At 72.2% G+C, this 452,700-nt stretch carries 407 protein-coding genes and 4 pseudogenes (2 of these 411 running past the window's edge); 229 read left to right on the top strand and 182 right to left on the bottom strand.

The window, feature by feature from the left end:
- The 20 genes from rplC to rplO form a co-directional block, all read left to right on the top strand.
- On the top strand, nt 1-541 hold the 3' portion of the coding sequence (gene rplC / locus DEJ46_RS15705) for a 50S ribosomal protein L3 (protein ID WP_024755405.1). The gene continues 104 nt to the left of window position 1, outside the view; 541 of the gene's 645 nt are visible here — the last part of the coding sequence; its start codon lies beyond the left edge, outside the window; it ends in the stop codon at nt 539-541.
- Nucleotides 542-548: 7 nt separating this feature from the next.
- Nucleotides 549-1,199, top strand: a complete 651-nt coding sequence (rplD, locus tag DEJ46_RS15700) for a 50S ribosomal protein L4 (RefSeq protein ID WP_150267020.1) — start codon at nt 549-551, stop codon at nt 1,197-1,199.
- Nucleotides 1,199-1,522, top strand: coding sequence for a 50S ribosomal protein L23 (gene rplW, locus DEJ46_RS15695; RefSeq protein WP_141295699.1), 324 nt, complete (start codon nt 1,199-1,201; stop codon nt 1,520-1,522). The genes rplD and rplW overlap by 1 nt, the downstream gene beginning before the upstream one ends.
- A gap of 40 nt (nt 1,523-1,562) precedes the next feature.
- Nucleotides 1,563-2,399, top strand: a complete 837-nt coding sequence (rplB, locus tag DEJ46_RS15690) for a 50S ribosomal protein L2 (RefSeq protein ID WP_030318653.1) — start codon at nt 1,563-1,565, stop codon at nt 2,397-2,399.
- 12 nt (nt 2,400-2,411) lie between these two features.
- Nucleotides 2,412-2,693 carry a 30S ribosomal protein S19 gene (gene rpsS / locus DEJ46_RS15685; RefSeq protein WP_015035577.1) on the top strand — a complete coding sequence of 94 codons (282 nt, stop codon included), beginning with the start codon at nt 2,412-2,414 and terminating at the stop codon, nt 2,691-2,693.
- Between the two features lie 42 nt (nt 2,694-2,735).
- Nucleotides 2,736-3,083 carry a 50S ribosomal protein L22 gene (gene rplV, locus DEJ46_RS15680; protein WP_024755410.1) on the top strand — a complete coding sequence of 116 codons (348 nt, stop codon included), beginning with the start codon at nt 2,736-2,738 and terminating at the stop codon, nt 3,081-3,083.
- Nucleotides 3,083-3,922 (top strand): 30S ribosomal protein S3, encoded by an 840-nt coding sequence (rpsC, locus tag DEJ46_RS15675; RefSeq protein ID WP_015035579.1) that lies wholly within the window; start codon nt 3,083-3,085, stop codon nt 3,920-3,922. Before rplV ends, rpsC begins: the two co-directional genes overlap by 1 nt.
- Nucleotides 3,923-3,927: 5 nt before the next feature.
- Nucleotides 3,928-4,347 carry a 50S ribosomal protein L16 gene (gene rplP / locus DEJ46_RS15670; RefSeq protein WP_015035580.1) on the top strand — a complete coding sequence of 140 codons (420 nt, stop codon included), beginning with the start codon at nt 3,928-3,930 and terminating at the stop codon, nt 4,345-4,347.
- Nucleotides 4,347-4,571 (top strand): 50S ribosomal protein L29, encoded by a 225-nt coding sequence (gene rpmC / locus DEJ46_RS15665; protein WP_017239580.1) that lies wholly within the window; start codon nt 4,347-4,349, stop codon nt 4,569-4,571. The genes rplP and rpmC overlap by 1 nt, the downstream gene beginning before the upstream one ends.
- Complete coding sequence (gene rpsQ / locus DEJ46_RS15660) at nt 4,571-4,852, top strand: 30S ribosomal protein S17 (RefSeq protein WP_024755411.1); 282 nt, start codon at nt 4,571-4,573, stop codon at nt 4,850-4,852. The genes rpmC and rpsQ overlap by 1 nt, the downstream gene beginning before the upstream one ends.
- A 97-nt stretch (nt 4,853-4,949) precedes the next feature.
- Complete coding sequence (rplN, locus tag DEJ46_RS15655) at nt 4,950-5,318, top strand: 50S ribosomal protein L14 (RefSeq protein WP_003956455.1); 369 nt, start codon at nt 4,950-4,952, stop codon at nt 5,316-5,318.
- A gap of 2 nt (nt 5,319-5,320) precedes the next feature.
- A complete protein-coding gene (rplX, locus tag DEJ46_RS15650) occupies nt 5,321-5,632 on the top strand; it encodes a 50S ribosomal protein L24 (protein ID WP_015035583.1) in 312 nt (103 codons plus the stop codon).
- On the top strand, nt 5,629-6,186 hold the full coding sequence (gene rplE / locus DEJ46_RS15645; protein ID WP_099054322.1) for a 50S ribosomal protein L5: 558 nt from the start codon (nt 5,629-5,631) through the stop codon (nt 6,184-6,186). Before rplX ends, rplE begins: the two co-directional genes overlap by 4 nt.
- Nucleotides 6,187-6,191: 5 nt before the next feature.
- The gene (locus tag DEJ46_RS15640) at nt 6,192-6,377 is read left to right on the top strand and encodes a type Z 30S ribosomal protein S14 (RefSeq protein ID WP_003948630.1); all 186 of its coding nucleotides are present in this window, start codon (nt 6,192-6,194) and stop codon (nt 6,375-6,377) included.
- A gap of 208 nt (nt 6,378-6,585) precedes the next feature.
- The gene (rpsH, locus tag DEJ46_RS15630) at nt 6,586-6,984 is read left to right on the top strand and encodes a 30S ribosomal protein S8 (RefSeq protein WP_015035585.1); all 399 of its coding nucleotides are present in this window, start codon (nt 6,586-6,588) and stop codon (nt 6,982-6,984) included.
- Nucleotides 6,985-7,005: 21 nt separating this feature from the next.
- The gene (gene rplF, locus DEJ46_RS15625) at nt 7,006-7,545 is read left to right on the top strand and encodes a 50S ribosomal protein L6 (protein WP_055641839.1); all 540 of its coding nucleotides are present in this window, start codon (nt 7,006-7,008) and stop codon (nt 7,543-7,545) included.
- Nucleotides 7,546-7,548: 3 nt separating this feature from the next.
- Nucleotides 7,549-7,932, top strand: a complete 384-nt coding sequence (rplR, locus tag DEJ46_RS15620) for a 50S ribosomal protein L18 (protein WP_056651228.1) — start codon at nt 7,549-7,551, stop codon at nt 7,930-7,932.
- Nucleotides 7,933-7,977: 45 nt separating this feature from the next.
- Nucleotides 7,978-8,580 (top strand): 30S ribosomal protein S5, encoded by a 603-nt coding sequence (gene rpsE, locus DEJ46_RS15615; RefSeq protein WP_015035588.1) that lies wholly within the window; start codon nt 7,978-7,980, stop codon nt 8,578-8,580.
- Nucleotides 8,580-8,762 (top strand): 50S ribosomal protein L30, encoded by a 183-nt coding sequence (rpmD, locus tag DEJ46_RS15610; protein WP_024755415.1) that lies wholly within the window; start codon nt 8,580-8,582, stop codon nt 8,760-8,762. Before rpsE ends, rpmD begins: the two co-directional genes overlap by 1 nt.
- A 1-nt stretch (nt 8,763) precedes the next feature.
- A complete protein-coding gene (rplO, locus tag DEJ46_RS15605; RefSeq protein WP_024755416.1) occupies nt 8,764-9,219 on the top strand; it encodes a 50S ribosomal protein L15 in 456 nt (151 codons plus the stop codon).
- An 80-nt stretch (nt 9,220-9,299) separates the two neighbouring features.
- On the opposite strand, the gene DEJ46_RS15600 is transcribed toward rplO, so the two are convergent.
- The 3 genes from DEJ46_RS15600 to DEJ46_RS15590 all read right to left on the bottom strand — a co-directional run bounded on the left by DEJ46_RS15600 (nt 9,300) and on the right by DEJ46_RS15590 (nt 11,194).
- Entirely contained in the window at nt 9,300-9,935 is a 636-nt protein-coding gene (locus tag DEJ46_RS15600) for a LuxR C-terminal-related transcriptional regulator (RefSeq protein ID WP_150267018.1), read from the bottom strand.
- A gap of 130 nt (nt 9,936-10,065) precedes the next feature.
- Entirely contained in the window at nt 10,066-10,731 is a 666-nt protein-coding gene (locus DEJ46_RS15595; RefSeq protein WP_150267016.1) for a hypothetical protein, read from the bottom strand.
- Between the two features lies 1 nt (nt 10,732).
- Entirely contained in the window at nt 10,733-11,194 is a 462-nt protein-coding gene (locus tag DEJ46_RS15590) for a hypothetical protein (protein WP_150267015.1), read from the bottom strand.
- Nucleotides 11,195-11,547: 353 nt separating this feature from the next.
- On the opposite strand from DEJ46_RS15590, the gene secY reads away from it, so the two are divergent.
- The 10 genes from secY to truA all read left to right on the top strand — a co-directional run bounded on the left by secY (nt 11,548) and on the right by truA (nt 18,994).
- Nucleotides 11,548-12,867 (top strand): preprotein translocase subunit SecY, encoded by a 1,320-nt coding sequence (secY, locus tag DEJ46_RS15585; protein ID WP_150267013.1) that lies wholly within the window; start codon nt 11,548-11,550, stop codon nt 12,865-12,867.
- Nucleotides 12,867-13,514, top strand: a complete 648-nt coding sequence (locus DEJ46_RS15580) for an adenylate kinase (RefSeq protein ID WP_150267012.1) — start codon at nt 12,867-12,869, stop codon at nt 13,512-13,514. Before secY ends, DEJ46_RS15580 begins: the two co-directional genes overlap by 1 nt.
- Nucleotides 13,515-13,609: 95 nt before the next feature.
- Nucleotides 13,610-14,461 carry a type I methionyl aminopeptidase gene (map, locus tag DEJ46_RS15575; RefSeq protein ID WP_150267009.1) on the top strand — a complete coding sequence of 284 codons (852 nt, stop codon included), beginning with the start codon at nt 13,610-13,612 and terminating at the stop codon, nt 14,459-14,461.
- A 324-nt stretch (nt 14,462-14,785) separates the two neighbouring features.
- Nucleotides 14,786-15,007, top strand: coding sequence for a translation initiation factor IF-1 (gene infA, locus DEJ46_RS15570; protein ID WP_003956442.1), 222 nt, complete (start codon nt 14,786-14,788; stop codon nt 15,005-15,007).
- 63 nt (nt 15,008-15,070) lie between these two features.
- Nucleotides 15,071-15,184 carry a 50S ribosomal protein L36 gene (gene rpmJ / locus DEJ46_RS15565; protein WP_003956441.1) on the top strand — a complete coding sequence of 38 codons (114 nt, stop codon included), beginning with the start codon at nt 15,071-15,073 and terminating at the stop codon, nt 15,182-15,184.
- 205 nt (nt 15,185-15,389) lie between these two features.
- Nucleotides 15,390-15,770, top strand: a complete 381-nt coding sequence (gene rpsM / locus DEJ46_RS15560) for a 30S ribosomal protein S13 (protein WP_015035595.1) — start codon at nt 15,390-15,392, stop codon at nt 15,768-15,770.
- A gap of 66 nt (nt 15,771-15,836) precedes the next feature.
- Nucleotides 15,837-16,241 carry a 30S ribosomal protein S11 gene (rpsK, locus tag DEJ46_RS15555; protein ID WP_003956432.1) on the top strand — a complete coding sequence of 135 codons (405 nt, stop codon included), beginning with the start codon at nt 15,837-15,839 and terminating at the stop codon, nt 16,239-16,241.
- Nucleotides 16,242-16,371: 130 nt separating this feature from the next.
- Nucleotides 16,372-17,394 (top strand): DNA-directed RNA polymerase subunit alpha, encoded by a 1,023-nt coding sequence (locus DEJ46_RS15550; protein ID WP_003966937.1) that lies wholly within the window; start codon nt 16,372-16,374, stop codon nt 17,392-17,394.
- A gap of 191 nt (nt 17,395-17,585) precedes the next feature.
- Nucleotides 17,586-18,050: a 50S ribosomal protein L17 gene (rplQ, locus tag DEJ46_RS15545; protein ID WP_024755424.1), complete on the top strand. Its 465-nt coding sequence runs from the start codon at nt 17,586-17,588 to the stop codon at nt 18,048-18,050.
- Between the two features lie 86 nt (nt 18,051-18,136).
- Entirely contained in the window at nt 18,137-18,994 is an 858-nt protein-coding gene (truA, locus tag DEJ46_RS15540) for a tRNA pseudouridine(38-40) synthase TruA (RefSeq protein ID WP_150267008.1), read from the top strand.
- Here truA and DEJ46_RS15535 read toward each other — a convergent pair.
- Nucleotides 18,965-19,972: a hypothetical protein gene (locus tag DEJ46_RS15535; RefSeq protein WP_150267006.1), complete on the bottom strand. Its 1,008-nt coding sequence runs from the start codon at nt 19,970-19,972 to the stop codon at nt 18,965-18,967. The two genes, truA and DEJ46_RS15535, sit on opposite strands and share 30 nt — an antisense overlap.
- A 56-nt stretch (nt 19,973-20,028) precedes the next feature.
- On the opposite strand from DEJ46_RS15535, the gene DEJ46_RS15530 reads away from it, so the two are divergent.
- The 4 genes from DEJ46_RS15530 to glmM all read left to right on the top strand — a co-directional run bounded on the left by DEJ46_RS15530 (nt 20,029) and on the right by glmM (nt 24,389).
- Nucleotides 20,029-21,651, top strand: a complete 1,623-nt coding sequence (locus tag DEJ46_RS15530) for an ABC-F family ATP-binding cassette domain-containing protein (protein WP_190622670.1) — start codon at nt 20,029-20,031, stop codon at nt 21,649-21,651.
- Between the two features lie 246 nt (nt 21,652-21,897).
- Nucleotides 21,898-22,341, top strand: a complete 444-nt coding sequence (gene rplM / locus DEJ46_RS15525) for a 50S ribosomal protein L13 (protein ID WP_055641831.1) — start codon at nt 21,898-21,900, stop codon at nt 22,339-22,341.
- A 44-nt stretch (nt 22,342-22,385) separates the two neighbouring features.
- The gene (gene rpsI, locus DEJ46_RS15520; protein ID WP_015035601.1) at nt 22,386-22,898 is read left to right on the top strand and encodes a 30S ribosomal protein S9; all 513 of its coding nucleotides are present in this window, start codon (nt 22,386-22,388) and stop codon (nt 22,896-22,898) included.
- A 132-nt stretch (nt 22,899-23,030) separates the two neighbouring features.
- Nucleotides 23,031-24,389, top strand: coding sequence for a phosphoglucosamine mutase (gene glmM, locus DEJ46_RS15515; protein WP_150267002.1), 1,359 nt, complete (start codon nt 23,031-23,033; stop codon nt 24,387-24,389).
- A gap of 104 nt (nt 24,390-24,493) precedes the next feature.
- Here glmM and DEJ46_RS15510 read toward each other — a convergent pair whose 3' ends face one another.
- Nucleotides 24,494-25,444, bottom strand: coding sequence for a DUF389 domain-containing protein (locus DEJ46_RS15510; protein WP_150267000.1), 951 nt, complete (start codon nt 25,442-25,444; stop codon nt 24,494-24,496).
- Between the two features lie 17 nt (nt 25,445-25,461).
- Nucleotides 25,462-26,511 (bottom strand): type I pantothenate kinase, encoded by a 1,050-nt coding sequence (gene coaA, locus DEJ46_RS15505; RefSeq protein ID WP_150266998.1) that lies wholly within the window; start codon nt 26,509-26,511, stop codon nt 25,462-25,464.
- Nucleotides 26,512-26,654: 143 nt separating this feature from the next.
- On the opposite strand from coaA, the gene DEJ46_RS15500 reads away from it, so the two are divergent.
- From DEJ46_RS15500 to DEJ46_RS15490, 3 genes are all read left to right on the top strand, one after another.
- The gene (locus DEJ46_RS15500; protein WP_150266996.1) at nt 26,655-27,416 is read left to right on the top strand and encodes a hypothetical protein; all 762 of its coding nucleotides are present in this window, start codon (nt 26,655-26,657) and stop codon (nt 27,414-27,416) included.
- A 143-nt stretch (nt 27,417-27,559) separates the two neighbouring features.
- Nucleotides 27,560-29,407: a glutamine--fructose-6-phosphate transaminase (isomerizing) gene (gene glmS / locus DEJ46_RS15495; RefSeq protein WP_150266994.1), complete on the top strand. Its 1,848-nt coding sequence runs from the start codon at nt 27,560-27,562 to the stop codon at nt 29,405-29,407.
- A gap of 7 nt (nt 29,408-29,414) precedes the next feature.
- Nucleotides 29,415-29,783 (top strand): holo-ACP synthase, encoded by a 369-nt coding sequence (locus tag DEJ46_RS15490; RefSeq protein ID WP_150266992.1) that lies wholly within the window; start codon nt 29,415-29,417, stop codon nt 29,781-29,783.
- Nucleotides 29,784-29,926: 143 nt separating this feature from the next.
- On the opposite strand, the gene DEJ46_RS39140 is transcribed toward DEJ46_RS15490, so the two are convergent.
- Nucleotides 29,927-31,411, bottom strand: coding sequence for a hypothetical protein (locus tag DEJ46_RS39140; protein ID WP_190622668.1), 1,485 nt, complete (start codon nt 31,409-31,411; stop codon nt 29,927-29,929).
- Entirely contained in the window at nt 31,408-31,965 is a 558-nt protein-coding gene (locus DEJ46_RS15480; RefSeq protein ID WP_150266990.1) for a hypothetical protein, read from the bottom strand. Before DEJ46_RS15480 ends, DEJ46_RS39140 begins: the two co-directional genes overlap by 4 nt.
- A 119-nt stretch (nt 31,966-32,084) precedes the next feature.
- Here DEJ46_RS15480 and DEJ46_RS15475 point away from each other — a divergent pair, with 119 nt between their 5' ends.
- The 6 genes from DEJ46_RS15475 to DEJ46_RS15450 all read left to right on the top strand — a co-directional run bounded on the left by DEJ46_RS15475 (nt 32,085) and on the right by DEJ46_RS15450 (nt 37,903).
- Nucleotides 32,085-33,554 carry an NAD(P)H-hydrate dehydratase gene (locus DEJ46_RS15475; RefSeq protein ID WP_150266989.1) on the top strand — a complete coding sequence of 490 codons (1,470 nt, stop codon included), beginning with the start codon at nt 32,085-32,087 and terminating at the stop codon, nt 33,552-33,554.
- A gap of 235 nt (nt 33,555-33,789) precedes the next feature.
- Nucleotides 33,790-34,650, top strand: coding sequence for a L,D-transpeptidase (locus DEJ46_RS15470; RefSeq protein ID WP_150274464.1), 861 nt, complete (start codon nt 33,790-33,792; stop codon nt 34,648-34,650).
- 20 nt (nt 34,651-34,670) lie between these two features.
- The gene (gene alr, locus DEJ46_RS15465) at nt 34,671-35,819 is read left to right on the top strand and encodes an alanine racemase (protein ID WP_150266987.1); all 1,149 of its coding nucleotides are present in this window, start codon (nt 34,671-34,673) and stop codon (nt 35,817-35,819) included.
- A 10-nt stretch (nt 35,820-35,829) separates the two neighbouring features.
- Nucleotides 35,830-37,032 (top strand): alpha/beta fold hydrolase, encoded by a 1,203-nt coding sequence (locus DEJ46_RS15460; protein WP_150266985.1) that lies wholly within the window; start codon nt 35,830-35,832, stop codon nt 37,030-37,032.
- A gap of 10 nt (nt 37,033-37,042) precedes the next feature.
- Nucleotides 37,043-37,543 carry a tRNA (adenosine(37)-N6)-threonylcarbamoyltransferase complex ATPase subunit type 1 TsaE gene (tsaE, locus tag DEJ46_RS15455; RefSeq protein WP_190622666.1) on the top strand — a complete coding sequence of 167 codons (501 nt, stop codon included), beginning with the start codon at nt 37,043-37,045 and terminating at the stop codon, nt 37,541-37,543.
- 168 nt (nt 37,544-37,711) lie between these two features.
- On the top strand, nt 37,712-37,903 hold the full coding sequence (locus tag DEJ46_RS15450; RefSeq protein WP_150266981.1) for a hypothetical protein: 192 nt from the start codon (nt 37,712-37,714) through the stop codon (nt 37,901-37,903).
- A gap of 8 nt (nt 37,904-37,911) precedes the next feature.
- On the opposite strand, the gene DEJ46_RS15445 is transcribed toward DEJ46_RS15450, so the two are convergent.
- Nucleotides 37,912-38,454 (bottom strand): hypothetical protein, encoded by a 543-nt coding sequence (locus DEJ46_RS15445; protein WP_150274462.1) that lies wholly within the window; start codon nt 38,452-38,454, stop codon nt 37,912-37,914.
- Nucleotides 38,455-38,615: 161 nt separating this feature from the next.
- On the opposite strand from DEJ46_RS15445, the gene tsaB reads away from it, so the two are divergent.
- The 7 genes from tsaB (at nt 38,616) to DEJ46_RS15410 (ending at nt 43,811) form a co-directional block, all read left to right on the top strand.
- Nucleotides 38,616-39,272, top strand: a complete 657-nt coding sequence (tsaB, locus tag DEJ46_RS15440) for a tRNA (adenosine(37)-N6)-threonylcarbamoyltransferase complex dimerization subunit type 1 TsaB (protein ID WP_150266979.1) — start codon at nt 38,616-38,618, stop codon at nt 39,270-39,272.
- 23 nt (nt 39,273-39,295) lie between these two features.
- Complete coding sequence (rimI, locus tag DEJ46_RS15435) at nt 39,296-39,778, top strand: ribosomal protein S18-alanine N-acetyltransferase (RefSeq protein WP_150274460.1); 483 nt, start codon at nt 39,296-39,298, stop codon at nt 39,776-39,778.
- Nucleotides 39,768-40,871 carry a tRNA (adenosine(37)-N6)-threonylcarbamoyltransferase complex transferase subunit TsaD gene (gene tsaD, locus DEJ46_RS15430; protein ID WP_150266977.1) on the top strand — a complete coding sequence of 368 codons (1,104 nt, stop codon included), beginning with the start codon at nt 39,768-39,770 and terminating at the stop codon, nt 40,869-40,871. The genes rimI and tsaD overlap by 11 nt, the downstream gene beginning before the upstream one ends.
- 11 nt (nt 40,872-40,882) lie before the next feature.
- Complete coding sequence (locus tag DEJ46_RS15425; protein ID WP_190623217.1) at nt 40,883-41,122, top strand: hypothetical protein; 240 nt, start codon at nt 40,883-40,885, stop codon at nt 41,120-41,122.
- A gap of 69 nt (nt 41,123-41,191) precedes the next feature.
- Nucleotides 41,192-42,040 carry a polysaccharide deacetylase family protein gene (locus DEJ46_RS15420; RefSeq protein WP_150266973.1) on the top strand — a complete coding sequence of 283 codons (849 nt, stop codon included), beginning with the start codon at nt 41,192-41,194 and terminating at the stop codon, nt 42,038-42,040.
- A 117-nt stretch (nt 42,041-42,157) separates the two neighbouring features.
- Nucleotides 42,158-42,523 carry a YciI family protein gene (locus DEJ46_RS15415; RefSeq protein WP_150266971.1) on the top strand — a complete coding sequence of 122 codons (366 nt, stop codon included), beginning with the start codon at nt 42,158-42,160 and terminating at the stop codon, nt 42,521-42,523.
- Nucleotides 42,524-42,596: 73 nt separating this feature from the next.
- On the top strand, nt 42,597-43,811 hold the full coding sequence (locus tag DEJ46_RS15410; protein WP_190623214.1) for an RNA polymerase sigma factor: 1,215 nt from the start codon (nt 42,597-42,599) through the stop codon (nt 43,809-43,811).
- Here the strand turns inward: DEJ46_RS15410 and DEJ46_RS15405 are convergent.
- The 3 genes from DEJ46_RS15405 to DEJ46_RS15395 all read right to left on the bottom strand — a co-directional run bounded on the left by DEJ46_RS15405 (nt 43,805) and on the right by DEJ46_RS15395 (nt 47,240).
- Complete coding sequence (locus DEJ46_RS15405; RefSeq protein ID WP_150266967.1) at nt 43,805-45,301, bottom strand: hypothetical protein; 1,497 nt, start codon at nt 45,299-45,301, stop codon at nt 43,805-43,807. The genes DEJ46_RS15410 and DEJ46_RS15405 overlap by 7 nt on opposite strands.
- Nucleotides 45,294-45,944: a hypothetical protein gene (locus tag DEJ46_RS15400; protein ID WP_150266966.1), complete on the bottom strand. Its 651-nt coding sequence runs from the start codon at nt 45,942-45,944 to the stop codon at nt 45,294-45,296. Before DEJ46_RS15400 ends, DEJ46_RS15405 begins: the two co-directional genes overlap by 8 nt.
- A gap of 105 nt (nt 45,945-46,049) precedes the next feature.
- Entirely contained in the window at nt 46,050-47,240 is a 1,191-nt protein-coding gene (locus tag DEJ46_RS15395) for a THUMP-like domain-containing protein (protein ID WP_223834641.1), read from the bottom strand.
- Nucleotides 47,241-47,370: 130 nt separating this feature from the next.
- Here DEJ46_RS15395 and DEJ46_RS15390 point away from each other — a divergent pair, with 130 nt between their 5' ends.
- The gene (locus tag DEJ46_RS15390; RefSeq protein WP_150266962.1) at nt 47,371-48,309 is read left to right on the top strand and encodes a polysaccharide deacetylase family protein; all 939 of its coding nucleotides are present in this window, start codon (nt 47,371-47,373) and stop codon (nt 48,307-48,309) included.
- Nucleotides 48,310-48,386: 77 nt separating this feature from the next.
- On the top strand, nt 48,387-48,569 hold the full coding sequence (locus DEJ46_RS15385) for a hypothetical protein (RefSeq protein WP_150266960.1): 183 nt from the start codon (nt 48,387-48,389) through the stop codon (nt 48,567-48,569).
- Nucleotides 48,570-48,595: 26 nt separating this feature from the next.
- On the opposite strand, the gene DEJ46_RS15380 is transcribed toward DEJ46_RS15385, so the two are convergent.
- Entirely contained in the window at nt 48,596-49,024 is a 429-nt protein-coding gene (locus DEJ46_RS15380; protein WP_150266958.1) for a DUF6234 family protein, read from the bottom strand.
- A gap of 346 nt (nt 49,025-49,370) precedes the next feature.
- Here DEJ46_RS15380 and groES point away from each other — a divergent pair, with 346 nt between their 5' ends.
- A complete protein-coding gene (gene groES / locus DEJ46_RS15375) occupies nt 49,371-49,679 on the top strand; it encodes a co-chaperone GroES (protein ID WP_024756677.1) in 309 nt (102 codons plus the stop codon).
- Between the two features lie 111 nt (nt 49,680-49,790).
- Nucleotides 49,791-51,419, top strand: a complete 1,629-nt coding sequence (gene groL / locus DEJ46_RS15370) for a chaperonin GroEL (protein ID WP_150266956.1) — start codon at nt 49,791-49,793, stop codon at nt 51,417-51,419.
- Between the two features lie 96 nt (nt 51,420-51,515).
- Here groL and DEJ46_RS15365 read toward each other — a convergent pair whose 3' ends face one another.
- Nucleotides 51,516-52,214: an ester cyclase gene (locus tag DEJ46_RS15365; RefSeq protein WP_150266954.1), complete on the bottom strand. Its 699-nt coding sequence runs from the start codon at nt 52,212-52,214 to the stop codon at nt 51,516-51,518.
- Nucleotides 52,215-52,260: 46 nt separating this feature from the next.
- Here DEJ46_RS15365 and DEJ46_RS15360 point away from each other — a divergent pair, with 46 nt between their 5' ends.
- Nucleotides 52,261-55,776: a hypothetical protein gene (locus tag DEJ46_RS15360; protein ID WP_150266952.1), complete on the top strand. Its 3,516-nt coding sequence runs from the start codon at nt 52,261-52,263 to the stop codon at nt 55,774-55,776.
- Here DEJ46_RS15360 and DEJ46_RS15355 read toward each other — a convergent pair.
- From DEJ46_RS15355 to DEJ46_RS15335, 5 genes are all read right to left on the bottom strand, one after another.
- The gene (locus tag DEJ46_RS15355; protein ID WP_150266951.1) at nt 55,753-56,772 is read right to left on the bottom strand and encodes a hydroxyacid dehydrogenase; all 1,020 of its coding nucleotides are present in this window, start codon (nt 56,770-56,772) and stop codon (nt 55,753-55,755) included. The genes DEJ46_RS15360 and DEJ46_RS15355 overlap by 24 nt on opposite strands.
- Before the next feature lie 17 nt (nt 56,773-56,789).
- On the bottom strand, nt 56,790-57,644 hold the full coding sequence (locus DEJ46_RS15350; RefSeq protein WP_150266949.1) for a carbohydrate ABC transporter permease: 855 nt from the start codon (nt 57,642-57,644) through the stop codon (nt 56,790-56,792).
- Nucleotides 57,641-58,528 (bottom strand): carbohydrate ABC transporter permease, encoded by an 888-nt coding sequence (locus tag DEJ46_RS15345; RefSeq protein ID WP_150266947.1) that lies wholly within the window; start codon nt 58,526-58,528, stop codon nt 57,641-57,643. Before DEJ46_RS15345 ends, DEJ46_RS15350 begins: the two co-directional genes overlap by 4 nt.
- A gap of 4 nt (nt 58,529-58,532) precedes the next feature.
- A complete protein-coding gene (locus DEJ46_RS15340) occupies nt 58,533-59,849 on the bottom strand; it encodes an ABC transporter substrate-binding protein (RefSeq protein WP_150266945.1) in 1,317 nt (438 codons plus the stop codon).
- Nucleotides 59,850-59,946: 97 nt separating this feature from the next.
- The gene (locus DEJ46_RS15335; protein WP_150266943.1) at nt 59,947-61,071 is read right to left on the bottom strand and encodes a substrate-binding domain-containing protein; all 1,125 of its coding nucleotides are present in this window, start codon (nt 61,069-61,071) and stop codon (nt 59,947-59,949) included.
- Nucleotides 61,072-61,249: 178 nt separating this feature from the next.
- Between DEJ46_RS15335 and DEJ46_RS15330 the strand changes: the two genes are divergently transcribed.
- Nucleotides 61,250-63,064, top strand: a complete 1,815-nt coding sequence (locus DEJ46_RS15330; protein ID WP_150266941.1) for a DUF2264 domain-containing protein — start codon at nt 61,250-61,252, stop codon at nt 63,062-63,064.
- Nucleotides 63,065-63,077: 13 nt separating this feature from the next.
- Here DEJ46_RS15330 and DEJ46_RS15325 read toward each other — a convergent pair whose 3' ends face one another.
- Together DEJ46_RS15325 and DEJ46_RS15320 are read right to left on the bottom strand one after the other, a co-directional pair.
- Nucleotides 63,078-63,851: an SDR family NAD(P)-dependent oxidoreductase gene (locus DEJ46_RS15325; RefSeq protein ID WP_150266939.1), complete on the bottom strand. Its 774-nt coding sequence runs from the start codon at nt 63,849-63,851 to the stop codon at nt 63,078-63,080.
- Between the two features lie 9 nt (nt 63,852-63,860).
- A complete protein-coding gene (locus DEJ46_RS15320; RefSeq protein WP_150266937.1) occupies nt 63,861-64,541 on the bottom strand; it encodes an MOSC domain-containing protein in 681 nt (226 codons plus the stop codon).
- 134 nt (nt 64,542-64,675) lie between these two features.
- Here DEJ46_RS15320 and DEJ46_RS15315 point away from each other — a divergent pair, with 134 nt between their 5' ends.
- On the top strand, nt 64,676-65,569 hold the full coding sequence (locus tag DEJ46_RS15315; RefSeq protein ID WP_150266935.1) for a LysR family transcriptional regulator: 894 nt from the start codon (nt 64,676-64,678) through the stop codon (nt 65,567-65,569).
- Between the two features lie 51 nt (nt 65,570-65,620).
- Here the strand turns inward: DEJ46_RS15315 and DEJ46_RS15310 are convergent, their stop codons facing one another.
- Nucleotides 65,621-66,004, bottom strand: coding sequence for a WhiB family transcriptional regulator (locus tag DEJ46_RS15310; protein WP_150266934.1), 384 nt, complete (start codon nt 66,002-66,004; stop codon nt 65,621-65,623).
- Nucleotides 66,005-66,438: 434 nt separating this feature from the next.
- On the opposite strand from DEJ46_RS15310, the gene DEJ46_RS15305 reads away from it, so the two are divergent.
- From DEJ46_RS15305 to DEJ46_RS15290, 4 genes are all read left to right on the top strand, one after another.
- Complete coding sequence (locus DEJ46_RS15305; protein ID WP_003948568.1) at nt 66,439-67,050, top strand: response regulator transcription factor; 612 nt, start codon at nt 66,439-66,441, stop codon at nt 67,048-67,050.
- 243 nt (nt 67,051-67,293) lie between these two features.
- Nucleotides 67,294-67,896 carry a sigma-70 family RNA polymerase sigma factor gene (locus DEJ46_RS15300; protein ID WP_317852179.1) on the top strand — a complete coding sequence of 201 codons (603 nt, stop codon included), beginning with the start codon at nt 67,294-67,296 and terminating at the stop codon, nt 67,894-67,896.
- 140 nt (nt 67,897-68,036) lie between these two features.
- Nucleotides 68,037-69,539 carry an IMP dehydrogenase gene (gene guaB, locus DEJ46_RS15295; protein ID WP_150266932.1) on the top strand — a complete coding sequence of 501 codons (1,503 nt, stop codon included), beginning with the start codon at nt 68,037-68,039 and terminating at the stop codon, nt 69,537-69,539.
- A gap of 106 nt (nt 69,540-69,645) precedes the next feature.
- Nucleotides 69,646-70,770 (top strand): GuaB3 family IMP dehydrogenase-related protein, encoded by a 1,125-nt coding sequence (locus tag DEJ46_RS15290; protein ID WP_150266931.1) that lies wholly within the window; start codon nt 69,646-69,648, stop codon nt 70,768-70,770.
- 64 nt (nt 70,771-70,834) lie between these two features.
- On the opposite strand, the gene DEJ46_RS15285 is transcribed toward DEJ46_RS15290, so the two are convergent.
- Both DEJ46_RS15285 and DEJ46_RS15280 read right to left on the bottom strand, forming a co-directional pair.
- A complete protein-coding gene (locus DEJ46_RS15285) occupies nt 70,835-71,329 on the bottom strand; it encodes a hypothetical protein (RefSeq protein ID WP_150266929.1) in 495 nt (164 codons plus the stop codon).
- A 111-nt stretch (nt 71,330-71,440) separates the two neighbouring features.
- Nucleotides 71,441-72,682 carry a nucleotide sugar dehydrogenase gene (locus tag DEJ46_RS15280; protein ID WP_150266927.1) on the bottom strand — a complete coding sequence of 414 codons (1,242 nt, stop codon included), beginning with the start codon at nt 72,680-72,682 and terminating at the stop codon, nt 71,441-71,443.
- 233 nt (nt 72,683-72,915) lie between these two features.
- Between DEJ46_RS15280 and DEJ46_RS15275 the strand changes: the two genes are divergently transcribed.
- The 6 genes from DEJ46_RS15275 (at nt 72,916) to DEJ46_RS15250 (ending at nt 86,262) form a co-directional block, all read left to right on the top strand.
- Complete coding sequence (locus DEJ46_RS15275) at nt 72,916-74,622, top strand: glycerol-3-phosphate dehydrogenase/oxidase (protein WP_150266925.1); 1,707 nt, start codon at nt 72,916-72,918, stop codon at nt 74,620-74,622.
- 205 nt (nt 74,623-74,827) lie between these two features.
- Entirely contained in the window at nt 74,828-77,308 is a 2,481-nt protein-coding gene (locus DEJ46_RS15270; protein ID WP_150266923.1) for a serine/threonine-protein kinase, read from the top strand.
- 148 nt (nt 77,309-77,456) lie between these two features.
- Nucleotides 77,457-80,675, top strand: coding sequence for a protein kinase (locus tag DEJ46_RS15265; protein WP_150266921.1), 3,219 nt, complete (start codon nt 77,457-77,459; stop codon nt 80,673-80,675).
- A 135-nt stretch (nt 80,676-80,810) separates the two neighbouring features.
- A complete protein-coding gene (locus tag DEJ46_RS15260) occupies nt 80,811-82,568 on the top strand; it encodes a serine/threonine-protein kinase (RefSeq protein ID WP_150266919.1) in 1,758 nt (585 codons plus the stop codon).
- 151 nt (nt 82,569-82,719) lie between these two features.
- Nucleotides 82,720-84,384, top strand: coding sequence for a succinic semialdehyde dehydrogenase (locus DEJ46_RS15255; protein WP_223834639.1), 1,665 nt, complete (start codon nt 82,720-82,722; stop codon nt 84,382-84,384).
- A 42-nt stretch (nt 84,385-84,426) separates the two neighbouring features.
- A complete protein-coding gene (locus DEJ46_RS15250; protein ID WP_150266917.1) occupies nt 84,427-86,262 on the top strand; it encodes a GMC family oxidoreductase N-terminal domain-containing protein in 1,836 nt (611 codons plus the stop codon).
- A gap of 527 nt (nt 86,263-86,789) precedes the next feature.
- On the opposite strand, the gene DEJ46_RS15245 is transcribed toward DEJ46_RS15250, so the two are convergent.
- Nucleotides 86,790-87,080, bottom strand: coding sequence for a chorismate mutase (locus DEJ46_RS15245; RefSeq protein ID WP_150266915.1), 291 nt, complete (start codon nt 87,078-87,080; stop codon nt 86,790-86,792).
- Between the two features lie 328 nt (nt 87,081-87,408).
- Here DEJ46_RS15245 and guaA point away from each other — a divergent pair, with 328 nt between their 5' ends.
- The 4 genes from guaA (at nt 87,409) to DEJ46_RS15225 (ending at nt 91,964) form a co-directional block, all read left to right on the top strand.
- The gene (guaA, locus tag DEJ46_RS15240) at nt 87,409-89,001 is read left to right on the top strand and encodes a glutamine-hydrolyzing GMP synthase (protein ID WP_150266913.1); all 1,593 of its coding nucleotides are present in this window, start codon (nt 87,409-87,411) and stop codon (nt 88,999-89,001) included.
- Nucleotides 89,002-89,112: 111 nt separating this feature from the next.
- The gene (locus DEJ46_RS15235) at nt 89,113-89,901 is read left to right on the top strand and encodes a class II aldolase/adducin family protein (RefSeq protein WP_150266911.1); all 789 of its coding nucleotides are present in this window, start codon (nt 89,113-89,115) and stop codon (nt 89,899-89,901) included.
- Nucleotides 89,902-90,098: 197 nt separating this feature from the next.
- On the top strand, nt 90,099-91,331 hold the full coding sequence (locus DEJ46_RS15230) for a hypothetical protein (RefSeq protein WP_411757754.1): 1,233 nt from the start codon (nt 90,099-90,101) through the stop codon (nt 91,329-91,331).
- 90 nt (nt 91,332-91,421) lie between these two features.
- Nucleotides 91,422-91,964, top strand: a complete 543-nt coding sequence (locus DEJ46_RS15225; RefSeq protein WP_150266907.1) for a DoxX family protein — start codon at nt 91,422-91,424, stop codon at nt 91,962-91,964.
- Between the two features lie 156 nt (nt 91,965-92,120).
- Here DEJ46_RS15225 and DEJ46_RS15215 read toward each other — a convergent pair whose 3' ends face one another.
- A complete protein-coding gene (locus tag DEJ46_RS15215; protein ID WP_150266903.1) occupies nt 92,121-93,461 on the bottom strand; it encodes a PspC domain-containing protein in 1,341 nt (446 codons plus the stop codon).
- A gap of 156 nt (nt 93,462-93,617) precedes the next feature.
- Between DEJ46_RS15215 and DEJ46_RS15210 the strand changes: the two genes are divergently transcribed.
- The gene (locus tag DEJ46_RS15210; protein ID WP_150266901.1) at nt 93,618-94,883 is read left to right on the top strand and encodes an ATP-binding protein; all 1,266 of its coding nucleotides are present in this window, start codon (nt 93,618-93,620) and stop codon (nt 94,881-94,883) included.
- Nucleotides 94,880-95,602, top strand: a complete 723-nt coding sequence (locus DEJ46_RS15205) for a LuxR C-terminal-related transcriptional regulator (protein WP_150266899.1) — start codon at nt 94,880-94,882, stop codon at nt 95,600-95,602. Before DEJ46_RS15210 ends, DEJ46_RS15205 begins: the two co-directional genes overlap by 4 nt.
- Nucleotides 95,603-95,623: 21 nt before the next feature.
- On the opposite strand, the gene DEJ46_RS15200 is transcribed toward DEJ46_RS15205, so the two are convergent.
- On the bottom strand, nt 95,624-96,763 hold the full coding sequence (locus tag DEJ46_RS15200) for a C40 family peptidase (protein ID WP_150266897.1): 1,140 nt from the start codon (nt 96,761-96,763) through the stop codon (nt 95,624-95,626).
- Nucleotides 96,764-97,110: 347 nt separating this feature from the next.
- On the opposite strand from DEJ46_RS15200, the gene DEJ46_RS15195 reads away from it, so the two are divergent.
- Together DEJ46_RS15195 and pcrA are read left to right on the top strand one after the other, a co-directional pair.
- Nucleotides 97,111-97,464 carry a hypothetical protein gene (locus DEJ46_RS15195; protein ID WP_055641776.1) on the top strand — a complete coding sequence of 118 codons (354 nt, stop codon included), beginning with the start codon at nt 97,111-97,113 and terminating at the stop codon, nt 97,462-97,464.
- Nucleotides 97,465-97,609: 145 nt separating this feature from the next.
- Nucleotides 97,610-100,057 (top strand): DNA helicase PcrA, encoded by a 2,448-nt coding sequence (gene pcrA / locus DEJ46_RS15190; protein WP_150266895.1) that lies wholly within the window; start codon nt 97,610-97,612, stop codon nt 100,055-100,057.
- 68 nt (nt 100,058-100,125) lie between these two features.
- Here pcrA and DEJ46_RS15185 read toward each other — a convergent pair whose 3' ends face one another.
- Both DEJ46_RS15185 and DEJ46_RS15180 read right to left on the bottom strand, forming a co-directional pair.
- Nucleotides 100,126-101,730, bottom strand: a complete 1,605-nt coding sequence (locus DEJ46_RS15185; RefSeq protein WP_190622664.1) for a M23 family metallopeptidase — start codon at nt 101,728-101,730, stop codon at nt 100,126-100,128.
- Nucleotides 101,731-101,959: 229 nt separating this feature from the next.
- Nucleotides 101,960-102,799 (bottom strand): esterase/lipase family protein, encoded by an 840-nt coding sequence (locus DEJ46_RS15180; RefSeq protein ID WP_150266891.1) that lies wholly within the window; start codon nt 102,797-102,799, stop codon nt 101,960-101,962.
- 301 nt (nt 102,800-103,100) lie between these two features.
- Between DEJ46_RS15180 and DEJ46_RS15175 the strand changes: the two genes are divergently transcribed.
- Nucleotides 103,101-103,508: a cobalamin B12-binding domain-containing protein gene (locus tag DEJ46_RS15175; RefSeq protein ID WP_055641772.1), complete on the top strand. Its 408-nt coding sequence runs from the start codon at nt 103,101-103,103 to the stop codon at nt 103,506-103,508.
- Nucleotides 103,509-103,593: 85 nt separating this feature from the next.
- Here the strand turns inward: DEJ46_RS15175 and DEJ46_RS15170 are convergent, their stop codons facing one another.
- Together DEJ46_RS15170 and DEJ46_RS15165 are read right to left on the bottom strand one after the other, a co-directional pair.
- Nucleotides 103,594-105,330: a DUF5691 domain-containing protein gene (locus DEJ46_RS15170; protein WP_190622662.1), complete on the bottom strand. Its 1,737-nt coding sequence runs from the start codon at nt 105,328-105,330 to the stop codon at nt 103,594-103,596.
- Nucleotides 105,331-105,367: 37 nt separating this feature from the next.
- The gene (locus DEJ46_RS15165) at nt 105,368-106,717 is read right to left on the bottom strand and encodes an SWIM zinc finger family protein (RefSeq protein ID WP_190622661.1); all 1,350 of its coding nucleotides are present in this window, start codon (nt 106,715-106,717) and stop codon (nt 105,368-105,370) included.
- A 130-nt stretch (nt 106,718-106,847) separates the two neighbouring features.
- Between DEJ46_RS15165 and DEJ46_RS15160 the strand changes: the two genes are divergently transcribed.
- The 6 genes from DEJ46_RS15160 (at nt 106,848) to sucD (ending at nt 114,600) form a co-directional block, all read left to right on the top strand.
- Nucleotides 106,848-107,261, top strand: coding sequence for a hypothetical protein (locus tag DEJ46_RS15160; protein WP_150266889.1), 414 nt, complete (start codon nt 106,848-106,850; stop codon nt 107,259-107,261).
- A gap of 165 nt (nt 107,262-107,426) precedes the next feature.
- A complete protein-coding gene (locus tag DEJ46_RS15155; protein WP_150266887.1) occupies nt 107,427-108,515 on the top strand; it encodes an ATP-binding protein in 1,089 nt (362 codons plus the stop codon).
- Nucleotides 108,512-110,911, top strand: coding sequence for a DUF5682 family protein (locus DEJ46_RS15150; RefSeq protein ID WP_150266885.1), 2,400 nt, complete (start codon nt 108,512-108,514; stop codon nt 110,909-110,911). The genes DEJ46_RS15155 and DEJ46_RS15150 overlap by 4 nt, the downstream gene beginning before the upstream one ends.
- Complete coding sequence (locus tag DEJ46_RS15145; RefSeq protein ID WP_150266883.1) at nt 110,908-112,119, top strand: VWA domain-containing protein; 1,212 nt, start codon at nt 110,908-110,910, stop codon at nt 112,117-112,119. The genes DEJ46_RS15150 and DEJ46_RS15145 overlap by 4 nt, the downstream gene beginning before the upstream one ends.
- Before the next feature lie 398 nt (nt 112,120-112,517).
- Nucleotides 112,518-113,696: an ADP-forming succinate--CoA ligase subunit beta gene (gene sucC, locus DEJ46_RS15140; protein ID WP_150266881.1), complete on the top strand. Its 1,179-nt coding sequence runs from the start codon at nt 112,518-112,520 to the stop codon at nt 113,694-113,696.
- A gap of 19 nt (nt 113,697-113,715) precedes the next feature.
- Nucleotides 113,716-114,600 (top strand): succinate--CoA ligase subunit alpha, encoded by an 885-nt coding sequence (gene sucD / locus DEJ46_RS15135; RefSeq protein WP_055641765.1) that lies wholly within the window; start codon nt 113,716-113,718, stop codon nt 114,598-114,600.
- A gap of 92 nt (nt 114,601-114,692) precedes the next feature.
- On the opposite strand, the gene DEJ46_RS15130 is transcribed toward sucD, so the two are convergent.
- Complete coding sequence (locus DEJ46_RS15130) at nt 114,693-116,114, bottom strand: helix-turn-helix domain-containing protein (protein WP_150266879.1); 1,422 nt, start codon at nt 116,112-116,114, stop codon at nt 114,693-114,695.
- A 119-nt stretch (nt 116,115-116,233) separates the two neighbouring features.
- Between DEJ46_RS15130 and DEJ46_RS15125 the strand changes: the two genes are divergently transcribed.
- Nucleotides 116,234-117,769 carry a DUF6350 family protein gene (locus DEJ46_RS15125; protein ID WP_150266877.1) on the top strand — a complete coding sequence of 512 codons (1,536 nt, stop codon included), beginning with the start codon at nt 116,234-116,236 and terminating at the stop codon, nt 117,767-117,769.
- A gap of 1 nt (nt 117,770) precedes the next feature.
- Here the strand turns inward: DEJ46_RS15125 and DEJ46_RS15120 are convergent, their stop codons facing one another.
- Nucleotides 117,771-118,523: a hypothetical protein gene (locus DEJ46_RS15120; protein ID WP_150266875.1), complete on the bottom strand. Its 753-nt coding sequence runs from the start codon at nt 118,521-118,523 to the stop codon at nt 117,771-117,773.
- Nucleotides 118,524-118,803: 280 nt separating this feature from the next.
- On the opposite strand from DEJ46_RS15120, the gene purN reads away from it, so the two are divergent.
- Together purN and purH are read left to right on the top strand one after the other, a co-directional pair.
- The gene (gene purN, locus DEJ46_RS15115) at nt 118,804-119,418 is read left to right on the top strand and encodes a phosphoribosylglycinamide formyltransferase (RefSeq protein WP_150266873.1); all 615 of its coding nucleotides are present in this window, start codon (nt 118,804-118,806) and stop codon (nt 119,416-119,418) included.
- Nucleotides 119,415-120,980 (top strand): bifunctional phosphoribosylaminoimidazolecarboxamide formyltransferase/IMP cyclohydrolase, encoded by a 1,566-nt coding sequence (gene purH / locus DEJ46_RS15110; RefSeq protein ID WP_150266871.1) that lies wholly within the window; start codon nt 119,415-119,417, stop codon nt 120,978-120,980. Before purN ends, purH begins: the two co-directional genes overlap by 4 nt.
- 115 nt (nt 120,981-121,095) lie before the next feature.
- On the opposite strand, the gene DEJ46_RS15105 is transcribed toward purH, so the two are convergent.
- The 5 genes from DEJ46_RS15105 to DEJ46_RS15085 form a co-directional block, all read right to left on the bottom strand.
- Entirely contained in the window at nt 121,096-121,554 is a 459-nt protein-coding gene (locus DEJ46_RS15105; RefSeq protein ID WP_150266869.1) for a hypothetical protein, read from the bottom strand.
- Nucleotides 121,555-121,598: 44 nt separating this feature from the next.
- Entirely contained in the window at nt 121,599-122,498 is a 900-nt protein-coding gene (locus DEJ46_RS15100; RefSeq protein WP_150266868.1) for a hypothetical protein, read from the bottom strand.
- Nucleotides 122,499-122,602: 104 nt separating this feature from the next.
- Entirely contained in the window at nt 122,603-123,514 is a 912-nt protein-coding gene (locus DEJ46_RS15095) for a peptidoglycan DD-metalloendopeptidase family protein (protein WP_150266866.1), read from the bottom strand.
- 21 nt (nt 123,515-123,535) lie between these two features.
- Nucleotides 123,536-124,936, bottom strand: coding sequence for a protein kinase domain-containing protein (locus DEJ46_RS15090; RefSeq protein WP_223834637.1), 1,401 nt, complete (start codon nt 124,934-124,936; stop codon nt 123,536-123,538).
- On the bottom strand, nt 124,933-125,742 hold the full coding sequence (locus DEJ46_RS15085; protein ID WP_150266864.1) for an FHA domain-containing protein: 810 nt from the start codon (nt 125,740-125,742) through the stop codon (nt 124,933-124,935). The genes DEJ46_RS15090 and DEJ46_RS15085 overlap by 4 nt, the downstream gene beginning before the upstream one ends.
- Before the next feature lie 197 nt (nt 125,743-125,939).
- On the opposite strand from DEJ46_RS15085, the gene DEJ46_RS15080 reads away from it, so the two are divergent.
- A complete protein-coding gene (locus DEJ46_RS15080; RefSeq protein ID WP_411757753.1) occupies nt 125,940-127,373 on the top strand; it encodes a DUF2079 domain-containing protein in 1,434 nt (477 codons plus the stop codon).
- Nucleotides 127,374-127,491: 118 nt separating this feature from the next.
- Here the strand turns inward: DEJ46_RS15080 and DEJ46_RS15075 are convergent, their stop codons facing one another.
- Entirely contained in the window at nt 127,492-128,082 is a 591-nt protein-coding gene (locus tag DEJ46_RS15075; protein WP_150266861.1) for a hypothetical protein, read from the bottom strand.
- 249 nt (nt 128,083-128,331) lie between these two features.
- Here DEJ46_RS15075 and DEJ46_RS15070 point away from each other — a divergent pair, with 249 nt between their 5' ends.
- The 7 genes from DEJ46_RS15070 to DEJ46_RS15040 all read left to right on the top strand — a co-directional run bounded on the left by DEJ46_RS15070 (nt 128,332) and on the right by DEJ46_RS15040 (nt 135,520).
- Nucleotides 128,332-129,192 carry a bifunctional methylenetetrahydrofolate dehydrogenase/methenyltetrahydrofolate cyclohydrolase gene (locus DEJ46_RS15070; protein ID WP_150266859.1) on the top strand — a complete coding sequence of 287 codons (861 nt, stop codon included), beginning with the start codon at nt 128,332-128,334 and terminating at the stop codon, nt 129,190-129,192.
- Entirely contained in the window at nt 129,093-129,701 is a 609-nt protein-coding gene (locus DEJ46_RS40900; protein WP_411757824.1) for a DUF3017 domain-containing protein, read from the top strand. Before DEJ46_RS15070 ends, DEJ46_RS40900 begins: the two co-directional genes overlap by 100 nt.
- 246 nt (nt 129,702-129,947) lie before the next feature.
- Nucleotides 129,948-130,916: an XRE family transcriptional regulator gene (locus DEJ46_RS15060; protein WP_150266857.1), complete on the top strand. Its 969-nt coding sequence runs from the start codon at nt 129,948-129,950 to the stop codon at nt 130,914-130,916.
- 226 nt (nt 130,917-131,142) lie between these two features.
- Nucleotides 131,143-132,132, top strand: a complete 990-nt coding sequence (locus DEJ46_RS15055; protein ID WP_150266855.1) for a malate dehydrogenase — start codon at nt 131,143-131,145, stop codon at nt 132,130-132,132.
- Nucleotides 132,133-132,323: 191 nt separating this feature from the next.
- Nucleotides 132,324-134,105 (top strand): hypothetical protein, encoded by a 1,782-nt coding sequence (locus tag DEJ46_RS15050; protein WP_223834629.1) that lies wholly within the window; start codon nt 132,324-132,326, stop codon nt 134,103-134,105.
- A complete protein-coding gene (locus DEJ46_RS15045; protein ID WP_150266851.1) occupies nt 134,098-134,478 on the top strand; it encodes a hypothetical protein in 381 nt (126 codons plus the stop codon). Before DEJ46_RS15050 ends, DEJ46_RS15045 begins: the two co-directional genes overlap by 8 nt.
- 1 nt (nt 134,479) lies before the next feature.
- On the top strand, nt 134,480-135,520 hold the full coding sequence (locus DEJ46_RS15040) for a hypothetical protein (protein WP_190622659.1): 1,041 nt from the start codon (nt 134,480-134,482) through the stop codon (nt 135,518-135,520).
- Nucleotides 135,521-135,571: 51 nt separating this feature from the next.
- Here DEJ46_RS15040 and DEJ46_RS15035 read toward each other — a convergent pair whose 3' ends face one another.
- Complete coding sequence (locus DEJ46_RS15035; protein WP_150266847.1) at nt 135,572-136,078, bottom strand: carboxymuconolactone decarboxylase family protein; 507 nt, start codon at nt 136,076-136,078, stop codon at nt 135,572-135,574.
- A gap of 47 nt (nt 136,079-136,125) precedes the next feature.
- Here DEJ46_RS15035 and DEJ46_RS15030 point away from each other — a divergent pair, with 47 nt between their 5' ends.
- Entirely contained in the window at nt 136,126-137,538 is a 1,413-nt protein-coding gene (locus DEJ46_RS15030; protein WP_150266845.1) for a PLP-dependent aminotransferase family protein, read from the top strand.
- Between the two features lie 94 nt (nt 137,539-137,632).
- Here the strand turns inward: DEJ46_RS15030 and DEJ46_RS15025 are convergent, their stop codons facing one another.
- Nucleotides 137,633-138,523, bottom strand: a complete 891-nt coding sequence (locus tag DEJ46_RS15025; RefSeq protein WP_223834628.1) for a hypothetical protein — start codon at nt 138,521-138,523, stop codon at nt 137,633-137,635.
- 114 nt (nt 138,524-138,637) lie between these two features.
- Here DEJ46_RS15025 and DEJ46_RS15020 point away from each other — a divergent pair, with 114 nt between their 5' ends.
- Together DEJ46_RS15020 and DEJ46_RS15015 are read left to right on the top strand one after the other, a co-directional pair.
- Nucleotides 138,638-138,940, top strand: coding sequence for a hypothetical protein (locus DEJ46_RS15020; RefSeq protein ID WP_190622657.1), 303 nt, complete (start codon nt 138,638-138,640; stop codon nt 138,938-138,940).
- Between the two features lie 14 nt (nt 138,941-138,954).
- On the top strand, nt 138,955-140,139 hold the full coding sequence (locus DEJ46_RS15015) for a glutathionylspermidine synthase family protein (RefSeq protein WP_150266844.1): 1,185 nt from the start codon (nt 138,955-138,957) through the stop codon (nt 140,137-140,139).
- 51 nt (nt 140,140-140,190) lie between these two features.
- On the opposite strand, the gene DEJ46_RS15010 is transcribed toward DEJ46_RS15015, so the two are convergent.
- From DEJ46_RS15010 to DEJ46_RS14995, 4 genes are all read right to left on the bottom strand, one after another.
- Nucleotides 140,191-140,886, bottom strand: a complete 696-nt coding sequence (locus tag DEJ46_RS15010; RefSeq protein ID WP_150266842.1) for a polysaccharide deacetylase family protein — start codon at nt 140,884-140,886, stop codon at nt 140,191-140,193.
- 371 nt (nt 140,887-141,257) lie between these two features.
- On the bottom strand, nt 141,258-142,463 hold the full coding sequence (rocD, locus tag DEJ46_RS15005; protein WP_150266840.1) for an ornithine--oxo-acid transaminase: 1,206 nt from the start codon (nt 142,461-142,463) through the stop codon (nt 141,258-141,260).
- 150 nt (nt 142,464-142,613) lie between these two features.
- On the bottom strand, nt 142,614-143,420 hold the full coding sequence (locus tag DEJ46_RS15000) for a hypothetical protein (protein WP_150266837.1): 807 nt from the start codon (nt 143,418-143,420) through the stop codon (nt 142,614-142,616).
- Nucleotides 143,413-144,009, bottom strand: coding sequence for an RNA polymerase sigma factor (locus DEJ46_RS14995; protein ID WP_150266835.1), 597 nt, complete (start codon nt 144,007-144,009; stop codon nt 143,413-143,415). Before DEJ46_RS14995 ends, DEJ46_RS15000 begins: the two co-directional genes overlap by 8 nt.
- Before the next feature lie 56 nt (nt 144,010-144,065).
- Between DEJ46_RS14995 and trpS the strand changes: the two genes are divergently transcribed.
- On the top strand, nt 144,066-145,079 hold the full coding sequence (gene trpS, locus DEJ46_RS14990) for a tryptophan--tRNA ligase (RefSeq protein WP_150266833.1): 1,014 nt from the start codon (nt 144,066-144,068) through the stop codon (nt 145,077-145,079).
- 138 nt (nt 145,080-145,217) lie between these two features.
- On the top strand, nt 145,218-145,814 hold the full coding sequence (locus DEJ46_RS14985; RefSeq protein ID WP_150266831.1) for a 2'-5' RNA ligase family protein: 597 nt from the start codon (nt 145,218-145,220) through the stop codon (nt 145,812-145,814).
- A gap of 37 nt (nt 145,815-145,851) precedes the next feature.
- Here DEJ46_RS14985 and DEJ46_RS40895 read toward each other — a convergent pair.
- Together DEJ46_RS40895 and DEJ46_RS14980 are read right to left on the bottom strand one after the other, a co-directional pair.
- A pseudogene (locus DEJ46_RS40895) lies at nt 145,852-145,998 on the bottom strand (decaprenylphospho-beta-D-erythro-pentofuranosid-2-ulose 2-reductase); the annotation flags it as partial.
- A gap of 30 nt (nt 145,999-146,028) precedes the next feature.
- Nucleotides 146,029-146,565, bottom strand: a pseudogene (locus DEJ46_RS14980) (SDR family NAD(P)-dependent oxidoreductase); the annotation flags it as partial.
- A 292-nt stretch (nt 146,566-146,857) separates the two neighbouring features.
- Between DEJ46_RS14980 and DEJ46_RS14975 the strand changes: the two are divergent.
- Complete coding sequence (locus DEJ46_RS14975; RefSeq protein WP_150266828.1) at nt 146,858-147,775, top strand: YihY/virulence factor BrkB family protein; 918 nt, start codon at nt 146,858-146,860, stop codon at nt 147,773-147,775.
- Here DEJ46_RS14975 and DEJ46_RS14970 read toward each other — a convergent pair.
- Nucleotides 147,693-148,982, bottom strand: coding sequence for a D-alanyl-D-alanine carboxypeptidase family protein (locus DEJ46_RS14970; RefSeq protein WP_223834627.1), 1,290 nt, complete (start codon nt 148,980-148,982; stop codon nt 147,693-147,695). The genes DEJ46_RS14975 and DEJ46_RS14970 overlap by 83 nt on opposite strands.
- 109 nt (nt 148,983-149,091) lie before the next feature.
- Between DEJ46_RS14970 and DEJ46_RS14965 the strand changes: the two genes are divergently transcribed.
- The 3 genes from DEJ46_RS14965 (at nt 149,092) to DEJ46_RS14955 (ending at nt 152,388) form a co-directional block, all read left to right on the top strand.
- Nucleotides 149,092-149,346: an SCO4848 family membrane protein gene (locus tag DEJ46_RS14965; protein ID WP_150266823.1), complete on the top strand. Its 255-nt coding sequence runs from the start codon at nt 149,092-149,094 to the stop codon at nt 149,344-149,346.
- A 36-nt stretch (nt 149,347-149,382) separates the two neighbouring features.
- Entirely contained in the window at nt 149,383-150,642 is a 1,260-nt protein-coding gene (locus tag DEJ46_RS14960; RefSeq protein ID WP_150266822.1) for a metallophosphoesterase, read from the top strand.
- Nucleotides 150,643-150,834: 192 nt separating this feature from the next.
- On the top strand, nt 150,835-152,388 hold the full coding sequence (locus DEJ46_RS14955) for an ABC transporter substrate-binding protein (RefSeq protein WP_150266820.1): 1,554 nt from the start codon (nt 150,835-150,837) through the stop codon (nt 152,386-152,388).
- Nucleotides 152,389-152,462: 74 nt separating this feature from the next.
- On the opposite strand, the gene DEJ46_RS14950 is transcribed toward DEJ46_RS14955, so the two are convergent.
- The 3 genes from DEJ46_RS14950 to DEJ46_RS14940 are packed head-to-tail and all read right to left on the bottom strand — an operon-like array spanning nt 152,463 to nt 154,119.
- The gene (locus DEJ46_RS14950; protein WP_150266819.1) at nt 152,463-153,215 is read right to left on the bottom strand and encodes a TetR/AcrR family transcriptional regulator; all 753 of its coding nucleotides are present in this window, start codon (nt 153,213-153,215) and stop codon (nt 152,463-152,465) included.
- Nucleotides 153,216-153,225: 10 nt separating this feature from the next.
- Complete coding sequence (locus DEJ46_RS14945; protein ID WP_150266817.1) at nt 153,226-153,675, bottom strand: thiol-disulfide oxidoreductase DCC family protein; 450 nt, start codon at nt 153,673-153,675, stop codon at nt 153,226-153,228.
- 9 nt (nt 153,676-153,684) lie between these two features.
- The gene (locus DEJ46_RS14940; protein ID WP_150266815.1) at nt 153,685-154,119 is read right to left on the bottom strand and encodes a hypothetical protein; all 435 of its coding nucleotides are present in this window, start codon (nt 154,117-154,119) and stop codon (nt 153,685-153,687) included.
- Between the two features lie 126 nt (nt 154,120-154,245).
- Here DEJ46_RS14940 and DEJ46_RS14935 point away from each other — a divergent pair, with 126 nt between their 5' ends.
- A complete protein-coding gene (locus DEJ46_RS14935) occupies nt 154,246-155,016 on the top strand; it encodes an alpha/beta fold hydrolase (protein ID WP_150266814.1) in 771 nt (256 codons plus the stop codon).
- Nucleotides 155,017-155,071: 55 nt separating this feature from the next.
- Here the strand turns inward: DEJ46_RS14935 and DEJ46_RS14930 are convergent, their stop codons facing one another.
- Nucleotides 155,072-156,151 carry a hypothetical protein gene (locus tag DEJ46_RS14930; protein ID WP_150266813.1) on the bottom strand — a complete coding sequence of 360 codons (1,080 nt, stop codon included), beginning with the start codon at nt 156,149-156,151 and terminating at the stop codon, nt 155,072-155,074.
- Between the two features lie 40 nt (nt 156,152-156,191).
- Nucleotides 156,192-157,424, bottom strand: coding sequence for an MFS transporter (locus DEJ46_RS14925; protein WP_150266812.1), 1,233 nt, complete (start codon nt 157,422-157,424; stop codon nt 156,192-156,194).
- Nucleotides 157,425-157,510: 86 nt separating this feature from the next.
- On the opposite strand from DEJ46_RS14925, the gene DEJ46_RS14920 reads away from it, so the two are divergent.
- The gene (locus tag DEJ46_RS14920; RefSeq protein WP_150266811.1) at nt 157,511-158,071 is read left to right on the top strand and encodes a MarR family winged helix-turn-helix transcriptional regulator; all 561 of its coding nucleotides are present in this window, start codon (nt 157,511-157,513) and stop codon (nt 158,069-158,071) included.
- A 40-nt stretch (nt 158,072-158,111) separates the two neighbouring features.
- On the opposite strand, the gene DEJ46_RS14915 is transcribed toward DEJ46_RS14920, so the two are convergent.
- The 6 genes from DEJ46_RS14915 to DEJ46_RS14890 all read right to left on the bottom strand — a co-directional run bounded on the left by DEJ46_RS14915 (nt 158,112) and on the right by DEJ46_RS14890 (nt 162,904).
- On the bottom strand, nt 158,112-158,636 hold the full coding sequence (locus DEJ46_RS14915) for a hypothetical protein (protein WP_150266809.1): 525 nt from the start codon (nt 158,634-158,636) through the stop codon (nt 158,112-158,114).
- Between the two features lie 102 nt (nt 158,637-158,738).
- On the bottom strand, nt 158,739-159,497 hold the full coding sequence (locus DEJ46_RS14910) for a succinate dehydrogenase iron-sulfur subunit (RefSeq protein ID WP_150266807.1): 759 nt from the start codon (nt 159,495-159,497) through the stop codon (nt 158,739-158,741).
- Complete coding sequence (gene sdhA, locus DEJ46_RS14905; protein ID WP_150266805.1) at nt 159,497-161,251, bottom strand: succinate dehydrogenase flavoprotein subunit; 1,755 nt, start codon at nt 161,249-161,251, stop codon at nt 159,497-159,499. The genes DEJ46_RS14910 and sdhA overlap by 1 nt, the downstream gene beginning before the upstream one ends.
- Nucleotides 161,252-161,276: 25 nt before the next feature.
- Entirely contained in the window at nt 161,277-161,753 is a 477-nt protein-coding gene (locus tag DEJ46_RS14900; protein ID WP_055641724.1) for a succinate dehydrogenase hydrophobic membrane anchor subunit, read from the bottom strand.
- Between the two features lie 8 nt (nt 161,754-161,761).
- Nucleotides 161,762-162,142 carry a succinate dehydrogenase, cytochrome b556 subunit gene (sdhC, locus tag DEJ46_RS14895; RefSeq protein WP_073809812.1) on the bottom strand — a complete coding sequence of 127 codons (381 nt, stop codon included), beginning with the start codon at nt 162,140-162,142 and terminating at the stop codon, nt 161,762-161,764.
- Between the two features lie 192 nt (nt 162,143-162,334).
- Complete coding sequence (locus tag DEJ46_RS14890; RefSeq protein ID WP_411757823.1) at nt 162,335-162,904, bottom strand: 2-oxo-4-hydroxy-4-carboxy-5-ureidoimidazoline decarboxylase; 570 nt, start codon at nt 162,902-162,904, stop codon at nt 162,335-162,337.
- 218 nt (nt 162,905-163,122) lie between these two features.
- On the opposite strand from DEJ46_RS14890, the gene DEJ46_RS14885 reads away from it, so the two are divergent.
- The 3 genes from DEJ46_RS14885 (at nt 163,123) to DEJ46_RS14875 (ending at nt 166,175) form a co-directional block, all read left to right on the top strand.
- On the top strand, nt 163,123-164,766 hold the full coding sequence (locus DEJ46_RS14885; RefSeq protein ID WP_223834626.1) for a beta-N-acetylhexosaminidase: 1,644 nt from the start codon (nt 163,123-163,125) through the stop codon (nt 164,764-164,766).
- A 123-nt stretch (nt 164,767-164,889) separates the two neighbouring features.
- Nucleotides 164,890-165,537: a DUF4328 domain-containing protein gene (locus tag DEJ46_RS14880; RefSeq protein ID WP_150266804.1), complete on the top strand. Its 648-nt coding sequence runs from the start codon at nt 164,890-164,892 to the stop codon at nt 165,535-165,537.
- 68 nt (nt 165,538-165,605) lie between these two features.
- The gene (locus DEJ46_RS14875) at nt 165,606-166,175 is read left to right on the top strand and encodes a hypothetical protein (RefSeq protein ID WP_150266802.1); all 570 of its coding nucleotides are present in this window, start codon (nt 165,606-165,608) and stop codon (nt 166,173-166,175) included.
- On the opposite strand, the gene DEJ46_RS14870 is transcribed toward DEJ46_RS14875, so the two are convergent.
- On the bottom strand, nt 166,172-166,912 hold the full coding sequence (locus DEJ46_RS14870; RefSeq protein WP_150266800.1) for a Clp protease N-terminal domain-containing protein: 741 nt from the start codon (nt 166,910-166,912) through the stop codon (nt 166,172-166,174). The genes DEJ46_RS14875 and DEJ46_RS14870 overlap by 4 nt on opposite strands.
- A gap of 408 nt (nt 166,913-167,320) precedes the next feature.
- On the opposite strand from DEJ46_RS14870, the gene DEJ46_RS14865 reads away from it, so the two are divergent.
- The gene (locus DEJ46_RS14865; protein WP_150274440.1) at nt 167,321-168,013 is read left to right on the top strand and encodes an RNA polymerase sigma factor; all 693 of its coding nucleotides are present in this window, start codon (nt 167,321-167,323) and stop codon (nt 168,011-168,013) included.
- Nucleotides 168,013-169,140, top strand: coding sequence for a hypothetical protein (locus tag DEJ46_RS14860; RefSeq protein ID WP_150266798.1), 1,128 nt, complete (start codon nt 168,013-168,015; stop codon nt 169,138-169,140). The genes DEJ46_RS14865 and DEJ46_RS14860 overlap by 1 nt, the downstream gene beginning before the upstream one ends.
- 127 nt (nt 169,141-169,267) lie before the next feature.
- Here DEJ46_RS14860 and DEJ46_RS14855 read toward each other — a convergent pair whose 3' ends face one another.
- Complete coding sequence (locus DEJ46_RS14855) at nt 169,268-170,155, bottom strand: L,D-transpeptidase family protein (RefSeq protein ID WP_150266796.1); 888 nt, start codon at nt 170,153-170,155, stop codon at nt 169,268-169,270.
- A 135-nt stretch (nt 170,156-170,290) separates the two neighbouring features.
- On the opposite strand from DEJ46_RS14855, the gene DEJ46_RS14850 reads away from it, so the two are divergent.
- The 3 genes from DEJ46_RS14850 to DEJ46_RS14840 all read left to right on the top strand — a co-directional run bounded on the left by DEJ46_RS14850 (nt 170,291) and on the right by DEJ46_RS14840 (nt 173,476).
- Complete coding sequence (locus DEJ46_RS14850) at nt 170,291-171,871, top strand: methylmalonyl-CoA mutase (RefSeq protein WP_150266794.1); 1,581 nt, start codon at nt 170,291-170,293, stop codon at nt 171,869-171,871.
- Nucleotides 171,872-171,936: 65 nt separating this feature from the next.
- Nucleotides 171,937-172,593 carry a leucine efflux protein LeuE gene (gene leuE / locus DEJ46_RS14845; protein WP_150266793.1) on the top strand — a complete coding sequence of 219 codons (657 nt, stop codon included), beginning with the start codon at nt 171,937-171,939 and terminating at the stop codon, nt 172,591-172,593.
- A gap of 61 nt (nt 172,594-172,654) precedes the next feature.
- A complete protein-coding gene (locus tag DEJ46_RS14840; protein WP_150266791.1) occupies nt 172,655-173,476 on the top strand; it encodes a MerR family transcriptional regulator in 822 nt (273 codons plus the stop codon).
- Nucleotides 173,477-173,560: 84 nt separating this feature from the next.
- Here the strand turns inward: DEJ46_RS14840 and DEJ46_RS14835 are convergent, their stop codons facing one another.
- Both DEJ46_RS14835 and DEJ46_RS14830 read right to left on the bottom strand, forming a co-directional pair.
- A complete protein-coding gene (locus DEJ46_RS14835; RefSeq protein WP_150266789.1) occupies nt 173,561-174,907 on the bottom strand; it encodes a polysialyltransferase family glycosyltransferase in 1,347 nt (448 codons plus the stop codon).
- Nucleotides 174,904-175,944: a glycosyltransferase family 2 protein gene (locus DEJ46_RS14830; protein WP_150266787.1), complete on the bottom strand. Its 1,041-nt coding sequence runs from the start codon at nt 175,942-175,944 to the stop codon at nt 174,904-174,906. The genes DEJ46_RS14835 and DEJ46_RS14830 overlap by 4 nt, the downstream gene beginning before the upstream one ends.
- Nucleotides 175,945-176,174: 230 nt before the next feature.
- Between DEJ46_RS14830 and DEJ46_RS14825 the strand changes: the two genes are divergently transcribed.
- The 5 genes from DEJ46_RS14825 (at nt 176,175) to DEJ46_RS14805 (ending at nt 182,054) form a co-directional block, all read left to right on the top strand.
- Complete coding sequence (locus tag DEJ46_RS14825) at nt 176,175-177,464, top strand: DUF6716 putative glycosyltransferase (protein WP_150266785.1); 1,290 nt, start codon at nt 176,175-176,177, stop codon at nt 177,462-177,464.
- Nucleotides 177,464-178,681 carry an acylneuraminate cytidylyltransferase gene (locus DEJ46_RS14820; protein WP_150266783.1) on the top strand — a complete coding sequence of 406 codons (1,218 nt, stop codon included), beginning with the start codon at nt 177,464-177,466 and terminating at the stop codon, nt 178,679-178,681. The genes DEJ46_RS14825 and DEJ46_RS14820 overlap by 1 nt, the downstream gene beginning before the upstream one ends.
- Nucleotides 178,682-178,692: 11 nt before the next feature.
- Nucleotides 178,693-179,586, top strand: coding sequence for an N-acetylneuraminate synthase family protein (locus tag DEJ46_RS14815; RefSeq protein WP_150266782.1), 894 nt, complete (start codon nt 178,693-178,695; stop codon nt 179,584-179,586).
- Nucleotides 179,583-180,695 carry a hypothetical protein gene (locus DEJ46_RS14810; protein WP_150266780.1) on the top strand — a complete coding sequence of 371 codons (1,113 nt, stop codon included), beginning with the start codon at nt 179,583-179,585 and terminating at the stop codon, nt 180,693-180,695. The genes DEJ46_RS14815 and DEJ46_RS14810 overlap by 4 nt, the downstream gene beginning before the upstream one ends.
- Nucleotides 180,696-180,839: 144 nt before the next feature.
- Complete coding sequence (locus DEJ46_RS14805) at nt 180,840-182,054, top strand: amidohydrolase (protein ID WP_150266778.1); 1,215 nt, start codon at nt 180,840-180,842, stop codon at nt 182,052-182,054.
- A gap of 54 nt (nt 182,055-182,108) precedes the next feature.
- Here DEJ46_RS14805 and DEJ46_RS14800 read toward each other — a convergent pair whose 3' ends face one another.
- From DEJ46_RS14800 to DEJ46_RS14790, 3 genes are all read right to left on the bottom strand, one after another.
- Nucleotides 182,109-182,441: a hypothetical protein gene (locus DEJ46_RS14800; protein ID WP_150266776.1), complete on the bottom strand. Its 333-nt coding sequence runs from the start codon at nt 182,439-182,441 to the stop codon at nt 182,109-182,111.
- Nucleotides 182,438-182,776, bottom strand: a complete 339-nt coding sequence (locus tag DEJ46_RS14795; RefSeq protein ID WP_150266774.1) for a hypothetical protein — start codon at nt 182,774-182,776, stop codon at nt 182,438-182,440. The genes DEJ46_RS14800 and DEJ46_RS14795 overlap by 4 nt, the downstream gene beginning before the upstream one ends.
- 68 nt (nt 182,777-182,844) lie before the next feature.
- Nucleotides 182,845-183,165 (bottom strand): hypothetical protein, encoded by a 321-nt coding sequence (locus tag DEJ46_RS14790; RefSeq protein WP_150266772.1) that lies wholly within the window; start codon nt 183,163-183,165, stop codon nt 182,845-182,847.
- 315 nt (nt 183,166-183,480) lie between these two features.
- Here DEJ46_RS14790 and DEJ46_RS14785 point away from each other — a divergent pair, with 315 nt between their 5' ends.
- The 6 genes from DEJ46_RS14785 to DEJ46_RS14760 all read left to right on the top strand — a co-directional run bounded on the left by DEJ46_RS14785 (nt 183,481) and on the right by DEJ46_RS14760 (nt 190,464).
- Complete coding sequence (locus DEJ46_RS14785; protein ID WP_150266770.1) at nt 183,481-184,521, top strand: BMP family protein; 1,041 nt, start codon at nt 183,481-183,483, stop codon at nt 184,519-184,521.
- 196 nt (nt 184,522-184,717) lie between these two features.
- Nucleotides 184,718-186,310, top strand: a complete 1,593-nt coding sequence (locus tag DEJ46_RS14780) for an ABC transporter ATP-binding protein (protein WP_150274438.1) — start codon at nt 184,718-184,720, stop codon at nt 186,308-186,310.
- Nucleotides 186,307-187,419: an ABC transporter permease gene (locus tag DEJ46_RS14775; RefSeq protein WP_150266768.1), complete on the top strand. Its 1,113-nt coding sequence runs from the start codon at nt 186,307-186,309 to the stop codon at nt 187,417-187,419. Before DEJ46_RS14780 ends, DEJ46_RS14775 begins: the two co-directional genes overlap by 4 nt.
- The gene (locus DEJ46_RS14770) at nt 187,416-188,705 is read left to right on the top strand and encodes an ABC transporter permease (protein WP_150266766.1); all 1,290 of its coding nucleotides are present in this window, start codon (nt 187,416-187,418) and stop codon (nt 188,703-188,705) included. Before DEJ46_RS14775 ends, DEJ46_RS14770 begins: the two co-directional genes overlap by 4 nt.
- Nucleotides 188,702-189,106, top strand: a complete 405-nt coding sequence (locus DEJ46_RS14765; RefSeq protein ID WP_150266764.1) for a cytidine deaminase — start codon at nt 188,702-188,704, stop codon at nt 189,104-189,106. The genes DEJ46_RS14770 and DEJ46_RS14765 overlap by 4 nt, the downstream gene beginning before the upstream one ends.
- 80 nt (nt 189,107-189,186) lie before the next feature.
- Nucleotides 189,187-190,464, top strand: coding sequence for a thymidine phosphorylase (locus DEJ46_RS14760; RefSeq protein ID WP_150266762.1), 1,278 nt, complete (start codon nt 189,187-189,189; stop codon nt 190,462-190,464).
- Between the two features lie 28 nt (nt 190,465-190,492).
- Here DEJ46_RS14760 and DEJ46_RS14755 read toward each other — a convergent pair whose 3' ends face one another.
- Nucleotides 190,493-191,155: an HAD family hydrolase gene (locus DEJ46_RS14755; RefSeq protein WP_150266760.1), complete on the bottom strand. Its 663-nt coding sequence runs from the start codon at nt 191,153-191,155 to the stop codon at nt 190,493-190,495.
- A gap of 72 nt (nt 191,156-191,227) precedes the next feature.
- On the opposite strand from DEJ46_RS14755, the gene DEJ46_RS14750 reads away from it, so the two are divergent.
- Nucleotides 191,228-191,503 (top strand): STAS domain-containing protein, encoded by a 276-nt coding sequence (locus DEJ46_RS14750; RefSeq protein WP_150266758.1) that lies wholly within the window; start codon nt 191,228-191,230, stop codon nt 191,501-191,503.
- A 32-nt stretch (nt 191,504-191,535) separates the two neighbouring features.
- Here DEJ46_RS14750 and DEJ46_RS14745 read toward each other — a convergent pair whose 3' ends face one another.
- The 3 genes from DEJ46_RS14745 to DEJ46_RS14735 all read right to left on the bottom strand — a co-directional run bounded on the left by DEJ46_RS14745 (nt 191,536) and on the right by DEJ46_RS14735 (nt 194,616).
- Nucleotides 191,536-192,507: a sigma-70 family RNA polymerase sigma factor gene (locus tag DEJ46_RS14745; RefSeq protein ID WP_150266756.1), complete on the bottom strand. Its 972-nt coding sequence runs from the start codon at nt 192,505-192,507 to the stop codon at nt 191,536-191,538.
- A gap of 83 nt (nt 192,508-192,590) precedes the next feature.
- Complete coding sequence (locus DEJ46_RS14740; RefSeq protein ID WP_150266755.1) at nt 192,591-193,298, bottom strand: L,D-transpeptidase; 708 nt, start codon at nt 193,296-193,298, stop codon at nt 192,591-192,593.
- A 52-nt stretch (nt 193,299-193,350) separates the two neighbouring features.
- The gene (locus DEJ46_RS14735; RefSeq protein ID WP_150266753.1) at nt 193,351-194,616 is read right to left on the bottom strand and encodes an MFS transporter; all 1,266 of its coding nucleotides are present in this window, start codon (nt 194,614-194,616) and stop codon (nt 193,351-193,353) included.
- A gap of 62 nt (nt 194,617-194,678) precedes the next feature.
- Here DEJ46_RS14735 and DEJ46_RS14730 point away from each other — a divergent pair, with 62 nt between their 5' ends.
- Both DEJ46_RS14730 and DEJ46_RS14725 read left to right on the top strand, forming a co-directional pair.
- A complete protein-coding gene (locus DEJ46_RS14730; RefSeq protein WP_150266751.1) occupies nt 194,679-195,635 on the top strand; it encodes a LysR family transcriptional regulator in 957 nt (318 codons plus the stop codon).
- Between the two features lie 59 nt (nt 195,636-195,694).
- Complete coding sequence (locus DEJ46_RS14725; RefSeq protein WP_150266749.1) at nt 195,695-196,465, top strand: transposase; 771 nt, start codon at nt 195,695-195,697, stop codon at nt 196,463-196,465.
- 102 nt (nt 196,466-196,567) lie between these two features.
- Here the strand turns inward: DEJ46_RS14725 and DEJ46_RS14720 are convergent, their stop codons facing one another.
- The 5 genes from DEJ46_RS14720 to DEJ46_RS14700 all read right to left on the bottom strand — a co-directional run bounded on the left by DEJ46_RS14720 (nt 196,568) and on the right by DEJ46_RS14700 (nt 200,888).
- Nucleotides 196,568-197,359: an alpha/beta hydrolase gene (locus DEJ46_RS14720; RefSeq protein WP_150266747.1), complete on the bottom strand. Its 792-nt coding sequence runs from the start codon at nt 197,357-197,359 to the stop codon at nt 196,568-196,570.
- A gap of 88 nt (nt 197,360-197,447) precedes the next feature.
- Nucleotides 197,448-198,215 carry a GNAT family N-acetyltransferase gene (locus DEJ46_RS14715; protein ID WP_150266745.1) on the bottom strand — a complete coding sequence of 256 codons (768 nt, stop codon included), beginning with the start codon at nt 198,213-198,215 and terminating at the stop codon, nt 197,448-197,450.
- Nucleotides 198,216-198,244: 29 nt separating this feature from the next.
- The gene (locus tag DEJ46_RS14710; protein ID WP_190622654.1) at nt 198,245-199,420 is read right to left on the bottom strand and encodes an HTTM domain-containing protein; all 1,176 of its coding nucleotides are present in this window, start codon (nt 199,418-199,420) and stop codon (nt 198,245-198,247) included.
- 1 nt (nt 199,421) lies between these two features.
- Complete coding sequence (locus tag DEJ46_RS14705; protein WP_150266743.1) at nt 199,422-200,165, bottom strand: DUF5819 family protein; 744 nt, start codon at nt 200,163-200,165, stop codon at nt 199,422-199,424.
- Between the two features lie 57 nt (nt 200,166-200,222).
- Entirely contained in the window at nt 200,223-200,888 is a 666-nt protein-coding gene (locus DEJ46_RS14700; protein WP_150266742.1) for a hypothetical protein, read from the bottom strand.
- A 275-nt stretch (nt 200,889-201,163) separates the two neighbouring features.
- On the opposite strand from DEJ46_RS14700, the gene DEJ46_RS14695 reads away from it, so the two are divergent.
- Nucleotides 201,164-202,318, top strand: a complete 1,155-nt coding sequence (locus DEJ46_RS14695) for an adenosine deaminase (protein WP_150266740.1) — start codon at nt 201,164-201,166, stop codon at nt 202,316-202,318.
- 172 nt (nt 202,319-202,490) lie between these two features.
- Nucleotides 202,491-202,856 carry a hypothetical protein gene (locus DEJ46_RS14690; protein WP_150266738.1) on the top strand — a complete coding sequence of 122 codons (366 nt, stop codon included), beginning with the start codon at nt 202,491-202,493 and terminating at the stop codon, nt 202,854-202,856.
- Between the two features lie 73 nt (nt 202,857-202,929).
- Here the strand turns inward: DEJ46_RS14690 and DEJ46_RS14685 are convergent, their stop codons facing one another.
- The 5 genes from DEJ46_RS14685 to afsQ1 form a co-directional block, all read right to left on the bottom strand.
- On the bottom strand, nt 202,930-203,133 hold the full coding sequence (locus DEJ46_RS14685) for a PspC domain-containing protein (protein WP_150266736.1): 204 nt from the start codon (nt 203,131-203,133) through the stop codon (nt 202,930-202,932).
- 92 nt (nt 203,134-203,225) lie between these two features.
- Nucleotides 203,226-203,774: a VanZ family protein gene (locus DEJ46_RS14680; RefSeq protein WP_150266734.1), complete on the bottom strand. Its 549-nt coding sequence runs from the start codon at nt 203,772-203,774 to the stop codon at nt 203,226-203,228.
- A gap of 141 nt (nt 203,775-203,915) precedes the next feature.
- A complete protein-coding gene (locus DEJ46_RS14675) occupies nt 203,916-204,581 on the bottom strand; it encodes a hypothetical protein (protein WP_150266732.1) in 666 nt (221 codons plus the stop codon).
- Nucleotides 204,578-206,110: a sensor histidine kinase gene (locus tag DEJ46_RS14670; RefSeq protein WP_150266731.1), complete on the bottom strand. Its 1,533-nt coding sequence runs from the start codon at nt 206,108-206,110 to the stop codon at nt 204,578-204,580. The genes DEJ46_RS14675 and DEJ46_RS14670 overlap by 4 nt, the downstream gene beginning before the upstream one ends.
- Nucleotides 206,107-206,784, bottom strand: coding sequence for a two-component system response regulator AfsQ1 (gene afsQ1, locus DEJ46_RS14665; protein ID WP_017239746.1), 678 nt, complete (start codon nt 206,782-206,784; stop codon nt 206,107-206,109). Before afsQ1 ends, DEJ46_RS14670 begins: the two co-directional genes overlap by 4 nt.
- A gap of 169 nt (nt 206,785-206,953) precedes the next feature.
- On the opposite strand from afsQ1, the gene DEJ46_RS14660 reads away from it, so the two are divergent.
- Nucleotides 206,954-207,673: a SigE family RNA polymerase sigma factor gene (locus DEJ46_RS14660; RefSeq protein ID WP_024755347.1), complete on the top strand. Its 720-nt coding sequence runs from the start codon at nt 206,954-206,956 to the stop codon at nt 207,671-207,673.
- Nucleotides 207,674-207,811: 138 nt separating this feature from the next.
- Here the strand turns inward: DEJ46_RS14660 and DEJ46_RS14655 are convergent, their stop codons facing one another.
- Nucleotides 207,812-208,507, bottom strand: coding sequence for a uridine kinase (locus DEJ46_RS14655; RefSeq protein ID WP_150266729.1), 696 nt, complete (start codon nt 208,505-208,507; stop codon nt 207,812-207,814).
- 52 nt (nt 208,508-208,559) lie between these two features.
- Between DEJ46_RS14655 and DEJ46_RS14650 the strand changes: the two genes are divergently transcribed.
- The gene (locus tag DEJ46_RS14650) at nt 208,560-208,958 is read left to right on the top strand and encodes a hypothetical protein (RefSeq protein ID WP_150266727.1); all 399 of its coding nucleotides are present in this window, start codon (nt 208,560-208,562) and stop codon (nt 208,956-208,958) included.
- 11 nt (nt 208,959-208,969) lie between these two features.
- Here DEJ46_RS14650 and DEJ46_RS40505 read toward each other — a convergent pair whose 3' ends face one another.
- From DEJ46_RS40505 to deoC, 4 genes are all read right to left on the bottom strand, one after another.
- Nucleotides 208,970-210,400 carry a TerD family protein gene (locus tag DEJ46_RS40505; RefSeq protein ID WP_263411752.1) on the bottom strand — a complete coding sequence of 477 codons (1,431 nt, stop codon included), beginning with the start codon at nt 210,398-210,400 and terminating at the stop codon, nt 208,970-208,972.
- Between the two features lie 82 nt (nt 210,401-210,482).
- Nucleotides 210,483-211,379 carry an aldehyde dehydrogenase family protein gene (locus DEJ46_RS14640; RefSeq protein WP_150266725.1) on the bottom strand — a complete coding sequence of 299 codons (897 nt, stop codon included), beginning with the start codon at nt 211,377-211,379 and terminating at the stop codon, nt 210,483-210,485.
- Complete coding sequence (locus DEJ46_RS14635) at nt 211,372-212,808, bottom strand: aldehyde dehydrogenase family protein (protein ID WP_150266723.1); 1,437 nt, start codon at nt 212,806-212,808, stop codon at nt 211,372-211,374. The genes DEJ46_RS14640 and DEJ46_RS14635 overlap by 8 nt, the downstream gene beginning before the upstream one ends.
- Before the next feature lie 5 nt (nt 212,809-212,813).
- The gene (gene deoC, locus DEJ46_RS14630) at nt 212,814-213,773 is read right to left on the bottom strand and encodes a deoxyribose-phosphate aldolase (RefSeq protein ID WP_150266722.1); all 960 of its coding nucleotides are present in this window, start codon (nt 213,771-213,773) and stop codon (nt 212,814-212,816) included.
- 252 nt (nt 213,774-214,025) lie between these two features.
- Here deoC and DEJ46_RS14620 point away from each other — a divergent pair, with 252 nt between their 5' ends.
- The 3 genes from DEJ46_RS14620 to DEJ46_RS14610 all read left to right on the top strand — a co-directional run bounded on the left by DEJ46_RS14620 (nt 214,026) and on the right by DEJ46_RS14610 (nt 217,317).
- The gene (locus DEJ46_RS14620) at nt 214,026-215,792 is read left to right on the top strand and encodes a hypothetical protein (RefSeq protein ID WP_190622652.1); all 1,767 of its coding nucleotides are present in this window, start codon (nt 214,026-214,028) and stop codon (nt 215,790-215,792) included.
- A gap of 147 nt (nt 215,793-215,939) precedes the next feature.
- Nucleotides 215,940-216,572: a class F sortase gene (locus tag DEJ46_RS14615; protein WP_150266716.1), complete on the top strand. Its 633-nt coding sequence runs from the start codon at nt 215,940-215,942 to the stop codon at nt 216,570-216,572.
- A gap of 34 nt (nt 216,573-216,606) precedes the next feature.
- Entirely contained in the window at nt 216,607-217,317 is a 711-nt protein-coding gene (locus tag DEJ46_RS14610) for a PH domain-containing protein (protein ID WP_150266714.1), read from the top strand.
- A 72-nt stretch (nt 217,318-217,389) separates the two neighbouring features.
- On the opposite strand, the gene DEJ46_RS14605 is transcribed toward DEJ46_RS14610, so the two are convergent.
- The 3 genes from DEJ46_RS14605 to DEJ46_RS14595 all read right to left on the bottom strand — a co-directional run bounded on the left by DEJ46_RS14605 (nt 217,390) and on the right by DEJ46_RS14595 (nt 220,694).
- Nucleotides 217,390-219,042 (bottom strand): phospho-sugar mutase, encoded by a 1,653-nt coding sequence (locus DEJ46_RS14605; protein ID WP_150266713.1) that lies wholly within the window; start codon nt 219,040-219,042, stop codon nt 217,390-217,392.
- A 209-nt stretch (nt 219,043-219,251) separates the two neighbouring features.
- On the bottom strand, nt 219,252-220,055 hold the full coding sequence (locus tag DEJ46_RS14600; protein WP_150266711.1) for a purine-nucleoside phosphorylase: 804 nt from the start codon (nt 220,053-220,055) through the stop codon (nt 219,252-219,254).
- Nucleotides 220,056-220,256: 201 nt separating this feature from the next.
- Entirely contained in the window at nt 220,257-220,694 is a 438-nt protein-coding gene (locus DEJ46_RS14595) for a gamma-glutamylcyclotransferase (RefSeq protein WP_141300266.1), read from the bottom strand.
- A gap of 293 nt (nt 220,695-220,987) precedes the next feature.
- Here DEJ46_RS14595 and DEJ46_RS14590 point away from each other — a divergent pair, with 293 nt between their 5' ends.
- Both DEJ46_RS14590 and DEJ46_RS14585 read left to right on the top strand, forming a co-directional pair.
- Complete coding sequence (locus DEJ46_RS14590) at nt 220,988-222,427, top strand: NAD(P)H-quinone dehydrogenase (RefSeq protein WP_055641670.1); 1,440 nt, start codon at nt 220,988-220,990, stop codon at nt 222,425-222,427.
- Between the two features lie 249 nt (nt 222,428-222,676).
- Complete coding sequence (locus DEJ46_RS14585) at nt 222,677-223,606, top strand: DeoR/GlpR family DNA-binding transcription regulator (protein ID WP_150274435.1); 930 nt, start codon at nt 222,677-222,679, stop codon at nt 223,604-223,606.
- A gap of 9 nt (nt 223,607-223,615) precedes the next feature.
- On the opposite strand, the gene DEJ46_RS14580 is transcribed toward DEJ46_RS14585, so the two are convergent.
- The gene (locus DEJ46_RS14580) at nt 223,616-224,254 is read right to left on the bottom strand and encodes a TetR/AcrR family transcriptional regulator (RefSeq protein ID WP_150266709.1); all 639 of its coding nucleotides are present in this window, start codon (nt 224,252-224,254) and stop codon (nt 223,616-223,618) included.
- A gap of 86 nt (nt 224,255-224,340) precedes the next feature.
- On the bottom strand, nt 224,341-226,095 hold the full coding sequence (locus tag DEJ46_RS14575; protein WP_150266707.1) for an acetyl/propionyl/methylcrotonyl-CoA carboxylase subunit alpha: 1,755 nt from the start codon (nt 226,093-226,095) through the stop codon (nt 224,341-224,343).
- Between the two features lie 376 nt (nt 226,096-226,471).
- Between DEJ46_RS14575 and DEJ46_RS14570 the strand changes: the two genes are divergently transcribed.
- Complete coding sequence (locus tag DEJ46_RS14570; protein WP_190622651.1) at nt 226,472-226,909, top strand: hypothetical protein; 438 nt, start codon at nt 226,472-226,474, stop codon at nt 226,907-226,909.
- An 11-nt stretch (nt 226,910-226,920) separates the two neighbouring features.
- Here DEJ46_RS14570 and DEJ46_RS14565 read toward each other — a convergent pair whose 3' ends face one another.
- The 3 genes from DEJ46_RS14565 to DEJ46_RS14555 all read right to left on the bottom strand — a co-directional run bounded on the left by DEJ46_RS14565 (nt 226,921) and on the right by DEJ46_RS14555 (nt 228,419).
- Nucleotides 226,921-227,526, bottom strand: coding sequence for a Maf family protein (locus DEJ46_RS14565; protein WP_150266704.1), 606 nt, complete (start codon nt 227,524-227,526; stop codon nt 226,921-226,923).
- A gap of 25 nt (nt 227,527-227,551) precedes the next feature.
- Nucleotides 227,552-227,680, bottom strand: coding sequence for a morphogenic membrane protein MmpB (mmpB, locus tag DEJ46_RS40500; protein ID WP_263411751.1), 129 nt, complete (start codon nt 227,678-227,680; stop codon nt 227,552-227,554).
- Nucleotides 227,681-227,750: 70 nt separating this feature from the next.
- Complete coding sequence (locus tag DEJ46_RS14555) at nt 227,751-228,419, bottom strand: TetR/AcrR family transcriptional regulator (protein WP_190622649.1); 669 nt, start codon at nt 228,417-228,419, stop codon at nt 227,751-227,753.
- 71 nt (nt 228,420-228,490) lie between these two features.
- Here DEJ46_RS14555 and DEJ46_RS14550 point away from each other — a divergent pair, with 71 nt between their 5' ends.
- The gene (locus DEJ46_RS14550; protein ID WP_150266699.1) at nt 228,491-229,885 is read left to right on the top strand and encodes an MFS transporter; all 1,395 of its coding nucleotides are present in this window, start codon (nt 228,491-228,493) and stop codon (nt 229,883-229,885) included.
- A 93-nt stretch (nt 229,886-229,978) separates the two neighbouring features.
- Here the strand turns inward: DEJ46_RS14550 and DEJ46_RS14545 are convergent, their stop codons facing one another.
- Together DEJ46_RS14545 and DEJ46_RS14540 are read right to left on the bottom strand one after the other, a co-directional pair.
- A complete protein-coding gene (locus DEJ46_RS14545; RefSeq protein WP_150266697.1) occupies nt 229,979-230,191 on the bottom strand; it encodes an acyl-CoA carboxylase subunit epsilon in 213 nt (70 codons plus the stop codon).
- Between the two features lie 27 nt (nt 230,192-230,218).
- Nucleotides 230,219-231,811, bottom strand: coding sequence for an acyl-CoA carboxylase subunit beta (locus tag DEJ46_RS14540; protein WP_150266695.1), 1,593 nt, complete (start codon nt 231,809-231,811; stop codon nt 230,219-230,221).
- 134 nt (nt 231,812-231,945) lie between these two features.
- Between DEJ46_RS14540 and DEJ46_RS14535 the strand changes: the two genes are divergently transcribed.
- The 4 genes from DEJ46_RS14535 to DEJ46_RS14520 all read left to right on the top strand — a co-directional run bounded on the left by DEJ46_RS14535 (nt 231,946) and on the right by DEJ46_RS14520 (nt 236,296).
- Nucleotides 231,946-232,797 carry a biotin--[acetyl-CoA-carboxylase] ligase gene (locus DEJ46_RS14535; protein ID WP_150266693.1) on the top strand — a complete coding sequence of 284 codons (852 nt, stop codon included), beginning with the start codon at nt 231,946-231,948 and terminating at the stop codon, nt 232,795-232,797.
- Nucleotides 232,798-232,969: 172 nt separating this feature from the next.
- Nucleotides 232,970-234,136: an adenylate/guanylate cyclase domain-containing protein gene (locus DEJ46_RS14530; protein WP_150266691.1), complete on the top strand. Its 1,167-nt coding sequence runs from the start codon at nt 232,970-232,972 to the stop codon at nt 234,134-234,136.
- 134 nt (nt 234,137-234,270) lie between these two features.
- Nucleotides 234,271-235,059: an enoyl-CoA hydratase/isomerase family protein gene (locus tag DEJ46_RS14525; RefSeq protein ID WP_055641659.1), complete on the top strand. Its 789-nt coding sequence runs from the start codon at nt 234,271-234,273 to the stop codon at nt 235,057-235,059.
- 100 nt (nt 235,060-235,159) lie between these two features.
- Nucleotides 235,160-236,296 carry a GGDEF domain-containing protein gene (locus tag DEJ46_RS14520; RefSeq protein WP_150266689.1) on the top strand — a complete coding sequence of 379 codons (1,137 nt, stop codon included), beginning with the start codon at nt 235,160-235,162 and terminating at the stop codon, nt 236,294-236,296.
- Here DEJ46_RS14520 and DEJ46_RS39135 read toward each other — a convergent pair.
- Nucleotides 236,284-237,252, bottom strand: coding sequence for a hypothetical protein (locus DEJ46_RS39135; RefSeq protein WP_223834624.1), 969 nt, complete (start codon nt 237,250-237,252; stop codon nt 236,284-236,286). The two genes, DEJ46_RS14520 and DEJ46_RS39135, sit on opposite strands and share 13 nt — an antisense overlap.
- Before the next feature lie 285 nt (nt 237,253-237,537).
- On the opposite strand from DEJ46_RS39135, the gene DEJ46_RS14505 reads away from it, so the two are divergent.
- On the top strand, nt 237,538-238,110 hold the full coding sequence (locus tag DEJ46_RS14505; RefSeq protein WP_150266685.1) for a dihydrofolate reductase family protein: 573 nt from the start codon (nt 237,538-237,540) through the stop codon (nt 238,108-238,110).
- A 34-nt stretch (nt 238,111-238,144) separates the two neighbouring features.
- Here DEJ46_RS14505 and DEJ46_RS14500 read toward each other — a convergent pair whose 3' ends face one another.
- From DEJ46_RS14500 to DEJ46_RS14485, 3 genes are all read right to left on the bottom strand, one after another.
- Entirely contained in the window at nt 238,145-238,831 is a 687-nt protein-coding gene (locus DEJ46_RS14500) for a hypothetical protein (protein WP_190622645.1), read from the bottom strand.
- A 391-nt stretch (nt 238,832-239,222) separates the two neighbouring features.
- The gene (locus DEJ46_RS14490; protein ID WP_150266681.1) at nt 239,223-240,401 is read right to left on the bottom strand and encodes an FG-GAP-like repeat-containing protein; all 1,179 of its coding nucleotides are present in this window, start codon (nt 240,399-240,401) and stop codon (nt 239,223-239,225) included.
- A gap of 110 nt (nt 240,402-240,511) precedes the next feature.
- Nucleotides 240,512-241,573 carry an SGNH/GDSL hydrolase family protein gene (locus DEJ46_RS14485; RefSeq protein WP_223834623.1) on the bottom strand — a complete coding sequence of 354 codons (1,062 nt, stop codon included), beginning with the start codon at nt 241,571-241,573 and terminating at the stop codon, nt 240,512-240,514.
- A gap of 577 nt (nt 241,574-242,150) precedes the next feature.
- On the opposite strand from DEJ46_RS14485, the gene DEJ46_RS14480 reads away from it, so the two are divergent.
- Nucleotides 242,151-243,365, top strand: a complete 1,215-nt coding sequence (locus DEJ46_RS14480) for an esterase/lipase family protein (RefSeq protein WP_150266679.1) — start codon at nt 242,151-242,153, stop codon at nt 243,363-243,365.
- A gap of 65 nt (nt 243,366-243,430) precedes the next feature.
- Nucleotides 243,431-243,952, top strand: a complete 522-nt coding sequence (locus DEJ46_RS14475; protein WP_150266677.1) for a hypothetical protein — start codon at nt 243,431-243,433, stop codon at nt 243,950-243,952.
- Between the two features lie 189 nt (nt 243,953-244,141).
- On the opposite strand, the gene DEJ46_RS14470 is transcribed toward DEJ46_RS14475, so the two are convergent.
- Entirely contained in the window at nt 244,142-244,384 is a 243-nt protein-coding gene (locus DEJ46_RS14470) for a hypothetical protein (RefSeq protein WP_150266676.1), read from the bottom strand.
- A 109-nt stretch (nt 244,385-244,493) separates the two neighbouring features.
- Between DEJ46_RS14470 and DEJ46_RS14465 the strand changes: the two genes are divergently transcribed.
- Both DEJ46_RS14465 and DEJ46_RS14460 read left to right on the top strand, forming a co-directional pair.
- Nucleotides 244,494-245,315, top strand: a complete 822-nt coding sequence (locus DEJ46_RS14465) for a helix-turn-helix transcriptional regulator (RefSeq protein ID WP_150266674.1) — start codon at nt 244,494-244,496, stop codon at nt 245,313-245,315.
- A complete protein-coding gene (locus DEJ46_RS14460; RefSeq protein WP_150266672.1) occupies nt 245,308-245,499 on the top strand; it encodes a DUF397 domain-containing protein in 192 nt (63 codons plus the stop codon). The genes DEJ46_RS14465 and DEJ46_RS14460 overlap by 8 nt, the downstream gene beginning before the upstream one ends.
- Nucleotides 245,500-245,502: 3 nt before the next feature.
- Here the strand turns inward: DEJ46_RS14460 and DEJ46_RS14455 are convergent, their stop codons facing one another.
- On the bottom strand, nt 245,503-246,522 hold the full coding sequence (locus DEJ46_RS14455) for a hypothetical protein (RefSeq protein ID WP_150266670.1): 1,020 nt from the start codon (nt 246,520-246,522) through the stop codon (nt 245,503-245,505).
- A gap of 75 nt (nt 246,523-246,597) precedes the next feature.
- Here DEJ46_RS14455 and DEJ46_RS14450 point away from each other — a divergent pair, with 75 nt between their 5' ends.
- The 3 genes from DEJ46_RS14450 (at nt 246,598) to hutH (ending at nt 250,823) form a co-directional block, all read left to right on the top strand.
- Entirely contained in the window at nt 246,598-246,996 is a 399-nt protein-coding gene (locus DEJ46_RS14450) for a hypothetical protein (protein WP_024756774.1), read from the top strand.
- Complete coding sequence (locus DEJ46_RS14445) at nt 246,993-249,137, top strand: tetratricopeptide repeat protein (RefSeq protein ID WP_150266668.1); 2,145 nt, start codon at nt 246,993-246,995, stop codon at nt 249,135-249,137. The genes DEJ46_RS14450 and DEJ46_RS14445 overlap by 4 nt, the downstream gene beginning before the upstream one ends.
- 138 nt (nt 249,138-249,275) lie before the next feature.
- Nucleotides 249,276-250,823: a histidine ammonia-lyase gene (hutH, locus tag DEJ46_RS14440; RefSeq protein WP_150266667.1), complete on the top strand. Its 1,548-nt coding sequence runs from the start codon at nt 249,276-249,278 to the stop codon at nt 250,821-250,823.
- Nucleotides 250,824-250,893: 70 nt separating this feature from the next.
- On the opposite strand, the gene DEJ46_RS14435 is transcribed toward hutH, so the two are convergent.
- Nucleotides 250,894-251,169 (bottom strand): hypothetical protein, encoded by a 276-nt coding sequence (locus tag DEJ46_RS14435; protein WP_150266665.1) that lies wholly within the window; start codon nt 251,167-251,169, stop codon nt 250,894-250,896.
- Nucleotides 251,170-251,280: 111 nt separating this feature from the next.
- Here DEJ46_RS14435 and DEJ46_RS14430 point away from each other — a divergent pair, with 111 nt between their 5' ends.
- Both DEJ46_RS14430 and DEJ46_RS14425 read left to right on the top strand, forming a co-directional pair.
- Nucleotides 251,281-251,640 (top strand): hypothetical protein, encoded by a 360-nt coding sequence (locus DEJ46_RS14430; RefSeq protein ID WP_150266663.1) that lies wholly within the window; start codon nt 251,281-251,283, stop codon nt 251,638-251,640.
- A gap of 191 nt (nt 251,641-251,831) precedes the next feature.
- Nucleotides 251,832-253,100 carry an Ig-like domain-containing protein gene (locus DEJ46_RS14425; RefSeq protein ID WP_150266661.1) on the top strand — a complete coding sequence of 423 codons (1,269 nt, stop codon included), beginning with the start codon at nt 251,832-251,834 and terminating at the stop codon, nt 253,098-253,100.
- A gap of 88 nt (nt 253,101-253,188) precedes the next feature.
- On the opposite strand, the gene DEJ46_RS14420 is transcribed toward DEJ46_RS14425, so the two are convergent.
- The gene (locus DEJ46_RS14420; RefSeq protein ID WP_150266659.1) at nt 253,189-254,055 is read right to left on the bottom strand and encodes a helix-turn-helix domain-containing protein; all 867 of its coding nucleotides are present in this window, start codon (nt 254,053-254,055) and stop codon (nt 253,189-253,191) included.
- Between the two features lie 128 nt (nt 254,056-254,183).
- Between DEJ46_RS14420 and DEJ46_RS14415 the strand changes: the two genes are divergently transcribed.
- Nucleotides 254,184-255,239: an NAD(P)-dependent alcohol dehydrogenase gene (locus tag DEJ46_RS14415; protein ID WP_150266658.1), complete on the top strand. Its 1,056-nt coding sequence runs from the start codon at nt 254,184-254,186 to the stop codon at nt 255,237-255,239.
- A 164-nt stretch (nt 255,240-255,403) separates the two neighbouring features.
- On the opposite strand, the gene DEJ46_RS14410 is transcribed toward DEJ46_RS14415, so the two are convergent.
- The gene (locus DEJ46_RS14410) at nt 255,404-257,782 is read right to left on the bottom strand and encodes a beta-N-acetylglucosaminidase domain-containing protein (RefSeq protein WP_190622643.1); all 2,379 of its coding nucleotides are present in this window, start codon (nt 257,780-257,782) and stop codon (nt 255,404-255,406) included.
- Nucleotides 257,783-258,116: 334 nt separating this feature from the next.
- Between DEJ46_RS14410 and metK the strand changes: the two genes are divergently transcribed.
- Together metK and DEJ46_RS14400 are read left to right on the top strand one after the other, a co-directional pair.
- On the top strand, nt 258,117-259,340 hold the full coding sequence (gene metK, locus DEJ46_RS14405) for a methionine adenosyltransferase (RefSeq protein ID WP_150266655.1): 1,224 nt from the start codon (nt 258,117-258,119) through the stop codon (nt 259,338-259,340).
- A gap of 1 nt (nt 259,341) precedes the next feature.
- Nucleotides 259,342-260,325, top strand: coding sequence for a carbohydrate kinase family protein (locus tag DEJ46_RS14400; RefSeq protein WP_150266653.1), 984 nt, complete (start codon nt 259,342-259,344; stop codon nt 260,323-260,325).
- Between the two features lie 254 nt (nt 260,326-260,579).
- Here DEJ46_RS14400 and DEJ46_RS14395 read toward each other — a convergent pair whose 3' ends face one another.
- Both DEJ46_RS14395 and DEJ46_RS14390 read right to left on the bottom strand, forming a co-directional pair.
- Entirely contained in the window at nt 260,580-263,366 is a 2,787-nt protein-coding gene (locus DEJ46_RS14395) for an ATP-binding protein (protein ID WP_150266651.1), read from the bottom strand.
- A 228-nt stretch (nt 263,367-263,594) separates the two neighbouring features.
- Complete coding sequence (locus DEJ46_RS14390) at nt 263,595-264,821, bottom strand: cytochrome P450 family protein (protein ID WP_150266649.1); 1,227 nt, start codon at nt 264,819-264,821, stop codon at nt 263,595-263,597.
- A 361-nt stretch (nt 264,822-265,182) separates the two neighbouring features.
- Between DEJ46_RS14390 and DEJ46_RS14385 the strand changes: the two genes are divergently transcribed.
- The 5 genes from DEJ46_RS14385 to DEJ46_RS14365 all read left to right on the top strand — a co-directional run bounded on the left by DEJ46_RS14385 (nt 265,183) and on the right by DEJ46_RS14365 (nt 271,218).
- On the top strand, nt 265,183-266,433 hold the full coding sequence (locus DEJ46_RS14385; protein ID WP_150266647.1) for a dTDP-4-dehydro-6-deoxyglucose aminotransferase: 1,251 nt from the start codon (nt 265,183-265,185) through the stop codon (nt 266,431-266,433).
- The gene (gene desII / locus DEJ46_RS14380; protein ID WP_150266645.1) at nt 266,433-267,890 is read left to right on the top strand and encodes a dTDP-4-amino-4,6-dideoxy-D-glucose ammonia-lyase; all 1,458 of its coding nucleotides are present in this window, start codon (nt 266,433-266,435) and stop codon (nt 267,888-267,890) included. Before DEJ46_RS14385 ends, desII begins: the two co-directional genes overlap by 1 nt.
- Nucleotides 267,891-268,091: 201 nt before the next feature.
- Nucleotides 268,092-268,970: a glucose-1-phosphate thymidylyltransferase RfbA gene (gene rfbA / locus DEJ46_RS14375; RefSeq protein WP_150266643.1), complete on the top strand. Its 879-nt coding sequence runs from the start codon at nt 268,092-268,094 to the stop codon at nt 268,968-268,970.
- Nucleotides 268,971-269,068: 98 nt separating this feature from the next.
- Nucleotides 269,069-270,082, top strand: a complete 1,014-nt coding sequence (gene rfbB, locus DEJ46_RS14370) for a dTDP-glucose 4,6-dehydratase (RefSeq protein ID WP_150266641.1) — start codon at nt 269,069-269,071, stop codon at nt 270,080-270,082.
- Entirely contained in the window at nt 270,079-271,218 is a 1,140-nt protein-coding gene (locus tag DEJ46_RS14365) for a DegT/DnrJ/EryC1/StrS family aminotransferase (RefSeq protein ID WP_150266640.1), read from the top strand. Before rfbB ends, DEJ46_RS14365 begins: the two co-directional genes overlap by 4 nt.
- 89 nt (nt 271,219-271,307) lie before the next feature.
- Here the strand turns inward: DEJ46_RS14365 and DEJ46_RS14360 are convergent, their stop codons facing one another.
- From DEJ46_RS14360 to DEJ46_RS40765, 9 genes are all read right to left on the bottom strand, one after another.
- Entirely contained in the window at nt 271,308-273,785 is a 2,478-nt protein-coding gene (locus tag DEJ46_RS14360; RefSeq protein WP_223834622.1) for a beta-glucosidase family protein, read from the bottom strand.
- A 71-nt stretch (nt 273,786-273,856) separates the two neighbouring features.
- A complete protein-coding gene (locus tag DEJ46_RS14355; RefSeq protein ID WP_150266638.1) occupies nt 273,857-274,570 on the bottom strand; it encodes a class I SAM-dependent DNA methyltransferase in 714 nt (237 codons plus the stop codon).
- Nucleotides 274,571-274,636: 66 nt separating this feature from the next.
- The gene (locus DEJ46_RS14350) at nt 274,637-275,917 is read right to left on the bottom strand and encodes an activator-dependent family glycosyltransferase (protein ID WP_150266636.1); all 1,281 of its coding nucleotides are present in this window, start codon (nt 275,915-275,917) and stop codon (nt 274,637-274,639) included.
- A gap of 56 nt (nt 275,918-275,973) precedes the next feature.
- Nucleotides 275,974-277,257: a P450-derived glycosyltransferase activator gene (locus DEJ46_RS14345; protein WP_150266634.1), complete on the bottom strand. Its 1,284-nt coding sequence runs from the start codon at nt 277,255-277,257 to the stop codon at nt 275,974-275,976.
- On the bottom strand, nt 277,239-278,084 hold the full coding sequence (locus DEJ46_RS14340; RefSeq protein ID WP_223834621.1) for a thioesterase II family protein: 846 nt from the start codon (nt 278,082-278,084) through the stop codon (nt 277,239-277,241). Before DEJ46_RS14340 ends, DEJ46_RS14345 begins: the two co-directional genes overlap by 19 nt.
- A complete protein-coding gene (locus tag DEJ46_RS14335) occupies nt 278,081-282,211 on the bottom strand; it encodes a type I polyketide synthase (RefSeq protein WP_150266632.1) in 4,131 nt (1,376 codons plus the stop codon). Before DEJ46_RS14335 ends, DEJ46_RS14340 begins: the two co-directional genes overlap by 4 nt.
- A 108-nt stretch (nt 282,212-282,319) precedes the next feature.
- Nucleotides 282,320-287,026: a type I polyketide synthase gene (locus DEJ46_RS40770; RefSeq protein ID WP_150266630.1), complete on the bottom strand. Its 4,707-nt coding sequence runs from the start codon at nt 287,024-287,026 to the stop codon at nt 282,320-282,322.
- Between the two features lie 135 nt (nt 287,027-287,161).
- Nucleotides 287,162-298,357, bottom strand: a complete 11,196-nt coding sequence (locus DEJ46_RS14325; RefSeq protein ID WP_317852178.1) for an SDR family NAD(P)-dependent oxidoreductase — start codon at nt 298,355-298,357, stop codon at nt 287,162-287,164.
- A 104-nt stretch (nt 298,358-298,461) separates the two neighbouring features.
- Nucleotides 298,462-312,087 (bottom strand): SDR family NAD(P)-dependent oxidoreductase, encoded by a 13,626-nt coding sequence (locus DEJ46_RS40765; protein ID WP_411757752.1) that lies wholly within the window; start codon nt 312,085-312,087, stop codon nt 298,462-298,464.
- 807 nt (nt 312,088-312,894) lie between these two features.
- Here DEJ46_RS40765 and erm (DEJ46_RS14275) point away from each other — a divergent pair.
- Nucleotides 312,895-313,902, top strand: coding sequence for a 23S ribosomal RNA methyltransferase Erm (gene erm / locus DEJ46_RS14275; protein WP_150266628.1), 1,008 nt, complete (start codon nt 312,895-312,897; stop codon nt 313,900-313,902).
- A 293-nt stretch (nt 313,903-314,195) separates the two neighbouring features.
- Here erm (DEJ46_RS14275) and erm (DEJ46_RS14270) read toward each other — a convergent pair.
- The 3 genes and pseudogenes from erm (DEJ46_RS14270) to DEJ46_RS14260 form a co-directional block, all read right to left on the bottom strand.
- Nucleotides 314,196-314,954, bottom strand: a pseudogene (erm, locus tag DEJ46_RS14270) (23S ribosomal RNA methyltransferase Erm); the annotation flags it as partial.
- Nucleotides 314,955-315,273: 319 nt separating this feature from the next.
- A complete protein-coding gene (gene msrA / locus DEJ46_RS14265) occupies nt 315,274-315,942 on the bottom strand; it encodes a peptide-methionine (S)-S-oxide reductase MsrA (protein ID WP_150266626.1) in 669 nt (222 codons plus the stop codon).
- Nucleotides 315,943-316,071: 129 nt separating this feature from the next.
- Nucleotides 316,072-317,181 carry a hypothetical protein gene (locus tag DEJ46_RS14260; RefSeq protein ID WP_150266624.1) on the bottom strand — a complete coding sequence of 370 codons (1,110 nt, stop codon included), beginning with the start codon at nt 317,179-317,181 and terminating at the stop codon, nt 316,072-316,074.
- Between the two features lie 72 nt (nt 317,182-317,253).
- Here DEJ46_RS14260 and DEJ46_RS14255 point away from each other — a divergent pair, with 72 nt between their 5' ends.
- A complete protein-coding gene (locus DEJ46_RS14255) occupies nt 317,254-318,408 on the top strand; it encodes a cystathionine gamma-synthase (protein WP_150266622.1) in 1,155 nt (384 codons plus the stop codon).
- A gap of 152 nt (nt 318,409-318,560) precedes the next feature.
- Here DEJ46_RS14255 and DEJ46_RS14250 read toward each other — a convergent pair whose 3' ends face one another.
- From DEJ46_RS14250 to DEJ46_RS14235, 4 genes are all read right to left on the bottom strand, one after another.
- The gene (locus DEJ46_RS14250; RefSeq protein ID WP_150266621.1) at nt 318,561-318,752 is read right to left on the bottom strand and encodes a DUF1059 domain-containing protein; all 192 of its coding nucleotides are present in this window, start codon (nt 318,750-318,752) and stop codon (nt 318,561-318,563) included.
- A 72-nt stretch (nt 318,753-318,824) separates the two neighbouring features.
- A complete protein-coding gene (locus DEJ46_RS14245; protein ID WP_150266619.1) occupies nt 318,825-319,076 on the bottom strand; it encodes a hypothetical protein in 252 nt (83 codons plus the stop codon).
- Nucleotides 319,073-319,567 (bottom strand): sigma factor-like helix-turn-helix DNA-binding protein, encoded by a 495-nt coding sequence (locus DEJ46_RS14240; protein WP_150266617.1) that lies wholly within the window; start codon nt 319,565-319,567, stop codon nt 319,073-319,075. Before DEJ46_RS14240 ends, DEJ46_RS14245 begins: the two co-directional genes overlap by 4 nt.
- Nucleotides 319,568-319,598: 31 nt before the next feature.
- Nucleotides 319,599-320,126, bottom strand: a complete 528-nt coding sequence (locus DEJ46_RS14235; RefSeq protein WP_190622642.1) for a MarR family winged helix-turn-helix transcriptional regulator — start codon at nt 320,124-320,126, stop codon at nt 319,599-319,601.
- 149 nt (nt 320,127-320,275) lie between these two features.
- On the opposite strand from DEJ46_RS14235, the gene ilvA reads away from it, so the two are divergent.
- From ilvA to DEJ46_RS14220, 3 genes are all read left to right on the top strand, one after another.
- Entirely contained in the window at nt 320,276-321,505 is a 1,230-nt protein-coding gene (ilvA, locus tag DEJ46_RS14230) for a threonine ammonia-lyase (RefSeq protein ID WP_150266613.1), read from the top strand.
- Nucleotides 321,506-321,619: 114 nt separating this feature from the next.
- Nucleotides 321,620-322,666, top strand: coding sequence for an ATP-binding cassette domain-containing protein (locus DEJ46_RS14225; RefSeq protein WP_150266611.1), 1,047 nt, complete (start codon nt 321,620-321,622; stop codon nt 322,664-322,666).
- A 5-nt stretch (nt 322,667-322,671) separates the two neighbouring features.
- Entirely contained in the window at nt 322,672-323,469 is a 798-nt protein-coding gene (locus DEJ46_RS14220; RefSeq protein ID WP_150274424.1) for an ABC transporter permease, read from the top strand.
- A 12-nt stretch (nt 323,470-323,481) separates the two neighbouring features.
- On the opposite strand, the gene DEJ46_RS14215 is transcribed toward DEJ46_RS14220, so the two are convergent.
- From DEJ46_RS14215 to DEJ46_RS14200, 4 genes are all read right to left on the bottom strand, one after another.
- Nucleotides 323,482-325,800, bottom strand: coding sequence for a protein kinase domain-containing protein (locus tag DEJ46_RS14215; protein ID WP_150266609.1), 2,319 nt, complete (start codon nt 325,798-325,800; stop codon nt 323,482-323,484).
- A 21-nt stretch (nt 325,801-325,821) separates the two neighbouring features.
- Nucleotides 325,822-328,242, bottom strand: a complete 2,421-nt coding sequence (locus tag DEJ46_RS14210; protein ID WP_150266607.1) for a protein kinase domain-containing protein — start codon at nt 328,240-328,242, stop codon at nt 325,822-325,824.
- Between the two features lie 109 nt (nt 328,243-328,351).
- Nucleotides 328,352-328,849 (bottom strand): transcription elongation factor GreA, encoded by a 498-nt coding sequence (gene greA / locus DEJ46_RS14205; RefSeq protein ID WP_150266605.1) that lies wholly within the window; start codon nt 328,847-328,849, stop codon nt 328,352-328,354.
- Nucleotides 328,850-329,038: 189 nt separating this feature from the next.
- Nucleotides 329,039-329,440, bottom strand: a complete 402-nt coding sequence (locus DEJ46_RS14200) for a DUF4307 domain-containing protein (RefSeq protein ID WP_150266603.1) — start codon at nt 329,438-329,440, stop codon at nt 329,039-329,041.
- 97 nt (nt 329,441-329,537) lie between these two features.
- Here DEJ46_RS14200 and mca point away from each other — a divergent pair, with 97 nt between their 5' ends.
- From mca to DEJ46_RS14175, 5 genes are all read left to right on the top strand, one after another.
- A complete protein-coding gene (gene mca, locus DEJ46_RS14195) occupies nt 329,538-330,419 on the top strand; it encodes a mycothiol conjugate amidase Mca (protein ID WP_150266601.1) in 882 nt (293 codons plus the stop codon).
- Nucleotides 330,412-330,657: a hypothetical protein gene (locus DEJ46_RS14190; protein ID WP_411757751.1), complete on the top strand. Its 246-nt coding sequence runs from the start codon at nt 330,412-330,414 to the stop codon at nt 330,655-330,657. Before mca ends, DEJ46_RS14190 begins: the two co-directional genes overlap by 8 nt.
- A 229-nt stretch (nt 330,658-330,886) precedes the next feature.
- Complete coding sequence (locus DEJ46_RS14185) at nt 330,887-331,183, top strand: hypothetical protein (protein WP_150266597.1); 297 nt, start codon at nt 330,887-330,889, stop codon at nt 331,181-331,183.
- Nucleotides 331,184-331,254: 71 nt separating this feature from the next.
- Complete coding sequence (locus DEJ46_RS14180) at nt 331,255-331,515, top strand: hypothetical protein (RefSeq protein ID WP_150266595.1); 261 nt, start codon at nt 331,255-331,257, stop codon at nt 331,513-331,515.
- Between the two features lie 57 nt (nt 331,516-331,572).
- On the top strand, nt 331,573-333,594 hold the full coding sequence (locus tag DEJ46_RS14175; RefSeq protein ID WP_150266593.1) for a thioredoxin domain-containing protein: 2,022 nt from the start codon (nt 331,573-331,575) through the stop codon (nt 333,592-333,594).
- Nucleotides 333,595-333,671: 77 nt separating this feature from the next.
- Here the strand turns inward: DEJ46_RS14175 and DEJ46_RS14170 are convergent, their stop codons facing one another.
- From DEJ46_RS14170 to DEJ46_RS14160, 3 genes are all read right to left on the bottom strand, one after another.
- Complete coding sequence (locus DEJ46_RS14170) at nt 333,672-334,079, bottom strand: rodlin (RefSeq protein WP_024757810.1); 408 nt, start codon at nt 334,077-334,079, stop codon at nt 333,672-333,674.
- 98 nt (nt 334,080-334,177) lie between these two features.
- Entirely contained in the window at nt 334,178-335,218 is a 1,041-nt protein-coding gene (locus DEJ46_RS14165; protein ID WP_150266591.1) for an LCP family protein, read from the bottom strand.
- Nucleotides 335,219-335,614: 396 nt separating this feature from the next.
- Nucleotides 335,615-336,025, bottom strand: coding sequence for a rodlin (locus DEJ46_RS14160; RefSeq protein WP_150266589.1), 411 nt, complete (start codon nt 336,023-336,025; stop codon nt 335,615-335,617).
- A 218-nt stretch (nt 336,026-336,243) separates the two neighbouring features.
- Between DEJ46_RS14160 and DEJ46_RS14155 the strand changes: the two genes are divergently transcribed.
- Nucleotides 336,244-336,654, top strand: a complete 411-nt coding sequence (locus tag DEJ46_RS14155) for a rodlin (protein ID WP_150266587.1) — start codon at nt 336,244-336,246, stop codon at nt 336,652-336,654.
- Between the two features lie 171 nt (nt 336,655-336,825).
- The gene (locus DEJ46_RS14150) at nt 336,826-337,059 is read left to right on the top strand and encodes a chaplin (RefSeq protein WP_150266586.1); all 234 of its coding nucleotides are present in this window, start codon (nt 336,826-336,828) and stop codon (nt 337,057-337,059) included.
- Nucleotides 337,060-337,135: 76 nt separating this feature from the next.
- On the opposite strand, the gene DEJ46_RS14145 is transcribed toward DEJ46_RS14150, so the two are convergent.
- A complete protein-coding gene (locus DEJ46_RS14145; RefSeq protein ID WP_150274422.1) occupies nt 337,136-338,392 on the bottom strand; it encodes a SidA/IucD/PvdA family monooxygenase in 1,257 nt (418 codons plus the stop codon).
- A gap of 35 nt (nt 338,393-338,427) precedes the next feature.
- Nucleotides 338,428-339,630, bottom strand: a complete 1,203-nt coding sequence (locus tag DEJ46_RS14140) for an ATP-grasp domain-containing protein (RefSeq protein ID WP_411757750.1) — start codon at nt 339,628-339,630, stop codon at nt 338,428-338,430.
- 277 nt (nt 339,631-339,907) lie between these two features.
- Between DEJ46_RS14140 and DEJ46_RS39860 the strand changes: the two are divergent.
- Nucleotides 339,908-341,047: pseudogene (locus tag DEJ46_RS39860) on the top strand (glycoside hydrolase family 26 protein); the annotation flags it as partial.
- 549 nt (nt 341,048-341,596) lie between these two features.
- On the opposite strand, the gene DEJ46_RS14130 reads toward DEJ46_RS39860, so the two are convergent.
- From DEJ46_RS14130 to DEJ46_RS14090, 9 genes are all read right to left on the bottom strand, one after another.
- A complete protein-coding gene (locus tag DEJ46_RS14130; RefSeq protein ID WP_150266580.1) occupies nt 341,597-342,736 on the bottom strand; it encodes a GNAT family N-acetyltransferase in 1,140 nt (379 codons plus the stop codon).
- Nucleotides 342,733-343,452, bottom strand: coding sequence for a lipopolysaccharide biosynthesis protein (locus DEJ46_RS40495; protein ID WP_263411749.1), 720 nt, complete (start codon nt 343,450-343,452; stop codon nt 342,733-342,735). The genes DEJ46_RS14130 and DEJ46_RS40495 overlap by 4 nt, the downstream gene beginning before the upstream one ends.
- Before the next feature lie 13 nt (nt 343,453-343,465).
- Nucleotides 343,466-344,599, bottom strand: coding sequence for a glycosyltransferase (locus tag DEJ46_RS14120; protein WP_150266578.1), 1,134 nt, complete (start codon nt 344,597-344,599; stop codon nt 343,466-343,468).
- Nucleotides 344,596-345,405, bottom strand: coding sequence for a polysaccharide deacetylase family protein (locus tag DEJ46_RS14115; protein ID WP_150266576.1), 810 nt, complete (start codon nt 345,403-345,405; stop codon nt 344,596-344,598). The genes DEJ46_RS14120 and DEJ46_RS14115 overlap by 4 nt, the downstream gene beginning before the upstream one ends.
- Nucleotides 345,302-347,092 carry a lipid II flippase MurJ gene (locus tag DEJ46_RS14110; protein ID WP_411757822.1) on the bottom strand — a complete coding sequence of 597 codons (1,791 nt, stop codon included), beginning with the start codon at nt 347,090-347,092 and terminating at the stop codon, nt 345,302-345,304. Before DEJ46_RS14110 ends, DEJ46_RS14115 begins: the two co-directional genes overlap by 104 nt.
- A 151-nt stretch (nt 347,093-347,243) precedes the next feature.
- Nucleotides 347,244-348,596, bottom strand: a complete 1,353-nt coding sequence (locus DEJ46_RS14105; RefSeq protein WP_150266574.1) for an O-antigen ligase family protein — start codon at nt 348,594-348,596, stop codon at nt 347,244-347,246.
- 2 nt (nt 348,597-348,598) lie between these two features.
- Entirely contained in the window at nt 348,599-350,044 is a 1,446-nt protein-coding gene (locus DEJ46_RS14100; protein ID WP_150266572.1) for a sugar transferase, read from the bottom strand.
- Nucleotides 350,041-351,213, bottom strand: a complete 1,173-nt coding sequence (locus DEJ46_RS14095; RefSeq protein ID WP_223834620.1) for a glycosyltransferase — start codon at nt 351,211-351,213, stop codon at nt 350,041-350,043. Before DEJ46_RS14095 ends, DEJ46_RS14100 begins: the two co-directional genes overlap by 4 nt.
- Entirely contained in the window at nt 351,179-352,213 is a 1,035-nt protein-coding gene (locus tag DEJ46_RS14090; protein WP_411757749.1) for a DUF3344 domain-containing protein, read from the bottom strand. The genes DEJ46_RS14095 and DEJ46_RS14090 overlap by 35 nt, the downstream gene beginning before the upstream one ends.
- 406 nt (nt 352,214-352,619) lie before the next feature.
- On the opposite strand from DEJ46_RS14090, the gene DEJ46_RS14085 reads away from it, so the two are divergent.
- The 3 genes from DEJ46_RS14085 (at nt 352,620) to DEJ46_RS14075 (ending at nt 354,506) form a co-directional block, all read left to right on the top strand.
- A complete protein-coding gene (locus DEJ46_RS14085) occupies nt 352,620-352,859 on the top strand; it encodes a chaplin (protein ID WP_055646045.1) in 240 nt (79 codons plus the stop codon).
- Between the two features lie 278 nt (nt 352,860-353,137).
- Nucleotides 353,138-354,001, top strand: a complete 864-nt coding sequence (locus DEJ46_RS39130; protein WP_190622640.1) for a hypothetical protein — start codon at nt 353,138-353,140, stop codon at nt 353,999-354,001.
- Nucleotides 354,002-354,227: 226 nt separating this feature from the next.
- The gene (locus DEJ46_RS14075) at nt 354,228-354,506 is read left to right on the top strand and encodes a hypothetical protein (RefSeq protein WP_150266567.1); all 279 of its coding nucleotides are present in this window, start codon (nt 354,228-354,230) and stop codon (nt 354,504-354,506) included.
- Nucleotides 354,507-354,910: 404 nt separating this feature from the next.
- Here DEJ46_RS14075 and DEJ46_RS39125 read toward each other — a convergent pair whose 3' ends face one another.
- Entirely contained in the window at nt 354,911-355,237 is a 327-nt protein-coding gene (locus DEJ46_RS39125) for a hypothetical protein (RefSeq protein ID WP_190622638.1), read from the bottom strand.
- 478 nt (nt 355,238-355,715) lie between these two features.
- On the opposite strand from DEJ46_RS39125, the gene DEJ46_RS14060 reads away from it, so the two are divergent.
- Together DEJ46_RS14060 and DEJ46_RS14055 are read left to right on the top strand one after the other, a co-directional pair.
- Nucleotides 355,716-356,192 carry a hypothetical protein gene (locus DEJ46_RS14060; RefSeq protein WP_223834619.1) on the top strand — a complete coding sequence of 159 codons (477 nt, stop codon included), beginning with the start codon at nt 355,716-355,718 and terminating at the stop codon, nt 356,190-356,192.
- A 288-nt stretch (nt 356,193-356,480) separates the two neighbouring features.
- Complete coding sequence (locus DEJ46_RS14055; RefSeq protein WP_150266565.1) at nt 356,481-356,756, top strand: chaplin; 276 nt, start codon at nt 356,481-356,483, stop codon at nt 356,754-356,756.
- Between the two features lie 64 nt (nt 356,757-356,820).
- On the opposite strand, the gene DEJ46_RS14050 is transcribed toward DEJ46_RS14055, so the two are convergent.
- Nucleotides 356,821-357,687 (bottom strand): tyrosinase family protein, encoded by an 867-nt coding sequence (locus tag DEJ46_RS14050; protein WP_150266563.1) that lies wholly within the window; start codon nt 357,685-357,687, stop codon nt 356,821-356,823.
- Entirely contained in the window at nt 357,671-358,084 is a 414-nt protein-coding gene (locus tag DEJ46_RS14045; protein WP_150266561.1) for a tyrosinase family oxidase copper chaperone, read from the bottom strand. Before DEJ46_RS14045 ends, DEJ46_RS14050 begins: the two co-directional genes overlap by 17 nt.
- Nucleotides 358,085-358,233: 149 nt before the next feature.
- Between DEJ46_RS14045 and DEJ46_RS14040 the strand changes: the two genes are divergently transcribed.
- From DEJ46_RS14040 to DEJ46_RS14030, 3 genes are read left to right on the top strand one after another with little or no spacing between them, the layout of a single operon-like run.
- Complete coding sequence (locus DEJ46_RS14040) at nt 358,234-358,737, top strand: DUF5949 family protein (protein ID WP_223834618.1); 504 nt, start codon at nt 358,234-358,236, stop codon at nt 358,735-358,737.
- Between the two features lie 26 nt (nt 358,738-358,763).
- The gene (locus DEJ46_RS14035) at nt 358,764-359,414 is read left to right on the top strand and encodes a vitamin K epoxide reductase family protein (protein WP_150266559.1); all 651 of its coding nucleotides are present in this window, start codon (nt 358,764-358,766) and stop codon (nt 359,412-359,414) included.
- A 1-nt stretch (nt 359,415) separates the two neighbouring features.
- Nucleotides 359,416-360,432 carry a glycoside hydrolase family 26 protein gene (locus DEJ46_RS14030; RefSeq protein ID WP_150266557.1) on the top strand — a complete coding sequence of 339 codons (1,017 nt, stop codon included), beginning with the start codon at nt 359,416-359,418 and terminating at the stop codon, nt 360,430-360,432.
- Between the two features lie 13 nt (nt 360,433-360,445).
- Here DEJ46_RS14030 and trhA read toward each other — a convergent pair whose 3' ends face one another.
- On the bottom strand, nt 360,446-361,150 hold the full coding sequence (gene trhA, locus DEJ46_RS14025) for a PAQR family membrane homeostasis protein TrhA (protein WP_150266555.1): 705 nt from the start codon (nt 361,148-361,150) through the stop codon (nt 360,446-360,448).
- 197 nt (nt 361,151-361,347) lie between these two features.
- On the opposite strand from trhA, the gene DEJ46_RS14020 reads away from it, so the two are divergent.
- Nucleotides 361,348-363,171: a phosphoenolpyruvate carboxykinase (GTP) gene (locus DEJ46_RS14020; protein WP_141301797.1), complete on the top strand. Its 1,824-nt coding sequence runs from the start codon at nt 361,348-361,350 to the stop codon at nt 363,169-363,171.
- A 123-nt stretch (nt 363,172-363,294) separates the two neighbouring features.
- Here the strand turns inward: DEJ46_RS14020 and DEJ46_RS14015 are convergent, their stop codons facing one another.
- The 7 genes from DEJ46_RS14015 to DEJ46_RS13985 all read right to left on the bottom strand — a co-directional run bounded on the left by DEJ46_RS14015 (nt 363,295) and on the right by DEJ46_RS13985 (nt 370,671).
- Nucleotides 363,295-364,227: a poly-gamma-glutamate hydrolase family protein gene (locus DEJ46_RS14015; RefSeq protein WP_150266553.1), complete on the bottom strand. Its 933-nt coding sequence runs from the start codon at nt 364,225-364,227 to the stop codon at nt 363,295-363,297.
- A 49-nt stretch (nt 364,228-364,276) separates the two neighbouring features.
- Nucleotides 364,277-364,882 carry a hypothetical protein gene (locus DEJ46_RS14010; RefSeq protein ID WP_190622633.1) on the bottom strand — a complete coding sequence of 202 codons (606 nt, stop codon included), beginning with the start codon at nt 364,880-364,882 and terminating at the stop codon, nt 364,277-364,279.
- Nucleotides 364,869-366,476, bottom strand: coding sequence for a substrate-binding and vWA domain-containing protein (locus DEJ46_RS14005; RefSeq protein WP_150266551.1), 1,608 nt, complete (start codon nt 366,474-366,476; stop codon nt 364,869-364,871). Before DEJ46_RS14005 ends, DEJ46_RS14010 begins: the two co-directional genes overlap by 14 nt.
- Nucleotides 366,473-367,702, bottom strand: coding sequence for a toxic anion resistance protein (locus DEJ46_RS14000; RefSeq protein WP_190622631.1), 1,230 nt, complete (start codon nt 367,700-367,702; stop codon nt 366,473-366,475). The genes DEJ46_RS14005 and DEJ46_RS14000 overlap by 4 nt, the downstream gene beginning before the upstream one ends.
- The gene (locus DEJ46_RS13995) at nt 367,699-368,829 is read right to left on the bottom strand and encodes a hypothetical protein (protein ID WP_190622629.1); all 1,131 of its coding nucleotides are present in this window, start codon (nt 368,827-368,829) and stop codon (nt 367,699-367,701) included. The genes DEJ46_RS14000 and DEJ46_RS13995 overlap by 4 nt, the downstream gene beginning before the upstream one ends.
- 139 nt (nt 368,830-368,968) lie before the next feature.
- Nucleotides 368,969-369,367, bottom strand: coding sequence for a hypothetical protein (locus DEJ46_RS13990; protein WP_150266549.1), 399 nt, complete (start codon nt 369,365-369,367; stop codon nt 368,969-368,971).
- A gap of 92 nt (nt 369,368-369,459) precedes the next feature.
- Nucleotides 369,460-370,671 (bottom strand): pyridoxal phosphate-dependent aminotransferase, encoded by a 1,212-nt coding sequence (locus tag DEJ46_RS13985; RefSeq protein WP_150266547.1) that lies wholly within the window; start codon nt 370,669-370,671, stop codon nt 369,460-369,462.
- A 113-nt stretch (nt 370,672-370,784) separates the two neighbouring features.
- Here DEJ46_RS13985 and DEJ46_RS13980 point away from each other — a divergent pair, with 113 nt between their 5' ends.
- From DEJ46_RS13980 to DEJ46_RS13970, 3 genes are read left to right on the top strand one after another with little or no spacing between them, the layout of a single operon-like run.
- On the top strand, nt 370,785-371,282 hold the full coding sequence (locus tag DEJ46_RS13980) for a hypothetical protein (RefSeq protein ID WP_150266545.1): 498 nt from the start codon (nt 370,785-370,787) through the stop codon (nt 371,280-371,282).
- A 56-nt stretch (nt 371,283-371,338) separates the two neighbouring features.
- Nucleotides 371,339-372,778 carry a polyprenol phosphomannose-dependent alpha 1,6 mannosyltransferase MptB gene (mptB, locus tag DEJ46_RS13975; protein WP_150266542.1) on the top strand — a complete coding sequence of 480 codons (1,440 nt, stop codon included), beginning with the start codon at nt 371,339-371,341 and terminating at the stop codon, nt 372,776-372,778.
- Nucleotides 372,779-372,789: 11 nt separating this feature from the next.
- Nucleotides 372,790-373,233, top strand: coding sequence for a glutaredoxin domain-containing protein (locus DEJ46_RS13970; RefSeq protein WP_150266540.1), 444 nt, complete (start codon nt 372,790-372,792; stop codon nt 373,231-373,233).
- Between the two features lie 59 nt (nt 373,234-373,292).
- Here the strand turns inward: DEJ46_RS13970 and DEJ46_RS13965 are convergent, their stop codons facing one another.
- Nucleotides 373,293-374,906 (bottom strand): N-acyl-D-amino-acid deacylase family protein, encoded by a 1,614-nt coding sequence (locus DEJ46_RS13965; RefSeq protein ID WP_150266538.1) that lies wholly within the window; start codon nt 374,904-374,906, stop codon nt 373,293-373,295.
- Between the two features lie 18 nt (nt 374,907-374,924).
- Nucleotides 374,925-376,190, bottom strand: coding sequence for an alanine racemase (locus tag DEJ46_RS13960; protein WP_150266537.1), 1,266 nt, complete (start codon nt 376,188-376,190; stop codon nt 374,925-374,927).
- Nucleotides 376,191-376,313: 123 nt separating this feature from the next.
- Here DEJ46_RS13960 and DEJ46_RS13955 point away from each other — a divergent pair, with 123 nt between their 5' ends.
- From DEJ46_RS13955 to DEJ46_RS13945, 3 genes are read left to right on the top strand one after another with little or no spacing between them, the layout of a single operon-like run.
- Nucleotides 376,314-377,471: a sugar kinase gene (locus DEJ46_RS13955; protein ID WP_150266535.1), complete on the top strand. Its 1,158-nt coding sequence runs from the start codon at nt 376,314-376,316 to the stop codon at nt 377,469-377,471.
- Nucleotides 377,468-378,232: an IclR family transcriptional regulator gene (locus DEJ46_RS13950; RefSeq protein ID WP_150266533.1), complete on the top strand. Its 765-nt coding sequence runs from the start codon at nt 377,468-377,470 to the stop codon at nt 378,230-378,232. The genes DEJ46_RS13955 and DEJ46_RS13950 overlap by 4 nt, the downstream gene beginning before the upstream one ends.
- Entirely contained in the window at nt 378,229-378,642 is a 414-nt protein-coding gene (locus DEJ46_RS13945; RefSeq protein ID WP_150266531.1) for a RidA family protein, read from the top strand. The genes DEJ46_RS13950 and DEJ46_RS13945 overlap by 4 nt, the downstream gene beginning before the upstream one ends.
- A gap of 95 nt (nt 378,643-378,737) precedes the next feature.
- Here the strand turns inward: DEJ46_RS13945 and DEJ46_RS13940 are convergent, their stop codons facing one another.
- Together DEJ46_RS13940 and DEJ46_RS13935 are read right to left on the bottom strand one after the other, a co-directional pair.
- Nucleotides 378,738-379,619, bottom strand: a complete 882-nt coding sequence (locus tag DEJ46_RS13940) for a hypothetical protein (RefSeq protein ID WP_223834617.1) — start codon at nt 379,617-379,619, stop codon at nt 378,738-378,740.
- Between the two features lie 170 nt (nt 379,620-379,789).
- On the bottom strand, nt 379,790-381,148 hold the full coding sequence (locus DEJ46_RS13935) for a M14 family metallopeptidase (RefSeq protein WP_150266529.1): 1,359 nt from the start codon (nt 381,146-381,148) through the stop codon (nt 379,790-379,792).
- 171 nt (nt 381,149-381,319) lie between these two features.
- Between DEJ46_RS13935 and DEJ46_RS13930 the strand changes: the two genes are divergently transcribed.
- Nucleotides 381,320-382,582: a serine/threonine-protein kinase gene (locus DEJ46_RS13930; RefSeq protein ID WP_411757821.1), complete on the top strand. Its 1,263-nt coding sequence runs from the start codon at nt 381,320-381,322 to the stop codon at nt 382,580-382,582.
- A 58-nt stretch (nt 382,583-382,640) separates the two neighbouring features.
- Here the strand turns inward: DEJ46_RS13930 and DEJ46_RS13925 are convergent, their stop codons facing one another.
- Nucleotides 382,641-384,362 carry a chitinase gene (locus DEJ46_RS13925; RefSeq protein WP_190622627.1) on the bottom strand — a complete coding sequence of 574 codons (1,722 nt, stop codon included), beginning with the start codon at nt 384,360-384,362 and terminating at the stop codon, nt 382,641-382,643.
- Between the two features lie 387 nt (nt 384,363-384,749).
- Here DEJ46_RS13925 and DEJ46_RS13920 point away from each other — a divergent pair, with 387 nt between their 5' ends.
- The 8 genes from DEJ46_RS13920 (at nt 384,750) to DEJ46_RS13885 (ending at nt 391,906) form a co-directional block, all read left to right on the top strand.
- Nucleotides 384,750-385,841: a hypothetical protein gene (locus tag DEJ46_RS13920; RefSeq protein ID WP_223834616.1), complete on the top strand. Its 1,092-nt coding sequence runs from the start codon at nt 384,750-384,752 to the stop codon at nt 385,839-385,841.
- 97 nt (nt 385,842-385,938) lie between these two features.
- Nucleotides 385,939-386,646: a Flp pilus assembly protein CpaB gene (gene cpaB, locus DEJ46_RS13915; RefSeq protein ID WP_150266523.1), complete on the top strand. Its 708-nt coding sequence runs from the start codon at nt 385,939-385,941 to the stop codon at nt 386,644-386,646.
- Between the two features lie 7 nt (nt 386,647-386,653).
- Nucleotides 386,654-387,913, top strand: a complete 1,260-nt coding sequence (locus DEJ46_RS13910; RefSeq protein ID WP_150266521.1) for a CpaE family protein — start codon at nt 386,654-386,656, stop codon at nt 387,911-387,913.
- A gap of 3 nt (nt 387,914-387,916) precedes the next feature.
- Nucleotides 387,917-388,294, top strand: a complete 378-nt coding sequence (locus DEJ46_RS13905) for a TadE/TadG family type IV pilus assembly protein (RefSeq protein WP_150266519.1) — start codon at nt 387,917-387,919, stop codon at nt 388,292-388,294.
- A complete protein-coding gene (locus DEJ46_RS13900; protein ID WP_150266517.1) occupies nt 388,291-388,686 on the top strand; it encodes a TadE/TadG family type IV pilus assembly protein in 396 nt (131 codons plus the stop codon). The genes DEJ46_RS13905 and DEJ46_RS13900 overlap by 4 nt, the downstream gene beginning before the upstream one ends.
- Nucleotides 388,687-388,705: 19 nt before the next feature.
- On the top strand, nt 388,706-390,049 hold the full coding sequence (locus tag DEJ46_RS13895; protein ID WP_150266516.1) for a CpaF family protein: 1,344 nt from the start codon (nt 388,706-388,708) through the stop codon (nt 390,047-390,049).
- Between the two features lie 10 nt (nt 390,050-390,059).
- Nucleotides 390,060-391,004, top strand: coding sequence for a type II secretion system F family protein (locus DEJ46_RS13890; protein WP_150266514.1), 945 nt, complete (start codon nt 390,060-390,062; stop codon nt 391,002-391,004).
- A 14-nt stretch (nt 391,005-391,018) separates the two neighbouring features.
- Nucleotides 391,019-391,906, top strand: a complete 888-nt coding sequence (locus DEJ46_RS13885; protein ID WP_150266512.1) for a DUF5936 domain-containing protein — start codon at nt 391,019-391,021, stop codon at nt 391,904-391,906.
- Here the strand turns inward: DEJ46_RS13885 and DEJ46_RS13880 are convergent.
- Complete coding sequence (locus tag DEJ46_RS13880; protein WP_223834615.1) at nt 391,893-392,105, bottom strand: hypothetical protein; 213 nt, start codon at nt 392,103-392,105, stop codon at nt 391,893-391,895. The genes DEJ46_RS13885 and DEJ46_RS13880 overlap by 14 nt on opposite strands.
- On the bottom strand, nt 392,105-392,437 hold the full coding sequence (locus DEJ46_RS13875; protein WP_150266510.1) for a hypothetical protein: 333 nt from the start codon (nt 392,435-392,437) through the stop codon (nt 392,105-392,107). Before DEJ46_RS13875 ends, DEJ46_RS13880 begins: the two co-directional genes overlap by 1 nt.
- 160 nt (nt 392,438-392,597) lie before the next feature.
- On the opposite strand from DEJ46_RS13875, the gene DEJ46_RS13870 reads away from it, so the two are divergent.
- From DEJ46_RS13870 to DEJ46_RS13850, 6 genes are all read left to right on the top strand, one after another.
- Nucleotides 392,598-392,855, top strand: coding sequence for a GntR family transcriptional regulator (locus DEJ46_RS13870; RefSeq protein ID WP_150266508.1), 258 nt, complete (start codon nt 392,598-392,600; stop codon nt 392,853-392,855).
- Between the two features lie 104 nt (nt 392,856-392,959).
- Entirely contained in the window at nt 392,960-393,109 is a 150-nt protein-coding gene (locus DEJ46_RS39120) for a hypothetical protein (protein ID WP_190622625.1), read from the top strand.
- Nucleotides 393,110-393,184: 75 nt separating this feature from the next.
- A complete protein-coding gene (locus DEJ46_RS13865; RefSeq protein ID WP_150266506.1) occupies nt 393,185-393,391 on the top strand; it encodes a Flp family type IVb pilin in 207 nt (68 codons plus the stop codon).
- A 17-nt stretch (nt 393,392-393,408) separates the two neighbouring features.
- On the top strand, nt 393,409-394,017 hold the full coding sequence (locus DEJ46_RS13860) for a pilus assembly protein TadG-related protein (protein WP_150266505.1): 609 nt from the start codon (nt 393,409-393,411) through the stop codon (nt 394,015-394,017).
- 31 nt (nt 394,018-394,048) lie between these two features.
- Nucleotides 394,049-394,624: a hypothetical protein gene (locus DEJ46_RS13855; protein WP_150266503.1), complete on the top strand. Its 576-nt coding sequence runs from the start codon at nt 394,049-394,051 to the stop codon at nt 394,622-394,624.
- Between the two features lie 9 nt (nt 394,625-394,633).
- Nucleotides 394,634-395,248 (top strand): OmpA family protein, encoded by a 615-nt coding sequence (locus DEJ46_RS13850; RefSeq protein WP_150266501.1) that lies wholly within the window; start codon nt 394,634-394,636, stop codon nt 395,246-395,248.
- 37 nt (nt 395,249-395,285) lie between these two features.
- On the opposite strand, the gene DEJ46_RS13845 is transcribed toward DEJ46_RS13850, so the two are convergent.
- The gene (locus tag DEJ46_RS13845) at nt 395,286-396,176 is read right to left on the bottom strand and encodes a hypothetical protein (protein ID WP_223834614.1); all 891 of its coding nucleotides are present in this window, start codon (nt 396,174-396,176) and stop codon (nt 395,286-395,288) included.
- A 164-nt stretch (nt 396,177-396,340) separates the two neighbouring features.
- On the opposite strand from DEJ46_RS13845, the gene DEJ46_RS13840 reads away from it, so the two are divergent.
- Both DEJ46_RS13840 and DEJ46_RS13835 read left to right on the top strand, forming a co-directional pair.
- Nucleotides 396,341-396,706, top strand: coding sequence for a hypothetical protein (locus DEJ46_RS13840; protein ID WP_150266500.1), 366 nt, complete (start codon nt 396,341-396,343; stop codon nt 396,704-396,706).
- 43 nt (nt 396,707-396,749) lie between these two features.
- Nucleotides 396,750-397,889: a mannosyltransferase family protein gene (locus DEJ46_RS13835; RefSeq protein ID WP_150266498.1), complete on the top strand. Its 1,140-nt coding sequence runs from the start codon at nt 396,750-396,752 to the stop codon at nt 397,887-397,889.
- Here DEJ46_RS13835 and DEJ46_RS13830 read toward each other — a convergent pair.
- A complete protein-coding gene (locus tag DEJ46_RS13830) occupies nt 397,861-398,235 on the bottom strand; it encodes a DUF192 domain-containing protein (protein ID WP_150266496.1) in 375 nt (124 codons plus the stop codon). The two genes, DEJ46_RS13835 and DEJ46_RS13830, sit on opposite strands and share 29 nt — an antisense overlap.
- 41 nt (nt 398,236-398,276) lie before the next feature.
- Between DEJ46_RS13830 and DEJ46_RS13825 the strand changes: the two genes are divergently transcribed.
- Nucleotides 398,277-399,017: a prepilin peptidase gene (locus DEJ46_RS13825; protein ID WP_150266494.1), complete on the top strand. Its 741-nt coding sequence runs from the start codon at nt 398,277-398,279 to the stop codon at nt 399,015-399,017.
- A 267-nt stretch (nt 399,018-399,284) separates the two neighbouring features.
- On the opposite strand, the gene mgrA is transcribed toward DEJ46_RS13825, so the two are convergent.
- Nucleotides 399,285-400,322, bottom strand: coding sequence for an L-glyceraldehyde 3-phosphate reductase (gene mgrA / locus DEJ46_RS13820; RefSeq protein WP_150266492.1), 1,038 nt, complete (start codon nt 400,320-400,322; stop codon nt 399,285-399,287).
- A gap of 128 nt (nt 400,323-400,450) precedes the next feature.
- Between mgrA and DEJ46_RS13815 the strand changes: the two genes are divergently transcribed.
- The 5 genes from DEJ46_RS13815 (at nt 400,451) to DEJ46_RS13795 (ending at nt 406,222) form a co-directional block, all read left to right on the top strand.
- Nucleotides 400,451-401,212, top strand: a complete 762-nt coding sequence (locus DEJ46_RS13815) for an isoprenyl transferase (protein ID WP_150266490.1) — start codon at nt 400,451-400,453, stop codon at nt 401,210-401,212.
- A gap of 284 nt (nt 401,213-401,496) precedes the next feature.
- On the top strand, nt 401,497-402,822 hold the full coding sequence (locus DEJ46_RS13810; RefSeq protein ID WP_150266488.1) for a PhoH family protein: 1,326 nt from the start codon (nt 401,497-401,499) through the stop codon (nt 402,820-402,822).
- Nucleotides 402,823-403,201: 379 nt separating this feature from the next.
- Entirely contained in the window at nt 403,202-403,924 is a 723-nt protein-coding gene (locus tag DEJ46_RS13805) for a transglycosylase SLT domain-containing protein (RefSeq protein WP_150266487.1), read from the top strand.
- A 94-nt stretch (nt 403,925-404,018) separates the two neighbouring features.
- Nucleotides 404,019-405,476 (top strand): AI-2E family transporter, encoded by a 1,458-nt coding sequence (locus tag DEJ46_RS13800; protein WP_150266485.1) that lies wholly within the window; start codon nt 404,019-404,021, stop codon nt 405,474-405,476.
- On the top strand, nt 405,473-406,222 hold the full coding sequence (locus tag DEJ46_RS13795) for a hypothetical protein (RefSeq protein WP_150266483.1): 750 nt from the start codon (nt 405,473-405,475) through the stop codon (nt 406,220-406,222). Before DEJ46_RS13800 ends, DEJ46_RS13795 begins: the two co-directional genes overlap by 4 nt.
- Nucleotides 406,223-406,305: 83 nt before the next feature.
- On the opposite strand, the gene DEJ46_RS13790 is transcribed toward DEJ46_RS13795, so the two are convergent.
- Nucleotides 406,306-406,839, bottom strand: a complete 534-nt coding sequence (locus tag DEJ46_RS13790) for an alkyl hydroperoxide reductase (RefSeq protein ID WP_150266481.1) — start codon at nt 406,837-406,839, stop codon at nt 406,306-406,308.
- A gap of 6 nt (nt 406,840-406,845) precedes the next feature.
- Nucleotides 406,846-407,400, bottom strand: coding sequence for a peroxiredoxin (locus tag DEJ46_RS13785; RefSeq protein ID WP_024758658.1), 555 nt, complete (start codon nt 407,398-407,400; stop codon nt 406,846-406,848).
- Nucleotides 407,401-407,534: 134 nt separating this feature from the next.
- On the opposite strand from DEJ46_RS13785, the gene DEJ46_RS13780 reads away from it, so the two are divergent.
- A complete protein-coding gene (locus DEJ46_RS13780; protein WP_150266479.1) occupies nt 407,535-408,509 on the top strand; it encodes a hydrogen peroxide-inducible genes activator in 975 nt (324 codons plus the stop codon).
- 84 nt (nt 408,510-408,593) lie between these two features.
- Here the strand turns inward: DEJ46_RS13780 and DEJ46_RS13775 are convergent, their stop codons facing one another.
- From DEJ46_RS13775 to DEJ46_RS13765, 3 genes are read right to left on the bottom strand one after another with little or no spacing between them, the layout of a single operon-like run.
- Complete coding sequence (locus DEJ46_RS13775; RefSeq protein WP_150266478.1) at nt 408,594-410,966, bottom strand: FtsX-like permease family protein; 2,373 nt, start codon at nt 410,964-410,966, stop codon at nt 408,594-408,596.
- Complete coding sequence (locus DEJ46_RS13770) at nt 410,963-411,670, bottom strand: ABC transporter ATP-binding protein (RefSeq protein ID WP_150266476.1); 708 nt, start codon at nt 411,668-411,670, stop codon at nt 410,963-410,965. Before DEJ46_RS13770 ends, DEJ46_RS13775 begins: the two co-directional genes overlap by 4 nt.
- Nucleotides 411,667-412,191 (bottom strand): PadR family transcriptional regulator, encoded by a 525-nt coding sequence (locus DEJ46_RS13765; RefSeq protein WP_150266474.1) that lies wholly within the window; start codon nt 412,189-412,191, stop codon nt 411,667-411,669. Before DEJ46_RS13765 ends, DEJ46_RS13770 begins: the two co-directional genes overlap by 4 nt.
- A gap of 278 nt (nt 412,192-412,469) precedes the next feature.
- Here DEJ46_RS13765 and DEJ46_RS13760 point away from each other — a divergent pair, with 278 nt between their 5' ends.
- Entirely contained in the window at nt 412,470-414,725 is a 2,256-nt protein-coding gene (locus tag DEJ46_RS13760; RefSeq protein WP_150266472.1) for a transglycosylase domain-containing protein, read from the top strand.
- A gap of 68 nt (nt 414,726-414,793) precedes the next feature.
- Here DEJ46_RS13760 and DEJ46_RS13755 read toward each other — a convergent pair whose 3' ends face one another.
- The 3 genes from DEJ46_RS13755 to DEJ46_RS13745 form a co-directional block, all read right to left on the bottom strand.
- Complete coding sequence (locus DEJ46_RS13755) at nt 414,794-416,896, bottom strand: ATP-binding SpoIIE family protein phosphatase (protein ID WP_150266470.1); 2,103 nt, start codon at nt 416,894-416,896, stop codon at nt 414,794-414,796.
- Nucleotides 416,897-417,207: 311 nt separating this feature from the next.
- Entirely contained in the window at nt 417,208-417,876 is a 669-nt protein-coding gene (locus tag DEJ46_RS13750; protein ID WP_150266468.1) for a DUF402 domain-containing protein, read from the bottom strand.
- Between the two features lie 98 nt (nt 417,877-417,974).
- Nucleotides 417,975-419,384: a class II fumarate hydratase gene (locus tag DEJ46_RS13745; RefSeq protein ID WP_150266466.1), complete on the bottom strand. Its 1,410-nt coding sequence runs from the start codon at nt 419,382-419,384 to the stop codon at nt 417,975-417,977.
- A 140-nt stretch (nt 419,385-419,524) separates the two neighbouring features.
- Here DEJ46_RS13745 and DEJ46_RS13740 point away from each other — a divergent pair, with 140 nt between their 5' ends.
- The gene (locus tag DEJ46_RS13740; protein ID WP_150266464.1) at nt 419,525-421,057 is read left to right on the top strand and encodes a ricin-type beta-trefoil lectin domain protein; all 1,533 of its coding nucleotides are present in this window, start codon (nt 419,525-419,527) and stop codon (nt 421,055-421,057) included.
- Nucleotides 421,058-421,129: 72 nt separating this feature from the next.
- On the opposite strand, the gene DEJ46_RS13735 is transcribed toward DEJ46_RS13740, so the two are convergent.
- Nucleotides 421,130-421,783 (bottom strand): lipoprotein, encoded by a 654-nt coding sequence (locus tag DEJ46_RS13735; protein ID WP_150266462.1) that lies wholly within the window; start codon nt 421,781-421,783, stop codon nt 421,130-421,132.
- 99 nt (nt 421,784-421,882) lie between these two features.
- On the opposite strand from DEJ46_RS13735, the gene DEJ46_RS13730 reads away from it, so the two are divergent.
- Nucleotides 421,883-422,410: a hypothetical protein gene (locus tag DEJ46_RS13730; RefSeq protein WP_150266460.1), complete on the top strand. Its 528-nt coding sequence runs from the start codon at nt 421,883-421,885 to the stop codon at nt 422,408-422,410.
- 54 nt (nt 422,411-422,464) lie between these two features.
- On the opposite strand, the gene DEJ46_RS13725 is transcribed toward DEJ46_RS13730, so the two are convergent.
- Complete coding sequence (locus tag DEJ46_RS13725) at nt 422,465-423,136, bottom strand: HAD family acid phosphatase (RefSeq protein WP_150266458.1); 672 nt, start codon at nt 423,134-423,136, stop codon at nt 422,465-422,467.
- Between the two features lie 173 nt (nt 423,137-423,309).
- A complete protein-coding gene (locus DEJ46_RS13720; protein ID WP_150266457.1) occupies nt 423,310-424,980 on the bottom strand; it encodes a fumarate hydratase in 1,671 nt (556 codons plus the stop codon).
- A 346-nt stretch (nt 424,981-425,326) separates the two neighbouring features.
- Between DEJ46_RS13720 and DEJ46_RS13715 the strand changes: the two genes are divergently transcribed.
- Both DEJ46_RS13715 and DEJ46_RS13710 read left to right on the top strand, forming a co-directional pair.
- Nucleotides 425,327-426,046 (top strand): DUF1707 domain-containing protein, encoded by a 720-nt coding sequence (locus tag DEJ46_RS13715; protein WP_150266455.1) that lies wholly within the window; start codon nt 425,327-425,329, stop codon nt 426,044-426,046.
- Nucleotides 426,047-426,242: 196 nt separating this feature from the next.
- Nucleotides 426,243-426,617, top strand: a complete 375-nt coding sequence (locus DEJ46_RS13710; protein ID WP_055641534.1) for a WhiB family transcriptional regulator — start codon at nt 426,243-426,245, stop codon at nt 426,615-426,617.
- A 107-nt stretch (nt 426,618-426,724) separates the two neighbouring features.
- On the opposite strand, the gene glpX is transcribed toward DEJ46_RS13710, so the two are convergent.
- Nucleotides 426,725-427,759, bottom strand: a complete 1,035-nt coding sequence (glpX, locus tag DEJ46_RS13705) for a class II fructose-bisphosphatase (RefSeq protein WP_024760872.1) — start codon at nt 427,757-427,759, stop codon at nt 426,725-426,727.
- Nucleotides 427,760-427,892: 133 nt separating this feature from the next.
- Between glpX and DEJ46_RS13700 the strand changes: the two genes are divergently transcribed.
- Nucleotides 427,893-428,426, top strand: a complete 534-nt coding sequence (locus tag DEJ46_RS13700) for a DUF4245 domain-containing protein (protein ID WP_190622623.1) — start codon at nt 427,893-427,895, stop codon at nt 428,424-428,426.
- Between the two features lie 80 nt (nt 428,427-428,506).
- Here DEJ46_RS13700 and DEJ46_RS13695 read toward each other — a convergent pair whose 3' ends face one another.
- The 4 genes from DEJ46_RS13695 to DEJ46_RS13680 form a co-directional block, all read right to left on the bottom strand.
- Complete coding sequence (locus tag DEJ46_RS13695; RefSeq protein ID WP_150266452.1) at nt 428,507-429,097, bottom strand: malonic semialdehyde reductase; 591 nt, start codon at nt 429,095-429,097, stop codon at nt 428,507-428,509.
- 203 nt (nt 429,098-429,300) lie between these two features.
- Complete coding sequence (locus DEJ46_RS13690) at nt 429,301-429,543, bottom strand: exodeoxyribonuclease VII small subunit (protein WP_150266450.1); 243 nt, start codon at nt 429,541-429,543, stop codon at nt 429,301-429,303.
- 57 nt (nt 429,544-429,600) lie between these two features.
- The gene (gene xseA, locus DEJ46_RS13685; RefSeq protein WP_150266448.1) at nt 429,601-430,848 is read right to left on the bottom strand and encodes an exodeoxyribonuclease VII large subunit; all 1,248 of its coding nucleotides are present in this window, start codon (nt 430,846-430,848) and stop codon (nt 429,601-429,603) included.
- 140 nt (nt 430,849-430,988) lie between these two features.
- Nucleotides 430,989-432,371, bottom strand: coding sequence for an APC family permease (locus tag DEJ46_RS13680; protein WP_150274406.1), 1,383 nt, complete (start codon nt 432,369-432,371; stop codon nt 430,989-430,991).
- Nucleotides 432,372-432,425: 54 nt separating this feature from the next.
- Between DEJ46_RS13680 and DEJ46_RS13675 the strand changes: the two genes are divergently transcribed.
- Nucleotides 432,426-433,478: a 4-hydroxy-3-methylbut-2-enyl diphosphate reductase gene (locus DEJ46_RS13675; RefSeq protein ID WP_370468811.1), complete on the top strand. Its 1,053-nt coding sequence runs from the start codon at nt 432,426-432,428 to the stop codon at nt 433,476-433,478.
- A 35-nt stretch (nt 433,479-433,513) separates the two neighbouring features.
- The gene (gene ppgK / locus DEJ46_RS13670) at nt 433,514-434,257 is read left to right on the top strand and encodes a polyphosphate--glucose phosphotransferase (RefSeq protein WP_150274404.1); all 744 of its coding nucleotides are present in this window, start codon (nt 433,514-433,516) and stop codon (nt 434,255-434,257) included.
- Between the two features lie 9 nt (nt 434,258-434,266).
- Here the strand turns inward: ppgK and DEJ46_RS13665 are convergent, their stop codons facing one another.
- Nucleotides 434,267-434,809, bottom strand: a complete 543-nt coding sequence (locus DEJ46_RS13665) for a DUF6542 domain-containing protein (RefSeq protein WP_223835464.1) — start codon at nt 434,807-434,809, stop codon at nt 434,267-434,269.
- Between the two features lie 407 nt (nt 434,810-435,216).
- Here DEJ46_RS13665 and ychF point away from each other — a divergent pair, with 407 nt between their 5' ends.
- Nucleotides 435,217-436,305 (top strand): redox-regulated ATPase YchF, encoded by a 1,089-nt coding sequence (gene ychF / locus DEJ46_RS13660; RefSeq protein WP_150266444.1) that lies wholly within the window; start codon nt 435,217-435,219, stop codon nt 436,303-436,305.
- A 101-nt stretch (nt 436,306-436,406) separates the two neighbouring features.
- Here the strand turns inward: ychF and DEJ46_RS13655 are convergent, their stop codons facing one another.
- Nucleotides 436,407-436,988 carry a Uma2 family endonuclease gene (locus DEJ46_RS13655; protein WP_150266442.1) on the bottom strand — a complete coding sequence of 194 codons (582 nt, stop codon included), beginning with the start codon at nt 436,986-436,988 and terminating at the stop codon, nt 436,407-436,409.
- A gap of 108 nt (nt 436,989-437,096) precedes the next feature.
- On the opposite strand from DEJ46_RS13655, the gene DEJ46_RS13650 reads away from it, so the two are divergent.
- From DEJ46_RS13650 to DEJ46_RS13640, 3 genes are all read left to right on the top strand, one after another.
- Nucleotides 437,097-438,572 carry a hypothetical protein gene (locus DEJ46_RS13650; RefSeq protein ID WP_150266440.1) on the top strand — a complete coding sequence of 492 codons (1,476 nt, stop codon included), beginning with the start codon at nt 437,097-437,099 and terminating at the stop codon, nt 438,570-438,572.
- 168 nt (nt 438,573-438,740) lie between these two features.
- Entirely contained in the window at nt 438,741-441,401 is a 2,661-nt protein-coding gene (locus tag DEJ46_RS13645) for a transcriptional regulator (protein ID WP_150266438.1), read from the top strand.
- A gap of 99 nt (nt 441,402-441,500) precedes the next feature.
- Nucleotides 441,501-442,313, top strand: a complete 813-nt coding sequence (locus DEJ46_RS13640; RefSeq protein WP_223834611.1) for a DUF4232 domain-containing protein — start codon at nt 441,501-441,503, stop codon at nt 442,311-442,313.
- 31 nt (nt 442,314-442,344) lie between these two features.
- Here the strand turns inward: DEJ46_RS13640 and DEJ46_RS13635 are convergent, their stop codons facing one another.
- Together DEJ46_RS13635 and DEJ46_RS13630 are read right to left on the bottom strand one after the other, a co-directional pair.
- Nucleotides 442,345-443,037 carry a DUF6000 family protein gene (locus DEJ46_RS13635; RefSeq protein WP_150266437.1) on the bottom strand — a complete coding sequence of 231 codons (693 nt, stop codon included), beginning with the start codon at nt 443,035-443,037 and terminating at the stop codon, nt 442,345-442,347.
- Between the two features lie 72 nt (nt 443,038-443,109).
- A complete protein-coding gene (locus DEJ46_RS13630) occupies nt 443,110-444,255 on the bottom strand; it encodes a pyridoxal-phosphate dependent enzyme (protein WP_150266435.1) in 1,146 nt (381 codons plus the stop codon).
- A 176-nt stretch (nt 444,256-444,431) separates the two neighbouring features.
- Between DEJ46_RS13630 and DEJ46_RS13625 the strand changes: the two genes are divergently transcribed.
- Both DEJ46_RS13625 and DEJ46_RS13620 read left to right on the top strand, forming a co-directional pair.
- On the top strand, nt 444,432-446,006 hold the full coding sequence (locus tag DEJ46_RS13625) for a S8 family peptidase (protein ID WP_150266433.1): 1,575 nt from the start codon (nt 444,432-444,434) through the stop codon (nt 446,004-446,006).
- Between the two features lie 209 nt (nt 446,007-446,215).
- Nucleotides 446,216-447,412: a DUF4190 domain-containing protein gene (locus tag DEJ46_RS13620; protein WP_190622621.1), complete on the top strand. Its 1,197-nt coding sequence runs from the start codon at nt 446,216-446,218 to the stop codon at nt 447,410-447,412.
- Between the two features lie 170 nt (nt 447,413-447,582).
- On the opposite strand, the gene DEJ46_RS13615 is transcribed toward DEJ46_RS13620, so the two are convergent.
- Nucleotides 447,583-448,923 carry a glycoside hydrolase family 18 protein gene (locus DEJ46_RS13615; protein ID WP_150266430.1) on the bottom strand — a complete coding sequence of 447 codons (1,341 nt, stop codon included), beginning with the start codon at nt 448,921-448,923 and terminating at the stop codon, nt 447,583-447,585.
- 270 nt (nt 448,924-449,193) lie between these two features.
- On the opposite strand from DEJ46_RS13615, the gene DEJ46_RS13610 reads away from it, so the two are divergent.
- The 4 genes from DEJ46_RS13610 to DEJ46_RS13595 all read left to right on the top strand — a co-directional run.
- Nucleotides 449,194-449,946, top strand: coding sequence for a GntR family transcriptional regulator (locus DEJ46_RS13610; protein WP_150266428.1), 753 nt, complete (start codon nt 449,194-449,196; stop codon nt 449,944-449,946).
- Between the two features lie 204 nt (nt 449,947-450,150).
- Complete coding sequence (locus DEJ46_RS13605) at nt 450,151-451,908, top strand: purine-cytosine permease family protein (protein WP_150266426.1); 1,758 nt, start codon at nt 450,151-450,153, stop codon at nt 451,906-451,908.
- Nucleotides 451,909-452,063: 155 nt separating this feature from the next.
- Entirely contained in the window at nt 452,064-452,243 is a 180-nt protein-coding gene (locus tag DEJ46_RS13600; RefSeq protein ID WP_150266424.1) for an SPOR domain-containing protein, read from the top strand.
- A gap of 40 nt (nt 452,244-452,283) precedes the next feature.
- A protein-coding gene (locus DEJ46_RS13595) for a (deoxy)nucleoside triphosphate pyrophosphohydrolase (protein WP_150266422.1) crosses the window boundary here: on the top strand, nt 452,284-452,700 show its 5' portion. It continues 57 nt past the right edge of the window; only the first 417 of its 474 coding nucleotides appear in the window; its start codon is at nt 452,284-452,286; its stop codon lies off the right edge, out of view.

Below are 452,700 nucleotides of genomic sequence, written 5' to 3'. Positions count from 1 at the left end.
GAATGTCGTGACCCAGGTCCGTACGAACGACGTCGACGGCTACGAGTCGGTCCAGATCGCCTTCGGCGAGATCGACCCTCGCAAGGTGAACAAGCCCCTCAAGGGTCACTTCGCCAAGGCTGACGTCACCCCGCGCCGCCACCTGGTGGAGCTCCGCACCGCTGACGCCTCCGAGTACACGCTCGGCCAGGAGATCACCGCCGAGCTCTTCGAGGCCGGCGTCAAGGTCGACGTCACCGGCAAGAGCAAGGGCAAGGGCTTCGCCGGTGTCATGAAGCGCCACAACTTCCGTGGTGGCAAGGCGTCGCACGGTGCCCACCGCGTGCACCGCAAGCCCGGCTCCATCGGTGGCTGCGCCACTCCGGGTCGTGTCTTCAAGGGCATGAAGATGGCCGGTCGCATGGGCAACGAGCGTGTGACCACCCAGAACCTGACCGTCCACGCCGTTGACGCCGAGAAGGGTCTGCTGCTCATCAAGGGCGCCGTCCCCGGCCCCAACGGTGGCCTCGTCCTGGTCCGCACCGCGGCCAAGGGGGTTTGAGGAACCGATGAGCACCATTGACATCCTTTCGCCGGCAGGCGACAAGGCCGGGACCGTCGAGCTCCCCGCGGAGATCTTCGGCGCCAAGGTCAGCGTTCCGCTGATCCACCAGGTCGTCGTCGCGCAGCTGGCCGCGGCCCGTCAGGGCACGCACAAGACCAAGAGCCGTGGCGAAGTCCGCGGTGGTGGCAAGAAGCCTTACCGCCAGAAGGGCACCGGCCGCGCCCGTCAGGGTTCGACCCGCGCCCCGCAGTTCGCCGGTGGTGGCGTCGTGCACGGTCCCGTGCCGCGTGACTACTCGCAGCGGACCCCGAAGAAGATGAAGGTCGCCGCCCTCCGCGGTGCCCTCTCGGACCGGGCCACCCACTCCCGCATCCACGTCGTCACCGGCGTGGTCGAGGGTGGCATCTCCACCAAGGCCGCCAAGACGCTGTTCGGCAAGATCTCGGAGCGCAAGAACCTGCTCCTGGTCGCCGAGCGCTCCGACGAGGCCGCGTGGCTGTCCGCTCGTAACCTGCCCCAGGTGCACATCCTGGAGCCGGGCCAGCTCAACACGTACGACGTGATCGTCTCCGACGACGTGGTCTTCACCCAGGCCGCCCTCGAGTCCTTCGTGTCTGGCCCCCAGACCGCTGAGACCGAAGGGAGCGACGCCTGATGACTGACGCCGTCGTCACCAGCAAGACCTTCTCGGACCCGCGCGACATTCTCGTCAAGCCGGTTGTCTCGGAGAAGAGCTACGCCCTGCTGGACGAGAACAAGTACACGTTCATCGTCGCGCCTGGCTCCAACAAGACCCAGATCAAGCAGGCCGTCGAGGCGGTCTTCTCGGTCAAGGTCACCGGGGTCAACACGATCAACCGCCAGGGCAAGCGCAAGCGCACCAAGGCCGGTTTCGGTAAGCGCAAGGACACCAAGCGCGCCATCGTGACCCTTGCCGAGGGCAACCGTATCGACATCTTCGGCGGTCCGACCGCCTAAGGGCGGTCTGGATCGTCCGGAATCGGACGAGGACTGAGAAATGGGAATCCGCAAGTACAAGCCGACTACGCCGGGCCGTCGTGGCTCTTCCGTAGCCGACTTCGTCGAGATCACGCGGTCCACGCCGGAGAAGTCGCTGGTCCGCCCCCTGCACAGCAAGGGCGGCCGTAACAACACCGGTCGGATCACGGTTCGACACCAGGGTGGCGGCCACAAGCGCGCCTACCGGGTGATCGACTTCCGTCGTCACGACAAGGACGGCGTGCCGGCGAAGGTCGCTCACATCGAGTACGACCCCAACCGCACCGCGCGCATCGCGCTGCTCCACTACGTGGACGGCGAGAAGCGCTACATCATCGCCCCCAAGGGTCTGACGCAGGGTGACCGCGTCGAGAACGGCCCCGGCGCGGACATCAAGCCCGGCAACAACCTGGCTCTCCGCAACATCCCGGTCGGTACCACGATCCACGCGATCGAGCTCCGTCCCGGTGGCGGCGCCAAGTTCGCGCGCTCCGCTGGCGCCTCCGTGCAGCTGCTGGCGAAGGAGGGCACGATGGCCCACCTTCGTATGCCGTCCGGTGAGATCCGTCTCGTCGACGCCCGCTGCCGCGCCACCATCGGCGAGGTCGGCAACGCCGAGCAGTCGAACATCAACTGGGGCAAGGCCGGCCGTAAGCGCTGGCTGGGCGTTCGCCCGACCGTTCGCGGTGTGGCGATGAACCCGGTCGACCACCCGCACGGTGGTGGTGAGGGCAAGACCTCCGGTGGTCGCCACCCGGTCTCCCCGTGGGGTCAGAAGGAGGGTCGTACTCGCTCGCCGAAGAAGGCTTCGAGCAAGTACATCGTCCGCCGCCGCAAGACGAACAAGAAGCGCTAGGAGCGGGTTTAGATGCCGCGCAGTCTCAAGAAGGGACCCTTCGTCGACGGCCACCTCGTCAAGAAGGTGGACGCCCAGAACGAAGCCGGTACCAAGAACGTCATCAAGACCTGGTCCCGTCGCTCGATGATCATCCCGGCCATGCTCGGCCACACGATCGCGGTGCACAACGGCAAGACCCACATTCCGGTGTTTGTCACCGAGTCGATGGTCGGCCACAAGCTCGGCGAGTTCTCGCCGACGCGCACCTTCCGGGGTCACGTGAAGGACGACCGGAAGTCGAAGCGCCGCTAGTAGCGGGGTGGAATGACCATGACAGACACTGGAAGGACAACCATGGAAGCCAGGGCCCAGGCGCGGTACATCCGCGTCACGCCCATGAAGGCCCGCCGAGTGGTGGACCTTATCCGTGGCATGGACGCCACGGAGGCTCAGGCGGTCCTGCGTTTCGCCCCGCAGGCCGCGAGCGTGCCGGTTGGCAAGGTGCTGGACAGCGCCATTGCCAACGCTGCACACAACTACGACCACACTGACGCCTCTTCGCTGGTCATCAGCGAGGCGTACGTCGATGAGGGCCCGACCCTGAAGCGGTTCCGTCCGCGTGCTCAGGGCCGTGCATTCCGGATCCGTAAGCGGACCAGCCACATCACCGTGGTCGTCAGCAGCAAGGAAGGAACCCGGTAATGGGCCAGAAGGTTAACCCGCATGGGTTCCGGCTCGGCATCACCACGGACTTCAAGTCCCGCTGGTACGCCGACAAGCTGTACAAGGACTACGTCAAGGAAGACGTCGCCATCCGTCGGATGATGACGTCCGGCATGGAGCGCGCCGGCATCTCGAAGGTTGAGATCGAGCGCACCCGTGACCGCGTGCGGGTGGACATCCACACCGCGCGTCCCGGCATCGTCATCGGCCGCCGTGGCGCCGAGGCCGACCGCATCCGCGGTGACCTCGAGAAGCTCACGGGCAAGCAGGTCCAGCTGAACATCCTCGAGGTCAAGAACCCCGAGATGGACGCTCAGCTGGTTGCTCAGGCCGTTGCCGAGCAGCTCTCCTCCCGCGTCTCCTTCCGTCGCGCCATGCGTAAGAGCATGCAGGGCACGATGAAGGCCGGCGCCAAGGGCATCAAGATCCAGTGTGGCGGTCGTCTCGGCGGCGCCGAGATGTCCCGCTCGGAGTTCTACCGCGAGGGTCGTGTGCCGCTGCACACGCTCCGCGCGAACGTGGACTACGGCTTCTTCGAGGCCAAGACGACCTTCGGTCGCATTGGCGTCAAGGTCTGGATCTACAAGGGCGACGTCAAGAACATCGCCGAGGTCCGCGCCGAGAACGCTGCGGCCCGTGCGGGTAACCGCCCGGCCCGTGGTGCCGGCGCTGGCGACCGCCCGGCCGGCCGTGGTGGCCGTGGTGGCGAGCGTGGCGGCCGCGGCCGCAAGCCGCAGCAGTCGGCTCCGGCCGCCGAGGCCCCCAAGGCCGAGGCTGCCGCCGCTGCTCCGGCTGAGAGCACCGGAACGGAGGCCTGACCGAAATGCTGATCCCCCGTAGGGTCAAGCACCGCAAGCAGCACCACCCCAAGCGCTCGGGTATGAGCAAGGGTGGTACGCAGGTTGCGTTCGGCGAGTACGGCATTCAGGCCCTCACGCCGGCGTACGTGACGAACCGCCAGATCGAGGCTGCTCGTATCGCGATGACCCGCCACATCAAGCGTGGCGGCAAGGTCTGGATCAACATCTACCCGGACCGTCCCCTGACGAAGAAGCCCGCCGAGACCCGCATGGGTTCCGGTAAGGGTTCTCCGGAGTGGTGGATCGCGAACGTCAAGCCGGGTCGGGTGATGTTCGAACTGTCCTACCCGAACGAGAAGATCGCGCGCGAGGCCCTGACCCGTGCGGCCCACAAGCTGCCGATGAAGTGCAAGATCGTTAAGCGCGAAGCAGGTGAGCTGTGATGTCGGCCGGTACCAAGGCGTCCGAGCTGCGCGAGCTGGGCAACGAGGAGCTTCTCAACAAGCTCCGCGAGGCCAAGGAAGAGCTGTTCAACCTCCGCTTCCAGGCGGCGACGGGCCAGCTCGAGAACCACGGCCGGCTCAAGTCCGTCCGTAAGGACATCGCCCGGATCTACACCCTGATGCGTGAGCGTGAGCTGGGCATCGAGACGGTGGAGAACGCCTGATGAGCGAGAGCAACGTGACTGAGAAGACCGAGCGCAACGCTCGCAAGGTCCGCGAGGGCCTGGTCGTCAGCGACAAGATGGACAAGACCGTCGTCGTCGCTGTCGAGGACCGCGTCAAGCACGCGCTGTACGGCAAGGTCATCCGCCGTACGAACAAGCTCAAGGCTCACGACGAGCAGAACGCTGCCGGCATCGGCGACCGCGTCCTCCTGATGGAGACCCGGAAGCTGTCGTCGACGAAGCACTGGCGCGTCGTCGAGATCCTCGAGAAGGCCAAGTAATTCTTGAAGGGGTAACCCTTCGAGTTCGTTCCGCCAGGCTCGGCCGGGGCTTCCTAGAAGCCCCGGCCGGGAACCGGCAGACAATCAGGAGATAGACGTGATCCAGCAGGAGTCGCGACTGCGTGTCGCCGACAACACTGGTGCCAAGGAGATCCTTTGCATCCGTGTTCTCGGTGGCTCGGGTCGCCGCTACGCGGGCATCGGTGACGTCATCGTCGCCACCGTCAAGGACGCGATCCCCGGTGGCAACGTGAAGAAGGGTGACGTCGTCAAGGCGGTCATCGTTCGCACCGTCAAGGAGCGCCGCCGCCAGGACGGCTCGTACATCCGCTTTGACGAGAACGCCGCTGTCATTCTCAAGAACGACGGCGACCCTCGTGGCACCCGTATCTTCGGCCCGGTCGGCCGTGAGCTGCGCGAGAAGAAGTTCATGAAGATCATCTCGCTCGCGCCGGAGGTGCTGTAAGCATGAAGATCAAGAAGGGCGACCTGGTCCAGGTCATCACCGGTAAGGACAAGGGCAAGCAGGGCAAGGTCATCACGGCCTTCCCCCGCGAGAACCGCGTCCTCGTCGAGGGTGTCAACCGGGTCAAGAAGCACACCAAGGCCGGCCCGTCGCAGGCCGGTGGCATCGTCACGACCGAGGCTCCGGTCCACGTCTCCAACGTCCAGCTGGTCGTGGAGAAGGACGGCAAGAAGGTCGTCACGCGTGTCGGTTACCGCTTCGACGACGAGGGCAACAAGATCCGCGTTGCCAAGCGGACGGGTGAGGACATCTGATGGCTACCACCACTCCGCGTCTCAAGACGAAGTACCGCGAGGAGATCGCGGGCAAGCTGCGTGAGGAGTTCTCGTACGAGAACGTCATGCAGGTTCCCGGCCTCGTGAAGATCGTGGTCAACATGGGTGTCGGCGACGCCGCCCGTGACTCGAAGCTGATCGACGGTGCGATCCGCGACCTGACCACGATCACCGGTCAGAAGCCGGCCGTCACCAAGGCTCGCAAGTCCATCGCGCAGTTCAAGCTGCGTGAGGGCCAGCCGATCGGTGCGCACGTCACCCTCCGTGGCGACCGCATGTGGGAGTTCCTGGACCGCACCCTGTCGCTCGCGCTTCCGCGCATCCGCGACTTCCGTGGTCTGTCCCCCAAGCAGTTCGACGGGCGTGGCAACTACACCTTCGGTCTCACGGAGCAGGTCATGTTCCACGAGATCGACCAGGACAAGATCGACCGTGTCCGGGGTATGGACATCACCGTGGTGACCACGGCGACCAACGACGCTGAGGGCCGTGCCCTTCTCCGTCACCTCGGCTTCCCGTTCAAGGAGGCGTAAGCGAGATGGCGAAGAAGGCTCTCATCGCGAAGGCTGCCCGCAAGCCCAAGTTCGGCGTGCGCGGCTACACGCGCTGCCAGCGCTGTGGTCGTCCCCACTCCGTGTACCGCAAGTTCGGCCTGTGCCGCGTGTGCCTCCGTGAGATGGCTCACCGTGGCGAGCTGCCGGGCGTGACCAAGAGCTCCTGGTAATCCCCTAGTTGGGATGACCGGAGTCTCTCGGTAAGCACTGGGTTGGCGGACGCCTGCCCCCTCATGGCTTAGGCTTGTGGGGTTGGGCGTCCGCCGCCCGTACGACTTACTACGCCGTAGGTCCCCGCGCCGCACCCGTCCCGCCCCTGTGTGGGGAGAGGGATGGCGCATACAGGAAACCCCGGCGAGAGAGGCCGAAGGCCAATTCATGACCATGACTGATCCGATCGCGGACATGCTGACTCGTCTGCGTAACGCGAACTCGGCATACCACGACTCCGTGACGATGCCGCACAGCAAGATCAAGTCTCACATCGCGGAAATCCTCCAGCAGGAGGGCTTCATCACGGGCTGGAAGGTCGAGGACGCCGAGGTCGGCAAGAACCTCGTCCTCGAGCTCAAGTTCGGTCCGAACCGTGAGCGCTCCATCGCGGGCATCAAGCGGATCTCGAAGCCCGGTCTCCGGGTTTACGCGAAGTCCACCAACCTGCCGAAGGTCCTCGGCGGCCTGGGCGTGGCGATCATCTCCACGTCCCACGGTCTCCTGACCGGCCAGCAGGCAGGCAAGAAGGGCGTAGGTGGGGAAGTCCTCGCCTACGTCTGGTAGTCGGGAAAGGAAGGAAAGCTCATGTCGCGTATTGGCAAGCTGCCTATCCCGGTTCCCGCCGGCGTGGACGTCACCATCGATGGCCGCACGGTCACGGTGAAGGGTTCCAAGGGCACCCTGAGCCACACCGTCGCCGCTCCGATCGAGATCGTTAAGGGCGAGGATGGCGTGCTCAACGTCAACCGTCCGAACGACGAGCGTCAGAACAAGGCCCTCCACGGCCTGTCCCGCACGCTGGTGGCCAACATGATCACCGGTGTGACCCAGGGTTACGTGAAGGCGCTCGAGATCAGCGGTGTCGGTTACCGCGTCGCCGCGAAGGGCTCCAACCTGGAGTTCCAGCTCGGCTACAGCCACCCGATCCTGGTCGAGGCGCCCGAGGGCATCTCGTTCAAGGTCGAGTCGCCGACCAAGTTCTCGGTCGAGGGCATCGACAAGCAGAAGGTCGGCGAGGTCGCCGCCAACATCCGCAAGCTTCGCAAGCCCGACCCCTACAAGGCCAAGGGCGTGAAGTATGCGGGTGAGGTCATCCGCCGCAAGGTCGGAAAGGCTGGTAAGTAAGCCATGGCATACGGTGTGAAGATCGCCAAGGGTGACGCCTACAAGGGTGCCGCCAAGAAGCGCCGCCACATCCGCATCCGCAAGAACGTGTCGGGTACGGCGGAGCGTCCGCGCCTCGTCGTGACGCGTTCCAACCGCGGTATCACCGCTCAGGTCATCGACGACCTCAAGGGCCACACCCTTGCGTCTGCGTCGACCCTGGACGCGTCGATCCGCGGCGGCGAGGGTGACAAGTCCGCGCAGGCCAAGCAGGTCGGTTCCCTGGTCGCCGAGCGCGCCAAGGCCGCCGGTGTCGAGGCTGTCGTGTTCGACCGTGGTGGCAACAGGTACGCCGGGCGCATTGCCGCTCTGGCTGACGCCGCCCGCGAAGCCGGGCTGAAGTTCTAAGCCCCGGTTCCGGGACTAACGGACGTAACAGAGAGAGGTAATCCAATGGCTGGACCCCAGCGCCGCGGAAGCGGTGCCGGTGGCGGCGAGCGGCGGGACCGGAAGGGCCGCGACGGTGGCGCTGCCGCCGAGAAGACCGCGTACGTTGAGCGCGTTGTCGCGATCAACCGCGTCGCCAAGGTTGTCAAGGGTGGTCGTCGCTTCAGCTTCACCGCGCTCGTCGTGGTGGGTGACGGTGACGGCACCGTAGGTGTCGGTTACGGCAAGGCCAAGGAAGTTCCCGCGGCCATCGCCAAGGGCGTCGAGGAAGCCAAGAAGAACTTCTTCAAGGTTCCCCGCATCCAGGGCACCATCCCGCACCCGATCCAGGGCGAGAAGGCGGCCGGCGTTGTCCTGCTGAAGCCTGCTTCCCCCGGTACCGGTGTTATCGCCGGTGGCCCGGTGCGCGCGGTGCTCGAGTGCGCCGGCGTTCACGACATCCTGTCGAAGTCGCTCGGCTCCGACAACGCGATCAACATCGTGCACGCGACCGTGGAGGCCCTCAAGGGCCTGCAGCGTCCCGAGGAGATCGCGGCTCGCCGTGGTCTGCCCCTCGAGGACGTCGCTCCCGCGGCTCTGCTCCGTGCGCGTGCTGGGGCGGGTGCGTAATGGCTCGCCTCAAGGTCACGCAGACGAAGTCGTACATCGGCAGCAAGCAGAACCACCGCGACACCCTGCGCTCGCTTGGCCTCAAGAAGGTCAACGACGTGGTTGTCAAGGAGGACCGCCCCGAGTTCCGCGGCATGGTGCACACCGTCCGCCACCTCGTGACGGTCGAGGAGGTTGAGTAAAATGGCGGAGAACAGCCCGCTGAAGGCCCACAACCTCCGTCCCGCCCCCGGCGCCAAGACTGCCAAGACCCGTGTTGGTCGTGGTGAGGCGTCGAAGGGTAAGACGGCCGGTCGTGGTACCAAGGGTACGAAGGCCCGTTACCAGGTTCCGCAGCGCTTCGAGGGTGGGCAGATGCCCCTCCACATGCGTCTGCCGAAGCTCAAGGGCTTCAAGAACCCGTTCCGCACCGAGTTCCAGGTCGTGAACCTGGACAAGCTCGGCGCTCTCTACCCCGAGGGTGGAGAGGTCACGGTGGCCGACCTGGTCGCCAAGGGCGCGGTTCGCAAGAACAGCCTCGTCAAGGTGCTCGGCACCGGCGAGATCACCGTGGCGCTGCAGGTTTCGGTTGACGCCGTCTCCGGCTCCGCCAAGGAGAAGATCGCCGCCGCTGGTGGCACCGTCACCGAGCTCGTCTGAGTCCGGTAGACAGTACTGAAGAAGCCCGGCCGGTTCCCTCTCGGGGGAGCCGGCCGGGCTTCTTCGTGTGCGGCGGAGGATCAGGCCGCGGCCGAGGTGAGGCCGCGGGCCTTGAGGCAGGCCTGGAGCCGGCTCTCGACCTCCAGCTTGGCCAGCACGTGCGTCACGTACATCTTCACCGTGGCCTCCTTGATCCCCAGGGAACTCGCGATGCGGTGATTGCTCATCCCGTCGGAGAGCAGATCCAGCACCTGTTGCTCCCGGGGAGTCAGCTGCGGGAACCGCATGCGGAATTCGGTCAGTTCCTCCGTCATGTCGCGGGGGAAGTACGTGAAGCCCGCGAGCGCCGCGGACAACGCGCGGTTGAAGTCCTCGGGCGTCGCCGTGTCGGGCAGGAACCCGTGGAGACCCGCCGAGACGCTGGACGGGGTGATCCGGGTCCGCGCCGGATGGCCGACGGAGATGAAACGGACCACGTGATCCCCTGCCCTGGGCCCGAGGACGGTGGTCAGGTCGTCCTCAGGCGAGTCGGCCGTGCTGAGCAGGACGAGATCCGGGGCGGCGCGGTCGACCGCCTCGGCCAGGCCGTCGAAGGTACAGGTGCTGATCGTCTTCACGTACGAGAATCGCTGGACGATCTGGATGAGGCCGAGCGTGCGGGTCGGGCTGTCATCGGCGACAAGGACATGGGCATGTGCATGGCGTTGCGTGCTCATTTCCCCCACTTCGCGATCGCGGCAGGGGGCGGCGCTGCGTTCCCCCGCCGTCGCCCCCCTGGGTGATCACGACTGTAGCCACGCCGATTGCACATGCACAGCGACTTTGAGCAGTACCTGATGTTCCGGTTCAGCGCGCCCCGGTGGAAGGGCGACAGTTCTGCCAGCCCGGCTTCCAGTCGGGGAAGGTGGGGTGCTCACTCGTCCGGGTACCGCTGATCGTGGAGCCGATCGAGCCGTCCGGTCCCTTGATCTCGACGATGCGGTGGGGATACGTGCCGCCGAGGTCGGTGTAGGTCATGAGCATCATGCCCGTCGGCGTCTCCCACCGGCTCGCGCCGCCGGCGATCTTCTTCGCCTCGCGGGGCACCTCGCGCGGTCCGAAGTACCCCGTCAGGATCACGTCCAGGCTGTCCGGCTTCGGTGCGGGGGTGGCCTCGTCCCCGGTCGTACACGACTCCCGGTTCCGCAAGGTGATGGACTCGGGGCGGTCGGCACTCCAGAGGCGCTCCTCGGTCAGCCGCCCTTCGAAAGTGATCACGAAGCGGAGTCTGCTCACCGCGTCGCCCCGGTGCTCGGCATACATCTCCACCCTGCGGTGCGTCGTCACGGACTGGTCGGCGTCCATCGGGGCCGCCTCCGTGAACTCGATCCGGGTGACGGCCGCCCCGGCCTCCGCACCGGCCCGGCCGTCGTCAGCTGCGTTCCCTCCCGCGTCGGGGGCGCCGACGGTGGCGGCCACGATCGTGGCCGCCACCGCGGCACAGCCCGCGAGGGCCATCCGTACGTGCTTCACGTCAGCAGGTGAACCGGCGTTCCGAGCTGGTGGCCCAGCCGACCCGGGCCGGGCTGCCACCGCGGACGGAGCCCTTCGTGCGGTACGTGAACGTGCCCTTGCCCTGGCACTTCCACTGGAGGTAGCTCATGCCGCGGTTGCCGACCCACTCCGTGCCGGCGATGCGGTTCCAGCCGTCCCAGCGGTGGTACTGGAGCAGCGCGGTGTTGTACCAGCCGCTGCAGTTGTTCACGGTCCTGTACTTGCCGCGGGCGTGGTCGCTCACGCCTGTGGGTGAGACGTTCTCCTTCCACGGTGTGTACACCGCCAGGTAGCAGCCGGCGGCCGCGGCCTGCGGTGCGGCGGCCACCGTCGTGGCGACCGCGGGAGCGGGGCTGGGCGCGGCGGGCCGGGCGGCGGCGGTGCCGGCGCCCATCAGGAGAGCGGCGCCCACGGCGGTCGCGACGGTGAGTGAGGTCTTCACAGGTGTTCCCCCAGAAGTGGGATCGACGGGTATCGGGCCGGTCCGGCAGGTCGGTCCGGAACGGCTGGATCAGTCTTCTGGGGGCGGGGCGCGGTGTCAGGACGGCTCTTGGTCGGAGCGGGGGGCAGACCAAAGTCGACCGCCCGGCACGGGGAGGGCGGCTCCCGCCGGGATACCTCCCAAAAGGGGCATCCCCGGTTGGTCGTTCCTAGGGGGGCATGGTCGCCGGTAAGGTGGCGTGCACTGTCTAGACTCCGTGCGGTATGCCCGCACGGGCTCGATGACCGATACCCAATCGTCGAACCTCAAGACCGTCACCCTTGACGCATAGCGCGGGGGTCGCAGGAGGCACCGTGCTCACCGCGTTCGCCCGGGCGTTCAAGACGCCCGACCTGCGCAAGAAACTGCTCTTCACGCTCGCCATCATCGTGCTGTACCGCCTCGGCGCGCACATCCCGGTGCCCGGCGTCAAATACGAGGCTGTTCAGCAGTGTGTCAAGCAGGCCAGCGAGGGCAACAACAGCCTGTTCGGCCTGGTCAACATGTTCAGTGGCGGGGCGCTGCTGCAGATCACCATCTTCGCGCTCGGCATCATGCCGTACATCACGGCGAGCATCATCCTGCAGCTGCTGACCGTCGTGATCCCGCGTCTGGAGGCCCTCAAGAAGGAGGGTCAGTCCGGCACCGCCAAGATCACGCAGTACACGCGGTACCTGACGATCGCCCTCGCCGTCCTCCAGGGCACGGGTCTCGTGGCCACGGCCAAGAGCGGCGCGCTCTTCAGTGGCTGTGCCGTCGCCGACCAGGTCGTGCCCGACCAGTCGATCTTCACGATCGCCACGATGGTCATCACGATGACCGCGGGTACCGCCGTCGTCATGTGGCTCGGTGAGATCATCACCGACCGCGGCATCGGCAACGGCATGTCGATCCTGATGTTCATCTCGATCGCCGCCGGCTTCCCGGCCGCCCTGTGGAAGATCAAGGTCGAGGGCGAGTTGGCCGGCGGCTGGATCGAGTTCGGCACGGTGATCCTCGTCGGCTTCGCGATGGTGGCCCTCGTGGTCTTCGTCGAGCAGGCCCAGCGGCGCATCCCGGTGCAGTACGCGAAGCGCATGATCGGCCGGCGCTCCTACGGCGGTACGTCCACTTACATCCCGTTGAAGGTGAACCAGGCAGGTGTGATTCCTGTCATCTTCGCGTCGTCGCTGCTCTACATCCCGGCCTTGATCGCGCAGTTCTCGAACTCCACCGCGGGGTGGAAGACCTGGATCGAAGCCCACTTCGTCAAGGGTGACCACCCCTACTACATCGCTACGTACTTCCTCCTGATCGTGTTCTTCGCCTTCTTCTACGTGGCGATCTCGTTCAACCCCGAGGAAGTTGCCGACAACATGAAGAAGTATGGTGGCTTCATCCCGGGTATCCGGGCTGGTCGACCTACTGCCGAGTATCTGAGCTACGTGCTCAACCGGATCACTTGGCCGGGCTCGCTGTACTTGGGTCTGATCGCTCTTGTGCCGACGATGGCGTTGGCAGGCTTCGGTGGCGCCAATGCCAACTTCCCCTTCGGTGGGACGAGCATCCTCATCATCGTGGGTGTGGGGCTGGAGACCGTGAAGCAGATCGAGAGCCAGCTCCAGCAGCGCAATTACGAAGGGTTCCTCCGCTGATGCGAATCGTCCTCGTCGGACCGCCCGGGGCCGGCAAGGGTACGCAGGCCGCGTACCTTGCCAAGAACCTGGGTATCCCGCACATCTCCACGGGTGACCTGTTCCGTGCCAACATCTCGCAGGGCACGGAGCTGGGTGTGGAGGCGCAGTCGTACATGAAGGCCGGCCAGCTCGTGCCGGACTCCGTGACGATCGGGATGGCCAAGGACCGCATGGAGCAGCCGGACGCCGTCAACGGCTTCCTGCTCGACGGATTCCCGCGCAACGTGGCCCAGGCCGAGGCTCTCGACGAGATCCTCAAGGCGGGGCACGTCCAGCTGGACGCGGTCCTGGACCTGGAGGTCCCCGAGGACGAGGTCGTGAAGCGGATCGCGGGTCGCCGCATCTGCCGCAACGACTCCTCTCACGTGTTCCACGTGACGTACAACGCACCGGAGACCGCGGGCGTCTGCGACGCCTGTGGTGGTGAGCTCTACCAGCGCGACGACGACTCCGAGGAGACCGTCCGCCGGCGCCTGGAGGTCTACCACACGGAGACCGAGCCGATCATCGACTACTACCGGGCGCAGAACCTGGTCGAGACGATCTCGGCGCTCGGCAAGGTGGACGAGGTCACCGCGAAGGCGATGGCCGCGCTCAAGAAGTAACCCCGGTTCGTTCGATACGGCCGCGGTGCCCCTCGGGGGCGCCGCGGCCGTATCGTTGTTCTGTTCCCCGTACTCGAAGAAAGGCCGCGGCCACGATGGTGCAGATCAAGACCCCCGAGCAGATCGCGAAGATGCGCGAGGCGGGGCTGGTCGTCGCCGCCATCCACGCGGCGACCCGTGAGGCGGCCGTGCCGGGCGCCACGACCCGGGACCTCGACGAGGTCTCGCGGAAGGTCATCGCCGAGCACGGCGCGAAGTCGAACTTCCTCGGGTACGGCGGCTTCCCCGCGACGATCTGCACCTCGGTGAACGAGGTCGTCGTCCACGGCATCCCCGACGACAAGACCGTCCTGAAGGACGGCGACATCATCTCCATCGACGCGGGCGCGATCGTGGACGGCTGGCACGGTGACGCGGCCTACACGGCGTTCGTGGGCACCGGGCACGCGCCCGAGCTCGTCGAGCTCTCCCGGGTGACGGAGGAGTCGATGTGGGCCGGTATCGCGGCGATGAAGCTGGGCAACCGGCTCGTCGACATCTCGAAGGCCATCGAGACGTACATCAAGCGCCAGCCCCGCCCCTCGGTCGGCGAGCACAGCCTCGGGCGGTACGGGATCGTCGAGGACTACGGCGGCCACGGCATCGGCACCGAGATGCACATGGACCCGCACCTGCTGAACTACGTCTCCCGCAAGCGCGGCAAGGGCCCGAAGCTGGTCCCCGGCCTCTGCCTGGCGATCGAGCCGATGGTCTCCCTGGGCACCCCGCACACCGAGGTCCTCAAGGACGACTGGACGGTCGTCACGACGGACGGCACCTGGTCCTCGCACTGGGAGCACTCGATCGCCCTCACCGAGGAGGGCCCGCTGGTCCTGACGGCGGTCGACGGCGGCAAGGCGAAGCTGGCGGAGCTGGGTGTGACGGCGGCGCCGGACCCGCTGGCGTAGTCGGACCTCCGCCCATCGGCGGACGGAGTCCGGCGCAGCGGGCCGAAGCTTGTGAGGCGCCCTTGGCGCCGAGCCCGCGAGGGCTGCGTCGGGGGTGGGCCGGCGGTAGGGCGAAGCCGGCGGAGCTGGGTGTGACGGCGGCGCCGGACCCGCTGGCGTAGAGCCGGCGTCAACGTTCGAGTAATGATCTTCTACTGTGGGCAAACTTCCCGGATTCGTCTTTTCCAGGGGCCTGACGTAGACTGATGCGTCGGCTCTCGTGTACCCGTGTGTCCGCATGCGGCGGCGAGAGTCGATCAAGGTAGCCGATTCGAAAGGCGAAGCGTGGCCAAGAAGCAAGGTGCCATCGAAATCGAGGGCACCGTGATCGAGTCCCTCCCGAACGCCATGTTCAAGGTGGAGCTCCAGAACGGTCACAAGGTCCTCGCGCACATCTCCGGCAAGATGCGGATGCACTACATCCGAATCCTCCCGGACGACCGGGTCGTCGTGGAGCTCTCTCCGTACGACCTGACGCGTGGCCGGATCGTCTACCGGTACAAGTAGATCTTGCCCGCACCCCGCCTCCGCGCGCGGGTGGTGGCACTGACCCGGAGAACCTCACATCCCATGAAGGTCAAGCCGAGCGTCAAGAAGATCTGCGACAAGTGCAAGGTGATCCGCCGTCACGGCCGGGTCATGGTCATCTGCGACAACCTGCGCCACAAGCAGCGCCAGGGCTGACGCACGCCGACCGACCTGCATTTCGCAGTTCTTCGCGCGACGCATAGCAATACGTACATACGCAGAGCCCGTCGGGCCGTGTTCCACGGTTGACGGCACCTCCGGCGGGGGCCGGGGACCCGGACGTACCACTCTTCGAGCAATCGGAGGGTCGGCGGTCGGGAGCGGTTCTGCAGCAGACCCCCGAGAACACAGGAGCCATTGAATGGCACGCGTTTCCGGTGTTGACATCCCGCGCGAAAAGCGTGTGGTGGTCGCACTCACCTACGTCTTCGGCATCGGGCGCACCCGGTCCGAGGAGATTCTCGCCGCGACCGGCGTGAACCCGTCCACCCGTGTCCGTGACCTTGCCGAGGAAGACCTCGTCAAGATCCGTGAGTACGTGGACGCCAACCTCCAGACCGAGGGTGACCTCCGCCGCGAGATCGCCGCCGACATCCGCCGCAAGGTCGAGATCGGCTGCTACCAGGGCCTGCGCCACCGTCGTGGCCTGCCCGTTCGCGGTCAGCGCACCAGCACGAACGCTCGTACCCGCAAGGGCCCGCGTCGCGCCATCGCCGGCAAGAAGAAGCCGGGCAAGAAGTAGTCCTCAGCGGACGCTTGACCAAGCGGTCTTCGCTGTAGGACCGACCACCTCCCGTAGGAGTTATAGATGCCCCCCAAGGGTCGTCAGGGCGCTGCCAAGAAGGTGCGCCGCAAGGAAAAGAAGAACGTCGCTCACGGCCACGCGCACATCAAGAGCACGTTCAACAACACGATCGTCTCGATCACGGACCCCTCGGGCAACGTGATCTCCTGGGCCTCCGCCGGCCACGTCGGCTTCAAGGGCTCGCGCAAGTCGACCCCGTTCGCCGCGCAGATGGCCGCCGAGTCGGCCGCCCGCCGCGCGCAGGAGCACGGCATGCGCAAGGTTGACGTCTTCGTCAAGGGTCCGGGCTCCGGCCGCGAGACCGCGATCCGCTCCCTCCAGGCCACGGGCCTCGAGGTCGGTTCGATCCAGGACGTCACCCCCACGCCGCACAACGGCTGCCGTCCCCCCAAGCGCCGCCGCGTCTGACGCACGGCTGCTTGACCTGAGGACTTCGGGCGGTACGGCTCTTCGGACCGTGCCGCCCGTACCCTTGCAGTACAGAAGTGATCCGTCGGGCGTCAAATAGTGGGCGTCCACGACTGAAGGACAAAGAGACATGCTGATCGCTCAGCGTCCGTCGCTGACCGAAGAGGTCGTCGACGAGTTCCGCTCCCGGTTCGTGATCGAGCCGCTGGAGCCGGGCTTCGGCTACACCCTCGGCAACTCCCTCCGCCGTACCCTCCTCTCCTCGATCCCGGGTGCCGCTGTCACCAGCATCCGCATCGACGGTGTCCTGCACGAGTTCACCACCGTGCCGGGCGTCAAGGAGGACGTCACCGACCTCATCCTGAACATCAAGCAGCTGGTCGTCTCCTCGGAGCACGACGAGCCGGTCGTGATGTACCTGCGCAAGCAGGGCCCGGGTCTGGTCACCGCCGCCGACATCGCGCCCCCGGCCGGTGTCGAGGTGCACAACCCCGACCTCGTCCTCGCCACGCTCAACGGCAAGGGCAAGCTGGAGATGGAGCTGACCGTCGAGCGCGGTCGCGGCTACGTCTCCGCCGTGCAGAACAAGCAGGTGGGCCAGGAGATCGGTCGTATCCCGGTCGACTCCATCTACTCGCCGGTGCTCAAGGTCACGTACAAGGTCGAGGCGACCCGTGTCGAGCAGCGCACCGACTTCGACAAGCTGATCGTCGACGTCGAGACCAAGCAGGCCATGCGCCCGCGTGACGCCATGGCGTCCGCCGGCAAGACCCTGGTCGAGCTGTTCGGTCTGGCGCGCGAGCTCAACATCGACGCCGAGGGCATCGACATGGGCCCGTCCCCGACGGACGCCGCCCTTGCCGCCGACCTGGCGCTGCCGATCGAGGAGCTCGAGCTCACCGTTCGTTCGTACAACTGCCTCAAGCGCGAGGGCATCCACTCCGTGGGTGAGCTCGTGGCGCGCTCCGAGGCCGACCTGCTCGACATCCGCAACTTCGGTGCGAAGTCGATCGACGAGGTCAAGGCGAAGCTGGCCGGTATGGGCCTCGCGCTGAAGGACTCGCCGCCCGGATTCGACCCGACCGCCGCCGCGGACGCCTTCGGCGCCGACGACGACGCGGACGCCGGGTTCGTCGAGACCGAGCAGTACTAAGAGCTCGGGCCTCACGGTCCAGATTTTGCTGTGTGGACCGGCTTCGGCCGGTCGCGCCCACGCGGCGTCAGCCGCAGATCGACACCTCCCCGCGCCCCCTAGGGGGCGCGGGGTCTCCGACGGGTGACCGCCCGCTCGGATACTGACCTCGGTACCTGATACGGCCGGGGCAGACACCAAGGAGAAACACCATGCCGCGTCCCGCGAAGGGTGCCCGCCTCGGCGGTTCCGCCGCTCACGAGCGTCTGCTGCTCGCCAACCTGGCGAAGTCCCTCTTCGAGCACGGCCGCATCACGACGACCGAGGCCAAGGCCCGTCGCCTGCGTCCCGTCGCCGAGCGCCTGATCAGCAAGGCGAAGAAGGGCGACATCCACAACCGTCGCCTGGTGCTGCAGACGATCACCGACAAGGGCATCGTCCACACCCTCTTCACCGAGATCGCCCCGCGTTACTCGGAGCGTCCGGGTGGTTACACCCGTATCACCAAGATCGGCAACCGTCGTGGCGACAACGCCCCGATGGCCGTGATCGAGCTGGTCGAGGGCGAGATCGCCAAGAAGGCGACCGTCGCCGAGGCCGAGGCCGCCACCGTGCGCGCCGTCAAGGAGGCCGACGCGGCCGCCGAGGCTCCGGCCGAGGAGTCGAAGGACGCGTAAGCGTTCCGACGAGTTTCTCGTGTGGCGGGCCCGTACCCCTCTGGGGGTGCGGGCCCGCTCCCGTTGGTGTTTGAGAGGATTTCCGCGTGAGCGATGACGTGCAGGACGGGTTCGTACGGGTACGCCTTGACCTTTCGTACGAGGGCAGGGACTTCTCCGGCTGGGCCAAGCAGCCCCAGGGCCGGCGCACCGTGCAGGGGGAGATCGAGGCCGCGCTGCGGACCGTGACGCGGTCCACGGAGACGTACGAGCTGACCGTCGCCGGCCGGACCGACTCCGGGGTCCACGCGCGCGGGCAGGTCGCCCACGTCGACCTGCCCGTCGAGCTGTGGGCGGAGCACCGGGACAAGCTGGTCAGGCGGCTCGCAGGGCGGCTCTCCCACGACGTGCGGGTGTGGAAGGTGGAAGAGGCCCCCAGCGGCTTCAACGCGCGGTTCTCGGCGATCTGGCGCCGCTACGCCTACCGCGTCACCGACAACCCCGGGGGCGTCGACCCGCTCCTGCGCGGGCACGTCCTGTGGCACGACTGGGCCCTCGACATGGACGCCATGAACGAGGCGGCGACCGCGCTCATCGGCGAGCACGACTTCGCCGCGTACTGCAAGAAGCGCGAGGGCGCCACGACGATCCGTACGCTCCAGGTGCTGCGGTGGGAGCGGCGGGAGGACGGGATCCTGGAGGCGACCGTCAAGGCGGACGCCTTCTGCCACAACATGGTCCGCTCGCTCGTCGGCGCGATGCTCTTCGTCGGCGACGGGCACCGGCCGGTCGACTGGCCCGGCAAGGTCCTCGCCGCCGGTGTGCGGGACTCGGCCGTGCATGTCGTACGGCCGCACGGCCTCACCCTCGAAGAGGTCGGCTACCCGGAGGACGCGCTGCTCGCCGCCCGCAGCAAGGAGGCGCGCAACAAGCGGTCACTCCCCGGGAGCGTTGGCTGCTGCTGAGGCCTGCGTCCGGCCGCGGGCGTAGATCTGGTTGAAGGCGAAGGTCCCGAGGTCGTCGCTGGCCTGGAAGATCGGCTTGTCGGCCTTGGTGACCTTCTTGCCGTCGGCGAAGCCGGCCTGGGTGAAGTAGGCGTAGCGGCCGATCGCGTTCGAGCGGCGCAGGCAGACCGTCGCGTGGCAGAACTCACGCACGCCGGCGCCCGCGAGCGGCGCGATGCCGCCGGTGGCCTGGGCCTTCGCCTTGAGGGCCGCGGCCTCGGAGGGGAAGACGGCCACGCCGACGGTGATCGCCACACCGTCCTTCACGTAGGTGGCGCGCAGGACCTTCTGGCAGCCGTTCTTCTTCAGGACGGCGCCGAGGCCGCCCTGCGTGACGGACGCGCAGTCGGCCGTCGCGGAGGTCGCGCCCTTCTTGTAGGGACGGCCGTTCATGCTCATCTTCTTGCCCGGGAAGAGGCCCTCCGCGGAGATCGGGGCCTTGTCCTTCTTCGGGTCCGAGATGTAGTCCTTCGGGTTCGGCGGGGGCGGGGGCGCCACCGACGAGAAGGTCGGATCGGGCGTGGGGGAGCCGGTGGGGGAGGCCGTGAGGGTGGGGACCCCGCCGTTCTTCGCCTCGTCGCCGGTCTTGTTCGTGCTGACGATCGCGGTGGCGACGATCGCGCCCACGGCGAGCGTGGCCAGCGTCCCGCCGCCGATCAGCAGCCAGCGCTTGCGGCGGTTGCGGCTCGCGGAGGCGTCGGCGAGGGCGCCCCAGTCAGGGGTGCCGCCGCCCTGCGCCCCGGGGAAGGGGTTCGACTGCGCCTGCTGCTGTCCGGGGCCCGGCTGACCGCCGTAGGGCTGCCCGCCCCCGTACGGCTGCTGCTGCCCGTACTCGGGCTGCCCGCCGTAGCCGGGCTGCTGCCCGTACCCCGGCTGCTGCCCCTGCCCCTGCCCCTGCTGCTGCGGCTCCTGTGGCCACTGCGGTCCCCCAAAGCTCATGCCGCGCATCCTAATCCGCTTGGGCGAAGGGGATGTGTGCGGCGACAATGCACCCCATGGGACATGTCGAGGCCGCACATCTTGAGTACTACCTTCCGGACGGGCGGGTCCTGCTCGGGGACGTCTCGTTCCGGGTCGGGGAGGGCGCGGTCGTCGCCCTCGTCGGAGCCAACGGCGCGGGCAAGACGACGCTGCTCCGGCTGATCTCCGGGGACCTCCAGCCGCATGGCGGCTCGGTCACCGTCAGCGGCGGCCTGGGTGTCATGCCGCAGTTCATCGGCTCCGTTCGGGACGCGTCCACCATCCGTGACCTGCTGGTCTCGGTGGCGCAGCCACGGATCCGGGACGCCGCGAAGGCGGTCGACGAGGCCGAGCACCTGATCATGACGGTCGACGACGAGGCCGCGCAGATGAAGTACGCGCAGGCCCTCAGCGACTGGGCCGAGGTGCAGGGGTACGAGGCCGAGACCCTCTGGGACATCTGCACCATGGCGGCGCTCGGCGTTCCGTACGACAAGGCGCAGTTCCGCGAGGTGCGGACGCTCTCCGGCGGTGAGCAGAAGCGGCTGGTCCTGGAGTACCTGCTGCGCGGCCCCGACGAGGTGCTGCTCCTGGACGAGCCGGACAACTACCTCGACGTGCCGGGCAAGCGGTGGCTGGAGGAGCGGCTGCGGGAGACCCGTAAGACCGTGCTCTTCATCTCCCACGACCGGGAGCTGCTCTCCCGGGCCGCCCAGAAGATCGTCGCGGTCGAGCCCGGCCCGGCCGGCTCGGACGTGTGGGTGCACGGCGGCGGCTTCGACACCTTCCACGAGGCGCGGCGCGAGCGGTTCGCCCGCTTCGAGGAGCTGAAGCGGCGCTGGGAGGAGAAGCACGCCCAGCTGAAGAAGCTGGTCCTCAACCTGCGGCAGGCGGCCGCGATCAGCCACGAGCTGGCCTCGCGGTACGCGGCGGCGCAGACCCGGCTGCGGAAGTTCGAGGAGGCGGGGCCGCCGCCGGAGCCGCCGCGCGAGCAGGACATCCGGATGCGGCTGCGCGGCGGCCGGACCGGGGTGCGGGCCGTGACCGTCGAGAATCTCGAGCTGACCGGGCTGATGAAGCCGTTCTCGCTGGAGATCTTCTACGGGGAGCGGGTCGCGGTCCTCGGGTCGAACGGGTCAGGGAAGTCGCACTTCCTGCGGCTGCTCGCGGGGGACCCGACGGTCGCCCACACGGGCGACTGGAAGGTGGGCGCGCGGGTCGTGCCCGGGCACTTCGCGCAGACCCACGCGCACCCGGAGCTGGCCGGGCGGCCGCTCGTCGACATCCTGTGGACCGAGCACGCCAAGGACCGGGGCGCGGCGATGTCGATGCTGCGGCGGTACGAGCTGGAGCGGCAGGGCGACCAGCCCTTCGACAAGCTGTCGGGCGGGCAGCAGGCCCGCTTCCAGATCCTGCTCCTGGAGCTGGCCGGTACGACGGCGCTGCTCCTCGACGAGCCGACGGACAACCTGGACCTGGAGTCGGCGGAGGCGCTGCAGGACGGCCTTGAGGCGTACGACGGGACGGTGCTGGCCGTGACGCACGACCGGTGGTTCGCGAAGAGCTTCGACCGGTTCCTGGTGTTCGGCTCGGACGGGGTCGTACGGGAGACCAGCGAGCCCGTGTGGGACGAGCGGCGGGTCGAGCGGGCGCGGTGACCTGAGCGGTCGGCGTGGGGGAGGGGTCTCGCGGCGTTTTGACCCGTCGGGGGTGGCGCGGGTAGTGTTGCGGTTTGTTATGCGTATTGGCTTCGTCGTTCTCACGCGAAGGGCCCTTACGCAGGTTCCCTGGAGCAGTTACCAGTGGCTCGCATACGGGCGATGTTCCCGGCAGTGCAGGCCCCAGCTGCATGATCGCTTCAGGTGTGTCTGGACTCCATCCACTGAAGAAGCGAAGGCTACGAAGTGCGTACGTACAGCCCCAAGCCCGGCGATGTCACTCGCCAGTGGCACATCATCGACGCGCAGGACATCGTCCTGGGCCGTCTGGCGACCACGGCTGCGAACCTCCTGCGAGGCAAGCACAAGCCGGTTTACGCGCCCCACATGGACATGGGCGACTTCGTCATCATCATCAACGCTGACAAGGTCCACCTGTCCGGCAACAAGAAGACCCAGAAGCTGGCTTACCGCCACTCCGGCTTCCCGGGTGGTCTGCGCTCCGTCCGTTACGACGAGCTGCTGGACAAGAACCCCGAGAAGGCCGTCGAGAAGGCCATCAAGGGCATGATCCCCAAGAACACCCTGGGCCGTCAGATGCTCTCGAAGCTGAAGGTCTACGCGGGCGAGAACCACCCGCACGCTGCGCAGCAGCCGGTCCCGTTCGAGATCACCCAGGTCGCGCAGTAGTTCCGGCCACACCCCCTAAGAACGAAAGAAATCTGAGGAGCATCGTGGCCGAGACCACCCCCGAGACCCCCGTCGACGAGTTCGAGGGCGTTGAGGAGTACACCACCGAGACCGAGCTCGTCGAGGGTGAGTACACCTCCGAGTCGCTCGCGTCCCGCTTCGGCGACCCGCAGCCGGCCGCCGGCCTGGGCCGTCGCAAGAACGCCATTGCCCGCGTCCGGATCGTTCCGGGCACCGGCAAGTGGAAGATCAACGGTCGCACCCTTGAGGACTACTTCCCCAACAAGGTGCACCAGCAGGAAGTCAACGAGCCCTTCAAGGTGCTCGAGCTCGACAACCGCTACGACGTCATCGCCCGCATCGCGGGTGGCGGTGTCTCCGGCCAGGCCGGCGCCCTGCGCCTCGGTGTGGCCCGTGCGCTGAACGAGGCGGACGTCGAGAACAACCGCCCGGCGCTGAAGAAGGCCGGCTTCCTCTCCCGCGACGACCGTGCGGTCGAGCGCAAGAAGGCCGGTCTCAAGAAGGCCCGTAAGGCCCCGCAGTACAGCAAGCGTTAATCACGCCTGCTCGGACTGTTTTCGTACGCCCCGGCGGCACTGCCCGTGCCGTCGGGGCGTACGTTTTTTCCTCACCTTCTTCATCTTCTTCATCTTTCGTCAGCTTGGGCACGTATTTCTCGGAGGACAGCTGTGGGACGACTCTTCGGCACGGACGGCGTACGCGGCGTCGCCAACGCGGATCTGACGGCGGAGCTCGCGCTCGGCCTCTCGGTGGCGGCGGCGCACGTGCTGGCCGAAGCGGGCACCTTCGAGGGCCATCGGCCGACCGCCGTGGTCGGACGGGACCCGCGCGCGTCGGGAGAGTTCCTGGAAGCGGCCGTCGTCGCGGGCCTCGCCAGCGCCGGTGTCGACGTCCTGCGCGTCGGCGTCCTGCCGACCCCCGCCGTGGCCCACCTGACCGGCGTCCTCGGCGCCGACCTCGGCGTGATGCTCTCCGCCAGCCACAACGCGATGCCCGACAACGGCATCAAGTTCTTCGCCCGCGGCGGCCACAAGCTCGCCGACGAGCTCGAGGACAAGATCGAGACCGTCTACGAGGAGCACCGCACCGGCGCTCCCTGGGCGCGCCCGACCGGTGCCGGTGTCGGTCGGGTCCGCGACTACGACGAGGGCTTCGAGACGTACGTCTCCCACCTCCTCGCCGTCCTGCCCAACCGTCTCGACGGTCTCAAGGTCGTCCTCGACGAGGCCCACGGCGCCGCCGCCCACGTCTCGCCCGAGGCCTTCGCCCGGGCCGGTGCCCAGGTCGTCACCATCGGCGCCGAGCCGGACGGCCTCAACATCAACGACGGCTGCGGCTCGACCCACCTGGGGCTGCTCCGCGCCGCCGTCGTCGAGCACGGCGCCGACCTCGGCATCGCGCACGACGGCGACGCCGACCGCTGCCTCGCCGTGGACGCCGCGGGCAACGAGGTCGACGGCGACCAGATCCTCGCCGTCCTCTCCCTCGCCATGCGCGAGGCCGGGACGCTGCGCGGCGACACCGTCGTCGCGACCGTCATGTCCAACCTGGGCTTCAAGCTCGCCATGGAGCGCGAGGGCCTGAACCTCGTCCAGACCGCGGTCGGCGACCGCTACGTCCTGGAGTCCATGAAGGAGAACGGCTACGCGCTCGGCGGCGAGCAGTCCGGGCACGTCATCGTGCTCGACCACGCCACCACCGGCGACGGCACCCTCACCGGCCTGATGCTCGCCGCCCGGGTCGCCGCCACCGGCAAGTCCCTCGCGGAGCTCGCCGGTGTGATGGAGCGCCTGCCGCAGATCCTCATCAACGTCCCGGACGTCGACAAGTCCCGGGTGAAGACCTCCGGCGACCTCGCCGCCGCGGTGACCGCCGCCGAGACCGAGCTCGGCGCCACCGGCCGTGTCCTGCTGCGCCCCTCCGGCACCGAGCCGCTGGTCCGCGTCATGGTCGAGGCCGCGGACATCGAGCAGGCCCGCGCCGTCGCGCAGCGCCTCGCGGACGTCGTGAAGTCCGCGCTGGGCTAGGCTTTCTGAAGCACCGTCATGCAGATCGACGAGGGCCCGCCGCACCGATTCCGGTGCGGCGGGCCCTCGCGTGCGTGGGGCTCCCCGGGCCTCCGCCGCTGTGGTCAGCCCCGGCGCAGCCGGCGCTTGAGGCGTCCGCGCTGGGTCCGCCACAGCCGCTGCTGCAGGGCCAGGGTCGCCGTACCCGCCAGCATGATCCCCAGCAGGTTGAGCAGCAGCTGCCCGGTGGACCCCCACATCTGCCCGAACTCGCCGTAGCTCAGCGCGACCGCCGCGTTCGCGGCCGCCGGGACCGTCGTCACCGAGATCGCCACCCCCACCAGGGCGCCCGACTTGGACGAGGTCAGGGAGAGGGTGCCGGCCGCGCCCGCAAGCAGCGCCACCACGAACGAGAACGGGTCCGGCTGCCAGATGAAGCTGGTCTGCGGACGCGCTCCGTCCAGCATGGAATCGGTGAACAGGCCCAGCCAGTCCATGACCAGGCTGAACAGGGTCGTCGCCAGCATCGCCGACACGAAGCCGATGAGCAGCGCCGTCAGCGAGCGGGCCGCCAGCTTCGGCGCCCGCTGCACGATCGCCGTGCACACCCCGGCGAGCGGGCCGAACTCCGGGCCGACCGCCATGGCGCCCACGATCAGGATCGCGTTGTCGAGGACGACACCGCAGGCCGCGATCATCGTCGCGAGCCCCATGAAGGAGAGATAGGTGAAGGAGAGCGTCGACTCCTCGTGGGTCGCCTCCGCAAGCTGCTCCCAGATCACGGCGTCCGCGCCCTCGCCCGGAGCCTCCTCCTCGGCCGTGTCCGCCCGCGTGGACATCGACAGGTCGATGTTCTCCACCGCGATCGACCCGTCCTGATCGATCCTCATGTCGCGCAGCGCGTGCAGCAGTTCGTCGGCGGACTCACGGGCCGTGTCGCACATGACCAGGTCGCCGACGGGGTCCCTGGCCGCGCCCGGCAGCACCACCAGATGCGTGGTGCCGACCGTCGACTCGATCAGTTCGACCGCGGCCGTCGTGCGGTCCGGCGGGACGATCATCCGCAGATGCAGCATCCCCCGAGCTTAAGGACTCAGAGCTTGCGGAGGCTGAGCCTCTGCACCTTGTGGTCCGAGCCCTTGCGGACGACGAGCGTCGCGCGGCCCCGGGTCGGGGCCACGTTCTCCAGCAGGTTCACCTTGTTGATGGTCCGCCACATGGTGCGGGCGTAGTCGAGGGCCTCCTCCTCGGAGACCTGGGTGTAGCGCTGGAAGTACGAGTCGGGGTTCTGGAACGCGGTGTCGCGCAGCTTGCGGAAGCGGTTGAGGTACCAGCGCTCGATGTCCTCGGGGCGCGCGTCCACGTACACCGAGAAGTCGAAGTAGTCGGCGAGGCCGACGCGGGTGCGGCCGTCCTTGCCGGGCAGGGCCGGCTGGAGGACGTTCAGCCCCTCCACGATGAGGATGTCGGGGCGGCGGACGACGAGCCGCTCGCCGGGCACGCGGTCGTAGATCAGGTGCGAGTAGACCGGGGCCGTGACCTCCTCCTTGCCCGCCTTGATGTCCGCGACGAAACGGGTGAGCGCCCGGCGGTCGTACGACTCGGGGAAGCCCTTGCGGGCCATGAGGCCGCGCGCCTTCAGCTCCTCCATCGGGTAGAGGAAGGCGTCCGTGGTCACCAGCTCCACGCGCGGGTGCTCCGGCCAGCGGGCGAGGAGGGCCTGGAGGAGCCGGGAGACCGTCGACTTGCCGACGGCGACGGAACCGGCGACCCCTATGACGAAGGGCGTGCCGCGCTGTTCCGCGCTCTCGCCGAGGAAGGTGTTGAGGGCGCCGCGGAGGCCGCTGGTGGCCTGCACGTAGAGGTTGAGCAGCCGGGAGAGAGGGAGGTAGACGTCCCGTACCTCGTCGAGGTCGATCACGTCCCCGAGGCCGCGGAGCCGTTCGACCTCGTCGGCGGTGAGGGGCAGGGGTGTCTTGTCGCGGAGGTCGCTCCACTCCGCGCGGGTGAAGTCGACGTACGGGGTGGCCTCGGACGGGCGGCGGGTGCTGGTGCCGTTCCGGGGGGTCCCGTGCCCGGGGACCTGCCCCGGGCCGTCTCCGGGGCCGTCTCCGTTGGCGCTTCGTGGCGGCGAAGTGATCACCCAGCCATTGTCGTGGGTCCCGGGGCTCCGTGGGCCGTGGGGTCGGTCACGCGACAAAAGCCTTTGTCCGGCCGTCCGGGGAGGGTGATCATGCTCATGCCGCCCACATAGAGCATGCGAAGAGAAGCAGAGAGACACCACACATGCGTACGTACAAGAGAAGCGTCGCCGTCGCCGTCACCGCCGTTTCCCTCGCGCTGCTCGTCACCGCCTGCGGTGGTGAGGAGAAGGGCGGTGACCAGGGCAAGGGCGCCGACAAGGGCGCTCCCAGCGCCTCCGCCACGAGTGCGGCGGCCGAGGCGCTGTCCGCCGCCGAGCTGGAGAAGCTGATCGTCGAGCAGGCCGACCTGCCGGGCCACCAGGTGCAGAAGGCCAAGGCCGGGGAGATCCCGTCGGCCGCCGCGGTCTCCACCGACAAGCCGTCCTGCAAGCCGCTCGCCGACGTCATGTCGTACGTCGCCCCCGGAAAGCCGGGCGCCACCGCGACCCGCAAGGCCATCGAGGTGCCGAAGAGCGACGGCGCGACGGCCTCGCCGGAGGACGCGCTGGGCGCGCTGGCGGCGCCCGTGACGGGCGTGACCCTCGGCTCGTACGACGGGCAGGGCGCCCAGGAGGCCTTCGCCTCCCTGAAGAAGGCCGGCACCGACTGCGCGGGCGGCTTCACGCTGATCGGCGGCGGCGAGCGGACGAAGATCTCCGCGGTCGCGCCGGAGACGGCGACCGCGGGCGAGGAGGCGCTCGCCTGGACGGTCACCACCGACCTGGACGGCCGGCCGTTCGTCACGAAGGCGGTCGTCTTCCGGCAGGGCAACACCCTGGCCTCGTTCTCCACGCTCAGCTTCGGCGGCACGGTCAAGGCCCTGCCGAAGGACATCGTGGACGCGCAGGCCGCCAAGCTCGGCTGATCACGGGTCCCTGCCGTGGGTCCTGACTCGTGGGTCCCCGGGGGTTCGGGCCCGTGGGTCCGGGGTTCGGCGGCTGCCGACGCGCAGCTGCCGAACCCGGCCGACTCCTCCCTTCCGGGCACCTTCCGTCCTAGGCTTCCGACATGTGCGGAATCGTGGGATACGCCGGCGGGCAGTCGGCACTTGATGTGGTGGTCGCGGGCCTGAAGCGGCTCGAATACCGGGGCTACGACTCGGCCGGTGTCGCGGTGCTCTCCGACGGGGGACTCGCCGCGGCCAAGAAGGCGGGCAAGCTCGTCAACCTGGAGAAGGAGCTCGTGGACCGGCCGCTGGCCGGCGGCTCCGTGGGCATCGGGCACACCCGCTGGGCCACCCACGGCGGGCCGACCGACGTCAACGCGCACCCGCATCTCGACAACGCCGGGCGCGTCGCCGTCGTCCACAACGGCATCATCGAGAACTTCGCCGCCCTCAGGGAGGAGCTGGCCGAACGCGGCCACGACCTGGCCTCCGAGACCGACACCGAGGTCGTCGCCCACCTCCTCGCCGAGGAGTTCTCCTCCGCCGGGGACCTCGCGGAGGCCATGCGGCTCGTCTGCCGCCGGCTCGACGGGGCCTTCACCCTGGTCGCCGTCCACGCCGACCAGCCCGACGTGGTCGTCGGCGCCCGGCGGAACTCCCCGCTCGTCGTCGGCGTCGGCGAGGGCGAGAACTTCCTCGCCTCCGACGTGTCCGCCTTCATCGCCCACACCCGCTCGGCGATCGAACTCGGCCAGGACCAGGTCGTCGAGCTCACCCGGGAGGGTGTCACCGTCACCGACTTCGACGGGGCACCCGCCGACGTACGGGCCTACCACGTCGACTGGGACGCCTCCGCCGCCGAGAAGGGCGGCTACGACTACTTCATGCTCAAGGAGATCGCCGAGCAGCCCAAGGCCGTCGCCGACACCCTCCTCGGGCGGATCGACGGCTCCGGCCGGCTCACCCTCGACGAGGTGCGCATCCCCGATGCCGTGCTCCGCGAGGCCGACAAGGTCGTCATCATCGCCTGCGGCACCGCCTTCCACGCCGGGCTCATCGCCAAGTACGCCATCGAGCACTGGACCCGCATCCCCTGCGAGGTCGAGCTCGCCAGCGAGTTCCGCTACCGGGACCCGATCCTCGGCCAGAAGACCCTGGTGATCGCGATCTCGCAGTCCGGCGAGACCATGGACACGCTGATGGCCCTGCGGCACGCCAGGGAACAGGGCGCCAAGGTGCTCGCCGTGTGCAACACGAACGGGTCGACGATCCCGCGCGAGTCCGACGCCGTCCTTTACACCCACGCCGGGCCCGAGGTCGCCGTCGCGTCGACCAAGGCCTTCCTGACGCAGCTCGTCGCCTGCTATCTGCTGGCGCTGTATCTCGGCCAGGTGCGGGGCACCAAGTGGGGCGACGAGATCCACGCCGTGGTGCGCGAGCTCGCGCGGATCGGCGACGAGGTCGAGCGGGTCCTGGAGACGATGGAGCCCGTCCGGGCCCTCGCCCGCTCCCTCGCCCACAAGGACACCGTCCTCTTCCTCGGCCGGCACGTCGGCTACCCGGTGGCCCTGGAGGGCGCGCTGAAGCTCAAGGAGCTCGCGTACATGCACGCCGAGGGCTTCGCCGCCGGAGAGCTCAAGCACGGGCCGATCGCGCTCATCGAGGAGGACCTGCCGGTCGTCGTCGTGGTGCCCTCGCCCAAGGGCCGCTCCGTCCTCCACGACAAGATCGTCTCCAACATCCAGGAGATCCGGGCGCGCGGTGCGCGGACCATCGTGATCGCCGAGGAGGGCGACGAGGCGGTCGTCCCGTACGCCGACCACCTCATCAGGATCCCGGCGACGCCTACGCTGCTCCAGCCGCTGGTCTCCACGGTGCCGCTCCAGGTCTTCGCCTGCGAGCTCGCCACCGCGCGGGGCAACGAGGTCGACCAGCCGCGCAACCTGGCCAAGTCGGTGACCGTGGAGTGAGTGGGAAATGATCATTGGGGTGGGGATCGACGTGGCGGAGATCGACCGCTTCGCCGCGTCGATCGAGCGCACACCGGGGATGCTCAAGCGCCTCTTCGTCGAGCGGGAGCTGCTGCTCCCGAGCGGCGACCGGCGCGGGGTGGCCTCGCTCGCGGTGCGGTTCGCCGCGAAGGAAGCGCTGGCGAAGGCGCTCGGCGCGCCGGGCGGCCTGCTCTGGACGGACGCCGAGGTGTACGTCGAGGGGACCGGGCAGCCGCGGCTGCGGGTGCGCGGGACGGTGGCGGCGCGGGCGGCGGAGCTGGGCGTGCGGCACTGGCACGTCTCGCTGAGCCATGACGCGGGGGTGGCCTCGGCGGTGGTGATCGCGGAGGGGTGAGGTGTGAGCCGTGCGGTCGGGGTGAGTGACCGGACGGCGGTGAGGGTGTGTTCGACCGGGGCCCGGCCGCTTGTGCGGTCGGGCCCCGGTCGTCTCGCGCGCGACTGCCAGGGCCGTCGTCGGGTTGCGTGTGCCGCGCGCGTCTACGGGGTGTTGTTCGTTGCTTCTGTTGCTGCCGCTTTCCGGCGGCGGGACAGGACGAGTGCCGCGGCGCCCAGGGCCGCGAGGCTCACCGCCGCGAGAGTGGCGGGGAGGGCGCTGCTGCCAGTGGCGGCCAGGCCGCCGGGGCCTGCTGGGGTGGCGATGGCGGTGGCGGTGCCGGTGTCGGAGACGGCGTGGGTCCCGGTGTCGGCGCCTCCGGGCGCGGTCGCGGTCGTGTCGTCGGGCGGTGGCGGGGAGGCCGGTGGTGCGGTCGGCGGTCGGGCCGAGGTGCTGGGCTCCGCGTCCGTCGGGGTCGGGGTCGGTGTTGGGGGCGGAGGCGAGGTCGTCGTGGCTGTGGCTGTTGGTGTTGCTGTGGTCGTCGGTGTCGGGCTTGTCGTCGTGTTCGTCGGCGTCGGCGTCGGGGGCGTCGGTTCCTGTGTCGGCGTAGGTGTGGGCTCCGGGGTCGGTTCCGGGGGTGCCTTCCGTACCGTCTGGGTGACCGCTCCGCCCGCCACCGTGTAGAGCGTGTGCTCCTGCGGGTCCAGGGCGAGTGCGGCGGGCCGTTCGCCCGTCGTGATCGTCTCCGTCACCTCGCCCTTCGCCGGGTCGACGACCGCCACGGACGAGGCGCCGGTCCGTGCCGCGTAGAGGGTCGAGGTCCCCGGGTCGTACGCGAGGGCCTTCGGGTTGCCGTCGACGGCGAGGGTGCCGGTGACCTTCTGCTCCCTCAGGTCGACGACGGAGATCGTGCCGGCGGCGAGGTTGGCCACGTACCCCGTGCGGCCCACCGGGTCGACCGTGACGCCCATGCTGCCGAGGGCGGTGGAGCCCAGGCTGACCGTGCCCGTGAGGCGGCCGGTGGTGCCGTCGACGGTGTCGAGGATGTTGCGGTAGACCACGGAGCCGTTCTCGACGGCGCCGCCGAGGTAGGTCGCGTATCCCGTGTGGTGGGTGGTGTCGACGGCGAGGCCGGCCGGGTGGAAGGGGAGGACGGCGGGTTCTCCGACGGGCGTGCCGGTGGCCGTGTCGTACACCGTCACCGACTTGGCGGCCTGGTCGCCGACGTACAGCCGTCCCTGCCCCGGGTCGGCGGCGAGGTGGCTGACGCTGCCGTCGATCGCGATGCGGTGGTCGGTGAGGGTGCCGTTCGCGGTGTCGTAGGCGGCGATCCGGGTGGAGAGGCCGAGGTAGAGCGTGCCGGAGGCGCCGAGGGCCATCACGGTGGCCGGGGCAGGGAGCCTCACGGGCTCGCCGAGGGGCTCGCCGGTGGCCGTGGAGTAGGCCGTGAGGCGGTGGGCCGTGCCGTCGCTGCTGCTCACGTAGAGGCGGTCGGCGGCCGGGTCGACCTCGGCGTCGAGGGCGCTGCCGGAGGGCGGGGTGAGGGTGCGGAGGTTCTCGTGGAGGGGCGGTGGCGGTGACGGTGGCGGCGTCGCCGCCGTGCTCGTGACGGCGAGCACGGCGACGGCCGTCAGGAGGGGTGTTCTCACTGGAAGGTCACCGGCACGTACACGTCGTACTTCCGGTCGGAGCTGTCGAAGTGGTCCGCGCGGGTGACGATCGCGCAGGTCACGCCCGACTGGCCGCAGGTGACGGTGTCGGAGATCTTCGCCTTGACGTGGATCTGGACGGAGAAGGAGCCGAGGCCGCCGGACTCCGTGAAGGGGGAGGAGTTGGACGGGGACATCCAGTACCAGTCGCTGTTCACCCAGTGGGAGGCGCCGGTCGTGCCGGCCTCGTCCTGGCCGCCGAGGCAGGGGGTGGGCTTGCTGTTCCAGGTGGTCGGGTCGGCGGTGTTCACCCCCGCCGGTATCGCGCAGAGGCTCACGTAGACGCCCTGGTCGGGGTTGTAGCCGGAGCCGGTGACGGTGACGTTGGCGCCCGTGGCGGGGGCGGTGTTCGGGGCGGTGAGGGAGAGGGCGTGGGTGCGGGTGCCGTCCGTGACGGTGCGGCTCGCGGTGGCGGCAGTGGCGGCGGAGGCGAGGCCGACGGTGAGGGCGGCGGCGGAGGCGAGGGTGAGGGCGGTACGGGCGAGGGCGCGCATGGCGGAGCTGCCTTTCCAGGCGATGGCTAGTTAGGTAAGGCGAACCTAAGTTGGATGATGAGGGAGCGTCAACCCTCGCCCCCGGGCGGCGGCTTGAGGACTGCGGCAGACTGCTGACCATGCGTACCGCTCATCGTGTGGAGACCGTCCGGGCCGCCGAGGCCGCACTCAAGGCCCGCCTCCCGGAAGGCGCCCTCATGCAGCGCGCCGCCGCCGGACTCGCCGCCGCCTGCGCGGGGTTGCTGCCGCGGGTGTACGGGGCGAGGGTCGTGCTGCTCGTCGGCAGCGGCGACAACGGAGGCGACGCGCTGTACGCCGGGGCCCGGCTCGCCCGGCGGGGGGCCGGGGTCGCGGCCGTACTGCTCGGGGGCCGGGCTCACGAGGGCGGTCTCGCGGCCTTCCGGGCGGCGGGCGGGCGGACCCCCGACGACCCCTTCGAGGCACTCGCCGCCGCCGACCTCGTCCTCGACGGCATCACCGGCATCGGCGGTCAGGGCGGGCTCCGGCCGGACGCCGTCCCGGTCGCCCGGGCCGCGCGCGGCTCGAACGCCGTCGTCGTCGCCGTCGACCTGCCGAGCGGCGTCGACGCCGACACGGGCGAGGTGACCGGGGAGGCGCTGCGGGCCGACGTGACGGTGACCTTCGGGACGTACAAGCCGGCGCTGCTCGTCGACCCGGCGCGGGAGTACGCGGGGGCGCTGCGGTTCGTCGGCATCGGTATCGACCCCTACCTCCCCGGGGTGCCGGAGCTGGAGGCCCTCCAGCACGAGGACGTCGCGCGGCTGCTGCCCGTGCCGGGGGCCGAGAGCGACAAGTACCGGCGCGGGGTCCTCGGCGTCGTCGCCGGCTCCGCCCGCTACCCGGGCGCGGCGGTCCTCGCGGTGTCCGGGGCGCTGCGGGGCGGGGCGGGGGCCGTGCGGTACGTCGGGCCCGCCGGGGACGCGGTGCTCGCGCGGCACCCGGAGACCCTCGTGCACTCCGGGCGGCCCGAGAAGGCCGGGCGGGTCCAGGCCTGGGTCGTCGGGCCCGGGCTCGGCGAGGGGCCCGGGCCCGTCGTCGCGGTCGCCGAGGTCCTCGCCTCCGACGTGCCGGTCCTCGTCGACGCCGACGGCCTGCGAGGCCTCGACCCGGCGGTCGTACGGGCCCGCCGTCCCGCCTCGACCCTGCTCACCCCGCACGCGGGGGAGGCGGCGGCGCTGCTGGGCGTCGCGCGGGAGGAGGTGGAGGCGGGGCGGCTCGCGGCGGTACGGGAGCTGGCGGGGCGCTTCGGGGCGACGGTGCTGCTCAAGGGGTCGACGACGCTGGTGTGCGGGCCGGAGGGCGGGCCCGTACGGGTCAACCCGACCGGTACGCCGTGGCTCGCGACGGCAGGGAGCGGGGACGTCCTCTCGGGTCTGGCGGGCTCCCTCCTCGCGGCGGGGCTCCCGGTGGTGGACGCGGCCTCGGCCGCCGCGTACCTGCACGGCCTTGCGGCGCGGCGGGCGGCGGCGGGGCGGGGCGCTGCGGTGGGGGCGGGCCCGGTGACGGCGGGCGAGGTGGCGGTGTCCCTGCGGGGGGCTTGGCGGGACGTGGTGGCGCCGGCGTCGTAGCCGGGGCGGTTCCTTTCCCTCACCCCGTCCCTTCCCGAAACCCTGCCGGGGAGCCGGGGAGCCGGGGAGCCGGGGAGCCGGGGGCTGGGGGCGATCAGGGGGCACCGGGGCGCGAGGTCTGGCCCACTCGGGCGAACCCGTTGCCCCGCCCGTGGGATCCGGCGCGCTGGGAGCGCGCGGCGCGGATTGGGTGGGTGGGGTGATCAGTTGCCGAAGAAGTCGTACCGGGCCGTTGCTGCTCGGTCTCGCCGCCGTCCTCGCCCTCGGGCCGACCGTGGCCCTCGCCGATTCGCCCGAGCCCGTCCCGCCCCCGTCGGCCCAGGCCGACGCTCCCGCCCTCGACGACCCGCTCGTGCCCGGGGTCGTCGGGGGCGGGCGGGCCGAGTATCCGATGGATACTCCCGATCAGGTGCTGCCTCCGCTGCAGTCCGAGGACGATGTCCCCGTGCCCGAGCCGGAGGAGGACGTCGACGAGCTGGTCGAGTATCTGCCGCGCAGCGTCGTCGGGGCCGCCTGTACCGCCACCACCGGGACCCATCAGCGGCTGGTCGAGCGGCTGCTGAAGCTGAAGGTGGACGGCGTGCAGTCGGCGGCCGACTGCACGGCCATCAAGGCGTTCCAGGTGCGGGAGAAGATCAAGCCCGCCAACGGGTACGCCGGGCCCGTCACCTGGGCCCGGGCCGAGCTGCTCGCCGCGCGGAAGAACCTCGACCCCGGGCGGCGCTGCCCCGTGAAGAAGGACGCCGTCGCCTGCGTCGATCTCGACCGCCAGCTGATGTGGGTGCGGAAGGACAAGAAGATCACCTTCCCGGTGGTCAACATCAGGAGCGGCCGCCCCGGGTACGCGACCCGGACCGGATGGCACTCCGTCTACTGGCGCCACAAGGACCACTGGTCCTCCATCTACAACACCCCCATGCCCTTCTCCCAGTTCTTCAGCGGCGGGCAGGCCTTCCACGCCGTCTACGGGCAGATCGCCACGCCCACCGGCAGCCGGGGCTGCGTCAATCTCAGCTACGGCAACGCCCGGAAACTCTGGGACGTCCTCCGCAAGGGTGACCGGGTCTACATCTGGGGTAAGCGGCCCGGTGGCTGACACCTGAGAGACTGGGCGCGATGACTGAGACACCTCCGCCCCGCAGAGCCCGCGCCGAGATCGACCTCGGCGCGCTGCGTGCGAACGTCCGCACGCTGCGCGCCCGCGTCGCCCCCCACGTCCGGATCATGGCCGTGGTCAAGGCCGACGCGTACGGACACGGCGCCGTGCGCTGTGCCCGCGCCGCCCTGGACGCGGGCGCGGACTGGCTCGGTACGGCCACCCCGCACGAGGCGCTCGCCCTGCGCGCCGCCGGGATCACCGACGTCCCCGTCATGTGCTGGCTCTGGACCCCCGGCGACCCCTGGGACCGGGGCATCGAGGCCGGTCTCGACATGTCCGTGAGCGGGATGTGGGCGCTGGAGGAGGTCGTCGCGGCGGCCAAGGCCGTCGGGAAGACCGCCCGGATCCAGCTCAAGGCCGACACCGGGCTCGGGCGCAACGGCTGCCAGCCCGCCGACTGGCCCGAGCTCGTCGGCGCCGCTCTGAAGGCGGAGGTCGACGGGCTCGTCAAGGTGACGGGGCTCTGGTCGCACCTCGCCTGTGCCGACGAACCCCACCACCCCTCGATCGCCGCGCAGCTCGACGTCTTCCGCTCGATGCTCGACCACGCCGAGCAGGCCGGTGTCCGGCCCGAGGTCCGGCACATCGCGAACTCGCCGGCCACCCTCACCCTGCCCGAGGCCCACTTCGACCTCGTCCGGCCCGGCATCGCCCTCTACGGCGTCTCGCCCAGCCCCGAGCTCGGCACCTCCGCCGAGCTGGGGCTCCGGCCCGTCATGTCGCTGAAGGCGAGCGTCGCGCTCGTGAAGCACGTCCCCGCCGGGCACGGGGTGAGCTACGGGCACCACTACGTCACCGGTGAAGCCACCACCCTCGGTCTCGTCCCCCTCGGTTACGCCGACGGCGTCCCCCGGCACGCCTCGGGCCGCGGTCCCGTCCTCGTCGGCGACACCGTCCGGACGGTCGCCGGGCGCGTCGCCATGGACCAGTTCGTCGTCGACCTCGGCGGGGACACCATCGAGCCGGGCGCCGAGGCCGTGCTCTTCGGCCCCGGCGACCGGGGCGAGCCGACCGCCGAGGACTGGGCGGTGGCCGCCGACACCATCGCGTACGAGATCGTCACCCGGATCGGCGCGCGCGTGCCGCGCGTCTACCTGGACGAATAGGGGAGCCGGCGTGGGCGAGTCCAGTGGCAGCGGTACGAGCAGTTGGCGGCGGGCCGGCTTCGCCGGGGCCGCGATAGGCGTCCTCGCCGCCGGCGCGGCCGCCGGAGTCGCCGTCGAGCGGCTCACGGTCGGCCGCTCCGTCCGCCAGAAGGCCCGGCTCGCCCTGGACGCCACCGGCCCGTACGGCAGCCTCCGCGGCACCTCCGGCCGGGCGCTCGCCGAGGACTCGACCGTCCTGTACTACGAGGTCGACGAGGTCGAGGCGGACACTCCGCCCGCCCGCCGACGGCGGCTCTTCGGGCGCAGGGAACCCGCCCCCGTCACCGTCGTCTTCAGCCACGGCTACTGCCTCAACCAGGACTCCTGGCACTTCCAGCGCGCCGCGCTCCGCGGCCTCGTCCGTACCGTCCACTGGGACCAGCGCAGCCACGGCCGCTCCGGCCACGGCGTCGCCCAGTCCGGCCCGGACGGGGTGCCCGTCTCCATCGAGCAGCTCGGCCGCGACCTCAAGGCCGTCCTCGACGTCGCCGCGCCCGAGGGCCCGCTCGTCCTGGTCGGGCACTCGATGGGCGGCATGACGATGATGGCGCTCGCCGACCGGTACCCGGAGTTCGTCCGCGACCGGGTCGTGGGCGCCGCCTTCGTCGGCACATCCGCCGGACACCTCGCCGAGGTGTCGTACGGGCTGCCGCTCGCCGGCGTCAACGCCGTCCGTCGGGTCCTGCCGGGAGTCCTGCGGGCGCTGGGGTCGCAGGCGGAGCTGGTCGAGCGGGGGCGCCGGGCGACGGCCGACCTGTTCGCGGGCCTGATCAAGAAGTACTCGTTCTCCTCGAAGGACGTGGACCCGGGGGTCGCCCGCTTCGCGGAGCGGATGATCGAGGCGACCCCGATCGACGTGGTGGCGGAGTTCTACCCGGCCTTCGCCGAGCACGACAAGGCCGCCGCCCTCGCCGTCTTCGCGGAGCTGCCGGTGCTCGCGCTCGCCGGGGACAACGACCTCGTCACCCCCAGCTCGCACACCGAGGCCATCGCCGGCCTCCTCCCGGACGCGGAGCTGGTCATCGTCCCGGACGGCGGCCACCTGGTCATGCTGGAGCACCCCGAGGCCGTCACCGACCGCCTCGCCGACCTGCTGGTCCGCGCCGGTGCCGTCCCGGCCCCGGGGCAGGGGTCGGGGCCCGCGACGGCGAGGACCGACGCTCGCAGGAGTTAGGTTGGCCGGTATGGAAGCAGCGCACCCGCCCGTCTCCGGCGCCACCCTCGCCATCGACTCCCCCGAGCAGATGGGGGACCTCGGCCGCCGGCTCGCGAAACTCCTCCGCCCCGGCGACCTCGTCATGCTCACCGGCGAGCTCGGCGCCGGGAAGACGACCCTGACCCGCGGCCTCGGCGAGGGCCTCGGGGTGCGGGGCGCCGTCACGTCCCCGACCTTCGTCATCGCCCGCGTCCACCCGTCCCTGGTCGGTGGCCCCGCCCTGGTGCACGTCGACGCGTACCGCCTCGGCGGCGGTCTCGACGAGATGGAGGACCTCGACCTGGACGTCTCGCTGCCCGAGTCCGTGGTGGTCGTGGAGTGGGGTGACGGCAAGGTCGAGGAGTTGACCGACGACCGGCTGCACGTCCTCATCCACCGCGTCACCGGCGACACCGACGACGACCGGCGCACGGTCGTGCTCCGCGGGATCGGCTCGCGCTGGGCGGACGAGGACCTCGGCCTCGGCTGAGGGCGCGCCCTGAGGCGCGCACTGAGGGCGAGGCCTCCGGGCGCGGCGCGTACGTCTGATCGTAGGAGCTTCCGACAACGTGTCGGGAAGATATTGCGTCGGTCGTACGTGCCGTGGTGACATGGATGCACGAGCTGGTTAGGTGTACCTAACCTACGGGAGGCATGCATGGCCACGCCACAGCGCGCGGAAGCGGGAGCGGAAGCGGGACACGGCCGGGACCACGTCTCGATGGGCGAGCTGCTGGCGTCCTGCGCCGCCGCGCGCGCCCTGTCCACCCCGCCGCGCCGCCCCGGCCCCGGGCAGGGTGAGGAAGCGGTCGCGGAGGCCGCCGTCGCACGGCGGGACGAAGCCGCCTAGGACAGGCCCTAAGCGACGACGACGACCTTCGCGCCGATCGACGCGAACGTCCACAGCGCGTCCCCGTCCGCCCGCTTCATGCGGATGCCGCCGGTCTTCTTCGACGGGTCCGGCTTCGGCGTCGAGCCGTCCACCGCCGCGCTGAAGCCGATCACCACGTCCTGGTTCGTCGCGAACCGCACCACGTGCTCGATCCGCACCCCGTCGGAGCCGGTGACCGCGCCCGAGCGCGACGTCACCGTGTAGGAGCCCGGCAGCGGGTCCACCGTGCTCGGCATCACCGAGAACGTCCGCGTGGCCTTGCCCTTGGAGTTCACCAGCCACACCTGGCGGTCGGCGAGCGCGTACACGACCCGCTCGCCGCTGCCGGAGGCCGCCGGGACCGCCAGCGGGTCCTTCGCCGGCTGCTTCGGGCCGCCGCTCGGCGAGACGGACGGGACGGCCGTGCCCGGCGCCGTCGGCTTCGCCGACAGATCGGCGGGGGCGTTGGCCGAGGCCTGGTACGCGAGGACGCCGACCGCGACGACGGCCGCCGCGGTGAGCCCGGCCACGAATCCCGAGCTGCTCCTTGCCACCGTGCCCACCTCTCGTACGAACGTATCGAAGGGTGACGGTAGCAGCCGGTGCCCCCGCGGGCCGGGCGCCGTGCCCGTGGGTGCCCCGCCCACGGCTCCCGGGGCGCCGCCCGTCCCGGGAGCCGTAGGCTGTTCGCGTGCTTCTGCTCGCCTTGGATACCGCCACCCCCGCCGTCACCGTCGCCCTCCACGACGGCGAGGCCGTCCTCGCCTCGTCGAGCCAGGTCGACGCCCGCCGCCACGGGGAGCTGCTGCTGCCCGCCGTCGACCGGGTCCTCAAGGAGGCCGGGCTGACCCTCGACGCGGTCACCGGCGTCGTCGTCGGCGTCGGCCCCGGCCCGTACACCGGCCTGCGCGTCGGCCTCGTCACGGCCGCGACCTTCTCGTCCGTGCTCGGCGTGCCCGTGCACGGCCTGTGCACCCTCGACGGCCTCGCGTACGCCTCCGGGATCGACGAGCCCTTCGCCGTCGCGACGGACGCGCGCCGCAAGGAGGTCTACTGGGCGCGGTACGAGGACTCCCGCACCCGGGTGACCGACGCGGCCGTCGACCGGCCCGCCGAGATCGCCGAGCGCCTCGCGGGCCTGCCCGTCGTCGGCGCGGGCGCCCGTCTCTACCCCGAGGCCTTCCCCGACGCCCGCGACCCCGAGCACCAGTCGGCGGCGGCCCTCGCCGGGCTCGCCGCGGAGAAGCTGGCGGCCGGCGGCGACGGCTTCCTCGACCCGCTGCCCATGTACCTGCGCCGCCCCGACGCGCAGGTGCCCAAGAACTACAAGGTGGTCACGCCCAAGTGACCGGCGGCGTGGAACTGCGCGAGATGCGCTGGTGGGACATCGCCCCGGTGCTGGCCCTCGAGGACGAGCTGTTCCCCGAGGACGCCTGGTCGGCGGGGATGTTCTGGTCGGAGCTCGCGCACGCGCGCGGGCCCCGGGCCACCCGCCGCTACGTCGTGGCGGAGACCTTCTCGGAGAGCGGCGAAGGCCGGCTCGTCGGGTACGCGGGACTCGCCGCGGCCGGCGGGCTCGGGGACGTACAGACGATCGCCGTCGCCCGCGACCAATGGGGTACGGGCCTCGGCGCCCGGCTCCTCACCGACCTGCTCCACCACGCCACCGCCTTCGAGTGCGACGAGGTCCTCCTCGAGGTGCGTGTGGACAACACCCGGGCCCAGAAGCTCTACGAGCGCTTCGGCTTCGAGCCCATCGGTTTCCGGCGCGGCTACTACCAGCCCGGAAACGTGGACGCGCTCGTGATGCGACTGACCGTTCAAGGAACTGAGACTGATTCTGATGGCTGCTGACGAACCCCTCGTACTCGGCATCGAGACCTCCTGCGACGAGACCGGCGTCGGCATCGTCCACGGCACCACGCTCCTCGCCGACGCCGTCGCCTCCAGCGTCGACACCCACGCCCGCTTCGGCGGCGTCGTGCCCGAGATCGCCTCCCGCGCACACCTGGAGGCGATGGTCCCGACGATCGAGCGCGCCCTGAAGACGGCCGGGATCTCCGCGAAGGACCTCGACGGTATCGCCGTCACGGCCGGGCCCGGCCTCGCGGGCGCGCTGCTCGTCGGCGTCTCGGCCGCGAAGGCGTACGCGTACGCCCTCGGCAAGCCGCTCTACGGCGTCAACCACCTCGCCTCGCACATCTGTGTCGACCAGCTGGAGCACGGCAGGCTGCCCGAGCCGACGATGGCCCTGCTGGTCTCCGGCGGGCACTCCTCGCTGCTGCTCTCCTCCGACATCACCTCCGACGTGCGGCCGATGGGCGCCACCATCGACGACGCGGCCGGCGAGGCCTTCGACAAGATCGCCCGCGTCCTCGACCTCGGCTTCCCCGGCGGACCGGTCATCGACCGGCTCGCCAAGGAGGGCGACCCGAAGGCGATCGCGTTCCCGCGCGGGCTCAGCGGCTCGCGGGATCCCGCGTACGACTTCTCCTTCTCCGGCCTCAAGACCGCCGTGGCCCGCTGGATCGAGGCGAAGCGGGCGGCGGGCGAGGAGGTCCCGGTACGGGACGTGGCCGCGTCCTTCCAGGAGGCCGTCGTGGACGTGCTGACCCGCAAGGCCGTCCGGGCCTGCAAGGACGAGGGCGTCGACCACCTGATGATCGGCGGCGGCGTCGCCGCCAACTCGCGGCTGCGGGCCCTCGCCCAGGAGCGCTGCGAGCGGGCCGGCATCCGGCTGCGCGTGCCGCGCCCGGGCCTGTGCACGGACAACGGCGCGATGGTCGCGGCGCTCGGCGCCGAGATGGTCGCCCGCAACAGGCCGGCCTCGGACCTGGAGCTGTCGGCTGACTCCTCCCTGCCGGTGACGGACCCGCACGTGCCGGGCGCGCACCACCACGACCACGATCATGTGCACGAGGTCAGCAAGGAGAACCTGTACTCGTGAGGCTCACCCTCATGTGGGAGGCGCGGGCCGCGCAGGGCCGGGGCGCCGAGCTCCTGGAGTGGGCCAGGGCGCAGGTCCTGGCCCGTGAGCCGCTGCGCCGGGAGATCTTCCGCGCCCCGCAGGACCGGGTCCTGGTCCTCACCTGGTGGGAGGCCGGGGCCTTCGACGCCGAGCTGCCCGAGCTGCCCGAACCGGACGCGGAGCTGATCACCCGTCCGGTCCACCGCTGGCGCTTCGAAGCGGTCGAATAGTCGGTCGAAAGAGGGACACCGGGCCGAAAGCAGAGCAACCTTTCGGCCGGATCGGGCATCCCACAGCGCGTGAAGAAGACCATCGCGCTGTGGGCCGCCCTGACCGCCGTCGCCCTCCTGGTGACCGGCTGCTCGGCGGAGGAACCCGGTGGCGCTCCCGCCCCGGCGAGGACGACCGCGCCCGGGGCCGAGCCGTCCGCCGAACACAAGGCGCCCGGCGCACCCGGGGGCGCCGCGGCCGCCGCGTACCGGAAATGGGGCCTCAAGCCCTTCGCCGCGCCGCCCGCGCCGCCGGCGGTCAAGCCGGTGGTCCGCGCGGCCGGCGGCCCCGTACCCGTCATCAGCGACATCCCCACCAGCGAGAAGATCGTCTTCATCACGATCGACGACGGGGCCGAGAAGGACCCCGAGTTCGTGCGGATGATGAAGGACCTCAAGGTCCCGGTGACGATGTTCCTCACCGACTCGGCGATCCGCGGGGACTACGGCTACTTCGCCCCGCTCGCCGCCCAGGGCCACGGCGTCGCCAACCACACCCTCACCCATCCCAACCTCCGCACCCTCTCGCGGGAGGCCCAGCGCCGGGAGATCTGCGGCCAGCAGACCAAGCTCGCGAAGGAGTACGGCACGCCTCCGCGGCTCTTCCGCCCGCCGTACGGCAACTGGAACGAGGACACCCGCGCCGCCGCCGGCACCTGCGGGGTGGACGCGATCGTGCTCTGGCGCGAGTCCATGCAGATCAAGAACATGCAGTACCAGCGCGGGGACAGGAAGCTGCACCCCGGCGACATCATCCTGGCCCACTTCCGGGGCCCGTCCGAGCTCAAGGGCCGGACGATGACCGAGATGACGGCCACGATGCTGCGCAGGATCCAGGAGCAGGGCTTCACCGTGGCCCGCCTGGAGGACTACGTGTAGGGCGCGCACACCTCTCCGGAAGATTTCTCCGGCGCGGTGTCGATGCGGGTCCGGCCCGTTCGACGTATGTGTGGAAGGCGGGGAACGGCCCCGCCACCGCACCACCGAGGAGTCGTCATGCCCCGCTTCCTGTCCCTCGTCCGCATCGAGGAGAACACGATCGACATGGAGAGCGCCGACCCCGGCTTCGAACAGCGCATGGGCGCGCTCTTCGAGGAGATCACCAAGGCCGGCGCCATGGTGGACACCGCCGGACTCCGGCCGACCGCCGAGGCCACCCGGATCACCTGGTCGGACGGCCAGCTGTCGTACACCGACGGACCGTTCACCGAGACGAAGGAGGTCGTCGGCGGCTACGCGATGCTCCAGTGCAAGGACATGGCCGAGGCCGTCGAGTGGGGGAAGCGCTTCCTGGCCGTGCACCCGCCGCAGTGGAAGGTCGGCCTGGAGGTCCGCGAGGTCGAGGAGATGCCGGAGGGCTGACCCGCGCCCGGCCGTCGGCTGTGCTGTCATGTGAACCGTGACGGTGGAGAGCACCCTTGAGACGGCCTTCCGGATGGAGTCGGCGCGGATCATCGCCACGGTGGCGCGGATCGTCAGGGACGTCGGCATCGCCGAGGAGATCGCCCAGGACGCGCTCGTCTCCGCCCTCGAACAGTGGCCGCGGTCAGGGGTCCCGGACCGGCCGGGCGCCTGGCTGACGGCCGCCGCGAAGCACCGCGCCGTCGACCTCGTGCGGCGGCGCGAGACGTACGCGCGCAAGCTCGCCGAGGTCGGCCGGACGCTGAGCGAGGAGTCGTACGACCCCGAGCCGTCCGGTCCCGGCGACATCGACGACGACCTCCTCCGGCTCGTCTTCACCGCCTGCCACCCGGTGCTCTCCGCCGACGCCCGCGCGGCGCTCACACTGCGGCTCGTCGGCGGGCTCAGGACCGACGAGATCGCGCGGGCCTTCCTCGTCCCCGAGGCGACGGTCGCGGCCCGGATCACCCGCGCCAAGCGGTCGCTGGCGAAGGCGGGCGTGGAGTTCGAGGTGCCGTACGGGGCGGAGCGGGCCGCCCGGCTCGGCTCCGTCCTGGAGGTCGTCTACCTGATCTTCAACGAGGGGTACGCGGCCACCGCGGGCGACGACCTGCTGCGGCCCGCGCTGTGCGAGGACGCGCTGCGGCTCGCCCGGGTGCTCGAAGGGCTGATGGCCGAGGAGGGCGAGGTGCACGGCCTGGCGGCCCTGCTGGAGCTCCAGGCCTCCCGCTTCGCGACCCGGACCGGGCCCGACGGGCAGCCCGTGCTCCTCGCCGACCAGAACAGGAGCCGCTGGAACCGGCTGCTCATCAGGCGCGGGTTCGCCGCCCTGGAGCGTGCCGGCGACGGGCGCACCTACGGCCCGTACGCCCTCCAGGCCGCTGTCGCCGCCTGCCACGCGCGGGCGGTGACCTACGAGGAGACCGACTGGCGGACCATCGCCGCCCTGTACGGGCGGCTCGCGGCCGTCGCGCCCTCCCCGGTGGTCGAGCTGAACCGCGCGGTCGCCGTCTCGATGGCCGACGGCCCGGAGGCCGGTCTCGCGCTCGTCGACGCCCTGGCCGACGGGACCGCCCTGGCGGGCTACCACCTGCTGCCGAGCGTGCGCGGCGACCTGCTGGCCCGGCTGGGGCGGACGGCGGAGGCCCGGGCCGAGTTCGAGCGGGCGGCCTCGCTCACACGGAACGCGCGCGAGCGGGAACTGCTCCTCGGGCGGGCGCGGGCGGCCGGGGCAACAGGGGCTCAGTAGCGCAGGATCCGGCCGGCCGCGGTGCCGACGAGGACCGTGCCGTCGGGGGCCGCGTGCACCGAGAGCGGGCCGTACGGGGGCAGCGGGCGCCGGTCGAGGACGGTGCCGTCGGCGGCGGCGACCGAGAGCAGCGTGCCGTCGGTGCAGAGGGCGTGCAGGATCCCGGCGTGCGCGTCGAGGTCGACGACCGTGGTGGCCTCGGTCTCGGGGCCCAGGGGCAGGGTCCAGACGACGTCCCCGGCGGGGAAGGTCCGGCGGACCAGCTCCGTCCGGCCGTGCAGGAGGGCGGGTCCGCCGGTGTCGGAGACGTACACCGCGCGGCCGAGCGGGCGGTCGACCCAGAAGGGCTCCAGCGGGAAGAGCGTCGTCTCGGCGCCGGAGCGGGGGTCGAGCGCGATCACGTCCCGGCGGCGCCGGCCGTACAGCAGCTCGGGGCAGCGGCGGGCGTCGACCGGGACGAGGTCGTACCGGTCCGGTTCGTGGACCGTGACGAGCGGGGTGCCGTCGGCGGCGAGGACCCGGGTGTTGGGGTCGGGACCCTCTTTCTCGCTGCTGCGGTTGTACGTGTCCCGGATCGCCCACACCCCGTCTGTACGGGCCGAGAGCGCGGCCGAGAAGGGCACCGAGGGGTTGTCGAGGACCGTGCCGTCGGAGGTGTCGACGAGCGGGAAGTCGGTCCGGGTACGGGAGTCGGGGCCGGCGACGGTGACGCGTGCCGTCCGCTCGTCGGCCGAGACCTCGATCCGCGTGCCGCCGGCCGCCGACGGCGCGGGCACGCTCCACAGCAGCGTCCCGTCGGGGGCCCGGCATTCGAGCGCGGTGTGCTTCCGGGTGGCGAGCACCCGGCCGTCACTCAGCCCCGCCACGGCCCGGACCCCGCCCCTGCCGTCGTAGCTCAGGCCGGCCCGCTCGGCGAGGGCACGGAGTGCCTGCGGCGCGGGGTCCCGGTCGGGGTGCGGGAGCGGGGCGTCCGGGTCGAGCGGCAGCTTGTGGAGGTCGGACAGGCCGAGGTCGTCGGGGGCGAGGCCGCGCCACTCCTCGCGGGCCACGACGGCCCTGGACCGCTCGAACTCCACTCCGTCGTGCATGGCGCAGAAGGTGAGTTCGAGGGTGCTCGCGTCCGTCCAGCGGACCAGCTCGACACCCCACTGGGGGTCGGCGAGGTCCACGCGGTGGCCGCTTCCGGGTTCGAGGAGGACGAGACGGCCCTCGCGCATGTACGCGTCGCTGTTGTCGAAGCCGATCGCGAGGAGCGGGAGCGTGGGGTGGAAGGCCATCGTGTCCGTCTCCATGGCCACCGTCAGGACGTGCGCGCAGGAGAGGTCGGCGGTGCGGTAGACCGCCACCCGGCTCAGGTCCGACACCACCGAACTGACCGCGACCCACTCCCCGTCGTCACTGAAGACCGCCTCGGTCGCGAGCCCGAACAGCTCGGGGAAGGGCTCCTCGTGGAGGACCTCGCGCGGGGACGCCGTCGGCTGCTCAGGCATGGTGCTCCGTCATGTGGGTGAACGTGGTGCGGGTGAGGACTTCCAGGGCCTCCGGCGTCGCCTCCGGCGCGAGGACCCGGAAGGACGCGGCGAAGGCCGCCGACTCCGCGCAGAGCGTGCGCGCCGCCAGGGCCTGGTTGAGGCGGGGCATCACCTCGTAGGAGCAGTACGGGTGCTCGCCCTCGACGAACGCCCGCAGACTCTCCTCGTACGAGGCGTACTCGCCGTCGTACGCCCAGCCGTCCAAAGACAGCAGCAGCGGGAACCGCGCCCGCACCTCCCACGCGGCGAGGGGCACTTCCTCGTAGGTGGCGTCCTTCTGGCGGTCCGCGAGTCGCAGCAGCGTCGCGAGCCCGGTCATGAAGGCGGGGACGCCCTGCGCTCCGGCGGCCGCCCGCCAGGTCCTGCGGTCGGCCTCCGGGCAGGTGTCGAGGAACTCCTCGCTGAAGACGGTGGACAGGTAGTCCAGCTGGGAGGCGAGGTGCTGCGGGGTGACCCGCCAGGCGGGGTCCCAGTACTCCGTGCGGGTGACGCGGCCGAAGCGCAGGACCTCCCACTCCAGCGGGTCGGTTCCGCCGGCGGCCAGTCCGACGAGGTGCGCGATCGGACCGGTGGTGAACATGCCCTCCGGATGCAGCGCCATGACTCTCCGCCCCCCAGGTCTGGATCCTGCCGCTACGGAACTCTAGTCACGGGTCTGCGGAGCGCGGGGCGGCAGGTCACCGGCCCCCGCCCGCGGGACGGCAGGTCACCGGCCCCCGCCCGCCGGGCGGCCGATCAGCATCGTCGGGGCTCCCGCGACCCGAGTGAGCAGCACGGTCGCGGAGTTGGGGCCCTTCGGCTTCACCTTCCGCCGGATCTCATCCGGTTCGACCGCCGAGCCGCGCTTCTTCACCGTCAGGGTGCCGACCTCGCGCTCCCGCAGCAGCGCCTTCAACTTCTTGAGGTTGAAGGGGAGTTCGTCGGTGATCTCGTAGGCGGCGGCGTACGGGGTGGGGGTCAGTGCGTCCGCCGTGACGTACGCGATCGTCTCGTCGATCAGGCCGCCGTCCAGCTCCTGTGCCACCTCGGCGACGAGGTGCGCGCGGATGACGGCGCCGTCCGGCTCGTACAGGTAGCGGCCGACGGGGCGGACCGCCGGGTCGGGCAGTCCGCGCCCGGTGAGGCCCGCGCCCGAGGGCAGGAGCGTGGCGCGGCGGGCGCCCGGCTCCGTACCGAACCAGAGCACGGCCTCCTTCACGTCCCCGCCGTCCGAGATCCACTCGGCCTCGGCATCCTCCGGGACGGCCTCGTGCGGGATGCCGGGGGCGACCTTCAGGGCGGCCCGCGGGGCCTTGCGGGCGGCCTCGACGGCCCAGGAGAGCGGCGGGGAGTAGGCCTCGGGGTCGAAGATCCTGCCCCGGCCGCCGCGCCGCGCCGGGTCGACGAAGACCGCGTCGTACGGGCTGGTGTCGATCTCGGTCACGTCCGCGCACCGGACCTCGATCAGCTCCGCGAGGCCGAGCGCCTCGGCGTTGGCGCGGGCCACCTCGGCGGTGAGCGGGTCGCGGTCGACGGCGAGGACGGAGATCCCGGCGCGGGCGAGGGCGATCGCGTCGCCGCCGATCCCGGAGCAGAGGTCCGCGACGCTGCCGACGCCGAGCGCCGCCAGCCGGGACGCCCGGTAGGTCCCGACCGAGGCGCGGGTCGACTGCTCCACGCCGTTGGGGGTGAAGTACATCCGGTACGCGTCCTCGGCGCCGAACTTCGCCACCGCACGCTGGCGCAGCCGGGCCTGGCCGACCGCCGAGGTGACGAGCTCGGCGGGGTGGTCGCGGCGCAGCCGGGAGACGACCGCCAGCTCCTGGGCGGGGTCGTAGTCGCGCAGGGCGGCGAGCAGGGCCTGCCCCTCGGGCGTGAGCAGGGCGGTGAACTGGGCGAGGTCGGTCACCCGTCCCATTGTGGGCCCTGTGGTGCTGTGGGCCGGTCGGGGGACGGTGGGGGCCCTCCGGCGGTGTCGCGGTCCGGAGGGCGCGTGAGCACTGACAGTATGCGGCGCCATACAGCTTGTACGACAAGAGGAAGAATTAATGGTGATCAGCGCGCACCCTTTCCGGCGGACCCTCGGGGCCGCTCTCGTCGTCGCAGCCCTCGCCTCTGCCGCCACGGCCTGCTCCGACTCCGGACCCGCCGAACCCGCGCGCGGCGCCCCCGCGCCCGCCCCCGGCCAGCAGGGCCGGGCCCAGGCCCAGGCCCCGGGCTCGGCCGGCGCGCTCAACGCGTACGTGGAGAAGGTCCGCAAACAGAAGGCCGCCCGAGCGCTCGCCGCCAAGAAATGGGGCCTCGCCAAGCCCCCGCTCGACGCGCCGGCCCCGCCGAAGGTCAAGCCGAAGATCACCACCCGCAAGGGCTTCGAGACGGACGGCGAGGGTCTGCCGCCCGTCTTCACGACCGTGCCGACCAAGCAGAAGGTCGTCTTCCTGACGATCGACGACGGCGCGGAGAAGGACCCCGAGCTGCTGCGGATGATGAAGGACCTCCGCATCCCCTACAGCGCCTTCCTCAGCGACTACGTCGTCAAGGACGACTACGGCTACTTCGCGAGGATGCAGAAGTCGCTGGACTCCGGGGTCGCCCTGCACAACCACACCCTCAACCACCGCTACATGCCCGGACTCTCGTACAAGCAGCAGAAGCGCGAGATCTGCGGGATGCAGGACGTCATCGAGAAGCGCTTCGGCAAGCGGCCCCCGCTCTTCCGCCCGCCGTACGGCAACTACAACGAGGACACGCTGCGCGCCGCGAAGTCCTGCGGGATCAAGGCGGTCCCGCTGTGGTCCGCCGAGGCCTTCCCCGACCACATGGAGTGGCGCGAGTGGGACCGGGACCTGCACCCCGGCGACATCGTGCTCACCCACTTCCGGGGCAAGGGCGACTGGAAGGGCACGATGCCCGACATGATCCGGCGGGTCATGAACGTGATCACGGCCAAGGGGTACGCGGTCGCGAAGCTCGAGGACTACGTGTGAGGGGCCTCGGCGCGGGAGGGCTCCGGACGAGAAGGCGGCAGGCGAGAGGGCGGCGGGCGCGCCGGATCGCGACCGGCGTGGCGCTGGCCGGGGCGCTGCTCTCCGTGTCCGCCTGCGGTTCGTCGGTCGACCCGATCGAGCGGCTGGGGCGGAAGGCGGCGGAGCGGATGGCCACGCCGGACACGACGACCGCGGCGGAGAGGGCGGAGAGGGCGGACAGGGCGGAAGGGGCCTCCCGGGGCGTCGGCCGCTCCGGCTGACGTCGCGTTCCGCACCTCGGGGGATCTCATCCTCCCGGGCACTCGCAAGGGCCGCCCCCGCTGCGGCACACGCACCGCGTCTCGGACGGGTCCGCCGGGGCCGTCGGCGCCGGCGGTGCGGGGTGCGCCCGCGCCCACTCCTGGATCCCGAAGACCAGCGTGCCGATGCCGAGCAGCGCGGCGGCCACGAACTGGCCCCCCGCCGTCCAGGGCCAGCCGCCGCGCAGCATGGCCCACGCGAGCAGCAGGACGCCGGCCGTGATCGCCCCGAAGACCAGCACCGGAACCCAGTCCATCGGGGGCGGTCCCGCCGGGCGCGGGTCGTAGCTCGCGGCCCACCCCCGCATGCCCAGGGTGAAGGCGGCGACCAGGACGAGTACGCCGTCCAGGACGAGGAGGAGGACGCCGAACAGGGCGTCGCCGGCCGGGCGTACCGGGGGAGGAGGAGTCGTCATGGCCGCACCGTCGTACGGAACCGCGGGGTCCGCCCCGGCGTTGCCCGTACCGAGACCGGAACGAGGCGAGACCGGAACGGGGCGAGACCGGACCCATGCGAGTCCGGACGGCGCGACGCGAGGGGACGCGAGGGGACGGGGGAAGGTGCCCGGGGCGACGCGCGGCGGCGTGGAATTGGCACTCCGCTTGACCGAGTGCTAACCGCGGTCATAGTCTCGGCTCTGGCACTCCCCACTGGAGAGTGCCAACACAGCGACGGGCAGGTCCGGCACCCGCGACGACGGATCCACCTGGTCGCCACCTCAGACAGTTGACCCCGTAATCTCCGAAGGGGGAGGTCGGATCGTGACGACCACCAGCTCCAAGGTTGCCATCAAGCCGCTCGAGGACCGCATTGTGGTCCAGCCGCTCGACGCCGAGCAGACCACCGCCTCTGGCCTGGTCATCCCGGACACCGCGAAGGAGAAGCCCCAGGAGGGTGCTGTCCTCGCCGTGGGCCCGGGCCGCTTCGAGAACGGCGAGCGCCTGCCGCTCGACGTTCAGGTCGGCGACGTCGTGCTCTACAGCAAGTACGGCGGCACCGAGGTGAAGTACAACGGCGAGGAGTTCCTCGTCCTCTCGGCTCGCGACGTGCTCGCGATCATCGAGAAGTAATTCACCGAAGTATCTGAAGCAGATGCTTTGAGCTGCGCCCCTTGACCCCGCACAGGGCGTCCGGGGGCGCGGTTCGTTTCCACCCCATTCCGAGAGGGCTGAACCGCTCCCATGGCGAAGATCCTGAAGTTCGACGAGGACGCCCGTCGCGCCCTTGAGCGCGGCGTCAACAAGCTTGCCGACACGGTGAAGGTGACGATCGGCCCCAAGGGCCGCAACGTCGTCATCGACAAGAAGTTCGGCGCCCCCACCATCACCAACGACGGTGTCACGATCGCCCGTGAGGTCGAGATCGAGGACCCGTACGAGAACCTCGGCGCCCAGCTGGTGAAGGAGGTGGCGACCAAGACCAACGACATCGCGGGTGACGGCACCACCACCGCCACCGTGCTCGCCCAGGCCCTGGTCCGCGAGGGTCTGCGCAACGTCGCCGCCGGCGCCTCCCCGGCCGCCCTGAAGAAGGGCATCGACGCCGCCGTCAAGGCCGTCTCCGAGGAGCTCCTCGCCACCGCGCGCCCGATCGAGGACAAGTCCGACATCGCCGCCGTCGCCGCGCTCTCCGCGCAGGACCAGCAGGTCGGCGAGCTCATCGCCGAGGCGATGGACAAGGTCGGCAAGGACGGTGTCATCACCGTCGAGGAGTCCAACACCTTCGGCCTGGAGCTCGACTTCACCGAGGGCATGGCCTTCGACAAGGGCTACCTGTCCCCGTACATGGTCACCGACCAGGAGCGTATGGAGGCCGTCCTCGACGACCCGTACATCCTGATCAACCAGGGCAAGATCTCCTCGATCCAGGACCTGCTGCCCATCCTGGAGAAGGTCATCCAGGCCGGCGCCAGCAAGCCGCTGCTGATCATCGCCGAGGACGTCGAGGGCGAGGCCCTCTCGACCCTGGTCGTCAACAAGATCCGTGGCACCTTCAACGCCGTGGCCGTCAAGGCCCCCGGCTTCGGCGACCGCCGCAAGGCGATGCTCGGCGACATGGCCACCCTCACCGGTGCCACCGTCATCGCCGAGGAGGTCGGCCTCAAGCTCGACCAGGCCGGTCTGGACGTGCTGGGCACCGCCCGCCGCGTGACCATCTCCAAGGACTCCACCACCATCGTCGACGGTGGCGGCAACGCCGAGGACATCACCGGTCGCGTCAGCCAGATCAAGGCCGAGATCGAGTCCACGGACTCCGACTGGGACCGCGAGAAGCTCCAGGAGCGCCTCGCGAAGCTGGCCGGCGGCGTGTGCGTGATCAAGGTCGGCGCCGCCACCGAGGTGGAGCTGAAGGAGAAGAAGCACCGTCTGGAGGACGCCATCTCCGCGACCCGCGCCGCGGTCGAGGAGGGCATCGTCTCCGGTGGTGGCTCCGCTCTGGTCCACGCCGTCAAGGTCCTCGAGGGCAACCTCGACAAGACCGGCGACGAGGCCACGGGTGTCGCGGTCGTCCGCCGCGCCGCGGTCGAGCCGCTGCGCTGGATCGCCGAGAACGCCGGCCTCGAGGGCTACGTCATCACCTCGAAGGTGGCGGAGCTCGACAAGGGCCAGGGCTTCAACGCCGCGACCGGCGAGTACGGCGACCTGGTCAAGGCCGGCGTCATCGACCCGGTGAAGGTGACGCGCTCCGCCCTGGAGAACGCCGCCTCGATCGCCTCCCTCCTCCTCACCACCGAGACCCTCGTGGTGGAGAAGAAGGAAGAGGAGCCGGCGGACGCGGGCCACGGCCACGGCCACGGTCACTCCCACTGAGGCGTGTCCTAGCTCGTAGCTGACCAGCGAGGCCCGGTGCCCCCGTCGCGGGGGCACCGGGCCTCGCTGTCTCCTCGGGTCTTTCAGGCTTTCGGGTCACCCCTCCACGGCGCCGAGCTGCCCCATGAGCCCGAGCAGGTCGTACTGCCACCAGCCCTCGACGATCTTCCCGTCGTCCCGGAAGCGGTGGATGACGGTGCCGGTCATGCTCACGTCCATGCCGGTCGGCTGAAGCCCCATGAAGTCGCCGGTGTGGGTGCCCCGCCACGTCCAGCGGGTGCAGACCCGGTCACCCTCGGCGATCTGGTCGTCGACGGTGAAAGCGAAGTCGAAGCCGCCCCGCCACATCTCCACCTCGCGCCGGACGGCGTCCATGCCGATGACGTCCTGCTCGTTGGTCGGATCGTGGTCGTGGTAGCCCTCGGCCAGCACCTCGTCGAGCAGTGCGAGCTCCTGCTCCTGGGCGAGCTGTTCCATGAGCCGCCGGGCGTTGTTCTTGTAGAGCGCCTCGTCCCTGACCACGTCCAGGTCGGTGAAGGTCGGCATCTCGTCACAGAGCGCGACCATCTCCCGGAAGATCCGGTCGGTCTCGGGAAGCTGCGAGTTGCGCATGGCCACGTCGTACGAGGGGAACTCGACGATCTCCACGATGTGGGAGCCGTCGGAACGATCCTTGCCGACGATGCTGTGGGTCGCCGTCCGTTTGCCCTCGGTCTGCTCGACCCACTGGTCCATGAGCCGGTTCAGATCGTCCACCCGACTCGTCTTGCAGTCGATTATCTGTACGAAGGTCATGGCGCCTCCCGACCCCGGTAGGACCCTTCCAGTCTAGGTTGGGTGCATGGAGCGGGCAGGGGGAGAGCGGCCGGTCACGGTCGAGAACGGGACGGGCGTCGTCGTGATCGGCGACGGCAACCGCATCGGGTTGCCGGAACCGGCGGTGGCCCGCTCCGGATACCACGAACAGGTCCGCAGGATCGCCCCCTCGGAACTCGTCGACAGAGAAGGCGAATTAGCGGAGCTCGAGGCCTTCTGCCGCGCCGACTCCGGCCCCGCGTACACCTGGTGGCGCGCGGAGGCCTGGGCGGGCAAGACGGCCCTCCTGTCCTGGTTCGCCCTCAACCCGCCGCCCGGGGTGCGGATCGTCCCCTTCTTCGTCACGGCCCGGCTCGGCGCCCAGAACGACGTCACCGCGTACGTGGACGTCGTCCTCGAACAGCTCGCGGAGCTCGCGGGCGAGGGGCCGCCCGCCCTCCTGACGGCCGCCACCCGCGAGGCCCACCTGCTGCGCCTGTACGCCGCGGCCGCCGAGTCCTGCGCCGCGCGCGGCGAGCGGTTGGTCCTCCTCGTCGACGGCCTGGACGAGGACCGGGGCGTGACGACCGGCCCGGACGCCCGCTCGATCGCGGCCCTCCTCCCGTACGGCCTGCCGGTCATCGTCTCCGGCCGCCTCAACCCGCCCCTGCCCGTCGACGTCCCGGAGGACCACCCGCTCCGGGCCCCGGAGGCCGTACGGATCCTCGCCCCCTCCCCGAGGGCCCGAACGATCCGGGCGGAGGCGGAACGCGAGCTGAAGCGCCTCCTGGAGGCGGGCGGACTTCCGTACGAGCTCCTCGCCCTGCTCACGGCGGCAGGCGGCGGCCTGACGGCGGACGACCTCGCGGAGCTGACGGGCGGGGTGCCGTACCGGGTCAAGGACGTGCTCAGGACAGGACCGGGACGGACATTCGCGGTACGCGGCGAGGCCTATCTGCTCGCGCACGAGGAACTGGTCGCGGGGGCGCGGGAGATGCTGGGCGAGCGGGAGCTCGGCCGGTGGCGGTCGGTGCTGCACGCCTGGGCGGACCGCTCGCGGGAGGACGGCTGGCCGGACGGGACCCCGGACTACCTGCTGCACGGGTACGTGCCGATGCTGCGGGCGGCCGGGGACGCGGAGCGGCTGGTGGCGTGCGCGGCGGACGAGCGGCGCCACGAACGACTGCTGGCCGTGACGGGCGCCGACGCGGCGGCGCTGGCGGAGATCGGGGCGGCGGAGGACGTGCTCCTGGGCGCGACGGACCGCGAGGACTCGGTGACCGGGGCGCTGCGGCTCGCGTGGAGCCGGGCGCGGCTGCTGCGGGAGAGCGGCAGCGTGCCGCTCGCGCTCCTGGAGGGCTGGGCCGCCGTCGGCAGTGCGGACCGTGCGGTGGCGCTCGCCCGGAGCTTCAGGGGGCAGCGTGTGGTCGACGGACTGTGCGCCGTGGCGAGCAAGCTGCTGGACGTGGGGGCGCCGGAACGGGCCATGGAAATCGCCGTCGAGGCCGAGGAGGTGATCGAGACCCTGCGGGACCGCCCCGACCGGGACGTGGCGATGGCGCAGGACGAAGGCGACTGGACCTTCGCGGCGGCCGACGTCGTTCAGTTGCTCGTCCGACTCGGTGCGCACGGCCGTGCGCGTCGGCTGTTGACGACGATCTCCTCCGCCGCTGCCCGCGTCGCCCCCCGGCACACGGTGGTGCGCGGTCTGCTCGCGGCGGGACGCCACGAAGAGGCCGTCGCCCTGGGCGGGGAGGGAAGCGGGGCCGGTTTGCGGGCCGAAATCGTCGAGGCCTTGGTGCGCGACGGCCTGGTCGCCGAGGCGGAGCGGGAGGCGTACCGGCCGGAGAAGGAGCCCGGTGCACGGGCGGTGGTGCTGCTGCGGGCCGTGGTGGCGCTGCGAGAGGCCGGTCACCCGGAGGCGGCGGACGCGGCGTTGCGGGAGGCGATGCTGGAGCGGGCGCGCATGGGGCCCCGCAAGTCCGATGTGTTCCACGCGCCGCTCCTGCACGGCCTCGTCGCGGCGGGAGAGATCGAAGCGGCACGCCAGGACTGCGGTGACGGAGGGCCCGCCGCCCTCGCGTGGGCACTGGTCGCGAACGGGCGGTGGGACGAGTTCCGGGAGTTTGCCGGGGCCATGGAAGGCCCGGGATGGTCGAGCGTACGCGTGCGTGCCGCGCGGGAGCTGGCCCGCGCCGGCGCGGTCGAGCAGGCCATGGCCCACGCCCCGTCCTTGGACTCACCCGTACGGAGGGACGACCCCTGGCCGGCCATCGCCTCGGCCCTGCTGGAGCGCGGGGATCTGAACGGGGTCGCCGCGCTGTGCGGGAGGCTCGTCGAGAGCGTGGCGTCGCCGTGGGGAGGGCTCGTCGAGGAGACGGCGTGGAGGCGCTTCGGTGAACGGCCCGCCGGCCTGGGGGTGTTCGGTGACTTCCTGCGCCGACTGGTCGCGGAGGGCGCGGTGGACCGCGTCCGTGCGATGGCCGGCGGGGTGGAGGGGAACACGGAGGCCGTCGCCGTGCTCGCGGAGGTGCTGTACGGAACCGGCTGCGCCGCCGAGGCCCGGGGCCTGCTCGCGGCGGAGGAAATGAGGCTCCGGAGACCTCCGCGCGAGACCCTCGCCGCGGACCTCGTGGCGCTGGTCCCGGCACTTGTGGAGGCCGGTCGGCGCGAGGACGCTGCGGGCCTTCTCCGGGTGGTGGAGGAGGAGCCGGGCCTCGACCCCGGCGGTGCCGTCTCAGCGGCGCTCGCGGTGCGACGGGTGGAGTGGGCGGAGGCCCTGGCCTGGGGAGCCGCCAGGCACCAGCGTGTGACCCTGCTTCCGCGGGTCGTCGCGGGCTACGTGGCCGACGGGGCCTTCGACCGTGCTCTGCGTCTGGTCGGGCAGCCGGACGTGCCGAAGACCCTCGTCCTGCAGGCCGCCGTGATCTTCGCGGAGGCGGCGGCCTGGGACCAGGCGCTGGACCTGGCGGCGACACTGACCGAGGTGCCCGAGGTCATGGAGACGCTCGCGAGGATGGCCTCGGCCTGCCTGCGGCAGGGGCGGCGGGAGGAGGCCCGCCGGATCCTGGACGACCTCGGTGAGCAGAGGGCGCCCTGGGGGCTGGAGGCCGTACGGGCGGCGTACGCCCTCGGGGAGGGCGTTCGGGGCATGCTCGCGGCCGGGCCCCTGCTGCGGGCCCGGCGGACCGGTGTCACGGATCTCGTCATGGTCGTGATGGGCTCCCACGACGAGGCGATCGACTTCTTCCGGGCGCAGTCGCCGAATCCGCCGGGCCATCAGCTCGTCCGCCTCGTCAACGAGCTCCTCCTCGCCCACCGGCACGAGCGCGCCGCAGCACTCCTCGACGGCATGCACCACATGGGGCAGTCCTGCGGCGAGGCCTACGCCCTCCTCGCCCGGGCCGAGCCCGATCCCGTCCCGGCCCGGCGGTGGGCCGTTCTCGCGCTGCGGCTCGGGGACTGGCGGACCGTGCTGCCGGCCGTCCTCGCCGTGGATCCGGGCTCGCTGCCGCTCGTCCTCGCCGAGGCGGACCGGCTACGCCGAGCGCTGGAGGTCTGACGCCCGTACCTCCTCCGCGAAGGGTTCGCCGTGGACGTACCGCGTCACCTCCTCGATCGCCTGGTCCGCCATGCGGTGGAGTTCGTTGCCGAGGGAGCCGGCGACGTGGGGGGTGAGGAGGACGTTGGGGAGCGTCCACAACGGCGATTCGACGGGCGGGAGTTCCGGGTCCGTCACGTCCAGGATCGCGTGGAGGCGGCCCGAGAGGAGGTGGGGGAGGAGGGCCGTCTCGTCGATCAGGGAGCCGCGGGCCGTGTTGATCAGGGTGGTGCCGTCGGGCATCGCCGCGAGCTGGGCGGTGCCGATCATGCGGTACGTGGACGGGAGTTGGGGTGCGTGGACCGAGACCACCGTGCTGCGGGCGCACAGGTCGTCGAGACCGGTCAGCTCCACGCCGGGCGGCGGGTCCGTCACGTACGGGTCGTAGAGGAGGATCTCGAAGTCGAAGGGGCGGAGGAGCTCGATGACCCGGCGGCCGATGCGGGAGGCGCCGACGAGGCCGATCGTGCGGCGGTGGTTGCCCCAGGCCGCGGATTCGGTGAGCCAGGCGTGGTCGGTGCGGAGTTCGGCGTAGCGCTGGGCGGAGCGCAGGACCTGCTTTCCGGCGAAGAGGATCGCGGCGAGGGTGTACTCGGCGACGGGCAGCGCGTTCGCGGCGGCGGCGGTGGTGACGCGCAGGCCGCGGTCCCAGCAGGCGTCGGTGATGTGGTGCTTGACGGAGCCGGCGGCGTGGACGACGGCCCGCAGGCGGGGGGCGCGGTCGAGGACCTCGGTGGTGAGGGGGGTGGCGCCCCAGCCGGTGAGGAGGAGTTCGGCCTCGGCGAGGGCGGCGGCGGTCCGCGCGTCCGGGGCGGTGAGGTCGTGGGCGACGAGGTGCGGGTCGGTGCGGGTGAGTGTCGCGAGGCGCTGCCGGTGGGCGTCGGTGAGCAGGCGGTCCGCGGTGTCGGGGCCCATCGCGAGGAGGAGGGCGGGGCGGTTGTCAGTGGCGGGGTGCATCGTGGGACGTGTGCTCCTCACTTGACGCTGCCGGCGGTCAGACCCGCCTTCCAGTGGCGCTGGAGGGAGACGAAGGCGACGACGAGGGGGACGACGGCGAGCAGGGATCCGGTGACGACGAGGGGGTAGAAGTCGGGTTCCGCGTGGGCGTTGCTGTTCCACGCGTACAGGCCGAGGCTCAGGGGGTAGAGCTTCTGGTCGGAGAGCATCACCAGGGGGAGGAAGAAGTTGTTCCAGATGGCGGTGAACTGGAAGAGGAAGACGGTCACGAAGCCGGGCATGACCATGCGCAGACCGATGGACCAGAAGGCGCGCAGTTCGCCGGCCCCGTCGATCCGGGCGGCCTCCAGGGCCTCGTCGGGGATGTAGCCCGCGCAGAAGACCCGGGAGAGGTAGACGCCGAAGGGGTTGACGAGGACGGGGATCAGGACGGCCCAGTAGGTGTTGACGACGCCGACCTCGCTGGCGAGGAGGTACATCGGCAGGGCGAGCGCGGTGGTGGGGACGAGCACGCCCAGGAGGACGACGCCGAAGAGCTTCTCCTTGCCCCGGAAGTCGTAGACGTGGAAGGCGTATCCGGCGGCGACGCTGACGAAGGAGCAGGCGAGGGCGCCGAATCCGGCGTAGAGCAGGCTGTTCGCGTACCAGTGGAAGTAGATGCCGTCGTTGTACTCGGCGAGCCGGGAGAGGTTGCCGTCGAGGTCGAAGCCGTCGAAGGAGAAGGCGTTTCCGGCGAGGAGGCCGCCGGCGTCCTTGGTGGCGGCGGTCAGCAGCCAGACGAGGGGGAAGAGCATGTAGACGACGGCGAGGACGAGGGCGCCGTTGACGGCGGCCTTGGACAGCCAGACGTTGGCGGTACGGGGCTTGCTCATGCCCTCTTCCCCTTCCGGCCGGTCAGGCGCGTCACCGCGAAGGAGAGCAGCGCGGCCGTCAGGGCGAGGAGTACGGAGGCCGCGGCGGCGAGGCCGTAGTCGTTGCGGTCGAAGGCCGCGGTGTAGGCGTACATGTTCGGCGTCCAGGTGGAGGTGACGGCGGAGCCGGTGCCCTTGTTGAGGATCAGCGGCTCGGTGAAGAGCTGGAGGGAGCCGATGACCGTGAAGAGGCCGACCATCGCGAGCGAGGCCTTGACCAGCGGGACCTTGACGGAGAAGGCGATGCGCCAGGCGCCGGCCCCGTCGACGGTGGCCGCTTCGAGGACGGAGCGGTCGATGGCCTGGAGGGCCGCGTAGAAGATGACCATGTTGTAGCCGAGCCACTCCCACAGGGCGATGTTGACGATGGAGGGCAGCGCGCCTTCGGGGGAGAAGAAGTCGAAGCCGATGCCTCCCGCCTCCATCGCCTTGACGACCGGGCTGAGCTGGGGTGTGTAGAGGTAGACCCAGATCAGGGCGGCGATGATGCCGGGGACGGCGTGCGGCAGGAAGAGCGCGAGCTGGAAGAAGCGGCGGGCGCGGGCGAGGGCCGAGTCGAGGAGGAGGGCGAGGCCGAGGGCTCCGACGAGCAGCAGCGGGATGTAGAACAGGCAGTATCCGAGCAGGACGCCGAAGCCCTCGCGGAAGGCCCGGTCACCCAGCGCCGCCGTGTAGTTGTCGAGGCCGGTGAAGACGGTCTCGGTGCCGCCGAAGCCCAGTCCGGACTGCTTCTCGGTGAAGAGGCTGAGCCAGACCGCGTAGCCGATCGGCACCACCATCACCGCGGTGAAGAGGACGAAGAAGGGGGTCAGCAGGATCGCGGCGGCGCGGGTGCGGGCCTTCATACGGTCAGCCCTCGACCTTCAGGCCGCGCTTGGTGAGTTCGGCGACGGTGGCGTCGTGCCCGGCCTTGACGGCCTCCTCGATGCCCGGGCCGCCCTGGGTGATCTTGCCGAAGTGGTCCTTGATCGTGGTGTTGGTGGTGCCGGTGGTCGGGCCCCAGGCCCAGTTGGGGTTGATGGAGGCGCCGGAGGCCTCGAAGAGGGCGTAGATGTCCTGGCCGCCGTAATAGCTCGCGTCGAAGGCCTTCTTGGCGACGGGGCGCAGGGCCGCGGCGGCGGGGAAGGCGGAGGAGGTGCCGGAGGCGATGCGGGCCTTCACACCCTCCTCGGTGGTGGACATCCACTCGGCGAAGGTGACGGCCGCGGCCTTCTGCTTGCTGTCCTTGGTGACGGCGAAGGAGGTGCCGCCGAGCATGCCGCTGGCGGGCTTGCCGTCCCAGCTGGGCATGGGCGCCACGGCCCACTTGCCGCTCTGCTCGGGCAGGGTGCCCTTGAGGACGCCGGCGCCCCAGGAGGCGCCGAGGTAGCCGATGGTGGTGCCGTTCTTGAGGGAGCCGGTCCACTCGGGGCTGAAGGAGGCGTTCTTGTGGACGAGACCGTCGTCGAGGAGGCCCTGCCAGTAGGCGGCGACCTTCGTGGTGGCGGCGTCGGTCGTGTCGATCTTCCAGGTGTCGTTCTCGGCCTTGAACCACTGGGCGCCGGCCTGCCAGGCCATCGCCTCGAAGGTGGTCGGGTCGTCGGGGAAGAAGGTGGCGATACGGGCCTTGGCGTCGGCCTTCTTGACCTGCGCGGCGGCCTTCCTGAACTCGTCCCAGGTGGCCGGGGCCTGGACCTTGTACTTGGCGAAGAGGTCCTTGCGGTAGAAGAAGGCCTGCGGGGCGGCGTCGAAGGGGACGGCCCAGGACTTGCCGCCGAGGGTGGTGAGCTCGACGGACTGCGGGAGCAGCTTGGCCCGGTCGGCCTCGGTGAACTGGTCGCCGATGTCCTGGAGGGCTCCGGAGCTCACGAACTCGGGGAGCGAGGAGTACTCGATGGAGACCAGGTCGGGGGCGTTGCCCGCCTTCACGGCGTTGGAGATCTTGGCGTAGCCGCCGGCGGTGCCGGAGGGGATCTCCTCGAACTTCACCTGGATGTCGGTGTGGGAGGAGTTGAAGGCGTCCACGACGTCCTTGGAGCCCTTGGCCCAGCCCCAGAAGGTGATGGTCACGGGCCCGGTGGGCTTGTTCGCGGAGTCTTCACCGCTGCCGCCGCAGGCCGTGAGAACGGCGAGGGCGGTGGCGGTGCCGACTATGACACAGGACGTTCTGCTCCGACTGAGGCTCACGGCACGACTCCTGAGGGCGGCGGGGAGGTTGTGGCCGTGATCCTGTGACCGTTCATGACCGAAGTCAAGAGCGAAAGATTGATTGATCGAAAAATGATCAGACGGAGAGGGAGGGGCGCACCCCGCACGAGTCCCGCACCCGCAGCCTCGGCAGCAGGCTCAGATGCCGCCGCGGTGCCTCCTCGCCGGACCCCGTGTCCCCCTCGGCGCCCGCCGCGCTCTCGGTGAGCCGCTCCACGAGCAGCTCCGCCGCATACCGCCCCACCTGCCGCTTGGGCGGGGCGACCGCCGTCAGCGGGGTGTCGGCGAGGGCCGCGACCTCGTCGTCGTACGCGATCAGGGCCAGGTCCTGCGGCACCCGTACGCCCAGCTCGGCCAGGCGCTGCACGATCTCGATCGCGTCCACGTCGTTGTGGACGAGCGCCGCGCCCGCGAGACCCGAGCGGACCGCCTCGTACAGCGCCCGCACGGCCCGCTCGAAGCCCTCCGGGTCCGCCTCGGCAGGTACGGACTCGATGACCGGCCGGGGCTCCTCAAGGCCCAGCGTCCGCAGCGCCTCGGCGTACCCGGCGCGCACCGCGAGCGCGGTCGGGGAGTCCCCGCGGGCCACCAGCAGCGGCGTCGCGCGGCCGAGTCCGATCAGGTGGCGCAGGGCGAGCAGGACGCCGTGGCCGTGGTCGGAGACGACCCGGTCCAGGCCGTCGAGCGGACTGCCGGGCTCGGCCCTGCGCTCCAGGAGCACGGCCGGCACGGGGAGTTCGGCCAGCCAGTCCCCGTAGGCGAGCCGGTCCTCGGGCCCGCGCCAGCCGGGTGCGACCAGGACGCCCTCCGCGCCCGCCGCGAGCAGGCCCTCCGTGCGGGCGCGGTCCTCCTCCGGCCGGTAGTCCGACACGCGCAGCACCAGCCGGGCGCCGGCCCGGGCCGCCGCCTCGTGCGCACCCCGGATGACCTCGGCGAAGTAGTACGTGGCGGAGGGCGCGAGCAGACCGAGGACCAGGCCCTCGCCGGGCCGTCCCGCGCCCGGGGCGCCCTGGCCGCCGGGCCACGACACCTGGCCGTGCACCCGGTCGAGCAGGCCCCGTGCGGCCAGCGCCTCGACGTCCCGGCGGGCGGTGACGGGGGAGACCCCGAGCCGCTCGGCCAGTTCGGCGACACGGGCGGTGCCGCGCTCGCGGACCAGGGCCAGCAGTCGGTCGTGTCGTTCGGCGGCACTCTCGCGCACGGTGCGGTTCCCCCTCGCGGTGGTGATGGTCCCTGGACCGGTTCTCTCGACTCTAGTCCAGAAATGATCGAACGGTAGGAGTTTCGATCATTCGCTCCGATTCTCTTGACGTTCGATCGAAGCCTGTTCAGGATTCCCGGCGACGCAGACGTCACCCAGGGAGCCCTCAGGGAGCATCATGCCCACGCCGCCCGAGAACCGTGAGCTCAGCTCGTACACCGGCTGGACCCGTGCCCACTGGGAGACCACGGCCGACCGCCTCCTCGGGGCCGTCCGCCCGTACGCCTCCCCCCGCGGCGCCCTGATCGACCTCCCCGGACCCCGCCCCAGCTGGTCCGGCGCCCGCTCCGACGGCCTGGAGGGCTGGGCCCGCACCTTCCTCCTCGCAGCCCTCCGCGTCGCGGGAAGCCAGGGGGAGGACCTCCACGGCCACCTCGCCCGGTACGCCGAAGGCCTCGCGGCGGGGACGGCGGAGCCCGGCACCGACGACCCCGACTCCTGGCCCCTCACCACCGGGACCCGCCAGGCGGTCGTCGAGGCCGCCTCGGTCGCCCTCGGCCTCCGCCTCACCCGCCCCTGGCTCTGGGACCGCCTCGACGACCGCACCCGCGGACGCGTCGTCGACTGGCTCCGCCCCGCCCTCCGGCCGTCCCCCGTCGACAACAACTGGTGGCTCTTCGGCCTCACCGTCGCCGGCTTCCTCCAGGACACCGGCATCGAGACCGACCGGGCCGCCGCCACCGTCGACCGCTCCCTCGCCCGCATCGAGGACTGGTACCTCGGCGACGGCTGGTACAGCGACGGCGACAACCGCGCCTTCGACCACTACAACGCCTGGGCCCTCCACTTCTACCCCGTCCTCCACGCCCACCTCGCCGGCGACCGGACCCTCCTCGACCGCTACGGCCCCCGCCTGCGCCGCCACCTCGACGACCACGTCCATCTCTTCGACGCGAACGGCGCCCCTCTCCCGTACGGGCGCTCCCTGATCTACCGCTTCGCCGCGGCAGCCGCCCCCTGGCTCGGCACCCTCACCGGCCACACGCCGCTCACCCCCGGTGCCACCCGCCGCCTCGCCTCCGGCACCCTGCGCCACTTCCTCGACCGCGGCGCCACCGACGCGAACGGACTCCTCACCCTCGGCTGGCACGGCCCCTACCCGCCCCTCGTCCAGGACTACTCGGGCCCCGGCTCCCCCTACTGGGCGTCCAAGGGCTTCCTCGGCCTCCTCCTGCCCGCGGACCACCCCGCCTGGACCGACCCCGAGGAACCCCTCCCCGCCGAACGGACCGACACCGTCCGCCCCTTCGCCCCCGCCGGGCTGCTCGTCCAGACGACCGCCGCCGACGGGCTCGTGCGCCTCCACAACCACGGCAGCAACCACGTCCACAGCGCACCGGGCGAAGAGGACGACCCCGGCTACGCCCGCCACGCCTACTCCACCCGCACCGGCCCCAGCACCGCCCCGGCCTCAGCCGACAACCACTTCGCCCTGCTCACGGCGGACGGCCGGGCCACCACACGCGGCCCCGCCGCGCCGGCGGGCACGGGCGAGAACTGGGCGGCCTCCCTGCACGCCCCCCGCCCCGGCATCCGGATCCTCTCGGCGACCCTCGCCCACGGCCGCGCCGAGGTCCGCGCCCACCTCGTGCTCGGCGCCCCGGAGGGGACCCCCGTACGGCAGACGGGCTGGGCCACGACTCCGGAAGGCCCGCGCGCCGAACTCCACCCGGTCCACGGCTACCCGGAGAACACGCCGGCCGGCGAACTCCCCACCGGGGAAACCCTCCAGGGTCCCGGGACCCGCACCCTGACCCTCCATGGCGCGACGACCGGCCCGGCCACCCTCTTCGTCGCCCTCGCCTCGCTCACCGCCGAACCCGCCCCCGCCCCCGTATCCACGCTCGCGGACGTCCGGGTCGCCGGCCACACCCTCCACGTGACGTGGCAGAACGGCACCACCGCACGACTGGACCTCGATGCCCTGAACTAAGCGGATACGGGCGCTACTTCGGTCCGTACTTGCGGCCCGCCTTGGAGGAGACACCGCCGAGCAGGCCGCGCGGCGCCAGCTTCACCACACCCATCAGGGCCTTGTAGCGGGGGTCGGGGATCGACAGCGTCTTCCCCCGCTCCAGGTCCCCGAGCGCCGCCGTCACCAGCTTGTCCGCGTCGAGCCACATCCATCCCGGGATGTTGTCCGTCCCCATCCCGGCCCGCTCGTGGAACTCCGTCCGCACGAAGCCGGGGCAGAGCGCCATCAGCCGCACCCCGCTGCCCGCGAGGTCCCGCGCCGCGCCCTGGGTGAACTGCACGACCCAGGCCTTCGACGCCCCGTAGGTCCCACGGGGCACGAAGGCCGCCACCGAGGCGACGTTCACCACCGCGCCGCGGCCGCGCTCCTTCATCGAGCCGGCCGCGGCCGAGGTCAGCCGCAGCACCGCCTCGCAGTGCACCGTCAGCATCTTCAACTCGTCGGCCATGGAGACTTCCAGGAACCGGCCCTTGTTGCCGAAGCCGGCGTTGTTCACGAGTACGTCGACCGGCTGCCTCGGGTCCGAGAGCCGCGCCTCGACGGCCGCGATGCCCTTCTCCTCGGACAGGTCCGCCGCGAGGACCTCGGCCTCCACGCCGTGCCGGTCGTGGAGTTCGGTGGCCTGCTCCCGGAGCCGCTTCACGTCCCGGGCCACCAGCACCACGTCGTGACCGTCCGCCGCCAGCCTCCGTGCGAAGGCGGCACCGATGCCCGCGGTGGCGCCCGTAATCAGTGCAGTCGTCATACCGGCACGTTAGTGCCCCGCCCGGCCGTACTTCTCCGCGTACTGGCGCGCGAGTGCGAGCAGCCCCGACTCCATCCACTCCGCGGCGGCCAAGGTGCCGGGCAGCAGCGTGCGTTCGGCGGTCGCCGCGCGGTGCAGCAGCGCGACGGTGACCTCGTGGTCCGGCCGGTGCACGACCGTGATCGGGTCGCCCGCCCGCACCTCGCCCGGCACGATCACCCGCAGCAGCGCGCCGGGTCCGGCCGCCGACTGCGTGAACCGCTTCACCCAGCCCTTCTCCTCCAGGAAGCCCGCGAACGTCCGGCACGGGATGCGCCCGCCGGTCACCTCCAGGACGACCTCCTCGCCGATCCGCCACCGCTCCCCGATCAGGGCCCCGTTCACGTCGAGGCCGAGCGTCGTGAGGTTCTCGCCGAAGGAGCCGTTGGCCAGCTCACGTCCCAGCTCCCGCTCCCACAGGTCCAGGTCCTCACGGGCGAAGGCGTACGCGGCCCGGTCGTTTCCCCCGTGGAACCGCAGGTCGCAGACCTCGTCCCCGGCCACCCCGCTGCCCCCGACACCCGGCGCCCCCGGAGCCTCGATCCGTACGGGCCCGTCGACGGGCCGCTTGTCGATGGCCGTCTTCTTCGACGCGGACTCGGTGTACTCCGCCGGCCGGGCCCGGCCCGCATTCACGCTCAACAAGGTCATACGGGCACCCTATGCAGGCACCTTGGACAGGCACCTCGGGCAGGCACCTTGAGCGGGCACCTCCCGGGGACACCCCCTCAAAGGAAGCGCTATGCATTCGCCGCTTCTTCCAAGACTCCCTTATGCTTGACCGTATGATCGAGGCACGCCATCTCCGCGTCCTGCGCGCCGTCGCCGCCACCGGCTCCTTCTCGGCCGCCGCGCGCGAACTCGGCTGCACCCAGCCCGCCGTCAGTCAGCAGATGAAGGCGCTCGAAAGCTCCGCCGGCACCCCGCTGCTGATCCGTACGGGCCGCGAGATGCGCCTCACCCAGGCCGGCGAGGTCCTGGTGCGCCACGCCTCCGGCATCCTCGCGGGGCTCACGGCCGCCGAGGAGGAGGTCGCCGCCATCGCCGGACTCCGGGCGGGCCGCGTCCGCCTGGTCTCGTTCCCCAGCGGCAGCTCCACCCTCGTCCCCACCGCGCTCGCCGCCCTGCGCGCCGCGCACCCCGGCACCCGGGTCTCCCTCGTCGAGGCGGAGCCCCCGCGCTCGATCGAGATGCTCAGGGAGGGCGATTGCGACGTGGCCCTCGCCTTCCGGTACGGGGCGGGGCAGGCCGAATGGGACGACCTCGTCGTCCGTCCGCTGCTCGCGGACCGGCTCGTGGGCCTCGTGCCCGAGGGGCACCGGCTCGCCGAGGCCGGCTCGGTCGGCATCGCCGAGCTCGCGGAGGAGTCCTGGATCGCGGGCTGCCCGCGCTGCCGTCGCCAGCTCGTGGACGTGTGCGAGGAGGCGGGCTTCACCCCGCGCATCGACTTCGCCACCGACGACTACCCGGCCGTGGTGGGCCTGGTCGGCGCGGGTCTCGGCGTCGCCGTCCTGCCCGAGCTCGCCATCGAGTCCGTACGCCCCAAGGGGGCGCGGACCGTGACCGTGGAGCCCGCCGTGGAGCGGGAGATCGTGGCCCTGACCCTGCCGGACCTGGCCCAGGTCCCGGCCGTCGCGGCCACGCTCACCGAGCTGACCCGCGCCGCCACGCGCGCGTAGGTACCGCGCGACGCGCGCGTGGGCGCGGTCGTCCGTTGTTCCGTCGCTGGCTCAACGCTCGCTGAAGAAACGTTCCTTCACATCAGGTGTCGTCATGGACGTCATGGGTGTCACGGTGGTGACGGGCGCGGGCGTCGGCGCCGCCGCGATCAGGCGGTTCCGGGCGCGTCCCATGAGCTCTTCGCGTTCGTCCTCGGTGAGGCCGCCCCATACGCCGTAGGGCTCCCGCACGGCGAGTGCGTGTGCCGCGCACTCCGCGCGTACCGGGCACCGCATGCAGACCTCTTTCGCCGAGTTCTCGCGCGCACTCCGTGCCGCGCCGCGCTCTCCCTCGGGGTGGAAGAACAGGGAGCTGTCCACCCCGCGGCAGGCCGCGAGGAGTTGCCAGTCCCACAGATCGGCGTTGGGTCCGGGAAGGCGGGAGAAATCTGCCATTGCGCTAGTCCCCTTGAAACCGTGTCGAACGGATAGGTGGGCGGGTGGATGGCTGATCGTCCGGGGCTCTCCTGGGCCCCGCGGGTCGGGCTAGTACAACTACTGTCGAAGTAGATGTAAATATGACTCATTGCGAATCTAGCCACAGACACTGCGAAAAGGGAAGAAAACCCGCTAAATGGGGCATAGCTTTCGATGATGGGCAGATAGGCCGCGTCGCTCTCCTCCGCTTACGGCTCCTCACGTAGAGTGCCGAAGGCTGCCGTCCGACCCGTAACTCTTTCGAGTGACCGTCGTTGAGTGTGCGGAGGCGGTTGAAGGAACAAGCGATCGGGCAGGTGTCCGAGAGCGTCAATCGCACAGGTGACGATTACGTACCAGCCCTGGAGGCTCAAGGTGACGCGCAACAGCTGCGAGAGCCACGGAGGTCAGTCATGACATCCGTCCTCGTCTGCGATGACTCCCCGCTTGCTCGAGAGGCGCTCCGCCGCGCGGTCGCGACCGTGCCCGGCGTCGAGCGTGTGACCACCGCGGCCAACGGCGAGGAAGTCCTCCGCCGCTGGGGCGCGGACCGCTCGGACCTGATTCTGATGGACGTACGCATGCCCGGTCTGGGTGGCGTGGAGACCGTCCGCAGGCTGCTCTCCGCGGACCCCGGCGCCCGGATCATCATGCTCACGGTCGCGGAGGACCTCGACGGCGTCGCCCTCGCGGTCGCCGCGGGTGCCCGTGGCTATCTGCACAAGGACGCCTCGCGCGCCGAACTGCGGGCCACCGTCACCCAGGCGCTCGCCGACCCGACCTGGCGGCTCGCCCCGCGCCGGCTCCGTTCGGCCGAGATGGGCGCCGCGCCCACGCTCACCGCGCGCGAGATCCAGGTCCTCGAAGGCATGAGCCACGGCCGGTCCAACGCGGAGATCGGGCGCGAGCTCTTCCTCTCCGAGGACACGGTCAAGACGCACGCCAGGCGCCTCTTCAAGAAGCTGGGCGCCTCGGACCGGGCGCACGCGGTCGCGCTGGGTTTCCGCTGGGGCCTGGTGCGCTGAGTCGCAGGTCACCGGCCGTATCCCCGTCCTCGTCCGCGCCCGTCGCGGGGTGGACGGGGTGGGCTTGTGTCACTTCCCCGCGGAATGCCGCATCCTTGAGATGTGGAGTTCCTCGGGGACGAGTCGGTCGAGCGGGAGGGGAGGGCGCGGGAGATGAGTACCGGCGCACCTGCTCATAACGCTTCGGTGCACAACTACGGACGCGGTGCCGCGAACGCAGAAGCGTCGGGGCACCATGGAGCGATGCGCGACGACGAGACCGTGGGTTCCCCCATGCCTGCCGGGCAGGGGGAGATCGGCGCGCTCGTACTCCGCGCGGTCGAGGGCGACGCCCAGGCCACGCACGACCTGTTGGCGCGGGTGCACCCGCTCGCCCTGCGGTACTGCCGCGCGCGCCTGAACCGGCTGCCGGGGGACGCCCGCCACTTCGTGGAGGACCTGGCCCAGGAGGTCTGCGTCGCCGTCCTGATGGCCCTGCCGCGCTACAAGGACACGGGCAGGCCCTTCGAGGCCTTCGTCTTCGCCATCGCCGGACACAAGGTCGCCGACCTGCAGCGGGCCGCCATGCGGCACCCGGGGTCCACGGCCGTGCCGTCCGACGAGATGCCGGAGCGGCCAGACGACTCCCTCGGTCCCGAGGAGCGCGCGCTGCTCAGCGACGACGCCGAGTGGGCCAAGAAGCTGCTCGCCAACCTCCCGGAGAACCAGCGCGAGCTGCTCGTGCTGCGGGTCGCCGTCGGGCTGACCGCCGAGGAGACCGGGCAGATGCTCGGCATGTCCCCGGGGGCCGTCCGCGTCGCACAGCACCGCGCGCTCAGCCGGCTTCGCGCGCTGGCCGAGCAGTAAGCCTCGTCGGGGTCTGTTGGCCCTTTCGTACACGTGTGAACGTCCAAAGCTTGCGGCTGATCTTGATCGTGGAATGAGACACGGCTCCAGCCCGTTAGCATGGACATCCGCACCGATCAAGGCCATTTGGGGAAGGTGTCATGACTGCAAACGTCGACGGAGTGCCCGAGAAATTCGCGACACTCGGGCTGACCTACGACGACGTGCTGCTGCTGCCGGGCGCGTCCGACGTCCTCCCGAACGCGGTCGACACCTCGTCCCGCATCTCCCGCAACGTCCGCGTGAACATCCCGCTGCTGTCCGCGGCGATGGACAAGGTCACCGAGTCCCGCATGGCCATCGCCATGGCGCGGCAGGGTGGCGTGGGCGTCCTGCACCGCAACCTGTCGATCGAGGACCAGGTCAACCAGGTCGACCTCGTGAAGCGCTCCGAGTCCGGCATGGTGACCGACCCGATCACCGTCCACCCGGACGCCACGCTGGCCGAGGCCGACGCGCTGTGCGCCAAGTTCCGCATCAGCGGCGTCCCGGTGACCGACCCGGCGGGCAAGCTGCTCGGCATCGTCACCAACCGCGACATGGCCTTCGAGTCGGACCGCAGCCGCCAGGTGCGCGAGGTCATGACCCCGATGCCGCTGGTCACGGGCAAGGTCGGCATCTCCGGCCTGGACGCCATGGAGCTGCTGCGCCGCCACAAGATCGAGAAGCTGCCGCTCGTCGACGAGTCCGGCATCCTCAAGGGCCTCATCACGGTCAAGGACTTCGTCAAGGCCGAGAAGTACCCGCACGCGGCCAAGGACGCCGAGGGCCGGCTGCTCGTCGGCGCGGCCGTCGGTGCCAGCCCCGAGGCGCTGGAGCGCGCGCAGGGCCTGGCCGCCGCGGGCGTCGACTTCCTCATCGTCGACACGTCCCACGGCCACAACAGCAACGCCCTGAACTGGATGGCGAAGATCAAGTCCAGCGTCGGCGTCGACGTCATCGGCGGCAACGTCGCGACGCGTGACGGCGCGCAGGCCCTGATCGACGCCGGTGTCGACGGCGTCAAGGTCGGCGTGGGCCCCGGCTCCATCTGCACCACGCGCGTGGTCGCCGGCATCGGCGTCCCGCAGGTCACCGCGATCTACGAGGCGGCCCTCGCCGCCCGCGCGGCCGGCGTCCCGGTCATCGGCGACGGCGGCCTGCAGTACTCCGGCGACATCGGCAAGGCGCTCGCCGCCGGCGCCGACACGGTCATGCTGGGCAGCCTGCTCGCCGGGTGCGAGGAGTCCCCGGGCGAGCTGCAGTTCATCAACGGCAAGCAGTTCAAGTCGTACCGTGGCATGGGCTCGCTCGGCGCGATGCAGTCCCGCGGCCAGGGCCGGTCGTACTCGAAGGACCGCTACTTCCAGGCCGAGGTGGCCTCGGACGACAAGCTGGTCCCCGAGGGCATCGAGGGCCAGGTGCCCTACCGCGGCCCCCTGGCCAACGTCCTGCACCAGCTCGTCGGCGGTCTCCGCCAGACGATGGGCTATGTGGGCGCCGCCACCATCGAGGAGATGGAGACGAAGGGCCGCTTCGTCCGGATCACTTCCGCGGGCCTCAAGGAGAGCCACCCGCACGACATCCAGATGACGGTCGAGGCGCCGAACTACAGCAGGAAGTAACACAGCGCGACGCGTGGGGGCGGTTCCGGCATGTGGCCGGAGCCGCCCCCCACGCTTGTGTCGGGGATACTGGTAGGCGCAGACGTAGAGGGAAAGGCCACACATCGTGACTGAGATCGAGATCGGGCGCGGCAAGCGCGGCCGCAGGGCGTACGCGTTCGACGACATCGCCGTCGTCCCGAGCCGGCGCACCCGGGACCCGAAGGAGGTCTCGATCGCCTGGCAGATCGACGCCTACCGCTTCGAGCTGCCGTTCCTGGCCGCTCCCATGGACTCGGTCGTGTCGCCGCAGACCGCCATCCGCATCGGCGAGCTGGGCGGCCTCGGCGTCCTGAACCTCGAGGGTCTCTGGACCCGGTACGAGGACCCGCAGCCGCTGCTCGACGAGATCGCGGAGCTGGACGAGGCCACCGCGACCCGCCGTCTGCAGGAGATCTACTCCGCCCCCATCAAGGAGGAGCTGATCGGGCAGCGCATCAAGGAGGTGCGTGACTCCGGTGTCGTGACCGCCGCCGCGCTCTCCCCGCAGCGCACCGCGCAGTTCTCCAAGGCCGTCGTCGACGCCGGCGTGGACATCTTCGTCATCCGCGGCACGACGGTCTCCGCCGAGCATGTCTCGGGCGCGTCCGAGCCGCTGAACCTGAAGCAGTTCATCTACGAGCTCGACGTCCCGGTCATCGTCGGCGGCTGCGCCACGTACACCGCGGCCCTGCACCTGATGCGCACCGGCGCGGCGGGTGTCCTCGTCGGCTTCGGCGGCGGCGCGGCGCACACCACGCGCAACGTGCTGGGCATCCAGGTCCCGATGGCGACCGCGGTCGCCGACGTGGCCGCGGCCCGCCGCGACTACATGGACGAGTCCGGCGGCCGGTACGTGCACGTCATCGCCGACGGCGGTGTCGGCTGGTCCGGCGACCTGCCGAAGGCGATCGCCTGCGGCGCCGACGCCGTCATGATGGGCTCCCCGCTGGCCCGCGCCACGGACGCGCCCGGCAAGGGCCACCACTGGGGCATGGAGGCCGTCCACGAGGACGTGCCGCGCGGCAAGCTGGTCGACCTGGGCATCGTCGGCACCACCGAGGAGATCCTCGCGGGCCCGTCGCACATCCCGGACGGCTCGATGAACTTCTTCGGCGCCCTGCGCCGGGCGATGGCCACGACGGGCTACACGGAGCTCAAGGAGTTCCAGCGCGTCGAGGTCACGGTCGCGGACGCCCAGCACAAGCGCTGACCCGCCGTACGCACAAGGAGGGGCCCCGCACCGGGTGGTGCGGGGCCCCTTCGCGCTGTCTCCGTCAGGAGGAGGCCTTGCGGGCGCCGGTGAAGGCGGCGAAGGCGGCGAGGCCGAGGAAGAGGAACGTCATGGCGTCCTTGCCCTCGCTCCAGGCCTGCGTCAGCACACCGAACTCCTCCAGGACGACGTCCGTGGCAGAGACGTTCAGCTGCTTCGCGACCAGGATCGCGATGCCGAGGAGCTGGCCGAGGTAGACGGCACCGACGGAGAGCGCCGCGCTGACGACGGGCAGGACGGGGTTGCGGCCGCCGACCTTGCCGGCGGCGAGGCCGGTGACGAAGCCGACGCCGATGGCGGCCCAGCCGATCTCCCGCTCGACGCCGCCGATCACGGCGCCGTAGATCCCACCCGCGACGAGCGCCGCGACCAGGGCGGCCACCAGTCCGAGCCCGACGTTGTCACGGGCGGGCGCGGGCGGCGGTGCCATCGGGTACGGCTCGGGTGCGCCGCCGTTGGCGAACGGGTTGCCGGACGGCGGCGGAACGGGCTGGCTCATGCTGTGGATACCCCCAGGGACGTGGACGCACGGATGTGCGAACAGGAGGTCCCGGAGGTTAGCAGCCCGCTGTGACGGTGCCCCAGGGGTTTCGCGTGAGGTGCTCGTGGGTCAGAGGCGGTGGGCCGCGCCGCCGGGGGTGGCGCCGCGGGTGTCGAGGAGGAGCTGGGCCTTCACCGAGAGGCCCTGGAGGTCGTACGTGCGGTGGTGCTGGAGCAGTACCGTCAGGTCCGCGTGGGCGGCGGCCTCGTAGAGGGAGTCCGCGCGGGGGACGGGGAGTTCGCGGACGCGCCAGTCGGGGACGTGGGGGTCGTGGTAGCTGACGGCCGCGCCCAGGTCCATGAGGCGGCGGGCGATCTCGTCGGCGGGGGAGCCCTGACGGTCCGGGAGATCGGGCTTGTACGTGATGCCGAGCAGCAGGATCCGGGCGCCGCGGGCCGATTTGCCGTGCTCGTTGAGGAGGGTGGCGGCGCGCTGGACGACGTACTGGGGCATGCGTTCGTTGACCTGGCCGGCGAGTTCGACGAGGCGGAGCGGGCGGTGGGTGCCGATGGTGTCGACGGGGGCGCCGTGGCCGCCGACACCGGGGCCGGGGCGGAAGGCCTGGAAGCCGAAGGGCTTGGTCTCGGCGCAGCGGATGACGTCCCAGAGGTCGACGCCGAGTTCGTGGCAGAGGACCGCCATCTCGTTGACGAGGGCGATGTTGACGTGCCGGAAGTTGGTCTCCAGGAGCTTGACCGTCTCGGCTTCGCGCGGGCCACGCGCGCGTACCACCTTGTCGGTGAGCCGGCCGTAGAAGGCGGCGGCGGACTCCGTGCAGGCCGGGGTGAGGCCGCCGATGACCTTGGGGGTGCCGGCGAAGCCGTGGGTGCGGTTGCCGGGGTCGAGGCGGCCGGGGGAGTACGCGAGGTGGAAGTCGCGGCCGGCGCGGAGCCCCGAGCCCGCTTCGAGGACCTCGCGGAGGAGGCCCTCCGTGGTGCCCGGGGGGACGGGGGACTCCAGGAGGACGGTGGTGTGCGGGCGGAGCCGGGTGGCGAGGGCGCGGGCGGCTTCGGTGACGGCGGTGAGGTCGAGGGTGCGGTCGGGGCCGAGGGGGGTCGGCGTGCAGAGGACGGCGGTGCGGACGCGGCCGAGTTCGGCGGTGTTCGTGGTGGGCCGGAAGCCGCCCGCGAGCATCCGGCGGATCTCCGGCGCGGTGAGCGAGCCGTCGACCGGGGACCGGCCGGCGGCGAGTTCGGCGACGGGGCGTGGGTCGGTGTCGTAGCCGATGGTGTTGACACCTGCGGCGGTGGCGGCCTGGGCGAGCGGGAGTCCGTGGTGGCCGAGGCCGATGACGGCGAGATCAGCGGGCATGGGGGGTGGGCCGTCCTTCCCTGTAGCCGGAGGGGACGCGAGGCGCAACCCCGGTGGACAGAACGGGGTGAACGCAATGTCAGACTAGGCGTAAATATGACCGATATGCGGCATTGTGGGGTCGAAGGTCGCCGAGTGTTATCCACAGGGTGGCGGCGAGGCGGTGGCTGAAGTCACCGGAGCGGGCCAGAATCGAAACCGGGACGGCTCGGGGACGACGGGAGGCGGCAGTGGTGAGGACAGCGACACTGGGACCGGCCGAGCGCACCGAGGCGCTCAGGGCCATGGCGGAGCGCGAGTTGGACGTACTGGTCGTCGGCGCCGGAGTGGTCGGCGCGGGTACCGCCCTCGACGCCGTCACGAGAGGACTCTCCACCGGCATCGTCGAGGCCCGTGACTGGGCCTCCGGCACGTCGAGCAGGTCCAGCAAGCTCATCCACGGCGGACTGCGCTACCTGGAGATGCTGGACTTCGCGCTGGTGCGGGAGGCCCTCAAGGAGCGCGGCCTGCTCCTGGAGCGGCTCGCACCCCACCTGGTGAAGCCGGTCCCCTTCCTCTACCCGCTCCAGCACAAGGGCTGGGAGCGGTTCTACGCGGGCTCGGGCGTCGCGCTGTACGACGCGATGTCCCTCTCCTCCGGCCACGGCCGCGGCCTGCCCGCGCACCGCCACCTCTCCCGGCGCAACGCCCTGCGGGTCGCGCCCTGCCTCAAGAAGGACGCCCTGGTCGGCGCCCTCCAGTACTACGACGCCCAGATGGACGACGCCCGCTTCGTCACCACCCTCGTGCGCACGGCCGTCGCCTACGGCGCCAGGGCCGCCAGCCGGGCCCGCGTCGTCGGCTTCCTCCGCGAGGGCGAGCGGGTCGTCGGCGCGCGCGTCCAGGACGTCGAGTCCGGCGGCTCGTACGAGATCCGGGCCAAACAGATCGTCAACGCCACCGGGGTGTGGACGGACGACACCCAGGCCCTCATCGCCGAGCGCGGCCAGTTCCACGTCCGCGCCTCGAAGGGCATCCATCTGGTCGTGCCCAAGGACCGCATCCACTCGACCACCGGGCTCATCCTGCGCACCGAGAAGTCCGTGCTGTTCGTCATCCCCTGGGGACGGCACTGGATCGTCGGCACCACCGACACCGACTGGGACCTCGACAAGGCCCACCCGGCCGCGTCCAGCGCCGACATCGACTACCTCCTGGAGCATGTGAACACCGTGCTCGCGACCCCGCTCACCCGGGACGACGTCCAGGGCGTCTACGCGGGCCTGCGGCCCCTGCTCGCGGGCGAGTCCGACGCCACGAGCAAGCTCTCCCGCGAGCACACCGTCGCCCACCCGGTCCCCGGCCTCGTCGTGGTGGCCGGCGGCAAGTACACGACGTACCGGGTCATGGCCAAGGACGCCGTGGACGCGGCGGTCCACGGCCTCGACCAGCGGGTGGCCGCCTGCGTCACCGAGGACATCCCGCTCCTCGGCGCCGAGGGCTACCGCGCCCTGTGGAACGCCCGCGCGAGAACGGCCGCCAGGACCGGGCTGCACGTCGTCCGGGTCGAGCATCTGCTCAACCGGTACGGCTCCCTGACGGAGCAGATCCTCGACCTGATCGCCGAGGACCCCGGGCTCGGGCAACCGCTCGCCGCGGCCGACGACTACCTGCGCGCCGAGATCGTGTACGCCGCCTCGCACGAGGGCGCGCGTCACCTCGACGATGTCCTCACCCGGCGGACCAGGATCTCCATCGAGACCTTCGACCGGGGGACGCTCAGCGCGCGCGAGTGCGCGGAGCTGATGGCGCCCGTCCTCGGCTGGGACGCCCGCCAGATCGACAAGGAGGTCGAGCACTACGAGAAGCGGGTCGAGGCCGAACGCGAGTCGCAGCGGCAGCCCGACGACCTCACGGCGGACGCCGCACGGCTCGGGGCGCCCGACATCGTGCCGATCTGACGGGCTGTTTTCGGCCAGACGTCCGTGTCGTCCGAAATCCGATGGGAACCTGGGGGGTGCCTACGGGCGTCGTCATCCCGGAGTACGGACCCGGGGGCGGCGCCCGTCCCGAGGTGAGGGACAATGGCCTCTCTTCCAGGGCGGGTTACCGCATCGCACGGGAAGCGGCATTCGCGGCGGAGATCAGGGATCGCAGAGGGGACGCATGTCGGAGGCGGAGCAGTCGCGGGACAAGGCGAGGGACCCCCGGCGGGACGCCGCCGCGGGGGCCGCGACCGACGGCGACCGAGGGGCGGTCCCGGCCGCACGCGAGGCGGAGCGGGACCGGCGCGTCGTGAAGGACGCGCAGGTCACGGACGTTTCGGCGGGCGCGGACGAGGTGAAGCGCGCGGACGGCGAGAAGCGTGCGGACGACGCGGAGGGCACGAAGGGCTCGCAGGACGCAGCCGCGGCCGAGGGCTCGCGCGGCGCCGAGGGTGCTGACGCCCCGAAGGATGACGCGGTGTCCGGCGACTCCTCCGCCGGCTCCTCGTCCTCCTCCTCCGTCGGCTCCGTGGGCGAGCCCTCCGGAGTGACGGGCCGGCTGCGGGGCACCGAGCCGTCGACCGGCAGGGCCGGCTTCGGCGCCGGGGACGGCGACGGCGAGAGCGGCCGCGCCGCGCGCGGGAGCGGCTCCGGGGGTTCGGCCACCGGCAGGGCGTCCGGCGGCTTCGGCGACCGGCTGCGCAAGGACCCCGTGGCCGAGGGCAGGCTGCTCGCCGGCCGCTACCGGCTCGGCGTGGTCCTCGGCCGCGGCGGCATGGGCACCGTGTGGCGCGCGGTCGACGAGACCCTGGGCCGCACCGTCGCCGTCAAGGAGCTCCGCTTCCCCACGAGCATCGACGACGACGAGAAGCGACGCCTCATCACCCGGACGCTGCGCGAGGCCAAGGCCATCGCCCGGATCCGTAACAACGGCGCCGTGACCGTGTACGACGTCGTCGACGAGGACGACCGTCCGTGGATCGTCATGGAGCTCATCGAAGGCAAGTCCCTCGCCGACGCCGTGCGCGAGGACGGCACGCTCACGCCCCGCCGCGCCGCCGAGGTCGGCCTCGCCATCCTCGACGTCCTGCGCTCCGCGCACCGCGAGGGCATCCTCCACCGTGACGTGAAGCCGTCGAACGTCCTGATCGCCGACGACGGCCGGGTCGTCCTGACCGACTTCGGCATCGCCCAGGTCGAGGGCGACCCCTCGATCACCTCCACCGGCATGCTCGTCGGCGCCCCCTCCTACATCTCGCCGGAGCGCGCCCGCGGCCACAAGCCCGGACCGGCCGCCGACCTGTGGTCGCTGGGCGGACTGATCTACGCGGCGGTCGAGGGCAGCCCGCCGTACGACAAGGGCTCCGCCATCGCCACCCTCACGGCGGTGATGACCGAGCCGGTCGACCCGCCGAAGAACGCGGGACCCGAGCTGGAGCAGGTCATCTACGGCCTGCTCGCCAAGGACCCGGCCCAGCGCCTCGACGACGCCCGGGCGCGCGTCCTGCTGCGGGCCGTCCTCGACGCGCCCGAGGCGGCGCCCGTGGTCTCGCCCGAGGTCACCACGGTCGTACCGCTGCCGCCGCACCCCGACCGGGCTCCCGCGGAGCCGGCCGCAGGCCGGACCGGGGCGCCCGAGGCGGCCGTCGCCGCCGACCGCGTGCGGGGCGCGCTGAAGTCCGTGCGCAACGCGGCGGCCTCGGCGAAGGCCGAGCCGAAGGCGAAGCCGTCGCGGCCGAAGCCGGCCGAGCCCTTGCAGGGTGGTGGCAGGCAGGCTCCGGCCCGCGCGCCGCTGACCGACGTCGTCCCGCGCCGCACGCTGGTGATCATCGCCGCGGTCGCCGTCCTCGCCCTGCTCGGCACGATCCTGACGGTCTCGCTCAGCGGCGGCGACGACAAGGACAAGCAGAGCCAGGGGACCGGCGGCACGACGGCCTCGGCCGGCGCGTCCGGCGGCGACCCTGATGGCTCCGGTGGATCCGAGGGCTCCGGCGGCGAGGGGCAGACGCCGGGCGGCCCCGGCCAGCAGGGCGGAGCGCAGCCCGGAGGCTCCGGGTCCAACGGATCGACGGGCGACACCGGCACGACGGGCACGACCACCGGGACGACCACGGGCACGACGGTCGGGACCACGGTCGGCACGACGACCGGGCAGGGCGGTACCAAGCCGTCCGGCAAGCCCAGCGGCGGCACCGGCGCGCAGCTGCCCGCCGGCTACACCCTCGTCACCAACGCGAAGCTCCACTTCTCCATGGCGATGCCCGCCACCTTCAAGCCCCGCTCGATACCGGGATACGACCTCGGCGCCATATTCAACGAGAGCGGCGGTTTCCCGCGCGTCCAGGTCGACTTCAACGACAGCCCGAAGGACAACGCCCAGAGCGCCTGGGAGCTGGCCAAGGCCGGCGTGGCCGTCACCAGCCAGGACTACGACCACATCGGCATCAGGTCGGTCTCCTACAAGGGGTACCCGACCGTCGCCGACTGGGAGTTCACGCGTACGCAGAAGGGCATGACCGTGCGTGTGCTCAACCGCGGCTTCAAGGTGGACGACGCCCACGGCTACTCCATCATGATCACCTGCAAGGCGGACGAGTGGGACGCCGCCGAGTGCCGGACGCTGCGGGAGACGGCGTTCGCCACGTTCAGCCCCAAGGACTGACCGGCGCCACGTATCGTGAGAGTTCGCGGACCGTACGCAGTCGACAACTGCCGCTAACTGCACGGTGCCGGACCGGAATTGACGGACTCGTGTGATCCGACGGATTCGCGGGTCCACGGGGGACAGCGTGCGCGCGTGGGGAGGCGTCGTGGACGACTACGCGGGAAGGGTGCTGGCGGACCGCTACCGCCTGCCGCTGCCGCCGACCGGCGCGGACGCGGGCCTGGGCCCGGACGCGTACGACTTCGCCGAGACGCGCGCCTTCGACACGTACAGCGGGCAGGAGGTCCTGGTCCGCCAGGTGCCCCTGCCGGAGTTCGTCGACGCCGAGGTGCTCGACGGCGCGGACGGCTCCGCGCAGCCCTACGGGAGCGCCGGGCGGGCGACCCGCCGGCCCGCCGAGCCCGTCGTGCGCCGGGCGATCGAAGCGGCCCAGGCCGCCGCGCAGATTCCCGACCACCCCCTCCTCGACCAGGTCTTCGACGTCTTCGCGGAGGCCGGTTCCCTGTGGATAGTGAGCGAGGTCGTGGCGGCCAGGCCGCTGTCCGCACTCCTCGCCGAGCAGCCCCTGAACCCGTACCGGGCGGCCGAGATCGGCGCCGACGTCCTCACCGCCCTGCGCGCCCTCCACGCCCACGGCTGGGTCCACCGGAACATCACCGCCAGGACCGTGCTCGTCTGCGACGACGGGCGGGTGGTCCTCACGGGCCTCGCCGTGGGCGCCGCGGAAGAGGCCCTGTGCGGCTACGCGCCCGTGCCGGAGCCGGCCGACGACGAGCGGGAGTTCGGGGCGAGGTTCGGGGCCGGGACGGGATCCGGGACGGGGACCGGTTTCGCGTCCCGGGAGTTCGAGCCCGACTTCCCGCTCGCACCCGAGCCCGAGTTCGCCGAGGTGTACAGCTCCGACCTGTACGAGGCCGAGGTCTACGAGGAGACGGAGACCGAGAGCGAGGGCGAGGAGGAGCTCGGGGAGGAGCCCGGGGACGAGTTCGAGGACGCCGAGGAGGTCGAGGAGGTCGCGTACGGGACGGACTCGGACGAGGAGCTGCTCGGGGAGGCCGCCGACGAGTACGGCTCCGAGGGTTACGGCCCTGGGGAGTACGCCTCCGAAGGTTACGGCTCCGAGCAGTCCGGCTCCGACTCCTACCGCTCCGGCCGGTACCGCAGGTCCGGCCCGTACCCCTCCGACGCGTACGGGGCCGACGACCAAGGCGCCGGTGCCTACGAGTCCGAGCCCGAGGACGGGACCGACGGGCCCGGAGCCGACGCGTACGGGCGGGAGTCCTACGGGGCCGACCCGTACGGCGCGGGGGCCAGGTCCGCGCCCGGGCCCCGCACCGGCGCGGAGCCCCCGGCGATCGCCCCGCCGCCCACCGCCGACGTCCGGGCCGCACGGGCCGGGGCCATCGCCGCGTACCGCGCGGGGGCGCGCGCCGCGGCGCGGCTCGGAGAGTCCGGGGCGCTCCCCGTCCAGCGCCCCGCGCCGGCCGAGCCGCCCACGCCGCCGGGCCGGGCGGCCGTACCGGCCCCCACGCCCCCTCCGCCGCCGCCCCCGGCCCCGGTGCCCGCTTCCGGCGCGCCCGAGCCGCAGTGGTGGTCGCAGGCGGCGGACGACGAGGACGACGACGAGGACGACGACGACACGAGCGGCGGCCCGGCCTACGGCGGCCCGCCGGCCGGTCCTCCGCCGCGCGTGCACCTCGCCGGCAACTGGAGCGACGGTCCTCATGCGGCGCGCGACGGCTCCGGACCGGTCCCCGCCGGCGGTTCGGGCACCGGCCGCGGTCCCGTGCTGCCCGGCTCGGGCCGCCCGGCGCTGCCCGCCGGGTACACGGCCGCGACCCCCGACCCCGCCCGCCTCCCCGTCGCCGCCGGCACGGCGGGTACCGGGGGGCGCGTCGCCGTACCGGCCCAGGTCCACCGGGGCCCCACCACGCGCCTCGACGCCGAGCGGGCCCGCCAGACCCGGATCGCCGTCGTCGGCGCGGTCACCGAGCGCTGGGCGCCCGAGCAGGCCGGCCCCGTGCACGAGAACTGGCGGCTCGCCCCGCCCATCGGCCCCGCCACCGACCTGTGGGCGCTCGGCGCGCTCCTCTACCGGGCCGTCCAGGGCCACGCCCCCTACCCGGAGGACAGCGCCGCCGAGCTCGTCCAGCTGGTCTGCGCCGAACCGCCCGCCTTCGCCGAGGAGTGCGGGCCGCTGCGCCCGGTCGTGGAGTCCCTGCTGCGCCAGGACCCCACCGAACGACCCGACTTCGAGGAGCTGCGCGGCTGGCTGCGCTCCCTCGTGCGGTCGGCTCCGGAGCCGGAGGTCGGCCTCGGAGCCGTACCGCTGCCGTCCTTCGACGAGAAGCGGCTGCCGATCGTGCGCCGCCGCGGCGAGCTGGTGCGCCGCCGCCGCAAGGGAGCGGGCGCGGGGGCGGGCCGCCACCGCCACAAGCGCGGCAAGGACCCCCGCCCCGCGCCGCCCGTGCCGGCCCCTCACGAGGCCCTCCACGAGGCCGGGCCCGAGGCCGCCCACCGGGGCGGATACGCCGACACCCGGGCGGAGTTCCAGGAGGAGATCCCGCAGCGCGCGTCCCGGGCCCCCCGCGCACCCCGGGCCCCGCGCGCCCTCGGCCGTACCCTGCTGCTCCTCGTCCTGCTCCTGCTCGGCGGCGGTGTGGCGTACGCGGTCCTCTTCCTGCCGGGCGAGGGCGAGGAGTCCGGCGCGTCCCCCCGTACGACCGCGTCCGCGAACGGCCCGTCCACGAAAACGGACCGGCCCGCCGACCCGTCGGACGAGCCGTCAGGGGGACCGTCCACCGAGCCGTCCGCCGAACCCTCCGACAAGCCTTCCGACAAGCCTTCCGGGACACCGTCGGGGAAGCCGTCCACCACCCCGCCCGCGGCCGATCCGTCCGCGCCCGCACCCGCCGACGGGTACACCCTGCGCCAGGACCCCGAGGGCTTCCGGATCGCGGTCCCGAACGGCTGGCGGCGCAGCCCGATCAACGACGCCGGGCAAGTGCGCTACACCAGCGGCGACTTCACGATGATCGTCGTCCCCGGCCGTGACAGCGTCGGTGACAACGGTTCGGACCCGCTGGAGTACCAGAACTCCAAGGAGCGCGAGCTGGAACCCGTGCGGGCGACGAGCTGGGGGGTCGTGGAGGAGGCGCGCCGGGTCACCATCGGCACGACGGTGACGGCCACGGGGAGTTACACCTGGCCGGACAGCACGGGCCGCATGGTGTTCGTCCGCAACCTCGCCGTGATCGCCGGCGGCAGGTACCACGTCGTCCAGGTCATCGGCCCGAAGAACGAGCGGGCCGAGGTCTCCGAGATCTTCGACGAGGCCACGAAGGCGTTCCGTCCGGGCCGCTGAGCGGGGCGGAGAAGGTGGGGGTGCCCGGAATGCCCATCGGCCCCCGGTCACAGTGCTGTTCCTATGACGGCCCCGAGGTTACGCAGTCCGTGCCCCCCTCCGTAACCTGGCATCCGAAGGAACGGGCGGGGGCAAGTGGAACATTCTCAGAGCACAGGGGCGGGCCTTTTGCTCGCGGGCCGTTACCGGCTCGGCGAGTGCATCGGTCGCGGCGGTATGGGCAAGGTCTGGCGCGCCCACGACGAGGTCCTTCACCGCGTGGTCGCGGTGAAGGAGCTGACAGCGGGTCGGTTCGTCGCGGAGGCCGACCGGCTCGTGCTGCACGCGCGGACGCAGAAGGAGGCGCGGGCCGCCGCGCGGATCACCCACCCCGGTGTGGTCACCGTCCATGACGTCCTGGAGCACGACAGCCGTCCGTGGATCGTCATGCAGTACGTCGACGGGCCCTCGCTCGCCGACGCCGCCAAGGAGTCGGGGGCGATCGAGCCGCGAGAGGCGGCCAGGGTCGGGCTGCACGTCCTCGGCGCGCTGCGGGCCGCGCACGCGGCCGGTGTGCTGCACCGGGACGTCAAGCCGGGCAACGTCCTGCTGGCGCGGGACGGGCGCGTGCTCATCACCGACTTCGGGATCGCGGCGATCGAGGGCGACTCGACGATCACGCGTACCGGGGAGATCGTCGGCTCCATCGACTACCTGGCGCCCGAGCGGGTACGGGGCGGGGACCCCGGTCCCGCCTCCGACCTCTGGTCCCTCGGGGCCACGCTGTACACGGCGGTGGAGGGCACCTCGCCGTTCCGCCGGACCTCCCCGATCAGCACGATGCAGGCCGTGGTGACGGAGGAGCCGCCGTACCCGGAGAAGGCGGGGCCGCTCGCGCCCGTCATCGTGGCGCTGCTGCGCAAGGAGCCGGAGCACCGGCCGCGCGCGGACGAGGCCGAGCGGATGCTGCTCGACGCGATGGAGGGACGGACGCCGCAGACGGCGCAGGCGTATGTGCCGACCCAGCGCGTGGCGCGGGAGGACCTGGACCCGGCGGCCGGAGTGCTCGGTCCCGGCCTCGACCTGGTGGAGCTGAGCGAGGAGGAGGACGGCGGAGCCGGTACGCGGGACGCCACGGGTCCGACGGACGGCTCGCGCGCTTCCGGACGGGTCCGTACCGCTGAGTGGCCCCACCCGCCCCAGGGGTCCGGGTCCGGGTCCGGCCCGCACCGCCCCGCCGCTTCCCCTCCGACCGTGGTGCCGGCCGCTTCCACCCCGGCCCCCTCGTCCTCGTCCCCGGGCCGGGGCCGCTGGCGCACCGTGGTCCTCGCGGCCCTGGTCGCCGGTCTCGTCGCGGGCGGCGCCGTCTTCGCGGCCATGAACGACAAGACGGGCGACCCGCACGCCGACCGCGGTCGGATCACGGCCACCGCCCCCTCCACCCAGGCCAAGGAGGCCGTCGTTCCGGAGGGCTGGCACCGCGTCGACGACCCGGCGGGCTTCAGCCTCCTCGTACCGGACGGCTGGAAGCGGCAGAAGGAGGGCGACCAGATCGACTACACCCCGGACAACGGCAACCACCGGATCCGGATCAGCATCGACAAGAAGCCCGACTTCGAGAATCCGTACATGCACGCCCTCGACCTGGAGCGCGTCCTGGCGAAGCGGATGAACTACAAACGGATCAAGCTCGGCCAGGTCACCTACCGCGACCAGGTCCGCTCCTGCCAGTGGGAGTTCAGCTGGACCGAGAGGAAGGACTTCCCCGGGCCGCGGCGCGCGATCGACCTCATGTACTACGAGGACGACGGCACGGAGTACGCCGTGTACATGTCCTCGCCGGCGTCGAGCTGGGAGACCACCCGCGAGCAGTTCGACATCGTGCTCCAGCACTGGCGGCCGCCCGGCGCGTGAACCGGAAAGAATCTCCGCGCCCGGCCTCCGGCAGTCGTAAGCCCCTGATCAGGGCTTATATGCCAGTGATCACTGGCGTGATGTGTGCACCCGGTGAAAACGCATTACCGACGGGTACCCAAAGGGCGGAACGCCGCCTACGCTCGCCCTCATGACGGACTCGCAGGCCCCCGCCGCCCTCTCGGTTCCCGAAGTCCCCGCCGCGAAGGGCGGAGCGTCCGTGCCCGCCGGCGCGACCAACCCGGTCGCGCCCGCGCCCGCCCGCGCGCGGACCGCCGCCGAGGTCGTGACGCCCGAGGTGGTCGCCCGCCTCACCCGGGGCGTCGTCGGATCCGGCCGGACCGCCAACCACACCCCCTTCACCGGGGAGCGGCTGGCGGAGCTGCCCGAGTCCACCCCCGAGGACGTCGCCGAGGCCTTCACGCGCGCGCGTGCCGCCCAGACCGCGTGGGCCGCCACCCCGGTCAAGGCCCGCGCCGCCGTCCTCCTTCGCTTCCACGACCTCGTCCTCCAGCGTCAGTCCGAGGTCCTCGACCTCATCCAGCTGGAGACGGGCAAGGCGCGCCTGCACGCCCACGAGGAGGTCCAGGCGGTGTGCGTCGCCGCCCGCCACTACGGCCGCAAGGCCGCCTCGTACCTGCGCGCCAAGCGCCACACCGGAGTCGTACCGACCCTCACCAAGGTCACCGAACTGCGCCAGCCGCGCGGGGTCGTCGGGCAGATCGCGCCCTGGAACTACCCGCTGGAGCTCTCCGTCGGCGACGCGCTCCCCGCCTTCGTCTCGGGCAACGCGGTCGTCATGAAGCCCGACACGGAGACCGCGCTCACCGCGCTCTGGGCCCGCGACCTGCTGATCGAGGCCGGGCTGCCCGCCGAGGTCTTCCAGGTCGTCCTGGGCGAGGGCCCGGTCGTCGGACCCGAGGTCGTCAAGCACGCCGACTACGTCTCCTTCACCGGCTCCACCCGCACCGGCCGCGAGGTCGCCCAGGGCGCCGCCGCCCGGCTCGTCGGCGTCTCCCTCGAACTCGGCGGCAAGAACGCGATGCTCGTCCTGAAGGACGCCGACATCGAGAAGGCCGCCGCCGGAGCCGTCCGCGCCTGCTTCTCCTCCGCCGGACAGCTCTGCATCTCCATCGAGCGGCTGTACGTCCACGAGTCCGTCGCCGACGCCTTCCTCGACCGCTTCGCCGCCCGCACCAAGGCCATGCGCCTCGGCAGCTCCCTCGCGTACGGGGCGGACATGGGCTCCCTCGTCGGCGACCGGCAGCTGGAGACGGTCACGAAGCACGTCGACGAGGCCGTCGCCAAGGGCGCCAGGCTCGTCGCCGGCGGCGTCGCCCGCCCCGACATCGGCCCCCTCTTCTACGAGCCGACCATCCTCGACGGCGTCGAGGCCCCGATGGCCGTCTGCTCCGAGGAGACCTTCGGCCCGGTCGTCTCCGTCTACCGCTTCACGGACGAGGACGAGGTGATCGAGCTCGCCAACGCCACGCCGTACGGCCTCAACTCCTCGGTGTGGACCCAGGACTCGCGCCGCGGCCACGCCGTCGCGTCCCGGCTGCGCACCGGCACCGTCAACATCAACGAGGGGTACGCGCCGGCCTACGGCAGCGTGCAGTCCCCGATGGGCGGCATGAAGGACTCCGGTCTCGGCCGCCGCCACGGCTCGGAGGGCATCCTCAAGTACACCGAGGCCCAGACCGTCGCCCAGCAGCGGCTGATGCCGCTCGCGCCCTCCTTCGGCATGGACGACGAGAAGTACGCCGCGGTGATGAGCCTGTCCCTCAAGGCGATGAAGACCCTGCGCCTGCGCTGACCACGCGCCGCCCGACCCGTCCCTTTTCGTGCGAGGAGAGCCATGACCGCGGTACCCCCTACCCAAAACCAGGAGCAGGCGGAGGACGCCGCGTACGACTACGACGTCCTCGTCGTCGGCTCCGGCTTCGGCGGTTCGGTCACCGCCCTCCGGCTCACGGAGAAGGGCTACCGGGTCGGCGTCCTGGAGGCCGGGCGCCGCTTCACTCCCGGAACCCTGCCGAAGAACTCCTGGGACCTGAAGAACTTCCTGTGGGCCCCCGCCCTCGGCCTCTACGGCATCCAGCGCATCCACCTGCTGGGCAACGTGATGGTCCTCGCGGGCGCCGGCGTGGGCGGCGGCTCCCTCAACTACGCCAACACCCTCTACGTGCCGCCGAAGCCCTTCTTCGACGACCCGCAGTGGAAGGACATCACGGACTGGCAGGAAGAGCTGCGGCCGTACTACGACCAGGCGCAGCGGATGCTCGGCGTCCGGCTCAACCCGACGACGACCCCCTCGGACGTGCACCTCAAGGCGGCCGCGCAGGCGATGGGCATCGGCGACACCTTCCACATGGCACCCGTCGGCGTCTTCTTCGGGGACGGGGCCGACGCCGACGGGACCGCGAAGGCGAAGCCCGGCGGCCAGGTCGCCGACCCGTACTTCGGCGGCGCGGGCCCGGCCCGGCGCGCCTGCACCGAGTGCGGGGAGTGCATGACGGGCTGCCGCCACGGCGCCAAGAACACCCTCAACGAGAACTACCTCCACCTCGCCGAGAAGGCGGGCGCCACCGTCCACCCCATGACCACGGTCGTCACCGTCACCGAGGACTCCCGGGGCGGCTACGCGGTGCAGACCCTCCCCACCGACAACCGCAAGAAGGGGAAGGGGCGGACCTTCCGCGCCCGCCGCGTGGTGATCGCGGCCGGCACGTACGGCACGCAGACCCTGCTGCACCGGATGAAGGACGGCGGCCTGCTGCCCCGGATCTCGCAGCGGCTCGGCGAGCTCACCCGTACCAACTCCGAGGGTCTGGTCGGCGCGCAGACCACCGACCGGCGCTACCGCAAGAAGCACGGCAAGGAGAAGGTCGACTTCACCAAGGGCGTCGCCATCACCTCCTCGATCCACCCCGACGCGAACACCCACATCGAGCCGGTCCGGTACGGCAAGGGCTCCAACTCCATGGGCGGCATGACCGTCCTCCAGGTGCCCTACGGGGCCCACCGGGTGCGCAACTGGTTCCTCAACCTGCTCAAGCACCCGACGCTCGCCGCCCGCTCGCTCTCGAACTGGCGCTGGTCGGAGCGGACCATCATCGGTCTGGTCATGCAGTCCCTGGACAACTCCCTGACGACCTACCGCAAGCCGGGCGGGATCGGAAAGGGCCTGCTCACGGCCCGGCAGGGGCACGGGGCGCCGAACCCGGTCCAGATCCCGGAGGCCACCAAGGCCGCGACCCTCCTCGCCGAGGAGATCAACGGCTTCGCCGGCTCCAACATCGGCGAGCTGATGGGCACCCCGCTCACCGCCCACTTCCTGGGCGGCTGCCCGATCGGCGCCGACGCCGAGTCCGGCGTCATCGACCCGTACCACCGGCTCTTCGGGCACCCCGGGATCTCCGTCGTCGACGGGGCGGCCGTCTCCGCCAACCTCGGCGTCAACCCGTCCCTGACGATCACGGCGCAGGCGGAGCGGGCGATGTCGTTCTGGCCGAACAAGGGCGAGGAGGACCCGCGGCCGCGGCAGGGGGAGGCGTACGTGCGGGTGGCGGCGGTCGAGCCGAAGTCCCCGGCGGTCCCGGCCGAGGCCTTCGGCGCCCTGCGGCTGCCGTTCCTGGGAATCCCGACGGTCCCGCCGAAGGCGAAGGCGACGGCGCCGGACGGCCAGGCGTGACACGCACGGCATGAGATCCACCGCATGAGAAAAGGCGCTGCACCCCCCTCCGAGTGCAGCGCCTTTCCTGCTTTTGGTGATGCTGCATAGATGACCCGCGACCCACGGGATTGGTTGTAGCGGTTGCACAGGATCTTGGTGTGACGCGCGTCACGCTGGGGGGTGCGGGAAAGGGCCCCGCGCCGCGATTCCGGTCGCGGTACGGGGCCCTTGGGCGTCGGCGCCGGGGGATCGCGCCGCGCGGGGGAGGAGGTCGGGGGACGGACGTACGGGGGAGGTCGACCGGTTGCGGCCGACCCCGAGCGTCCCCGGGGCCGACCGCCCTTGCTGGTGACCGGGCTGCTGTCCCCTGCTGCCCGGTCACACGCGCTGGTGCGAGGTCCCACGGCGCACCGGAGGTACGCCACACGCCCCAGCGAAGCCACGCGTGGTTTCTACGGGCCCGCCCCTGGCTGGCACGGACACCCGGACCAACGAAGCCGGGTCGCGGCCGGTCACGCGCCGTACGGGTGAGAGCGGGATCGAACTCAGATGCGGCCCCGACACAGCTCCAGCATGGTCATTGCGAGGGCCGTGCCGGGCTTGCCCAGCGCGTCACGGAAGTGACCGAGGACCTCCATCTCGCGGGCCAGGTTCACCCGGCGGCCACCGGAGGAGATCCGGGCCTCCTGGATGACGGCCGAGACGGCCATCCGTTCCTGGATGAGACCGATGATCCGGTCGTCGAGGGAGTCGATGCGCTCGCGGGCGTCACCGATCAGCGTCGCCGCCTCGTCGGTGCGGGCGCCGGTCTTCTCGGTCTGGGTCATGGCGGTCATTCGGGGCTCCTCGGGGTGTCGGGGGCGGAGCCCCGGGGCGACACGGCCCGGAAACGACAGAACGCCCCGGGCCTTGTCGGCCCGGGGCGCCTGGGAAGTCGCTTGTCAGTTGCTCAAGCAGCACGACCATGGCAGCCGGACGGGCCGGTGCCATAGGTAAAGACGAAGGTCGAGAGCTTGCGCATGGCGACAGTATGGACCCCGCCGCGGACCGGGGGCCAACCCGGGTTCGGATGGTGAGACGAAAAGTGCTACCGGCGCGCCGGTAGAATCGACAAATAGCACCCCCCTTCGGGGGACCCTCTCCTACCGCCGGAAGGCCGCCGTAGTGTCATCAGCGACCCCCGCTGCCGCGCCCGACGTCTCCAACCCGGACGTAGTCCTCGTTGTCGACTTCGGCGCCCAGTACGCCCAGCTCATCGCCCGCCGCGTCCGTGAGGCCCGGGTCTACAGCGAGATCGTCCCGTCCACCATGCCGGTGGCCGAGATGCTGGCCAAGAACCCGAAGGCGATCATCCTCTCCGGCGGCCCGTCCTCCGTGTACGCGGAGGGCGCCCCCCGCCTCGACCGCGAGATCTTCGAGGCGGGTGTCCCCGTCTTCGGTATGTGCTACGGCTTCCAGCTGATGGCGACGACCCTCGGCGGCACCGTCGACAACACCGGCGCGCGTGAGTACGGCCGTACCGACCTGCACGTCTCCAGGGCCGGCTCGACCCTCTTCGAGGGCACCCCGGTCGAGCAGTCGGTGTGGATGTCGCACGGCGACGCCTGCTCCGCCGCCCCCGAGGGCTTCTCCGTCACCGCGTCCACCGACGTCGTGCCGGTCGCCGCCTTCGAGAACGACGAGAAGAAGCTGTACGGCGTCCAGTACCACCCCGAGGTGCTGCACTCCACGCACGGCCAGCAGATCCTGGAGCACTTCCTCTACCGCGGCGCCGGCATCGAGCCGAGCTGGACCACGGGCAACGTGATCGAGGAGCAGGTCGCGGCCATCCGCGCCCAGGTCGGCGACAAGCGCGCCATCTGCGGTCTCTCCGGCGGCGTCGACTCCGCCGTGGCCGCCGCGCTCGTGCAGAAGGCCATCGGATCGCAGCTCACCTGCGTCTACGTCGACCACGGTCTGATGCGCAAGGGCGAGACCGAGCAGGTCGAGAAGGACTTCGTCGCCGCCACCGGCGCCAACCTGAAGGTCGTCGACGCGCAGGAGCGCTTCCTCGACGCGCTCGCCGGCGTCTCCGACCCCGAGACCAAGCGGAAGATCATCGGCCGCGAGTTCATCCGCGTCTTCGAGCAGGCGCAGCTGGAGATCCTCCAGGAGGAGGGCCCCGAGGTCGCGTTCCTCGTCCAGGGCACGCTCTACCCGGACATCGTCGAGTCCGGCGGCGGCACCGGCACCGCCAACATCAAGTCCCACCACAACGTCGGCGGACTCCCCGACGACATCGAGTTCCAGCTCGTCGAGCCGCTGCGTCAGCTGTTCAAGGACGAGGTCCGCATGGTCGGCCAGGAGCTCGGCCTGCCCGACGAGATCGTCCAGCGCCAGCCCTTCCCCGGCCCCGGTCTCGGCATCCGCATCGTCGGCGAGGTCACCAAGGAGCGCCTGGACCTGCTGCGCGAGGCCGACGCCATCGCCCGCGAGGAGCTCACCGCGGCCGGTCTCGACCGCGAGATCTGGCAGTGCCCGGTCGTCCTGCTCGCCGACGTCCGCTCCGTGGGCGTCCAGGGCGACGGCCGCACCTACGGTCACCCGATCGTGCTGCGTCCCGTCTCCTCCGAGGACGCGATGACGGCCGACTGGTCGCGCCTGCCCTACGAGGTGCTCGCCAAGATCTCGACCCGCATCACGAACGAGGTCGCCGACGTGAACCGCGTCGTCCTCGACGTCACGAGCAAGCCCCCGGGCACCATCGAGTGGGAGTAGTCGCTCCCGCAGGTGCCTGAAGCCGTCGTCCCGGTGCTCCGGGGCGGCGGCTTCGTCGTGTTCACGTCCGGACTCTGGTGACTTGCCCGGCCGGGCGTTACCTTCCGGCCCATGAGCGTGATACCCGTGCCCGTCCCCGTCGACCGGCTCCACTTCGCCATGCCGCCCGTCCACGCGACGGCCGAGGAGGAACGCACCCACCGCAGACAGCGGCTCGCGGGCGCGCTCCGGCTCTTCGGACGGCTCGGATACGAGGAGGGCGTCTCGGGCCACATCAGCGCCCGCGACCCGGAGTTCCCCGACTGCTACTGGGTGAACCCCTTCGGCGCGCCCTTCGAGGACCTCACCGCGAGCGACCTCGTCCTCGTCAACGGCGACGGGCAGGTCGTCCGCGGCGGCCAGCACGTGAACCAGGCGGCCTTCACCGTCCACGCCCAGGTCCACCGCGCCCGGCCCGACGTCGTCGCCGTCGCCCACACCCACTCCCTCCACGGACGGGCCCTCGCCGCGCTCGGCGAACTCCTCGACCCGCTCACCCAGGAGGCCTGCGCCTTCTACCAGGACCACGCCCTCTACGACGCCTACACCGGCGTCACCGTCGACGCCGAGGAAGGCCGCAGGATCGCCCTCGCACTCGGCTCGTTCAAGGCGATCGTGCTGCGCAACCACGGACTCCTCACCGTCGGCGGCTCCGTCGACGCGGCGGCCTGGTGGTTCATCGCCATGGAGCGCTGCGCCCAGATCCAGCTGGCCGCGCGGGCGGCCGGGAAGCCCGTGCCGATCGACCACCGCGAGGCGGTCGCCACCCGCGAACAGCTGGGCAGCGACCTCGTCGGCTGGATCAACTACCAGCCGCTCTGGCGCAGGATCAGCCGAGCGGAGCCCGAACTCCTGTCGTAACACCATCGCTTCACCCTTCTGTACGTCAATGAGATGGCGCGGCAATCACCCTCCGGCGGGGCGCACACGGCAGCCCCGGGAGCCGCCGATACGACACAATTCCGTGGAATCAACGGCTGGTTGACCGTTCGGCACGCATCGGAGCGCACCGGGACGCAACGGAACGGGTCGTGAAGTGAGCTCGGGAAGTGAGCACCGTGGCGGTTCAAGAGGCGAGACAGTACGGCGGACACGCGACGGCCTGCGCCGGCTGCGCCCACTGCGGGAAGGCCGGGCACCGGCGCGCGGTCGCCGCCTTCCTCGCCCGGCGGGACGAGCTGGCCGCCGGGCACGGCGTCCCCGCGGCCGTCGCCCACTCGCCGGTCGCCGCCCGCCAGTGGGTCTCCGACGAGCTGGCCCAGTCCGCCCGCGCCGTGGCCGCGCGTGGCCGCGAGGCCGGGGCGGCCTGGCTCGACCGGGTCCGCAGCGGGGGCATCGGCGCCGTCTGGGGAGCCGTCCTCGCCCTCCTCCTGGGCCAGGCCCTCACCGCGATCGGCAGCGGCTGGACGGGCGCCCGCACGGCCGGTCTGTGCACCGCCCTCGTCCTCGCCGTCCTGCTCAGCGCCGCCGCGCACACGCACCGGACGCGCGGCGGTCTCCTCGCCCCCCTGATCGGCGAGGACAACCGGCTCTCCACCACCCGGGCCGTCGCCGGTGCCTGGCTGCTCCTCCTCGGCTTCACCCTCCTCTTCCTGGCGTTCCTCGCGCCGGGCCCGTCGACCTTCGTCCTGTCCCGGGGCGCCGGGCTGCTCACCGTCTTCGCCCTCGTGTCGGCCGTCACCGTCACCGCCCGTCTCGTCGTCTCCGTCCGGATCGCGTCCTGCCGCCTGCAGAAGGTCCGCGCCGACCGTCCGCGCGCCGCCGACCTGCTCTGCGACGACGGCGGCCGGGCCAGCCTCGCCGACGTCCAGTACGTCCTCGTCTCCTGCGCCGTCCTGGCCCTGACGGCCGTCGGTCTCGCCCGCGACCCCGGCCGGCTCCCCGAGGTGCCCTGGTCGCTCGTCCTGCTCTTCGCCGTCTCGGCGGCCTGGCACCTCGCCGCGAAGTGCACCGAGGGCGTCCGCCCCACGATCCACTCCGTCGTCCGCTCCCGGGAGGCGGGCGACCTCGACGCCCCGATCCGCACGGGCGACGACATCGAGATCCGCGGCTGCGGCTTCGTCCCGCCGGGCGCCGCCGCCCCCGACCCGCTGACCCGGCTGGTCGTGCGCATCGGCCCCGTCCACGCCCACGTCCCCCTGGTCCCGGTCCCGGGCGGCTTCGCCAACCCGACGGACGCGTCCCTCACCGTCCCCCTCCCCGCCGACGTGGAACCGGGCCGGGTGGAGGTCTCCGTCGTGACGGCGGCCGGGGTCGAGACCAACCGGGTCACGATCGACGTCGTCGACTAGCGTCCGGCCCCCTCCACGTATCCCTGCGGCGCGAGTCCGAGGAGAATCGTTCCGCGAACAGTCGTACGGGGCGTGGAGAGGTGACCGACGATGACGGGACGAGCGAACCGGACCGACGCCACGACGGGGTGGCGGGCCACCTTCGCCCGATGGCAGGTCACCTTCACCCGCTGGAAGACCGTCGCCTCCCGCTACTCCCTCCTCCCGCTCCGGCTCTTCCTCGGGATCACGTTCGTCTACGCCGGTCTCGACAAGCTCACCGACTCCGCCTTCTTCGCCGCTGACGGCAGCGGCTCCATCGGCGAGACGATGCGCGCCGTGCGGGACAGCTCGGCGATCCCCGGCATGGTCGACCTCGCCCTGAAGAGCCCCGCCGGCTTCGGGTACGCCATCGCCTTCGGAGAGCTCGCCGTCGGGATCGGGACCCTGATCGGTCTCTACGCCCGCGTGGCGGCGCTCGGCGGCGCGCTGATCTCCCTGAGCCTGTGGCTGACCGTGAGCTGGCAGGTGAACCCGTACTACCTGGGCAACGACCTCGCCTATCTGATGGCCTGGCTCCCGCTGCTGCTGGCAGGGGCGTCCGAGCTGTCGGTGGACAGGCTTCTCGCCGACCGGCGGCGCCGTACCTCATAGGCGAACCAGCCCGCGAAGCCGGCCGTGCCCAGGCCGCAGCAGAGCACCGGGACCACCGCGAACCACGGGGTCGTCCAGGCTCCGGCGAGGTCGCCCGTGTAGACCGCGGCCAGGGTGAGGGCGGTGAGGCCGACGATCAGCCGACCGGGGCGGAACTCATGAAGCAGCACGGGTGACCTCCACCTGTCCGATGCCGACCTCGAGCGAGAGGTCCAGCGTGCCTGCCGGGGCGGTCCCGGCCGGCGGGGCGATCGTGTGGGTCTCGTCCATGTCCGGGGCGATGTCGATGTCGTCCGGGGGCTGCCCGGGAAGCTGCAGATCGCCGAGCCCCACCTCGGCGTGGAGCTTCACCACGACGTCCTTCGGGACGACCGCCTTGAGCTGGCCGGCGCCCACCTCCGCCCGGGTGGTGACGGTCGTGCCCGCCGGGACCGGGAGCGCCGACAGGTCGAGCAGACCCACGCCGGTGCCCAGCTCGTAGGAGGGCTGCACCGCGGCGACGGTGGCCGGCTTCCACGTCTCGCGGACCCAGTCCGTGGTGATCCGGTCGGGCAGGGCGACCGCCCCGGCGAGCAGGCAGGCCGTGATCACGGTGTTGACGATCGTGCCGAAGCCGGTGCGGCCGAGGAAGGAGCTGATGACGAGGCCCAGGCCGAACACCGCGAGGGCGGCGACCAGACCCGTCTGCAGGCTCGTGCCCAGCGGCTCGGTCTCCCAGGTGAGGGCGGTGCCGAGGGCGGCCGCGAGCATCGCGAGCAGATGGACGAGACCGGCGATGGACAGCGGAGTACGCCGGACCGAGGGTGTCGGCCGGTCGGCGCGGGAGGGGTCGGGTCCCCACTGGCTTCCGGGCTTCGGCACCACGCCGTCGACCTTGCCGTCCTTGTCGACGAGGCCGTGCGGTCCCCAGAGGTATGCGAAGGTCACCCTGCCGGTCGAGCCGTCCTTCACGATCGGGTCCTTCCACCAGGAGTGGTACTCGATCCGGGGAGGCGCCTTGGTCTCGGGCGGCGCCTCGACGACCACGTGGGCGGCCCCCGTCTCCGTCCGGCCCTCCGCCTCGCCGCCGGTCGCCCGGCGCCGCGACCAGACCGCCGCGCCGCACACCGCGAGCGACAGCAGCATCGTGAAGCCCAGCATCGACCCGCTGCGCAGCGTCGTCAGGAAGATCCCGCAGCCGGTCAGCGCCATGAATATGGCGGCCAGAGTGGCCCCGGTGACCCGGCCGGTCAGGAGCCTGCGTCCCTCGTGCTCGTCCTCGCCCGCGAGCGGGACGAGCAGCCACGCGAAGCCGTAGAAGATCAGGCCGACCCCGCCCGTCACGGACAGCACGCCGACCGTGATCCGGAAGATCACCGGGTCGAGGTCGAAGTGCCGGCCGAGGCCCGCGCAGACTCCGCCGACGACCTTGCCGCTCCGCGAGCGCTGCAGAGGCAGGGAGGCATCGGCCTCCGCCGGCGGCGGGGCCTCGTGGGTCGAAGGCTTCGAACTCGTCATGCATCCATGGTGACTGCCCGTGACCCGATGCGGCACCGGGATCGACCCTGGCCCGACCCTGATATTCGGAGGGGTGTCGCCCCTGAGGCGTTACCAGGGGCGATCTCAGGGCCGACCCTGATGTCCGGGGCGGGGCGGACGTGTGACGATCGGTGCATGTCCGCAGCCGCTCGTGTCACCGAGACCGACGAACCACCCGTGCGCAGGCTCTATCGGAGCGCCGACGGGCGGTGGCTCGGCGGTGTCGCGCGCGGCCTCGCCGGCCACCTCGGACTGCCGGTCGTCTGGGTGCGCGCGCTGTTCGTGGCGCTGTTCTTCACGGAAGGCCTCGGCGTCCTGCTCTACGCGGTCTTCTGGATAGTCGTCCCGCTCGGCGTCGGCGGCCGGGCCGCTCCCCGCCCCGTCTTCGAGATCACCCCGGACGGCCGTCGCCGGCTCCGCAAGCCCGACAAGGGCCAGGTCTTCGCCCTGATCGCGCTCGTGATCGGCAGCGTGGCCCTCATCGGAAAGGTCAATGTCGACAACGAGTCCGGGCGGTACATATGGCCCCTCCTCCTCATAGCGGTCGGCGTCGTCCTGGTCTGGCGCCAGGCGGACAACGCCCGCCGGGCCAGCTGGACCGAGTCCGGCCGGCGCAGGCGGACGTTCCAGCTCGTCCGCGGACTCGTCGGCGTCGCCCTCGTCGGCACGGGCCTCGCGGTCTTCCTGGTGGTCCGCGGCTCCATAGCCCAACTGGGAACGGCCCTCACCGCCGCCGTCGCGGTCCTCACCGGGATAGCGCTGCTCGCGGGCCCCTGGCTGGTCCGGATGTCGCAGGACCTGACGGAGGAGCGGACCATGCGCATCCGCGCGCAGGAGCGAGCCGAGGTCGCGGCACACGTCCACGACTCGGTGCTGCACACCCTCACGCTGATCCAGCGCAATGCCGACGACGCGGGGGAGGTGCGTCGTCTCGCACGCGCGCAGGAGCGGGAGCTGCGGAACTGGCTCTACAAGCCCGAGGGCACCGGCCGGGACGAGGAGGAGCCCGCGACCCTCGCGGAGGCGGTGAAGAAGGCCGCGGCCGAGGTCGAGGACATGCACGGAGTCCCGCTGGAGGTCGTCGTCGTCGGCGACTGCCCGCTCGACGAGAAACTGACCGCACAGATGCAGGCCGCGCGCGAGGCGATGGTGAACGCCGCCAAGTACGGTGGCGAGGGTGGGGCGGTGCAGGTTTTCGCCGAGGTGGAGGGCCGCATGGTCTTCGTCTCGGTGCGGGACCGCGGTCCGGGCTTCGACCTGGACGCAGTGCCCGAGGACCGGATGGGCGTACGAGAATCGATCATCGGTCGTATGCAGCGCAACGGCGGTTCGGCCCGGCTGCGGTCCGTGCCGGGCGGGGGCACCGAAGTGGAGCTTGAGATGGAGAGGGCGGACGGATGAGCGACGAGACCGGAGCAGCGGCCGGGACCGAAGCGGGGGCGACGGCGCCGGGCACGGAACGCCGGGTGCGGGTCGTGCTCGTCGACGACCACCGCATGTTCCGTACGGGAGTGCAGGCGGAGATCGGCCGGACCGAGATCACCGGGGTCGAGGTGGTCGGTGAGGCCGCCGACGTCGACCAGGCGGTCACGGTCATCAACGCGACCCGACCCGAGGTCGTCCTCCTCGACGTGCACCTGCCCGGCGGTGGCGGCGTCGAGGTGCTGCGCCGCTGCGCGAGCCTGATGGCGGCCGCCGAGGACCCGGTCCGCTTCCTGGCGCTGTCCGTCTCGGACGCGGCCGAGGACGTCATCGGGGTGATCCGGGGCGGTGCCCGCGGCTACGTCACGAAGACGATCACCGGCACCGACCTGGTCGACTCGATCTTCCGCGTCCAGGAGGGCGACGCCGTCTTCTCCCCTCGGCTCGCCGGCTTCGTCCTGGACGCCTTCGCCTCGACGGACGCGCCGCCGGTGGACGAGGACATGGACCGGCTGACCCAGCGGGAGCGGGAGGTGCTGCGACTGATCGCCCGTGGATACGCGTACAAGGAGATCGCCAAGCAGCTCTACATCTCGGTGAAGACGGTCGAGTCGCACGTCTCGGCGGTGCTGCGGAAGCTCCAGCTCTCCAACCGCCACGAGCTGACCCGCTGGGCCACCGCCCGCCGCCTGGTCTGAGCCCCGCACGACCGGGACCGGTCACCCCACCCGGGTCGCTCCGGCGAAGGGCATCTCGTCGATCGGGGCGACCCGCACCGGGGCGCCGGGCCGGGGGGCGTGGATCATCTGGCCGCCGCCGATGTAGAGCCCGACGTGGCTGATCCCCGAGTAGAAGAAGACCAGGTCACCGGGGGCGAGCTGGGAGCGGGAGACCCGCTGCCCGGCGTTGATCTGGGTGTACGTCGTGCGGGGGAGGGTGACACCGGCCGCGCGCCAGGCGGCCTGGGTGAGCCCCGAGCAGTCGTACGCGGACGGACCCGTCGCCCCCCAGACGTACGGCTTGCCGAGCTGCGCGCGGGCGAAGGAGATGGCCTCGGCGGCCCGGGTGTTCGGGGCGGCCGCGGGGCCGCGCTCGCCGCCCGAGGAACGGTCGGCGCGCGCCGCGGCCGGGTCGGAGATGCCACCGGCGGCCGTGGCCGTACCCGCTGTCGTACCGCTGCTCGCGCTGTCGCTCCGCGGGGCGCGGGCGCTGTCCCGGGCCGCGACGGCGGCGTCGTACCGGGCGCGTTCCTCCGCGGTCAGCCGGGCCAGCAGCTTCCTTGCCGCCTCCAGCTTGCCGAGGACGACGGTCTTCTGCCGCCGCAGCTCCTCCTCGTGTCCGCGCAGCGCGGTCAGCCGTCCCGCGGACTCGCTGCGCAGCTGGCGGAGCGCGCCGAGCTCGCGGCGCACGGCGGTGACGGCCACCGCCTGCCGGTCCGCGGCCTTCTCCGCGAGCGCGGCCCGCTCCAGGTACTCGTCGGGGTCGGAGGTGAGGGCGAGCTGTACGGCGGGGTCGAGACCGCCCGAGCGGTACTGCGCGGTGGCCATGGACCCGAGCCCGTCCCGGGCGGTGTTGAGCCGCTCGGCCCTGCGGGCGGCCTCGTCGCGCAGCCGGTCGAACGCCGCGCGGGAGGCGTCGGCCCGCTCCTTCGCCCCGTTGTACTTCTCCGTCGCGACCTCGGCCTCGTGGTAGAGCCGGTCGACCTTCGCCTTGACCTGGGCGGTGGTGAGGCGGGGGTCCGCGTGCCCGGATCCCTCGAAGAGCGTCGCGGTCGCCGCGGAGGCGAGGGCGAGGGTGGCGGCGGTGCGGACCGCCGGTCCACCGAGCGGGGACTGCCTGGGTTTTCGGTGCGCTGCCACGAGGGCGGGTCACATCCTCTTCCCTGCGGGGGAACGGTGCCCGCAGGGCCGACGGCGGACCGCACAGGGGAGACGGACCGCCGCCGGGTTTTTCCTGGCGGGGATGACCGGCAGCCGCCGGGTGACCGGCGGTGGTGGGAGCCGGCCACCTGCTGGAAGACGCTAAACCTCGGGGTCACGCCCGGGCAGTGAGTTGACCGCTATTGGCGACAGGTGATGGACATGGATCGAACTCGTTCGTCCGGGGTGACGGACGAGGGGACATTGCGACAGTCGACCGACCGAAGCGCCGGAGGGAGTGGACCCGACCGGAGGCCGGTGATAGGGCCCCCGTTAGGCTCCGCCCCATGGACGTACTCATCAATGTCTTCGTCGCCCTGCACATCATCGGTATCGCCTCCCTCCTGGGCGGATTCCTCACCCAGATGAAGGCGATGGGCGCCGGTACGGCCCGCTTCACCCCCGCGATGCTGCACGGCGCGCTGGTCATGCTGATCACGGGCGTCGCGCTCGTCGGCCTCAACCAGGCCGACGACCAGACCGTGAACAACATCAAGATCGGCATCAAGCTGGCCGTGCTCGTCGTCGTCCTCGGCCTGGTCTACGTCAAGCGGGACGAGGAGAAGGTCGACAAGGGCCTCTTCGCCGCCGTCGGCGCCCTGACCACGGCGAACATCTTCATCGCCACCCTCTGGACCTGAGCCACGGACGCACCGGACCCGAGCCACGGACGCTCCCGACCCGAGCCCCGGATCCCGTGGTGTGACCCGTTCCGCAGCCGGGTGACGAAGGCGGCTCCCGAAGGCGGACCCGGATGTCGGTGGGGCGTCCTAGACTCGTGAGGCGATGAGCAGCCTCTTTGACGACAGCTTCCTGGCCGGCCTCCAGAACCACTCCTCGGGGGAGGCCCCGCCCCCGCCCGAGGACCACGAGCACGGCGCCCCGGCCCCGGAGGAGGTCCCGCACGACCTCTTCGGGGAGCACTTCGACGCGCCCCCGCCCCGGGACGCGTACTACCGCGACGGCGCCGCGCGCCCCGTCGTCGACCCCGCCGCGCTCCTGGAGGGGCTGAACGAACAGCAGCGCGCCGCCGTCGTCCACACCGACACCCCGCTGCTCATCGTCGCCGGCGCCGGCTCCGGCAAGACCCGGGTGCTGACCCACCGCATCGCCCACCTCCTGGGCACGCGGCACGTCCACCCCGGCCAGATACTGGCGATCACCTTCACCAACAAGGCCGCCGGCGAGATGAAGGAGCGCGTCGAGCAGCTCGTCGGCCCGCGCGCCAACGCCATGTGGGTCATGACCTTCCACAGTGCGTGCGTGCGCATCCTGCGCCGCGAGTCGAAGCGGCTCGGCTTCACCTCGTCCTTCTCGATCTACGACGCCGCCGACTCCAAGCGCCTGATGTCCCTGGTCTGCCGCGACCTGGACCTCGACCCGAAGAAGTTCCCGCCGAAGTCCTTCAGTGCCAAGATCTCGAACCTCAAGAACGAGCTGATCGACGAGGAGGCCTTCGCCGACCAGGCGGCCGACGGTTTCGAGAAGACCCTCGCCGAGGCCTACCGGATGTACCAGGCGCGGCTGCGCGAGGCGAACGCCCTGGACTTCGACGACATCATCATGACGACGGTCCACCTGCTCCAGGCGTTCCCCGACGTCGCCGAGCACTACCGCCGCCGCTTCCGCCACGTCCTCGTCGACGAGTACCAGGACACCAACCACGCCCAGTACACGCTCGTGCGGGAGCTCGTCGGCACCGGCTACGAGGACCTCGGCCCGGCCGAGCTGTGCGTCGTCGGCGACGCCGACCAGTCGATCTACGCCTTCCGCGGCGCGACCATCCGCAACATCCTCCAGTTCGAGGAGGACTACCCGGATGCGACGACGATCCTCCTGGAGCAGAACTACCGCTCCACGCAGACGATCCTCTCCGCCGCCAACGCCGTCATCGAGCGCAACGAGTCCCGCCGCCCCAAGAACCTCTGGACCAACGCGGGCGCGGGCGCGCAGATCACCGGCTACGTCGCCGACACCGAGCACGACGAGGCGCAGTTCGTCGCCGACGAGATCGACCGGCTCACGGACACCGGCCAGGTCAAGGCGGGCGACGTCGCCGTCTTCTACCGGACCAACGCCCAGTCCCGTGTCTTCGAAGAGATCTTCATCCGCGTCGGACTGCCCTACAAGGTCGTCGGCGGGGTGCGCTTCTACGAGCGCAAGGAGGTACGGGACGTCCTCGCGTACCTCCGCGTCCTCGCCAACCCCGAGGACAACGTCCCGCTGCGCCGGATCCTCAACGTCCCGAAGCGGGGCATCGGCGAGCGCGCCGAGGCGATGATCGACGCCCTCTCCCTCCGCGAGAAGATCACCTTCCCGCAGGCCCTCAAGCGGGTCGACGAGGCGTACGGCATGGCCGCGCGCTCGGCGAACGCCGTGAAGCGCTTCAACGCGCTGATGGACGAGCTGCGCACCGTCGTCGAGTCCGGCGCCGGCCCCGCCGTCGTCCTGGAGGCCGTCCTGGAGCGCACGGGCTACCTGGCCGAGCTCCAGGCCTCGACCGACCCGCAGGACGAGACCCGGATCGAGAACCTCCAGGAACTCGCCGCCGTCGCCCTCGAGTTCGAGCAGGAGCGCGGCGAGGAGCCCGCCACCCTCGCCGAGTTCCTGGAGAAGGTCGCCCTCGTCGCCGACTCCGACCAGATCCCGGACGAGGACGAGGAGGGCCGGGGCGTCATCACGCTGATGACCCTGCACACCGCCAAGGGCCTCGAGTTCCCGGTCGTGTTCCTCACCGGCATGGAGGACGGCGTCTTCCCGCACATGCGCGCCCTCGGCCAGGCGAAGGAGCTGGAGGAGGAGCGGCGCCTCGCGTACGTCGGCATCACGCGCGCCCGCGAGCGGCTCTACCTCACCCGCTCGTCGATGCGCAGCGCCTGGGGCCAGCCCTCGTACAACCCGGCCTCGCGCTTCCTGGAGGAGATCCCGCCCGCGTACCTGGAGTGGAAGCGGACCGGCCCGATGGCGAAGCCCGCCGGGCCGACCTCGGGCATCACCTCCTCGCTCTCCTCCTCCCGGGCGCGTTCCGGTCCGTCGGGCTTCGCCACCCGGCGCGCCGGCGAGAAGCCGGTGATCACGCTCGCGATCGGCGACCGCGTCACGCACGACCAGTTCGGTCTCGGCACGGTCACCGCGGTGACGGGGGTCGGCGCGGACGCCCAGGCGACGATCGACTTCGGCGACGAGAAGCCGAAGCGGCTGCTCCTGCGGTACGCGCCGGTCGAGAAGTTGTAGCGGCACGCACGGGAAGGGCCCCGGCTTCGGCCGGGGCCCTCTCTCGTACGCACGTCGGCGGGTGAAGGTCAGCTGGTCGGGTCGAGACCGTGGCTGCGCAGCCAGGCCAGCGGGTCGATGGCGTAGCCGCCGCCCGGGCGGACCTCGAAGTGGAGGTGGGGGCCGGTGGAGTTGCCGGTGTCGCCGGAGTACGCGATGACGTCGCCGGCCTTGACCTGGCCGTAGCGGATCTTGGCGCTGCTGAGGTGGCAGTACCAGGTCTCGGTGCCGTCCGGGGCGGTCACGATCACCATGTTGCCGTAGGCGCTGTTGATCTGGGTGCGGACGGTGCCGTCCGTCGCGGCCATGACGGGTGTGCCGGTCTGCACGGGGAAGTCGATGCCGGTGTGCACGGACATCCAGTTGACGCCGGACTGGCCGAAGCGCGCGCTGAGCCGGTGGAGTTCCACCGGCAGGCTGAACTTGGGGCGCAGGGCCTCCTTGCGGGCCGCTTCCTCCTCGCGCTTCTTCTTCTCGGCTTCCTGGCGGACGCGGAGGTCGATGCGCTCCTGGGTGCGGCTCGCGCGGTCGCCGAAGTCGCGGGCGTCCTCGCTGAGCGCGGCGAGCTGGGTGTCCAGCGCGCTGTTGGCGGCGACCTGCTTGACGGAACCGGGGTCGGCCGCGGCGAGGGTGGTGGTGCTGTCCTTCTTGCCGCCGTCTTCGGTGGGGTTGGTGAGCCCGCTGACGGAGGCGGCGGCGATGCCGGCGACACCCATGACGCAGGCGGAGGGGACGGCGACGGTCAGCAGGGCGGACCGTTTCGCGGGGGTACGGCGGCGGCCGCGGCTGCTGCCCGCGCCGCGGCGCACGGGGCGGCCGGCGAGCGGGGTCTCCGTGCGGAGCTCGACGTAGGGGTCGGCGGCGGCCTCGGCGACGGGCTCGTCGGCGAACTCGTCCTCGGACTCGGTGACGAACTCGTCCGTGGGCCCGGCGACGAACTCCTCGGCAGGCTCGGCGGCGCCGTGGGCGGAGTCGTCGAGGACGTCCACGAGCTCGTCGGCATAGGCGTACTCGGTCTGCGCCTCCGTCGCCTGCTCGTGGGCGTAGTCGAAGGCGAACTCGGCGGTGTGCTCCGGCTGCGGGGTGTACTGCTGGGGGACGACCGCTTCGGCCTCGGGGGCCGCCTGGTTCCAGGCGGTCGCGTCGTAGGCGCCGGTCTCCGTCGCGAAGGCGGGGGCGGCCCACTGGCCCGTGGCGTCGTACGCCTCATAGCCTCCGGCATGGGAGGTGCCCCCAGTGCCCTGGGCGGCGTAAGCGGCGTGGACGGTCTCGTACCGGCCGGTCTGCTGGGCGTCGTTCCAGGCGGAGGCGTCCCACTGTCCGGTGGTGTCGTACTGCTGCCCGGCGGTGTCGTACGCGGTGTGCGTGGCGGTGGTGCCGTACTGGTCGACGGACTGCCACTGGCCCGACGTGTCCCACTGGCCCGTGGTGTTCCACTGGCCGGTCGTGTCGTACTGCTGCTGCTGTCCTGCGGTGTCGTACTGACCGGTCATCCCGTACTGGCCGAAGTCCCACTGGCCGCTGTGGTCGGTCTGACCCGCGGGGTAGGCACCGAACAGCGGGTCGACGGCGAAACTGCCTGTGGTGTGGGCGTCGTCTCCGACGTACCCGGCGTGGGGGTGCTGGTCGTTCACCAACGTCTCTCTCGCCTCGGCAGCAGGACCATTCCGGGGCGGTCCCGATGAGGGGTGTCCCGGGGGAAGCAGTGGCGCGACTGTACCCGGCGGTATGCGCAACCGACAATCTTCGGAGGGGTTTGCCCGCGCAGGAAACGGGCAATCGGCCGTGTTTCGCCAGCTCGCGGGTAGAGCTTTGGCCTTGTGTTCGAGGAACGTTCGAAGAACAGGGTGTGGCGAGAAGACGTCAGGCGACCGAGGTTGCGCCGGGTTCCCCTTCGTGAGCGCCCGGAGCCACCGGTCCGCCGGCGTCCAGGGCGCCGAGCACCCCGGCGGCCACCGTCGGGTGGACGGGCAGCGCGAGATGGCCGATGCCGCTGACCCGGACGTTGTGCACGAGAAGGTCGGGGTGGTCGAGGCGCGCGGTCTCGACCGGCACCATCACCTGGTCGAGATCGCTCCAGAAGCTCACGAACCGCGTCCGGCAGCCGGGCGCGGGGCCGGCCAGCTCCCGCAGGACCGGCGAACCGGGGCGCATCTGCCGCACCAGCGGATGGGCGTCGGCGAGCGGGGCCACGGTGGTGCCGGAGTGCGGGGTGCCGAGCATGACGAGGGTACGCACCCTGGTGTCACCGCCCAGGCGCTGTACGTAATAACGGGCGACGAGCCCGCCCAGGCTGTGCCCGACGATGTCGACCTCGGCGTGTCCCGTGCGGGCGCGGATCTCCTCCACCCGCCGCCCGAGCAGCTCGGCGGCGCTCCGCAGGTCGCAGGTGAGCGGCGAGTAGTTGAGCGACTCGACGCAGCCACGGCCGTGCCGGTTGAGGACACGGCGCAACAGGACGAAGACGGAGCGGTTGTCGACGAAGCCGTGCAGCAGGACGACCGGGCGCATCCCCGGGGCGATCGTCGCGTCGGGACCGGTGGCCGGGTCCGTGGAGGCACCGGCGGCCGGGTCGGTGGCGGGACAGGAGGGGGAGAGGCGCTCGGCCGCGATCCCGGAGGGGTAGAGGACGAGATGCCCGGTGAGGATCGCGAGCTCCAAGGCGGTGGCCTTCATCAGGGCGGTGACCTTGGAGAGCTCCATCGTCGGCCTCCCGAGCGGCACGCGGGGCCGGACCGTACGGAGGTACGCCGTACCTCCGCGCCGCACGGACGGCGGCGCGGAGGTACGGCGACCTCCTCGCGGCTCCCTTGCGACCGGGCCCCGCTTGCGGCTGGTGGGCCCAGGAGGAGGGCCCTAAGCGGGGAACGGCGCAGAGCGAACATGTCCCACGTGTGATTTCCCCCTCCCTCGCCACCGTGAAACGGCCGCTTGCGGGATGCTGGAGATAACGTTCGTTCACCGCCCCGGCAATCAAGCGCGGGGGTCGCATGTGGAGGCAGTGATGGGTGTGACCGGTCCGATCCGCGTGGTGGTCGCCAAGCCGGGCCTCGACGGCCACGATCGCGGGGCCAAGGTGATCGCGCGGGCGCTGCGCGATGCCGGTATGGAGGTCATCTACACCGGTCTCCACCAGACTCCCGAGCAGATCGTCGACACCGCGATCCAGGAGGACGCCGACGCGATCGGTCTCTCCATTCTCTCGGGCGCGCACAACACGCTCTTCGTGAAGGTCCTGGAACTGCTCAAGGACCGGGACGCGGAGGACATCAAGGTCTTCGGCGGCGGCATCATCCCGGACGCGGACATCGCGCCGCTCAAGGAGAAGGGCGTGGCGGAGATCTTCACGCCGGGCGCGACGACCGCTTCCATCGTCGAATGGGTGAACGCGAACGTCCGCGTGGCGGCCTGACCCGTCGTACATCCGTGCGCCTTCGGGTGTCTCGTCTGTCAGGGCCCTTCCCTTCGGGAGGGGCCCTTCGACGTGTGCCGTCCCGTCAGGTGGCGGCCCCGGTGGGCTCGGGACCGCCGCTGAGCTCGGCGTGCATCGCGGCGCGCAGCCGGAGGGTGGAGACCAGGCGCTGGAAGGCCTCGGACCAGTAGCCGCCCGCGCCGGGCGCGGCGTCCTCCTCCTCGTCGGGCAGGGCCGTCAGGGAGTCCAGGTGGCGCGCCGCCTCCGGGGAGAGACAGCGCTCGGCGAGTCCCATCACCCCGCTGAAGCTCCAGGGATAACTGCCCGCGTCCCGGGCGATGTCGAGGGCGTCGATCACGGCGGCGCCCAGCGGCCCGGCCCAGGGCACGGCGCAGACACCGAGCAGTTGGAAGGCTTCCGACAGGCCGTGGGCGGCGACGAAGGCGGCGACCCAGTGGGCCCGCTCGTCCGCCGGGAGCGTCGCGAGGAGCTGGGCACGCTCGGCCAGCGACGAGGTCCCGGGGCCGGTGGCGGGCGGCACGGCGGGGGCGCCGAGCAGCGCGCGGGACCAGGACGCGTCCCGCTGCCGTACGGCCGCCCGGCACCAGGCGGCGTGCAGTTCGCCCTGCCAGTCGTCGGCGACCGGCAGGGCCACGATCTCCTCCGGGGTCCGTCCGCCGAACCGGGTGATCCAGCAGGCGAGGGGGGCGGCCTCGACGAGCTGGCCCAGCCACCAGGAACGCTCGCCCCGCCCCGCCGGCGGGGTCGCCACGACACCGTCGCGCTCCATCGCCGCGTCGCACTCGTGCGGCGCCTCGACGGAGATCGTGGGCGACTCCGCCGTCCGGTCGAGGCCGACGCAGGTGGCGGCCCGGCCGGCCATCCGGCCCGCGAACGCCGAGGCGGGCAGGGCGGCGAGCAGTTCGGCGGCGGTCGCGCGGACGTTGCGGCTGCGGTCGGCGAGGGCGGCCTCCAGGAACTCCTCGTCCGCGTCGGAGAGCCCGGTCCGCAGCGAGTCCAGGAACATCAGCCGGTCCTCCGCGCGCTCGGCGGTCCAGGTGGACGCCAGGAGGGCGCGACCGGCCGCCGCGTCCCCGGTCCGTACGGCGGCCAGCAGCGCGACCCGCTCGGCGAACAGGCCCTCGTCCCACAGGGCCCTGACGCCCTCGGAGTCCTCGGGGGACGGGAGACGGCCGGCCGCGCCCGCACCGCGCAGGGCGAACCGCCACTCGGGGTTGAGGGAGGCCAGCCACAGGCCGCGCGGCCCGGCGAGCCGGAGGGCGTGGGGGCGCAGGTCGGTGCGGGCCCTGGCCGCGTCGAGCAGGGCGGGCAGGGCGGCGGGCGGTGCCTTGTACCCGCGCTCGTTGGCGAGGGTCAGCCACTGGGGCAGCAGTTCGGCGAGGTCGGGAGCGGCCCCGCGCCTCCCGGCCGCGGGCGACGGCGCGGCCCGCCCGGCGAGGAGCTGGTCGAGCCGCCTCCGGGCCGCCTCGGGCAGCGGCCGGCGCGGGTCCTCCGGCGCGGGGTCGAGCGGGGGCGCGGCGGGCCCGGGGCGCAGCCCCGCCCTGCGCCGTACGGTGTGCAGCGCGGCGGCGTCGAGCAGCGTACCCGCGAGGTCCCCGCCCGCCGGGCCGGCGCCCGGCGTGCCCGCGCCGGTCGTGCCCGCGAGGGCCGTGGGCGGCCGTCGGTCCGTGCCGAGCAGTGCGGAGGTGACGAGCTCCTCCCAGAGGCGAGCGCTGTCGTCGGTGTCACCGCCACGGCCGCCGTCGCCGCCGCTGTCCGAGCTCGCGGTGTACGGGGCCGGGGGCGTCGCGCGCGTGTTCATCGAGGTCCTCCGTGCGGTCGGGGGAGGTGGCGGGCCGTCATATGAGGGGGACCGTCTCGGCCGGGGCCTCCGCCGACCAGGCGGCGAGCGGGGTGAAGCCCCGGTGGCCGCACTCGCCGAAGACGGTCAGGGGAGCGCCGCCGGAGAGAGCGACGAGACGCCAGAGCCCGGGCCGGTTCTGCGCGGCGGGCGTCAGTGGCAGGGCCTCGCGGCCGTCCGCGTCGGCGAGCTGCCAGCCGTACTCCGCGCGCGCCGGGACGACCTGGCGCAGCGTCACGGGCCAGGACTCCAGCCACGGGTCCTCGCTCAGCGCGCGCCCGTACGCGTCGAGGGCCTCGCCCACGGGCCCGCCGGGCGGCGGGGAGGCGGGGGCGTCGACCGGGACGAGGTGCTCGCCCGGCTCCGCGCGCAGCCGGCCGGCGCCCGTGTACGGCGTCAGCTCGCCGTCGAGCAGCGCGCCCACGGGAAGGGCGATGGCAGGGGCCCGGCCTGCCGCGCCGAAGGAGAGGAGGAACACCGTCCGTCCGGTCGCGGCCCCGTACAGCCAGACGCGCCGGGTGGTCAGCCGGGCGTCGGCCGTGTCGTACTGCGCGAGGACGAGCCAGTGGTCGCGCACCGGGACGCCGTCGGCCGGGACGGTGAGACCGACCCGGGTCCGCACGGTCGTGGCGAAGCCGGCGGGCAGCCGGTCGGCGGCGAGCCAGGCCCGGTCGAGGAGATGGGTGAGCGCGCACTCCTCCAGGAGGCGCACGGGCCAGCCGGGACCCGAGCCCGGTATCGCGCCCAGCTCCCGGACCCGGCCCGCGAGTCCCGGCGCCTGGGCGTCGACCATGCGGGCCGCGGTCTCCTCCCAGAGGCCGTACCCGCTCCGCTCCGCCGTGGCCAGGCCGCCGCGGAGCAGGTCGGCGAGCCGCTGCTCCAGCTCCTCCGCGCCCGCGGTGATCCGGGCCGCCCTGCGCTCGGCCCTGCGGCGCGCGGCCTCGGGATCGGCCACGGCCCCGGAGGAGCCCGTCCCGGCGGGCCGGGCCGTGCTCCCGGCACCCCTGTCCCGGCGCTTCGCGAGCCAGGGCGCCGCCCATTCCGGCGGGGTGCCGTCCGCGACCGCCGCCGGGTCGGACGCCTGGAGCAGCAGCAGTCCCAGCGCGTGCTTGCAGGGGAGCTTCCGGCTGGGGCAACCGCACTCGTACGCGGGCCCGGTGAGGTCGACGGCCGTCTCGTACGACCGGCCGCCGCTGCCCCCGCACCGGCCCCAGAGCGCCCCCTCGCCGCGCCCCGTGTCCGACCACGGTCCGGCCGTGCCCAGCTCGCTCCCCGCTCTGCGCGAGGCATCGTCAGGAGCCAGTGCCAGCACCTCTTCAGCCGTCCAGCGCACCCCCATGGCATTCATGTCGACGACCGTAGACGGCGCCACTGACAACGCCTCCGACCTCGGGAAAGAGGATTTGACTTTACTCTTCCTTTGCGATTCTCTGCGCGGGACCGAAGGCCAGCACCACCCGTCCAGGGGGACCCCTGTCATGAAGCGCACCGTCCGTACCGCCGTCTCGGCCCTCGCCGTCGCAGGGCTCGCCCTCGGGCTCGGCGCCTGCTCGGAGGCGGCCGAGAAGGCCGTCGACCAGGTCGACAAGTCCGTCACCGAGTCCTACGAGGTCACGTACGAGGTCAGCGGCAAGGGCGTCGAGTCCATCGAGTACCACGCCGGCGGCGGCACCGCGATGGCGCCGAAGGCCGAGTCTGCGAAGAAGCCGGCCCTGCCGTGGAAGAAGACCGTGAAGCTGAAGGGCATCATGCCGCCGGCCGTCATGCCGGTGGCGCTCGACCCGGCCGGCCTCACCTGCAAGGTCGTCTACCAGGGCAAGGTCATCAAGGAGGCCGAGGGCGAGCAGGCGATGGCGGGCGGCTGCGTCGCCGTCTCTCCCGCCGTGGGATGACCCCCGTCATGAGCCGACCCGCGTCGCGGACCGACCCGCGTCGCGGGCTGGCTCACCCTCAACTCTCCCCCCTCGCAGCGCCCCTGACCAGCGGTGGAAGCCGATTGTCAGTGCGATGGTGCACGGTGGATCGCACAACAGGTCGAGCGATCTGGAGGGGGATCCATGACCGTGCCCGAGGCCCTGAGGCCGCACGCCGAACACGCCTTCGCCGACGAACTCACCGCACTCGCCGCCGCCGACGACCGGCTGCGGCCCGCCCGCTGGCGCCTCTCGCCGTGGGCCGTCGCCACCTATCTCCTCGGCGGCACGCTCCCCGACGGGACGGTGATCACACCCAAGTACGTCGGACCGCGCCGCATCGTCGAGGTCGCCGTCACCACGCTCGCCACCGACCGGGCGCTCCTGCTGCTCGGCGTGCCCGGCACCGCGAAGACCTGGGTCTCCGAGCATCTGGCCGCCGCCGTCAGCGGTGACTCCACCCTGCTCGTCCAGGGCACCGCGGGCACGCCCGAGGAAGCCGTCCGGTACGGCTGGAACTACGCGCGGCTCCTCGCCCACGGCCCCAGCCGCGACGCACTCGTGCCGAGCCCGGTGATGCGGGCGATGGCGCGGGGCGCGACCGCCCGGGTCGAGGAGCTCACCCGCATCCCCGCCGACGTCCAGGACAGCCTCATCACGATCCTGTCCGAGAAGACCCTGCCCGTCCCGGAGCTCGGCGAGGAGGTGCAGGCCGTCCCCGGCTTCAACCTCATCGCCACGGCCAACGACCGCGACCGGGGCGTCAACGAACTCTCGAGCGCGCTGCGGCGCCGCTTCAACACCGTCGTCCTGCCGCTGCCCGCGACGCCCGACGCCGAGGTCGAGATCGTCGCCCGGCGCGTCGAGCAGCTCGGCCGCTCCCTCGAATTGCCCGCCGTGCCGGCCGGGGCGGCCGAGATCCGGCGCGTCGTCACCGTCTTCCGTGAGCTGCGGGACGGAGTCACCACCGACGGACGGACGAAGGTCAAGTCGCCCTCGGGGACGCTCTCCACGGCCGAGGCCATCTCCGTCGTCACGGGCGGCCTCGCGCTCGCCGCCCACTTCGGGGACGGCGTCCTGCGCCCCGGGGACATCGCCGCCGGCATCCTCGGCGCCGTCGTCCGCGACCCGGCGGCCGACCGGATCGTCTGGCAGGAGTACCTGGAGACCGTGGTCAGGGAGAGAGACGACTGGAAGGACTTCTACCGCGCCTGCCGCGAGGTGAGCGCATGACGGCCGCCACCACGGCCCCGGCGCCCGACGCCCCCGGCTCCGGCCGGAGCGCGAGCGCGGTCCGGTCCGGGGCCGGCGGGCGGCGCGGGCGGCCCCTGCTCCTCGGGGTCCGGCACCACGGGCCCGGCTCGGCCCGCGCCGTGCGGGCCGCGCTGGAGGCGGAGAAGCCCGCCGTCGTCCTCGTCGAGGGACCCGCCGAGGCGGACGCCCTCGTCGCCCTGGCCGGGGACGAGTCCATGCGGCCTCCCGTGGCCCTGCTGGCCCACGCCGTGGACGACCCCGGACGGGCGGCGTTCTGGCCGATGGCGGAGTTCTCGCCCGAGTGGGTCGCGATCCGCTGGGCCCTCGACCGGGGCGCCGCCGTCCGCTTCGTCGACCTGCCCGCCGCCCACACCCTCGCCGCCGCCGACCCCACCTGGTCCGACGGCGACGGCGAGGGCGACGGCGGCGGGGACGCGTACGGCGGCAGGGACATCGAAGGGAGCCGGGACGGCGACGGCCTGGCTCCGCGGATCGACCCGCTCGCCGAGCTCGCCAGGACCGCCGGGCACGAGGACGCCGAGCAGTGGTGGGAGGACGCCGTCGAGCTGCGCGGCGAGGAGGACCCCACCGCTCCGTTCGAGGCCCTCGCCGAGGCCATGGGCGCCCTGCGCGAGGCGTACGGACACGGCGGCCACCCCCGCGACCTCGTCCGCGAGGCGTACATGAGGCTCCAGCTGCGCGCCGCCCGCAAGGAGTTCGGCGACGAGGTCGCCGTCGTCTGCGGTGCCTGGCACGTCCCCGCCCTCACCTGGAAGACCACCGTCGCCGCCGACCGCGCCCTGCTCAAGGGCCTGCCCAAGGTGAAGACCGAGCTCACCTGGGTCCCCTGGACCCACCGCAGGCTCGCTCGGCGCTCCGGCTACGGCGCGGGCATCGAGGCACCCGGCTGGTACGGACACCTCTTCACCGCCCCCGACCGGCCCGTCGAGCGCTGGATGGCCAAGGTCGCCGGACTCCTCAGGGCGGAGGACCACCACGTCTCCACCGCCCACGTCATCGAGGCCGTCCGGCTCGCCGAGACCCTCGCAGCCCTGCGCGGCCGGCCGCTCCCCGGGCTCGACGAGACGACCGACGCCGTCCGTGCCGTCCTGTGCGAGGGCTCCGACGTGCCGCTCGACCTCGTCCGCGACCGGCTCGTCGTCGGCGACGTCCTCGGCGAGGTGCCGGCCGGCGCGCCCGCCGTCCCCCTCCAGCGGGACCTGAGCCGCCTCCAGCGCTCGCTGCGCCTCAAGCCCGAGGCGCAGCAGCGCGAGCTCGACCTCGACCTCCGCAAGGACATGGACGGCGCCCGCAGCCGACTCCTGCACCGGCTGCGGCTGCTCGGCGTCGACTGGGGCACCCCGGCCCCGGGCCGGGCAGGCACCGGCACCTTCCGGGAGACCTGGCGGCTGGGCTGGGAGCCCGAGCTGCACGTCCAGGTGGCCGAGGCCGGGGTCTGGGGCACCACCGTCGAGGCCGCCGCCAACGCCAAGGCCGAGTCCCGGGCATCGGCCACAACCGCCCTGGCCGACATCACCGCCCTCGCCGAGCAGTGCCTCCTCGCCGGGCTCGCCGACGCGCTGCCCGTCGTGATGCGGGCCCTCGCCGACCGGGCCGCGCTCGACACCGACGTCACCCACCTCGCCCAGGCCCTCCCCGCCCTGGCCCGCTCCCTGCGCTACGGCGACGTCCGCGGCACCGACACGGCAGCCCTCGCCGAGGTCGCCGCCGGGCTCGCCGAGCGGATCTGCGTCGGCCTCCCGCCCGCCTGCACCGGACTCGACGCCGACGCGGCCACCGCCATGCGCGAGCGGATCGACGAAGTCCACCAGGCGCTCGGCCTGCTGCCGGACGCCGCGCGCCCGGCCGACCGCTGGACGGGCGTCCTGCACCGCCTCGCCGCCCGCGACCGGGTGCCCGGCGTCCTGCGCGGCCGGGCCACCCGGCTCCTCCTCGACGAGGGCCGGATCGCCGAGGAGGAGGCCGCGCCGCTCATGAGCCGCGCCCTCTCGCCGGGCGCCCCGCCGCAGGACGCCGCCGCCTGGATCGAGGGCTTCGCCGGCGGAGCCTCAGGCGGCGGACTGCTCCTCGTCCACGACGAGCGACTGCTCGGCCTGGTCGACACCTGGCTCACGTCCGTACCGGCGGCGGCCTTCAACGACATCCTGCCGCTGCTGCGCCGCACCTTCTCCGGATACGAGCCCGGTGTCCGCCGCACCCTCGGCGAGCTCGTCGCGCGCGGACCGAAGGCCGAGGGAGCGGGACACACGGCGCCCGGCGGCGTACCCGGCTTCGCCGCCGGCCTCGACCGGGCACGGGCGGACGGCGTCCTCCCCCTCCTCCACCTCATCCTCGGAACGGAGGCCACCGCATGAGTACGAGCACAGGCGCGAGCACAGGTACGAGCGCGGGCGCGAGCACCGGCGGCTCGGCGGACCCGGGCGACGAGCGGCTGCGCCGCTGGCGGCTGGTCCTCGGCGGCGCGGACGCCGAGGGCACCGGCCGCGCGCTCACCGGGACCGACGCCGCCATGGACCGCGCCCTCGCCGAGCTCTACGGCCGCGAGCCCCGGCGGGCCGACGCCAGGGGCAGGGACCGCGCGGGCGGGCTCGGAGCCTCCGCGCCCTCCGTCGCCCGCTGGCTCGGCGACATCCGCACGTACTTCCCCAGCTCCGTCGTCCAGGTCATGCAGCGCGACGCGATCGACCGCCTCGGCCTCGCCACCCTCCTCCTGGAGCCCGAGATGCTGGAGGCCGTCGAGGCCGACGTCCACCTCGTCGGCACCCTCCTCTCCCTCGACAAGGCCATGCCGGAGACCACCAGGGAGACCGCGCGGGCCGTCGTGCGGAAGGTCGTCGACGAGCTGGAGCAGCGCCTCGCCACCCGCACGCGCGCCACGCTCACAGGCGCCCTCGACCGCTCGGCCCGGATCAGCCGCCCCCGGCACCGGGACATCGACTGGGACCGCACGATCCGCGCCAACCTCAAGAACTACCTGCCCGAGCAGCGCACGGTCGTCCCGGAGCGGCTCATCGGCCACGGACGGGCGTCCCGGGCGGTACGGAAGGAGGTCGTGCTCTGCATCGACCAGTCCGGCTCCATGGCCGCCTCCGTCGTCTACGCCTCCGTCTTCGGCGCGGTGCTGGCCTCCATGCGGTCGATCGCCACCCGGCTCGTCGTCTTCGACACGGCCGTCGTCGACCTGACCGACCGGCTCGACGACCCGGTCGACGTCCTCTTCGGTACGCGGCTGGGCGGCGGCACCGACATCAACCGCGCCCTCGCCCACTGCCAGGCGAGGATCGGCCGCCCCGCCGACACCGTGGTCGTCCTCGTCAGCGACCTGTACGAGGGGGGCATCCGCGACGAGATGCTGAAGCGGGTCGCGGCGATGAAGGCCTCCGGCGTCCAGTTCGTGGCCCTGCTCGCCCTCTCCGACGAGGGCGCCCCCGCCTACGACCGCGACCACGCGGCGGCGCTCGCCGCGCTCGGGGTCCCGGCCTTCGCCTGCACCCCCGACCTGTTCCCGGAGATCATGGCCGCCGCCCTGGAGAAGCGCCCGCTGCCGATACCGGCCACCTGAGCGGGGGTACGGAATCCGCAGCCCCGGGACCACCCGCACGGGTGCTCCGGGGGTCACTGAGGCTCATATCACACCGCCCTCCGAAGGCCCCTCACCCCAGGACCCGGCGCGTCGTGAGGAGCCCGGAGCCCAGTCCCCGCCTGCCGTGAAGGGGCCGGAGGCCCACTGCGCAACCCCTACGGACCGCCCCGTGGCCCCTACATTCTGTGACCCGTATCACCGCTCTGTTGTGATCTGCGATTTAGGGACCCACGTCCCTCGGGGATAACCTGCGAGACGGACATGCCGCGTCCACGGTCACCGTGTACGCCTCCCTTGTGACAGCGCAGTCACGTTGCCCTTCGCGGCACGCCCACGCAGACAACGAACCGCGATCATCAGAAAAGGGACGGACGCGCGTGGACCTGTTCGAGTACCAGGCGAGGGACCTCTTCGCCAAGCACGGTGTACCGGTGCTGGCCGGTGAAGTCATCGACACGCCTGAGGCGGCGCGCGAGGCCACCGAGCGTCTTGGCGGCAAGTCGGTCGTCAAGGCGCAGGTGAAGGTCGGTGGCCGCGGCAAGGCCGGCGGCGTCAAGCTGGCCGCCACCCCGGACGAGGCCGTCGCCCGCGCGACGGACATCCTCGGGATGGACATCAAGGGCCACACGGTCCACAAGGTGATGATTGCCGAGCTGTCCCCGGAGATCGAGGCCGAGTACTACGTCTCGTACCTCCTCGACCGCACCAACCGCACCTTCCTGGCCATGGCCTCGGTGCAGGGCGGCATGGACATCGAGGAGGTCGCGGAGAAGACCCCCGAGGCCCTCGCGAAGGTCCCCGTCAACGCCAACGACGGCGTGAGCATCGAGAAGGCCCGCGAGATCGTGGCCCTGGCGAAGTTCCCGGCCGACGTGGCCGAGGGTGTCGCCGAGGCCCTGGTGACCCTGTGGAAGACCTTCGTCGCCGAGGACGCCCTCCTCGTCGAGGTCAACCCGCTGGTGAAGACCAAGGACGGCCGCATCCTGGCCCTCGACGGCAAGGTGTCTCTCGACGAGAACGCCGACTTCCGTCAGCCCGAGCACGAGGCGCTCGAGGACAAGGCCGCAGCCAACCCGCTCGAGGCTGCTGCCAAGGCCAAGGGCCTCAACTACGTCAAGCTCGACGGCGAGGTCGGCATCATCGGCAACGGCGCCGGCCTGGTCATGTCGACCCTGGACGTCGTCGCGTACGCCGGTGAGAACCACGGCGGCGTGAAGCCGGCCAACTTCCTCGACATCGGTGGCGGCGCCTCCGCCGAGGTCATGGCGAACGGCCTGGAGATCATCCTGGGCGACGCGGACGTCAAGTCCGTGTTCGTCAACGTCTTCGGTGGCATCACCGCCTGTGACGAGGTCGCCAACGGCATCGTCCAGGCGCTGGAGCTTCTCGCCTCCCGTGGCGACGAGGTCACCAAGCCGCTGGTCGTGCGCCTCGACGGCAACAACGCGGAGCTGGGTCGCAAGATCCTGTCGGACGCGAACCACCCGCTCGTGCAGCGCGTGGACACCATGGACGGCGCGGCCGACAAGGCCGCCGAGCTCGCGGCTGCGAAGTAAGGGACGAGGTCAGAACACCATGGCTATCTTCCTGACCAAGGACAGCAAGGTCATCGTCCAGGGCATGACCGGTGCCACGGGCATGAAGCACACCAAGCTCATGCTGGGTGACGGCACCAACATCGTCGGCGGCGTGAACCCGCGCAAGGCCGGCACGTCCGTCGACTTCGACGGCACCGAGGTCCCGGTCTTCGGCTCCGTCGCCGAGGCGATGAAGGAGACCGGCGCCAACGTCTCGGTCCTCTTCGTGCCGCCGGCCTTCGCGAAGGCCGCCGTCGTCGAGGCGATCGACGCCGAGATCCCCCTCGCCGTCGTCATCACCGAGGGCATCGCCGTCCACGACTCCGCCGCCTTCTGGGCGTACGCGCAGTCGAAGGGCAACAAGACCCGCATCATCGGCCCGAACTGCCCCGGTCTCATCACCCCGGGCCAGTCCAACGCCGGCATCATCCCGGGCGACATCACGAAGCCGGGCCGCATCGGCCTGGTCTCGAAGTCCGGCACGCTGACGTACCAGATGATGTACGAGCTCCGTGACATCGGCTTCTCGTCCGCCGTCGGCATCGGTGGCGACCCGGTCATCGGCACCACGCACATCGACGCCCTGGCGGCCTTCGAGGCCGACCCGGACACCGACCTGATCGTCATGATCGGCGAGATCGGCGGCGACGCCGAGGAGCGTGCGGCCGACTTCATCAAGGCCAACGTCACCAAGCCGGTCGTCGGCTACGTCGCGGGCTTCACCGCGCCCGAGGGCAAGACCATGGGCCACGCCGGCGCCATCGTCTCCGGCTCCTCCGGCACCGCCCAGGCGAAGAAGGAGGCCCTTGAGGCCGCGGGCGTCAAGGTCGGCAAGACGCCGACCGAGACGGCCAAGCTGGCGCGCGCGATCCTCGCGGGCTGACACCAGCGGTAGCTGTACGAGAGGGCCCCGCCCCCGCCCGGTCACCCGGGCGAGGGCGGGGCCCTCTCGCGTCCGCACGTGTACGGCGGCTGCTACTCCGCCGTCGGGATCAGACGCTCGGGGCCCGGGTTCGGCTCGGAGCGCAGCTTGTCGCGGAGCTCCAGGTCCTCCGGGCTGAGCTTCTGCGGGCCGCCGCGCACCGGCACCCCGTTGACGGTCTCGCCGGGGGCGTTGACCGGGACGTAGCGGGTCGGCGCGGTCGCGGCCGTGAAGCCGGTGACGCCGATGAGGACCGCCGTCACCCCGAGCACCGCCCGCGTCCAGGTACGACTCCGCCTCTCGCTCCCCGTCCGGACGGTGCGGGCCGCCGGGAGGGTCGCCGTCGGAGCCTCCGCGACCAGCAGGCTCAGCCGCCGCTGCAAGGTCTCCGGCTCGGCGAGCTCGGGGATCCGCTTCCCGAGGACCGTACGGGCGTGCAGCAGCCGGTTGGCGGCGGCGGGGGTGCTCGCTTCCGTCTCGGCGGCCGTCTCCGGCAGGTCCAGGCCGAGCCCGTCGTAGAGCAGGACCGTACGGCGGTACGGCGGCGGCAGTTCGAGGAGCGCGCCGAGCAGCGCCCGCCGGCTCGCCTCGGTCGGCGGGGAGTCGGGGTGCTTGTGGGCGCGCCGGAACCGGTGCCAGGGGGAGAGGGCGTACTCGTACGCGGCCGCCCGCACCCAGCCCACCGGGTCCGGGTCGACGGCGACCTCGGGCCAGTGCTCCCAGGCGTGGTGGAAGGCGTACTCGACGGACTCGCGGGAGAGCCGGCGGCGGCCCGTGAGCAGATAGGTCTGGTGGACGAGGCCGGGCGCGGCGTACGCGTACAGCGCGTCGAAGGCCTCCTCGGGGGTGAGGCCCGGAACGGCCGGCGGCCGCGCGGGCTCCTGCACCGCCTCATGCCCCCCGTCCGCCGCCTCGGCGGCAGCGGGTTTCAGGCGCTCCGGAGGCTTCGGGGCGCCTTTGCGGGCGGGCCCGGAGGTGATGGCCGGGGCGGACGAGGAGGCCTTCGGCGGCTTGACGGCCCGCTTGGCGGCGGCCTTGGGCCGGACGTTGGCGGGCGCGGAGGTGAAGGCGGGGGAGGAGAGAGGGGCCGTCTGGGGGACGGGTGCGGTCTGGGTCGCCGGCTTCGTGGGCAAGGGCTCGGCGGGTACGAGCCCCGTGGGCACGGGCTCGGCGGGTACGAGCCCCGCAGGTGCAGGTTCCGCGGGTACGGGCTCCGCTGGTACGGGCTCCGCGGGTGTTTCGGCCCTCTGTGCTTCCGCGCTCTCGGCCGCGCAGAGCAGCTTCGCGTACGCCTCGCGCTTGCGGCCCCGTGGCGCCGAGCGCCCGGTCTCCCAGGCCTTGACGGTGGCCTTCGTGACGCCCATGGCCTCGGCGACCTGCTCCTCGCTCAGGGCGAGGGCCTCACGCAGCCTGCGCCGCTCCTTCGGTGTCGGCAGGGTGACGGAGGATGCGGAATCGGTGGTGCTCCGGCTCATCGGCGTCGACCTCCCGCAGAGCTGCTATGGGCGGAAAAGTACATAAACGTATCTTGAGCGACACAGCGGAGGTTTGCCTGTTACGCGGCTAAAGCGCGTGTCGTTGGCAGCATGGCCCCGTGACCCATCTGACCGAGTACCCCCTGGTCCAGGGCGGCCGTTCCGCCGCCCTGGCCACCGCCTGCGTCCGTGGCGGCGTCGCCGCCGGGCTCGGTCTCGGAGCCCTCGCCGTCCTGGTGACCGCCGCCTGGATCAGCTCCCCGTTCCCCGACAGCGGCCCCGGCGGCGCCCTGCACGTCGCCGCCGGGCTCTGGCTCCTCGCCCACGGCGTGGACCTGGTCCGTACGGACACGCTGTCCGGGCTGCCCGCGCCCCTCGGCGTCGTGCCGATGCTCCTCGCCGTCCTGCCCGTCTGGCTCGTCCACCGGGCGGCCCGCGACACCCTCGACCCGGGCGACGACAGCGACCGGCCCCGCCCCTCCCCGAGCGGCGCGGTGGCCGCGGTGGCCGGGGGATATCTGCTGGTCGGGGCGGTCGTGGTGGTCTACAGCGAGAGCGGACCGCTGCCCGCCGAGCTGATCAGCGCCGGATTCTGGCTGCCCGCCGTCGTCTTCGGGGCGGCGGGGGCGGGCGTCTGGACGGCGCTCGGCCGCCCACTGCCCGGACAGCGGCAGGCGGCGGCCGCCCTGCGCGCGGCGGGGCTCGGGCTCGTGACGCTGTGCGGCGGCGGCGCGGTGCTCGCCGCGGTCTCGCTGGCCTGGCACGCGCGCGACGCGCAGGCCTCCCTCATGGGACTCGCGGGGGAGTGGTCGGGGCGGGCGGCGGTCGTGCTCCTCGTCCTGGCGCTGCTGCCGAACGCTGCCGTGTGGGGAGCGGCGTACGGGCTCGGTCCCGGTTTCACCCTCGGTACGGGCGCGCTCGCGACCCCGCTGGGGCTCGCCGGTGACCCGGCCGTGCCGCCCTTCCCGCTGCTGGCCGCGCTGCCCGCCGAGGGGCGCGGCACGTGGACGCACTGGGCGGCCGCGGCGGTCCCGCTGGCGGCGACCCTGGTGCAAGGCTGGTGCGTGGGCCGCACTGCCCGGGGCTGGCCGGCCCGTGACGCGGCCCTGACGGCTCTGGCGGCCGCCTGGGGATGCGGGGCGGTCGTGGCGGTCCTCGCCGCCGCCGCCGGCGGCCCCCTCGGCTCCGGGCGGCTGTCCGCGTTCGGCCCGGTGTGGTGGCAGGCGGGAGCGGCGACGGTGCTGTGGGGCGCCTGCGTCGGGGTGCCGATGGCCTTGGCCGTACGGGCGTGGGGGCGGCGGGCGCTCCGGCCCAAGCCGCTGCCCGTACCGGCACCCGCGAAGTCCGAAGCGGCCGCATCCGCGACGACCCCGGCGGCCGCGTCCGCAGGGCCGGAGGCGGGGGCCGGGGCCGGGGAGCCCTTCGACCTGGAGGCGCAGCCGGCGGCCGCCCCGGACGCCGTTCCCGGCGCGGCTCCCGGCGCCGGTCCGCCGACGAAATCCACCGGGAAGCCCGACCCCGGCACTCCGGCCGCCACCACGAAGGCCGCCGCCCCGGCCCTGGACCTCGACCTGGACGACGACCCGGGCTACGAACCGTACGACTACCTCCCGGCGGCGTGGGAGTCCTCCCCGCCGCCGGACCACGAGGGCTGAGCTACTCCCGCACCCCGAAGCCCGCGCGCAGCGGCTTCGGCAGGAGGTCGTTGCAGGCGAGCTGGCCGGCGTGGGTCAGGGCGTCGTCACGGCACTCGTAGAAGTCCTGGTAGGCGATCTGCATCGTGAAGCCGACCGCGACGATCATCAGCGCCACGCTCGACGCCACCAGACCGCTGATCGCGGCCGTCCGCATCGAGCGGACCGGCACGGCCGCGGGCGCGGGCGCGACCGCGGGGGCCTCCGAGGGCGGGGCCGGTGAGACGGCCGAGGCCGCCGAGGCATCGGACGGCGCGGCCTCATGCGGCTTCGACCGCAGGGAGCTGATGCCCCAGTAGAGCCCGAGGGCCCCGAGCAGCAGCGCCAGCTCGGGGATATCGAAGATGGCGAAGAAGAAGGCCCACATGCCCGCGAGGATCGCGTAGCGCGCCCGCCGCTGCGCCGGGTCCGTCGGGTCCCAGCGCATCCCCTTCTCGCGCCCGGACCCGCCCTGGCCGCCCTCCGGGCCGCCCCGGCGGTCGGGGCCCCGGCCGAACCCGTCGGTCGAACGGCCCGGCTGCCGCGGGCTCCAGCGCCCGTCGGACGCCCCGGACGACCCGTCCGGCTCCGGTCCCGAACCGTCCGGCGACCCCGAGGAGCCGGACGCGTCGTCGCCCGAGCCCTCCGGCCGCCGGGGCTGCCACGGCTGATCCGGCCGGCCCTCGGGCGGCGGCGCGAACGGGTTGTTGTCGTTCGTGGACTGGCGTTCCGGCATGTGCTGGACGTCTTCCCTCTGTCGTCGCGACCGCGGCCGCACCCGCGGTCTCCGCTGCTGTCTCTTCTGCGTGCCTTGTTCCGGCGTGCGCACCGGGGTCTCTTCCGGTCTCTCCTCCGGCTCGGACCCTGACGCTACCGCCCTGCTCCGCCCCCGTCCCGTGGGGGCCGTCCGGTGTGCCGGTATCGTTGCTGACGGTCGAGCCATTCGTAGGGTTCCCCGTATCGAGCGACACGATTCGTTCGTACGACCGCACAAACACCACGGAAAGAGTGACCCAGTGGCTGCCGCCCGCCTCGTCGTCCTGGTCTCCGGTTCCGGTACCAATCTGCAGGCCCTCCTCGACGCCATCGCCGCCGACCCCGAGGGGTACGGGGCGGAGATCGTCGCCGTCGGCGCGGACCGCGACGGAATCGCCGGTCTGGAACGCGCCGAGAGCGCCGGGCTGCCCACCTATGTCTGCCGCGTCAAGGACCACGCGACCCGCGAGGAGTGGGACCGCGCCCTGACCGAGGCGACCGCCGCCCACGAGCCGGACCTCGTCGTCTCGGCCGGGTTCATGAAGATCGTCGGCAAGGAGTTCCTCGCCCGCTTCGGTGGCCGGGTCGTCAACACCCACCCGGCGCTTCTCCCCAGTTTTCCCGGTGCCCACGGGGTGCGTGACGCCCTCGCCTACGGCGCGAAGGTCACCGGGTGCACCGTCCACTTCGTCGACGACGGTGTCGACACCGGCCCGATCATCGCCCAGGGCGTGGTCGAGGTCCGGGACGAGGACGATGAAAGCGCGCTCCATGAGCGCATCAAGGAAGTCGAGCGCTCGCTGCTCGTCGAGGTCGTGGGGCGTCTGGCCCGGCACGGCTACCGCATTGAGGGACGAAAGGTAACAATCCCGTGACCGCCGAAGGTACGACGCGCCCCATCCGCCGCGCACTCGTCAGCGTCTACGACAAGACCGGCCTGGAGAAGCTGGCCCGCGGCCTGCACGAGGCGGGTGTCGCCCTCGTCTCCACCGGCTCCACCGCTGCGAAGATCGCCGCCGCCGGCATCCCGGTCACCAAGGTCGAGGAGCTGACCGGCTTCCCCGAGTGCCTGGACGGCCGCGTCAAGACGCTGCACCCGCGCGTGCACGCCGGCATCCTCGCCGACCTGCGCCTGGAGGACCACCGCAACCAGCTCGCCGAGCTGGGTGTCGAGCCCTTCGACCTGGTCGTCGTGAACCTGTACCCGTTCAAGGAGACCGTCGCCTCCGGCGCCACCCCCGACGAGTGCGTCGAGCAGATCGACATCGGCGGCCCGTCGATGGTCCGCGCCGCCGCCAAGAACCACCCGTCGGTGCTGGTCGTCACCGACCCGGGCGCGTACGACGCGGTCCTCCTCGCGGTCAAGGAGACCGGGGGCACCACGCTGGGCCTGCGCAAGCTGTTCGCCGCCCGGGCCTTCCAGCACACCGCCGCGTACGACGTGGCCGTCGCCTCCTGGTTCGCCGACGACTACGCGGCCTCCGACGACAGCGGCTTCCCCGACTTCCTGGGCGCCACGTACGAGCGCAAGAACGTCCTGCGCTACGGGGAGAACCCGCACCAGGGCGCCGCGCTCTACGTCGACGGCACGGGCGGCCTCGCCGAGGCCGAGCAGCTGCACGGCAAGGAGATGTCGTACAACAACTTCACGGACACCGACGCCGCGCGCCGGGCCGCGTACGACCACACCGAGCCCTGCGTCGCGATCATCAAGCACGCCAACCCGTGCGGCATCGCGATCGGCGCCGACGTCGCCGAGGCCCACCGCAAGGCGCACGCCTGCGACCCGCTCTCCGCCTTCGGCGGCGTCATCGCCGTCAACCGCCCCGTGTCGGTCGCGATGGCCGAGCAGGTCGCCGAGATCTTCACCGAGGTCATCGTGGCCCCCGGCTACGAGGACGGCGCCGTCGAGGTCCTGGCCAAGAAGAAGAACATCCGCGTGCTCCGCGCCGAGGGCGCCCCGGCCAACCCGGTCGAGGTCAAGCCGATCGACGGCGGCGCGCTGCTCCAGGTCACCGACCGCCTCCAGGCCGGGGGCGACGACCCGGCGAACTGGACCCTGGCGACCGGCGAGGCGCTGTCCGCCGAGGAGCTCGCCGAGCTGTCCTTCGCCTGGAAGGCCTGCCGCGCGGTCAAGTCCAACGCGATCCTGCTCTCCAAGGACGGCGCCTCGGTCGGCGTCGGCATGGGCCAGGTCAACCGCGTCGACTCCGCGAAGCTGGCCGTCGAGCGCGCGGGCGAGGAGCGGGCGCGAGGCGCGTACGCCGCCTCGGACGCCTTCTTCCCCTTCCCCGACGGCCTGGAGATCCTCACGGCCGCCGGCGTGAAGGCGGTCGTGCAGCCCGGCGGCTCGATGCGTGACGAGCTGGTCGTCGAGGCGGCGAAGAAGGCGGGCGTGACGATGTACTTCACCGGCACGCGCCACTTCTTCCACTGATCGGTGACGCACTGATCGGTGACGCACTGACGCACTGACGCACTGACGCACTGACGGGCGGGCGGCCCGCCGGTACCCGACGGGTACCGGCGGGCCGCCCGCCGTTGTGCGTGAGTCAGTCGAGGTAGTGGTTGCAGCTGGACACCCAGTTGTGCGAGCTGATGCTGTTGGCGGCCGGACCGCCGTCGCTGAGCCTGTTGTCCCGCAGGTCACTCGCGTAGAACTCGCTCGGGTGCAGGCAGCCGTAGCCGTTGGGCGTGTTGTAGGCCGTGTAGTCGTAGAACCGGACGATGTGGTACGAACTGCCCGTCCCCTTGTTCATGACGGACTCGGCGTTGTTGGTGTCGCTGCCCTGGAAGGACCCGCTGGAGTCGCCCCAGTCGGCGTCGTTGTCCACGTCCCCGCCGAGCAGGCCGGAACAGCCGGGCAGGTTCCACGCGTACATGTATCCGGACCGGGCGGTGTTGTTGTAGAAGTTGTCGCACGCGGTCGACGCCTGTGCCGGGGAACCGATCAGTACGGAACCGGCCGCAAGGCCCAGCACCGCGGCGGCGCTTCCGATGAGACGCTTCATGGTTTCTCCTCCTCCGTCCGCCCGCGGCCTCGCGCCGCGGGAGCTCATGTGAGGGAGCGGGCGCGGGTCAGCGCCTCGTGCTCCAGTCGTGCGTACGTGTCGAGCTCGTCGCCGTACTCGCCGCGCAGCCCGTCCACGTACCGGCGCTCCAGGGCCCGCCCCGTACGGGCGAAGCCGGAGGACCCGGCGCACTCGGCCTCCGCCGTCGCGAGGCGCACCTCCGTGGCGAAGGCCCTGTCGTCGTCGCGGTTCGCGGGGAGCGCGGTCCTGGCTTCCACCGGGGTCGCGTACGGATGGCCGGCCTCGCGCATGCAGTCCGCCCAGGCAGCCTGGGCGGCGGTGAACTCCGGGTCGCGACTCAGCTCCGACACGTACAGCCGGGTCAGGTTGGTCGCGGTCTTGCTCGCGCGGAACCAGGTCGCGGGGTCGCCGTACAGCTGCTTCTGGGCGGTCTCCTCGCACCCGCCGAGCCGGCGGCCGATCGTTCCACCGCCGGGCACCCGCACCGAGAGCGTCCGGGCTCCGGCGCCGCCGTCCAGAGCCGTGCGGTAGGCCCCGCGACGCTCGGGTGACAGCCCGTCGACGTACCGCTGGTTCGGGTCCGTCCTCCGCGCGGCCAGGACCTTCGCGGCGATCCGGCTGCCGTAGCCGTTCCGCCGGGCCCAGGCCGTGTCCGACAGCAGATAGCCGACGGTGAAGCTCTCGTCCGGGGTGGGGCGCGGTCCCGCCCGGTACGAGAAGCCCTCGGCCCGCATGCACCGCTCGACCAGGACCTGCTCCGCGTGGCGGAGTGACGCGCGGTCGGTGTCCGTGACGTCGGGACGGGTGACGTCGGGACGGGGGCTGTCGGGGTTGGCGGTGGCGGCGGGCCGGTCCGCGCAGCCGGTCGCTGTGGACAGGAGCACCAGGGCGGCGGCGCAGGCGCGAACGAACGTGGACGTCATGGTTCCGAGCCCCCCGAGATGACCGGGCCGCACCGGTCGGGCGGCCCGGTCACACCTTCGCGGCGCGGCCCGGGGCGGGGTACCTCTGAACTCCTAGGGAAGCGCTACGCGCACTCGCCGCCCCAGGTCACGGACTTGATCGTCCGGCCGCCGGCGGCGAAGTCGCCCCGGCCGTCCGCCCAGCCGTGGTGGAGGCAGGACGTGCCGCCCTCCGTGAAGGAGACGTACGCGTGGTCGGCGCCGGCCTGCGGGTGGCCGTTGTTGAAGAAGGACTTGCGCAGGCCGCAGGTGCTCGCCGGCACGTTCCTGTCGGTCTTGCAGACCGTGCCCCTGCCGCCCGTCTCGGAGAAGAAGCAGACGGAGCCGTTGGGGCAGTTCCACGGCTGGTACGGGGTGGTCTGCGGCTGCGCGCAGTTGCCGCTCGTCACGCTCGCCCACGTGCGCTCGGCCCCGCTGTACTCGATCCCGCCGAAGTGGACGGGCCTGCGATGGGTCTCGTCCGTGAACGTGCCGGAGGCCAGGTAGCGCTGCTCGTAGTGGAGGTGGGCCCAGTCGTTGGCCCCGCCGGACTTGCCGACGCGGCCGATCTGGGTGGCGCCGGTGACCTGGCTGCCGACCTGCACGTACGCGGTCGGCGCCTCCTGGAGGTGGTAGTACGCCGTGAACCAGCCGTTGCCGTGGCTGATCTGGAGGGTGTTGCCGGAGCCGTTGTTCCAGTAGGCGGCCGAGACCGTCCCCGGGGCGGAGGCGTAGACGGGCAGGCCGTCGGAGCCCGGGTTGCCCTCCTTGACGATGTCGAGCGCCGGGTTGTGGCCCCAGGTGTCGAGCCGCCACTTCGTGCCGCAGGCGAACGGCAGCTGGAAGGCGGGCTTGCCGGCGGGCGGGGCGGCGGCCGGGGCCGAGGCGGTGACCGTACCGGCCTCGGCGGCGCCTGCCGTGGCGGCGCCCAGCCCGAGGGTGAGGACCAGGGCCGTCAGGAACGCCAGGAGTGCGAAGCGCAGTCGTGCGTAGGACACGTGTGTGTTCCCTTCTCGCGATCAGGTGGCTCCACTCTCCGGAAGATCGAAGGTTCCCCCGTACTCGGACATCAGAGGGTCCATTTCCTCGCACTTCTTGGCCCAGACGTGTGAGGCGACCGGCCGGGCCAGGGCCAGGTCGCGGCGCGCGCCCTGCGGCACGCAGCCCAGACCGTCCTTCAGGCCCTTCGAGGCGAAGTAGGTGACGTGGACGAAGCCATTCGCGTCGGCCGCGCCGTTGTTGAACACCGAGTGCGGTCCCTCCTTCCGCGCCCACTCACAGACCGTGTCGCCGTCGAACCACTCGGGATCGTCGTTCTCCCAGTCGCACATCTCGCCCCTGCCGCCCTTCTCGGAGAAGAAGCAGACGTAACCCGGCGCGCACCGCTCGTACCCCGCGGCGGTGTTCCGCCCCGCCTGCCGTTCGACGAGGGCGTTCAGGCCGAGGCCCGCCGCCGTCAGCCCCGCCAGGGAGGCGGCGATGAGCGGTACGAGCCGTCGTCCGCGGCGCCGGCGGCGCGGCATCCGGCCGGCCGCCGCCTCCCGGACCCGGCGCAGGACGGTCGTGGCGTCGTGGGCGGCCCGTTCCTCGTGGGTGCGGCTCAGGCAGTCGGCGACGATCTCACGCCACACGTCGGGGAGTCCGGGGGAGAGGCGGAGCTCCTCCTCGCCGCGCGCGTAGCGGAGGGCGGCGTCGCGGCGGGCGGCCGGTGTGCCGCCGGGGAGCGGGGAGCCGCCGGTCAGGACGGTGTGGGCCAGGACGCCGAAGGCCCAGACGTCGGCGCTGGGACGGATCCGTGTGCCCCGGTCGCCGGTCTCCGACCAGAGCAGCTCGGGCGGTGTGTAGTCGGGTGTGGCGAAGCCGGCGGCGTAGGCGTGGGTGCCCTCCAGCTCGCTCGCCGTGCTGAAGTCGCCGAGCCGGACGCTGCCGTCCTTCATCAGCAGGACGTTCCCCGGCTTGAGGTCGCCGTGCACCCAGCCCGCGGTGTGCAGCTGGTGCAGGCCCTCGCAGATCTGGACGAGCAGCGCGGGACCGGCCGACGGCGGCGCGGCGCCCGAGAGGAGGGACTGGAGCGGGCGCTCCGCCTCCTCCAGTACGAGGACGGTGGCGCCGTCCAGCTCCGGGTGCGCCGGGTCGTCGACCGTGAGGGTCTCGTACAGCCGGATCAGGCGCGGCGAGCGCAGCCGCCTCAGCAGGTGGACCTCGCGGTCGGCGAGGTCGCGGAGGTGGCGCAGCTGACGTGGGGTGTGGGTGCCGGTCGGCAGGAACTTGAGCGCGGCCCGGGCGGGGAGATCGCCCCCGCCACCGCCGGTGCGGCGTGCCGAGTACACGCTGCCGAACGCGCCCGCGCCCAGTGGCCGCTCGACGGTCCAGCCGCCGACCTCGTACCCGGTCGGCACGGTCAGCGGGAAGGTGTTCACCGCGCCTCCGTCGAAGGAGCCGGGGCCGGCAGGCCCGTCAGCGTCACCAGGTCGTCCTCGTGGACGAGGTCGAAGCGGAGCGCGAGCGAGACCAGGGTCTCCTTCTTGCCGTTGAGGCGCGGCCCCGCCTCGGCCGTGTCGGGGCCGGGTTTGAGGCGTAACTTCACAGCGAGGTAGTCGATGTTCCACTGCACCGAGGCCCGGTTCACCGCGGGCCACAGGGGTCGCAGCCGCTCCACGATCCGGTCGACCGTCGGCAGCGGCGCGTGCGGGGCGCCGCGCAGTCGCGACTCGCAGAGCGCGGCGAGGACGAGGAAGTACCGCTTGGAGCGGTCGAGGGGGAAGGCGAGCGCGGTCGGCTCACCGTCCTCGGCGGAGGCGGAGTACGCGTGCTCCACGTAGTCGTGGCGGGGCGCCCAGACGCTGAAGTCGAGCAGGTCGCCGCCCGCGGGCAGGACGACCCGGGAGAACTCGAACGGCACGGGGGCGTCGAGCCGCCCCGGCGCGATCTTGATGTGCTCCCCGGCGCCCTCCGGGTTCTCGACGACGTACGTCGAGGCCGCGCTGAAGTTGCTGAGCGTCCAGTAGCTCGCCGTCGCACCGATCTCCCCGGCCGTCCGGGACACCCCGGGGTGGGGGATGTCCAGATGGCGCGGCGCGCCGGCCGCATGCGGGGCGCCGGCCGCATGCGGGGCGCCGGCCGTCCGTGGGGCGGCGCGGCCGAAGTGGAGCCTCTCGCCGGGCGCCAGCCTGACCTGGCTCCCGGAGGCCGCGGCGGGTGCGGGCACCACGATGATGCTGTACATGACGCTTCCTTTCCCCGAGGTCTGCGTGCGCGGTCAGGGTAGGAAGCGGCGATAAACGAATGCAGAACGTCACCTACCGGTTACGGAGAAGGGGGCGCGGCTCACGGACGTCCGGCCGGGCGGCGAGCGATCCTCCGAACGGGTGGACTCTGGTCTAATGGGTTGCTCTTTTGTCGGCCGCCGGTGTGGGGGACGTGGTGTTGGACGTACTGAACAGGCCCGCTGCGGATACCACCGACGCGGACGCGTCGGACGGCCTTTCCCCGGCTCCGCTGCGGCCTTATGTGATCCTCGCGGCCGTCCTCTGCGGCCTGTACTTCCTCTACTCCTGGGTGCAGTACACGCATTTCCGCACCCCCTCCTGGGACCTCGGGATCTTCGGGCAGTCCGTCAGGGCGTACGCCGAGTTCCGGGCCCCCGTGGTCGACATCAAGGGCCCCGGCTTCCACATACTCGGCGACCACTTCAGCCCGGTCACCGCACTGCTCGCGCCCCTGTACTGGATCTGGTCCTCGCCCGCCTCCCTGCTCCTCGGGCAGGCCGCGCTCTTCGCCGCGTCCGCCGTCGTCGTCGGCCGCACCACCCAGCAGGTCCTCGGCAGCCGCGCCGCCGGCATCGGTCTCACGATCGCGTACGGGCTCTCCTGGGGACTCCAGGAGGCCGTCAAGTCCGACTTCCACGAGATCGCCTTCGCGGTCCCGATGCTCGCGCTGACCTGCCGGGCCCTGATCCTCGGGCGCTGGACGGCGGCCGTCGCCTGGTCCGCCCCGCTCGTCCTCGTCAAGGAGGACATGGGGCTGACCGTCACGATGGTCGGCGTGGTCCTCTTCGTGAAGGGGCAGAAGCGGCTGGGCGCGGCCCTGGCCGGGTTCGGCGCGGCGGCTTTCGCCCTCACGGTCCTCGTCCTGATCCCGGCGGCGAGCCGGGTCGGCGAGTACGACTACTGGTCCAAGATCGAGAAGACCGGCGAGGGCGCGGAGACGTCCTTCGGGCAGGTCATCAGGGACGCCCTCGTCTCCGGCGAACGCTGGGAGATGGTCTTCTTCCTGCTCGCGATCGTCGGCTTCCTCGCCCTGCGCTCCCCGCTGATCCTGCTCGTCCTGCCGACCCTGGGCTGGCGCTTCCTCTCCCAGGACGCCAACCACTGGGGCATGCACTGGCACTACAGCGCCATCCTCATGCCGGTGGTCTTCCTGGCCCTCGTGGACGCGGCCCGGTCCGTGCGCACCTCGCCGCGCGCCTGGCTCGCGGCGTACGCGAAGGTCGTCGTCCCCGTCGCGACGGCGGTCGCGCTCGTACTCGCCATGAACCTGCCGCTGCGGGAGCTGCTGAAGTCGGAGACGTACCGCACGGACACCCGGGCCGAGCAGGCGCGGGCGGCGGTGGACGCGGTGCCGGAGGGCGCGAGCGTGGAGGCGGACGTCTCGCTCCTGGCCCACCTCACGGCGGACCACCGGGTCTACTGGGTCGGCACCTCGAAGGGCGCGACCCCGGACTACCTCGCCTTCGACCTGCGCGGCTGGTCGCAGCAGATCTCGGACCCGGCGCAGCTGGCTTCGCAACTGCATCCGGAGGCGCGGTACGAGATCACGCACCGCTCGGACGGCTTCGCGGTGCTCAAGCGGGTGTGACCTGCCGGGTGACCCGCCGGGTGGCCTGCTGGGCGACCTGCCGGGTGGCCTGCCGGGGAACGGCGAAGGGGCCGGGTTCCGTACCTCCGTACGGAACCCGGCCCCTTCGGCGTGCTGCTTAGTACTGCGGCTGCTTGTTGCGGTTGAACCAGGCGGCGCCGTCCGACTTGCCGACGAAGACCGCGACCAGGATCGCCAGCACGGTGTGCGCGAGGCCGACGATGATGAACGGGTAGATGCCGAGGATCGCGGTGATGATGCCGAAGACCAGCGCCGTGATGCGGATGCCGTTGCCGCCGCTGCCGAACTTGGCACCGAGGACGATCGCGAGGACGCCCCAGGCCAGGACGACGGCGGTGATGCCCCAGATCGCGCCCGTCGACATGTCGGCGAGCTGCTGGAACTGGACGTCGTCCTTCAGTGCCGGGTCGCTCTGCGCGGCGGAGATGGTCATCGCGGTGAGCGCGAAGAGGACCACGCCGATCATCTGCAGACCGCCGATGACGAAGAGCATCACGCGGGCGGCCTTGACGGAGCCCGGCATCTCGGTCATCGCGGCCGGGTAACCGCCGCCGTACGCAGGGGCCGCCGGGTAGCCGTAACCCTGCTGCGGCGGCACGCCCTGCGGGGCCTGCTGCGGGTAGCCGTAGCCGGGCTGCTGCTGGCCCTGGGGCTGGCCGTAGGGGTTGTTCGAGTCGCCGAAGCTCATCGGGGGGTTCCTCCGTGAAGATCTCTGTGCGGGGACGACGCGGCCCGCGCGGAGGACTTTCACGGCATTTGAGCGGATTTCCCCCCGGCACTTTCCGCGGTACTTCGCGGTCATCGTCGTCGCACGGTCGACTTCTTGTCCAGTCGATACCCCACGGAGTTGTGCAAGTGCAATCTGTTGCCCCGCCTGACGAGCCGTCCGGTGGGAGCGAATTGGAACAAGGCGGGGGTCATCCGGGAGGATGTCTTCATGAGCGCCCAGATTCTCGATGGCAAGGCCACCGCAGCCGCGATCAAGACCGAACTGACCGCCCGTGTGGCGGCCCTCAAGGACCAGGGCGTCACGCCCGGCCTGGGCACCGTCCTCGTCGGCGACGACCCGGCCAGCCAGAAGTACGTGGCGGGCAAGCACCGCGACTGCGCACAGGTCGGCATCGCCTCCATCCAGCGTCACCTTCCGGCCACCGCCACGCAGGAGGAGATCGAGGCGGTCGTACGGGAGCTCAACGAGGACCCGGCCTGCACCGGCTACATCGTCCAGCTCCCGCTGCCGAAGGGCATCGACGAGAACCGCATCCTGGAGCTGATGGACCCGGCCAAGGACGCGGACGGCCTGCACCCGACCAACCTCGGCCGTCTCGTGCTCAACGAGCCCGCCCCGCTGCCCTGCACGCCGAACGGCGTCATCACGCTGCTTCGCGCGCACGGCGTGGAGATCAACGGCGCGGAGGTCGTGGTCGTCGGCCGCGGTGTCACCATCGGCCGCCCGATGCCGCTCATCCTGACCCGCCGCTCCGAGAACGCGACCGTGACGCAGTGCCACACCGGCACCCGGGACCTGTCGGCGCACCTGCGCAACGCCGACATCATCGTGGCCGCCGCCGGCGTCCCGCACCTGATCAAGCCGGAGGACGTCAAGCCGGGCGCGGCCGTCCTCGACGTCGGCGTCTCGCGCAACGGCGAGGGCAAGATCCTCGGCGACGTGGACCCCGGTGTCGCCGAGGTCGCCGGCTGGATCTCCCCGAACCCGGGCGGCGTCGGCCCGATGACCCGCGCGCAGCTCCTCGTGAACGTCGTCGAGGCCGCCGAGCGCGCGGCCGCGGCGCTCTGAGCGTGACCGCCGAGGGCGCGGCCTCCGGCAGCGGGACCTCCGGCGAGGAGGCCGTCGGGCGGGAGGCCGCCGTGGGTGGCGAGGTGGCCAAGGCCAAGGCCGAGGCGGCCAAGAAGGCCCGCCGGCGTCGGTTCGGCCTCACGACCGACACCGCGCGGCCCGAGGGCGGCGGCCGGGCGGCGCCCGGCGACGCCTCGGCGCCCGCGCGCCAGTGGCCCCTGCTCAGCGTCCTCGTCCTCGCCGGCATCGGCCTCGTCGTGGTCGGCGTGGAGCCGTTCCCGCAGTCCTTCCGGGTGGGCACGATGCTGGTCGGGGCGGCCCTGCTGCTCGGCGCCGTGATGCGCCGGGTGGTGCCGTCCGTGGGCATGCTCGCCGTCCGGTCCCGCTTCACGGACATGATCACGTACGGGGTCATGGGCAGCCTGATCGTGCTGCTCGCGCTCATGGTGCAGCCGGGTCCCTGGCTGCGGATCCCGTTCCTGGAGGACGTCCTCCATCTCACGCTGTGACGCAGGAGCGGTGACGCGACGGCTGCGACCGCGATCGCGTACGGCGCCCGCCCTCTCCCCCGTGGGAGGGCGGGCGCCGCTGTGATCAAGGGTCATGTACGCGCCAATGAGGTTCAAGTTCCAGCCGCTCGCTGTGTCACGGAAGTGACCATTCCGCTACCTCGCCTCCGCATCCGGGGCGCGGATCGTCCCTGGAGCTGCCATCCTTCGAGGACGCAGGGGAGGTCGCGGACAAGGGGGGCGTACATGCCTGGCTGGAAGGCGCTGTCGGACGAACTCGACCCGGACGTCCGCGCGTTCGCCGAGCGGCTCCGCCGGCTGGTCGATCGCAGTGGCCTCGGTGTCACCGCCGTGGCCGAGCGCACCGGACACGACCGGAGCACATGGGACGCCTATCTGAACGGGCGTCGGCCCGTCCCCAGGACCGCCGTCGCCGCACTCGCCGAGGTGACCGGAACCGAGCCCGGGGACCTCGCGGCGGAGTGGGAGCGCGCCGAGCGGGCGTGGGCGCGCGGCGGTGACCGCGAGGGGACGCTCGATCCCGACGGGTCCCGGGACGACCGGACCATGCAGATCCGGCGCCTCGAACCGGCCGAGGAACCGGCCGAGGAACCGGCCGAGGAACCGGCCCGGGCGCCGGCCCAGGAGCCGTCCCGGGCATCGGCCCCCGCCGCCCCCACTGCGACCGCCGACTCCCCGCCCCCACCCCGGCGGACCCTCCTCCTCTACGTCACCGGGACCGTCGGCGCCCTGCTCGTCGTCACCGCCGCCCTTCTCCTCGTCGACCTCGGAGGTTCGGGCGGCGGCGCGGACGACCGGGCCTCGGCCCCGCCCTCGCCGACCGCCCCGACCGCCGCGCCGAGCACCGACCTCCCCGCCGGGGTGAAGTGCGCGGGCCCCGCCTGCACCGGCCGCGACCCGGAGGCCATGGGCTGCGGCGGCCCCCTCGCCACCACCACCGCCCGCGCCCGCGTCGGCACCGTCCTGGTCGAGGTCCGGCACAGCGAGACCTGCGCGGCGGCCTGGGCCCGGATCAGCGGAGCCGCACCGGGGGACACCGTCACGGTGGAGGTCGCGGGGGTCACCCGCCGCGCGTCCGTCCCCGCGGGCGCCGACACCGGCGCGTACACGCCGATGCTCGCGGTCACGGCCGCCGGGGACGCGAAGGCCTGCGCCACGCTCGCCGACCGCACCGAGACCTGCACCGCGAACTGACGTACCTCCAGAAGCCCGCGGACAAGGGCTCGGACGGGTGGCAGTGAGCCGGACCACAACGGGGTGGGGGTTCACGGGCCCCCGGGTCCGATAGCCTGACCGCTGGAAATCTCTTCACGTCGAGACACCGATCGATCAGACCGATCGATCGTCGATCGTCGATCAGAAGAGACGTCCGGAACCCGGGGCAGGGACCCCCACCGCCAGCTGTCTTACGGAGATCGCCATGACCCGCACTCCCGTGAATGTCACCGTCACCGGCGCGGCCGGCCAGATCGGCTACGCGCTGCTCTTCCGCATCGCCTCGGGCCACCTGCTCGGCGCGGACGTGCCGGTCAAGCTGCGCCTCCTCGAGATCCCGCAGGGCGTGAAGGCCGCCGAGGGCACCGCCATGGAGCTCGACGACTGCGCGTTCCCGCTGCTCAAGGGCATCGACATCTTCGACGACCCGAACAAGGGCTTCGAGGGCTCCAACATCGGCCTGCTCGTGGGCGCCCGCCCGCGTGGCCCGGGCATGGAGCGCGGCGACCTGCTCGCCGCCAACGGCGGCATCTTCAAGCCGCAGGGCGAGGCCATCGCCGCGCACGCCGCGGACGACATCAAGGTCCTCGTCGTCGGCAACCCGGCCAACACCAACGCCCTGATCGCCCAGTCCGCCGCCAAGGGCGTCCCGGCCGAGCGCTTCACCGCGATGACCCGCCTGGACCACAACCGCGCGCTGACGCAGCTGGCCCAGAAGACCGGCTCCTCGGTCACGGACATCAAGCGCCTCACCATCTGGGGCAACCACTCCGCGACCCAGTACCCGGACATCTTCCACGCGGAGATCGCCGGCAAGAACGCCGCCGACGTCGTCGACGACCAGGCGTGGCTGGCCGACACCTTCATCCCGACCGTCGCCAAGCGCGGCGCCGCGATCATCGACGCCCGTGGCGCGTCCTCGGCCGCCTCCGCCGCAAACGCCGCCATCGACCACGTGTACACGTGGGTCAACGGCACCGCCGAGGGCGACTGGACCTCCATGGGCGTCCCGTCCGACGGCTCCTACGGCGTCCCGGAGGGCCTGATCTCCTCCTTCCCCGTCACCTGCAAGGACGGCAAGTACGAGATCGTCCAGGGCCTGGAGATCAACGACTTCTCGCGCGCCCGCATCGACGCCTCCGTCAAGGAGCTGTCGGAGGAGCGCGACACGGTCCGCGAGCTCGGCCTCATCTGAGCCCCCCGCCTGAGGGCCTGACCGCCTGACGGCACTCCGCATACCCGGCGCCCCCGGGCCGTACGACCGACCGTACGGCCCGGGGGCGCCGTTCTTCGCGCCGACAGGCAGCCCCGCCTCCCCTATGCTGTCCCACCGGTTCCCCGTCAAGTGGGCCGAAAACAGGAACAGTTCCGCGCATCGGGGGAGTTTTGACGCAGTCGTTCGTACCGCAGCAGCCAGGGCAGCCACCGAGTACGCCACCGGGAACACCGCCCGGTACGCCCCCGGGTGCGTCGCCCGCCGTCGATCCGCGCCGCTTACCTTCCGCGAGCGAGTCGACCCGCCTGCTCTGCGCCGGCACCTACCTCGACGACGGCTTCCGGGACACCGTCATCGAGCAGCTGTACGTCCACGAGGAGCGCTTCGCCGCCCCCTCCCTCGGCTTCGACGCGAGCCGCGTCCTCGCACACGCGCTGCGCGCCCGCCGCGTCGAACTCGCCTGGGCCGCCGGCATCCTCGCCCTCTGGATCATCGCGTTCCCGCTCACCAAGGGCCTGGTCGTCCTCCTCGTCGCGCCGTTCCTCGTGCTCGGCCTCGCCCGCTGGGTCCGCGGCCGTGCCGCCGCCGCGCCCCTCTGGCGCACGGTCCCCGCCCTCCTCCTGCGCTGGTACGGGCGGATCTTCCTCTTCCAGTCGGCGCTGCTCCTGCTCCTGCTCGGCTTCGGCGACGACGAGTCCGGCTACGAGTTCCTCGGCGAGGTCTCCGAGGCGGGCGAGTTCGCCGGGCCCGCGCTCGGTCTCGCCGCCGAGGGGATGTTCGGCATCGGCCCGCTGGAGGTGTGGATCACCGTCGCCGTGCCCCTGCTCGTGGCCTGGGCGGTGGCGACCCAGCGCGGCCAGTTCGCCCGGGCGCTCACCCAGGAGCTCTCCAGGGACCGCTTCGCCGACCTCCGTTCCGACCCGGCCGAGCAGGCCGAGGGCGGCCGGTCCCGCCGGCTGCGCGACCGGATCCGCGTCGAGCAGCACGCGCGCCTCGTCATGTACGGCTCCGACGACCCGTTCTGCGGCGCCGGAGCCCCGTACGAGCCCTGGTCGCTCTCCATCGAGCTGCGTCCCCGCAAGAACCTCGGGGCCAAGGCGCCCGAGCCCCTCGACAACAGCGCGATCATGCGGCACGTCGTCCCGCTCGTGGAGGCACTGCGCGTGCCCTCCCCGCACGGTTCGCCGCAGATCCAGGCCGCCGTACGGGACCGGCTGCGCGAGCTGGAGATCGACGAGGTCGTCTTCCTGCCCGTCGACGGGCTGCCGGCCCGCACCGCCGCCCCCTACACCCCGGAGGGCTTCGAACTGCACCGCTCGGGCGCCATCGAGGAGGGCGGCGAGACCCGCCGTCACTTCCTCCGCATCCGGGTCGGCGGCTGGGGCGAGGAGATCGTCGCCACGGTCTTCGTCCGCGTCCACACGCAGGGCGGCATGCTGATGCTGGAGGTCGCCCCGCACGTCCTGCGGCCGGTGAAGCCGCTCTACCGGTACGCCGACCGGATCGCCCACCGCTACCGGCACAACCACCACTTCGGCAAGGCCGTCTGGGCGCTCGGCCAGACCCCGCGCTCCGCCGGACAGGCCGTCGTCACGCTCTGGCGGGCGCTCGGCCACGGCTGGCGGCTGCTCACGGCCGGCCACGCCAACGCACTGCCCGAGGGGCCCGCGGTCTCGGTCCGCGAGCTCGGCTCCGACGACGACGCCTCCCTCTTCCAGGAGATGGACCTCAGCCGCTACCTGAAGAGCATCCAGGACCGCGTCGCGAACGGCGTGACCGTCGCGCTCCGCGAAGCCGGATACGAGACCGCCGAGTTCGAGCAGAAGATCATCCACGTCGCCGAGGGCGGCACGTTCATCGAGAACACCAAGGGCAACGTCACCCTCGGCAACCACAACACCGTCACCAGCAAGACCTTCACCACTTCCACGACCGGAGGCGACCGTGGCTGACACCGACAACTCCCGTGACCGCGGCGGCATTCACGTCACCAACACCAGCGGCAACGTCACCATCGGCGACAACAACACCGTCACCAGCACCGTGAACGGCACGCAGCCGGCCCGCGACCCGCAGCAGGAGGAGCTCCTCCAGGCCATCCGCAAGCTCAGGGCCGACCTCGGGGGTGTCGTCGCCACCGAGCAGACGGCCGCCCTGGACGGCGAACTCTCGGACGCCGAGGACGAGATCGAGGGCACGGGGCGCGCCGGTGCGCCCCGCCTGACCCGGCTGCGCCAGGCGCTCCTGGACGCGGGCGCGGTGACCGGGATCCTCGCCTCGGGCGTGGCCGTCGGGCAGGCCGTCGGCGCCCTGCTCGGAGGGTGACATGAACGCCCGCTGGAACGACGAGACGCAGAGCTGGGAGCCGGTCGGGGGCGCGCCGTCCCCGGCTCCGGCCCCGCCGCCGATGCCCACGACGGGCCCGGCTCCCGCTCCGGCTTCCGTGCCCGTCGCGCCCGCTCCCGCTTCCGGCCCCGCTTCCGGTTCCGTGCCGCCTCCTCCTTCGTACGCTCCGGAGTACGTGCCGGAGTACGCTCCGGAGTACGTGCCGGAGTACGTGCCGGAGACGGGGCAGTGGCAGTACGCCACCGCCCCGGCCCCGGCAGGGGCGGCAGGCGGCCGGCCGCGGGCGCGCGGCGTGGTCGCGGCGGGGGTGGCCGTCGCCGTCCTCGCGGCGGGTTCGGTGGGCACCTGGCTGCTCTGGGGCAGGGGTGAGGACGGCAAGGGGCCGGCGGCCGGCGGCCCGGCGGTCTCGGTCTCGGCTCCGGTGGACACGACGCCCTCGGAGTACCCGACGGACGGTCCGACCGACGCGGGGACCTCGTACGGCACGGACTCCCCGACAGGCTCCCCGACGGACCCGCCGTCGGGCGCGCCCACGTCCTCCGGGTCCGCCACCGCCCCCGCGGACGGTGTCCCTCCGCCCGGCTACCGCGCGCAGAAGGACCTCAAGGGCTTCACGGTCGGCGTCCCCGAGGGCTGGGACCGCACCGAGTCCGACCAGGGCATCTTCTTCAACGCGCCGGACGGGAAGAGCCTCCTCCAGGTGTTCGTCATCACCGAGCCCGGCATGACGCCGTACGAGGCCCTGCGCGGCGCCTCCGAGGACGGCAAGGCCAACAAGCCGGGGTACGTGGAGATCAGCCTCGACCGGGTCACCGGCGATCCGGACGCCCCGGCCGACGCCGCCGAGCTGGTGTACGCGTACGCCCGAGACGGCGGCCGCCGCAAGGTCGTCGACCGGGCCTTCACGGCGGCGGACGGCAACCACTACGCCATCCTGGCCGCGGGTCCCGAGGCCGACTGGCCCAAGCAGCGCGAGGTGCTGCGCGTGGCGCTGGAGTTCTTCCGCCCTGGCGCGCACTGAGGGCACCACGGAGCGAAGGCGCCCTCGCCGAGGGCGCCGCCGCCCCGCTCCTCACGAGGAGCGCGGGGTGTAGTGGCCGGGCGTCAGCCGGGTCGTCACGCCGATGCGGTTCCAGGCGTTGATGGTGACGATCGCGGCGATGACCCGGGCGAGCTCGGTCTCGTCGAAGTGGGCGGCGGCCTTCGCGTACACCTCGTCGGGGACGAAGCCGTCGGTGAGGACGGTGACGGCCTCGGTCAGGGCGAGGGCCGCGAGCTCCCGCTCGGTGTAGAAGTGCCGGGACTCCTCCCAGGCGGTGAGCTGCACGATCCGCTCGACGGTCTCGCCCTCCGCCAGCGCGTCCTTGGTGTGCATGTCGAGGCAGAACGCGCAGCGGTTGACCTGCGAGGCCCGGATCTTGATCAGGTGGTACAGGGTCGGGTCGACGTCCTTCGCGGCCGCCGTCTCCAGCCGGATCATCGCCCGGTAGAACTCGGGGACCCGCTCGGCGAGGGCGAGGCGGGGCGCGTGCTCGTGCGCGTTCTTGTCTGCTGCGGCGTCTGCCGCCGTGGTGGTCATGTCTCCCACCGTACGAGCGGGGTGGCGCAGGAGTATGGTCCATTTCCATGGCGAACGACTGGGCCACTTTCGGGGCCGACCTTCACCTGGAGCTGCGCGGTCCGCGGCTGCGTGCCGGCCTCATGGACGCGCTCCGGGAGGCGGTCCGCAGCGGGCGCCTGGAGGCGGGCACGCGACTGCCGTCCTCCCGGTCGCTCGCCGCCGACCTGGGCATGGCCCGCAACACCGTCGCCGACGCCTATGCCGAGCTCGTCGCCGAGGGCTGGCTGACGGCCCGGCAGGGCTCGGGCACGCGCGTCGCCCGCAGGACCGCGCCGAGCAGGACCGTGCCCTCGTCCCCGCGGCCCCGGCCCGCCGCACCGGCGCGGCCCGGCCCGCCCGCGGCTCCCGCGCACGACCTGAAGGCCGGCACCCCCGACCTCGCCTCCTTCCCCCGCGCCGACTGGCTGAAGGCCTACCGGCGGGCGCTCACCGCCGCCCCGAACGAGGCCTTCGGCTACGGCGATCCGCGCGGCCGGATCGAACTGCGCACCGCACTCGCCGAGTACCTCGCCCGCGCGCGGGGCGTGCACGTCCGGCCCGAACGGATCATGGTCTGCGCGGGGTTCGTCCACGGCCTGATGCTCATCGGCGAGGTGCTGCGCGGCAGGGGAGTGCGGGACGTGGCGGTCGAGTCGTACGGGCTCGACATCCACGCCGGCCTCCTCACCAGGGCCGGCCTCGGGACCCCGGTCCTGCCCATCGACGGACGCGGCACGCGCGTCGAGGAGCTGACGGACTCCGGAGCCGTCCTCCTGACCCCGGCCCACCAGTTCCCGCTCGGCGGCGCCCTCCCGCCGGACCGGCGTGCGGCCGTCGTCGACTGGGCCCGTGCCTCGGGAGGCCTCGTCCTGGAGGACGACTACGACGGTGAGTTCCGCTACGACAGGCAGCCGGTGGGCGCGCTCCAGGGCCTGGACCCCGAGCGGGTCGTCTACCTGGGGACCGCGAGCAAGTCCCTCGCGCCCGGGCTGCGGCTGGGGTGGATGGTGGTGCCGGAGGGGCTGGTGGGTGAGGTGGTCGCCGCGAAGGGGGTCGCGGACTGGGCGTCCAGCGCGCCGGACCAGCTGGCGTTCGCCGAGTTCCTCGGCTCGGGGGCGTACGACCGGCACGTACGGGCCATGCGGCTGCGCTACCGGCGGCGCCGGGACCAGCTGGTGGAGGCGGTGGCCGCGCACTCGCCCGCGACGCGGGTCAGCGGCATCGCGGCGGGCCTCCACGCGGTGCTCACCCTGCCGCCCGGCACCGAGCAGGACGTCCTGCGCGCCGCTGCCTGGCACGGGCTCGCGGTCCTGGGCCTGAACCAGTTCCGGCGACCCGGCGTGAAACCGGATCTCGACGGCCTGGTGGTCGGGTACGCCACACCCCCGGACAGCGGCTGGCAGAACGCGCTCCAGGCCCTGTGCAGGGTGCTGCCCTGAGCAGCCGGGCCAAGCCAAGCCAAGCCGGCCCGGCCCGGCCCGGCTTGGCCCGGCCCTGCTCGCCTACGCCCGCCCACTGCCCCGTCTCCGGCCGTCAGGGCGTGCGAGGGCCCCGCTCGGGGGCCGGGGCCGGGCTCTTGTCCTCGCCCCGGGGGTGCGCCTCGTGCGGTCCGGCGGCCGGTGCCGGTGGTTCGCCGAAGCGGGCCAGGGTCAGCGAGCCCGCCACCGCCACCGCGAAGCCGAGGACCGCCAGCCACCCCAGGCCCTCCCTCGTGCTGTCCCCGAGCCAGACCACCCCGACCACCGCCGGGCCGATCGTCTCGCCGAGCACCGCGCCCGCCGTCGCCGTGGTCACCGAGCCCCGCTGGAGCGCCGAGGTCAGCAGCAGGAACGCCGCCCCGCCGCCGACGAGCAGCGCGTACCAGACCGGATCGGCGAAGTCGATGCCGTCGATCAGCCGGACCGCCACCTCCACCACCCCGAAACCGAAGCCCGCCCCGAGGCCGAGGACGAGGGCGCGCGGCTTCTCCGGCAGCCGGCCGCCGACCACCCCCAGCAGCAGCACCCCGAAGGAGATGCCGAGCAGCGCCCACCGGAGTGCCTCCGAGCCGCCGTTGTGCCCCTCCCTCCCCGCGGCGAGCGCCAGCATCGCGAGCCCCGCGCACACCACGGCCACGGCCGTCCACTCCACCCGGCTCAGCCGCACGTGCAGCAGCCGGGAGGCGATGACCGCCGTGACCGCGAGGCTCGCGGCGAGCGCCGCGCCCACGACGTAGATGGGCAGCGTCCGCAGCGCCACGATCTGCAGGGCGAAGCCCAGGCCGTCCATCCCCAGACCGGCGAGATAGCGCCACTGGCGCAGCGCGCGCCACATCAGGGCGACGTCGACGCCCCCGCCCGTCCCCGGCTCGGCGGCACGGGCCGCCATCGCCTGGAAGACAGAGGCCGCACCGAAGCAGAAGGCCGAAGCAACCGCACAAATCATCCCGAGAAGCACGAAATGACTCTAGGCGTTGAGGCCGGAAATCACCGGCCTACACTGTGCGGTCGCGACTGTCGTGCCCACGACGGTTACGACCGCGAAGGGGAGGCGACGGACATGCGCAGGCTGAGGTCGAGCACGGTGGTGCTCGGCGGGATGGGTGTGCTCGCGGCGACGATCACCGCGTGCGGCTCGGAGCCGGACCGGCGGTGTGTGGACCCGCTGACCCGCGAAGAGCTGCCCAGCTACCGGTGCGAGAGCGGCGGCGGCGATGACGACGACGACAGCAACGGCACCACGACCCGGGGCTCGTACTACTACGGCGGCTCCGTCCGGAACGGCACGGTGAGCGGCGGCAGCTTCAGCAAGGCGGCCGTCGACACCGGCGGCTTCGGCTGCTCGGGCTCCGGCGGCGGCTGAGGAGGCCCCGGCACATGAAGCGGCACACCATCGAGCCCCGGCCCGACTGGCAGCAGATCGTCGAGGAGCAGGGGGTCGTCTATCCCCTGACCCGCTACCCGGACGGTTCGCTGCGTCCGTACTGGGACGAGAGCGCGTACTACTCCTTCACCCTGCCCGAGGTCGAGGCGCTGGAGGAGGTCGTCGAGGAGCTGCACGCGATGTGCCTGGCGGCGGCCGAGCACATCGTCGAGCACGACCGGTTCGCCGAGCTCGGGATCACCGACCCGAAGCTCGCCTCCCTGGTCGCCGAGTCCTGGCGGCGACGGGACGAACTCCCGTCCCTCTACGGGCGGTTCGACCTGCGCTACGACGGTACGGGCCCGGCCAAGATGCTGGAGTACAACGCCGACACCCCCACCTCGCTGGTCGAGGCCGCGAGCCCGCAGTGGTTCTGGATGGAGGAGCGGTTCCCCGGCGCCGACCAGTGGAACTCGCTCCACGAGCGGCTCGTCGACGCCTGGAAGCGCCAGGCGCCGCTGCTGCCGCCGGGCCCCGTCCACTTCGTCCACTCGGACGGCGACGAGCTCGGCGAGGACCTGATGACGGTCGCGTACCTGCGCGAGACCGCCCAGCAGGCCGGGCTGGACACCGAGGCGCTCTCCGTCGAGCGGATCGGCTGGGACCGGCTCTCGCGCCGGTTCGTCGACGACCGGCTCCGCTTCATCCGTGCCTGCTTCAAGCTCTACCCCTGGGAGTGGCTGACCACCGACCGCTTCGGGAAGCACGTCCTCGCCACCCTCGACAACGGCGGCGGGACCGGCACCACCTGCTGGATCGAGCCCGCCTGGAAGATGCTCCTCTCCAACAAGGCGCTGCTCGCGATCCTGTGGGAGCTGAACCCCGGTCACCCGAACCTGCTCCCCGCCTACCTCGACGGTCCGCGCGAGCTGGCCTCGACCACGGGCTGGGTCGCCAAGCCGCTGCTCGGCCGCGAGGGCGCGGGCGTCACCCTGCACGAGGCCGGTACGGAGCCGTTCGTACGGGACGGGGAGCGCTGTTGCTACCAGGAGCTGGCCCCGCTGGCCGACTTCGACGGCAACCGGGTCGTGCTCGGCGCGTGGGTCGTCGAGAACGAGGCGGCGGGCCTCGGGATCCGGGAGTCGGCGGGCCTCGTCACCGACGAGTACGCCCGCTTCCTCCCGCACGTGATCCTCTGAGCCCCGCCCGGGGACGTCCGCGCCCGCGCCCTGCTCGGGGACGTACGCGCCCTATTCGGGGACGTACTCCCTGAGCGGCGCGGGCTTCAGGCCGGCCGCCTCGGCCAGGTCCAGTGCCCGCTCCAGGTCCTGCGTCACCGTCTCGTTGAAGTGCAGCAGGATGATGTCGCCGGCCTTGAGCTGCGGGGCCGGCGGGGTCCACGAGCCCCAGGTGGTGAGGTCGTGCGTCCAGGTCACGACGGCCTTCGCCCCGCAGGCGCGCGCGGCGGTCCGGGTGGTCGCGTCGTACGTGCCGTACGGCGGGCGCAGCAGACGCGGGCCGTCGCCGAACCGGGCGAGGTGCTGGTCGCGGGCCCCGCAGATCTCCGCCCGCTGCCCGGCGGCGTCGAGCGTGGTCAGGTCGGGGTGGTTGACGGTGTGGTTCTCGACGCGTGAGCGGCCCTGGTTCAGCAGGGTGTGGAAGTAGCCGGAGTCGTACGAGTAGGCGCCCGGCAGGAGGAAGAGCGAGGCGGGCACCCGGCGGTCGAGCAGCAGTTCCGCCGCCGCGGGGTCGTGGTACCAGCCGTCGTCGATGGTGATGAAGACGACGGGGTCGGTGGTCTCGACGTGGGAGACCACCGGGACGGGCTCGGGCCAGGCCGCCCCGGGGGCGGAGTGCGCGGGTCCCGTGGACGCGCCGAGGAGCGCGAGGGGGACGAGGGCGGCGAGCGCGGCACGCACGGCGTGACGCAGACGGAGTCTCGGCATGGCGGCATCATTGGCCTAGACCAACTCTCGTGTCAATGGCCCGAGTTGCCCGGCCCGCGTTGCGGCGGGGGGATGGTCCGGGCGTGGTCCTCGACCGGCAATGCCGACTCGCCGAAGTGAGTCCACCGTGCTCGGGACACTCGGCGGACTCGCCGGCACGGCCATCGGGGTGGGGGTCGTCGCCGTGGTCGCCCTCGTCCGGGAATGGACCACCGTCATCAACCCCTGCACCGTGGTCCTCCCCCCCCCGCCGTCGGATCGCTCACCGGACTCCTCGCCGGCCTGTACCCGGCACTCGGAGCGGCGAAGGTGCAGCCGCTCGAAGCACTCCGTACCTGACGACGCCACGCGACCGGAGGCCGACCGGTCGCTCAGTCCGCCAGCACCTCCCGCAGCTGCTCAAGGCCCCAGTCCAGGTCCTCCTTCGAGATCACCAGGGGCGGCGCGATCCGGATCGTCGACCCGTGCGTGTCCTTCACCAGGACCCCCCGCTCCATCAGCTTCTCCGAGATCTCCCGGCCCGTGCCCCGCGAGGGCGCGATGTCCACGCCCGCCCACAGGCCGCGCCCGCGCACCGCCTCTACCGCACCGCCGCCCACGAGCAGCCGCAGCTCGGCGTGCAGGTGCTCGCCCAGCTCCGCCGCCCGCTCCTGGTACTCGCCCGTCCGCAGCATCGCGATCACCTCCAGGGCCACCGCGCAGGCCAGCGGATTACCGCCGAACGTCGACCCGTGCTCGCCCGGCCGGAACACCCCGAGCACCGAACGGTCCGCGACCACCGCCGACACCGGCACGACACCGCCGCCCAGCGCCTTCCCCAGGATGTACACGTCCGGCACGACGCCCTCGTGCTCGCACGCGAAGGTCCTCCCCGTCCGGCCCAGACCCGACTGGATCTCGTCCGCCATGAACAGCACGTTCCGCCGGCGGGTCAGCTCCCGCACCCCCGGCAGATAGCCGGCCGGCGGCACCAGGACCCCCGCCTCGCCCTGGATCGGTTCGAGCAGCACCGCCACCGTGTTCTCGGTGACCGCCGCCTCCAGAGCGGTCAGGTCCCCGTACGGGACGATCTCGAACCCCGGTGTGTACGGGCCGAAGTGGTCCCGCGCCTCGTGGTCCGTGGAGAAGCTGACGATCGTCGTCGTCCGGCCGTGGAAGTTGTTCCCCGCGACCACGATCTTCGCGTGCCCGTCCGGCACGCCCTTCACCTCGTACCCCCACTTCCTGGCGGTCTTCACGGCTGTCTCGACCGCCTCCGCCCCCGTGTTCATCGGCAGCACCGCCTCCTTGCCGCACAGGGCCGCGAGCTGCCCGCAGAACTCGGCGAAGCGGTCGTGGTGGAAGGCGCGCGAAGTCAGCGTCACCCGCTCCAGCTGCGCCTTCGCGGCCTCGATCAGCCGCCGGTTGCCGTGCCCGAAGTTGAGCGCCGAGTACCCGGCGAGCATGTCGAGATAGCGGCGCCCCTCGACATCGGTCATCCAGGCGCCGTCCGCCGAGGCGACGACGACCGGAAGGGGGTGGTAGTTGTGAGCGCTGTGCGCCTCCGCGGAAGCGATCGCGTCTTGCGTCCTCGACACGGGGTCTCCGTTCGTCCTGCGGCCCGGGAGCTCAGGGGTTGTGGCTCCCCTTCTTATCGTCGCTCGCGCGCCGGAAGCGGAAACCTCGACGACGGCGCGCCCACCACACCGCGAGCGCCGGCCCCCGCCGGGCCACCGCCGCAGCCACCGTCAGCCGGCGGACTCCGCCGTCCGGCGTGCCTCCTCCCGGTCCGGTATGCCCTCCAGCCGGAAGGTGAGGGCGCCCCCGCCCCGCGTCCAGAGGAGCGTGGGGCCCGCCGTGCGGACCTCATGGGTCCATATCCCGCCGGTCCCGTCCGTCATCGGGACCGTCAGCAGGTGCGGAGCCGCGAACCAGTAGCCCTGCGCCCCGTCCGGCAGATCCACCCACTCCGGCTGCGTCCTGACCTCCTTCGCGAAGCCGATGTCCAGCCGGGCCGGGAACTCGTCCAGCCGGACCGTCCGCTCCCCGGCGCGCCAGCACAGGCTGATCACCGCCCGGCCGCGCTCGGCCGATCCCGTCACCGCGACCGCGTCCGGCGGCCCGAGCACGCCCGGTATCGCCGGCTCGAACCCGGCCCTGCGCCCGGCCTCCGCCAGGGGCACCGGGTCCGGGCAGCCCGGCACCGCCCCGCCCGGCGGCGCGGTGCGGCCCTCTGGGTCGTACCGCACGGCCACCCCGCCGAAGCCGAACCAGTCCGCCACCGCCGCCCGCACCGGAGGGGTGAGCACCAGCACGATCAGCACCCCGGTCAGGCCGGCCACCAGCACCCGCCGCTTCTCCCGCAGCCACGCCCGCACCCGGCCCCACCGCCGCCGCCACGGCCCCGGCCCCGGCAGCTCCGGCACCGGCGTCGGTACGTGCTCGGCGAGGAGCTGCGCGAGCACCCGCTCCGCCATGGACCCGCCGTCCACGTCGGGCACCCGCAGCCGCCGCCCCAGCTCCCGCAGCTCGTCCGGCAGACGCTCGTCAGCCACGCTCCTCACCTCCCTCCAGCACCAGTCCCAGCTTCTTCAGCGCCCGGCTCAGCCGGGACTTCACCGTCCCTCTCGGCCAGCCCAGCGCCGCCGCCGTCTCCGCCTCGTCCAGCTCCAGCAGATAGCGGTGGATCACCACCTGGCGATGGTCCTCGGAGAGGCCGTCCAGGGCGTCGAGCAGCCGCCGGCTCCGCTCCCGCTCCTCCGCGGCGACCGCCGGGTCCGCCGACTCCGGTATCCGCGGCTCGCCGCCGAGCAGGTCCGCCTCCCGGTCCGCGACGGCCCGCCGGCGACCCGCCGAGCGCACTGTGTTCCTGGTCTCATTGACGACGATCCGCAGCAGCCACGGCCGGAAGGCCGCCCCGTCCTTGAACCTCCCCAGCGAGCGGTACGCCTTGAAGAACGCCTGCTGCACCACGTCCTCGGCCTCCGGCCCCGCGCCGCACGCCACGGCCGCCCTCAGCGCCACCGCCGTGTGCGCGCGGACCAGCTCCGCGTACGCCTCCGGCTCTCCGGCGCGCACCCGTGCGATCACCACGGCCTCGTCGACGACCAGGCCCCCCTCCCGGGTCCCCTCCCGCGTCCTCACACTCTTGATACACCGGCAGTCGGGGATCGGTTCCCACACCTGAGAGAATGATGTGCATGGCCTCTGATCGTCCTCGCGCGCTCTCCGGAATCCAGCCCACGGCGGGCTCCTTCCACCTCGGCAACTACCTCGGTGCGGTCCGTCAGTACGTCGCGCTGCAGGAGTCCCACGACGCCTTCTACATGGTCGTCGACCTGCACGCCATCACGGTTCCGCAGGACCCCGCCGAGCTGCGGGCGAACACCCGCCTCGCCGTCGCGCAGCTGCTCGCCGCCGGCCTCGACCCGGACCGCTGCACCCTCTTCGTCCAGAGCCACGTCCCCGAGCACGCGCAGCTCGGCTGGGTCATGAACTGCCTCACCGGCTTCGGCGAGGCCTCCCGCATGACGCAGTTCAAGGACAAGTCCGCGAAGCAGGGCGCCGACCGCGCCACCGTCGGCCTCTTCACGTACCCGATCCTCCAGGTCGCGGACATCCTGCTCTACCAGGCCAACGAGGTCCCGGTCGGCGAGGACCAGCGCCAGCACATCGAGCTGACCCGCGACCTCGCGGAGCGCTTCAACGGCCGCTTCGGCGACACCTTCACCGTCCCCAAGCCGTACATCGTCAAGGAGACCGGGAAGATCTACGACCTCCAGGACCCGACGATCAAGATGAGCAAGTCGGCGTCCTCGCCGAAGGGCCTGATCAACCTCCTGGACGAGCCGAAGGTCACCGCGAAGAAGGTCAAGAGCGCGGTCACCGACACGGACACCGTGATCCGTTTCGACCCGGAGAACAAGGCCGGCGTCTCCAACCTCCTCGCCATCCTGTCCACCCTCTCCGGGACGAGCATCGCCGACCTGGAGAAGAGCTACGAGGGCAAGATGTACGGCGCCCTGAAGACGGACCTGGCCGAGGTCATGGTGGACTTCGTCACGCCGTTCCGGGCCCGCACCCAGGAATATCTGGACGACCCGGAGACGCTGGACTCGATCCTGGCCAAGGGCGCGGAGAAGGCCCGCGCGGTCGCGGCCGAGACGCTGGCGCAGACCTACGACCGGATGGGCTTCCTGCCCGCCAAGCACTGAGTCCTAGGACCCTGGCCACGAGGGTGGTGCAGGACGCACACTGGCGGCTGCACCACCACGCGCACAGCAATACGCGCACAGCACCACGCGCGCACGACCACGAACAGCACGACTCGACGGACGACGGAGGAGAACGACGTGGGGACCGTAACGCTCGGCGTTTCGATCGCGGTCCCGGAGCCCTACGGCAGCCTGCTCCAAGAGCGGCGCGCGGGCTTCGGGGATCCCGCCGCGCACGGCATTCCCACCCACGTCACCCTCGTCCCGCCGACCGAGGTCGCGGAGGAGCGGCTCCCGGAGATCGAGGCGCACCTCGCCGGGGTCGCCGCCGGTTACCAGCCGTTCCCCGTCCGCCTGAAGGGCACGGGGACCTTCCGCCCGCTCTCCCCGGTCGTCTTCGTGAAGCTCAAGGAGGGCGTCCCCCTCTGCCACCGGCTCCAGCACCAGATCCGGGACGAGTCGGGCCCGCTCGCGCGCGAGCTCCAGTTCCCGTACCACCCGCACGTCACCGTGGCGCACGCCATCTCCGAGGAGGGGATGGACCGGGCGTTCAAGGAGCTCGCCGGGTACGAGGCGGCCTGGACGTGCCGCTCGTTCGCGCTGTACGAGCAGGGCCCGGACGGTGTGTGGCGGAAGCTGTACGACTACGAGTTCGGCAGCGGCCGCCCGATCTCGGCCGTCCCGACGCAGGGCGGAAGCCCGGTCGACGCGCCGACCGCCACCCCGGCCGGCTGACCCTTCCGGCTCCCGCTCCGGCTCCGGCTCCCGCCGCTCACAGAGGCAGGAGGCGGAAGAGCGGCCTCGGCAGGTGCCGTACCGCCGCCATCACCATCCGCAGCGACCCCGGCACCCACACCGTCTCCGAGCGGCGCCGCAGCCCCAGCTCGATCGCGGTCGCGACCGCCTCGGGAGTGGTCACGAAACCGGACCGCCCGGAGCCGGACCGTCCGGCATCAGCCCGCCCGGAAACAGCCCGTCCCGAGCCGGCCCCGGACCGCACGGATCCGGGCCGGACGACCATGACGTGCACACCCGTGCCGTACAGCGCGTCCCCGAGGCCCTGCGTGAAGACGTCGAGACCCGCCTTCGACGACCCGTAGATGAAGTCGACGCGCCGGGCCCGCTCGCCCGCCACCGAGGACAGCACCACCAGCGAGCCGTGCCCCTGCCCCTGGAGCGCGCCCGCGCACACCAGACCGGCCGAGACGGCACCCGTGTAGTTGGTCTGCGCGACGCGGACCGCGGCGACGGGGTCGGCCTCGTCGTGCGCCTGGTCGCCGAGGACCCCGAAGGCGAGCAGCACCACGTCGACGGGCCCCTCCGTGAAGATCTTGCCGAGCCGCTCCTCGTGCGAGTCGGTGTCGAGCGCGTCGAAGGGGACGGTGTGCACGTCGGTGCCGAGCGCGCGCAGCGAGTCCGCGGCGGCGGTGAGCGCGGGGGAGGGGCGGCCGGCCAGCCAGACCGTGCGGACGCCGCGGGCGATCATCCGGCGCGCGGTGGCGAGCCCGATCGCGGAGGTGCCGCCGAGGACGAGCAGGGACTGCGGGGTGCCGAAGGCGTCCTTCATCGTGGGGTACTCCTCAGAGGGCGGGGGGTCTCGACAGCCATCAGGGTGACCGTATAGCCGTACCTGTCGCTTATGTCGGTATTGCCACTGTCCCCTCCGGGATGTCGGTCACCGCCGCGCGCGCCCCGCCGGGAGATTCTCGTACTCGGGCACCGGGTCTCTCCCGTGGCCGACGGATCGTGGACGACGGATCGAGGGGTACGCGTACGACATGGACTGGCTGACCAAGCTCCCCGTCATCGGCCCCGCGGCCACCCGCCTCATGAGGACCCATGCCTGGCGCTCGTACGAGACCCTCGACGCGGTCCACTGGAGCAGGCTCGCCGCCGCGATCACCTTCCTCTCCTTCCTCGCCCTCTTCCCGCTGATCACCGTCGCCGCCGCGATCGGCGCCGCGCTCCTCTCCCAGGACCAGCTCGACCGGATCGAGGAGAAGGTCGCCGACCAGGTGCCCGGCATCTCCGAGCAGCTCGACATCGACGGGCTCGTCGCCAACGCCGGCACCGTCGGACTCATCGCGGGCGCCCTGCTGCTCCTCACCGGCATCAGCTGGATCGGCTCCATGCGGGAGTGCCTGCGTGCCGTGTGGGGGCTCGACGGCATCGACGAGGGCAACCCGGTCGTCCGCAAGGGCAAGGACGCGCTCGTGCTCCTCGGCCTCGGCGGCGTCGCGGTCTGTTCCCTCGCCGCGTCCTGGCTCGGCTCCACCGCCGTCGGCTGGACCGCCGACCGGGTCGGCATCTCCGGCGAGGGCGCGGGCGGCTACCTGCTCCAGGCCGCCGCCGTCCTCGTCGCCGCCGTGGCCGACTTCCTCATGCTGCTCTACATCCTGACGCTGCTGCCCGGCGTCAAGCCGCCCCGGCGCCGGCTCGTGGTGGCGGCGGTCATCGGCGCGGTCGGCTTCGAGCTGCTCAAGCTGCTGCTCGGCGGCTACATGAGGGAGGTCGCGGGGAAGTCGATGTACGGGGCGTTCGGCACGCCGATCGCCCTGATGCTGTGGATCAACTTCACCGCGAAACTCCTGCTGTTCTGCGCGGCCTGGACGGCTACGGGTTCACGTCCGGATCCTGCGGAGCCCGCGACCGCTGCCGACGCGAGCCCGAACCCGCCAGCGGCCAGCGGCGGTTGACGAGGAAGACGGCGCCGGCGAGCAGGACGAGCACTCCGCCCGCGATGCTCAGCGCGATCCCGACCCCGCCGGACTTCTCCTCGGAGGCGGCGGCCTTGGCGGAGGCCGACGCGCCGGGAGCCTCCTTCCCGGGCGCGGGCGCGGTACCGCCGCCCGGCGCGGTCCCCGTGTCCGTACGGGCCGACGTGGGCGGCACGAGCTCGCCCACCGGGGTCACCTTCCCGGCCGCCGCGAAGCCCCAGTCGAGCAGCCGGGCGGTCTCCTTGTAGACCGCGTGCTGCTCCTTCGACGACGGGTTCATCACGGTGACGAGCAGCACCTTCCCGTTCCGCTCCGCGACACCGGTGAAGGTGGATCCCGCGTGGGTGGTGCTGCCGTTCTTCACGCCGGCGATCCCCTGGTAGGGGGCGACGCCGAAGTCGCCGGTGAGGAGCCGGTTGGTGTTCTGGATCTCGAAGGTCTCGCGCTTCTTGCCCGGCTTCAGCTCGCCGGGGAAGGCGGCGCGGGACGTGGCGGCGTACTCCCGGAAGTCCGGCTTCTGCATGCCGTTGCGGGCGATGAGCGTGAGGTCGTACGCGGACGAGACCTGGCCCGGGGCGTCGTAGCCGTCCGGGGAGACCACGTGGGTGTCGAGCGCCTGGAGCTCGGCCGCGTGCTCGTTCATGTCCTTCACGGTCTGCGGAATGCCGCCGTTCATGGCCGACAGGACGTGGACGGCGTCGTTGCCGGAGCGGAGGAAGACGCCGAGCCACAGGTCGTGGACGCTGTAGGTCTGCTTCTCCTTGATGCCGACCAGGCTGGAGCCGGCGCCCATCCCGGCCAGGTCCTGGTTGGTGACCAGGTGGTTCTTGGTCTTCTCGAACTTCGGCAGCACCGTGTCCGCGAAGAGCATCTTGAGCGTGGACGCCGGGGCGAGCCGCCAGTGCGCGTTGTGCGCGGCGAGGACCTCACCGCTCTCCGCGTCCGCGACGATCCAGGACCGCGCGGACAGCTCCTTGGGCAGCACGGGCGCACCGGGCAGCAGCTGCGCCTGCGTGCCGGGCTTCCCGAGCAGCGCGCCGCCGACCACGGACATGGTGGCGGGCGGCTTGGGCTGCTTGTCCTTCGCATCCTTCCCTTCGTCCGCGTGGGCCGCGGGCACGGCGATGACGAGCGGCAGGAGTACGGCAGCAGCGACCGCCCAGGCGGTCCTCTTCGAAGCAGACACGGTCGAGAACGTACAGGTACGGAACACGTATCCGAACCCCACGGGGCGGTTCGCCCGAGCTCGTCCACCCGGACGCGGGCCCTCGGAGGCGGATGGTGATACTGGGGCCATGAAGCTCAGCCGCCGCGTCTCCTGGTTCCTGCTCGCGTTCGGGGTGTGGAGCTGGTTCATCTGGATCACCTTCGTCAAGAACCTCTGGAACGACGGGAGCGGCCTCGCCTTCGACGACGCGGGCGACCCGACGGCCTATTTCTGGGTTCACCTGCTGCTTGCCGTCACGTCCTTTGTCTTGGGGACGGTGATCGGTGTGCTCGGGTTGCGTGGTGTGCGTGCCGCGCGCCGCGACACCGGTCACAGCGCCTAGGGCCTGGGCCGCAAACGAGAAGAGGGGGTTCGGGGCGTGGTCGCCTTTCTGCTGGTTCTGGTCGTGGTGCTCGCCGTGCTCGGCGGGGTGCACTGGTACGTGTGGCGGCGGCTCGTCCGTGATGTGACGGTGCCCGGCGGGGTGCCGCGCCGGGCCGGTACGGTCGCCGTCGTGGTCCTGCCGCTGCTCTCGCTCGCGGCCCTGAGCTCCGCGCGCGTCGGCGCGCCCTTCGTGGTCCAGCAGGTCGTCGCCTGGCCCGGGTTCCTGTGGCTCGCGCTGCTCCTGTACGTGACCCTGGCCCTGGTCGTCGGCGAGGCCGTGCGGCCCGCCCTGCGTGCCTGGCTCCGTCGGCGTGACGCGAAGGCCGCGCCCGTACCGGTCGCCGAGCCCGTGGCCGTGGCGGTGCCCGAGGCGGCCGCGCCCGCGCCCGCGGCTCCCACCGAGCCCGAGCCCGCGGCCCCCGCCGACGTCTCCCGGCGGCTCTTCGTCTCGCGGGTCGTCGGCGGGTCCGCCGCCGCCGTCGCTCTCGGGACCGTCGGTTACGGCTCGTACGGCGTGCTGCGCGGGCCGCGGGTGAAGCGCGTCACCGTGCCGCTCGCCAAGGTGCCGCGCGCCGCGCACGGCTACCGGATCGCCGTCGTGTCCGACATCCACCTCGGGCCGATCCTGGGCCGGGCCCACAGCCGGCGGATCGTGGACACGATCAACTCCACCCAGCCCGACCTGATCGCGATCGTCGGCGACCTCGTCGACGGCACCGTCGAGAACCTCGGCTCCGCCGCCGAGCCGCTCGCCCGGCTCCGCGCCCGCCACGGCTCCTTCTTCGTGACGGGCAACCACGAGTACTTCTCGGGCGCCGACGCCTGGGTCGACCACGTACGCGAGCTCGGCCTGCGCCCGCTGCGCAACGAGCGCGTGGAGATCGCGGCCGGCTTCGACCTCGCGGGCGTCGACGACGTCGCGGGGGAGAGCGAGGGCCAGGGCCCCGACTTCGGCCGCGCCCTCGGCGACCGCGACCGGGCCCGCGCCTCCGTCCTCCTCGCGCACCAGCCGATCGTCGTCCACGACGCCGTACGCCACGGCGTCGACCTCCAGCTCTCCGGGCACACCCACGGCGGGCAGCTCTGGCCGGGCGAGTACCTCGCCGACCTGGCCAACCCGACCGTCGCCGGGCTCGAACGGTACGGCGACACCCAGCTCTACGTCTCGCGGGGCGCGGGCGCCTGGGGACCCCCGGTCCGGGTCGGCGCGCCCTCCGACATCACCATCGTCGAACTCGCCTCGAAACAGGCGTAATCGGAAGTCGTGACTCCGTGCGCAGAGAGTGATACGTGCTGCTCATCGACTTAAATTCTCATATCCCGGACATATACCTGCCGTGTGAAAGTTTTCTCTTCCCCATGTGAAGGTCGTGTGATTGGCTGTCGGCAATGCGGCGTTTTCGGGGGGCGTCGTGCCTGGGGTGGTACGAAAAAAGGAAGCACGGCAATGCGGTCGACGGTCCGTCTGCGGATCCTCATCATCTGTGGAGTACTGGTGGCGGCCGGAGTCGGGGGCTGGCAACTCCTGCCCTCCGACGAAGGCCGGAGCGATCCCATCAGCGTCGGCACCACCGACGCGATCACTTCACTCGACCCGGCCGGTGCGTACGACGCCGGTTCCTGGGCCATGTACAGCAACATCTTCCAGTCGCTGATGACGTTCAAGCCGGGGTTCACGACCCCCGTCCCGGACGCGGCGGAGAGCTGCAAGTTCGTGGGCAGCAAGCTCACGACGTACCAGTGCACGCTCCGTGACGACCTCACCTTCGCCAACGGGCGCAAGGTGACCGCCGAGGACGTCAAGTACTCCTTCGAGCGGATGCTGCGCATCAAGACGGACGTCGGCCCGAAGGCCCTCTTCCCGACCCTGAAGAGCATCACGTCCCAGGACCGCACGGTCACCTTCCACCTCAGCGGCCGGGACGCGACCTTCCCGCTGAAGGTGGCCACGGGCGCCGGCTCGATCGTCGACAAGGACCAGTACCCGGCCGACAAGCTGCGTACGGGCTTCGGGGTCGACGGATCGGGGCCGTACGTCCTCAAGGAGTACAAGGAGGGCGAGTCCGCCCGCCTGGAGCCCAACCCGAACTACAGGGGCGCCATCACCGGGACCGGTGGCCCGGTCGTCGTGAAGTACTACGACCAGTCCGCGGACCTCGCCGACGCCTGGAAGGCGAAGGACGTCCAGGTGACGCACCGGCAGCTCCCGCCGGAGTTCATCTCGACGCTGGACGTCAAGGACGGGACGCGGGTCACCGAGGCGGAGAGCGCCGAGATCCGCAACCTCAACTTCAACGTCCGGTCCGGCTCGCCCATGGCCGACAAGGCCGTGCGGCAGGCCGTCGCCGCCGTCCTCGACCGTCCGGCGATCACCACCGGCGCCTACAAGGACACGGTCGAGCCGCTCTACTCCCTCATCCCGCAGGGCTTCGTGGGGCACAGCACGGCCTTCTTCGACAGCGACCCCGTGCCGAGCGCGAAGAAGGCGAAGAAGCTCCTGAAGGACGCCGGCGTCTCGACCCCGGTGAAGTTCACCTTCGGCTACCGCGCGGACGCCACCTACGGTGCCGAGACCGCCGAGATCAAGCGGCAGCTGGAGGCCACCGGCCTCTTCGAGGTCGAGGCCGTCGAGGTCAAGTGGACGGAGTTCCAGAAGGCGTACGCGAAGGGCACCTACGACGCGTACACCGTCGGCTGGCTCCCCGACTTCCCCGACTCCGACAGCTTCACCGCGCCGCTCGTCGGCACCGCGAACACCCTGCACAACGGCTTCTCCAGCAGGCGGATCGACGCCCTGATCGCCTCGACGCAGCAGTACAGCGACCGCGCTCAGGCGGCCTCCGACTTCAAGGCGATCCAGGACGAGGTCGCCGAGGACGTCCCGCTCGTCCCGCTGTGGCAGAAGAAGGACTACGTCCTCGCCACGGAGGCCGTGGACGGCTCCCAGTACCTGACGGACGGCACCGGCATCTGGCGGCTGTGGGAGCTCAGCTGGATCTGAGGCCCCGCGGCCCGTGGTCCGCGGCCCGGACCTGAGGTCGCAGGACCGCGGATCAGTCGCGGATCAGCCGCGGATCAGCCGGTCGGCGGCTTCGGGGTGGCCCGCTTGGGCTTGCCCGAGGCCGCCATCCCGGCCGCCGTCGGCATGAAGTCGGAGAGCAGCTCGTGCGTCTCCTTGACGAGCGGCCGGAGGATCCGGAAGCGGGAGAGCGAGATCGCGCGGGCCGTGACCGGCGCGAGCCGCTCGACGAGCCGCCGGCTGTTGGCGGCGCCCTCCGAGCGGTCGTACACCCAGAACAGCACGAGGCCCATCTGCTGGAGCCACAGCAACTGCGGGAGTGCCTCGGCGAGTTCCGGGTCGACCTTCACCGAAGCGCCGGAGATGACCCGCCGGTGGACCTCGATCGCCGCCTCGCGCGGGCCCTCCGACTCCGGCGAGAACGGGCTGAGCGGGCTGTCGGGGTCGGCGGCGTTCTTGAAGAACTGCGAGGCGAACTCGTGGTACGGCTCGGCGATGTCGAGCCAGCCGAGGTAGACGCCCTTGATCCGGGCGTTGAGGTCCTTCTCGGGCCCGTCGAGGATCGACTCGACCGCGGCCTGGTGCTCCTCGGCGATCCGGTCGTAGAAGCCCTGGACGAGGTGCTCCTTGGACGAGAAGTAGTAGTACGCGTTGCCGACGGAGACTCCGGCCTCCTGGGCGATGGCCCGCATCGTCGTCTTGTCGTAACCGCGCTCCTTGAAGAGCCGGAGCGCGGTTTCGAGGATGAGCGTGCGGGTCTGCTCGCTCTTCGGGGCCTTCTTCTCGTCGGCCTTCTTCTCTTGCGTCACGGGACTGAGCCTAGTCGGGCGGATCGGGCACTTCGCAGCGCCCGTCCGCGCAGTGGCCGTCCGCGCGGTGCCCGTCCTCGCAGTGCCCGCCTTCCCGGTCCGGGCCCTTGAGGGCCTCGCGCCATTTCGCGGCGGCCAGGACGGTCGCCCGGGCGAAGGGCTGCCCGGCGGGTGTGGCCAGCCAGTGGGCCTTGGCCCGGTGGTCGGCGAGTGCCCAGAGGCAGACGATCCAGGCGTTCGTCTCCCGGTAGACCTGGCCCCGGTCCCCGACCACGGTGATCTCCCGCAGGGTGGCGGCGTGGTCGAGGTCGGGGAAGCGGCGCCTGGCCTCGTGCGATCCGGCCGGTACGAGGTCGAGCGGGACGAGCTGTCGCTGCCGCAGCAGCCAGTGCCTGAGGTGCACGCAGAGCGGGCAGTCGGCGTCGTACAGGACGGTCAGGCGTCCCGCGGGGGTCGGCACGGCGCGGTCTCAGCGCTGGGGGGCCGGCGGGGCCCAGGGGCCGGCCTTGGGGGCCGAGGTCCAGCCCTGCGGACCGACCGGCGGCACCTGCTCGCGCTCCATCACGCCCCGGCGGCGGATCTTGTTGAGCACGTACACGTTGCCGAGGTGCATCACGCCGAGGACCAGAAGGACCACTCCGAGCTTGACGGAGAGGGCCTCGAAGAGCGCGCGGGTGTCGAGGACGGCCGCTTCCTGGCTCAGATAGAGGGCGACGAAGCCGAAGTTGACGAGGTAGAAGCCGACCACGAGGAGGTGGTTGACGGCCTCCGCGAGCTTCTCGTTCCCGTGCAGGACGTCGGCGAGGAAGATCCTTCCGTTGCGGCTGAGCGTGCGGGCGACCCAGATGGTCAGGGCCACGCTGATCAGCAGGTAGACGACATACGCGACGACAGTGAGGTCCATGCCCCACCCTCCCTTGAACGCGTTCAAAAACTGTTGGGCATGACTGTAGACCTCTCTTTGAACGTGTTCAAGTGGCGGCCGGAAACAAGGTGGACCCCGCCTGCGTCACCCTCTAGGGTTCGGCGGGTGACGCTCTCTCATGACCTGGCCGGAAATGGCCCCTCTACCGTCGTCCTGCTGCACTCCGGGGTCTGTGACCGCCGGATGTGGGAAGGGCAGTTCTCCGCACTCGCCGAGGCGGGCCACCGTGTCGTCCGCTGCGACCTCCGCGGCTTCGGCGAGACCCCCGTCGACGCCGCGCACACCCACGCCGACGACGTCCGGGACCTCCTCGACCACCTCGGCACGGACCGGGCCGCCGTCGTCGGCTCCTCCTTCGGCGGCCAGGTCGCCCTCGAACTCGCCGTCCGCCACCCCGGACGCGTCTCCGCCCTCGCCCTGCTCTGCTCCGGCATGCCCGGCTTCGCGCCCAGCGACGAGCTGCGGGCCTGGGGCGGCCGCGAGGACGAGCTGCTTGAGGCGGGCGACCTCGACGGCGCCGTCGAGCTCAACGTCGACACCTGGCTCGGCCCCGAGGCCGACGAGGCCGCCCGCGCACTCGTACGGGAGATGCAGCGGCGCGCCTTCGAGGTCCAGCTGGCCGTCCCGGACGAGTTCTCGCCCGTCCGGACCGGGATCACCGCGGACGACCTCGCCGGGATCAAGGCCCCCGCGCTCGTGGTCGCCGGCGGCCACGACGTGCCCGACTTCCGGGCCGTCGCCGACGAACTGACCCGCATCCTGCCCGCCGCCCGGCGCGTCGACCTCGACTGGGCCGGACACCTCCCGGCCCTGGAGCGCCCGGCCGAGACCGCCCGGCTGCTCACCGACTTCCTGGCTGAGACCACGGCCCTGTAGGGACGTCACACCCGACGGACGGGCCCGCGCCACACGGTGCGGGCCCGCTCCCGTGTCAGCCCCCGGAGTGGCCGCCCAGTTCCCCTCGGGCCCTCTCGACCGCCTTGAGCACCGTGCGGTTGCGCACCTGGCCCGGCAGCCGGTCGAGCCACCGTGCGGCCTCCACGCCCCGCGCGCCCCCGCACGCGCCGAGCACCGCGACGGCCGTGACGGCCAGGGCCCGGCTGCGGCAGACGCCGCCGCCGCCGGCGCCCGTCCCCGCGTGGAGCGCCACGGCACCCGCCGACGGCACCACCCAGTCCGCCTCCACGTCGAGCGACGCCCACAACAGGCCCCGGACCAAGGAGGTGTTGGCCGCGTCGGCCAGTGTGGGAGGCGCCGTCACGCAGAGGTCCGGATCGTTCACCCGGTGCTCGGGCCGCACGGCGATCCCCTCCAGGAGCAGCCGCGCCACCTCCGCCCCGCCCTCGGCCGCCGTCAGCCGCGCGGCCGACTCCCGCCGCCACGCCTTGGTGGCCCGGGGCCGGTCGAGCAGGGCGCAGTGCGCCAGGAACTCCGGGACCCCGGCCCGGGTGAGCAGCTCGCCGTGCGCGGCCCGCATCTCCGGTCCGTACGCGTCGAAGCCGTCCAGGAGGTGGCGGGGCAGTACGCCCGGACGGACCGGGACCTCGCGCGCGAGGAGGACGTCCATCCGGTCCCGCAGGAGACCGAACAGGTCCTGCTGGTGGGCCCGTAGGGATTCGGCCAGGGAGCGCAGGACGCGGACGCGGGGCCGGTCGAACTCCCCGGCCTGGTCCGCCGCGGACAGGGCGATCGGCACCAGGGTGGGGAACGAGGCCTCCAGTTCGTGCGGGGCGACCTCCGCGTCCCTGCCCAGGAGCCGTACGAGCAGGGTGTCCGCCTCCGCGGCCGACCAGCCGAGCTCCTGTCGGGACAGGTCGGCGAGCGCGGGTCTCACCAGCTCCTCGTCCGGCCCCCGGCACGCGCGCCGGTGGAGCGCGAGCGCGGCTTCGCGCCGCCCCGCCGTGTCCAGGGAGGCAAGGAACTCCCCGAGTACGCCTGTCTTCCCGGCCTGTTCGCGCGCGAGCGCCTCGTCCAGCTCGCTTCCCGGGCCCGCGATCCCCATCCCCACCATGCGTACGACGGTAGAGGACCCCACCGACAACCCGTCGGCCTCAGTCCTCCCTCCCGAACCTCCGCACCCCGGGCACGAACGCCGTGCCGAGGCAGCAGCCGCCGACCACCACCGCGGCGGCGAGCAGCGGCACCTCGGGTCCCCACGCGGAGGCGGCGAGCGGGGCGAGGGTGTAGCCCAGCGGCATCGCCGCCAGCGAGACCAGCCAGTCGTACGAGGTGACCCGGGCGAGCGCGTGCTCGGGCACCGCCCGCTGGACGGCGGTGTCCCACACGGGGGAGAGGAAGCCGAGCCCCGCCTGCGCGAGCCCGTAGGCCGCGATCGTCAGCGGCGCGGGCGCGGCGACGGCGAGCAGGACCAGCGGCAGCGCGTACGTGGCGAGCCCGAGGTTCGCCGTCAGGACCGGGCGCCTGGGGCGGGCCCGGTCGGCGAGCAGCGCCCCGAGGAGGAAGCCGACGGCGCCGACCTGGAGCAGGACGACCCAGGTGGTGCCGCCGCCGAGGTGCTGCACGGCGACGGCGGGCCCGAGGGTCATCAGGACGGCCGCGGCGCCGTTCCACGCGCTGTGGCCGATGAGGCTGGTCCAGTACCAGTCCCGGGAGCGGACCTCCTGCCAGCCCTCCGCCAGGTCGGCGCGGAGCGAGCGGCGCGGGATCGGCACCCGCTTCACCCGTACGGCCGTCAGGAGCAGGGCGCTGACGGCGAAGGTGGCCGCGTCCAGGACGAACGCCCAGCCCGGCCCGACGGTCAGCACGAGGGTGCCGGCGAGCGCGGGTCCGCCGAGCCGGCTGGCGCTGCGGGCGATCCCCATCGCCGCGTTGGCGCGGTGCAGCGCCTCGGGCGCGACGGTCCCCTTCACCAGCGGTGAGCCGGTCGGCATCGCGAAGGCCCCGGCCGCGCCGCCGAGCGCCTCGGCGACCGCGAGGACGGCGAGGCTCGGGGCGCCGCCGAGCAGCTGGACGCCCACCAGGAGCTGTGTGGCGCAGCGTACGAGGTCGGTGACGAGCGCGACCGTACGGGCGTCGAAGCGGTCGCCGACGACGCCGCCCAGGGGCAGCAGGAGCAGCCGGGGGACCATCGCGCAGCCGAGGACGAGGGCGAGCGCCGACGTGGATCCGGTGGCCTCCAGGACCGCGAGGGCGAGGGCGGCCGGGATCGCCGCGTCACCGAGGAGGGAGAGGGCGCGGCCGGTGAAGAGGAGGCGGAAGGAGCGCGTGCGCAGGGGGTGGGGGACGGTTGCGGGCGCGTCGGCGCGCGCGGGTGCGGCAGGCATGGGTCGCAGGGTATTTCGGTTCCGAATAATTCGTCAACGAAATACTTTCTCAGGGGTGCGGCCGCCGCTCGACGTACGATCACCTCATGGCGCTCCCCGACGAACCGCGTGCCTCAGGCGAACCCGGCGAACCCGGCACACCCCGCGACTGGACCGACGGGCACGTCGCCCGCTGGCAGCCCGTCCTGCCCGGCCTCGACCCCGTCGTCGAGGGCGCCGTCACCCGCATGAAGAAGCTCTCCGTCCACCTCCGCCGGGTCAGGGAGCAGTCACTCGTCGACTTCGACCTGGAGCGCCACGAGTTCGACACGCTCCACAAGCTCGCCGGCCGCGGCGGCAGCGCCGCGCCCTCCGAGCTCGCCCAGGACCTCGACCTCGCCCCCGCCTCCGTCTCCGGCCGCCTCGACGCCCTGGAGAAGCGCGGATTCGTCCGCCGTACCCAGTCCACGACCGACCGGCGCCGGGTGGTCGTCGAACTCACCGGCACCGGCCGTCAGACCTGGCTCGGCGCGATGGACGTCCTCGGCCACGAGGAGTACCGGATCCTCGGCGTCCTCTCCCCCGAGGAGCGGAACCAGCTCAACGACCTGCTGCGCCGGATCATGGTCGAGGCCGAGAGCGTGGAGAACGCCCGCCACTGGGACTGAACGCCCCCGCCCCCGCCTCCGAGGCCCCTTCGGCGCGACGTCAGATGCTCAGCGAGCGCGCGTAGTTGACCTGGGCCATCGCCCAGTGGATGGTGTCCGGGCGCACCGCCGGGATCATCGTCGAGTGGTGCTTGCCGCCGCTGTTCACCGTGATCTGGACGAAGCCCGTCGTCTGCTGCTCCTTCATGAGCAGGAACAGCAGCCCGAGGCCGCAGGCCGCGACGAAGAGGCAGGCCAGCACGATGCCGACCGTCGAGATCTTCTCCTCGGTGCGCGACAGGTCCATCGCGTTCCACACGGCGCCCCGCAGCGGCATCGGCCCGGCCGGGGTGAGGATCTGGTCACCGACCACGCTGATGTCCCCGATGGCGAACGACGGCGCCCCGCCCGTGGGGTACTGCGGCGGCACGGCCACCCCGCCCGGCAGGGTGGGCTGGTAGGCCGGCGCCTGGTACGCCCCCGGTGCCGGCGTCGCGTCCTGCGGATACCCGTACGCAGGCGTCCCGGCCCCCTGGCCAGGCCCCCACTGGTACTCCCCGTCCGCGTAAGGGTTCGGCTCGCTCATCAGTCCCCGCTCTCCACACAGCTCCGCAACGGAAAAAGCCCGCTCCTGCACGCGCAGCGTACAGAAGCGGGCTTCACAGCCGAATGCTCGGCCGACGAGATGTCAGAAACGACGCGTGATCAGCGCGCGCTTGACTTCCTGGATGGCCTTGGTGACCTCGATGCCACGGGGGCACGCGTCGGTGCAGTTGAACGTCGTGCGGCAACGCCACACGCCGTCCTTGTCGTTCAGGATCTCCAGGCGCTGCTCGCCCGCCTCGTCACGCGAGTCGAAGATGAAGCGGTGCGCGTTGACGATCGCGGCCGGACCGAAGTACTGGCCGTCGTTCCAGAAGACCGGGCAGGACGACGTGCACGCGGCGCACAGGATGCACTTGGTGGTGTCGTCGAAGCGCTCACGGTCCTCGGCGGACTGCAGACGCTCGCGCGTCGGCTCGTTGCCCTTGGTGACCAGGAACGGCATGACGTCCCGGTACGCCTGGAAGAAGGGCTCCATGTCGACGACAAGGTCCTTCAGCACCGTCAGGCCCTTGATGGCCTCGACCGTGATCGGCTTCTCGGGGTTGATGTCCTTGATCAGCGTCTTGCAGGCGAGCCTGTTCTTGCCGTTGATCCGCATCGCGTCCGAGCCGCAGATGCCGTGCGCGCACGAGCGACGGAAGGTCAGCGTGCCGTCGACGTCCCACTTGATCTTGTGAAGGGCGTCGAGGACGCGCTCCTTGGGGTCGATCTCGATCTGGAAGTCTTCCCAGACCACGGCGTCCGACACCTCGGGGTTGAAGCGGCGGATCCGCATCGTGACCGTGATGTACGGGGAGGCGGCGGAGTCCGCCTCGACCTTGTCCAGTACGGGGGTAGCCATCAGTACTTACGCTCCATCGGCTGGTAGCGGGTCTGGACGACCGGCTTGTAGTCGAGACGGACGGTCTCGGAGCCGTCCTCGCCGACCTCGCGGTACGCCATGGTGTGGCGCATGAAGTTGACGTCGTCGCGGTTGGGGTAGTCCTCGCGGTAGTGACCGCCGCGGGACTCCTTGCGCGCCAGGGCCGAGACGGCCATGACCTCGGCCAGTTCGAGCAGGTTGCCCAGCTCGATGGCCTCCAGGAGGTCCGTGTTGAAGCGCTTGCCCTTGTCCTGGATGGACACGTTCTCGTAGCGCTCGCGCAGCTCGGCGATCTTCTCGACGGCCGTCTTGATGGTCTGCTCCGTACGGAACACCATCACGTTGGCGTCCATCGTCTCCTGGAGCTCGCGGCGCAGGTCGGCGACCCGCTCGCTGCCCGTGGAGTTGCGCAGCTTCTCGATCTGCGCGACGACGAGGGACTCCGGGTTCTCCGGCAGCTCGACGAAGTCGGCCTTGGCCGAGTACTCGGCCGCGGCGATGCCCGAACGCTTGCCGAAGACGTTGATGTCGAGCAGCGAGTTGGTGCCGAGGCGGTTGGCGCCGTGCACCGACACGCAGGCGACCTCGCCGGCCGCGTACAGGCCCGGGACGACGGTGGTGTTGTCCGAGAGGACCTCACCCTCGACGTTCGTCGGGATGCCGCCCATGGCGTAGTGCGCGGTGGGCTGGATCGGGATCGGGTCCGTGTACGGCTCGATGCCGAGGTACGTACGGGCGAACTCGGTGATGTCCGGGAGCTTGGCGTCGAGCTGCTCCGGCGGAAGGTGCGTCAGGTCCAGGTAGACGTGGTCGCCCTCGGGACCGCAGCCGCGGCCCTCGCGGATCTCCGTGTAGATGGAGCGGGAGACGACGTCACGGGACGCGAGGTCCTTCATGACCGGCGCGTACTTCTCCATGAAGCGCTCGCCGTCCTTGTTGCGGAGGATGCCGCCCTCACCGCGGGCGCCCTCCGTCAGCAGGATGCCCATGCGCCAGATGCCCGTCGGGTGGAACTGGAAGAACTCCATGTCCTCCAGGGGCAGACCGCGGCGGTAGCACGCGGCCTGGCCGTCACCGGTCAGGGTGTGGGCGTTGGAGGTCACCTTGAAGAACTTGCCGGTGCCGCCGGACGCGTAGATCACGGCCTTGGCCTGGAAGATGTGGATCTCGCCGGTGGCCAGCTCGTAGGCGACGACGCCCGCGGAGTGCTTGACCCCGTCGACCTCGACGATGAGCTGGTCCAGGACGTAGAACTCGTTGAAGAACTCCACGCCCTCCTTGACGCAGTTCTGGTACAGCGTCTGGAGGATCATGTGACCGGTGCGGTCCGCGGCGTAGCAGGACCGGCGGACCGGGGCCTCGCCGTGGTTGCGGGAGTGACCGCCGAAGCGGCGCTGGTCGATGGTGCCGTTCGGGGTGCGGTTGAACGGCAGGCCCATCTTCTCCAGGTCGAGGACGGCGTCGATGGCCTCCTTCGCCAGGATCTCGGCGGCGTCCTGGTCGACCAGGTAGTCACCGCCCTTGACCGTGTCGAAGGTGTGCCACTCCCAGTTGTCCTCCTCCACGTTCGCCAGCGCGGCGGCCATGCCGCCCTGCGCGGCGCCCGTGTGGGAGCGGGTGGGGTAGAGCTTCGTCAGCACGGCGGTGCGGCTGCGCTTCGTCGCCTCGATGGCGGCGCGCATGCCGGCGCCGCCGGCGCCGACGATGACGGTGTCGTACTTGTGGATCTTCATGACGTGGATTACCTCAGCCCCGTGCCTAGCGGATGTTCGGGTCGAAGGTGAAGATCACCAGCGTGCCCAGAAGGATGGTGAACACCGTGGCGGTGTACAGCAGGCCCTTGAGCCACAGGCGCGTGTTGGCCCGCTCCGCGTAGTCGTTGATGACGGTACGGAGGCCGTTGGCGCCGTGCAGCATGGCGAGCCAGAGCATCAGCAGGTCCCAGACCTGCCAGAACGGGGACGCCCAGCGGCCGGCCACGAAGGCGAAGCCGATCTTGGAGACGCCGCCGTCCAGGAAGAGCTGGATCAGCAGGTGGCCGAGGACCAGGACGACGAGGACCACGCCGGAGAGGCGCATGAAGAGCCACGCGGCCATCTCGAAGTTGCCGCGGGTCGCGCGCGGGGTCTTCCCGGTGCGCTTGCGCGGGGCCTCGATGTACGGCGCGGGGTTGTCCACGTCGTAGTGGGCGCCCTCGACGGGGCCGATCGCGGCGGAGGTGGTGTCAGAGGACATATCTGGCGTCAGCTCCCGAACAGTTCACGTGCGGCGTGGCCGAGGATGGGGTACAGCGAGCCCGCCATCAGCACGACCCAGATGCCCACGACGGTCCAGAGCATCTGCTTCTGGTAGCGCGGGCCCTTGGACCAGAAGTCCACGGCGATGACCCGGAGGCCGTTCAGCGCGTGGAAGAGGATGGCTGCGACGAGGCCGTACTCCAGAAGAGCGACGATCGGCGTCTTGTAGGTCGCGACGACCTCGTCGTACGCCTCGGGGGAGACGCGGACGAGAGCGGTGTCCAGCACGTGTACGAACAGGAAGAAGAAGATGAGGACGCCGGTGACTCGATGAGCCACCCAGCTCCACATTCCTTCCCGGCCGCGGTACAGCGTTCCAGCCGGCACGGAAAAACCCTCCGGGAGCGGGGATCAGGGTCGGCCGGCTTCTCTGTCGGTCTGACCCGGCCGGGTACGGTCCACCGGCCCCGGTCATCGTAGCGACGACTTGTCGGTTCGCTCGCGCGGGGTCCATCGGTGTGATCAAACAGGCACGGACGGGCTATCCCACAAGCCGAAATCGCCCTGTTCCGGTCGGAATCACGCTTCGGAGTGTCGCCGCGTGAGGCCTTCGGCGAGCCGGAAGGCCAGTCGGGCGCGGGTGAGTCGGCGCAGTTCGTCGGCGGCGATCACGCGCTCTTCCTCAGGTTCGTTGCCGAGACGTGACCGGATGCCTGCCAAAACCTGGTCGAGACGCTCCCCTGGCCTTACTCCTTCGAGGCTGATCACGAACGCGTGTCCGAAACTGCTCTCGTACGCGGCGTGGGCGGCCCGCAGCGCGGTCCGCGCCGCCGGCGGGGCGTCGGGGTGCGGCGGGGCGGAGGACTCGGCGGCCAGGGCCCCGTCGAGATCGGCGCGGGTCAGGTCGTAGCCGGCCTCGTCGGCGGCGGCGAGCAGGGCGTCGACCGTCGGGTACGGGCGGTGCGCGGCCACCCGTTCGGCCCAGCGGGGGCTGTGGCAGCAGGAGAGGAGCAGGGCCTCGGCCTCGGCGGACGAGGCGGCGTTGAAGCCCGCGAGGCCGCGGACGGAAGGGCCCTGGTTCTGGGCGGGTATGGCAGGCGTGTCCGTGGAGCCCGGTTTCCGGCAGGGGGCGTGGGTGTCGCTGGTCAGCGTGGGCTCCGGTACTCCGGGACGGGCGGGGTGGGCGGGATGGGCGTGACTGAACGTTATCGACGGGACGTGGGAAGTGTCCGACGGATGCGCGAATTTCACCCGGAAGGGAGAGTTTCGGAACAAGTGATGGACGATCGGCGATCGGTCCGTGGTTCCGTCCCCCATTCGGAGCGCCCCCGATTGGCCGGACCGTCTTCCGTAGGGAAGGATTCCGAATGATGCGGTACTCCATACGGGGGCCCCGCCGGGGCCCCGCACTGATGGCGACCGTGGTGGCACTGGCCACCGTGGCGGCCTGTTCGAGCGGCTCTCCTTCCCCCACGCCGTCGCTCTCCCCGCCCTCGGGCGCCACGGCGACGGGCGCGGCGCCCACCAGCGCGCCGCCCTCCCCGACACCGACGCCGCCTCCCACGCCGACCCCCACGCGGACGTACCCGCTCTCCACCGAGCCCCGCGTGATCCCGGCCGTCCGCGACCACGAGCCCGCCCGCGGTCCCGGCTGGAAGCCCGCGCCCGCGGCCGGGATCGTCCTCGGCGCGAACAGCGCGGGTCTCGCCGACGAGGGGAGGCTGCTCGCCGGGGAGCTCGGCGTCCCGTACCGCGGCGCCGTCGCCGCCGGACCCGGGGACGTCGAGCTGGCGCTCGGGGGGACCGGCGCCCGCGAGTCGTACACCCTGACCGTCCGTGACAACCGGGTCCGGATCACCGGCCCCGACGAGGCCGGGGTCTTCTACGGCACGCGGACGCTCAAGCAGTCGGTCAAGGCCACCGGCGCCATGCCGGAGGGTGTCGTCACCGACGCGCCCGCGAAGCCCCAGCGCGGACTGAACGTCGACATCGCCCGCAAGCACTTCACCGCCGGCTGGATCGAGGACCGCCTCCGCGAGATGGCCGACCTCAAGCTCAACCAGTTCGGCCTGCACTTCTCCGACGACCAGGGCTTCCGGATCGCCTCGGACTCCCACCCCGAGATCGTCTCCGCCCAGCACCTCAGCAAGGCCGAGGTGCGCCGGATCCTCGCTCTCGCGCAGAGCCTGCACATCACCGTCGTGCCCGAGATCGACTCGCCCGGACACCTCGGCGCCGTCCTGCGCGCCCACCCCGACCTCCAGCTGCGCAACGTCCAGGGGGTCCCGCGGCAGGGCGCGATCGACATCTCCAAGCCCGCGTCGGCGCAGATCGTCGACGATCTGCTGCGCGAGTACTCCGCGCTCTTCCCCGGCGGCTGGTTCCACGTCGGCGCCGACGAGTACCAGGCACTGACCGTCCGCAACCCCTCCGCCTCGTACCCGCAGCTGGCCACGGCGGCCCGGCAGAAGTACGGGCCCCAGGCCGGGGTCCAGGACCTGGCGGAGGGCTGGCTGAACGACCGGGCGGCGGTCGTCCGCGGCGAGGGCAAGGTGGCGAAGGCCTGGAACGACGGGTTCTTCCGGGGCGGTGTCGTCACCGCCGACAAGCGCATCGAGGTCGAGTACTGGACCGGCAAGGAGATCGGCGCGCGCCCGCCCGCCGAGTACCTGGCCGAGGGCCGCAAGGTCGTGAACCTCAACGACGAGTACCTGTACTACGTCCTCGGCGAGCCCAACCAGTTCACGTACCCCACGGGCCGCCGCATCTACGAGCAGTGGACGCCCCTGGTCCTGCGCGGCACGACCCCGGTCCCTGCGCGGTACGGACCCCAGATCCTGGGCGGCCGGTTCGCGGTCTGGTGCGACCTGTCGGCGGCCCAGACCCAGGCCCAGGTGGCGAACGGCATCCGCATGCCCCTGACGGCGCTCGCCCAGAAGGTCTGGGACGCCGGGACGCCGACTCTGACGTGGGAGCAGTTCCGGACGCTGGCGACGCAGGTACGCGGCTGACCTGCGTCTTGTCTGTGGACGCAACTCCTCCGGATCGCGTACGTTCCCCCGGCGGCGGCCGAGCGGCCGTCGCCGGCGCCCCGGGGAGGGACGCCGTACTTCCCTGGGGGGAAACGCACAGCCATGCTCCGCAATCCGAACGGTCTTTCGCATGCCGTCGTCGCCCTGCTCGGCGCCACGATCCTGGCCGACGCCTTCAGTCTGATCGAGACCTTCGGCCTCCGGTCCCTGTTCGCCGGCGCCCTGGCCGGCCACCCCGATCCCGAAGGGTACGGGGGTGAACTGGCGCTGACGGTGGCCTGGAGCCTGCAGGCCCTGCTGCTGCTCGCGACCGCGACCGTCTTCATCGTCTGGTTCCACCGGCTGCGGATGAACGCCGAGGTCTGGGCCTCGGACCTGCAGAGGCGGAAGCCCGGCTGGGCCATCGGCGGCTGGTTCATCCCGATCGCGTTCATCTGGATCCCGTACGGGGTCGCCGCCGACATCTGGCGCGCCAGCCGCCGGGACCCGTACGCGGCCGACGGCGAGGGCGAGCTCCTGGTGCTCAACGCCTGGTGGACCGTCTTCCTGGCCGATCTCGCCGTGGGCCGGATCGGCTCCCGCCTGTTCGACCGGGCCGAGACCGCCGAGGCGTACGTCACCGCGGCGAACTGGCTCCTTGTCGGCGATGCCGTCGACATCGTCGCCGCCGTCCTCGCGATCCTCTTCGTCCGCCGTCTGACCTCTATGCAGCACACCAAGGCCACTGGCATGATTCCGGCCGCGCAGTGACGAAAAAGCGCCCCCCGGCGCAGTAAGTGGAAGTACTGCGTCCGCATTCGGGTGGCGAGGAGGCGTCCATGACGTCGGCGATGACAGCAACGGGCCGGAGCCTGCGGGAACTGATCGACACGGCCGACGAGCGGGGGCTGGCCGCGGCCGGTCTCGCCTGCCTCGACCGCTGTCTGCCGCTGCTCGCCTCCGACGGGGGCGACGCCCTGCGGCCCGTGTGGGCGGCCGTCGCGCGCGGCGACGGGGCGGCATGGGGCGAGGCCGTCGCCAAGGCCCTCGTCGACCTGGGGGCGGCCGGGGCGGAGGACGCCGAGGCCGTGCGCGGGATGCTCGCGACGGCCCCGCAGGCGTGGACCGTCGACGCCCTCCGCGCCTGGGCCGGTGCCTGCTCCGCCACCGCCCTCGCCCTGCACGGCCGGTTCGACGCCGCCGGGGTGCCGGACGGGCTCGTCGAGCGCTGCCGGGCCGGGGGCGCGGACGGCGCGGGCCCGCTGCTCGCCGGGGAGCTCCGCCGCCAGCAGGCCGTCCTCGAATCGGCCGCCCACGGCCCGACCGGCCTGCGCCGGGCCCGCGAGCTCTCCGTCGAGGGCGGCCGCGTGCTGCGCGCGGTCGTCTCGCGCCGGGCTCGTACCGCCTAAGGGGCGTCCGGGGTCTGGATCGTCACCGAGGAGATCGTCTCGGCGATCTCCCGTTCCGCCGTGGCCTTGTCGAGGCCGAGGCCGGTCAGTACCCCCTCGCCGTCCTCGTGCTCCAGGAGCGCCAGCAGGATGTGCTCGGTGCCGACGTAGTTGTGGCCGAGGCGCAGGGCCTCGCGGAACGTCAGCTCCAGGACCTTCTTCGCCGCCGCGTCGTACGGGACGAGGGTGGGCGGCTCGTCGACGGCCGGCGGCAGGGTCGCGGTGGCGGCCTCGCGGACCTGGTCGAGGGTCACGCCCTTCGTCTGGATCCAGAACGCCGCGAGCCCCTCGGGCTCGGCGAGCAGGCCGAGCGCCAGGTGGGCGGTGGTGATCTCGCCGTTCCCGGCGGCCGTGGCCTCGTTCTGGGAGGCCATCACCACGTTCCGGGCGCGGGGGGTGAAGCGGTTGAACCCGGCGCTCGGGTCCATCTTCTCGGTGTCCGGCTCCTTGGGGACGAAGCGCTTCTGGGCCGCCTGGCGCGTGACGCCCATGCTGCGGCCGATGTCGGTCCAGGAGGCGCCCGAGCGCCGGGCCTGGTCCACGAAGTGGCCGATGAGGTGGTCGGCGACATCGCCGAGGTGGTCCGCGGCCATGACCGCTCCGGAGAGCTGTTCCAGGGCGTCGGGGTGGACCTTCTTGATCGCCTCGATGAGCTCGTCGAGGCGGACGGGGACCTTCGGAGCGACCGGATTCGTCATGAGGCAACCCTAGGTTGACACCCCTGGGGTGTCAACTGTCGGTTGACAGTGGAAAGGGTGCACTGCGCCCAGCCCAGGACGGGTGGCGCGAAGCGGAGGGGGAGGGGCGGAAAAGGGAGACGACCGGGGCCGCCACCCCCCACAGGAGAGGCCCCGGTCGTCATCCACGGAGCCGCAGCACGGCTCCGTACTCCATACAGCGCCGGTGCTGCGGTTTGTGTCACACCGGCATGTGCACCCGCACGTGCAGCGCGGCGGCCGCCTCGAAGGTTGCAACTTGTACAAAGACCCCGGACCGCGTGGACGCGGCGCGGGGGCACGACGTAGCGTGCAGGTGCGCGAGGCAGCGTGGCGGCAATGACCGGCCGCGACGACGCGACGACGCGACCGACGAACAGGGTTTGGGGAGTGCTGGGGGACGACGCGGAGCTGACGGCCGCGGTGCTCGCTGCACAGGACGGGGACGAGAACGCGTTCCGTACTGTGTATCGCGCCGTGCATCCTCGGTTGGTCGGCTACATACGCACACTGGTCGGCGAGGGCGACGCCGAGGACGTCGCCTCGGAGTCCTGGCTCCAGATCGCGCGCGACCTCGACCGCTTCAGCGGAGACGCGGACCGCTTCCGCGGCTGGGCGGCCCGGATCGCCCGCAACCGCGCGCTCGACCACATCCGGATGCGCGGCCGGCGGCCCGCCGTGGGCGCCGACGACACCGAACTCACCGACAAGCCCGCCGACTCCGACACCGCGGACGAGGCACTGGAAGCCCTGGCCACCGGCCGCACCATGCACCTGATAGCCCAACTCCCGCAGGACCAGGCCGAGGCCGTCGTCCTGCGCGTCGTCGTCGGCCTGGACGCCAAGAGCGCCGCCGACACCCTGGGCAAGCGCCCCGGCGCCGTACGGACCGCCGCGCACCGGGGTCTCAAGAAGCTCGCCGAGCTCCTCGGGGCCGACGGAGCTCCGGACGAAGTGGCCGATGGGGCAGGTGGGGGCGTGGTTCCGCTGGAAGGCGTGCCTCCGCAACGCGGGCGCGGGCCGGGGCCGGCGGGTCCCGGCGGTGTGACGCATTCGCGTCCCCGTACGCAGAAGGACATGTGATGGCCGACGAGCGCTACCAGTGGCTCGACCAGGAGGCCGCGGAGCGGCTGCTCCGGGGCGAGCCGGTCGAGGCCCTCGACGACCCCGCGCGCACCGAGGCCGGACGCCTCGCGGAGGCCCTCGAATCGGCCCGTACACCTTTCATCGCCCCCGGACAGGTCGAGCTGCCCGGTGAGGCGGCGGCCCTGGCCGCCTTCCGTAAGGCCTCGGCCGAACGGGCCGCCCTCGCCGCGTCGGCGACCGCGGCCCCGGCCGCCACCCGTACCGGTCACGTCGGCCACGCCGAACTGGGGCGCGTGCGACTCGCCACCGCGGCCAAGCCCGCGCGCCGCCGCTGGGTGCGTTCCGTGCGCTCCGTGCGGTACGGCCTGGCCGCCGCGGTCGCCGCCGTCACGGTCGGCGGCGTCGCCGTCGCCGCGGGCACGGGCGTCCTGCCGCTGATGACCCCCGAGCCCTCGACCTCCGTCACGGCGGCGGAGACCCCCGACCCGGTCGTGACGGGCTCGCACGGCGTGCGGAAGGACCCCGTGGCGCCCTCGGCCGGACCGGACGGCGTCGAGCACTCGCCCGGCACCTCGCCCTCGCCCGGGGCCACCGCCTCCCACGGCTCGCCCTCCTCGCCCCCGGCGCCTTCGCTCTCCACGCCGCCGGCCACCCGGCACACCCCGGAACCGGGCAGGACGACGTCCCGCCCCGGCGGGGGTACGGGCACCGGCGGGCCGGTGACGCAGGACAAGGCCCTCAAGGCCTGTCGGGACTACCGGTCCGGCCGGCTCGACGCCGCCGACCGCCGGCAGCTCACGAACACCCTGCGCGGCGGCGAGACCCTCCGCCGGTACTGCGACCGGATGCTCGCCGGCGACCCCGGCGGCGGCTCCACCGCGTCCGCCGAGCCTCGCGAGGACGGCAAGAAGGACGGCGCGGACGACGGCAAGGACGACGGGAAGAGCGACGGGAAGCGGGACGACCGCGAGCGTGGCCGTGAGACCGGCGGAGGCGGCGGCGACGACCGCCGCGATGGCGCGGACGACCGCTCCGGCCCTGGATCCGGGAGCGCCGACGAGAGCAGCCGCGGAACCCGTCCCGCAGCAGGTGTGACACTTTCCGGACCGTCGGCGCAGTATTGAGTGAGCCGACTGGTCATCGGCGGCGCGACGAGCCGGGGTTCCCCCCGTACCTACGGCTCTGCGCACCCGGCGCGGGTGGGGCACGTTCCCCCGGTCCCACCCGCGCCCCTTCTTCTCCTCCGCGCCACTACCAGTGGACGACGACCTTGTCGCCGACCTTCACCTGGTCGAAGAGGGCCGAGAGCTTCGCCCGGTCCCGGACGTTGACGCAGCCGTGCGAGGCCCCGTTGTAGCCGCGGGCCGCGAAGTCCGACGAGTAGTGCACCGCCTGGCCTCCGCTGAAGAACATCGCGTACGGCATGGGCGTGTGGTAGATCGTCGACGTCCACTTGCGGGCCTTCCAGCCCACGCTGAACGTGCCCTCGCGGGTCGGGGTGTTCTCCGAGCCGAAGCGGACGTCCATGGACGAGACGACCCGGCCGTCGATCATCCAGGCCAGGGTCCGGCTCTCCTTGCTGATGCACAGCACCCGGCCGGTCATGCAGCGCGCGTCCGGGGTGTCCAGCTTGTTCGTCGTCGACGGCTTCAGCTCGTCGGCGGTCGGCTTCCGGCTGCCCGCGCGCAGCCGCTCCCACGTCGTTCCGTCGACGGAACCCGTCCGGGGCAGCCCCTGCTCCTTCTGGAACGCCTTGACCGAGCCCGCCGTCATCGTCCCGTAGAAGCCGGTGGGGGCCCGGTCGAAGTGGCCGAGCTGCCGGAGCCGCGCCTGGAGCTCGCGGACCTGCTCGCTCTCGTCGCCGTCCTTCATGAGGGCCCCGGCCGTCGGCGCCGCGGTGCCGGTGGTGGCGGACGGGGACGGCGGCTTGCCGTCCGTGGTCGGCGTCACGGTCGCGCCGGGGGCGGCGGACGCCGTCCCGCTCGGCGCCGTCGACGGCGCCGACGCCTTCGGCGCCTTCGACGACGGGCCCGCGCCGCGACCTCCGGGATCGGCCGCCTGAGCCGTACAGCCCGCGGCCAGTGCCACTGCTGCCGCCGCCAGTACCGCTCTGCGTATGACGGACGTGGTCCGCTTCATCGTTGCCCCCCGGGACGAGTCGTGTGTACGTAGGGATGCTTCCCGCGCGCGTCCGGTTGCGTGCGCCCGCCCGCCGCTACAGTCCGGAGCGGGGGTCCGCACCGCTGGTGGCAGCACTATCGGAAGGCACAGCACATGGCGCGCGAGTCGGAGTCGGGGCTGCCGATCGAGCCGGTCTACGGGCCAGAAGCTCTGGAGGGCTGGGATCCGGCCGGGAAGTTGGGCGAGCCGGGCGCGTATCCGTTCACGCGTGGTGTGTATCCGTCGATGTACACGGGCCGGCCGTGGACGATGCGGCAGTACGCGGGGTTCGGTACGGCGTCGGAGTCGAACGCCCGGTACAAGCAGCTGATCGCGAACGGCACGACGGGGCTGTCCGTGGCGTTCGACCTGCCGACGCAGATGGGGCACGACAGCGACGCGCCGATCGCCTCGGGCGAGGTCGGCAAGGTCGGGGTGGCGATCGACTCGATCGACGACATGCGGGTGCTGTTCGACGGGATCCCGCTGGACAGGGTGTCGACGTCGATGACGATCAACGCCCCCGGCGCGCTGCTGCTTCTGCTCTACCAGTTGGTGGGCGAGGAGCAGGGTGTTGCGGCGGGCCGGCTCACGGGGACGATCCAGAACGATGTGCTGAAGGAGTACATCGCGCGGGGTACGTACATCTTCCCGCCGAAGCCTTCGCTGCGGCTGATCGCGGACATCTTCAAGTACTGCCGGGCCGAGATCCCGAAGTGGAACACGATCTCGATCTCGGGCTATCACATGGCGGAGGCGGGGGCCTCGCCCGCGCAGGAGATCGCGTTCACGCTGGCGGACGGGATCGAGTACGTGCGCACGGCGGTCGCGGCCGGCATGGACGTGGACGACTTCGCGCCGCGGCTGTCGTTCTTCTTCGTGGCCCGCACGACGATCCTGGAGGAGGTGGCGAAGTTCCGCGCGGCCCGCCGGATCTGGGCGCGGGTGATGAAGGAGGAGTTCGGGGCGAAGGACCCGAAGTCGTTGATGCTCCGCTTCCACACGCAGACGGCCGGTGTGCAGCTGACGGCCCAGCAGCCGGAGGTCAACCTGGTCCGCGTCGCGGTGCAGGGTCTGGCGGCGGTCCTGGGCGGGACGCAGTCGCTCCACACGAACTCCTTCGACGAGGCGATCGCGCTGCCGACGGACAAGTCGGCGCGGCTGGCGTTGCGTACGCAGCAGGTGCTGGCGTACGAGACGGACGTGACCGCGACCGTCGACCCGTTCGCCGGTTCGTACGTCATGGAGAGGATGACGGACGACGTGGAGGCGGCGGCCCTTGATCTGATGGCCAGGGTCGAGGAGATGGGCGGGGCGGTCGCGGCGATCGAGCGCGGTTTCCAGAAGGGGGAGATCGAGCGGTCGGCGTACCGGATCGCTCAGCAGACCGACAGCGGCGAGCGGGTCGTCGTCGGCGTCAACCGCTACACGATCGACGTCGAGGAACCGTACGAGCCCCTCCGCGTCGACCCGGCCATCGAGGCCCAGCAGGCCGAGCGCCTCGCCGCGCTCCGCGCCGAGCGCGACCAGGCCGCCGTGGACGCGGCGCTGGCGGCGCTGAAGAGGGCGGCGGAGGGCACGGACAACGTCCTCCACCCGATGAAGGACGCGCTCAGGGCGCGGGCGACCGTCGGCGAGGTCTGCAATGCCCTGCGCGAGGTGTGGGGCACGTACGTCCCCAGCGACGCGTTCTAGCCCTCCAGGGGACCGTAGACGCAGGTCACTGCGGAGTGTCGCACCCGTGTGCGACACTCCGCTCCATGCTGGGTGTCACCGATCTGCCGACCTATCTCGTGGGGCTCGTCCTCATCATCCTCCTGCCGGGGCCGAACTCGCTGTACGTGCTGTCCGTCGCCGCCCGCAAGGGCACGCGGACCGGGTACAAGGCCGCCGCCGGAGTCTTCACCGGGGACGCGGTCCTGATGACACTGGCCGCCCTCGGCGCGGCCTCGCTCCTCCAGACCACCCCGCTCCTCTTCACCGTCGTGAAGTACGCGGGCGCCGGCTATCTGGCCTGGATGGCGTACGGGATGCTGCGGGCCGCCTGGGCGATGTGGCGCGGCCGGGGCGGTTCGGCGGACGACGATGCGGAGGGGGCCCTCGCCGGGCCGGCGGAGCGTCCGTACCGCCGGGCACTGCTCATCAGCCTGTTCAACCCGAAGGCGATCCTCTTCCTGATCTCGTTCTTCGTGCAGTTCGTCGACCCCGGATACGCCTACCCGGCGCTGTCCTTCCTGGTCCTCGGCACGCTGCTCCAGCTCGGCAGCTTCCTCTACCTGACGACCCTGATATTCGGCGGGACGCGGCTCGCGGCCGCGTTCCGGAGCCGTCGCCGGCTGTCGGCCGGGGCGACCTCGGCGGCGGGCGCGCTCTTCCTCGGCTTCGCGGTGAAGCTGTCCCTCAGCAGCGCCGCCTGACCGCTCGGCCCTCCGGCAGCTTGACCCTGACACCGTGTGAGGCCGTTCCGTAGGGGGCGTCATGTTCATCATCGGAGACTTCGCCCGGCACGGGCGGGTGTCGGTCCGCATGCTGCGTCACTACGACGCCATCGGACTGCTGCGCCCGGCCCGGGTCGACCCGCACTCGGGCTACCGCTTCTACACCGCGGAGCAGCTCGCCCGGCTCAACCGCGTCATCGCGCTCAAGGACCTCGGCTTCACCCTCGAACAGGTGGGGGCGATCCTCGACGAGCAGTTCGACGCGGAGGAGCTGCGGGGCATGCTGCGTCTGCGCCAGGCCGAGCTGGAAGCGGCCCTGGAGGCGGCGCGGGCCCGGCTCAACCAGGTCGGTGCGCGGCTCCGAGCCATCGAGACGGAGGGACGTATGTCCACCCAGGACGTCGTCGTCAAGAAGATCCCCGCCGTGCGGATCGCCGAACTGAGCACGGTCGTCGCGAGCTTCGGCCCGCACGACATCGGCCCGGCCATCGGGCCGCTGTACGACGAGCTGTGCGGCCGTCTGGAGGCCGCGGGCGTCACCGGCTTCGGTCCGGGGATCGCGTACTACGAGGACGCGGGCAAGGGGGACGGTTCCGTCCTCGTGCACGCCGGCATGACGGTCCCCGAGGGGACGGTAGTGGAGGGCGTCGAGGTGCATGTCCTGCCCGGCATCGAGCAGGCCGCGACCATCGTCCACCGGGGGTCGATGGACGACATCCTGCCGACCGTGCAGACCCTGGCCCGCTGGATGGACACCAACGGCTACGCGTCCGAGCACTACGCGCGCGAGCTGTACCTGGAGTGCCCGGAGGACCGTTCGCAGTGGGTGACGGAGATCCAGGAGCCCATCGTCCGCGCCTGAGACGGGGGTGAGGAGGGGCCCGGGACCCCCGCACGGGTCCCGGGCCCTGGCTTTTGGCCGGCGACCGCCGGGCTTTCGGCCGCCCTACTTCCGGGCGGCGCTCCGCTTCCGCAGTTCCTTGCGCAGCCGCAGCGCGCGCCGCGCCAGGCGGCGGACCTGCGGGTGCCGGGGGAGCGGGAGACCGCCCGGCAGGTCGAGGACGGTCAGGCGGCGGCGGGTGAAGTGGTGCCGGGTGCGCTCGGCGTGCGGGCCCGACAGGTGCCGCGCCGCCGCCTCCCGCAGGTCCGCCCGTATCTTCGGCTGCATCGCGAAGCCGACCGCGGCGACCAGGTCGTTCAGCTCCGCCACGGACGGGCCCGGCCCGGCCGGCTCGTCCGCGCCGGCCTCCTCCAGGGGCGGGACGACCGCGTCCACCACCGTGAGCGGGATCCGGTTGCTGTTCTGGAAGGGGGTGAGCCGCTCCAGGAGCGTGCCCGTGCCCACCCGGGCGACCGGCAGCCCGTAGAAGGACTGCGCCGTGAGCAGCGCCGTGGAGAAGCAGCCGACCACGAGCGCGGGCCGCAGTTCGCGGTAGAGCACCTCGGCGAGCACGGTCCTGTGCTCGACGGTCAGTTCGGCGCCGAGCCGCTCCGCCTCGTCGACCAGCGCCCGGGACCAGGCGTCCGGGGCCGTCGGGTGCGGCTTGAAGACGAGCTCGCGGTGGCCGCGGGCGACCGCCCCGCGGACCATCCGCAGGTGCAGCTCCTCCTCCTCGGCGACCGTGAGCAGCTTCAGGGCGGCCAGGTACTGGCCGAGGAGGAGCGCGGGGCCCTCCTCCACCGTCTCCGTCACCGGTCCGGACAGCTCCTCGACGACCTTCACGAAGGCCTCCGCCGGCACGGCTTCCGGGACCGCCCCGAACTCGGCGAGCAGCAGCGGTTCGAGCCCGGGGACGAGGTCCAGGTGGAGGAGTCTGCGGACCCGTCCGCCGATCAGCGGGTCGATCTTGTTGCGGGTCGGTCCGTAGCTCATCAGGCCGTCGGCGTAGACGGTGATCGGTGCCTCGGGCAGCAGCTGCGCGATGGCCAGCGCGGGCGTCACCTGGGGTGATTCCAGGGCGAGTTCGACCCGGTCGTCGCCGAGGTCCCAGATCCGCCGCAGATGGCGCTTGAGCATCGGCGTGTCCTGGCCCCGGGGCGTCCAGCCGGCGGGGTGGAGCGGGGAGATCGTCTCGTTCCACGACAGCACGGAGTCGAAGCGGCCGCGCAGCCGCTCGAAGCCCTCGGCCTCGTCGACGGCCGGGGTGGTCTCCGGTACGGCGGCGTTGTTGGTGACGAGCAGGATCCGGCGGTCGGCCCGGCCGAAGCAGCCGCTGTCCAGGGCGGCGGCCAGGGTCGCCGCCCCGTAGAGGGTGGAGGCGCAGAAGATCTGGGTCGTACGTCGGGCGCTCATGCCGCCACCTCCGGGGAAGCCTTCACGGAAGACACCGAAACCGGCACCGGTCCCGGATCGGGTGCCGCCGGCGGCGGTGCCGGGCGCTGCTTCCGCAGCTTGCGCAGCATCGCCGCGCGGTCCCCGCCCATCGCCGTCAGGGCCTCGTCGAGGACGCTCTGCGGCATCCGGCGCAGCGCGCCCGCGCTCATCGCCTTCAACTGGCGGGCCACTTCGGGTTCGAATCGTCCGATCCCGCCGATGTGATGGGAAATCAGTGCGCAATAGGTACGGACGGCTTTGGGGAGAAGAAGGCCGGCGTCCCGGTCGTTCGCTGTTTCCTCGATCACCTGGTCGAATGCGCGGATGAAATCCAATTGCCGGACGTCGCCGATCTGGGTGAGCGAGGTCGCGACTCCGCGCCGGTAGAAGACGCCGAGCTCGCCGATCGCGGCGAACGATTTCGCCTCGCGGTGCAGCTTCCAGATCCAGGGCCGGTCCTCGGCGGTCCGCAGGCCGTGCGGGAAGTGGAGGAGCCCGCGCTCCATGAGCCGTCGGTGGTAGATCCCGGCCCACGCGTACGGGTAGTCGACGGAGGTCGTGCGGTGGGCGGGCAGTATCGAGGCGCGCGGGTCGAGGACCTCGCCGCGGCGGGCGACCGGGGCCTGGCGGACCGTGCGCTTGCGGCCGGAGACGGAGACGTGGTCGGTGCGCAGGAAGTCGCAGCCCAGCTGGTCCATGGCGGCGACGAGCCGTCCGTAGTAGCCGTGGGCGAGCCAGTCGTCCCCGTCCAGGAAGGTGACGTACTCGCCGCGGGCCGCGTCGAGGCCCGTGTTGCGCGCCGTGGCGAGGCCTTCGTTGCGTTCGTGCCTGAGCAGGACGGCACCCGGTACGTCGCGTACGGCCCGTTCGAGGATGTCGGGGGTCCCGTCGGACGAGCAGTCGTCGACAAGGAGGAACTCGAAGTCCTCGCGGGCGTTGGCACGCAGGCTTGTGAGGGTGTCGGGGGCATATGTCTGCACGTTGAAGAACGGCACGACCACGGAGAGCTTGACCACGTGGCCGACGCTAGGCGCCGCCCCGGCACTCTCCCCGACCGGTGGGGGGATATTCGGTGAACACCAAGCGGCGGGCCGATTAACCGCCTTTACCGGAAAGGAAATCAGGACCTCATTCCGGCCGATTCCGACCGGAAGGCGACCCGCTTAACAAGTCGGTGAGGCGCTGTTCACCCGTTGTTGTGTCTCAGTTGGGCCGGAAAGCGGAATGCCCTTCTAGCGTCCTCGACGTGCCATCACGTACCAACGAGGCAGTACGAGTAGCCGTACTCGCCGATTCCGACACCCGGTGGAAATGGGGCGCCCTCACGGCGCGCCGCATCACCACGGCGACAGCCGAGCCCACCGGATTCGTCCTGCGGGGACGGGCCACACCCACCCCGCGCCAGCTCGCCGAGACCGGGGTGTCCACGACCACCCCGAGCGAGGTGACGGGCGCGGAGTTCCTCCGTGCCGTCCGGGACGCGGAGGAGCGGGGAGAGGGATACGACGTCATCGTCCTCGCCCTGGTCGGCGGCACCGTCCGGGCCGTACTCCAGGGTCTTGCCGACCTGGCCCTGGCCCGGCGCCCGGTGATCGTCACCGGCTATGTCGGCGTCGTCTACGAGAAGCTCACCGACGGGCTCCTCCTGCGCCACGGCGCCGACGTCGTCCTCGCCAACTCCCGCCACGACGCCGAGCGTTTCCGGGCCGTCTACGAGGGCGTGGGCGCCGGCTCCGACTCGGTCGTCGAGGCCGCGCTGCCCTTCCTCGGCGGCGCCCCGCACACCCCCGAGGACGGCCGCGACACCCTTGTCTTCGCCGCCCAGCCGTCCGTGCCCGCCACCCGGGCCGAACGCTCCTACGTCCTGCGGCGGCTGATCGACCACGCCCGCCTCCACCCGGGCCGCGAGGTACTCCTCAAGCTCCGCTCCAAGCCGGGCGAACACACCACGCACCTGGAGGAGTTCCCCTTCCAGAAGCTGGTCCGCGACCTCGACCCGCCCGCCAACTTCCGTCTCGTGTACGGGCACATGGGCGAGGTCCTCGACCGGACCGACCTCCTGGTCACCGTCTCCTCCACGGCCGCGCTCGAAGCCCTCCACCGCCGGATCCCCACCGCGATCCTCACCGACCTCGGGGTCCGCGAGGCGCTCGGCAACCACCACTTCGTCGGCTCCGGCCTGCTGACCTCCTTCGACGGCCTCGACAAGGGACTCGCCCCGGCACCCGACGAGACCTGGCTCGCCCGTCAGGGCGTGGCGTCCGACAGCCCGTACGAAGAAGCCTTCGACGCGGCCCGCGACCGGGTCGCCGCACTCCTCGCGCTCCCCGCACTGCCCCCGATCACCCCCTACTACACAGCGGAGACGGCCCCCGGCTACCTGCCCGGGATCCTCGCCCGCCACCGCCTGGACGTCACCGCGCCCGAGCCCCGCGAGAGCGGCCTCCGCCGGATCGTCCGGGAGGCGGCGCGGGGCGCGTACCGGCACGGCGTGCAGCGCGTGGCCCCCGTCATCCGCCGGCTGGGAGAACTCTGATGCCGACGACACCACCGCCGACCGCCCCCACCGTGCTCGCCGTCATCCCGGCCCGGGGAGGCTCCAAGGGCGTCCCCGCCAAGAACCTCGCCCCCGTGGCCGGCGTCGCGCTCGTGGCCCGTGCCGTCCGCGCCTGCCTCGGCGCCCGCCCGGTCACCCACGTCGTGGTCTCCACCGACGACGCGGCCATCGCGGCCGCGGCCCGCTCCGCCGGAGCCGAGGCCGTGCACCGCCCCGCCGAGATCGCGGGCGACACCGCGACCAGCGAGGCCGCCGTCCTGCACGCGATGGACGCCTTCGAGGCCACCCACGGCCGGCCCGCCGACACCGTCCTCCTCGTTCAGTGCACGAGCCCCTTCCTCACCTCCGCCGAGGTCGCCGAGACCGCCGAGAGGATCACCTCCGGCGCCGCCGACACCGCCTTCACCGCCGCCCCCTCGCACGGCTTCCTCTGGCGTGAGACCCCCGAAGGGGCCACCGGCGTCAACCACGACAAGGCGCACCGCCCCCGCCGCCAGGACCGGGAGCCCGAGTACCTGGAGACCGGCGCCGTCTACGCCATGGACGCGGCCGGCTTCCGTACCCACGGGCACCGCTTCTTCGGCCGCACGGCACTCGTCGTCACCGACCCCGCCCGTGTCCTGGAGATCGACGACCCGCACGACCTCGCCCGCGCCAAGGCCCTCGCGCCGCTCCTCGACGAGCCCGTCACGCCCGGCTTCGCCGACGTCGACGCCGTCGTCCTCGACTTCGACGGCACCCAGACCGACGACCGGGTCCACCTCGACGCCGAGGGACGCGAGTTCGTCTCCGCGCACCGCGGCGACGGCCTCGGCATCGCGGCCCTGCGCCGCGCCGGCCTCCCCGTCCTCATCCTCTCCACCGAACAGAACGCCGTCGTCGCCGCCCGCGCCCGCAAGCTCAAGATCCCCGTCCTGCACGGCATCGACCGCAAGGACCGGGCCCTCAAGGAGTGGTGCGAGGCCGAGGGCATCGACCCCCAGCGCGTGCTCTACGCCGGCAACGACGTCAACGACCTGCCCTGCTTCCACCTCGTCGGCTGGCCCGTCGCGGTGAGCAGCGCCCACGACTCCGTACGGGCCGCGGCCCGCGCGGTCACCACCACCCCCGGCGGCTTCGGAGCGATCCGCGAGATCGCCGCCTGGCTCCTCGGACCCGAGCTCGACACCCCCGCACCCCTCATCCCCAACTCCTAAGGAACAGCACCATGAGCACCCGTCTGCGCACCTTCGGCTCGAAGACCGCCGGCCCCGGCCGGCCCGTCTACATCACCGGTGAGATCGGCATCAACCACAACGGCGAGCTCGACAACGCCCTCGCGCTGATCGACGTCGCCGCCGAGGCCGGCTGCGACGCCGTCAAGTTCCAGAAGCGCACACCGGAGATCTGCACCCCGCGCGACCAGTGGGACATCGAGCGGGACACCCCCTGGGGCCGGATGACCTACATCGACTACCGCCACCGCGTGGAGTTCGGCGAGGACGAGTACCGCGCCATCGACGAGCACTGCAGGAAGCAGGGCATCGACTGGTTCGCCTCCCCGTGGGACACCGAGGCCGTCGCCTTCCTGGAGAAGTTCGACGTCCCCGCCCACAAGGTCGCCTCCGCCTCCCTCACCGACGACGAGCTGCTGCGCGAGCTCCGCGCCACCGGCCGTACGGTCATCCTCTCGACGGGCATGTCCACCCCGAAGCAGATCCGCCACGCGGTCGAGGTCCTCGGCTCGGACAACATCCTGCTCTGCCACGCCACCTCGACCTACCCGGCCAAGGCCGAGGAGCTCAACCTCCGCGTGATCAACACGCTGAAGGAGGAGTACCCGAACGTCCCGATCGGCTACTCCGGCCACGAGACCGGCCTGCAGACCACCCTCGCCGCCGTCGCCCTCGGCGCCACCTTCGTCGAGCGCCACATCACCCTCGACCGCGCCATGTGGGGCTCCGACCAGGCCGCCTCCGTCGAGCCGCAGGGCCTCCAGCGCCTCGTCCGCGACATCCGCACCATCGAGACCGCCCTCGGCGACGGCGTCAAGAAGGTCTACGAGTCGGAGCTCGGCCCGATGAAGAAGCTCCGCCGGGTCCAGGGGCTCGTCGCCGCATGACCGGGCAGCTGGCGTTCGTCGAGAGTCCGGTCCAGCTCCTCAACGTCCTGGAATGGGCACACACGCAGGCGCCCGACCGGGCGCCCGGCGAGCCGCCCGCGCCCGCCCTCACGGTCGTCGTCCTCTCGCCGACCGACCCCATGTCGCGTGGCCAGCTGCGCCGGATGGCCCAGCTGGCCCGCGACGAGGGCCTCACCGTCCACTGGCAGGAGGCCCGCGGCGGCCGGGGCGCGCTCGTCCGCACCCTGCGGCAGCTCGCCCCGCCGCTGCGCCGGGCGGACCGGGTCATCATCGGCGACCCGTTCTCCCGCTACGTACAGCTGCTCCTGTCGCTCTTCTCCCCCCGGCACCTGACGGTCGTCGACGACGGCACCGCCACCATGGAGTTCGCCGCCCAGCTCGGCCGCGGCGAGCGCCTGGTGCGCTGGCACCGCAAGGGGAACCTCGGCCCGCGCGAGCTTGTCCTCGCCCCGGTGACCTCGCTGGCCCGCCGGCGGCTCGCCCCGGCCCGCGGCCGTACGGTCGAGATCTTCACGTCGCTGCCCGTCGAGGCCCCCGCCGGCGTCGAGGTCACGGAGAACTCCTACGCCTGGACCCGGGCCCGCTTCGGCCCCCCGCTGCTGACCGGCGGCGCGGACCTGGTGGGCACCTCGCTCGTCGAGACGGGTGTCGTCGACGCCGATCACTACGCGCGCGTGGTCGCGGAACTGGCCCGCGTCCACGGCGCGACCCGCTACTTCGCGCACCGCCGCGAGAGCGCCGAGAAGCTGCACCGCATCGCCGTCGAGACCGGCCTCCAGGTGGTCAGGCCCGAGCTGCCCCTGGAGCTGATCGCCCGGCGCGGCCCGATCGGCCGCACCGTCGTCAGCTTCCCGTCCACGGTCGTCCACACCCTCCCGCTGGCCCTCGCCGGTACGGGGGTCAAGGTCGCCGTCATCGAGGTCGCGCCCGAGTGGCTGCGGGCGACCGCCTCACCGCGCGCCCAGGGCTTCCTGTCCGGGGTGGCGGGCACGGCGGCCCAGGAGGTCGACCGCCTCACCGCACGGGCCGCCGGAGCCGTCGGCCCCATCGGCCCCGCGGGCTCCACCGGAGCGGCCGGAGCGGCCTGATCGCGTCGCTCGGCTCGAAATCGGCGCAGCGTACCCACATGGAAGGGCCTTCATGCCTGCCAAACCGAGATTCTTTCCCCTAACGGGCTGAACTTTTCGTGATCAACGGGCAGTTGACCCTCGAAGGGGCCTACCCTTCAAAAGGTGAACCAGTTGAAGTCCCGTGAGCCAGGCTCCGTCACCCTGCCCGGAACGCTGTCCGCACCCCTGCGCGCCGAACTGATCGCCTTCCGCAGGGACTTGCACATGCACCCCGAGCTGGGCAACCAGGAGTTCCGTACGACCGCCGCGCTCAAGGCCCGCCTGGAGGCGGCCGGCCTCGCGCCGAAGGTCCTGCCCGGCGGCACCGGACTCATCTGTGACATCGGCACCCCGGACCGCCGCCGCCCCATGCTCGCGATCCGCGCCGACATCGACGCGCTGCCCATCCCCGACGTGAAGACCGTCGCCTACCGCTCCACCGTGGCCAACCGCGCGCACGCCTGCGGACACGACGTCCACACCACCACCGTCCTGGGCGCCGGACTCGTCCTCGCCGAACTGGCCCGGCAGGGCCTCCTCCCGCACGCGGTACGGATCCTCTTCCAGCCCGCCGAGGAAGTGCTGCCCGGCGGCGCCGCCGACGCGATCGAGGCCGGCGTGCTCGACGGGGTCGGCCGGATCATCGCCGTCCACTGCGACCCCAAGGTGGACGCGGGGAAGATCGGGCTCCGCGCCGGCCCCATCACCTCGGCCTGCGACCGGCTCGAAGTCACCCTCGGCGGCCCCGGCGGCCACACCGCCCGCCCGCACCTCACCACCGACCTCGTCACCGCCGCCGCCCGCGTCGCCACCGACGTCCCCGCCGTGCTCGCCCGCCGGATCGACGCCCGCTCGGGCCTCTCCGTCACCTGGGGCCGCATCGAGGCGGGCCACGCCCCCAATGTCATCCCGCAGCACGCCGAGCTCTCCGGCACCGTCCGCTGCCTCGACCTGCCGACCTGGCGCGAAGCGCCCGACCTGATCCACGCGGCGATCGACGAGGTCGCGACCCTGCACCGCGCGAAGTCGACCGTGAACTACGTCCGGGGCGTCCCCCCGGTCGTCAACGACTCCGTGGTCACCGAACTCCTCGCCGACGCGATGACCGCCCGCCGCGGGCCGTACGCGATCGAGGACACCGAGCAGAGCCTCGGCGGCGAGGACTTCTCCTGGTACCTGGAGCACGTCCCCGGCTCCATGGCCCGCCTCGGCGTCCGCACCCCCGGCGACACCCGCGTCCGCGACCTGCACGCGGGCGACTTCGACGTGGACGAGCGCTGCATCGAGACGGCCGTGGAACTCTTCACGGCCGCGGCCCTGCTCGACCGCAGGGGCTGAACGGCGGAGCGGGAGGCCGCAGAAGCGACCTCCCGCTCGGACGGCGGACAGCGTTCAGATCATCGGGCGGAAGTGCACCCGGACCGTCGTCACCCCCACGTTGGGGCTGTCGGAGCAGCGCTGGGCGGAGACGCCTCCGTTGCGCGCCCACTGGCCGTACCGCGTGAACGGCCCGCCGGTCGGCCCCTGGCACGTGACCTGCACCCGGTACTGACGCAGCTCGTGGATGTTCGTGCACTTCGCGTACCCGGTCCACGGGGCGCCCGACGACTTCCACACCGTGCAGGCCGCCGCCTCCGCCGAGGGTGCCGCTCCGACCAGGCCCGCCGTCACGGCCAGCGCGGCGGAGGCGAGCGCCACCCCGCTGCGGACCGCGCCCGCCGTCACAGGCGGACCCGCTCGACGCCGACCTTGTAGATCCCGACGTTGGGGTTGTCGGAACACTTCGCGCTCGACGTCTTGCCGTTGCCGACGGCCTTGCCGTAGATCTCCCACTTGTTGCCGCGCGGGTCGATGCAGGTGACCTTCACCTTCGCGGCCTCCAGCGGGTGGGGCAGCATTCCGGTGCACTTGGCGTAACCGGTGTACGGGGCTCCGCTCGACTTCCAGGTGTCGCAGTCCACGGAGGCCGCGCCCAGCTGGGCGGCGGACGCGGTGGGAGCGGTGATCAGCGAGCCGGTCGCGAGTGCGAGGCCGAGCGCGGCGATGACGGTCTTCTTCATGGTTCCCCCTGTAGGGCTGTCGTGCTGGTGAACGGTGTCGTCGCGGGCCTGGTCAGGACCCGTTCCGGTCAGGCGCTGAAGGAGACACCGACGCGCAGGACGCCGACGTTCGGGTTGTCCGAGCACTTGGCGGTGGACGTCTCGGTGTTCCGCTTCCACGGGCCGTACACGGTCCACTGGCTGCCGCGCGGGTCCACACAGGTGACCTTCACCCGGAACTTGTCACCCCACGCGATCTTGCTGCAGTAGGCCGAGCCGGTGTACGGCGCGCGGCTCGACGTCCAGGTGTTGCAGTCGCCGACGGAGGCGGCGGAGGCGGCGGGCGCCAGGGCCGCGGAGCCGCTCAGCAGGGCCGCCGTGATGCCGAAAGCGGCGAAAGAGCGTTTCATGGGACTTCCCCCTGGTTGTTCTGTTTTTCGGAGGCGGTGGGGTGGTCAGCCCGGCCGCCTCGTGTGGTCACGAGGAGAGGTATCAAGCCATACGCAGCGTCTGCAAAGGAATGCGCAAAAGATCGTCATGTCGAGGTAACACCGTCCGCATCGCGTGTCGGACCGTCTCCACCTCGCTACCGTCTGGTACGACTCGCTGGCGTCGATCCGGTAACGACTCATGAACGGGTCTTTAACTGACATCTACGCGCGTTACGATCGCCCGAAACCAGCGCCGGAAGAGGCGCTTTCGGTCAGTCTTGAAGGGACCTCCTCGTGCGCCGGGTATCCAAGATCACCGCCGCGTGTGCTGTCACTGCGGCTCTCGCTCTCACTGCCACCGCCTGCGGGGAGTCCTCCACCGGGGACAGTGGCTCCGACAACGGCGACATCAAGGTCGGCATGGCTTACGACGTTGGTGGTCGTGGCGACAACTCCTTCAACGACTCCGCCGCGCGCGGCCTCGACAAGGCCAAGGCCGAGCTCGGTGTCGAGACGAAGGAGCTCACCGCGAAGAACGGTGAGACCCCGGCGGACCGCGAGCAGCGCCTCGCCTCCCTCGCCGAGGGCGGCTTCAACCCGGTCATCGGTGTCGGCTTCGCCTACAAGGACGCGATCGACAAGGTCGCGGCCAAGTACCCGAAGACGACCTTCGGCCTGGTCGACTCGGTCTCCGAGGCGAAGAACGTCGACTCGATCGTCTTCACCGAGGAGCAGGGCTCCTACCTCGCCGGTGTCGCCGCGGCCCTGAAGTCCAAGGACGGCAAGATCGGCTTCATCGGCGGCGTCGACATCCCGCTGATCAAGAAGTTCGCCGCCGGCTTCCAGCAGGGCGTCAAGGAGACCAAGCCGAACGCCACGGTCCAGATCCAGTACCTGTCCACCGGTACGGACATGTCCGGCTTCGGTGCTCCGGACAAGGGCAAGGCCGCCGCCAAGGGCATGCTCGACAAGGGCATCGACGTCGTCTACGCCGCCGCGGGCGGCTCGGGTGCCGGCGCCATCGAGGCCGTCGCCGCGAAGCCGGGCGCCTGGGCGATCGGTGTCGACTCCGACCAGGCCAAGGACCCGGCCCTGTCGAAGTACGCCGGCTCGATCCTCACCTCGGTCGTCAAGAACGTCGACACCGGTGTCTTCGAGCTCGTCAAGTCCGTCCAGGACGGCAATCCGATGACCGGCACGCACACCTACTCGCTGGCCGAGAACGGAGTCTCGCTGACCACCACGGGTGGCCACCTCACGGACATCCAGGCCCAGATCGACGCGGCCAAGAAGAAGATCGTCGACGGTCAGATCAAGGTCGCCACGACCCTCTGACACACGTCGAACGGGGGCCCGGAGAGCGGCTTCGGCCGACACTCCGGGCCCCCTTCACACGTATGTCCGCGGGCAGTTGAACGATTTTCCTGACGCTACGCGCGTAGCGTCGTGGCCCACAGGGTATTTTTCGCCACCGACAGCGCCTGCCTCCCCGCCTCGTCCTCCTCACGCTCCCTGCCTAGGAGAGTGCGTCATCAAAGCCTCCAGCACCAGCAGTCCGAACGCCGTAGAACTCCGCGGCATCACCAAGCGTTTCCCCGGAGTCGTGGCCAACCACGACATCGACATCACCGTGCGCCGCGGCACCGTCCACGCCCTCGTGGGCGAGAACGGCGCGGGCAAGTCGACTCTGATGAAGATCCTCTACGGCATGCAGAAGCCGGACGAGGGCACCATCACCGTCGACGGCGAGCAGGTGACGTTCAACAGCCCCGGCGACGCCATCGTCCGCGGCGTCGGCATGGTGCATCAGCACTTCATGCTCGCGGACAACCTCACCGTCCTCGAGAACGTCGTCCTCGGCTCCGAGAAGCTCTACGGCATCGGTGACAAGGCCCGTGCCAAGATCAAGGAGATCTCCGACGCGTACGGCCTCGGGGTCCGCCCCGACGTCCTCGTCGAGGACCTCGGTGTGGCCGACCGCCAGCGCGTGGAGATCCTCAAGGTCCTCTACCGCGGCGCCCGCACCCTGATCCTCGACGAGCCGACCGCCGTGCTCGTCCCGCAGGAGGTCGACGCGCTCTTCGACAACCTGCGCGAGCTCAAGGCCGAGGGCCTGACGGTCATCTTCATCTCGCACAAGCTGGGCGAGGTCCTGTCGGTCGCCGACGACATCACCGTCATCCGGCGCGGCACGACGGTCGGCACCGCCGACCCGAAGAGCACCACCACCAAGCAGCTCGCCGAGCTGATGGTCGGCGCCGAGCTGCCCTCGCCGGAGACCCGCGAGTCGACGGTCACGGACGTGCCGATGCTGACGGTCCAGGGCCTGGCGCTCAGCGCCGTCGACCCCGACGGCGTGGTCCGCGCGGTCCTCGGCGGGATCACCTTCACCATCCACAAGGGTGAGGTGCTCGGCATCGCCGGTGTCGAGGGCAACGGCCAGTCGGAGCTCGTCGACACGATCATGGGCATGCGCACCGCCGACGGCGGTGTCGTGACCCTGGACGGCCGGGACATCTCCGCCGCCCCGACGCGCAAGCGCCGCGAGGACGGCATCGGCTGCATCCCCGAGGACCGCCACCGGCACGGTCTGCTCCTGGAGGCCCCCCTCTGGGAGAACCGCATCCTCGGCCACGTCACGGAGAAGCCCAACTCCAAGGGCGCCATCCTCGACCTCAAGGCCGCCCGCAAGGACACCGAGCGGATCGTCCGCGAGTACGACGTCCGGACCCCCGGCATCGACGTCACCGCAGCCTCCCTCTCCGGCGGAAACCAGCAGAAGCTGATCGTCGGCCGCGAGATGAGCCACGACCCCAAGCTGCTGATCGCCGCCCACCCCACCCGCGGTGTGGACGTCGGCGCGCAGGCGCAGATCTGGGACCAGATCCGCGAGGCGCGCCGTGAGGGCCTGGCGGTCCTGCTGATCTCCGCCGACCTGGACGAGCTGATCGGCCTCTCCGACACGCTGCGCGTGATGTACCGCGGCCGGCTCGTGGCGGACGCCGACCCGGCGACCATCACCCCGGAGGAGCTGGGCTCGGCCATGACCGGCGCCGCCGCCGGCCACCTTGAGCACGATGAGAGCCCTGAGGGCACCGACGGCCCGGAGGACGAGGCCCGATGAAGAAGTTCGACAAGGAGCGGGTGCTCCTCGCCATCGCGGCGCCGCTGCTCGCGATCGTCGCCGCCTTCCTGATCACCGCCCTGGTGCTCGCGGCGACCGGCAAGGAGCCGTTCAGCGCCTTCGGGATCATGTTCGACTACGGCGTCAAGTCGGACAGCCAGGTCTACATCATCAACAAGGCGACGACGTACTACCTGGCGGGCATCGCGGTGGCCATCGGCTTCCGCATGAACCTGTTCAACATCGGTGTCGACGGCCAGTACCGTCTCGCGGCCTTCTTCGCCGCCGCCGTCGGTGGCGCGCTGACCCTGCCGGGCATCGTCCAGATCCCGCTGATCATCATCACCGCGATGATCGTCGGCGCCATGTGGGCGGGCATCGCGGGTCTCCTCAAGACCACCCGGGGTGTCAGCGAGGTCGTCTCGACGATCATGCTGAACTTCATCGCGACCGCGATCATCGGCTACCTCCTCCAGCCCGGCCGCCTCGGCCACCTGGACGCGGCCGGCACGAAGGTGGCGACGACCCCGCTGCCGGAGTCCTCGCACTTCTTCGAGTTCCCGACGACCCCGACCCCGATCTACGGCTTCGTCGTCGTCGCGGTCATCGCGGGCCTCGGTTACTGGTTCACCCTCTCCCGCACCCGCTTCGGCTTCGACCTGCGGACCGTCGGCCAGTCGGAGACGGCCGCCTCGGCGAGCGGTGTGAACGTCAAGAAGATGGTCGTCACGTCCATGCTGATCTCCGGCGCCATGGCCGGTCTGATCGGTATGCCGACGCTGCTCAACGACTCGTACGAGTTCGGCGGCGACTTCCCGGTCGGCATCGGCTTCACCGGTATCGCCATCGCCCTGCTCGGCCGCAACCACCCGATCGGCATCGCGCTCGCCGCGATCCTCTGGGCGTTCCTGGAGCGCGGCGGCCAGCAGCTGGAGTTCGAGAACTACGACCGCGAGATCGTCGGCGTCATGCAGGGCGTCATCGTCCTCTGCGTCGTCATCGCCTACGAGGTCGTCCGCCGCTACGGCCTCAAGCGCCAGCAGCGACAGGTCGGCGAGAAGCTCGCCGCCCAGGCCCGTTCCAACGACACGACGGAGGTGTCGGCGTGAGCGCCACGGCGACTTCCACTCCGCCGCCCGCGGCCCCCAAGGCGGCCGGCGGCAAGGGCGGCCGTACCCGCCTCACCCTGCCCTGGATCCTCCTGATCGTCGCGGGCGGGCTCATCGCCCTCTCCGCCGTGCGGGTCATCACCGGGGCGCAGGACCTCACCTCGGCCGGCCAGATCAGCGCCGCGCTCTCGCTCGCCGTGCCGATCGGCCTCGCCGGTCTCGGCGGTCTGTGGGCCGAGCGCGCGGGCGTGGTCAACATCGGCCTCGAAGGCATGATGATCCTCGGCACCTTCTTCGGTGCCTGGGCCGGATGGCAGACCGACCCGTGGATCGGCATCCTCGCCGGCATCCTGGGCGGCATGTTCGGCGGCCTGCTGCACGCGGTCGCGACCGTCACCTTCGGTGTCGACCACATCATCTCCGGCATCGCGATCAACATCCTCGCGGTCGGTGTCACGACGTACTTCGCCAAGCTGTGGTTCAACTCCGGCGAGGCGGCGGCCAAGGGCGGCAGCCCGAAGCAGTCCCCGCCGGCCGAGGACATCACCTCGATCACCGTGCCGGGGCTGTCCGACTGGCTCGCCGACATCGAGCAGCACCACTGGTTCCTGATCTCGGACATCGCCGGCATCCTCGGCGGTCTGGTCACCAACGTCTCGGTGGTCACGATCCTCGCGGTGCTGCTGGTGATCGCCACGTTCTTCGTGCTGTGGAAGACCTCGTTCGGTCTGCGGCTGCGCTCCTGCGGCGAGAACCCGATCGCGGCCGAGTCCCTCGGCGTCAACGTGTACAAGTACAAGTACATCGCCGTCATCGTCTCGGGCGGCCTCGCCGGCCTCGGCGGTGCCTTCCTCTCGCTGGTCACCTCGCACATCTACAACGAGGGCCAGACCGGTGGCCGCGGCTACATCGGCCTCGCGGCGATGATCTTCGGCAACTGGCGTCCGGGCGGCCTCGCGATGGGCGCGGGCCTGTTCGGCTTCGCCGACGCGCTCCAGCTCCGCAGCGGCGGCGAGTCCGTGCACGCGCTGCTCCTGCTGCTCTTCGCGATCCTCGTCGTCCTGGCGGCCTGGAAGGCGTACAAGAAGGCCTGGATCACGGCCGCCATCAGCGCCGTCATCGGCGCCGGCGTCCTTGTCTGGTACCTCGGTACGGACACGGTCCCGGTCGAGTTCGTCAGCGCGACCCCGTACGTGGTCACCCTGCTGGTCCTCTCGCTCTCCGCGCAGCGCCTGCGGATGCCGAAGGCCGACGGCATGCGGTACCGCAAGGGCGAGGGCAAGTGACGGCGGCTCTTCCCGAGGCCGACTGGGAGGCCCTGCGGGTCACGGCGCGCGAGGCCATGTCCCGCGCGTACGCCCCCTACTCGGGCTACCCGGTCGGCGCGGCGGCCCTCGTGGACGACGGGCGGACGGTCTCCGGCTGCAACGTGGAGAACGCCTCCTTCGGGCTGGGCCTGTGCGCCGAGTGCGGTCTTGTCTCGCAGCTCCAGGCGACCGGCGGCGGCCGTCTGACGCACTTCGTGTGCGTGGACGGCCTGGGCGAGTCCCTGGTGCCGTGCGGCCGGTGCCGGCAGCTGCTGTTCGAGTTCGGTGGCCCCGACCTCGTCCTGGAGACGCCCGCCGGGTTCCTGACCCTGGCCGAGATGCTGCCGCAGGCCTTCGGCCCGGACCACCTTCGCAAGTAACACCTCGGAGCGGCCCTTCCGGCACGATGGAAGGGCCGCTCTCCCTTTCCCCCTCTATGCGCGTAGAAAGAGGAACCACCATGGACGTCATCTCCGTCATCCGCACGAAGCGGGACAAGGGCGAGCTGAGCCCGGAGCAGATCGACTGGGTCATCGACGCCTACACCCGCGGCGTCGTCGCCGACGAGCAGATGTCCGCCCTGGCCATGGCGATCCTGCTGAACGGCATGAACCGTGCGGAGATCGCCCGCTGGACCGCCGCCATGATCGCCAGCGGCGAGCGCATGAACTTCGACGCGCTCTCCCGCCCGACCGCCGACAAGCACTCCACCGGCGGCGTCGGCGACAAGATCACCCTCCCGCTCGCCCCGCTCGTCGCCGCCTGTGGCGCGGCCGTCCCGCAGCTCTCCGGCCGCGGCCTCGGCCACACCGGCGGCACGCTCGACAAGCTGGAGTCGATCCCCGGCTGGCGCGCGCTGCTCTCCAACGACGAGATGCTGCACGTCCTCGACACCACGGGCGCCGTCATCTGCGCGGCCGGCGACGGCCTGGCCCCGGCGGACAAGAAGCTCTACGCGCTCCGCGACGTCACCGGCACCGTCGAGGCCATCCCGCTGATCGCCTCCTCGATCATGTCGAAGAAGATCGCCGAGGGCACCGGCTCGCTCGTCCTGGACGTCAAGGTCGGCACCGGCGCCTTCATGAAGACGATCGAGGACGCCCGCGAGCTGGCCTCCACCATGGTCCAGCTCGGCACCGACAGCGGGGTCAAGACGGTCGCCCTGCTCACCGACATGTCGACCCCGCTCGGCCTGACCGCGGGCAACGCCCTGGAGGTCCGTGAGTCCGTCGAGGTCCTGGCGGGCGGCGGCCCGGCTGACGTCGTCGAGCTGACGATCGCGCTCGCCCGCGAGATGCTCGACGCGGCCGGCATCAAGGACGCCGACCCGGCGAAGGCGCTCGCCGACGGCTCGGCGATGGACCACTGGCGCCGGATGATCGCGGCCCAGGGCGGCGACCCGGACGCCACCCTCCCGGTCGCCCGCGAGCAGCACGTCGTCACGGCGCAGTCCTCCGGCGTCCTGACCCGCCTCGACGCGTACGACATCGGCGTCGCCGCCTGGCGCCTCGGTGCGGGCCGCGCCCGCAAGGAGGACCCGGTGCAGGCCGGCGCGGGCGTGGAGCTCCACGCGAAGCCGGGCGACACGGTGACGGCGGGCCAGCCTCTGCTGACCCTCCACACCGACACCCCGGAGAAGTTCGACTACGCCCTGAAGTCCCTGAACGACTCCTGGGACATCGCGGCGCCGGGCACGGCGTTCACGGCGAACCCGATCGTGATGGACCGCATCGCCTGAGACCGCCCGTGACGGGAGCCGGTGCGGGTCACGGCCGCACCGGCTCCCCGAGCAGCCCCGGCAGCTCCCGCATGTCGTCGAAGACGACCGTCCGCGGACCCATCAGGCGGTCCGCCCTGGTCAGGCCCCCGCAGTAGCCGAAGGCGCGCATGCCGGCCGCGCGGGCGGCCCGGACGCCGTAGAGGCTGTCCTCGACGACCGCGCAGCGCTCGGGGGCGACGCCCATCGTGGCCGCCGCGTGCAGGAAGAGGTCCGGGGCGGGCTTGCCGCGCGCGACGTCGCGGGCGCTGAACATCCGGCCCTCGAAGCGGTCGAGCAGCCCGGCCCGGCCCAGGTTCTTGCGGATGCTGGTGTGGCTGCCGTTGGAGGCGAGGCAGTACGGGACGGCCAGCGCGTCCAGCACACCGGTGACGCCCTCGACGGCCGTCAGCTCCGCGTCCAGGGCGTCCTCGTACCGCTGCTTGAAGGGAGCCTGCCAGCCGGGCTCCAGGGTGCCGCCCCGGCGCTCCTCCACGATCGCCGTGAGCATCTCGTGCGAGGAGCCGACGAAGAGGTCCGCCACCTCCGCCTCGGTGAACTCCGCCCCGAGCGAGGCGAACACCTCCCGGTCCACGCGGCAGTAGATCCGCTCGCTGTCCACCAGGACGCCGTCGCAGTCGAAGATCACCAGTTCGACAGGTTCGTGAGTCATGATCCAGAGCGTAGAGGCACGCGGGGGGACCGGCGGCGATGAGTTCCGGGCCCCGGGACGGTCTCAAGGCATGTGGACACCAGTCAGCCGCTCGTCGTGACCCTGCCCGCCCGCCCCACCGGGGGCGAGGTGGCCCTCCTCTGCGCCGAACTCGGCGCGGCCCCGCCCGGTGACGTCGTCTGCGAGGTCGGCGCCCTCGCGCCCGCCGACCTCTCGGCCGTCGACGCCCTCGCCCGCCTGAAACTGGCCGCGAACCGCCGGGGCCACCGCATCCGCTTCCACGGAGCAGGACCGGAACTGCAGGCCCTGCTCCGGCTGACCGGCCTCGACGGAACGCTCGGCGTCTAGGGCCTGTCCGACGGATCAGGGCCGGACACCCCCTAGGCCTCCAGTCGCGCGGGCAGGTCGAAGAGCGGGAACCAGCGCTCGGTGTCCAGGAAGAAGTCCATCCCGGCGACCTTGCCGTCGCGGAGCTCCAGGACGATCAGCGCCCACGGGGAGAAGCCGCCCGCCGGGTCCGGGTGGTACTGCGCGAACGCCGGGGAGCCGTTCGCCACGGTCGGCACCAGCTTCGAGCCGGCGCAGACCTCGCCGACGCCCAGCATCCAGCCCACGATGTCGTCGTGGCCCTGGAGCCACAGGTCGTACGGCGGCATGGACATGGTCGCGTCCTCGTGGAGGAGTGCGGTCAGCGCCTTCATGTCGTAGCCCTCGAAGGCGGCCACGTACCGCTCGAGAAGCGCCTTCTGCTCCTCGTCCAGCGGGTTCGCCGGGTCGGAGGTGGCCGGCGCCTGTTCGGCGAGGGTCGCGCGGGCCCGCTGCAGGGCGCTGTTGACCGAGGCGACGGAGGTGTCGAGGAGCTCCGCGACCTCGCTCGCCTTCCAGGCGAGCACCTCGCGCAGGATCAGCACGGCGCGCTGCTTGGGCGGCAGGTGCTGGAGGGCGGCGACGAAGGCGAGCCGCACGGTCTCGCGGTGCACGGCCGTCTCCGCCGGGTCGGCGACCGACGGCAGGACACGCCCGTCCGGGACCGGCTCCAGCCAGGTGATCTCCGGCTGCTTGACGAGCTGCGCCTGGGCGACCGGGGTCGGGGAGGTCAGATCCATCGGCCGCGCCCTCTTGTTGCCCGCGTTCAGCGCGTCCAGGCACACGTTGGTCGCGATCCGGTAGAGCCAGGACCGCAGCGAGGAGCGGCCCTCGAAGGTGCCGATGGCCTTCCAGGCCCGCACCATCGTGTCCTGCACCGCGTCCTCCGCCTCGAAGGAGGATCCGAGCATCCGGTAGCAGTAACCGGTCAGCTCCCTGCGGTACTTGTCGAGTTCTTCGGTCGTCACGGTCGCGGCGTCACTCATCGGGACCACACCCCACTCACCCCTCACCGGCACCGCTCGGTACCGGTGAGAGGGAAGCTACCGCAGCCGACTGACAGTGGGGGTCACGTTCCCGGCTTGCGCCCGTAGACGAAGACGTCGTCGCCGTTCCGGAGCATGCTCCAGTACTTCTTGGCGTCGGCCGGCCGCATGTTGACGCAGCCGCCCGAACCCGGCGGGTTCCACATGGACTTGGTCGTCGAGTGGAAGGCCTGGCCGCGGTCGAAGAACTGCGCGTACGGCATGGAGACGTTGTAGAGCGTCGACCAGTGGTTGATGTTCCGCCAGTAGATCTTCTTCGAGCCCGTACGGGTCTCGGTGCCGTCCTTGCCCGTACGCACCGGCACCGGGCCGTACTTGAGGCGCGAACCGTCCTGGATCCAGGACAGCTGCCGCGTCAGGTCGACGCACGCGATCCGGCCCTTGTTGGTAGGACACTTGCGGGCGGCGTTGGGGTTGGTCCCGGCCGCCTTCTGCTGGAGCATCGTGTTCATCGTGCGCCAGGTGATCGTCCCCGCGTACCCCGCGGCCGGGGTGATGCCGTGCTTCGACTGGAACGCCTGGATGGCCTTGCAGTCGGCGAGCGACTGGCGGCCGTCGACCGTCCGGCCGAGGAACTTCTCCACCTGCTTCTGGTACGGCCCCGTCGTCACGTTGCAGGACGCCGCCTGCGCCGGAGCCGTACCGAGCGCGATCGTCATCGGCACCACCAGCGCCGTGAGACCGGCGGTGACGCCCGCTCTCTTGCCTATTCGCCTCGTGATTCGCTTCATTTCCGTCATCTCCCCCTTGGGTCCTGACAAGGAGGACGCCCGAAGGAGCGAGTCAGTTGCAGGCCGCGGCGAGCTGTGGCCGACGGGCCGCGACCCGGGCGCTGTGGCTCCCGTAGAGGGTCACGGACACGACGCCGAGGACCGCGACGAGGCCGATCAGGACCGTGCCCGCCCAGCCGCCCGCGTGGAAGGCGACGGCGCCGAGCGTGCCGCCCGCGCTGCTGCCGAGGTAGTACGCGGACTGGTAGAGCGCCGAGGCCTGCGCCCGGCCCGTCTTCGCCGTGCGGCTCACCGAGGAGGAGGCGACCGCGTGGCCCGCGAAGAAGCCGGCCGTGATGAGGACGAGCCCCGCCAGGACCGCGGCGAGCGAGTCGGAGAGCGAGAGCAGCAGGCCCGCGGCGGTCGTGGAGACCGCCAGGTAGAGCGCCCCGCGCCGGCCCAGCCGGCCGACCAGCTTCCCGGCGGCGGCCGAGGCGACCGTACCGACCAGGTAGACCAGGAAGATCGAGCCGATCACACCCTGCGGGAGCGAGAACGGCGCCTCGACCAGGCGGTAGCCGATCACGGTGTACACCGCGCCGAAGACCGTCATGAACAGCGCACCGATCACGTACAGCCGGACGAGCAGCGGGTCGGACAGGTGCGTCCGCACGGCGCCCGCCAGCGCCTTCGGGTTCAGCGTGCCCGGCGTGAAGTGCCGGGCCTTCGGGAGCAGCGCCCGGAAGGCGATCACGCACAGCAGCGAGGTCAGGCCGACGGCGGCCAGACCCGCGCGCCAGCCCCACATCTGGGCGGCCCAGCCGGTCACGATCCGGCCGCTCATGCCGCCGATCGAGTTGCCCGCGACGAAGAGGCCGATCGCCGCGATCAGCGCCTTGGGGCGGACCTCCTCGGCGAGGTACGCCATCGCGGAGGCGGGGAGCCCGGCGAGCGCGGCGCCCTGGAGGGCGCGCAGGGCGATCAGGGTCTCCAGGTTCGGCGCGAACGGCACGAGGAGCGAGACGGCGACGGCGACCGAGAGGGAGGCGGTCATCATCGCGCGCCGCCCGAAGCGCTCCGAGAGGGCGCTGAGCGGCAGGACACACAGGGCGAGGGCGCCGGTCGCGGCGGAGACCGTCCAGGAGGCGGCGGACGCGGTGGCGCCGAACTCGGCCGAGATGGCCGGGAGAAGGGCCTGCGTGGAGTAGAGGAGGGCGAAGGCGGCCAGTCCGGCGGCGAAGAGCGCGAGGCTCGTCCGGCGGTAGCCGGGGGCTCCGGGGGAGAGGCGGGTGTCGGCGGACGCGCTGGTGGCGGCCGCCTTGGTACTGGCGGGAGGCATGTCTCGAACGTAGGACGATCCGTTTCATGCGTCCAATGCACGGAACTGCTGTAATCGTTCCCATGGCGCATGAGTACAGGTCACAGCCTCGGCTGTCACCGAACAGTAACGAAGAAGACATGGGACTGCTGCTGGCCCCACGGCTCGCGTACTTCGCGGCCGTCGCCCGGCACGAGCATGTGACCCGGGCCGCGGCCGAGATGGGCGTGCCGCAGTCGACGCTCTCGCGGGCGATGGTCAGGCTCGAACAGGACCTGGGAGTCTCCCTCTTCGCCCGCCGCGGCCGCACGGTCTCCCTCACCCCGGCCGGCCGCAACTTCCTCACCGCCGCCGAGAAGGCGCTCACCGAGGTCGAGCGGGCCGCCGACACCGTACGGGCCGACGCCGACCCCACCGCGGGCCGGGTCGCCTTCGGCTTCCTGCACACGATGGGCTCCGAGACCGTCCCCGGCCTCATCCGGGCCTTCCGCGTCGACCACCCGCGCGTCCGCTTCACCCTCGTCCAGAACTACGGCGAGGCCATGATCGAGCGGCTCAGGGCGGGCGACCTCGACCTCTGCCTGACCTCCCCGGTGCCGGACGCCCCCGACCTGGTGGCCCGGCGCCTCGACGAGCAGCGACTGCGGCTCGTCGTCCCCGACGACCACCGGCTCGCGGGCCGCCGCCGCGTCCGCCTCGCCGAGGCCGCCGACGAGACCTTCGTGACCCTGGAGCCGGGGTACGGGCTCCGCCGCATCACCGACGACCTGTGCGCCGAGGCCGGCTTCACACCGCGCGTCGCCTTCGAGGGCGAGGAGGCCGAGACGCTGCGCGGACTGGTGGCGGCGGGCCTCGGCGTCGCCCTGCTGCCGCCGCCCGCCGTCCCGCGCCCCGGCGTCGTCGAACTGACCGTCACCGCGCCCCGCGCGGTCCGCGAGATCGGCGTCGCCTGGCTCGACGGCCACCCGGACACGGCCCCGGTGGCCGCCTTCAAGAAGTTCCTGCTGAGCCGCCGCGGCCACCTGCTGCCCAAGGACTAGGAGACAAGACACCCCCTAAAGGGTGTTGCAGAAGGCTCAGTTCCGGGCATTTTCCCTGTATGGGTGGGGTGTTGCGGGCTGAGCCGGTGTGGGTCGAGACGTTCACGGGCTTGCGAATCGACCGGTTCGCGAAGCTGGTGAAGGTCGTGAAGGAGCGGGGCGGGAACGGTCCCGGTGGTGGCAGGCCGTGGTGCCTGCCACTGGCCGACCGGGTCCTGCTGGTGGCCGTCTACTACCGCACCAACCTCACCATGCGGCAGCTCGCCCCGCTCTTCGGGATCTCCCCGGCCACCGTCTGCCGGGTCATCCAGCGACTGCGTCCGTTGCTGGCCCTGGAGCCGGCCCCGCGGCCGGTCGCCGACGTGGACCGGCTGTGGATCGTGGACGGCACCTTGATCCCGGTCCGCGACCGGACAGTAGGAGCCTCCTCCCGCAACTACCGGTTCTCGGCGAACGTGCAGGTCATCATTGACGCGGACAGCCGCCTGGTGATCGCCTCGGCCCGGCCGGCGCCGGGGAACAAGGCCGACGCCCACGTGTGGCGGGAGTCGGGGCTGCCGGCCGCGGCAGCCGGGACGACGGTGATCGCGGACGGCGCCTACCTCGGCACCGGCCTGATCGTCCCGCACCGCAAGAGAGCCGGTCGCCCCCTCCTGCGTGGCCAGGAGGAAGACAACGCCGAACACCGACGCGTCCGTGCCCGCGTCGAGCACACCTTCGCCCGGATGAAGAACTGGAAGATCCTTCGCGACTGCCGCCAGAAAGGAGACGGCCTCCACCACGCGGTCCAGGCCGTCGCCACCATGCACAACCTCGCCATGACACGGTGAAACAACAGGCCAGACGCCACTTCGACCTGCCGAAGCCGGACCTTCTGCAACACCCTTTAGGGGGTGTCCGGAAAGTCCCGCCTGGCCCGCGGGCAGACGGCGTTACTTTCCGGACACCCCCCAGCGCCGGGAGGAGCTCCCGAAGCCCACCGCGAGCGGCATCCGCAGGCCCAGCGGCGGGGGCGCGGCCAGCGCGTCCGTCACGGGCCGGGCCACCGGCCGGGCGAAGAGCGCGCCGAGCGCGAAGTCCGCGGCGAGCGCCTGGACCTCGGCCGCGTACTGGCGCAGCGCGTGCCCGTCCGTGTGCACCTCGAAGCGGCACGTGTCGCGGTTCGTCTTCTTGGCCCGGGCCGCGAAGCGGAACGACAGCTCGGGGTCCGTACGGGCGTCGTTCGTGCCGTGCACGATCAGCACCCGCCGCCCCGCCAGCTGCCGCACCGGCTCCGGCTCCGCCGCCACGTCGTCCTCCGGGAGCCACGGGGCCAGCGCGACGACCGCGCCGACCGCGTCGTGTCCGGCGGCCCGCAGCGCCGCCCGCGCCCCCATCCCGTGGCCGACGAGACAGACCGGTACGTCGCCGTAGCGGCGTACCGCCTCGGCGACCGCCCAGCCGGCGTCCGCCGCGAGCTCCGCGTCCGCGCCGTTCCAGCCGCGCCCCCGGTAGCGCACCACATGGCCGACGAGCCCCTCGGTCCGCCCGGCCCTGACGAGCGCGCGCCCGACGGGCAGGACACCCAGGTGGGCCCGCGCCGAGGCGCGCCGTCGCGACGACGGCTCACCGTCCGGCAGGAGCAGCACCACGCCGCCCACCGCCGCCGTCCGGGAACCTCCAACGGGGCGGCCGAGCCGGGGTCTCCGGGCCTCGGACGGCCCCACGAGTGCGTAGTGCGCCATGGTGGAACAGTCTCAGAAGCCGAGGTGTACACCACCCGTACACGCGGTCACTGTTACGTATCGCCATGGTGCCGAACGCCCGGCACCGCTAGGCGCGTTCGAAGACGTGGACCGAACCGATCGTGGTGAAGCCCTGCCGCGCGTACCACGTGTGCGGCCAGTCGTCGGGGTGCGCCGTCAGGAAACGGAGGGCGCAGCCCGCGTCGGCGGCGGTGCGCAGCGCCGTGTCCAGGACGCGTCCGGCATGGCCCTTCCCGAGATGGGCCTCCGCCGTGACCAGGCTCTCCAGCTGCGCGATCCCGGCCTCCAGGTAGAGATCGGCCCAGGCGGCGACCTCGCCCTCGGCGGTGTGCGAGGCGAGGAACCGCACGTCCTCGGCGCCCCGCTTCCGTGCCGCCTGACGCTCCACCAGGTGGTGGACCTGCTCGTCCGTGAGCTGCGGCGCGAAACGGCGCCAGGAGACGGCGAGCGGCCCGCGCAGCGCGTCCAGGTCGACCTCCCGCGCGCCGCCGGCCTCGGGCACCGGCCCGGTGTGCCGCATGATCAGCCGGGTGGAGCAGTCATAGCCGGCCCGTGCCATCGGCTCCCGGCACGCGGTGCCGACCGTCTCGTCGAGGACGTACACGAGGCGGAACGGCAGGTGCCCGAGGGCCTCCTCCGCGTGGCCGGGCAGCGCCTCGGGTTCCGTCTCCCCGTCGACGACCAGGTGGTTGTTCCCCCGGGAGTGCGCGTACGCGTCGTCGAGCCCGGCGAACCCGCCGGGGAAGTCGACCGTACGGGCCGCCTGCCGGCGGTGGAAGCGTGACAGGAAGCTGTGGACGCGCGGGAGTTGGGCGTCGCTCGTCGTCGAGGTCATCCCGCCAGACTAGGGGGACGACCGGCCGATCAGGCCGGGACGGCGGTCCGGCCCTCCCGTGCGGTCAGGGCCCGCAGCCGCTCGGTCAGCCGGCCGCAGCGGGCCCCGAGCGCGACCAGGAAGGCCGTGGGGAGGAAGACCGCGTCGCAGACGACCATGGCCAGCGACAGGAAGGGGATGCCGAGGACGACGGCGATCCCCAGGTGTTCGGCGATCATCACGGCCAGCAGGACGTTCTTCACCTTGCGGTTGGCGAGGGTGAAGGGGAAGGCCACCTGCACCATGACGGTGAGGTAGCTGAGCGCCAGGATCATCAGCGTGCTGCCCGCGAGGAGCCCGGAGAGCCCGGGCCACGGGGTGAAGTAGTCGAGGTGGAGGACGTAGTGGAGGGCGCTGCCCTCCTGCCACCGGCTCCCCTGGATCTTGTACCAGCCGGCCGTCGCGTAGATGAGGCAGACCTGGGCCGCGATCACGAGCATCGCGCAGTTGTGGAGCATCGAGGCCGCCGCGTCGAGCACGGCCCGTGCCTCGTGCCGCGGGAACCAGTGGCCCGCCGCGTACCAGAGACCCTGGACGGCCCACAGCGTCCAGAAGACCAGGGACCAGCCGGGGGTGGTGTGCGCGGACAGCGGGATCAGCACCGCCAGGGCCGCCGCCCACAGGGCCGGACCGGCCGGATCACGGCCCGGCAGGTCCGCCGCGCCCGGCAGGCCCGACCGGCGGCGCGCGCGGCGGGCGTCGAGGGACCAGACCCGGGAGCAGCGGGTGAGGACCAGGTAGATGACCATGATCCGGACGACGTTGTCGCCGCCGTCCCCGACGAGGTTGTTGCGGTTGATGACCGACAGAACGCCGGCCATGAGCAGGACCGACGTGCCGCGGGTGCGCCAGCCCAGGAGGACGGCGAGCGCGGCGGCGATCGTGACGGTGTAGACGGTCTCGAACCAGAGGCCGCCGTCGCCCCAGGCCAGCGCGGTGAAGGTGCGCTCCTCGCCGATCAGGACCTGGGCCAGGTCGAAGGAGAGCGGGCTGCGCTCGCCGTACAGCACGTGGCGGTTCGGCCATTCGCGCAGGAGGAAGGAGAGGACGACGGCGGAGAGGCCGATCCGGAAGAAGGCGGCCTGGTAGGGGGCCCGGACGGCGGTGATCGTGGCGAGGAGCCGGACGAGGCGCTCGGCGGGCCGCGTGGCCGTGGGGGTGGTCATGTCACAGGCTCCTGTAGTCCTGATCGGTCACCTTCCACCAGGGCAGCAGCCGGTAGTCGGTGGTGTCGGACGGCTCCTCGGAGCTCCAGGCCGGCGGGTCCACCATCGTGAACCGGCCGCCGACCTGGAGCGACACGATGTGTTCGCCGTTCAGGGTGCGACCGAGGCGTTGGAGCACCACCCGCTTGAGGTAGTCGCGGGCCATCGTCCCGCGCACGCCCTTGGGGCGGTCGTCCGTCACGCCGTGCGTGTCGATGTACGTGTCCCAGGCGCGGCGCAGCATGTTCTGGTCGGCATGGCTGGGGGCCGGGTTGCCGCGGATCGTCTCGATGTCCCGGTCCGTGAGGTTGATCCACTCGCTCGCGTGCGGACGGCCGTCCGCGGCGATGGTGTTCACCCGGGCCCCGACGGCTTCGTTGCGCTGCAGCGGGTTCGGCGCGAACAGCTTCCAGTCCTGACCGAACTCCGGCTGGACGTAGGCGTCGACGGTGTCGCGGTGCTCCACGCTCAGGGCGTTGCGCGGGGCGACGCTCAGGAAGAGCATGCCCAGGTGCGTCACCAGGGCGCAGGCCAGCAGCACGGCGGTGGCGGAGAGCGCGGCGACCGAGGCACGGGACCAGCGGCGGGCCTCGTCAGGCGTGGGGGGTGCCGGAGCGTCGCCGTCGTCCGGGCCCGGAGGGGGCGGAGCCTGCGGCGGGACCGCGCTGATCGAGCGTACGGCGGTGCGTTCCCTGGAGGATTCCATCACGTTCCTTCGGGGCGGCGGCGGCCCGGCCGGCGGGCCGGGCCGCCGCCGCTTCGATCAGTTCAGGGGGCAGTTGTTGACGCGCACGCCCGTGTAGTTGATGTCCGGGTGGGCGTCGCTCAGCACGTCGGCGACCGCGTTGGTGTCGTCGCCGCCGTACCACTGGGGGTTGTCGACGACCTCGAACAGGGTCGGGTCCTCCGGGGCGCCCTGGCTCTCTCCCAGGTTGGACCGGGTGGCCGGCCGGCCGACCGCGGCCTCGAAGTTGTCGGTCGGGCTGTAGCCCGTGGCCGTCCACGAGTCCAGGTGCTGGTCCTGTCGCCAGTAGCCGGGCGAGCACCACTCGGCGGGCCGGGGCGGGGTGCTCGTGCCGCTCGTGCCGGAGGTCCCGCTCGTGCCGCTCGTGCCGGAGGTCCCGCTCGTGCCGCTCGTGCCGATCAGGCCGATGAGCCCGGACGTGCCGGTGAGTGAGACGTCGCCCAGGATCTTCGGAGCGAAGTTCACCTTCTGCGTGCAGTAGCCGAAGGTTCCCTGGCAGCTGTGGCTGAGGTTGTGCTTCGACTTGTCGACGACGACGTGGTCGCCGCCCTTGTCCTGGTCCTCTCCACCTCGTACGGAGGCCACTGTCGGAACGCCGCCGCCGAGGGCCTGCGAAGCGCCGACCATGCCGAGCGTCAGGGCGCCTGCCGAGACTGCGACGAGCAGTCCGCGGATGTATCGCATGCCACGTCCTTCCTTGGTGTCGGCGGGATTCGGCTCCCGCCGTGAGGGCCCCAAGTAACCCCGGGCCGACAGCGTCCGGAGCTCATGGAGAAGGCGGTGTCGTCTCAACGGCCCAATAAGTCGTATGCGCGGAGGTCCGAACGCCGGTCCCCGTTAACCCTTGCGCCGTTGACGGGGTTCGAGGCGATCCGCGCGTGGACCCGAACGGTGTTCCACCGCCGCGAAAGGGGCGCGGAAACCGCGCGCTCTACGCGCGTAGGGGCTAGAGTGCGGCAATGACGAGCCAGACCCCCAGCGTCCCCACCGCGGACCAGATCCGCCGTGCCCCGAAGGTGCTGCTCCACGACCACCTCGACGGCGGGCTGCGCCCCGGCACGATCGTCGAACTCGCCCGTGAGCAGGGCTACGACCAGCTTCCCGAGACCGAGCCCGACAAGCTCGGCATCTGGTTCCGCGAGGCCGCCGACTCCGGCTCCCTGGAGCGGTACCTGGAGACCTTCGCGCACACCTGCGCCGTCATGCAGACCCGTGACGCCCTGTTCCGCGTCGCCGCCGAGTGCGCGGTCGACCTCGCCGAGGACGGGGTCGTGTACGCGGAGGTGCGCTACGCGCCGGAGCAGCACCTGGAGGCCGGTCTCAGCCTCGAAGAGGTCGTGGAGGCCGTCAACGAGGGCTTCCGGGAGGGCGAGCGGCAGGCCAGGGCCAACGGCCACCGCATCCGGGTCGGCGCCCTGCTCACCGCCATGCGGCACGCGGCCCGCGCCCTGGAGATCGCCGAACTCGCCAACCGCTACCGCGACTCCGGCGTCGTCGGCTTCGACATCGCGGGTGCCGAGGCGGGCTTCCCGCCCACCCGCCACCTCGACGCCTTCGAGTACCTCAAGCGGGAGAACAACCACTTCACGATCCACGCGGGCGAGGCCTTCGGGCTGCCGTCCATCTGGCAGGCGCTCCAGTGGTGCGGCGCCGACCGGCTCGGGCACGGCGTCCGGATCATCGACGACATCGAGGTCGCCGAGGACGGCTCGGTGACCCTCGGCCGGCTCGCCGCCTACGTCCGCGACAAGCGGATCCCGCTGGAGATGTGCCCCTCCTCCAACCTCCAGACCGGCGCCGCCGCCTCCTTCGCCGAGCACCCGATCGGTCTGCTCCGCAAGCTGCACTTCCGGGCCACGGTCAACACCGACAACCGGCTGATGAGCGGGACGAGCATGAGCCGGGAATTCGAGCTGCTGACCGAGGCTTTCGATTACACGCTCGACGACATGCAGTGGTTCACTGTCAATGCGATGAAATCAGCGTTCATCCCTTTCGATGAACGGCTCGCCATGATCAATGAGGTCATCAAGCCCGGATACGCCGAACTCCGGTCCGAATGGCTGTTCCAGCAGACTGCCACGACCAGCGAATCTTCCCGTACGGCGGACTGACTGCGGCCCTGTGGAAGGGCGAGGAGCGGCCGGGCGTCCACGACACCCGGCCGCTTTCCGGTGTTTGCGATGGCGATCTCCGGTGGTTAGGTTGCAGAGCCGCTCTGCATTCCCAGGATTTCCCCTCCCGGCTTTCCCCGAAGCCCCCGGATTCCCCAAGGAAGATTTTCAGATGAAGCAGTCTGCCGCCAAGAAGCTCGGTGTCGCCGCCCTCGGCGCCGCTTTCGCCGTCACCGCCGCCGGTACGGCCTCCGCAGCGTCGTCCCTGCCGCTCGACGCCGACGCGCTGGGCACGGTGAGCAAGGCCGTCCCGCTGGGCGACGGCCTCACCACGCTCCCCGACGGCGCCGGAGAGTCCCTCGCCGCCGGTCAGGGCGCCCTCGGTCAGGGCCTCGACCAGGGTGTGAAGACCCTCCCGGCCGCCGCCGGCCAGGCCACCCAGAACCTGCCGCTCGACGCCGCGGCCGGCGGCCTCGGCGCCACCCCGCTGGGCGGACTCCTCGGCGGCCTGCCGCTCGGCGGCCTGCCGCTCGGCTGACCCCGGCCCGTACACGCCGAAGGGGCGCGCACCCGGTTCTCCCGGGTACGCGCCCCTTCGGCGTGTGTGCCGACTACCAGGCCGTCGTGCTCGCGCTCTTCTCCGCCGGCAGGAAGATCCACAGCGCCAGGTAGAGCAGGAACTGCGGGCCGGGCAGCAGGCACGAGACCAGGAAGATCACGCGCATCGTCGTCGCGGAGGTGCCGAAGCGCCGGGCCAGCGCCGCGCACACTCCACCGATCATCCGTCCGTTGCGAGGGCGGGCGAGAGCGGCCATGGTGGGCTCCTTCGGAGTCGTCTTCCGGGAGCCGCTCCGTCGGGCTCCCGATGACTCCATACTGCTCCGGGGAGGGGGTCCGGGGCGTCGGTCTACCGGGCGATCGGGACCCTGGGAATCCTCGGGGTCGAACCCTGAGCCGTCTCGTTCCGCAGCAGGGGAGAACCCTCATCCGACCCCGTACCCACGGATGACTCCGCCCGCCCGGCCTCCCACCTGCGGCGCAGCCGGGACCGCCCGACGGGCACGAACAGGACATGGGCGAGCGCCACCCCGGCGGTGTTCAGGAGTACGGAGTCGACGTCCACGACCTGCCCCGGTACGGCGGTCTGCAGCAGCTCCACGGCCAGCGACACCAGGGCGCCGGCGGCGGTCGTCCGGGCGAGCGAGGCCCAGCGGGAGACGTCGAGCCGGCCGTCGGCCATCGGGAGCAGCACCCCGAGCGGGGCCAGGAGCAGCAGTCCCTCGCCGATCAGCCGGGCCGCCTCGGCGCCGCCGAGGGCCAGATCGGCCCGCAGCCCGGCCAGCGGGATCGTGTTCGGCGCGGTCACCCAGGCCACGTCCCGTGGCCGCAGGCTGACCCAGGCGACGAGCAGCAGATGCGCGAGGAGGAGGACGAACCCCGCCACGCGGACGACCATGGCGGCATTGCCGCCCGAACCTTGACGCTGCACGCCCCCCAAGACGCCCACCACGGCGGAATCGGTTCCGCCGGTCCGGATCCGGACCTGATTCGGTCCGGATCAGGCCCGATTCGGCGCCCGCGAGCCGTTCCGCCGGGCTCAGCCCGTGGGCGTGGGTGTCGTCTCCGGGGTCGCCCCACCGGTCGCGGCGGCCGAAGGGGCGGCCGTCGACGGGGTGGACTCCGGGCGCTCGCGCAGCTCCGTCGTGCACTGGTAGCGCTTCGGCGCGTACGGGCCGGGGCCGCCGAGGAGGACCGTGCGGTCGCCCGCGCCCGCCGAACTCCCCGCGAACGTGCAGACGATCTGCGAGAGCGCGACCGGTGGCAGGTCCTCGGGCTGGCGGCTCAGCCGCAGCGTGCCCGCCGGGTCGCCCCGGTGCCCGCCGTCGACCACGAGCGGACCGTGCACCGCGGTCGTGAACCCGGCCTGACGCTCGTCGTCGGAAGGCTCGGCGAGGAGCTGCGCGAGCAGCCTCTCGGCCGTCACCACCGGATCACCGTCCGCCTTCTCCTCCGGCAGAGGCGTCCTGCGGTCCACGGCCTCCAGCTGCGAGCCGCACACCAGGAACACCCGGACGGGCACGCCCTGCGGGGCCGACGCCGAGGCGCTCTCGCCGGTCACACTGCACGGGACCCGGGACGGGGCCGCCCCCGCGTCGACCGGCACGGACGTCGTCCTGATGCCGCAGCCGGTGACGAGCGCGATGAGCGCGGCGGCCGCCAGGACGCCCGTACCGGCCTTGGGGCCGAAGCTCCGGCGTCTCACGCTTCCTCCACCTCGCCCAGGCTGCTGCGGGTCTGCACCTCGCGGGTGATCCCCGAGGCGTCCAGCGGCAGCCGCAGCACGAACACCGCGCCGTCGACCGTCCCGTCCTCGCCGACCGAGTTCGCGGCCGTGATCGAACCGCCGTGGATCAGGGCGTTCTCCATGGCGATGGAGAGGCCGAGCCCGCTGCCCTCCGACCGCGGCCGGGAGGCGCTCGCCTTGTAGAAGCGGTCGAAGACGTGCGGCAGCACTTCCTCGGGGATGCCGGGGCCGTGGTCGCGCACCGCGATGACCAGCTCGTCGTCGTCCGTGCGGACCGACACACGGACCGGCGAACCGCCGTGCTTCAGCGCGTTCCCGATGAGGTTCGCCAGGATCACGTCGAGGCGGCGCGGGTCGAGCGGCGCCACGATCCCGCGCTCGGCGTCGAGGTCGACCGCGTCCAGCCAGGCGCGCGCGTCGATGCACGCGGTGATCTGGTCGGCGATGTCCACCTCGTCGAGCACGAGCCGGGCGGTGCCCGCGTCGAAGCGGGTCACCTCCATCAGGTTCTCCACCAGGTCGTTCAGGCGCCGGGTCTCGCTGACCACCAGCGCCACCGCCGGGGCGATCATCGGGTCGAGCGAGTCCTGCTCGTCCTCCAGGACCTCGGTGACGGCGGTCAGCGCGGTCAGCGGGGTCCGCAGCTCGTGCGACATGTCGGCCACGAAGCGCCTGCTGGACTCCTCCCGCGCGCTCATGTCCGCGACCTTCTTCTGCAGCGACTCGGCCGCGCTGTTGAACGTCCGCGTCAGATCGGCCAGTTCGTCCGCGCCGGTGACCCGCAGCCGGGTGTCGAGCTTCCCCTCGCCGAGCTGCTTGGCCGCCTCGCCGAGCCGGTGCACCGGCCGCAGGACGGTCGTCGCCGCGACCTGCGCGAGCAGCACGGAGCCGGCCACCGCGAGCGCGGTCGCGATCCCCAACGACCAGCCGAGCGAGTTCAGATCGGCCTTCTCCGCGGCCAGCGACTTGAACATGTACCCGGCGGGCCCGCCGCCGTCGATCCGCGTTCCGCCGACCAGGTACGGCGTCCCGCCCCGCTCCGTCCGCTGCCAGAACAGGTGGTACGGATACGGGTTGGCCTCCGTCACCGGCCGCTCGGTGTCCACGGCGTCCCGCAGCGAGCGCGGCACGTCGGCCAGCGTGAAGTCGTCCGGGTCCGAGGCGCCGACGATCGGCTTGCCCACGGCCCGCTCGCCGAGCAGCAGCACCTGGTAGTTCGCGGCGCTGCCGCTCGCCATCTGCTCGGCGGTCCGCCGCAGATCGTCCTCGGTGGGCCGCAGCGGCAGCGTCGCCGCCCGGTTCTGCATCTCCTGCCGGAAGTCGTTGAGCGCCCCGTCCTGGGTACGGGTCAGCACCGCCTCGCGGTTGAGCCAGTACGCGATGCCGGAGGCGGCGACGGCCGCGGTGAGCGCGACCAGGGCGAAGACGACGACGAGCCGCAGCCGCAGGCTGGAGAGCCGCAGCCGCGTGAAGATCCCCTTGCTCACGCAGGAACGTCCAGCCGGTAACCGACGCCCCGGACCGTGCGGATGAGCGTCGGCGAGGACGGCACGTCCTCCACCTTGGCGCGCAGCCGCTGCACACAGGCGTCCACGAGCCGCGAGTCGCCCAGGTAGTCGTGCTCCCACACGAGCCGCAGCAACTGCTGCCGCGAGAGCGCCTGTCCGGGCCGCCGGCTCAGCTCGAGCAGCAGCCGCAGCTCGGTCGGGGTGAGCTGGAGGTCCTCGCCGTTCTTGGTGACCGTCATGGCCGACCGGTCGATCACGAGCGAGCCGTACGTCGCCGAATCCGTCGACTCCCGCTCGCCGCGCCGCAGTACGGCCCGGATGCGGGCGTCGAGGACCCGGCCCTGCACCGGCTTCACGACGTAGTCGTCGGCGCCGGACTCCAGGCCCACGACCACGTCGATGTCGTCGCTGCGGGCGGTCAGCAGGATGATCGGCAGCTGGTCGGTGCGGCGGATGCGCCGGCAGACCTCGAAGCCGTCGATGCCGGGCAGCATGACGTCGAGGACGACCAGGTCCGGCCGCTGCTCGCGCAGCAGCTGGAGGCCGTCCTCACCCGTCGCGGCGGTGGCCACCCGGTGACCCTGCCGGGACAGGGACAGCTCAAGGGCCGTACGGATGGCGTCGTCGTCCTCGATCAGCAACAGAAAAGGCACGCCGTCATTCTGTCCCATGCGGCCGTCCGAGGACGACCGCTCGTGGACTCGCTTCTGTTCCGTCTCCTGTGACACGGCTGTGACAGTCGGCGGACAACGCCATGAAGTCCGCCGGGCAAGCTTCTTGGCATACGGACCGAATCACACTCCAACCGACGGGGGGCGCGAGATGAACGCACTGCACAGCACCACCTCTAGCGCAGTTGTCACGCGTCTCCACGACGTCGTACGGAGCACCGAGAAGTCCGGCGCGGTGAACGGGCGGGGGTGCGTTCGCAGCGTCGGGCGTCAGCGCAAGGCGCCGTACATGGTGGCCATTGCTGACGGGGGAGCGGCGTACGGGGAGGTCACGGGGGAGCGTTCCTGCTCGGAGGCCGAGTTCACGGCCTACGTCCAGGAGCGTCGTGCCTCCCTGTACGCCACCGCCTACCACCTGACCGGTGACCGTTTCGAGGCCGAGGACCTGCTCCAGAGCGCGCTGTTCTCCACCTACCGCGCCTGGGACCGCATCAGCGACAAGGCCGCGGTCGGCGGATACCTCCGCCGGACGATGACCAATCTGCACATCAGCGCGTGGCGCCGGCGCAAGCTCAACGAGTACCCGACCGAGGAGCTCCCCGAGACGGTGGGCGAGACGGACGCGATGCGCGGCACGGAGCTGCGCGCGGTGCTGTGGCAGGCGCTGGCCCGGCTGCCCGAGCTCCAGCGGACGATGCTGGTGCTGCGCTACTACGAGGGCCGGACCGATCCGGAGATCGCGGAGATCCTGGACATCAGTGTCGGCACGGTGAAGTCGAGCATCTGGCGCTCGCTGCGGCGACTGCGCGAGGACGAGGTGCTGAGCTTCGGCCGTGACGAGGAGGAGTCCTTCGGCGAGCTGGTGGCCTGAAGGCGGGGGGAAAGACCCACGGGGGCCCACGGGGGAAACGAGGGCTTACGGGGGGCACGGGGGAACGTACGGGGGTACGGGGGAAAACGCGAAGCGGGTCGTACAGGGCCGGGGGGCCTGTACGACCCGCTTCGTGCGTCAGCCGGCCGCCGGGGTGCGGTGGCGGCCCGCCGCCGCGGCGGCGAGGCGGCCGAGGGCCTCGTCCTTGGCGCAGGGGTGGGCGCCCAGCTCCGTCTGGCGCGCCACGATCGCCCGCTCGGCGCGCATCAGGCGCCAGCCGCGGCGCAGCAGGAACGGCACGGACTTCCGGCCCTCCCTGAGGTCCCGGGCGAGCCGGCGGCGGAAGGTCGTCGAGGGGCGGCCGCGCAGGCAGAGCGCGTCGGCGAGGACGTCGAGGTCACGGCAGCGGGACACGATCTCGGCCGCGAAGATCCCCTCCGCCACGAACAGCGGCGTACGCCCGATGTCGAACCGCTCGCGGTCCACGCGGGAGCTGGTGGCGAGGTCGTAGACGGGGACGTCCGTCCGCGCCGTACTGCACAGTTCGACGATGGCGGCGACGGCGGCGTCCGCGTCCCAGGACTGCGGCGAGTCCCAGTCGATGTCCGCGCTGCCGTCGACGAGCGGGAGCGACGGGTCGTCGCCCTCCTTGTAGAAATCGTCGAGGCGCAGGACCGGGAGGCCGGTGACGGCGGCGAGGGACGACTTGCCGGAGCCGGAGGGGCCGGCGAGCAGGACGACGCGGGTCGGGATCGGTAGGGAACTCACGGAACACCAGTGTGAGGCATTCCCCCGTCCAGGGGACCACCGAGGAAGGCCGTTGGTATCGAGCATCACACCTCAACTACTGTCGGTGGCCGCCCTGTCACCCCTTGGAAGGATCCTCATGGCGCGTCACGCAGAACCCCGGACCCCCCGTCGCAGCGCCCTGCTCAGGGCCGGGCTCACCGTCACGGCGGCGGGTGCCGCGGTGCTCGGCGCGGGCGCGGCGGCCCAGGCGGTCGCCCCGGTGCCGCTGCCCGTCGACTCGCTGACCCGGACGGACGCCGCGGCGGCCGGCGCCGGCGCGCTGAGCGGCGTCACCCACGGCGTCGGCCCGCTGACCCGGCTCCAGCTGGACCCGCTGGCCAAGACGGGCGTCGACCCGCTCGACAACGGCCTCGGCACCCAGGTCGCCGACTTCAAGCCGGTCGGCACCAACCTGGTGACCGACCACCTCACCCAGGGCGGCGCCGTGGCCGACCTGCCGGTGGCCGGTCCGCTGACGCAGAGCCTGCTTCCGTAGGGCCTCTCCGTTCAGCGCCTCGTTCGGTGCAGCCAGCCCAGTGCCCTGCGGGGCTCGGGCGGCTTCGCCGGGCTGCCCGCGTCCCGGCCGCCGCCGTGGGGCTGCACGTCCTTCAGGCGCGCGTTCCAGGGGCCTTCCGCCGCGACCAGACAGACGAGGAGCGGGCCCTCGGGCAGCGGCAAGGTCTCCTTGCGTGCGCCGATCTCGTTGACGGCGGCTCTTCCGCGTTTCGGAAGCGTGGTGGGGTCCGTGTGCCCCGCCAGTCTGTAGAGGTGGACGATGAAATTGCTGCTGCCCTTGAAGTGGAAGGTGGCGTCGGCCGTCCCCCGGGTGTGGAGCAGGACGTCGGAGCCCCAGCCCTCCAGCTTGGCCTCCGTCATACGCCGGGCCTCCGCCAGCGGCAGGATCCGCACCTGCCAGGAGCCCTGTGTCTCCAGCCGCAGCCGCAGACGCCCGTTTTCGGGGACGGAGCCGATCACCCGGCCCCGGAACTCCTTCTCCGTGGTGCTGACGAGATAGCGCCCCTTGGTGTTGGACTCGTCGAGGGGCCACAGCCCCGTGTAGTAACCCTCGTCCCGCACGGTCAGTTCGATCATGACGGGCCCGTGCGGGAGATCCTTCATGGTGATCACGTCGTTGTCCCGGCCGGTGACGGTGCGCGGCTCGAAGTCGGGCCCGCACGTCCAGACCGACGGGTCGGGCGGGGAGGACGGCGTCCGGGGCGCCTGGTCCGGGGCCGCGGCTCCGGCCTGCCTCTGGGCCTGGGCCAGGGCCCGGATCTCGTCCGGGGTCATGTCCAGGAGCTGGTCCCGGGTGAGGCGCAGGCCTTGAGCCGGGGCCTCACCCGGGGCCTGGGCCTGGGCCTGGTCCGGGGCGTCGGCCGGGGCGCCGGGCGGGGCCCCGGCCGGGGCAGGGGTCGGGATCCGGTCCGTGGCCTCCTGTGGCTCCTCGCCCACGTCCACCCCGTGGTCCACCGCCAGGCCGGTCAGCCCGTCGACGTACCCCTGTCCCACCGCGCGGAACTTCCAGCCGCCCGAACGGCGGTACAGCTCCGCGAGGACCATCGCCGTCTCGGGGCCCGCGTCGGTCACCTCGTAGGCCACGATCGTCGAGCCGTCGGGGCCGTGGACCTCCACGGAGAGCCCGCGCGCGTCCCGCAGCGCGCCGTCCTCCGTCGACGCGACGAGGAGGACACGGGTGATCGCCTCCTCGACGGCCGTGAGGTCGGCGTCCACCCGGCAGGTGCCGTCCTCGCCGCCGGTCAGCCGTACCGCGCCCGACGGATGCGCCGGAGCGCCGTCGAACACGATGTCCGCGTCCCCCCGGACCCTGCCCTGCTCCGTCACGAGCAGCGCCGCGACATCCACCCCGCTCCGGACGGCGACGCGCAGCGCGGCCGTCGGGACGAAGGCGTTGTCTCCCTTGATCAATCCCCTCAGCATGACCGGATCCTCCGTTCGGTCGCGGACATGCGCAAGGCCCCCGGGTGCGGATCGCGCGTTCCGGGGGCCTTGTGGGACGGAGCTAGTACGAGGAGCCGCTCGCGCCCAGCGAACCCGTCGGGTGCCAGACCGTCTTGGTCTCCAGGAAGGCGGTCATGCGGTCCGTGCCGGGGGACTCGGCGAAGTCCTCGGTACGCGGGCGCAGGACGCGCTTCAGGTTGTCCGCCGCCGCGATCTCCAGCTCGCGGGCGAGGTCGCCCTCGGTGGCGCCCGTGAGGTCGATCGCGTTGACGTCCTGGTGGGCCGCGAGGTGCGGGCCCATCTCGGAGGCCTTGCCGGAGAGGATGTTGACCACGCCGCCGGGGAGGTCGGAGGTGGCCAGCACCTCGCCCAGGGAGAGGGCGGGGAGCGGGGACTTCTCCGAGGCGACGACCACGACCGTGTTGCCCGTCGCGATCGCCGGGGCGATCACCGAGATCAGGCCCAGGAAGGACGAGTCCTGGGGGGCGATCACCGTGACGACGCCGGTCGGCTCGGGGGAGGAGAGGTTGAAGTACGGGCCGGCCACCGGGTTGGCGCCGCCGACGACCTGGGCGATCTTGTCCGTCCAGCCCGCGTACCAGACCCAGCGGTCGATCGCGGCGTCGACGACCACGGCCGCCTTCGACTTCGACAGGCCCTCCGCGTCCGCGACCTCGCGGACGAACTGGTCCCGGCGGCCCTCCAGCATCTCGGCGACGCGGTAGAGGATCTGACCGCGGTTGTACGCGGTCGCGCCGGCCCAGCCGCCGAAGGCCTTGCGCGCGGCGACGACCGCGTCACGGGCGTCCTTGCGGGAGGAGAGCGGCGCGTTCGCCAGCCACTTGCCCTTCGAGTCCGTCACCTCGTACACCCGGCCGCTCTCGGAGCGGGGGAACTTGCCCCCGACGTACAGCTTGTAGGTCTTGAAGACGCTCAGCCGCGTCGCCGACTCAGACATCGAGGTAGGCCTCCAGACCGTGACGGCCGCCCTCGCGGCCGAAGCCCGACTCCTTGTATCCGCCGAAGGGCGAGGTCGGGTCGAACTTGTTGAACGTGTTGGCCCAGACGACACCGGCGCGGAGCTTGGAGGCGACCGCCAGGATGCGGGAGCCCTTCTCCGTCCAGATGCCGGCGGACAGGCCGTACTGGCTGTTGTTGGCCTTCGCGACCGCTTCGTCCGGCGTACGGAACGTCAGCACCGACAGGACCGGGCCGAAGATCTCGTCGCGGGCGATCCGGTGCGCCTGCGTGACGTTCGTGAAGAGCGTCGGGGCGAACCAGTAACCGGCCGACGGGATCTCGCAGGAGGCGGTCCAGCGCTCGGCGCCCTCCGCCTCGCCCTGCTCCACCAGCGAGGTGATGCGGGCCAGCTGCTCCGAGGAGTTGATGGCGCCGATGTCGGTGTTCTTGTCGAGCGGGTCGCCGAGGCGCAGCGTGTTCAGACGGCGCTTGAGCGAGTCGAGCAGCTCGTCCTGGATCGACTCCTGGACCAGGAGGCGCGAGCCCGCGCAGCAGACCTGGCCCTGGTTGAAGAAGATGCCGTTGACGATGCCCTCGACGGCCTGGTCGATGGGGGCGTCGTCGAAGACGATGTTGGCGCCCTTGCCGCCCAGTTCAAGGGTGACCTTCTTGTGCGTGCCGGCGACGGAGCGCGCGATCGACTTGCCGACCGCGGTCGAGCCGGTGAAGGCGACCTTGTTCACGTCCGGGTGCTCGACCAGGGCGGCGCCGGTGTCCCCGTAACCGGGAAGGATGTTGACGACGCCCTTCGGCAGCCCGGCCTGGCGGCAGATGTCCGCGAAGAACAGGGCGGAGAGCGGGGTCGTCTCGGCCGGCTTGAGGACGACCGTGTTGCCCGTCGCGAGCGCCGGGGCGATCTTCCACGCCAGCATCAGCAGGGGGAAGTTCCAGGGGATGACCTGGCCGGCCACGCCCAGCGGGCGCGGGTTCGCGCCGTAGCCCGCGTGGTCGAGCTTGTCGGCCCAGCCCGCGTAGTAGAAGAAGTGCGCGGCGACCAGCGGGAGGTCGGCGTCGCGGGTCTCCTTGATCGGCTTGCCGTTGTCCAGGGTCTCCAGGACGGCCAGCTCGCGGCTGCGCTCCTGGATGATCCGGGCGATCCGGAAGAGGTACTTGGCGCGCTCGGAGCCGGGCAGCGCCGACCACTTCTCGAAGGCCTTCCGGGCGGCCTTCACCGCGCGGTCCACGTCCTCGGCGCCCGCCTGGGCGATCTCGGACAGGACCTCCTCGGAGGAGGGGGAGACGGTCTTGAAGACCTTGCCGTCGGCCGCGTCGACGAACTCGCCGTCGATGAACAGGCCGTAGGAGGGGGCGATGTCGACGACGGACCGGGACTCGGGTGCCGGCGCGTACTCGAATGCAGATGCCATGTTGATCAGTCCACCGTCACGTAATCGGGGCCGGAGTAGCGGCCGGTCGCCAGCTTCTGGCGCTGCATCAGCAGGTCGTTGAGCAGGCTGGAGGCGCCGAAGCGGAACCAGTGGTTGTCCAGCCAGTCCTCACCGACGGTCTCGTTGACGAGGACGAGGAACTTGATCGCTTCCTTGGTGTTGCGGATGCCGCCGGCCGGCTTCACGCCGATCTGCACGCCGGTCTGCGCGCGGAAGTCGCGCACGGCCTCCAGCATGAGGAGCGTGTTCGCCGGGGTGGCGTTGACCGCGACCTTGCCGGTCGAGGTCTTGATGAAGTCCGCGCCGGCCATCATGCCGAGCCAGGAGGCGCGGCGGATGTTGTCGTACGTGGACAGCTCGCCGGTCTCGAAGATCACCTTGAGGCGGGCGCGGTCGCCGCACTCCGCCTTGATCGCGGCGATCTGCTCGTACACCTTCAGGTACTGGCCGGCGAGGAACGCGCCACGGTCGATGACCATGTCGATCTCGTCGGCGCCCGCGGCGATGGCGTCGGCCGTGTCGGCCAGCTTCACGGGGAGCGCGGCGCGCCCGGCCGGGAAGGCGGTGGCGACCGAGGCGACCTTGACGCCGGAGCCCGCGACGGCGGCCTTGGCGGTGGCCACCATGTCGGGGTAGACGCAGACGGCGGCGGTCGTCGGGGTCGTGCGGTCGGTCGGATCGGGGTTGACGGCCTTGGCGGCGAGCGCCCGGACCTTGCCCGGGGTGTCCGCGCCTTCGAGCGTCGTCAGGTCGATCATGGAAATGGCCAGGTCGATGGCGTACGCCTTGGCCGTGGTCTTGATCGAGCGGGTGCCGAGGGACGCGGCGCGCGCCTCCAGGCCGACGGCGTCGACGCCGGGCAGCCCGTGGAGGAAGCGGCGCAGCGCACTGTCGGACGCGGTCACGTCGGCGAATGCGGATGCTGCGGATGCAGTGGTGGGCATGGTCACCAGTCGAGCATATCTACGCGCGTAGCGACCTGTACAGGGGAGCCTCGGGGGCGAGCCGGAGGTCACAACAGGGGCTACGGGGCGAGTGACGGCTGTCACATGCCCGTGACACGGAGCAGACCGGTCCCGCATACAAGATCTTTAGATTTTTGTCAGCAGCCAGCCAGACCTCACCGGAACCAGACGGACCGAGAAAAAGCGGCATGCGACTCACGCCAACCACCTACCTGAATCACAGGAGTCGTTATGCGCACCGCCCTTCGCACCGCCATCGCCACCGCCGTCGTCGCGGGTGTCGCGATCACCCCGGCCCTCGCCGCCGGAGCCGCTTTCGCCGCCGACGGCCCGGTGGCCGTCAAGCCGGCGACGGCCCCGTCCGTCACGGCGGCGCAGGCAGGCACCGAGGCTGCGAAGGCCGATGCCCCGACTACCGAGGCTCCGGAGAGCGAGACGCCGAAGAAGACCGAGGCCCCGGAGGCCGAGGCGCCGGAGACCGAGGGTCCGAAGGCGGCCCCGGCGAGCACGGCCCCGGCGGCCGAGGTCCCGAAGGCGGTGGGCGAGGGGAACGGCACCTACGTCCGGACCATGACCCTCCCGAACGGCGCACAGGCCAGGATCTTCAAGGTCGACCCGACCCACTTCCGCGCCGAGCTCTACAAGGAGGGCCAGCGCGTCGGCACCCTGAACGCCGACGGCATCGCGGTGGCCGGCAACGACGACGGCACCTTCCTCGCGCTCTTCCCGAACGGCGACGCTTACACCTGGCGCGGCAACTACGTCCCCGGCGCCCGCCCGGGCACGTACGAGCTGGCGAACGGCAGCCGCGTGGAGCTCGTGGTCCAGGAGGGCCGCCAGTTCCTCAAGGCCGGGGGCCAGGTCATCGCCGCCGTGAACGGCTCCCGCCAGGTCACCCGCTACGGCAACGCCGTCATCGTCGTGGAGCCCGACGGCGGCCTCGCCGCCTACATCCCGGGCTCGGCCCGGCAGGCCGCCCCGCGACTCCTCGTCACGACCGGCTACGTCCGCACCGTGAAGCTGGCGAACGGCGTCCAGGCCAAGATCTTCAAGGTCGCCGACGGCCACCACCGCGCCGAGCTCTACCAGCAGGGCAAGCGCGTCGGCACGCTCGACGCCGACCACTGGTCGGTCGCCGCCAACAACAACGGCGCCTTCTTCGTCCTCAACTCCGACGGCAGCACCCACGACTGGGTCGGCAACTACCTCCCGGGCGCCAAGCCCGGCCAGTACAAGCTGGCCAACGGCGTCCGCCTGGAGCTCGTCAAGAAGGACGGCCGCTACGGCATCCAGGAGATCCGCCTGGGCGTCGGCACCGGCGTCTCCTACCTGAAGGGAGACCGCCAGGTCTACCGGTTCACCGGCGGTGGCCTTGTCGTCCTGGAGCGGGACGGCGGCCTCGCCGCCTACATCCCCGGCGCCGCCAAGCAGTCCGCCCCGATGCCGTACACCCGTGACGACGCCTGCACCGTCCACACCGAGGTCGGCATCGGCGCGGGCACCAAGGCCGAGCTCACCATGAGCCCGAACGGCCCGACCGCCACCCTCCGCGACATCGGCAGCGACAAGCAGGTCTACACGACGCTCGACCGCAAGCACCCCTCGCTGCCGAAGAGCGCCGGCATCGTCGCGCGCATCGACAACCCCTTCAGCGCCACGCCGACCCTCTACACCAAGGTCGAGGGCGGCACGGCCAAGGGCGCCACGCACGCCTTCCCGAAGATGCTGAAGGGCTGCACGCTCAACCCGGTCAAGGGCACCAGCACCCCCGTCACCGGCACCAACGGCACCAACGGCAACACGGGCATCACGGCCAACACCGGCGGCCAGACCTCCGTCGTCCCGCGCGGCGGCGTCGCGGCCGGTGCCGAGCTCGGCACCGAGACCTCCGCGAGCTCCACGGCCCTCTACGCGACGGGCGCCGGTGCGGCCTCCCTCGCCGCCGCGGGCCTCGGCTTCATGGTCCTGCGCCGCCGGGCCGTCGGCTCCCGCGCCTGACCCCTCGCCCGACCCCTTGTTCGACCCGTTCCCCGCCCTTTGACCCGAGCGGGAGCACACCCCACCCCAGGCCGGTCGCCGCGTCCCGCGCGGCGGCCGGCCACACCCCGTCCCCCGTCCCTCCGCTCGTCCGCCCGGAGCCCTGCCGTGAACCGTCGCCGCGCCCGTATCCGTACCGCCGCCGCCCTCCTCGCCCTGGTCGCGCTCAGCGGCTGCTCCGCCGGGGCCGACCCCGCGCCCGCCGCCACCCACCCCGCCCGTGTCGTCGAGGCCACCGCCCCCGCGCCGGCCGCGAGCGCCGCCCCGGTCGGCCCGCTGGCCCGTTCCCTGCCCGTACGGGTCCAGCTGCCCTCCGCCGGGGTCGACACCGGCCCGATCCTGAGCCTCGGGCTCAACAGCGACGGCACCGTCGAGGTGCCCTCGGTCGAGGACGCCGACCGCATCGGCTGGTACGGCAAGGGCGTCACGCCCGGCGAGACCGGACCCGCCGTCCTCATCGGCCACTTCGACACCGCGCGCGGTCCCGCCGTACTGAAGAACGTCTCGCGGGTCCGGGTCGGCGACGAGATCGCCGTGACGCGTGCGGACGGCCGGGTCGCCGTCTTCCGGGTCAGGGAGCTGGAGCAGGTCGACAAGAAGACCTTCCCGACGGCCAAGGTGTACGGCGACACCGAGCGCCCCGAGCTGCGCCTCGTCACGTGCGGCGGAGAGCTGGTCGACGGCCACCGGCCCGACAACATCATTCTGTACGCGGATCTCGTGGCCACGCGGGCCGCCTGACCCCTCACCGCCCGGCTGAGGCAGAATCGGCGGCATGACGACCCCGGAGCCGACCCCCGAGCCGACCCCTGAGCCGACCCCCGAGCCGAACTCGAAGCCGATCCCCGAGACGGGCGACGAGCCCGCCCCGGCCGAGCAGCAGTTCGCCGACCGCGTCTTCCGCTCGCCCCTCGGCATCGCCGGCGGGGTGTTCCTGCTGATCCTCGCGGCCCTCTTCGCGGGCGACGCGCTGATCCGCGGCGAGGGCCGGACCCCCTGGCTCGCGCTCGCCGGGCTCGTCCTCGCCGTCCCGCTGATCGTCGCCTTCACGATCCGGCCCGCGGTGTACGCCAACGACAACCGGCTCCGCATCCGCAACCCGTTCCGGTCGATCACGCTGCCCTGGGCCTCGGTCGCCGACATCCGCGCCGGGTACTCCAGCGAGGTCTTCACCCAGGACGGTTCCAAGTACCAGCTGTGGGCCGTCCCCGTCTCGCTGCGACAGCGGAAGAGGGCGGCGCGCCGCGCCGCGCGCGACGGGCAGGGCGACCCCCACGGCCGTACCTCCGTCACCGCCGACGTGCAGGACCGCGCGTCCCGGAGCGCACCGACCGACCAGACCGTCGCCGAACTGCGCGAGCTCGCCGAGCTGCGCGCCGGCACCCCCGGCGCGCAGGGCGAGCCGCGGGTGCGCTGGGCGTACGAGATCATCGGGCCCGCGGCCGCCGGACTGCTGCTCTTCGTGATCCTCCTCGCGACGGGCTGACCCGCCCCGCGCACAGACGAGAGGGCCGGTGCGGAATCGCTTCCGCACCGGCCCTCTCCGTTCGGTTCGGGGTCAGAGCCCCGCGGCCGCGCTCAGGTCCCGCTTGATCGCGACCAGCACCTCGTGGGCCGTCGTCCGTGCCGGGGCCAGGTCGACCGCGGCGGCGACCGGCACCACGACCTCCAGGTAGCACTTGAGCTTGGGCTCGGTGCCGCTCGGGCGGACGATCACCCGGGCCTTGTAGTCGCCCTCCAGGTGGTAGCGCAGCCCGTCCGTCGGCGGGAGCGACTCCGTGCCCTTCGTCAGGTCCTCCGCCGAGACGACGGTCAGACCGGCGAGGGAGACCGGCGGGCGCTCGCGCAGCGCCGTCATGGCGTTCGCGATGATGCTCAGGTCCTCGACCCGCACGGACAGCTGGTCGGTGGCGTGCAGCCCGTGGGCCACCGCCAGGTCGTCGAGCAGGTCCAGGAGGGTCCGGTCCTTCTCCTTGAGGACCGAGGCCAGCTCCACGACGAGCAGCGCGGCCGTGATGCCGTCCTTGTCGCGGACGCCCTCCGGGTCGACGCAGTAGCCGAGCGCCTCCTCGTAGCCGTACCGCAGCCCGTCGACGCGCGCGATCCACTTGAAGCCGGTCAGCGTCTCCTCGTAGCCGACCCCGGCCGCCTCGGCGATCCGGCCGAGCAGCGAGGACGACACGATCGACTCGGCGAACACGCCGGTCGCGCCCTTGTGCACGAGGTGCGCGGCGAGCAGCGCGCCCACCTCGTCGCCGCGGAGCATGCGCCAGCCGCCCTCGACGGAGGCGTCCGGCACGGCCACCGCGCAGCGGTCGGCGTCGGGGTCGTTCGCGATGACCAGGTCGGGGTCCACGGCCCGGGCCGCCTCGAAGGCGAGGTCCATGGCACCCGGCTCCTCCGGGTTCGGGAAGGCGACCGTCGGGAACGCCGGGTCGGGCTCGGCCTGCGCGGCGACGAGCGCGGGCGGCGGGAAGCCGGCCCGGGCGAAGGCCGCCGTCAGGACGTCCTTGCCGACGCCGTGCATGGCCGTGTAGACGGTCCGCGCGGTACGGGGCGAGCCGGGGGTCAGGACGGCGTCCGTACGGGCCAGGTAGGCCTCCAGGACCTCGTCGCCGAGGGTCTCCCAGCCGGTCTCCGGGCGGGGCACGTCGTTCAGCGAGCGGACCGCGTCGATCTCGGCGGCGATCTCCGCGTCGGCGGGCGGCACGATCTGCGAGCCGTCGCCCAGGTAGACCTTGTAGCCGTTGTCGCGGGGCGGGTTGTGGCTCGCGGTCACCTCGACGCCGGCGACGGCGCCCAGGTGCCTTATGGCGTACGCGAGGACGGGCGTCGGCAGCGGGCGGGGGAGGACGGCCGCGCGGAGCCCTGCGCCGATCATCACGGCTGCGGTGTCGCGGGCGAAGTCGGCCGACTTGTAGCGGGCGTCGTAGCCGATCACGACGAGGCCGCCCTCCTGGCCCTTGGCCTTGAGGTACGCGGCGAGGCCGGCGGCGGCGCGGATCACGACCGAGCGGTTCATCCGCATGGGCCCGGCGCCGATCTCGCCGCGGAGGCCGGCGGTGCCGAACTGGAGGGTGCCGCTGAAACGGGCGGCGAGCTCGTCGGTCGCGCCCGCGTCGATGAGCTGCGCGAGCTCCTCGCGGGTCTCCTGGTCGGGGTCCTCGGCGAGCCAGGCCTGGGCCCGGGCGAGGAGGTCGTCCTGCGTCACGGTGTGCCTTTCGGGTGGTACGGGAGGGGTGGGGCGGGTGTGGGTGCGGGGGGTGGGCCGCTGCGCGGAGCCTTCCCCCACCCCGCCCCTTCCCGAAACCGGGGGCTCTGCCCCCGGACCCCCGCGCCTCAAACGCCGACGGGGCTGAATATCAGCCCGTCCGGCGTTCGGGGACCGGGGTCTGGGGCGGAGTCCCAGTTCGGGGAGGCTCAGATCCGGTCGAGCACCCGGGTGAGCAGCTCACCCATCCGCGCGGCCGAGTCGCGGCCCGCCTGGAGGACCTCCTCGTGGTTCAGCGGCTCGCCCGAGAGCCCCGCCGCCAGGTTGGTGACCAGGGAGATGCCCAGGACCTCGGCGCCGGCCTCGCGCGCCGCGATGGCCTCCAGGACCGTGGACATGCCGACGAGGTCGCCGCCCATGACGCGGACCATGTTGATCTCGGCCGGGGTCTCGTAGTGCGGCCCGGGGAACTGGACGTAGACGCCCTCCTCCAGGGTCTCGTCGACCTCCTTGCACAGCGCGCGCAGCCGCGGCGAGTACAGGTCGGTGAGGTCCACGAAGTTCGCGCCGACGATCGGGGAGGCGGCCGTCAGGTTGATGTGGTCGCTGATCAGGACCGGCTGGCCGGGGCGCATGCCCTCGCGGAGGCCGCCGCAGCCGTTGGTCAGGACGATCGTCTTGCAGCCGGCGGCGACGGCGGTGCGGACGCCGTGGGCGACGGACGCGACGCCGCGGCCCTCGTAGAAGTGGGTGCGGCCGAGGAAGACCAGCGCGCGCTTCTCACCGATCTTGTACGAGCGGACCTTGCCGCCGTGGCCCTCGACGGCCGGCGGCGGGAAGCCGGGGAGCTCGGTCACCGGGAACTCGGCCTCGGGGGCGCCGAGGGCGTCGACGGCGGGCGCCCAGCCCGAGCCCATGACCAGAGCGACGTCGTGGTTCTCGACACCGGTCAGCTCGCGCAGACGGGCGGCAGCGGCCTCGGCGGCCTCGTACGGGGTGGCAGTTGCGTTCACTGACTCTCTCGCCTCGGGGAGGGGAGTCCGAGGGGAGCCCCGGACGGATTTGTTACCCGCAGAAGCCTAGCCGGAGATTGCCTACGCGCGTAGATGACGATGCTGACGGACATGCGATCGTTGTCTTGTCGTTTCCGACGAAAGGGGCGAAGGAGGCTCCGCCGCCGTCCGTCGGGCGTTCGCACACTCCCCGTCCGTGCCTCAGCAGGGACGCTTGCGCAACTCCATCACGTAGTCGTGCGGCGCGCCCGCCGACTCGGCCGCGTCCGCGATCTCGCCCAGGTACCGCGCGGACGGCAGCCCGCCCTCGTAGCCGTTGAGGACATACACCCAGGCGGGTTCCTCGCCGTCGAGCGTGTCCACCCGGACCCGCATCCGCCGGTAGATGTCCAGGCCGACGCCCTCCCACCGGTCCATGGAGTCCTCGTCCATCGGAGCGATGTCGTACAGCGCCACGAAGACCTGGGAGCGAGGGGCCTCCACGATCGTGGCCAGCGCGCCCTCCCAGCCCATCTGCTCGCCGCCGAAGGTCAGCCGCCAGCCGTTGAGCCAGCCGGTGCCGCGCAGCGGGGAGTGCGGTGCGCGGCGGCTCATCAGCCGCGCGTCGAGGTTGCCGGCGAAAGCGGCGTAGAGCGACATGGCACCGAGAGTACGGGAGCGGGCGGGGTGTCCGGGGGACTCCGCCGTGCGGGCCGGGGGACCCCGGCCGTACCGCGGGGCGGCGGCCGTCACGAGCCCGGCCGTACTCCGGGGCGGCGGCCGTCGCGAGCCCGGTCGCGCCCCGGCGCGCCGCCTACGGAGCCCCGGCGCGAGACCGCGCCGGGCGTGCGGGAGAATGGGGTACGCACTTGAAGCGTGCGGGACAATGGCGTACGCACTGCACCCCAGCGGGGGGACCCCCCGGCAGAACGAGACGCGAGGCGTAGATCCCAGTGACCCGGATCGTGATCATCGGTGGCGGACCCGGCGGATACGAGGCGGCCCTGGTGGGCGCCCAACTCGGCGCGGAGGTGACCGTCGTGGACTGCGACGGCCTCGGCGGCGCGTCCGTCCTGACCGACTGTGTTCCCTCGAAGACGCTGATCGCCACGGCGGAGGTGATGACCACCTTCGACTCCTCCTACGAGGAGCTCGGCATCATCGTCGCGGACGACACCCCGCACGTGGAGCAGGCCGCCCGCGTCGTCGGCGTGGACCTCGGCAAGGTCAACCGACGGGTGAAGCGCCTCGCGCTCGCCCAGTCGCACGACATCACCGCCTCCGTCACCCGGGCGGGCGCCCGGGTGCTGCGCGGCCGTGGCCGGCTCTCCGGCCGGCAGGCCGTGGACGGCTCCCGCCAGGTGGTCGTCACCGCCGCCGACGGCACGGAGGAGACGCTCACCGCGGACGCCGTGCTGATCGCGACCGGCGGCCACCCGCGCGAGGTGCCGGACGCCAAGCCGGACGGCGAGCGCATCCTCAACTGGACGCAGGTCTACGACCTCAAGGAGCTCCCCGAGGAGCTCATCGTGGTCGGTTCCGGCGTCACCGGCGCCGAGTTCGCCGGCGCCTACCAGGCCCTCGGCTCCCGGGTCACCCTCGTCTCCTCCCGCGACCGCGTCCTGCCCGGCGAGGACCCGGACGCCGCCGCGGTCCTGGAGGACGTCTTCCGCCGCCGCGGCATGAACGTCATGGCCCGCTCGCGCGCCGAGTCCGCCAAGCGGGTCGGCGACCGGGTCGAGGTCACCCTCGCGGACGGCCGCGTCATCTCCGGCACCCACTGCCTCATGGCCGTCGGCGCGATCCCGAACTCGGCCGGAATGGGCCTGGAGGAGGCCGGCGTCAAGCTGAAGGACTCCGGTCACATCTGGACCGACCGGGTCTCCCGTACGAGCGCCCCCGGCATCTACGCGGCCGGTGACGTCACCGGTGTCTTCGCGCTCGCCTCGGTCGCCGCCATGCAGGGCCGTATCGCGATGTACCACTTCCTCGGCGACGCGGTGACCCCGCTCAACCTGAAGACGGTCTCCTCCAACGTCTTCACGGACCCCGAGATCGCCACCGTCGGCTACACGCAGGCCGACGTGGACGCGGGCAAGATCGACGCCAAGGTCGTCAAGCTGCCGCTGCTGCGCAACCCCCGCGCGAAGATGCAGGGCATCCGGGACGGCTTCGTGAAGCTCTTCGCCCGTCCCGGCACCGGCATCGTGGTCGGCGGCTGTGTCGTCGCCCCGAGGGCGAGCGAGCTGATTCACCCGATCTCGATCGCGGTCGACAACAATCTGACGGTCGAACAGATCGCAAATGCTTTCACCGTGTACCCCTCCCTGTCGGGCTCGATCGCAGAAGTGGCACGGCAGTTGCACACCCGAAAGTCGGCGGGCGAGGCGTAACACCCCGGCCACACCCCCGACCGGGAACCGCTCCCGCCTGCGGGAACGGTTCGCCGACTCGGACAACCCCCGGCAAGCCGGGGCATAGACCTGGCGCAGAGCCGAGCAACGACGGGGCCTCCCATACCACTTGGAGGCCCCGTCTGTGCGCATCTTCTGCAATTCGGCGCATACTGCTGAAAAGTATCGGCCGCTCACGTTACTGTCAGTTTCGTGTTCGCTGCAGAACGTCGCCAGTTGATCCTCGAAATGGTGCGAGCCAATGGGGCCGTGTCGCTCCGCGAGCTCGCCCGCGTCGTCCAGACCTCGGAGGTGACCGTACGGAGGGACGTACGGGCACTCGAGGCAGAAGGACTCCTCGACCGCCGCCACGGCGGTGCGGTGTTGCCGGGCGGATTCACGCGAGAATCCGGCTTCCCGCAGAAATCCCATCTCGCCACGGCGGAGAAGACGGCCATCGCCGACGTCGCCGCGAGCCTCGTCGAAGAGGGCGAGGCCATCGTCGTCGGTGCCGGGACGACCACGCAGGAGCTGGCCCGCCGGCTCGCCCGCGTGCCCGGTCTGACCGTCGTCACCAACTCGCTGCTCGTCGCCCAGGCCCTGGCCCATGCCAACCGGGTCGAGGTCGTCATGACCGGCGGCACCCTGCGCGGCTCCAACTACGCCCTCGTGGGCAGCGGGGCCGAGCAGTCGCTCCAGGGGCTGCGGGTCTCCCGGGCCTTCCTCTCCGGGAGCGGGCTCACCGCCGAGCGCGGGCTCTCCACGTCCAACATGCTCTCCGCGAGCGTGGACCGGGCCCTCGTGCAGGCGGCGGCGGAGGTCGTGGTCCTCGCCGACCACACCAAGCTCGGCGCCGACACCATGTTCCAGACGGTGCCGACGGACGTGATCACCCGCCTGGTGACCGACGAGCCCCCGGCACATGACGAGCGGGCCGCCTCCGAGCTCCAGGCCCTCGCCGACCAGGGCGTGCAGATCGCCGTCGCGGGTACGGGCACGGGGCCTGGTGCCACCGGCGGTGAGCAGCACCACCCCCCGGGCGTCCGGCCCCGCCGTGACATGCCGCTTCCCGTCCAGCGCGGACGGATGGCGGCCGGTCAGTTCCGCGGGCCCGGCGGGGGGATGGCGGCGGAGACGCTGGAGCGCACGGCCCGGGTCGCGGACATGCGCCGCCGCTGAAAGCGCAGTTCACGGCACAGCACCGCTCAGCACAGAACAGCACGACACAGCACAGCACCGCGTCGCGAGGGGCCCTCCCCCAGGGGTCCCACGGCCGCGGACGTCAGTCTTGAGTCCCCGCAGGGTCAGCGCCAGCAGGCGGTCCGCCAGCTCCGCGTCCTCCGGGCACTGTTCCGCCGCCAGCGCGATCGCGTTGGTGAGCTGCATCAGGTCGCCGATCGACACGCCGGCCCGTACCTGACCCGCCTCCTGGGCGCGCCCGAGCAGCGCCTCGCCCGCGTCGCGCAGCGGCAGGCTGCACGAGGCGAGCGCCGAACTCCGGTCGTACGAGGCCGACATCAGCGCGTGCGCGAGCCCCCGGTACTCGCCCGCGTGGGCGATCAGGGCCCGCAGCCAGTCCACCAGCGCCCGGCACGGCTCGGCCGCCTCCGCCAGCTCGTGCGAGCGGTGCAGGAGCGCCGCCAGGGCCTCCTGGAAGACGGCGGTCAGCAGCGCGGCCCGGGTGGGGAAGTGGCGGTAGAGGGTCCCGATCCCGACGCCCGCGCGCCGGGCGATCTCCTCCAGGGGCGCGTCCGTGCCCTGCTCGGCGAAGACGGCCCTGGCCTCCGTGAGCAGCCGCTCGTGGTTGCGCCGCGCGTCGGCTCGCATGACGTGGGGTCCCTCCCTCAGGGGATCGACGGAAGGGCCCGCAGGCTGCTGCCTGCGGGCCCTTCACACGGTACGTGCCGCGACGGTCAGTCCTTGATGTCGCAGATGGTGGCGCCGGAGGTGACCGAGGCGCCGACCTCGGCGCTCAGGCCCTTGACGGTGCCGGAGCGGTGGGCGTTGAGCGGCTGCTCCATCTTCATGGCCTCCAGGACGACGATGAGGTCGCCCTCCTTGACCTCCTGGCCCTCCTCGACCGCGACCTTGACGATCGTGCCCTGCATCGGGGAGGCGAGGGTGTCGCCCGAGGCGGTCGGGCCGGACTTCTTCGCCGCCCGGCGCTTCGGCTTGGCACCCGCCGCGAGCCCGGTGCGGGCCAGCGTCATGCCGAGCGAGGACGGCAGGGAGACCTCGAGGCGCTTGCCGCCGACCTCGACGACGATCGTCTCGCGGCCCGACTCGTCCTCGTCCGCGTCGGCACCGGCCGGCGCGAACGGCTTGATCTCGTTGACGAACTCGGTCTCGATCCACCGGGTGTGGACGCGGAACGGGTCCGCGGTGAACGCCGGGTCGACGACGACGGCCTGGTGGAACGGGATGGCGGTGGCCATGCCCTCCACCTTGAACTCGGCCAGGGCGCGGGCGGCGCGCTGGAGCGCCTGCTCGCGGGTGGCGCCGGTGACGATCAGCTTGGCCAGGAGCGAGTCCCAGGCCGGGCCGATGACGGAGCCGGACTCGACGCCCGCGTCCAGGCGGACACCGGGGCCCGAGGGGGCGTCGAAGACGGTGACGGTGCCGGGGGCCGGCAGGAAGCCGCGGCCCGGGTCCTCGCCGTTGATACGGAACTCGAAGGAGTGACCGCGGACCGCCGGGTCGCCGTAGCCGAGCTCCTCGCCGTCGGCGATCCGGAACATCTCGCGGACCAGGTCGATGCCGGTGACCTCTTCGGTGACCGGGTGCTCGACCTGGAGGCGGGTGTTGACCTCCAGGAAGGAGATCGTGCCGTCGAGGCCGACGAGGAACTCGACCGTGCCGGCGCCGACGTAGCCGGCCTCCTTCAGGATCGCCTTCGACGCCGCGTACAGTTCGGCGTTCTGTGCCTCCGTCAGGAAGGGCGCGGGGGCCTCCTCGACGAGCTTCTGGTGGCGGCGCTGCAGCGAGCAGTCACGGGTCGAGACGACGACCACGTTGCCGTGGGTGTCGGCGAGGCACTGGGTCTCGACGTGCCGGGGCTTGTCGAGGTAGCGCTCCACGAAGCACTCGCCACGGCCGAAGGCCGCGACGGCCTCGCGGACGGCGGAGTCGTAGAGCTCGGGGACCTCTTCCAGGGTCCGCGCGACCTTCAGGCCACGACCGCCGCCACCGAAGGCGGCCTTGATCGCGATCGGCAGCCCGTGCTCCTGCGCGAACGCCACGACCTCCTCGGCGCCCGAGACCGGGTCGGGGGTGCCGGCGACCAGCGGGGCGCCCGCGCGCTGCGCGATGTGACGGGCCGCCACCTTGTCGCCCAGGTCGCGGATCGCCTGCGGCGGCGGGCCGATCCAGATGAGGCCCGCGTCCAGGACGGCCTGCGCGAACTCGGCGTTCTCGGAAAGGAAGCCGTAGCCGGGGTGGACGGCGTCCGCGCCCGAGTCCTTCGCGGCCTGCAAGACCTTGGTCATGTCCAGATAGCTGGTCGCCGGGGTGTCACCGCCCAGAGCGAACGCCTCGTCAGCCGCCCGGACGTGCAGAGCGTCCCGGTCCGGGTCGGCGTACACGGCCACGCTGCCGATACCGGCGTCCCGGCACGCCCGGGCCACACGGACAGCGATTTCGCCACGGTTGGCGATGAGCACCTTGCGCACGATGGCTCCCTCTCCTTGAAACAAGCTGAGTTTAGGGACTGCCGACACGGCCTTTCGACCCGTCCCCAGTGGTGAGCTTGCCCACACGGAGCGTGACCCCGGGCCTGCTCGGGTCGTGAATTCCCTTGTCGCACCACGGTACGCAGGGTTCCTTTACGGCACAGTAGCTCCGAGGTGTGGCGCAGGTCTCTGTTCGTGCGGCCAGTCGCCATTCGGGTTTCTTTGTCGGGTCTCTACGAATGGCCCGGTGATTCTTTGCCGAGGGGCGGGCCGCCGCCGTCCGTGTGCGAACTCTTGTCCGGGGGTTTACCGGCCAGTAGCCTTCGCGCAGTCGATCGTACTGTCGGTAACAGGCGAATTTCAGGGGGTGGCCGAGGTGGCCCGCAGACCGATAGCTCTCGTCACGGCGGCGGTGCTCTTCCTCGAAGCGCCCGGCATCGTCGCGATCAACGGTGTCATGGCGGGCTTCGTGGAGGCCCAGTCGATGTCCCTCGACGGGATGGACCCCGACGCCATGGTCGCCGGCACCTGGGGCCTCGGCATCGGCTCCGGCGTCGCGCTCGTCCTCTGTGGCCTCGTCGCCCTCGTGGCGGGCATCCGCGACCGGCGCCCGGGCCGCGCGGGCCGGGGGCTGCTCATCGGCTGCGCGGTCGTGCACGGCATCCTCGGCGCGGTCGCCGTCGGGCTGATCGGCTGGGGCGCGTTCGCCTTCCTGATGACCGTCGTCGGACTCGTCGTTCTCACCCTGGTGGCGTACGGGAAGACGGACGGCGAGGGTGCCGGCGCCCCCGAGGAGGCGCCGGCCGCCGCCTGAGTCCCGAAGCGTCAGCTCCAGAGGTCGGTGATCTCGACGTCCAGCTTGCGGAGCAGTGTGCGCAGGAGCGGCAGCGACAGGCCGATCACATTGCCCGGGTCCCCGTCGATGCCGTCGATGAACGGCGCCGAGCGCCCGTCCAGGGTGAAGGCGCCCGCCACGTGCAGCGGTTCGCCGCTCGCCACGTACGCGGCGATCTCCGCGTCCGTCGGCTCGCCGAAGCGGACGACGGTGGAGGCCGTCGCCGATTCGTAGCGCTTCGCGGCCGTGTCGTACACGCAGTGGCCGGTCTGGAGGATGCCGGTCCGGCCGCGCATGGCCTTCCAGCGGGCGGTGGCCTCCGCGGCGTCGGCCGGCTTGCCGAGAGCCTTCTTGTCGAGCTCCAGGACCGAGTCGCAGCCGATGACGAGCGCGCCGAACACCTCGGGCCGGGCGGCCACATGGGCGGCCTTGGCCTCGGCGAGGGCGAGCGCGAGCTCGGCCGGGGTCGGCGCCTGGACCTTGTCCTCGTCGACGCCGCTCACGATCACCTCGGGGGTGATCCCGGCCTGCCGGAGCAGCCCGAGCCGGGCGGGGGAGGCGGAGGCGAGGACGACGCGGCGCGGTTCAGCAGTCATGGGGTCAGCGTAGTCAGTACCGTGCTCACTTCGCGCTGACCACGATCATCTCCACCACCATCGCCAGCGCGAGGATGACGCCCGCGCGACGGAGCATCTTCTGCATCTCGCGCAGGAACCTCGGCGGCTCGTTCTTCGGGTCGGACCACAGCATGCTCCGATCCTCCGGGCGGGGCGCGCGGGGCGCCTGAGTACGGATACTCAAGCGCCCCCGTGCCGAAGGACTATTCCTGCCCCGCGGGGCCTCCGGACAGGCCCTGCGTGCGGGCGAACACCCCGGCGCGCGCCGCCGCGAGCGCCGCCTCGGCGGCCCGTTCCGCCACGTCCCCGTCGAGCTCCTCGTGGGTGACGGCGAAGCGGTAGTAGAGCGGCGCGGAGACGGCGCGGAGCAGCTCCACCGGGTCCGTCCCCGCCGGGATCTCGCCGCGTTCCGCGCCTCTGGCGACGACCGGGGCCCATTCGGCGAGCCGGGTCCGGTAGAAGCCGGCGAGCGCGCGGGCGCACTCCTCGTCGCAGGCCGCGGCGGCGATGACCGCGTGGAACACGGCGCCCATCCGGGGGTCGGTGAGGGTGTCCCGTACGAGTTCGGCGTTGGCCCGCAGGTCGCCCGCGAGGCCGCCGGTGTCGGCGGCGGGCAGGGACTGTTCCGCCATGTCGTGCAGGAGGTCGGTGACGAGGCCGACGGGGGAGCCCCAGCGGCGGTAGACGGTCGTCTTGCCGACGCCGGCGCTCGCGGCGATCCGGTCCATGTTGAGGGCGTGGAAGCCGGTCTCCGCGAGGGCGTCGCGGGTGGCGTCGAGGACGGCCCCGCGGACCTTCGCGGTGCGGCCGCCGGGGCGCAGGGTGCCGGGCGAGGCCGGTCGGCTCTCAGTCAAACGGGTCTCCTGTTCCATTAAGTCCATCGACTCTGCTACGGTACGGGACATCTTAACGGAACCAGCCTCCCATTAAGGGGTTGTCACGCATGGTCGCCCTGGATCTCCCCACCCCCACCGAACGCGCCGAGCACCGGATGACCGGCCGGATGCGGCTCGTCCTCGTCGTGCTCCTCCTCGCCCAGTTCATGCTGGCCGTCGACTTCTCGATCCTGAACGTGGCACTGCCCGTCATCGGCCAGGGACTCGGCTTCACCCTCGGCGGCCTCCAGTGGATCGCCACCGCCTTCGCCCTCGCCGCCGCCGGATTCACCCTCCTCTTCGGGCGCGTCGCCGACCTGATCGGCCGCCGCCGCCTCTTCCTCGGCGGCATGGCCCTCCTCGGCGTCTCCTCGCTCGTCGGAGGCCTCGCCACCGGCCCGGAGATGCTCATGGCCGCCCGGGTCGCCCAGGGCCTCGCCACGGCCGCCGTCACCCCCGCGGGGCTCTCCCTGCTCACCGCCTCCTTCCCGGAGGGCCCGCTGCGCGCCAAGGCCCTCGGCCTCAACGGCGCCCTCATGTCCGCGGGCTTCACCACCGGCGCGATCCTCGGCGGCGTCCTCACCGACCTGCTCTCCTGGCGCTGGGCCTTCTTCGTCAACGTGCCGGTGGCCCTCGCCGTCCTCCTCGTCGCCCCCGCCGTCATCCGTGAGAGCCGCCCCGCCGTCCGCCCCCGCCTCGACGTCCCCGGCGCGGTCACCGTCACCGGCGGACTCCTCGCCCTCGTCTACGGCCTCACGGCCGCCGGCGAGCACGGCTGGACCGACACCACGGCGCTCACCGCCCTCGCCGCCGGAGCAGCCCTCCTCGTCGCCTTCGTCCTCGTCGAACGACGCGCCGCCTCACCGCTCGTCCCCGTCCACGTCCTGAAGCGCCGCACCGTCGTCTGGGGCAACCTCGCCGGGCTCGTCGCCTTCGTCACCGAGACCTCGCTGGTCTTCCTCATGACGCTGTACCTCCAGGACGTCCTGGGCTTCTCGCCGCTCGCCGCCGGGCTGTCCTTCGGCGTCCTCGGCGCCGGCACGATCCTCGGCGGCGTCCTCGCCTCCCGCTTCATCGGCCGCTTCGGCGCCCGCGCCGCCCTCGTCTCCGGCGGACTCCTCCAGGCCGCCGCCACCCTCGCCCTGTACGGGCTCGGCGACGACCGCGGCAGCCTCGGGCTGCTGCTCGCCGCGACCTTCGCCGGCGGCGTCGGCAACATGCTCGCGATCGTCGGCTTCATGGTCACCGCCACCTCGGGCATCCCCGACGGCGAGCAGGGCATGGCGACCGGCCTCGCGACCATGACCCAGCAGATCGGCATCACCATGGGCACGCCGGTCATGAGCGCCGTCGTCGTCACCGCGCCCGTCCTCCTCGACGGCATCGGCCTCGCGGTCCTCGTCAACGCCGCGATCGTCGCGGTCGGAGCCGTGCTCGCCGGCGTCTTCCTCCGCCGTACGTGAGCGCCCGTCACCGGGAGGACCCGCGAAAAGGCCGTGGGCATGCGAAAGGCCGGACCCCCCGCACACGGGGTCCGGCCTTCCGGCGTCCGGCGGCTACACGGGCCAGTACGACCTGGCCCAGGCCCTGGGGCCCGGCCGGTGCCGTACGGAACGTGCGATCCGCGAGGGATCCGACCACCCTTCCGGAACGGCCGGGCCGCCGCCCTCGGCGGACGCCGCCGCCGTGGCCGCGGCCCGGGCCTGGACCACCGCCAGTGCGGCGGCCAGCTCCTCGGGCGTCGGGTTTCCTCGTACGACCTTGATCACAACGGCTCCTTCATCGCTCGTACGCGGCTACAGCGGGATGTTGCCGTGCTTCTTCGGGGGAAGGGATTCCCGCTTCGTGCGCAGCTGACGCAGCCCCTTCACGATCTGCGGGCGGGTGTCCGAGGGCATGACCACGCCGTCGATGTAGCCGCGCTCGGCCGCGATGTACGGGTTCAGCAGGGCGTCCTCGTACTCCTGCATCAGCCGCGCCCGCTCCGCGTCCTGGTCCTCCGCCTCGGTGATCGTCCTGCGGTGCAGGATGTTCACCGCGCCCTGCGCGCCCATCACCGCGATCTGCGCGGTCGGCCACGCCAGGTTCAGGTCGGCGCCCAGGTGCTTGGAGCCCATGACGTCGTACGCGCCGCCGAAGGCCTTCCGGGTGATGACCGTGATCAGCGGGACCGTCGCCTCGGCGTACGCGTAGATCAGCTTCGCGCCGCGCCGGATGATGCCGCCGTACTCCTGGTCCACACCCGGCAGGAAGCCCGGCACGTCGACGAACGTCAAGACCGGGATGTTGAAGGCGTCGCACGTCCGGACGAACCGCGCCGCCTTCTCCGAGGCGTTGATGTCGAGGCAGCCGGCGAACTGCATCGGCTGGTTGGCGACGACACCGACCGGGAAGCCCTCGACACGGCCGAAGCCGGTCACGATGTTCGGCGCGAACAGCGCCTGCGTCTCCAGGAACTCGCCGTCGTCGAGGACGTGCTCGATGACCCTGTGCATGTCGTACGGCTGGTTGGCCGAGTCAGGGATCAGCGTGTCGAGCTCGCGGTCCTCGTCCGTCACCTCGGTGTCCGCGACCTCGGGGAAGGCCGGCGCCTCCGAGAGGTTGTTCGACGGCAGGTAGGACAGCAGGGACTTCACGTACTCGATGGCGTCCTTCTCGTCCCCCGCCATGTGGTGCGCGACACCCGAGGTCGAGTTGTGCGTCCGGGCGCCGCCCAGCTCCTCGAAGCCCACGTCCTCGCCGGTCACCGTCTTGATGACGTCCGGACCGGTGATGAACATGTGCGAGGTCTGGTCCACCATCACCGTGAAGTCGGTGATCGCGGGGGAGTACACCGCGCCGCCCGCGCACGGGCCGACGATCAGGGAGATCTGCGGGATCACCCCCGACGCGTGGGTGTTGCGGCGGAAGATCTCGCCGTACATGCCGAGCGCGCTCACACCCTCCTGGATGCGGGCGCCGCCGGAGTCGTTGATGCCGATGACGGGGCAGCCCGTCTTCAGCGCGAAGTCCATCACCTTGATGATCTTCTGGCCGTACGTCTCGCCGAGCGCACCGCCGAATACCGTGAAGTCCTGCGAGAACACGGCCACGGGGCGCCCGTCGACCGTGCCGTAGCCGGTGACGACACCGTCTCCGTACGGGCGGTTCTTCTCCAGGCCGAAGTTGGTCGACCGGTGGCGAGCCAGCTCGTCCAGCTCGACGAAGGACCCCTCGTCGAGCAGCAGGGCGATCCGCTCACGCGCGGTCAGCTTGCCCTTCGCGTGCTGCTTCTCCACCGCGCGCTCCGAGCCGGCGTGCGTGGCCTCGTCGATACGGCGCTTGAGGTCCGCGATCTTGCCCGCGGTCGTGTGAATGTCGATCTCGTACTGCTCTGCCGGCTCGGACATCGGGATGCGGCTCCCTGCCTGGTCACGGGGGGTTCGTTGACTACGAATGGGCTACTGCTGGCCTACTGACCCGTAGCGTATCGACGCGGATACGGTTCGGCACTGCGGTCTTTGCCACACCTACTCTGGCTTGCATGACGACCTCTCAAGGCTCCGACCGGCCCTGGTCCGACCTCGACCGGCCCCCGCTGAACGCCCCCGCCCTGCGTCGCGCGCTCGTGCAACCCGACGCTCTGTGGACCTCGCTCGACGTGGTCGGCACCACCGGCTCCACCAACAGCGACCTCGCCGCCCGCGCCGACGAGCTGCCCGAGGGCGCGGTGCTCGTCGCCGAGGAACAGACCTCGGGCCGCGGCCGCCTCGACCGCAGCTGGACGGCGCCCGCCCGCTCCGGACTCTTCCTCTCCGTCCTCCTCAAGCCGGACGTGCCCGTGCACCGCTGGGGCTGGCTCCCGCTGCTCACCGGCGTGGCCGCCGCGACCGGCCTCGCGAAGGCCGCCGGGACCGACATGTCCCTCAAGTGGCCGAACGACCTGCTGGTTTCCGTCGGAGGCGAGGAGCGCAAGACCGGCGGCATCCTCGCCGAGCGCGCCGGGGAGGACGCCATCGTCGTCGGTCTCGGCATCAACGTCACCCTGCGCGAGGACGAGCTGCCCGTCCCCGGGGCCGGCTCCCTCCTCCTCGCCGGCGCCGTATCCACCGACCGCGACACCCTCCTGCGGGCCGTCCTGCGCTCCCTCGCCCAGTGGTACGGCGACTGGGTGCGGGCCGACGGCGACCCCGCCGCCTCCGGCCTCCAGGCGGCCTACGCGGCCGGCTGCGCGACCCTCGGCCGCCGCGTCCGGGCCGACCTGCCCGGCGAGCGGATGCTGGAGGGCGAGGCCGTCGCCCTGGACGGCGACGGGCGCCTCGTCGTGGCCACGGAGGGCGGCGGCCAGGAGGCCGTCGGCGCGGGCGACATCGTCCACCTGCGGACTCCGAGCTGACCTGGGGCGTGGGCGCCCACCCTCCAGGGCAGGGTGGGCGCACCCCCACCGCGCGAAGGCGGCAGCCGTTCGCGCGTGAGCCAGCACACACCTGCCGTATCGTGGAGCGCGATCCAAGCGACAGATCGGCAGGACACGTGGGCAGCGGCAGGGAACGGGCAGGAGGCGGCCGGTGACCGTCGACGACGCGAACGCGGGCGACGGAACCGAGCCACCCGCGAACCCCACCCACGAACCGCCCACGTACCCCACCCCGCACCACGAGGTCGACCACACGGCCGAGCCGAGCGACGACCCCCTCGCCATCCGGCTGGAACAGCTGATCCTCGGCGCCGACCGCCGCTACACGCCGTTCCAGGCCGCCCGCACCGCCGGCGTCTCCATGGAGCTCGCCTCCCGCTTCTGGCGCGCCATGGGCTTCGCCGACATCGGCCAGGCCAAGGCCCTCACCGAGGCCGACGTCCTCGCGCTGCGCCGCCTCGCCGGTCTCGTCGAGGCCGGACTGCTCAGCGAGCCCATGGCCGTCCAGGTCGCCCGCTCCACCGGCCAGACGACCGCCCGGCTCGCCGAGTGGCAGATCGACTCCTTCCTGGAGGGCCTCACCGAGCCGCCCGAGCCCGGCATGACCCGCACCGAGGTGACATATCCCCTCGTCGAGCTGCTCCTGCCCGAGCTGGAGGAGTTCCTGATCTACGTGTGGCGGCGGCAGCTCGCCGCCGCGACCGGCCGCGTGCTCGTGCAGGCCGCCGACGACGAGGAGATGGTCGACCGGCGGCTCGCGGTCGGCTTCGCGGACCTCGTGGGCTTCACCCGCCTCACCCGCCGCCTGGAGGAGGAGGAGCTCGGCGAGCTCGTCGAGGCCTTCGAGACGACCTGCGCCGACCTCGTCGCCGCGCACGGCGGCCGGCTCATCAAGACCCTCGGCGACGAGGTCCTCTACTGCGCCGACGACCCCGGCACGGCCGCCGAGATCGCGCTCCGGCTCATCGAGACCCTCGGCCACGACGAGACGATGCCCGCGCTGCGCGTCGGCATCGCCTTCGGCACGGTGACCACCCGCATGGGCGATGTCTTCGGCACGACCGTGAACCTCGCCAGCCGCCTCACCTCGATAGCCCCCAAGGACGCCGTGCTCGTCGACGGCGCGCTCGCGGCGGAGCTGTCCAGGACCGGGGACGCGCCCGCCTCCGAGGCGGAGGCGGCCGAGGAGGCGGCCCGCGCGGAGAAGGAGGGCCGCCAGGCCGCCACGTACCGCTTCGCGCTCCAGCCGATGTGGCAGAGGCCGGTACGAGGCCTCGGTGTCGTCGAGCCCTGGCTCCTGACCCGCCGCCCGACCTAGGGCCTGGCGGGCGGATCAGGCAGGGCTCGCGACGCCCCTGACCCTGCCTGATCCGGCCGCCAGGCCCTAGGATCTCGGGTGAACGCCCGTTAACCGTCGTTAACGGGCCCGAGCGGGTCGGGAGGGTCTGCGGCATGTCCGAGCAGCGTTTTGGTGAGTTCGTGGTGGTCCGGAAGGACGGTCACGTGGCCGAATTGGTCCTCGACCGGCCCAAGGCGATGAACGCGGTCTCCTCCGAGATGGCCCGCTCCCTCGGCGCGGCCTGCGACGCGCTCGCCGCCGACGCCTCCGTCCGCGTCACCGTCCTCACCTCCTCGAACGACCGGGCCTTCTGCGTCGGCGCGGACCTCAAGGAGCGCAACTCCTTCACCGACGCCGAGCTCGTCCGCCAGCGCCCGACCGCCCGTGCCGCCTACACCGGCGTCCTGGAGCTGCCGATGCCGACGGTCGCCGCCGTGCACGGCTTCGCCCTCGGCGGCGGCTTCGAGCTCGCGCTCGCCTGCGACGTGATCGTCGCCGACGGGACCGCCGTGGTCGGCCTCCCCGAGGTCTCCGTCGGCGTCATCCCGGGCGGCGGTGGTACGCAGCTCCTCCCGCGCCGGGTGGGCGCGGCGCGCGCCGCCGAGCTGGTCTTCACGGCGCGCCGGGTGGAGGCGGCGGAGGCGCGCGAGCTGGGTCTCGTCGACCTCCTGGCGGAGGACGCGCGGACGGGCGCCCTGGAGCTGGCCGGTCGGATCGCGGTCAACTCGCCGGTCGGGCTGCGCGCCGCGAAGAAGGCCATGCGGCTCGGCCAGGGCCTGGACCTGCGGGCCGGCCTGGAGGTCGAGGACGCGGCGTGGCGTTCGGTGGCGTTCTCGGGGGACCGCGCGGAGGGCGTGGCGGCGTTCAACGAGAAGCGGAAGCCGGAGTGGCCGGGGGAGTGACCCTCTCCGGGGTCGGTCCGTTCGTCCCTCTTTGCACTAAATGTCACTTTCCGTGACGCCTCGCAGGGGAAAACGGGTCAAACCTCCCTAAGCTGGAGGAATGGGTGAGGATGTACGGCTGCGGGCCGTAGTGGCGCTGGCGCAGGGGATGGCGGCGGCGCACACTCCACGCGAGTTCTGGCGGGCGGCGGCGCTCGGGTCCTGCGAGGGGCTCGACGGGACGTTCGCCGCCCTCTCCGTCTGGGAGCGGGACCACGGCAGACTCAAGGTCCTGGTCAACGCCGGGGAGCGGGCCGTGGGCGAGGAGGAGTTCCCGGACTCGGAGACGTATCCGGTGCACCAGTTTCCCGAGATCACCGAGTTCCTGCACGAGCAGTGGGCCGGTGGCGGCGAGCCCGACGCCTGGGTGGAGACGGCCGACGACCGGGTCCCGACCGGCCGTGTGACGGGCCTGCGAAGGCGGGGCCGGGGCTGCTGCGTGGTCGCCCCGATCGTGCTGCACGGCCGGGCCTGGGGTGAGCTGTACGTCGCGCGGCCGCCCGAGGCGAAACCTTTCACCCGGGCGGACGCCGACTTCGCGACCGTCCTCGCGGCGGTCGTCGCGGCCGGCATCGCCCAGGCGGAGCGCCTGGAGGAGGTCCGCAAGCTGGCCTTCACCGATCCGCTCACCGGCCTCGCCAACCGGCGGGCCGTCGACACCCGACTGGACGAGGCCATCGAGCGCTACCGGGCCGACGGCTCCGTCGTGAGCCTGATGGTCTGCGACCTCAACGGCCTCAAGCGGGTCAACGACACCCACGGCCACGCCGTCGGCGACCGGCTCCTCGAACGCTTCGGCTCGGTCCTCTCCCGCTGCGGCGCCCGGCTCCCCGGCGCGCTCGCGGCCCGCCTCGGCGGCGACGAGTTCTGCCTCCTCACGGTCGGCCCGACGGCGGACGAGGTGGTCGCGGTCGCCGAGGAGCTCTGCGTGCGGGCGGCGGAGCTGGAGCTCGGTGAGGGCGTGGCGTGCGGGGTCGCGTCCACGGGCGATCCCATCGGCCCGCTCAGGTCGGCGCGCCGCCTCTTCCGGCTCGCGGACGCGGCCCAGTACCAGGCGAAGGCGGCGCGCTCGGCGAAGCCGGTCGTGGCGGGCCGGGACGGCACGGTCATCCGTCTGGCCGACGCCCCGCCGGGAGCCCGCGACCGCCGCCGCTTCCGCGACGCACCGCCGGTGGAGCTGCCGCCTCAGGACCCCTGAGGCGGTACGGGCCCGGGCGCCGCGCAGTCCGGGCAGAGCGTCTCGTCGGCGACGGGCCGGAACAGCATGGGCTGGACGTGTCTCCCGGAGCACTCGACGGCGCCTTCGAGGCGCGCGGAGAGGCGTGGGGGCCCGTGCGGGGCCGGGGGCGGGGCGAGGGGCGGCACGTCCTTCAGCAGGTACCGCACGAGCCCGCCCGGCCGGTGTACGGGCGTCCCGGCGCCGGGCAGTCCGAGCCGAAGGTGCTCGTGGACGTCGGCGGAGGTGTGCCCGGCGGCGAGCCAGCGGGCGACGAGGAGGGCGAGTTCGTCGCGCATGCCGGGAGGGATGCGGCGGAGGGCGGGGGAGAGGAGGGGGAGGGCGCCGACGAGGGCGCGGGCCTCGGCGAGTTGGGGCTCGGGCTCGGGCTCGGGCTCGGATTCCGAATCGGGCTCGGGCTCCGGATCGGGCTCGGGCTCCCGCTCCGGACGGGGCTCCGGCTCCGGATCGGGCGGAAGGTTGGAGGTCTTTCCCTCCGGTGTTTTCTCTGGATGACCGTCGGTCGACGGGGGTGTCGGACCACCGACGGCCGGAGGGCGGGCACTCGGCGCCACCTGCGGATACACCCGCTCGATGCCGGTGCGGGCAGGCAGCCGGGCGAAGACCTTGGCGGCTTCCTCGGGGCGTAACGGCGTGCTGGAGACGAGCTGTTGGGTGGCCCAGAGCCCGCCGGCCATCTGGACCCTGCGCTCGTGCACGTACCCCTCGGCCTTGAGCTGCCGCTTGGCGGCGTTGAAGGAAGTGGCCCCGATCCGGGCGCGCTTGGCGGTGTCGGAGAGGGTTTCGCGGGCGTGTGCCGGGAGGGAGAGCTGCCAGGTCAGGAGGCGCGTCGCGTGCGAGTCGAGGCGCGGATGCCGGATGAGGGCGTTGGTCAGCTGGGTGAAGTCGCGCGAGGGCGCGATAAAGTTGCGATACATCACGGGTGGACGCTCTTCCACTGGTGGTTCAGGCCCTCGGCGACGGTTGCACCCGTCGACGGGGGCCGATTTGTTGCGAACGTACCGCACGGCATATGCCCGGAACGACACGCTGGGTGAAGACCGCCCGTACGAGTGACGCTGACTTCCACGGCCGCCCTGGCCGAAAGAAGTTGGCCGAAAGAACTTCTCCTGGAATGTCGAAGGGCGTCGCCCGACTCCGACTTCATGGCGAGAGCGAGCCGCAAGGGCGGTACGCGACACCGGAAGTCAGGCGGAGACACCATGGGTCGGATCATTCACTTCGTGCACCAGTCCCTCGACGGTTTCATCGCCGGGCCGAACGGGGAGTTCGACTGGCCGGCCATGGGCCCCGAACTCTCCGCCTACACCGAGGAACTGACCGCCGGCGACACGGTCTTCCTCTACGGCCGCAAGGTCTGGGACCTGATGTCCGGCTTCTGGCCGAACGCCCGGAAGTACTCGCAGGACCCGCACGACCTGGCCTTCGCCCCGGTCTGGCTGGAGACCCCGAAGGTCGTGGTCTCCCGGACCCTCGCGGGCCGGGACCTCGACTGGAACACCACGCTCGTCTCCGAGAACGTCGCCGAGGAGCTGAGGGCGCTCGCGGCGTCCGGAAAGAACCTGGTGCTGTTCGGCGGCGCGGACCTGGCCGCCCACCTGGGCGCGCACGGTGCGATCGACGAGTACCGGGTCGTCGTCCACCCCGTGCTCCTCGGCGGCGGCACCCCGGCCTTCCGCCCTGCCGAGAACCGCACGGAACTGGAGACGGTGGAGACCCGCACCTTCGACGGCCGCTCGATCCTGCTCCGGCACCGTGTCGTGCGCGAGGCCTAGCCTCGGGCTTTCACCGGAGGTATCAGGAGGTTTCTCAGGAGGTGGGACGGTCCGGCTGCCGCTTCAGCCGGACATCGGTCACCATCCAGCCCTGCGGTGCGCCGAACGCCCGGACCATGACGCCGTGGCCGATGTCGGTGACCTCCAGGGCCAGGTGTTCGGCTCCCACGCGCAGGTCGAGCCTCACCACGGGCTTGCCCGTGAAGTTCGGCATGCGGTGGATCCGTGCTCCGGGGTATGTCAGGGCCTTCAGCCTGTCCCGCAGCTGCTCGTACGTGGCCGTCTCCTGTCCGGAGAACGCCTTGTTGATCCGGAACTGGTGCCTCTGGGCGGCGCACTCCTCCGCCGGGGTCAGCGGCACCGGGTCGGCCAGGACGGGCAGGGGGTGGTCGGGGGTCGGCGCCGATGCCACGTGGCCTGCGGCGCTGAGGACCTGCGGTTCGCAGCTCTGCGCGAGGAGGTGGGCCAGCTCCAGGAACCGTGCCTCGGCCACACGGGCGCTCGACATGACGGTCGCCGCCCGGGCGGTCCGCATGGCGGCGGCGCGGGAGGCGGCGTGGGCGGCGACGGCGCGAGCCGAGGCGGCGGAGGCGGTCGTGGTGGCGGAGGCGCGGGTGGTGGTCGTGCCGGCGTGGGCGCTCGGGGTGCCGACGGCGGCCAGGACGACGACGCTGCCGAGTGCGGCGGTGAGCAGGGGCTTCGGGGAGAAGATCGATCGCATGCCGCTACCTTGCGGGCCGGCGGCCACCGCCCGCTTGAGTAGTCGTACCCATTCCGACGGAGCTGCCCACGACCAGCTTCGCCCGACCCGCCCGCTCGTCGAGGGCGCGGCGGATGCGCTCGATGGCGGTGCCGGCGTTGTCCTTGATCGACGCCGGCCGGTCGTGGTGGCCGAGGATGATGACGTCCCGGCCGGCCGCGTGGAGTCGCCGTTCTCCTCCAGGCCGTGCCAGGGCTTGTCGAGCTCGCTCGCCCCGCCGGAGAAGCCGTCGGAGAGGATGACCGGCCGGATGAGCTGCCGGCGGTTCGGACACACCCGTTGACACGGGCACGCCGCCGGTCCCTCGCACGCCAAGAGGGCCCCCGCCCGGAGGCGGAGGCCCTCTTCGGACTCAGAAGGCGCCGTTCAGGTACCACCAGGTGCCGGTGGTCTCCTCGCCCGCGCGGACGCCGCCCGTGCCGGTGCCCTGGTACTGGACCAGCCAGTCGGGGTCCTTCGTCGCGAGCAGGTCCGCCTTGCCGTCGCCCGACCAGTCGCCGTTCGCGATGAGCGACGTCATGGCGTTCCAGCCGCCGCTGCCGACCAGCACCCGCGAGCCGAGCGCGCCGGGCTTGCCCGGGTAGAGCCAGAGCTTGCCGGTGGACGCCTCACGGGCGTACAGGTCGGCCCGGCCGTCGCCGTTCATGTCACCGACGCCGGCCAGGGCGTTCATGCCGTTCCAGCCGCCGTTGCCGAGCAGCTTGCGCGCGCCCAGCGTGCCCGTGGACGTGCCCGGGTACAGCCACAGCCGGCCGGTGGACCTCTCGACGGCGAGCAGGTCGGACCGCGCGTCGCCGGTCAGGTCGCCGAACGCGGCGATCCGGCTCATGGCGTTCCAGCCGCCCGCGCCGATCAGCTTGCGCGCGCCGAGGCCGCCGGTCCCGGTGCCGGGGTAGAGCCACAGCTTGCCGGTGGCCTTCTCGCGGGTGATCACGTCCTCGCGGCCGTCACGGCTGAAGTCGCCGTGCCGGACCATGCTGTCGAAGGCGTTCCAGCCGCCGGAGCCCACCTTGCGCCCGGTGCCGTCACCCGGCATGAACCACAGGCGCCCTGCCATGTCGCGGACGAGGACGTCCGCCTTCCGGTCGCCGTTCATGTCACCGAAACCGGCCGCCGTGGGCGACGTCTCCGAACGCCAGTAGGGGTACGGGTCCGTCTCGCACTCCCGGAGCGTCGGGACCATCTTCACCGAGCTGACGGACCTGCTGGCGATGCTGGTGGGATAGCCGTCGTTCTCGTACCACGAGACGCCGTCGACGTAGTTCGGCTGGTCGTAGGTACAGGCGATGAGCGACGAGCGGTTGATGACCATGCGGAACTTGTTGTCCCACGTGCCCAGCGTCGCCTTGCTCGCGTTCGTCTTGAACATCGAGCCCGTGCCGTTGGTGTCCGCCCACGCGCAGAAGTAGCCCGTGGGGCAGTCGCTGACCGCGGCCTGCGCGGGCGCCGTGCCCGCGCCGAGCAGAGCGGCCGAGGTGAGTCCCAGCGCGACGGCCGTGGAGGCCAGGCGCCGGAACAGGGCTTTACGCATACGTTCCCTCCCTGAACGCGGCACGCACACGCCTTCGAGGCGTGCCGCGAGGGGGGAACGTACCGGCTGCCCTCACCCGGCCGCCAAGAGGGTTCGTCCCGAACAGGTCCCTACCGGTTGAGGACCTCCTCGACCTTGGCGGCCACGTGCTGCGCCTGAAGGTCGCGGCCCTTCTCGTTGGGGTGCGCGTACCAGGGGAGCGACACCTCGCCGATCGTGATCCGGGAGGTCTCCAGCAGGCCGCCGATGCCCCGGCCCGCCCCGTCGCAGATCGTGTTGCCGCCGGTCTCGGCATAGAGGTCCACGAAGTCGGCGCCGCCTTCGGCGTCGGCGGCGGCCTTCTTCGTGACGTCGTTCAGCCGCTTCTGGATCCGGTCCAGGACCGGCATGGCGTCCTGGGGAATGTCGGCGAGCGGCAGTTCCGTCTGGCCCGGCGCCGCGGTCAGGCACGTGTCGGTGTCCTCCGGGACGAGCCTGGGGTAGCCGACCAGGACGCGCTTGGCGTCGGGGGCGAAGTACGCCATGCGGTCGAGCATCTCCTCCAGGTCCCACCCGACCTGCTCGAACTGATCGTCCAGCCACTGCTTCCCGTCTCCGGACCCGAAGAACTCGGCACACGCGGCGGCCGGTTCGTCCCCGTCCACCGGTGTTCCGGGCAGCAGGGAGTGCTCGTCGCTACGGAGCTTGGCGGAGCACTGCTTGAGGATGCGGGTGAAGCCCAGGGTGTTGCCGCCCATGCTGCCCACGACCAGCTGGGTGTCGTCCTTGAGTGCGGCCTGCTGCGCCGGGACCTTCAGGCCGGCGCCGGGCAGCGTCTCCTGATCCTCCCAGAAGTGGCGGACGACCGCGCCTCCGCAGGAGACGTCCGACCGGACGGTGAGCGTGACGCCCTTGTCGGCGAGGCGCCGGGTGGCGACGGCGGGGTAGTTCTCGTTCGCCCGGAAGCAGAGAAGCCTGTTGACGTCGTCCTGGTGGAAGGGGGCGATGCCGTAGTTGGAGGTGTACGAGTCGCCGAAGAAGACGGTCCGTACGGGGTCGGCGGGCGCCGCGCCGGCGCTCGCCGCCGGGCCGGCGAGCGCCAGGCAGCTGCCCAGCGCGACGGCCGCGACGGCCAGCCGCCGTGCCAGGGGAGTCTTCGTCGTCCCGCTCGTCTTGTGCATGGCCGTAGGCATGGCTGTGCCCCTTCGTCCGAACCTGGAGAGATGATCGAATAACGCTTCGCATTCACTCAGACGCGGAACGTGATCTCCCAGAAGGCGCGCTCCACACCGGGGTGTTCTCGGCCAACGCCTTGTGCGCGCCCCCCATCGCTCCTGGTCGGACGGCGTGGCGGAATCCGGCGAGCCGAGTGTGATCACCACTCGAAAGGGGAGGAGGCCGTCCGTTCCCCGCGCACTCGGGCAGCGGGCGCCGCGTACCGGCGGGGCGAAGGGCGTAGGCGCGCGTTCGGTCCGTGCCGTACGGGAGAGCGACCGTCGGAAACAAGTACGGAGATCGACGCGGTCAGCTCGTCCTGATCGTCCGGAAGTCGGCCCGCAGCCGCCGGCCCGGTGTCGGTCGAACGGGGGGCGCGCGGAACATATGCGCAGTTCACCACCCGTCCCTTCGTACGGATGACGGCCCGGGCATGTCGCGGCTGCCGGGCGACTGCGCCGCTGACGATGGGCCTGTCCCCGCGCAGTTCGCAGTCCCCCGGTCCGCATCCGTAGCGGACTGCTGTGTCCTGCGCGCGCATCGAAGGAGAAGATCTTGTCCGAGCAGGAGCAGGCCGAGCGGATCGTCGGCGAGTTCACCCTCGCCACCCCAGTCGGCGCCGAGTCGCCGGTCCCCCTGCCGTATCCGGTCCCGGCACCGGACGCGCAGTGGGAACTGCCGAACGGCTTCGCGCACGTCTTCTACGGCGAAGGCAACCAGGGGATCACCCGGCCGGTGATCCTGTGCGACGGCTTCAACCTCGGCAAGAGCGACCTGAAGGCGCTGTACGCCGGCCTCGACCGCGACTTCCCTCTTCTGACCGAACTGCGCCGCCGGGGCCGTGACGTCATCCTGCTCGGCCTGAACGAGCGCTCCGCCTCGATCCTGGACAACGCCGAAACGGCGACGGCCGCCATCATGCGGACCGTCGCCGAGCAGCTGGGCGACGCACCGCTGACCGTGGGCGGCTTCAGCATGGGCGGCCTGATCACCCGCTACGCCCTGGCCAAGATGGAGCGACAGCGGATGGACCACCGCGTCCGCCTGTACTTCTCCTACGACACCCCGCACCGCGGCGCTGTCGTGCCCGTCGGCATCCAGGCGTTCTCCCACTTCATCCCGGTCCCGAACCCCTTCGCCCGGCAGATGAACAGCCCGGCCGCCCGGCAGCTGCTCTGGCGGCACTACGACCCCAAGACCGGGGAGATCGGGACCGCCCCCGAGCGCAAGCAGTTCCTGGAGGAGCTGGAGCGCGTCGGCAGCTGGCCGCAGATTCCCCTCAGGGTGGCGCTCGCCAACGGCCGTGGCGACGGCACGGGCCTCCCCATCCCGCCCGGCGAGACCGCGCTGAAGGTCGAGCGGATCTACCCCGGCACGACCTTCTACGCCCAGGCCGAGGGCAAGGACGTCATCGTCGCCGAGCTGAAGCGGAGGTTCCCCCCGGCCGAGAAGCCGATCACCACGGACGACTTCCCCGAGCTCGACGGCGCCCCCGGCGGCACCCTCCGCTCGTACGGCATCCTCTCCGACGCGCTGAAGAAGGCCGGCGCCCGGACCGACCTGCGGCACGAGAGCGTCTGCTTCGTCCCCTCGGTCAGCGCGGTCGCGATCCGCGACATCGACCAGCAGAAGGACCTCTACGCGCACATCGACGACCTGCCCCCGGAGGAGAGCGAGGTCGACGAGTTCATCTGCTCCTCGGAGACGACGGGACACACCGCCATCACCCGGGAACTCGGCGAGTGGCTCCTGGAGCGGCTGCCCGACTGATCCTCCGTGGTGCGTGGTTCGGGCCGTCCGCCTGCCGGGCGGCCCGAACGGGTAGCGTCAGCCGGATGACCGACGAAGCGGCCCGATGGGGCCGGTACGCCACGCTCCTCCCGCCCGCCGAGGCCCAGGAGTTCACGGACTGCTGGCAGATCGGAGAGCAGGAAGCCGGGCTCGACCTCCTCGTCACGACGCTGCTGAAGCACCGGGTGCCGATCAGCGACACGACGCGGGCGGAGATCGCCGTGGCCGCCGAGGAGTGGGGTGTGTGGGGGACGCTCGCTCCCGACCTCGGGCGGTGCGTCGACGGTGGCCCGGGCGATGGTTCCCTGAAGCTCATCGAGCAGGCCGACGCCGTCAGGGCGGACCCGTTTGTCATCGTCCCGTGGCTCGCCTGCACCCGTTGCGACCGGACCCTCGCCCGCATGCACCACCGCGAGGGCTGGGGTGACCACTCCCTCGGCGCGATCCGCTACGTCCTGTCGGACCGGGACGTGCCGGTCCGACTCTTCGACCGCGAAACCCTCTGGGACGCCGTCACCGAACTCCGGGCTCCCTGCGCTCACTTCGCGCGGGAGCCGAGGTACTGATCACCCGGACCGCTCCGCGAGGCGTCAGGCTCGCGCGTTCCTCGGGGCTCGCCGTCCAGCACTCGTCCACCGCCGCCTCCCAGAGGTAACCGCTGGGACGGACCAGCGTGAGCGACTTGCCCTGCACGCCAAGCACTTGACCGGTCAGCGCCCGCTGGGCGTCGATCACGACATCACCGACGCGGTACCTCACGGGGTGTGCCGGGCGGTGGCGGTACGGAGAAGCACCGTGAGCCGCTTGGCACCGCCGAGGCCGACGGTCCCGAGCCCGTACCGATGGACGTCACCGCCCGGAGTGTGCGTCACGTCGCGGTAGAGGCCGTTGGTGGGGAGGCCGGCGGTGTCCATGGCGGCCTTGAGGTCACGGTAGACCCGGGCGGCCTCCGGCTCGGTGACGGGGCGGGTGTGGGGTGTGGGTGTGGGGGTGCGCATGGAGGGCTCACTTTCTGATGGATCTCCACCGGACTGCCTCCACGATGGCGTGACCAGACCTACGCTTTCCAGGAGTTGAGTTCCAGTGCGCAGGTGAGGAACGGGGCATATGCCAGGAGCGCAAGATCTGGACCCCGGGGACAGCATCGAGCAGTACCTCGGGAACATGGTCCGCGAGGCGCGACTGACGCTGGGGCGTGAGTGGACGCAGGCGTACGTGGCGAAGCAGGTCTTCAGCAGCGGCAGTCGGCTGTCCGAGATCGAGCGCGGAGAAGACCCCCCGGACCGGGACCTGGCGAAGAAGCTGGAGATCGTCCTGCGGCTTCCGGCCGGCTCGCTGGTGAACCTCGTGAAGATCCTCACCGATCAGAACGTGCGCGACTACGCGAAGACGTACATGCGGCGGCAGCTCGAAGCCACGGCCATACACGAGTTCTCGATCGTCGTGCCGGGCCTGCTCCAGACGGCCGACTACGCCCGAGCGGTGATGGAGGCGGGCCTCGCGGGCGACTCGGGGCAGATCGGCGGCTTCGTCGGCAGGCGACTGGAGCGGCAGGCCGTACTCGATCAGCCCGACCCGCCCTGGATGATGATCGTGCTCGACGAGGCCTCCCTGCGCCGTGACATGGGAGGCGGGCGCGTGATGCGGGAGCAGATCGAGCACCTTCTCGCCATGTGCGACCGCCCCAACGTGAACATCCAGGTGCTGCCCATGAGGGGGACTCCCGTGCCCGGATCCGTGGCGCTCCTCACCCTCCCGAAGGGGGAGCGAGGGGCGTACACGGAGGGGTTCAGCACGGGCAACTACACCGAAGAACCAGCCGAGGTGATGCGATTCCAGCGTGTCTATGATCTGTTGCAGCAGGGTGCGTTGGGCGTCCGGGCGTCCCTGGAACTGATGCGCGCGATCGCGAAGGAACACGATGACTGAGCCCACCCCGAACTGGCACAAGAGCACGTACAGCGGCGCTGACAACGACGCCTGCATCGAGGTCGCCGACAACCTCCCCCGCGTCCTCGTCCGCGACACCAAGGACCACGCCAAGGGCGAGCTCACCGCCACCCCTGGCGCCTGGGCCGCCTTCACCGCGTTCGCGCGGACGTACGCGGTCTGACCCCTACTGCACGCTCCAGCGCGGCGGGTGGTCCGGACCGGTGGGGCAGCCGAAGACGTTGAGCCGGCCGTGGTTGCCCACGACGACCCCGGTGGGTACGGCGTGCGGGTACGGGCGCAGGCCCTGGTCCTCGATCGGGGTCCAGCTCTCGTATCCGCCGCCCCACTCGGACGTGCCGACCGTCAGCAGGAGGCGCATCGGCGTCGCGCAGGTCGCGCAGTCCATCGTGTACGGGTCCGTGACGTGCCAGGACGCGTATCCGCCGGCCTGCCAGCCGGGCGGGATCGACAGGTCGAACTGGTACGAGACCGGGTCGTCCTCGTCCGCCTCCTCCTCAAGCTCCTCCTCCCACGCGTAGATCCGCTCGCACAGCTCCTCGGGCAGCAGCCCCGCGAAGGGGTACGTGACCACCTGCTCCGGGTGCAGCTCGCAGGGCTCGGGGACGTACCCCTCGTAGCCGACGACCCGCGGTTGCGGCGGAGACGTCAGGATGTTCTCCACCTCCACTTCCGCCGACCTGCGCCAGCGCACGTGGAGGAACATGCTGTGGCCGGTGGGGCGGTGCGCGTCGAAGGGGCACCAGAAGACCTGGAGCAGGTCGGCGCCGTCCGGGCCCGGCGGGAGGTCCGGGACGTCACGTGCGTACAGCTGCGCGAGGGCGAGCAGGGGCAGCGGATCGGTGTCGCCCGTCTCCGGCACCCGGTGCTCGCGGTCCAGGTCCTCGACGAGCCGGAGCTCCTCCTCCGTCAGGCCCTCGTACGGCTCCCGCGCCCACGCGGCGGCCTCGATCTCGCGCTTCCGGCGGATGTCCGCCGGGCGCCGCCCGGTCCCGCGTCCGTGCGTCTCCGTGCACACCGGCCACGGTTCGTCCGCCGGCCACAGCATCGGACCGCCGACGGAGCTCGCCGTCACGCCGGGCTTGCCCGGGCGCGGGTGCAGGCGGGTGGTCGTGCCCCGGTGGGCGGCCAGTTCCGGGAAGAGCGCTTCGACGTCGAGAGGGCGGGGCGGGGTGGTTCTCTTCATGGGACGACCCTATGTCGGTGCCCTCATCTAGCCTGTTGCGAGGGTGTGTTGGCCGACTTGTGGGCGGGGTGGGGCATGACGACGACGGGGCGTGTCGTGGCGTGGGCGGCCGGGGTCGTCGCGCTCGGGCTGATCGGGGTCGCCGTCTTCGTCGACCTCGACAGCGGTGACCGGATCGCCAGTGTCGTCGGGGCGGTGGTGGGCCTGGCGGTCGCCGCGTACACCTTCGTCGGTCCCTCCGGCTCGTCCGGGCGGCGCATCAGGGCCGGGCGGGGTGCGACCGTGATCGACGGGGACGTCAGCGGCAGCGCCGTCGGGCGCGGGTCCAAGGTCGTCGGGCCGCGCACGGCACCGCGTACGGGGCCCCGGCGTGCTCGTGGCAGTGACGACGACGTGCGGGTGGGGCCCGAGAGCAAGGTGGTCCTCGGTGACGTGACGGACAGCGCGCTCGGCGACGAGAGCGAGCGTCGGTGACCTTCTGGCGGAAGGGCGGGACCGAGCGCGTCTCCGTCGGCGGGGACTCCTCGTACAGCGCGGTCGGGCCGTACAGCTCCGTCATCGTCCAGCAGGCCGCTCCGCAGGGCGCGGACGCCGTCGGCTGGCCGCTTGAAGTGGGCGCCGTGCCCGCGCTCGCCTCCGCCTTCCAGCCCCGGACGGGGCTGCGGGAACGGATCGACGCCGTGCGGGAGGAGGGCGGGACGGCGGTCCTCACGCAGGTCCTGTCGGGCGGCGGCGGGGTCGGGAAGTCGCAGCTCGCCGCGTCGTATGCCAGTCAGGCCGTCGCCGAGGGCGTGGACCTTGTGGTGTGGGCGCCGGCCGGTGAGCTCCAGCAGGTCGTCACGCGGTTCGCCGAGGCGGGGGTGCGGGTCGTGGCGCCGGGGGTGACGGGAACGGACCCCGAGGCCGACGCCCGTGCCTTCCTGGCCTGGCTGGCGACCACCTCGCGGCGCTGGCTCGTCGTCCTCGACGACATCACCGACCCCGGTGCGGTGGAGGGTTGGTGGCCGGTGAGTCGGACCGGCAGCGGGTGGGTGCTCGCCACCACGCGGTTGCACGACGCGCGGCTGACCGGGGGCGGGCGGCGGCGGGTGTCCGTCGACGTGTACGAGGCGGGGGAGGCCGTCGCCTATCTGCGGGCGCGGCTCGCCGACGAGGACGGGCTCGCGGACGGGGCCGTGGACGAGCTGGCGGAGGAGCTCGGGTATCTGCCCCTCGCCCTCGGGCACGCCGCCGCGTACATGATCAACCACGGGTTGGGGTGCCGGGCCTACCTGGAGCTGTTCCGCGGGAGCCGGTCCATCGCGGAGGTCCTTCCGCCGTCCGCCGACGCCGAGGGGTACGGGCGGCAGATCGCGACGACGCTGCTCCTGTCGCTGGACGCGGTGGAGGCGGCGGACCCGGAGGGGGTCGCTCGGCGGGTGCTGGGGCTGGCGGCCCTGCTGGACCCGGCCGGGCATCCGGAAGCCTTGTGGCGTACAGAGGCGGTGCTGGAGTACCTCGGATGTGGAGGGGAAGCGGCCCGTGCGACCCTGCGGGTCCTGCACCGGTACGCGCTGTTGTCCTGCGACGCGGGAGTGGTCCGCATCCACGCCCTGACGGCCCGCGCGGTCCGCGAGACGATCTCGGAGGAGGACTCGTCGGCGCTGGTGATCGCTGCAGCCGACGCGCTGGTGGAGATATGGCCCGGGGTGGACCAGCCTGATTGGGCTGTGGCCGCGATGTTGAGGGCCAACGTGGACAGCCTCACCGCCGTGGCGGGTGAGCATCTCTGGGGAGAGGACCCGCACTCGGTTCTCCCGCGCGTCGGTCTCAGCTTGCGGGCCGCCGGTCTCGCGGAGCCCGCGCTGGCCTACTGGCAGCAGCTCGCCGCTCAGTGTGAGCGCAGGCTCGGGCCGGAATGCCCATGGTTCCTCCAGTTCCAGAGCATGGCAGCGCTCTCCCTCTCCGCAGTGCGGCGTAGTGACGAGGCGATCGCGCTGGGGCGACGGGCGCTGGCGGTCAGCGAGCGGGTGCTCGACCCCGATTCCCCGGTCACCCTCGATTGCCGGAACAACCTCGCGACCCTCTATCAGGAGTCGGGACGTACCGTCGAGGCCATCGAGGTGGGGGAGCGCGTACTGGCCGAGACCATTCAGGCGTTCGGCCACGGCCATCGCAACACGCTCGCCGTCCGGAGCAACCTCGCCAACTACCTGTCCGGTGCGGGGCGGACCGCCGAGGCCCTGGCCATCCAAGAGCAGCTCCTTCCGCTCTTCGAGCAGGAACTGGGAGCCGGGAGCCTGACAACCCTGACCGTCCGGCACAACCTCGCCGGTTCGTACTTCGTCGTGGGGCGCTTCGCCGAGGCCATCGAGATGTGGGAGGGGGTGCTCGCGGACCGGGAGCGGATCCTCGGTCCTGAGCATCCGCACACGGTGCTCGTCCGGTCCAGTCTCTCCCTTGCCTACATGCTGTCGGGGCGTGACGAAGAGGCGAGGGAGCAGATGGAGCGGGCCGCCGCCGCCGCGGAGCGGACCTTCGGTCCCGAGCACTCGGACACCCTGATGTACCGGGCGAACCTGGCGGTGAGCAGGCGCGCCGGCCGTCCCCTCTGGCGCCGCATCCTGCGCCGCTGACGCCACTGAGCGGCAGACTGGAACCCCGGTGGCGATCACCGATCCGTCGCGGGGGACCCGGTAAGGGGCCGTGCCCCTGCGAGCCGGTGACAAAATCACCTAGTGACAGGTCGGTCTTCAGTCCGTAGGGTGCTGAATATGGATATGCAGACAGTCGTCCTCGGCACGTCCGGCACGACCCCGCAGGATGTCATCGACGTCGCCCGCCACGGCGCCCGCGTCGAGCTGTCGACCGAGGCCGTGCGCGCCCTCTCCGCCGCCCGGGACGTGATCGACGCCCTCGCCGCCAAGCCCGAACCCGTCTACGGCGTCTCCACCGGCTTCGGCGCGCTCGCCACCCGGCACATCAGCCACGAGCTCCGTGCCCAGCTCCAGCGCAACATCGTCCGCTCGCACGCCGCCGGCATGGGCCCGCGCGTCGAGCGCGAGGTCGTGCGCGCGCTGATGTTCCTCCGGCTCAAGACCGTCGCCTCCGGTCATACCGGCGTCCGCCCCGAGGTCGCGCAGACCATGGCCGACGTCCTCAACGCCGGGATCACCCCCGTCGTCCACGAGTACGGCTCCCTCGGCTGCTCCGGCGACCTCGCCCCGCTCTCCCACTGCGCCCTCGCCCTGATGGGCGAAGGCGACGCCGAGGGTCCCGACGGCGAGCTGAAGCCCGCCGGCGAGCTGCTCGCCGCGCACGGCATCGCGCCCGTCGAGCTCAAGGAGAAGGAGGGCCTCGCCCTCCTCAACGGCACCGACGGCATGCTCGGCATGCTCGTCATGGCCCTCGCCGACCTCGACACCCTCTACAAGTCGGCCGACATCACCGCCGCGCTCTCCCTCGAAGCCCTCCTCGGCACCGAGAAGGTCCTCGAGCCCGAGCTGCACGCCATCCGCCCGCACCCGGGCCAGGCCGCCTCCGCCGCCAACATGCTCGCCGTGCTCAAGGGCTCGGGACTGACCGGCCACGCCCAGGCCGGTGAGGCGCCCCGCGTCCAGGACGCCTACTCGGTGCGCTGCGCCCCGCAGGTCGCCGGCGCCGGCCGCGACACCATGGCCCACGCCCGGCTCGTCGCCGAGCGCGAGCTCGCCGCCGCCGTCGACAACCCCGTCGTCCTCGCCGACGGCCGCGTCGCCTCCAACGGCAACTTCCACGGCGCCCCCGTCGCGTACGTCCTCGACTTCCTCGCGATCGCCGCCGCCGACCTCGGCTCGATCGCCGAGCGCCGCACCGACCGGCTCCTCGACAAGAACCGCTCGCACGGCCTGCCGCCGTTCCTCGCCGAGGACGCCGGCGTCGACTCGGGCCTGATGATCGCCCAGTACACGCAGGCCGCCCTGGTCAGCGAGATGAAGCGGCTCGCCGTCCCGGCCTCCGCCGACTCCATCCCGTCCTCCGCCATGCAGGAGGACCACGTCTCCATGGGCTGGTCCGCCGCCCGGAAGCTGCGCACCGCCATCGGCAACCTGAACCGGATCATCGCGGTCGAGCTGTACGCCGCGACCCGGGGCATCGAGCTCCGCGAGGGCCTCACCCCGGCGCCCGCCTCCCAGGCCGCCATCGACGCGCTGCGCGCCGCCGGTGTCGAGGGTCCCGGGCCGGACCGGTTCCTCGCGCCCGACCTGGCCGCCGCCGACGCCTTCGTCAGTGCGGGGAAGCTGGTCGCCGCCGTGGAGCCCGTCACCGGGCCGCTGGCCTAGCCGTCCCGTACGTACGGCGAAGGGCCCACCCGGACTTCTTCCGGGTGGGCCCTTCCGTGTGTCCAGGCGCTCAGGAAGCCCTGCCCCGCTGTCTCATCGCCAGGGTCACGAAACCCGCGCCGACCACCAGGAACCCCGTCCCGCCCAGCAGGTACGGCGTCGTGTCCAGGTTTCCGGTCTCCGCGAGACGGGCCCCGTCCGCGGCCGGGTCGTCGTGGACGATGCCGACCCCGACCTGCACACCGGCCTGCTCGTCGGTGGCGTTGGCGGACGGTACGAACCACAGGGCGCACAGGAGTGTTCCCGCCGCGGTGGCGGTGAGAAGTGGGCGTCGGGCGGCGGACACGGAAATTTCGATCCCCCTTGCGGAAACCGCGCATCGGTCGGTCCGGCAGATGCTAATGAAAACAGCGGGTCGCGGGAAAGCCGGGAGCCCGGTGACCCTACGCTCCGTCGCATGAGTACTTCCGAGACAACGCGCTTTGTGCGACTTCGTGTCGATCTGGTCCTGGAGATCGACGGTCCCGCCGAGCTGACCGAGGCCGCCGAGGGCCGGATCGACGGCGACGAGTTCATGCCCGAGGAGGAGCGCGTCCAGGCCCGCGCCGCCGCCCGCGAGGACAGCGCCGAGGCCCTCGCCTACCTCGTCGAGCCCTTCGACCTGATCCGCGAGGTCCCCGGGATCGAGATGGTCCAGGCCTCCTGGAGCACCGAGGAGGTCGAGTACGACCCCGATGCCCTGGAGTGGGACCTGGACGAGGAAGATGTGGAGGGCACCGACGACACGGACGACGTGGACGGCGGCGGCCGGGCCTAGGGAGCGGACCAGCAGCTCACAGGCCTCGGGACGGTGTCCCGGGGCCTTTCTCGTGCCGTCGGGAACCGCGCGCTCCACTCGTGCGTGTCGAACAGTGGCGTTCCCCACAAACCGATCGGTTCCGGAACCGGACGGGGTGTCATGGGTATTTAGGTAAGCGTTGGCAAGCATTGGCTAGGGAATCGGCGACGATGGAGATGCGTGTGATGACGGACGGCAAGCGCCGCAAGAGCCTGGCGGTCGCGGCCGCGGTGCTCGGCGGCGTGCTGGTGCTCTCGGCGTGCAACGACGACAACGGCGGCAGCGCCTCCGGATCCACGACACCACCGTCGCAGTCCCAGGTCGACGAGGCGGCCGAGGCGGCCAAGACCTCGAAGGCGCAGATCACCATCGCGCCCAAGTCCGGCACCCAGAACGCGTCGATCAACAACGACGCCAAGGTCACCGTCACCGAGGGCAAGCTCACCGACGTCACCATGACGTCCGCCGAGGGCACCGCGGTCAAGGGCGAGATAGCGGCCGACGGGCTCAGCTGGAAGCCGACCGAGCAGCTGGAGCGGGCCACGGTCTACAAGATCGCCGCCACCGCCACGGACGCGGCCGGCCTGGAGGCCCACGAGAACTCGTCCTTTACGACGGTCTCGAAGGCCAACAGCTTCATCGGCAACTTCACCCCCGAGGACGGCTCGACCGTCGGCGTCGGCATGCCCGTCTCGATCAACTTCAACAAGGCGATCACCGACAAGGCCGCCGTCCAGGGCGGCATCACCGTCACCTCCAGCGCCGGCCAGGAGGTCGTCGGCCACTGGTTCAACGGCCAGCGCCTCGACTTCCGCCCCGACAAGTACTGGACCGAGGGCTCCACGGTCACGCTGAAGCTCGACCTCGACGGCGTCGAGGGCGCCGACGGCATCTTCGGCGTCCAGCAGAAGACCGTCACCTTCAAGATCGGCCGCAACCAGGTCTCGACCGTCGACGTCGCCACCAAGAACATGACGGTCACCCAGGACGGCAAGACGATCAAGACGATCCCGATCTCCGCCGGCTCCCCGGAGAACCCGACCTACAACGGTCAGATGGTGATCTCCGAGAAGTTCAAGGAGACCCGGATGAACGGCGCGACCGTCGGCTTCACCGACGACGACGGCAAGGGCGAGTACGACATCAAGGACGTGCCGCACGCCATGCGCCTGTCCACGTCGGGCACCTTCATCCACGGCAACTACTGGGGCCCGGACTCGATCTTCGGCTCCGCCAACACCAGCCACGGCTGCGTCGGCCTGAACGACGTCAAGGGCGCCGGCGACCCGAACCAGCAGGCCGCCTGGCTCTACGACCACTCGATCGTCGGTGACGTCGTGATCGTCAAGAACTCCAAGGACAAGACGATCGCCCCCGACAACGGCCTCAACGGCTGGAACATGAGCTGGGCCGACTGGAAGGCCGGCTCGGCCGTCTGATCCCCCCGCGCGTACGCAGACGAGGCCCCCTCCCGTCGGAGGGGGCCTCGCCGTCTGCCGGAGGGGGACCCCGCCGTCCCTCCCGTCGTCACTCCCGTACGGGAGCGGGCTCGTCCACGCCCCACTGGGCGAGCAGCCGCAGCGCGTCCGCCGAGGCCGTCCCCGGCTCCGCGTGGTACGTCACGAGCACCAGGTCCGGATCGTCGCCCGCCACCTTCATCGACTCGTACATCAGGGTCATCTCGCCCACCAGCGGATGCCGCAGCCGCTTCGTCCCGTGCCCCTTGTCGGCCACCGTGTGCGCCGCCCACAGCGAGCGGAACTCCTCGCTCTTCACCGACAGCTCGCCCACCAGCGCGAGCAGCCGCGGATCGTCCGGGTAGCAGCCCGCGTACAGCCGGAGCACACTCACGACCTCGGTCGCCTTGCACTCCCAGTCGATGTACAGGTCGCGCGCGTTCGGATCGAGGAAGATCATCCGGGCCATGTTCCGCTCCTCCGGCTCCCAGGCCGCGAAGTCGCCCATCAGCGCCCGCGCCATCCGGTTCCAGGCCAGGACGTCGAGACGCCGGCCCACGAGGGCGGCGGGCACCCCGTCCATCGAGTCGAGGAGGTGGAGGAGCCCCGGACGGACCCGCTGCGGACGCGCGATCGCCGCCCGCTGCCGCTTCTTCACCGTCGGCTTCGCCAGGTGCGTCAGATGCGCCCGCTCCGTGTCGCTCAGCCGCAGCGCCCGCGCGATCGCGTCCAGGACCTCCATGGACACGTTCCGGCCGTTGCCCTGTTCGAGCCGCGTGTAGTACGCGACGGAGACGCCGGCCAGCTGCGCGAGCTCCTCCCGGCGCAGCCCCGGCACGCGACGGTGGCGGCCGAACTCCGGCAGCCCCACGTCCTCCGGCTTCAGCCGGGCCCGGCGCGAGCGCAGGAATTCGCTGAGTTCGGCACTGAGATCCATGCGTCCCGATTATCCCAGGTCGTACGATCCGGCGGACGGATGTTCCTGTCCCTGCCAGTGGTAGGCACGCTGGTCGTAGGCAGAACAGGTGGCTGGGTGATCCCGGCGCGCTGCCGCAGGCTGATGCCATGACCACGAACGCGACCACCGTCCCCGCCTACGCCGCACCCGCCGCCAACGCCCCGCTGGAGCGCACCACCGTCCCGCGCCGGGCCGTCGGCGAGCACGACGTCCTCATCGACATCAAGTACGCCGGCATCTGCCACTCGGACATCCACCAGGCGCGCGACGGCTGGGGCGAGGGCATCTTCCCGATGGTCCCCGGTCACGAGATCGCCGGCGTCGTCGCGGAGGTCGGCCCCGGGGTCACGAAGCACAAGGTCGGCGACCGGGTCGGCGTCGGCTGCTTCGTCGACTCCTGCCGGGAGTGCGAGTACTGCGAGCAGGGCCTTGAGCAGTACTGCTCCGGCACCGGAATGACCGGCACGTACAACGCGCTCGACAAGAACGGCGAGCCGACCTACGGCGGCTACTCCACCCGGATCGTCGTCGACGAGAACTACACGCTCCGCATCCCCGAGGGCATCGCCCTCGACGAGGCCGCGCCGCTGCTCTGCGCCGGCATCACCCTCTACTCACCGCTCGCCCACTGGCAGGCCGGCCCCGGCAAGAAGGTCGCCATCGTCGGTCTCGGCGGCCTCGGGCACATGGGCGTCAAGATCGCCCACGCGCTCGGCGCCGAGGTGACCGTGCTCAGCCAGTCGCTGAAGAAGCAGGAGGACGGCCTCAAGCTGGGCGCCGACCACTACTACGCGACGAGCGACCCGGAGACCTTCACGAAGCTCGCCGGCACCTTCGACCTGATCATCTCCACCGTCTCCGCGCCGCTGGACTTCGGCGCCTACCTGAGCCTGGTGAAGACGGACGGCGCCCTGGTCAACGTCGGCGCGCCCGAGGAGCCCGTCGCGCTCAACCTCTTCTCCCTCATCGGCGGACGCAAGACCCTCGCCGGGTCGATGATCGGCGGCATCGCCGAGACGCAGGAGATGCTCGACTTCTGCGCCGCGCACGGCCTCGGCGCCGAGATCGAGGTGATCGGCGCGGAGCAGATCAACGAGGCGTACGAGCGGGTCATCGCGAGCGACGTCCGCTACCGCTTCGTCATCGACACGTCGACGATCTGATCCGGTGACGATCTGATCCGGTGACGGCCTGATCCGGTGACGGCCTGATCCGGTGACGGTCTGGCCCGGTGACGGCCTGATCCGGTGATGCAGGAGGACGGCCCAGCAGGGGGCCGGGGCGTGCCGCCGCCCCGGCCCCCCTCGTCGTGACGACCGTGCGGTCGTCAGCTCACGCGGAACTCCCGCACGGTCAGCCACGTCTCCAGGCCGGTCTGCGCCTCGGTGGTCCGCAGCCGGACGTACCGCACCCTGGTACCGGCCGGGACCGTCAGTACGGTGTCGGGGCCGCCCGACAGCTCGCCGAGCGGCTGCCAGTCCGTCCCGTCCAGGGAGTGCTCCACCACGCCGCGGCGGGGGTAGCCCTGCGGCCGGTCGGTCGCCCCGAGCGCCAGCTCGACCTTCCCGATCGTCCGCTCGGCCCGCAGGTCGAGACCCACGCGGGCGCCGGGCTTCGGGTCCCAGAGGCCGCGGAAGTGCGTCGAGTCGTCGCCGTCGACGGCGCGCGGGATCAGGTTCTCCTGGTCCGCCTCCAGGTTGGTGAAGGCCTTCGGGCGGGGGGTGACGCCGAGGGACACGTCGTGCTCGGCGATCGCGTCGAGGACGAAGGCGTCCAGGACGCCGTCCGCGACGATGACCGGGATCTTCAGCCCGTACAGGTGGGTGTACGTGAACGACTGGGCGTGCGCGACCTGGCCGGGGAGGAGCGCGCGCAGCCGCGCGGCCTCGGCGGTGTCGCCCTCGCGCACGGCGCCGGTCAGGGCGAGTGCGGTGCGGGCCGCGGTGCCCCAGGCCTCGGCGGAGTTCAGCCAGGGGCCGGTCTGCTCGACGAAGCGGCGGTCGGGCAGGTCGGCGCGGAGGACCGCCGGGGCGTTCTCGAACGCGGCGAACTTCGCGTCCAGGACGGCGGCGGCGGTCCGGTCGCCGGTGGCCGCCTTGCGGAAGCGGGCGACGGCGGCGGCGAGTTCGGGGGACTGGCGGCCGGTCATCCGGGAGAAGAAGCTGCCGTCGGCGAAGGTCCGCAGCGCCTGCCGGACGCGCCGGTCGCCGCCCGCGCGCTCCGCGAGCGCGGCGGTCCAGGCCGTGGCCGGGTCGTAGGCGCGGTCGTTCCAGAGGTACTCGGCGACCGTGTACAGCCCGATCTTGGAGGCGTCGGCCTGCGGCATCGGGTTCGCGGTGTAGCCGGCGAGGTCCCCCGGGAGGCCCTTCTCGCGGCCCTCCAGCGGGCCGAGCATCAGCCGGCCGGGGACGTAGTCGTTGACCGGGAAGTTGTCCCAGAGCAGCACGTCGTGGCCGAAGAGCCGCCGGGCCTCGGCGGCCTGGGCACGGGTGATGGCCGGGGCGATGCCCGCGGTGCCGGTCCACTGGACGAGGACCCCGTCGGCCAGCTTCTCCTCAAGGACCTTCTTGTACGGGGTCGCTTCGAGGTCGTAGTACTCGGTCGGCACCGTCTGGAGCGGGGCGGCGTCCGGATGCGCGGTGCGCAGACCCTCGTTCACCCGGTTCACGAACAGCGCCTGGGCCTCGCCCGCGGCGGCGCCGCCCGTGCCGAACCGCTCCCTGTCGGCCTCGCAGTTCCACGTCGTGTAGTTGATGTCGTCCAGCGGTACGGAGAAGGACCGGACCCCGATGTCCCAGACGCTCTCCAGCTTGGCGACCAGCGCCTGGGCCTCCTCGGGCGCGCTGTAGCAGACGGAGAGGCCGGGGGAGACGGCGTACGTGAAGTCGACGTGCCGGGCGCGGGCGCGGTCGGACAGCTCCCGGATCCGGGTCACCTCGGCGGCCGGGTAGGGCTCGCGCCACTTGGCCCGGAGGTACGGGTCGTCCTTCGGCGAGTAGATGTACGTGTCGAGCTTGTGCTCGCCGTAGTAGTCGAGCTGGTCGAGACGGGTGGCGTGGGTCCACGGCGTGTCGTAGAAGCCCTCGACGACACCGCGCGCGGCGGCGGCCGGCCAGTCCCGCACGGTCACGCCCTGGAGTCGTGCCCCCGACAGGGCGGTGCGGGGCAGCAGTTGGCGCAGCGACTGGGCGGCGTAGTACGTGCCCCGGGCGTCGACGCCGGAGAGCACGATCCGCTCCGTGCCGTCGGCGGCGCGGCCCGCCGCGAGGACGTAGCCGTCGGCGGGGAGCCCGGCCGGACCGGGGACGCCGAGGGCGGTCAGGGCGCCGGCCGAGGACGGGTTCTCGCGCACCCCGCCGACGTGGACGGTCAGTTGGCCGCGGACGGGGGCGGCGGCCTTCTGGAGGGTACGGGCGCCCGCGTCGCGCAGGGCCTTCTCGACGACCTGGAGGGCGGCCGGGTCGGTCCGCGGATCGGTCACCAGCGTCACGGTCGGGGTGACGGCGACGGCGTCGGCCCGCTGGGCGGACTGCTGCGGGGTGGGGGTGACGGCGGAGGCCGTGGTGCCGGTGGTGGTGTCGGCCACCGGGGTCGCGCTCACCGGGTGGGCCAGGGGCAGTCCCAGGGCCGCCAGGGCCAGCGCGGCGGCGGTGGCGATCCGGGTCGGGGTGCGTCCGGGTTCGCCGGTGGTGCGGGTCGAGGGCATGGGGGCGCTCTCCACGGGTCGCGCGCGGCCGGGCCGCGGGTGTCGGTCGGGAGTGGGTCAGGAGTGGGTCAGGAGTAACTGGGACCACATCAGCCCCACGGTCACCGGTCAACGCCCCTAGGTAGGGGGGTGGGCGCGCGACTGTCCGCCGTGCGCTCCCCGTGCGCCAATAGGGGGTGGGGCAGGGGGATTTACCGCCCCCTTCAGGGGGCAGGTGCTCTGGCGGTGTCAGGAGCGGGCCGGATTCAATGTGATCCGGTTCGGCCGTCCGCCGGCCGGTCCGCTTCCGATCCGCCATATGTAGTCAGCAGCCGCTGCAACCCCAGGGAGCGTTGTGTCCCGTCGTCTGTTCACCTCGGAGTCCGTCACCGAGGGTCACCCGGACAAGATCGCTGACCAGATCAGCGACACCATCCTCGACGCACTGCTGCGAGAGGACCCCACCTCGCGCGTCGCCGTCGAGACGCTGATCACCACCGGCCTCGTGCACGTCGCCGGCGAGGTGACCACCAAGGCGTGGGCGGACATCCCCGGGCTCGTCCGGGGCAAGATCCTGGAGATCGGGTACGACTCCTCGAAGAAGGGCTTCGACGGCGCCTCCTGCGGCGTGTCGGTGTCCATCGGGTCGCAGTCCCCGGACATCGCCCAGGGTGTCGACACCGCGTACGAGCAGCGGGTCGAGGGAGCCTCCCGGCGGGACGCGGAGGACGAGCTCGACAAGCAGGGCGCGGGTGACCAGGGCCTGATGTTCGGCTACGCCTCGGACGAGACGCCCGAGCTGATGCCGCTGCCGATCCATCTCGCGCACCGTCTCTCGCGCCGCCTGACCGAGGTCCGCAAGAACGGGACCGTGCCGTACCTGCGTCCCGACGGCAAGACCCAGGTCACCATCGAGTACGACGGGGACAGGGCGGTCCGTCTCGACACGGTCGTCGTCTCCTCGCAGCACGCCTCGGACATCGACCTGGAGGGGCTGCTCGCCCCCGACGTGCGGAAGTTCGTCGTCGAGCACGTGCTCGCGCAGCTCGTCGAGGACGGCATCAAGCTCGACACCGACGGCTACCGGCTGCTCGTGAACCCGACCGGGCGCTTCGAGATCGGCGGCCCGATGGGCGACGCCGGCCTCACCGGCCGGAAGATCATCATCGACACGTACGGCGGGATGGCCCGCCACGGCGGCGGCGCCTTCTCCGGCAAGGACCCGTCGAAGGTCGACCGGTCCGCGGCGTACGCGATGCGCTGGGTCGCGAAGAACGTCGTCGCGGCCGGACTCGCCCGCCGCTGCGAGGTGCAGGTCGCGTACGCGATCGGCAAGGCCGAGCCCGTCGGTCTCTTCGTCGAGACCTTCGGCACGAACGCGGTCGACACGGAGAAGATCGAGAACGCGATCGGCGAGGTCTTCGACCTCCGCCCGGCCGCGATCATCCGCGACCTCGACCTGCTCCGCCCGATCTACTCGCAGACCGCCGCCTACGGCCACTTCGGCCGCGAGCTGCCGGACTTCACCTGGGAGCGCACCGACCGCGTGGACGCCCTGAAGACGGCCGCGGGGCTCTGACATGCGCATAGCCGTCACCGGGTCGATCGCCACCGACCACCTGATGACCTTCCCGGGCCGCTTCGCCGAGCAGATCCTGCCGGACCAGCTCGCCCACGTGTCCCTGTCGTTCCTCGTCGACACCCTGGACATCCGGCACGGCGGCGTCGCCGCCAACATCGCGTACGGCCTCGGCCTCCTCGGCCGCCGTCCCGTCCTCGTCGGCGCCGTCGGCAAGGACTTCGACGGGTACGGGCAACTGCTCCGCGCCGCGGGCGTCGACACCGACTCCGTGCGGGTGTCGGAGCGGCAGCACACCGCCCGCTTCATGTGCACCACCGACGAGGACGGCAACCAGCTCGCCTCGTTCTACGCGGGCGCGATGGCCGAGGCGCGCGACATCGACCTGGGCGAGACCGCCGGCCGGCCCGGCGGGCTCGACCTCGTCCTCGTCGGCGCGGACGACCCCGAGGCGATGGTGCGGCACACGCGGGCCTGCCGCGAGCTGGGCATCCGGCGCGCCGCGGACCCCTCGCAGCAGCTCGCGCGGCTGGAGGGCGACAGCGTCCGGGAACTCGTCGACGGGGCCGAGCTGCTGTTCACGAACGCCTACGAGCGGGCGCTGCTCCTCGGCAAGACCGGCTGGACCGAGGGCGAGGTGCTCGCCCGGGTCGGGACGTGGATCACCACGCTCGGCGCCAAGGGGTGCCGCATCGACACGGCCGGCCGGCCCGGGATCGAGAGCGCGGCCGTGCCCGCGGCGGACGCCGCGGACCCCACCGGAGGTGGCGACGCCTTCCGCGCGGGTTTCCTCGCGGCGCTGGCCTCCGGCCTTGAGATCGTCGACGCGGCCCGTGCGGGTGCCGTCATGGCGACCTTCGCCCTGGAGTCGGTCGGACCGCAGTCGTACGAGGTCACGCGGGAGGGAGTCCACGAGCGCCTCGTCGCCGCGTACGGCCCCGAGGCCGCGGTGATCGCCCCCGCCCTCTTCGGCGGAGCCGTCTGACGGACCCGACGCGGCAGGCGGGCCGGACGGCGACGTCCGGCCCGCCTGTGCCGTGAGCCCGGTCGGCACCCCGCCCGGTACGGCCTGCCCCGGGCGGCAACGGGCGGCAACGGGCGTCCAGGGGACCGGTCCCAGACGCCGCGGCCTTGTGCCCCCCCGGCCCGATCCACCGGGGAGGCTCAGGGTCGCGCCCCCGGCTTCCACGGCGGCGCCCCCGGCTTCCACGGCGGCGCCCCGGCCTCCCCCGGCGGTACTCAGGCCGTGACGGACTTGTCCTGGGCGAGGCTGACCGGGAGGTCCGCTCGGCGGGTGACGTTCAGTTTGCGGTAGACGCGCGTCAGGTGCTGCTCGACCGTGCTCGCGGTGACGCAGAGCCGGCGCGCTATCTGGCGATTCGTCAGACCCCGGGCGGCCAGGGCCGCGACCCGGCGCTCCGCCTCCGAGAGGAGGTCGACGTCGGGGCCGCCCGGCAGTTCCAGTTCCGTGCTCACCGCCTTCGCCCGGCGGCCGCCGCGGCCCGGCACGATCTCCTCGGCCAGCGGGTACGCGCCACAGGCCCACGCCATGTCGCCGGCGAGCCGCGCCGTCATCCGGGCCCGGTAGTTGTCCCCCTGCGCCTGCTGGTGGCGGCTCATCCCGGCCAGCGCGCGGGCGTGTTCGAGCCGGTCGCCGCTGTCGTGGAGCATGTCGACCGCCTCGGCGTGCAGGCGCTCCGCCTGCTGGCCGTCCGCCGCGGCCGCCAGGACCCGCAGGGTGAGGCCCCGGGTGCGGGAGCGCCCGGGCCGGACCAGGGCGAGCTGCGCCTCGGCCAGCGCCCTGGCCTTCTGGCGGTTGCCGAGCCGCAGGTACACCTCGGCCGCCGAGGTCCGCCAGGGCACGATCGACGGCTGGTCGAGGTTCCAGCTCCCCAGGATCTCCCCGCAGAGCATGAACTCGCCCAGCGCCGCGTGCAGTCGCCCCGTCGCCAGCCAGTAGCGGCCCCGGGCGTGCATGTACTCCATGCCGTGCCGCGAGTCGAACATCGCGTCCGGCACCGGCTGCCGCAGGACCCGCTCCGCCTGCTCGTACTCGCCGGCCTCCGTGCAGGCGAGCAGCAGCGCGGAGAGCGGCATGCCCACGGCGAGCCCCCAGCTCTCCGGCGCCGCGTGGGAGAGCGCCAGCTCGGCCCGCTCCCGCGCCGTCGGCAGGTCCCCGCAGCGGATCGCGATCATCGCCCGGGTCGCCGCGAAGATCGCCTCCCAGCCGAGCGACCGCCGCTCCACGGCCTCGGCGAGCAGCGCGTCGGACCAGAACTGCGCCCGGTCGAGCCGGTCGGCGTGGACGAGGACCAGGAGGGCCGTCTCCAGGGCCTCGTACGTCTCCTCCGAGAGCCGGCAGCCCTGCAGGATCTGCTCGGCCTGCGCGACCGACGCGTTGTCCGGGCCCCGCTGGAAGACGCCGGCCTGGGCCTGGAGCGCGGTCGTGCGGGGCGCCAGCCGCACCGGGACGGGGCCGCGCTCCGGCTCGGGCGACGGCGGCAGGGACTCCAGGAGCGGAGGGCACAGCGCCGCCAGCCACATGCGGGTCAGCGACATCTCCAGGTGTTCGCTCTCGGAGCGGGGCCGCAGCCGGGACAGCGCGTCGGCGGCCTCGGGCAGCCGCCCGTACCAGACGAGGCAGCGGATCAGGCCCATGACCGGGTGGCTGGGCTGCAGTTCACCGCTCAGGAGCCGGTCGAAGAGCGCGAGGGCGCGGGTCGTCATGTGCGGGTTCATCCGCCACGAGGCCGCGACCAGGTGCGGGGCGAGCCGGGCCAGCTGGGTGTTGTCGGTGCTGGACCGCACGGCGAACTCGAGGATCCGGAAGGCGTCGTCGAGGCGGTCGTCGAACAGGGCCTGCTGCGCGCCCCGTTCGAGCAGGGGCAGTGCCCAGGGTGCGTCGGGGGCGCCGCCGACCAGCAGATGACGGGCCACGGTGTCCTCGTCGGCGCCGTCCCGGTGCAGCTGCTCCGCGGCGCGCCGGTGCAGCTCGGTGCGGTCCCCGGCCGGCAGGTCGAGGAGGGCGGCCTCGCGGATCGCGGGCTGCCCGAGGGTGCCGTCCTCGTCCAGGAGGCCGATGGCGGCGAGTTCGTGGATGTGGCGCTCGACGGCGGTGGCCGTCGTCCCCATGAGCCGCTCCACGAGGAGCGGGTCGGACCGTTCGAGGACAGCGAGCCAGCGGGCGGTCTCCAGCGTGCCCTCGGAGCTGCGGTGCAGGCAGTCGAGGACGGCCTGGGCGAAGGCGTCGCCGTACACGGGATCGTCGCCGTCGGCCGTGCCGGGGGTGGTGCGGGCCGCCTGCCGGTCCTGGGTCAGTGCCCGGAGGAGCAGCGGGTTCCCGCCGGTCGTCGCGTGGTACGCGGGAGCCCGCCGCTCGGCCGCCTCGGGGCCGTAGTAGTGGGCGAGGAACTGCCGTACGCCGCTGGGAGGAAGCCCGGAGAGCCACAGGTTGCGGCAGTGCGGCTGGCGGAGCAGCTCGGCGCGGAACACGCGGTACCCGGCACGCTGCGAGGCCCGCTCGGTCATGACGAAGCCGATGCCGCCCTGGTCGTGGTGGGCGGCGCAGTACAGGAGGAACCTCAGGGACGCGGTGTCGGCGTGGGTCAGGTCGTCGACGGCGACGAGGAACGGGGTGCGGCGCGAGACGGAGCGCAGCCAGTCGTGCAACTGATGTGTCTCGTCGACGCGGAGCGGCGCGTCGGCGGGGGAGGAGAGGTTTCCGGCGCGCCGCGAGGCGGCGTCCACCAGGTCGCGGACCGTGGACGTGTCGGCACCGTGCTGCTGGGCGCTGCGCAGTAACTGGCAGAGCACGCCGAGGGGGACGTCCCGGTCGCCGGGTAACGCGCGGACCGTCCAGACGGGCGTCCCCCGCTCCGCCGCCAGACGCCGGAACGACCGCAGCAGCTCGGTCTTGCCGCTGCCGGCCGGTCCGGAGACGAGTAACAGTGTCCCCTCACCTGCGGCGGATGCGTCAAGAACGGCCCTGAGGCGGGCTGTCTCCCCGTCGCGTTCCACCAGATTCATCGCGGAAGTCCCCTCGTCCGGGCGCCGAACCCTTCGCCGTATGGCAATCACTCTAACCAGGTCTTGTTACGGCGGAGGGGGACAGATCGAGGGGCTTTCGAGCGGCGGGACTGTCAGGGGCGCCAGGCCGGTTCAACCGGTACGCCGGGCCGGTTCAACCGTTTCGCCGGGCCGGTTCGACCCTTACACCGGGCCGGTTCAACCGTTACGCCGGCCCGCCTCCCGTCCTCACCGCCAGCGGATCGGCAGAGTCTTGAGGCCGCGGATCATCGGGTTCGGGTACCAGACCAGTTCGCCGGGGGAGGCGTCCAGGGCGAGGTCCGGGCAGCGTTCGAGGAGGGCGCGGACGGCGATCCGGGCCTCCATCCGGGCCAGCGGGGCGCCGATGCAGAAGTGGATGCCGTGCCCGAAGGCGAGATGGCCGGCCGTGTGGCGGCGGATGTCGAAGCGGTGGGGGTCCGGGAAGCGCTCCGGTGTGCGGTGGGCGTCGGCCAGCACGACGAGGACCGTCTCACCGGCCGGAACGACCGTGCCGTCGAGGTCGACGGGCTCGACCGGGAAGCGGTACGTCGCGGATTCGACGGGCCCTCCAAAGCGGAGCATCTCCTCCACCGCGCCGTCCAAGAGCGTCAGGTCGGCCCTCAGCGCGGCCAGCTGGTCCGGGTGCGAGAGCAGCGCGTGCATGCCGTTGCCGATCAGGTTGACCGTCGTCTCGTGGCCCGCGACCAGCAGGATGTGCGCCATGCCGAGCAGCTCCTCGGAGGTCAGCCGGGAGCCGTCCTCGTCGCTCGTCCGCACGAGCGCACTGAGCAGATCCTCGCCGTCCTGCCCGCGCTTGGACTCGATGAGCCCGGCGAGGTAGCCGCTCATCTCGGCCATGGCGGTCTGGGCCTGGGCGGGATCGTCCGGGGTGACGAAGGCGTCGGTCCAGACCCGGAAGGCGGCGCGGTCCGCCTCGGGCACGCCGAGGAGTTCGGAGATCACGGTGACCGGCAGCGGCCAGGCAAGCGCCTCCATCAGATCGGCGCGGCCGGCGGGCGCCGCCAGCATGGCGTCCATGAGACCGTCGACGATCTCCTGGACCCGGGGGCGCAGCAACTCGACGCGACGCATGGTGAACTCACGGGCCACCAGTTTGCGCAGCCGGGTGTGCCGGGGCGGGTCGGACTCCAGCATGTTGTGGCTGAGCGCGGCCTCGGCCTCGGTCGGGGGAGTCGCGGAGTTGTTCCAGTCCTTGCTGAACCGGGGGTCGGCGAGGACCGCCCGCGCCGTGTCGTAGCCGACGACCAGCCACACCTCGTCCCCCTCGGGGGTCCGCACCCGGTGGGCCGGACCCTCGGCACGCAGTCTCGCGTACGTCGGGTACGGATCGGCCGCGAAGTCCTGCCCCAGGGCTGCCAGGTCGAGCACGGGGGGAGGGGCGGTGGCGGTCGTTCCCTGGTGGGTGCGGCTCACGAAGAACTCCAGACCGGGCCGGAAGCGGAACGGAAACGGGAAGAGGAACGGGACTTCTCGCGCGTGCTCTTCCGCGGAGCGCGCCCCGGCCCTCCCGGCGGCTCCGCTGATTCCCGGATCTTGTCAAGCATCATCACATTCGAGCCGCCGATGGAATACCCCGGAGCCGGATGTGATCCGAAGCACATTCGAAGTCCATGGTGCGCTCTTGTCGGTCCGTTCCGCGCGGGATTAGAGTCCCCCCGAAATCGACCACCACAATCGACCATCTCGTCGTACGTCACGGTGGAGCGCGGCGACCTCGTTCGGGATTCCCGGATCGGCGAATCATTTCGTGACGGTGGCCCCGGAGGGAACATCCGTGAAAAGCGTCTTATCCGACCTCGCATTCTTCGGCGGCACCGCCGCTTTCGACCAGCCGCTCCTCGTGGGGCGGCCCAACCGCATCGACCGCGCCAAGCTCTACGAGCGGCTCGACCGGGCCCTCGACGGCCAGTGGCTGTCCAACGGCGGCCCGCTCGTCCGCGAGTTCGAGGAGCGCGTCGCCGGCCTCGCCGGGGTCGAGCACGCCGTGGCCACCTGCAACGCCACGGCCGGGCTCCAGCTCCTGGCACACGCCGCCGGCCTGACCGGTGAAGTGATCATGCCGTCGATGACCTTCGCCGCCACCCCGCACGCGATGCGCTGGATCGGCCTCACCCCGGTCTTCGCCGACATCGACCCGGACACCGGCACCCTCGACCCGGACCGGGTGGCCGCCGCCGTCACGCCCCGCACCTCGGCCATCCTCGGCGTCCACCTCTGGGGCCGCCTCTGCGCCGCCGACCAGCTGCGGAAGGTCGCCGACGAACACGGCCTGCGGCTGTACTTCGACGCCGCACACGCCCTCGGCTGCTCGATCGACGGCCGGCCCGCCGGCAGCCTCGGCGACGCCGAGGTCTTCAGCTTCCACGCCACCAAGGCCGTCAACGCCTTCGAGGGCGGCGCCGTCGCCACCGACGACGCCGACCTCGCCGCCCGGATCCGGGCCCTCCACAACTTCGGCTTCAACCTGCACGGCGGCAGCCCCGCCGGCGGCACCAACGCCAAGATGAGCGAGGCCGCCGCCGCCATGGGCCTCACCTCCCTCGACGCGTTTCCCGAGGTCATCGACCGGAACCGGCACAACCACGCCGCCTACCGCGAGCACCTCGCGGACCTCCCCGGCGTCCTGGTCGCCGACCACGACCGCCACGGCGTCAACAACCACCAGTACGTGATCGTCGAGATCGACGAGGCCGTCACCGGCATCCACCGCGACCTCGTGATGGAGGTCCTGAAGGCCGAAGGCGTCCACACCCGCGCCTACTTCTCCCCGGGCTGCCACCAGCTGGAGCCGTACCGCGGGCAGCCGCACGCCCCGCTGTCCCACACCGAACACCTCGCCGAGCGCGTGCTGTGCCTGCCCACCGGCACCGCCGTCGACGACGACGACACCCGCCGGGTCTCCGACCTGCTGCGACTCTGCGTGACCCGCGGGCGCGAACTGACCGCGCGCCACCGCGACACGGCCCCCGCCCCGCTCGCGGCCCCCCGGACAGCCACGCCCACGCCCACGATTGGACGCTCCTGATGACCGCCCCTGCCCCCGTCGCCACCGCCCCGGCCGCACGCTGCGCGCACCCCGGAGCCGATCTGGGGGCGGCGGTCCACGCCGTCGGCCAGAGCCTCGCCGCCGGCGGCCTCGTGCCGCACGACGAGGCCGGAACCACCGCCCGCCACCTGGTCCGGCTCGCCGTGCGCTACGGCAACAGCCCCTTCACCCCCCTCGAAGAGGCCCGCCACGACCTGGGTGTCGACCGGGACGCCTTCCGGCGCCTCCTCGCCCTGTTCGCGCAGGTCCCGGAGCTCCGCGCAGCCGTCGAGGGCGGCCCCGCGGGGGCGTACTGGCAGAACACCCTGCTCCCGCTCGAACAGCGCGGCGTCTTCGACTCCGCCCTCGCCGGCAAGCCCGTCTTCCCGTACAGCGTCGGCCTCTACCCCGGCCCGACCTGCATGTTCCGCTGCCACTTCTGCGTCCGCGTCACCGGCGCCCGCTACGACCCGTCCGCCCTCGACGCCGGCAACGCCATGTTCCGCTCGGTCATCGACGAGATACCCGCGGGCAACCCCTACGCCCTGTACTTCTCCGGCGGCCTGGAGCCCCTCACCAACCCCGGACTCGGCACCCTGGCCGCCCACGCCGGCGAGCACGGCCTGCGGCCCACCGTCTACACGAACTCCTTCGCGCTCACCGAGCGCACCCTGGAGCGCCAGCCCGGCCTGTGGGGCCTGCACGCCGTCCGCACCTCGCTCTACGGCCTCAACGACGAGGAGTACGAGCAGACCACCGGCAAGAAGGCGGCCTTCCGCCGCGTCCGCGAGAACCTGCGCCGCTTCCAGCAGCTCCGCGCCGAACGCGAGTCGCCGATCAACCTCGGCTTCGCCTACATCGTGCTCCCGGGCCGCGCCGCGCGCCTGCTCGACCTGGTCGACTTCATCGCCGACCTCAACGAGTCCGGGCAGGGCCGGACGATCGACTTCGTCAACATCCGCGAGGACTACAGCGGCCGTGAGGACGGCAAGCTGCCCCCGGTGGAGCGCGCCGAGCTCCAGGAGGCCCTCGCCGCCTTCGAGGAGCGGGTCCGCGAGCGCACCCCGGGCCTCCACATCGACTACGGCTACGCCCTGAACAGCCTGAAGGCCGGGGCCGACGCCGAACTGCTGCGGATCAAGCCCGCCACCATGCGGCCCACCGCACACCCGCAGGTCGCGGTGCAGGTCGACCTCCTCGGCGACGTGTACCTCTACCGCGAGGCGGGCTTCCCCGACCTGGACGGCGCGACCCGGTACATCGCCGGCCGCGTGGGCCCCGGCACCTCCCTCACCGAGGTCGTCCGCGACTTCGTCGAGCGCGGCGGCCGGGTGGAGGCCCGCGACGGCGACGAGTACTTCATGGACGGCTTCGACCAGGTCGTCACCGCCCGCCTCAACCAGCTGGAGCGGGACGTCGCGGACGGCTGGGAGGAGGCCCGCGGCTTCCTGCGCTGACCCGCACCCGCACCCGATCCCCCAGGCGATCCCCCCCACACGCGCGATCCCCCCATCCGAGGGCCCGGCCGTCCGGCCGGGCCCTCCGCGTTTTCCCACCCCCCAAAGGGGCGAAGGGACTCCCCCTGCGCAGCCCCTAAAGCCCCCCTAACTCCGCCCCGCCAACCGTTATTACCGGCACCCTCCTGCTAGTTTCCGGGAATGAAGGGAATAGTCCTGGCCGGCGGGAGCGGAACTCGGCTGCATCCGGCGACCTCGGTCATTTCGAAACAGATTCTTCCGGTCTACAACAAACCGATGATCTACTATCCGCTGTCGGTTCTCATGCTCGGCGGTATTCGCGAGATACAAATCATCTCCACACCCCAGCACATCGAACTCTTCCAGTCGCTGCTCGGAAACGGCAGCCACCTGGGAATCGAACTCGACTACGCGGTGCAGAAAGAGCCCGCGGGAATCGCGGACGCGCTTCTCGTCGGCGCCGGGCACATCGGCGACGACACCTGCGCCCTGATCCTGGGCGACAACATCTTCCACGGGCCCGGCCTGTACACGCTCCTGCGGGACAGCATCGCGCGCCTCGACGGCTGCGTGCTCTTCGGCTACCCCGTCAAGGACCCCGAGCGGTACGGCGTCGCCGAGGTCGACGCGGAGGGACGGCTGACGGACCTCGTCGAGAAGCCGGTCAAGCCGCGCTCCCACCTCGCCGTCACCGGCCTCTACCTCTACGACAACGACGTCGTCGACATCGCCAAGAACATCCGGCCCTCGCCGCGCGGCGAGCTGGAGATCACCGACGTCAACCGCGTCTACCTGGAGCGGGGCCGGGCCGAACTCGTCGACCTGGGCCGCGGCTTCGCCTGGCTCGACACCGGCACCCACGACTCGCTCCTCCGGGCCGCCCAGTACGTCCAGGTCCTGGAGGAACGGCAGGGCGTCTGGATCGCGGGCCTGGAGGAGATCGCCTTCCGCATGGGCTTCATCGACGCCGAGGCCTGTCACAGCCTGGGAGAACGCCTCTCCCGCACCGAGTACGGCAGCTATCTGATGGAGATCGCCGGCTGCGAGGGAGCCCCGTGAGGGCGACGCCTCGCCACCGCCGCCTACGCGCCACAGACAGCGCCACAGACAGTGCGACCGACAGCGCGACCCACCGCGCGACCGAAAGGAAGACGGCAGTGCGGCTTCTGGTGACCGGAGGTGCGGGCTTCATCGGCTCGCACTTCGTGCGGCAGCTCCTCGCCGGGGCGTACCCCGACGTCCCGGCCGGTGAGGTGATCGTCCTGGACAGCCTCACCTACGCGGGCAACCTCGCCAACCTCGCCCCGGTGGACGAGGACCCCCGCCTGCGCTTCGTCCACGGCGACATCCGCGACGCCGACCTCCTCGCCCGGGAACTGCGCGGCGTCGACGCCGTCGTCCACTTCGCCGCCGAGAGCCACGTCGACCGCTCGATCGCGGGCGCGTCCGTGTTCACCGGGACCAACGTCCTGGGCACGCAGACCCTGCTCCAGTGCGCCCTCGACGCCGGAGTGGGCCGGGTCGTGCACGTCTCCACCGACGAGGTGTACGGCTCGATCGACTCCGGCTCCTGGACCGAGAGCAGCCCGCTGGAGCCCAACTCCCCCTACGCGGCCTCCAAGGCCGGCTCCGACCTCGTCGCCCGCGCCTACCACCGTACGTACGGCCTCGACGTACGGATCACCCGCTGCTGCAACAACTACGGGCCCTACCAGCACCCCGAGAAGCTCATCCCCCTCTTCGTGACGAACCTCCTCGACGGCGGGACGCTCCCGCTGTACGGCGACGGCGCGAACGTCCGCGAGTGGGTGCACACCGACGACCACTGCCGCGGCATCGCGCTCGTCCTCGCGGGCGGCCGGGCCGGCGAGATCTACCACATCGGCGGCGGCCTGGAGCTGACCAACCGCGAACTCACCGGCATCCTCCTCGACTCGCTCGGCGCCGACTGGTCCTCGGTCCGGCAGGTCGCCGACCGCCAGGGCCACGACCTGCGCTACTCCCTCGACGGCGGCAAGATCGAGCGCGAGCTCGGCTACCGCCCGCGGGTCGCCTTCGCGGACGGCCTCGCCCGGACCGTCCGCTGGTACCGGGAGAACCGCGACTGGTGGGAACCGCTCAAGGCGACCGCCCCGCAGCGGCCCGCCACCGCCGTGGGGGTGTCCGCATGACCGCCCGCACGGAGACCGGCCGCGTCCCCTTCCTCGACCTCAGGGCCGCCTACGAGGAGCTGCGCCCGGAGACCGACGCCGCCGTCGCCCGCGTACTCGACTCGGGGCGCTACCTCCTCGGCCCCGAACTCGAAGCCTTCGAGAGCGAGTTCGCCGCCTACTGCGAGACCGGCCACGCCGTGGGCGTGAACAGCGGCATGGACGCCCTCCAGCTCGCGCTCCGCGGCCTCGGCATCGGACCCGGGGACGAGGTGATCGTCCCCTCGCACACGTACATCGCCAGCTGGCTCGCGGTGTCCGCCACCGGCGCGACCCCCGTGCCCGTCGAACCGCACGAGGACCACCCCACCCTCGACCCGCTGCTCGTCGAGAAGGCGATCACACCCCGCACCCGGGCGCTCCTCCCCGTCCACCTCTACGGGCACCCCGCCGACCTGGACGCCCTCCGCGACCTCGCGGACCGGCACGGCCTGCACATCGTCGAGGACGCCGCCCAGGCCCACGGCGCCCGCTACCGGGGCCGGCGGATCGGCGCCGGACGGTCGGTGGCCGCGTTCAGCTTCTACCCGGGCAAGAACCTCGGCTGCTTCGGCGACGGCGGCGCGGTGACGACCGGCGACCCCGAGCTCGCCGAACGGCTCCGGATGCTCCGCAACTACGGCTCCCGGCAGAAGTACCGCCACGAGACGAAGGGCACCAACTCCCGCCTGGACGAGCTCCAGGCGGCCGTCCTGCGGATCCGGCTCGCCCACCTGGACAGCTGGAACGGCCGCAGGTCGGCGCTGGCCGCCGAGTACCTCTCCGGGCTCGCCGGACTCCCCGGCATCGGCCTGCCCGTGACGGCGCCCGGCACCGACCCCGTCTGGCACCTCTTCACCGTGCGCACCGACCGCCGCGACGAGCTGCGCGAGCACCTCGACGCCCGCGGCATCGACACGCTCACCCACTACCCGGTGCCCGTGCACCTCTCGCCCGCCTACGCGGGCGAAGCACCCCCGGAAGGCGCACTCCCACGCGCCGAGAGCTTCGCGCGGCAGGTCCTCAGCCTGCCGATCGGCCCGCACCTGGAGCGCGCACAGGCGCTGCGGGTGATCGACGCCGTGCGCGAATGGGCCGAGCAGACCGGCCGGGCCTAGTCAGGTGGCCAGGCCGGCCGAGCAGGCCGGAAAAGGCCGTGCCCGCCACCCTCCCGGGTGGCGGGCACCGCCGCTTTCACGGCCTCACGTCACCAGAGGTTGACCTGGGCGCTGCCGCGCAGGTCCGCGGAGGACGCGCCGGTCTGCAGGAGCCTGCTGCCCGTGCCCGTCTTCCAGGCATCGGCCGCGGCGTCCCAGTACTGCAGCTGACGACGGTCGACGTTCACCGTCACCGTCTTCGACTCGCCCGCGGCGAGCGCGACCTTCGTGTAGCCCACGAGCTTCTTCTTCGCCTGCGGAGCCGTCACGTTCGGGCTGGCACCGAGGTACGCCTGGACGACCTCCTGGCCCGCACGCTGCCCGCTGTTGCGGACCGTGACCGTGACCTTCAGACCGCCCGTGGACGTCCGCACGACGGTCGGGGCGCTCTGCGTGAACGAGGTGTACGACAGGCCGTGCCCGAACGGGAACAGCGGCTTGACGTTCTCCTTGTCGAACCAGCGGTACCCGACGTGGATGCCCTCGCTGTACGTCTGCTGGTTGTCGACGCCCGGGTAGCGGGTCGGGTCGCCGGCGACCGCGTGCTGGTTCTCCGCGGCCGGGAAGCTCTGCGTGAGCTTGCCGCTCGGGTTGACGTCACCGTAGAGCAGCGCGGCGGTGGCCTCGGCGCCCGCCTGGCCCGGGTACCACATGTCCAGGACCGCGCGGGTCTTGGACAGCCACGGCATCAGCACCGACGAACCGGTGTTGAGGACCACGATCGTGTTCGGGTTCGCGTCGGCGACCGCCGAGATCAGCTTGTCCTGCGTACCCGGCAGCGACAGGTTCGGACGGTCGACGCCCTCGGTGCCGTCGTCGTAGGCGAAGACGACCGCAGTACGGGCCTTCCGCGCCGCCTCCACGGCCTTCGCGATCGTCGCGTCGGCCGCCTCCGGCGTCACCCAGCCCAGCTCCAGGGAGAGCGGGGTGGCGCTCATCGCGAAGCCCGAGACCGTCAGCTTGTGCGTGCCCTTGGTGAGCTTGAGGAGCGGGCTGCTCACCTTGCCGTAGACCTGACCGGCCTCGATGGTGTGGCTGCCGAGCTGCACCGTGGCGTAACCGCCGGTGGCCCTGACCGCGATGCGGTACTCGCCGTCGGCGGGCACGGTCAGCGTGCCGTCGTACAGCGCCCCCGCCTTGCCCGGCTCGAGCTGGTGGCCCTGGTTGAACGCCGGGCTGAGGTTCGCCGCCGGGATCTGTGTCCCGAAGGTCTCCTCACCCGTCTCGTACGTCACCGTCGCACCCGCACCCGCGCGGGCCTTGATGGTGTCGAGGGGCGCCGCCGCCGAGTCCGGGACGACGTGGGCGCTGCCCAGGCCGGTGACCTTGGGGTCGACGGCGGTCGGACCGATCACCGCGATGCTCTTGCCGGCGTCACCGGCGAGCGGCAGGGCCTGGCCCTCGTTGCGCAGGAGCACCGCGCCGTTCTCGGCGACCTTGCGGGACACCGCCTGGGCGCCCGCCTTGTCCCGCTCGGGACGGGGCGCCGGGGTCGCCGACAGCAGACCGAACTTGTCCATCTGGCCGACGATGCGCTCCGCCGACCGCGTCACGGCCGACTCGGGGACCGTGCCGTTCAGGACGGCCGTCTTCAGTGCCTCGCCGAAGTACTTGGCCGGCGGCGAGGGCTCGCCCTTCGGGATGTCGCCGGGGAGCTCGACGCCCATCTCCTGGTCGAGGCCCTTGGTGATGGCGTCCGTGCCCGGGGTGGCGAGCCAGTCGGACATCACCCAGCCCTGGAAGCCCCACTGCGTGCGCAGCACGTTGTTGAGGAGCTCGTCGTTGCCACAGGACGGCTTCCCGTTGAGGCCGTTGTAGGCACACATGAAGGAGGCCGCGCCGGCCTTGGAGGACGCCTCGAACGCCGGGAACTCGATCTCGCGGAGCGTCTGCTCGTCGACCGTGGCGTTGACGCTGAAGCGGTTGTTCTCCTGGTTGTTGGCCGCGAAGTGCTTGGCCGTGGTCATCAGACCCGCACCCTGGATGCCCTTGATCTGGGCGACCGCGGTGCGCGAGGAGACCAGGGGGTCCTCGCTGAACGTCTCGTAGTTCCGGCCGCCGTGCGGCACCCGGATGTTGTTCATCATCGGGCCCAGGACCATGTCCTGGTTGAGCGCGCGTCCGTCGCGGCCCATGACCTTGCCGTAGCTGTCGGCCATGGTGTCGTCGAAGGTGCTGGCCAGGGCGACCGGCGCGGGCAGCGCGGTGGCGGTCTGCCCCACCAGGCGGATGCCGTTCGGGCCGTCGGCCGCACGCAGCTCCGGGATGCCCAGACGCGGCACGCCCGGAAGGTAGCCGACGTTCTGCCGGTCGGGGTCCAGCGCCCAGTGGACGAAGCTGATCTTCTCGTCGAGCGTCATCTGCGCGACGAGTTCCGCCGCCCGGCTCGTGTACCGGACGTCGGCCGCGCCGGGAGCGGCGGCCGCCACGGTGGTGCCCGCCAGCAGGGTGCCGACGACGGCCAGGGTGAAGGCCCTGGGGGTCGTACGGCCGCGGCGGACACGCGGTATTCGGGTCTTACCTGTCACGGTTCGTTTCTCTCTCTGTGCTTGGTGCACCCGGGATGCCCCGGGGGGTCTGTGGGGTAGTGGGGCCCTGGTCAGGCGGGGACGCCGACGAAGAGGCCACGGCCCGAGGGGCCGCCCTCCAGGTACTCGACGCGCAGCCCGGCGGCCGTGAACGCCGCCTCGTACTCCGCCTGGTGGAACAGGGTGATGAGGTGGACGTCGGAGAAGTGGCGCACGCCCTTGCCCGGGTCGGCCACGGTGAAGTGCACCTCCATGCGCGTCGCGCCGCCCTCCCGCACCGAGTGCGAGACACGGGCCACGGTGCGCCCGTCCCGGCGGACGACGTCGGCGCTGACCCAGCCGTCGGCGAAGGTCTCGGGGAACCACCACGGCTCGACGACGACGACGCCGCCGGGCTCCAGGTGCTCCGCGAACGAGGCGACGGCCGCGTCGAGCTCGGCTGTGGTCCGCAGGTACCCGACGGAGCTGAACATGCTGACCACGGCGGAGAACCGGCGGCCGAGGCGGAAGTCCCGCATGTCGCCCTGGTGGAGCGTCGCGTCGGGCAGCCGCTTGCGGGCGTGGGTGAGCATGTCCTCGGACAGCTCCAGGCCCGCGGTGTCGCCGAACTCCTTGGTGAAGTGCTCCAGATGCGTGCCCGTACCGCAGGCCACGTCCAGGAGCGAGGACGCCTCGGGGGTACGGGAGCGCACCAGGTCGGCGATGTCGGAGGCCTCGGCGGCGTAGTCCTTGCCGCGACCGAGGTAGAAGAGGTCGTAGACGTCGGCGTGGTCGACTTCGTACACGGAACTCCTGCTTTCGGTGGAGAGAGATAAGAGGTGAGGCACGGGGCCCGGGGCGAGAGGCGCGGCTCAGGGACGCGCGTCGGCCGGCGGGCGGCGGTGCTGCGCGGCGAGCCGCTCCAGCTCGGGGACGATCCCGGCCGGGGTGGGGTCGACGAAGGTCTCCTCGCGCAGCCGGTGCGCGGCGGCGGAGACCGAGGGGTCGTCGAGGATGCGGACGACCGCGTCCCGCACGGCCTGCGGAGTGAGGTCGGCCGGTGGCAGGAAGAACCCCGCCCCCTGCTCCGCGACGGCCCGCGCCTTGACCGGCGCGTCCCACAGCTCGGCGAGCATGACCTGCGGCACCGCGTTGATCACGGCGGTCGCGTACGTACCGGCCCCGCCGTGGTGGATGATCGCCGAGCAGCTCGGCAGCAGCGCGTGCATCGGCACGAAGTCCGTGAACCGGGTGTGCTTCGGGTAGGTGCGGATCTCGGCGCGCTGACCCGCGTCGAAGGTGGCGACGAGCTCGATGTCGAGGTCGGCGAGCGCCTCCAGGATGTCGCTCTGCGAGACGCCGTCGCCGCCGAGGACCTCACGTGCGGAGACGCCGAGGGTGAGGCAGATCCGGGGCCGCGCGGGCGGCTCGGCGAGCCAGTCCGGCACGACCGACGTGCCGTTGTACGGAACGTACTGCATCCCGACGGTCGGCAGACCCGTGTCGAGTCGCAGGCTCGGCGGCGTCGGGTCGATCGTGAACTGGCCGGTGACCAGCTCCTCCTCGAAGGAGGCGCCGTACCGCTCCAGCGTCCACGTCAGCCACTCCGCCGTGGGGTCCTCGCGGTGCTCGGGCGGCTGCCGGTCCCGCAGCGCGACGAACTTGCGGCGGGCGCTGCCCATCACGTCGGGCCCCCACAGGACCCGGGCGTGCGCGGCGCCGGTGACCTGCGCGGCGACGGCGCCCGCGTAGGTCGTCGGCTCCCACAGCACCAGGTCCGGCTGCCAGGACCGGGCGAAGCCGACCAGGTCGTCGACCATCGAGTCGTTGTTGGCCAGCAGGTAGAAGTACGGGGCGAGGATCGCCTCGATGCCGAGGGCGTGGTCCCAGTCCAGCGGCTCGGCGCGGGCCTCGTCGAAGGCGATCGCCGGGTGGTTCGGGCGCGGCTCGCCCGCCATCCGCAGCCGGTACTCGTGGATGAGGTGGTCGGTGCCGACGGGCACAGCGGCGAGCCCGGACCCGGTGATGGTGTCCGTGAGCGCGGGCTGGCTCGCGACCCGCACCTCGTGCCCGGCGGCGAGCAGCGCCCAGGCCAGGGGCACGAGGCCGTAGTAGTGCGTGTGATGTGCGAACGAGGTCAGCAGGACGCGCATGGCGTCGTGTCCTTCCTTGCCGGTGGAGGGTCGGGACGGGACGGTCGGGACGGGTCTCAGGAGCCGACCGGGACGCTCAGCGGCCCGCGGCCCACAGGGGTGCGGCGGGGGCGGAGCACGGGCCCGGCCTGCCGCAGCCCCGGGAAACGCCCGGCCAGGGTCCGCAGCGCGACCTCCGCCTGGAGCCGGACCAGGGACGCCACCGGGCCGTACGGACCGGCCGGGTGCAGAGCGAGGTGCGCGGTGGCGTCGGGGCGCGCGAGGTCGAAGTGCTCGGGGTCCGTGAAGACCTCCGGGTCCCGGCCGGTCGCGGCGGTGAGGACGACGACATGCGCCCCGGCCGGAAGACGCCGCCCCGCCAGCTCCGTCTCCGCGCGCACCACCCGGGCGTCCAGCTGCACCGGCGGGTCGTAGCGGAGGGTCTCCTCCACCGCGGCCGCGGCGAGCCCGGGCCGCGCGCACAGCTCCCGCCACTGCTCCGGGTGCGCGAGGAGGGCGAGCACGGCGTTCCCGGTGAGCTGGACGGCGGTGTTGACACCGAGCGCCGACAGCAGCGCCCCGTCCGGCCGGCCCGCGGCACCGGGGGAGCGGTCGGGGCCGGCGGAGTCGGAGGAGCCGGACGAGTCGGAGGAGTCGGCGAGCAGCGCCGCGAGCGCGGCCAGCGCGCCGTCCGCCTCCCGAACCGTCCGCAGCGACTGCGGGGCAAGCAGGCTGTCGGACAGCGGCCGCAGCCGCTCCACGAGCTCCGCGAACTCCACCCTCCGGCCCGCCGGAACACCGAGCACCGCGGCCGCCGCCGCCGTCACCGCCGGGCGGACGAAACCACCCACCAGCTCGAAGGCGTACGAAGCAGACGGGTCCGGCTCGAGACCCTCCAAGGTCTCCCGGTGGACCCCCTCGACCACGGCACGGTGCCCCGACACCGCCCCCGGCGCGTCACCGGCCGCCTGCGGCGCCTGCTCGTGCTCCAGCGGGCAGCCCTCCCCGTACGAGAGGACCTGCTGCGGCACCGGGGCGCCGTCGGCACCGGACATCCCGAACTCCGGCGAGCACAGGATGCTCGCGGCCAGGGCGTGATCGGCCGTGACCCAGCTGCCCGTCGGACTGAAGGAGAGCGCGCCCCGGGCGCGCACCCGCTCGTACGCGGGGTACGGGTCGTCCGCCTGGCCGCGCAGCACGGCCGCGTACGGGTCGCCGTTCGCGGCATGGATCCAGTGGATGCCGCGGGTCTCCAGGAGGTGCGTACCGAGTTCGGGATCGGCCACCGCGCTGACGGTGCGGCCCAGCGGAGGCTGCGTGAGGGCACCCGCCAGGTCGTCGGTCACCGTGGGTTCTGCCATCGTTTCGCCGCTCCTTCGATCAGACGGGTCGGGGCCTGCACGACGCGGGAATCGGGCGCGCCGCGGGTGACGAGCAGGTGGTCGGAGATGTCGTTGCAGATCTCGTGCCACTGGTCGTTGAGGTAGAAGTGGCCGCCGGAGTACGCCCGCAGGCAGAACGGCCCACCGGTGTGCCGGCGCCACTCGGCCACCTCGTTCAGCGGCGCCTTCGGGTCGCGGTCGCCGGCCAGGGCCATCACCGGGCAGGCGAGCTTGGCGGAGGGCCGGTGCTCGTACGTCTCCGCCGCCTTGTAGTCGCTGCGCAGCGCGGGCAGCACAAGACGCATCAGCTCGTCGTCCTGGAGGAACCGCTCGTCGGTGCCGCTGAGCTGCCGGATCTCGGCCAGGAACGCCCGGTCGTCCAGCGTGTGGACGAGCCTGTCCGGCGCCAGGGACGGGGCGCGCCGCCCGGAGACGTACAGGCCCTCGGGCCGTACCCCGTGCCGCTGTTCGAGGATGCGGGCCGCCTCGTAGGCGACGGAGGCTCCGAGACTGTGCCCGAAGAAGGCGAGCCGGCCCTCCTGCCACCAGGGTTCGGTGGCCGCGACCACGTGCTCGGCCAGCTCCTCGACGCTCTCCAGGCACGGCTCGGCACGCCGGTCCTGGCGGCCCGGGTACTGCACCGACAGGGCCTCGACCGAGGGGTGGAGCTCCTCCGAGAAGCGGAAGAAGTAGCTGGCGGAGCCGCCGGCATGGGGCAGGCAGACCAGTCGCACCGCGCTGTTCGGCGAGGGATGGAAGCGCCGGATCCACAGGTTGCCGTCCACGTTCAGAACGCTGTCGGTCACTGGTTCGCCCCCTGCGCGGTCCGCCGGTCCGCGGCGGTGTCCCGCTCGATGCCGTCGAGCCAGGAGAGGACGGCCTCGGCGACGGCCGGAGCGTGGTCACGCATCATCGTGAAGTGGTCGCCGGGCACGTCCGCGACGGTGTGCGGCAGGTCCCAGTGGGCGCGCCAGTCGCCGCGCTCCTCCTGCCAGTCGCCCAGCCGTTCGGAGGCCCGGACGAGGAGGACGGGCGCACTGCTGCGGCCCGGCCGCGGGCCGGCGAGGAAGCGCGCGTACCGGCCCATGGCGAGCAGCCGCGCATCGGACATCGGCTCGAGCTCGCCCGCGAACAGGCCCTCGCCGAGCTGCCTGCTCCACACCTCGATGGGCTCCTGATGACCCGGCGGGTAGGGGTCGACCAGCACGATTCCGGCCGGCGCGGCGCCGTGGGCCTGCTCCAGGCGGACGGCCAGCTCGTGGGCGAGCAGGGCGCCGCCGGAGTGCCCGAGCAGGACGACCGGGGCGTCCCCGGCGGCCCGGAGGACCGCCAGGGCCTGGGCGTCGAGCGCGGCGTCGAGGTCGGCGGGGAGGAGGGCGGTGCCCGTGCTCGTGCCCGTACCGGTGCCGTAGCCGGGCAGGGGCACGGCGAGGAAGTCCCGCTCCTCCTGGAAGGCGGAGCTGAGCCGCAGGAACTCGTGCGGGCCGCCGTTCGCCGCGGTGCCGGTGCAGCCGACGAGGACGGCGCGGCCCGCCGCCCGTTCCGTCGGCCCGCCGGCGAGCAGTACCGGGTCGAGCCGCTCCGAGCAGTCCTCGGGCGAGGTGAACTGCGGGCGGAACGCGGAGGCTTCGGCGAGGACGTCGAGGAACTCGCCGTACCGGTCGTCCGCCACGGCCTGCCGGAACAGGGCGCGGAACATGCCGGTGCCGGGGCTGGTGGCGGGGCTGGTGCCGGTGCCGGCCTCGGAGTGGGCCGCGGCCGGGGCGGTCGTCCCACCCTGCTCCTCCTCCGTCCGCTCGCGGCCGGAGGGTTCGGCGACGGCCCAGTTCCGCTCGGCCAGTTCGTCGCTGATGCGCGCGGCGAGCGCGACGGGCGTGGGGTGCTCGAACACGACGGCGGGAGGCAGGTGGAGACCGGTCAGCCGGTTGACGCGGTTGCGGAACTCGACGGCGGTCAGCGAGTCGAAGCCGATCTCCCGCAGCGGGCGGTCGACAGGGACCTCCTCGGGCGCGTCGCACCGGAGCACGGAGGCCGCCTGCCGCATCACCATCGCGAGCACGGCGCTGCGCCGGCCCTCCTCGTCGAGGCCGTCGGCACCGAGGCCCCAGGCGAGCCCCGTCTCGGCCACGGCCCCGTGCCCGGGAGCGGTGTGCGCGGGCGCTTCACCGGGACCCGAGGGGCTGATCCAGTACGAGCGGTGCTGGAAGGCGTACGTGGGGAGGTCGGGGACGGCGGGGCTGAGGGCGCCCGTGGCGGGGAGGAGGGAGTGCCAGTCGACGGGGAGGCCGTTGGCCCAGGCTTCGGCGAGGGAGGTGATCAGGCGGTCTTGGCCGCCGTTGTCGCGGCGGAGGGTGCTGAGGCCGGTGACGGTGTCGGGGAGGGCCATGGTGAGGACGGGGTGGGCGCTGACCTCGATGAAGTGGGTGAAGCCTTCGGTGGTGGCGAGGGTTTCGATGGCGGGGGCGAAGCGGACGCGGTGGCGGAGGTTGCGGTACCAGTACGTGCCGTCGAGCACCGGCTCGGTGATCCAGGCGCCTTCGAGGGTGGAGAAGAAGGGGATGCGAGGGGTCTCGGGGGTCAACACGGCAAGGACGGGAGCGAGTTCGGCCTCGATGGTCTCGACCTGCCGGCTGTGGGAGGCGTAGTCGACGGGGATGATCCGTGCGCGGATGCCGTCGGCCTCGCAGGTGTGGGCGAGTTCCTCGATCTGGGTGGGGTCGCCTGAAACCACGGTGGCGGTGGGGCCGTTGACGGCGGCGATCGACAGCCCGTCGAGGTTCTCGATCCGCTGTTGGGTGTCGGTCTCGCTGAGGGCGAGGGAGATCATGCCGCCCTTGCCGGCGAGGTGGGTGGCGATGGACTGGCTGCGCAGGGTCACGATGCGGGCGGCGTCGTCGAGCGTCAGTGCTCCGGCGACGTAGGCGGCGGCGATCTCGCCCTGGGAGTGGCCGATGACGGCCTGGGGTGTGATGCCGTGGTGCTGCCAGAGGTTGGCGAGGGAGACCATGACGGCGAAGGCGACGGGCTGGACGACGTCGACGCGGTCGAGCGTGGGCGCGCCGGGTGTCTGCCGGACGACGGCTTCGAGGGACCAGTCCACGTAGCAGGAGAGCGCGTCCTCGCACTCGGCCATGGCGGTGGCGAACACCGGTGAGCTGTCGAGGAGTTCGGCTCCCATTCCGGCCCACTGCGTGCCCTGGCCGGGGAAGACGAACGCCACCCGGCCCACGTCCGACGACGTGCCCCGTACGAGTCCTTCCGGCATCCGGAGGGCGTCCCGCAGCGCCTCGCGGCTGTCGCCGATCGCGACCGCCCGGTGCTCCATCGCCGTACGGCCGTCGACCAGGGCGCGGGCCGCCACGGCCGGATCCAGGTCCGTACGAGCGTCCGCGTAAGCGGCGAGGCGCCCGATCTGGGCGTCCAGCGCGGCCGGAGTCTTCGCCGACACGATCCACGGCACCACACCACCGTCGGCCGACGGCTCGACGGCCGGGGTCCCGTCGGAGGCCGCAGTCCCCTCGGAGACCGGCGCCTGCTCGGAGGCCGGGGCCTCCTCCAGGACGACGTGCGCGTTCGTCCCGCCCACGCCGAACGCGGAGACGCCCGCCCGCCGGGGCCGGCCGGGCTGCGCCGGCCAGTCCAGGGCCTCCGTGAGCAGCTCCACCGAACCGGCCGTCCAGTCGACCTGGTCCGTCGGCTCGTCCACGTGCAGCGTCTTCGGCAGCACCCCGTGGCGCAGCGCCTGCACCATCTTGACGACGCCGGCGACACCGGAAGCGGCCTGCGTGTGACCGATGTTCGACTTCAGCGTGCCCAGCCGCAGCGGCTGCCCCGGGGCACGCCCCTGCCCGTACGTGGCGAGCAGCGCCTGCGCCTCGATGGGATCGCCGAGCCGGGTCCCCGTGCCGTGGCCCTCCACGACGTCCACGTCGCTCGACGTGAGTCGCGCGTCGGCGAGCGCCTGGCGGATCAGGCGCTGCTGGGAGGGGCCGTGCGGCGCCGTGAGCCCGTTGCTGGCGCCGTCCTGGTTGATGGCGCTGCCGCGCACGACGGCCAGGACGCGGTGGCCCTTGCGCCGCGCGTCGGAGAGCCGTTCGAGGAGGAGCACGGCGACGCCTTCGCCCCAGGCGAGGCCGTCCGCCGCCGAGGCGAAGCCCTTGGTCCGGCCGTCGGCGGCCATCGCCTGCTGCCGGCTGAACTCGATGAACGCCCCCGGCGTCGCGAGGACGGCCACGCCGCCCACGAGCGCCGTCGAGCAGTCGCCGTTCCGCAGCGCCTTCAGGGCGAGGTGCAGGGCGACGAGCGAGGAGGAGCAGGCCGTGTCCACGGTCACGGCGGGCCCCTCCAGGCCGAGGGAGTACGCGATGCGCCCGGAGGCCACGGCGGAGGAGTTGCCGGTGACGACGTAACCGTCGGTCCCCTCGGGCGCGACCCGGATGTCCGGCGCGTAGTCCTGGTAGCCGCAGCCCACGTACACGCCGACATCGGTGCCGCGCACCGAGGCGGGGTCGATGCCGGCCCGCTCGAAGACCTCCCAGGAGGCTTCGAGGAGCTGCCGCTGCTGCGGGTCCATGGCGAGGGCCTCGCGCGGCGAGATCCCGAAGAACGCGGCGTCAAAACCGGCGGCGTCGTCGAGGAACGCGGCGTTGCGGACGTACGTCGTGCCCTTCCGTCCGGGCTCCGGGTCGTACAGGGAGTCGATGTCCCAGCCGCGCTCCTCCGGCACCTCGGAGACGAGGTCCTTGCCGGCGGCCACCGCGTCCCAGAGGTCCTCGGGGGACCGGATTCCGCCCGCGAACCGGCAGCTCATGCCGACGATCGCCATGGGCTCGTGCCGACGGTCGTCCCGGCGACGGCTCTCTTTCCGGAGTTCTTCGTTCTCCTTGAGGGAGGCGCGCAGAGCGTCCACCAACTGCTCGTTGGAACTCGTCATCTGGGTGTGGTCTTCCGCTCGTGGATGGGGTTGTGGGCGTGTGGGGGGCAGGGGTGCGGGTGGTGCCTGACGGCACCTGGCGGTGTGCGGGCCGTGGCCGCGGTCGGGTCAGGTGTTCCGCGGGCCGAGAGCCATCCGGATCAGGGCCTCGGCGTCGAGGTCGTCGATCGACGTCTCCGGCTCCGGCTCCGCACCGGGGTCCGCGGCGCCGTCGGCCGGGCCGCCGGACACCGGCTCGGGCTCGATTCCGGTGAGCCGCAGGACGGTGTCGAGGACCCCGGCGTCCCGCAGCCGGTCGAGGGGCACTTCGGCCAGGGCCTGACGTACCCGCGCCTCCCAGTCCGCGGGGGCCGGCTCGGCCGGTGCGAGGTACCTCTCGTGGAGGTGCGCGGCGAGAGCGGACGGCGTCGGGTTGTCGAAGACCGCGGTCGCGGGGAGCCTGCTGCCGACCACCGCGGAGAGCTGGTTCCGGAGCTGCACGGCCGTCAGCGAGTCGAAACCGAGCTCGGTGAAGGCGCGGCCGGGAGCCACCCGGTCGGGGGAGGAGTGGCCGAGTACGGCCGCCGCGTGGGTACGGACCAGGGTGAGCAGCGCGGGCCGGCGCTCGGGCTCGGGCAGCGCGGCGATCCCGGCCAGCGCCGACGACAGACCGGACGGCGCCGCGGCGGCCTCGCCGGGAGCCGGGGCGGCGGCGGGCGCGGCGAGCGCCTGCCGGGCCTCCGGGACGCCGTCGATCAGGAGGCTCGGGCGGGACACCGTGAACGCGGGCGCGAACCTCGCCCAGTCCACGTCGGCCACGGCGACGAAGGTCTCGTCGTGGCACAGGGCCTTGGCCAGCTCGTCCATGGCGCGCTCGGGGCTCATCGGACGGATGCCGCGCCGCTGCCAGTACGCGTCGTCGGCGCCCCGGCCCATGCCGTCGCCCGCCCAGAGCCCCCAGGCGACCGAGGTCGCCGTCTCACCCCGGGCGCGGCGCCGGGCGGCGAGCGCGTCGAGGTGGGCGTTGGCCGCCGCGTAGACGCCCTGACCGCCGCTGCCCCAGACCCCGGCGTTCGAGGAGTAGAGGACGAAGGCGTCCAGCGGAGTGCCGCGGAGCAGGTCGTCGAGGACCCGGGCGCCGCTCGTCTTCGCGCCCAGGATACGGGCGATGTCCTCCGGACCGGTGACGTCCAGGGCGTCGCCGCCCGGTGCGCCGGCGGTGTGGAGGACGGCGGTGAGGGGAGCGTCGGCGGGGATGCCGTCGAGGACGGCGCGCATGGCGTCGGGGTCGGCGACGTCGCAGGCGGCGACGGTGACCCGGGCCCCGAGCGCGCGGAGTTCGTCGGCGAGGTCGTCAGCGCCGGGGGCCTGTTCGCCGCTGCGGCTGACGAGGAGGAGGTGGTCGGCGCCGCGTTGGGCCAGCCAGCGGGCGGCGTGGCCGCCGAGGGCGCCGGTGCCGCCGGTGACGAGGACGGTGCCGTGAGGCTGCCAGTCGCGGGCGGGCCGGCGTCCCTGGAGGGGGGCGCGTGCGAGGCGGCGGGCGTGGAGCCCGGAGGCGCGGACCGCGATCTGGTCCTCGCCGGTGCTGCCGGAGAGCGCGGTGGTGAAGTGGGTGAGGGCGGCGGTGTCGGGCCGGGCGGGGAGGTCGACGAGGCCGCCCCAGCGTTCGGGGTGCTCAAGGGCGACGACCCGGCCGAGGCCCCAGAGCATGGCCCGGTCGGGGTCGGCCGGGACGTCGAGACGCCCGACGGAGACCGCACCCCGGGTCACGCACCACAGCGGAGCCCCGATCCCGGCGTCACCCAGCGCCTGCACCCAGGCGACGAAGGGCGTGAGCCCGTCGAGGAGCGAGACCACGCCGGCGAACCCGTCGCCGGTCGTCAGCGCCGCGAGCCGCGCGGCGAGCGCCTCGCGGCCGTCGTCCGCCCCGGCTTCCAGGACCTCGACCTCCGCTCCGGCGTCCTTCAGCGCGCCCAGGAGCCCGGCGTCGGGCTCACTCCCGGCGGCGACGAGCCACCGTCCGGTCAGAGCCGCCTGGCCGGAGGCCGTCAGCGGCTTCCACTCGACGCGGTAGCGCCAGTCGTCGGCGGCGCCGGCGGGCGCGGAGCTCTGGAGCCAGAAGCGCTCGGTCCGGAAGGCGTAGGTCGGGAGGTCGGGGTTCGTGGTCGTGGCGGGGAGGAGGGAGGTCCAGTCGACGGGGAGGCCGTTGGCCCAGGCTTCGGCGAGGGAGGTGATCAGGCGGTCGCGGCCACCCTGTTCGCGGCGGAGGGTGCTGAGGCCGGTGACGGTGTCGGGGAGGGCCATGGTGAGGACGGGGTGGGCGGAGACCTCGATGAAGTGGGTGAAGCCTTCGGTGGTGGCGAGGGTTTCGATGGCGGGGGCGAAGCGGACGCGGTGGCGGAGGTTGCGGTACCAGTACGTGCCGTCGAGTACGGGTTCGGTGATCCAGGCGCCTTCGAGGGTGGAGAAGAACGGCACCTGGGGCGTCCGCGGCGTGAGTCCGGCGAGGACCTCGGCGAGTTCGGTCTCGATGGTCTCGACCTGCCGGCTGTGGGAGGCGTAGTCGACGGGGATGATCCGTGCGCGGATGCCGTCGGCCTCGCAGGTGTGGGCGAGTTCCTCGATCTGGGTGGGGTCGCCTGAAACCACGGTGGCGGTGGGGCCGTTGACGGCGGCGACGGAGAGTCCGTCGAAGCCGGTCAGTCGCTCCTGGACGGCGGTCTCGCTGAGGGCGAGGGAGATCATGCCGCCCTTGCCGGCGAGGTGGGTGGCGATGGACTGGCTGCGCAGGGTCACGACCCGGGCGGCGTCGTCCAGGCTCAGTGCTCCGGCGACATAGGCGGCGGCGATCTCGCCCTGGGAGTGGCCGATGACGGCCTGGGGTGTGATGCCGTGGTGCTGCCAGAGGTTGGCGAGGGAGACCATGACGGCGAAGGTGACGGGCTGGACGACGTCGACGCGGTCGAGCGTGGGTGCGCCGGGTGTCTGCCGGACGACGGCTTCGAGGGACCAGTCCACGTACGGGGAGAGTGCAGCTTCGCACTCGGCCATGGCGGTGGCGAACTCCTTCGACGCGTCGAGGAGTTCGGCGCCCATTCCGGCCCACTGCGTGCCCTGGCCGGGGAAGACGAACGCCACCCGGCCCACGTCCGACGACGTGCCGCGTATCAGCCCTTCCGGGGAGGCCAGCGCCTGTGCGAAGTCGTCCGTCCCGGTGCCGATCGCGACGGCCCGGTGCTCGAACTCCGCGCGCCCGTCGGCCAGTACGCGCGCCACTGCACCCGCATCGAAGCCATCCGCGCGAATCCGGGAGGCGAACGTGGCGAGGCGTCCGATCTGTGCGTCCAGCGCGGCCGGAGTCTTGGCGGACACCAGCCAAGGCACCACGCCACCACCGTCGGCCGACGGCTCGACGGCCGGGGTCTCCTCGATCGCCGTCGGGGCCTCTTCGAGGACGACGTGCGCGTTCGTGCCGCTGATGCCGAAGGAGGAGACGGCGGCGCGACGCAGCCCGCCGTCCTCCTTCCTCGGCCAGTCCACGGCCTCGGTGAGCAGCTCGACCGCGCCCGCCGACCAGTCGATCTGGTCCGACGGCCGGTCCACGTGCAGCGTCTTCGGGAGCAGCCCGTGGCGCATCGCCTGGACCATCTTGATGACACCGGCGACGCCTGCGGCGGCCTGCGTGTGACCGATGTTCGACTTCAACGCGCCCAGCTTCAGAGGCTGTTCGCTGCTTTTCTCCTGGCCGTAGGTGGCGATGAGGGCCTGCGCCTCGATCGGGTCGCCGAGCCGCGTACCCGTGCCGTGGGCCTCGACGACGTCCACGTCGCCGGGCGCGAGCCGGGCGTCGGCCAGGGCCCGTCGGATGACGCGCTGCTGCGACGGGCCGTTCGGAGCCGTAAGACCGTTGCTCGCGCCGTCCTGGTTGACCGCGCTGCCGCGGACCACCGCGAGGACCCGGTGGCCGTTGCGGCGCGCGTCCGACAGGCGCTCCACCAGCAGGACTCCGGCGCCCTCCGCGGGGCCGAAGCCGTCCGCCGACGCGGCGAACGCCTTCGACCGGCCGTCCGCCGCCAGCCCGCGCTGCCGGCTGAACTGCACGAACAGGTCCGCGTTGGGCATGACCGTGACACCACCGGCGAGGGCCATGTCGCACTCGCCCTTGCGCAGGGCCTGCACGGCGAGGTGCAGGGCGACCAGCGAGGACGAGCAGGCCGTGTCCACGGTCAGGGCCGGTCCGTCCGTACCCAGGACGTACGCGATACGGCCCGACAGGAAGCCCAGCGCCGCACCGCTGACGAGGTGGCCCTCCAGTTCCGGAGACTGCACGGCGGTGGTCTGCCCCGAGGTGTAGCCGGTGTGCCAGCCGCCGACGAACACGCCGAGGCCGCTGCCCTTCAGGCTCGTCGGGTCGATGCCCGCGCTCTCGATCGCCTCCCACGCGGTGGTGAGGGACAGCCGCTGCTGCGGGTCCATGGCGAGGGCCTCGCGGGGCGAGATCCCGAAGAAGTCGGCGTCGAACTCCCCGGCGTCGTGCAGGAATCCGCCGGACCGGCAGTACGTCCTGCCGGACGCGTCCGGGTCCGGGTCGTACAGCCCCTCGACGTCCCAGCCGCGGTCCTGCGGGAACTCCGAGATCGCGTCCCCGTCCCCGGCCACCAGCCGCCACAGGTCCTCGGGCGAGGCGACACCGCCCGGCAGGCGGCAGGCCATGCCGACGATCGCCACCGGCTCGTGCGTGCGTCCCTCGATCTCGCGCAGACGCCGGGTGTTCTGCTGCAGCTCGGCGGTGACGCGCTTGAGGTAGTCGCGGAGCTTGTCTTCGTTGTTCGCCATGGCTCCCGTTCTCGCCTGTCCGTTCCGTGTGTGAGGGGGCTGGTGGTGCCGGTGATGCTCTTCGTCGTGCCGGTCGTGCCGGTCGTGCCGGTCGTGCCGGTCGGGTCCGGGCGTGTCAGGTACGGGCAGGTCAGGTCAGAAGTCGGAGTCGCCCAGCTCCTTGTCGATGAAGGAGAAGAGGTCGTCGTCGGACGCCTCGTCCAGGTCGGTGGCGCCGTCGCCGTCGTCCCCCAGAGCCGAGGCCAGCGCCCTGAGCCGGGCGGCGAGCTCCGGACGGCCGCCGGCGGTGGGCGTGAGGGAGGCGAGTACGCCCTCCAGCCGGTCGAGTTCGGCGAGGGCGGCCGTGGTCTGCCGGTCCGTCGCCGAGGCCGAGCGCGAGGCCGTGTCGCCGGACCCGGACCCGGTGCCGGTGCCGGTGCCGTCCGGCCAGGAACCGCCCGCTGCTGCGGTGAGTTCGTCGAGCAGGTGCCCGGCGAGCTCCCCCGGGGTCGGGTGGTCGAAGACGAGCGTGGCCGGGAGGCGCAGCCCGGTGGCGGCGTTGAGGCGGTTGCGGAGCTCGACGGCGGTGAGGGAGTCGAATCCGGTGTCGCGGAAGGCACGCTCCAGGTCGACCCGGCTCGGGGCGCCGTGTCCCAGGACGGTCGCCACATGCGTACGGACGAGGTCCCGCAGGTGCGCGGTCCGGTCGTCCGGCGTCATGGCGGCGAGCCGCCCGCCGAGGTCCCTCTCCGCCTCGCCGGTGCCGCCGGCGGCGGCCCTGCGCCGGCCGACCGGCGTGCCGCCCGCCCGCGACCCGCCGGTGAGCCCGCTGAGCAGCGGCGCCAGCATGCCGTCGCGCTGCTGGGCGCGGAGCGCGGTGACGTCCAGGGCGATCGGGACGAGTGCCGGGTCGTCGCGGCGCATGGCCGCGTCCAGGAGGGACAGGGCCAGCTCGCTGTCCATGGGCGTCGCCCCGGAGCGGGCCAGCCGCGAGCGGTCGGTGTCGCTGAGTCCGCCGGTCATGCCGCTGTTCTCGGCCCACAGGCCCCAGCCGAGGGAGTGGGCGGGGAGTCCGGCTGCGCGGCGGCGCCGGGCGAGGGCGTCGAGGGTGGCGTTGGCGGCGGCGTAGGCGCCTTGTCCGGCGCCGCCGAAGACGGCGGCTGCGGAGGAGAACATGACGAACGCGGCGAGGTCGTGGTCGGGTGTCGAGGTCAGTTCGTCGAGGAGGAAGGCCGCGTCGACCTTGGGACGCAGTACGCGCTCCACGTCCTGCGCCGTCATCGAGGGGACCGTGCCGTCGGACAGGACGCCCGCGGTGTGGACGACGGCGGTGAGCGGGTGTTCGGCGGGGATTCCGTCGAGTGCGGCGGTGAGGGCTGCGCGGTCGGCGACGTCGCACGCGGTCACGGACACCTCGGCGCCCAGGGCTTCCAGCTCGCGCACCAGCTCGCCGGCGCCCGGTGCGTCCGGGCCGCGGCGGCTCAGGAGCAGCAGGCGGCGCACGCCCCACTCGCTCACCACGTGCCGGGCCACGATGCCGCCCAGCGCACCGGTGCCGCCGGTCAGCAGGACCGTGCCCTCCGGGGCGAGCCCCGACGGCATGGTGAGGACGACCTTGCCCGTGTGACGCGCCTGGCCGACGTGCCGGAAGGCGTCGCGGGCCCGGCGGACGTCCCAGGTGGTGACGGGCAGGTGCCGCAGCGCCCCGCTCTCGAAGAGGGCGACGACCTCGGCGAGCATCTCGCCGATCCGCTCCGGCCCGGCCTCGCCGAGGTCGAAGGCGCGGTAGCCGACGCCGGGGTGGTCGGCGGCGACCTTCTCCGCGTCGCGCACGTCGGTCTTGCCCATCTCCACGAACCGGCCGCCCGGACCGAGCAGGCGCAGCGAGGCGTCGACGAACTCGCGGGCGAGCGAGTTCAGTACGACGTCCATGCCCGCCCCGCCCGACGTCGTACGGAACGCGGACTCGAAGTCCAGCGTGCGGGAGGAGGCGATGTGCGCGTCGTCCAGGCCGAGGGCGCGCAGGGCGTCCCACTTCCCGTGACTCGCCGTGCCGTGGACCTCCACGCCCCAGTGCCGGGCGAGCTGCACGGCCGCCATGCCCACGCCGCCGGCGGCGGAGTGGACCAGGAGGCGCTCGCCGGCCTTGACGTCCGCCAGGTCGCGCAGGGCGTAGACGGCCGTCAGGAACACCACCGGCACGGAGGCGCCCTGGGCGAACGTCCATCCCTCGGGCATCCGCGTGACGGTCCGCGCGTCGGCGACGACGACCGGGGCGTACGCGCCGGAGAGCAGGCCCATGACCCGGTCGCCGGGGGCGAGGTGCGTGACGCCGGGGCCGGTCGCCGTGACCACGCCGGCTCCTTCGGTGCCCATCAGCGCCGGATCGGGGTACATGCCGAGGGCGATGAGGACGTCGCGGAAGTTGAGACCGGTCGCCCGTACCGCGATGCGGACCTGTCCCGGACCGAGTGGCTCAGGGGCGAGGGCCCCTGCGTCGCCGGGCGCCGCCGTGAGGCTCTCCAGGCTGCCGTCCGTACCGGGCTCCAGGCGCCAGAGGGCCGGAGCGGCGGGCAGCGGCAGGGCGGCGAGCCCGTCGGCCGCGGCGGGCGCGGAGGCCCGCGCCAGGCGCGGTACGAGGAGCGCACCGTCCCGGACGGCGAGCTGCGGCTCGCCCGAACCGAGGGCGGTCGCCAGCAGGGCGGCGCCCTCGTCGCCGCCGAGGCCGTCGGCGAGGTCCAGCAGGACGAAGCGGCCCGGGCTCTCCGTCTGCGCGGACCGGCCGAGGCCCCACACGGCGGCCTGTCCCGTCGACCGCAGGCCGTCGCCGGAACGGGCGGCGACCGCGTCGCGGGTCACGAGCACCAGCCGCGCATCGGTGAACCGCTCGTCGGCCAGCCAGGCCTGCATCAGCGCGAGCGACCCGTGCAAGGCCTCGCGGACGTGCTCCGGCCCACCGGGGCCGGCAGCGGGGCAGGCCACCAGGACGGTCGCCGGAGCCGGGGTCTCGCCCCGGTCGACGGCCCCCGCCAGGGCGGTCAGGTCCGGGAACGACAGGACCTCGGTGCCGGCCGCGCGCAGCGCCGCGGCGAGGCCGTCGGCGTCGCTGCCGAGTACGACCGCGCTGCCGAGTACGACCGCGGGCAGCTCGACTGCGCCGGGCTGCGCGACCGCGCCGGGCAGCGCCTGCGCGGCACCGTCCCAGGCAGTCCACTCCAGCACGTGCAGCGCGTCCGGCGTCGGGTCGCCGAAGGCCGCCAGCTGCGCGGGGTCGACGGGCAGCACCGTGAGGGAGTCCGCGGCGAACACCGGCTGCCCGGAGGCGTCGGCGGCGCGCAGGGACACCGTGTCCGGGCCGGCGGGCGTCAGCCGCACGCGGAGGGCGGTGGCACCGACCGCGTACAGGGAGATCCCGCTCCAGGCGAACGGCAGCCGCGTGCCCTCGCCGAACGCCCCGCCCGCACCGGCCGCCTGCACGGCGGCGTCGAGCAGCGCCGGGTGAAGGCCGAACCGCGCGCCCTCGGCACCGGCGGCCCCGTCCGGCAGGGCCACGTCGGCGAACACCTCGTCACCGCGCCGCCACACGCCACGGACACCCCGGAAGAGAGGGCCGTAGCCGTAACCGCTCGCCGCGAAACGCTCGTACAGACCGTCCACGTCCACCGGCTCGGAACCCGGCGGCGGCCAGGACTCCGGGTCGGCGACCGGGGCGGTGCGCTCCGGACGGACGGCCAGAACACCGGTGGCGTGCCGCGTCCACTCCGCCTCGCCCGGCGCGTCCTCCGGGTGCGCGTAGAGCCCGAAGGCACGGCGCCCGGACTCGTCGCTCGCACCGACGGACAGCTGCACGCGGACCGCGCCGCGACGGGGCAGGACGAGCGGGGCGTCAAGGGTGAGCTCCTCGACCAGGTCGCAGCCGACCTGGTCCCCGGCGCGAAACGCCAGCTCCACGAACGCCGTTCCCGGCAGCAGCACCGTGCCGGCCACCGCGTGGTCCGCCAGCCAGGGGTGCGTACGGAGGGAGAGGCTCCCCGTGAGCAGGCAGCCGTCGGACTCCGCGAGCGCGACGGCCGCGCCCAGCAGCGGGTGCTCGGCAGCCCCGAGACCGGCGGAGCCGATGTCACCGGCGGCGGAGAGGTCGGGCCGCGGCCAGTAGCGCTCGGTCTGGAAGGCGTAGGTGGGGAGGTCGGGGCGGCGGCCGGTCGTGGCGGGGAGGAGGGAGGTCCAGTCGACGGGGAGGCCGTTGGCCCAGGCTTCGGCGAGGGAGGTGATCAGGCGGTCTTGGCCGCCGTTGTCGCGGCGGAGGGTGCTGAGGCCGGTGACGGTGTCGGGGAGGGCCATGGTGAGGACGGGGTGGGCGCTGACCTCGATGAAGTGGGTGAAGCCTTCGGTGGTGGCGAGGGTTTCGATGGCGGGGGCGAAGCGGACGCGGTGGCGGAGGTTGCGGTACCAGTACGTGCCGTCGAGTACGGGTTCGGTGATCCAGGCGCCTTCGAGGGTGGAGAAGAAGGGGATGCGAGGGGTCTCGGGGGTCAACACGGCAAGGACGGGAGCGAGTTCGGTCTCGATGGTCTCGACCTGCCGGCTGTGGGAGGCGTAGTCGACGGGGATGATCCGTGCGCGGATGCCGTCGGCCTCGCAGGTGTGGGCGAGTTCCTCGATCTGGGTGGGGTCGCCTGAAACCACGGTGGCGGTGGGGCCGTTGACGGCGGCGATCGACAGCCCGTCGAGGTTCTCGATCCGCTGTTGGGTGTCGGTCTCGCTGAGGGCGAGGGAGATCATGCCGCCCTTGCCGGCGAGGTGGGTGGCGATGGACTGGCTGCGCAGGGTCACGATGCGGGCGGCGTCGTCGAGCGTCAGTGCTCCGGCGACGTAGGCGGCGGCGATCTCGCCCTGGGAGTGGCCGATGACGGCCTGGGGTGTGATGCCGTGGTGCTGCCAGAGGTTGGCGAGGGAGACCATGACGGCGAAGGTGACGGGCTGGACGACGTCGACGCGGTCGAGCGTGGGCGCGCCGGGTGTCTGCCGGACGACGGCTTCGAGGGACCAGTCCACGTACGGGGAGAGTGCAGCTTCGCACTCGGCCATCGTCGTCGCGAACTCCTTCGACGTGTCGAGGAGTTCGGCGCCCATTCCGGCCCACTGCGTGCCCTGGCCGGGGAAGACGAACGCCACCCGACCGACACCGGACGCCACACCCCGGACCAGAACCTCAGGCGCGGCCAGCGCGGCCGCCAGTTCGTCCTGTCCGGTGCCGATCGCGACGGCCCGGTGCTCGAAGTGCGCACGTCCAGCGGCCAGTACGCGCGCCACCGCACCCGTATCGGCATCGTCCGCACGGCCCTGCGAAGCGAACGCGGCGAGGCGCCCGATCTGGGCGTCCAGCGCGGCCGGGGTCTTCGCCGACACGATCCACGGCACCACACCACCGTCGGCCGACGGCTCGACGGCCGGGGTCTCCTCGATCGCCGTCGGGGCCTCTTCGAGGACGACGTGCGCGTTCGTGCCGCTGATGCCGAAGGAGGAGACGGCTGCGCGGCGCAGCCCGCCGTCTTCCTTCCTCGGCCAGTCCACGGGCTCGGTGAGGAGTTCGACCGTGCCCGCCGACCAGTCGATCTGGTCCGACGGCCGGTCCACGTGGAGCGTCTTCGGCAGGACGCCGTGCCGCATAGCCTGGACCATCTTGATGATTCCGGAGACGCCTGCGGCGGCCTGCGTGTGTCCGATGTTGGACTTCAACGACCCGAGCCGCAGCGGCTGTTCGGCGTCGCGCCCCTGGCCGTAGGTGGCGATGAGTGCCTGCGCCTCGATCGGGTCGCCGAGCCGCGTACCCGTGCCGTGGGCCTCGACGACGTCCACGTCGGCCGTCGTCAGCCGGGCGTCGGCCAGGGCGCTCCGGATGACGCGCTGCTGCGACGGGCCGTTCGGAGCGGTCAGGCCGTTGCTGGCGCCGTCCTGGTTGACCGCGCTGCCGCGGACCACCGCGAGGACCCGGTGGCCGTTGCGGCGGGCGTCCGAGAGGCGCTCGACGAGCAGCATGCCGACGCCCTCCGCCGGGCCGAAACCGTCCGCCGACGCGGCGAACGCCTTCGAGCGGCCGTCCTCCGCGAGCCCGCGCTGCCGGCTGAACTCCACGAACGTCGTGGGCGTCGACATGACCGTCACACCGCCTGCGAGGGCGAGCCCGCACTCGCCCTTGCGCAGGGCCTGCACGGCGAGGTGCAGGGCGACGAGCGAGGACGAGCAGGCCGTGTCGACCGTGACGGCCGGGCCCTCCAAGCCGAGGGAGTACGAGACGCGGCCCGACATGATGCTGGCGGCGTTGCCCGTACCGACGTAACCCTCCAGGTCCTCGGCGGTGTTGCGGAGCAGCGGCTCGTAGTGCGGGCCGTTGGTGCCGGCGAAGACGCCGACCTGCTGCCCCTGGAGGGAGGCCGGGTCGATCCCGGCGTCCTCGACGGCCTCCCAGGAGGTTTCGAGGAGGAGCCGCTGCTGCGGGTCCATGGCGAGGGCCTCGCGCGGCGAGATCCCGAAGAAGTCGGCGTCGAACTCGCCCGCCCCGTCCAGGAATCCACCGGCCCGGCAGTACGTACGCCCGGACGCGTCCGGGTCCGGGTCGTACAGCCCCTCCACGTCCCAGCCGCGGTCCTGCGGGAAGCCGGAGATCGCGTCCCCGCCGCCCGCCACCAGCCGCCACAGGTCCTCGGGCGAGGCGACACCGCCCGGCAGGCGGCAGGCCATGCCGACGATCGCGACGGGCTCGTCGACGGCTCCGCCGTCCACCGGCAGCTGCTCGGCGGCGCCGGCCTGCTCGCCGAGGAGCTCCGCGAGGAGGAACTCCGCCAGCGTCCGGGGGGTCGGGTAGTCGAAGACGAGCGTGGCCGGGAGGGCGAGGCCGGTGGCGTTCTTGAGGCGGTTGCGGAGCTCGACCGCCGTCAGCGAGTCGAATCCGAGGTCACGGAAGGCCCGCCCTGTGTCGACGGCCTCGGGGGAGGGGTGGTTGAGGACCACGGCGAGGTGCTCGCGGACCAAATCCTGGATACGGCGCTGCTGCTCGGCGCCGGTGAGGCCGCCGAGCTCGCGGCTCAGGGCGGTGTCGTCGGCGGCCGTCGTCGACTGCTGCTCGTCGAGCGCGCGGCGCGCCTCGGGCAGGTCGGCGAGGAGGGTGCCCGGCCGGGCCGTGGTGAAGCCGGGGGCGAAGCTCGACCAGTCGACGTCGGCGATCGTGACGGCCGTGTCGCCGTGGCCGAGTGCGGTGTCCAGGGCGGTGAGCGCCGTCGCGGGGGCGAGGGGGCGCAGGCCGAGGCGGCGCAGCCGCTCACCGGTCGCGCCTTCGGTGACGCGGCTGCCCTCCCACGGGCTCCAGGCCACCGAGGTCACGACGGGTCCTTCGGCGCGGTCCTGACCTGCGAGGGCGTCCAGGAAGGCCGTACCGGCGGCGTACGCGCCCTGGCCGGCGCCGCCCCAGATCGCGGCGACCGAGGAGAAGAGGACGAGGACGGGCGTACGGCGTCCGGCCGCCGCGGACTCCCGCAGCAGGCTGTCCAGGTGCAGCGCGGCGGTGGCCTTCGCCGTCACGACACGGGCGAGCGCGTCCGGGTCGGTCGCGGCGAGCGGCTCGGAGCCGACGGTGGGCGGCAGGTGGAGGACGGCGCTGAGCGGGTGCTCGGCGGAGACGCCGGCGAGCAGCCGGGCGGCCGCCTCCCGGTCCGTGAGGTCGCAGGACACGACGGTGGCCGCCGCGCCCAGGTCCGCGAGCTCGGCGACGAGGCCGGCGAGTCCGGAGGGGCCGGTGCCCTCGGTGCCGCTGGGGTCGGTGTGGAGGAGGAGGTGGCCGGCGCCGTCACGGGCCAGGCGGCGCGCGGCCTCGGCGGCCGCAGGCTCGTCGGCACCGGTGACGAGCACCGTGCCGTCGGCCTGCCACCACGGCGAAGCCGTCCCGTGAGCCGGGAGGGAGGCACGGACCAGGCGGCGGGCGAGCAGCCCGGAGGCGCGCACGGCGACCTGGTCCTCGCCCGTACCGCCGGCGAGGACCGCGACCATGAGGTCCAGGGCCGCCCGGTCGGCGTCCGATGGCAGGTCGATCAGGCCGCCCCACCGCTCCGGGTGCTCCAGAGCGGCGACCCGGCCCATGCCCCACACCATGGCCTGGGCCGGGGAGACGACGTGGTCGGCGCGGCCGACGGACACAGCACCGCGGGTGACGCACCACAGCGGAGCGGCGGCACCGGCGTCCTCCAGCGCCTGCACCAGGGCGAGGGTGGCGCCGGTGCCCCGGGTGAAGGGGGCGGGGTGACCGGGGTGAGCGTCCTCGTCCCACGCGAGCAGCGAGACGACACCGTCGACGGCCCCACCGGCCGCAGTCACGGCTTCGCCCAGCGCCTCCGCGAGCCGCTGCCGGTCGCTCAGGGCGGACACGTCCAGCTGTACGGGGTCGGCGCCGGCGCCGGACAGCGCGGCGAGCACCGGGGCGGCCTCGGGGGACCGGCCCTCGGGGGCGACGACGAGCCAGCGACCGGACAGGCCGGCGCGCTCGGTCCCCTCGGCGACCGCGAACCGCTTCCAGTCGATGCGGTAGCGCCAGGAGTCCTGCACGGAGCCCTGGACGGCGGGGGAGTCGTGGAGCCAGTAGTGACGACGCTGGAAGGCGTACGTGGGGAGGTCGGGGACGGCGGGGCTGAGGGCGCCCGTGGCGGGGAGGAGGGAGTGCCAGTCGACGGGGAGGCCGTTGGCCCAGGCTTCGGCGAGGGAGGTGATCAGGCGGTCTTGGCCGCCGTTGTCGCGGCGGAGGGTGCTGAGGCCGGTGACGGTGTCGGGGAGGGCCATGGTGAGGACGGGGTGGGCGCTGACCTCGATGAAGTGGGTGAAGCCTTCGGTGGTGGCGAGGGTTTCGATGGCGGGGGCGAAGCGGACGCGGTGGCGGAGGTTGCGGTACCAGTACGTGCCGTCGAGCACCGGCTCGGTGATCCAGGCGCCTTCGAGGGTGGAGAAGAAGGGGATGCGAGGGGTCTCGGGGGTCAACACGGCAAGGACGGGAGCGAGTTCGGCCTCGATGGTCTCGACCTGCCGGCTGTGGGAGGCGTAGTCGACGGGGATGATCCGTGCGCGGATGCCGTCGGCCTCGCAGGTGTGGGCGAGTTCCTCGATCTGGGTGGGGTCGCCTGAAACCACGGTGGCGGTGGGGCCGTTGACGGCGGCGATCGACAGCCCGTCGAGGTTCTCGATCCGCTGTTGGGTGTCGGTCTCGCTGAGGGCGAGGGAGATCATGCCGCCCTTGCCGGCGAGGTGGGTGGCGATGGACTGGCTGCGCAGGGTCACGATGCGGGCGGCGTCGTCGAGCGTCAGTGCTCCGGCGACGTAGGCGGCGGCGATCTCGCCCTGGGAGTGGCCGATGACGGCCTGGGGTGTGATGCCGTGGTGCTGCCAGAGGTTGGCGAGGGAGACCATGACGGCGAAGGCGACGGGCTGGACGACGTCGACGCGGTCGAGCGTGGGCGCGCCGGGTGTCTGCCGGACGACGGCTTCGAGGGACCAGTCCACGTAGCAGGAGAGCGCGTCCTCGCACTCGGCCATGGCGGTGGCGAACACCGGTGAGCTGTCGAGGAGTTCGGCTCCCATTCCGGCCCACTGCGTGCCCTGGCCGGGGAAGACGAACGCCACCCGGCCCACGTCCGACGACGTGCCCCGTATCAGCCCTTCCGGGGAGGCCAGCGCCTGTGCGAAGTCGTCCGTCCCGGTGCCGATCGCGACGGCCCGGTGCTCGAACTCCGCGCGCCCGTCGGCCAGTACGCGCGCCACTGCACCCGCATCGAAGCCATCCGCGCGATCCCGGGAGGCGAACGTGGCGAGGCGTCCGATCTGTGCGTCCAGCGCGGCCGGAGTCTTGGCGGACACCAGCCAAGGCACCACGCCACCACCGTCGGCCGACGGCTCGACGGCCGGGGTCTCGTCGGCCGCCGGGGCCTCTTCGAGCACGACGTGCGCGTTCGTCCCGCTGACGCCGAAGGAGGAGACCGCGGCCCGGCGCAGTCCGCCGTCGCCCTTGTCCGGCCAGTCCATGGCCTCCGTGAGCAGCTCGACCGCGCCCGCCGACCAGTCGATCTGATCCGACGGCCGGTCCACGTGGAGCGTCTTCGGCAGGACGCCGTGCCGCATAGCCTGGACCATCTTGATGATTCCGGAGACGCCTGCGGCGGCCTGCGTGTGTCCGATGTTGGACTTCAACGACCCGAGCCGCAGCGGCTGTTCGGCGTCGCGCCCCTGGCCGTAGGTGGCGATGAGTGCCTGCGCCTCGATCGGGTCGCCGAGCCGCGTACCCGTGCCGTGGGCCTCGACGACGTCCACGTCGGCCGTCGTCAGCCGGGCGTCGGCCAGGGCGCTCCGGATGACGCGCTGCTGCGACGGGCCGTTCGGAGCGGTGAGACCGCTGCTCGCGCCGTCCTGGTTCACGGCGGTGCCCCGGACCACGGCGAGCACGCGGTGGCCCTTGCGGCGGGCGTCCGACAGGCGCTCGACGAGGAGGACGCCGACGCCCTCGGACCAGCTGGTGCCGTCGGCCGTCGAGGAGAAGGACTTCGACCGGCCGTCCGGGGCCAGTCCGCGCTGGCGGCTGAACTCGACGAAGGTGCTGGGCGTCGACATGACCGTCACGCCGCCGGCGAGCGCCATGTCGACCTCGCCCTTGCGCAGGGCCTGCACGGCGAGGTGCAGGGCGACGAGAGAGGACGAGCAGGCGGTGTCGACAGTGACGGCCGGGCCCTCCAGGCCCAGCGTGTAGGCGACCCGGCCCGAGGCGACGCTGCCGGAGTTCCCGGTGCCCAGGTAGCCCTCGATGCCCTCCGGCACGTCCGTGAGGCGGGTCGCGTAGTCGTGGTACATCACACCGGTGAAGACGCCGACCGACGTGCCGCGCGCGCTGGCCGCCGGGATCCCGGCGTGCTCGAACGCCTCCCAGGAAGCCTCCAGGAGGAGCCGCTGCTGCGGGTCCATCGCGAGGGCCTCGCGCGGCGAGATCCCGAAGAAATCGGCGTCGAACTCACCTGCCTCATAAAGGAATCCGGCCTCACGGGCGTAACTCTTGCCCGTGGCCTCCGGGTTCGGGTCGTACAGGCCCTCCACGTCCCAGCCGCGGTCCTGCGGGAACTCCGAGATCGCGTCCCCGCCACCGGCCACCAGCCGCCACAGGTCCTCCGGCGAGGCGACACCGCCCGGCAGGCGGCAGGCCATGCCGACGATCGCCACCGGCTCGCCCGCCCTGGCCTCCAGCTCGCGGAGGCGGCCGCGGGCCTCGTGGAGGTCCGCCGTGGCACGACGCAGGTAGTCGAGGTACTTCTCTTCGTTCACCGTGGACACGCTGTCCCCTTGAGTTACTGGAGGCGCCCGAGGCGCGCATGAAGTGATTCGAGTCGAGGTGCCCGGGACGGGGTCCGGGGCGGGAGGCGGCCGTGCGGCAGGGATCAGTCCGTGCTGGCGTCCATGTCGAGGAGGCCGAAGAGTTCCTCGGCCGAGGCGTTCATGAAGTCCGGCACTCCCGCGCCGTCCTCGCTTCCGCCCCCGGCCCCGTCGGCGTAAGACCGGTCCCCGGTCCCGGATCCCCCGGACGTCGTCCCGTTCCCGTTTCCGTTCACGGCCCTGTTCCCGTTCCCGGTCCCGCTTTCGCCCGTGACCATCGAGCGCAGGGACCGCAGGTGCTCCAGTACTTCTTCGCTCCCGGGGGCGTCCGACAGACCCGTCAGCACCAAGGCGCCTTCCAGGCGGGTGAGTTGTGCCAGCAGCGCATCCGTGTCGGCGGTGCTCCTGGTCGCCGTGGACCCGCCCCCGTCCTCGTCCCCTTCCCCGTCCTGACCCGCAGCGCCGCGCGGCAGCTCGGCGTCCAGGTGGGAGGCGAGGGCGGCCGGGCTCGGGTGGTCGAAGACCAGGGTCGCCGGGAGGGCGAGGCCACCGGCGGAGTTGAGCCGGTTGCGGAGTTCGACGGCGGTCAGGGAGTCGAAGCCGAGGTCGAGGAAGCCCCGTTCGGCGTCGATGCGGTGGCCGCGGGCGTGGCCGAGCACTTCCGCGACCTCGCCGACGACGAACTCCAGGAGGAGACGCTGCCGCGCGGGCCCGTCCACGGCGGCGGCCCGGTCGGCGAGCGTGACCGCCGCCGGTGCCGCCGCGCCGGCCGCCGTCCCCGGCGCGCCCGCCGTCCCGGCCGTCCCGGCTGTCGCCGTGGCGGAGGCCGCGGAGGGCCGGGGCCGGACGGTCCTGGCGCCGACGACGTCCCGGAAGAGCGCGGGGATCCCGGCCGGGTCGTTTCCGGCCGCGTCCCGCAGTCCGGCGGCGTCGAGCCGCAGGGGCAGCAGGACCGGGTACCGGTCGTCCCGGAGGGCGGCGTCGAGGAGCGCGATGCCCTCGGCGTCGCTGATCCCGCCGATGCCCGCACGACTCATCCGGCGCAGGTCCGCCGGGCCGAGTCCGCCGGTCATGCCGCTGTTCTCGGCCCACAGGCCCCAGCCGAGGGAGTGGGCGGGGAGTCCGGCTGCGCGGCGGCGCCGGGCGAGGGCGTCGAGGGTGGCGTTGGCGGCGGCGTAGGCGCCTTGTCCGGCGCCGCCGAAGACGGCGGCTGCGGAGGAGAACATGACGAACGCGGCGAGGTCGTGGTCGGGTGTCGAGGTCAGTTCGTCGAGGAGGAAGGCCGCGTCGACCTTGGGACGCAGTACGCGCTCCACGTCCTGCGCCGTCATCGAGGGGACCGTGCCGTCGGACAGGACGCCGGCGGTGTGGACGACGGCGGTGAGCGGGTGTTCGGCGGGGACGGCGTCGAGTACGGCGGTGAGGGCTGTGCGGTCGGCGACGTCGCACGCGGTCACGGACACCTCGGCGCCCAGGGCTTCCAGCTCGCGCACCAGCTCGCCGGCGCCCGGTGCGTCCGGGCCGCGGCGGCTCAGGAGCAGCAGGCGGCGCACGCCCCACTCGCTCACCACGTGCCGGGCCACGATGCCGCCCAGTCCGCCGGTGCCGCCGGTCAGCAGGACCGTGCCCTCCGGGGCGAGCGCCGGCGCGCCGGTGCCGGGCCCCGGCCTGACGGAGGCCAGGCGGGCCAGCCGGACGGTCCCGTCGTGCAGGGCGAGCTGGGGCTCGTCCCGCAGGCCCGCGTCGGAGAGGACCGAGGGCAGGGCGCGGTACGACGAGGCGTCGTCGGCCAGGTCCAGCAGACCGAAGCGGCCGGGGTTCTCGGTCTGCGCGGTGCGTACGAGACCCCACGCGGCCGCGTGCGACAGGTCCTCGCCGCCGTCGGCGCCGCCTGACCCCTCGGGGTCCCGCACCGCTCCGCGGGTGACCAGGAGCAGGCGGGCGCCCGAGAGGTGTTCGTCGGCGAGCCATGCCTGGAGCAGCCCCAGGGTCCGGGCCACCGTGCCCCGTACACCCTCGGCGCCGCTGTCGGCGGGACCCGCGGGCAGCGGGGCAAGGACCGTACGGGGCGCCGGGGCGCCGGCCGCCACGTCCCAGGCCAGCGCGGCCAGGTCGGGGTAGAGCCCGACCTCGACGCCCGCCGACTCCAGGGCGGCGGCGACCTTCAGCTCGTCCTTGCCGAGGACGGCCGTCGGCCCGTACGAGGAGAGTCGCGGGTCCTGCTCGTGGACGGAGGCCGCGGAGGCTGCAGAGGCCGGAGAGGAGGCGGAAGCGAGGGCGTACGGACGCCAGGCCACCCGGTGCATCAGCCCGACGACGCGGCTCGCGGCCGTCGGGCCTGCGGTGGCCGGGCGCAGCGTGAGGCGCTCCACGGAGACCAGCGGGCGGCCCTCGCCGTCCGTCAGGGACAGCGAGACGGCGTCCTTCCCCGCGGACACGAGCCGGACCCGGGCCGCCGCGGCACCGGCCGCGTGCACGGTGACACCGCTCCAGTGGAACGGGACGCGGACGACCTCGGGCTCGTCGACGAGACCGCCGACCGCGATGGCGTGCAGCGAGGCGTCGAGCAGCGCGGGGTGGATGCCGTACGGGGCGGCTGCCTCGTGTGCGCCGCCTTCCGCGGTCGCGTTCGTGGTCGTGGGGAGGGCGATGTCGGCGAAGACCTCACCCTCGTACCGCCACACCGCGTTCAGCCCCTGGAACAGCGGACCGAAGGCGAGGCCGTTCCCGTCGAGCCGCTCGTAGAGACCGTCGAGCGGGATCTGCTCGGCGCCCTGCGGCGGCCAGGCGTCCGCACGGCCGGGCTCGGCCGGCGGCTCGGGCCGGTCGGAGGCCAGCAGGCCGGTCGCGTGGCAGGACCACGGGGTGCCGGCGGGCGCGTCGGCGAGCCGCGAGTGGAGCGAGACGGGCCGTGCGCCGTCCCCGGCCGGCTCACGGCCGACAGGCCCGCCGTCGGGCTCTCCGGCCGGATCCGCGACAGGCTCCCCGACCGTCACGCGCAGCTCGACCCCACCGTGCTCGGGCAGCACCAGCGGTTCGAGCAGGGTCAGCTCCCGTACGTCGCGCAGACCGGCGGACTCCGCGGCGTGGGCGGCGAGTTCGACCATCGCCGTGCCGGGGAGCAGGACGCTCCCCAGGACGGCGTGGTCCGCGAGCCACGGGTGGGTGCGCAGGGAGAGTCGTCCTGTGAGCAGCAGGCCGTCCCGGTCCGGGAGGCTGACCACGGCGCCGAGCAGCGGGTGATCGGCGGCGCCCAGGCCGAGGCCGGCGGTGTCCACCGCGGTGTCCTCCGCAGGGGCGTCCAGCCAGTAGCGGTCGCGCCGGAAGGAGTACGTGGGCAGGTCCACGCGGCGCGCTCCGGTTCCGGCGAACCAGGCGTGCCAGTCGGGTCCGGTGCCGTGCGCGTGAGCCCTGCCGAGCGCGTCCGCGACGGTCTCGGTCTCCGACCGCTTGCGGCGCAGCAGCGCCACGAGCAGCGGCCGGGGCCGGAGGACGTCGGGGGCGGCGTCGGCGGCGGAGTCCGCGGGGGAGCCGACGGGAGAGCTGAGGACGGAGTCCGCGGGGGTGTCCGAAAGACCGTCGGCCGCCATGGCGGTCAGGACCCCGTCGGGGCCCAGCTCCAGGCAGGTCCGCACGCCGAGGTCGCGCAGGACGCGGACGCCGTCGAGGAAGCGGACGGTGCCGCGGACGTGCCGTACCCAGTACTCGGGGTCGCACAGCTCGTCCGGGCCGGCGGCCAAGCCGGTGACGTTCGAGACCACGGTCAGGGAGGGGCGCCGGAACTCCACCGTCTCCAGGACGGTACGGAACCCGTCGAGCATCCCGTCCATGTGCGCGGAGTGGAAGGCGTGGCTCACCCGCAGCGCGCGGGTCCTGCGGCCGAGACGGGTCCAGTACGCCTCCGCCTCCCGTGCCGCGTCGGCGTCGCCGGACAGGACGGCGGCCTCGGGACCGTTGACGGCGGCGACGTCCAGGCGTCCCGCGTACCGCTCCTCCGCAGCCAGCCACGCGCGGATCTCGTCCTCCGCGGCCTGGACGGCGAGCATCGCGCCACCGGCGGGCAGCTCCTGCATGAGCCGGCCGCGCGCGGCGACCAGACGGGCGGCGTCGGCGAGCGAGAACACACCGGCGACGTGCGCGGCGGCGATCTCGCCGACCGAGTGGCCGAGCAGCGCGGCCGGCCGCATGCCCCAGCTCTCGACGAGCCGGAACAGCGCGACCTCCAGGGCGAACAGCGCGCACTGCGTGTACCGGGTCTCGTCGAGCAGTGCGGCCTCCGCACTGCCCTCGGCGGCGAACATCACGTCGAGCAGGGGCAGTTCGAGGTGGCCGTCCAGGTGGGCGCAGATCTCGTCGAGCGCCCGGGCGAAGACGGGGTACTGGTCGTAGAGCTCACGGCCGGCGCCGGGGCGCTGACTGCCCTGGCCGGTGAAGAGGAACGCGGTGGTGCCGTCCCGGGCGGTGTCCAGGTGGACGTGGGCGGAGCTGCCGCCCCGGGCCAGCGTGGCCAGCCCCTCCAGGAACCCGTCCCGGTCGGCGGCGGTCACGGCGGCGCGGTGGGCGAAGGCGGTACGGCTCGTGGCGAGCGCGTAACCGATGTCCCGCAGGCGGTCCGGCCCGCCCGCATCGTCCGCGGCGTCGGGGAAGCCGCCGGCTCCGGTGCCGGTCAGCCAGCCGTGCAGGGCGGCGGCCTGGCCGCGCAGCGACTGCTCGTCCTTGGCGGACAGCACCCAGGGCAGGTGCCGGGGGAAAGCAGGCGCATCAGTCGCAACAGGCACATCGGCTGCCGTCTCCGGCGCCTGCTCCAGCACCACGTGCGCGTTCGTCCCGCTGATGCCGAACGACGAGACGGCGGCACGGCGCGGACCGGGCCCGGCCGGCCAGTCGATCGGCTCGGTGACGAGGGCCAGGCCGCTGTTCGCCCAGTCGACGTGCGCGCTCGGCTCATCGGCGTGGAGGGTCTTCGGCAGGGTGCCGTGACGCATCGCGAGGACCATCTTCATGATGCCCGCCGCACCGGCCGCGGCCTGCGTGTGCCCGATGTTCGACTTCACGGAGCCGATGGCGAGCGGCCGCTCGGCCGGCCGCTCCTTGCCGTAGGTGGCCTGGAGGCCCTGGGCCTCGATGGGGTCGCCGAGTGAGGTTCCCGTGCCGTGCGTCTCGACCGCGTCGATGTCGCCGGGGGCCAGCCGGGCGTCGGCGAGCGCCTGCCGGATCACCCGCTGCTGCGAGGGCCCGTTGGGCGCGGTCAGCCCGTTGCTGGCACCGTCCTGGTTGACGGCCGTGCCGCGGACGACGGCGAGCACCGGGTGACCGTTGCGCCGCGCGTCCGAGAGCCGCTCCACGAGCAGCAGACCGACGCCCTCCGCCGCACCGAACCCGTCGGCGTCCGCCGAGAAGGCCTTGCTCCGGCCGTCCGGGGCGAGCGCCCGCTGCCGGCTGAACTCCACGAACATGTGCGGGGTCGCCATCATCGCCACGCCACCGGCGAGCGCCATCGAGCACTCGCCGCTCCGCAGCGCCCGCACCGCCAGGTGCAGGGCGGTCAGCGAGGACGAGCAGGCGGTGTCGACGGTCGCCGCGGGCCCTTCGAGGCCGAAGGTGTACGCGATACGGCCCGACGCGACGCTCGGTGTGCTGCCGGTCAGCAGGTAACCCTCCACGCCCCGCGGGGCGTTCGGTACGCGCGCGGCGTAGTCCTGGTACGAGAGGCCGATGAAGACACCGGTGCTGCTGCCGCGCAGCGAACCCGGCTCGATGCCGGCCCGCTCGAAGGCCTCCCAGGACGTCGCCAGGAGCATCCGCTGCTGCGGGTCCATGGCGAGCGCCTCGCGCGGCGAGACACCGAAGAACTCCGCGTCGAACTCGGCAGCGTCGTGCAGGAACCCGCCCTCGCGGACGTACGCCCTGCCGAGCGCGTCCGGGTCGGCGTCGTACAGGCCGTCGAGGTCCCAGCCCCGGTCGGTGGGGAACGGCGTGATGCCCTCGCCGCCCTCGGCCAGCATCCGCCACAGGTCCTCCGGGCTGCGGATGCCACCGGGATAGCGGCAGCTCATGGCGACGATCGCGATCGGATCGTCGTCGACACCGACACCGACACCAGCCCCAGCCCCGGCACCGACGGGCCGCGCCCCCGCAGACTGCCGCGACTCCGCCGTCTCCTCGTCACCGAGGAACTCGGTACGGAGCAGCGACACGAGGGCCAGCGGCGTCGGGTGGTCGAAGACGAGCGTCGCGGGCAGCGCGAGCCCGGTCGCCCGGGTCAGCCGGTTGCGGAGCTCGACACCGGCGAGCGAGTCGAAGCCGATGTCCTTGAAGGCCCGGTCGGCGGCGACGTCCTCAGGCGAACGCATCCGGAGCACGGCCGCGGCCTGCGCCCGTACGAGACCGAGGAGGATCTCCGTACGCTCGCCGGGAGCCGCGGAGGCCAGCCGCTCGGCCAGCGGGTTCCCGCCCGAGGCGGAGCTGCCGCCCGGCCCGGCCGTGGCGCTCTCCCGCGCGTCGATGATGCGCCGGACCTCGGGCAGCTCCTCGACGAGGGGCTGCGGGCGCCCGGAGGAGTACGCGAGGTAGAAGCGGTCCCAGTCGATGTCCGCGACGGTGATCGCGGTCTCGTCCCGCCCGAGGACGGACTCCAGTGCCGCCAGGGCGAGTTCCGGGTCCATGCCGGGCACGCCGTGGTCTCGCAGCCGCTCGGCCACCCCGTCACCGGCGGCCATGCCGCCACCGTCCCACGGCCCCCAGGCCACCGACACGGCAGCCCGGCCGGCGGCCCGGCGACGAGCGGCGAGGGCGTCGAGGTAGGCGTTGTGCGGGGCGTAGTTGCCCTGCCCGGGGATGCCCAGGGTGCTCGACACGGAGGAGAAGAGCACGAACGCGTCGAGATCGAGGTCCCGGGTCAGCTCGTCGAGCACCGAGGCGCCGACGGCCTTGGCGTGATGGGCCCGCCGGATCTGCTCGGCCGTCAGCGTGTCCACGATGCCGTCGTCGAGCGCGCCGGCGGTGTGGAGGACGGCGGTGAGGGGAGCGTCGGCGGGGATGCCGTCGAGGACGGCGCGCATGGCGTCGGGGTCGGCGACGTCGCAGGCGGCGACGGTGACGCGTGTGCCCAACACAGAGAGCTCGGCGGTGAGTTCGGCGACTCCCGGAGCCTGCTCGCCGCTGCGGCTGACAAGAAGAAGATGCTCGGCGCCGTGGCGGGCCAGCCAGCGGGCGGCGTGGCCGCCGAGGGCGCCGGTGCCGCCGGTGACGAGGACGGTGCCGCGGGGCTGCCAGTCGCGGAGGGGCCGGCGCCCGTGGAGGGGCGCACGGGCGAGGCGACGGGCGTGGAGCCCGGTGGTACGGACGGCGACCTGGTCCTCGCCGGTGCCGCCGGAGAGGACGGCGAGCATGAGGTCCAGGGCGGACGCGTCGGGCTGCGCGGGCAGATCGACGAGGCCGGCCCAGCGTTCGGGGTGCTCAAGGGCGACGACCCGGCCGAGACCCCAGAGCATGGCCTGCTCGGGGTCGGCGGGGACGTCGTCGCGCCCGACGGAGACCGCGCCACGGGTGACGGACCACTGCGGTGCGCCGATTCCGGCGTCGCCGAGCGCCTGCACCCAGGCGACCTGCGGAACGAGTCCGTCGAGGAGCGAGACGACACCGGCGAACTCGTCACCGGCCGTCAGCGCGGCGAGCCGGGCGGCGAAGGCCTCACGGTCGTCGTCCGCACCGGCCGTCAGCACCTCGACCTTCGCCCCGGCGCCGACCAGCGCGGTGAGCACGGCGGCGGCCTGCGCGGAGTGGTCCTCGGGGGTGACGGCGAGCCATCGGCCGGACAGGCCGGCGCGCTCGGTCCCCTCGGTGGCCGGGAGCCGCTTCCAGTCGATGCGGTAGCGCCAGTCGTCGCCGGTGGCGAGGGCGGCGGGAGTGTTCTCGAGCCAGTATCGCTCGGCCTGGAAGGCGTACGTGGGCAGCCGGGGGCGGGAGGTCGCGGCGGGCAGGAGGGAAGTCCACGCCACGGGAAGCCCGTTGGCCCACGCTTCGGCGAGCGAAGCGACCAGACGCTCCTGGCCGCCCTCCTCGCGGCGGAGGGTGCCGAGGCCGACGACCGACTCCGGGAGGGCCATGGTGAGGACGGGATGGGCGGAGACCTCGATGAAGTGGGTGAAGCCTTCTTCCTCGGTGGCGAGCGTGTCGACGGCGGGGGCGAAGCCGACGCGGTGGCGGAGGTTGCGGTACCAGTAGGAGCCGTCGAGTGCGGGTTCGGTGATCCAGGTGTCGTCGAGGGTGGAGAAGAAGGGCACGCGCGGAATCTGGGGTGCGAGCCCGGCGAGGACCTCGGCCAGCTCACCCTCGATGCTCTCGACCTGCCGGCTGTGGGACGCGTAGTCGACGGGAATGACCCGCGCCCGGACCCCATCGGCCTTGCAGGCCTGCGCGAGTTCTTCGATCTGTACGGGGTCACCCGACACGACGGTCGCGGTGGGCCCGTTGACGGCGGCGACGGACAGCCCGTCGACCCCGACCAGTCGCTGCAGGGCGTCGGTCTCGCTGAGGGCGAGGGAGATCATGCCGCCCTTGCCGGCGAGGTGGGTCGCGATGGACTGGCTGCGCAGGGTCACGACCCGGGCGGCGTCGTCGAGCGTCAGTGCTCCGGCGACGTAGGCGGCGGCGATCTCGCCCTGCGAGTGGCCGACGACGGCCTGTGGCGTCACGCCATGGTGCTGCCAGACCTTCGCCAGCGAGACCATGACGGCAAAGGTCACGGGCTGGACGACATCGACCCGCTCCAGCGAGGGCGCACCGGGTGCCTGGCGGACCACAGCCTCCAGCGACCAGTCCACGTACGGGGCGAGCGCGGCCTCGCACTCGGCCATGGAAGCCGCGAACTCCTCCGAAGCATCGAGCAGTTCGGCACCCATCCCGGCCCACTGCGTGCCCTGTCCGGGAAACACGAACGCCACCCGGCCGACCCCGGACGCCGTGCCGCGTATCAGCCCGTCCGGATCGGCCAGCGCCTGTACGAGGTCGCTCGTTCCGGCGCCCAGCGCGACGGCCCGGTGCTCGAACTCGGCGCGCCCGTCGGCCAGTACGCGAGCGACGGCCCCGGCGTCGACGCCATCCGCACGATCCCGCGAGGCGAACGCGGCGAGCCGCCCGATCTGCGCGTCCAGCGCGGCCGGAGTCCGGGCCGACACCACCCAGGGCACCACACCCGCGCCACCGGCCGACGGCTCGCCGGCCGAAGCGCTCTCGATCGCCGCCGGGGCCTCTTCGAGGACGACGTGTGCGTTCGTGCCGCTGATGCCGAAGGAGGAGACGGCGGCGCGACGCGGCCCGCCGTCCTCCTTCCTCGGCCAGTTCACGGCCTCGGTGAGGAGTTCCACGGCGCCGGCCGACCAGTCGATCTGGTCCGAGGGCTCGTCCACGTGGAGCGTCTTCGGCAGGACGCCGTGCCGCATCGCCTGAACCATCTTGATCACACCGGAGACGCCTGCGGCGGCCTGCGTGTGCCCGATGTTGGACTTCAACGACCCGAGCCGCAGTGGCTGTTCGGCGTCGCGCCCCTGGCCGTAGGTGGCGATGAGGGCCTGCGCCTCGATCGGGTCGCCGAGCCGCGTACCCGTGCCGTGGGCCTCGACGACGTCCACGTCGCCGGGTGCGAGCCGGGCGTCGGCCAGGGCCCGCCGGATGACGCGCTGCTGCGACGGCCCGTTCGGAGCCGTAAGACCGTTGCTCGCGCCGTCCTGGTTCACGGCGCTGCCGCGGACGACCGCGAGGACCTGATGTCCGTGGCGGCGGGCGTCAGACAGGCGCTCGACGAGGAGGACACCGACGCCCTCGGACCAGCTGGTGCCGTCCGCCGACGCGGCGAACGCCTTCGACCGGCCGTCCCCGGCCAGCCCGCGCTGCCGGCTGAACTCCACGAACATCCCCGGCGTGGGCATCACGGCCACACCGCCGGCGAGCGCCATGTCGACCTCACCCTTGCGCAGGGCCTGCACGGCGAGGTGCAGGGCGACCAGCGAGGACGAGCAGGCCGTGTCGACCGTCAGGGCGGGTCCCTCGAGGCCGAGCGTGTACGAGACGCGTCCCGACATCACGCTGGCTGTGTTGCCGGTCAGCAGGTAGCCGTCGAGGCCCTCCCCGCCGTCCCGCAGGCTCGGCCCGTACTCGTGGGTCATGGCCCCGGTGAAGACGCCGACCTGCTGCCCCCGCAGGGAGGTCGGGTCGATCCCGGCGTCCTCGACGGCCTCCCAGGAGGTCTCCAGGAGGAGGCGCTGCTGCGGGTCCATGGCGAGGGCCTCGCGCGGCGAGATCCCGAAGAAGGCAGCGTCAAAACCGGCGACGTTCTCGATGAACCCGCCCTGGCGGACGTACGACGTCCCGGGGTGCTCGGGGTCCGGGTGGTACAGCCCCTCCACGTCCCAGCCGCGGTCCTGCGGGAACTCGGAGATCGCGTCCCCGCCGCCCGCCACCAGCCGCCACAGGTCCTCGGGCGAGGCGACACCGCCCGGCAGGCGGCAGGCCATGCCGACGATCGCCACCGGCTCGTCGACGGCACCGGCCACCGCCTCCACCGCAGCCCGCTGCTCACCGTTCGCCGGCTCCCCGGCCGCTTCCCCGTGCACGAGGACGAGCAGCTGTTCTGCCAGCGCCTCGGGGGTGGGGAAGTCGAAGATCATGGACGGCGCCATTCGTACGCCGAAGGCGGCGTTGATCCGGTTGCGCAGGTCCACACCGGTCAGGGAGGTGCAGCCGGCCTCGCGGAAGGTGCGGCCGGCCTCGATCTGCCCGCCCGTCGCGTAGCCCAGCACGTGGGCCGTCTGTGCCCGGACCTTGTCCAGGATCACGCGCAGCTGCTCGTCCCGGCCGAGCGCCTCCGACTCGGCCGCCGAAGATTCGGCCGCCTCCGCGCGGAACACGGCGGGCTGCACCGGCAGCTCGGCCGCCGGGGCGAGCGCCTCGATCTCGCCCAGCCAGTGGCGCTCGGTCTGGAACGCGTAGGTGGGGAGGTCGTGGAGGCCGGGGTGGTGGCCGGTCGGGGCGGGGAGGAGCGGGCTCCAGTCGACCGGGAGTCCGTTGGCCCATGCTTCGGCGAGCGAAGCGACCAGACGCTCCTGGCCGCCCTCCTCGCGGCGGAGGGTGCCGAGGCCGGTGACGGTGTCGGGGAGGGCCATGGTGAGGACGGGGTGGGCGGAGACCTCGATGAAGTGGGTGAAGCCTTCTTCCTCGGTGGCGAGCGTGTCGACGGCGGGGGCGAAGCCGACGCGGTGGCGGAGGTTGCGGTACCAGTAGGAGCCGTCGAGTGCGGGTTCGGTGATCCAGGTGTCGTCGAGGGTGGAGAAGAAGGGCACGCGCGGAATCTGGGGTGCGAGCCCGGCGAGGACCTCGGCCAGCTCACCCTCGATGCTCTCGACCTGCCGGCTGTGGGACGCGTAGTCGACGGGAATGACCCGCGCCCGGACCCCATCGGCCTTGCAGGCCTGCGCGAGTTCTTCGATCTGTACGGGGTCACCCGACACGACGGTCGCGGTGGGCCCGTTGACGGCGGCGACGGACAGCCCGTCGAACCCGACCAGTCGCTGCAGGGCGTCGGTCTCGCTGAGGGCGAGGGAGATCATGCCGCCTTTGCCGGCGAGGTGGGTGGCGATGGACTGGCTGCGCAGGGTCACGACCCGGGCGGCGTCGTCGAGCGTCAGTGCTCCGGCGACGTAGGCGGCGGCGATCTCGCCCTGCGAGTGGCCGACGACGGCCTGTGGCGTCACGCCATGGTGCTGCCAGACCTTCGCCAGCGAGACCATGACGGCAAAGGTCACGGGCTGGACGACATCGACCCGCTCCAGCGAGGGCGCGCCGGGTGCCTGGCGGACCACAGCCTCCAGCGACCAGTCCACGTACGGGGCGAGCGCGGCCTCGCACTCGGCCATGGAAGCCGCGAACTCCTCCGAAGCAACGAGCAGTTCGGCACCCATCCCGGCCCACTGCGTGCCCTGTCCGGGAAACACGAACGCCACCCGGCCGACCCCGGACGCCGTGCCGCGTATCAGCCCGTCCGGATCGGCCAGCGCCTGTACGAGGTCGCTCGTTCCGGCGCCCAGCGCGACGGCCCGGTGCTCGAACTCGGCGCGCCCGTCGGCCAGTACGCGAGCGACGGCCCCGGCGTCGACGCCATCCGCACGATCCCGCGAGGCGAACGCGGCGAGCCGCCCGATCTGCGCGTCCAGCGCGGCCGGAGTCCGGGCCGACACCACCCAAGGCACCACACCGCCACGACCACGAGCGCCGCCGCCACCATCGCCACCGACCGACGGCTCGTCGCCCGAAGCGCCCTCGGCCGCCGCCGGGGCCTCTTCGAGCACCACATGCGCGTTCGTCCCGCCCATGCCGAACGAGGACACGCCGACGACCATCCGCTGCCCGTCGTGCTCCGGCTCCCACGGCAGGTACTCCGTGTTGACCCGGAGGTTCAGTTCCTCGAACGGGATCGCCGGGTTCGGGGTCTCGTAGTTGAGGCTCGCGGGCAGCGCGCGGCCGCGGAGCGCCAGGACGGCCTTGATGAGGCCGGCGATCCCGGCCGCGCCCTCCAGGTGCCCGATGTTCGTCTTGACCGAGCCGACCAGGAGGGGCCGTCCGGCCGGCCGGCCGGTGCCGAGCGCGGCGCCGAGCGCCGTCGCCTCGATCGGGTCGCCCACGGGGGTGCCCGTGCCGTGCAGCTCGACGTACCGCACGTCGGCCGGCGCGGTCCCGGCCTGCTCGTGGGCCTCGCGGAGCACGGCCTCCTGCGCCTGCGCGTCGGGGGTGGTCATGCCCTTGGCGGCGCCTCCGTTGTTGACGGCGCTGCCCCGGATCACGGCGAGCACCTGGTCGCCGTCGGCGAGGGCGCGGGAGAGCCGCTTCAGGACGACGAAACCGCCGCCCTCGCCGCGTACGTAGCCGTTGGCGCGGGCGTCGAAGGTGTAGGCGCGGCCGTCGGGGGAGAGGCCGCCGAACTTGCTCGCCCCGATGGTGCTGTCCGGCACCAGGTTGAGCGAGACGCCGCCGGCGAGGGCGAGCTCGGACTCGCCGCGCCGCAGGCTCTCGCAGGCGAGGTGGACGGCGACGAGCGACGAGGACTGGCCGGAGTCGACGACCATGCTGGGGCCGCGGAGCCCGAGCGTGTAGGAGAGCCGGTTCGCGATGACGCCCCGGTGGAGGCCGGTGACGGTGTGCGGGGTGATCGCGGCGCCGCCCTGGCGGTGCTTCAGGGTGGCGTAGTCGTCCCAGATGGCGCCGGCGAAGACGCCGGTACGGCTGCCGGTGAGCGAGGACGGGTCGATCCCGGCGCGCTCCAGGGCCTCCCAGCCCAGTTCCAGGGCGAGCCGCTGCTGCGGGTCCATCTCCGCGGCCTCGCGGGGCGAGATGCCGAAGAAGGCGGCGTCGAAGCGGTCGACGTCCTCGATGAAGCCGCCCCACCGGGTGTTGGCGCGGCCGGGGGCGGAGCGGTCGGGGTCGTAGAAGTCAGCGGCGTTCCAGCGGTCCGCGGGGACGTCGGTGACGGCCTGGCCGCCCGACGTCAGGAGTTCCCAGAACTCTCTCGGGTCCCGGGCGCCGGGGACCCGGCAGGAGATGCCGACGACGGCGACGGGTTCCGCTGTGCCGTGCGTGGAACCGGCGTCGTTCGACACGGACACGAATTCCTCGGACTCACTCTTGGACACTGTCGACATCTCTCCACGAATCATTTCGGCGCGCACATCACCGGTGGAAGCAGGAGAGAAGGAGTGCTCGGCACGATCAGGGCCGGCAGGGAGCAACCCCCGTCGGACCCGGACTTCCCCCCATGTCCCACGCTGCCGCCCCACGCCCTGTCACCGGTGTTCTCGCACCGGCCCTGGTAATTCCGGCTGAAGACATCCGGCTCCGTTTCCGGAAGCCGCCCTTTCACCCAACCCCAGGGCACCCCCCCTATGCTCCCCCTACGTTCCCCCTATACCTGGCGTCGACCCCAGGCCACGGGTGTCAGAAGGTGCCAGGGACCCCCCTTGTCGGGATGTCCGGGGGTGGTGCGTGCCGTGTGCGTGGTCCCTCATGGTGGAGTGCCGTCTCCCGCTCTATACCAATCGTCGGGAAATCCACGCCAGGTAAAGGGACAGGTAACAGCCGATCCTCGGGGAATGGCTCGATTTCACCCCTGACCTGACATACTCCGGCCGCGCGGGTGACGGCCGTCCGCCGTCCACCGCCTCAACCCCGCCCCCCTGAAGCCTCGTTGGCCGCACCCCGCCCCGGCAACCCTCCGTGCATCCCCAATGCCATTCCGTTGCACCTCACTTGGGGTCCGACGACTCCGCCACGCTCCGCGGTCACCCGCTCGCCTTCTCGCGCCCGCCCGTCACAGGCCCCTCTGTGACCGCTTACAACTCCTTTACGCCGGAACGCCGCTGGGCGAAGTCGACCTCCGGCTGCCCGGCGGACCGTGAGGTATGGTCCGTGCCAAGTCCATTGACCACGGCATCCAGGGGAGGGGATCGTTCATGGCAATGCGCGACTCCATACCGAGGCGAGCGGACCGAGACGTCCTGCGCCGCGAATTAGGGCAGAACTTCCTCCAGGACGACAGAGCCGTGCGCAATCTCGTCATGCATGTCGAGGGGGACGGACGGAACGTTCTCGAAATCGGCCCCGGAAAAGGCGCGATAACCCAGGAGTTGGTGCGCTCCTTCGACACCGTGACGGCCGTCGAGATGGACCCGCACTGGGCCGCGCACATGCGGAGGAAATTCGAGGGGGAACGGGTCACCGTATTCCAGGGGGATTTCCTCGACTTCCGCATTCCGCGTGACATAGACACGGTCGTCGGAAACGTACCCTTCGGTATCACGACCCAGATACTCCGGTGCCTCCTGGAATCGACGAACTGGCAGTCCGCGGCCCTGATAGTGCAGTGGGAGGTCGCCCGCAAACGCGCCGGTCGCAGCGGCGGATCGCTGCTCACGACCTCCTGGGCCCCGTGGTACGAGTTCGCGGTCCACGACCGCGTCCGCGCCTCGTCGTTCCGCCCGATGCCCCGGGTCGACGGCGGCGTCCTGACGATCCGCCGACGCCCCCGGCCTCTGCTGCCGGAGAGCGCGAGCCGCGCCTTCCAGAACTTCGCCGAAGCCGTCTTCACCGGCCCCGGACGAGGCCTCGCGGAGATCCTCCGGCGCCACATCCCCAAGCGGACCTACCGCTCCCTCGCCGACCGCCACGGAATTCCGGACGGCGGACTGCCGAAGGACCTGACGCTCACCCAATGGATCGCGCTTTTCCAGGCCTCCCAGCCGGGATACGCACCGGGCGCGACCGGCACCCGCACGCCCGCCCAGGGCGGCGGCAGGGAGCGGGAGTACGAGCCGGGGACGAGCAGGGCGGCCGTGCCCGGGGGCCGCAGATACGGCCCCACGCGCGGCGGCGACCCCTGCGCGCCCCGCGCACAGGTCCGGCAGACGAAGGGCCGCCAGGGCGCGCGAGGCTCGTCGTACGGACGCCGCACGGGCCGCTGACCGCCCGGCGGACAAGCCCCTGTCCGCCTCCCGCTGGTCTGGAGCGGGAGGCGGACAGGCAGGACGGGAACGGCTCACGCGCTCTCCGGCCGCCCCCTGCCCCACCTCTGATCGGGTCCGCCGGAGCTCCGTACGGCCTGCCCCCGGCCGCGCCGCGCCGACGGCCCGCCCCACCGGCCCGCGGACACCCGCCCGCTCCCGTGACCGGCCCCGACGCGTGCCGCACCGAACGAGCCGACCGCGCCGCCGGCCGTACCGCAGGCCGCGCCGTCGAAGGCGCCGTCGGCGGTCCCGCCGGTCAGCTCCCACAGCGAGGCCCACTGCCCGGGCTTGAGGTCCTTGGGCAGCGCGTGCGGCGAGATCTCGTTCCGCCGCAGCCAGGTCGCCAGGTCCCGCTGCGAGACCCGCCCGGTCCGCCGCAGGATCTCCTTCAGGCCGTTCCCCTTGCCGGTGAACACCTGGCGTACGAAGTCCTGGTACGTCTTCACCTGGCCCACGAGCGGCGCGGACCGCCGCCGGATGGCCAGTACCCCTCCGTCCACGCCCGGCATCGGACGGAACGCGCGCGCGGGGACCCGGGAGTGCAGGTCGAACTCGTACCAGGGGGCCCAGCCGGCCGTCAGCAGGGTCGACCCGCCGACGCCGGCCCGGCGCCGGGCGACCTCCCACTGGACGAGGAGGACGGCGGTGTGCCAGTGCTGGGCGTCGAGCAGCCGCCGCATGATCGCCGTCGTCAGATGGAAGGGCACGTTGCCGACGACCACATGCGGGTGGCGCGGCAGCGGGAACTGCAGGAAGTCGTGGTGCACGACGGTCACATGACCGGGAGTGCGGACACCGAGGCGCTGCGCGCGCCGGCCGTCGAGCTCGACGGCGGTGATCGGCCTGCCGTGCCTGCTCAGCGGCAGGGTCAGGGCGCCGTCACCCGGACCGATCTCCAGTATCGGACCCTTGGTCCTGGCCACCAGGCCGTCGATCTCGTCGATCACGGACCGGTCGACGAGGAAGTTCTGACCGAGCTCGTGCCGGCCGCCCTGCGGGGAAAATGCCATGAGTCTGCTCCGCGAAACCGTTCGGAGCCGGAGCAGCACGAAGAGCCGCACCGGCGGGACCCGGAAGCGGAGGGCCTGAACGAACGCGAGAGCGCGAGTACCGACGCGGAAACGCGAGGACGCGCGAAGAACGAGACGCGTGAAGAGGGCCCGCCGCTAGGAGCGGCGCAGCCTCATGTAACGGGCCTGAGAGTGGCAGAACTGCATGGCGCCAGCGTAACACCGCCGGAAACCGGCCCTGTTGGCATTCCCCGGGCCTCCGATGCCCCCGCCCGTGCCGGCGGAGGCCGGCGGAGGCCGGCGGGGGCATCGGCCGAGCTCACGCCCCGGGCGCCTCGGCGACGCCGATCGGGCAGGAGACACCGGTGCCGCCGATGCCGCAGTAGCCCGCCGGGTTCTTGTCCAGATACTGCTGGTGATACGCCTCCGCCGGATAGAACGGCCGCTCCTCGTCCGCCGGCAGGACGGTCGTGGTGATCTCGCCGTAGCCGGAGCCCGCCAGGACCTTCTGGTAGGCCGCGCGGGAGGCCTCGGCCTTCGTGGCCTGGCCGGGCGTGTGGGTGTAGACCGCCGAGCGGTACTGGGTGCCCACGTCGTTGCCCTGGCGGAAGCCCTGCGTCGGGTCGTGGGACTCCCAGAAGAGCTTCAGGAGGGACTCGTACGAGACCTTCGACGGGTCGAAGACGACCCGGACGACCTCGGTGTGGCCGGTCAGACCGGAGCACACCTCCTCGTACACCGGGTTCGGGGTGTGGCCGCCCTGGTAGCCGACGAGGGTCGTCCAGACGCCCTCGGTCTGCCAGAACTTGCGCTCGGCGCCCCAGAAACAGCCCAGGGCGAAGTCGGCGACCTCCAGGCCCTCGGGGTAGGGGCCGAGGAGCGCGTTGCCGAGGACCGTGTGGCGCTCCGGGACGGAGAACTCCGGCTCCGGGCGGCCGCGCAGGGCCTGCTCGGGGGTGGGGAGGACGGGGGTGCGGGACAGGAACATGCTGCATCTCTCCTCAGCGGTCGGCAGTCCTCACAACAAGGGAGGGCCGGGAGGGATTCCCCTCCCGGCCCCGCCGCTGTGGCCCGCCCCGCCGCAGTGCTCCGTCCCGCCGCTGTGGACCGTCCCGCCTCAGCGCGGCAGCGTCACCGGGCTCCCGCCGTTCGCCTCGTACCCCGCCACCGCCAGGTTCCGGTAGACCGTGTACTCCGCCGCCGGGTCACCGCTCAGCGTCCACGGCATCGCGCCCACGTGCCCGTCGATGTGCACGAGCTGGTGCATGGCCTCCGCCCAGCGCTCGCCGCGCACCAGGAACCAGACCAGCAGATGGCGGACGTGCGCGAGCATCGGGTCGTCGCGCCGGGCCGAGTGGACCGCGTACAGCGCGCCCTCGGTCGCCTTGCTCACCACGGCCGTACGGAAGAAGTCCTGCACGAGCACCACGTCCGGCACGTGCTCGTACACCGCGAACAGCGGCAGCGCCGCAAGCAGCGAGCCCCGCGGGGCGCGCGCCGCGGCCGTCGTCGCGAAGTGGTCGGCCTCCTCGCGCGAACCGTGCCACTTCTCGCACCAGTAGTGCAGGGCCGCCAGATGCGCCCCCATGTGCTGCGGAGCGCGGTCGATGACCTTCGCCCACACCTGGTCGAACTGCTCGTGGCTGTAGCCGAGGCCGCGCGCCACGGCCAGCTGCGTGATGTACGGGACGGGGTCGCCGGGCGCGAGCAGGGCCGCCTCCTCGGTGACCTTCAGCGCCTCCTCCAGGATGATCCGGAAGTCGTCGGACCCCGCCGACGAGGAGCGCCACGCCTGCTGCACCAGGAACTCGGCGTGCACGGCGGCCGCGCCCGGGTCCTTCGGCGCGTCCGCCCGCCAGGCCCGCAGCCACGCCCCGCCCACACCGGGCCTCTCCTGGAGCTCCAGGGAGGCCGCGCCGGCGAAGGCCTGGACGCGCTGCCAGCGCACCTCGCCGTCCTTGTCGGTCTCGGCGAGCAGCCGCGAGGCCGCCCGCCACTCCTGGGTGGCCTGGACGACGTCGAGGACGTGCAGCAGGTCGTCGTCGGCGCCGGGCAGCCGTACGTCCAGCTCCTCCTGCCGTACGAAGCCGTACGCCTCCGGATCCGCCGCGTCCGGCGCGCCCGGCGCGACCTGCCGGATCCCGACACCGCCCCGGCGGCGCCGCAGGTAGGGGCCGAGGATGCTGACCAGCAGCACGATCGCGATCAGGAACCAGAGAATCTCCATGCGTCCATTGTCCAGGACACCCGGTGAGACGAACGAAGCGGCGGGGGGCGCTCAGGACTACGCTCCTGACCCATGAGCGACCAGCACTCTCACCAGAACTTCGAGACCCGCGCGATCCACGCGGGCAACACCGCCGACCCGCTGACCGGCGCGGTCGTCCCGCCCATCTACCAGGTCTCCACCTACAAGCAGGACGGCGTGGGCGGGCTGCGCGGCGGATACGAGTACAGCCGCAGCGCGAACCCGACCCGTACCGCCCTGGAGGAGAACCTGGCGGCCCTGGAGGGCGGCCGGCGCGGTCTCGCCTTCGCCTCCGGTCTCGCCGCCGAGGACTGCCTGCTGCGCACCCTCCTCGCCCCCGGCGACCACGTGGTCATCCCGAACGACGCCTACGGCGGCACCTTCCGGCTCTTCGCCAAGGTCGTGCAGCGCTGGGGCGTCGACTTCTCCGTGGCGAACACCTCGGACATCGACTCCGTGCGGGACGCCGTCAACGACCGTACGAAGCTGATCTGGGTCGAGACCCCCTCGAACCCGCTCCTCGGCATCACCGACATCGAGGCCGTCGCGGGCGTCGCCCGCCAGGCCGGCGTGAAGCTCGTCGTCGACAACACCTTCGCCTCGCCCTACCTCCAGCAGCCGCTGGCGCTCGGCGCGGACGTCGTCGTGCACTCGCTCACCAAGTACATGGGCGGCCACTCGGACGTCGTCGGCGGCGCGCTCGTGACGGCCGACGAGGCTCTCGGCGAGGAGCTCGCGTACCACCAGAACGCGATGGGCGCGGTCGCCGGGCCGTTCGACTCGTGGATCGTGCTGCGCGGCATCAAGACGCTCGCGGTGCGCATGGACCGCCACAGCGAGAACGCGGCGAAGATCGTCGAGATGCTGACCCAGCACCCGAAGGTCACCCAGGTCCTCTACCCGGGCCTGCCCGAGCACCCGGGCCACGAGGTCGCGGCCAAGCAGATGCGCTCCTTCGGCGGCATGATCTCCTTCCGCGTCGAGGGCGGCGAGGAGGCGGCGGTCGAGGTCTGCAACCGTGCACAGCTGTTCACGCTCGGTGAGTCGCTGGGCGGCGTCGAGTCGCTCATCGAGCACCCGGGCCGCATGACGCACGCGAGCGTCGCGGGCTCCGCCCTGGAGGTCCCGGCCGACCTGGTCCGGCTCTCCGTGGGCATCGAGAACGTCGACGACCTGCTCGCGGACCTCCGCCAGGCCCTGGGCTAGACCGGACAGGATCCGGGATCCCGGATCCTGTCCGCACGTCGCCGGGCACCCCCGCGGTGCCCGGCTCCGCGTGCAGGGCGTACGGCGTAGGACATCAGGCCCTCGGAGACGGGGCCGTCAGGCGTCCGGCGTCAGGCATCCGCCACCGGGCGTCAGGCGGGGACCTTCTCGTCCTCCAGTTCCGAGCGGATCCACTTCCGCAGCTCTGGGGTGTCCTCGTGACCGTGGACGGAGACCGCGTGCTCGGCGGCGGCCCGTACCACTTCCTCCTCCTCGCCGCTGATGGCGAGGGTGCAGTTCATGAGGCTGGGAGTATTGCGGCAGTCGGCGACTTTCCTGGTCATGGCGACCTCCAGACGGCCCCTCCTCCAGGCTAGGCCCGTCCGCCCCGGCCTTCGACTCCACCGCCCGCCGGTTCACCAGCCTTCGAGCGGCGGTGTCGTCCCCGCCGGCGGGACCTCCCACGGCCGCTCCACCGACGCCCACACCAGGAACGCGAACGCGGCCACGACGAACAGGCCCCACAGCACCCGGCGCGCCACCCGTTCCCGGCGGGCCCGCCGCGCCCCGCGCTCCACGGCCTGTACGGCGAGATCGGCGGGGACCGGCGGGTGCGGGGTGTCCAGCATCCGCCGGACCGCCGCCTCCTTGTCCTCGTGCCGGCTCATGCGGCGGCCTCCCCGCGCGGGGCACGTGCCGCCGCCCGGAGCGCGGCCACCGAGCGCGCGCAGACGGCGCGGACGCGCGCCTCGGAGAGCCCGAGCAGTGCGGCGACCTGTTCCTCGGCCACGCCCTCGTACAGCCGGAGCACGACCACGAGCCGTTCCTGCGGGCCGAGCGCGGCCAGCGGGCCCCGGCCGCCGTGGTGGCGCCACGCGGTGCGGGCGAAGCGGGCCGCGAGGTCGCGGCGCGCGAGGTCGTACGGGTCCTCGTCGCGCAGCCGCCCCCACACCGCGTACGTGTGCGCGAGGGCGGCGCCCAGCAGGGCCCTGGCATGCGGGTTGGAGGTGCGGGACTCGGCGGTGAGCAGGGTCGCGGCATGCAGCAGCCGGCCCGCGGCCCCGGCCACGAACGCCTCGAACTCCCGTGTGCGGTGGGACGGTTCGCCGTGTGGACGGTGGCGGGTCCGGTCGCCGGGTCCGCTCCGATGCTCTCGCACCCCCTCATAGGAGGGCAGCGGGAGGCCGGGGTCAAGAGGTCGGTGCGGACTCCGTCCCCGTACCGCCCGTGCCGTGCCCCGAGTGGGCCGACTGCCGTGCGGACAGGGCGGTGTTGAAGCGCGTGAGCAGCGTGCAGAAGGACTCGCGCTCCTCCTGCGTCCAGCCGTCCGTGACCTCCACCATCAGCTGGCGGCGCGAGGAGCGGACCTCCTCCAGGCGGGCGAGGCCGCGCGGCGACAGCTGGAGCACGACCGCGCGCCCGTCCTCCGGGTGCGAGGTCCGCTTGACCAGGCCGGTGTCGACGAGCGGGGCGACCTGCCGGGTGACCGTGGACGAGTCGATCCCCATGCCCGCCGCGAGTGCCTTGACGCCCATCGGCCCTTCCTGGTCAAGCCGGTTGAGGAGGAGGTAGGCGGCCCGGTCCATGGAGTTGCGGAGCTGCCCCGTGCCGCCGAGGCGGGTCTGCTCGGCCCGGCGGGCGAAGACGGCCACCTGGTGCTGGAGGGCGTCGAGGAGACCGGGGTCGAGCTCAGTCGTCATGTCCTGAGATGTGGGCATGGCTGTGGGTCTCTCTCGTGCGGGGGTGGTCGGTCGGTGGGGGACAGAGTACGCGGACCCGGGGGGGTCCGTACCGGGGCTGCGCAAACCCGATCCGGCACCCGTCCGCCGGGCGGCCACGAGGGCGGTGAGCTGCGAGACTTGCTGTCATGAGCTTCCGTACGCGAGACCCCTTGCACCACCTCATGCTGGACGACGTGCGCGGGGCGCAGAAGATGCTGTCCGGGGTGGCGCGGATGACCGCGATGGAGGGCAGCCGCCACCTGTCGTCGCTGGTGGGGGCGCCCGTCCACCTCAAGTGCGAGAACCTCCAGCGGACGGGCTCCTTCAAGCTGCGCGGGGCGTACGTGCGGATCGCGGGGCTGCGGCCCGAGGAGCGGGCCGCCGGGGTCGTCGCCGCCTCGGCGGGCAACCACGCGCAGGGCGTCGCGCTCGCCTCGAAACTGCTCGGTGTGCACGCGACGGTCTTCATGCCGGTCGGCGCTCCGCTGCCGAAGGTCGCGGCCACCCGGGAGTACGGCGCCGAGGTCCGGATGCACGGCCATGTCGTCGACGAGACGCTGGCGGCGGCGGAGGCGTACGCGCGGGAGACGGGCGCGGTCTTCATCCACCCCTTCGACCACCCCGACATCATCGCGGGGCAGGGCACGGTCGGCCTGGAGATCCTGGAGCAGTGCCCGGAGGTCCGGACGATCCTCGTGGGCATCGGCGGCGGCGGTCTCGCGGCCGGTGTGGGCCTCGCGGTGAAGTGGCTGCGCCCGGACGTGAAGGTGATCGGTGTGCAGGCGGAGGGCGCGGCCGCGTACCCGCCGTCGCTGGCCGCCGGGCATCCGGTGGTGATCGAGTCGCCGGTGACGATGGCGGACGGGATCAAGGTGGGCCGCCCGGGCGACGTGCCGTTCGCGCTGGTCCAGGAGTACGTGGACGAGGTCCGCACCGTCTCCGAGGACGACCTGTCCTCGGCGCTGCTGCTCTGCCTGGAGCGGGCGAAGCTGGTCGTCGAACCGGCCGGCGCCAGCCCGGTGGCGGCGATCCTGGCCGACCCGAAGGCCTTCCAGGGGCCCGTGGTCGCGATCCTGTCCGGCGGGAACGTCGACCCGCTGCTCCTCCAGCGGATCCTGCGGCACGGCATGGCCGCCGGGGGCCGCTATCTGAGCCTGCGGCTGCGGGTGACGGACCGGCCGGGGGCGCTGGCGACCCTGCTCGCGGTCCTCACGGTCGTCGACGCGAACGTCCTCGACGTGAGCCATGTGCGGACGGACCCGCGCCTGGGCCTGACGGAGGCGGAGGTCGAGCTGCACCTGGAGACGAAGGGCCCGGAGCACTGCCGGGAGGTGGCGGAGGCGCTGCGGGACGCGGGCTACACGGTCCTCGGCTGACCAGGACCACACAGTCCATGATCATGTGGCGAGGATCACAAATTCATGGGGCGAGGACCGCCCGCCAATCCTAGGATCGGTAGGAAACGCCCGAATCTCCCTGGGAGAACCCACATGCCAGGCGCGATCTACGCCGAGGGTCTGGTGAAGACCTTCGGTGACGTACGAGCTCTGGACGGCGTCGACCTCGACGTACCCGAGGGCACGGTCCTGGGCCTCCTCGGCCCGAACGGCGCGGGGAAGACCACCACCGTCCGCGTGCTGACGACGCTGCTCCAGCCCGACAGCGGCAGGGCCGTCGTCGCCGGGGTCGACGTCCTCAGGCATCCCGAAGCGGTCCGCCGCTCGATCGGCCTCTCCGGCCAGTTCGCCGCTGTCGACGAGTACCTCACCGGCCGCGAGAACCTGCAGATGGTCGGCCAGCTGTACCAGATGAAGGCGAAGGCGGCGAAGGCCAGGGCCGACGAGCTGCTGGAACGATTCCTCCTCGCGGACGCCGCCGACCGCACCGCCAAGACGTACTCCGGCGGCATGCGCAGACGCCTCGACCTCGCGGCGGCCCTCGTCGTCTCCCCGCCCGTCATGTTCATGGACGAGCCGACCACCGGCCTCGACCCGCGCAACCGGCAGGCGCTCTGGGAGGTCATCAAGGAGCTCGTCGCGGGCGGCACGACACTGCTCCTCACCACCCAGTACCTGGAAGAGGCCGACCACCTCGCCCACGACATCTGCGTCGTCGACCACGGCAAGGTCATCGCGCGCGGCACCTCCGACCAGCTCAAGGCCCAGACGGGCGGCGAGCGCGTCGAGGTCGTCGTCCACGAACCGGAGATGATCGCGGGCGCCCGCGGCGTCCTCGGCCGTTACGGCATCGCGGGCCGCGGCCCGGACGAGGTCTCCGTGGAGGACCACACCCGCAAGCTCACCGTCCCCGTCTCCGGCGGCGCCAAGCTGCTCGCCGAGGTCATCCGCGACCTGGACGCCGTCGGCGTCGAGATCGACGACATCGGCCTGCGCCGCCCCACCCTCGACGACGTCTTCATCTCCCTGACCGGCCACGCGGCCGCGCTCACGGAGGAGGAGAACGGCGGCGCGCCCCCGAAGGACGGCCGCGGGCAGGACGGCCGCGGCCGCCGGCAGACGAAGGAGACGGCCAAGTGAGCACGATGAACGACTCCCTGGTCATCGCCAAGCGGAACCTCATCCGCATGACCCGGATCCCCGAGATGATCCTCTTCGGGCTGATCCAGCCGGTGATGTTCGTGATCCTCTTCACGTACGTCTTCGGCGGCTCGATGAGCATCGGCGGCAGCACCGACCCGGACGTCTACAAGAACTTCCTGATGGCCGGCATCTTCGCCCAGACCGTCACCTTCGCCACGGCCGGCGCGGGCGCCGGCATCGCGGACGACATGCACAAGGGCCTCATCGACCGCTTCCGCTCGCTGCCGATGGCGCGCGGCGCGGTCCTCACCGGCCGCACCCTCGCCGACCTCGTCCAGACGGCGCTGACGCTCCTGGTCCTCGCGATCGTCGCGCTGATCATCGGCTGGCGCCCGGGCTACGCGGAGCCGACCAACTTCGGCAGGGTCATGGCCGGCTTCGGCCTGCTGCTCCTCCTCGGCTACGCCTTCACCTGGATCGGCGCCCTCATCGGCCTCTCGGTCCGCACCCCGGAGGCGGCGACGTCCGGCGGCCTGATCTGGCTCTTCCCGGTCACGTTCATCTCGAACGCGTTCGTGGACTCCAGCCAGATGCCGTCCTGGCTCCAGCCGATCGCCGAGTGGAACCCCTTCAGCGCCACCGTCCAGGCCTGCCGCACGCTCTTCGGCGACCCGGGCGTCTCCCCGTCCGACGCCTGGCCGATGCAGCACCCGGTGTGGGCGTCGCTGATCTACTCGGTCCTGATCGTCGCGATCTTCCGCACGCTCTCGGTCCGCAAGTACCGCCGGGCGGACGGCTGAGAGCCCGGTCCGTCAGGGCAGATAGCCGGAGAGGACGAGGCCGTCGGGGAAGGCCAGGAAGGCCGCCCCGCCGGCCAGCAGGACGTCTCCGAGGGCCTGGGGGTCGAAGTCGTCGGGCAGGTTCGGCCGGAACTCCTTGACGTCGTCCGACGAGGCCGGCCCGTCCTGCGGAAAGGAGACGACCATGTCCTTCGCCATGGTGAGGACGCGGTCACCCGCGAAGTACACACGCGCCGGGGTGGACTGCGGAACGGGCGACATGGCGTCCCACCGCTCCCTGCCGCTCGCCAGGTCGTACGTGACCAGCCGCTCACCGCTGACCACCGCGACCAGGCCGTCCGCGTTCACGGCGGGCCCGGCCGTCACCCCCTCACCGAAGGACCGCACGGCCCGCAGGGTCGTCCCGTCGAGCACGGTCACGCCGCTCCGGGTGTCCAGGCAGAGCAGACTTCCGCTCTTCTCGGGCACCGTGAACCGCTGACAGCCCTCCGGCCCGCGCGCCGTCTCCTTCCCGGTCGCCGCGTCCAGCGCCACCGGCACGATCCCGAGCGGCACGTACACCCGCCCGTTCGCCGCCACCGGCTGCTCGGGCAGCGCGCCCAGCGGGCTCCGCCACAGCTCGTGGCCCACCTGCTTCCCCTCGCCTCCGAGCCGCACCGCCGTCACCAGCCCGGCCTCCTTCTCCTCCGACAGGTTGATGTACGTCGTGTAGAGCACGCCGTCCGTGAAATCGCTCCCCTTCACGGCCCAGTCGGCCCCGGGCCCGGCGACCGTCCCCTGCTTCCTGCCGTTCTGAAGGCCGTACGCGACCACTCCCTCGGCCCCGGCCAGATACACCCGGTCCCCGACGATCGCCGGGTACTGGGCGGTCGCCCGCAGCCCGTCCCCGTTCGTGCGGGCCGGGAGCTTCCACAGCTCATGCCCGTTCGCCGCGTTCAGCCCCACCAGCGCGCCGCCCGCGCCCGTGCAGACGAGCACCTTCGGGGAGAGGGTGCAGGCGCCGTCGGTCGCCTCGGTCCGGGCGGTCCAGGGCGACCAGCCCGCCGGGCGGTGCGAGCGGCTCGTCGCCGCCTTGCCGAAGTCGTTGGTGTGCCCCGTGCCGCCGTACGGCAGGACGACCTGGCTCAGGGTCTGCGGCGCAGGGTTCCCGGAGGCGCTCGGGCCCGTGGTGCTCGCGCTCGGCCCCGCGACCCCTCCCGTCCCTCCGGGCCCGTCCGTCTGCCGCGTCAGCACGACGCCCACCGCCGCGAGGACCGCCACCGCCACCACGCCCGCGACCACCGCGCCGCGCCTGCGGCGCTTCCGCTCCACCGGCGCCGGAGCCGCCGGGGTCACCGGCCGGTCCGTCACGGCCGTGGGGGAGTACGGCACGACGGGGCCGAGCGTCGGCAGGTCCGCGACGCCCGCCCCCGAGGCCGCCGCCTCCCCGATGTTCCTCGCGGCCTCCCCGTACTCGGCGAGCAGCGACAACACCCCGCCGGGCCAGGGGAACACCTCGGGCACACCCCCGCCCCCGAGCAGGGCAACCAACTCCTCCGCCGACGGCCGCTCCGCCGGATCGAGCAGCAGACAGCGCTCCACGACCGGCCGCAACTCCTCCGGAACCGCGGACAGTTCGGCGTCCGCACGACTGATCCGGTAGATCACGGCCGCCATCTCGTAGTCGTGGAACGGCCCTTGGCCGCTCGCGGCGAAAGCGAGCACGGCACCGAGGCAGAAGACGTCCGACGCGGGCACGACGGCCCGGCTCCCCACGAGGTGCTCCGGCGACATGAATCCGGGGGAGCCCACGACGAGCCCGGTCGAGGTCAGCGCGGTCGCCTCGAAGGCCTGGGCGATGCCGAAGTCGATCAGCTTCGGACCGGCCGCGCCGAGGAGGACGTTCGCGGGCTTGAGGTCCCGGTGCAGCACCTTCAGCCGGTGGACGTCCGCGAGGGCCGTGGCGAGCGCGGTCCCGAGGGCCCGCACGGCCGCGACGGGCAGCGCCCCGGACCGTACGACGGCCTCGGCGAGCGAGGGCCCGGGCACGTACTCGGTGGCGAGCCACGGCGAGGGCGCGTCGGCGTCGGCGTCCACCAGCCGCGCGACCCCCGGCCCGTCCACGGTCCGCGCCGCGGTGATCTCCCGCCGGAACCGGGTCCGGAAGTCCCCGTCGACCTCCAGGTCCTCCCGTACGGTCTTCACGGCGACCATCCGGTACGGATCGGCCGTCGGCTCGTCGGCCCGGCAGGCGAGATGCACCTCGCCCATGCCGCCCGCGCCGATCCGGGCGAGCAGCCGGTAGGGGCCGACGAGCTGCGGGGGCGCGCCGGACGGGAGTGCCTTCAACACCGAACAGGTCCTCTCAGAGCGTTACTCGGGCAGCTCGACGGAGGCCACGGCCCCCTTGTCGTAGACGATGTACGCGATCCCGCCCACCGGCAGGACCTCCGGTGCCCGGACCTGCTTCGACACGATGTCGCCGTAGCCCGGGACCGGGTTCTCCTCCGGGACGCGCGGCCCCGGCGCCCCCGGCACCGGCGTGACCTTCAGTCCGGCGGGCTTCCCGCCCGCCCCGAGGCGCACGGTGTAGAGCGAGGAGAAGTCGGCGTACACGACCTGGTCGCCGGCGAGCAGCGGCGAGGACACGGCCTGGCCGAGACCGGCGGGCGCGGCCTTCACAGGGTGGGAGACCAGGGTCCTGCCGGTGCGCGGGTCGAGGACGGCCACCTCCTTGCCGGAGGTGACGACGGCGTTCGGGCCGACGACGGAGGGAGCGACCGAGGCGAGCGGCGCGGGCATCGAGGCCCTGGCGGCGAGCGTGCGGGCGTCCAGCGCGTGGAGCTGCACCTTCGCGTTCCGCGTGCGGTCGTAGCTCGCGCAGTACCCGGACCCGGCGAGGACCTTGATGTCGAGGCACTCCCTGGCGGCCGGGTCGGCCTCGCCGAGCAGCGTGCCCGTCTTCCCGTCGTACGCGACGAGGCCGCCCTGACTCAGGGCGTAGACGATCCCCTTCGCGTAGGCCACCGGCTCGTAGCCGCGCCGTTCGGCGTTGGAGATGTCCGCGTTGGTGAGCCCCTTGGTCCACAGCTCCTTGCCGTCGGTGAGCGAGTAGGCGGTGAAGGCCACCTGATCCTCGTCGATGTCGTCCATCACCTCCGTCGCGGCGAAGACGATCCCGTCGCCCACCAGCGGCCGCGTGTCCCACATGTACTGCGGGCCGAGGGCCAGCTTCTCCCAGCGCACCGCGCCCGTCCGGGCGTCCCGCACCTGGAGCTTCCGTCCGGTGACGAGCACCACGTTCCCGTGGTGGACGGTGGGCCGGGTGCTGTCCCGGGCCACGAAGAACACGGCGCGCTCGCTCATGTACGACTCCAGGGGGGTCTCCGAGTCGACCTTCGCCCCCCACAGCCGCTTCCCGCTCGCCGGGTCGAGCGCCTCGTACCGCCCGTCCGTCGTCCGGCACACCAGCACCTTCTCCCCGGCGGAGCAGCCGTGCGCGGGCGCGCTCAGCTTCGCCTGCCAGGGTTTCCAGCCCGCCGGCCGCTGGGCCGCGTTCTGCGGGACCACGCCCGAGGCGTCGGCCAGACCCCGGTCGTCCACACCGGCGATGCGCGGCGCGGCGGGCGGCGCGGCCTGCGGAGGGGACTGCGGCTTCTTCGTCTCGCCCTCAGGCCACAGCAGGTAGGTGCCGAGGCCGCCGGCCACGACGGCGAGGGTCAGGGCGGCGGCGAGCACCCGCCGCCGCCGTCGGCGCGGAGGCGTGTCGGGCCGCGTGTCGGGCCGCGCGTCGGGCCGCGAGACGGGCCCCAGCGTCGGTACGGAGTGCAGCCCGGGCACGGCAGGCGTGACGCCGGGGCCCGTCGCGGGCGCGGCCTCCAGGAGCGGTCCGCCCGAGGCGACGAGCTGGGCGAGCTCCGTCCCGTACTCGCCGATGTGCTCCCGTACGCCCTCCGGCCACGGGAAGCGCCGCCCGGCGTCCGCTTCGAGCAGCTCCGCGAGCCGCTCCGGCGTGGGCCGGTTCGCGGGATCGAGGGCGAGGCAGGCGGCGACGACCTCGCGCAGCTCCTCCGGCACCCGGCTCAGGTCGGCCTCGGCCTGCGAGACCCGGTACAGGACGGCGGCGAGCGGCCCGTCGCCGAAGGGGTCCTCGCCGGTCGCCGCGTAACAGAGCAGCGAGCCGAGGCAGAAGACGTCGGACGCGGCCGTGACCCGCCGGGCGCCCGCCACGTGCTCGGGGGACATGAAGGCGGGCGTGCCGACCATCACCCCCGTGGCGGTCATGGTGGTGGCGGTGCTGCTGCGGGCGATGCCGAAGTCGATGAGCCGGGGGCCGTCGACGGAGAGCATGACGTTGCCGGGCTTGAGGTCCCGGTGCAGGACCCCGGCCGCGTGCAGGTCGGCGAGGGCGCGGGCGACCCCGGCGCCGAGGGCGCGCACGGTGGCGACGGGCAGCGCGCCGCCGCGCCGCACGGCCTGGGAGAGGCTGGGTCCCGGGACGTACGCGGTGGCGAGCCAGGGCACCTCGGTGTCGGCGTCGCCGCCGACGGGCGCGGCGGCGTACGGGCTGGAGACGAGCGCCGCGACCCGGATCTCGCGCCGGAAGCGGTCCCGGAAGGCGGGGTCGCCGGCGACATCGCGCCGGACGGTCTTCACGGCGACGAAGACGCCGTCGGACCCACCGCGGGCGAGGAAGACCTCGCCCATGCCGCCGGCGCCGAGCCGGGCCAGCACCTCGTACGGTCCGATCTGCCGTGGCGTTCCCTCACGCAGCGGTCCCAGCACTTCGCCCATCCCCCTTGTGACGCGACGTCAGGCCGCATCATTGCATGTGCATGCAAGGCAAAGGGCCGGTCCCCCGAGGGGACCGGCCCTTCATGCCCAGGACGGGAAAGAGGCAGGCTCAGCCGGTGTACGGCTTGGCGCTGAGGATCTTCACCGTGGCCTTCTTGCCGTTCGGCAGCTCGTACTCGGCGTCGTCACCGGCCTTCTTGCCGTTGACACCGACGCCGAGCGGCGACTGCGGCGAGTAGGTCTCGATGTCGTCGCTCGCGTACTCGCGGGAGGCGAGCAGGAAGGTCATCGTGTCGTCCTCGTCGCCGTCGAAGGCGATCGTGACGACCATGCCGGGCTCGACGACGCCGTCGTCCGCCGGGGCCTCGCCGACCTTGGCGTGCTGGAGCAGCTGGGTGAGCTGGCGGACCCGGAGCTCCTGCTTGCCCTGCTCCTCCTTGGCCGCGTGGTACCCGCCGTTCTCGCGCAGGTCCCCCTCTTCGCGCGCGGCGGCGATCTTGGCCGCGATCTCGGTACGCGCGGGACCAGACAGGTACTCAAGCTCACCCTTGAGCTTGTTGTACGCCTCCTGGGTGAGCCAGGTGACGTTGTCGCTGGTCTGGGTCACAGGTGCTCCTCGTAGGTACTGGGAATACAAAGCATCGCCCTACACGGGCAGCAGGCGCTTCCCGGGCGGGCGAAACCACGAGCCTAACAATGAGTGGCGAAAAGCGGGAGGACATAAACCATCAAGATGGCGTCACCCCAGGTCACGCACGTGACCCGCCGGGACTCGTCACCCGGTCCCTACCCACCGCTACCGCGCCGTACACCCCACGAGCTCGGCACTCGTCGCGAGCGCGGTCGTACGGAGCGTGAAGACCTCGTCGACACGGGCGGCGGGGTCGTCGATCCGCACATCCTTGCGGGCGACCTCGGCACCGTCCTCGGAGCGCGACCGCAGCGTGCAGACGCCCTTGACGCCCTCGTCCTTGCGGACCTCCAGGTGCAGCTGCACCTCGGTGGGGCTCACCACGTCGAACTTGATCATCTCGGCGCTGATCTTGCTGTCGACGACGTAGTGCCAGCCGAACCAGCCCATCATGCCGAGGAAGAGGACGCCGAGCACGGCGCCGGTCACCTTGAGCTTGCGGTCCGCCCGCTCGTCCGCGGAGCGCCCGTAGCGCCCTTCGGGCAGCTGCTCTCGCACCGCGCTCATGGTGGATCCTCTCGAAGCCGGGGTGGCGGAATTTTCCCTCCCCCGATTCCGTCACTATAGAAGCCTGCCTCCGCGTCGAATCACTGAGGATCGAGTCTTGACTGACCAGCTGCGACTGATGGCCGTTCACGCCCACCCCGACGACGAGTCGAGCAAGGGTGCGGCCACGATGGCCAAGTACGTGTCCGAGGGGGTGGACGTCATCGTGGTGACGTGCACGGGCGGCGAGCGCGGCTCGGTCCTCAACCCCCAGCTCCAGGGTGACCCCTACATCGAGGCGAACATCCACGAGGTCCGCCGCAAGGAGATGGACGAGGCCCGCGAGATCCTCGGCGTCTCCCAGGAGTGGCTGGGATTCGTCGACTCGGGTCTCCCCGAGGGCGACCCGCTGCCCCCGCTCCCCGAGGGCTGCTTCGCCCTTGAGGACGTCGACACGGCGGCCGGCGCGCTGGTCCGCAAGATCCGCGCGTTCCGCCCGCAGGTCATCACGACCTACGACGAGAACGGCGGCTACCCGCACCCCGACCACATCATGACCCACAAGATCACGATGGTGGCCTTCGACGGCGCGACCGACGCCGTGAAGTACCCGGAGGACGAGTTCGGCCCGGTCTGGCAGCCGCTGAAGCTCTACTACAACCAGGGCTTCAACCGTCCCCGTACGGTCGCGCTGCACGAGGCACTGATCGCCCGGGGCCTGGAGTCCCCGTACGGCGAGTGGCTGGAGCGCTGGACCGAGTTCGAGCGCAAGGAGCGGACGCTGACCACGTTCGTGCCCTGCGCCGACTTCTTCGAGACCCGCGACAAGGCCCTGATCGCCCACCGCACCCAGATCGACCCTGACGGCGGCTGGTTCCGGGTCCCGATGGAGATCCAGAAGGAGGTCTGGCCGACGGAGGAGTACGAGCTCAGCAAGGCGCTGGTGCCGACTTCCCTCCCCGAGGAAGATCTCTTCGCGGGCATCCGCGACAATGCCTGACATGAGCGCACACCTGGCACTGACCCAGCTTGTCCCCTTCGCCGCCGAAGAGCTGGACAAGAACAAGGTGACCCCCGGCGTCCTCGGCTTCGTCGTCTTCGCGGTCATGGCCCTCGCGGTCTGGATGCTGATGAAGTCGATGAACCGCCACATGGGCAAGGTCTCCTTCGAAGAGGCCCCGGACCCGGCCGCCACCGCGGACACCCCGGCCGCGCCGGCCGGCGCCTCGGGCAAGTAGCGACGACCGCCCCTGTCCCGTACCCCAGGGGTACGGGACAGGGGCGGTCCGACCGCCCGCCCGACACCCGTGGCCTGCCTGGTCGCGGCGGCGGCCGTCTGGGGCGCCCAGCTCACCGGCCGGTTCTGGGGGCCGCTGGTGCTCAAGCCGTTCCTGCTGCACGTGTGCACGGCCACGCTCCTCGACCGACCTGTTCGACCACCCGGGAAGCGGGCTCGCCCCGCAGGGCGTGGCCGTCGCGGCGGCGGTGCTCGGCCGCTCCGCCTTCCGCTCGATCCGTACGGTCGACCTCGCCCGGCTCGCCCGCGCATCGGCGCGCGCAGCCGAGGCCCGGACCTTCGCCCGGACCGGCACGCTCCACCACGCGCTCGACCTCTACCGCCCGGAGCCCCGCGGCCTCACCACCGCCCTGACGCGTCCGGACGGACGCCTGCGCGGCCACCTCGCCCAGGGAGCGGTCCGGGCGCTCCGCACGCGGGGTCGGGGTGGGTCGGCGAGACCTGGCGCGGCCTGCGCGACGAACTGACCCTGGCCCCGCTGCTCGGCGAGTGGTGGGGCGGGCTCCCCGCCCGCACCCTGGCCTGGCCGGTCGTCGCGGTGGCGGCCACGGTGGGCCTCGCGACCGGCGTCACGGCCCTGACCCGCCGGCCGCTCCAGGACGGCGGCCCGGCCGACGTGCTGCTGCTCGTCACCGGCTCGATGGTGCTCCTGCTCGGCGCCAGGTTCCTGCGCGAGATGCCGACGGCCCCCGGCGCGGCCCTGACCGCCCTCGCCCTCGCCGCCTGCTGCCTCTGGGCAGGCCTGCGCCGAACGGGATGGTCCCTCCGCCCCCTCCTCACCCGCCTCGCCCGCATCTGAGGCCGACGAGGGAGGGGTTCCCGCACTAGCCCGGGGCGGCAGGGCAGGATGGGCCCCATGCCGAACCGACTGGCCCATGAGACCTCCCCGTACCTCCTGCAGCACGCCGACAACCCGGTCGACTGGTGGCCCTGGTCGGCCGAGGCCTTCGAGGAGGCCCGCCGCCGCGACGTCCCCGTGCTCCTGAGCGTCGGCTACAGCTCCTGCCACTGGTGCCACGTGATGGCCCACGAGTCCTTCGAGGACGACGCCACCGCGGCCCTGGTCAACGACCACTTCGTCGCCGTCAAGGTCGACCGCGAGGAGCGCCCCGACGTCGACGCCGTCTACATGGAGGCCGTGCAGGCCGCCACCGGCCAGGGCGGCTGGCCCATGACGGTCTTCCTCACCCCGGACGCCGCCCCCTTCTACTTCGGCACGTACTTCCCGCCGGAGCCCCGCCACGGCATGCCCTCCTTCCCCGACGTCCTGGAAGGCGTCCGCGACGCCTGGGCCGACCGGCGCGACGAGGTCGGCGAGGTCGCCGACCGCATCGTCAAGGACCTCGCGGGCCGCTCCCTCGCCTACGGCGGTGACGGCGTCCCCGGCCAGGAGGAACTCGCGCAGGCCCTCCTCGGCCTCGTCCGCGAGTACGACGCCACCCGCGGCGGCTTCGGCGGCGCCCCCAAGTTCCCGCCGTCGATGGCCCTGGAGTTCCTGCTCCGCCACCACGCCCGTACGGGCTCCGAGGGCGCCCTCCAGATGGCCGCCGACACCTGCGAGGCCATGGCCCGCGGCGGCATCTACGACCAGCTCGGCGGCGGCTTCGCCCGCTACGCCGTCGACCGGGCGTGGGTTGTGCCCCATTTTGAGAAAATGCTCTACGACAATGCGCTTCTGTGCCGGGTGTACGCCCACCTCTGGCGGGCCACCGGCAGCGACCTGGCCCGCCGGGTCGCGCTGGAGACCGCCGACTTCATGGTCCGCGAGCTCCGCACCCCCGAGGGCGGCTTCGCCTCCGCCCTCGACGCGGACTCCGACGACGGGACCGGCAAGCACGTGGAGGGCGCCTACTACGCCTGGACGCCGGAGCAGCTGACCGCCGTCCTCGGCGCGGAGGACGCCGCCGTCGCCGCCGCCCACTACGGCGTCACCGAGGACGGCACCTTCGAGCACGGCAGCTCCGTCCTCCAGCTCCCGCAGGACTCCGGAGTCGCCGACGCCGACCGGATCGCCTCGATCGCGGCCCGCCTCCTCGCCGCCCGCGAGGAGCGCGAGCGCCCCGGCCGCGACGACAAGGTCGTCGCCGCCTGGAACGGCCTCGCCATCGCCGCCCTCGCCGAGACCGGGGCGCTCCTCGGCCGCCCCGACCTGATCGAGCGCGCCACCGAGGCCGCCGACCTGCTCGTCCGCGTCCACATGGACGAGGCCGCCCGGCTCACCCGCACCTCGAAGGACGGCCGGGCCGGCACCAACGACGGGGTCCTGGAGGACTACGCCGACGTCGCCGAGGGCTTCCTCGCCCTCGCCGCCGTCACCGGCGAGGGCGCCTGGCTCGACTTCGCCGGCTTCCTCCTGGACCTCGTCATCGACCGCTTCACCGGCGAGGGCGGTGCGCTGTACGACACCGCCCACGACGCGGAGACCCTCATCCGCCGCCCGCAGGACCCCACGGACAACGCCGCCCCCTCAGGGTGGACCGCCGCCGCCGGAGCGCTCCTCTCGTACGCCGCCCACACCGGCTCCGAGGCCCACCGGGCCGCCGCCGAGGGAGCCCTCGGTGTCGTCAAGGCCCTCGGCCCGCGTGCGCCCCGCTTCATCGGCTGGGGCCTGGCCGTCGCCGAGGCCCTCCTCGACGGGCCCCGCGAGATCGCCGTCGTGGGCGCCCCCGGCGACGAGGCCTTCCAGGAGCTGCGCCGTACCGCGCTCCTGGCCAACGCCCCCGGCGCGGTGCTCGCGACCGGCGCCCCGGACAGCGAGGAGTTCCCGCTCCTGAAGGACCGGCCGCTGGTGGCCGGCGGGCCCGCCGCGTACGTCTGCCGTCACTTCGTGTGCGAGGCCCCCGTCACCGACCCGGCCGAGCTCGCCGGGAAGCTGTGAGCCCGGAGCCGTAACGGGGACGGCCCCGCCACCCCTCCGAGGAGGGGAGGCGGGGCCGCCGCACCGAGCGCGGTCGCTCAGCTGTTGCCGGCGCCGTTGCCCGAGAGGACCGGGATGTCGCTGAGGATGTGCGACAGCGGCTCGTCACCCTTGGCCTGGGTGGAGTTCTCGGTGCACTGCTGGTTCTGCGGGGAGGACAGGACGTTGACGTCCTGGACCGCGATCGGGATGAGACCGATCAGCGAACCGGCGTTGACCTTGGCCGGCAGGCCGACACACGGCTTGTTCAGGGAGCCCTGGACGAGCGCGAACTGCGGGCTCATGTTGCCGTACGTGGCGGAGTTGCCGAACTCCTGGTGGGCACCGTTGCCGCTGAGCGAGGTGGTGCCACCGTCGTCGGCGATCGCGAGCGCCTGTCCGGCGCCCGCCGCCGTCGCGCCGAGGACCGACGCGGCCACAGCAGCCGTAGCCAAGAGCTTCTTCATGAGATTAAGGCCTTTCGGGTTCTGGCTCGCGCTGAGTGCCGAGCCGTGCTGATCAACTGGTCAGAAGTCCGGAGGTTCCGGTATGTCCACCGGACGGACTACGGGCAGATGAGCGAGGACCCCTCGGCGGGCCGGTACGTGCCCACCGGGATCGTGCTGGGCGCGACCTCCTCCGCGGCCGGCAGCGGCAGGTCCTCGCGCAGCCGCCCGAAGACCTTCGCGGCGCCTTCCGCGTCCCAGGCGAGCGTGGACCCGACACCCGCGATGTTCGGGTTGAAGCCCCGTACGGGCACGGTCGCGAACGCCATGCGGTCCGGGGGCAGTTCCCGCAGCCGGCCGGCGAGCTCCAGCAGCTCCTCCGGCGAGATCGCCTGCTCGGCCGCGGCGGTCCCGCGCAGCGTCGCGGCGAGGGCCATCAGCTGCTCCGGGTCGTCGAGCATCCCCTCGCGGAGCCGCTCCAGGGTGTTGACGACGAACTTCTGCTGCTTCTGGATCCGGCCGAAGTCCATCTGCCCGTCCGCCTTCCGCGAGCGGACGTACTGGAGCGCCTCACCGCCCCCGACGCGCTTGGTCCCGGGCTGGAGGTCGAGGCCGGTGGAGGGGTCCTTGAGCGGCTCCGCCGTACAGATGGCGACCCCGCCGTCGACGCGGTCGACGGTGTCCATGAAGCGACGGAAGTCGATCTCCAGGTACCGGTGGACGGGGAGCCCGGTCATCGACTCGACGGTCTCCACCGTGAAGGAGGAACCGCCCTCCGCCCAGGCGCTGTTGATCTTCGCCTGATGCGCGGCGTGCACCTTCCCGGTCCGCCGGTCGCGGTGGTCGGCGGGGAAGGAGGTGAGCGAGTCGCGCGGCAGACCCACCACGTCGATCCGGTCGTTGGCCGCCGACACGTGCACCAGCATCATCACGTCCGTGCAGTCGCACGCCTGCCCGCCGAGCCGGAAGCGCTCCTTCTCCTCCTCGGTGACGCCCTTGCGGGTGTCGATGCCGACCACCAGGAGGTTCAACCCCTGCTCCGGCGCGGGCAGATCGGTGGGGGCCGCGGCGAGGGCGCCGGGGACGAGGGCGGCCAGGGCGACGAGAGCCGCGGGGGCGAGCAGCAGCCTCCGTGACCCCTTCAGGCGCGGGAAATTCATGCCCGCACGCTATTTCGACCCCGCTCGTACAGAGGTGCCCGACGCGACATGGGCAAAGCGAATCACTCTCCTGCGGCGCCTGTGTAATGATGCGTGAATCGCAGCGGAGGGAGCGAAGATGGCGCCGGGTCCCGGTAAATGGGAACGGATGGCCTTCATTCCGAAGAGCCGATATGTGAGTGACCGACCGATCGTCGACCGTACGCCATTCCCGGTCTATTCCGCACTGGTGACGCAGTGGGTGCAGGCGGGGCGCACGGTACCGGGAATGCCGGACCGGGAGTGGGAACGCATCATGGCCACCCCGGTCTGGCCGCGCCCCTGACGGGGACGCGAGCAGCGGGAAACGAAGAGGGGCCGCCCTGGCTGGGCGGCCCCTCATGCGTGAGCGGTACGTCAGTTGTTGCCGACGCCGTTGCCCGAGAGGATCGGGATGTCGTCCAGGATGTGCGACAGGGCCTCGTCACCCTTGGCCTGGGTGGAGTTCTCGGTGCACTGCTGGTTCTGCGGGGACGACAGGACGTTGATGTCCTGGACGGCGATCGGGATGGCGCCGATGAGCGAACCGGCGTTGACCTTGGCCGGCAGGCCGATGCAGGGCTTGTTCAGGGAGCCCTGGACGAGCGCGAACTGCGGGCTCATGTTGCCGTACGTGGCGGAGTTTCCGTACTCCTGGTGCGCACCGTTGCCCGACAGCGACGTGGTGCCGCCGTCGTTGGCGATGGCGAGGGCGGGGGAGGCCACGGCGGCGGTGGCGCCGACGATGGAGACGGCTGCGGCCGCAGTGGCCATAACCTTCTTGATCACGGGAGTTCCCTTCTAGAACCGGCTCCGTGCAGGGAGCCCCCTGATCAACTGGCCCCGGACCTCGGGGTTCCGCTGTGTCACCCCCTTGGCGGAGCGCACTCGGCAGCGCGAAACGGGGCTCCAGTCGAACGGGTGAAGGGCCGGAACCAAAGCCCCCGGCCGCAGTTGATCCCGTCGCATCAATCAGGTCGATTGGTGGGAACAGGAACGGAATCACCGTGATCAAGAAGATTATGGCGGCTGCGGCTGTGACGGCCTCTGTTGTCGGCGCTTCCGCCGCGGCGGCCTCCCCGGCGCTCGCCATCGCCAACGACGGGGGCACCACCTCGCTCAGCGGCAACGGCGCCCACCAGTCCTTCGGCAACTCGAAGACCGCCGGTCACATGAGCCCGCAGTTCTCGGCAGTCCAGGGCTCGCTGAACAAGCTGTGCCTCGGCGTCCCGGTCAAGGGCAACGTGGGCGCGCTCGCCGGCCTCATCCCGGTCGCGGTCCAGGACATCAACGTCCTGTCCTCCCCGCAGAACCAGCAGTGCGCGGAGAACTCCACCCAGGCCAAGGGTGACGAGCCGCTGTCGCACATCCTGGAGGACATCCCGGTCCTCTCCGGGAACGGCGCCTACAACGGCTGACCGCACCGCGCACAGAACAGGGCCGGAGAGAACGTCCACGTTCCCTCCGGCCCTGTTCTGTGCGCGCAATGGAGTGAAAGAACGAAAGCCGCCGATATTGCGGTTTCCTTTCCGTGACGTGTTCGTTGTCTTCCGTGAAATGTCTTCCGTCACAGAAAGGATCCAGACGCAATGAACTGCAAGAAGGTCGCGGCCGTCGTCGCCGGAATCGTCATGGCCATGGGTGCGGCGTCGCCCGCCATCGCGGACGCGGGCGCGCACGGTGTGGCCATCGGCTCGCCGGGCGTTCTGTCGGGCAACGTCGTCCAGGTCCCGATCCACATCCCGATCAACCTCTGCGGCAACAGCGTGAACGTCATCGGCGCGCTGAACCCGGCCGGGTTCAACACCTGCATCAACGCCTGAGCTCCCAGCGGCGCGTAGGCACGCAGGCACAGGGGCCGGCCCCGGAGAGCACTCGCTCCCCGGGGCCGGCCCTCCGCTATGCCCCGACGGTGGCCTTCGCACCCGCCCGGGGCCGGCCCACCGCCCCGCCCCGGGCGCCCGCCCGCAGCCGCTGCCGGACTCCCTTCACCAGCCGGCCCGCCGTGTACTCGGCGCCGAACACGAACCGCATCGACGGCCCGTACGACGGAGCCGTGAGCAGCCCGGCGAGGAAGAGACCCGGCCACGAGGACTCGAAGAGGCCTCCGACCTCCGGGGCGCCGACCGCGCCGACCGTCCGCAGCGCTCCGCGCAGCGCCGGGTCGAGCATCCCCGCCCGCTCCAGGCTCGGGGTGAAACCGGTCGCGGTGACGACATGGTCGGTCTCCAGGACCGTCGTCCCCGCGGGTCCCGCGATGTCGAGCCGGAGCCGCTCGTCCCCGGTGACCGTCGCCGACGTGATCCGCTGCCCGAGCCGTACGTCCCCGACCGCCGCGAACCGCTCGCGCAGCCACCACGCGCCCGCCGGGCCGAGAGCCGAGTCGAAGATCCGCTCGCGGGTGGCTGCCGGCAGCCGCCGGAAGATCCCCGGCGTGTCCGCGTAGAGCTTGTTGCGCCAGCCGCAGCCGAGGCCCGTGTGCGGGGCGCGCGCCGAGCGCCATGGCCCGCGGTCGAGGGCCGGGGGAGGGGTGTTCCAGTTCAGCCGGTCCGTGCGGGCGACGATCCGGACGCTCGCGGCGCCCTGCTCGGTGAGGAGCGCGGCCGTCTCCAGGGCCGCCTGGCCGGCGCCCACCACGGTCACGTCCCGCCCGGCGAACCGGTCGAGCTCGCCGTGGTGGCTGGAGTGGGTGACGTACCGGCGGGGGAGGCCGCGCAGCGGTCCGGGGATCTCCATGAAGGGCAGCACCCCGACGGCGAGGGCCACCGTCCGCGTACGGAGCGACTCACCGTCCTCCGTGCGCAGCTCGAAGCCCTCGGGGGCGGGGGCGACCGAGGCGATCATCCGCTCGTCGAGGGCGGGCACGGCCTGGCGGGCGAACCAGTCGCCGTACGAGGCGAAGAAGCCGACCGGAAGCGGTTCGCCGTGCTCGGCGCGGACGCCCCGCGTCGCGGCGTACGCGTCGAGTCCGTACGCCCCCTCGGGGTCGGAGAGGTGCGAGGCCCAGGGCTCCGACTTCAGGAACATGCCCGGGGGCATGGCGTGCCAGGACTCCATCGAGCGGCCGAAGGTCCGCAGCGTGATCCCGTGGGCCGCCGCGTGCGCGGCCACGGACAGACCGTAGGGACCGGCCCCGACGACCACCAGGTCGTACATCGACTTCGACATCGTGCCTTCCGCCTTCATCGTTCTCATCGTGGGGTGAGCTGGTCGGGGGTGGTGCGGGGCGGCGGCGGGACGGCGGCCGGGTGCGTGGCCGGCCCCGGGCCGAGGCGCCGGACCGTCGCGCCCCAGGCCCTGCGCAGGAGGTGCGCCAGCCAGGCGCGGCCCATCGCGAGGGCGGGCCACGGGTCGTCGGCCGCGAACCAGGCGCGCTCGGTGCGCGGCCGCCGGGCTGCCCCGGGCTCGGCCGCGTACCGGCGGCGCGGGGAGGCGGCGAGCGAGAGCGCCGCGTAGTTCTCGACGACGAACCGCCGGCCGTACGCCGGGGAGTGCGGCGGCACCGGACGGCCCGTCAGGTCCAGATGCGCCGCCCGCACGACGTCCAGGCCCTCGGAGTCGGTGAAGAGCCGGAACTGCGCGCCGGGCCGGGGGTTGAAGTCGAGCAGGTGGTAGGCGCCCGTGGACCGGTCGAGCCGGAAGTCCAGGTCGCACACGCCCCGGTAGCCGAGCGCGTCGAGCAGCTCGCGGGCCGCCCGCTCCACGGCCGGGTTCGCCGCCCAGCGGCCCACGGCCGTCAGGCCCGCCCCGTCGGGCCAGGAGCGCTCCTTGCGCCCGGTGGCCCCCGTCGCGCAGCGGCCGACGGAGTCCACGTACCCGTGGAAGAACCAGTCCAGGTCCCGGCCCGCCGGCAGGAGCTCCTGGAGCAGCAGCCGGCTCCCGGCCTCGGGAGTGCGGTCGTACAACTCCCTTACCTCCGCGAGGGACCGCACGATCGAGGTGCTGCGCAGCCCGCGGCCGGCCGGCAGCAGCCAGGGCCGGCTCCACTTGGCGATCACCGGGAGGCCGAGCGACCAGGCCATGGCGGCGGCGTCGTCGGCGCCGGTGGGGAGTTCGGTACGCGGATGGGGCAGGCCGAGCGCCGCGCAGGTCCTGGCGAGCCCGGCCTTGTCCGCGACCCGCAGGAGCTGTTCCTCGGTCTGCTCGGGCAGCAGGAAGCGCGGGGCGAGGCCGGCGCGCCGCCGGGCCAGGGCGAGGGCGCTGACGTCGTCCAGGGGGAGGACCAGCACGGGATGTGACGGCTCATCGGGCGTGGCGGCGTCGATCTCGTCGGCGATCCGGGTCAGCAGCGCCGCGAGCTCGACGGAGGACGGCGTCGCCGGGCCCGTGCGGGCCGAGCGGAGATAGCGGGACCGGGTGACCGGACTGGTGCTCGATTCGATGACGGCGTGCACCGGAATTCCCGCCCGCCCGAGTGATCGCGCGGCGCCGAGAGTGCCGTGATGGAAGGGATTCCGGTCGAGCCGCACGAGGACGGTGGGAACGCGGGTGTCGAAACTCTGGCGGCGCGGCACGGCATGCCCTTCATCTCGGGTGCCCCAACTGGGCGATGAAATCCTCTAATGGACTACTGATCAGAGGGAAGCCGAGTTCACGGTCGGCTCATTAGGAATACTTTCGGAGTATCGGATTGACGGATCATCAAAAAGCGAGCGACGTGAAGGAGCGGCCATGGCAGCTGCACAGCGGAGAACATCGAGAGCGTGGCTGGGGGTGTTCACCGCCGGTCTCCTCGCCTCGGGATCGGTCGTTCTGTCGTCCCCGGTCCACGCCGCCGAATCCGTAACGACGAAGGACCCCGGTCCGACTCTCTCCAGCGCCATGGGAGCCTTCCTCGACTCGGGCGCGCTCGGGGTCGCCCGCATCGAGCAGCTCGAACGATGGCTCGGCGGCCGCGAACTCCGCGTCGGCCACACGTACCTGCCGGGCGACCTCTGGAAGAACATCGAGGGCCCGCCCGGCTTCCTCGACGCCTGGGCGGACTGGCGCAACGAGCAGGACGACCGGCTCTTCGTCCTCAACGTCCCCATGCTGGAGCGGAACGAGGCCGGCGTCTCCGACTACGAGGTCCGCCGCCAGCTCCAGCTGGGCGCGGCCGGGTACTACGACCACCACTTCACGGCCCTCGCCGAGCGGCTCGTACGGCTCCGGGCGACCGACACCGTCATCGTCCTCGGCTGGGAGATGAACGGCACGACGTACACCCATCGGTGCGCGCCGGACCCCACGGCCTGGAAGAAGTACTGGAACCGCATCGTCACCGCGATGCGCTCCGTCCCCGGGCAGGAGTTCCGCTTCGACTTCAACCCGAGCCGCGGCCGGGACGCCGTGCCGTGGACCGAGTGCTATCCGGGCGACGACGTCGTCGACATCATCGGCATGGACTCGTACGACCAGCCGCCGGGAATGAGTTTCGACGAACACGTGAGTGAGCCTTACGGGCTCCAGAAGCAGGTCGATTTCGCAGCGGAGCACGGAAAGGAGATCTCCTACCCCGAATGGGGGCTCTTCCGTAACGGCGACAATCCCGTGTACATGCGGCGCATGCTGGAGTGGATGAAGCTCCACAAGCCGCTGTACCACACGATTACGGACTACTGTCCGCACGGCGTCTGGCAGTGCGACGACAATCCGCGGTCGTCAGAGGTGTTCCGGCAGATGCTGTTCGGGACGGAGCCTGAGATCCCCGAGATTCCGGTGGATCCGGTGGATCCGGTGGATCCGGTCGATCCGGTGGATCCCGTGGATCCCGTCGACCCCGTGGATCCGGTCGACCCTGTGGATCCGGTTGACCCCGTGGATCCGGTTGACCCCGTGGATCCGGTCGACCCGACCGACCCCGTCGAGCCGACAGACCCGACGGTTCCGGTGCCGAAGCCTGAGCCGAAGCCTGAGCCGAAGCCTGAGCCGAAGCCTGAGCCGAAGCCGGAACCGAAGCCGGAACCGAAGCCCGAGCCCAAGCCGGAACCGAAGCCCGAGCCGAAGCCTGAGCCGAAGCCTGAGCCCAAGCCTGAGCCCAAGCCTGAGCCCAAGCCGGAACCGAAGCCTGAGCCCAAGCCGGAACCGAAGCCCGAGCCCAAGCCCGAGCCCAAGCCGGAACCGAAGCCCGAGCCCAAGCCCGAGCCCAAGCCCGAGCCCAAGCCGGAACCGAAGCCGGAACCGAAGCCCGAGCCCAAGCCCGACTGCTGGACCGTGAACCTCGGTTCGTGGGTCGAGAGCTGGATCGGTGGGCCCGTCTGTGTCCCGAAGGACTCCTGGAAGGACTCCTGGAAGGACGAGCTCGACCTCGGCTGGAAGGACGCGCTGAAGGGCGTCTGGCCCTTCTGACCGGACCGGTCCCGGTGCGGACGGCGGCGGAGATCATCCGCCGCCGTTCGGCGTCCGTCCGGGGAGCCGGGCCAGCGCACGTCCCACCCAGGCCCGCTCCCGGGCCTGGCGGGCAGCCCAGCGGCGACCGTCGGCTGCGCCCGCGCGCAGCCACAGGAGCGGGGCCGTACGCCGCCCCGCGAGCATCAGCCGCTGGTTGCGGACGGTCTCGGGCCGCCAGTGCTGCTTGTACGCCTCGGTGCCGCGCAGCATGCTCAGCGTGGCCCGCCCGCCGGTGCTGGTCTCGCGGGCCCCGTGGCGCAGGAGCATCGTCGCCACGTCGACCTTGCGGGCCCGCAGCGCCGGGTCGGCGCCGTACAGGTAGCCGCCGGCGAGCCGGGGGGACATCAGGGTCAGGTCGGCGGCCACCACGTCCCCGGCGAGCCGGAACTCGGTGACCATCGCGTCGCCGCGCTCCACCATGGGCCGCACGGCCCGCGTCAGGTGCTGGGCGAAGCGCCTGCTCGTGTGCTCGGCGGTCACCCCGCGGCCCTGCCACTGGAGCTGATGGAGCTTCAGGAGCCGGTCGAGGGCGGCGGGGACCTCGTCGCCGGTGACGACGTGCGAGTCGATGCCGAGGGCGTCGAGCTTGCGGAGTTTGGCGCGGACCCGCTGGGCCTTCCCGGAGGGGATCCGTTCGAGCAGCCCCTCCATGGGGACGGCGGGCAGCTCCAGGCACAGCGAGTCGGGCAGCCGGCGGCGCGGCCCGCGCCAGTGCGCGAAGACCCGCTCGCTGGCCGCCCCGGGGCGTACCTCCCGCAGGTCGACGACCGCGCCCCCGGCCGCCCGGGCGAGGGCCCGGGCCAGGGCGGGCGCGGCCTCGGGGCAGTCGTCGTCGAGGAGGACGTCCGTGAAGTCGGTGATGGTGCCGCCGAGCTGGGTGAGGACGGGCAGCGGCCCGCCGGCCCGCATCAGGGGCGCGGCGGCGACGAGTTCGCCGCTCTCCCGTCGTACGAGCACCACCCGCAGCGCACCGGGCCGCCCGTAGGAGAGCCACCAGGAGTGCAGCCAGGAGTGGGACTGGAAGGGGGTGGCGGAGGAGCAGCGCCCGTACAGCGCCGTCCACTCGGCCGCCAGCCCCCCGAACCGCTCCTCGTCACGGCAGATCTCGGTCCGCAGCGCTCTCGGGGTCACACCGCCTCCGGTTCCGGCTGGTGCGAGGCGACCGCGGGGGCGGGCACCGCGGCGGACGTGGGGGAGGTGCCGGAGGGGGTGGTGGGCGTCCCCGGGGCGGCCGGGGTGGTCTGCCGGGAGTGGCGGGCCTCGCCGCGCGCGGTGCCGCGCTTCGGGCGGACGAGCAGGACCAGGCCGCCGAGCAGCCCGCCCGCACAGGCGCCGACGAGCGCGGAGAGCGGCGCCGACGGGGACACCGGGGTGACCGGCTTGGTGGCGCGCGAGAACTGGACGACCTTGACGCCCGTGCTGCCCGCGACGTGCGTGCTGTTGAGGACGAGCGCGCGGGCCACCCCGTCGGCCATGGACACGGCTTTCGCGGGCTTCTCGGCCCGGGCGGTGATCGAGATCATCGGCGCGTCCGGGGAGGTCGCAGCCTGCACGCTCCTGCGCAGGGTGTCGGCGGTGACGCCCGCCCACACCTGTGCGTCGCCGGTCACCGCGATGTCGGTGGCGACCCGCCCGTAGGCCTGGGCGAAGCCGAGCGCCGCCGCCGGGTCGGACTTCTCGGCCGGTACGACGATGACGTAGCTGGTCGCCGCGTACTGCGGGGTCTTGAGCGCTCCGTACCCGCCGCCGAGGGCGGCCCCTGCGAGGACGGCGGCGGGGAGCACGGCCCAGCGGCCGGGGCGGCGGAGCCCGGCGGGCGGGAAGGACCGGGTTGGGGTGGTGTTCATCGTGCGGGCTCTCTCACTTCGCGGGGGAGGGGGTGCCGTGGACGGCCTGGTCGTAGAGGGACATCAGCTGCCCTGCGCTGCGGGCGATGTCGTAGCGGCGGGCGGCCGCCGGCTGCGGGAGCCGGGCGAGCCGGGCGTCCCGGATGCCGCGCAGCGCGGAGATCAGCTCGGGCACGGACTCGCCGATCCGGCGCGCGCCCGGAGCCGCGTCCGGCGGCAGGTCGTCGATCGCGGGGCAGGCCACGTAGAGCACGGGCAGGCCCGCGGCCAGCGCCTCGACGACGGCGAGTCCGAAGGTCTCGTCGGGGGACGTGGACACGAAGGCGTCCATGGCGGAGAGCAGTTCGGGCAGCGAGGGGCCGAGCGAGGCGACGGACGGCGGGTCCTCGCAGGCCCCGGCGAGCAGCACCCGGTCGGCGGCCCCGCACTCCCGGGCCACCCGCAGCAGCTCCTCGCGGTGCTCGCCGTCGCCGACGAGGAGCAGCCGGGCCTCCGGCACGGAGGCCACGGCCCGGACGAGCCGGTCGAAGCGCTTTCCCGGCGCGAGCCGCCCCACCCCGCCGACGACGTAGGCGTCCTCGGGGATGCCGAGGACGCCCCGGGTGAGGCGGCGGGCGCGGGCGTCGAAGGCGAAACGGCCGCTCTCGATGCCGTTGGGCACGACCTGGATACGGGCCGCGGGTACCCCCCAGTCGGCGAGCCGGCGGGCCACGCTGGGCGAGACGGCGACCGTGGAGGTGCCGAGCCGTTCGGAGGCCAGGTACAGGGCGCGGGTGCCGGCGGAGAGCGGGCGGCCCTCGATCTGGGCCTCGCCGAGCGAGTGCTCGGTGGCGATGACCCGCCGGACCCCGGCGAGCCGGGCCGCGAGCCTGCCGTACACGCACGCCCGGTAGAGGTGCGTGTGGACGAGGTCGTAGCGGCCCTGGCGGACGATCCGCGCGAGGCGGGGGAGCGCGCCGAGGTCGCGGTTGCCGGCCATGCCCAGGTGGGTGACGGGGGTGCCGTCGGACTCGATGCCCGCGGCGACCGCGCCCGGGTTGGTGAGGGTCACCACCCCGTGCTGGACCGGGAGGTGACGCAGGAGGAGCCGCAGCTGCTGCTCGGCGCCGCCGATGCCGAGCCCGGTGATGACGTGCAGGACCCTCATGGCGCACCGACCACGGCGGGTCCCGTCTGGGCCTGCGAGGGGAACACGTCGACGGGATGGCGGCGGCGCAGCGGATGCAGCACGCGCTTGGCCGTGAGCCGCCAGGACGTGTCGTCCTCGCCGATGTGGACGCGGGGCAGGGCGTACGCGCTGGTGTGCGGGCCGGGGTCGATCGCGCAGGCGTGGCGGTAGCCGGCCTTCCGCACGGCGTGGATGACGCGTGGGTCGACCTTCCCGTACGGGTAGCAGAAGCCGTCGACGGTGTCGCCGGTCATTTCCTCCAGGAGCTCGCGGCTGCGCCGGGTCTCGTCCGCGAGCGCCGTGTCGTCGGCCTCGGTGAGCGGGACGTGGGTCAGGCCGTGGGAGCCGATCTCCATGCCGGCCGCGGCGATCCGCAGGATGCCGTCCTCGTCGAGGAGCGTCTTGCGCGGGCCCTCGGTGTCCCAGGCGTTCTCGCCGCCGAGCCGGCCCGGCAGGACGTACACGGTGGCGGTGAAGCCGTGACGGCGCAGCAGCGGCAGTGCCGAGTCGAGGAAGTCGGCGTAGCCGTCGTCGAAGGTGAGGCCGACGAGCCCCTTGGCGCGCCCGGCCGCGGTGGCGGCGAGCAGCTCCCGCACCGAGACCCCGCGCAGCCCCCGGTCGCCGAGCCAGTGCATCTGCCGGGCGAAGCGGACGGGGGAGACGGTCACGTGGTACGGGTCGTCACCGGGGTCCGTGATCGAGTGGTACATCGCCACCCACAGGGGCGGTTTCACCCACAGGGGCGGCTTCGGCAGCAGTCGGCGCAGCGCGGTGGGGGCGGGCATGGTCGGTCCTCCGGGAGGCGGAGCGGGGCAGGGGCGGGATCTCCGGCGCCTTGGCGGCGCAGGCGATGAAGAGCAGGAAGACGCCGACGACGACGGCGGTGGCGACGGTGACGGAGAGGGCGGGGGAGTCGATCCCGACGGAACAGAGCCAGCCGGCGCCGGTGGCCCACGCGCCGGCGGTGGCGAGCCGGAGGAGCCCTTCGCCGAGCCGGTCGACCCGGACCGGCACGGCCTGCCGGTGTGCGCCGCGCAGCAGCAGGACGGCGGAGCAGGTGATGCCGAGGGCGTTGGCGGCGGCGATGCCGACGACGCCCCAGTAGTGGGCTCCGAAGATCCCGGCGACGGTGGTCGTGGCGAGCCCGGCGGCCATGGCGGTGGCCGGGTACCAGAGGGGGCGGGCGGCGGAGAAGTAGCAGCGGACGAGGGCGCCGACCATGGTCTGGCCGAGGAGGCCGAGGGAGTAGACGCGCATGACGGCGGCGGTGGCGACGGTGTCGGTACGGTCGAACTCTCCCCGCTCGAAGAGCAGTTCGACGATCTTGGGGGCGGCGGCGATCACCGTCGAGGCGCCGACGAGCACGACGACGGCGGCGAGCAGCAGGTCCCGCTCGACCCGGCGGCGGGCCGCCTCGGTCTCGCCCGCCGCGAGGGCGCGGGCGACCACGGGGAAGCTGACCGTGCACAGCATCAGGGAGAGGATCATCGGCATCTGCGCGACCTTCTGCGCGTAGTTCAGATGCGAGATGGCTCCGGCCGGCAGCGGCGAGGCGAGGAACCGCTCGATGAGCGTCTGGGACTGCCGGCACAGCGAGAAGGCGACGACGGGTGCGATGAGCCCGAGGACGAGGATGCGCCCCTCCTGACCGGCCGGCCCGCCGTCGGGCGCGAGCGCGGTCGGCTCCTCCTTCGGCACCGGGCGGGCCCGCAGCTCGCGGAGGAGCGACGGTGCCTGGACGAGGACCATCAGGACCCCGCCGACCGCGACCCCGGCGGCGGCGGACCGCACGCCCCACGGTTCGCGCAGCACCAGGATCGTGCCGATGATGCCGACGTTGTACGCCACGTAGATCGCCGCCGGCGGCAGGAAGCAGCCGTGCGCGCGGAGCGCCGCCGAGCAGTACCCCACCAGAGCGAAGGACAGCACGCAGGTCGCGGTCAGCCGGGTGCAGTCGACGGCGAGCCGCGGGTCGGGCAGGCCGGGCGCGAGGGCGGAGACGATCAGCGGCGCCGCCAGGACGAGCACGGTGGCGATGACCGCGACGGCGAGGGTGAGCCGCGGGAGCGTGCCGCGCACGAGGGCGCGCACCGGATCCCCGAAGAGGCTGCCCGAACGGCGGGCGAGCGCCCGGGAGAAGGCCGGCACCAGGATCAGCGCGAGCGCGTCCTCGATGAGCAGCGTCGAGGCGAACTCGGGAACCGTCCACGCCACCAGGAAGGCGTCCGTCTCCGCGCCCGCGCCGAAGTACCCGGCGAGGATCTGGTCGCGTACGAGCCCGAGCAGCGCCCCGACGGCGGTGAGCGCGGCGGTCACGGCGGCGGCCTTCGCGAGAAAGCCCCGCCCCTGGACCCGGTCGGCCCCGGCCCGCACCCGCGCCCGGGCGTGCGCCCGACGGCCGCGCGGAGCCCGCACCCGCACCGGGTCCGCCCGTACGGCGGTGCCCGTACGCGCTCCCGCCCCCGGCAGCACCGAGGCCTCCGGGGTCCACGGGGAGTCCGTGGGGCCCGGAGGCGCGGTCGGCCAGGGGTCGGTCAGCGGGGTGCCGCAGGGCGGCCGGGAAGCGGGGCGCGGGGCGCCGGGCCACGAGGTGTCCGTGGGCTCCGGCTCCCCGGCCCACGGGTCACGCACTCCGCACCTCCGCCAGCGACCACCAGGCCGCCAGGCCGAACACGACCGACATCAGCACCGTCGAGGGGCCGCCGATGTCCGCGTAGAAGAAGTCGATGAGCTGCCAGGACAGCAGGCCCGAGGCGACGAGCGCGCAGTCCGCGCCGAGGCGTCGCCGCCGCAGCGCGCCGACGAGCAGCGCCACCCAGCTGCCCGCCAGCGCGAGGAGCCCCAGAAGGCCCTGCTCACTGAGCACCAGCAGGTACATGTTGTGCGGGGACAGCAGCGGCTGCCGCTGGAAGGCGGCGCCCGCCCCGGCCGTGTCGCTGCCGGAGGAGAGCGCGAGCGAGGCGTTCGAGTCGCGGTACGCGGGGAAGCCCTTGAGGCCGACACCCGTGACCGGATCCGTGCTCCACATCCGCCCGGCCGCCGCCCACATTGTGTACCGGTCCGTCACCGACTGGTCCGGCGCCGCCGCCACCTGCGTGATGCTGGCGACCCGCTCCTTCACCATCGCGGAGCCGATGCCGAGACCGCCGACGAGCACCACCCCGAGCGCCCCGGCCGCGAGCGCCACCCGCGCCGCCCGCCGGGGCCCGGCGAGCAGCAGCTGGATGCCGCAGGCGAGCACGGTCGCGATCCACGCGCCCCGGCTGAAGGACAGCACCAGCGGCAGGAAGAGCAGCGCCGCGCAGACCAGCGCCGCCGTCCGGGCCCGGCCGGGCCGGCTGCCGAGCGCGATCCCGGTGACGACGACGAGCCCGTACGACACGACCGTCGCCATGCCCATCACATCGGTCGGCCCGAAGGTGCCGACGGCCCGGATGTCCTCACCCATGTACGAGGCGCCCGTGCCGGTCAGGTACTGGACGACCCCCACCGCGCCCTGGACCAGCGCGAGACCGACGAGCCCCCAGGCGACCACGGCGAAGTCCCGCCGGTCGCGGATCATCAGGAGCACGGCCGCCGGGACCAGGACGAAGACCTGTACGTAGCGGGCGACACCCGGCAGGCTCGCCGCCGGGTCGTTCGAGGTGATCGCGGCCAGGCAGATCCCGAGGACGGGCAGCCCGAGGACGACGGCCGCCGCCCGGGTCAGCGGCCGTGCGCCGCCGCGCAGCAGCCGCACGAGGCAGATCACGACGAGGAGCCCGGAGGCCGCGTCCGCGATCGTGCCGGTGCCGCCGGTGCCGCCCTGAGCGCCGCCGCCGCCCGGGACGAGCAGCAGCGCGATCACGGCGAGGACCGGGGACAGCGCCCCGGCCCGGCGGATCCGGTCCCGCACGTCGGGACGGAGCGCCGGAGCCGGCGAGCCGGTCCGTACCTCCGGGTCGACCGCCGGCACCGGCGTCACGGCCGTGGCCATCCTCAGCTCCCTGTGGGTCGGACGAGCCCGGCCGCCGTACGCAGCAGGATGCAGACGTCCTGCCAGAGCGACCAGTGGTCGATGTAGTGGTTGTCGAAGCGGCAGCGGTCCTCGATCGAGGTGTCGCCGCGCAGCCCGTGCACCTGCGCCAGGCCGGTCAGCCCCACCGGCATCCGGTGCCGGGCCGCGTAACCGGTGTGGATCTTGCTGAACTGGGCGACGAAGTAGGGGCGTTCGGGCCGGGGCCCGACCAGGCTCATGTCCCCGCGCAGGACGTTCCACAGCTGCGGCAGCTCGTCCAGCGAGCTCTTGCGCAGGAAGCTGCCGGCCGCGCTCATCCGCCGGTCGCCCGCCACGTTCCAGCGGGTCGCCGACTCGGTGTCGTCGGTCGGCCGGAGCGTGCGGAACTTGAGGAGCGTGAAGTGGCGGCCGTGCTGGCCCACCCGCTCCTGCCGGAAGAGGACCCCCGGACCGTCCGAGAGCCGCACGGCGAGCGCGCACAGCAGCAGCACCGGCAGCGCGAGCGCCAGCGCGGGCGCGGCGAGCGCGATGTCCAGCGCCCGCTTGGCGGTCAGCCCCGGGCGCTCGCCCAGCGGGACGATGCGGTGCCGGGCGTACCCCCACAGGTGCTCGCCCATGGGCCCGGTCTGCCGCTCGCCGCCCACCCGCCAGGTCAGGCAGCCGTAGTGCTGGAAGAGCGTCACGAGACCCGGGTCGTCGTCGAGGAACACCGCGTCGCACACGCTGTTCTGGATGACGGCCCGATGGATCTCTTCGGTCGTGGTGAGCACCGGAAGCCCGGCCTCCCCGGTCGCCCGGGGAGAACCGCCCTGCTCCGGCACACCGACGATCCCGACCGGCCGCATCCCGTACTCGGGGTGCTGGGCCGCCGCGGCGGCGAACCGGCGCGCGGCCCCCGTCCCGCCGACGACCAGCGCCGAGCGCGGACGCTCCCGCGCCACCCGCCGCCTGCGGGCGAGCACCAGCGCGCGGACCAGGCACACGACGGCGACGTGCGTGCCGTACGCGGCACAGAGCCGCAGCGGCCCGATCACGAGCGCGGGGGAGTACGCGGCGACGGCGGCCGCCGCCAGGCACCAGGCGACCCCGGCACGGGAGGCGAGCGCGGGCAGCTCGTCGAGCAGCCGGGTGTGCGCGGCCGGCCGGTAGAGCCCGCCGTGCCCGTCGAGGACGAGGACGAGTGCCGCGACCGGCAGCAGCAGCCGGGCGTCCTGGTGCACCGCGCCCAGCAGCGAGGCGGCGGCCAGGACGGCGAGGCAGTCGACGGCGACGAGCGGCGCGGCGCCGGTCCGCCGGCGGACGGGACGGCGCGGCAGTGCGAGCCGGTCCGTCGTGTCGCGGCGCGGCGCGAGGGAGGCGAGGCCGAAGGACTGGCCCGCCGTGGGCCAGGGGCCCGGGGAAGGAACGCTGGTACTTTCCGTGGTCACTGCGCAATCGGCTCTCTGTGTTCGGCCCCCCGCACGCCGGCGAGTTCGCGGTAGACGCCCGCGACGGCCGCGCCGGTGCGCCGGACATCGAAACTGTTCAGTACGTGTGCGTGGGCCTCGCGGCCCAGTCGGTGCCGCAGCTCCGGCCTGCCGAGGAGGCGGCCGAGAGCGGCGGCGAGCGCGGCCGGGTCCTCGGGCGGGACCAGGCACCGGGACGCGTGGGAGGGCGGCAGGCTCTCGCGCGCCCCGTCCACGTCGCTGACGACGACCGGCCGGCCGCTCGCCATGGCCTCCAGGGGCGCGAGCGCCATGCCCTCCCAGCGGGACGGCAGGACGACCACGTCGGCCGCCCGGTACCAGGGGACGGTGTCGTCGACGGCGCCGGTGAAGCGGACCGAGGGGCCCGCCGCCGCGCGCAGCCGTTCGCCGTCCGGGCCGTCGCCGACCAGGACGAGACGGGCCGTCGGCACCTCCGCGAGGACGGCGGGCCAGGCGGCGAGCAGCACGTCCTGACCCTTCTGACGGCAGAGCCGGCCCACGCAGACGACGGTGGGTACGGGGTTGCCGGGCGGTCCCTCGGTCGCGAACCGGGCCACGTCCACACCGTTGTGGACGACGGACCAGTCCGCCGTGACCCCGGCCGCCTCGCCGGTACGGCGCTCGGCCTCGCTCACGCAGAGGATCCGGTCCGCCCAGCGGGCGCCGAACCGCTCCCAGCGGCGGGCCAGCGAGGCGGTCGTCCCGGTGACCGCCTCGAAGGACCAGGCATGCGGCTGATACACCGTCGGAATCCGTCCGCGCAGGGCGAGCCGGGCGCACAGCCCGGCCTTGGCGCTGTGCGCGTGGACGAGCGAGGGCCCGACGGCACGGATCACCCGGGCCAGCTCCCTCGTCTCGCGGACCAGCCGGGGACCTGGGTCCCGGCCGGCCCGCCAGTCGTGGGTCTCCGCGCCCTCGGCGCGGACGGCTTCGGAGAGGGCTGTGCCGGGCGGGCAGGCGACCGCGACCCGCAGGCCGGCGGCGCGCTGGGCGCGGACCAGGTCGACGACGACACGGGCGACCCCGCCGTCCCCGGGCTGGACCGCGTGCAGGACGGTGGCGGACGCCGGGTCCGGCGCCAGTGGGGGCCGCACGTCAGCGCCGGACGTCAGCCTGGAGGAAGAGCGCACCGAGCCAGACGGTGTCCTTCCGGCTGCCGAACCGGACGTCGACATGATCGGCTCCCTCGCGCAGCGCCCCCCGGAGGTCGAACACGTCGGAGTCGTATCCCAGAGTGTTCGTACCATCGGGAAAGCGGACCGTCCGACCGGTGCCGAATTCCGTGATGCTGGAGTTCATGACGTCGTCGGAGGAATTAGCGGAATCGGCCATTCGGGCGCTACGGGACGGGCTTGTCCCGACCTCCAGGTAATCACCGGAAGTGCCGCGGTCACCGTCATAGGCGACCACGCCGAGCCGACCGGCCGTGCCCTTCGGATAACGGTTTCCGTCGACCGGTACGCGCAGCTCACCGGTCCCCGGGCCGACCGTTTCAAAACCGTCCCACACGGCCATTCGGCGCAGCGGTTCCGTGGCCTTCTCGTACGCGGCGACGAGCGTCCAGCCGCCCCAGCCACCGACCTTCGAGCGCCCCATGGCCACATTGACCTGGGCGACGGTCCACTGGCCCGAGCGGGCGGAGCGGACGAGCTCGGTGACGTCGGCGGAGGCCTGGAAGGCGTCGGCGCCGTCGGCGGTGCGGTGGCCGATCAGGGTGTCGGCGAGCAGCGCCTTGTACCGGCCGCCGGGCTCGGCGATCAGGACGCGCCCGTTGTCCGCGGGCGGCTTCTGCTCGCCCACCCGCAGGTTTCCGCCCCAGTACAGCCGGGCCCAGCTCACCCGGGCGCCCGAGGGCACCGGGAGCTCGGCGCGGCTGGAGTTGTACGTGTTGGGGTCGCTGTCCACGTCGACGTACGCGATCGAGGAGTCGTCGTTGACCGACTCGGTGCCCTTCAGGCCCTTCGCCGAGGTGTTGGCGGCCCGCACGATCCCGCCGTGCTGCTCGGCCTCGTACCGCGGCGCGAAGGGGACGCGGGCGGCCTCACCGGGCTGGGGCGCGGCGGCGGAGGCGACCGGCAGCGCGGCGGACAGGACCGCACACGACAGGGCGCACAACACACTGCGACGCACAGCAGGAAACGCTGAATTCCGCATAGAGGTTCTCCGCTTTGATGGGAGGAGGAGGGGAAGACCCGAGAAGGCCGGGAGAGGGGGAGGTGTCGTCCGCACGAAATGGGTGAACGCGCGGCCGGCCCGGAAGCAACGTTCGGGAACGTTATAACCCCGACGCGGGGCGATAGTAAGCATTAGATGCTCGGAAACGCTAACTCCCGTATCCGGGCGGCCGGTTCCTCGTTGAGCGTGTTGCGCCATTCCACGCCCAGTCGCTCCAATGGCCCTCTTATGGCCCAAAGATCGGTTGAACGTCACCCGTTCGGGAGAGCAACCGATGAAAGCCCGATGCGTTGTTGAGAGAGCCGGGCCGAACAGTCCGCGCAGTCCGAGTTGGATGAATTCGATCGAGGAGCTCTTCTCCATGTCCCGTATCGCCAAGGCCGTTGTCCTGACCGTGGGTGCCGCCGCCGCCGTCGCCGGTGCCGCCGGTGTCGCCGCCGCCGACTCGATCGCCGAGGGCGCGGCCGTGAAGTCCCCGGGTGTCGGCTCCGGCAACGTCGTCCAGGTCCCGGTGCACATCCCGGTCAACGTCTGCGGCAACACCGTCAGCGTCATCGGCGCGCTGAACCCGACCTTCGGCAACTTCTGCGCCAACGTCTGATCTCGCACAGCGGATCGGTCCTTCCGAAGCCGGTGCGCCCACCCCGACCGGGGTGGGCGCACCGGCTTTTTCCCTTGCGGGGACTGGTGGGCTACTCGTTCGGCCGCACCGTCGTGCGCCGTTCGGTGCAACGGCGTACGCCCCTCCGGGGGGCAGGCCGGGCAGGGTGATTCACTCGAACGGAGACGTGGCGCTCAGTAGTTCCCCGGTTGCGGAGGGCTATACCCGCAGGCACGGTGGGAGGGAAGTTGTCCGACGCATCAGGAAAAGGAACACAAGTGCGTCCCCTGGCCACACGCCGAATCACCGCCCTGGCGATATCCGCCGCCATCACCCTCGGCGCGGCGGGAACCGCCGCCGCCGGCGAACACCATCCGTCCCCCGCGGCCGACCGTGCCGCCCGCGCGCCCCTCCCCGAAGCCGCCGCCCTGCTGACCCAGGCCGAGGCGCTCGGAGATCTCGGCTCCGTGACGACCCCCGTGACCGAACTGGTCACCGCCGCTCTCAAGGCCGACGCGGGCCAGCTGCCCGCGGCCGACGCCGACGCCCTCAAGACGAAGATCGCGGCGGCCGTCGAACAGGCCAAGGAATCGGCCCCGGCCCCGCTGCCGGACACCCCCGCTCCGGACCTTCCGGCTCCGGACCTTCCGGCTCCGGACCTTCCGGCCCCGGATCTCCCGGCCCCGGATCTCCCGGCTCCGGACCTTCCGGCCCCGGATCTCCCCGCGCCCGACCTTCCCGTGAAGCCGCCCGTGAGCCTGCCCGTCACCGCCGGTGCGAAGGCAGCCGCTGCCGCGCCCGCGGACGTCGTGGACGACGCCCTCGCCACCGTCGAGAAGGCCGTCGCCGGTCTGCTCGCCGCCGTGACCTCGGGCGACGCCGCCGGGGTCGTACCGCAGGTGACCGCGACCCTGACCTCGCTGGTCAACCTGGCCGTCGCCACCGTGCTCGGCAGCGGTCTGCCCGCGCCCGACCTGGCTGGTCTGCCCGCGCTCCCGGCGCTCCCGGTCGCCGTGCCGGAGCTTCCGGTCGACCCGCCGGAGCTGCCCGTCGACCCGCCCGAACTGCCGGTCGACGCGCCCGTGAAGCCGCCGGTGTCGCTCCCCGAACTGCCGGTCAAGCCCCCGCTGCCCGTCAGGTAGTCCCCGCAGAGGCCCGTACCGGCCTGGTGTCCCACCGACCGGTACGGGCCTTCGCGCGCGACAAATAGCACCGGTCGACATCGATCGGGTGCAGTGTCGAGAAATCCTTCCCCCCGGAGTTTCCGGGGAGCGCACCTCTCGTTACAGAAGGCAGAACAACATACAGGATTCGGCCAAGAAGCCTGTATGGAACGTGACTTGAAAGAACAGAGGAAGGATTCTCCCCATGAAGTCCACCAAGGTCGCCGCGATCGTCGCCGGTTCGCTCGTGGCGCTGGGTGCCGCAGCGCCCGCCATGGCCACGGAGGCGCTGACCCCCACCAGCCTGAACGGTGGGCTGGACGCGATCGCCGCCAACGGCCTGAAGACGGATGTGCTCAGCAGCACGACGGAGGGCTCGCCGGTGAAGACCGTCACGGACACCGTGGGCCAGCTCAACGAGGCCGGCAAGGGTGGCTCCGCAATGCTCGGCGGTCTGCCGATCGCTACGCCGCTCGGCGGCTGATCGAATGATTTTCTGATCGGCCGCCGTGTCGAGCCCACTCCTCGTGGGGCACCGCTCCCTACTGTCTGGTCCATCCCACGCGAACGTCGGCGTGGACTGGCCGGTCGGAGCGAGGGGGGATCCTCGCCGGTCTCTCCCTTTCTCCAGAGGAAGAGCGGTATGCGGTCCATCATCAGCAGGAAAGTACTCACCGCAGCGGCAGCGACCGGCATTCTGTCGCTGACCGGCGGATTCGCCCTGGCTTCCAACTCCCAGGCCGGTACGGGCGATTCCCCCGGTCCCGGCGCGGCGGGCCAGGTCCAGGCCCCCCTGCCCGCGGACGTCTGCGGCAAGGGTGGGGAGCTCGGCGACTTCATCGCGGCAGCCGTCGGTGACCTCTGCGCCCAGGCGGGGGAACCCGGCGGCTACGGCGACGAGCCCGGTGAGCCGACCCACCCCCCGACGACGGAACCCCCGCACACGGAGCCGCCGACGACGGAGCCCCCGCACACGGAGCCGCCGACCACGGAGCCGCCGACCACGGAGCCGCCGACCACGGAGCCGCCGACCACGGAGCCTCCGACGACGGAGCCCCCGACCACGGAGCCTCCGACCACGGAGCCTCCGACGACGGAGCCTCCGACCACGGAGCCCCCGACCACGGAGCCTCCGACGACGGAGCCCCCGACGACGGAGCCTCCGACGACGGAGCCTCCGACGACGGAGCCCCCGACGACGGAGCCCCCGACCACGGAGCCCCGACCACGGAGCCCCCGACCACGGAGCCCCCGACGACGGAGCCTCCGACCACGGAGCCCCCGACGACGGAGCCTCCGACCACGGAGCCCCCGACCACGGAGCCTCCGACGACGGAGCCCCCGACCACGGAGCCTCCGACGACGGAGCCCCCGACCACGGAGCCCCCGACGACTGGGCCTCCGACGACCACCCCGCCCGAACTCCCCGACACCGGAGGTGACTCCGCGCTCATGGGCGCGGCCGCCATCAGCGCGGCGCTGATCATCGGCGGCACCGTCGTCTACCTCCGGGGCGGACGGATCTCCCGCCGTCACTGACGCCGCGGACTGACGGAACGTCAAGCGAGGCCCTCGCCTTCACCGGTGAGGGCCTCGGGCGTTGCTGCACACGGGGGTATTCCGCCACGTTTCCCCCGAACGCCTCGTTCTACAGAGCATGACTCTGCGCTCTCACGCCGGCATGGGAATCCTCATGACCGCACTCGCCTCCGCCGCCCTGGCCACCCCGGCCGCAGCCGTCGAGGCACCCGTGATCGTCCCGCTCCAGGGCCTGGAACCGGTGCTCCCGATGGACGCCCCCACGGTCGCCACCGGTGTGCCCGTCCCGGTGCCCGGCGCGCCCACCGGCTTCCAGAAGGGCCTCGGCTCCCTGCCGGACCTCGCCGTGCCCAGCGTGCCGCTCACGAGCACCCTCCCGAAGACCGTGGTGGACGCGCCGCTGCCCGAGCTCCTGGACGGAAGCGACCTCGGCCGCGCCCTCCTCAGCAGCCCGCACTCGGAGATGAAGGCGGCCACCCCCGGCGCCGTCGTCGGCAACCCGGTGGAGGCTCCGCGCGGAAACGGGCTCGCCGGGCTCCCCGAGCTGGCGAAGCCTCAGGTCGGCGTCCTCACCCCCGTGCTCAGCGGAGCCCTCGACCCGCAGCTGGGACTGGTGCCGACCTCGCACTGACGCAACGTGCCCCCCGCGCGAGTGAAGACACGATTCTTCCCCGCCACCCCAGGGGTCGTTGATCGTTACAAGTGAAGGCTCGTCGCATGGCCGCGGCCCGTGGACCCAGGCCCGTCCCGTCGTATCCGGCGGCGGGCGCCTCCGGTCCACGGGCCATTCTCTTTCCGGATCTTTTCGGATTTCTTTCGTACCGTTCGGCGCAATGACCGTGACCAGTCTCCGTGACGGGCGTTGAAGGGGAGTCGGCCGTGATTCCTGCGGTCGCTTTCCACGTCCAAGGAGTTCTTGATGTCTCGCATCGCGAAGGCTGCCGCTGTTCTTGCCGGCACGGGTGCCGTGGCCCTCAGCGGAGCCGGCCTGGCCGTCGCCGACTCGGGCGCCGAGGCCGTCGCCGCCCACTCGCCCGGTGTCGCTTCCGGCAATGTCGTCCAGGTCCCGGTCCACGTCCCGGTCAACCTCTGCGGCAACACCGTCAACGTCATCGGCCTGCTCAACCCGGCCTTCGGCAACACCTGCATCAACGCCGACGGCCACGGCCACGGTGACGGCGGCTACGGCGGCTGATCCCCCTGCTCCACCCCATGTGTCCCCCCGGCCCGCTCGGCCGGGGGGACACATGTGTGTGCGGTCAGGCGTACCGGTAGATCCGGCTGTGGTCGAACAGCTCCGCCGGGGTGACCCCCCAGGGCTCCATCGGCTGGTGCCGGGAGATGACCTTGCGGTACTGCGCGTCCCCCAGCGGCGGCGGCTCCGCGGGCAGGTACGCGGCTCCGGGGTTCCGCTGCTGCCACCGCGACCACACCAGGTCGACGAAGGAGTGGTGGAGCCAGAAGACCGGGTCGTTGACGGAGCCGCCGCCGAGCATCAGTCCGCCGACCCAGCGGTGCACCCGGTTGTGGATCCGGAACCGCTCGTTGCCCTGACCCGAGGCCCAGCCCTCCAGCCGGTTGCGGAAGCCGGAGGCGCTCGTCGAGTTCCAGGGCGCCACGTCGTACACCCGCTCCCGCATCACCTCGTCGAGCTGGGCCTGCGTCGGGAGCGCGACCGGGTCGCGGGGCCGGCCGAAGTCCCTGGTCAGGAAGCGGGTCTCGGACATCGCATGCGTCACGTTCCACCGCCCCGAGGAGTGGGCGAAGGGGCCCGTCATCACCTGGAGGTCGGCCCGGCGGCCGTTGCCGCCCATGAAGTCCTCGCCCCAGATCGAGGAGGCCGGGCTGTTGTCCCGGGTCCAGTCCCAGTACGGGACGGAGACCGTGCCGTCGATCCGGCGCAGGGCCTTCTCGAACTCCAGCAGGAACCTGCGGTGCCAGGGCAGGAAGCTCGGCGCCATGTGGGCGGTCCTGAGCCGCCCTTCCCCGTCGGCCGTGTAGTGGTCGATGTGGGTGCGGACGAACTCGTCGTACGCGCCGGTCCGCTTGAGCTCCAGGACGGCGGCGACGAACTTACGGCGCTCGGCGCCGGTCAGGTCACGCTGGTTCTTACGCGTGTACACCACGCGGACTCCCTCCCGTCGGGTCGGTGTGGGCGCCGTGGGCGGCGGCGAACCGGGACAGCGGGGCCGTCCCCAGCTCGTCCACGGCGACGCGGGTGGCCGCCAGCGGCGTCGGGCAGGACGCGTAGTGGTCGATCGGCGAGACGAAACCGCCGTCGGCGCAGCGCATCAGATGCAGCGGCCGGCCGTCGACGAGGGCGACCGGCGTGCCGTCGGGGCCGGAGAAGCCCCGGATACGGCGGCCCCCGTACATCTCGTCGAAGGCGAGCGGGTCGCGCGGCGCCCCGGACGGTGTGCCCGGCTGGGTGCGGGTCGCGATGCGGCCGAGCGCGCCCCCGGTGAAGGCGGTGACCGCCAGTGCGAAGAGGGACCGCAGTGCGACGCGGCGCGGGACGATCATGAGTGATCTCCTCGGGTCGGCAATTGCCCTCAGGGCACAACGATGAAAACCCGCGTTCGTTGCGCCGGAAATGCCAGCGGCGTGAATATCGACCGTTCGGGTGAAATCGGCGCGGGGAAAGGGTGGTTGGGCCACTAGCATCCCTATTCATGACCACTTCCAATGTCGTTTCCTCGGCGCGCAGCGCCTCTCCGCTGGGAACTCTCACGGTGATTCCGTGGTCCAGCGAGCCCACGGCCGGCGAGGCGGCCACGCCGTTCCTCATGGCGTATTCGCTCGGCGACGGCCGGGACGGACCGGAGGCCGGTCAGCAGGCGATGCGGACGGCCCTGGAGTCGATGGGTCTCTCGGTCGGCGACCGGCTGTTCGACCTGGAGAAGGACGGCGGGATCAACGCCACGCTGCTCGTCGAGGGCGGCTCCGCCGTGCTCAACCTGCCCTTCCTGAAGGTGCAGTGCCCGGTGCCCGACGAGTGGGAGACCGCCGCCCGCGAGCGCGGCCAGGTCTACCTCATCTGCTCCGTCCGCCCCTGGCCCGAGGCCGTCCCCGGGCAGCCCGTCGACGAGGCGCGGCTGCGCACCTTCGTCTCCGACGAGGAGATGCTCGCGGAGAGCGCCCACGTCCTGATGCCGGTCCGGCGCATCCAGGGCTGAGCCGGAGAACGGAAAGGGGGCGCGGCATGGCGACGGTGAACGTGCGGGACGGGGTGCCCGGGCAGCGGCAGGAGGAGTCCGCGCGGGAGACCGCGGGGACGGGGTCCGGCGCGGGCCGGGCCTTCGCCTGGATGCTGATGGTCACCGGGGCGGCGGGCGTGCTGGCCGCCTGGGTGATCACGATCGACAAGTTCAAGCTCCTGGAGGACCCCGGCTTCCAGCCCGGGTGCAGCCTGAACCCGGTCGTCTCCTGCGGCAACATCATGAAGAGCGAGCAGGCCGCGGTCTTCGGCTTCCCCAACCCGATGCTCGGGCTCGTCACGTACGCCGCCGTCGTCGCCGTCGGTGCCGGGCTGCTCTCCGGGGCCCGCTACCGGGGCTGGTTCTGGCTCGGTCTCAACGCCGGGATGCTCTTCGGCGTCGGCTTCTGCACCTGGCTCATGCACCAGTCGCTGTACGAGATCGGCGCGCTCTGCCTGTGGTGCTGCCTGGCCTGGACCGCGACCATCGTCATGTTCTGGTACGTGACCGCGCACAACGTCCGGGCCGGGCTGCTGCCCGCCCCGGCCGGGGTGCGGACCTTCCTCGGCGAGTTCGCCTTCGCCCTGCCCGTCCTGCACATCGGGATCATCGGGATGCTGATCCTGACCCGATGGTGGGACTTCTGGACCAGCTGACGTGAAACCTTTCCTCTTCCGGCCGCGGGTCGCACTGATCGTGCTGCTCGCGGCCGTTCTCGTGTTCCTGCTCCCACACGACGGGATCGCGCCCGGAAGCCGGCACACCGGAAGCCGGGCCCCCGTGGCGCCGGAGCCGCTGCCCGGGGTGCCCTCCGGCTTCTTCACCGGCTCCGACGAGGCCGGGGTGCGGCGGATCGCGCAGGTGCAGGCCTGGCTCGGCGGCGAGACGCTCACCGTGGGGCACACGTACCTGCCCGGCGACCGCTGGTCCAACATCGAGGGGCATCCGGCGCTCTTCGAGCCCTGGGCGCGCTGGAAGGAGGAGCGGCCGGGACGGCTCTTCGTCCTGAACGTGCCGCTGCTCGACCGCAACGAGGCGGGGCTGCCGGACGCGGAGGTGCGCACGGGGCTGCGGCGCGGCGCGGGCGGCGCCTTCGACGCGCACTTCCGGGTGCTCGGGGAGCGGCTCGTGGAGCACGGGCTCGACGACGCGGTCCTCGTGCTCGGCTGGGAGATGAACGGCACCACGTACAGCCATCGCTGCGGCCCGGACCCGACGGCCTGGAAGGCGTACTGGCGGCGGGTCGTGGGGGTGCTGCGGGACGTGCCGGGGCAGCGGTTCCGCTTCGACTTCACGCCGAGCCGCGGGCTCGACGCCGTGGCGTGGCCGCTCTGCTACCCCGGGGACGACGTCGTCGACATCATCGGGATGGACGCCTACGACCAGCCGGCCGGGCTCTCCTTCGAGGAGCAGGTGACCGAGGAGTACGGGCTCGAGCACCACGTGCGGTTCGCGGCGGCGCACGGGAAGCCCGTCTCGTACCCGGAGTGGGGGCTCTTCAGGAACGGGGACAACCCGGTCTACGTGCGGGGGATGCTCGACTGGTTCGCGACGCACCGGCCCGTCTACCAGACGGTGACGGACTACTGCCCGCACGGAGTGTGGGAGTGCGCGGACAATCCGGAGTCGGCGCGGATCGTCAGGGGCGCGCTGGGGGCTCCCGCCCGCCCCTGACCGTCGTCGCGGGTCAGGCGTGCTGGTAGGCGACCAGCGAGATGCCGACGTAGTGGACGATGAAGGCCGCGAGGGTCAGCGAGTGGAAGACCTCGTGGAAGCCGAACCAGCGGGGGGAGGGGTTCGGGCGCTTCATGCCGTAGATGACCCCGCCCGCGCTGTAGAGCAGACCGCCGACGATGACGAGGACGAGGACGGCGATGCCGCCCGCGCGCATGAAGTCCGGCAGGAAGAAGACGGCGGCCCAGCCCATCGCGATGTAGCAGGGCGTGTACAGCCAGCGCGGTGCGCCGACCCAGAAGACGCGGAAGGCGATGCCGGCGAGGGCCGCCGCCCAGACCGCCCACATGAGCGGCTTCGCCGTGGAGTCGGGGAGCAGGAGCAGGGTCAGCGGGGTGTAGGTGCCCGCGATGATCAGGAAGATGTTGGCGTGGTCGAGGCGGCGCAGGACGGCCTCGCCGCGCGGTCCCCAGTTCCCCCGGTGGTAGAGCGCGCTGATGCCGAAGAGCAGGCACGCGGTGAGGACGTAGATCCCGCAGGCGATCCGGGCGCGGGGTGAGTCGGAGAAGGCGACGAGGACGAGGCCCGCGACGATCACGGCGGGGAACATGCCGGCGTGCAGCCAGCCTCTGAGCCGAGGCTTCGGCGGGAGCGACAGGGGGTTCTCGACCGACCCTGGGACGTCGGTCGGGGTCACTTCCGGCATGGCTGCAGTCATGAGACCGCATCGTACCTACGCGCCCGTAGGTCCCGGATATGAGTGGCGATGCTCACGTGTGCGGCCCTCTGGACATATGGGCGCTAACATCGGATGATCAAATGAGTGCGGTCGGCACCGGATGAGCAGCTACGAAGCATCCGGGTCGCGGCCCCCACGGGGCATACACCAAAAAAACCCCTCAACAAGGAGCAATCGTGGCGCGCGACAACGCGGCTCCCACCACCGTCCCGACCCAGCACCAGGAGCTCGTCTCCTGGGTGAACGACATCGCCGAGATCACCCAGCCGGACAACATCGTCTGGTGCGACGGATCCGAGGCGGAGTACGAGCGTCTGTGCGAGGAGCTCGTCGCCAAGGGGACCTTCACGAAGCTCGACCCGGTCAAGCGGCCGAACTCGTACTACGCCGCTTCCGACCCCTCCGACGTCGCGCGCGTCGAGGACCGCACCTACATCTGCTCCGAGAAGGAGGAGGACGCGGGCCCGACCAACCACTGGAAGGCCCCGGCCGAGATGAAGGAGCTCTTCGCGGGCTCCGAGGGCATCTTCCGCGGCTCGATGCGCGGCCGCACCATGTACGTCGTGCCCTTCTGCATGGGCCCCGTCGGATCCCCGCTCTCCGCCATCGGCGTCGAGATCACGGACTCCGCGTACGTCGCCGTGTCCATGCGCACCATGACCCGCATGGGACAGCCCGTCCTGGACGAGCTCGGCACCGACGGCTTCTTCGTCAAGGCCGTCCACACCCTCGGCGCCCCGCTGGAGGAGGGCCAGGAGGACGTGCCGTGGCCCTGCAACACCACCAAGTACATCTCGCACTTCCCCGAGACCCGCGAGATCTGGTCGTACGGCTCGGGCTACGGCGGCAACGCCCTGCTCGGCAAGAAGTGCTACGCGCTCCGCATCGCCTCCGTCATGGCGCGTGACGAGGGCTGGCTCGCCGAGCACATGCTGATCCTCAAGCTCACCCCGCCGCAGGGTGAGTCCAAGTACGTCGCCGCGGCCTTCCCGTCGGCCTGTGGCAAGACCAACCTCGCCATGCTGGAGCCCACGATCTCCGGCTGGACGGTCGAGACCATCGGCGACGACATCGCCTGGATGCGCTTCGGCGAGGACGGCCGCCTCTACGCCATCAACCCCGAGGCCGGTTTCTTCGGCGTCGCGCCCGGCACCGGCGAGCACACCAACGCCAACGCCATGAAGACCATGTGGGGCAACTCCGTCTTCACGAACGTCGCCCTCACGGACGACGGCGACGTGTGGTGGGAGGGCATGACCGAGACGGCCCCCGCGCACCTCACGGACTGGAAGGGCAACGACTGGACGCCCGCGTCCGAGACGCCGGCCGCCCACCCGAACGCCCGCTTCACCGTCCCGGCCGGGCAGTGCCCGATCATCGCGCCGGAATGGGAGGACCCGAAGGGCGTGCCGATCTCGGCGATCCTCTTCGGTGGCCGCCGCGCCTCCGCCGTCCCGCTGGTCACCGAGTCCTTCGACTGGAACCACGGCGTCTTCCTCGGTGCGAACGTCGCCTCCGAGAAGACCGCCGCCGCCGAGGGCAAGGTCGGCGAGCTGCGCCGCGACCCCTTCGCCATGCTGCCGTTCTGCGGCTACAACATGGGCGACTACATGGCCCACTGGGTCAAGGTCGGCGCGAACGCGGACGCCGCGAAGCTGCCGAAGATCTACTACGTGAACTGGTTCCGCAAGAACGACGCGGGCAAGTTCGTCTGGCCCGGCTTCGGCGAGAACAGCCGCGTCCTGAAGTGGATCGTCGAGCGCCTGGAGGGCAAGGCCGAGGGCGTCGAGACCCCGATCGGCATCCTGCCGACGCCGGAGTCCCTGGACACCGAGGGCCTGGACCTGCCGGCCGAGGACCTGGAGTTCCTCCTCAAGGTCGACCGTGACGTGTGGCGCGAAGAGGCCGCCCTCGTCCCGGACCACCTGAACACCTTCGGCGACCACACGCCGAAGGAGCTGTGGGACCAGTACAACGCGCTCGTGGAGCGCCTGGGCTAGTCCCCCTGAAACTCGTGGTGGGTTGCCCCGAAACACCGCCCTGACCAGTGGGGTCACGACGGCCCACCACGACGCATCCGGCCCCTGGAGCCCCCTCAGGCTCCGGGGGCCGGCGCATGTCCGCTACAGGATGGGCTGACCGGCCTCGACGGTGGCGATCGCCCGGCGGCAGGCGTCACGGAAGGCCTCGAACCGGCCGCCCGACTCGTCCCACGTGGCTGCGCGGTTGCCCCGGGAGGAAGCGTTGCCGAAGAGGCTCTCGCGCAGTTCCGTGGTCATCTCCAGCTGGGCGCCCATGGAGAGCATCGTGAGGTTGCACGGGTTGGTGACGTGGCTGCCGTTGTACTCGCCGAGTGTGGCGGAGTACTTGGGGTCGTAGGCGTCGACGGCCTGGAAGCCCGCCTTCTTGATCTCGATCACCAGGGCTGTACGGAAGGTGGCGTTGAGTCCGCCGACGACGGCGACGGCGCGGTTCCCGTCCTCCGGGAACTCGCCCTTGGGCAGATCGATCTGGTCGAACGTACAGCCGTGCAGGGACAGCACGTTGAGGTGGCTCCGCACGGTCGACAGGGCGACGTGGTCGTCGCAGTTCTTCGACGTGACGTGCAGGGCACGGTTGCCGCTGGAGAGCAGGCCCTCGAACATGAAGTAGTCGTGGACGGTCGGCAGGATCGGGGCGCCGGCGGAGTTGCCCGGGCTGTAACCGGCGATGCCCAGGCACAACTCCGTCGTGCCGATCTCGATGCCGCCGCCGTGCAGCGCGAGGATCGCGGTGCGCGGGAAGTCCTCCTTCGTGGCCATCTCGGTGTCGAACTTCTGGTGGCGGCGCCAGCGACGGCTGTACGAGGTGCCCTCGACATGCGCCGGGTCCTTGTACAGCGCGGTGTTCGAGGGGTACTCCGGCGGGGCCGGCTGCACCGGGTCCACCCCGGTGGTGGTTGCGGCGGCGGCCGGGGCGGCGGAGGCGAGGCCGAGGACCGGGGCGCCGGCGGTGGCGGCCGCCGCGAGGGCCGTCAGGACGGTGCGGCGGGACGTGGGGCGCTCTGAGAATGTCATGCGCGGAACATAATCGATCTTGGAGTGCCGCCGTCGGTGGTTTCTCTCCTCAGTGGTTCCCTTCTCGGCGGTTCCTCTCCTCCAGGTAGCGGGTGTGCGTCTGCTGCCGCAGGGCCTCCGCCTCGTGCAGCTCGTCCGCGATCGCCGACGCCTCCTCGCGCAGCGCGGACAGCTGCCGCTCCAGGTGCCGTTCCGGCGGCTCCGTGCCCGGGGTCACGCGGGACCACCAGCGCGTCCGTACGAAGGTGTCGACGGCTTCGGGGACGTCCTGGCGGACCGCGCGGGCCAGGACGTGCAGCTGCTCCGGGTCGCTGACCCAGCCCGGCGCCAGCAGGGCGTCGAGGAGGCCCTCCAGCTCGGTGACCCGCTCCCGCGCGGCCGGAGGCAGCTCCACCTCGGCCAGGTACGCGCGCAGCTTCGTGAAGTCGGCGCGCAGCGCGTCGAGTTGCTCGCCGGCGTCCGGGAAGCACGGGGTGTCGGGGCGCTCGGGTGGGGCGATCAGCGCCCCCGCCGCGTACAGGCCCACGACCACCAGCGGCCACAGGGCGCCCGCCGCCCCGGTGAGGGTGAGCGCGAGACCGGCCAGTCCGGCGGCGCAGCCCGTCAGGTTCTTGCGGGACTCGGCGTACCGCAGGAGGCGGTTACTGGTAGCCACGGATCTCCTCGAAGGCGCCGTCGAGCGAACCCTTGGTGGCGTCGAAGAGCCTGCCGCCGGTGAGGCTCGCGATGTGGTCGAGCTCGCCGCGGTCGGAGTCCCCGAAGAGGATCGGGAAGACCGGGGTGCGCTGCTGCTCGGGGGGCAGGGAGCGGTAGAAGGTGTCGAAGGCGGAGGCGGGGTCGCCGTCGGTGTTCTCGCCGTCCGTCATGAGGACGACGGAGGTGAAGGTGTCGCCGGGGGTCCGGCCGAGGAAGCGGTACGCCTCCTGGACGCTGGAGTAGATCGCGGTGCCGCCGGAGGCCGAGAGGCGCCCCGCGTCGCTCCGTATCGCGTCCTGCGCCGCCCGGGGCGAGGCCGGGTCGACCTTGTGGGTACGGACCTCGCCCTGCTTCACCGCGGAGCCGAAGGGCATCAGGGTGACCTCCTCCCGGTCCCGGAAGTCGCCGGTGAGCTCGGCCAGCGCCGTCTTGAGGCGTTCGAGGCGCTCGCCCGCCATGGAGCCGGACGTGTCGAGCACGTAGACCGTGCGGGAGGGCCTGCGCAGGGTGTTGTCGTAGGAGTCGAGCAGCCCGTCGGCGACGGCCCGGCTGCCGGGGAAGGGCAGTTCGCGCCGCTTGTCCTCGGCGAGCGCGGGGGCCGGCGGGACGCCGAGGACGACCGGGCGGCGCAGGGTCGTCTCCGTGATCCGCCGCTGGGCTTCCGGGGTGCGCAGATAGGTGGTGAGCCGGCCGGCCGCCTCCTTCGCCTCGCTGCGGGCGGAGGTGAGCAGGGTGAGCGGGTAGTCGGCGGTCACGACGCCGTCCGACGGCCGGATCACGGTGAGCTTCCCGGGCGCGGAGAGGAGGACCGACTCGTAGTTGACGAGTGCGTCGACGTCGGCGCGGCGGCCGTAGGCGGTCGCGAGCCAGCCGGAGGAGCCGGACGTCAGCTTCTGGCCCGTGAAGAACTCCTTCAGCCGCGGGGTGGCCCGGGTGACGTCCTGCTCGGTGAGCGCGGACTGGGCGCCGGAGAGCCCCGAGGCGACCGAGATCAGCGCGGAGAAACCGGAGTTGGAGCGTTTCGGGTCGGTCATGCCGTACGTCAGCTTCTTCTCGGCGACCGCCTTGTGCAGCTGCGACCAGGTGACCTTCGCCGGGTCCCAGCCGAGGCGGGCGACGGCCTCGGGCCGTACGCCGACGGCCACCGGCGAGGTCATGACCGGGGTCTCGCCGGTGATCCGTCCCGCGGTGTCCGGGCGGAGCCTGAGGTAGTCGTTGGAGGAGAGCCAGATCGCGTCGTAGGCCTTCTCCGCCTCGCCGGAGGCGATCTGCTCGACGGCGTCGAGGGTGCCGGCGTAGGTGGGGCGGACGGTGACCCCGGTCGCCTTGCGGGCCTCTTCCAGTACGGGGGCCATGTCGGCCAGCTCGGAGGAGGCGAGGACCCGGAGGGTGCCGGACCAGTACCCCTTGCCGTAGTGGTCGGGATCGGGACCGCCCTGGCCGCCGACGGTGCTGTTGTCGATGGTGGAGCAGGAGCTGCCGGTGGCCGTGACGAGCAGGGCGAGGGCGAGGGCGGCGATCGCCCGGGGGAGGGAGCGCGCGGTCTTCTTCATGCGGGGCCGCCACCCTCCAGGGCGCTCGTGCGGCGGCTGCGCTCCAGGTGGGCACTGGCCACCTGGAGTTCCGCGGTCAGGGAGTCGACCGTGGCCGCCATGGACTCCGTCGCCCGCACCTTGTAGGTGTCGATGGCGTCGAGGGTCGAGTAGATCTGCTGGAACGCCGTGCGGAGCGTCTCGGCGCCCACCGCCGGGTTCGCCGCGATCTCGTGGATGTCGCCGGCCTGCTGCGACAGCATCGCGGCGTTGCCGAGGATCAGGTCCTCCGTCGTCGACCGCAGCACGTTCACCTGCTCGGTGACCTTGCGCTGGTTCTCCAGGGCGGAGGCGAGCATGACGGCGATCCGCAGGGCCGTCAGCGTCGTCGAGGCCGCGCGGTCCACGCCCTTGATCAGCTCGTCGTTGTTCCGGCGGACCACGTCCATCGCCATGTACCCCTGGGCACAGACGGCGAGCTGGGTCAGCAGGTCCTGGTGCTTCTGCCGGACCGGGAAGAGGACGTCGGCGCGCAGCGCGTCCGCCTGGGCCGCGTCCGGGGTGAGCGCGACGCGCTCCTCGACGGCCGCGTCGAGGGCCTCCGTGAGCACCGCGTACTCCTGGAGCTTGCCCATGGTCTCCCACAGGCGGGCCCGCTCGGTCTGCAACGCGGCGTTGTCGCGCCGCAGTTCGTCCTGGCCACCGCGGAGCGAGCCGACGATCCGGTTCAGCGTGGCCTGCGAGGAGGCGTACTTGGCGACGTGGTCGCGCAGCTTGTTGCCGCCGGGGAGCTTGGCGAGCAGCCCCTTGATGCCCTTGCCGGGGGTGTCCCGGGGGTCCAGGTCCTCGACCGTGCGCCGGAGTTCGACCAGTGAGGCGCCGACCCGGGTCTGGGCGTCGCCGCCGGGCGCGCCGGTGCCGAGCGAGCGGACCGTGCGGTCGAGCATGCGGTTCGACTGCTGGGCGGCGGAGCGCATCTCGCCGGCGCCGAGCGCCGCGATCTCGCCGATGCGGCCCGAGAACTCGGGGGAGCGCGGGTCGAGTCCTTCGAGCGTGGTGACGTACTCGACGGCCCGCCGGGACATCTCGGTGCGGGTGGACTCGTCCAGCGGTACGAGGCCGGCGGCGGCCTGTGCGGTGCGGACGGGCGCGACCGGCTCGGGCGGGGTGAGGACGAGCGGGGTGTCGTGGTCGGGCGGGGTCAGGGCCATCGTTCTTCTCGGATCCTCGGGCTGCTGCCTGGTCATGCGGGGTCCCCCTGGTCGCGGGCCCGCAGCGCCATCTCGTGCAGCACCTTGCCGGTGGGCACGGGCGCCTGGCGGACACCGGTGAGTGTCTGGTTGAGGTAGGCGGTGTGGCTCTCGGTCGCCGAGGTGAACTCGCCCGCCGGGCCCTGGGGCCGGAAGCCGTGGCGGACCGCGAGCTTGCGCAACTCCGGGTCTTCGGAGAGGAGTTCACCGAGCGCCCGGCCGTTCTCGGTGAGCGGTACGAGGGTGTGGTCGCTGTTGACGGTGGTGTCCGGGTAGAGGACGACGAGGTCGCCCATCGGCCGGTCCGCGAGGAGCTGGGCGGCGACCTGGGACTCGTACACCAGGACCAGGGGGTTGCCGACGCCGCTGACGAAGTCGCGGAACGGGGCGTCGGAGCCCGCCTGTTGGGAGCCCTGGACCTGGATCAGCTTGCGCATGAGGGGCGCGGTGCGGGCCACGGCGGCGGTGTCGCCCGCGACCTTGCCGCCGTCGGCGACATAGCTCGCTGCCGCCAGGTAGAGGGCGCCGGAGTTGGAGGCGACCGGATCGGTGGAGGTGATGAAGAGGGTGCCGCTCAGCTCGGCGTGCCCGGCGGAGCCCTTCAGCTGCTGCCAGGTCCGGTCGGCCCGGGCGGCGGCCAGGTAGGCGTCCATCTTCAGGGTGCCGCTCGTGCCGCGCGGGCCGAGGGTCGCGAGGCCGTTGGCCGCGAGGACCCGGGCCGCCGGGCTGTGCGCCACGACGACGAGCGGCGAGTAGAAGGGGCGCAGGGGGGCGGTGGTCGCCTTGTCCTTCGTCTTCGCCTTCGCGCGGAGCCCGTCGGCGGGGCCCCGGGAGGAAGGGAAGGCGAAGTCGTAGCCGTCGAGGGGCAGTTCGTCCATGTCCCAGGACCCTGAGGTCTCGGTGCCCACGGTGAAGCCCTTGGCGGCGAGCGCCTTCACCACCTGCGGGTCGGCGAAGAACTCGGCCTTCTCCGACCCGATGACTCCTCGCACGGTCTTCGTTGCCGTGCCTGTGTCCTTGTCGCCGCCCGTCACGAGGACGGCGGCCACGCCGCCGAGGAGCAGGACGGCCAGGACGATTCCCAGGATGCGTCTCACGCGGGCAGAGTGCTCGCGGAAACCCACATTCCAGGGGGAGTTGGGTGTACGGGGGGTGAAGTGCCGATCCCGGTACCGAACCGGAGCGGGGGCTGCCGTATCGCCGGGGGAGGCGGCGGTGGGTGGCACCCGGTCCGCGCGGTTCGTGCCGCGCGGACCGGGGCCGTCAGGGGGCGCCGGCTGCTGCCAGGGTGGGTTCCCCGGTCAGTGCCGCGGTGTGCGCGTCCATGCGCCCGGCGGCGAGGATCGCGACGGCCGTGTCGGCCCGGGAGGCGGCGACGACCAGGGCGCGCCCCGCGAGGGCGTGCGCCTTGCGGTGCAGGTCCCGCGCCGCCGAGCCGCTCAGGCCCGCGTGGCGGGCCGGCGGCGCGCCACGCAGCCGCGCCACCTGGCGGGCGATGAGCTCGCCCGCCTCCGTGTCGCCGAGCTCGTCGGTGACGGCGAGCAGGGCGGCGAGGTGTCCGGCGAGCTGGATGTCCAGCTCCTCCTCGCGGGAGCGGTGCGGGTACGCGTGGTCGTCGTCGGCCATCCGGTGGACCGACTTGGTGCGGATCGGTTCGTACATGGGATGGCCTCCTGTAGTGCTCTGGAGCCATCCTAGCTTAGATTCTGTCTAAAGTTGAGCGAGGTCCGGCAGTGGCGCGCGGCCGACGGGTCTCAGGGCTGGCTGTAACCGTCCAGGAACCGGCCGATCCTCGTCACCGCGTCCGCCAGGTCCGCCGCCGCGGGCAGCGTGACGATCCGGAAGTGGTCCGGCTCGTGCCAGTTGAACCCCGTCCCGTGCACGACCATGATCTTCTCGGCCCGCAGCAGGTCCAGGACCATCTGCCGGTCGTCCTTGATCTTGTAGACGTTCGGGTCGAGGCGCGGGAAGAGGTACAGCGCGCCCTTCGGCTTCACGCACGTCACGCCCGGGATCTGGGTCAGCAGCTCGTACGCCGTGTCCCGCTGCTCCAGGAGCCGCCCGCCCGGCAGCACCAGGTCCTCGATCGACTGCCGGCCCTGCAGGGCGGCGGCCACCGCGTGCTGCGCGGGCATGTTCGCGCACAGTCGCATGTTGGCGAGGATCGTGAGGCCCTCGATGTACGAGCTCGCGTGGTGCTTCGGGCCGCAGACCGCGAGCCAGCCGGAGCGGAATCCCGCCACCCGGTAGTTCTTGCTCATCCCGTTGAAGGTGAGGCAGAGCAGGTCCGGGGCGATCGCGGCGGTCGGCGTGTGCGTCGTACCGTCGTAGAGGATCTTGTCGTAGATCTCGTCCGAGCAGACCACCAGATTGTGGCGGCGGGCGATCTCCGTCAGGGAGCGGAGCATCTCGTCGTCGTAGACGGCGCCCGTCGGATTGTTCGGGTTGATGATCACGATCGCCTTGGTGCGGTCGGTGATCTTCCGCTCGATGTCCGCGAGGTCCGGCATCCAGTCGGCCTGCTCGTCGCAGCGGTAGTGCACGGCCGTACCGCCCGCGAGCGAGACCGAGGCCGTCCACAGCGGATAGTCCGGGGCCGGTACGAGGACCTCGTCGCCGTCGTCGAGGAGCGCCTGCATCGACATCTGGATCAGCTCCGAGACGCCGTTGCCGAGGTAGATGTCCTCGACGGAGAGCGGAATGCCCTTCGTCTCGTAGTGGCTCATCACCGCGCGGCGGGCCGAGAGCAGGCCCTTCGCGTCGCCGTAGCCGTGTGCCTCGGAGAGGTTCCGCAGCACGTCCTCGAGGATGGCGGGCGGACACTCGAAGCCGAAGGCGGCCGGGTTGCCCGTGTTGAGCTTGAGGATGCGATGACCCGCAGCCTCAAGCCGCATCGCCTCTTCGAGCACCGGACCCCGGATTTCGTAACAGACGTTGGCGAGCTTCGTGGACTGGATCACCTGCATGACGAGAGCTTACGGCGGGGCCGGGCGGGACGCCTCGTGTTTTGGGACACGTCGGACACCCCGATGTGACCCCCGTCGCACTCTCGGTGTCGTGCTCCCTACAATTCGGGCCCATGAGCCAGCACGACCCAGGAGCCGCCGGATCCCGGCGCGCCCGCCGCCGCCACGCCCCCGCACGCCGGGCCCGTGGCCCGGTGTGGCTGCTCGCCGCCGGCGGGGTCGCCGTCCTCGGCGCAGCCGCCGCGCTCCTCGCGGGCGGCTCCGGCACGAAGGGCGGCACGGGCTCCCACGAGGGCGGTTCCGACGGGCCGCCCGCGCTGATCCAGGCGGATCCGACGGACGGCACCGCGACCGGCCGGACCTCCGACCCCTCCGGTCCGGGCGGCTCCGGCTCCGGAGGCGGCGCCACCGAGGCCGCGACCCTCCCCTCCCCGGGGAGTACGGCGGACCCGACCGCCACGGACAAGGGCCCGACGGCGACGCCGACGGCTGCGCCGTCCGGGGCCGGGACCGCCGGTCCGGGAGCCTCACCCACCGCCGAGGCCTCGGCCACCACCGGTCACCCGGGGAAGCCGGGCCGCGGGCGGGGCGCCACCAAGCGGCCGAGGTAGGGGGTGCGGGGGTAAGGATTCGGGGGTCTCCCGCCGGCGGGATAGGTTGGCACGTCATGTGGGTTTCGAGTGCCTCCGGATGCCGGTGGCTGGGTGCTGCCGGATCGCTCGCCGTCGCCGTGGGCGGGTGGGCCGCCGGGACGCTGCCCGTGCGCGGCGGCTGGGGCCTCTGGGAGCCGCGCGGCACCGCGCTCACCGTGGCCGGCGCCCTCCTGGCGTACCTCGGCCTGACCCTCCTCGTCGCCGCCTGGTGGCGGTACGGCGTCCTGCTCGCCCGGGGCGGGCGTGACCGGGTCCTGCGGACCCTCGCCTGGTGGACCGCGCCGCTGCTCCTCGCCCCGCCGCTGTACAGCGCGGACGTCTACAGCTACATCGCCCAGGGCGGGATGGTCCTCGAAGGCCACGACGTCTACGGCGGCGGGCCCGCCGTCCTCGGCCCCGGCGAGCTCGGCGCGGACGCGGCGGCGAGCGTCGGAGGGAACTGGACCGACACCCCCGCCCCGTACGGCCCCGTCTTCCTGCTCCTCGCCGAAGCCGTCGTCGGACTCACCGGCGGGGCGGTCGTGCCCGCCGTCCTCGGGATGCGGCTGATCGCCCTCGGCGCGCTCGCGCTGATCGTCGGGTCCGTCCGGGGCCTCGCCGGCGGCGCGGCGGAGCGCGACGGCGCGGTGTGGCTGGCCGCGCTCAATCCGCTGCTCCTGATCCATGTCGTCGGCGGCATGCACAACGACGGGCTGATGATCGGCCTCATGCTGGGCGGGGTGCTGCTCGCGGTGCGCGGGCGGTGGGTGCTCGGCTGTGGCCTCGTCGGCCTCGCGATGATGGTGAAGTCGCCGGCGGCGGTGGCCCTGCTGTTCATCGGCGTCATGGTCGCCCGCCGCGACGGCGGTGTACGGGGTGTCGTGAAGGGGCTGGCCCTGCCCGGGCTCGTCGCGGGCGCGGTCGCCGTCGGGGCGACGCTCGCCGCCGGGACCGGGTTCGGGTGGCTGCGGACACAGAGCGTCGCGGGAGCCATCCACACGGCCCTGTCCGTCACCAGCGACCTCGGGCTCGCGCTCGGCACGCTCCTCGCCGACGACCCCGACCCGGTCAAGGGCGCCGTCCAGAAGCTGGGGCTCGTCGTCGCCGTCGGGCTGATCCTGGCCCTCGCCCGGCGGGCGTGGAAGGGGCGGACCGACCCCGTCCTCGGGCTCGGCCTCGCGCTGGTCGCCCTGGTCGCGCTCTCGCCCATGGTGCAGCCCTGGTACCTGCTGTGGGGGACGGTGGTCGTCGCGGCCGTCGCCTGGCACAGCCGGGCCGGGCAGGTCCTCGCCGTGCTGTCGGCGGCGCTCGTGTACGAGACGGCGCCCTCGGGCCACACCCCCTGGTACGGCTTCGTGCTCGCCGGCCTCGTGCTCGCGCTCGGCCTGGTGTGGCTCCGGCGGGACGCCTGGCCGTCGGCCGCGGTACCGGCCGACGGGCCCCTGGCGGATTCGCGGGACGCCCGCTCCCGATAGCCTCCGGCACCATGACACGTGCCTGGATCCTGCCGGCGCTGGTGCTGCTCTGCGGAGGGCTCGCCGCCGCCGCCCGGGCCGCCGACGGCAGCTCGGCCGGCGTGGTGGCCCTCCTGCTGCTGCCGTTCGTGCTGCTCGCGGCCGTCACCTCGCCCCTGGCCTTCCCGAGGTCGACCGGAGCGGCGGAGGCCCTGCGCCGCGCCGAGGCCGACGGCCGTCCCGTCGTCTACTGGCGGCCCGGCTGCGCGTACTGCCTGCGGCTGCGCCTCAGGCTGGGCGCCCGGGCCCGCCGGGCGCACTGGGTCGACATCTGGCGCGACCCGGAGGGCGCGGCGCAGGTCCGGGCGGCCACCGGCGGCGACGAGACGGTGCCGACCGTCGTCGTGGCGGGCCGGGCCCATGTGAACCCCGATCCCGGCTGGGTGCGCGACCGGCTCGCGAAGCCCGCGGGCTAGGGCCTGTCCGACGGATCATGGCCGGGGCCGCTGTCCGACCCTGATCCGTCGGACAGGCCCTAGATCCGCGCCACAGGCGTCCGGCGGATCGACCGGCCCGCCAGGATGTCCGTCCGGCGGCCGTCCTCGATGACGAACCTGCCGTCGATCAGGACGTGCGGGATGCCCACCGGGAGCGTGCGGGGGGAGTCGTACGTCGCTCCCGACGCGACCGTCAGCGGGTCGAAGAGGACCAGGTCAGCCACGTACCCCTCCTTGACCAGGCCCCGGTCCGGGAGGCGGAGGCGGGCCGCCGGGCGGGAGGTCAGATGGGCGACGCACTCCTCCAGGGAGAGGACGCCGAGCTCGCGCACGTACCGCCCCAGGTACTCGGGGAACGTGCCGTACGCGCGCGGGTGCGGCTTGAGGCCCTGGAGGATGCCGTCCGAGCCGCCCGTGTGGACCCGGTGCCGCATGATCGCCCGGACGTTCTCCTCGTGGCCCACGTGCTGGAGGATCGTCGTGCCGAGCCGGTCGTCGAGCAGGAGCCGGCGGGCCGTGCCCCAGCCGTCGAGGCGGCGGCCCACGAACCCCGCGAGACCGGGGTCGCCCACCCCCGCGATCTCGATCGTGTCCCACTCCATCGGCACCCCGTGGCAGCCGTCCGAGCCGACGACCTCCAGGTCGTGGCGGATCCGCTCCGCCGTCCCCTCGTCGCGCAGGCGCGCCAGCACCGCCTCCGGGCCGCCCTCGCCCGCCCAGCTCGGCAGGACGGCGACCAGGGTCGTGCTGCCGGGCGTGTACGGGTACGTGTCGAGGGTGATGTCCGCGCCCCCGGCGAGGGCCTCGTCCAGGAGGGCGAGCAGCTCCGGCGCCCGGCCCTTGTTCACGCCGAAGTTCATGGTGGCGTGGGCCAGATGCAGGGCGCAGCCCGCCTCGCGGGTGAGGGCGACCATCTCCTCGTACGCCCGGAGGGCCCCCGCGCCGTACGAGCGGTGGTGCGGGCAGTAGTAGCCGCCGTACTCTGCCACGACCCGGCAGAGCTCGGTGAGTTCGGCGTCCGGCGCGTACATGCCGGGGGTGTACGTCAGGCCCGAGGACATGCCGACCGCGCCCTGCTCCAGGCCCTCGGCGACGAGCCGCCGCATCCGGTCCAGCTCGGGCCCGGTCGCGGGGCGGTCCTCCCAGCCGACCGCGTACATCCTGACCGTCCCCTGGGGGACCAGATACGCGGCGTTGACCGCGATGCCCCGGCCGCCGTGCGCGCCGTCGAGGCGGTCCAGGTACTCGCCGACCGTCCGCCAGTCGAGGTCGACGGCCGTGTCCCCGGGCGCGCCGCCGTTCCAGCCGGCGATCGTCCGCCGGACCTCGTCGAGCGTGCGGTCGTCGACCGGCGCGTACGACAGGCCGTCCTGGCCCAGGACTTCGAGCGTCACGCCCTGCGCGGCCTTCGCGCTGTGGCCGGGGTCGCGGAGCAGCGCGAGGTCGCTGTGGGCGTGCATGTCGACGAAGCCGGGGGAGAGGGCGAGGCCCTCGGCGTCCACGACGCGGCGGGCGGTGGGGCGCTGGCAGCCGGCGGCGGCGCCCTCCTTGACGATCGTGGCGATCCGGCCGCCGTCGATCGCCACGTCGGCCCGGTAGGACGGGCCGCCGCTGCCGTCGACGACCTCCGCGTCGCGGAAGACGAGGTCCATGACCCTGCTCCTCTGCCTCTAGAAGAAGGTGCGGATGTAGTCGACGACCGTGCCGTCCGCCTCGACCAGCGGGATCAGCTGCCACTTGTCGAAGGACGTGCACGGGTGGGACAGGCCCATGCCGACCCAGTCGCCGACCTCCACGTCCGCCCCGGCTTCCGTGCGGAGCCAGGCGTGCTGGTCGGAGAGGCCGGTGACGGTGACGCCCTCGGCGGCCCGGACCTCGCCCGTGCGGGCGTCGCGGACGACCTGCGCCTCGGGGAGGTGGAGGTCGTGAGCGGCGTCCCGCTTGCCCGCGTTGGTGAACGCCTGCTCGGCCGTCGGCCGTGAGACGACCTGCGACCAGAGCCGGAACGCGGGCTGGAGCGCGCCCTCTTCGGGGACCCGGTTGAAGGGGGTCTTCTCGCGGTACTGCCCGTCGTCGTGCGAGACGTACGCGCCGGAGCGCAGCAGCTTCAGGACGGGGCGGGAGAGGTCCGGGATCTCCGCGAAGACGTCCGCGACCGCGTCGAACCACTCGCTCCCGCCCGCGCTGATCACGATCTCGCCGATGGCGGGGTCGAAGCGGCCGGCCTTGTCGAAGTCGGCCGCGAGGCCGACCAGTCGGTGCAGCCACTCCCTGACCCGCTCGCCGTCCGCCCCGGGCATCGTGCCCTCGTAGCCGGCGACGCCGACGAGCCGCAGGGTGCGTGCGGCCGCGACCGCGTCGGCGACGGCCGCGCACTCCGCCTCGGTCCGCACGCCCGTCCGTCCGGTCGCGCCGGCCGCCAGCTCGACGACGACGTCCACGGGGCGGGCGGCGCCGGCCCCGGTGAGCGCCTCGTCCATCAGCTCGACGCCGCGCACCGAGTCGACGTAGCAGACGAAGCGGAAGTCCGGGTCGGCGTCGAGCTCGGCGGCCAGCCAGCGCAGGGCGACGGCGTCGACGAGCTCGTTGGCGAGGAAGATCCGGGCGACGCCGTGGACCCGGTAGACGCGGGCCTGGTGCGGCATGGCGGCGGTGATGCCCCAGGCGCCGTGCTCCAGCTGGCGGTCGAAGAGCCGGGGGGCCATGGAGGTCTTGCCGTGCGGGGCGAAGGCGAGGCCGTGGCGCTCGGCGTAGACCTCCAGGAGGCGGAGGTTGTGCTCGACGGACTCGGCGGAGAGCGCGAGGACGGGGGTGGTGAAGCCGCCGGTGAAGAGGTTGCGCCGCTGGGCCGCCAGCTCGCCGACGGTCAGGCCCTCGGCGTCCGGGGGCAGCCCCTTGAAACGGTGGTCGACTCGCTCGTTCGCCAGGTCGGGCATGAGGCCTCCTCGTCGTGCGCGTTGCGAAATGTGCAACGCTCATTGCGCATACTGCTCAGGGCTGTCTAACATCCGGGCCAAGGCCGGGTCAATGGACCCGTAGGAGCCACAGGGAGCCCGAGAGTGAGCGGACACGCGCCCCCGGACTTCGTCTGCCTCGGCGAGTCCATGGTCACCTTCCTGCCCTCCCGGCCCGGCCGCCTCGCCGACGTCCCTTCCTTCGCCCGCGCGATCGGCGGCGCCGAGTCCAACGTCGCCTGCGCCCTCGCCGCCGCCGGACACCGCGTCCGGTGGGTCGGCCGCGTCGGCCGCGACGGCTTCGGGCACCACCTGGTCGAGACGATCGGGGCGTACGGCGTGGACGTCACGGCCGTCGGGCGCGACCCGCACCGTCCGACCGGTGTCTACTTCCGTACGGCCGACGACCGGGCCACCGAGGCGCACGAGGTCGTCTACTACCGCGCCGGCTCGGCCGCCTCCGCGATGTCGCCCGCCACCGTCCCGTACGGCTCCGTCGCCGACGGCCGCGTCCTGCACCTCACCGGCATCACGGCCGCGCTCTCCGCCGACTGCCTCGCCCTCGTCCGCGAGCTGACCGCTCCGCGCCCCGGGCGCCCCCTCGTCTCCTTCGACGTCAACCACCGGCCCGCCCTGTGGCGCGACGGCACCGCGCCCGGCGTGCTGCTCGAACTCGCCCGCCGCGCCGACGTCGTCTTCGTCGGGGCGGACGAGGCGGAGGTGCTGTGGGGGCTCCGTGAGCCGGGCGAGATCCGTGCGGTGCTGCCGGAGCCGGCGGTGGTGGTGGTGAAGCGGGGCGAGGAGGGGGCGGTCGCCTTCGAGCGCTGCGCGGCTTCCTTCCCCACCCCGCCCCTTCCCGAACCGGGGCTCCGCCCCAAGCCCCGGTCCTCAAACGCCGGACGGGCTGAAGACGCCGCCGCAACGGCACCGCGCAGCGGCCCCGTGCCCGCTCCAGGGACCCGTGCTCCCGACACCGTCACCACCGTCCCCGCCCCCCGCGTCGACGTCCTCGCCCCCGTCGGCGCGGGCGACGCCTTCGCGGCCGGATTCCTCTCCGCCACCCTTCGCGGACTCGACATGACCGCACGTCTCCGCCACGGCCACCTCATGGCCGCCGCCGCCCTCACCGTCCCCGGAGACGTCGCCGTCCCTCCCCGCCGCGCCCACGCGGACCGGCTCGCCGCCCTCGACGCGGGCGCCTGGGGGACACTTCACCTCGGCCCCGGCTGGACGGGGGACGACCAGGAGGTACGTACGCCATGAGCCAGACCGTCGACCGGGCGCTCAGCATCCTGCCGCTGCTCGCCCGTGGCCCCGCCGACCTCGGGCAGGTCGCCGACGAACTCGGCGTCCACAAGTCCACGGCCCTGCGCCTCCTGCGCACCCTCCACGAGCACGGCCTCGTCCACCGGCAGCAGGACCAGCGCTACCGCCTCGGCGCCCGCCTCTTCGCGCTCGCCCAGGAAGCCGTCGAGAACCTCGACGTCCGCGAGATCGCCCACCCCTACCTCACCGCGCTCAACGAGCGGATCGGGCACACCGTCCACCTCGCCGTGTACGAGGAGGGCGAGGTCCTCTACATCGACAAGGTCGAGAGCCGCTACCCCGTCCGCATGTACTCCCGCATCGGCAAGCCGGTCGCGATCACCGTCGCCGCCGTCGCCAAGCTGCTCCTCGCCGACCTGCCCGAGCCCGAGCGCCGCGCCGTCGCCGCGAAGCTCGACTACCCCCCGTACACGCCCCGTTCGACCCCGAACGCCGCCGCCTTCCTCAAGGAGCTGGCGACCGTACGCGAACAGGGCTGGGCCACCGACCTCGGCGGCCACGAGGAGTCCATCAACTGCGTCGGCGCCCCCATCCGCGGCGCCGACGGCCGCGTCGTCGCCGCCATGTCGGTCTCGGCGCCCAACGTGGTCGTCACGGCCGAGGAACTCCTCACCCTCCTCCCGCAGGTGCGCCGCACCGCGGAAGCCATCAGCCGTGAGTACTCCGGCACCGCACCCACCAAGGACAACAACGGATGACCACCGAGAAGATCGCCCTCACCCCCGCCACCCACACCGCCCCGCCCGCGAAGTTCTCGCACGGCGTGAAGAAGGGCAACATCCTCCAGGTCGCCGGCCAGGTCGGCTTCCTCCCGGCCGTCGAGGGCCAGCCCCCGGTGGTCGCGGGCCCGACCCTGCGCGAGCAGACCCTCCAGACCTTCGCCAACGTCAAGGCGATCCTGGAGGAGGGCGGCGCGAGCTGGGACGACGTCATGATGATGCGCGTCTACCTGACGGACGTGGACCACTTCGCCGAGATGAACGCGATCTACAACCAGTACTTCCAGGAGGAGGGCCTCAAGGCCCCGGCCTCCGCCCGGACGACCGTGTACGTCGGCCTCCCGGCCGGCCTCCTCATCGAGATCGACGCGCTCGCGGTACTCGGCTGAGGGGCAGGCCGCGCCTGCTCGGGCCGCACACGACCGAGCGGGCCGCGCCTTCGGGGCGCGGCCCGCTCGGTCGCCGCCCACGGCAGGTGCGCGGGTCAGGTCGAGGCGGGCTCGGTGCGGTCCGTGGTGGGGACGTACGCGTCCACGGCATCCGCGTCCATGGCATCCGCGTCCAGGAACTCTTCGTCCACGACTTCCCCGTCCACGAACTCCGCGTCCGCCGCGCGGTGTGCCGGCTTCGTCAACTCCAGACCGGCGAGGTGGTTCTTCAGCCTCTTGGCCATCGGGCGGTAGGTCGCGAACGTGAGTCCGCCGGAGACGACGGCGCCGACGACGGGGATGGCCTTCGAGACGGTCTTCGCGAAGGTCTGCTTCGTCATCTGGACGCCGAGGTAGCCCGCGACCCTCTTCACGATCGGATAGACGACGCCCTGGGTGAGTGCCTTCTGCGGCAGCTTCTTGGCGACTTCCTTCGACATCATCCCCGCGATCTGCCCCACAGCGGCGTTCGCCGACTGGGTGCCGAACATCACGCCGAAGAAGAGCGTGAGGACGCCCTTGGTCGCGTCGTCGACGCCGTCGCTGTCCGCGGAGAACAGATCGGGCCAGCTGTAGAGATAGGCGAGCTTCTGCGCGATGCGCAGCATGTGGCCGAAGTACTGGGCCATGTCGGCGGGCACGGTGGCCGGAAGGGCGAGGAAGCCGGGAATCCCGGCGGCCGCGGAGAGGGCACTGGCCTTGGCGGTCTCGTAGCCGATGGAGTCGTCGGCCGCGCGGTCCAGAATCCCGAGGGGGATACCCGCCGCCGCCGGGGTCTCCTCGATCGCCCGGCGGATGTCGTCCTCGGAGCAGTAGCGAGACAGCGCCTTCCGGAGGTACGCCTCCCTGTCGATGCGCACGCCCGGAAGGCTCGCCGCGCTCGCCAGCACCGCGGAGAAGCGCGACTCCGGGTTCTCCATCACCTTGCTCTTGGCCATGGGCCGGAACCTACAGCACCCAGGCGGGCACCGGTCCGGTTTCAACAGGACTGCCCCGGCCTGCCCTTGGGGGCCGAGGGCGGTACCTGACGCCGAGCCCGTCACCCAGGCCGGGGCCGACGGCCGGGGCCGACGGGGACTCCCCGCCGGCCCCGGCCCCGTTCGTCCGGTCAGGCCGTGGTGCAGTACTGGGCCTGCTTGCCGATCGAGCGGTACATGCAGTCCGCGTTCTCCAGGAGCTGGAGGACGGCGTCGCGGTTGCGGCTCGTCTCGCGCTCGATGACCTCGTCGGGCGGGTAGAAGCCGCCGCCCCACGAGGAGGCCGGGTACATCTCGAAGGTGTAGCCGAAGATCCTGTGCGCGCCCCACAGGTAGTCGTCGATCGAGCCGTCCGTGATGTAGAGGTCGCTGGACTGCTCGGGCGTGTAGCCGTTGCTCGCGGCCATCTTGCCGCCGACGGCCGCGAAGGCGTCGCGGTCGTCCTTGGTCATGCCGGGAGCGGTGTCGGCCGTGGTCCAGCCGAAGGGCCAGAGGACCAGCTCGCTGTAGGTGTGGAAGTCGATGGCCGCGGTGATCTGCTGCTTGCCGCCGAGGACCCGCGAGCGGACGAAGTCGGCGATGACCTTCACCTCGGGCGCCGACTCGGGGGCCGTGCCCCGGTACGTCTCCGAGCTCTTGGAGCCGGAGGAGCCGCCGCAGCAGCCCCACTTGTAGTCCCAGTTCCGGTTCATGTCCGTACCGATGTACGAGGAGCCGGAGTTGGGCTGCCTGTTCTTGCGCCAGCTGCGGTACGAGCCGGAGGCGATGTCGTACTCGCCGCCGTCCGGGTTGAGGTCAGGGACGATCCAGATCTCGCGCCCGTTCACGGCGTTGGTGACCCGGGAGTCGGTGCCGTAGCCCGCGCCGAGCTCGCGCAGGAGGTAGAGCGCCATCTCGACCGTGAGGTGTTCGCGGGCGTGCTGGTGGTGGGTGAAGAGGACCTCGGGCTCGCTCTCGTCGGAGGCGACGTTGTCGCTGATCTTGATGGCGACGATGTCCCGGCCCTGGTACGTCTTCCCGATCACCTGCTTGCGCATGATCGACGGGTACTGGGCGAGGCGCTGGTCGATCTCCGCGTTCATCTCCGCGTAGTTGTGGTACTTCGAGTCGGCGGAGGGGAAGTCGAGCGGGCCGAGGCTCTGGTCCTCGGCGGTCTTCCGGTTCGGCGGAGCGGGCAGGGCGACCGGCTTGTGGCCGAGCGCCTTGAGCTTGGCGAGCTGCTCGGTGTTGGCGCTGACGACGACCGAGCGGGCGTCGACCTCGTCGATCGAGACGCCGGTGGCGGTCAGCGCGGTGCGGGCGGCGACGGTGGACGGTCCGGCGATCTCGTACTGCCGGATCACCTCCTCGGCGCCGGAGGCGATACGGGCGGCGATCGGCGCCGGGTCGGCCCCGGCGGGTGAGGAGAGGGCGGAGAGGGGCGCCGCGAGGGCGAGCGCCACGAGGGCCGCGAGGGTGGCGGACCTTCTGCCGCGGGTGGGACGTCGCATGGTGTCTCCTGGGTGGGGAGTGTGGGGGAGTGCGACAAACTCGTGCGGGTGTCCGGCCACATGGTGAAGCCATGTCATGGACCGGTCAAGATGTCGAGTTCGGCCATACTGTCCCGCGTGGGGACCCTCATCGGCAGATACGTCATCGAGCACAAGCTAGGCGAAGGCGGCATGGGAACCGTCTACCTGGCCCGATCGCGCGGCGGGCGCGCCGTCGCCGTCAAGGTCGCACGGCCGGAACTCGCCTCCGACCCGTCCTTCCGCGCGCGCTTCCGCGCCGAGGTCGCGGCGGCCCGTCAGGTCGGCGGCTTCCACACCGCGCAGGTCGTCGACGCCGACCCCGAGGCGGAGGCGCCCTGGCTCGCCACCGCCTACATCCCGGGCCCCACCCTCTCGGGCCTCCTCGCCGCCCAGGGCCCGATGGGGGAGGCGGCGCTGCGCTCGCTCGGGGCCGCGCTCGCCGAGGCCCTGGAGGCCATCCACGCCTGCGGGCTCGTCCACCGGGACCTCAAGCCCGGAAACATCGTCATGGCCCCCGACGGGCCACGGGTCCTGGACTTCGGGATCGCCCGCGCCCTGGAGTCGACCCGCCTCACCGCCACCGGCTCCGCCTTCGGCACGCCCGGCTACCTGGCGCCCGAGCAGGCGCTGGGCGAGGAGGTGACGGGCGCCGCGGACGTCTTCGCGCTCGGCGCCGTGCTCGTCGCCGCGGCGGGCGGGCGGCCCTTCGGGGACGGGACACCGATGGGGCTCATGTACCGGTCGGTGCACGAGGCGCCGGACCTCGCCACGGTGCCGGAGGGGCTGCGAGGGCTCGTGGGGCGCTGTCTCGCGAAGAACCCGGCCGAGCGGCCTACGCCGGACGAGATCCTGGATGCGCTGGGGGAGGGGGTCGGTGCGGGTGCGGGTGCGGGTGCGGGTGCGGGTGCTGGGGATGGGGATGGGGATGGGGCCGTGGTTGTGGCCGAGGCCGGCGTAGTGGCCGCCGACGCGCTGCCGACGCCCGCCGGCGCGGTTCCGGCACCCGCCCCCGCGCCGCCGACGCCCGCTCACGCGCTGCCCACGCAGACGGCAGACGTCCAGGACGCCGTCCCCGCCCCCGTACCGCATCCCGCCACCCTCCTCGTACCCCCGCAGCCCTCCGCTCCGCCGCTGCCCGCGCCGGACTTCGTCGCCGCCGACCGGAACTCCGGGGTCGCCGTCGACGCGAGCGGCGTGTCCCTGCACCTCTTCGGCGAGGAGGCCGACTTCGTCTGGGCCGAGATCGGGGCCGTGCGGTACGACCGGTTCCGGCGCGGCCGCGTGCTGCGCGTGGCCGTCACCCTCCACGACGGCTCGGTGTACGACTGCGAGGTCGACGGGCGCCGTGCCGCCCGGGTCGACGAGTGGATCAGCCGGCTCGCCCCGGTCCTCGCCCGCTACCTGCCCGCGTGAGAGGACGGCGCCGCGCCGCCGGGGGAGCGGCGGCGCGGCGCTGTCGATCCGACTGCCGTTACGGCAGGTTGTGCACGTGCGGGCCCACCGCGTTCGACCAGGCGTTGCCGGCCGTCGCGTCCCAGTTGGTCGACCAGGTCATCGCGCCGCGCAGCGTCGGCCAGGCCTGGGCCGGCTTGTAGTTGCCGCAGCCGGTGAGCTTGGTCAGGCAGTCGAGCGCGTTCTTCACGATCTGCGGGTCGACGTAGCCGCTGCCCGCGCCCCGCGTGGAGGCGGGGACGCCCAGGCCGACCTGGGACGGGGCGAGGCCACCCTGGATCTGGATGCAGGCGAGCGCGGTGAGGAAGTCCACCGAGCCCTGGCTGTAGACCTTGCCGTCGCAGCCGAGCATCGAACCGCTGTTGTAGTACTGCATGTTGACGACCGTGAGGATGTCCTTCACGGCGAGCGCCGTCTTGAAGTACTCGGTGCCGGTGTTCTGCATGTCGATGGTCTGCGGGGCCATCGTCAGGACCATGCTGGAGCCCGCCTTCGCGGAGAGCTGGCGCAGCGCCTTGGTCAGGTAGGTGGAGTTGATGCCGTGCTCGAGGTCGATGTCGACGCCGTTGAAGCCGTACTCCTGCATCAGGGCGTAGGCGCTGTTCGCGAAGGCGGTGGCGGAGGCGTCGCTGTTGATCGTGACGTTCCCCTTCTCGCCGCCGACCGAGATGATGACGGACTTGCCGGCCGCCTTCTTGGCCGCGATGTCGGCCTTGAAGTCGGCGGTGGAGGCGTAGCCGACGGCCGGGTCGAGGTTGAAGACGATCTGGCCGGGCGTGGCGGTCGAGTCCGCGAAGGAGACGGCGATGATGTCGTACTGCGACTGCACGTCCCGCAGCTTCTGGACGGCCGCGCCGTTGTTGAAGTTCTGCCAGTAGCCGGTCAGCGCGTGCTTGGGCACGGCCGGGCCGGGGCCCGGATCGGTGACCTTGGCGGTCCGCGCGGACACGGCGGACGACTTCGCCGACTCGCCCGCGGAGTTCGTCGCGGCGACCTGGAACTGGTAGGCGGTGTCGGCGGTGAGACCGGAGACGGTCGTCGACGTGCCCGTGACCACCTGGGGGTTGGTGCCGTCGCGGTACACCTTGTAGCCGGTGGCGCCGGAGACGGCGGTCCAGCTCAGGTCGACGGAGGAGGAGGTGACGGCGCCCGCGGCGAGGCCGGCCGGGGTGGCCGGGACGACCGGGTCGGGGTCCTGACCGCCGCCCCCGTCGGGGCCGAAGACGGAGACGTCGTCGACGGAGTACGGGGTGGTGCCGTACCAGCCGTGGGTGTAGACCTCGACGGAGGTGGTGCTCGCGCCGGTGGTGAAGCTGGTGGTGAGCTGCTTCCAGACGGCGCTGTCGGGCGTCCAGGTGGAGACGCTGCCCGAGCCGGTCCCGGTGCCGCTCGCGCCGAGGTAGGCGTAGCCGCCCTGGACCCAGGCGCTCAGCGTGTACGTGGAGTTGGGCTTGACGGTCACGGTCTGCACGCACTTGGCGTTGTCGAGACCGGCCGGGGTGGCCCGCAGGGCGCCGGCCCCGGTGCGTACGGGCGAGGAGACGGCGGCGCCGCTCCCGGCCGAACAGGACCAGTTGGCGAGGCCGTTCTCGAATCCGGCGTTCTTGGCGACGTTCACGTCGGCCGCCTGGGCGGTGCCGGCTCCGCCGACGAGGACGAGCCCGGATCCGACGGCGATCGCGAGGGCTCCGCCGAGCCATCGACGTCCGTGAGGGCGGGTGGTGGTGCGGTCCACGTGCATCCTCCGGTGGGGGAGTTGGGGAGGTGGAGGTGCCGTACGTCGTCGTACGGAGGGGCTCGTACGGGGGTACGAGTCTGGTGCGGGGGTGCGGACGGTGGCCACCGTTGTCGGAACAAGCTGGTCCAGACCAATCGCGTTGTCAAGACCTCTGGCAACAAGGGGAGGTCGAAGGGGGTGAAGCCGGCGCACCGGCGGGGGAGCGAAGGCTCTCCGGCCCCCGTCGCCGGGCCCGAAGAAAGTGAGAGGAGCTTGGCGGATTGTGTGTTCACCACCCCGGGTGACGTGGATAAAGTGCAGAGGCGGCGGCGCCCTTCGGTGACGCCCCGAACGCGGTAGGTGATCTGCGGCCCCCGGGACCCCGGAGGCCGGAGGGGACGGGGGTCTGACGTGCCGACAGCGATCGCGGTCACCAGCACCGACCTGGTGCTGCCGCCGACCGACCCCCAGACGCCGAACGCCGCCGTGCTCCCGGCCCCCGGGACCCGGCCCCTCGACGCCTCCGTCGCCGACATGCAGCAACTCCTCGCGCGGTACGGCAGCGTGGTCGTCGTCTGCCCCACCTCCGCCCCCGCCGCGGTCGAGCGGCGCCTGCACGCCGTCCGCGCCCTCCTCGAGAGCGACCGGATCGCGCTGGTCAGAACCGACCTGCCGCCGCTCGGAGCGGCCGTGCTCGTCCGGCAGTTGAGGCAACTCGCGGCCTGCGACTTCAGCCCCGGCGTGCTCGCCTCCGCAGCCCGGCTGCTCGCCCACTACATCTACGCCGGGGCCGTACTGGGCTCGGTGTCCCGCCTCGACCGCGTACCCGTCAGCCTCTCCTCCCACCTCAAGAGCTGGCTGCCCGGGGCCCACTTCGCGGTCCTCGCCGGACCCACACCGCAGATCGTCCGGCTCGGCGGAGCGGGCGACCAGCGCCTCGCGGGGCCGGAGTTCGGCACCCAGCTCCTCGTCGCCCGCGGTCAGCTCCAGACCGACTGGCCCGCCACCGCCCTCGTGCCGGCCTGGCAGATCCAGGGACCCGTCCAGGAGACGGCGCTGCCCGAGGCCTCGCCCGGCTGGTGGGGCACGGGCAAGGTCGTGGAGTTCGCCGCGTACCTGCCCGACCTGCCCGTCCTCTACCAGCTCGTCTCCTCCGTACGGCGCGAGTCCTGCCACTGGTGCGGCATGGAGCTCATCGGCGACCGCTGCGGCTTCTGCGCGGCCCCGCTGACGGCGGTGACGGCACTCCCGGGCCCGGCGCACGGGGCCGGGGGAGCGACCCAGGCGCTCGGCGCGGCCCGAGGCCCGGCACCGGCGCTCGACGCGGCTCCGGTACGTGGTGAGGGCCCGGTGCAGGGTGCGGGACCGGTGCGTGGTGCGGGACCCGCCCTCGACGCCGTTCCGGCTCGTGGCGTCACACGGGCCCTCGGCGCGGTACCGGCCCACGCGGCCCGCCCCCTCCCCGCACCCGGCTCCGCGATCGACCCGCGCACCGTCCCGTGAGCGCCGCCGTGTGCCCCGGTCCCGCGCACCGGCTCCGCCCCGCGCACTGCCACCCCCGTCCGCCCAGACCCACGGATCCGATCGAGGAAGTACGGCCATGAACTCCCGCCAGCGCCGCGGCGTGATCCTCCTGCTGCTCTCCGTCCTGTGCGCCCTCGGCGCCTTCGCGGGCGTCCTCACGGTCATCAGCGACGTGAACGCGAAGGTCGGCCCGGAGGTCACCGCGTACCGGCTCAAGAGGAACGTGGCCCCCTACAAACCCCTGAGCGCGGACCTGTTCGAGCAGATCTCCATGCCCAAGCGCTGGCTGTCCGCCACGGCCGTCACCGATCTCCGCCAGATCGAGGGCAGGATCGCCGTCACCGAGCTCAAGGAGGGATCCCTCCTTCAGACCGACATGATCGTCGAGCAGCCCGAACTCCAGCCGGGCCAGCAGGAGATCGCGATCATGATCGACGCGGCGACAGGCGTCGCCGGCAAGATCACCCCCGGGGCCACCGTCAACATCTACGCCACCTTCGAGGGCGAGAAGAAGGACGACCCCTCCCAGTCGCGGATGATCGTCGCCAACGCCCGTGTCCTCTCCGTCGGCAAGCTCACCCCGATCTCCGAGAACAACGACCGCTCGGGCCGCGCCGCCAACGCCGTCCCGATCAGCTTCGCGCTCTCCACCCTCGACACCCAGCGCGTCGCGTACGCCGAGTCCTTCGCCGAGCACGTACGCCTCGCCCTCGTCGCCCCCTCCACCGGCGGGGCCCCGGCCGACCAGCGCGACCGCACCTACACGCTCGACAAGGACAAGTGAGGCCGGAATGACCACCAGGATCCTGCCGGCCGTCGGCGACCCCGACGCGGCCCGGTCCGTCGTCACCCTGCTCAGCCAGCTCCCCGACGCCGAACCCGCCGCGCCCGTCACCGACTCCACCCAGCTCGTCGACACCCTCGCCCGGCTCGCCGCCGAGTCCCTCGACGAACTCCCCGAGGTCGTCCTCGTCCACGAGCGGATCGGACCCGTCCCCGCGCTCGACGTCGTCCGCGAGGTCGCCCTCCGCTTCCCGGCCGTCGGCGTCGTCCTCATCACCGCCGACGCCAGCCCCGTCCTCTTCTCCGCCGCCATGGACTCCGGCGCGCGCGGCCTCGTCACCCTCCCCCTCGGGTACGAGGAGCTCGCCAGCCGCGTCCAGGCCGCCGCCCAGTGGTCCGCCGGCGTCCGCCGCCACCTCGGCGCCGGGGCCGAGATCGCCACCGGACCCGGCGGCACCGTCGTCACCGTCAGCGGCGCCAAGGGCGGCGTCGGCACCACCGTCACCGCCGTCCACCTCGCCCTCGCCGCCCGCGCCTCCGGACGGACCGTCGCCCTCCTCGACCTCGACCTCCAGGGCGGCGACATCGCCTCCTACCTCGACGTCCAGTTCCGGCGGTCGGCCGCCGACCTCGCGGCCATCGCAGACATCTCGCCCCGCGTCCTCCAGGACGCCGTCTTCGTCCACGAGACCGGCCTCGCACTGCTCCTCGCCCCGGCGGAGGGCGAACGCGGCGAGGAGGTCACCGACCGGGCCGCCCGCCAGATCGTCAGCGCGCTGCGCGCGCGGCACGAGGTCGTCGTGGTCGACTGCGGCTCGCAGCTCACCGGCGCCAACGCCGCCGCCATCGAGATGTCCGACACCGCGCTCCTCGTCACCACGCCGGACGTGGTCGCGGTGCGGGCCGCCAAGCGGACCGTACGGATGTGGGAACGCCTCCAGGTACGCAAGGCCGAGGAGACGATCACCCTCGTCAACCGCCACCACCGGTCCACGGAGATCCAGCCGCCGCTCGTCCAGAAGATCACCGGCACGCGGACGGCGGGCGTCTCCGTCCCCGCCAACTTCAAGGAGCTCCAGGCCGTCGTCGACGCGGGCCGGCTCCACGACCTGGACGCCAAGTCGACGGTCATGCAGGCGCTGTGGTCCCTCGCGGGGGAGCTGGGCCTGGTCCAGGCGACCCCCGCGCCCGGCAGGCCCGGCAAGGAACTCGCCCGGGCGGGCGACCGGGGCTCGCTGGGGCTGCGCCGCCGCACCGGAGGCCGCTGAGCGATGCGGCCGACGATCCGGGACGACGACGACAGAGGACAGGTGGCGATCGAGTTCCTCGGCATGGTGCCGCTGATCCTGCTGACGCTCGCGCTGCTGTGGCAGGTCGTCCTGGTGGGGTACACGTACACGCTGGCGGCCAATGCGGCGGACGAGGGGGCGCGGGCGGAGTCTGTGGACGGCGACTGCGAGGGCGCTGCCCTGCGGCACCTGGACGGGGCGTGGAGGGGCGGCGCCGATGAACCGTCCTGCTCGACGAGCGGCGGCATGTCGACGGCGGTGGTGACGATCCGGGTCCCTGTCCTCTTCCCGGGCGTGGGCGGGCTCTTCGACGTGTCGGCCACAGCGGGCGCGATCTCGGAGGAGGGCCTGAGGCGATGAGGGAACACCTCCGGACGAGGGCTCGTGACCGGGGCCAGGCCGCCATCGAATACCTCGGCTTCCTCCCCCTCCTGCTCGTCGTCGGGCTCGCGGGCCTTCAGCTCGGCATCGTCGCGTACGCCGCCCAGCAGGCGGGCACGGCAGCCCGCGCCGCCGCGCGGGCGGCGACCACCGACGAAGAGGACGCGCCGGACTGCGAGACGGCGGGGCGCGCGGCCGTCAGCGGCTGGGTCGACCCCGAGATCGGGGGATGCGGGGGCGGGACGGGAGACGAGGCGGTCGTGATCACCGTCCGCGTCGAGATCCCCCGTGTCATCCCCTTCTGGGACTTCGAGCCCGTCGTCAAGACCGCCACCATGCCCCGCACCCCGCCCACCGAGGACGACGAATGAGAAGGAGGGACGACACGTCATGAGTCTGCGTGCCCGGATCAACGCCCCCGAGGACAAGGGCGCCGGGGCCGGCCGGGAGGACGGGCATCTCGTCGCCGCCTTCCGCGCCAAGCTCCTGGAGGAGATCGACCTCACCGAGATGTCCGCGCTCGCGGCCGCCGAGCGGCGTGCCCGCCTGGAGCGCGTCCTCGGCCACATCATCAGCCGCGAGGGCCCGGTCCTCTCCACCGCCGAGCGCGGCCAGCTGATCCGCCGCGTCGTCGACGAGGCCCTCGGGCTCGGCGTCCTCGAACCCCTCCTCGAAGACGCCTCGATCACCGAGATCATGGTCAACGGCCCCGACCAGATCTTCATCGAGCGCGCCGGCCGCGTCGAGCTGCTGCCGCTCCGCTTCGCCTCCCACGACCAGCTGATGCAGACCATCGAGCGGATCGTCTCGACCGTCAACCGCCGCGTCGACGAGTCGAACCCGATGGTCGACGCCCGTCTCCCCTCCGGCGAGCGCGTCAACGTCATCATCCCGCCGCTCTCGCTCACCGGGGCGACGCTCACCATCCGCCGCTTCCCCCGCGCGTACACGCTCCACGAGATGATCGGCCTCGGCTCGCTCGACGAGCAGATGCTGCTCCTGCTGTCCGGACTGGTTCAGGCCAAGTTCAACGTGATCGTCTCCGGCGCCACCGGCACGGGGAAGACGACCCTCCTCAACGCCCTCTCCGGTCTCGTCCCGGAGGGCGAGCGGATCATCACCATCGAGGACTCGGCGGAGCTCCAGCTCCAGCAGGCTCACGTCATCCGCCTCGAAGCCCGACCGCCGAACATCGAGGGCCGGGGCGCCATCTCCATCCGCGATCTCGTACGCAACTCCCTGCGCATGCGCCCCGACCGCATCATCGTGGGTGAGGTCCGCGGCGGAGAGACGCTCGACATGCTCCAGGCGATGTCCACCGGCCACGACGGCTCTCTCGCCACCGTCCACGCCAACTCCGCCGAGGACGCACTGATGAGGCTCCAGACGCTCGCCTCTATGTCCGAGGTGAAGGTGCCCTTCGAGGCGCTCCGCGACCAGATCAACAGCGCGATCGACGTCCTCGTCCAGCTGACCCGCCACCCGGACGGCACCCGCCGGATCACCGAGATAGCCGTCCTCGCCTCCCACGGGCGCGAGCGCTTCCTGCTCGCCACGATCTGCCGCTTCCAGGCGCAGCCGGTCGCCGCCGACGGCCGGGTCTACGGACAGTTCACGTACCACCCGCTGCCCCGGCGGGTCGCCGAGCGGCTGTACATGGCCGGCCAGCCGATCCCGCAGGCCTTCGGGGTGGCCGCGACCGACGCGGGGCTCGCCACCCGCGAAGCGAACTAGGAGCGAGGGCATGCTGACCGACCCCTTCTGGCTGACGATCGGCGTGGCGCTGCTCTGCTGCGTCCTCGCCGTCACGGGCGTCCAGGTGTACGCGAGCGGGGCCCGGCGGCACGCGGCGCTCGTCGCCCGACTCGACGAGACGGCCGATCCCGAGACGACCGGCCGCCGCAGGCGCTACTTCCGGGGGATCGACCGGCGCGTACGCCGGACGGCGCTCGGCCGGAAGCTGGAGCTGCGCATCGCGGCGACGGGCCTGGACGTCACGCCGGGCGAGTTCACGGTGGCGCTGACGGCGACCGTGGCGGTCCTGTGGGTGGTGGGCCAGTCGGCACTCTCCCCCTTCTTCGGCCCGATCTGCGGCCTGCTCGGCATCTGGGTGGCCCTCGGATACCTCAACTGGCAGCGGCAGAAGCGCATCGAGAAGTTCATCAACCAGCTCCCGGAGCTCTCCCGCATCCTGGCCAACGCCACCCAGGCCGGACTGGCCCTGCGCATGGCGCTCAGCCTCGCCGCCGACGAGATGGAGTCCCCGGCCGGAGACGAGCTGGAGAAGGTGGCCCAGCAGCTGGCCGTCGGCACCTCCCTCGACGACGCCCTCGGCGAACTCGCCGAGCGCCTCCCCTCCCGCGAGCTCGTCGTCCTCGTCACCACCCTCGTCCTCGCCAACCGGGCGGGCGGCACCGTCGTCTCCTCCCTCCGGAACCTCACCGAGACCCTGGAGGAGCGCAAGGAGACCCGGCGCGAGGTCCGCACCCAGCTCTCCCAGGTGAGCATGACCGCGTACTCGGTCCCCGTCATCGGCGTCGGCTCGCTCCTCCTCATCGACAACATGCAGCCCGGAGCCCTCGACCGGATGACCGGCTCGACCGTCGGACAGTTTGCGGTGGTCGCCGCCTTCGCGCTGTACGTGGTCGGCTTCGCCGCCATCCGCCGCTTCTCGAAGATCGACGTATAGGACGGGCGCGCGCCATGGACCTCCTTCTCGCCCTCCTCGCCGGCCTCGCCGTCGCCGGCATCGCCTACGGCCTGCGCCTCTACCGCGCCGACGCCCGCCTCCCCGACGACCTCAAGCTCGCCCTGGAGGTCGGCGCGACCCGTACCGGCGCGGTCGACTCGGCCGTCGACCGGCTCGGCATGCGCTGGTCGCCGGCGGTCCTGCGGCTCATGGGCCCCAAGCGGGTCAATGCCGTGCGTCGCCGTATCGACCTCGCGGGCAACCCCGGCGGACTGACCATCGACCGGTACGGGGCGAGGCGGGCCGTGTACGGCTTCCTGGGCGTCCTCGGCGGCCTGCTGATGCTGAGCAAGGGCTCGGTCCTCGTCGCGCTGCTCCTCTTCGCCTTCGGCGCGTTCTGGACGGAGGTCGGCATCTGGTCGGCCGTCCGGATCCGCAAGGACCAGATCGAGCGCACCCTGCCGGACTTCCTGGACGTCCTCGCCGTCGTCGTCTCGGCCGGCCTCGGCTTCCGGCAGGCCCTGGAGCGGGTCGCGGAGCAGTACGCGGGCCCCTGGTCCGACGAACTCCGCATCACGCTGCGCCAGATGGACATGGGTGTCAGCCGCCGCCAGGCCTTCGACGAACTGCGCCGCCGCAACGACTCGGAGCAGGTGGCGCAGTTCGTCACGGCGCTCCAGCAGGGCGAGGAGCTGGGCGCCCCGATCGTCGACACCCTGATCCAGATCGCCAACGACATGCGCCGCACGGACGCCCAGAACGCCCGCCGCAAGGCGGCCAAGGCCGTCCCGAAGGCCACGATGGTCATCACGACCCTGATGGTCCCGGCGACGATGATCCTCCTCGGAGCGGGCCTCTTCCTGGGCACGGGAACGGACTTCGGCTCGGTCACGGGCGAGTGAACCGCCGACGGTCCTGGTCGTCGAACAGGTCGAGAACGTCCGGCACGGGCGGGAAGTGCGGGGCGCACTCCGGGCAGGCGTAGACGTTGAATCCGGGCCCGGAGCCTTGGTGCACCTCGGAGACGACGACGGGCGCGGCGGTGATCGCGGAGCAGCGCACGCACATCCGTACCGGCTGCCGGTGCTCGTTCGAGGTCATCAGGCCACCTCCAGCCCGTGCAGGTCCCGGGTGTCCAGATCGAACCCGAAGTCCGCAGCGAGGACGAGCGCGAGCCGCCGCTGCCGCTGTCGTGCCCGCTCCTGCCGCTGGTCGTAGGCGACGAGGTAGGGCCGGACGAGGGCGGACTCGTGGCCGTCGATCGGTACGTCGAGCCCGTAGGGGGAGCGGGGGGAGGGCGGTTGCAGGGGAGTGGGGGCGGGGGCTGGGTCAGGGCGGAACGCCGGTGCGGTATGGCCCCGATGCCGGCCGCTGTTGCGAGCCCCGAACACCAGCCTCGCCCACAGAGTGAGGGCGCGGATAAGGTCTGCCATGTCGACCTGCTTTCGTCAGGTGGACCACGCCCCGGGAGTGTTAGCGCACTCGCCGGGGTCCTTGCGTTGTGAACGCTAGACCTCACTTGTATAGCTTGTCTACCTCGTCTAGGACGTTGCCCATATGTTAGGCGTAGAGGACGTAGCTAACGTCCGACACATGGATATAGACCGCTTCGACCCGACGCCCATCTACAAGCAGGTCGCCCGAGTCATCCGTGGACGCATCGAGTCCGGCGAACTCCGGCCGAGGGACCCGATCCCGTCCGAGTCGAAGCTGGTGGCGGAGTACGGCGTCGCGAGGGACACGGCACGACAGGCCGTCGCCCTCCTGCGCTCGGAGGGCTGGGTGATCACCCTTCCGCAGCGGGGCAGTTTCGTCGCGGAGCAGCCGCCCACGGGAGGGGTCGACGCCTGACGGCGGCGGCAACTGTCTCAATCTCATCGAAGGTTGACGATCCCGCTTCGCGCACACAACCGCATGTGACAGAGTGCGGACAGGGTGTGAGAGGGGTGGGTGTGATGAACCTGAACAACCGGCAGACCGCCGCGACTTGTTTCATCACCGACAAGACGGTCGAGAACCGCGTCGACCGCGTCTTCGCCGAACTCCACACCGCCACGCGCGCCGGGGCCATAGCCTCCTGGCTGGGCACCAGGCCCACGCGATGACCGGGGCCCACAGATGGGCCCACGGGCCCTGTGAGCCGACACGACCGCCGGCGAACCGACGCGGAGGGGACCACGATGAACGACGCGATGCTGAGGGCCGTGACGAAGGCCAAGGTGCGACTGACGAGCCGACTGCTGTCCGGGGACCGGGGGCAGACGGCGGTGGAGTACCTGGGGATCATTGTGGTGGTGGTGGCGATCGTTGTGGCGATCACCGGCACAGACATCGGTACGACGATCATGAATGCGATCAGGACGAAGATCTCCGAGCTGACCGGCTAGTTGCTCTCGGCGGCCGAGTGGGGGATTCGGGACAGGCGTTTCCTGTCTACATCGCCGTTGTGGCAGGTCTCTTGTTCCTGGCGTTCGCCTACTTCGCGGTGGGGCAGGCGGCGTTTACCCGGAACGGCGCGCAGACAGCGGCCGACGCGGCGGCCCTCGCTGCTGCACAGGATGCACGGGAGCAGCTACGGGAGGGCTGGATCGAGGTGATCCTCGACCCTGGACAGTGGGGCAGCTTCCTCAACGGACTGGAATACGACCGCGATGCCGCGTGTGACCAGGCGGCGGAGTTCGCGGCCCGGAACGGCGCCGCATTCTCGGGAGACCGCTGCGTGCCCCTCGAATCAGAGGGATTCCGCGTGACAGTGCGTACGAACGGCTCAGAGTCGAATCCGGCAACGGCGTCTGCTTCAGCAGTGATCGAGCCGCTCTGCGAGTTCGAGAAGCCGGAGCCGCCCTCGGAGCCGCCCCCGTCCACGCCGACGCCACCCGGCGAGGGCGAAGAGGAGGAAGAGGGTCCGATCTTGGGGCTCACGTGCGGTGGGGTCGCCTGGGAGATCGATCCGGAGAATCCGGCGACCCTGCCAGGAGCCGTCGATCTCTTCACGGTCCGACTGTCCGAATGACCTGCGACGACGAGTAAAGGAAGCGCGCTTCATGAACGTTCGGTACGCACGCAGGGGATTGGCTTCCCTCACGGTTGCGTCGGTGGCTCTCCTCGTAGCAGGCTGCGGGGCTGAGGAGAAGCCGAAGGCGGACAAACCGAAGGCTGCGACGTCTGCTGCTGTTCAGCAAGAGTCGCCCTCCCAGAGCTCCCCGACGGCCGTGGATCCTGTGGAGACACTCGCGGTGCTCAAGGGAAGGCAGGGCGTGGAGCTTTCGATCAGCTCTGCGGAGCGCGATGCGGGTGGTTTCCTCACGCTCAAAGGGCAGTTGACGAATCCCTCGGGTTCTTCAGTCCTTCTTCCCGTAGAGATGAGAGGGAATGAGACGGAGGTCATCAAGCACGGCCTGACGCTGGGTGGGGCCACGCTCATCGACGCCGTAGGGAAGAAGCGCTACTACGTCCTGAGGGACACGGACGGTCGGCCACTCACCACCTCAGCGCTCGACAGCATCGGGCCCGGCAAGTCGATCCCCGTCTTCATGCAATTCCCCGCACCCCCCGCCTCCACCACCGAAGTCTCCTTCCAGCTCCCCACCTTCGAACCCGCCACCCTCAAACTCTCCTGAGGCGACGCCATGACGACGACGAACCGCCGCTTGGCCGCCCTGGCCCTCGTCTCCGTGGCCATCTGGCCGCTGGCCGTGCCCACCGCGCACGCCGACGATCCGCCCGGCTCCGCCGGCATTGCCGCGCCGCCGCCCGCCATCAACGCGAACGCGCCCGGGCTCATGCTTCCCGACGGGGCCACCCTCGCGCCCGCCAAGGTGCTCGACATCAAGCAGATCGTCGAGGAGGAGGGCGGAGCGGAGAGGCGCCAGGACACCAACGTGGACGTGACCTTCGCGCTTCAGGCCGAGGTGCTGTTCCCGAAGAACAGCGCCAAGCTGAGCCCCGACGCCACCGCCCGTATCGCCGCCATCGCCGCCGAGGTCGACAAGCTCGGCTCCGGTCGTGTCCGGGTCTTCGGGTTCACCGACAACCTCGGGACGTACGAGCACGGGCTCAAGCTCTCGAAGGAGCGCGCCGTCGCCGTGCAGCAGGTGCTCGCCCGGAATCTCGACCCCGGTACGACCTTCGACATCCGGGGCTACAGCGAGGACTACCCGATCGCGGACAACGCCACCGAGGAGGGCCGGAAGAAGAACCGGCGTGTCGAGGTGTCCTTCCCCCGGACGACCGTCGCCCCTTAGGGCGACAGGGAGCCAAGGGCCGTCCGGATCGTTCGTGTCATGCGGTCAGGGGCCGTGAAGACCTCCCTCGCCGTGAAGCGCAGCACCCGTCGGATCTCCGGGCAGGACGGAGCGCGTTGAAGCGGGCGACGTCCCGTTCGTGGGCCCGGCGCGTGCCGTGGAAGGCGTAGCCCTCCACCTCCACCGCCAGGCCCGCCTCGCGGAAGAGGAAGTCCGGGCACAGCACTCGCCCCTCCGGCGCCCGCAGCGCCGGCTGCGACTCCGGGTGCAGGTCCGCGTCCCGCATCCGGAGCCGGGCCACCGTCTCCGCCGGGGAGCCCGAGGCCGCCTCGGTCAGCGGCAGCCAGGCGCGGGCGCGCGGCCCGCCCGTGCGGGGCGCGGCGAGTTCGGCGGCCAGGTCCTCGTACCGGACGAGCGCCTCGCGCCGTACGCCTCCGACCACCCGCCGCCCCAGCGCCGAGTCCGCCGCGACGACCGCCTCCTCGCGGCTGCCGCAGCTCCGTATGAGGTCACCGACCGTTCGCGCCGGGGTCGTCACCCGCAGCCCTCGCCGAACGGCGCAGTCCCCGTCCGTGAGGGAGGTCGTGGCGTGGATCCGTATCAGGGAGTCCCGGGTCGACCGGGAGGCGGCCGGTGCCGTGAAGTCGAGCGGCGGGCTCGCGTCGACAGGGGCGCCCAGCAGCTCGATGCGGTGCAGCCGCGCCGCCGTCCCATGGCTGCACACCAGCTCCGGGCGGAGGAACTGGAGCGCCGTCGCCCGCACCCGCCAGTCCACCTCCTTGCCCGGCGCCGCCCACGCTCCCCGGCAGATCCCCTGCCATCCGTCCCGGCGCAGACGCCCCGCCAGCCGGCCCCTGGACCAGCCCGCCGCGAGCGCCCAGACCGTGAGGAGTACCCCGCCCCTCGCGAGGATCGCCAACTCGTACATACGCCCAACGATCCACGGAAGAGGGATACTTCGCACCCCCTGTGGAAAACCCGGAGAAACTCGTCGTCAGGAAAGCGCAAAAGTGACGGGACGTCCCCCTCGCCGAGGAGCATCCTGGAGCGGAGTACCCGACACCACAGGGTCCGTTCCGAAGTGGGCTGCCGATGACGTCGACGACGCCGAGTGTCCAGCTGGTCAGTGATCTCGTCACCCGGATTCCCGAGTTCCGGGGCGCGTACGAGACCCATGTCTTCACCCAGGGCGATGTCCTGCCGCATGTCTTCTTCTGGGACGTCGTCCAGGGCACCGTCCGCTCCTTCCTCGGGGAGGACCCGACCGCCGCCGACTGGCGCCGGACGCTCGACTTCCTGGAGGAGCAGTGCTGCCGGGGCGTTCTCGGCATCGACGAGGTCATCGTCACCTCGTTCCTCGGTGACCTGCCCTCCCCGCAGGAGCCCGGTCACGCCATCGTCCATCAGCTCGGCCCCGCCCTGTCCGCGAAGTTCGTCCGTATAAGGCCCCTCGGGTGAGGGCGGCGGAGGCTCCGTAGGGACTATCGGGATAATCGGCGGCATGTCCGCGCCCGCCCGTCCCAGCAGCCTCCGCCGTCCCAGCAGCCTCCGCAGTCCCCTCAGCCCCACCCTCGCCGCCGTCGGGGGGTACGTCGCCACCCGTCTCATCGGTCTCGTCGTCCTCGCCATCGCCGCTTCCGCGACCGGCAAGGACGGCCTGCACCGGCTCAAGGGCCGCTGGGACTCCGTCTGGTACGTCCGGATCGCCGAGAACGGTTACGGGTACGAGGTCACCCTGCCGAACGGCGACCTCCACTCCGACCTGGCCTTCTTCCCTCTCCTCCCCGCCCTTGAGCGGGGACTGTCCGCCGTCCTCCCCGTGGACGCCGCGACCGCCGGGCTGATCGTGTCCTGGACGGCAGGCCTCGCCGCCGCCGTCGGCATCTACAAGTGCGGCGCCCACTTCGCGGGGGAGCGCGCCGGCGTGCTGCTCGCCGTCCTCTGGGGCGTGTACCCGACCGCGTTCGTCCAGTCGATGGCGTACACCGAGACGCTGTTCACGGCCTTCGCCGCCTGGTCGCTGTACGCCGTCCTGCGCGGGCGGTGGATCCTGGCCGGCGTCCTGTGCACCGCCGCGGGGCTCACCCGGCCGACCGCCGTCGCGCTGATCGCCGCCCTCGGGATCACGGCCCTCGTCACCCTCGTACAGGAGCGGAGACTGCCCCTCCGGACGGTCGCCGGGGTGCTGATCGCGCCGCTGGGCTGGTTCGCGTACGTCGCCTACGTCGGGATCCGTCAGGGCAGCCCCACCGCCTACTTCGACGTCCAGGCCGCCTGGGGCAACTCCATCGACTTCGGCGTCGCCCTCGCCCGCTTCATCTTCGGTCTGCCCTGGCCCGCCGCCCTCGGGCTCTGCGCCGCGCTCGCGCTGCTCGGCTGGCTCGTCGCCCTCTGCGTGCGGCAGAAGCAGCCGCTCCCGCTGCTCGTCTACACGATCGGCGTCGTCTTCGTCTCCCTCGTCGGCGCCGCGTACTTCGGGTCCCGGCCGCGCCTGATGATGCCCGCCTTCGGGCTGCTGCTCCCGCCGGCCGTGGCCCTCGCGCGCCTGCGCACGCGTGCCGCCCTGCCCGTCCTCGCCGGACTCGCGCTCGCCTCCGCCGCCTACGGAGCCTTCACCCTGCTCGGTTCGGGCCCGCCGTAAGGCTCACGACGACGCCCGGGCGCAGCCCCCACCCCGCCATCGCGCCCGCCTCCGCCTCCAGGACGTGCCGGCCGCTTGGTCTGATCATGCCGAGGCGCCCCGGCCGCATCGTCACCACCGACAGCACCCGGAGCGAGCGGTCCAGGTAGGCCACGTCGATCGGGAACCGCATGCCGAAGGTGTGCACGCTGTTCGTCGGCGTGATCAACAGCGCTCCCGCGATGCCGTCCCGGCCGAGCAGCCCCCGCCGCCGCGCCCGGTACGAGGCAGCCACCTCCAAGGGGACCTCGACGGAGGCCACCGTCAGCGTCCCCGGACCGTCCGCCCACTTCCCCGTTTTCCCCATGCGCCAGACCGTAGCCGCACCATCGCCCTAGGGTCGGCTCCGTGTACGTCGTCACGCTGATCGTCACCGCCGCCCTGTGGGGGGCCGCCGTCGGGCTGCTCGTCCCGCGCGCCGCGTACCGGCTGGCCGTCCCCGCCGAGGAGCCGTGGCGGGACCGGTGTCCCGCCGGGCACCCGCTCGCCGGTCCCGCACGCGGCTGGCTCGGCGGGCCCGGGCGGCAGGACTGCGCGACCACCCCCACCCCACTCGCCGCACCGCTCCTCACCGCCCTCGCCTGCGCCGCGCTCGCCGCCGCCACCGGCGGGCCCCGGCCCGAGCTGGCGGTCTGGCTGCTCGGCGCGCCCTTCGCCGTCCTCCTCGCCTGCGTCGACGCCCGCGTCCACCGGCTCCCCGACGGGCTCACCCTGCCGCTCGCCGCCGCCGTCCCCCTGCTCCTCGGCGCCGCCGAACTCCTGCCGTACGACGCGGGCTCCTGGCTCCACGCACTCCTCGGCGCGCTCGCGCTCGGCGGGTCCTATCTGGTGCTGTACGTGATCAACCCGGCCGGACTCGGCTTCGGCGACGTCAAGCTGGCGCTCCCGCTGGGCGCCGCGCTCGGCTGGTACGGCTGGGGCGTCCTCTTCGCCGGGGCCTTCGCGGGCTTCCTCCTCGGCGCCGTGTACGGCCTCGGGCTCGTCCTGCTGCGCCGCGCGGACCGCTCGGCCGCGATTCCCTTCGGTCCGTTCATGCTGGTCGGCGCCCTGCTCGGGCTGCTCCTCGGGGCGTTCAGCGCGCTCCCGTGACGGGCCGTCCCGTCAACGCCGCGCCTCTGCCGGCCGGTCCCTCTTCGGAGGGACGGAACCCCGCCGCCACGCCGGGGCGCAAACCCGCCACACGGCCCCACAGCCCTTGTGCGGACTGGGATCCACCGCATCCCGTGCGATGAGTTCTGTGCACGTGGCGCGCAGCAGGACTATCGAAGGGTTATGGTGGAAACCCCCCCTCGGGCCGGTCCGTATCCCCCCCACGGACCGGCCCGTTTTTCTTTTCCGGGGTTTCCGGGAGAGGCGTCAGCCCCGGCCGGCCCAGATGTTCGTGCCGGCGGTGTCGACCGCGAACGAGTCGATCTCCTTCAGCTCCTCGGCCGTCAGCGGCGCACCCGCGAGCGCGGCCACGTTCTCCTCCAGCTGGGCGACGCTGGACGCGCCGATCAGCGCCGAGGTCATCCGCTCGTCGCGCAGCACCCACGCCAGCGCGAGCTGCGCCAGCGACTGGCCGCGCCGCTCCGCGATGCCCGCGAGGCCGCGCAGGCGCCGCAGCACCTCGTCGGAGAGCAGGTTCGGGTCGAGGGACTTGCCCTGGGTGGCGCGCGAGCCCTCCGGGATGCCCTTCAGGTACTTGTTGGTGAGCAGCCCCTGCGCCAGCGGCACGAAGGAGATGCAGCCCATGCCGGCGTCCTCCAGCGTGTCGAGGAGGCCGTCCTCCTCGGTCCAGCGGTTGATCATGGAGTACGAGGGCTGGTGGATGAGCGGCCGGACACCCATCTCCTGGAGGATCCGGGCGGCCTCGGCGGTCTGCTCGCTGTTGTACGAGGAGACGCCGACGTACAGCGCCTTGCCCTGCTGGACGGCGGAGGCCAGGGCCCCCATCGTCTCCTCCAGCGGGGTGTGCGGGTCGAAGCGGTGCGAGTAGAAGATGTCGACGTAGTCGAGGCCCATCCGCTTCAGCGAGGCGTCGAGCGAGGACATCAGGTACTTGCGGGAGCCCCACTCGCCGTACGGGCCGGGGTGCATCTCGTAGCCGGCCTTGGTCGAGACGATCAGCTCGTCCCGGTAGGGCGCGAAGTCCTGGGCGAAGAGCTTGCCGAAGTTCAGCTCGGCGGAGCCGGGCGGCGGCCCGTAGTTGTTCGCCAGGTCGAAGTGGGTCACGCCGAGGTCGAAGGCGCGGCGCAGGATCGCACGCTGCGTGCCGAGCGCCTTGTCGTCGCCGAAGTTGTGCCAGAGGCCGAGGGAGACCGCCGGGAGCTTCAGGCCGCTGCGGCCCGTGCGGCGGTACTCCATGGTGTCGTAGCGGTCCGCGGAGGCGCGGTACAGGGGGGAATCAGTCACGTATCTCTGCTTATCACGGACTTGTGACAGTCCCGGGCTGGGAGCCTGTCGCCCGTCCGCAGTAGTGTGGCGGCTTGCGGACCGCCGCTCCCGGGCGGGCCCGCCGCTGCATGGAGAGGTAAAGAACAGTGAACCTGCGCGACCTGGTGTACGGGCTCTACGCACGCCGGGTGGAAGGCCGCCTCGACCATGCCCAGGTGCCCAAGCACATCGGGGTCATCCTCGACGGGAACCGGCGCTGGGCCAAGGCGTCCGGCGGGACCCCCGAGCAGGGGCACAAGGCGGGCGCGGACAAGATCCAGGAGCTGCTCGGCTGGTGCGCCGAGACGGACGTCGAGGTCGTCACGCTCTGGATGCTGTCCACGGACAACCTGAACCGGCCGGAGGAGCAGCTGATCCCGCTGCTCGGCATCATCGAGAACGCCGTGCGCGCGCTCGCCGCCGACGGCCGCTGGCGGGTCAACCACGTCGGCACGATGGACCTGCTGCCCGCCCGTACCCAGTCCGTGCTGAAGGAGGCCGAGCAGGCCACCCGCACCAACACCGGGATACTGGTGAACGTGGCGGTGGGCTACGGCGGCCGGCAGGAGATCGCGGACGCGGTCCGCTCGCTGCTCCTGGAGCACGCGGAGCGGGGGACGAGCTTCGAGGAGCTCGCCGAGATCGTCGACGTCGAGCACATCTCGGAGCACCTGTACACGCGCGGTCAGCCCGACCCCGACCTGGTGATCCGTACGAGTGGCGAGCAGCGGCTGTCCGGATTCATGCTGTGGCAGAGCGCCCATTCCGAGTACTACTTCTGTGAAGTGCACTGGCCGGCCTTCCGCAAGGTCGACTTCCTGCGGGCCCTGCGCGACTACGCGGCCCGGCACCGGCGCTACGGCACCTGACAGACCCGGTCGGAACCGATCATCTGGTGTTCACGAACACGTCGTCATATGCCATGGCATGGCAGAGCTGGTTCGAGGGCATATCCCTGGTGAAGTGAGCGGCACGGAGACCGCCACCCGGGAGGCCCCTTGCACCAGGACGACCGTGCGGGACACGTACGGAAGAAGCGGAGGGCCGTGGTTCGGCCCGCGCATCGCGGCCTGAGCCCGGTCCCATTCCGCAGCGACACCGGTTCCGTCGCGCCCCGACCTCTATGGGGTCTTCAGAGGGGGTCTGTCCTTCCGTGGTGACCAGCACGAAGCGCCGCCTTAACGACCGGCGCACCTATGTTCTCGACACCAGCGTCCTGCTGGCCGACCCCAACGCCGTGTCCCGGTTCGACGAGCACGAAGTGGTGCTCCCGATCGTCGTGGTCACCGAGTTGGAGGCCAAGCGGCACCACCCCGAGCTCGGTTACTTCGCCCGGCAGGCCCTGCGCCTGCTCGACGACTTCCGGGTCACGTACGGGCGCCTCGACGCCCCCCTCCCCATCGGGGAGCTCGGCGGCACGCTGCGTGTCGAACTCAACCATTCCGACCCCGGCGTACTGCCCGCCGGCTACAGGTTGGGGGACAACGACTCACGGATCCTCGCGGTCGCGCGCAACCTCCAGGCGGAGGGGTACGACGTCACGGTCGTCTCCAAGGACCTGCCGCTGCGCATCAAGGCCTCGTCGGTCGGTCTCCTCGCGGAGGAGTACCGCGCCGAGCTCGCCATCACGGACGCCAACGGCTGGACCGGGATGTCCGAGCTCGCGCTCTCCGGCGAGCAGGTCGACCTGCTCTACGACCAGGACGCGCTGCACGTGCCGGAGGCCGCCGAGCTGCCGGTCCACACGGGCCTGGTGCTCCAGTCCGAGCGCGGCAAGGCACTCGGCCGGGTCACCGCCGAGGGGAACGTGAAGCTGGTCCGCGGCGACCGGGAGGCCTTCGGGCTCCGCGGCCGCAGCGCCGAGCAGCGGATCGCGCTCGATCTGCTCCTCGACCCGGACGTCGGCATCATCTCGATGGGCGGCCGGGCCGGTACGGGCAAGTCCGCGCTCGCGCTCTGCGCGGGCCTGGAGGCGGTCCTGGAGCGCCGGCAGCACCAGAAGGTGATGGTCTTCCGCCCGCTGTACGCGGTCGGCGGCCAGGAGCTCGGCTACCTGCCGGGCAGCGAGGCGGAGAAGATGAGCCCCTGGGCTCAGGCGGTCTTCGACACGCTGTCCTCGGTCGCGAGCCGCGAGGTCATCGAGGAGGTGCTCGGGCGCGGGATGCTGGAGGTCCTGCCGCTCACCCACATCCGGGGCCGCTCCCTCCACGACGCCTTCGTCATCGTGGACGAGGCCCAGTCCCTGGAACGGAACGTCCTGTTGACCGTTCTGTCCAGGATCGGGGCGAATTCGCGGGTCGTCCTGACCCATGACGTCGCCCAGCGCGACAACCTCCGGGTCGGCCGGTACGACGGAGTCGTCGCCGTCGTCGAGAAACTGAAGGGGCATCCGCTCTTCGCCCACGTCACCCTCACCCGCTCCGAGCGCTCCCAGATCGCCGCGCTCGTCACCGAGATGCTGGAGGACGGTCAGATCTGACCCGTTTCGTACGCCTCTGTACGCGTACGGCAGTTGGCGCCGCCCGGCAAAGCGCAGGAGCTTAGCCGGGCGGCGCACTTCTGTCCGCTGTATCTCCGAAAACACCTGCGTCCACCGAGGTGTGAGCTTTCACACGCAACACGGAATTGCCTTGCGGTGTCGCCGTCCGGCAAAGTCTTGCTTCCGTCAGGCCCCGCATACGGCACACGTGCACCTTCACCGGTGCGCACCCCATGAACAACTCAACAGCCGTCAGCCGTATGCCGCCCACAGCACCACGGGCCCGTGTCTTCAGTGACCCAGTACGTCGGAGACCAGCGCCAGGGGCACGATTTCGCCCGCGTGGTCACCTGTGCGAGCGATGCTGGAAGGAAACCGTGTGAGCCGGATCTCGGTCCGGGGATTCGCGGTGGCTTCGGCCACTGCGGTCACCACCGTCGGCGCCGTTGTCGGCGTTGCCTCGGGCAACGCCGCGCAGGCTTCGGATGACAACTTCGAGGCCACCGCGGCCGACACGACGCTGCTGGCGGACATCCCCGCAGGTGAGCAGGCCCAGGTACAGGTCTCCTCGCTCTCGGAGCAGGCCGACGTCCAGGCCGCGGCCGCCGACGCCACCGCGCGGAAGTCCGCGGAGGAGAGCGCCCGGCTCCGCGCCGCCAAGGACGCCGAGGCCAAGAAGGAGGCCGCCGACAAGGCAGCCGCCGAGGCCAAGGCCGAGGAGGAGCGCAAGGAGCGCGAGAAGGAAGAGGCCGAGCGCGCCAGCCGTTCCGCGGTACGCGACGCCTCCAGCTTCTCCGCCCAGGGCTCCTACTCCGTCGCCGAGGTCAAGGCGATGGCCCGCCAGATGATCCCGGCCTCGCAGTTCCAGTGCTTCAGCAACATCGTGAACCACGAGTCCACCTGGAACTACCGGGCGGTCAACCCGTCTTCGGGTGCCTATGGTCTCGTGCAGGCCCTGCCGGGCAGCAAGATGTCCTCGGCCGGCGCCGACTGGCAGACCAACCCCGCCACGCAGATCAAGTGGGGCCTCAACTACATGAACGACCGCTACGGCAGCCCCTGTGGCGCCTGGTCGTTCTGGCAGGCCAACCGCTGGTACTAGTACCGGCGTGCTCAACCTCGTGGAGCCCCTCACCGTCCTACGGTGAGGGGCTCTTGCGTGTAGGTTGCGAAATCGAGCGGGGGGAGAGGAAGCGATGTCGAGACTGCCGGGATGGCTGGCGCGGCTGGGCGAGGGCCTGAGCCGCATGGGCGAACGCCTGGACGAGCGCAGGGCCGAGGCGGAACGCGAAGAGCCGCTCGGGCCGCCGTACGAGAGCGGGGCCGGGCGCGGGGAGACGACCGTCCCCGCACCTGAGCGGCCCGCCGACGCGGACACCGACCCCGACACCGCCCCGCCCGTCCCGACGGCCGCTCCGGTCCTGGGGGTCGACGACAAGGACGGAACCGGCCGCTCCGTCCCCGCGCCTCCCTCGTACGCCCCCGCCGTCGCCGCCCGCCCCGACCCCGTCGCCGCGATCCCCTGGGGCATGCGCGTGGCGGCGGAGGCGAGTTGGCGGCTCCTCGTCTTCGCGGGCACGCTCTGGGTGCTGATGAAGGTGATCAGCTCCGTCCAGCTCGTCGTCCTCGCCTTCGTCGCCGCGCTGCTCGTCACCGCCCTGCTCCAGCCCACCGTCGCCCGGCTCCGCACCATGGGCCTGCCGCGCGGACTCGCCACCGCCGTCACCGCGGTATCCGGCTTCATCGTGATGGGTCTGGTCGGCTGGTTCGTGGTCTGGCAGGTCATGGACAACGTCGACAACCTGTCCGACCAGGTCAAGGACGGCATCGAGGAGCTCAAGCTCGGGCTGCTCAACAGCCCCTTCCACGTGACCGAGCAGCAGATCAACGCGATCGCGAAGAACCTCAGCGACTCCGTCGGAACCAACGCCGAGCAGATCACGCAGGTCGGGCTCCAGGGCGTCACGGTCGTCGTCGAGACGCTCACCGGCATCCTGCTCGCCATGTTCTCGACGCTCTTCCTGCTCTACGACGGGAAGAAGGTCTGGGAGTGGACGCTCAAGCTCGTCCCCGCCCAGGCCCGGCCCGGCGTCGCAGGGGCGGGACCGCGCGCCTGGCGCACCCTCACCGCCTATGTGCGCGGCACGGTGCTCGTCGCCCTGATCGACGCGGTCTTCATCGGCCTCGGCCTCTACTTCCTCGACGTGCCGATGGCCGTGCCGCTCGCCGTCTTCATCTTCCTCTTCGCCTTCATCCCGCTCGTCGGCGCGGTGATCTCCGGAGCCCTCGCGGTCGTCGTCGCCCTCGTCACCAACGGCCTGTTCACCGCGCTCATGGTGCTCGTCGTCGTCCTCGCCGTGCAGCAGATCGAGGGCCATGTGCTCCAGCCCTTCATCCTCGGCCGCGCGGTGCGGGTCCACCCGCTGGCCGTCGTCCTCGCGGTCGCGGCCGGCGGTCTGATCGCGGGCATCGGCGGTGCCGTGGTCGCCGTCCCGCTGGTGGCCGTGTCCAACACGGTGGTCGGCTACCTGCGCGCCTACAGCACCGAACAGGCCTTGCGCAGCACACCGGAACCGCGCGGCGCGACCGCGTTCGCAGTGGCCCCGACCCCGGCCCCGGGATCGGCGGGCGACAAGGGGGAGAAGCGCACGTGATATCCGAGCCGGAACTCGACGGCGGGGACGGCTTCGTCGGCTCCGAAGTCCTCGCCGAGACCCCGCCGCCCGGCCCGCCGCGCCCGCCCCGCGCCCGCCGCCCCTGGCTGTGGGCGCTCGGCGGCGCGGTGGCGGCGTCGGCGGTGTGGGGCGGCGGGCTCTACGCGCACGAGAAGCGCCAGGACGCCGGGCCGGACATGCGCGGGTACAAGAGCGTGAAGAGCCTCTGCGCGGCCGCGGAGCTGAAGGGGCTCGTCGCGGTCCTGGGGAAGCGGTCGACCGACGACAGCGGCTGGGACGGCGGATCCACTGGCGAACCGGACGCCGGGGTGGACAGCGGAACGTCCGGCGGAGGGAACGGACCCGTGGATCCGGTTCTGGAGTTCGCGCAGTGCTCGTTGATGTTCGGGCCGCCTGAGACCGGGTACAGCGGGAGCGTCACGTACACCCGCCATCTGGTGACCGACCCCGGGCCGGAGTTCGACGCCCTGGCGAGGCGCTTCGGCGAGACGGAGCCGTACGAGGGGCTGGGGGAGCGGGCGTACCTGAGCGTCCACGAGAACATGGGGGCGGAGCTCCGGGTGCTCGACGGCCAGGTGGAGATCGCGATCAGCTTCACCGAGACGTCCAGCTGGAACGGGGACGAGGACACACCGGTCCAGGCGACCGAGCCGGTCGACCTCTCGGGGATCGAGGTCCCGCTGGCCCAGGACATGCTCGCGCTCATGGAGGCGCTCAGGAAGTGACCCGCCCGGGGACGGCCCGTGGGGTACGAGGAAGGGCCCCGGGGCTTCGTGCCCCGGGGCCCTTCTCGTGCGACGGTCACGCCCTACTCGGCGAGGACCGCTTCCGCGTCGAGGGTGACGCCGACGGCCTGGATCACCGCGGCGATCTTCACGGCCTCCTGGATCGTCTCGCGGTCGACACCGGCCTGGCGCAGGACCTGCTCGTGCGAGTCCAGGCACTGGCCGCAGCCGTTGATCGCGGAGACGGCCAGCGACCAGAGCTCGAAGTCGACCTTGTCGACGCCCGGCTTGCCGATGACGTTCATCCGCAGACCGGCGCGCATCGTCCCGTACTCGGGGTCCGACAGCAGGTGCCGGGTCCGGTAGAAGACGTTGTTCATCGCCATGATCGCGGCGGCGGACTTGGCGGCCTGGTACGCCTCGGGCTTCAGGTTGGCCTGGGCCTCGGGCTCCAGCTCCTTGAGGACGATCGGCGAGCGCGAGGCGATCGCGCAGGCGAGCACGGTGCCCCAGAGCTGCTGCTGCGGGAGCTCGCTGTTGCCGATGACCGAACCGAGGTTCAGCTTCAGGTCCTTGGCGAAGTCCGGTATGGCGGCCTTGAGTTCGTCGAGAGCCATCTCAGATCACTCGCCCGAGAGGAGGGCGGCGGCGTCGAGGGTGCCCTCGCCCTTGTTCCAGTTGCACGGGCACAGCTCGTCGGTCTGCAGGGCGTCGAGCACCCGCAGGACCTCCTTGGGGTTACGGCCGACGGAGCCGGCGGTCACCATGGTGAACTGGATCTCGTTGTTCGGGTCCACGATGAAGACGGCGCGCTGGGCGAAGCCGTCCTCGCCGCGGACGCCGCAGTCGCTCATGAGCTCGTGCTTCGAGTCGGCGAGCATCGGGAAGGGCAGGTCACGCAGGTCGGCGTGGTCCTTGCGCCAGGCGTGGTGCACGAACTCGGAGTCGCCGGAGACGCCGAGGATCTGGGCGTCGCGGTCAGCGAACTCGTCGTTCAGCTTGCCGAACGCGGCGATCTCGGTGGGGCAGACGAAGGTGAAGTCCTTCGGCCAGAAGAACACCACGCGCCACTTGCCCTCGTAGGCCTTGTGGTCGATCTGCTCGAACTCCTTGCCGCTCTCCAGCGACACGCAGGCGGTCAGGTCGTAGGTGGGGAACTTGTCACCGACAGTGAGCACGCGCTCTCCTTGCGAAACAGGAAGGATCCCTTTTGGGGTCTTCCGTGGGGGTTGGACGTGTTCACAGCATGGCACGGAGTGCATTGATCAGTGAAATAGCTAGAGTGGGTCGTGTTGATCGAAGGTGGTTATCAGTGGCGTCCCCGTACACCCCGCCGTACAGCCCGCACCGAGGCAAGCAGCCGAGCCTTTCGCAGCTCAGAGCCTTTGCCGCGGTCGCCGAGCATCTGCACTTCCGCGATGCGGCCGCGGCCATCGGCATGAGCCAGCCCGCGCTCTCGGGCGCGGTTTCGGCTCTCGAAGAGGCACTCGGTGTCCAGCTCCTCGAGCGTACGACGCGGAAGGTGCTGCTCTCTCCCGCGGGGGAGCGGCTGGCGGTGCGCGCGCGGGCCGTCCTGGACGCGGTCGCCGAGCTGATGGAGGAGGCGGAGGCGGCCCAGGCGCCGTTCACCGGGGTCCTGCGGCTCGGGGTCATCCCGACCGTCGCGCCGTACCTGCTGCCCACCGTCCTGCGGCTCGTCCACCGGCGCTACCCCGACCTCGACCTCCAGGTCCACGAGGAGCAGACCTCCTCCCTCCTGGAGGGGCTCGCGGCCGGGCGACTCGACCTGCTCCTGCTCGCCGTGCCGCTCGGTGTGCCCGGCGTCACCGAACTGCCCCTCTTCGACGAGGACTTCGTGCTCGTCACCCCGCAGGGACATCCGCTGGCCGGGCGGGACGACATCCCCCGCGAGGCCCTCAAGGAGCTGCGGCTGCTGCTCCTCGACGAAGGGCACTGCCTGCGCGACCAGGCCCTCGACATCTGCCGCGAGGCCGGCCGCACCGACGGCGCCGAGGTCACCACCACCGCCGCCGGCCTCTCCACCCTGGTCCAACTGGTGGCCGGTGGCCTCGGGGTGACCCTGCTCCCGCGCACCGCCGTGACGGTGGAGACGGCCCGTAACAGCGCCCTGTGGACCGGGCTCTTCACGGAACCGGCGCCCTCGCGGCGTATCGCCCTCGCGATGCGGACCGGAGCGGCCCGGCACGCCGAGTTCGAGGAGCTGGCGCAGGAGCTGCGGGGCGCGATGAAGGGGCTTCCGGTCCGGGTGACGGACGGCGGCTCCTGACGTCCGTACGGAGACGGGCGCGGGTCCCCGAAGCCCCCCGGCTCCGGGTGCCCGCGCCCGTCCTCCGGACATCCGCTCGACGGGTTACTCCGTGCGCAGCCCGTCCGCCCGCATCAGGCGCCACAGGACCGGCATGCTCAGGAGCGTCACGGCCGCGATGAGCGCGAGTCCGATCCCGACGACCGGCAGGAAGGCCCACCAGTCCTGGACCCGCTGCCCGCCCATCTTCAGCAGGACGACGCCCAGGGCGAGCCCGCCCGCCACGGCGAGGACGAGACCGAGGACGATCGGGACCGCCGTCTGCCACAGGACCGACCAGCTCAGGGTCGAGCGTCGGGTGCCGAAGGCGACGAGCGAGGAGAGCAGCCGCTTGCGGTCCTTGAGCTGCTCCAGGGTCGAGACCAGCAGCGAGGCCGCCACCAGCAGCATCGTCAGCGTGGAGCCGACCAGGATGCCGGTGCGGACGCTGGAGAACGCGGCATCGCGCTGGGTGTCCTTCAGGTCGCGGACCCAGGACGTCGGGTCGATGGCCGCCGCCGTGTTCCGTACGTGGTCGGCGGCGTCCGGCACGGCCGGGTCGAGCCGGACCATGGCCTGCGCGTCGGGCTCGTCGAGGAGTCCGGTGTCGATCGCCGACGGGGTGGCGAGGACGCCGTACCGGTACATGCCCGTCGGGTCCGGGCGCGAGTCCACGATCCGGGCCGTGGTGGGGATCTGCCACTGCGGCATCGGCGTGCCCTTGGGGGGCTTCGGGGCGCTCGGGTGCGGGTGCGGGTCGCGCAGGGCGACCGTGGCTCCGGGCCGCGCGGCGGCGGTGACGTGGGAGTCGTCCGGATTGCCCTGCGCGCCGTGCGCGAGGAAGACGAAGACGTCGCCGTCCTTGCAGGAGGGGAGGGTGGCGAACTCCCCGAGGGAGGCGCAGTCGCCGACCCTGAGCGAGGCCGACGGGGCGAACTCCTCGGAGCCCTTCAGGGGGCCGGGCCTCCAGACGTTCGACTCGGTGACGCCGATGACGCGGGCGACGCCTTCGGTCCGCGCGATGCGGTCGATCATCCCGCGGGCCTCGTCGGCGTTCCTGGCGTCGGCGCCGACCACGATCTGGGCGCGGGAGGTGTCCTCGCCCGTGAGCTGCGTGAAGTCCTGCTCCATGGACTGGAAGAGCATCTGGAGCGCGATCGCCCCGGTGGCGGCGACGACGATGCCGCTGACCGCACGGGCCGCGGTGCCGCTGCTCAGCTGGAGCCTGCGGACGGCCAGCTGCCAGGCCACGGGGCCCGCGTGGAGCCGCTTCACGAAGGCTTCGACGAGCCAGGGCAGGAGCGTCGTGAGACCGATCAGGGCGAGCGTGGTGCCCGCGACGAGGCCCACGCTGTCGACGCTGGTCTCGGTCACCTGGACCTGGCCGATGAGCGGGACGAGCAGGGCCGCACCGGCGGCCAGGATCAGCAGCCGCCACCACACCCTGCGGCGCCGGGGCGTGGAGACGCGTACGACGCCGAGCGGCTCGATCACCACCCCGCGCAGCGCGAAGAGCGTGACCACGACCGAGGAGACCGGGACCGCGGCGAGGACGAGCACGGCGAGCGCGGGCATCGGCACGACGTCGGACGGGAAGGCGTTGACGTCCCAGATGGTGAAGGCGCCCGCGAACTGCCGGGCCACGGCGAAGAGTCCGAGACCCGCCAGGAGGCCGAGCAGCGCGCCCGCGAGGGACTCGCCGGCCGCGATCCGGCGGGTCATCGCCGTGTCCGCGCCGACGAGCCGCAGCGCCGCGAGCCGCCGGTCGCGCTGCTCGCCGCCGAAGCGCACGGCGGTCGCGACGAAGACGAGCACCGGCAGGAGCAGGACGACGCAGGCGACGATGACGAGGAGGATGAGGAACGCGTTCATCGGCTCCTCGGGCACCGACCAGCCGTAGCGCGTGCCGCGCCCGTCGTAGTTGTCGGCGGTGAGGAAGTCGACCCGTGCGACGTACCGCAGCTCGGCCGGCCCGATCAGACCGGCCGGGCCGATCGTCCCGGTGACCTTGTAGGGGAGCCGCTCCTTGAGCAGGGCGCCCTCGGGGGAGTCGAGCAGCTCGCGGAGTGCCGGGGAGACGGCCATCTCGCCGACGGCCGGCAGCTTCGCGGTGCCCGGCGGGACCGGGGGCGCGTCGCCCTCGGGGGTCACCAGGAGTCCGGTGACGACGTCGTCCCGGTAGGTCGTGGCCCGGCCGAGATGGAGGAAGGAGTCGGCGCGGGGGGAGTCGATCTGCTCGCTGCCGTCGACGGCGCGGACGGACTCCCGTACCTCCCGCTGGAAGAGCATGTCGGGCAGGGAGACCGCGAGGAGCAGCAGGGCCACGCCGAAGCCGACGCCGGTCGCGGTCAGCAGGGTGCGGAGGAGGCCGGGACGGCCGCCGGTGACCGCGAACCGGGCACCGAGCGCCAGGTCGCGGGCCCAGGTGGCGAGGCTCATGCCGCCCACTCCGCGTCCCGGACGGAACCGTCCCGTACGACGATCTCGCGGTCGGAGTAGGCGGCGACCCGGGCCTCGTGGGTGACGAGGACGACGGCGGCGCCGGTGTCCCGGGAGGCGTCGGTGAGCAGTCGCATGACCCGCTCGCCGTTGAGGGAGTCGAGCGCGCCGGTCGGCTCGTCGGCGAAGATCACCCGCGGGGAGGTGACGAGCGCGCGGGCGACGGCGACGCGCTGGCCCTGGCCGCCGGATATCTCGCCGGGGCGCTTGGCCGCGGTGTCGTCGACCTCCAGACGGGCCAGCCACTCGACGGCCCGGGCCTCGGCGGCCTTCCGCTTCTCGCCGTTGAGGCGGAGCGGGAGGGCGACGTTCTCGACGCAGGTCAGCTCGGGGACGAGCTGGCCGAACTGGAAGACGAAGCCGAAGTCGGTACGGCGCAGGGCGCTGCGCGCGGTGTCGGAGAGCGCGGTGAGCTCGCGGCCGTCGTAGCTGATCGTGCCCGCGTCGGGGCGCACGATTCCGGCCAGGCAGTGCAGCAGCGTGGACTTGCCGGAGCCGGAGGGTCCCATGACGGCGACGACCTCGCCGGCGCGGAGGGAGAAGTCGGCGCCCGCGAGCGCCGGGGTGGAGCCGTAGGACTTGTCGAGGCCGGTGGCCCGGAGGAGCGGGACCCGGGAGTCCTGGTGGAGCGGAGCCGTGGTCATCGGCGGACCTCCTCGGCGAGCCGGTCGAGGCGGGCGGCGGTCAGTTCCAGCCAGCGCAGATCCGCCTCCAGGTGGAAGAGAGCGTGGTCGCAGATGAGCTGGTCGGCGAGGTCGCCGTCCTTCTTGCGCCGGGTGAGCTCGCGCATCAGCCGCAGGTGCTCGGAGCGCTGGGTGTCGAGGAGCTCGGCGGCCCCGCGGCCGGTGAGCAGCGCCAGGACGACCTTGGTGTAGAGCGTGGACTGGAGGTACGGCTCGGGCTTCTCGGGGGTGGCGAGCCAGGCGGCGACATCGGTGATGCCGGCCTCGGTGATCGCGTACCGCTTCCGCTCGGGCCCGCCGCCGGCCTCGACTCCCTCGACGACCACCAGGCCGTTCTTCAGGAGCCTGGACATGGTCGAGTAGACCTGGCCGTAGTGCAGGGGCCTGTCGTGGCCGAACCGCTCGTCGAACGCGCGCTTGAGGTCGTAGCCGTGGCGCGGTCCGGATTCCAGGAGCCCCAGAAGGGTGTGACCGATGGACATGGGCGTCACTGTACACGGGGTGTATACGCAGTGTGCATAGTGACGGGACGGAGAGGGGAACCGCCGGTCGCGCGCGGTTCGGCGGCTCCGGCGACGCAACCATCGGGCTCATTCGAGCGTCGGTTCCTCTGGGGGTGGGTGCTGATTCTCACGTCCGGAAAAGGCGTGATCGGTTGCCCTTTGTCTGCATCGTCGGTGTTAGCTTGCTGAGCTGATCCGACGTGGACGAAGACAGCGTCGAGGCGCCGAGACACACGACGACTGGAGCGACAGGACCCATGGGCCGACCGGACAAGAGCAAGGCGAAGAGACGCGGCATACGCCGCTTCTTCTCCTGGAAGAAGCTCCTGGGCACCTTCTTCGTGTTCTGCCTGCTCGCCATGGGCGCCCTGTACGTCGTCTACCTCATGGTCCCCGTGCCGACGGCCAACGCCGAGGCGACCATGCAGAGCAACATCTACAAGTACGCCAACGGCAAGATCCTCGCCCGCACCGGCCAGATCAACCGCGAGATCGTCGGCCTGGAGAAGATCCCCGAGCCGGTCCAGAAGGCCTTCGTCGCCGCCGAGAACAAGAGCTTCTACCGGGACAACGGCGTCGACATCAAGGGCACCACGCGCGCCGCCTGGTCGACCCTCACCGGCCAGGGCAAGCAGGGTGGCTCGACCATCACCCAGCAGTACGTCAAGAACTTCTACCTGAGCCAGGACCAGACGGCGACGCGCAAGCTCAAGGAAATGGTCATCGCCGTCAAGGTCGACCAGGAGACGAGCAAGAGCGAGATCCTCGCCGGGTACATGAACACGAGCTACTACGGGCGAAGCGCCTACGGCATCCAGGCCGCCGCCCGCGCGTACTACGGCGTCGACGCCACCGAGCTCACCACCGCCCAGGGCGCCTACCTCGCCTCGCTGCTCCAGGCGCCCAACCAGTACGACTGGACCTCCGCGAGCGCCACCGGCCGCAAGCTCGTCGAGGAGCGCTGGAACTACGTCCTCGACAACATGGTCGGCGAGGACTGGCTCTCGCAGACCGAGCGCGCCGGCCTGAAGTTCCCCGTGCCGCAGAAGCCCAAGCCCGCCCCCGGCATGGAGGGCCAGACCGGCTACATCGTCGAGGCCGCCAACCAGGAGCTGATGCGCCAGGGCATCAGCGAGGAGGACATCAAGGCCGGCGGCTGGACGATCACCCTCAACATCGACGAGAAGAAGCAGAAGGACCTCGTCAAGGCCGTCGACCGGCAGCTGGAGGCCAAGCTCGACCGCAAGGGCGACAAGAAGCAGGCCACCGTCCAGGCCGGCGCCACCTCCGTCGACCCGAAGACCGGCGCGGTCGTCGCGATGTACGGCGGCGTCGGCGCCACCGAGCACTGGATGTCCAACGCCACCCGCCGCGACTACCAGCCCGCCTCGACCTTCAAGCCGATCGTCCTCGCCTCCGCCCTCGACAACATGGCGGAGACCCAGGACGGGCAGACCATAGGTCTCGGCACGATCTACGACGGCAACAGCCAGCGGAAGGTCGTCGGCAGCGACATCGACTTCGCGCCCGAGAACGAGGACGACTACAGCTACGGCCCCGTCACCGTCCAGAAGGCCACCAACAAGTCCATCAACTCGGTCTTCGCCCAGATGATCGTCGACGTCACGCCGGCCAAGACCAAGGAGACCGCCCTCGCCCTCGGCATGAAGGACGGCCAGGACTTCGGCACGACCCCGGCCATGTCCCTCGGCACCATGGGCGCCTCGACCATGGACATGGCCGGCGTGTACGCCACGCTCGACAACCACGGCAAGCGGGTCACCCCGACCCTGGTGAAGGCCGCCACGCACAAGGACCGCAAGCTCGACCCCGTGGACGCGATCGGCAGCCAGGTCATCAGCCGCGAGGCCGCCGACACCGTCACCAAGGCCATGCAGGGCGTCGTGCAGAGCGGCTCCGGCTTCCGCGCCGCCGGCGACTACCAGGCCGCGGGCAAGACCGGCACCTCCGAGAACAACCGTTCCGCCTGGTTCGTGGGCTACACCCCCGAACTCGTCACCGCCGTCGGCCTCTTCGGCGAGGACAGCAAGGGCAACCAGGTCACCCTGACCGACACCATCAACCAGGGCCGCGCCAACGGTGGCCGCACCCCCGCGCAGATCTGGGGCGACTACACCACCAGCGCACTCGGCGGCGGCTCCGACGCCACCTTCGACCTGGAGACCGACGGCTCGGGCTCCTACGTGCCGGACCCGGAGCCCACCGGGACCACCCCGACGACGGAGGAGCCGACGGAGGAGCCGACCACCGCGTCCCCGGACCCGACGCCCCCGCCGACCTCGACGGCCACCACGCCGCCGGAGCCGACCCGCGACCCCGTCACCACGCCGCCGGAGCCGACGCGCGATCCGGTCACCACGCCGCCGACCCAGGATCCGACCACGCCGCCGCCGACGGCCAAGCCGCCGACGACCGACCCGACGACCATCCAGCCGCCGGACCCGGACCCGGAGCAGACCGGTGACACCACCACCGGGCGCCCGAACCGGTGAGAGCGAGACCGTAGATCGGCGATGGCCGGACCCCACAGGGGTCCGGCCATCGCCGATCTACGTCTCGCTCAGCCGCGCGTGGCCAGTTCGAACCAGACGACCTTGCCGCCCGAGAGACGCGTCGCCCCCCACCGCCTGGCCAGCCGGTTCACCAGGAACAGACCGCGACCGCCCTCGTCCGTGTCCCGGGCCCGCCGCTGCCGTGGCAGCTGGGGCGAGTCGTCGCCGACCTCGCAGCGCAGCACGTCCGTCCGGAGCAGCCGCAGGGTCACCGGCCGCTCCGCGTACCGCACGGCGTTCGTCACGACCTCGCTGATCAGCAGCTCGACCGAGTCCGTCAGCTCCTCCAGGTCCCAGCGGGCGAGCGCCCGCCGGGCGAGCCGCCGCGCCCGCCCCGGAGCCGCGTCCTCCGGTTCCAGGAACCAGTACGCCACGTCGCTCGGCGCGATCCCCTCGAACCGGGCCGCGAGCAGCGCGATGTCGTCGTCCCGGTCGCCCGGACCCAGCATGTCCAGGACGTCGTCGCACAGCGCCTCAAGGGGCGGCGAGTGGTCCGGGCCCGTCAGCTGCGCGGTCGCCGCGAGACGCTCCCGCAGCTGCTCGATCCCGGTCCAGACGTCCCGCAGCCGGGACTCCACCAGACCGTCCGTGTAGAGCAGCAGCGTCGCGCCCGCCGGGGCGTCCAGCTCGACCGCCTCGAAGTCGACGCCGCCGACCCCGATCGGGGCGCCTGGCGGCACCCGCAGCACCTCGGCGCGCCCGCCGAGGTGGAGCAGTATCGGCGGCGGATGCCCGGCGTTGGCCACGGTGATCCGGTGCGAGACCGGGTCGTACACCGCGTACATACAGGTGGCCATCCGGTTCTCGCCCAGCCGCTGCGCCTGCTCGTCCAGGTGGTGCAGGACCTCCTGCGGCGGCAGGTCGAGCCCGGCCAGGGTCTGTGCGGTGGTCCGCAGCTGCCCCATGATCGCCGCCGAGGTCATGGAGTGGCCCATGACGTCGCCGACGACCAGGGCGACCCTGCTGCCGGGCAGCGGGATCGCGTCGTACCAGTCACCGCCGACCCGGGCCGTCTCGGCGGCCGGGAGGTAGCGCGAGGCGAGCCGGACACCGGTGGGCTGCGGGAGGGAGTCCGGCAGCATCGTCCGCTGGAGCTCGTCCGCGATGTACGCCTCACGGCCGTACAGGACGGCCTTGTCGATGCCGAGTGCGGTGTGCGTCGCCAACTGCGCCGCGACGAGCAGGTCGTTCGGCTCAAAACCGGACCGCTCGGGACGGCGGAGGAAGACGGCCGCGCCGATCACCCGGCGCCGGCCGCGCAGCGGTGCGAGGACCGCCCGCAGCCCGCCGGGCAGCGGATGCTCGGGGCCGAGGAGCTCGGTCAGCGCGGCCTTGGCGGCGGCGGAGTCGCCGAACACCGGCCGCACGCCGCGCAGTACCTCGGCGAGAGCACCACCGGACCGCACCTCGCAGAGTTCGGCCGCGGGGGTCGGATCCGGATCGGGTACGAGGACGAGCTCCTCGCCCTCCAGTTCGCTTAACCGGAGCCGGTCGGTGCGGCGCAGCCGCAGGACGAACGGCGCCACCGGGCGCTCGTCGCCCACCGGCAGCGGATCGCGCAGATAGACCAGGATCTCGTCGGAGAAGGTGGGCACGGTCGCCCGGCACAGGCCCAGCACGATCTCGTCGAGGTCGAGTCCGCGCGCGATCCGGCGGGTCGCGGCCCCGACGAACCGCAGTCGCTCGCCCTCGCGGCGCGCGGCGCCCTCGGGACCGCGGCCCGCGCCGGGGTTCTGCGCGGCCACGGCGACGGCCACGGCTCCGGCCCCGGCCCCGGTTCCGCGGGCATCGGCCCCGACGCCGGCCGCCTCGGCGGGAGAGCCGGGGGAGTGGGGAGAGGTGGTGGGGGCGGACGAGCCGGGCGCTCCGGAGGTGCCGGACGCTCCCGCCGTGCCTTCCGGGCCCGCCGATCTCGCCGTCGCGGGGGCGCCGGTCGCCGCCGGTGTGTCCGTGCCGGCGGCCGTCGCCGTCCGGTCCGCCGGTCCGCCCGGCTGGGCGGGCACGTCGGAGGGCAGGCCGGCGGCCGCCGCCTCCTGGCGAGGGCGCGCGCGTTCCTGCGGCCGGGCAGCCAGCGGCTGTCGGCCTTCGTGGGAGGTGGGATGCTCCGTCACGCGTGGGATTCCGTCCGTCCGGGCCGGTGGTGCGATGCACTCGCTCTTCTCGCCGATGCCGCGCCTTCGGTAGGGATAAACCCCTCGTATGCAGCGGATGTGGACGTTCCGCGAGCGGCGGCAACGGCAGGGGTCGGAACACCCGGGCGCACGTCCGGCACTGCTCTCCCCCTCGTGGATGACTTGCGGTCAGGTCCTGTGCTGTGATCGGTCGTTGACGTGGTCTTCGGTCGGTCTGACGTGCTGTTCGATCCGCTTCTGCCGTGCGGAGGACGATCCTACGTTTGAACCCCGGGGGCGCATCAAGGGTCTCACGGGGCCGTGTGGGCCGGAGTGCGGTCCCAGTCGCCGGGCAACCGCGGCACCGGCCACCCCGGATCGGGCCGCCAGTTCTCCCAGCCGTCCGCGAACGGCGTCCCCCAGGACCGGATCTGTTCCACCGCCCGCGACCCGGCCGCCTTCACCCGCGCGGCCTGCTCCGGGTCCATCAGACCGGCCCGCTGGGCCTGCGCGAACTCGTCCTCGTCCCGCCACAGCCAACTGTGGTCGGGATAGACGGAGATGTCGAGGAAATGGTCCTCGGAGTCGACACCGCCGGACCAACGGGTCCGCGGCTCCTCCAGGTTCACGTACCAGCTGCGGAAGCGCCAGCCGCGCTCCCAGAACAGCCACACCGACCACGGGTCCTCGGGCCGGGCCAGCTTGAGGACGCCGCTGCCGAACCACTGCGACCGCTCCGTGGTGCGCGGAGCGGTGTACCGGGTGGCGAGCGGCTCCTCGTGCACGGGCGTCCCGTCGGTCAGCACCGGCCGTACGCATTCGGTGCCGGGCGCCATCCAGACCGCGAGCAGTTCGGGCGTGTCCTGGACGACGGTCACCGGCCGGCAGATGTGCACGGCGCCGGTGCCGTTGCCGCGGTAGCGCCAGAGGATCTGCTCCCCTGGCGCCCAATGCTGCTGAGGGCCGCCCGACTCTGTCATGCGCAGATCTTAGGGGCGCGCTCCCACCACCGCTGCGGCACAGGTCACGGAGGGGCGCGGATGAGTCAGCCGCCGTCGCGGACGAGCCGCCCCCTCGCCTACGGGTGCGTCATCCGCAGCACGTCGAGCGCCTCGTCCAGCTGCTCCACCGTGAGGTCGCCCCGCTCGACGTATCCGGACGCGAGCACGACCTCGCGGATCGTCTTCCGTTCGGCGAGGGACTTCTTGGCGACCTTGGCGGCCTCCTCGTAGCCGATGTACTTGTTCAGCGGGGTCACCACGGACGGCGAGGACTCGGCGTACTCGCGGGCGCGCTCCACGTTGGCGGTGATCCCGTCGACCGTGCGGTCCGCGAGCAGCCGGGAGGCGTTGGCCAGGAGCCGTACCGACTCCAGGAGGTTCTTGGCCATCACCGGCAGCATCACGTTGAGCTCGAAGTTCCCGGCCGCGCCCGCCACCGCCACCGTGGTGTCGTTTCCGGTCACCTGCGCGGCCACCATCAGGACGGCCTCCGGGACCACCGGGTTCACCTTGCCCGGCATGATCGACGAGCCGGGCTGGAGGTCGGGGAGGTTGATCTCCGCCAGGCCCGTGCGCGGACCGCTGGCCATCCAGCGCAGATCGTTGGAGATCTTGGTGAGGGAGACGGCGATGGTCCTGAGCTGCCCGGACGTCTCCACGAGGGCGTCGCGGGCGCCCTGCGCCTCGAAGTGGTCGCGGGCCTCCGTCAGCGGCAGGCCGGTCGCCCGCGCGACCTCCGCGATGACGGCCGCGGAGAAGCCGGCCGGGGTGTTGATTCCGGTGCCCACCGCCGTACCGCCGAGGGGGAGTTCGGCGAGCCGGGGGAGTGCCGAGCGCAGTCGCTCCACGCCGTACCTGACCTGGGCCGCGTAGCCGCCGAACTCCTGGCCGAGGGTGACCGGGGTGGCGTCCATCAGATGCGTACGGCCCGACTTCACGACCGTCGCGAATTCGGCCGATTTTCGCTCCAGGGCGGCGGCCAGGTGTTCGAGGGCAGGGATCAGGTCGCGGGTGACGGCGCCGGTGGCCGCGATGTGGATGGAGGACGGGAAGACGTCGTTGGAGGACTGCGAGGCGTTCACGTGGTCGTTGGGGTGGACGTCCCGGCCCTCGGGGAGCCGCTCGCCGGCGAGCGTGGCGATCACCTCGTTGGTGTTCATGTTGGACGAGGTGCCGGAGCCGGTCTGGAAGACGTCCACGGGGAAGTGGTCGTCCCACCGCCCCTCGGCGACCTCCGCCGCCGCCGAGACGATCGCCCCGGCCAGATCCGCGTCGATCACCCCGAGCTCGGCGTTGACCGTGGCCGCGGCGGCCTTGATGCGGGCCAGGGCCTCGATGTGGGCGCGCTCCAGGCCCTGGCCCGAGACGGGGAAGTTCTCCACGGCCCGCTGGGTCTGCGCACGCCACTTGGCGTGCGCGGGCACCCGCACCTCGCCCATGGAGTCGTGCTCGATCCGGTACCCGTCGGCTGCGCTGTTCGTCGTCATCTCTTCCTCGACCTCCTGGCTGTGCCCGTCGGGGCGACCCCAACCCCTCGAAAAAGCTGAGCACTTGTCTTGTTCGATGTATTCCCATCACGCGTACCGGCCAGTAAAAACCGTGGGTAACCCCACTTCCAGGAGGCGCAATGAAGCGCACCAGGTACAGACTCCGCTGGCCCATCGCGGCCGTCGCCGCAGCCGCCGCCGCGCTCGGCACGATGACCGCGGCGGCCCCCGCCGGAGCCACCCCCGCCACCGGCACGGCGGCGGTCACCGCTTCCGTACCGCTCCCGCCCGAGCTGGAGGCGATCCGGGCCGCCGAGGCCACCAAGATCTACGGCGACCCGGCCGAGCGCCCCCTCGCACAGCGCAAGACCGGCCTGATCTCCCTCGGCGACAGCGAGATCTCCGGCGAGGGCGTCGGCACGTACGAGCCCCCCACCAACGGCCCGACCAACTGGTGCCACCGCTCGCCCGACGCCGCCATCCACCGCACGGGCATCCCCGCGGACCTCACCTTCAACGTCTCCTGCTCCGGCGCCTACACCGGGAACATCCGGATCGGCGGCTCGAAGCAGTACGCCGACGAGCTCGTCCAGAGCGACAACCTCGCCGTCAAGGCCCGCAACACCCGCATCAAGATGGTCCTGCTCGTCGCCGGAGCCAACGACGACCTGCAGTTCGGCCCCGTCATGACCGACTGCGTCCAGCGCTACCTGCTGCTCCAGGGCGCCTGCGAGCCCAAGTACGCCCCCGGCTGGCAGGCCCGCGTCGACGCGCTCGTCCCCAAGGTCGAGCAGACCGTGCGCGACCTCAAGACCGTCATGCGCGACGCCGGATACGCCGACGGCGACTACAAGCTCGTCGTCATGGGCTACCCCAGCCCCATCGGCCCCGACTTCCACGACAACCCCTCCTTCCCCGGCAAGCTCGTCTGCGGCGGACTCGGCTACGACTCCGACACCGTCTGGGGCCGCAACACCGCCGTCCCCGCCTTCGAGCGCGGCATGCGCAGGGCCGCCGCCTCGACCGGGGCCGTCTACCTCGACAACTCGCGGCTCTTCCACGGCCACGAGGTCTGCATGGAGGACACCTGGGCCCGCGGTCTCTACATCGACCTCTCCAAGCCCGGCACCCCGGACGAGAACTCGGTCCGGCAGTCCTTCCACCCCAACGCGCGAGGACACGCCGCCTTCGCCTCCTGCCTCACGCAGATCTACGGCTCCGGTCTCCGAGAGGCGAGCTGCGCCGACGTCGACTCCTCGGGTACGCCGACGCTCTTCCCGGTCGCCTGGGACGACGCGTACAAACCGCTGAAGAACCAGGCCACCGGCAACTGTCTGGACGTCGAGGCGGCCTCCTCGGCCAACGACACCGGCGTGCTCGGCTGGGACTGCCACGGCGGCCGCAACCAGGGCTGGTGGTACGACTCCGCCCGCCGGAGCATCCACACGGAACTCACCCAGGACCGCTGCCTGGACGTGCCCGCCTCCGGCTTCCAGGCGGGGAGGGCGCTCATCATCTGGAACTGCCACGGCGGCGCCAACCAGAAGTTCGTCCGTGACGGCGCCACCATCCGGCCCGCGGGCGCGACGGGCCTCTGCCTCGCCCAGGGCGCGGCGAAGGAGCCGGTCCGGCTCCAGAACTGCGACGGCTCCGCGAACCAGAAGTTCGTGTAGGGCCCCCGAAGGCGCCGTGGCCCCTCGTCCGGTGCGGGACGGGGGGCCACGGTTCCACGTGCCTTCGCTCCTTCAGAGCGCCTTCGCCGTGCTCTTCGCCAGCTCGTACGCCGGGAGCATCGCCCGGTGCTCCGCCGTGTCGAGCCCGCCGAGGTGGACGATCACCGTCCCCTTCGGGGTCGCGACGGCGAAGGCCCGCTCCTCCTTGGGCTCCTCCAGCAGCTCGTCGGCGACCGTGTACGTCACCTCGATGGCGGGCAGGGCGCCCGCCTTCGTCTCCCGGTAGGTGACGCCGGTGGACTTCTCCTCGGCCTTCACGAAGCCTTCGAGGGCGGCCCGGGCGGGAGCCTTCCCCGCCGTCCACACCCGGAGGTAACCGACGTGCCCCGCCGGCTTGGCGTCCACCTCGCAGCGGACCGTGGCCGGTCCCTGGCGGGTGAGCGCCGCGAACTCCGGGTTCTCGGGGTCCTCGATCGCCTCGGGCTCCCACTCCTCCGCCAGCGCGAAGGAGACGGGCAGCGCACAGGCCGACCCCGCACCGCCGAGGGTCGCACCGGAAGGGGCCGCGGCCTTCGCGTCCTTCGTGCCCTCCGTGGCCGGCGCCGCGGTCGGCCGGGCGCCCTGCGTGACCTCGGGCAGCGGCTCGGGAGCGGCGCAACCGGCCGTCAGCACCCCGCTGACCAGCAGGGCGGCGGCCGAGGCCATGATCCGTATCGGGTGTTCCATGGCCGTCAGGGTAGCCGCGCGGGCGGGCGGCCCCGGGACCGGAGGCGGACAATGAAGCGAGCCGAGGGGGAGAACCGCCACCCGCGAGGAGGACAGGTCATGTCCCGGAGCTTCAGGAGGACCGGTGCGCTCGGCGCAGCCACCGTCGCACTCGTCGCCTTCGCCGCCGCCGCCCCGGCCTCCGCCACCGCATCCCAGGCCGTGGACCTGGAATTCACCCTCTACGCGAGGGAAGTCGTGGTCGAGGAACCCGAGGGGCCCGAGGACCCCGGCGAGGGTGTTCCGGCCCCCGCCGTCGGCGACACCTTCGCCTTCGCCGAGGACCTGTACAGGACCAAGGGCGGCGAGAAGGTCGGCCGGGACGCCGTGAGCTGCACCGTGGCGCGGGTCGGCGGCCCGGACAGCCCCGGCGACCTGACGTGCGTGGGCACCTTCATCCTGACCGGCGGCCCCGGTGGGCAGATCGCCGGCCAGGTCATCCTCCCCTTCTCGGCGGAGACCGAGCAGCCCGCCCCGTTCGACATCGCCGTCACCGGCGGGACCGGCGACTTCAAGGACGTGAGCGGCCAGATCCGTTCGACCGAGGACGGGGAGTACGCGCGGCTGGACTTCCGCCTCACGCGGTAGGACGGCGCGTACGACCGTGTGCGACCTCGTACGGCCTCGTACGACCGCGTACGACTAGGAGAGCTTGCCGTCGTAGTCGGGCAGCTTGAAGGCGCGCTCGGCGTGCCCGCCGACGATGTCGGTGGTGTTGTTGCCGATGTTCGCGATGATCGTGTACCCCTTGGCCTCGATCTCCGCGCGCTTCTCCGTCTTGTACGCGCTGACCTCGGCGAACAGGTCGGGCAGCGAGCGCACGTACAGACCGTCGACCGGGTAGCCGACCCGCTTCAGGTTCCAGTCGGTGAGGGAGTGGATGATGCCCGGCCGCGCGGTGACGAAGAAGACCTTCACTCCCTTGGCGTGGGCGTCCCCGACCAGGTCGCGGATCTCCGGGATGGCCGGGGTCGGCAGCTCCCAGAAGGGGTGGAAGTCGGTCTCCAGCGAGGAGTTGTCGATGTCGAGGACGATCGCCTGCTTCTCGGTGCCGGCGTCCTCCGCGCGCTCCTCGATGTACGGGCGGGCCTGGGCGACGACGGCGGCCACGTCCTTGCGCCAGGTCGCGTAGTCCACGTCCTCGAGGGCGGCGGTCGACACCAGGTGGGTGTCCGGGTCGGCCGCGGAGGCGGCGGGCGCGGGACCGACGACGAGGCAGGCCGTCAGGGCCAGCGCACCCGTGGCGCCGGCGGCGACGCGCCTGCGGGCTGCCGTGCGGGTGGTCGCGGGGGTGGTGGGGGGTACGGAGGGCATGGGGGCTCCCGAGTGGTCTACCGGCTCAATGGTTGACATGCTCGCGGCCAATACTGACCGGTAGGTAACGAGAGGTCTACCGGTCGGTAGCGAGATTCTGAGCGGAGACGGTCAGAGCCCCCGGTCCGTACCCACGGACCAGGGGCTCTGTCAGGCAGCGGAAACCGGCGGGATCAGCCGAGGCCGGGACCCCGCACCGGGATGTGCGTGAAGGTCGGCTCCGGCGCCGGGTTCTGGAAGAAGTCGTTGCCCTTGTCGTCCACGACGATGAAGGCAGGGAAGTCCTCGACCTCGATCTTCCAGACCGCCTCCATGCCGAGCTCCTCGTACTCGACGACCTCGACCTTCTTGATGCAGTCCTGCGCGAGACGGGCCGCCGGGCCGCCGATCGAGCCCAGGTAGAAGCCGCCGTGCGCGTCGCACGCGGAGGTGACCTGCCCGGAGCGGTTGCCCTTGGCCAGCATGACCTTCGAGCCGCCCGCGGCCTGGAACTGCTCCACGTACGAGTCCATGCGGCCGGCCGTCGTCGGACCGAAGGAGCCGGAGGCGTACCCCTCGGGGGTCTTGGCCGGGCCCGCGTAGTAGACCGGGTGGTCCTTCAGGTACTGCGGCATCTCCTCGCCCGCGTCGAGCCGCTCCTTGATCTTGGCGTGCGCGATGTCGCGCGCCACGACCAGCGGGCCGTTGAGGGAGAGCCGGGTCTTCACCGGGTACTTGGTCAGCTCGGCGAGGATGTCGTCCATCGGCTGGTTCAGGTCGATGGTGACGACGTCGCTCTCCTCGGAGAGGTGCTCGTCCGTGGTGTCCGGCAGGAAACGCGCCGGGTCCGTCTCCAGCTGCTCGAGGAAGACGCCCTCGGCGGTGATCTTCGCGACGGCCTGGCGGTCGGCGGAGCAGGACACGGCGATGGCGACGGGCAGCGACGCGCCGTGGCGGGGGAGGCGGACGACGCGGACGTCGTGGCAGAAGTACTTGCCGCCGAACTGCGCGCCGATGCCGATCTTCTGCGTCAGCTCGAAGACCTTCTCCTCCAGCTCCTTGTCGCGGAAGCCGTGGCCGGTCTCGGCAGAGCCCTCGGTGGGCAGCTCGTCCAGGTAGTGCGCGGAGGCGTACTTCGCGGTCTTGAGCGCGAACTCGGCGCTCGTGCCGCCGACGACGATCGCCAGGTGGTACGGCGGGCAGGCGGCCGTGCCGAGCGAGCGGATCTTCTCCTCCAGGAACTTCATCATGCTCGCCTCGTTGAGGACGGCCTTCGTCTCCTGGTAGAGGAAGGACTTGTTGGCGGAGCCGCCGCCCTTGGCCATGAAGAGGAACTTGTACGCGCCGCCGTCGGTCGCGTACAGCTCGATCTGCGCGGGCAGGTTCGAGCCGGTGTTCTTCTCCTCCCACATGGTCACGGGAGCCATCTGCGAGTACCGCAGGTTCAGCTTGGTGTACGCGTCGTAGATGCCCTTGGACAGGGCCTCCTCGTCACGGCCGGAGGTCAGCACGTTCTGGCCGCGCTTGCCCATGACGATCGCGGTGCCGGTGTCCTGGCACATCGGGAGGACGCCGGCGGCGGCGATGTTCGCGTTCTTCAGGAGGTCGAGCGCGACGAACTTGTCGTTGCTCGACGCCTCCGGGTCGTCGATGATCCGGCGGAGCTGGGCCAGGTGGGCCGGGCGCAGGAAGTGCTGGATGTCGTGGATCGCCTCGGCGGCGAGCGTGCGCAGCGCCTCGGGCTCGACCTTGAGGAACGTACGGCCGTCGGCCTCGAAGGTGGAGACACCTTCGGCGGTCACCAGGCGGTAGGGCGTGGTGTCCTCTCCCAGGGGGAGCAGATCGGAGTACGCAAACTCTGGCATGACGGCGGCCATTCCTCACTCGGCAGACAGCAGCGCCGCCTCCATTGGCCGCGCGCACTCCAGCGTAGAACGCTGCCGCGGCCCCGATCCTGTGAGGTAAGGCTCACTTGGACGCGGGACCGCGCCGATGTGGCGGGTTCCGGAGGGCGGCGGCCGGCTCGCGGCCGGCTCGCGGCCGGCTTGCGGTCGGTCCGCGGGCGGCGTGCGGTCGCCGGCGTGCGGTGCCGGGACTCCGTCGGCGTGGCCTCAACCCGCCGCCCCCGCGCGCCGGTTCGCCGCGTACTTCCTCCACGGGTCCGGCCCCGCCCACTGGTCGCGATCTATCGCGTTTCGCTAGGCTGGCTCCGTGGACCTCGAAAAGAAGCCCGAACCCGAAAAGCAGCCGCAGCCGCAGCGTTCGGCCGCTCCCGCCGAGCCCGCCCCTGCCGAGACCGCTTTCGCCGACCCGCGAGGCTCGTTGCGGGCGTCCGACGCGGACCGGGACCGGATCGCGGACATCCTCCGGGATGCCCTGGCCGAGGGCCGGATCGATCCCGAGGAGCACTCGGACCGGATCGACGCGGTCTACCGCGCCAAGACCGTGGGAGAGCTGGAGCCGATCGTCCGCGACCTGCCGAGCGCCCGGACCCGCCGGGACCCCGAGCCGGTGTACGAGGACGATCCGGCCGATGCCGGCGGCGAGGCGGACAGCCTGGTCGCGATCTTCTCCAGCACGACCCGCAAGGGCCGGTGGCGGGTGAGCCGCAGGACGAACGCGTTCGCGCTCTTCGGCAACATCGAGATCGATCTGACCGAGGCGATCTTCGCGCAGCGCGTCACGACGATCAACGCCACGTCGATCTTCGGGAACGTCGAGGTGCGGGTCCCGGAGAACGTGAGCCTGCGCGGCAACGGCAGCGGAATCTTCGGCAACTTCGAGGTCGTGACCCTGGAGGGCGTCGACCCGCAGGCCCCGGTCGTCGTCGTCAACGGCTACTCGGTCTTCGGCAACGTCGAGGCGAGGCCCAAGCGCGGCAAGTGGATCACCGACCTCCAGAGCAAGCTGCGCAAACACCTCGGTCACTGACCCGGCCACCGGCCCGGCCACCGACCCGGCGGTCGGCCTGCGCCGGCCCGAAGCCGGTCCGGTCGGTCGGTGACCGGTTTTCGCCCACGGGTATCCGCAGTGCGGAACGGCGCGGCACGCAGTGCATAGGCGCGCGCACAGCGGGTAGGGCTGCTGCATCGCCGCTCGCTCGCGAAGCCGTCGTCAGGAGTAGACCGTGCTGCCACTGCCGCATCAGCCCCTCCAGGTCGCCGCCGTACCCCCTCAGCGCACACCTGCCCGGGAGGACGAGGCCGGCCCCTGGCACGCGGAGGCGGTGTGCCGCCGGGACGAGGCCGGGCTGTTCTTCGCCCCCTCCAAGGAGCCGACCGCCGCGCGGCTCGCGCGCGAGGAGGCGGCCAAGCGCGTCTGTGCCCGCTGTCCCGTGATGGTCGAGTGCCGGGAGCACGCGCTGCTCCAGCCCGAGCCGTACGGGGTGTGGGGCGGGCTCACCGCGGCGGAGCGCCGAGTGGTCCTGGCCCGGCGCCGGCGGCGTGAGGTGGAGCTCAGGAAGGCGTCCGCGACCGACGGACGGATCGCCCAGGCGGGCTGACGGGGGAGCGGACCCCGTCGCGGCCCGTACGGGAAGGGGCGCCCCCACCGCACATGGGGGCGCCCCTCTTCGTTCCGTTCCGCTCAGGAGCTCGGCTGCTCAGCCGCTCACTTGGCGCGATCGAAGTCGATCTTGCTGTACGCGCGCAGCTTCGAGAGCCGGTGCGTCGAGTCGATCTGGCGGATCGTGCCGGACTTCGAGCGCATGACCAGCGACTGCGTCGTCGCCGTCTCGGCGCGGTAGCGCACACCGCGCAGCAGCTCGCCGTCGGTGATGCCGGTCGCGACGAAGAAGACGTTGTCGCCGCTGACCAGGTCGTTCGTGGAGAGCACCCGGTCCAGGTCGTGGCCCGCGTCGAGCGCCTTCTGCCGCTCGGCCTCGTCCTTCGGCCACAGCTTGCCCTGGATCACACCGCCGAGGCACTTGATGGCGCAGGCGGAGATGATGCCCTCGGGGGTGCCGCCGACGCCCATGAGCATGTCGACGCCGGTGCCCTCGCGGACGGCCATGATCGAACCGGCGACGTCGCCGTCCGAGATGAACTTGATCCGGGCCCCGGTCTCGCGGATCTCCTTGACGATGCCCTCGTGGCGGGGGCGGTCCAGGATCATGACCGTGATGTCCTCGGGCGAGGAGTTCTTGGCCTTGGCGACCCGGCGGATGTTGACCGAGACGGGGGCGTTGATGTCGACGAAGTCGGCGGCCTCGGGGCCGGTGACCAGCTTGTCCATGTAGAACACCGCGGACGGGTCGAACATGGTGCCGCGGTCGGCGGCGGCCAGGACGGCGATCGCGTTCGGCATGCCCTTGGCGTTGAGCGTGGTGCCGTCGATCGGGTCGACGGCGATGTCGACCTCGGCACCGGTGCCGTCGCCGACCCGCTCGCCGTTGAACAGCATCGGGGCTTCGTCCTTCTCGCCCTCGCCGATGACGACGACGCCGTTCATCGAGACGGTGGAGATCAGGGTCCGCATGGCGTTGACCGCCGCGCCGTCCGCGCCGATCTTGTCGCCGCGGCCGACCCAGCGGCCGGCGGCCATGGCGGCGGCCTCGGTGACGCGGACCAGCTCGAGGGCGAGGTTGCGGTCGGGGGCCTCGGGGGAGACGACGAGCTCGGGCGGCAGGTGATGGCTCTCGGTCATCGAAGCGCACCTTTCTGTACGGCGACGGCCGGGAACGGCGACGGCCGGAAAAACGAGGGTGCTCCGACTCTATCGGTACGTCGACAAAATGAGCAGAGGGGCCCACGTTTGAGCAGAGCATCATGATGCGACCATGTGGGGCGTGGCAGGTATGCGAGGTAGGCAGACGGTACGAGGGATGTTCCAGTCCCTCGGGGTGATCATGGTCGCTGCGGGAGTGATGTATCTCTTCATCCCGCACGACGAGAGCGCGGCTCCGGTCCAGGCGAAGGACTACCGCGTCGAGCTCCTGACGGCCCAGCGGGCGGCACCGTATCCGGTGCTGGCCCCCGAGGGCCTCGGGGCGGACTGGAAGGCGACGGTCGTCTCGTACAAGCGCGAGAAGAGCGACGCCTGGCAGCTCGGGTTCCTCTCCCCGGACACGCAGTACGTGGCGATCCACCAGTCGACGGCGGCCCCGGGCAAGTACGTGCCCGAGGTGACGCACGAGGCGAAGAACACCGGAAGGACCCAGACGGTGGCCGGGCAGGTGTGGCAGCGCTGGGAGGGGCCGAAGTACGACGCGCTCGTCCGGGCGGAGGGCGGCTCGACGACGGTCGTGACCGGCACGGCGTCCTTCGAGCGGCTGGCTGAGATGGCGGGCTCGCTCAAGCCGCAGAAGGCCTGACGGGCAGGTGGGACGTACGGGAAGGGCCCCGCACTCGGTGAGTGCGGGGCCCTTCCCGTACGTGCGGTCCGGCGTGGGCGTCAGACGGTGGTGACGACCTCGTCGTAGGCCAGGCGCGGGGAGCGCGGGAACCAGGCGTCCTCGCCCGGCTTGCCGATGTTGACGACCATCAGCGGGGTGTGGTCGTCGTCCAGGAACTCCTTCTGGACGCCGGCGAAGTCGAGGCCGGTCATCGGGCCGGCGGCGAGGCCGGCGGCGCGGACGCCGACGATGAAGTACGCGGCCTGAAGGGCGGCGTTCAGCACGGCGGACTGCTCGCGGACCGGGCGCTCCGCGAAGAACATGTCCTTGGCCTGCGGGAAGTGCGGGAGCAGGGCCGGGAGCTCCTCGTGGAACTCGTTGTCCGCGGAGAGGATCGCGACCAGCGGTGCGGCCGCCGTCTTCGGCTGGTTGCCCTCGGCCATGTGCTTGACCAGGCGCTCGCGGGCCTCGGGGGAGCGGACCAGGGTGATGCGCAGCGGGGTCTGGTTGAAGGCGGTCGGGCCGTACTTCACCAGGTCGTAGATCGCCTGGACCTGCTCGTCGGTCACCGGCTCGTCGGTGAACGTGTTGGCGGTGCGGGCCTCACGGAAGAGGAGGTCCTGGGCGGCGGAGTCAAGGGCGAGAGACATGCTGCGTACCTTCCGGACTGCAAAAGAGGATCGCCCGCAAGGAAGTTCGAGCGACGTCCTCGACAGTACGCCCAGGATTGGTGAAAGTTCAACCAATCCATCCGGATAGTGATCCGCTTCACTCCCGAGTCTACGGCAGGGCATGCCGGGCCGGGACGCCCCGTCCGGATCCCGGAAGGACGCCGCGAGCCCCGGCAGGGCTGCTACTCCTCCGTGCCCTCCGCCTCCGCCTCCGCCGCCCGCTCCGCCGCCAGGGAGGCGTCGAGGCGCGCCCGGGCGCCCTCCAGCCGCCGCCGGCAGACCTTCGCCAGCTCCTCGCCGCGCTCCCAGAGCGCGAGGGACTCCTCCAGGGACGTCCCGCCGGCCTCCAGCCGCCGGACGACCTCGACGAGCTCGTCCCGCGCCTGCTCGTACCCGAGCGCCGCCTCTTCCGTACCGGCTGCCATGTGCTCCACCTCCGTGTGTCCGCTTCTCTCTCGATGTCCTCGCCGATGCGGGCCCGCTCAGGCCGGACCGGCCCCGTCCGGGCCCGCGCCCGCGCCCGCGTCCACGCGCCGCACCGCGAACTCGCCCTCGGCGACCCGCGCCCGCAGCTCCTCGCCCTCCGCGACCTCATCGGGCGAGCGGACCACCGAGCCGTCCGCCCGCTGGAGCACCGCGTACCCCCGCTCCATCGTCGCGGCGGGCGACAGCGCCCTGACCCGCGCCCGGGTGTGCGACAGCTCGGAGTCGGCCCGGTCCAGGAGGTGCCCCAGGACCCGCCGGCTCCGCGCGAGCAGCGCGTCGACCTCGTCCTCGCGGACCTCGACCATCCGCTGCGGATGCTCCATGACGGGCCGCCCGAGGGCGTGCGCGAGACCGCGCTCCTCCCGCTCCAGGAGCCCCCGCACGGTCCGCAGCGCCCGGTCCCGCAGCCCGCGCACCCGGTCGAGCTCCTCGCCGACGTCCGGTACGACCTTCTTGGCCGCGTCGGTCGGCGTCGAGGCCCGCAGGTCCGCCACCAGGTCGAGGAGGGGCGAGTCCGGCTCGTGCCCGATCGCGGAGACCACCGGCGTACGGCAGTCGGCGACGGCCCGGACGAGCTGCTCGTCCGAGAAGGGCAGCAGGTCCTCGACGCTGCCGCCGCCCCGCGCGACGATGATCACGTCCACGTCCTCGTGGGCGTCGAGCTCCTTCACCGCCTGGACGACCTGCGGGACCGCCTTCACGCCCTGCACCGGGACGTTCCGCACCTCGAAGCGGACGGCCGGCCAGCGGCGCCGCGCGTTCTCCAGGACGTCCCGCTCCGCCGCCGAGGCCCGGCCGCAGACGAGCCCGATCAGGTGCGGCAGGAACGGCAGGGGCTTCTTCCGGTCGAGCGCGAAGAGCCCCTCGGCCGCCAGGCTCCGCTTCAGCTGCTCAAGACGGGCGAGCAGCTCGCCGATCCCGACCGGCTTGATCTCCGCGGCCCGCAGCGACAGCTGCCCGCGCGGCGCGTACCACTCGGGCTTGGCGTGCACGACGACGCGGGCGCCCTCGGACACCAGGTCCGCGACCGAGTCGAAGACCTGGCGGTAGCAGGTGACGCCGATGGAGATGTCGTACGAGGGATCCCGCAGCGTCAGGAAGACGACCCCGGCGCCCGGGCGGCGCGACAGCTGCGTGATCTGCCCCTCGACCCAGATCGCTCCGAGCCGGTCGATCCAGCCCCCGATCAGCCGGGAGACCTCACCGACGGGAAGCGGTGCTTCGGCGGACGTAGTCAGAGCCATGGACCGAGCGTAACGGCGCGGTACGACAACGTGTACGAGGGCGGGGACGCCGAAGGGGCGGCAGCACGTACGGGAACGGGCGCGCGGCCCGTACGGAGACGGGGACGGTCACGCGCGCCGCAGCGCCCGCGGCGAACACGTCAGGGCCGCGCCGCCGGCATCCGCGCCGTGCCCTGCACGGCCAGGACGACGAAACCGATCCCCAGCCACACCACGCCCACCACCTGCGCGGCGACCGAGGCCTCCACGATCACCGCGATCAGGATCGCCGCCCCGACGACCGGCATGACGACGTGCTTCAGCCAGTGCGGCGGCCCCTCCGCCCTCCGTACCGCGAACCACCCCACCACGCTCGCGTGCAGCAGCACGAACGCCGTCAGCGCGCCGACGTCGACCACCGACACCAGGTGGTCCAGGCCGTCGTCCTGCCGCGCCGCCCACAGCGCCGCCACCATCGTCACCGTCGCCGCCACGAGCAGCGCCACCCGAGGCACCCCCGAGTCCGTCCGGGCGAGGACGTGCGGCAGCCGCCGCTCGCGGCCCATCGCGAAGAGCAGCCGGCCACCGGCCGCCTGCCCCGCGAGGGCGGCGAACGCCGCGCCGATCGCCTTCGAGACCGCGACCAGGTCGTGCAGCCAGCCGCCGACCGACGCCTCCACGGCGTCGTAGAAGGCCGAACCCTGCTTCACCGGATCGGCGGCGAGCTCGGCCGAGGAGACCGGTTCGAGGAGGGCCACGAGCCACGTCTGCGCCACGAACAGCGCGCCCGCGAGCGCCAGGCAGACCAGCACCGCCCGCGCGACCTTCGCCGAACCGCCCGTCACCTCCTCCGCGAAGGACGCGATCGCGTCGAAGCCCAGATACGACAGGACCGCGACCGACACCGCGCCGATGACGGCGGCGAGCGAGAACGACACGTCACCGGTCAGCGGCGACCACCAGTCGCGCCGCGCCCCGTCCCGTGCGAGCACCACCACCGCCGACACGACGAAGACCAGCAGGACGACGATCTCCATCGCGAGCACGGCGAAGCCGACCCGGGCCGCGGCGCGGACGCCCCACAGGTTGAGCAGGGTCGTCACCACCACGGCGATGCCGGTCCACACCCACCGGTCCACCTCCGGGACCAGCGCCTCCATGGCGATGCCCGCGAAGAGGTAGGCGACGGCGGGGATCAGCAGGTAGTCGAGGAGCGCCATCCAGCCCGCGACGAATCCGGTCCCCTCGCCGAGCCCCTTGCGGGCGTACGTGAAGACCGAGCCGGCCTGGGGGGCGACCCGCACCATCTGGGCGTAGCTGAAGGCCGTGAAGGCCATCGCGACGGTGGCCACGACGTACACCAGTGCGACGGCCCCGTGGGACTTGGCGTCGAGGGTGCCGAAGACACCGACAGGGGCCATCGGAGCGATGAAGAGGAGCCCGTAGACGACCAGGTCACGGAAGCCGAGGCTCCGACGGAGATCCGTGTGCTCCCCGTGTTCCCCGTGCCCCTCGCGCCCAGCCACCTGCGGATCCTCGGCCATGCGGTCAGTCTCGGCCACGACACCGATCAAAGCGCTGACCGACGCGGCCTTACGATGGGACGCATGACTGCAACGCCCGCGTCGACGCCCGAGTCCGCCCCCGCGACGAACCGCCCGAAGCGTGTCCTGCTCGCCGCTCCCCGCGGCTACTGCGCGGGCGTGGACCGTGCCGTGATCGCCGTGGAGAAGGCCCTGGAGCAGTACGGGGCACCGATCTACGTACGCCACGAGATCGTCCACAACAAGTACGTGGTCCAGACGCTGGAGCGGAAGGGCGCGATCTTCGTCGACCAGGCGACCGAGGTGCCGCCGGGCAACATCGTGATGTTCTCCGCGCACGGCGTCGCCCCGACCGTCCACGAGGAGGCCCGCCAGGGCCGGCTCGCGACGATCGACGCGACCTGCCCGCTGGTCACCAAGGTCCACAAGGAAGCCGTCCGCTTCGCCAACGAGGACTTCGACATCCTCCTCATCGGCCACGAGGGCCACGAGGAGGTCATCGGCACCTCCGGCGAGGCCCCCGACCACATCCAGCTGGTCGACGGCCCCGGCGACGTCGCCAAGATCGAGGTCCGCGATCCCTCCCGGGTCGTCTGGCTCTCCCAGACCACGCTCTCGGTCGACGAGACGATGGAGACGGTCGACGCGCTGAAGGAGAAGTTCCCGCAGCTGATCTCCCCGCCGTCCGACGACATCTGCTACGCCACGCAGAACCGTCAGATCGCGATCAAGGAGCTCGCCGGCCAGGCGGAGCTCGTGATCGTCGTCGGCTCGAAGAACTCCTCGAACTCGATCCGCATGGTCGAGGTCGCCAAGCAGGCCGGCGTCCCCGCCGCCTACCTGGTCGACTTCGCGAGCGAGATCGACGAGGCCTGGCTGGAGGGCGTGACCAGCGTCGGCCTCTCCTCCGGCGCCTCCGTCCCCGACATCCTGGTCCAGGAGGTCCTGGAGTGGCTCGGTGAGCGCGGCTACGCGGACGTCGAGATCGTCAAGACGGCGGACGAGTCCCTGACGTTCTCCCTGCCCAAGGAGCTCCGCAACAAGGACCTGCGGGCCGTGGCGGAGAAGCTCGGCGCGGGTGAGCCCGCGGCCGCCGCCAAGGAGTAACTCCACGCCACAGCCCTTACCGTGGGTCCATGACCATGAACGTCTTCGGAGTGGACATCGGCGGTTCGGGCATCAAGGGCGCCCCCGTGGACCTGGAGCGCGGAGCGCTCGCCGAGGAGCGCCACAAGGTACTGACCCCGCAGCCCGCCACACCCGACGGTGTGGCGGGCTGCGTCGTCGAGGTCGTGGACCACTTCGGCTGGACCGGACCGGTGGGAGTGACCTTCCCGGGCGTGGTGACGGGCTCCACGGTCCGTACTGCCGCGAACGTCGACAAGAGCTGGATCGACGTCGACGCGGGCACCCTCCTGAGCGAGCGTCTCGGGGGCCTCCCGGTGACCGTCCTGAACGACGCGGACGCGGCCGGGGTCGCGGAGATGACCTTCGGCGCGGGCCGGGGCCGCAAGGGCACGGTGATCCTCCTGACGCTCGGCACGGGCATCGGCTCGGCCCTCTTCGTCGACGGCCGGCTCGTGCCCAACACGGAGCTGGGCCACCTGGAGCTGAAGGGCCACGACGCGGAGAAGCGCGCCTCGACGAAGGCCCGGGAGGACGAGGACCTCAGCTGGGAGCACTGGGCGAAGCGCAGGCTGACGAAGTACCTCGCGCACGTGGAGATGCTGTTCTCGCCGGAGCTGTTCATCATCGGCGGCGGGGTGAGCCGCAAGCCCGAGAAGTTCCTCCCGCTGATCGAGGGCATCCGCGCGGAGATCGTCCCGGCGGAGCTCCAGAACAACGCGGGGATCGTGGGCGCGGCGATGGCGGCCGGGGAGGCCTGAGGAGCGCCCCTACGCGACGGGGCGGCGACCGGGCGCCGAGGGGCGCCCACCCGCCTTCTCGCCGGCACCAGGGGCGGTCCGGCCGGCAACACCGGAACCAACGGCACCGGCACCGGCACCGGAGCCGACGCCACCGGCACCTGCGCCGCGCTGCTGCCGGCGCCCCATGTCCCGTACCTTCCGCACGCTCGTGATGAGCCCGGCGACGAGGGTGCCGCCGTACAGCCAGCCGGCGTGCACGGCGAGGGCGGTCACGACGGCCATGGCCTGGCCGCCCAGCCCGCCCGTACCGCCCGCGATGGGGACGACCCCGACGGCGAAGGCGATGGGCACGCTGATCGGGGCGGTGACGAGGTCGGCGGTACGGACCCACAGCGCGGTCAGGGCGCTGACCGGCAGGAACAGCAGCCCGAAGGCGAGCGGGGAACCGCCGAGGATCAGCCGGTCGAGGAAACCGACGACGAGCATGGCGGCGGCGGCGAAAAGGCCGGCGCCGAGCCCGGTGAGCCGGGGCGCGGGGAACCGCCGCAGGGCGAGGACGACGGGCGGCACCGGCCGGGCGCCCGGAGGCCGCCCGGAACCGCGGCCGGGAACGGCGCCGGCCGCGGCACCCGCGGCCCCGGCCCGCTCCACGCGGGCGCCGCCGGCGCCCCGCCCGGCCCTGCCGATCACGCGGTACACGGCCACGCCCTCGACGGCCGCGCCGTCCACGACCGCGCCGGGCGGTGCCACGGGCGGCGTGACGGGGTTTTGCGGCCGTCGGCGGCCTTGCGGCTGACTTGTCCTGTGCTGCTCCACATCACCAACGTAGGTCGGAAGAGGCGGGGAACCCGGTCCGAGACACGCCCTTTGGGTGACGTTGCGCCCGAGATCGACCGAAGGTCGGCGTCACTGGCCGGTTCGGCCCGCCCGTAAACTGGGGGATCGGCCCACCATCCACACTTCAGGAAGTCGCCACCGTGTCGCTCACGATCGGAATCGTCGGTCTGCCGAATGTCGGCAAGTCGACCCTGTTCAACGCCCTGACCAAGAACGACGTGCTGGCGGCCAACTACCCGTTCGCCACGATCGAGCCCAACGTCGGAGTCGTCGGTGTCCCGGACGCCCGCCTCACCAAGCTCGCGGAGATCTTCGGCTCGCAGCGCATCCTCCCGGCGACGGTCGACTTCGTCGACATCGCGGGCATCGTGCGCGGCGCGAGCGAGGGCGAGGGCCTGGGCAACAAGTTCCTCGCGAACATCCGCGAGTCGGACGCGATCTGCCAGGTCATCCGCGCCTTCAAGGACGAGAACGTCGTCCACGTCGACGGCAAGGTCTCGCCGAAGGACGACATCGAGACGATCAACACGGAGCTGATCCTCGCGGACCTCCAGACGATCGAGAAGGTCCTGCCGCGCCTCCAGAAGGAGATGCGGATCAAGAAGGACACGGCGCCCAAGGTCGCCGCGGTCGAGGCCGCCCAGGCGATCCTGGAGAAGGGCGACACCCTCTTCTCGCAGGGCATCGTCCAGGGCTCGGAGAAGGCGGAGCTCCTCCACGACCTCCACCTCCTCACCACCAAGCCGTTCCTGTACGTCTTCAACGTGGACGAGGACGAGCTGACGGACGACGCCTTCAAGGCGGAGCAGAGCGCGCTCGTCGCCCCGGCGGAGGCGATCTTCCTCAACGCCAAGCTGGAGCAGGACCTCGCCGAGCTCGACGAGGAGGACGCCATGGAGCTCCTCCAGTCGGTCGGCGCCGAGGAGCCCGGCCTCGCCACCCTCGCCCGCGTCGGCTTCGCGACCCTCGGCCTCCAGACCTACCTGACGGCCGGCCCGAAGGAATCCCGCGCCTGGACGATCAAGCAGGGCGCGACGGCCCCCGAGGCGGCCGGTGTGATCCACACCGACTTCCAGAAGGGCTTCATCAAGGCCGAGGTCATCTCCTTCGCCGACCTGGTGGAAACCGGCTCGGTCGCCGACGCCCGCGCGGCCGGCAAGGCCCGCATGGAGGGCAAGGAGTACGTGATGCAGGACGGCGACGTGGTGGAGTTCCGCTTCAACGTGTAGCCGTTCACCGCCGCGCGTCAGACGGTGACGTCAAGCGTGCAGGCCGGAAGGGGCCGGACTCTGGCGAGTCCGGCCCCTTCCGCAATCCCGTGCCGGCTTCTTCAGCTGCTTCGGGGCGGCGTGAGCCTGTCGAGGTCCAGGCTGATCTCGAAGGGCACCGGGCGCTGGAGGGTGCCCCGGAAGATACCCGCGGGCGCGTAGACGCCGGTGGGTTCGTCGAGCTCGTAGACGTGGACGACGGGTGCCCCGTCCTCGTCTTCGATGCACCAGTAGTGCGGGATGCCGGCCTCTGCGTACTTGCGGAGCTTCACGGTGCGATCGCGGTGGGCGGACTCGGGGGAGACGACCTCGACGACGAGCTTCACGTTCTCCGGGGCGTACCAGGTGCGGTCGGGGTTGTAGGGCAGGTCCGTCAGCAAGAGGTCCGGCTCGGGGCGGTTGCGGACGTCGAGGCGGATCGTCATCTCCCGTTCGACCTCGAAGCCGGCCGGCGCCTTCGCCATGAGTGCGGTGGTCAGGGCGGTGACGAGGCGGCCGTGCCAGGCGCGCTGGGGCGACATCATGAAGACGAGTGATCCGTCGATGAGCTCGGTGTGGCGGGGTGCCTCGGGGAGGCGGTCCAGGTCCTCCGCGAACCAGCCCTCCGCGCGTGGCGGACGCATCCAGTCGGGCAGTGCGGTCATGGGACAACCCTAGCGATCGTGGCCGGCATGGGGAGGTGTCGTACTGCTCATCCATGGAGGCGTTCCGGCGTACTCCGGTCGCTATAGCGGTGGTGGAAGGATGACGCGGTGTCCGACTCTCTCCGTGAACCATGGCTGCGCGGCATCGCCTTCAACCCGGCGGCGCCCTCCGACGTGCTGATCCGTCTCGTGGACCGGGCGGCCGGAGAGGTCGGCCCGCTGATGTGCGAGGGGCGTGACCTGCCCGACGGCGTCGTCGACGCGGCCCTGAGCCATCCGGACAGCGGCATCCGCCGCGCGCTCGCCCGCAACCGTCACGTCGACCCGGCGCGGCTCGCCCCCTTGGCGACGGACCCGTCGGGGGTCGTCCGCTACTGGCTCGCCGGCGGCCCCCGTCACGACACCCGCCGGGTCCGGCCGCTGCCGGACGACATCATCGTCACCCTCCTGACCGCCCAGGACGGGGGCGAGGACCGCATGGTCACCGCGAACGAGATCAAGGCGGAGCTCGACTCGTCCCGGCAGATCCCGCAGTCCTTCTACCGCGCCATGGCCGGTCGCGAGCATCCCGAACTCCGGATACGGGCCGCCTGGAGGTGGCAGTCGCTCACCCCGGCGCAGCGGGCGGGGCTCCTCGACGATCCGGACCCCGCGGTCCGTGAAGCGGCGCGGGAGGCAAGCTGGGAGCTGGACCCGGAACGGGTGGAGGCCGAGCTGCCGTCCGTCGGCTCGCTCAGCAAGCCGTATGTGCTCGGCACGTGTGCCTTGTCCCCGGCGCTCGTCGAGCAGTGCTTCGCGGACGGCACGGTGCACCCGCTGACCCTGAACCCGCACACCCCGGCCCACGCCGTCGCCCGGCTCGCCCGCCATCCCGAGGCGAAGGTGCGCGCGAGCGTCGCCGCCCGTCCCGACCTGGGACCGGAGCTGGTGGCGGCGCTGAGGGAGGACCCGGACGGGGACGTGCGGATGCGCGCGCGCCTTCACCCCTTCCCCCGTACCTGGGCCGAGCACCGGGCGATCCGCGTCGTCGGGCACGGTCCTGACTGCGTCTGCCCGATCACCGAACCGGAATCCGAGCCGTCGCCCGACTGGTTCGTCGCCTGTGCGGCGTCCGGGGAACCGGTGCTCCGCCGGGTCGCGGCGAGCTGGCCCGGCCTGGCCGTGGAACTCGTCGCGGAACTCGCGCAGGACGAGGACGAGGAGGTACGGATCAGGCTGGCCTGCCATCACCCGCTGGCGCCGCCGCACCTCCTCCTGGACGTCTTCGTCACCCGCCCGGCCCACCGCCCGCACCTGCTGACTCTGCCCGCGTTCCCCCGTACGGGCACGAGCCATCTCATCGGCCACCGGGACCCGCAGGTGCGCGCCCTGGCCGCAGCCGATCCCGTCCTGGCCGATCCCCCGGTGGAAGACCCCGACGCGCCGGTGCGCCGGGCAGCCGCCGCCAACCCGAGCCTGTCACCCGAGGCCCTGGAGGCCCTCCTCGCCGACCCCCGCACCGCAGAGGGCGCCGCCGCCAACCCGTCCCTCCCCGTCCCCCGCATGCACGCTCTCCTCGACCGCTGCCTGATGCCTGGTCAGTGATCGCGGTGGCCGGGGGCTCGGCCGATCCCCTCGCGGCGGGACCCCGTACGGATTCGGACGGCGAGAGCCGGTTCGGGGAACGCCGCGGCGCGGGCGTCCCTCTTACCCCACGTATTCTCGTCTGCTGAGGATCGGGGGACGGGGGACAAGGGATCGCGGAGGTATCAGGTGGAGTTCCGGCTGCTCGGCTCCGTTGCGCTGGTGACGGAGGACGGCGACGTAGCCCTGGGGCCCGCCAAGCGGTCCAGTCTGCTCGCCATGCTCCTGCTGCGGCCCAACGGCGCGGTGAACGTGACGCAGCTGATCGACGCCCTGTGGGAGGACGAGCCGCCCACGCACGCCAAGACCGTCCTCCAGGGGCACGTCTCGCGGCTGCGGGCGCTGCTCGCCGAGCACGGGGCGGAGGCGTACGGGGTCGAGCTCGCCACCCAGGGTTCGGCGTACGTGCTGCGCATGCCGGAGTCGCTCGTCGACGCGCACCGATTCGAGGAGCTCGTCGCGCTCGCCGGGGTGCAGCGACGGCCCGGTGACGCCGTGCGGATGCTGCGCGAGGCGCTCTCGTACTGGCAGGGGCCCGCGCTCACCGGAACCGTGCACAGCAGGCCGCTGGAGGCGGCGGCCGGGGGGCTCGAGGAGCTGCGGCTGGCCTCCGTGGAGGCCCTGGCCTCGGCCTACGGGGCGCTCGGCGAGCACGGGCGGGCCGCCGCGGTGCTCCGCACCGAGGCCGTCGCCCACCCCCTGCGCGAGTCCCTCGCCGCCGCGCTGATGCTGGCGCTCGGCCGCGCGGGGCGCCAGTCGGACGCCATCGACTGGTACCACCGCACGCGCCGGCTGCTCGCGGACGAACTCGGCGTGGACCCCGGGGAGGCGCTCACCGAGGCGTACGCGACACTCCTCCGCTCCGCCGAGCCCGCCGCCCGCGTCCCCCGCCCGGCCCTCCCGGTCGAGGCGTCCGTCGCCTTCGCCGCGCCGGAGCAGCTGCCGCGCGCGCCGCGCGGGTTCACCGGCCGGGGCGCCGAGCTGGCCGCCCTCGACCGGGCCGTCGGCGGCGTGGTCGCGCCCCTCTGCCTCGTCACCGGACCCGCCGGTGTCGGCAAGTCGGCCTTCGCCGTCCACTGGGCGTACGAGCGCCGCGCGAACTTCCCCGACGGTCGACTTTTCGCCGATCTGCGCGGCTTCAGCGACACCCCGGCGCCCGAGACCGCCGCCGTCCTCCGCGAGTTCCTGCTCGCGCTCGGCGTCCCTGCGCTGCGGATACCGGAGGCCGCGGACGCGCGGGGCGCGCTCTTCCGCTCCCTCACCGCCGGCCGCCGCCTGCTCGTCGTCCTCGACAACGCGCGCTCCTCCGAGCAGGTCAGGCCGCTGCTCCCCGGCGGCGACCTCTGCGCGACGGTCGTCACCAGCCGCGACCGGCTCAGCGGACTCATCGCCTCCGACGCCGCCCGCCCCGTGCCGCTCGGCCACCTGCAGCCCGCGGCCTCCGCCGCCCTGCTCGCGACCGTGCTCGGCGAGGCGCGGGTCGCCGCCGAACCCGCCGCCGCCGAGCGGCTCGCCGGACTCTGCGACGGACTGCCCCTCGCGCTGCGCGTCACGGCGGCCCGGCTCGCCGAACGCCCGCAGTGGACGCTCGACGCGATGGTCGGCGAACTCGCCGACGAGCAGGTGCGGCTGACCCTCCTCGACGTGGAGGACGTCGGGGTCTCCGCCGCGCTGCGCCTCACCGTGCAGCAGCTGCCCGACTCCGCCGCCCGGATGTTCCGCGCGCTCGGCCTGCACACCGGCTCCGACCTGGACCGCTTCGCGGCGGGCGCGCTCGCCGGCACGTCCCCCGCGCACGCCTCGGCCGATCTGGACCGGCTCGCCGCCGCCCACCTCCTCACCGAGGCAGTCCCCGGCCGCTGGACCCCGCACGACCTCGTACGCCTCTACGCCCGCCGTATCGCCCCCGACGCCGACCCCGAAGGCCTGCCCCGCCTCCTCGACCACTACCTCTACACCGGGCTCGCCGCCGACGCCGCCGCCGAACCGGGCTCCCAGCCCTGCTACTCGCTGCCCGCCGACGCCCGACGGCCCGCCGCCACCCGGGAGTTCGAGGACCGTGCGGCGGCCCTCGACTGGTACGCCGCCGAACGCCCCGCCCTGGAGGGCGCCGTGGCCGCCGCCGCGGCGCTCGGCCACCACGACCGGGCCTGGCGGCTCGCCCTCGTGCAGTGGCCGCTCATGCTCATGCGGATCGGCGACGGCTGGACGCCGCTCCTGGAGGCCGGGCTCGCCTCCGCCGAGCACGAGGGCGACTTCGACGCGCAGTCGCGGACCCGGGCGCTCCTCGGATGGGTGCTGCACGAGGAGGGCCGGGACGCCGAGGCGCTCGTCCACCTGGAGAAGGCGCCGATCCTCGCCGCCCGGGCCGGGGACACCGTCAGTGAGGCCATCGCGTACGTCAACTACGCCGCCGTCCTGGACTCCACCGGGCAGCACGAGCGGGCCGGACTGCTCATGGTCCACGCGGTCTCCCTCGCCGATCGCGCCGCCCATCCGTCCACCCAGGTGCTGACCCTCCAGCACCTGGCGACGCACTGCCTGAAGGCCGGGGAGTACGACGAGGCGCTCGCGCACACCGTTCGCGCGGGGGAACTGGTCGCGCCCGACGCGGTGGTCGTCCGGGCGCAGCTGCAGATCGTCCGGGGCGAGGCGCTGGCCGGCATCGGCCGTCTCGACGAGGCCGCCGACCAGCTGAGACGGGCCATCGTGGCGGCCGACGCGGCCGGCTTCACCGAGGGCTCCGCGCGGGCGGCGGAGCAGCTTTCGCGGCTGTCAGCGGATCGTTAGCGGTACGCAAGCGGGACGGCAGCGCCGGGCCGGAAGCTGGATACAGCACGCAGTACGGACGTACCGCGTCGACCGACAGCTTCACGGGGGAGAACCACCATGCGTACGACCATGCGGAACCACCACAAGGCCACCGTCCTGGCGGCCGCCGCCATCACCGCCCTCTCGCTGGGCCTGACCGCCTGCGGCGGCGGCACCGGCACCGGTGCCAAGGACGCGGGGAGCGCGAGCAGCTCGGCGTCGCAGCAGGAGACGGGCGCGGCGGACACCGGTACGGGCGACGACGCCACGGCCGGCAGCACGGACGGCGGGTCCACGGAGGGCGGCTCCACCGAGGGCGGTTCCACGGGGGGCGGCTCCGCCTCCGGAGGCGTGAGCGAGGCCTCCGCCACCGGCGGCAAGAGCTCCACCGGCGGCAAGACCGCCGCCAAGACGAAGACCTCCACCGGCGCCAAGACCGGCGCCAAGACCGGAGCCAAGGCCCCGGCCTGCGCCTACGGCGACATCAGGATCACCGCGGCGAAGGCGGACGAGGTCCCGACCGAGCACATCACTCTCACCGCCACCAACACCTCCGGACGCTCCTGCACCCTCCTCCAGTACCCGCTGATCGCCTTCGGCGACATCCAGACGGCCAAGGACGTCCCGGCGGTCGCGAAGAGCAGGCCCGCCGCCCCGGTCGTCCTGCAGCCCGGCGCCCCGGCGTACGCCAACGTGCGGATCGCGCTCGGTGGCGTCGGCGAGGGCAACAAGGTCGTGAAGAGCTTCCACGTGAACCTCTTCGCCGCGGACGGCCCGGCCGAGGGCAGCATCGTCGTCAAGGCCCCCGCGGGCGGCCTCGCGGTCGCCGATGCAGCCGCCAGGACGGGCTACTGGACGCACGAACTCCGCAACGGCGCCGACGAGTTCTGATCCGCCGCAGGGAATGCCGGACGGCGCGGCTTCAGGGGCGGGTCCAGCCGCCGGCGAAGTCGCACCGGAGGTCCGCCCGTCGGCGCTGCGCCTCCGGGGTGAACGCGGGATCGTCGCGTAGGTGGGCCTCCGCTTCGACCCAGCCCTGCCAGAGGCCGCCCGGAGTGACGAAGCGGTCGGCGTACGAGGTGCCGAGCGCGGCGTCGACGCGGAGCAGGGAGCCCAGGGCCTCGGGCTGGTCGTAGCGGCATTCGGTACGGGGCAGGTACCGGTCCAGATAGGCGGCGAGGAGCTCGGCGTCGGCGCGGGTGCCCAGGCGGGCGAGGGCGAAGCAGTAGCCCGCGCCCGCGTAGCAGACCTCGCTCGCCAGGAGCAGTTCGCCGAGCCGCTCGCGGAAGGATGCGCGGCGGTCCACCCCGATCAGCCACGCCGCCGTGAACCGCGACCGCCACTCGTAGTCGAGCAGCGCCGCCAGCTCCGCGTCGGTGACGCCCGCCGCGTCCTTGACGATGCGGCGGGCGAAGCGCCGTCGCGGCGGGTGGCCGGGCCGCAGGTACCCGTCGCTCATCAGCTCCAGGTAGCGCGGAGTGCCCGCGACCTTCGGGGTCACGTACCGCTTCACGACCCGGCTGTGGCCGCTGTCGCGGGGGTCCCGCAGGAGGACCCGCCCCACGGCCCCGGCGGTGTGCGCCGCGGGGCCGGTCACCTCTCGACTGCTGCTCATGCGCCGAGTCTCCGTCGCGGCACCCCTGGGAAGGAACCCTTTTCCGTACGAGAGGGACCGCGCCGCCTTCGGTCAGGCGACCAGCCCCGTCTTCGCGCCCGCCCCGCACAGCGGCACCACGGTGAGCCCGGGGCGCGGCGGGGCGGCGGTGACCGCCGCCCAGCAGACCACGCCCGTGGCCTCGACGAAGAGGCCCCGGGCCGCCAGGTCGCGCTGGGCGGTACGGATCTGATCCTCGGTCACGGTCAGGAACGTGCCGCCTGTCTCGCGCACCGCCCGGAGGATCCGGCGGGCGCGGGGCGGGGCCGGGATCGCGATGCCCTCGGCGAGCGTCGGCCGGGCGGGGGCGGGGGCGGGGGCAGGGGCCGTGATGTCGTCCGCACCCGCGTGGAAGGCGGCCGCCAGCGGGGAGACGGCCTCGGCCTGGACGGCGACGAGGGCCGGCCGGACGTCGGTGAGGCCCTGCCGGCGCAGCTCGTCGAGGGCGAGGGCGGCGCCGAGGAGCAGCGTGCCGTTGCCGACGGGCACGACGATCGTGTCGGGGAGGCGGCCGCCGAGCTCCTCCCAGAGCTCGTACACATAGGTCTTCGTACCGTGCAGGAAGTACGGGTTGTAGACGTGCGAGGCGTAGAACGTGCCGGGCGCGTCGGCCGCCTCGCGCGCCGCCCGGGCGGCCGCCTCGCGGTCGCCGGGCACCTCGACGACGCGGGCTCCGTGCGCCCGGATCTGCTCCAGCTTCTTCGGGGAGGTGCCCTCGGGGACGTACACGAGGCAGTCGAGCCCGGCCCGGGCCCCGTACGCGGCGATCGCCGTTCCGGCGTTCCCACTGCTGTCGGCGACGATCCGGTCGAGGCCCCCGGCCCGCGCCAGGCGCAGTGCGTGTGCGGCGAGCATCACCGCGCCCCGGTCCTTGAAGGACAACGTCGGCATGAGGAAGTCGAGTTTGGCCGAAACCGACTTCGTGAGGGGGACGAGGGGCGTGCGGCCCTCGCCGAGGGTCACCTCGGCTCCGTACGGCATGGGAGGCAGTGCCTCCGTGTACCGCCACAAGGAATTCACACGTGACGCGAGGGACGTGAGTGACGGGAGCGACGCGGGTGCCGGTGCGAAGTCCAGGTCCCAGGGGCCGCGGCACGTCGGACAACACCAGGTGAGCGCGCCGGTGGGGGAGTGGATCCGGCAGCGGGGGCACACGTACGAGGTCACGATGATCAGCATGTCAGCCGTGTGGCACGGGTGTTACGGGGTGGCGATTGCTCTTGTGAGATTCCTATGGATCAGTCAATCTTTCGCTCGGTAGCCGGATGTTCGAGACGGCGCGACCCTCGCGTCGTCTTGTCATGTCCCTGCCGCACCCCCACAGCAGCGCACCACCAATGAGGAGGACCCCTCACATGTCAGTGATGCGTGATTCGCGCCGCAGAATCGCCACCGCCGCGGCCATAGCCGTCGCCGCCCTCGCCCTCGGCTCCGCCTCCACCTTCCCGGCCGTCGCCTCACCGGCGGCCCCGGAGGGCGTCATCGAGAACGCCGGAGCCGAAGGCGCGATCGCGGGCAGCTACATCGTCACCCTGGAGGAATCGGCGCAGGCCGAGACCGCCGAGGGCCGCGCGGTCGCCGCCGAGTACGGCGCGAAGATCAAGAAGACGTACACCTCCGCGCTCAACGGCTACAGCGTCGAACTCTCCGAGGCGCAGGCGAAGAAGCTCGCGGCCGACCCCGCCGTGAAGTCCGTGGCGCAGAACCGTGTCTTCAAGATCAACGCCACCCAGCCCTCCCCGCCGTCCTGGGGCCTGGACCGGCTCGACCAGCGTGCCCTCCCGCTGAACCAGAGCTACACCTACCCGGACACCGCGGGCCAGGGCGTCACCGCGTACATCATCGACACCGGTGTGCGGATCTCCCACAGCGACTTCGGCGGCCGTGCCTTCAACGGCTTCGACGCCGTCGACAACGACAACGTCGCGCAGGACGGCAACGGCCACGGCACCCACGTCGCCGGCACCGTCGCGGGCACCGCCCACGGCGTCGCCAAGAAGGCCAAGATCGTCGGCGTCCGCGTGCTCGACAACAACGGCTCCGGCACCACCGCCGGCGTCGTCGCGGGCATCGACTGGGTGACCAGGAACGCCGTCAAGCCGGCCGTCGCCAACATGAGCCTCGGCGGAGGCGCCGACTCCACCCTCGACACGGCCGTCCGCAACTCGATCGCGTCCGGCGTCACGTATGCCGTCGCCGCGGGCAACAGCAACGCCAACGCGTCGAACTACTCCCCGGCCCGCGTGACCGAGGCGCTCACGGTCGGCTCCACGACCAACACCGACGCGCGCTCCAGCTTCTCGAACTACGGCACAGTCCTGGACCTCTTCGCCCCGGGCTCGAACATCACCTCGGCGTGGAACACCGGCGACAGCGCCACCAACACCATCTCCGGTACGTCGATGGCGGCGCCGCACGTCGCCGGCGCGGCCGCGCTGTACCTCGGGGACAACCCGACCGCCACCCCGTCCCAGGTCGGCACCGCCCTGGTGAACGCCGCCACGCCGAACGTCGTGACCAACCCGGGCACCGGCTCCCCGAACCGCCTGCTGTACGTCGGTGACGGCGGCACCACCCCGCCCCCCGGCAAGAAGTTCGAGAACACCGCGGACTACGCCATCGCCGACAACGCGACCGTCGAGTCCCCGGTCACCGTCAGCGGCGTCACGGGCAACGCCCCCTCCGCCCTCCAGGTACCGGTGAACATCGTCCACACCTACATCGGTGACCTCCAGGTCCAGCTGATCGCCCCCGACGGCTCGGCGTACACGCTGAAGGGCTTCGGCACGGGCGGCAGCTCGGACAACATCAACACCACGTACACCGTGAACGCCTCCTCGGAGGTCGCCAACGGCACGTGGAAGCTGCGGGTCACGGACAACGCGTCCATCGACACCGGGAAGATCGACTCCTGGGCCCTGCAGTTCTGATCGGCTCGGACCCCTTCCGCTCCGATCCGCTCCGATCGGCTCTGATCCGGTCTGATGCGCTCTGATCCACGTCTCGCGTCGAGGGGTGGCCGCCTGCCGGCGGCCGCCCCTTCGGCGTACCCCGGGTCGGGTGGCGCGGCGGCCGACCACGTACGATGCGCGCTCGTTCGTCTGTTCGCACCAGTCGCCCCAACAGGAGCACGCCAGCCGTGGAGCCGACCCAGCCGCCCCAGCAGCCCCCGTCGCCCGCCCCGTCGGCAGGGCACCCGAAGCAGGGCTGGCCCGCCCCCGGCCCGTACACCTCGCCAGGGGGGCCGTACGCGGCCGGACCGTACGGACAGCCCGGCGCACCCGGCCTGCCCGGCGCCCCCGGCCCGTACGGGAAGCCCCCGCGCACCACCAACGGGCTCGCCATCGCCTCCCTCGTCTCCGGCATCGTCTGCTGCCTCCCGCCCCTCGGGATGCTCCTCGGCGTGATCGCCCTCCCGAAGATCAAGAAGAAGGGCCAGGCGGGCAAGGGGCTCGCCGTCACGGGCATCGCCCTCTCCCTCGTCAGTACCCTGCTGATCGGCGTCGGCCTCGCGACCGGCGCCATCGAATCGGCCGTCGACGGCTTCAGGAAGGGCGTGGACCAGGCGTCGCGCACCAAGTCCCCGTTCGCGCTGCGCGCGGGGCAGTGCTTCGGCGACGAGGGCAAGCTGGAGGACTACGCGACGGAGGTCGAGATCGTCGACTGCGCGAAGCCGCACGACGGCGAGGTCACCGGCACCTTCAAGCTCACCGGCTACGACAAGTGGCCCGGCGACGCCGAGATGGAGGCGGTGTCGGAGAAGCGCTGCGAGGCCATCAACTCCGCGTACGCGCTGGACACCTGGGCCGTCCCCTTGGACGTGTCGGTCTTCTATTACATGCCGAGCGGCCAGAGCTGGCGCTTCGGCGACCGGACGGTGACCTGCGCGTACGCGAGCGAGGCCGGGCGCTTCAGCGGTTCGGTGCGGTCCGACGCGAGCACCCTGACCGCCGGCCAGGAGCACTTCCTGAAGAGCGTCAACCCGATCGAGACCGTCGGCGGCCGGGAGCCGGACGAGGACCCGGACGAGGACTTCGAGGCCAACAAGGCCTGGTCGGGGGAGATGCTCGCGGCGATCGACGGGGCCCGCGCGGGCCTCGGGAACCACGACTGGTCCGGCGCCGCCGCGGCCCCGGTCGAGGCCCTCGACAAGGAGCTCGAGGCGGCTTCGGAGCAGTGGCGGAAGCTGGCCGGGGCGGCCGACGCGGACGCCTACTGGGAGGCGTACGAGACGGCGTGGGACGCCCTGCCCGAGGACCTGGGCGCGAACGCGCGGACCGGGCTCGGCCTGACGGACACCCCGCCCGTGGCGGAGGCCCCGGGCAGCGCGGCCTGAGAGGGTGAACCGCACCCCTCCCCGGGCTGGTTGAAGGCCGCCGCACCGGACGGACATGCCCCTCGGCGGTGCGGCGGTGCGGCGGGCCGCCGGGTGTCGCCGGTCCGCCGGAACCGACGACCCACCCGGCGCCGCCGCGCCGCCCATGGCCGGCACGGCCCGTCCGGCGGCTACCGCCGGGTCAGGCCCCGGTCGATCGCGGTGATCAGCTCACCGTCGGGGGTGTCGCCGTCCAGCGACCACACCATGGCGCCGCCGAGGCCCCGCTGGCGGACGTAGGACGCCTTCGTGCGCAGCACGGTGGGGTCGTCGTAGGTCCAGAGCGTGGTGCCGTCGAAGAGCCACGCGTGGCCGTTCTTCTGGCCCCGGTGGAGCTTGTACGTGCCGGATTCGGCGAGCTTCTTCAGGTGCTTGTAGTCCTCTGAGCCGGCCGCCCAGGTGGCCGGGGCCGGGGCGGCCGCGGGCTGGCCGAGGCCGTCGCCGCCGCCGGTGACGCCGGTCCAGCCCTGGCCGTAGAAGGGCATGCCGACGACGAGCTTGTGGGCGGGTGCGCCGCGCCGCAGCCAGGACTTCACGGTCCCGTCGACGCTCCAGTCGTTCTTGGCGAAGAGCGCGGACTGCTGGGCCGTCGTCGTCTCGCCGGAGACGTGGAAGTCGTAGCCCTGGAGGTTCACGAAGTCGAAGTCCCTCATGATCTTGGCGACTTCGAAGCCCGCGTCGATCTTGGCGGGGGCGGTGGGCACGTACGCGCTGAGGTCGTAGCGCTTGCGCTGCGGCAGCGAGCGCCCGTAGGCGTCGAGCTGGGTGCGGAACTCCCGTACGAGCTTGGTGAAGTTGGGCTTGTCCTCGGGGCGGATCACGTTCCCGGGGGCGCCCTCCGAGCCGGGCCACTCCCAGTCCAGGTCGATGCCGTCGAAGAGGCCGGCGGCGGCGCCGGCACCACCGCGGGCGCCGTCGACGGGCAGGTTGCCCTTGATGTACGTGTCGATGCAGGAGGCGACCAGCGCCTTGCGGCCGGCGTCGGTGCGCACGGCGTCGGAGAAGTGCGCCGATCCGCTCCAACCGCCCAGCGAGATCATGACCTTGAGGCCCGGGTTTTTCGCCTTCAGCTCGCGCAGCTGGTTGAAGTTGCCGGCGAGGGGCTGCTCGGCGGTGTCGGCGACGCCGTCCACCGAGTCGGCCGTGTCGACGGGGCGGACGTAGTCGGCCCAGGGGTCGGAGCCGGGCACGTTGCCCATGAGGCACTTGCCGTCCGAACCGACGATGCCGAAGGCGTAGTTGATGTGGCTGAGCTTCGCGGCCGTGCCGCTGCTCTCCAGGTCCTTGACCTGGAAGTCCCGTCCGTAGATGCCCCATTGGGTGAAGTACCCGATGCGCTTCAGGGAGTGGCCGGCGGAGGAGGCGGGGGAGGGCTGGTGCGCGTCGGCCGTGGGGGCCAGGGTGGCGAGGAGGCCGAGGGTGGCCGCTGCGGCGGCGCCGAAGGTCAGCTTGGTCAAGGCTCTGGGGCGCATGGGCTCGTTCCTGTGCGAGGCGGGATGGCGCGTGCGGGATGGGCCGTGCAGGCAGGAACGTATTGGTCTGTACCAATAGAGGTCAAGGGGTGCGACGGAGGCATGAGCGGGGTGCGGTGCCGCCCGAACTCCGCCTACTCCCGGTGACCGCGGGTAGCAAGCCCTGCGACCGGCGCGTCATCACTTCGAGTGAAACTTTGGCCCATGCTTGCGAATCGCGACCCTCGGTTGTCAGGCTGTAGCTGTCAGTCAACCTGAGGGGAGTGTCCAGTGACATTCGGTGAGCAGCCCGCCTACTTGCGCGTGGCGAGCGATCTGCGGGAGAAGATCGCCAACGGCTCGCTTCCGCCGCACACCCGTCTCCCGTCGCAGGCACGCATCCGCGAGGAGTACGGGGTCTCGGACACCGTCGCGCTGGAGGCCCGCAAGGTGCTCATGGCCGAGGGGCTCGTGGAGGGCCGGTCCGGCTCGGGGACCTATGTGCGGGAGCGCCCGGTGCCGCGCCGGATCGCCCGCTCCGGCTACCGCCCGGCGTCCGGCGCCACGCCGTTCCGGCAGGAGCAGGCCGCCGAAGGGGCCCGGGGGACCTGGGAGTCGAGCAGCGAGCAGGAGCCGGCGAGCGCCGAGGTCGCCGCCCGGCTCGACATCGAGCCGGGGGAGCGCGTGATGCGCACGCGGTACGTGTACCGGGACGGGGGCGAGGCCATGATGGTCTCCACCTCCTGGGAGCCCCTCGCGGTCACCGGCCGGACGCCGGTGATGCTGCCGGAGGAGGGTCCGCTGGGCGGCTGCGGAGTCGTCGAGCGGATGGCGGCCATCGACGTGGTCGTGGACAACGTGGTCGAGGAGGTCGGCGCCCGCCCCGGCCTCGCCGAGGAGCTCCTCGCGCTCGGCGGGGTGCCGGGCCATGTGGTCATGGTCGTCGAGCGGACGTACTACGCCTCGGGGCGGGCCGTCGAGACGGCGGACGTCGTGGTCCCGGCCGACCGCTACCGCATTTCGTACCATCTGCCGGTCCGGTGATCCGGCGCGCCGTGCTCCCGCCCCCGGCCCCGGGGGCGCGTGCCGACCGATGAGCGGGCCCGGCTGTCCGGGCGGCGTGACCGCGAGTTAACGGTGCGTCAGGCCGCGTAACCGTCCGGCAATCGAGGGCTGCGGCAAGTCGTCACGCCCGGCTCCTACCTTCCTGCTCCGTACCCGCGATCCGGTCGGACGACAGGAACCCTCATGACGGACACGATCACCACACCCACCCCGGAGCCGGGTGGGGGTACCTCCCGGGCCCTTGAGGCACCGGGGGAGGCCGCGCCGCCGCCCGGGCCCCGCCGCAGCTACGCCAAGCTGGCCGCGGACGAGAGCCGCGAGGACTACTCGCTGCGCTACGCACCGCATTCCTTCCGGCGCTGGTCGCCCGGCACGGTGGCCGGCACCGCCCTCGGCGGCATCGCCTACCTCGCCGACTTCGCGATCGGCGCCTCGATCGTCTTCACCTACGGCTTCGGCAGCGGCCTCGCCTCGATCCTCACCGCCGCCGCGATCATCTTCCTCACCGGCATCCCCATCGCCCGCGCCTGCGCGAAGTACGGCCTGGACATGGACCTGATCACCCGGGGCGCCGGCTTCGGCTACTTCGGCTCCACTCTGACCTCCCTGATCTACGCCTCCTTCACCTTCATCTTCTTCGCGCTCGAAGGCTCGATCATGGCTCAGGCCATGCACCAGGCCGTCGGCCTCCCGGTCGAGATCGGCTACCTGGTCACGACGCTGATCGTCATCCCGATCGTCTTCCGCGGGATGGGCGCGCTGGCCAAGGTGCAGGCCTGGACACAGCCGATCTGGATCATCGGCATGGTGCTGCCCTTCGTCGTCCTGGCCTTCGAGGCCCCCGACGCCTGGGGCGCCTTCGGCTCCTTCGGCGGTACGGAGGGGGCCGGCGCGGGCTTCTCCTGGATCGGCTTCGGCCTCGGCACGGGCGTCGCGCTCTCGCTGATCGCCCAGATCGGCGAGCAGGCCGACTATCTGCGCTTCATGCCCGCGAAGACGGCGGCCAACAAGCGCCGGTGGAACCTCGCCGTGCTCGCCGCCGGACCCGGCTGGGTCATCATCGGCGCGGCCAAGCAGCTCGGCGGCGCCTTCCTCGCCTTCGTCGCCCTGGAGGCCGTCGGCAGGACCCATGCCCTGGAGCCGATCGCCCCGCAGATCGAGGCGCTCAAGCCCTGGCTCGGCACGTTCGCGCTGCCCGCCGCCGCTCTCTTCGTGATCGTCTCCCAGATCAAGATCAACGTCACCAACGCCTACAGCGGCTCGCTGTCCTGGTCGAACTTCTTCTCCCGTGTCACTCACCGCCACCCCGGCCGTGTCTGGTACATCTTCCTCAACCTCTCCATCGCGCTGACGCTGATGGAGATGAACATGTTCGCGGCCCTCAACAAGCTGCTCGGGTTCTACTCCAACGTCGGCATCGCCTGGATCGTCGCCGTCGCCGCCGACCTCGTCATCAACAAGCGCGCCGGCTGGAGCCCCCCGTACATCGAGTTCAAACGCGCCTACCTGTACGCCGTGAACCCGGCCGGCTTCGGGGCCATGGTCATCGCCTCGGTCGTCTCGATCCTCGCCTTCTTCGGTCTCTTCGGTATGTACGCGGAGGCGTTCTCCACGTTCATCGCGGCCGGTCTCGCCCTCGTCCTCTGCCCGCTGATCGCCTGGGCGACCAAGGGCCGCTACTACCTGGCCCGCCCGAACCCGGTGAACGGACCGGGGGTGGTGGTCGCCGACGAGCGGGCCACCCACACCTGCGCGGAGTGCGAGACGGCGTACGAGCTGCCCGACATCGCGGACTGCCCGGTGCGGTCCGGACCCGTCTGCTCCCTCTGCTGCTCGCTCGACGCCGAGTGCGGTGATGTCTGCCGCAAGGACCCCGCAGGAGCCGGAGCCCCCGTCCTGCTGCCGCTGCCGACCGTCCCCCCGGCCGCCCCTGGGGCGTGAGCTTCGGCCTCCCTCCGTCGGTTACCGGCCGATCCGTATCTCTTTGTGAAAAGACATATCCGCTGTGTGAAGGTCAGGCGTAAGCTCCGGCATATGCGGATTGCGGTTTCCCGGAGATCGTTGGAAGCGGCCGGACCGGCGGAGGGAGAAGCCTGATGAGTGACAGCGGCGCTGTTCTTCCCTGGCTTGTCATACGGCAGGACGACAACGGCAACCGCTACCGCGTGGGGCGGTACGCGACCAGGGACGAGGCCCAGAAGATCGCGGACAGCCTGGACGACCGCGGCCACAAGCAGCTCTACTGGGTCGAGCGGATCGGCACCCCGGCGCTCTGAGCCCGGCGCGTGCCGTCCGGCCCGGGCTACGCTCGCGGCCATGACGGAACGCAGCACCGACCCCACCGCGCCCCAGGAGCACCACCGCGGCACCGACCCCGGTGTCGTGGTCGTCGTCGCGGGGGCCGTGTACGACCGGGGGCGCCTGCTCGCCGCGCGCCGTAGCGCCCCCGCCGAGCTCGCCGGCCGCTGGGAACTCCCCGGCGGCAAGCTCGAACCGGGCGAAAGTCCTGAAGAGGCCCTGGTCAGGGAGTTGCGCGAGGAGCTCGGTGTCGAGGCCGAACCGGGCGAGCGCATCCCCGGCGAGTGGCCGCTGAAGCCCGGATACGTCCTGCGGGTGTGGACCGCCCGCCTGCTTTCCGGTGTGCCCCGCCCGCTGGAGGACCACGACGAACTGCGCTGGCTCTCCCGGCACGAGCTGGACTCGGTCGACTGGCTCGACCAGGACCGCCCGGCC

It is taken from the genome of Streptomyces venezuelae, from assembly GCF_008642375.1.
GTDB classification, from domain to species: domain Bacteria; phylum Actinomycetota; class Actinomycetes; order Streptomycetales; family Streptomycetaceae; genus Streptomyces; species Streptomyces venezuelae_G.
This window is presented reverse-complemented; position numbering and strand designations above follow the sequence as displayed.

Coding starts and splice junctions, on each gene's coding strand:
- rplD (WP_150267020.1), top strand. CDS start 549: ATGAGCACCATTGACATCCTTTCGCCGGCAGGCGACAAGGCCGGGACC.
- rplW (WP_141295699.1), top strand. CDS start 1,199: ATGACTGACGCCGTCGTCACCAGCAAGACCTTCTCGGACCCGCGCGAC.
- rplB (WP_030318653.1), top strand. CDS start 1,563: ATGGGAATCCGCAAGTACAAGCCGACTACGCCGGGCCGTCGTGGCTCT.
- rpsS (WP_015035577.1), top strand. CDS start 2,412: ATGCCGCGCAGTCTCAAGAAGGGACCCTTCGTCGACGGCCACCTCGTC.
- rplV (WP_024755410.1), top strand. CDS start 2,736: ATGGAAGCCAGGGCCCAGGCGCGGTACATCCGCGTCACGCCCATGAAG.
- rpsC (WP_015035579.1), top strand. CDS start 3,083: ATGGGCCAGAAGGTTAACCCGCATGGGTTCCGGCTCGGCATCACCACG.
- rplP (WP_015035580.1), top strand. CDS start 3,928: ATGCTGATCCCCCGTAGGGTCAAGCACCGCAAGCAGCACCACCCCAAG.
- rpmC (WP_017239580.1), top strand. CDS start 4,347: ATGTCGGCCGGTACCAAGGCGTCCGAGCTGCGCGAGCTGGGCAACGAG.
- rpsQ (WP_024755411.1), top strand. CDS start 4,571: ATGAGCGAGAGCAACGTGACTGAGAAGACCGAGCGCAACGCTCGCAAG.
- rplX (WP_015035583.1), top strand. CDS start 5,321: ATGAAGATCAAGAAGGGCGACCTGGTCCAGGTCATCACCGGTAAGGAC.
- DEJ46_RS15640 (WP_003948630.1), top strand. CDS start 6,192: ATGGCGAAGAAGGCTCTCATCGCGAAGGCTGCCCGCAAGCCCAAGTTC.
- rpsH (WP_015035585.1), top strand. CDS start 6,586: ATGACCATGACTGATCCGATCGCGGACATGCTGACTCGTCTGCGTAAC.
- rplF (WP_055641839.1), top strand. CDS start 7,006: ATGTCGCGTATTGGCAAGCTGCCTATCCCGGTTCCCGCCGGCGTGGAC.
- rplR (WP_056651228.1), top strand. CDS start 7,549: ATGGCATACGGTGTGAAGATCGCCAAGGGTGACGCCTACAAGGGTGCC.
- rpsE (WP_015035588.1), top strand. CDS start 7,978: ATGGCTGGACCCCAGCGCCGCGGAAGCGGTGCCGGTGGCGGCGAGCGG.
- rpmD (WP_024755415.1), top strand. CDS start 8,580: ATGGCTCGCCTCAAGGTCACGCAGACGAAGTCGTACATCGGCAGCAAG.
- rplO (WP_024755416.1), top strand. CDS start 8,764: ATGGCGGAGAACAGCCCGCTGAAGGCCCACAACCTCCGTCCCGCCCCC.
- DEJ46_RS15600 (WP_150267018.1), bottom strand. CDS start 9,935: ATGAGCACGCAACGCCATGCACATGCCCATGTCCTTGTCGCCGATGAC.
- DEJ46_RS15580 (WP_150267012.1), top strand. CDS start 12,867: ATGCGAATCGTCCTCGTCGGACCGCCCGGGGCCGGCAAGGGTACGCAG.
- map (WP_150267009.1), top strand. CDS start 13,610: ATGGTGCAGATCAAGACCCCCGAGCAGATCGCGAAGATGCGCGAGGCG.
- rpmJ (WP_003956441.1), top strand. CDS start 15,071: ATGAAGGTCAAGCCGAGCGTCAAGAAGATCTGCGACAAGTGCAAGGTG.
- rpsM (WP_015035595.1), top strand. CDS start 15,390: ATGGCACGCGTTTCCGGTGTTGACATCCCGCGCGAAAAGCGTGTGGTG.
- rpsK (WP_003956432.1), top strand. CDS start 15,837: ATGCCCCCCAAGGGTCGTCAGGGCGCTGCCAAGAAGGTGCGCCGCAAG.
- DEJ46_RS15550 (WP_003966937.1), top strand. CDS start 16,372: ATGCTGATCGCTCAGCGTCCGTCGCTGACCGAAGAGGTCGTCGACGAG.
- rplQ (WP_024755424.1), top strand. CDS start 17,586: ATGCCGCGTCCCGCGAAGGGTGCCCGCCTCGGCGGTTCCGCCGCTCAC.
- DEJ46_RS15535 (WP_150267006.1), bottom strand. CDS start 19,972: ATGAGCTTTGGGGGACCGCAGTGGCCACAGGAGCCGCAGCAGCAGGGG.
- DEJ46_RS15530 (WP_190622670.1), top strand. CDS start 20,029: ATGGGACATGTCGAGGCCGCACATCTTGAGTACTACCTTCCGGACGGG.
- DEJ46_RS15510 (WP_150267000.1), bottom strand. CDS start 25,444: ATGCTGCATCTGCGGATGATCGTCCCGCCGGACCGCACGACGGCCGCG.
- DEJ46_RS15500 (WP_150266996.1), top strand. CDS start 26,655: ATGCGTACGTACAAGAGAAGCGTCGCCGTCGCCGTCACCGCCGTTTCC.
- glmS (WP_150266994.1), top strand. CDS start 27,560: ATGTGCGGAATCGTGGGATACGCCGGCGGGCAGTCGGCACTTGATGTG.
- DEJ46_RS15490 (WP_150266992.1), top strand. CDS start 29,415: ATGATCATTGGGGTGGGGATCGACGTGGCGGAGATCGACCGCTTCGCC.
- DEJ46_RS15480 (WP_150266990.1), bottom strand. CDS start 31,965: ATGCGCGCCCTCGCCCGTACCGCCCTCACCCTCGCCTCCGCCGCCGCC.
- DEJ46_RS15475 (WP_150266989.1), top strand. CDS start 32,085: ATGCGTACCGCTCATCGTGTGGAGACCGTCCGGGCCGCCGAGGCCGCA.
- alr (WP_150266987.1), top strand. CDS start 34,671: ATGACTGAGACACCTCCGCCCCGCAGAGCCCGCGCCGAGATCGACCTC.
- tsaE (WP_190622666.1), top strand. CDS start 37,043: ATGGAAGCAGCGCACCCGCCCGTCTCCGGCGCCACCCTCGCCATCGAC.
- DEJ46_RS15450 (WP_150266981.1), top strand. CDS start 37,712: ATGGCCACGCCACAGCGCGCGGAAGCGGGAGCGGAAGCGGGACACGGC.
- rimI (WP_150274460.1), top strand. CDS start 39,296: ATGCGCTGGTGGGACATCGCCCCGGTGCTGGCCCTCGAGGACGAGCTG.
- tsaD (WP_150266977.1), top strand. CDS start 39,768: ATGGCTGCTGACGAACCCCTCGTACTCGGCATCGAGACCTCCTGCGAC.
- DEJ46_RS15425 (WP_190623217.1), top strand. CDS start 40,883: ATGTGGGAGGCGCGGGCCGCGCAGGGCCGGGGCGCCGAGCTCCTGGAG.
- DEJ46_RS15415 (WP_150266971.1), top strand. CDS start 42,158: ATGCCCCGCTTCCTGTCCCTCGTCCGCATCGAGGAGAACACGATCGAC.
- DEJ46_RS15410 (WP_190623214.1), top strand. CDS start 42,597: ATGGAGTCGGCGCGGATCATCGCCACGGTGGCGCGGATCGTCAGGGAC.
- DEJ46_RS15405 (WP_150266967.1), bottom strand. CDS start 45,301: ATGCCTGAGCAGCCGACGGCGTCCCCGCGCGAGGTCCTCCACGAGGAG.
- DEJ46_RS15400 (WP_150266966.1), bottom strand. CDS start 45,944: ATGGCGCTGCATCCGGAGGGCATGTTCACCACCGGTCCGATCGCGCAC.
- DEJ46_RS15395 (WP_223834641.1), bottom strand. CDS start 47,240: ATGGGACGGGTGACCGACCTCGCCCAGTTCACCGCCCTGCTCACGCCC.
- DEJ46_RS15390 (WP_150266962.1), top strand. CDS start 47,371: ATGGTGATCAGCGCGCACCCTTTCCGGCGGACCCTCGGGGCCGCTCTC.
- DEJ46_RS15380 (WP_150266958.1), bottom strand. CDS start 49,024: ATGACGACTCCTCCTCCCCCGGTACGCCCGGCCGGCGACGCCCTGTTC.
- groL (WP_150266956.1), top strand. CDS start 49,791: ATGGCGAAGATCCTGAAGTTCGACGAGGACGCCCGTCGCGCCCTTGAG.
- DEJ46_RS15365 (WP_150266954.1), bottom strand. CDS start 52,214: ATGACCTTCGTACAGATAATCGACTGCAAGACGAGTCGGGTGGACGAT.
- DEJ46_RS15360 (WP_150266952.1), top strand. CDS start 52,261: ATGGAGCGGGCAGGGGGAGAGCGGCCGGTCACGGTCGAGAACGGGACG.
- DEJ46_RS15355 (WP_150266951.1), bottom strand. CDS start 56,772: ATGCACCCCGCCACTGACAACCGCCCCGCCCTCCTCCTCGCGATGGGC.
- DEJ46_RS15350 (WP_150266949.1), bottom strand. CDS start 57,644: ATGAGCAAGCCCCGTACCGCCAACGTCTGGCTGTCCAAGGCCGCCGTC.
- DEJ46_RS15345 (WP_150266947.1), bottom strand. CDS start 58,528: ATGAAGGCCCGCACCCGCGCCGCCGCGATCCTGCTGACCCCCTTCTTC.
- DEJ46_RS15330 (WP_150266941.1), top strand. CDS start 61,250: ATGCCCACGCCGCCCGAGAACCGTGAGCTCAGCTCGTACACCGGCTGG.
- DEJ46_RS15325 (WP_150266939.1), bottom strand. CDS start 63,851: ATGACGACTGCACTGATTACGGGCGCCACCGCGGGCATCGGTGCCGCC.
- DEJ46_RS15320 (WP_150266937.1), bottom strand. CDS start 64,541: ATGACCTTGTTGAGCGTGAATGCGGGCCGGGCCCGGCCGGCGGAGTAC.
- DEJ46_RS15315 (WP_150266935.1), top strand. CDS start 64,676: ATGATCGAGGCACGCCATCTCCGCGTCCTGCGCGCCGTCGCCGCCACC.
- DEJ46_RS15310 (WP_150266934.1), bottom strand. CDS start 66,004: ATGGCAGATTTCTCCCGCCTTCCCGGACCCAACGCCGATCTGTGGGAC.
- DEJ46_RS15305 (WP_003948568.1), top strand. CDS start 66,439: ATGACATCCGTCCTCGTCTGCGATGACTCCCCGCTTGCTCGAGAGGCG.
- DEJ46_RS15300 (WP_317852179.1), top strand. CDS start 67,294: ATGCGCGACGACGAGACCGTGGGTTCCCCCATGCCTGCCGGGCAGGGG.
- guaB (WP_150266932.1), top strand. CDS start 68,037: ATGACTGCAAACGTCGACGGAGTGCCCGAGAAATTCGCGACACTCGGG.
- DEJ46_RS15285 (WP_150266929.1), bottom strand. CDS start 71,329: ATGAGCCAGCCCGTTCCGCCGCCGTCCGGCAACCCGTTCGCCAACGGC.
- DEJ46_RS15280 (WP_150266927.1), bottom strand. CDS start 72,682: ATGCCCGCTGATCTCGCCGTCATCGGCCTCGGCCACCACGGACTCCCG.
- DEJ46_RS15270 (WP_150266923.1), top strand. CDS start 74,828: ATGTCGGAGGCGGAGCAGTCGCGGGACAAGGCGAGGGACCCCCGGCGG.
- DEJ46_RS15255 (WP_223834639.1), top strand. CDS start 82,720: ATGACGGACTCGCAGGCCCCCGCCGCCCTCTCGGTTCCCGAAGTCCCC.
- DEJ46_RS15250 (WP_150266917.1), top strand. CDS start 84,427: ATGACCGCGGTACCCCCTACCCAAAACCAGGAGCAGGCGGAGGACGCC.
- DEJ46_RS15245 (WP_150266915.1), bottom strand. CDS start 87,080: ATGACCGCCATGACCCAGACCGAGAAGACCGGCGCCCGCACCGACGAG.
- DEJ46_RS15235 (WP_150266911.1), top strand. CDS start 89,113: ATGAGCGTGATACCCGTGCCCGTCCCCGTCGACCGGCTCCACTTCGCC.
- DEJ46_RS15225 (WP_150266907.1), top strand. CDS start 91,422: ATGACGGGACGAGCGAACCGGACCGACGCCACGACGGGGTGGCGGGCC.
- DEJ46_RS15215 (WP_150266903.1), bottom strand. CDS start 93,461: ATGACGAGTTCGAAGCCTTCGACCCACGAGGCCCCGCCGCCGGCGGAG.
- DEJ46_RS15210 (WP_150266901.1), top strand. CDS start 93,618: ATGTCCGCAGCCGCTCGTGTCACCGAGACCGACGAACCACCCGTGCGC.
- DEJ46_RS15205 (WP_150266899.1), top strand. CDS start 94,880: ATGAGCGACGAGACCGGAGCAGCGGCCGGGACCGAAGCGGGGGCGACG.
- DEJ46_RS15195 (WP_055641776.1), top strand. CDS start 97,111: ATGGACGTACTCATCAATGTCTTCGTCGCCCTGCACATCATCGGTATC.
- pcrA (WP_150266895.1), top strand. CDS start 97,610: ATGAGCAGCCTCTTTGACGACAGCTTCCTGGCCGGCCTCCAGAACCAC.
- DEJ46_RS15180 (WP_150266891.1), bottom strand. CDS start 102,799: ATGGAGCTCTCCAAGGTCACCGCCCTGATGAAGGCCACCGCCTTGGAG.
- DEJ46_RS15175 (WP_055641772.1), top strand. CDS start 103,101: ATGGGTGTGACCGGTCCGATCCGCGTGGTGGTCGCCAAGCCGGGCCTC.
- DEJ46_RS15170 (WP_190622662.1), bottom strand. CDS start 105,330: ATGAACACGCGCGCGACGCCCCCGGCCCCGTACACCGCGAGCTCGGAC.
- DEJ46_RS15165 (WP_190622661.1), bottom strand. CDS start 106,717: ATGAATGCCATGGGGGTGCGCTGGACGGCTGAAGAGGTGCTGGCACTG.
- DEJ46_RS15160 (WP_150266889.1), top strand. CDS start 106,848: ATGAAGCGCACCGTCCGTACCGCCGTCTCGGCCCTCGCCGTCGCAGGG.
- DEJ46_RS15155 (WP_150266887.1), top strand. CDS start 107,427: ATGACCGTGCCCGAGGCCCTGAGGCCGCACGCCGAACACGCCTTCGCC.
- DEJ46_RS15150 (WP_150266885.1), top strand. CDS start 108,512: ATGACGGCCGCCACCACGGCCCCGGCGCCCGACGCCCCCGGCTCCGGC.
- DEJ46_RS15145 (WP_150266883.1), top strand. CDS start 110,908: ATGAGTACGAGCACAGGCGCGAGCACAGGTACGAGCGCGGGCGCGAGC.
- sucD (WP_055641765.1), top strand. CDS start 113,716: ATGGCTATCTTCCTGACCAAGGACAGCAAGGTCATCGTCCAGGGCATG.
- DEJ46_RS15130 (WP_150266879.1), bottom strand. CDS start 116,114: ATGAGCCGGAGCACCACCGATTCCGCATCCTCCGTCACCCTGCCGACA.
- DEJ46_RS15120 (WP_150266875.1), bottom strand. CDS start 118,523: ATGCCGGAACGCCAGTCCACGAACGACAACAACCCGTTCGCGCCGCCG.
- DEJ46_RS15105 (WP_150266869.1), bottom strand. CDS start 121,554: ATGAAGCGTCTCATCGGAAGCGCCGCCGCGGTGCTGGGCCTTGCGGCC.
- DEJ46_RS15100 (WP_150266868.1), bottom strand. CDS start 122,498: ATGACGTCCACGTTCGTTCGCGCCTGCGCCGCCGCCCTGGTGCTCCTG.
- DEJ46_RS15085 (WP_150266864.1), bottom strand. CDS start 125,742: ATGTACAGCATCATCGTGGTGCCCGCACCCGCCGCGGCCTCCGGGAGC.
- DEJ46_RS15075 (WP_150266861.1), bottom strand. CDS start 128,082: ATGAGCTTCGGCGACTCGAACAACCCCTACGGCCAGCCCCAGGGCCAG.
- DEJ46_RS15070 (WP_150266859.1), top strand. CDS start 128,332: ATGAGCGCCCAGATTCTCGATGGCAAGGCCACCGCAGCCGCGATCAAG.
- DEJ46_RS15060 (WP_150266857.1), top strand. CDS start 129,948: ATGCCTGGCTGGAAGGCGCTGTCGGACGAACTCGACCCGGACGTCCGC.
- DEJ46_RS15055 (WP_150266855.1), top strand. CDS start 131,143: ATGACCCGCACTCCCGTGAATGTCACCGTCACCGGCGCGGCCGGCCAG.
- DEJ46_RS15040 (WP_190622659.1), top strand. CDS start 134,480: ATGAACGCCCGCTGGAACGACGAGACGCAGAGCTGGGAGCCGGTCGGG.
- DEJ46_RS15035 (WP_150266847.1), bottom strand. CDS start 136,078: ATGACCACCACGGCGGCAGACGCCGCAGCAGACAAGAACGCGCACGAG.
- DEJ46_RS15030 (WP_150266845.1), top strand. CDS start 136,126: ATGGCGAACGACTGGGCCACTTTCGGGGCCGACCTTCACCTGGAGCTG.
- DEJ46_RS15025 (WP_223834628.1), bottom strand. CDS start 138,523: ATGATTTGTGCGGTTGCTTCGGCCTTCTGCTTCGGTGCGGCCTCTGTC.
- DEJ46_RS15020 (WP_190622657.1), top strand. CDS start 138,638: ATGCGCAGGCTGAGGTCGAGCACGGTGGTGCTCGGCGGGATGGGTGTG.
- DEJ46_RS15015 (WP_150266844.1), top strand. CDS start 138,955: ATGAAGCGGCACACCATCGAGCCCCGGCCCGACTGGCAGCAGATCGTC.
- DEJ46_RS15010 (WP_150266842.1), bottom strand. CDS start 140,886: ATGCCGAGACTCCGTCTGCGTCACGCCGTGCGTGCCGCGCTCGCCGCC.
- trpS (WP_150266833.1), top strand. CDS start 144,066: ATGGCCTCTGATCGTCCTCGCGCGCTCTCCGGAATCCAGCCCACGGCG.
- DEJ46_RS14975 (WP_150266828.1), top strand. CDS start 146,858: ATGGACTGGCTGACCAAGCTCCCCGTCATCGGCCCCGCGGCCACCCGC.
- DEJ46_RS14965 (WP_150266823.1), top strand. CDS start 149,092: ATGAAGCTCAGCCGCCGCGTCTCCTGGTTCCTGCTCGCGTTCGGGGTG.
- DEJ46_RS14955 (WP_150266820.1), top strand. CDS start 150,835: ATGCGGTCGACGGTCCGTCTGCGGATCCTCATCATCTGTGGAGTACTG.
- DEJ46_RS14940 (WP_150266815.1), bottom strand. CDS start 154,119: ATGGACCTCACTGTCGTCGCGTATGTCGTCTACCTGCTGATCAGCGTG.
- DEJ46_RS14930 (WP_150266813.1), bottom strand. CDS start 156,151: ATGGTGGGGATGGGGATCGCGGGCCCGGGAAGCGAGCTGGACGAGGCG.
- DEJ46_RS14925 (WP_150266812.1), bottom strand. CDS start 157,424: ATGCCTGCCGCACCCGCGCGCGCCGACGCGCCCGCAACCGTCCCCCAC.
- DEJ46_RS14920 (WP_150266811.1), top strand. CDS start 157,511: ATGGCGCTCCCCGACGAACCGCGTGCCTCAGGCGAACCCGGCGAACCC.
- DEJ46_RS14915 (WP_150266809.1), bottom strand. CDS start 158,636: ATGAGCGAGCCGAACCCTTACGCGGACGGGGAGTACCAGTGGGGGCCT.
- DEJ46_RS14910 (WP_150266807.1), bottom strand. CDS start 159,497: ATGGCTACCCCCGTACTGGACAAGGTCGAGGCGGACTCCGCCGCCTCC.
- sdhA (WP_150266805.1), bottom strand. CDS start 161,251: ATGAAGATCCACAAGTACGACACCGTCATCGTCGGCGCCGGCGGCGCC.
- DEJ46_RS14900 (WP_055641724.1), bottom strand. CDS start 161,753: ATGTCCTCTGACACCACCTCCGCCGCGATCGGCCCCGTCGAGGGCGCC.
- DEJ46_RS14885 (WP_223834626.1), top strand. CDS start 163,123: ATGATGCGGTACTCCATACGGGGGCCCCGCCGGGGCCCCGCACTGATG.
- DEJ46_RS14880 (WP_150266804.1), top strand. CDS start 164,890: ATGCTCCGCAATCCGAACGGTCTTTCGCATGCCGTCGTCGCCCTGCTC.
- DEJ46_RS14875 (WP_150266802.1), top strand. CDS start 165,606: ATGACGTCGGCGATGACAGCAACGGGCCGGAGCCTGCGGGAACTGATC.
- DEJ46_RS14870 (WP_150266800.1), bottom strand. CDS start 166,912: ATGACGAATCCGGTCGCTCCGAAGGTCCCCGTCCGCCTCGACGAGCTC.
- DEJ46_RS14860 (WP_150266798.1), top strand. CDS start 168,013: ATGGCCGACGAGCGCTACCAGTGGCTCGACCAGGAGGCCGCGGAGCGG.
- DEJ46_RS14855 (WP_150266796.1), bottom strand. CDS start 170,155: ATGAAGCGGACCACGTCCGTCATACGCAGAGCGGTACTGGCGGCGGCA.
- DEJ46_RS14850 (WP_150266794.1), top strand. CDS start 170,291: ATGGCGCGCGAGTCGGAGTCGGGGCTGCCGATCGAGCCGGTCTACGGG.
- leuE (WP_150266793.1), top strand. CDS start 171,937: ATGCTGGGTGTCACCGATCTGCCGACCTATCTCGTGGGGCTCGTCCTC.
- DEJ46_RS14840 (WP_150266791.1), top strand. CDS start 172,655: ATGTTCATCATCGGAGACTTCGCCCGGCACGGGCGGGTGTCGGTCCGC.
- DEJ46_RS14835 (WP_150266789.1), bottom strand. CDS start 174,907: ATGAGCGCCCGACGTACGACCCAGATCTTCTGCGCCTCCACCCTCTAC.
- DEJ46_RS14820 (WP_150266783.1), top strand. CDS start 177,464: ATGCCGACGACACCACCGCCGACCGCCCCCACCGTGCTCGCCGTCATC.
- DEJ46_RS14815 (WP_150266782.1), top strand. CDS start 178,693: ATGAGCACCCGTCTGCGCACCTTCGGCTCGAAGACCGCCGGCCCCGGC.
- DEJ46_RS14810 (WP_150266780.1), top strand. CDS start 179,583: ATGACCGGGCAGCTGGCGTTCGTCGAGAGTCCGGTCCAGCTCCTCAAC.
- DEJ46_RS14795 (WP_150266774.1), bottom strand. CDS start 182,776: ATGAAGAAGACCGTCATCGCCGCGCTCGGCCTCGCACTCGCGACCGGC.
- DEJ46_RS14790 (WP_150266772.1), bottom strand. CDS start 183,165: ATGAAACGCTCTTTCGCCGCTTTCGGCATCACGGCGGCCCTGCTGAGC.
- DEJ46_RS14775 (WP_150266768.1), top strand. CDS start 186,307: ATGAAGAAGTTCGACAAGGAGCGGGTGCTCCTCGCCATCGCGGCGCCG.
- DEJ46_RS14760 (WP_150266762.1), top strand. CDS start 189,187: ATGGACGTCATCTCCGTCATCCGCACGAAGCGGGACAAGGGCGAGCTG.
- DEJ46_RS14755 (WP_150266760.1), bottom strand. CDS start 191,155: ATGACTCACGAACCTGTCGAACTGGTGATCTTCGACTGCGACGGCGTC.
- DEJ46_RS14745 (WP_150266756.1), bottom strand. CDS start 192,507: ATGAGTGACGCCGCGACCGTGACGACCGAAGAACTCGACAAGTACCGC.
- DEJ46_RS14740 (WP_150266755.1), bottom strand. CDS start 193,298: ATGAAGCGAATCACGAGGCGAATAGGCAAGAGAGCGGGCGTCACCGCC.
- DEJ46_RS14735 (WP_150266753.1), bottom strand. CDS start 194,616: ATGCCTCCCGCCAGTACCAAGGCGGCCGCCACCAGCGCGTCCGCCGAC.
- DEJ46_RS14730 (WP_150266751.1), top strand. CDS start 194,679: ATGGCGCATGAGTACAGGTCACAGCCTCGGCTGTCACCGAACAGTAAC.
- DEJ46_RS14725 (WP_150266749.1), top strand. CDS start 195,695: ATGGGTGGGGTGTTGCGGGCTGAGCCGGTGTGGGTCGAGACGTTCACG.
- DEJ46_RS14720 (WP_150266747.1), bottom strand. CDS start 197,359: ATGGCGCACTACGCACTCGTGGGGCCGTCCGAGGCCCGGAGACCCCGG.
- DEJ46_RS14715 (WP_150266745.1), bottom strand. CDS start 198,215: ATGACCTCGACGACGAGCGACGCCCAACTCCCGCGCGTCCACAGCTTC.
- DEJ46_RS14710 (WP_190622654.1), bottom strand. CDS start 199,420: ATGACCACCCCCACGGCCACGCGGCCCGCCGAGCGCCTCGTCCGGCTC.
- DEJ46_RS14705 (WP_150266743.1), bottom strand. CDS start 200,165: ATGGAATCCTCCAGGGAACGCACCGCCGTACGCTCGATCAGCGCGGTC.
- DEJ46_RS14700 (WP_150266742.1), bottom strand. CDS start 200,888: ATGCGATACATCCGCGGACTGCTCGTCGCAGTCTCGGCAGGCGCCCTG.
- DEJ46_RS14695 (WP_150266740.1), top strand. CDS start 201,164: ATGACGAGCCAGACCCCCAGCGTCCCCACCGCGGACCAGATCCGCCGT.
- DEJ46_RS14690 (WP_150266738.1), top strand. CDS start 202,491: ATGAAGCAGTCTGCCGCCAAGAAGCTCGGTGTCGCCGCCCTCGGCGCC.
- DEJ46_RS14685 (WP_150266736.1), bottom strand. CDS start 203,133: ATGGCCGCTCTCGCCCGCCCTCGCAACGGACGGATGATCGGTGGAGTG.
- DEJ46_RS14680 (WP_150266734.1), bottom strand. CDS start 203,774: ATGGTCGTCCGCGTGGCGGGGTTCGTCCTCCTCCTCGCGCATCTGCTG.
- DEJ46_RS14660 (WP_024755347.1), top strand. CDS start 206,954: ATGAACGCACTGCACAGCACCACCTCTAGCGCAGTTGTCACGCGTCTC.
- DEJ46_RS14655 (WP_150266729.1), bottom strand. CDS start 208,507: ATGCTCGATACCAACGGCCTTCCTCGGTGGTCCCCTGGACGGGGGAAT.
- DEJ46_RS14650 (WP_150266727.1), top strand. CDS start 208,560: ATGGCGCGTCACGCAGAACCCCGGACCCCCCGTCGCAGCGCCCTGCTC.
- DEJ46_RS40505 (WP_263411752.1), bottom strand. CDS start 210,400: ATGCTGAGGGGATTGATCAAGGGAGACAACGCCTTCGTCCCGACGGCC.
- DEJ46_RS14640 (WP_150266725.1), bottom strand. CDS start 211,379: ATGTCTGAGTCGGCGACGCGGCTGAGCGTCTTCAAGACCTACAAGCTG.
- DEJ46_RS14635 (WP_150266723.1), bottom strand. CDS start 212,808: ATGGCATCTGCATTCGAGTACGCGCCGGCACCCGAGTCCCGGTCCGTC.
- deoC (WP_150266722.1), bottom strand. CDS start 213,773: ATGCCCACCACTGCATCCGCAGCATCCGCATTCGCCGACGTGACCGCG.
- DEJ46_RS14620 (WP_190622652.1), top strand. CDS start 214,026: ATGCGCACCGCCCTTCGCACCGCCATCGCCACCGCCGTCGTCGCGGGT.
- DEJ46_RS14610 (WP_150266714.1), top strand. CDS start 216,607: ATGACGACCCCGGAGCCGACCCCCGAGCCGACCCCTGAGCCGACCCCC.
- DEJ46_RS14595 (WP_141300266.1), bottom strand. CDS start 220,694: ATGTCGCTCTACGCCGCTTTCGCCGGCAACCTCGACGCGCGGCTGATG.
- DEJ46_RS14585 (WP_150274435.1), top strand. CDS start 222,677: ATGGTGCGAGCCAATGGGGCCGTGTCGCTCCGCGAGCTCGCCCGCGTC.
- DEJ46_RS14580 (WP_150266709.1), bottom strand. CDS start 224,254: ATGCGAGCCGACGCGCGGCGCAACCACGAGCGGCTGCTCACGGAGGCC.
- DEJ46_RS14565 (WP_150266704.1), bottom strand. CDS start 227,526: ATGACTGCTGAACCGCGCCGCGTCGTCCTCGCCTCCGCCTCCCCCGCC.
- mmpB (WP_263411751.1), bottom strand. CDS start 227,680: ATGCTGTGGTCCGACCCGAAGAACGAGCCGCCGAGGTTCCTGCGCGAG.
- DEJ46_RS14555 (WP_190622649.1), bottom strand. CDS start 228,419: ATGGAACAGGAGACCCGTTTGACTGAGAGCCGACCGGCCTCGCCCGGC.
- DEJ46_RS14550 (WP_150266699.1), top strand. CDS start 228,491: ATGGTCGCCCTGGATCTCCCCACCCCCACCGAACGCGCCGAGCACCGG.
- DEJ46_RS14540 (WP_150266695.1), bottom strand. CDS start 231,811: ATGTCCGAGCCGGCAGAGCAGTACGAGATCGACATTCACACGACCGCG.
- DEJ46_RS14535 (WP_150266693.1), top strand. CDS start 231,946: ATGACGACCTCTCAAGGCTCCGACCGGCCCTGGTCCGACCTCGACCGG.
- DEJ46_RS14525 (WP_055641659.1), top strand. CDS start 234,271: ATGTCCGAGCAGCGTTTTGGTGAGTTCGTGGTGGTCCGGAAGGACGGT.
- DEJ46_RS14520 (WP_150266689.1), top strand. CDS start 235,160: ATGGGTGAGGATGTACGGCTGCGGGCCGTAGTGGCGCTGGCGCAGGGG.
- DEJ46_RS39135 (WP_223834624.1), bottom strand. CDS start 237,252: ATGTATCGCAACTTTATCGCGCCCTCGCGCGACTTCACCCAGCTGACC.
- DEJ46_RS14505 (WP_150266685.1), top strand. CDS start 237,538: ATGGGTCGGATCATTCACTTCGTGCACCAGTCCCTCGACGGTTTCATC.
- DEJ46_RS14500 (WP_190622645.1), bottom strand. CDS start 238,831: ATGCGATCGATCTTCTCCCCGAAGCCCCTGCTCACCGCCGCACTCGGC.
- DEJ46_RS14490 (WP_150266681.1), bottom strand. CDS start 240,401: ATGCGTAAAGCCCTGTTCCGGCGCCTGGCCTCCACGGCCGTCGCGCTG.
- DEJ46_RS14485 (WP_223834623.1), bottom strand. CDS start 241,573: ATGCCTACGGCCATGCACAAGACGAGCGGGACGACGAAGACTCCCCTG.
- DEJ46_RS14475 (WP_150266677.1), top strand. CDS start 243,431: ATGACCGACGAAGCGGCCCGATGGGGCCGGTACGCCACGCTCCTCCCG.
- DEJ46_RS14470 (WP_150266676.1), bottom strand. CDS start 244,384: ATGCGCACCCCCACACCCACACCCCACACCCGCCCCGTCACCGAGCCG.
- DEJ46_RS14465 (WP_150266674.1), top strand. CDS start 244,494: ATGCCAGGAGCGCAAGATCTGGACCCCGGGGACAGCATCGAGCAGTAC.
- DEJ46_RS14460 (WP_150266672.1), top strand. CDS start 245,308: ATGACTGAGCCCACCCCGAACTGGCACAAGAGCACGTACAGCGGCGCT.
- DEJ46_RS14455 (WP_150266670.1), bottom strand. CDS start 246,522: ATGAAGAGAACCACCCCGCCCCGCCCTCTCGACGTCGAAGCGCTCTTC.
- DEJ46_RS14450 (WP_024756774.1), top strand. CDS start 246,598: ATGACGACGACGGGGCGTGTCGTGGCGTGGGCGGCCGGGGTCGTCGCG.
- hutH (WP_150266667.1), top strand. CDS start 249,276: ATGGATATGCAGACAGTCGTCCTCGGCACGTCCGGCACGACCCCGCAG.
- DEJ46_RS14430 (WP_150266663.1), top strand. CDS start 251,281: ATGAGTACTTCCGAGACAACGCGCTTTGTGCGACTTCGTGTCGATCTG.
- DEJ46_RS14425 (WP_150266661.1), top strand. CDS start 251,832: ATGGAGATGCGTGTGATGACGGACGGCAAGCGCCGCAAGAGCCTGGCG.
- DEJ46_RS14420 (WP_150266659.1), bottom strand. CDS start 254,055: ATGGATCTCAGTGCCGAACTCAGCGAATTCCTGCGCTCGCGCCGGGCC.
- DEJ46_RS14415 (WP_150266658.1), top strand. CDS start 254,184: ATGACCACGAACGCGACCACCGTCCCCGCCTACGCCGCACCCGCCGCC.
- DEJ46_RS14410 (WP_190622643.1), bottom strand. CDS start 257,782: ATGCCCTCGACCCGCACCACCGGCGAACCCGGACGCACCCCGACCCGG.
- DEJ46_RS14400 (WP_150266653.1), top strand. CDS start 259,342: ATGCGCATAGCCGTCACCGGGTCGATCGCCACCGACCACCTGATGACC.
- DEJ46_RS14395 (WP_150266651.1), bottom strand. CDS start 263,366: ATGAATCTGGTGGAACGCGACGGGGAGACAGCCCGCCTCAGGGCCGTT.
- desII (WP_150266645.1), top strand. CDS start 266,433: ATGACCGCCCCTGCCCCCGTCGCCACCGCCCCGGCCGCACGCTGCGCG.
- rfbA (WP_150266643.1), top strand. CDS start 268,092: ATGAAGGGAATAGTCCTGGCCGGCGGGAGCGGAACTCGGCTGCATCCG.
- DEJ46_RS14365 (WP_150266640.1), top strand. CDS start 270,079: ATGACCGCCCGCACGGAGACCGGCCGCGTCCCCTTCCTCGACCTCAGG.
- DEJ46_RS14350 (WP_150266636.1), bottom strand. CDS start 275,917: ATGCGCGTCCTGCTGACCTCGTTCGCACATCACACGCACTACTACGGC.
- DEJ46_RS14345 (WP_150266634.1), bottom strand. CDS start 277,257: ATGGCAGAACCCACGGTGACCGACGACCTGGCGGGTGCCCTCACGCAG.
- DEJ46_RS14335 (WP_150266632.1), bottom strand. CDS start 282,211: ATGACGAGTTCCAACGAGCAGTTGGTGGACGCTCTGCGCGCCTCCCTC.
- DEJ46_RS40770 (WP_150266630.1), bottom strand. CDS start 287,026: ATGGCGAACAACGAAGACAAGCTCCGCGACTACCTCAAGCGCGTCACC.
- DEJ46_RS40765 (WP_411757752.1), bottom strand. CDS start 312,087: ATGTCGACAGTGTCCAAGAGTGAGTCCGAGGAATTCGTGTCCGTGTCG.
- erm (WP_150266628.1), top strand. CDS start 312,895: ATGGCAATGCGCGACTCCATACCGAGGCGAGCGGACCGAGACGTCCTG.
- msrA (WP_150266626.1), bottom strand. CDS start 315,942: ATGTTCCTGTCCCGCACCCCCGTCCTCCCCACCCCCGAGCAGGCCCTG.
- DEJ46_RS14260 (WP_150266624.1), bottom strand. CDS start 317,181: ATGGAGATTCTCTGGTTCCTGATCGCGATCGTGCTGCTGGTCAGCATC.
- DEJ46_RS14255 (WP_150266622.1), top strand. CDS start 317,254: ATGAGCGACCAGCACTCTCACCAGAACTTCGAGACCCGCGCGATCCAC.
- DEJ46_RS14250 (WP_150266621.1), bottom strand. CDS start 318,752: ATGACCAGGAAAGTCGCCGACTGCCGCAATACTCCCAGCCTCATGAAC.
- DEJ46_RS14245 (WP_150266619.1), bottom strand. CDS start 319,076: ATGAGCCGGCACGAGGACAAGGAGGCGGCGGTCCGGCGGATGCTGGAC.
- DEJ46_RS14235 (WP_190622642.1), bottom strand. CDS start 320,126: ATGCCCACATCTCAGGACATGACGACTGAGCTCGACCCCGGTCTCCTC.
- ilvA (WP_150266613.1), top strand. CDS start 320,276: ATGAGCTTCCGTACGCGAGACCCCTTGCACCACCTCATGCTGGACGAC.
- DEJ46_RS14225 (WP_150266611.1), top strand. CDS start 321,620: ATGCCAGGCGCGATCTACGCCGAGGGTCTGGTGAAGACCTTCGGTGAC.
- DEJ46_RS14220 (WP_150274424.1), top strand. CDS start 322,672: ATGAACGACTCCCTGGTCATCGCCAAGCGGAACCTCATCCGCATGACC.
- DEJ46_RS14210 (WP_150266607.1), bottom strand. CDS start 328,242: ATGGGCGAAGTGCTGGGACCGCTGCGTGAGGGAACGCCACGGCAGATC.
- DEJ46_RS14200 (WP_150266603.1), bottom strand. CDS start 329,440: ATGAGCGCGGTGCGAGAGCAGCTGCCCGAAGGGCGCTACGGGCGCTCC.
- DEJ46_RS14190 (WP_411757751.1), top strand. CDS start 330,412: ATGCCTGACATGAGCGCACACCTGGCACTGACCCAGCTTGTCCCCTTC.
- DEJ46_RS14175 (WP_150266593.1), top strand. CDS start 331,573: ATGCCGAACCGACTGGCCCATGAGACCTCCCCGTACCTCCTGCAGCAC.
- DEJ46_RS14170 (WP_024757810.1), bottom strand. CDS start 334,079: ATGAAGAAGCTCTTGGCTACGGCTGCTGTGGCCGCGTCGGTCCTCGGC.
- DEJ46_RS14165 (WP_150266591.1), bottom strand. CDS start 335,218: ATGAATTTCCCGCGCCTGAAGGGGTCACGGAGGCTGCTGCTCGCCCCC.
- DEJ46_RS14150 (WP_150266586.1), top strand. CDS start 336,826: ATGAACTGCAAGAAGGTCGCGGCCGTCGTCGCCGGAATCGTCATGGCC.
- DEJ46_RS14145 (WP_150274422.1), bottom strand. CDS start 338,392: ATGTACGACCTGGTGGTCGTCGGGGCCGGTCCCTACGGTCTGTCCGTG.
- DEJ46_RS40495 (WP_263411749.1), bottom strand. CDS start 343,452: ATGAACACCACCCCAACCCGGTCCTTCCCGCCCGCCGGGCTCCGCCGC.
- DEJ46_RS14120 (WP_150266578.1), bottom strand. CDS start 344,599: ATGAGGGTCCTGCACGTCATCACCGGGCTCGGCATCGGCGGCGCCGAG.
- DEJ46_RS14115 (WP_150266576.1), bottom strand. CDS start 345,405: ATGCCCGCCCCCACCGCGCTGCGCCGACTGCTGCCGAAGCCGCCCCTG.
- DEJ46_RS14105 (WP_150266574.1), bottom strand. CDS start 348,596: ATGGCCACGGCCGTGACGCCGGTGCCGGCGGTCGACCCGGAGGTACGG.
- DEJ46_RS14085 (WP_055646045.1), top strand. CDS start 352,620: ATGTCCCGTATCGCCAAGGCCGTTGTCCTGACCGTGGGTGCCGCCGCC.
- DEJ46_RS14075 (WP_150266567.1), top strand. CDS start 354,228: ATGAAGTCCACCAAGGTCGCCGCGATCGTCGCCGGTTCGCTCGTGGCG.
- DEJ46_RS14060 (WP_223834619.1), top strand. CDS start 355,716: ATGACCGCACTCGCCTCCGCCGCCCTGGCCACCCCGGCCGCAGCCGTC.
- DEJ46_RS14055 (WP_150266565.1), top strand. CDS start 356,481: ATGTCTCGCATCGCGAAGGCTGCCGCTGTTCTTGCCGGCACGGGTGCC.
- DEJ46_RS14045 (WP_150266561.1), bottom strand. CDS start 358,084: ATGATCGTCCCGCGCCGCGTCGCACTGCGGTCCCTCTTCGCACTGGCG.
- DEJ46_RS14040 (WP_223834618.1), top strand. CDS start 358,234: ATGACCACTTCCAATGTCGTTTCCTCGGCGCGCAGCGCCTCTCCGCTG.
- DEJ46_RS14035 (WP_150266559.1), top strand. CDS start 358,764: ATGGCGACGGTGAACGTGCGGGACGGGGTGCCCGGGCAGCGGCAGGAG.
- trhA (WP_150266555.1), bottom strand. CDS start 361,150: ATGACTGCAGCCATGCCGGAAGTGACCCCGACCGACGTCCCAGGGTCG.
- DEJ46_RS14015 (WP_150266553.1), bottom strand. CDS start 364,227: ATGACATTCTCAGAGCGCCCCACGTCCCGCCGCACCGTCCTGACGGCC.
- DEJ46_RS14005 (WP_150266551.1), bottom strand. CDS start 366,476: ATGAAGAAGACCGCGCGCTCCCTCCCCCGGGCGATCGCCGCCCTCGCC.
- DEJ46_RS14000 (WP_190622631.1), bottom strand. CDS start 367,702: ATGACCAGGCAGCAGCCCGAGGATCCGAGAAGAACGATGGCCCTGACC.
- DEJ46_RS13990 (WP_150266549.1), bottom strand. CDS start 369,367: ATGTACGAACCGATCCGCACCAAGTCGGTCCACCGGATGGCCGACGAC.
- DEJ46_RS13985 (WP_150266547.1), bottom strand. CDS start 370,671: ATGCAGGTGATCCAGTCCACGAAGCTCGCCAACGTCTGTTACGAAATC.
- DEJ46_RS13980 (WP_150266545.1), top strand. CDS start 370,785: ATGAGCCAGCACGACCCAGGAGCCGCCGGATCCCGGCGCGCCCGCCGC.
- mptB (WP_150266542.1), top strand. CDS start 371,339: ATGTGGGTTTCGAGTGCCTCCGGATGCCGGTGGCTGGGTGCTGCCGGA.
- DEJ46_RS13970 (WP_150266540.1), top strand. CDS start 372,790: ATGACACGTGCCTGGATCCTGCCGGCGCTGGTGCTGCTCTGCGGAGGG.
- DEJ46_RS13965 (WP_150266538.1), bottom strand. CDS start 374,906: ATGGACCTCGTCTTCCGCGACGCGGAGGTCGTCGACGGCAGCGGCGGC.
- DEJ46_RS13960 (WP_150266537.1), bottom strand. CDS start 376,190: ATGCCCGACCTGGCGAACGAGCGAGTCGACCACCGTTTCAAGGGGCTG.
- DEJ46_RS13950 (WP_150266533.1), top strand. CDS start 377,468: ATGAGCCAGACCGTCGACCGGGCGCTCAGCATCCTGCCGCTGCTCGCC.
- DEJ46_RS13945 (WP_150266531.1), top strand. CDS start 378,229: ATGACCACCGAGAAGATCGCCCTCACCCCCGCCACCCACACCGCCCCG.
- DEJ46_RS13940 (WP_223834617.1), bottom strand. CDS start 379,619: ATGGCCAAGAGCAAGGTGATGGAGAACCCGGAGTCGCGCTTCTCCGCG.
- DEJ46_RS13935 (WP_150266529.1), bottom strand. CDS start 381,148: ATGCGACGTCCCACCCGCGGCAGAAGGTCCGCCACCCTCGCGGCCCTC.
- DEJ46_RS13930 (WP_411757821.1), top strand. CDS start 381,320: ATGGGAACCGTCTACCTGGCCCGATCGCGCGGCGGGCGCGCCGTCGCC.
- DEJ46_RS13925 (WP_190622627.1), bottom strand. CDS start 384,362: ATGCACGTGGACCGCACCACCACCCGCCCTCACGGACGTCGATGGCTC.
- cpaB (WP_150266523.1), top strand. CDS start 385,939: ATGAACTCCCGCCAGCGCCGCGGCGTGATCCTCCTGCTGCTCTCCGTC.
- DEJ46_RS13910 (WP_150266521.1), top strand. CDS start 386,654: ATGACCACCAGGATCCTGCCGGCCGTCGGCGACCCCGACGCGGCCCGG.
- DEJ46_RS13905 (WP_150266519.1), top strand. CDS start 387,917: ATGCGGCCGACGATCCGGGACGACGACGACAGAGGACAGGTGGCGATC.
- DEJ46_RS13900 (WP_150266517.1), top strand. CDS start 388,291: ATGAGGGAACACCTCCGGACGAGGGCTCGTGACCGGGGCCAGGCCGCC.
- DEJ46_RS13895 (WP_150266516.1), top strand. CDS start 388,706: ATGAGTCTGCGTGCCCGGATCAACGCCCCCGAGGACAAGGGCGCCGGG.
- DEJ46_RS13890 (WP_150266514.1), top strand. CDS start 390,060: ATGCTGACCGACCCCTTCTGGCTGACGATCGGCGTGGCGCTGCTCTGC.
- DEJ46_RS13885 (WP_150266512.1), top strand. CDS start 391,019: ATGGACCTCCTTCTCGCCCTCCTCGCCGGCCTCGCCGTCGCCGGCATC.
- DEJ46_RS13880 (WP_223834615.1), bottom strand. CDS start 392,105: ATGACCTCGAACGAGCACCGGCAGCCGGTACGGATGTGCGTGCGCTGC.
- DEJ46_RS13875 (WP_150266510.1), bottom strand. CDS start 392,437: ATGGCAGACCTTATCCGCGCCCTCACTCTGTGGGCGAGGCTGGTGTTC.
- DEJ46_RS13870 (WP_150266508.1), top strand. CDS start 392,598: ATGGATATAGACCGCTTCGACCCGACGCCCATCTACAAGCAGGTCGCC.
- DEJ46_RS39120 (WP_190622625.1), top strand. CDS start 392,960: ATGAACCTGAACAACCGGCAGACCGCCGCGACTTGTTTCATCACCGAC.
- DEJ46_RS13865 (WP_150266506.1), top strand. CDS start 393,185: ATGAACGACGCGATGCTGAGGGCCGTGACGAAGGCCAAGGTGCGACTG.
- DEJ46_RS13855 (WP_150266503.1), top strand. CDS start 394,049: ATGAACGTTCGGTACGCACGCAGGGGATTGGCTTCCCTCACGGTTGCG.
- DEJ46_RS13850 (WP_150266501.1), top strand. CDS start 394,634: ATGACGACGACGAACCGCCGCTTGGCCGCCCTGGCCCTCGTCTCCGTG.
- DEJ46_RS13845 (WP_223834614.1), bottom strand. CDS start 396,176: ATGTACGAGTTGGCGATCCTCGCGAGGGGCGGGGTACTCCTCACGGTC.
- DEJ46_RS13840 (WP_150266500.1), top strand. CDS start 396,341: ATGACGTCGACGACGCCGAGTGTCCAGCTGGTCAGTGATCTCGTCACC.
- DEJ46_RS13835 (WP_150266498.1), top strand. CDS start 396,750: ATGTCCGCGCCCGCCCGTCCCAGCAGCCTCCGCCGTCCCAGCAGCCTC.
- DEJ46_RS13830 (WP_150266496.1), bottom strand. CDS start 398,235: ATGGGGAAAACGGGGAAGTGGGCGGACGGTCCGGGGACGCTGACGGTG.
- DEJ46_RS13800 (WP_150266485.1), top strand. CDS start 404,019: ATGTCGAGACTGCCGGGATGGCTGGCGCGGCTGGGCGAGGGCCTGAGC.
- DEJ46_RS13790 (WP_150266481.1), bottom strand. CDS start 406,839: ATGGCTCTCGACGAACTCAAGGCCGCCATACCGGACTTCGCCAAGGAC.
- DEJ46_RS13775 (WP_150266478.1), bottom strand. CDS start 410,966: ATGAGCCTCGCCACCTGGGCCCGCGACCTGGCGCTCGGTGCCCGGTTC.
- DEJ46_RS13770 (WP_150266476.1), bottom strand. CDS start 411,670: ATGACCACGGCTCCGCTCCACCAGGACTCCCGGGTCCCGCTCCTCCGG.
- DEJ46_RS13765 (WP_150266474.1), bottom strand. CDS start 412,191: ATGTCCATCGGTCACACCCTTCTGGGGCTCCTGGAATCCGGACCGCGC.
- DEJ46_RS13760 (WP_150266472.1), top strand. CDS start 412,470: ATGGGCCGACCGGACAAGAGCAAGGCGAAGAGACGCGGCATACGCCGC.
- DEJ46_RS13750 (WP_150266468.1), bottom strand. CDS start 417,876: ATGACAGAGTCGGGCGGCCCTCAGCAGCATTGGGCGCCAGGGGAGCAG.
- DEJ46_RS13745 (WP_150266466.1), bottom strand. CDS start 419,384: ATGACGACGAACAGCGCAGCCGACGGGTACCGGATCGAGCACGACTCC.
- DEJ46_RS13740 (WP_150266464.1), top strand. CDS start 419,525: ATGAAGCGCACCAGGTACAGACTCCGCTGGCCCATCGCGGCCGTCGCC.
- DEJ46_RS13735 (WP_150266462.1), bottom strand. CDS start 421,783: ATGGAACACCCGATACGGATCATGGCCTCGGCCGCCGCCCTGCTGGTC.
- DEJ46_RS13730 (WP_150266460.1), top strand. CDS start 421,883: ATGTCCCGGAGCTTCAGGAGGACCGGTGCGCTCGGCGCAGCCACCGTC.
- DEJ46_RS13725 (WP_150266458.1), bottom strand. CDS start 423,136: ATGCCCTCCGTACCCCCCACCACCCCCGCGACCACCCGCACGGCAGCC.
- DEJ46_RS13720 (WP_150266457.1), bottom strand. CDS start 424,980: ATGCCAGAGTTTGCGTACTCCGATCTGCTCCCCCTGGGAGAGGACACC.
- glpX (WP_024760872.1), bottom strand. CDS start 427,759: ATGACCGAGAGCCATCACCTGCCGCCCGAGCTCGTCGTCTCCCCCGAG.
- DEJ46_RS13700 (WP_190622623.1), top strand. CDS start 427,893: ATGTGGGGCGTGGCAGGTATGCGAGGTAGGCAGACGGTACGAGGGATG.
- DEJ46_RS13695 (WP_150266452.1), bottom strand. CDS start 429,097: ATGTCTCTCGCCCTTGACTCCGCCGCCCAGGACCTCCTCTTCCGTGAG.
- DEJ46_RS13690 (WP_150266450.1), bottom strand. CDS start 429,543: ATGGCAGCCGGTACGGAAGAGGCGGCGCTCGGGTACGAGCAGGCGCGG.
- xseA (WP_150266448.1), bottom strand. CDS start 430,848: ATGGCTCTGACTACGTCCGCCGAAGCACCGCTTCCCGTCGGTGAGGTC.
- DEJ46_RS13680 (WP_150274406.1), bottom strand. CDS start 432,371: ATGGCCGAGGATCCGCAGGTGGCTGGGCGCGAGGGGCACGGGGAACAC.
- DEJ46_RS13675 (WP_370468811.1), top strand. CDS start 432,426: ATGGGACGCATGACTGCAACGCCCGCGTCGACGCCCGAGTCCGCCCCC.
- ppgK (WP_150274404.1), top strand. CDS start 433,514: ATGAACGTCTTCGGAGTGGACATCGGCGGTTCGGGCATCAAGGGCGCC.
- DEJ46_RS13655 (WP_150266442.1), bottom strand. CDS start 436,988: ATGACCGCACTGCCCGACTGGATGCGTCCGCCACGCGCGGAGGGCTGG.
- DEJ46_RS13640 (WP_223834611.1), top strand. CDS start 441,501: ATGCGTACGACCATGCGGAACCACCACAAGGCCACCGTCCTGGCGGCC.
- DEJ46_RS13635 (WP_150266437.1), bottom strand. CDS start 443,037: ATGAGCAGCAGTCGAGAGGTGACCGGCCCCGCGGCGCACACCGCCGGG.
- DEJ46_RS13630 (WP_150266435.1), bottom strand. CDS start 444,255: ATGCTGATCATCGTGACCTCGTACGTGTGCCCCCGCTGCCGGATCCAC.
- DEJ46_RS13625 (WP_150266433.1), top strand. CDS start 444,432: ATGTCAGTGATGCGTGATTCGCGCCGCAGAATCGCCACCGCCGCGGCC.
- DEJ46_RS13615 (WP_150266430.1), bottom strand. CDS start 448,923: ATGCGCCCCAGAGCCTTGACCAAGCTGACCTTCGGCGCCGCCGCAGCG.
- DEJ46_RS13605 (WP_150266426.1), top strand. CDS start 450,151: ATGACGGACACGATCACCACACCCACCCCGGAGCCGGGTGGGGGTACC.
- DEJ46_RS13600 (WP_150266424.1), top strand. CDS start 452,064: ATGAGTGACAGCGGCGCTGTTCTTCCCTGGCTTGTCATACGGCAGGAC.